Below are 461,373 nucleotides of genomic sequence, written 5' to 3'. Positions count from 1 at the left end.
TGGATCACAAGGCGCTGCATCACTGGGCATGGCAATATAAACTCCGCCCGATGACGGCGATGGCCTTGCGCGCGGCAGGGTGGCCGGACGTCGACGCCTCCCAGCGCGCGGCTTATGAGGAAGCCGAGCGGCTTTGCATCGTCCGCGCTATCGAACAACTCAGGCTGCTTCGCGAAATCTCCCGACGTGCCGCGCAGCAAGGCCTCGACCTGATCGTGCTCAAGGGGGTTTGCCTCTCGGTCCAGCTATATGGCGACCCGTTGATCCGCGAGGCGCATGACCTTGACTTGCTGGTCGATCCGCAATCGGCGGACAGGCTCGATCGGCTGCTGCGCGATCTGGGATGCGAGGCGCCCGCTATCCCCGCGCACCTCACCGAACGCCAGCGCAGCGTGCGTGCGCGCTTCACGCATGAGGAGAAATTCGTCCATCCAGCGAGCGGGATCACCATCGAGCGGCATCACAAATTGTCCGCGAATACCGCAATCGTCGAGGCCGATTTCGCGTCTCTGTGGCAGCGCCGCGGCACGGTGGCGATGGGCGATTTCACCGTCTCGACGCTCGGTGGCGCTGATCTGCCTTATTATCTCGGCGTGCATGCCGCACGGCATGGCTGGGAGCGCTGGAAATGGGCCGCCGACCTGGCAATGCTGCTGGGCCGGGCCGACGCCGCGCAGATCGAAGCGCTCCGCGCCACGGCGCGCCGCATGGGCACGACCAGCTTGGTGCATAGCTGGATCCTGCTGATCGAGGCTATTGCGGCCGGCATGCCGGCCGCGCTGGTGGAGGAAGCCGGCAAGGATCGCCATGGCGTGCGGCTGGCTGACATGGCACTGGCGATCAGCACTGCGCGGCAGAGCCGGGAGACCATCCAGGCAGCGGGCAATGCGCTGCGCCCGACGCTCTACCGCCTGCTGCTCAAGCGCCGGCCGCGCTATGTCGCGATCGAACTCGGCCGGCTCTTCTACCGGGAGAAGGATTGGCGGGACTGGAACATGCCGGACGTCATGATCCCGTTTCTGTTCGTGCGACGGCCGGTGGCCTATCTCTTCCGCAAGATCGGCAATGCGGCGCGGGCGTCGAACGGACGAGGCGAAGCATGACCAGTCATGAATGGCGCGCTTTCTTCCAGCCGCATGTGCTCGCGCGGTCGTGCGACGCCGTCCATGCGTATCGCCGTCCGCGCGCCGCGCATTGCGGTAACCATGATAACGGGTTTGGTCACAGTGGCTGTGCCCGACCTTCATCATTTCCCGCATTTGCAAACCTGTCCTGTTGTTCTACCGCGACGCTCCCTTGCCAGCAGTGAATCGAACCTTGACCGACATCTGCGGCGTTGCGCGCGCGCGGCCCCTGGCGATCGCCGCCGGCGCGCTGTTTGCCCTGTTCGTTCAGTGGTGGATGCAGCGCCATCTGGGGCCCGGCACGACGATCCTGGGCAAGGCCGGAATGGTGCCGTTCGCGTTGGTGGCGATGATCGCGGCAATCGTCGCCCTTCGCCCTGGTGCCGGCCTGTCGCGCTTCGCCCACGGCGCGGTTCTGCTCCTCCTGTTCGTGGGCGTATTGCTCGCCGGATTGCAGGTCGCGTTCGAGCATCGCTGGCTGGACGCGCCCGGCTGGTGCGGCGTCGCGACGGACAATGCCGAGATCAGCGCCGCCTTGGGTAAGCATCGCGCGCGGTGCGACGTTGCGGGCTTCACTCTGTTCGGCGTGTCGATCGCTGGCTGGTCAGCCTTGATGGCGCTCGGCCTGCTCGCACTGAGCATCGGCTGGCCCTGGCAGGGACGGGCGGCAACCACGCCACCGGCGTTTCCGCGCGGCACGCGCCTGCTGGCCTGCGCGGCCTTGCTGGTGGCGATCCTGCCGGTCGCGCTGATCGCGCGGTCCCGTCCTGTCACCACGGTGTCGCTCCCCCCGATCACCGCGAACGACCGCACCCTGGGATCTGACAAGGCGCCGATCCTGCTGGTCGAATATATCTCGCTCACTTGTCCGCATTGCGCCCAATGGTCGGCCAGGGTGTTCCCCGCGTTCCGCGACAAATGGGTGGCGACCGGCCAGGTACGCTATGTCGTGCGCGATTATCCGCTCGACGCACAGGCGCTCACCGCGGGGATGCTGGCGCGCTGCGCGCCCGCGTCGCGGTATATCGATGTAATCAGGGCGATGCTCGCGGCGCAGACCAGTTGGGTCGGCGCCAAGGATCCCGTGCCGCGCCTGGCCGCGCTCGCCGGGCTCGATCCACAGCAAGCGCGGCATTGCCTGGCCGACACCGCGCTGCGCACCATGATGCTGACCTCGCGCCTGAATGCCGAGCAGGCCGGCGTGGCGGGCATCCCCGCGCTGGTCATCGACGGGCGCCGCGTTCCCGCCAGCCCCGAATTCGACATCCTGGATGCGCAACTGCGCCAGGAAAAAGCGCAACGGTGACGACATGACCGGACAGCATCATCATTATATGATCCATGGGCTGGCGGTGCGATCGTCGTTCCGCTTCGACGGCGTGGTCGAGCGCGATTCCGGCCCCGTTCCCGACCCGGTGATCGTCGAGCTTGGCGAGGTGCCGGAGCGGATCGCCGCGCCCGATATCGACGAGCCGATGCGCCAGTTCGCCGCCAATGCCTATCTGCGCGAGATTCCCGGCATCGCCCGGCTGTGGATTACCGATGGCCGCCGAATCGTGGTGCGGCCCGATCCCGACCATGATCGCGGCGCACTGGTCAACATCATCACCAATCTCGGCCTGTCGATGATCGGGTTTCAGCGCGGCTATCTGCCACTGCACGCAGCGACCATCGCGGTGGGTGGCAATGCCGTCGGGTTCGCGGGTGCCTCCGGCGCGGGCAAATCGACCCTGGCGGCGGCGCTGGCGCTGCGCGACTATGCCTGGCACGGCGACGATCTCTGCCTCGCCCGTATCGAGGGCCCAACGGGCATGCGCGTCGGCCGCGGCCCCGATTATCTCCGTTTGCGCGACGATGCAGCCGCACATCTGGGGTCCGCCTATCACCTCCGCGCCGGCACGCGGCAAGCCGATGGCAAGAGCAGCTTCCGCCCCGTGCCCGCCGATGCGGGAACCGACCTCCCGCTGCGCCGGCTCTATCTGCCGCGCCGGCTCGCGTCCGGTGCGGAGCCGCGGATCCAGCGGATTGCGCCAGTCGACGCGCTCGCCCCGCTGGTTGATGCCGTGCGCCTGACCGCGTCGATGCTCACCGCCGGGCTCGCCGATCGCAGCTTCCGGATAATGGTGGAGCTGGCCAACCGTGTTGAGCTCTACTGGTTCGACCGGCCCTGGACGCTGGACAAGTTTGACGCCGCGCTCGACTTGCTCGAAGGGCATCTGGCAACCCTTATTCCCGCGCCGATCGAGACTCCATGACGCACACCATTTCACCCGGCGACCGTGTATCCCGCCGTCACGGCATGCTTACCGCCACGCTGGGCAGCGGGATCGCGATCCTCGATGTGCCGGGTGACCGCTACCTGTCGTTAAACGAGTCGGCGGCGGTCGCGTGGGAGTTGCTCGATGAACCCCGCACCGTCGACGAGATGGTGACGGCGTTGCGCGCCGAATTCGAGGTGGACGAGGCGATTTGCCGCGAGCAGGTGACCAGCCTTTTTCAGAATTGGCTGAAGGACGACCTGATCGACATCGAGAATGACTAGCCGGGCAGGCCGCGGATCGGACGGAGCGGCACCCTACCACGCATGACGGCGATCGCGGGAATGGCCGATTGGCGCGGCGCCCCGACGGGCGAGATTGTCGCGCGCGCCACCGCGATGCTCGCGCGGCATGGGCGCGATGGCGAGGAACTGTGGGATGGCGGATCGGTCTCGTTCGGCCGCCGCGCGACCTTGCTGTTCGCTGAGGACGATTCCGATCGCCAGCCGCGTATCAGTGCCGATGGCCGCTATGTGCTGGTGGCCGATGTCCGTCTCGACAATCGCGCCGAGCTGCAGCGCGCGCTCGCGCTCGATGCCGGTGCCTCGGGCTGCTCTGACAGCTGGTTCCTGCTGGCCGCATGGGAGCGCTGGCAGGCCCGCTGCCTCGACCATCTGACCGGCGCCTTCGCCTTTGCGGTATGGGATCGCACCGAGCGCCGGTTGTTTCTCGCCCGCGACCATCTCGGTACTCGCCCGCTCTTTTTCTGGCATGGCCAGGGCCGTTGCCTGTTCGCGACAATGGCCTCCGCCCTCTATGCGCTGCCCGACATTCCCCGCGCGCTCGACCATCACCATCTGATCGCGATCACCGCCTCGCTGCCGCGCCAGCCGACCAGCAGCGCTTTCCAGGGTGTTCACCGCGTGCCCGCCGGCGGATCGGTGACGGTCACGGCGGATGCGTGGCGCGCAGAGCGTTATTGGCAGCCGGAGAACCTGCCGGCGCGAACCTTCCCGCGCGACGAGGACTATGTCGAGGCGTTCCGCGAGGTCTTCGACCAGGCCGTGACGGCGTGCATGCGCGGTATCCACCCGGTCGGCAGTCACTTGAGCGCGGGCTGGGACAGTTCGACCGTCACGGCCACCGCGGCGCGTCTGCTGGCGGCGCGGGGCGAGCGCCTGACCGCCTTCACGGCCGTGCCGCCGCCGGGCTGGACCGGGCCCTCGGTCGACCGCGAGCTGGGCGATGAAGGCCCGCTCGCCACGCTGGTCGCCAGCCGCTTCCCAAATGTCGAGCATGTGCTCGTGAACTGGCCCGAGCGCTGGGATCTGAACGCGCTCGACCGGTATGCGCGCGATTATGAACAACCGCGCGGCGATGTGAACAATGCCGGCTGGTGGGAGGAACTGCACGACCAGGCCCGGCAGCGTGGCATCCGCGTGATGCTGGCGGGGGGCATGGGCAACCAGACCATCAGCTATGACGGGATGATGCTGTTGCCGGCGCTCCTCCGCCGCTTCGACTGGGTCGGCTTTGCGCGGCACGTGCCGGGCCTGCGTGCGGGCGGCATGACGCGACTGGCGCTGCTGCGCCTGATCCTAGACCCCTATGTGAATTTGGAAATGCGCCAATATGTGCTGCGTAGATTCGGGCGCAGCGACATGGCATTGGCGCGTCTCTGGCCGATCAAGCCGTCCGCGGTTGCCGAGTACAAGCTGGAACAAGTGCTCAGGAGCCCGGCGGTGCGGACCTTCGCCACTCAATCCGCAAGCCGGCGTGACCTGTGCCTGCGCATGGCGCGCTACGATGCGTCCTGGGTCACGGGCGGCATGCTGGCCGCGCACGACATCGATTTGCGCGATCCTACCGCCGACCGTCGGCTGATGGAATTCTGCTTTGCGATCCCCGAGGAGCAATTTCTCAACCGCGGCCGCAAGCGCTGGCTGCTGCGTCGCGCCATGCAGGGCATCCTGCCGCCCGAACTGCTGGCCGAGCGTCGACGTGGGCGCCAGGCGGCGAACTGGTGCCACGCAGCCAATGCCGCACGGAGCGATATCGCCGACGAGCTCGACAGGCTGGTCGATCATCCCGATGCGGCGCCATTTATCGATCTTGACCGGCTCCGCGCCGGCGCAAGCCGGGAAGAATGGCCAGTGGACACGATCGTGACCGATCGGCTGCTGGCGGAACGTCAGGGGCTCACGCTGCAGACGCTGGCCATGGGCCGCTTCATGCGGCGTTTCGATGGCGCGAATGATTAGGGCGCGCGAATGATCGGTGCCTGTTTCAGCAAAGCTGAAACGGTGGCGGTGCCGGCCCGCTCCCGGCCACCCGGCGGCAGCACTCTATGGGTGGCGGGGTGGAGGAGTGGGCTGGTACCGGTCCAGCGGAGCTGGAAACAACTCTAGGTCCGAGTCAACGAACCAGAAAATTCAGCAATCGCTGAAAGAGAACCCGTCGTTGCGAACGCAGATGTTCGCGGTATTCGCGGTCTCCCGAATATCGAGCGTATGATATGCCGGCTCGATCCAGGCCTTGCGCACGAGGTTGATATCGAATTTGTCAGAGACGGTCCCGGTCGGAATCTTGGTATCGGACATATCGCATCCATCTATTGTTTAAGAAAAGCCGTGGGTCGTTTGAATATAAAAGTCAGTCACGGCCAAGTGTGCTATTAACTTTGCGGGGTTGATATACTATATGCGGTTGGCGCTATAGGATATAGGTAGGCCCGCTGGAAGCCCTTTTTTCATATATTGCCCTTGATGATTGTACGAATCATACTTGTATGCAAGTTATAACGCGCGGGGCGATTCGCATCATGTGGCCAGTCGGCTTAAAAAAGGGTGCTGTCGGCGAGGACTGAACTCACGACCTCAGCCTTATCAACGACAGGCTTTTGACAATGACGGCTTTCCCATGCAGCGCATCAGGTGGCTGCATGGCTGAAATCGCCCAACTATGGTCTTGGCAGCAATTGCCGTCCGGTATCACCATAGCCCGGATTTGCTCCGGCGCCCACCGCTCCGCAGGCGGAGCAGTGGACACCCGAACAAGCCTGTCCCGAACTCGTCGAGAGTTCCGGTATCACGGAAGAGGGGGTCAGATCGCGTCCAGCGCCTGCTTGAAGTCAGCGATCAGATCGTCGGCATCCTCCACGCCGATCGAGATACGCACCAGATTGTCGGTGATGCCCAGCGCCTGCTTGCGCGCATCGGGCACCGAAAGATGAGTCATCGCCGCCGGGTGGCTGGCCAGCGTCTCGGTGCCGCCCAGGCTGACCGCGAGCTTGGCGATCTTCAGCGCATCGAGGAAGGCGAACGCTTCCTTCTCGCCGCCCTTCACGATCAGCGAGAAGGTCGATCCCGCGCCGGTGCAGTGGCGGCGATAGATATCGGCCTGGCGCTCCATGCCCGGCGTGTCCTCGAGGAAGCCGAGATAGCCGACCCGCTCCACCTTGGGATGGCTGCGCAGGAACTCGCACACCTTCACCGCATTCTCGCCAGCGCGGCTCATGCGCAGTTCGAGCGTCTCGAGGCTGCGCATCAGCATCCACGCGGTATGCGGGTCGCAGATCGTGCCGATCGTGTTGCGCATCAGCCGGATGGTGTTGATGTGCTCCTTCGATCCCAGCACGCCGCCCGCGACGAGATCGCTGTGGCCGCCGGCATATTTGGTCAGCGAATAGACGACGATGTCGGCGCCATGCTCGAGCGGCTTGAGCCAGAGCGGGCCGAGGAACGTGTTGTCGATCGCGATCGGCGGCTTTTCCGCTGCGTTCTTGAAGATCGCGTCGCGGCTGGCGGCGACCGCCTGGATGTCGACCAGCGCGTTGGTCGGGTTGGCCGGGCTTTCGAGATAGATCAGCGCGACCCGGCCGCTCGCCGCCTTGCCCAGCACCGCGTCGATCTCCTCGCGGGTCGCGCCCGCCGGGAAGTCGAGCCAGTGAACGCCGAACCGGCCGAGGATACGCGCGATCAGCGTCTCGGTCGCGGCATAGAGCGGGCCCGAATGGACGATCGTGTCGCCCGGCTTGACCATCGACAGGAACAGGGTGGCGATCGCCGACATGCCCGAGGAAAAGGCGAGGGCATCCTCGGCATCTTCCCAGATGCCGAGACGGTCCTCGAGGATCTCCTGGTTCGGCCCGTTGAAGCGGGAATAGACCAGGCCCTCGGCGCCGCCCGGGCGCTTGCCGGTCACGCCCTCGAAATGGCGCTTGCCCGCCGCGGCATTGGGGAAGACGAAGGTCGACGTCAGGAAGATCGGCGGCTTCAGCGACCCTTCCGACAGCATCGGATCATAGCCATGGCCCATCATCAGCGTCGATGGCTTCAGCTTGCGGTCGCCGATCTTCTCGATCGGCGGCTTGGGCTTGGTGCGCGGCGCGACGCCGGTCAGATCGGCTTCGTCTTCGTTCTTGATCGCCATGGATACGTCCTGGGAGAGAGGGGGTGCGCCGTCCTAGCGCGAGATAGTCACACTTGAAACCTTGTTGCGCGACGGCAAGAGCCGTTCGCGGATAACGAACCATCATTCGGGCAACCCGTAAAAGCAGCTCTGCCTCCTGAGCTCGAGAGGGAGGGTTGCAATGTAGGATTTTATTTGTTCTCCTTTTGTTCGTTGGAGGGGAGCCTCCAACTTCCTGCGAGGAGATAACGAATGATTTCGGTGCTTAGCTACGGGGCGGTAGGCAATGGCATTGCGGACGACACGGTCGCGATCAGAAATGCGATTGCTGCGAGCACCCCGACCGGGGGTATGATCTCCTTTCCGGCGGGGACCTATAAAATTACGGGAACGCTGACGATCTCGTCGGCCAACGTGACGTTGGTCGGGGAAGGCACTGGGGCGACCCGGATCCTCTCCACGAACACCACCGACGACATGATCAAATTCTTTGCCGCAACCCCTTTCACGAGTGGCGGCGTGAGGGACATGGCGCTCGATTTCAGTGGTACGGTGACGGCCGGCGCAGCGATCCGTATCGATGGGCAAAGCGCAATTCTGCTCGAGAATCTGTGGATATACAGCCCTTTCCAAGGAGTCGTCCTCCAGGGTGACAATCGCGCCTGCCGGTTGCGTAATATCGATATCAGTGATCACCGCAGCACCGCCTTTGCCATCAACGGTGGAGGCAATCAGTATCTCGATACCTGCACCACCTATAAGAATGATGCGGGGGGCGGCACGATCGCATTCCTCATCACTCAGACCGACGCAACATGGCTGGGTAAATGTGTTTCGCAGCGGGCGTCCTATGGTCTTCGTGTAACTCCCGCCGCGAGCCAATATGTTACCGATCTGTGGATCGACTCTTGTGACTTCGACAGCTCGGTATCTGATGGTGTAGTCTTTGACAGTGGGACGAGCGGCCGCATCACTACCGTCAATTGGAACGGTAGCCGCATCGGCTTCGGAAATATGCGGGGCCTGATCATCGACGGTAGCCAGACGCAGAATTTGCAATTCTCGAACCTGCGCTCCGAGAAGAATCTCGGTCATGGGATGGTGATCGGGAACGTGCGTGACGTCCAGTTTGTCAATGCTTCCTTCCTGGGCAATGCAGCGCTTGGAGCGGCCGAGACCTACGGCGCGAACATCATAGGCGGAACCGGCGTCGTGTTCACCGGCGGCAGAAGCGGCGGCTATGGCGGCGATGTCAACAATCAGAAATACGGGATTGTTTTCGGGGGTACATTCACCGGAGACGCGCTCGTTTGCGGCACTGATCTGCGTGGAAACCGCACGGCCGGTGCCTTTAATGGCAGTGGTTCCGGTGTTCTGTTTCGCAACTGTCTCGGCTTCTAGGCCGTCGCGAAAGAAAGTGCCCCCGTTCGAGGTCACCCGAGGGCGAGCGGGCACCCGGGAATATCGCCCGGTCTGAGGAAATGGCCGCTCTCTGCGGCAGAACTGCAAGAGCGGCCATCGTCAGCACGGCGATTTTCGTCGATTCAACGCGTCCGGTGATCACTCCATCATGGCGCCGGAGGGAGCGTTCCCGCGCCCTCCGGTTCCTTCTCATCGTGGCAAGAAATAGCGGACGATTTTTAGCTGTCGTCAGGAGAAATCGTGGCTGTCACAGGGCAGATTTGGCCGATTCTTCCGCTGTTGTCCGTAACAGCGTAACGGCCGGCAGTTGCTGGCGTCGAATGGGAAATCCGCCCCCAGAATCAAACATAGCAGCGGAAGAAAAAACGACTGTTGGAAAACAGCGGCTATGTTGAACAAATGTCGCCGTTAGCCGGCGATTCCGATGATCGAGATCTGCCGCCCGTATCCCGGCTCGCCGCGATGGGTGGCGCGGCGGAAGCTGAAGAAGCGGTCCTCGTCGGCATAGGTGTCGAGGCCGAGCATCTCGATCCGCGCGAGCCCCGCTTTGGCGAGGCGGTGGGCGACATAGGCCTCAAGGTCGAACTGGTGATGGCCGGGCTTGCCAGGCGCGAAGAAGCGTTCGTTGGCGGGGTCGTCGGCGTCGAAGCGCCGGGCGAAGCCGTCGTCGACCTCATAGCTCGACCGGGCGATGCAGGGGCCGATCGCGGCGGCGATTCGATCGCGCCGGGCGCCCAGCTTCTCCATCGCAGCGATCGCCGAATCGGTCACGCCGCCGATCGCTCCCTTCCATCCGGCATGCGCCGCGCCGACCACCCCGGCCTCGCGGTCGGCGAAGAGCACGGGCGCGCAGTCGGCGGTGAGGATGCCAAGGGCGAGGCCGGGCCGGTCGGTGACCAGCGCGTCGCCGGGCGGTCGGTCATCGAACGCGGTGAGCGCCCTGACGACATCGGCCGAATGAGTCTGGTAGAGCGTGAGAAGCCGCGCGCCTGGCAGCACCGCCTCGGTCGCGAGCCGCCGGTTCTCCGTCACGGCATCGGGATCGTCGTCGGAGCCGATTCCGACATTGAGCCCGGCATGGATGCCGGTCGACACCCCGCCGCGCCGGCCGAGAAAGCCGTGCGGCACGCCATCAAGTGCCCTGGCCCGGATAAGCTCGATCCCGCTCACAGCGTGCGCCGCCAGATACGGTCGTCATGGACCTGCGGACCGGTAACGAAATCGCAGCGCCCGACCTCGCCAAAGCCATGCCGCGCATAGAATCGCTTGGCGCGCTGGTTGTGGTCGAACACCGCGAGGTAGAGTTCGGGCGCTCCACGCGACCGGGCCGTATCGATCAGCCATTCGGTCAGCGCATCGGCCACGCCCCGGCCCTTGCACGCCTCGACGACATAGAGCTGCCGCAGCTCCATCGCGTCCGGATGCGCGGCGTCGAAGGGGAGGGTCATCGCCGAGAGCTTGATATAACCGGCCGGCGCTCCGTCGAGCCAGGCGGCGCGCCAGTCGATCGCGGGGTCGCCCAGATCGCGCTGCATCTGGCCGGCGGGGCCGTAAGCCTGCTCCAGATAGATGGCGAGCGGTGCCGGGTCGATCACCCCGGTGAAGCTGTCGATAAATGCCTGCCGCGCCATCGCCGACAGGGCGGGGGCGTCGGCTGGCCCCGGCGCGCGATAGGTGACGATCACAGCACCAGCCGCATGATTCGGTCGTCGTCGATCGTCTCGCCCACCCGGAAGGCGTAGCGGCCGATCTCCTCGAACCCGTAGCGCTCGTAGAAGCGCCGGGCACGATGGTTGTCGACATAGACGCTGAGGATCACCTCCTTCGCGCCATGCTCCCGCGAATGCTCGAGCGCCCAGTCCATCATCACCGGCGCGACGCCCTGGCCTTGCCAGGGCCCGAGCACATAGAATTGGTAGAGCTCGATTGCGTCGGGCCGCCATTCGCCGGGGAAGGTGACGGGGCCCATCTTCACGAAGCCGATGACCTCGCCGTCGTCGAGGGCAAGCCGGACGGTGAAATCGGGGTCCGACAGTTGTGAGGGCAGGCCGTTCGCGCCGAATGCCTCGTCGAGGAACGCGGCGAGATCCGACTGGCGATAAAGGTTGCCGAACGTCTCGGTGAAGGACCGGCGGGCCATGGCGGCCAGCGCCGGGCCGTCGATCGTGCGGGCATCGCGATAGCTGATCATGAAAAGGCCGCCGGTGCCGGCCAGCCGGGCGCGGTGAGCGCCAGCGCCTTGAACAGCGTCCCCATCGCGACCGTCAGCCGCTCGCGATCGGCGGCGATCGATTCGGCGCGGTCGGGTGCCGTCCGGGCGAGCGCGGCGGCGCGCGCGTCGATGCCGAGCGCGCTCAGCAGCGTGCCCTGGCCAATGGGGCCGAAGGCATGCACGCCCTCCGCCTGGGCGGCGCTGGCAAGCGTCGCAAAATCTACATGGGCGGTCAGATCCTGCTCTCCCGGCAAGTCGAAGGGATTGGCGAAACGGTGGCCGCGCACCGCCTGGAGCGTGTCGCCGATCGCCGGCCCCTCATAGCCATAGTCGATCGCGAGTACAGCGCCGCCCTGTCGCGCGACGGCACCGGCCAGGGCGCGCATCACCGCGACGCTGGCCGGGGATGTCTCGATGACCGATCCCGGCGCAGCGTCGCGCAGCGTTTCGGGGATGATCTCGTCAGGCACCTGCCTGCCCGCGATCGGCAGGAACAGCAGGTCCTGGCAGGCGACGAAACGCTCGTGCCAGACGTCGAGCGCGCGGACGAGCTGGCGGATCGGCAGCGCGTCGAAGAACTCATTGGCGATCACGATGAGCGGCCGGTCGGCGGGCAGGGTGGAGACATCGTCATGCCAGGCGGCTCCCGGCACGCGCTCCGCCTGGGCGGCGCGGAGCGTCGGGCTGGTCTCGACGAAATGGACGGGCGGGGTCAGCCCCGTCATGGCCATCGCGCGAAGGGCATCGCCGGCGAGCGTGCCGCGCCCGGGGCCGAGCTCGACCCAGGCGATGTCGGGACGTCCGGCGCGATCCCACAGGTCGGCGCACCACAGGCCGATCAGCTCGCCGAACATCTGGCTGATCTCGGGCGCGGTGGTGAAATCCCCCGCTGCCCCGAGCGGATCGCGCGTCGCGTAATAATGCGCGTTGGCGGCCGCCATGAACTGGGCGATCGAGATCGGCCCCGCCAGCGTTACCGCGCGGGCGAGACGATCGGCGAGGCTGGGTTCAGATCCCCCCCCGCTTGCGGGAGGGGTTAGGGGAGGGCTTGGAGGACTCATAATGCGTGGCGGGCATGCCCTCCCCCGCCCCCACCCGCAAGCGGGAGGGGAGGAAGATCAGGCGACGCTCTCGCTCCCGGCGATCGGTTCGACGCGCTGGCGGCGCTTCTTCGATGTCGCGATCAGATAGAGGCCGCCGGCGATCATCGGCAGGGTCAGTAGCTGGCCCATATGGATGGTCGTCGCGAAGAAGGTGCCGGCGAACTGCGAATCGGGCTCGCGGAAGAACTCCACCGTGAAGCGCGCGAGGCCGTAGAACAGCAGGAACAGGCCGACGAGCTTGCCCGGATCGTAGCGCGCCTTGGTGCGCCAGAAGGCGAACCACAGGATCGCGAACAGAACGATTCCCTCGAGCCCGGCCTCGTAGAGCTGGCTCGGGTGCCGCGCAGGATCCATGCCGCCGATCACGGTGCGCGGGAAGACGATCGCCCAGGCGACGTCGCTCGGCTTGCCCCACAGCTCGCCGTTCACGAAATTGGCGAGCCGGCCGAAGAACAGGCCGAAGGGAACGCAGCAGGCGAGATAATCGTGGATTCGCAGCCAGTCGAGCTTGTGGCGCCGGGCGAACAGGATGATGCCGAGCGAGGTGCCGATCATCCCGCCATGGAAGGACATGCCGCCGTCCCACAGCTTGAGGATCTGAAGCGGGTTGAGGAACATGCCGGGCGCGTAGAAGAGCGCATAGCCGAGCCGCCCGCCCAGGATGATGCCGAGCGTCGCGTAGAAGACGAGATCGTCGGCATGTCGGCGCGCCATCGGGCTGCCGGGCTGCGCGATCAGCCTGAGCAGGTACCACCAGCCGAGCAGGATGCCCGAGATATAGGCGAGCGAATACCATTTGATGTCGAAGAAGCCGAGCGACAGCGCCACGGGCTTGAGCCCGAGGCTGTCGAAATGGAGGTGGTTCTGCGCGCTGGCGAGCGTGGTCAGGATCAAGGCTTTTCCCCAAGGGTTCGCGTCTCCATAAAGGCGGGGAACGACAAGACCAAGTGGAGAGAGCGATGCGCACTGAGCTTGACCGGCGAATGGACGAAGGGCTGGCCGCTCTGACGGGGGAGGGCGCCCCGCTGGCGCTCGGGTCGATCGCCCTGAACGGGGTCGATTTGCCGCTGATCGCGACCGTCCCGCCGGCCCTGCCCTATTATTTCGCGCATTATTCGGCCGAGCATAAGGACAAGATATTCCTGGTCGCGGGCGAGGAGCGGCTGACCTTCGCCGAGGTGTATGCCGAGGCGGAGAAGGTCGCGCGAACGCTGGTCGGCGACGGGTTGCAGAAGGGCGACCGGGTCGGGATCGCGATGCGCAACTCGCCGTCATGGATCACGCTCTATATGGGCATCACCATGGCGGGCGGGATCGCGACCCTGCTCAACGGCTGGTGGCAGTCGGCCGAGCTGTCCGAGGCGATCGCCGATGTCGATTGCACGCTGGTGTTCGCCGATCCGCCGCGCGCGAAGCGGCTCGCGGCGATCGAGGGCGCCACGGTGCCGGTCGTCGAGATCGACGACGGCCAGCCGCTCGCTCAGGCGATGTCGACCGTCACGCATAGCTGGCCCAAGGTCGCGCTGCCCCCGCTGACGGGTGACGATCCTGCGACGATCCTGTTCACCTCCGGATCGACGGGCCAGTCGAAGGGCGCGCTCAGCGATCACCGCGCCGTGCTGCAGGGGGTGTTCAACTATCTGGCCCAGGCGCTGGTGATGCTCGGCATCGCGATGAAGGACGGCAATCCGCCAGAGGGCCAGCCGGCGACGCTGCTCAACGTGCCGCTGTTCCATGTGACGGCGGAGGTGCCGGTATTCCTCCAGAGCTTCGCCATGGGCCGCAAGCTGGTGCTGATGCCGAAATGGGACGCCGAGGAGGCGATGCGGCTGATCGAGGCGGAGGGGATCACCTATTTCGTCGGCGTGCCGCTGATGAGCTTCGAGATCCTGACTCACCCCAACCGGTCGAACTACAATCTCTCCACCGTCACCGATTTCGCCGCCGGGGGCGCGCCGCGCCCGGTCGAGCATGTCAGGCGGATCAAGGAGGAAATGGGCGGCGCGCCGCTGCTCGGCTACGGCCTGACCGAGACCAACGGCATCGGTTGCGGCAACTGGCGCGACAATTATCTCGCCAAGCCCAATTCGACCGGCCGCGCCTCTGCGCCGCTGGTCGACCTCGCCATCCTCGATGCGATGGGGCGGCCGGTAGCCGCCGGTGCGCGGGGCGAAGTGGGGATCCGGTCGGTCGCGAACTTCAAGGAATATTGGAACCGGCCCGAGGCGACCGCCGCTGCCTTCACCGCCGACCGCTATTTCCTGACCGGCGATATCGGCTATCTCGACGAGGACGGCTATCTGTTCATCGTCGACCGCAAGAAGGACATCATCATCCGCGGCGGCGAGAATATCTCGTGCCAGGAAGTCGAGGCGGCGATCTACCAGAATCCCGCCGTCGCCGAGGCGGCGGTGTTCGGCCTGCCGGACGAGCGTTTCGGCGAGGTGCCGGGTGCGGTGGTGAAGTATCGCGACGGCGAGGAACTGACGCCGGAGCAGCTCTGCGCCTATCTCTATGCGCATATCGCCGCGTTCAAGGTGCCGCAGCGGATCTGGACGTCGGAGGAGCCGTTGCCCCGGCTCGGGACCGAGAAGATCGACAAGGTCGGGCTGCGCGCGAAATACCAGGCGATCGCCGCGGCCGAGGCGGTGGCTGCCGGCTGATCAGCCAGCGCTGTTGACACGAACGGGAAGTATTTGGCGTCACCCTTCCACCGCCTTCTCCACCACGATAGAGCAGCATGATGGCGGTCAGTGACGCACTTCCGAACATCAACCGGCGGTCGCTGCTGATCGGCGGTGGCGTGGGGGTCGGCCTGTTCGTCGCCTGGGGCGTCTGGCCGCGCAGCTATGCACCCAACCTGACGGCGGCGAAGGGCGAGACGGTCTTCGGCGCGTGGCTCAAGATCGGCCTGGACGGGCATGTCACGGTGGCGGTGGCGCAGGCCGAGCATGGCCAGGGCGTCTATACCACCCTGCCGCAGATCCTCGCCGACGAACTCGGCGCCGACTGGCGCACCGTCGCGGTTCAGCCGGCGCCGCTCAACCCGCTCTACGCCAATCCGATGGCGGCTGACGTGCTGTTCGAAGGCGTGTTCGATGCCTTGCCGGCGCCGCTTCGTTCGGGCCATGCGTCGCGCACCGCGCTGGTGCTGACCGGCGGATCGACCTCGGTGCGCGCGTTCGAGGACGATCTGCGCGACGCGGGCGCGGCCGCGCGGGTGCTGTTGTGCAAGGCGGCGGCGAAGCGCTGGAAGGTCGACTGGCAGGCCTGCGGCACGACCGGCGGTTTCGTCATCCATGGTACAGACCGGATACGCTTCGGGGAGATCGCGGCCGAGGCGGCAGGCGGAACGCTGCCCAATCCGTTGCCGTTGCGCAGCGGCGAGGCAAATCGCCTGCTCGGCCAGTCGCTGCCCCGGCTCGACGTGCCGTCCAAGGTCGATGGTTCGGCCAATTTCGCGGGGGATGTCCGCCTGCCCGACATGGTCTTCGCCGCGATCCGCCAGGGGCCGGTCGGCGACACGAAGCTGATCAGCGTCGATCGCGCCGCCGCCGGGCGAATCCGCGGCGTGCTGTCGGTCGCGACCAACGACAATTGGGTTGCCGCGATCGGCAGCAACTGGTGGGCGGCCAACCAGGCGCTCGCGGCGATGCGGCCACGCTTTCAGACGCGCGGCGCGATCATCAGCTCGAGCAGCATCGACGACGCGCTGACCGCCGCGCTCGACGGGCCGGGCGAGCGCATGGCGGCCGAGGGCGATCTCTCGGCAGCGTTCAAGGGGGCCCGGCTGGTCACCGCCGAATATAGCGCCGGTCTCGCGGTTCACGCGGCGGTCGAGACGATGACGGCGACCGCGCACTATGCCGACGGCAGGCTTCAGCTCTGGCTGCCGACCCAGGCGCCGGGCCTCGCCCGTGCGGCGGCGGCGGCGGTGCTCGGCCTGTCGGAGGACAATGTCGTGGTCTATCCGATGCTGATCGGCGGATCGTTCGGCGCCAATCTCGAACATCTCGCCGCTGAGCAGGCAGCGATCCTCGCGGAGAAGCTGAAGCGCCCGGTCCAGCTCGTCTGGTCGCGCAGCGAGGACATGATGCACGACCGCTACCGCCCGCCCGCCGCGGCGCGGATGTCGGCGCGGCTCGGGCCCAACGGGCAGATCCTCGGCTGGCTCGCCAAGATCGCCGCGCCGACCACGGGGCGCGAGCTTGCCGGGCGGCTGATGGGGGGCGACAAGGCGGCGCGCGCGGCGCTTGCCCTCCCGGCGGTGGGCGATGCCTATGCGGTCGCTGGCGCCAAGCCGATCTACCGTATCCCGGCCTATGCGATCGACCATCATCCGGCCGAGATCGGCGTGCCGACCGGTCATTGGCGGTCGGGCGCACACAGCTACACTTCCTTCTTCACTGAATGCTTTCTCGACGAACTGGCGCATGTCGCCGGCACTGAACCCCTGTCGTTCCGCATCGGCATGCTGGGCGGCGATGCAAGGCTGGCACGCTGCCTGTCGACCGCCGCGTCACTGGGCGGCTGGGAAGGCGGTATCCCGGGCAGCGGCCAGGGCATTGCCTGCCACAGCTTTCGCGGCAGCCATATCGCGGTGCTGGCCGAGGCGCATATCGACGAGGGTCAGGTGCCGGTGGTCGACCGGATCGTCGCCGCGGTCGATTGCGGGCGGCAGATCAATCCGGACGTGGTGCGCCAGCAGATCGAGGGCGGGCTGATCTTCGGCATGGCGGCGGCGCTGGGCGGCGCGACGACCTTCACCGAGAATGTCGCCGATGCGCGCACTTTCGGCGACATCGCCCTGCCGCGCCTGGCCGATACGCCCGACATCACGGTCGAGATGATCCGCAGCGAGGCCGATCCCGGCGGCGTCGGCGAACTGGGCGTGCCCCCGATCGCGCCGGCCATTGCCAATGCGCTCCAGGCCTCTACGGGCTTCCGCATGCGTTCCCTTCCGCTGACCCCCGGCGAGGCATGACTTCGCCCGCCGGCCATCCGGCCATCCCGCCACGCAGGATCGGCGTGCTGCTGGTCAACCTCGGTACGCCCGACGCGGCCGATGCCGGGGCGGTCAAACGCTATCTCGCCGAATTCCTGTCCGACCGGCGCGTGGTGGAGATACCACCGATCCTGTGGCAACCGATATTGCGCGGTATCATCCTGAACACGCGGCCGAAAAAATCGGCGCATGCCTATGCGCAGGTCTGGCGCGAGGACGGTTCACCGCTGGCGGCGATCACCCGGGCCCAGGCCACGGCGCTGCGGGGCGCGTTCGGGCCGGGCGTGATGGTCGACTGGGCGATGCGATACGGCAATCCGGCGATCGCCGGCCGGCTCGCGGCGCTGAAGGAGGCCGGGTGCGATCGAATCCTGATCGCGCCGCTCTATCCGCAATATTGCGCGGCGACGACGGCGACCGCCAACGACAGGGCCTTTGCGGCGCTGGCGGACATGCGCTGGCAGCCAGCGATCCGGACCCTGCCGCCGTATCATGACGATCCGGCCTATATCGCCGCGCTGAAGGACTCGGTCGAGGCATCGCTCGCCGCGCTGGATTTCGCGCCGGAGGCGATCGTCGCGAGCTTCCACGGTATGCCGCAGCGTACATTGGAACTGGGCGATCCCTATCATTGCCAGTGCCGCAAGACGGCCAGGCTGCTCGGCGAGGCGCTGGGCCGGGAACTGATCGTCGCCTTCCAGTCGCGCTTCGGCCGGGCGAAATGGCTTGAGCCGGCGACCGACAGGACGCTGGAGGCATTGCCGGGCAAGGGCGTGAAGAAGGTGGCGATCGTCTCGCCCGGCTTCTCCGCCGATTGCCTGGAGACACTCGAGGAGCTCGATATTCGCGGGCGCGAAAGCTTCGTGGCGGCCGGCGGGACCGACTTCGCCTATCTACCCTGCCTCAACGACAGCGACGTCGGGGTGAAAATGTTGCGCATTCTGCTGCAACGGGAGCTTGAAGGCTGGAACCTGCCCGCCTAGCCTTGCCCAACGGCTAACGGGAGAGAAGTATATGGCACGCGTAGCGATCGTCACTGGCGGCACCCGCGGAATCGGTGAGGCGATCAGTCTTGCGCTCAAGGATCTGGGAATGACCGTCGCCGCCAATTATGCCGGCAATGACGAGCGTGCCCGGGAGTTCACCGAGCGTACCGGTATCGCCGCGTACAAATGGGACGTGGGCGACTATGATGCCTGCCAGGAAGGCTGCGCCAGGGTCGCTGCCGAACTCGGCCCGGTCGATGTGGTGGTCAATAATGCCGGCATCACGCGTGACGGCACGATCCTGAAGATGACCTACCAGATGTGGAAGGAGGTCATGGACACCAATCTCGGCGGTTGCTTCAACATGGCCAAGGCGGTGTTCCCCGGCATGCGGGAGCGCAAATGGGGGCGGATCGTCAATATCGGGTCGATCAACGGACAGGCGGGCCAATATGGCCAGGTCAATTATGCCGCCGCCAAATCGGGCATCCACGGCTTCACCAAGGCGCTGGCGCAGGAAGGCGCGCGGGCCGGGGTGACGGTCAACGCGATCGCGCCCGGCTATATCGACACCGACATGGTCGCTGCGGTGCCGGCCGACGTGCTGGAGAAGATCGTGGCGAAGATCCCGGTCGGTCGCCTCGGCCAGGCGCATGAGATCGCACGGGGCGTCGCGTTCCTGTGTTCGGAAGAGGGCGGGTTCGTGACCGGATCGACGCTGTCGATCAATGGCGGGCAGCATATGTACTGACGATTGCAGGCGGCACCACGTGCCGCCGATGCGCGAAGCGCAGCAATCGGTACGGCCGGCGGGTGGGCCTGCCCACCCGACCGACGGCGGCTTTGCCGCCGACGCGCCGTTGGAATGTCCTGTCCCCGACCGGGGAGAGCCCCAGAAAGGATGAGGGCCGGCGCCTCGCGGCACCGGCCCTCGCCCTCGTTACACCACGCGAGGGATTTCGTTAGCGGCGGCAATAACGCGGATCGTCCGACCGGGCGATCGCGCGACCAGCCAGTGCGCCGGCACCGGCGCCGAGCACGGTGCCCAGCAGGCGATCGCCGCGGCCGGCAACCGTGTTGCCGAGCAGGCCGCCAGCGATCGCGCCGATCACGGTGCCGCCGTCATTGTTGCAACGGTTGCGACGGTTGCGGTCATAGCCGCGATAGCCCCGGCGATCGTCATAGCCGCGATCATCATAACCACGGTCGTCGCGATAACCGCGGTCGTACCCGCGATCATAACCGTCGCCGCGATACTCGCGCTCGTAGCGCTGCGCGGCGGCCGGCGTCGCGGGGATCAGCACGGTGGCGGTCATGGCGATCGCCGCACCGGCGAGAGAAAGCTTCTTGAGCATGGCGTGTCTCCTCTGGATGCCGTGTCGTTGGGCCTCTTATGTCGGCCCCGGCTTGAGCCCGTCCTGAATGGAGTCGTTAGGCAATGTTCATGAAGCGGATGCCGGTTGCGCGAGCGGTGCAGGTCGATCAGGGCGATGGGGATGCGCATCCTCCAGTCAGTCCTGCTACTACTCTTCCTGATACCGCCATGGATGGGGGAGAAGAGGCTGCCGCTACTCGGGCCAGTCCCCCGGTTCGAGGCGAGGCGGGTCGGGCTGGACGACGCCAATCCCGGCCTGAAACGGGTCGGGCAACTGACCTGGCTCGGTGGCGTGGAACTCACCAGCCCTGATCCGGCCTTTGGTGGATTCTCTGCGATGGCCGTCACGGGCGACCGTTTCACCCTGTTGAGCGACGGGGGCAGCATCGTGCGCTTCCGGATGGATTCGCGCGGGCGGCTGAGCGACCGCAGCTTCGCCGAGCTTCCCGCCGGGCCGGGCACTGGCTGGTCGAAGCAGGACCGCGACAGCGAATCGATGACGGTGGATCCGAAGACCGGCCAGGTCTGGGTCGGCTTCGAGCGGGCGAACGAAATCTGGCGATTTTCGCGGGACCTTCGACGAAGCGAGGCGCATGCCGCGCCGCGGGCCATGGCCGGCTGGCCAGCGAATACCGGGGCGGAAGCGATGGCGCGCCTGCCCGATGGCGGATTCATCGTGATCGGGGAGCGGCAACCCTGGCCGGGGCACAAGGGCAGGGCGGCGATTCGTTTTTCGGGCGATCCCACCTTGCGACCCGATACCGGGTTCCGCTTCAGCTATGTGCCGCCGAATCGCTATGATCCGAGCGACATGGCCGTGCTGCCCGATGGCAGGCTGCTGATCCTCAACCGGCGATTCGCGCTGCCGTTCACCTTTTCGACAAAGCTGACGGTGATCGATCAAGCGGCGATTCGGCCGGGCGCGGTGGTCCGCGGGCGGGAGATCGCGACGCTGGCGAGCCCGCTGATCCACGACAATTTCGAAGGATTGGTGGTGACGCGCGAGGGCAAGGCGACGATCGTCTGGATCGTGTCGGACGACAATCAGCTGTTCCTGCAGCGCAGCCTGCTGCTCAAGTTCAGGCTTGAACCCGAATCGCGCTGAGCGAAGGCGCAAACGCGACAGGCCCGCTTCCCCGGAGGGAAGCAGGCCGGCGTTTTTCGATTGTAATCGAAAAGGTTAGGCGGCCACCGCGACGGTGCCGAGCTTCTTGCGGACGTCGCGCTTCAGGCGGCGTGCGCGGAGCGACAGCTTGTCGTCCGAGGTCTTCACCAGCCAGTTGTCCAGGCCGCCGACATGCTCGACCGAACGCAGGCCGTGCGTGGAGACGCGCAGCTTGACGCTGGTGCCCAGGGCTTCCGACATCAGCGTGACGTTCTGCAGATTCGGCAGAAAGGTACGCTTGGTCTTGTTGTTGGCGTGGGAGACGTTGTTTCCCACCAGCCGGCCCTTGCCGGTCAGCTCGCAAATGCGCGACATGTGTCGTATCCTGAGTTTCGGCCAGACCGTGCTGGCTGGTCCCGTAAAGGCGGCGCGGATAGCCGTAACGGGACAGGGCGTCAACCGATTCAGCCTTTCCCCATGCAACCTAGTGCGGTGGCGCGGCGTTATTACGCTAACGATTCGATTACCTCGATTGGAGAATGCCCATGCGCGCACTGCTAGCCCTGGTCGGAATCGCCGCCGTCGTGGTTGCCATCCTGCTCTCGCTCGGCCTGTTGACGCTCAAGACAACTCCCGGCTCATTGCCGACCGTCAGCGTCAATGGCGGCGCCGCGCCGTCGGTCGACGCGAATCTCGCGACGGTGAGCGTCGGCACCACCAACAAGACGATCGAAGTGCCTACCGTCACCACCACGGAGAAGACCATCACCGTGCCGACGGTGAAAATGAACAAGCCCGGCGACGTCGCGGCCAACAGCGCCCAATAACTTCATGGCGCAGCCCTGCGCCGCCGCCCGGGCTGGTCCGGGCGGCGATGCTGGGGCAAGAGGGGGGATGTTCCCCATTCCAGTCCCGATGCGTGCGGCGCTCGATGCCGCCGCCAAGGCAGCCGCCGAGGGCGAAGTGCCCGTCGGCGCGGCCGTGGTGCTCGACGGCAGGATCCTGGCGGTCGCGGCGAACGCGCCGCGCGCCCTGCACGATCCGACCGCCCATGCCGAGATGCTGGCGATTCGCGCCGCCGCCGAGGCGATCGGCGGCGAGCGGCTGTCCGACTGCGACCTGTGGGTGACGCTCGAGCCCTGCGCGATGTGCGCAGGTGCTATCGCCCATGCCCGGATCGCGCGGCTCTATTACGGCGCCAGCGACCCGAAGGGCGGCGCGGTCGAGCATGGTCCGCGGCTCTTCGCCCAGCCGACCGTGCATCACCGCCCCGAAATATATCCCGGGATCGGGGAGGGCGAATCAGCCGCGCTGCTCAGGGATTTCTTCGCGGCGCGGCGTTGAGCCGGCCTCTCCCCGGCGGGAGAGGCTTTCCGGTCAGCGCAGGTCGCTTTCGGGGATCGGCACGATCTTGATCTCGACCCGGCGATTCGCGGCGCGGCCCTGCTCGGTCTCGTTCGAGGCGATCGGCTGCATTTCGCCAAAGCCGCGAATGCCGATTCGCGCTGATCGCACGCCGCGTGTCGTGAGATAGTCGGCCACCGATTCAGCCCGGCGTTCGGACAGGTCCTGATTATAGGATTCGCTGCCGGTCGAATCGGTATGGCCGTAGATGTCGACATAGGTGCGGTCATACTGGCCGAGCACCTGGCCGACCTGGTCGAGCGTCCGCCGGAACTGGGGCGCCACCATCGCGCTGTTATGGGCGAAGTTGATTCCCGACGGGATGTTGAGGATCAGGTCGTCGCCCTGGCGGATGACCTGCACGTCGGTTCCCGCGGTGCGCGTGCGCAGGTCATGCTCCTGCTTGTCCATATACGCGCCGATGCCAGCACCGGCGATTCCGCCGATGCCGGCACCGAGGATCTTCGCGGTCCGGTCGTTGCGGCCGCCGACGATGTCGCCGATCAGATAGCCGCCCAGCGCGCCGCCGATGCCGCCGATCGCTGTCTTGGAAAGGCGGCGCTCGCCGGTGACCGGATCAGTGGTGCAGGCGCTCGTCGTCACCAGCGCTGCGAGAGCGGCAACGGCGAGGACCCGATTCGAAGCCTTCATATTCTTTTCTCCCCTTGGACGCGCAATGGCGACCTCCGACCGGGGTCAAACACACTTTGCCCTCGGCTTGTTCCGCCATCGATTCGAACTTCGCGTCTTCGGGCGGTTGTGCCGGCGCGAGAAACCGGCCAAAGACTGGATGCGCGCCATGGCACCGCTTCCCCCCTTCCCCTGGATCGACGTCGCGATCATCCTCGCGCTGATCGTGCTGAACGGTGTTTTCGCGATGGCGGAGCTCGCGATCGTCTCGTCGCGCAAGCCGCGGCTCGAGGCAATGGCCCGGGCGAAGAAGCGCGGCGCCCGTACCGCGCTGGCGCTGGCGTCAGACCCGGGCAAGTTCCTGTCGACCACCCAGATCGGCATCACGCTGATCGGCATCCTGGCCGGTGCCTATTCGGGCGCGAGCCTGGGCGGCCCCGTCGCCGCGCGGCTTGGCTTTCTCGGCCTGTCCGGGGACGCCGCGCAGACGATCGGCTTCGGCATCGTCATCGCGATCACCACCTATGCCTCGCTGGTCGTGGGCGAACTGGTGCCCAAGCAGATCGCCCTGCGTGCGCCGGAGCCGATCGCCGCGCTCATGGCTGGCCCGCTCAGCACCCTCGCCTGGGCGACGGCGCCGGTCGTCTGGCTGCTCGATTCGTCGAGCGGCGCGCTGTTCCGCCTGATGGGGCTGACCCGTGAGACCGAGGATCATGTGACGGCGGAGGAACTCCACCTGATCGTCGCCGAGGCATCCAAGTCCGGCGTGATCGAGGAGCATGAGCGCTCGATCATCTCGGGCGTGGTCCGGCTGGCCGACCGGCCGGTGCGGGAGGTGATGACGCCGCGTACCGATGTCGAATGGATCGACGCGACGCTTGACGACGCCGGGATCCGCGCCGCCCTGATGGCCGCGTCGCACAGCCGCATGCCGGTCGCCGACGGATCGGTCGATGCGGTGATCGGCGTCGTCCAGGCGCGCGATATCGCGGTGGCCCTGTTCAAGGGCGAGCCGCTCGATCTGCGCGTGCTGATGCGCCAGGCGCCGGTCGTGCTCGACCAGATCGATGCGATGGACGCGCTCGACGCGCTGCGCCAGGCCGAGGTGCCGATGGCGCTGATCCATGACGAATATGGGCATTTCGAAGGGATCGTGACGCCCGCCGACCTGCTGGCGGCGATCGCCGGCGAATTCGCGTCGGATACCGATCCGGACGATGCGCCGTCGGTGGTCGAGCGCGACGACGGATCGCTGCTGGTCGCCGGCCAGATGGCGGCCGACGCGCTGGCCGAACGGCTCGGTATCGATCTGCCCGAAGACCGCGACTATGCGACCGTCGCAGGCCTTGCGCTGGCCGTGTTCCGCCATCTGCCCGGCGAAGGCGAGAGCTTCATCGAGCAGGGCTGGAAGTTCGAGGTGGTCGATCTCGACGGGCGGAGGATCGACAAGCTGCTGGTGAGCGAGGCGCGGAAAAAGCGCTAGGAAGAACCCCCAGGACGGGAACGGAAGAGGCGTTCGTCGCGACCTGCGCAACCCGGGCCTCAGCCGAGCTTGCCGAATTCAGCCTCATAGGCGGCACGATCGCCGGCGGCGAGCAGGCGGGCCTGCTCGATCCACCGGTCCCGGGCGAGCCGCCCGCGGAAATTGCCCAGCCGCGCATCGAGATCGGCGGCCTGATCGGGGCTCAGCGCCGCGATCTGGTCGATCCGGGTGATGCCGAGTTCCGCCAGCGCGGCGACCAGCTTGGGGCCAAGGCCCTTGAGCTGAGTCAGGTCGGTCCGTGCGGCAGCGGCTGGCTCCGGCGCGGAGGGAGCATCAGGCACGTCGGCGGCGATCGAGGCCGGGCTTGCGTCGAGCGGTGCCGCCGCCACGATCGGTTCGTCGGCGAGCGGCGGAGGGCTCGGCGCGACAGGGGGGGCGACAGGAGGCGCGATGATCGATTCGGGGATCGATTGGGGCGCCGATCCGGGCAGGGCCGGTTCAGCCGCGGCGCTATTCGAGGAGACGATGCGCTCCGTCGTGTCGCGCCGGCGCCTGAGCTTGATGCCCCAGAGGATGCCGACAACCACGACGATGGCGACGAGCGCGATCAGGATCAGGGGGGCGGTCGTTTCCATGGTCAGCTCCGAAAGGTGTCGTCCCCTTCTATCGCAGGAGGGGCCCGCAACGCCACCGGATCATCGATCGCACCGTCAGTCGCCGGCACCGCTCACCATGAGGCTGGCGGATAGCGGGTCGGCGCTGCGTTGCGACCGGCCGTCGCAGGACATCGGAGAATCAGCGGGTCCGGGCGATCTCGCGCCAGCCGATGTCCCGCCGGCAAAAGCCGGTGGGGAAGTCGACTGCGTCGACCGCGCGATAGGCGTCGGCCTGGGCCGCGGCGATATCTGAACCGATCGCGGTGACCGCCAGCACGCGGCCGCCCGAGGCAACCAGCCGGCCGTGATCGAGGCGCGTGCCAGCCTGGAAGACGCGGGCGCCGAGCGCCTCTGCAGCGTCGATCCCCGCAATGGCGCCGCCCGTCTCCGGCGTCCCGGGATAGCCCTTCGCAGCCATCACCACGGTCAGCGCGGTATCGGGCGAGAAGCGGAGCGGCGCGCGCCCGGCCAGCCGTCCCTCGGCGATGTCGAGCATCAGGTCGAGCAGATCGTCCTCCAGCCGGGTCATCAGCACCTGGCATTCGGGATCGCCGAACCGGGCATTATATTCGATCAGCTTGGGGCCATCGGCGGTGAGCATCAGTCCGGCGAAGAGCACGCCCGAAAAGGGCATGCCGGCCGCCTTCATCGCCGCGACCGTGGGCAGCACGATCTCGTCGATCGCCTGTCGCTCCAGTTCGGGCGTCAGCACCGGGGCCGGGCTATAGGCACCCATGCCGCCGGTATTGGGGCCGGTATCGCCCTCGCCGACGCGCTTGTGGTCCTGCGCTGAGCCGAAGGGGAGGATCGCCTCGCCGTCAGTCAGCACGAACAGGCTTGCTTCCTCGCCGTCGAGGAATTCCTCGATCACCGCCTCGGCGCCCGCGACGGCGAACAGATCGGTGACGGCAGCTTCCGCTTCCTCCCGCGTCGTCGCGACCGTCACGCCCTTGCCGGCGGCGAGGCCGTCGGCCTTCACCACCACGGGCAGGCCGAAATCGGCGAGCGCGGCGAGGCCGCCGTCGCGCGAGGTGACGCGCGCATAGCCAGCGGTCGGGATGCTGGCGCGCCGGCACAGATCCTTGGTGAAACCCTTCGACCCTTCGAGCTGTGCCGCGGCCTTGTTCGGCCCGAAGACCGGAATGCCCATCGCGCGGATATTGTCGCCGAGGCCGTCGACCAGCGGTGCTTCGGGTCCGATCACCACCAGTCCGATCGAATGGCGATGGCAGAAATCGATCACCGCGCGGTGGTCCGCCGGGTCGAGCTCGGCCAGTTCGGCATGCTGCGCGATCCCCGGATTCCCGGGCGCCGCATAGAGCTTGCCGAGGCGCCGCGATTGCGCCAGTCGCCACGCGAGCGCATGTTCACGGCCACCCGAGCCGATCAGCAGGACATTCATGACCGACCCCTTTTACGACGGTATTCAAGACGACAAGACCGGGCGGCTCGTAGCCGAGCAGATGCCGGGCGACAACGCCGCGCCGCTCGGCGTGGGCGAACTGGCACTCAAGCTGAAGCGTGTCGTCGAGGGCGAGTTCGGCCATGTCCGGCTGCGCGGCGAGATTTCGGGCTACAAGCGCGTCGCCTCGGGCCATGCCTATCTCAGCCTGAAGGATGACAGCGCGGTGATCGACGGGGTGATCTGGAAGGGGCAGGTCGCGTTGATCCCTTTCCAGCCGCAGGACGGGATCGAGGTGATCGCGACCGGCAAGGTCACCACCTATCCCGGCCGGTCGAAATACCAGATCGTGATCGAGCGGATGGAACTGGCGGGCGAAGGCGCGCTGATGGCGCTGCTCGAGAAGCTCAAGGCCGGGCTCGCCGCCGAGGGGCTGTTCGACAATGCCCGCAAGAAGGTGCTGCCCTATCTGCCGGGGGTGATCGGGGTGGTCACCTCGCCGACCGGCGCGGTGATCCGCGACATCCTCCACCGGCTCGAGGACCGCTGCCCGACGCGTGTCCTGGTCTGGCCGGTGAAGGTGCAGGGCGACGGTGCCGCGGCCGAGGTCGCCGCGGCGCTGCGCGGGTTCGACTCGATCCAGCCCGGCGGGCCGGTGCCGCGGCCCGACCTGGTCATCGTCGCGCGGGGCGGCGGCTCGATCGAGGATCTGTGGGCATTCAACGAGGAGGTCGTGGTGCGCGCCATCGCTGCCTGCTCGATCCCGATCATCTCGGCGGTCGGGCATGAGACCGATACGACGCTTGCCGATTTCGCCGCCGACCTCCGCGCGCCGACCCCGACCGCCGCGGCGGAGATGGCGGTGCCGGTGCTCGCCGACCTCCGCTTGACCCTGGCCGCGATGGGGCAGCGGACCGAACGGTGCGTGCGGCGCTATCACGAGCGCGGCCGCGAGCGGCTCGACGCGCTGGTCCGGGTGATTCCGAAGCGCGATGCGCTGCTCGGGCCGCAGCGCCAGCGCGCCGACGATCTCGGCGCGCGGCTGGACCGCGGGCTGGAACGGCGCGTGACCCTGGCGCGGGGCGTGCTCGACCGCTCGGCCGGGGCGCTCCGGCTGTCAGTACTTGAGCGGCGGCTGGACGATGCGCGGATCCGGCTCGACCGGACCTGGCGGCTGGCTGAGTCGCTCAACCCGGACCGGCTGCTCGAACGGGGTTATGTCCGGGTGTCGGCGCGTCCTTCGGGCGCGGTGGTCACGACCAGCGCGGCGGCGCGCACCGCCGGCGCCGTCACGCTCCACTTCAGGGACGGGCCTGTCGACGCGCGGGTTGAGCGCGCGGGCGGCAAGGCATATGACAAGCCGGGTCCGGAACAGCCGAGCCTCTTGTGAGCAGAAATACGATGTTGATGTCGAACAGCGATCGCCCCGCACGCCTCCATTTCATGGCGAACGGATTCCGTGTGCTCGCGACGGGCGACCATGTCGTCTGCGCGCTGTCGGGCGAACGGATCGCGCTGGAGGATCTCCGCTACTGGAGCGTCGCGCGGCAGGAACCCTATGCATCCCCGCAGCTCGCGATGCAGGCCATGGCGCCGCAATGAAGCGATTTCGGCGCTGGATGGCGGGGGGCACCGCGCTGATCATCGCCGGAAGTTGCACTACCCCGTCGGTATCGCGGCCGACGATCCGGCCAGTCCAGGCCAGTCCTCGCGTGGCGCCGACCGTCCCGTCGCAGCGTGTCCCCGTGCGGGCGAGTTTCAGCTATTCGGGCAGCATGATCCAGGGCGGTCTGGTGATCGGCATCGCGCCCGTCGGCACGAGCATGCTCTCCTTCGACGGCACCGCGATCCCCGTCGCGCCAGACGGCCGTTTCGTGATTGCGTTCGATCGCGATGCGAAATCGACCGCGACGCTGGTCGCGACGCTTGGCGACGGGCGCGAGGTGCGCGACACGCTGACGGTCGCGCCGCGCGCCTGGGATATCTCGACGCTCGACACGGTGCCCAAATATCCGGTGCCCCAGCCTGAATTCGAGAAGCTGCGCCCGGCCGAGCTCGCCCAGATCAACGCCGCGCGCCGGATCGTGACTGACGCGGACGGCTGGCGCGGGCCGTTCATGTGGCCGGTGCTCGGGCGGATCTCCACCCTGTTCGGGTCGCAGCGAATCTACCGGAACGGCGAGGCCGGCAGCTATCATTCGGGGCTCGACATCGCCCGCCCGACCGGGACCGTCGTGCTGGCGCCGGCTGACGGCGTGGTCATCCTTGCCGCCGATCACCCCTTCACGCTTGAGGGGAACCTGCTGATGATCGATCACGGCATGGGGCTGAACACCGCGTTCCTCCACCTGTCCAAGATCACCGTTCGCCTTGGCGAACGGTTGAAGCGGGGGCAGCCGGTCGGGTTGGTCGGGATGACCGGCCGGGCCTCCGGGCCGCATCTCCACTGGGGGATGAAGTGGCGCGAATCCCGCATCGACCCGCTGCTCGTCGCGGGGCCGATGCCGGTCGCGCAATAGCGCTCCAGACCTTCGCAGTCGCAGCACAGTATCACAGGATACTGGCCATTTGCTGCCGAAACGCGTCGATTATGTGTCTTTTCGGATACAGATCTGGCGAAAGCAGCGCAGCGAATATGAATGGCACCTTTACAGTCGCCAACCCCGTGTCCCATCACGACGGCATGTCTCTTGGGGCCGTATTGCGTGCGGTCGATGGGGGCTTGGCAACCGCCCTACCGGATCGCGAAACGCGAACGGAGGGGCCAAGCGAGGGAAAAATTACGTGATTCACAATACTTTACTCGCGCAGAAACTGCGCCTTCTCGCCACGGTCGCGCCGATGTCGCTCGCGCTCGTGGCGTCGCCCGCCTTCGCGCAGGCGACCGCGCCGAACACCGACACGACCACGACGACCGCCGAGGAAGAGCCCGAAGCCATCGTCGTGACCGGCTCGCGCATCCGCCAGCCCAACGCCGATTCGCCGGTTCCGATCACGACCATCACCGGGGAGCAGATCTTCCAGACTGGCCGTATCTCCGTCGGCGACGTGCTGAACCAGATGCCGCAGCTCCGCTCCTCCCTGGGTTCGCAGAATTCGACGTCTGGCCTGGGTGTGCGCGGCCTCAACTTCCTCGACCTGCGCGGCCTTGGCCGCTCGCGCACGCTGGTGCTGATCAACGGCCGCCGTCAGGTGACTGCCGACATCATCAACAACGGCAACGCGGTTGACATCAACACCCTGCCGACCGACCTGATCGAACGGGTCGACATCGTGACCGGCGGCAACTCGTCGATCTACGGCTCCGATGCGATCGCCGGCGTGGTGAACTTCATCGTCAAGGACAATTACGACGGCTTGCAGTTGCACGCCCAGGGCGGCGTCAGCAAATACGGCGATGCCGGCAACCAGTATATCTCGCTGGTCGCAGGCAAGAATTTCGCCGAGGGTCGCGGCAACATCGCGATCAACGCCGAATTCGCGCACCAGCAGGATTATTACGCCTCGGGTCGTCCGAACCTCCGCCAGAACGACGCGTTCGTGATCGTCGATACGGATGTCGGCGCGCCGTCGGACGACGTCATCGACCGGGCCTTCTATCGCGACATCCGCAGCTCGACGATCTCGCTCGGTGGTCAGCTTGGTTTCCGTTATGGCAACGCCGGTGCACCATGCGGCACGGACGCTGTCGGGAACTCGTTCACCTGCGCCTATCTTTTCCAGCCCAATGGCAGCCTCGTCAATCAGACCGGCCTGCGTGTTGGCCTTGGCCCGAACGGCAGCTTCGTGAACGGCAACGGCATGACCGGTCGTGAAGGCAAGCTCGTGGTGCTCTCGCCGGATCTGAAGCGCTATGTCTTCAATGCCGTCGGGCATTTCGAGATATCTCCTGCGTTCGTGCCCTTCTTCGAAGCGAAATATGTCCGCACGGAAGCGTTCGGTTCGCAGAGCGGCCCGTTCTTCTCGCAGGGGCAGACGCTGCAGGACGGCATCGCGGTCGCCGGCTTCACCGATCGTTCCTACACGAACGCCGGGGGCAGCGTGAATCGCGAGGGCACACGCCTCGACAACCCGTATCTGGGGTCTGCGGCGCAAGCGACTATCAGGCAGCAGTTGATTGCGGCAATCAATTCGGGGGTCAATCCCAACACCGGTGCAGCTTTCAAGACGTCGCTGAATACGACTGCGGGCGCCGCAGCCGATCAGGCAGCCGCGCTCGCGCAGGTTCAGGCGGGCACCTACCGCTTTTCGCTTCGTCGCAACTGGGTCGATCTGGGCACGCGCGACGAGCGGATCAAGCGTGAGACCTTCCGCGCGGTCGTTGGTGTCCGGGGTGACTTCAATACCGACTGGAACTACGAAATCTCGGCCAACTATGGCGAGCACAAAGAAGACAACGTCATCACCGGAAACATCAATCGTCAGCGGTTCCTGCTGGCGATGGACACCACCCGGAATAGCGCGGGGCAGATCGTTTGCCGCTCGCAGGTCGATGCCGCCTATGCCGGGAGGGATCGTGCCGGAAACCCGGCGCAGTTGGCCAAGGACGTCGCCGCCTGCGTTCCGCTGAATCCGTTCGGCGAGGGAAGCGTCAGCGATGCCGCCAAGGCCTATCTGCTCATGCCGACCACGGCGAGCGGCAAGGCGACCCAGCTCGTCGTCAGCGGCTTCGTGTCGGGTAACCTGGGGCAATTGTTCCAGCTGCCTGGCGGCCCGGTCGGTTTCTCGGTCGGTGGCGAATATCGCCGGGAGACGATGCGCTACGATCTGGATCCGATGACCCAGGCGGGCTACGCTTTCTACAACGCGATCCCGTCCTTCAGGGCTCCTTCCTTCGAGGTGAAGGAAGCTTTCGGCGAGGTCTCGATCCCGCTGGTCAAGGACGTCTTCCTGCTGAAGGAACTGACGGTCAATGGTTCGGCTCGCGTGGCTGACTATAAGGGAAGCGTGGGAACCGTGTTCGCCTATAGCGGCGACGTGACGTGGCGGCCGGTCAGCGACCTTCTGCTGCGTGGCTCCTATTCCAAGTCGGTGCGCTCGCCGTACCTCGGGGATCTCTACACGCTTCCGGGGCAGAACTTCACGCCTGCGCCCAATGATCCCTGCTCGGCGCGCAACATCGGCACGGGCTCCTCTACCCGCGCCGCCAACTGCGCGGCTGCCGGCATTCCGACCAGCTATGACTTTGTCTTCAACCAGTCATTGGAGATCGTCAGCGGCGGCAACCCGAATCTGAAGGCGGAAAAGTCCACGTCCTGGACCTTGGGTGGCGTCTATCAGCCGAGCTTTGCTCGCGGTCTGACCGTATCGGTTGATTATTACGACATCACCGTCAATGACGTGATCACCTCGACAACGGTGCAGAATGCGCTGAACGCCTGCTATGATGCACCGTCGCTGGCCAATCAGTTCTGCGCCCTGTTCAAGCGTGACGATGCGACCGGCAGCATTTCGGGTACGCCGTTCCGGATCCTCAACGGCACCTTCAGGGACAGCCCCCAGAACTACGCCAAGCTGAAGGCTCGGGGTATCGATACGCAGATCGGTTTCAACCGCGACTTCGGTTTCGTGAAGGCAAGCGTGAAGGGCGTATGGACCCATGTCATCCAGCGTGACGAGTTCACCGATCCGTCGCGCCCCACCTTCAAGAATGTGCTGACCGATGAATTGAGCTATCCTTCGGACTCTTTCAACATCAGCACCGACCTGAAGTTCGGCAAGTTCACCATCGGGCACACGCTGCGCTGGCTGGACGGAATGTATCTCAACACGTGGGAAGACTATAACGCGGTCAACGGCCAGCCGCCGCAGAACCCGGATTACGCGCCGATCAAGAAGTATCCTGCGATCACCTACAATGACATCCGCGCGAGCTATGACGTGACCGAGAAGTTCAACTTCTACGGCGGCGTCACCAATATCGGCGACGTCAACCCGCCGTACGGCCTCACCGGTGTCGGTGCCGGTTCGGGCGTCTACGACAACCGTGGTCGCTTCTTCTACATGGGCGCAACCGCCAAGTTCTGATCGATCCCAGAACATTGAAGGGCCGGAGGAGTCATCCTCCGGCCCTTTTTTTTTGGTGGTCAATTCCGGTAGGAAGGAACGATGTCGGAACCCCCCGTGGCCCTCGCCAACAAACTGGTCGCATCGGGCGCGATCGCTGACGGGATCGCGTTGCTGACCCGGGCCGCCGATGCGGGCGACGTCGATGCCCTGATGCAACTCGCCGTATGGCATCTGGTGGGAGAGCCGGTCTCGCGGGACCTCGTCACGGCCCGTGCGTTGCTGCGCAGGGCCGTTGCGATCGGTCATGTCGATGCGGCGCTGATGGAGGTGGCGTTGACCGCCAATGGCAGCGGGGGCTTGCCGGACTGGGCTGCCGCCTTGAAACTTCTGCGTGCCGCCGCCCTGGCCGATCCGATGGCCGGGGGGCAGTTGAAGCTGCTCGACGCTATGAAGATCGGCGCGGACGGCCATCCCCTGGTCTTGCCCGAACGTGAAATGCTCGGTGTCGATTCCGGCATCATGCGTTTTCCGAGGCTGTTCACACCGGAGGAATGTGCCCATGTCGCGACTGTCGCGGCCGATCTGCTTGAACCAGCCCGTGTGATCGATTCACGCACCGGCCGCTGGATCGCTCACCCCGTCAGGATGGCGGAGGATGCAGCGGTCGGCCCGACGCGTGAGGATCTGGTGGTGCAGGCGCTGAACAGGCGCATCGCCGCGGCGAGCGGCACCGAGACCGGCCAGGGTGAATCCCTGGCGGTCCTGCGCTATCGCCCCGGGCAGCAATTCAGGCTGCATTCGGATATCCTGCCCAATACCCGGAACCAGCGCGTCGCGACGGTCCTCGTCTATCTCAATGACGGATTTGAAGGCGGGCGGACGACGTTTCCGGCGTACCGGCTGGACATCACGCCCCGGGCCGGTGATGCGATCGTGTTCAGGAACGTCGACTCGAACGGGGCGCCCGATCCCTCGAAGCGCCACAGCGGCGAACCGGTAATCCGCGGCACCAAATGGCTGGCAACCCGCTGGATACGGGCCCGCGCTTTCTCACCCTGGGATGGCCCGGAAGCCTGACGCCAGTCAGATTGGCGCGATACGTCGATCCGGGAGCGGAGCCTTTACCGGCGGGCGGGGTGTTCCTCCGCTGCCCGTCTTCACATGACGCGCTTCACCCGAACGCCCGGGGCTCCTCCGACGCGCATCATGAAGCTGCCCAGGCTCGCACGCCGCACGACAACGTCCAGCCCAGGCTTCGGTTCGCGGATGAACGGTTTGGTATCGATCTGTCGCCACATCGATCCGTCAGCCAGTCCGACGATCCATCCGTCGGTTCCGTCCCGTGCGGAAGTGATTCTGGATTCGATCTGCCCAACATCTTCATTGTCGTTGCCGGCAAATAGCTTGAAGCTCGGTAATGTCAGGCCGAACAAGGAGCGTTTCGCGCCACGTATCTGTTCCTTGTCGATGATTACGACGTTCTTCGCAGCTTCCGCGTCGGCGAGAGCTGCCACTTCGCGATCATAACATGCGAGACGGGCGCCGGTATCGGTTATCGCACGACAATCGATCAGATGCTGAAATACCGGTGCGCGCGCAGGCGCCGGCTCGTCCCGCGCGATGGCCGGATACGCCGCCAATAAAGCGGTCAGGAAAGCGGTTGCGAACTTGATGCTTTTCATAATGGTTACAATTTCATCATTGTTGCAATGGCGCAACAGTAAAAGGCAATTTTCACAACTGCCGCACAAGCCGTTTACAGCGCAAGTCCCCACAGGCACTGACTAATACATCGTCGGGAGTGGGCTCCGGGCCTCTCCACGACATCAATCCGCGCGGTCACCGCGCGGCAAGAAAGGAAACGGGGAAGTGAGCAAACTAGCAAAGATATCGATGCTCAAGGCTGGCACAGCGCCAATCGTTCTTGGGCTCGCGCTGCTGTCGGCCCAGGCCAACGCTCAGACCGCCGATGCGGCGCAAGCGAGCACGCTGCCTGCCGATCAGCCCGCCGCGGCTCCAGGCGGCGACATCGTCGTCACCGGATCTCGCATCCCGCAGATCAATCTTGAATCGGTTAGCCCGATCACTGTCGTGACAGCGCAGGACATCAAGCTTCAGGGGACGACGCGAGTCGAGGACCTGATGAACTCGCTCCCGTCGGTGTTCGCCAGCCAGAATTCGACCCGGGCCAATGGCGCCGACGGTACCGCGACGGTCGATCTTCGCGGTCTCGGCACCACGCGTACGCTCTCTCTCGTCAACGGTCGTCGTCTGCTGCCGGGCGATCCGAGCCCGACCAGCGGTTCGGCCGCCGACATCAACATCATTCCTGCCTCGGTCCTGAAGCGCGTCGAAGTGCTGACCGGCGGTGCATCGTCGACCTATGGCGCTGACGCCGTCGCCGGCGTCGTCAACTTCATCATCGACACCGACTTCACCGGCATCAAGCTGGATGGCCAGTACAGCCTTTTCCAGCACGACAATCGCGACAAGTTCCTGACGCCGCTGCTTGATGCGCGCGCGGGCGCGGGGCTCCCGGGCTACGGCTATCCCAAGGGCAGCGTCGCCGACGGCGGCGCCGTTGACGCGACGCTGACGATCGGCTCGGGCTTCGATGACAATCGCGGCCATGCCGTCGCCTATTTCGGCTATCGCAAGGTCAACGCGATTTTGCAGGCCAATCGCGACTACAGCGCCTGCGTGCTTCAGAACACACGTGCAGGCGTTCCGCAGTGCGGCGGCTCCGCGACCTCGGACAACGGCAACGTCTTCCTGTTCAACAACGCAGTCACCGTCGGCACCTCGACTGCCTTTACCTTCCGGCCGGGCGGCGGCTTCGTCAACGGCACGTCGCTCTACAACTTCGCGCCGACCAACTATTATCAGCGCCCTGACGAGCGTTACACTGCCGGCCTGTTCGCGAACTACGAGATCAACGATTCGATCAAGCCGTATCTCGAGTTCATGTTCATGGACGATCGCACCGTGGCACAGATCGCGCCGTCGGGCGATTTCGGCAACACGCTGACCATGAACTGCGACAACCCGCTGATGTCCGCGACGCAGCGCGCCGTGGTTTGCTCCCCGGAGAACCTCATCAACGGCTATCTCGGCAACTTCCCGACCGCCCAGGGAGCGCCGTATAATCCCAATCCGAACGCGCCCCCGATCAACTTCGTCGACTCGCAGGGCCGGGTCTACAATCAGGGCTTCTTCCAGCTGCTGCGCCGCAACGTCGAGGGCGGTCCGCGCCAGTCCGATCTGCAGCACACCAACTTCCGCGCGGTGATCGGTACCAAGGGCTCCCTGGGCAGCGCCTGGTCCTATGACACCTATTATCAATATGGCCGCTCGAACTATTCGCAGGTCTATTCGAACGAGTTCTCCGTCGCGCGGCTCAACCGGGCGCTGAACGTCGTCACCGACAACCGCGCGGGCAGCTCGACCTTCGGCCAGCCGGTCTGCCGCTCGGTCATCGATGGCAGCGATCCCAACTGCGTGCCCTACAACGTCTTCGGCGGCGCCGGCGCGGCGAGCCCGGCATCGGTTGCCTATCTCTCGGCAACCGGCTTCCAGAAGGGGCAGACCTCGGAGCAGATCGCCAGCGCTTCGCTTACCGGCGCACTGGGCCAGTATGGCGTCAAGAGCCCCTGGGCCGATGACGGCGTGGCGATCAACCTCGGTGTCGAATGGCGCAAGGAATCGCTCGAGCTGCAGACCGACAATGCCTTCCAGACGGGCGACCTGACGGGCCAGGGTGGCAAGACGCTGCCGCTGTCGGGCAATTTCAGGGTGCTGGAGTTCTTCGGTGAGACCCAGGTTCCGATCGTCCATGACGGTTTCATCAAGGATCTGTCGCTGAACGCCGGCTACCGCCGTTCGTCCTACAAGACGAGCGCAAACAAGAGCTATGATACCGACACCTGGAAGGTCGGGCTCGAATTCGCGCCGATCCGCGATATCCGCTTCCGCGGCACCTATAACCGCGCGGCGCGCGCGCCCAACATCCAGGAACTGTTCGCGACGCCGACCGTCGGTCTCGTCGGCAGCAGCGATCCCTGCGCCAAGTCGATCACGGCCACCGACTATGGCTGTATCGCACAGGGCTTCACCGTCGGCACCGGCACGGCCAGCAACCCGGCAGGCCAGTATAACGGCCTGATCGGCGGCAATCCCAACCTGAGGCCGGAAATCGCGACCACCAAGACGATCGGTGTCGTGATCCAGCCGAGCTTCCTGAAGCGCTTCTCGCTGACGGTCGATTACTTCGACATCAAGATCAAGGACACCATCAGCGCGACCAGCCAGGATGCGGTTCTCAAGGATTGCGTCGCCAATGCGACGGCGACCTTCACGCCGATTTCGTGCGGACTCGTCCATCGCGACGCGGCGCGGTCGCTGTGGTTGACGCCCAATGGTTACGTCAACGACATCCCGAGCAATATCGGGAGCACCCAGACCAAGGGTATCGAGGTCAGCTCTGCCTTCGCGCAGAGTCTCGGCAGCATCGGTAACCTCAACCTGAGCATGACGGGCACCTATCTCGACAGCTATCGGACCGACAATGGCATCACGCAGCCCTATGACTGCGCCGGCTATTATGGTCCGACCTGCAGCGCGGGCGGCACGACGAACAGCGGCGCCCCGCTTCCGAAATGGCGTCACAAGGCGCGTGCAACCTTGCAGACTCCGATGGGAATCGGTTTCTCGCTGCAGTGGCGCTACATCGGTCCGGTCCAGGCCGAGACGCTCCAGAAGAACAACCAGTCGCTCAACGGCGCGTACAACTATGATCCGGGGCTTCACATCAAGGCGTACAATTATTTCGACCTGGCGGCGTCGTTCAGCGTTGGTGACAATTACAACTTCCGCCTGGGCATGAACAACGTCTTCGACAAGCAGCCGCCCTACGTCACGTCGGGCAATGGCGGTCGCGATGGTTCGAACCTGTGCCCGTCGGGACCCTGCAGCGGCAACACCTATCCCGGCACCTATGATGCGCTGGGCCGCTACCTCTATGCAGCGGTATCTCTGACCTTCTGATCCTTCGATTTAAGGATCGTTCATTCTGGGGCGGCGATCTTCGGGTCGGCCGCCCCTTTTTTTATCCCGGCGTTGCTTCGGGATTGCATTGGCGGGGCGGGGCGGTCCAGACTGATATGGTGGCAAGCGTTCCCATGCTAGATTCCGACACGGCCGAGACCCTCCGGCAGGCAATCGACGCCGCCCGGACGGGCGATGTCCCGCGCGCGCGGTCGCTTGCCGAGGCGGCCTTGTTGCGTGGGGGCGATCTGGTTGCCCTCAATGCCTTTCTCGGCATGTTGCGGAGCCGCGCGGGCGACGCGGCGGGGGCGATCACGTATCTGCGGGCGGCTCATCGCCATCGGCCGGGCGACGCCACCATCGCGTGCAATCTCATCGCGGCATTGATCGAAACGGGTGACCAGGCAGGTGCCCTCGACATTGCCGGCCGCGATCTTGCTTTCGCTGATCCGTCGCTGCGGGTCGCTCGCTACCGGGGTTTCCTCGCCCAGTCGCTCGAGCAATTCGAGGGGTCGGTCGAGGCCTATGATCATGTCGTGGCACGCGCGCCGAACGATTTCGAGAGCTGGAACAATCTCGGCAATGCCCGGTCGGGGCTTGAGGACTATCCCGGCGCCGTCGCGGCGTTGAAACGCGCCGTCGAGCTTGATCCGCGTGCGGCACCGACCCGGCTCAACCTTGCCCTTGCACTCCGCTCGGCCGGAGAGGCGGCGGAGGCGGAAGCTGTCCTGCGCAGGGCTGCCGGGGATTTCCCGCAGGATGATCGCGCGCTGAACGAACTCTACCTCCAGCTGCGACTGGATGGACGATATGACGATGCGCTCCCGGTCATCGAAGAGGCGGTCTCGCGCAATCCGGAGAATGGCGACCTGCAGCTCAAGCTCGGCGTCGAATGCGGGCTGGCGCGCCGGACCGAGGATGCATTGCGTGCCTTCAGCAAGGCCATCGCGCTCGATCCGACGCTGGTGGACGCCTATCTGGGGCTCGCGATCCAGTATGAGCACACCAACCGCGAGGAGGGGTTTGCGCCGCTGATCGCGCTGGCGACGGAGAATGGGATTGGCGAGGGGCCGCTGGCGTTCCTGCGCGCGCTTGAGCATCGCCGGGCGCAACGGTTCGAGGAAGCGCTTGCCTGTCTCGCGCTGGTTCCGCCGGATATCGAGCCCGAGCGTACGGTGCATCTTCGCGCGATGCTTCTCGATCGCCTCGGCCGGATCGACGAGGCCTTCGATGCCTTCCGGCAATTCACCCAGCTGCTCCAGGAGGGGCCGACCGATCCCGTACGCCGCGGGGCCGCGCTGCGCGACGAATTGCGCGGGGAGCTTGAATTGCTCGCGCCGGGCTGGCCCGCTACCTGGTCGACGGCGCGGCCGGTTGCCGATGGCCCCGATCCGGTGTTCCTGGTGGGGTTCCCCCGATCGGGGACCACGCTGCTCGATACGATCCTGATGGGCCACCCCGGAACGGTGGTGACTGAGGAACAGCCGCCCTTGAATCTGGTCGACAAGGCGATCGGCGGTCTTGCTGCGATCCCCACGCTCGACGAGGCGGCGATCGTGCGCGCGCGGGCGCATTATTATGAGGAGATGGCGAAGGTCGGCACGGTCCCGAATGGTCGGCTGCTCATCGATAAATCGCCGCTGTTCCTCTACAAGGTACCGTTGATCCAGCGCCTGTTCCCCAAGGCGCGTTTCATCCTGGCCCTGCGCCATCCCTGCGATGTGCTGCTCAGCTGCTTCATGAGCAGTTTCCAGCTCAACAACGCGATGGCCAATTTCCTGCGCCTGGAGGATGCGGCCGATTTCTACGATCTGGTATTCAGGCATTGGGAACGGTCGCGGGAACTGTTCCCGGTACAGATGCATACGATCGTCTACGAACGGCTGGTCGACAATGTCGAAGCGGAAGTTCGTCCTCTGTTCGATTTCCTGGGGCTCGACTGGCATGAGGATGCGCTGGACCACCGCCGCACGGCGCTGTCCCGGGGCCTGATCACCACCGCGAGCTACTCGCAGGTCATCGAGCCGATCTACAAGCGCGCATCGGGTCGCTGGGAGCGGTACCGGCGACATCTGGAGCCGATCCTGCCGACGCTCGAACCCTGGGTCGCGAAATTCGGCTATTCGCTTTGACGGCGGATGTGGGATCACTGCTCGCCGAAGCGGATCGCGCTTCGGCGTCGCAGGATTTTACGCGAGCACAGGCGCTGCTCCGGGATGCGGCGGGGATTGAACCGCAGGATCTTTCCATCCTCCTGAAACTCGCAGGGGTGAGCCGGGCTGCGGGCCAGCCGCGCGTGGCGCTCGACGCCGTGCACCGCGCGCTCGCCGTCTCCCCGCTGGACTTCACCGCGCTGCTGATGCGGGCAACGCTGCTGGACCGCCTGGGTGACGAGACGGCGGGAGAGGCGTGGGGTCACGCGCTTGCCCAGAGACCGCAGGCCGCGCCGCCGCCGCAGATCGCGGTGGTGCTCGAACAGGGCGAGCGCCGATATGCCGAATGGCTCGATCGGCGGGAAGCCAGGCTGAAGGCTGGCATGGCGCTGGTGGAGCAGCGCGCCGATGAAGAAGAGCGTGCGCGTATTGCGCGCTTCCGGAACAATGCATTGCGCCGGACGCGCCCTTATCACAGCGAGCCCACCCATTTTCACTTTCCGGGCCTGGTGGAGCGGGAATTCCATCCGCGGCGCCATTTCGACTGGCTCGATGCGCTTGAGGCGGCGACCGACATAATTCAGGAGGAATTCGAGACGGTGATGGGGGCCGAGCGGGCCGAGCTCGTTCCCTATATCCAATATGCCGACCATCTCCCGCTTCGCCAGTGGCAGCCGCTCAACCATAATGCCGACTGGACGGCGATTCATCTGTGGCAGAACGGACGGCAAATCGAGGCCAACGCCCGCTATTGCCCCCGCACGCTCGATCTCCTCTCCCGGCTGCCGCAGCCGGCGATCCCCGGGGCTTCTCCCAACGCGATGTTTTCCCTGCTTGCGCCCGACACCGTCATTCCCCCGCATGTCGGCGTCAGCAACGGCCGGCTCGTATGCCATCTCCCGCTGGTGGTTCCGGAGGGCTGCTGGTTCCGGGTCGGCGCTGAAACGCGTTTCTGGCGCCGGGGAGAAGCCTTTGTGTTCGACGATACGATCGAGCATGAGGCAGCGAATCCGAGCGACCAGCTCCGCGTCGTCCTTATCTTCGATATCTGGCATCCGGATCTGACCGCGATCGAGCGCGAGGCGGTCGCGGCGCTCATCGCAGCAGACGGTACCGCGGCAAGCGGCCTGTGACCTTTTCGTCCCGGCTCGCTGCGGCTCGGCTGGGACAGGCGGACGCGGGCAGCCTCGCCGAACTGGCGGAACTCGCGCTCGATGAGGGTGAGGAAGAACAGGCGCTTCCCCTGCTGACTCGCGCGGCGGCGCAAGGGGCCAATGCGCAATTGTGGCAATGGACCGGATTGCTCCAGCGGGCGCTGGACGAGCATGTGGCCGCATCACGATCCTTCGCGCAGGCCGCACGCCTCGCGCCGGCCGTTGCGAGCATCGCCCATGGCCGAGCCCATGTGGCCCTTGAAGCTGGTCTGGATTCAGTCGCACTGTTCGAGCAGGCGCGTCGGCTCGCGCCGGCGAACGGGGAGATTCTGCTCGGGCTGGCCGCCGCGCGCCTGGCGGCGGGTCGTGGGGAACAGGCGGCGGCCGAGCTCCAGGCGATTCTGGATCGAGAGCCGAGATGGATTCACGGTCACCTGCAATTGGGCCAGATTCAATCGATGCTCGGGCGACCCGAAAGGGCGACTCATTCTCTCGATCAGGCACTCAAACGCCTCCCGGGCGAAGGAGCGTTGTGGCAGGGCCTGTTCGATCTTCTTGTACGCAGCGAGAATTATACCGGCCTGCGAGAGGCGCTGCAGCGAGCCGGGAAAGCAGGGCATGGGCAGGACGCCCGCGCCGAATATGAGGCGATCGCGGCCGTGGAACTAGGGGAAGACGATACCGCCACCGTCCTGTTCGACAGCGTTCCCGCCTCCGCCCGGCCGCGCCTTGCGCTCTGGCGGGTCCGCCATCTGCTGAGAAGCGGCAGGGCAGCGGATGCTGTCACGCTCATCGATCGCGAACTGGCGACGGATCGTGCCGTGGCCATGTGGCCCTATGCCGCCGCCGCCTGGCGGCTGACGGACGATCCCCGCAGCGCATGGCTGGAGGATTCGCCGGACCTCGTCGCGGTGGTGGATCTCGGCCCGGCGTTGCCGGCGCTGGAGAGGCTGGCCGATCGTCTGCGCTCGCTCCACGTGGCGAAAGGACAATATCTGGATCAGTCGGTCCGTGGCGGGACTCAAACCGACGGTCCGCTTCTCAGTCGCATCGACCCGGAGATCCGGGCCATGCGCGCGGCGATCGAGCAAGCCGTCGCGCGCTATGTCGCCCAGCTCCCGCGGCCGGATGCCGGGCATCCGCTCCTTGGTGCACGGCGCGACCGTCGAATCCGTTTCACCGGCAGCTGGTCGGTTCGGCTTCACGACGGCGGATTCCATGCCAACCACGTTCATCCCCAAGGCTGGATCAGCTCGGCACTGTATATCGCGCTTCCCTCGCGCGGGCCGGATGAGCATGTGCACGCCGGCTGGCTGGCATTGGGCGAACCTCAGGCAGCGTTGAAGCTTGATCTGGCGCCGAGTCTGCTGATCGAGCCGAAGGCGGGCAGGCTGGTGCTGTTCCCCTCATGGATGTGGCACGGGACGCGGCCCTTTGCCGAGGGGGAGAGGCTGACGGTCGCGTTCGATGTCGCGCCGCCGCGCTGAAACCTTTCGATTGTCGCGCAGAAATATATGGCCATTCCGGACGGTCTGAGGCAGATTTCAGGCCTGATCAACGTCCCGAGAGAATCGCTTATGAATCCCGTCTTCCGAGTTGCCTTGCTGGCGGCGGTCGCCAGCCTCATGCCGGCACCGCTGGCTGCAGAACAGAAGAACGATGCAGGCGCGGCGTCGAAGAAGCGCGATCCGAACCAGATGGTCTGCGAGAACCAGGAGGTTCTGGGCAGCCGGTTGGCGGTCAAGAAGATCTGCATGACGCGAAGCCAATGGGCGGAGCAGCGCCGCGTCGATCGGGAGACAGTCCAACAGTCGCAGGTCAGCGGCTGCGGGAGGAAGGTTGGTTGCTGATCCGACCATCGGCTTCCGGGGGGCGAAGCACGATAAAGGATACCTGATAGGCGTGCAGGGGCATGATTCGACTGGAACGGATCATGCCCCTGATTTTCTTCTGATGGTCGCGATGGGCCAAGACCGCCCCTAGCCGACCTGCAACTCCAGCTTCCCGTCGCCTTCATCGACTCTCACGGTCGATCCGTCTTTCACGTCGCCCCGCAGGATCAGGTCGGCAAGCGGATCCTGCAGGTAGCGCTGCACCGCGCGCTTCAGCGGCCGTGCGCCATAGACCGGGTCATAGCCGACCCGGCCGAGCCACGCGCGGGCGCCGCTGGTAAGGTCGAGCGTCACCTTGCGGTCGGCCAGCAGCTTCTGGACGCGCGCCACCTGGATATCGACGATCGGCGCCATCTCGCTCTGGCCGAGCCGGTGGAACAGGATGACCTCGTCAAGCCGGTTGAGAAATTCGGGGCGGAAATGACCGCGCACAATCTCCATCACCTGGGGCTCGACCGAGGATACGTCCTCGCCATCGGGCAGGCTCGACAGATACTGGCTGCCCAGGTTCGAGGTCAGGATGATCAGCGTGTTGGAGAAATCGACCGTGCGGCCCTGGCCGTCGGTCAGCCGGCCGTCGTCAAGCACCTGGAGCAGCACGTTGAACACATCACCATGCGCCTTCTCGACCTCGTCGAACAGCACGACCTGATAGGGCCGGCGCCGCACCGCCTCGGTCAGCACGCCGCCTTCCTCATAGCCGACATAGCCGGGAGGGGCGCCGATCAGCCGGGCGACCGCATGCTTCTCCATGAACTCGCTCATGTCGATGCGGACCATCGCCGACGGATCGTCGAACAGGAATTCGGCGAGCGCCTTGGTCAGCTCGGTCTTGCCGACGCCCGTCGGCCCGAGGAACAGGAAGGAGCCGAGCGGGCGGTTGGGTTCCTGCAGGCCGGCACGCGCGCGGCGCACCGCGGTCGAGACGGCGCGGACCGCCTGGCTCTGCCCGATCACCCTCTTGCCCAGCGCTTCTTCCATGCCCAGCAGCTTGGCGCGCTCGCCTTCAAGCATCCGGTCGACTGGAATGCCGGTCCAGCGGCTGACCACGGCGGCGATGTCGTCGGCGGTCACTTCCTCGCGCAGCATCGCGCCCTTGGTGGTCGCCTGCGCGTCGTCGAGCTGCCGCGTAAGCTGCGGGATCGTGCCGTAGGATAGCTCGCCCGCCCTGGCGAGATCGCCAGCGCGTTGCGCCTGGTCGAGTTCGAGCCGCGCTGCGTCGAGCTGTTCCTTCAGCTTCGCCTCGGCGTTGATCTTGTCCTTCTCGCCCTGCCAGCGGGTGGTCAGCTCGGCCGATTGCTGTTCGAGATTGGCGAGCTCGCCCTCAAGGGTCGTCAGCCGGTCGCGGGAGGCTGCGTCGCTCTCCTTCTTCAGCGCCTCGCGCTCGATCTTGAGCTGGATGATCCGCCGGTCGAGCGTCTCGATCTCCTCCGGCTTGGACTCCACCTCCATGCGGATCCGGCTGGCTGCCTCGTCCATCAGGTCGATCGCCTTGTCGGGCAGGAAACGGTCGGTGATGTAGCGGTTCGACAGGGTCGACGCGGCGACGATCGCCGCATCGGTGATGCGCACGCCGTGATGCAGCTCGTACTTCTCCTTCAGCCCGCGCAGGATCGAGATGGTATCCTCGACCGTCGGCTCGCCGACGAAGACAGGCTGGAAGCGCCGCTGGAGCGCCGCGTCCTTCTCGACATATTTGCGATATTCGTCGAGCGTGGTCGCGCCGACGCAGTGGAGTTCGCCGCGCGCCAGCGCCGGCTTGATCATGTTGGAGGCGTCCATCGCGCCGTCGGTCTTTCCGGCGCCGATCAGCGTGTGCATCTCGTCGATGAACAGGATGATGTCGCCCTCGCCGGCGCGCACTTCGTCGAGCACGCCCTTGAGCCGCTCCTCGAATTCGCCGCGATATTTGGCACCGGCGATCATGCTGCCGATGTCGAGCGACATCAGCTTCCGGTCCTTCAGCGTATCGGGCACGTCGCCATTGGCGATGCGCAGCGCGAGCCCTTCGGCGATGGCGGTCTTGCCGACGCCGGGCTCGCCGATCAGCACCGGGTTGTTCTTGGTGCGACGGGCGAGGATCTGGATGGTGCGGCGGATCTCCTCGTCGCGGCCGATCACCGGATCGAGCTTGCCGTCGCGCGCCGCCTGGGTCAGGTCGCGGGCGAATTTCTTGAGCGCATCGAACCGGCTCTCGGCCCCGGCACTGTCGGCGGTGCGGCCAGCGCGGATCTGGTTGATCGCCGCGTTGAGCGCATCGGCCTTCACCCCCGCGGCAGCCAGCGCCTTGCCGGCGGCGGTGGTCGTGGAAAGCGCCAGCGCGAGCAGCAGCCGTTCGACCGTGACGAAGCTGTCGCCGCCCTTGGCCGCGACCTGCTCGGCCTGGTCGAGCACGCGTACCGCGTCATTGTCCAGCCCCGGCGTCTGCTGGGCGCCGCCGCCCGAGACGGCGGGAATCCTTGCCAGCGCCGCGTCGGTTTCGGCCACGGCGCGTTTCGCGTCGCCGCCCGCGGCCGTGATCAGTCCCGCGGCCATGCCCTGCTCGTCCTCGAGCAGCGCCTTCAGGATATGGTCGGGCGAGATGCGCTGATGGCTCATCCTGATCGCCACCGTCTGCGCCGATTGCAGGAAGCCCTTCGCGCGATCGGTGAATTTTTCCAGGTTCATTGTCGTCCCTCCAGGTCTCGCCCGAATATGGTGTTGTATATATGCAACACAAGCCTCTCCAGCAGGACTTTTTCGCCCTCGTTTCAGAGGGGCCGGAAGGTGTCACATTCCTGTCTTGCCAGTCACGCACGAACGACATGTTCCTCCCATAATTGTGCAACGCACAACGCCTAGGCGCGACGAGGGCGCCAGGGAGTGGGGCGCCCCGGACTTAACGCCCAAAAGGGGAAATCGACATGCGTCATCTTCACGCCTGGCTGCTGGCTGGCACTGCCTTGTGCTCGCCATTCGCTGCGAACGCTGCCGTCACCACCGACAAGCCAGCCGCCGCAGGCGATGCGGCTGCCGCCGATACCACGCCCGATTCAGCCGCGCCGGACGAAGCGCCCGCTGCAGATGCCCCCTCCGCCGATATCATCGTGATCGGCCGTGGCGAGACGCGCCAGGTCCAGCGCATCAGCCAGGTCGATATCGAGCGGCTGGCCGCGGGCACCAGCCCGCTCAAGGCGATCGAGAAGCTGCCCAGCGTGAATTTCCAGTCGGCCGACGCCTTTGGCGCCTATGAATGGTCGGAGCGCGTTTCGATCCGCAGCTTCAACCAGAACCAGATCGGCTTCACGCTCGACGGCATCCCGCTCGGCGACGGCAGCTATGGCAACACCAACGGCCTGCACGTCAGCCGCGCGATCTCGTCGGAGAATATCGGCCAGACGATCGTGTCGCAGGGCGCAGGATCGATCGGTACCCAGGCGACCAACAATCTCGGCGGTACCATCGAGTTCTTCTCGAGCGATCCCAAACCCACTTTCGGCATGACGCTGAACGGCACCTATGGCAGCCAGAACACGGTGCGCGCCTTCGGCCGCCTGGACACCGGCGTGCTCGGTGAAAACGGGCCGAGCGCCTATGTCTCCTACGGCTATCTCGATACCGAGAAGTGGAAGGGCTTCGGCTCGCAGCGCCAGCACCAGGTCAATGCGAAGTTCGTCGCACCGATCGCCGATGTCCGCCTCGTCGGCACGTTCGATTTCTCGGATCGCCGCGAGAACGACTATCAGGATCTGTCGCTCGACATGATCCGCCGTCTCGGGCTGAACAACGACAATATCTCGAACAATTATCCGCTCGCGGTCGCGATCGCCGATGTGCTTGCCTATAACGGCGCGCACCCGACGGCACCGCTGCCTTATCCGGCGCCCTACGCCACCGCCGACGACGTCTATTACAATGCGGCGGGTCTGCGGGTCGACTATCTCGCCTCGCTCGGCATCGAGACGGCGAAGGACGCGCCGATCCATGGTGAACTCAAGGCCTATTATCATTCGAACCATGGCCAGGGCATCTGGTTCACGCCGTACACCGCGACGCCGGGCGGCGCGCCGCTCTCGGTGCGCACGACCGAGTACGACATCCGCCGCAAGGGCGTGTTCGGCTCGATCGGCGGCAAGCTCGGCTTCAACGACATCACCGTCGGCGGCTGGTACGAGAAGAATGATTTCCGCCAGGCCCGGCGCTTCTACGGCCTCACCAGCCGCATGGCCCCGACGCGGGACTCGCTCGAATTCCAGTCCAATCCCTTCTTCACCCAGTGGGATTTCAAATACGGCACCGAGACCATCCAATATTACGTCCAGGACAAGATCGCGCTGGGCAATCTGACGATCGATTTCGGCTGGAAGGGCTTCGACGTCCGCAATTCCGCCACCCCGATCGTCTCGGGCGGCCTCGCGGCGGGCAAGATCAAGGTCACCGACTGGTTCCAGCCGCATGGTGGCTTCAACTACAAGCTCAGCGAGAGCGCCGAGCTGTTCGGCGATTTCACCCAGGTGAAGCGCGCCTTCGTCTCGTCGGCGACGACCGGCCCGTTCGCGACCACCCAGCCCGGTTTCAACGCGCTGCTCACCACCAGCAAGCTGAAGCCCGAGGAATCGAACACCTATGAACTGGGCGGCCGCTTCAAGAACCGCTGGTTCAACGGCCTGATCGCGGCTTATTATGTCGACTTCCGCAATCGCCTGCTCGGCGTGACGACCGGCGCGGGGATCGTCGGCAACCCGGTGATCCTGCAGAATGTCGGCGCGGTCCGCTCCTATGGCTTCGAGGCGGCGGGCGAGGCGAAGCTCGGCCATGGCTTCGGCGTGTTCGCATCGTACAGCTACAATGACTCGACCTATCGCGACAATGTCAGCGCCACCGTCCTGACCAAGGGCAAGACGACCGTCGACAGCCCGAAGCATCTGGCCAAGGGCGAGATCACCTATGACAAGGGCATGTTCTTCGGCCGCATCGGCGCGAACTACATGAGCAAGCGTTACTTCACCTACACCAACGACCAGTCGGTGCCTGAACAGGTGATCTTCGATGCGACCCTTGGCGCCCGCGTCACCCTGCCGGGCGAGCGCAAGGTCGAACTACAGCTCAACGCGACCAACCTGTTCGACAGGAAATATATCTCGACCATCGGGTCGAACGGCTTCGGCAACAGCGGTGACAACCAGACGCTGCTCGCGGGCGCGCCGCAGCAGTTCTTCGTCACGGTGAAGACCGGCTTCTGATCGTCGCGCCGCCGCCGCTTCCACGCTCCGCGCGGAGGCGGCGGCAATCGCGCTCGCTCCGGCCGCCGCGTACCGCTACACCACCCGCATGACATAAAGAGCGGGTGAGGGTGGATGCGGCGGATTTTCGTAAGAGGCGCGACCGGACTGGTCGCCTTGTTGATCCTGGCCGCGATCGGCCTCGCCATCTGGGAGCCGCTCACCGCGAGCGCGCCCGTGGCCCCGCCCGCCCACTCTTATGACGTGAAGATCGCGCGCGACACTTTCGGCGTGCCGCATATCTTCGGCAAGACCGATCCCGATGTCGCCTACGGCATCGCCTATGCGCATGCCGAGGATGATTTCTCGACCCTGCAGGAAGTGCTCGCGATGACGCGCGGGCGGCTCGGTGCGATGACCGGCGGCGATGGGGCGAAGACCGACTATGTGCTTCACCTGCTCGGCGCGCGCGAGACGGTCGATCGCGATTACCTGAAGCAACCGGCCGATGTGCGGGCATTGCTCGATGGCTATGCCTCCGGGTTGAACCGCTATGCCGAGAAGCATCCGGGCGAGGTGCGGCTGGCGAAGCTCTTCCCGGTCAATGGCCGGGATGTCGCGGTGGGTTTCGTGCTTCGGTCGCCCTTCTTCTTCGGGCTGGATTCAGTGCTTGGCGCACTGGCCGGTGACACGCCGTTGCCCAGGGAGAACGCCGGACCGGTGCCCGACGCGCCTGACATCACGCCGATCGGCCCGAACGGGAATGAGAACGGCTCAAACGCCTTCGTCGTCGCGCCGAAGCGCTCGGCCGACGGATTCACCCGGCTCGTCTCCAACTCGCACCAGCCCTGGCGCGGCGGCGTCGCCTGGTATGAACTGGTGGTGCATTCGCAGGCCGGCTGGAACTTCGCCGGGGCGACTTTTCCCGGCGCGCCCTATCCGCTGCTCGGGCACAACCGGACGCTCGGCTGGACCAACACGGTCAACCGGCCCGACCTGATCGATATCTACAAGCTCACGCTCAATCCGGCGGGCGATGCGTATCGCTTCGACGGTGCATGGCGCCCGCTCGAAAAGACGCGGGTCTGGCTGCATGTGAAGCTGTGGGGCCCATTCGTGCTGCCGGTGCCGAAGACGGTGCTGCGCGCGGTGCAGGGGCCGGTGGTCGAGAACGCCAGGGGCGCGTTCGCGCTTCGTTACGGCGGGGCCGACCAGTTGAGGATGGTCGAGGAATATTACCGGCTCAACCGGGCGCGCGATTTCGCCGAATGGCAGAAAGCGCTGGCCATCCAGGGGGTGCCGGCGACCAACTTCCTCTATGGCGATGCGGCGGGCAACATCGCCTATTTCTACAATGCGAGCTTCCCCAACCGGAAGCCGGGCTATGATTATGCCAAGGTGCTGCCGGGCGACACGTCGCGCGACCTCGCGGCTGGGACGGTGCCCTGGGCGCAGGTGCCGCGCAACGTGAACCCCGCCTCGGGCTTCCTGATCAACGCCAATAACACTCCCTTCCAGGCGGCGGGGACGGGTTCGGAAATGAAGCCGGCGGACTATTCCCCGCTGCTCGGGATCGAGACCGACACCACCAACCGGGCGACCCGCGCGCTGGAACTGATGGGGGCGACCCCCTCGATCAGCGACGCTGATCTCCACCGGATCAAGTTCGACACCGGCGTCAGCCGGGTGAGCTGGGCGGCGAAATGGTTCGCCGATCTGGCAGCCGTCGACCCCAAGGACGACCGGACGCTGATCGAGGCACAGGCGCTGCTGGCGAAATGGGACTGGAATTACGACGGCAAGGGGCCGGCCGATGCGATCGCTGCGCTGCTGCTGCGCGCCGGCAACAAATGGCATTATCAGCGGCGGCCCGAAGCCGATCCGCGCGAGGAACTCGGCAAGGCGGCCGCTTATCTGAAGAAATATTTCGGACGGCTCGATCCGCCACTCGGTACCGTCCTGCGTGTCCGCCAGGGCAAGGTCGACCTGCCGATGGACGGCGGCCCCGACGTGCTCCGTGCCGCCGCCCTGTGGGACGAGGCGCCTGACGGCCGGCTTGTGGTGAAGCATGGCGACAGCTTCATCATGTTCGTCGCGTGGGACAAGGCGGGCAGGGTCAGCTCGCAATCGATCCAGCCCTTCGGCGCCGCGACGACGCGGCCCGAATCGCCGCATTATGCCGATCAGGCCCCCTTGTTCGTCCGGCATGAGCTAAAGCCGGTGTGGTTCGATCCGGCGCAGCTCAAGGACCATGTCGAGCGGGTCTATCGTCCCTGAGCGGCCCCGATTGCGCGGCGCATCGGCCGCGTTATACCTGCGTAATATACGTGCTTATTCGAGGACATATCTTCCATGAACATCAAGCTGTTCGCGCTCGCGGGCGTGGCGCTGGGCGCGCTCGCGACGCCGGTCGTCGCGGCGCCGTCCCCGGCCGCTACCGCTAAGGCCGCTCCGATCAAGCCGGCCCCAGTTTCAGTCCTCGTGAAGAGCGTCGATATTCCCTATCAGGAATTCACCCTCGCCAACGGCCTGCGCGTGATCGTCCATACCGACCGGAAGGCGCCGATCGTCGCGCTGTCGGTCTGGTACAATGTCGGGTCGAAGTTCGAGCCCGCCGGCAAGACCGGCTTCGCCCATCTGTTCGAGCATCTGATGTTCAACGGCAGCGAGAACGCGCCGGGCGATTATTTCGCGCCGATGAAGGAAGTCGGCGCGACCGACCTGAACGGCACGACCTGGTTCGACCGCACCAATTATTACGAGACGGTGCCGACGCCAGCACTTGCGCGCGCGCTGTTCCTCGAAAGCGACCGGATGGGCTATCTCACCGGCGCGGTGACTCAGGGTGTGCTCGACGAGCAGCGCGGCGTCGTCCAGAACGAGAAGCGCCAGGGCGACAACCAGCCCTTCGGCCTGGTCGAATACAGCCAGCTTGCCGCGCTGTTCCCGAACGGCCACCCCTATCGCCACTCGACGATCGGCTCGATGGCCGATCTCGACGCCGCCAGCCTCGTCACGGTGAAGGACTGGTTCCACGATCATTATGCGCCGAACAATGCGATCCTGTCGCTTGCCGGCGATGTCGACCTTGCCACGGCGAAGCTGCTGGTCGAGAAATATTTCGGCGCGATCCCGCGCGGCCCGGTCAGCGTGGTGCCTGAGGTCAACGTCCCGACCCTCGCCGCCGCCAAGGCCGAGGTGATGAAAGACAGGGTTTCGACCACGCGCATCTACCGCATGTGGACGGTGCCGGGCGTCAACGACAAGGATTCGACCCTTCTCGACGTGACTGCGGGCGTGCTCGGCGGGCTTTCCAGCTCGCGGCTGGACAATGCACTGGTGCGCAAGGAAAAGATCGCGGTACGCGTCTCCGCGAGCAACCAGACCTTCGCGCAGGTCGGCCTGTTCGAGGTCTATGCCGATGTGAAGCCGGGCGTCGATCCGGCGATCGTCGCGAAGCGCCTGGACGAGATCGTGGCTGATCTGATCGCCAAGGGCCCGACCGCCGACGAGGTGCAGCGCGTGGCGACGGGCACCGTGACCCGCACGATCCAGGGCCTTGAATCGGTCGGCGGCGGCGGCGGCAAGGCGGCGACCCTGGCCGAGGGCGCGCTCTATTCGAACGATCCCGCTGCGTACAAGAAACAGCTTGCGATCATGGCGGGCGCGACGCCGGCGATCGTCAAGGCGGCGACGGCGAAGTGGCTGAGCCGGCCGGTCTATGCGCTGACCGTCGTGCCCGGTCCCCGCGAGGCCTATACCGAGGCGGCGGCGGTCGAGCCGAAGCCGTCGACCGACGTGCCGGTCAAGGGCACGCGCGGCGCGATGCCGGCCGTCGCCGCCATCTCCGACATCGATTTTCCGCCGGCGGTGCACACCAGCCTGAAGAACGGCATCGAGCTGATCTATGCGCAGCGCGGCGCTGTGCCGATCACCCAGGCGGTGATCAGCTTCGACGCTGGCGTTGCCGCCGATCCGGCGGCCAGGCTCGGCACGCAGCAGCTGACGCTCAACATGATGGACGAGGGCACCACCTCGCTCGATTCGATCGGGATCGCCGAGGCCAAGGAAAGGCTCGGCGCCGCCATCGGTGCGGGTGCGAGCGCCGATCGCACCAGCCTGACTCTGTCGGTACCCAGCCCCAATCTGGTGCCGGCGATCGACCTGTTCGCCGATATCGTACGCAACCCGGCCTTTGCGCCGGCCGAGGTCGATCGAGTCAAGAACCAGCAGCTTGCGCAGATCTCGGCCGAGCTGACCAGCCCGGGCGGCCTCGCCTCGCGCGTCATGCCGCGGCTCGTCCATGGTCCGGCCTCGCCCTATGCCAAGTCGTTCGGCAGTGGCGATCCCAAGGCGGTCGCGACACTGACCCGCGACGATCTGATCGCCTTCCAGCACGCGTGGCTCCGGCCCGACAAGGCGCGCATCTTCGTCGTCAGCGATCGGCCGCTGGCCGAGGTGAAGGCGGCGCTCGACGCCGAATTCGGCGACTGGAGCCCGACCGGTCCGGCCGGCGTGAAGGATTTCTCGGCGCCGTCGACGCCGTCCACGCCGAAGATCGTGCTGGTCGACCGGCCGGATTCGCCCCAGTCGCTGATCTATGCGGCGACCCCCACGACGCTGAAGGGCACTGACGATTTCGTGCCCCTGCTCGCCGCCAACGACACGCTCGGCGGCGGCTTCCTGTCGCGCATCAACATGGATCTGCGTGAGGACAAGCATTGGTCCTATGGCGCGAGCGGCAGTTTCCAGCGCGCCGAGTTCGCCGCCCCCTATGTCATCCAGGCACCGGTGCAGGTCGACAAGACCGGCGCCTCGATCGCCGCGCTGCGCGCCGATGTGGGGGATTTCCTGACGACCAAGGGCATCACCCCGCTCGAGTTCGACCGAACGATCGCCGGCATGATTCGCTCGCTGCCTGGCAATTTCGAAACGGCGGGTGCCGTGCTGGGCGGCATGCAGTCCAACAGCCTCTACAAGCGGCCCGACGATTATTATGCAAAACTTCCTCAGGCTTATCGCGGGCTGAAGATCGGCCAGCTTGACGCTGCGGCACGCGCGGTAATCGATCCGTCGAAGCTGATCTGGGTCGTCGTCGGCGACGCGAAGACCGTTCGACCCCAGCTTGACAGCCTCGGGTTGCCGGTTGAGGTGGTGCCGGCGGCGTCCGTCGCGGACGTGCGCTAGGGATTCAGGATCAGGAGAGAAGACATGGCTGAAGTCGACGGCACCTGGGATACGGTCGTGAAGTCGCCGCTCGGTGACCAGAAGGCAACCTTCGTCGTGAAGAGCGACGGCGGCAGCTTCACCGGCACCAACACCGGCGCGATGGGATCGGTCGAGGTGACCGGCACCGTGGACGGCAATGCGCTCCACTGGACGATGAACATCACCGTTCCGATGCCGATGACGCTTGACTGCAATGCGACGGTCGAGGGCGACACGCTGACCGGCACGGTCGGCGCCGGCGCATTCGGCAGCTTCCCGATGTCGGGCACGCGCGCCGGCTGATCGCGTCCGGCTCGTGTAACGAAGCGGCCCGCCTTCCACCCGGAAGGCGGGCCGTTTTCATTCCCGCGCCAGCCGGGTCACATGGCCCATCTTGCGGCCCGGCCGCACTGTCTTGCCATAGAGGTGCAGGCGCGCGCCCGGTTCCTCCAGGATCTCCGCCCAGCGATTGGCGTCCTCGCCGATCAGATTCTCCATCTCGACGCGCGGTGCCATCAGGCCCGTGTCGCCGAGCGGCAGGCCGCAGATCGCGCGGATATGGTTCTCGAACTGGGAGGTGACGGCGCCCTCGATCGTCCAGTGCCCGGAATTGTGCACGCGGGGCGCCATCTCGTTGAACACCGGCCCCTGGTCGGTCGCGAAGAATTCGAGCGTGAGCACGCCGACATAGCCGAGCGTGTCGGCGACACGGCCGGCGAGCGCCGCCGCCTCTGCCCAGTGCCGTGCGATCTCGGCGGGCGCGGGGAGCGAGGAGCGGGCGAGGATGCCGTCGACATGCTCGTTCCAGGGCGGCGGATAGCTGACCATCTCCCCATCGGCGCCTCGGGCGAGGATGATCGAGAATTCATGGCTGAAGGTGACGAAGCCTTCGAGGATCGCCGGACGCTCCCCGATCTCGGCCCAGGCCGCCTCCGCCTCGTCGGCGGTGCGGATACGGACCTGGCCCTTGCCGTCATAGCCGAGCCGAAGCGTCTTCAGGATCGCGGGGGCGCCGATCGCCGCCAGCGCCTGCTTCAGCTCGCCAAGGGTCGTGACCTTGCGCCACGGGGCGGTGCGGCCGCCGAGACCGTCGACGAAGCTCTTCTCGGTGGCGCGATCCTGCGCGACCTCGAGCGCGGCGGGTGCAGGGTGCACGGGCAGCCGGGTCGCGAGATAGCGGATCGGCTCGATCGCGATATTCTCGAACTCGTAGGTGACGACATCAGCCGATGCGGCAAGCTCGTCCAGGACGATGCGGCTGTGATAATCGGCGCGGGTGAAGCTCGAGGCGGTCTGCGCGGCGACGCTTTCGGCGTCGGGGGCGAGAACCTGGGTACGATAGCCGAGCTGCGCCGCCGCCACCGCGAGCATTCGTCCGAGCTGGCCGCCGCCGAGGATGCCGATGGTCGAGCCGGGGGGCAGCGGTGTCCTGGGGCCGGTCATTCGGGGTCGGTCACCACGGCATCGGTCTGCGCGGCGCGCCATTTCTTGAGGCGCTCGGCCAGCAGCGCATCGTGCGTGGCGAGGATCGCGGCGGCGAGCAGCCCCGCATTCTTCGCGCCCGGCTTGCCGATCGCAAGCGTGCCGACGGGGATGCCGCCGGGCATCTGGACGATCGAGTAGAGGCTATCCAGGCCCTTCAGCGCCTTGGATTCGACCGGCACGCCGAGCACCGGCAGATGAGTCATCGCGGCGGCCATGCCCGGCAGATGCGCCGCGCCCCCGGCGCCGGCGACGATCACCTTGAGGCCGCGCACCTCGGCATGGGTCGCATAGTCGTAGAGACGCTGCGGGGTGCGATGCGCGGACACCACCTTGCTCTCATGCGGCACGCCGAGCTCGGCAAGGATGTCGGCGGTATGGCGCATCGTGTCCCAGTCGGACGCGCTGCCCATGATGATGCCGACAAGGGGATGGTCCGTCATGAGAGGTGCCCCGGTAGAAGGAGCGGCTTCCTAACCATGGTGAGGAAAGAGGGCAACTTACTTAAAGCCCCTCCCCTGAAGGAGGAGCTTTGGAAGACCTCAGCGCTCGCTCAGATAATAGCGGTCGGTTGCGTTCAGTGCTTCGTCCAGTTCGTAGACGATCGGCTGGCCGGTCGGAATCTCCAGGCTGGTGATCGCATCGTCCGGGATGTTCGACAGATGCTTGACCAATGCGCGGAGCGAGTTGCCGTGCGCCGAGATCAGCACGCGCTGCCCGGCCTTGAGCGCTGGGGCGATGCGGCCCTCCCAATAAGGCAGCACTCGCGCGATCGTGTCCTTCAGGCTTTCGGTCGAGGGGATCGCGATACCGGCATAGCGGCGGTCGGTGGACAGGTCGAAGGCGCTGCCCGGCTCGAGCGGCGGGGGCGGGATGTCGAAGCTGCGGCGCCAGACATGGACCTGTTCGTCGCCATGCTTGGCCGCGGTCTCGGCCTTGTCGAGCCCTGTCAGCCCGCCATAGTGTCGCTCGTTCAGATGCCAGTCCTTCTCGACCGACAGCCACAGCCGGCCCATCTCCTCAAGCGCGAGGTCGAGCGTCTTGATCGCCCGGGTCTGCAGGCTGGTGAAGGTCTGGTCGAAATCCAGGCCCTTCTCCTTCATCAGCCGGCCGGCGGCGCGCGCTTCCTCCGCGCCCTTTTCGGTCACGTCGACGTCCCACCAGCCGGTGAAGCGGTTTTCGAGGTTCCAGGCGGACTGGCCGTGGCGGATCAGGACGAGGGTCGGCATGGTTTCTCCGAAGCGATCGATGACGCGCCCGTCTCTAGCGATTGGCGGCGGAGAGGCAACTTGCGGCGCACGCATCGCGCATGGCATTCGGGCCGCAAGGAGAAACGCCATGGCGATCGTTCGGCAGACACTTGTGTACAATGGTCCGGGCGGGCCCTTCGAGGGCGTGATCGCCTATGAGGACGAGGTGAGAACGCTCAGGCCCGGCGTGCTCGTGGTGCCGAACGTGCGCGGGCAGAAGGAAGCCGACACGCTCAAGGCGGAGGCGCTGGCGAGGCTCGGCTATGTCGGCTTCGCCTGCGACGTGTTCGGCCAGGGCAAGCGCACGACGCCCGAATCCCCGGACATCGGCGTCTATATGAACGAGATGAATGCGGATCGCGCGCAACTGCGCGATCGGCTGCAGGCGTCGCTCGACGCGCTGAAGGGCTTCGACCGGGTCGATCCGGCGAATACCGCGGCGGTCGGTTTCTGCTTTGGCGGCAAGTGCGTGCTCGACATGGCGCGCGCCGGGCTGGATTTCCTGGGCGGGGTTAGCTTCCACGGCGTGTACGACCGGCCGGACTACGCCAGCACCACGCCGATCGGGCCGAAGCTGCTTGTCTGCCATGGCTGGGAGGACCCGCTGGCGCCGCCCGACGCGATGGTCGCGCTGGGCCGGGAACTGGCCGAGGGCAAGGCCGACTGGCAGATCCACGCTTATGGCAATGCGGGCCATGCCTTTACCGACCTGGCGGCGAAGGCGTCGACCCGGCCGGGCGTCGCCTATGAAGAACGCGCCGACCGGCGGAGCTGGGAAGCGATGAAGGATTTCCTGGCTGAACTGTTCTGAAGCGGTCCGGCCGGTCCAGCTACGCCGTTCGTCCCGAGCAGCCCTTTCGGCTTGTCTCAGCCCCTGCCCAGGACGAACGGTGATTGTCTTCGGTCAGATCGTGTCGATCACCTCGGCCAGCACTTCCAGGCAGGAGTGGCCGAGCTGCTTGCTGCGCTCAGGCGACCAGCCGAATTCCGGGTCGGCGTTCGCATCATGGTCCTTGAACGGCATCTCGAGGGTCATCGCCACCGCGCCGAAGCGTTCGGCGACCTGGTTGGTCGACATGCTGAGGTTGGCCTTGCCCGGGCTCGACTTCTCATAGCCCTTCTCGATCTGGAAATCGGGCGTGTGGGCGGCGAGGCGGCGGGCGAAGTCGTAATATTTCTCGCCAAGCTCGTCGGTCCAGCTCGGAATACCTTCGAAGCCGGCGAGGAAATTGGCGGGGATCGCCTCGTCGCCATGAACGTCCATCGCGAAGGCGACGCCGGTCTCGTCCATCGCATTGCGCACGCACAGTACTTCGGGGCTCTGCTCCGCCGTCGGCGTATGCCATTCGCGGTTGAGGTTCACGCCGGCTGCGTTGGTGCGCAGATGGCCGCGAAAGGTCCCGTCCGGGTTCATGTTCGGCACGACATGGAAGGTTGCCTTGGCGAGCAGGGCGGCGGTGACGGGATCCTCGCTGTCGGTCAGGCGCTCGAGCGCGCCCTCCATCCACCATTCGGCCATGGATTCGCCGGGATGCTGGCGGGCGTAGAGCCATACCTGCTTCGGGCCGTCGCCGATGCTGAAACAGTCGATCGCGCGGCCGTCGAGCGACAGGCCGAGCTGGCGATGGGTGACGCCCGGCTGAAGCGCGGTCGCGGCGACCAGCGCGTCGTGGCGCTCCATCGTATAGGGCGCGAAATAGGCGAACCAGACCAGCTCGCTGTCACCCTCCCAGTCGAACTCAAGCACGCCGTCGGCATAGCGCGTCTCGATCATCCGCCAGTCGATCCGGTCCGTCGACACGCGCGTTTTGTAGCCCGGCCAGCCGAAGGGATAGGCCGAGGAACCCGCATTTAGGATGCGATAGGTGATCTTGCGTCCCGTCGCCCCGGCGACGCGGAAATAGAACCATTGGAAGAAATCGGACTGGTGATCGTGGACGATCTCCAGGTCGATGCGGTCTCCGGCGACGGCGACCAGGCGGATATTGCCGCCGTCGAAGGCGGCGTTGATCTGAATGCTCATTTGATCGTGATAGAACGGCCGGATTCGCCGGGGAAGCCCAGGAACAATGCATGGGCCAATTTGGTTGCGGCGACGCTGGTCTGCGCGCCGGGCCCCTTGTCGTCGTCGCGGGTCTGCGCACGGCCTTCCCACACCACCGTGCCGTCGCTGCGCCGTCGGATCTGCACCGACATCTGGCTCGCCGTCACGTAACGCGACCGCGCCTTGCCGATGGGAAAGGAGACGCCGCCACCGACGCCGACCCCGCCGCCATAGCCGCCGCCACCGCCGGCACCGATCCCGACGGTGAACGGGGAACGGCGCGGCGCCCCTTCCAGCGTCGTGCGGTTGACGCCGACGACGGCCAGATATTGCGCGGTCACATGAGGCTCGGGCGCGCTGTAGCCCTGTTGCAGCAGCTCGGCCTGCACCGCGCTCGCATAGACGCTGAATTCGAGGCTCGCCGGCGCGTCGCCGGTCATCGGCTCCACCGTCACGGTGCCGCGCTCAAGCGGCGCGCCGAGATGGAATCGAGTCACCTGCACCGGCGCGCTGCCCGTGGCGGCGCAGCCCGAAAGGCCCGTGGCCGCCAGTGCGATGAACAATCCACGTGCCTTCATCATAAATGCCATCCTTCGAATCCGTCGCCACGCCCCCGCTACGCCCGATAGACCTTTCCTTCTTCCGTGTCGCCCGGGTTGACTTGGGCACCTCTCGTCCATATGCGGGCGCCTCTTTCCAAAACCCGAGAATCAAAGAAGCGAATCGATCATGAAGATCCGCAATTCCCTGAAGTCGCTCAAGGGGCGTCACCGCGACAACCGCGTGATCCGCCGCCGTGGCCGTACTTACGTCATCAACAAGACGAACCGCCGCTTCAAGGCCCGCCAGGGCTGAAGGTGACGGGTCCTGCCGCTGTCGTCTTCGACGTCGGCAACGTCCTGTACGATTGGGACCCCCGGTTCCTTTACGAGCGCCTGATCGGTGACGATCGGGCGCTCGATGCGTTCCTGCGCGATGTCGCGACCAAGGAATGGCATTTCCAGCATGACGAGGGCCGTCCCTTCGCCGAGACCTCGGCTGAGCTGAGCGCCGCCTATCCCCATTATGCCGACATGATCGCGCTGTGGGGGCCGCGCTTCAGCGAGACGATCCCGGGCATGCTGCCGGGCATGGCGGATCTGGTCGCCGAGATCGATTCGGCCGGCGTGCCGCTTTTTGCGATCACCAATTTTTCCGGCGAATTCTGGAAGCCGTTCCGCGCGCGCGAAGCGGCGGTCTTCGACCGGTTCCGCGACATTGTCGTCTCCGGCGACGAGCGGCTGGTGAAGCCCGATCCGGCGATCTATCGCCTTGCGCTCGACCGTTTCGGGCTCGAACCGGGCGAGGCGGTCTTCGTCGACGACCGCGCCGACAATATCGAGGGCGCGAACGGTGTCGGCATGCACGGCCTGCAGTTCATCGACGCGCCAACGTTGCGCGCGCAGTTGGCCGGGCTGGGGCTGCTGCCGGCCTGAGCCGTCCAACAGCGACTCGGATTCTCCGCTGTTACGGCCGGCCCCATTTTTCTTCCGCTGTTATGTTGGACTTTCGGCCTGATTTACGCGGGTGATTCCAGCGGGTTGGCCTGCGTTTCCATGTTATCGCGTAACAGCGGAAAAAAGGCGAGGAAACGGGTCGAAAACAGCGCTGGTTTTCCGCGTGGGCGGCGCCCGGAATCGCGCCGACATCGTCCAACATTGTCCAGTCATGTCAAAGAGCGGTCCGGTTTGTGGACCGCGCCACGCTCTCATGATCCGCGCCGGCGTTGAATCGGGGCGCTTGTCAGTAACGGCATATTTGTGTACACCGTGTACATATTTGGAGGCGGTCATGGAAATGTCGGTTCGCGAGGCTCGAGCCCAGTTCGCCGCCGCGCTCGCCGCGGTCGAGCGCGGGGAACGGGTAACCATCACCAAGAACGGCAAGCCCGTCGCCGAACTGGTGGCGCCGCCAGTGAAGAAGGGGTTCGATTGGGAGCGTGCTGAGCAAGTCCGCAAGGAGCTGGGCATCGAGCAAGTGACTCTCGATGATGAATGGATGGAGTCGTTCAATGATCCCGCCTTCAGTCGGGAGGTATTGGGCATCGGCGACGATTGGGATCCGACGCGCACGTGAAGCTGCTGCTCGATACGCATTTTCTGCTGTGGATGATGCAAGATCGCGGACGGTTGAGTCTTGCGGAGCTTGAGTTGCTGGGGCGGAGCGATGTCGCCTTGTTGGTCTCGCCGGTCGTGATCTGGGAGATCAGGTTGAAATGGAACATCCTCGATCGGAACGGCCATCCGAGAGGGATGGCAAGTCCTGAAGCCGCAGTGGGTTATGTGATGCAGAACGGCATCGAAATGGTACCGCTGACCGGCGAAGACTGTGCTGGGCCGCTCGACCCTCCGATTCCGCACAAGGATCCGTTCGACGAGATGCTGCTGGTCCATGCCGGGCAACTCGGCGCAAGGCTCCTGACCCGCGACCGCCTGCTGGTCGGGCACCCGCTGGCGATCACGCCCTAGCTCCCATAGCCCTTCAGCTCGTCGCCGGTCACCCGCACCACGTGCAGCACGTTGGTCGAACCGGGGGTGCGGAAGGGCACGCCGGCGATGATGATCACGCGATCGCCAGCCTTGGCGATATTGTGGCGCAGGGCCATGCGCTTTGCCTTGGCGACCATGTCCTCGAACGATTCGACGTCGCGCGTGTGCACTGCGTGCGTGCCCCACAGCAGGCCGAGCCGACGGGCGGTCTCGATCTTGGGGGTCAGCACCAGCAGCGGCACCGAAGGCCGCTCGCGCGCGACGCGGCGCGCGGTCGAGCCCGACGACGTGAAGCAGATGATCGCCGCCGCCGTGACGGTCGCGGCGATGTTCTTCGCCGATTCGGCCAGCGCGTCGGCGGTGGTCGGGTCGGGTCGGGTGACGGTGAAATGAATCCGGTCGCCGTGCATCGGGTCGCGCTCGACCGCCTCGCCGATCGAATTCATCATCGCGACCGATTCGATCGGCCAGGCACCTGCCGCGCTTTCGGCCGACAGCATGATCGCGTCGGCACCGTCATAGACCGCGGTCGCCACGTCAGAGACTTCGGCGCGGGTCGGGGTCGGCGCGGTGATCATCGATTCGAGCATCTGGGTCGCGACGACCACCGGGCGGCCCAGCCGGCGCGCGGTCTCGACGATGCGCTTTTGCAAAGGCGGCACCGATTCGGGCGGCAGCTCGACGCCGAGATCGCCGCGCGCGACCATCACGCCGTCGCACTGCTCGACAATCTCCTCGAGCCGTTCGATCGCCGACGGCTTCTCGATCTTGGCCATCAGCGCTGCCTTGCCCTGGATCAGCTTGCGCGCCTCGGCGAGATCCTCGGGCCGCTGGACGAAGCTCAGCGCGATCCAGTCGACGCCCTGGTCGATCGCGAAGGCGAGGTCGCTGCGATCCTTCTCGGTCAGCGCCGCCATCGGCAGGACCACGTCGGGGACGTTCAGCCCCTTGTTGTTGGACAGCGTGCCGCCGACCACCACGGTGGTGACGATCTTCTTCGCCTCATGGCTCTCGACGCGCAGCACCAGCTTGCCGTCGTCCAGCAGCAGCCGCGCGCCGACCTCGATCGCCTCGAAAATCTCGCGGTGGGGCAGCTCGACGCGAGTCGCGTCGCCGGGCGTCTTGTCGCGGTCGAGGACGAAGGTCGATCCGGTGACCAGCTCGGTCCGGCCGCCTTCGAACTTGCCGACGCGCAGCTTGGGGCCCTGGAGATCGGCGAGGATCGTCGTCGGCCGGCCATATTTCTTCTCGAGGCTGCGGATCGCCTCGATCACCGCGACCTTCGACGCCTGGTCGCCATGGCTCATATTGACGCGGAAGGCGTCGGCGCCCGCCTCGAACAGCTTGCCGATCATCTCGGCGCTGTTGCTAGCGGGGCCCAATGTCGCGAGCACGCGCACCTTGCGCGATCGGGGACTGATGGCCTTCGTCATGACAGCGTTTTCCTCGGCTTGTACCGGGAAGGCTCTAACTCCTATCTCCGCCCGATCAACCTTGGAGCGTGCGAAATGGCGGATTTGAATGCGATCGACGATGCGGTGGCGGCAGCGGCGTTCCGGCGGCTCGTCCTTCACCTGCGCCACAGGACCGATGCGCAGAATGTCGACCTGATGGGGCTGGCGGGATTCTGCCGCAACTGCCTGTCGGACTGGGTGCAGGAGGCGTCGGACGGCGCGCTCGACCGGGAGGGGGCGCGGGAGGCGATCTATGGCATGCCCTATGCGTGGTGGAAGGCGGCGCATCAGGGCGAGGCGACACCCGAACAGCTTGCCCGGATGGCCGAGAGCGTCGCGAAGAATGGCTGAGCCCGGGAATGCGTGAGCTTGGGGGGTGACGGGTGGCCGATCGGCGGCTATGCGGCTCCTCCAAACCGTTCGTCCTGCGTAGCCGTTGAGCTTGTCGACATGGCGTATCGAGGACAGGCCCCGCAGGGAACGACGTTTCGTTGCGACGTTTCGTTACGGGGCTTCGATACGGGTCCCCGACCTGATTCGACCCCGCTCGGCACGAACGGCCGACAGTCAATCGCTCGGCGCAGATGGCCGACATTCAATCAAGGAGTTCCCATGTCCGACGTGATCGCCGCCGACCAGCTTCGCCTCTTCATCGAGCGGATCGAGCGGCTCGAGGAAGAGAAGAAGGGCATCGCTGACGATATCAAGGACGTCTATGCCGAGACCAAATCGAACGGCTTCGACGTGAAGACGATCCGGACGATCGTGAAGCTGCGCAAGATGGAGAAGCACCACCGCGACGAGGCGGAGATGCTGCTCGAAACCTACAAGACGGCGCTCGGACTGGACTGAGGGATGGGTTCGGCCGGCCCAGCTTGTCGAACCGCCCCATTATCTTCTAACGCGGTCCAACGACATCAGGGCACATCGAGAGACCCATGGCAGGCCATTCCAAATACAAGAACATCATGTACCGCAAGGGCGCGCAGGACAAGAAACGGTCCGCCGCCTTCTCCAAGCTCAGCCGCGAAATCACCGTCGCGGCGAAGATGGGCACGCCCGATCCGGACATGAATCCGCGCCTGCGTGCGGCGGTCAACGCCGCCAAGGCGCAGTCGATGCCCAAGGACAATATCCAGCGCGCGATCGACAAGGCCGAGCGGGGCGACGGGGAGAATTACGAAGAGGTCCGCTATGAGGGCTTCGGCCCCGGCGGCGTCTCGCTGATCATCGAGGCGCTGACAGACAACCGCAACCGCACCGCGACCAATGTGCGCACCGCCGTTTCCAAGAATGGCGGCAATCTCGGCGCGAGCGGATCGGTGAGCCACGGATTCGACCGGATGGGCCTCATCTCCTATCCGGCCAGCGCGGGCGACGCCGACAAGGTGTTCGAGGCGGCGCTCGAGGCCGGGGCCGAGGATGTCGACTCGGGCGATGACGGCCATGAGATCTGGACCTCGAACGAGGCGCTGCACGAGGTGGTCAAGGCGCTGACCCCGGTGCTCGGCGAGCCGGAGGGCGCCAAGCTCGCCTGGAAGCCGCAGACGATGGTCGAGGTCGGCGAGGACGATGCCGGGCTGCTGTTCAAGCTGATCGATGTCCTCGACGACGATGACGACGTGCAGCAGGTGTGGGGCAATTACGACGTGCCCGACGCCGTGCTGGAGAAACTAGGGTGACTTTCCTTCCTCCCCTCCCGCTTGCGGGAGGGGACCGAGGGGTGGGCTCGCGCTTTCCTCAACCGGATCGCTTGCGGTGGCCGGGCGCCCACCCCCCAACCCCCTCCCGCAAGCGGGAGGGGGAACGGAAGTGATTATTCTCGGCCTTGACCCCGGGCTCGGCACGACCGGCTGGGGCCTGATCCGTGCCGAGGGCAACCGGCTGTCGCACCTCGCCAATGGCCGGTTGAAGACCGACAGTGCCGCGACCCTGCCGCGCCGGCTCGCGCATCTCGATGCGATGCTGGGGGCGCTGATCGTCGATCACGCGCCTGATGCCGCCGCCGTCGAGGAAGTGTTCGTCAACGCCAACCCGCAATCGACCCTGAAGCTCGGCCAGGCGCGGGGCGTGGTGCTGTGCGCCGTCGCACGGACCGGGATCGAGGTCGGCGAATATGCGGCGCGGCTGGTCAAGAAGGCGGTGGTCGGCACCGGCGCCGCCGAAAAGGCGCAGGTCCATGCGATGGTCGCGCGGCTGCTGCCCGGGGTGAAGGTCGACGGCGCGGACGCGGCCGACGCGTTGGCGGTGGCGATCTGCCACGCGCATCATGTGGCGAGCGCGCGAAGGGTGCCGCTCGCCTGACCGTCACCCCGGGCCTCTCGACACGCTCGAGACAGGCTTGTTCCGTGGTCCATCGTGCCGCATACGAACGACGCACGGCACTTGCTGCCCGGTGGATGCCGGAACAAGCCCGGCATGACGGATAGAGCTACATCACCCAATGATCGCCCATCTCAAAGGCCGCCTCGACTCCCTCGGCATCGACAATGCCGTGATCGATGTCGGTGGCGTCGGGTATCTTGTCGGCGCATCGTCGAAGACGCTGGCGGCGATCGGCCCGGTGGGCGAGGCCGCGATGCTCCACACTGAAATGCTGGTGGGCGAGGATTTCATTCGCCTGGTCGGTTTCGCCACCTCTGGCGAGCGTGACTGGTTCCGGCTGCTCACCGGGGTTCAGGGCGTCGGCGCGCGTGTCGCCCTGGCGATCCTTTCGGCGCTCGACCCGTCCGACCTGAGCCGCGCGATCGCGGCGCAGGACAAGGCGATGGTCGCGCGCGCCAATGGCGTGGGCCCCAAGCTGGCGGAACGGATCGTGCGCGAGCTGAAGGACAAGATCGGCGCGGTCGCGATCGGTGGCGCGACGCCGGTCGCGGTGACCGGCGCGGGCGCTGATGCGGTCTCGGCATTGCTCAACCTGGGGTTTCGTCCGGCCGAGGCGAGCGCGGCGGTGGCTGCGGCGGAGGAGGAACTGGGTGCCGGCGCCAGCCTCGATGCGTTGGTGCGCCTCGCGCTCAGAAAGGCGTCGCGCGCTTGATCGCCAGGCTGTGGCACGGGGCCGTTCCGGCTGACAGGGCGGAAGCCTATCTCGCGCGGATGCGCGAAGTGGCGCTTCCGGACTATCGATCGACACCTGGAAATCTCGGCGCCTGGTGCCTTCACCGTGTCGAGGGTGACGTCGTGCATTTCCAGATGCTGAGCTTCTGGCCCGATCTGGACGCGATCAAGGGATTCGCCGGCGATGACCATGAGGTCGCCAAATATTATGATTTCGACCGGGATTTCCTGATCGAGCTTGAGCCGCACGTCACCCATTACGAGGTCCATGACGAATAGTGCCCGAACCCCTCTCCGTTCGACCGGGGGAGAGGACGATGCTTCGGTTCAGACGATCGGCGTCAGCAACGGCTTGCCGGCGAAATGCGCGTCGAGATTGGCCACCACCAATGCCGCCATCTCGGTGCGGCTTTCGACCGTGGCACTGCCCTGGTGCGGTACCAGCACGACCTGATCCATGCCCCTGAGCGCTTCCGGAACATGGGGTTCGTCCGCGAAGACGTCGAGGCCGGCGCCGGCGATGACGCCGTCGGCCAACGCGGCGATCAGCGCCGGTTCGTCGACCAGGCTGCCGCGCGCGACGTTGATCAGCACGCCGTCCTTGCCGAGCTTCGCCAGCACCGACGCGTCGACGATGTTGCGGGTCGCATCGCCGCCGGGGGCGATCAGGATCAGCGTATCGCAGGCCTCGGCCAGCGCGCCGATATCGGGGACGAAGCGATAGCCGGAATCGGGCCGCTCGTGCCGGGCGGTATAGAGGACCTCGCGCGCGAACACCGCCGCGCGCCGCGCGATGGCCAGGCCGATCGTGCCGAAGCCGAAGATGCCGATCCGCCGCCCGCTCGACCTGCGGCCCAGTGGCACGGTCCATCCCCCGTCGCGGATCACCCGGTCGCTGAAGGCAATGCGACGGTCGACCGCCAGCATCAGCCCGATCGCGAGATCGGCGACATCGTCAGTCAGGATGTCGAGCGTCGTCGTGACGCGAACGCCGCGTGCGCGCATCGCGTCCAGGTCGATCCGTTCATGGCCGACGCCGTTGACCGAGATGATCTCAAGCGCGGGCAGCCTGTCGAGCAGGGCTTGGTCGACCTTCACCGAGCCCCCGCCGACGATCGCGCGGGTCGTGGGGGGCGGGTCGTCGCGATGAATGCTGAAACGCCTGGCCAGTTCGTCCATCAGCGGGCCGGCCATCGCGGCCGGAAGATACAGGTCGGGAAGGTCGCTCATCGTCTTCCTATAGGATGCGCGCGCGACGCCGCCCAGAGCTTGCGGGCGTGCCGGGAAGGCGCCCGGGCAGATGACGGAGAACCTACTTGTCGGGCGATCCGGGCGGGCCTAGGCTCGCCGCGGGTTCCGGCGAGCGGCCTGTCGCTCGGTTTTCCCGTGTCCGCGGGGTTTATCCATTGACGCCCGGAGGTTGCGTCGCGCTGAAATCGTTCGAACCCGAGTCCATGATGTTGGGGAGAGACGAATGAAACGGCTTCTCTTGGTCACGACCAGCCTCTTGCTGATCCTGCCCGATCTCGCATTGGCGCAACAGGCGGCGCCGCCCGGACGCGACCGGCCCGGGCAGGACCGCCCGAACCAGAACGCGCCGGGCGTCAGGCCCTCACGCCCTGGCGGACCGCAGGTCCAGCCGCCCCGTCCAGGTGGTCCTCAGGTCCAGCCGCCCCGGCCGGGCGGGCCGCAGATCCAGCCTCCGCGCCCGGGCAGGCCGGAAGTCCAGCCGCCCAGGCCCGGCAGGCCCGAGGTACGGCCTCCGCGTCCCGGCGGTCCGCAGATCCAGCCGCCCCGTCCGGGTGGCGACCATGGGAGGCCGCCACGGCCGCAACCGCCGCGTCCGGGCTTTGGCGGACCGGGCCAGCACCGGCCGGGCGCCGGCAGGCCGCCGAATTTCCGTCCCGTCCATGGGCCGTCATTCCGCTATCCGCGCGGTTATGGCTATCGCCGCTGGTCGATCGGGGCGCTGCTGCCGGCGATCTTCCTGTCGACTGCCTATTATTACAATTCCTGGGACAGGCTCGGCGTCGGTGCCCCGCCGCCGGGATATCGCTGGGTGCGCTACGGGCCCGATCTGCTGCTGGTCCAGCAGCGTAGCGGGCGCGTTGTGGACGTGATCTACGGCGCCTTCTACTGACTTGTCCGATGGCCGGGCCGCGTGTTCCTCCGGGAATGCCGGCCCGGCCTGACGATCCGGTCCTGCGGGCGCCACCCCCGGGCGACAAGTCGCGCCTTGCCCGGTTCGGCATCGGCGGGCTATCGCCGGTATCGTGACCGACAGCGACCGCCTCCTGACGCCCGCGCGCAAGCCCGAGGATATCGATGCGGCGCTGCGCCCGAAGACGCTCGACGATTTTGTCGGGCAGAAGGCCGCGCGGGAGAATCTGCGCGTCTTCATCGCGGCCGCCAGATCGCGCGGCGACGCGCTCGACCATGTCCTGTTCTTCGGCCCGCCCGGTCTCGGCAAGACCACGCTGGCGCAGATCATCGCGCGCGAAATGGGCGTGGGCTTCCGCGCCACGTCCGGCCCGGTCATCGCCAAATCGGGCGATCTCGCCGCGCTGCTGACCAATCTGGAGGATGGCGACGTCCTCTTCATCGACGAGATCCACCGGCTCGCACCCGCCGTCGAGGAAGTGCTCTATCCAGCGATGGAGGACCGCGCGCTCGACCTGATGATCGGCGAGGGTCCCTCGGCGCGCTCGGTGCGGATCGATCTGCCGCGCTTCACGCTGGTCGGCGCGACGACGCGGCAGGGGCTGCTGACCACGCCGCTGCGCGACCGGTTCGGCATTCCCGTCAGGCTCCATTTCTACACCGTGGACGAGCTGGAGAAAGTGGTGACCCGGGCGGCCACGCTGCTCGACCTGCATGTTTCGCCGGACGGCGCGCACGAGATCGCGCGGCGCTCGCGCGGCACGCCGCGTATCGCGGGACGCCTGCTCCGGCGGGTGCGTGATTTCGCCAATGTCGCCGGCCGCGCGACGGTCGATGCAGTCGCGGCGGACGGGGCGCTCAACCGGCTCGAGGTCGATAAGCTCGGGCTCGACGCGATGGACCGGCGCTATCTGATGATGATCGCCGACGTCTATCGCGGTGGCCCGGTCGGCGTCGAAACCCTTGCGGCGGGCCTCAGCGAGCCGCGCGACACGGTCGAGGAAGTGATCGAGCCCTATCTCATCCAGCTCGGGCTGATCGCGCGCACCGCGCGGGGCCGGATGCTCAATGCCGGCGGCTGGAAGCATCTCGGGCTCAACCCGCCGGCTGACAGCCAGGACGGATTGTTCGACTAGCTGGATCAACATTCACCTCATTGGCGCGATGGCTAACTGGACCTTCTCCGCGTCCTCGGCGCCTCCGCGCGAATCACATTGCGCCACCGACGGGCCGGTCATGAATGCCGATCCGCCCGGGATGGGCTTCTTTCCGGATCGGTGTTTCTTGTTGCGCAGCATTGTGGCCCAGCCCCTCACAATCTGATAGCGCCGAAGCATGCCCAGCGCCGCCGCTTCCGCTCGTGAGATCCTTGTCCGCCTCCACGATGTGATGGCGTCGCGCACCGCGGCGCAGGCGAAGCTCAATTCGGTGGTGCAGATCGTCGGCGAGGCGATGTCGAGCGAGGTCTGCTCGATCTACCTGCTGCGCGACGGGGTGCTCGAACTCTACGCCACGCGCGGGCTGGCGCAGGAGGCGGTGCACGTCACCAAGCTCGCACTCGGCGAGGGGCTGGTCGGCACGATCGCGCAGGAGGTGGAGACGCTCAACCTCGACGAGGCGGCGGCTCATCCGGATTTCGCCTACAAGCCCGAAACCGGGGAGGAAAAATTCCACAGCTTCGCCGGCGTTCCGATCATCCGACGCGAACGTGCGGTGGGCGTCTTGTGCGTTCAGCATGCCGATCCCCATAAATATGACGATGTCGAGATCGAGGCCCTGCAGACCGTGGCCATGGTATTGAGCGAGCTGATCGCCAATGCCGACCTGGCCGATGCGGGCGGGGCGGCCGCGGCGCGGCCGCAATCGACCGCGGCGATTCGCGTGCCGGGGCTGAAGCTGGTCGATGGCATGGCGTCGGGCTATGCCGTCTATCACCAGCCGCGCATCACCATCGAGCATACCGTGGCCGAGGATGTCGAGGCGGAGCGCCACCGGGTCTATGCCGCGTTCGACAAGATGCGCGAGCAGATCGAGCGAATCTCGGCCCAGGCCGAATTCGGCGTCGGCGGCGAGCATGAGGAGGTCCTCGAGACCTACAAGATGTTCGCCTATGACGAGGGCTGGAGCCGCCGGATCAACGAGGCGATCGATTCCGGCCTGACCGCCGAGGCGGCGATCGAGCGCGTGCAGCAGCGCACCCGCATGCGCATGCGCCAGATCGACGATCCGCTGCTCGCCGACCGGATGCACGACCTGGAGGACCTGTCCAACCGGCTGCTCCGGATCGTCTCGGGCCAGATGGGCACCGCGGCGCAGATGGGCCTCAGGCAGGACACCATCCTGATCGCGCGCAACCTCGGGCCGGCCGAACTGCTCGAATATGATCGCCGGCGGCTGAAGGGCGTGGTCCTGGAAGAGGGCTCGCTCACCGCGCACGTCACGATCGTCGCCCGGGCGATGGGCGTGCCGGTGCTCGGCCGGGTGAAGAGCGTGCGCCGGCTGATCGGCGAGGGCGACCTGCTGCTGCTCGACGTGACCGAGGGCAATGTCTTCGCGCGCCCCTCCGCCGCGATGGAGGAGGCGTTCGAGACCAAGCTCCAGCTTCGTCAGAAGCGCCGCGCCGCCTTTGCCGCGCTGAAGACCGAGGCGCCCGTCACCAGGGACGATCACCGGGTGATGGTGATGGTCAATGCCGGCCTGCGCGACGATGTGGCGGCGCTCGACCTGACCGGCGCCGACGGGATCGGGCTGTTCCGAACCGAATTCCAGTTCCTCGTCTCGGCGACCCTGCCGGCGCGCGAGCGGCAGCAGCGGCTGTACCGGGACGTGCTCGATGCGGCGGGCGACCGCCCGGTCATCTTCCGCACCGTCGATATCGGCGGTGACAAGGCGCTGCCCTATCTCAACAAGGAAGATGCCGACGAGGAGAATCCGGCGATGGGGTGGCGCGCGCTGCGGCTTGCGCTCGATCGCGGGGGGCTGATGAAGGTGCAGGCGCGCGCGTTGCTCGAAGCGGCGTCGGGGCGGACGCTCAACGTGATGTTCCCGATGGTCTCCGAACCCTGGGAGTTCGACGAGGCACGCGCCCTGTTCGAGGCGCAGCGCGACTGGATGGGCGCGCGCGGGCGCAAGCTGCCGGCCGAGATTCGCTATGGCGCGATGCTCGAGGTGCCGGCGCTGGCCGAGCAGCTCGACCTGCTGCTGCCCAATGTGGATTTCCTGTCGGTCGGCACCAACGACCTGACTCAGTTCCTGTTCGCCGCCGACCGGGCGAATCCCCGGCTGGCCGAGCGGTACGACTGGCTGAGCCCGGCGATCCTGCGCTTCCTGCGCCGCCTGGTCGGGCCGACGCGCGCGGCGAACGTGCAGCTCGCGGTGTGCGGCGAGATGGGCGGGCGTCCGCTCGAGGCGATGGCGCTGATCGGGCTCGGCATCGACCGGCTGTCGATCACCCCGGCGGCGGTCGGGCCGATCAAGGCGATGGTGCGCTCGCTCGATCGGGCCGCCCTGGTCGCCCATATGGACATGCTGCTCAGCAGGCCGCCGCGCGACATGCGCGGGGCGCTGACTGCCTGGGCCGCGAAAAGCGGCGTCGAACTGGCATGATAGCGTGACGGGTGGCGCGACGAGACGTTGACAGGCGCCGAGCGCTTTGTGAGACACGCGGCGGCGCAGGATCATATATAGGGCGCAACCTGCCTCGCCGGAGAAGAGCATGACTGACACCGATCCCGGCGAAGAAGCGACTCTGTTCCCCAAGACCGCGGGCGAACGCCTGCGCGAGGCGCGAGAGGCACAGGGCCTGTCGCTCGCCGAGATCGCGGCACGCACCCGTATCCCGATCCGCCAGCTCGAAGCGGTGGAAACGAGCAATTTCGCGGCGCTGCCGTCGATCACCTATTCGGTCGGTTTCGCCAAGGCCTATGCCCGGGCGGTCGGTGCCGATGAGGTCGCGATCGCGCGCGACGTGCGTGGCCAGAACGACCAGACGGTCCGGCGCACCGAATATGAAGCCTATGAGGTGACCGAATCGTCGCGCGTGCCGACCGGCGGCATCGCGCTGGTCACCGGCGTGCTCGCGGTGCTGCTGCTGATCGGGGTTGGCCTGTGGTACGGCACCAACTGGTTCCGTGGCGAGGAGGCACCGGCGCCGGCACCGACCGAGGCGGTGGACCAGAGTCAGGCCGCGCCCGTCGCGGCGCCGACCCCGGCCACGGCCGGGCAGGTGACGCTGGCCGCCACCGACGAAGTGTGGATGCGGATCTACGACGCGAGCGGCAAGACGCTCTACGAGAACACGCTGAAAGCGGGCGACCGCTATGACGTGCCGGCCGACGCCAACAATCCGATGATCAATATCGGCCGGCCCGACAAGCTCCAGGTGCTGCTCAACGGGTCGCAGGTGGCGCCGCTCGGCGACGGCAAGGTCGCGATCAAGGACGTGCCGATCGGCGCCGCGGCGCTCCAGGCCCGCGCCAACGGCACGCCGCTGCCGACGCCGTCGGCGACGCCGGGCGCTGCCGCGGCGACGACGTCGCCCGCGACCCGGACGGCGCCGCGGACGCCGCGCGCCCGGAGCACGCCCGAAGCGACGCCGGCTGCCGCGCCGACCGACGCACCGCCTCCGCCGCCGGCCTTCGCGCCGGCGCCTGCCCCGACCACTGTTCCTTAAGGCTGGCGACAGGATGATGGTGTCAGCTATACCCGGCAATCCAACGCACCGGGGGGTGTCTATGCGCAAGTTTCTGATGATGGCGAAAACGATGGTGACGGGCGCGATGCTGGTGGCGGGCTTCGGCCTGACGCCGGGAATCGTGCACGCCCAGGCGGCGATCGAGGGCCGGGTCGGCCGGCTCGAGAGCGAGATGCGCGCGGTGCAGCGCAAGGTCTTTCCGGGCGGGCGGGACCAGTATGTCCAGCCCGAGATCAACCCGGCGGCGCCAAGCCAGGTCATTCCCGGCAGCCCGGCTGACAGCCCGGTCGCCGATCTCGACGCGCGGGTGAACGCGCTCGAGGCGCAGATGACCACGATGACCGGCCAGATCGAGACGAACCAGCACAGGATCCAGCAGGTCGAGGACGCGTTCAACACCTATAAGCGCACGATCGACGCGCGGCTGCGGGTGCTCGAGGACAATGCTTCCTCGACCTCGGGCGCGAGCGCGCCGTTCGGCACTGCCCCGACCACCCTGCCGGCCGCCGGCGGTACCACCACGCCATCGACGCCCAAGCCTGCGCCCGGTGCCAAGCCGCCCGTCACGCCCCCGGCCACCAAGCCGGGGACGGCGCCCGCCACGGCACCCAAGGACCCGGCCCGTGCAGAGAAGATCGCGGCGATCGAGAAGCCGGTGACCGACGATCCGGCCGAGGACGCCTATCTCTACGGCTATCGCCTGTGGCAGGGGCAATTCTACCCCGAGGCGGAGACTCAGCTTAAGAAGGTCGTCACCACCTATCCCAAGCACAAGCGCGCCAGCTATGCGCAGAACCTGCTCGGCCGCTCCTATCTCGACGAGGGCAAGCCCTCGCTCGCCTCGATCGCCTTCTACGACAATTACAAGAAGATGCCCGATGGCGAGCGCGCGCCGGACAGCCTTTATTATCTGGCGCAGGCGCTGATGAAGCTCGGCAAGCCGGCCGATGCCTGCAAGGTCTATGGCGAGCTGAGCGACGTCTATGACGCGAAGATCGGCGCGACGATGAAGGCCGACATCGCCCGCGGCCGTACCGAGGCGAAGTGCAAGTGACCCGCGCCGGCGTGTCGCCCCGGCGCCGGCCGGGATCACGCTAGGCCCGGTGCGCGTGAGCGCGCCGGACACTGCTTCGGTCGAACGATTCCGGCAGGATTTCGAGGCGGTGCTGGGGCGTGCCCCGGCATCGAACGAGCGGATCGCGCTGGCGGTTTCCGGCGGGCCCGACAGCATGGCGTTGCTGGCGCTGGCTGCCGCCGCCTTCCCCGGACAGGCCATCGCCGCGACGGTCGACCACGGTTTGCGGGCTGAGTCGGCGGACGAGGCGGCGATGGTGGCTGGCTATTGCGCTGGCGCGGCTATCCCCCACGAAACCCTGCGCATCCCCGCTCCTCCCGAGGCTGGCGACAATATCCAGTCCTGGGCACGGCAGGAGCGCTATGCCCTGCTGCGGCGCTGGGCAGTCGATTCGGGGGCGCTGGCGCTGGCCACCGCGCACCATGCCGACGACCAGGCCGAAACCTTCCTGATGCGCGCGGCACGGGGGGCGGGTCTTTCCGGACTGGCGGCGGTGCGGGCGCGGCAGGAGATGGAGGTGCCGACCCATGGGCCGCGCGCGCGCGTGCTGCTGCTCAGGCCGCTGCTCGGCTGGCGTCACAACGATCTGGTCGCGCTGGCGGCGGCGGCCGGGCTGCCGTTCGTCGACGATCCCAGCAATGACGATGATCGTTTCGACCGGACCCGGTTCCGCCGGCTGCTGGCCGGGGCGCCCTGGATCGATCCAGTCCAGATCGGGCGTTCGGCCACATGGCTGGCGGACGTCGATGCCGATCTGGTCGCGATCAGCCAGTGGCTCTGGCAGGAGCGGGCGCTGCCTTCGGACGAGTTCGAGGCGACGCTCGACGTATCGGGCCTGCCCCGCGCCGTCCGCCGTTATCTCGCCCGGATGGCGATCGAGCATGTTCTGGAGATGAAGGGCGGGAAGAGGGGCAACTGGTCCCGCGCGACCAACATCGAATCGCTGCTCGACGCGCTCGATTCCGGGAAAGCCGGCACGCAGGCGGGCGTGATGGCCTCGCCAAAAGGCGATCTGTGGCATTTTCGTGAAGCCCCGCCGCGCCGATCACACTGATCAACGAAAGCATTGCGTTGTTCCATTGCCATTAACCTCGCACCGCTTATCTTGTACCCTGAAAGGTACCGGACACCCATGAACGACAATGAGAAGCAGCAGAGCCCGGATAACGGGGGCGGCAATCCCTGGATGAAGAGCCTGTTGATCTGGGTCGGCATCCTCGTCGCGCTGGCGCTGTTCGTGACGCTGATCGACGGCCGCACCCAGCCGGCCGCCAGCAGCACGATCCCCTATTCGGCGTTCCTCGACAAGGTCGAGGCCGGCACGGTGCAGGACGTTAACGTCGCGGGCGAGGTGATTACCGGCACGCTGAAGGACACGACCAAGTTCCGCACCTATGCGCCGTCCGATCCGCGCCTGACCGATCGCCTGCGCGAAAAGAACGTGACGATCACGGCCAAGCCCGAGGAAGGCCCGCCGATCTGGCAGTATCTGCTGGTCCAGTCGCTGCCCTTCCTGCTGTTCCTCGGCATCGCCTTCTTCGTCCTGCGCCAGATGCAGAAGAATTCCGGTTCGGGCGCGATGGGCTTCGGCAAGAGCCGCGCGAAGATGCTGACCCAGCGCGAGGGCAAGGTGACCTTCGACGACGTCGCCGGCATCGACGAGGCGCGCGAGGAGCTTCAGGAGATCGTCGAGTTCCTGACGGACCCGACCAAGTTCGCCCGTCTCGGCGGCAAGATCCCGCAAGGGCGCGCTGCTGGTCGGCTCGCCCGGCACCGGCAAGACCTTGCTCGCCCGCGCCATCGCGGGTGAGGCGGGCGTGCCCTTCTTCACCATCTCGGGCTCCGACTTCGTCGAGATGTTCGTGGGCGTCGGCGCCAGCCGCGTGCGCGACATGTTCGAACAGGCGAAGAAGAGCGCGCCGTGCATCGTCTTCATCGACGAGATCGACGCGGTCGGCCGCCATCGCGGCGCCGGCCTGGGCAATGGCAATGACGAGCGCGAGCAGACGCTGAACCAGCTTCTGGTCGAGATGGACGGCTTCGAGGCGAACGAAGGCATCATCATCATCGCCGCGACCAACCGTCCCGACGTGCTCGACCCCGCGCTGCTGCGGCCGGGCCGCTTCGACCGCCAGGTCGTGGTGCCGCGCCCCGATATCGAGGGCCGGGTGAAGATCCTCCAGGTCCATATGAAGAAGGTGCCGCTGGCGCCGGACGTCGACGCGCGGACCATCGCGCGCGGCACGCCGGGCTTCTCGGGCGCCGATCTCGCCAACCTCGTCAACGAGGCGGCGCTGACTGCGGCACGCAAGGGCAAGCGCCTCGTCGCCATGGCCGAGTTCGAGGAGGCCAAGGACAAGGTCATGATGGGCGCCGAGCGGCGCTCAATGGTGATGACCGAGGACGAGAAGCGCATGACCGCCTATCACGAGGCTGGCCACGCCATCGTCGCGCTGCACGAGCCCGCGTCGGACCCGATCCACAAGGCGACGATCATCCCGCGCGGCCGCGCGCTGGGCATGGTCATGCGGCTGCCGGAGCGGGACAGCTACAGCTATCACCGCGACAAGATGTACGCGAACCTCGCCGTCTCGATGGGCGGGCGCGTCGCCGAGGAAGTGATCTTCGGCTATGACAAGGTTTCGTCGGGTGCGTCGAGCGACATCCAATATGCAACCGGCCTGGCCCGCGACATGGTCACGCGCTGGGGCATGTCGGACAAGCTCGGCCCGCTCGAATATGCCGAGCCCGAGGGCGAGAGCTTCCTTGGCTATTCCTCGAGCCGTCCGGTGCGCATGTCGAACCAGACCGCGCAGCTGATCGACGACGAGATCAAGACGATCGTCGAAGGCGGCCTCAACCGTGCCAAGGAACTGCTGTCGACTCATCTCGACCAGCTTCATCTGCTGGCCGGCGCGCTGCTCGAATATGAGACGCTGTCGGGCGACGAGATCAAGAAGCTGATCGCGGGCGAGGAAATCGGCCGGATCGACAGCGGTCCCAAGGGTCCGCCGGTCCCGGCCGGCGGCACCTCCATCCCGCGCACGCGGCGCCCCAAGGGCCCGTTCGGCACCCCGGCGCCGCAGGGCGCGTAAGATAGGGCGCCGGAAGGCGCCCGAGGCAAGAATTCCATCGTTTCGGGCCGGCGGCTGCATCCTGCGGTCGCCGGCTTTTTCTTGGGCGAGGCTGGCGTGCCGGGCTCGCCCGATGGCCCTGTCCCGATTTCAACCGCATAACCGCACGGCTCGTGGCGGTGAGCGGCGGATTGCCCGGGCGGCCTGTTTCAGTTCATTTTCGGTTCACCCGGCCGGACGAAATCTCGGGCAGCCAGGGTATGGGTGGAGGGGACGGGAATGCGTCGATCGATAATTTTGGGCGCGCTGGCGCTGGTGGTTCTGCCTGGCGCTGCGCAGGCGATGACGGTGGACGAATTCCTCGCCAAGGCGGCGGCGCTCAAGGCCAGGGGCATGGGCGCGATGATGTCGCCCGATATCGGCCTGCTGCGCGGCGAGGTGAAGGCGGCGGGCGATTCCTACCGGGCGGAAATCGATTCGGCGGCGGCCACCGGCGCTAAACCGCGTGGCTGCCCGCCGCCCAAGGGCCAGGCCAAGATCGATTCGAACACGCTGATCTCGTCCTTCCAGACGATTCCGGCGGCGAAGCGCGGGATGAGCGTGAAGACTGCCTTCTACAGCTTCATGGACAAGCGCTATCCCTGCCCGTGACGTAGACTGCCTCTGAGGGCAATGGTCACTTCATGAGGCCGAGGACGAGCAGCATGATCGTGAAGGCAAGCAACGCGAAAACCACGAAGACCAGTAGCGCCAGCGTCCGCCACAGCGCGGATCGCTTGCGCAGCGAATAGGCGCCGCGCAACTGCGCGAACATGTGCACCGGCGGCGCGAGCATCGCGGTCATCGAGATCAGACTGGTCGGCACGCCGATCGTCCAGGCGAGGGTGAGCGCCACGACCAGCAGCGTCATGAAGGACAAGGAGTAAGTGACGAAGATCGCGTGGTCGTAGAGCTTGAAACCGCGCCGCCAGAGGAACAGCAACGCGACGAACGGCACCGAGATGGGGATCAGCGCCCAGGAATATTTATAGGCGCTCGACTGGAGCTTGTAGAGCGCCAGGCCCGGATTGGCCTTGGCCTTCTCGATCCCATGTTCGATTGCTGGTCCGAGGCCGAGATTCGATTTGACGGACAGGGCCGGGATGTCCTCCTTGCCGAGGGCGATGTCCCGCCGAACCTGGGTGAGGGAATCCACCGTCGCCTGGGCCGCGATCAGCCTGCCGTCGGGAATATCGGTTTGCTTCTGTCTGGCCTGCGCCTTTTCCAGTTTGACCTTCGCCTTTGCCAGCCGGGCGTCGACCTGAGCGATCTGCTCCTGCCGATTGGCCGGCGTCAGGTTGATGGGGGTTTCGAAGTCGCCATCGAAGGTGTGGATCGACGCGAACATCAGGAAGACGGAAAACAGGAACAGGGCAAGCGGCGACACGAAGCGCGCGCGCTCGCCGGCGATATAGCGCCGGGTCAGCGTGCCGGGATGAAGCACGAGCATCGGCAGCGTGCGCCACACCTTGCCCTCGAAATGGAAGACGCCGTGAAGCAGGTCGTGTCCGATCGCTGCGAGCGAGCGATGGACATGCGCGGCCTGGCCGCAGGCATGGCAATGATCGCCGATCAGCGCGGTGCCGCAATTCAGGCACAGGCCCCCGGCGCCATGCCCGGCTCCAGCATGGCTGTCGCCAGCCCTGGGCTCGATCGCGCGCCCGATCAGCGCTCCCGTGGCGATGTCGCCGGCTGCTTCTATTCCCCCGTTCATGGCGGGCGAATATCATCTTGTCGTAGCAAAAGGCGATAGCCCTTTGGCGTGGGTCGCCGGTCGTGGTAGCGAGCCCGACATGGCCGATGCCGAAACCGATTCCACGGCGCTGATCGCCGATATGGGCCGCCGCGCGCGCGCCGCCGCGCGTGTGCTGGGCGGCCTGTCCAGCGCCGCGAAATGCCGCGCCCTCGAAGCAGCGGCTGACGCGATTCGCGAAGCTGCCCCGGCGATTGCCGCCGCCAACGCCGAGGATATGGCGCGGGCGGAGGCTGCGGGACTGTCGGCGGCGATGCTCGACCGGCTTCGGCTCGATGCAGGGCGGATCGAATCGATGGCGGCGGGCGTCGCGGCGGTCGCCGGCCTGCGCGATCCGGTGGGCCAGCTGATCGACGAGAGCCGCCGGCCGAACGGCATGGTGCTGCGCCGGGTGCGCGTGCCGATCGGGGTGATCGGCATCATCTACGAAAGCCGCCCGAATGTGACGGCCGATGCCGCGGCCCTGTGCATCAAGTCGGGCAATGCAGTGATCCTGCGCGGCGGATCGGAGGCGATCGGCAGCAACCGCGCGATCCATGCGGCCATGGTCGCCGGGCTCGAGCGTGAAGGCGTGCCGGGCGATTCGGCGCAACTGGTGCCGACCACCGATCGCGCGGCGGTCGGTGCGATGCTCGGCGCCGAGGGGGCGATCGACCTGGTCGTGCCGCGCGGCGGCAAGAGCCTGGTCGCGCGTGTCCAGGCAGAGGCGCGCGTGCCGGTGCTCGCGCATCTCGACGGGATCAACCATGTCTATGTCGATGCCTCGGCCGATCCGGCGATGGCGCAGGCGATCACCGTCAACGCCAAGATGCGCCGTACCGGCGTGTGCGGCGCGATGGAGACGCTGCTGGTCGATCGCGGCTATCCCCACATAGCCGATCTGGTGAAGGCGCTCGGCGACACCGGCTGCGAGGTGCGCGGCGACGCCGCGATCCGCGCGCTCGTGCCCTCCGCGCGGCCCGCCGACGAGGCCGACTGGGATACCGAATATCTTGAGGCGATCGCCTCGGTCGCGATGGTCGACGGGGTCGATGGCGCGATGGCGCATATCGCGGCGCACGGATCGCATCATACCGACGCGATCGTGGCTGAGGACGAGGGCGTGGCGGAGCGTTTCCTTGCCGGCGTCGACAGCGCGATCGTGTTGTGGAACGCCTCGACCCAGTTCGCCGATGGCGGCGAGTTCGGCCTTGGCGCCGAGATCGGCATCGCCACCGGCCGCCTGCATGCCCGTGGCCCGGTCGCGCTCGAAGGGCTGACGACGTATAAATGGATCGTGCGCGGGACCGGGCAGACTCGGCCTTAAGGCCGCTCGTCCCTTCTTCCTTCCCGGGCCGGGGCCGGGGAAGAGATCGGGCTTATTCCAACAAGCCCATTGTCGCGCTTCGGGCCGATACGCATATCCTCCGCGCCGACGGGAGTGGCATCGACGAAGGAATCCCAGCATGCGTTACAATCCGCTCGGCCGCACCGGCCTGTTCGTCTCGGAACTGTGCCTGGGTACCATGACCTTCGGCGGCGAAGGCTTCTTCGCCTATATGGGCCAGGTGAGGCAGGACGGGGCCGACGCATTGCTCGAGGCTTCGGTCGATGCGGGCGTCAACTTCATCGACACCGCCAATGTCTATTCGCAGGGCCTGTCGGAGGAGATCACCGGCCAGGCGATCCGAAATCTCGGCCTCCGCCGCGAGGACGTGATTCTCGCCACCAAGGTGTTGGGCCCGATGGGGGAGGGCATCAACAGCCGCGGCGCGTCGCGCGGGCATATCATGGACCAGGTCAAGGCGAGCCTGGCCCGGCTCGGCACCGACCATATCGATCTCTACCAGATCCACGGGTTCGATTCGGCAACCCCGATCGAGGAGACGGTGCGGGCGCTCGACGATCTCGTGCGGCAGGGGCATGTCCGCTATGTCGGCGTATCGAACTGGGCTGCGTGGCAGATCGCCAGGGCGCTGGGCATTTCCGAGCGGCTGAACGCAGCGAAATTCCAGAGCGTGCAATCCTATTACACCATCGCCGGCCGCGACCTGGAACGGGAGCTGGTGCCGATGATGACGTCCGAAGGGCTTGGCCTGATGGTGTGGAGCCCGCTTGCCGGCGGCTATCTGTCGGGCAAATATCGCAGCGGCGATGCCGAAGGGCGACGCGCCACCCGCGCCTTCCCGCCGGTCGATCAGGCACGCGGCGATGCGGTGCTCGACGCGCTCGAGCTGATCGCGACGGCGCATGGCGTATCGGTCGCTCAGGTCGCGATCGCCTGGCTGCTGCACCAGCCGCACGTCACCAGCGTGATCGTCGGCGCCAAGCGGCAGGACCAGCTCGACGACAATCTCGCCGCGACAAGGATAGTGCTGAGCGCCGATGAGCTGGCGACGCTCGATACGGTGTCGAAACTGCCGGCGGAATATCCCGGCTGGATGCTCGACGTGCAGAGCAGCTATCGCGACGGTGCGCTGAAGCAGCCGCCGCGGGCAGAATCACGTAAAGGTTGATTCTCTGTAGTCGAGTGTATACATTCGATACATGAGCAAGACCGCCGTCATCACCGCGCGCCTCGATGAAGAAACGCTTCAATCCCTGGACGCCCTGGCCGAGAGCCAGGAACGGACTCGTGCCTGGCTCGTCGCCAAGGCGGTTAAGCGGTATGTCAAGGAAGAGACCGAGTTTCGCGCCTTCCTGAAGGAGGGAGAGGACGCGATCGATCGCGGCGACTATTTCACCCAGGAGCAAATGGAGGAATGGGTCCAGGCGCGCGGCAGGACTGCTGACGCCGCATGAGGCAACTCCGGTGGTCGCGCGACGCGCGGTCCGACATGGCGGCGATCGACGACTATTATCGTCCGCGCAACGTGGAATTCGCGCAGCGCGTGCTCGCTCAGGCAGTTGCCGCGGGCCGAATGCTTCAACAACACCCGCATGCTGGTCCGATGATCGATGACGACGGCATGCGGAAATGGCGCGTGGCACGAACGCCCTATATTCTGCTGTATCGCGATACAGGGACGATCCTGCGTATCGTGCGCGTCATGCACGCCGCACAGGATTGGCAGAGCGACTTGCCATGACCCGCATCGGCATCCTCGGCGGCTCGTTCAACCCGGCGCATAGCGGCCACCGGGGGATCAGCCTCGCCGCGATCCGCGCGCTTGGGCTTGACGAAGTGTGGTGGCTGGTCTCGCCGGGCAACCCGCTCAAGGAGAAATCGGGCGACATGGCGCCGTTCGCGATCCGCTTCGCCTCGGCGCGGCGCATGGCCCGCCATGCCCCGATCCGGCCCAGCGCGATCGAGCTCGACCTGCACACCCGCTACACCGTCGACACGGTCCGCGCGCTCACCCGGCGCTACCCGAAAACGCGCTTCATCTGGCTGATGGGATCGGACAATCTCGCCCAGTTCGACCAGTGGCGCGACTGGCGCGGCATAGCGCGCGAGGTTCCGATTGCGGTTGTCGCCCGTCCGGGCTATGATGGCGTCGCCCACGCGGCCCCCGCGATGGGTTGGTTGCGGCGCTTCATCCGGCCCGTGGACCAGGCAAAGAGCTGGACGAAGTGGAGATTGCCGGCACTCGTGCTGTTGCGCTTCCGCCCCGACCCGACTTCCGCGACCCGGCTTCGTATGGCCGATCCCGCCTGGCAGCGCCGTTATGCGCGGCCGGTGCCACCCACACCCTCAACATAGGAATCGTCTTGGCCTCATCTTCCCCTGCGTATCGTGCGTCCGAACCCGATGAGGTGGAGGCGCTGCACAAGCTCGTCCTGGCGTCGCTCGACGACGATCAGGCCGTCGACACCATCTCCATCCCGCTGGCGGGCAAGAGCAGCATCGCCGATCACATGGTGATCGCGAGCGGCCGCTCGACGCGCCAGGTCGCCTCGATGGCATCGAAGCTCGCCGAGAAGATCAAGGGCGAGCTGGGCCGGAGCACGCGGATCGAGGGCCTGCCCACCGCCGACTGGGTGCTGATCGATGCGGGCGACGTGATCGTCCACCTGTTCCGCCCGGAAGTGCGCAGCTTCTACAATCTCGAGCGGATGTGGGCGTTCGGCGACGCGCCGCCCCCGGGCCCGGATTCGTCTCCGGCAGCGCCGACGCCCGACGCGTAAGCCGCGTTGCTGCTCCATATCGTCGCGCGCGGCCGGATCGGGCGCGGGCCCGAGGCCGAGCTGGTCGATCGCTATGTGAAGCGCCTCGCCTGGCCGGTGAAGCTGACCGAGCTGCCCGATACCGGCGGCAGGATGCCGGCGGTCGAGCCCGGCACCCGTATCGTCATGCTTGACGAGACGGGCGAGGTGCTGCCCTCGCGCAGCTTCGCCGACAGGCTGGAGAAATGGCGTGACGGCGGCGTTCGCGAGGCGCGTTTCCTGATCGGCGCGGCCGACGGATTCGACGATGCCCAGCGGGCCGGCGCCGATCTCCTGTTGTCCTTTGGCCGCGCGACCTGGCCGCATCTGCTCGCCCGCGCGATGCTTGCCGAGCAATTGTGGCGGGCGACGAGCATCCTTGCCAACCACCCCTATCACCGCGAAGGGTGAGCGCATGCGCGCCGCCTGGACAGCATCGATCGCTGCCGCCGCCCTGGCCGGCATCGGCGGCGTGTCCTTGTCGGCCCAGACAGGGCCAGCGCCAGCGACAACCACGGCATCGCCTGCCGACGAGCAGCGCCAGCGCCTGATCGAGGCCAAGGCGCAGTCAGCCGCCGCCGCCGCGCGATCGGCCCGGCTCGAACAGGCAGCGGCGCGCGAGCGGAACGAGGCAGTCCAGGCGCGCGCGCAGGAGGCTGCGGTCGCCGCGCGGATCCAGCAGGCCGAGGCCGATATCGCGGCGGGCCAGGCCCGGATCGCGATCATCAACCGCCTGCTCGCTGCCCAGCGGGCGCGCCTCGCCGCCCGGCAGGGGCCGGTCACGCGGCTGATGGCGGCGCTCCAGTCGCTCGCGCGGCGGCCAGCGCTGATCAGCATCGTCCAGCCCGGGTCGGTCGGTGATATCGTCCATGTCCGCGCCGTTCTCGCCAGCACCTTGCCGGTGGTTCGGGCGCGTACCGCCGATGTCCGCGCCGATCTCGCCCGTACCCGCCAGCTCCAGGCGAGCGCGGCGCTGGCGACCCGGACCCTGGCCGACAGCCGAATGCGGCTCGAGGAGCAGCGCCTCGCCCTGACCCGGCTCGAAGCGGAGCACCGGCTTCGCTCGCGCGCGCTCGGGCGCGACGCGCTGTTCGAATCGGATCGTGCCATCGCGCTTGGCGAGCGCGCCCGCGACATCGTCGACCTGATGGACCGGCTCGGCAGCCAGGCGACGACGCGCGAGGAGCTCCAGTCGCTGCCTGGCCCGCTGCCTCGTCCGCCGCGCCCGGGCGAAGTCCCGTCGCCGGTCGAAACATTGTCCTGGTCGGCCGGCGTGCCGCCCTACAGGCTTCCCGTTGTCGGGCGGGTGGTGACCGGGCTGGGCGAGCTTTCCGATGCCGGCGTGCGCTCGCGCGGGCTGACGATCGCCAGCGTGGCGCAAGCGGCGGTGATCGCACCGGCGGCGGGGCGGATCGCTTATGCGGGTCCGTTCCGCGGCTATGGCACGATCGTCATCATCGATCATGGTGGTGGCTGGACCTCGCTGATCGCCGGGCTCGGCGCCGTCTCGGCGAAGGTCGGGCAGGTCGTGGCGCAGGGCTCTCCCGTCGGGCGCGCCGGGACGGGCGATGAACCCCGCATCACCGTCGAGCTGCGCCGCCGCGACCGGCCGGTCGACATGACGCCGCTGCTGGGATGATGTTTTTCAGCTCCCCTGAAGCGTGGAGGGCGGAAGGAGTCACCCCCTGTTCAGCCGCGCTGCGCTTTCATCCGCGGCATTTGATCGCTACGATGCCCGCAAACCGGTTTCCTGGGTAAAAGCTTATGTCACGTGCACTTCTTCAGGCGACCGCGATCGCCGCGGTCCTCGCGATCATTCCCGTCGGCACCAGCGCGATGGCGGCGGTCGACAGCAGCACCTATCGCGAGATCGACCAGTTCATGGACGTCTTCAACCGGGTGAAGGTCGACTATGTCGACAAGGTCGACGACAAGACGCTGATCAAGGGCGCCATCACCGGCATGCTGGCGGCGCTGGATCCGCACAGCGCGTATGAGACCGGGCTCGACTACGACAATCTGCGTATCCAGACGCTGGGCAGCTATGGCGGCCTCGGCCTGACGGTCACCATGGAGGACGGCGCGGTCAAGGTGATCTCGCCGCAGGAGGACACGCCGGGCTGGCGCGCCGGGGTCAAGCCGGGCGACTACATCACGCATATCAACGGCAAGCTGATCTATGGCGAGACGCTCGACGAGGCGATCACCGAGATGCGCGGTCCCCCCGGCAGCAAGATCGCGCTGACCCTGATCCGCCCCGGCCGCGACAAGCCGATCGAGGTGTCGATGGTTCGCGAGAAGATCGTGCAGAAGCCGGTGAAGTGGGAAGTGAAGAACGGCATCGGCATCATCAACATCAACGCCTTTTCGGAGAATACCGGCGAGGCGACCAGGGCAGCCATCCTCGGCGTCGAGAAGTCGCTCGGCCATGCGCCGCTCGGCTATATCGTCGACCTTCGCAACAATGGCGGCGGCTTGCGCGACGAGGCGGTGAAGGTCGCCGACAATTTCCTGAACTATGGCGAGATCGTCTCGGAACGCGGCCGCGAGAAGAGCGATATCCAGCGTTTCTACGCGCATAACGGCGATCTCGCGCGCGGCCTGCCGGTGATCGTGCTGACCAATGCCGGCACTGCCTCGGCATCGGAGATCGTCGCCGGCGCGCTGCAGGACCATCATCGCGCGCTGGTCATGGGCGAGCGCTCGTTCGGCAAGGGATCGGTGCAGACCGTGCTCGATCTCGGCAACAATACCGCGCTGCGCCTGACCACATCGCGCTACTATACGCCCTCGGGCCGGTCGGTGCAGGAGGGCGGGATCGAGCCCGACATCAAGGTGCCGCAGATCACCGACCCCGACTACAAGGCGCGACCGGTGTTTCGCGAGGCTGACCTGCGCCGCCACCTGATCAACGAGGTGAAGGCCGACAATTCAGTGCTTGAGGAAGATACCAAGACTGATCCGCGCTTCGCCGCGACGCCCGAGCAGCTCAAGGCGAAGGGGATCGAGGATTTCCAGCTCGACTATGCGCTGAAGACGCTCGGTCGGCTCGCCTCCACGCCGCAGCCCCAGGTGGCGAGCGTGACGCCGGTTACGAAGCACTGATCGCGCGATGACCAGGGACCGCTTCGTCGCCGCACGCTGGATCGCGCTGCTCCTGCCCGCCGCCCTGATGGCGGGTGCGCTTGGATCGCAATTTATCGGCGGGCTGTTCCCGTGCGAGATGTGCCATTGGCAGCGCTGGCCGCACTATACCGCGATCGTGCTGGCCGCCGCGGCGTTCGTCGTGCCCGGTGCCCTGGCCAAGCGCGCGCTGGTCGCGGCGGCGGCGATCGCGATCCTCGTCAGCGGCGGGATCGGCGTGTTCCATGCCGGGGTCGAATATCACTGGTGGCAGGGCATCACCGCCTGCAGCACGACGATGCAGGGCAGCGGCGGCTCGGTCGCCGACATGCTGAAGCGGATCATGGATGCGCCGGTCGTGCGGTGCGACGTGGCGCAATGGTCGCTGTTCGGCATCTCGCTCGCCGGCTTCAACGCGATCCTGTCGCTGACCGGCGGGTTTGCCGTCCTCTGGCTGCTTCGCCGCCGCACCGTCTCGGCCTTCGCCAGATGAGCGGCTGGCGGCCCGGTGACGCCAAACGCGCGACCCGCTCGATGATCCGGGTGGATCAAGCGGGCGAATATGGCGCGACGCGCATCTATGCTGGCCAGCTCGCGGTGATGGGGGATCGTACGCCCGCCGCGCGGAAGATCGCCGGCATGGCCGGGCAGGAGGAGCGCCATCGCGCCTTCTTCGACGCGATGATGGCACGGCGCGGCGTGCGGCCGACCTTGCTCCAGCCCTTCTGGGACGTTGCCGGCTTCGCGCTCGGCGCGGTGACGGCGGCGATCGGGCCGGAGGCGGCGATGGCCTGCACCGCCGCGGTCGAGACCGAGATCGACAAGCATTATTCGGAACAGCTTGCCCTGCTCGGCGAGAGCGACCCGGAACTATCCGAGGCGATCGCGGATTTTCAGGCTGAAGAGGTCGAGCATCGCGAGACCGCGCTCGCCTCCGGGGCTGAGCGTGCTTTGGGGTATCCGCTGCTGAGCGGCCTGATCCGCCTCGGCTGCAAGGCGGCGATCGCCACCGCCAAACGCATTTGAACGAATCGGATTGAACGGGAGAGTGTGATGATTGTCAGGATCCTGGTGTCCGCCCTGGCGCTGGCTGTGGCCGGCCCGGCGTTCGCCCAGGTCGTCGGGCCGGTCCTGCCCGGCGCGCGCGTGGTGGTGCCGAAGGGCCCGTCCGAGGTGTCGCGCAGCGCGCCGGTCAACGGCGTCATCACCCTGTTCGGCAACGAACGCTGCCCGACCAATGCCGAAGGCAGCGAAGTGGTGGTGTGCGTGCGCGGCAAGCCGAGCGAGCAGTTCCGCATCCCCAAGGACGTGCGGGAGCTTCAGATCACGCCGGAAAACCAGAGCTGGGCGGTGAGGGCGCAGGGGCTGGTCGATGATCCGACCGTTGGCGGCGGTGTCGGCAGCTGCTCGACCGTCGGCGCGGGCGGGCAGAGCGGCTGCTTCCTCCAGCGGGCGCAGCAGGCCAAGCGCGAGAATCAGGCGAAGAAGGCAGCCCAGAAGCAGCTCGAAGATTCGCTGCCCTGATGCTTTGACCTGCCGGGCCAGCTTCGGTTAGGGCTTGCTCCTCTCAGTGGGCAGGGCAGGCAATGGCGACGGTGACGGGCGGGACGGCGAGGGTTAGGCCGCTCACGGTCGACGGATACGAGAAATTCCTGGCGATCGCCGCGATCGTGCTGCTGGCGACGGTGCTGGTGGCGCTGGTGCGGGGCTATCCGCACTGGGGCGGGGTGCCCGTCCTGGTCTGGGCGCATCTCGCCACGATCCTGCCGGCGCTCGCCCTGACGCCGGTGATGCTGCTGCGACCGCGTGGCGACCAGCCGCACCGCCTGCTCGGCAGGATCTGGGTGGCGGCGATGCTGCTGAGCGCGATCCTGTCCTTCGGCGTGCGCGAAAGCCGCCACGGTTCGCTCGGCCCCGTGCACGTCATTTCGGCCTATGTGGTCATCGTCGCGCCGCTGATCTGGTGGACGGCGCGCCGTCATCAGGTCGGCCGGCACCGCAGGCTGGTGCGCGGCATGGTGACGGGCGCCCTGCTCATCGCCGGGTTCTTCACCTTCCCCTTCGGACGCATGCTCGGCGCCTGGCTGTTCGGCTGATATCATGACCCTGACGCCTCAGACCGCCCCGGCCCGCGCGCCGCATAAGCTCGCGCTCGGCCTGTTCGTGCTGATCTGGTTCTCGATCAGCTGGTTCGGCTCGTCGGAATATAATCCCAACAACTCGACGCGCCTGTTCACCGCGGTTTCCCTTGTTGAGCAGGGCGACGCGACGATCGACGAGTTCCGCACGCTGACGATCGACAAGGCCGAATTCGGCAAGCACACCTATCTCGACAAGGCGCCGGGCATGACGATCATGGCCATGCCGGCGGTGTGGATCGCCGACACGCTGACCGGCACCAGCGTCGCCCCCTATGCCAAGACGATCGAGAGCGACGGGCTGTGGAGCTATATGCGGCTGCGGCAGCGGATCGCGGTGGCGATGACGGTCGCTGTCCTCACCGCCTTCGCCGCGGTGCTGCTGTTCGATCTCGCGACCGGCATCACCGGCAGCCCGCGCGCGGGTTTCGTCACCGCGCTCGCCTATGCGATGGCAACGCCGGTATGGGGCTGGTCGACCACGCTGTTCGGCCATGCGCCCGTCGGCGCGCTGCTGCTGATCGCGACCTGGGCGATCTGGCGCGGCACATCGGGCGAGCGCGAGGTCGGGCGATGGCGCTACCCGCTGCTGGCCGGGGCAGCGCTCGGCTGGGCGCTGGTCGTCGAATTTCCCGTGGTCATCCCCGCCTTGCCGATCGTCGTCTGGGTGGTCTGGCGGACACGCGACCTGGCCTGGCCGGTCCGCGCGCGGCTGTTCGGGCTCGCCGCGGCGGCCGGGCTGGTGATGCTGGTGCCGCTGCTGATCTACAACAGCATCGCCTTCGGCACCCCATTCAGGGTCGGCTATCAGGGCGTGGTCGGCTTCAACGGCATGCAGCAGGGGTTCTTCGGGCTTACCTATCCCAAGATCGAGGTGCTGGCACAGATCATCTTCGGCACTGAACGCGGGTTGATCTGGGTCGCGCCGGTGCTGGTGCTGGCACCGTTCGGCCTGGCGCGACTGATCCGGTCGCCGCAGACGCGCGACCTGGGCTGGCTCTGCACCGCGATCGCCATCGCCGTGCTCCTCTACAATGCCGCCTATGTCTATTGGGATGGCGGGCACGCGACCGGCCCGCGCCATTCGGTGCCGATGATCGGCTTCCTCTGCCTGGGGCTGGCGCCGCTGTGGCAGGGCTGGCGCGCGACCGGGCGGGGCTGGATCGCCGGGCTGATCGGGTCGGGCATGGTCATCAACCTCGCCATCGCCTCGGCCGAGATCGCGGCGCCGCACGGCTACCGCTTTCCGCTGGTCGATCCGGTCATGCGGAAATTCCTGCGCGGCGATATCCACACGATCGCCGGCGACTATTGGGGCTGGTCGCAGGGGCTCGGCCTGGTCCCGTGGCTCGCGGTCGCCGGGCCGCTGCTGTGGTGGCTGGTCCGCGAGGTGGCCTTGTCGGGCGCCGAGCACAGGGATATCAAGACCGTTCTCGCGTGACTGGCGAAGCGTGGAGCACCACGGGGAAGCGCGGGACATCGGCGCCGCTCGCCTGGGCATATCCTCGACCTGAAGGAGCGTCCTTATGCCCGAGCTGTCGCCGATCCGCATTGCCTTCCTGCTCTTTCCCGACGTCACCCAGCTCGACCTGACCGGACCCGCGCAGGTCCTGTCGCGGCTGGGGAACGCCACCATCGATCTCGTCGCGCGGAATCTCGCGCCGGTGCCGACCGACGCCGGCTTCGCGCTGCTGCCCACCGCGAGCTTCGCCGATGCGCCGCCGCCCGATATCCTCTGCATCCCCGGCGGCTTCGGCGTGAACGACGCGATGGAGGATGCGGCGACGCTTGCCTGGGTCGGGCAGGCGGCGGCGGGCGCGACCTGGGTGACGAGCGTCTGCACCGGGGCGCTGCTGCTCGGCGCGGCCGGGCTGCTCAGGGGGTATCGCGCGACGACTCACTGGGCGTCGCACCATCATCTCGCCGCGTTCGGCGCGATTCCGGTCAGGGAGCGCGTGGTGTTCGACCGCAACCGGGTCACTGGCGGCGGCGTGACGGCGGGGATCGATTTCGGCCTCGCGCTCACGGCCGTCATCCGCGGCGAGGCGCATGCCCGGCTGGTCCAGCTCGGTCTCGAATATGATCCCCACCCGCCGTTCGATTCGGGATCGCCCGAACATGCCGACGACGCGACGATCGCGCGATACCAGGCACTCGCCGCAAAATCGGCACCGGGCCGGGATGCGCGGACTCGGGCGGCGGCTGAGCGGATGATGTCCGGGGGCGACGGCGTGGCACCGCCGCCGCGAGGATAGCGCCCTTGTTCTTCCCCGGCGGAGGCCGGGGTCCAGTTAGGGAAGATTGGTGAGAGAGCGCTGTGCTTCATTACCAGGGACATTCCAACTGGACCCCGGCCTTCGCCGGGGAAGAATCAAGTCTATAAGACGCAGCCGCCGCCTCACCGCGGATTCAGCAGGAACACCACATAACCCCGGAAATGCGGGTTTGCCTCAAGGCCGGCGGGCGCCCGCCATTCCCCGCCCTGAAGCAGCCCGATTCGGAACGGAATCTTCATCCGGTCGAGCCGGGCGAGATAGCCGGCATAGCCCGGGGTGACGCGTCGGCCCTGATAGATCTGCAGCACCGCTTCGGCCCGGCGCTCGGCCTGAGCGGCGGGCTTGGGGCAGCCGTATTCGCCGAACGCGTTGATCTGTGCCCGGTTCACCTCGACCCGGCCAGCGGTGGGATCGCCGCGCCGGTCGAGAGGGATGCGACGGGAGAGCGTTCAGGGCGCCGCCATGTTCGCCCGTTCGCTGGCGAGGCGTGTATTCAGCGCGGTCTCATATTTGGCCGCATAGGCGCGGCAGGCGCCGGGATCGACGAACGGGTTGGGCGTCTCGTGCTCGCGGAATTTCGCCAGTTTGACGTCGCCGCCGGATGCATCCGGATGGGACGTGACGAGGATATCGCAGGGGAGCGCGGCAACCACCCCGAAGGTCTTGCGGAACGCGGCGACACCCGCCGCGTGTTCCGGGTCCGAAAAGCGCCACTCTTTCGTCGACACGGGGTTGAGGCTCGCGCCGAACACGATGTTCCGGCAGACGCGGCCGGCGCAGGAGCGCCAGGTCCAGCTCATGCTCCCCGCCGTATGGCCCGGCGTGGCCCGCGCGGTGATGACCGTGTCGCCGAGCCGAAGTTTCTCGCCGTCATCGAGCGTGCGCACCCCGGCGACCGGCGGAAAGCCTTCGAGCAGGCCGAATTGCGGGTCGTCCGCCAGGCTGTGGCCGAGACCGAGCATCTGCGCGCCGGCCCGGCTGGCGATGACGCGCGCGCCGCTATCGCGCGCGAGCGCGGCGATGCCGCCGGCATGGTCGTAATGCGGCTCGGTGCTGAGGATGAACTTCACGTCCTTCACGCTGAAGCCGAGCTGGCGGATATGCGCCTCGATATCCTCGACCGCCTGCGGCACCGCGCCGTCGATCAGGATCAGCCCGGCGCTGGTGCGGATCAGCCCGACATTCAGCCCGCCGAACCCGACCAGATAGAAATTGCCGTGCACCTGCACCGGTGCCTGCGGCGCCAGCCAGCGCGCGGCATAATCGGGTGCGATCGGCCGGGTCAGCGGATCGTCCACCGGTGCCGCCGCCATCGCTGCCACCGAGGCCATCGCCGCGCCGATCACGCTGCCGAACATCATCCACTTCATCGCCGCTCTCCCGATTGCTCGCGCGACGATGTCGCGGCGGCGCCCGCACGACAAAACATCTTATCTCGACGGAGACCCCAATTGGATTTGGGGCTCATGCCTGTTTGCGGGCCATGGGCGATTGCCGGCGACTGAAAGTGACGAGTAAACTGGTTGGCGGCTCGCCGTGCCTTGAGGCTGAGCGGGCCGAAAGCGGCAATCTTACGTAAGGCGCATGTGGCGCCTAACGTTTGTGATCGGTGGTTGGCCGTTCTTCAGGAGTTGCAACGTGATTGTGGGTGATCAGAGTTCTTTCGCGATCGAAAGCTCCATCACGGAAGCCTTTCCCAGTCTCAGTCAGCGAGCGCTTGGCTATTTCGTGGTCCACGTCCGAGGGAAAATATTTGGTGTGAGAGAACCGGATGCGTCCATGCTGGGTTGCTCGTTTAGTGAAGTAAAAGACCGGCTTGGAAGGCGCGGAACACACGGAATTTCGTACCTGTCTGACGTTAGCGCTCCCGTGATTGTCGAGGCTTTTCTCGATGCTATCTACCGGGATGTTGCCCGAAGTGACTATTTTTCCTATCCAAAATCAGAATTTTCCAGTGAGCTTTATGGCTCCAAGATACCATGGGCCCCCGATGGGGACGAGGCATTCGATGATGGCAGTCACATTCTGCAGTTTGATGTCGGAGAAAAGGTTCGTCTGATTGCATTCCAGAATATGGATTGTTCCGTCGACACTGCTAAATCCATTGAGGAAGAGTGGATTGATGGCGACATATTCTACGGCGTTCTTGCCCAATGGAGCGCGCTATTTCTCGCAGATTGGTCGGGCCAAGTATGCGATGCGAATCCCGAAGCTGGAATTATCTGACTCTGCCACATTCGTTATCGCGTCCAAAATGGTCGTCGCCGGTCAACCGATGCGGATGTTGAGCATTTGATGGCTAACATCGATTCATTTGCCGACTGATGACCGCGTCATCGCGGGAGGGGTATTAGGGTGGATCGACATTCAGGCCGGTCCGTCGGCGGCGCAATATGATTCGTGCAGAGGCGCTGAGGGCACTGAGAAAATCCGGTCAGCGCCTATTCCGTATTCGCAGATAAGTGTCTTGCTCGACGACTTCCGCGTCGGTGTAGATATGGTCTGACAGGCCCTCTACCGGTACATAGTCTCCATAATCGAGTCGCTTGTTGTGAAGCTGCATGGCTTGGTGCCAGGTGGACGCACGAAGGCTAAAAACGAGCCTTGCGTTGGGCATCAGGGTCGGACGGAGCCTATCGTTCCGCTCTTTGACAGGGCCGAACTCCCCTCCGTTTTCGTTTTCCCAATACTCGTGCAGCAAGTCCGGCATGGCACTGATCTACAGTTCTCGCCCTATGTCCGCCACTGGATCCGGACGCGGATAGTCCGGGCTTGGCAATGACAGGTGCTGAGGCAAGGGCAGCCTGGTCCTTCGGCTGCGCCTTCAGCCAGCCCACCCGGTGCGAGATATAGAAAACGAGCCAGCGCGCCAGATGGACGTTGCCGTACGCCTGCACCGGTGCCTGCGGCGCCAGCCAGTGCGCGGCATAGTCGGGCGCCGGCTGCCGGTCGACGTCGCCGCAGCGACTAGCTGCCCGTACCGGTCAAGCGATCCCAATTGCCATGTGCGAGGCCTGTTCGTGCGGCATCGTCGAGCTGAACCTCCTCAAGAAAGCGTCGCGGCGCGCCGCCTTCCCGGTATTGGTAGGGAAAGTCGGTTGAGAACAGCAGGCGCTCGGGCCCGACGATATCGAGGCAGCGACGGAGATATGCTTCGCTCCACATGCCGCTGCCGGTCACATATAGATTGTCGCGAGCGTAATCCGCCAGAGGGCGTCGAAGCTCGAGCGCACGTTCGAAGGCGGCCGATATGCGCTCCAGGTAGAACAGCACCACCTCGCCCCAATGGCCGAGGATGATTTGCAGGTCGGGCAGTTCGTCGAACACACCCGCCGCGGCCAAACGGATCCATTGCAACCCCGCCTCGTAATGCCAGCCAAGGCCAAAGGCCGCGAGCGCGAGATCGGCCTTCTCGCTCACCCCGGAGTAATTGGCCTCGCGCACCGCGGCTAACGGGATCTGCGGATGGATGAAGAGCGGCACGCCCAATTCTGCCGCCTTCGCCAGCATGGGGCGCATGTCAGGGTGATCGAGATGGCGCTCGCGCGTCCGGCCGCAAAGCAGTGCGCCCTTCAGGCCCAGCTCTCGAACGGCGCGTTCCAGCTCACGCGGGGCTGCGTCGGCATCGGGGGTAGGCAGGGCGGCGAAACCCTGGAAGCGGTCGGGATGGCGTGCGCACGTCTCCGCGATCAGGTCGTTCACGCGGTGCGCCATCTCCACGGCAGGTCCGGCTGCGAGATTGTGGAGACCGGGCGTGGTGAGCGAAAGCACCTGCACGTCCACGCCCTGCTCATCCATCAGCGCCAGGCGGCCTTCGCCCAGATCGGCAAGACGGGTCCCGTTCTCTCCGCCATCCGCAATGGCAGATACCGGATCATGCGGGGGCGGCGCTGCGCTCCACGCGTCGCGTACGACATGAGGGAGGATATGCTCTTCGATCGCGATCAGGCGCATCTGCTATCTCACATGGGGCGGTAACCGGTAGGGCCAACCAGCCGTCGGCCAAAAAGGTCCGCTTTCAGGGGCATCACGTAACACGATGTTGGGTCGGCAACTGGGCGACAATGGCTAGTCCGGTGCTGGTAGCCGGTTGAATCCCGCCGAACGGCTCGAGGCGGGTGGGATGCTGGCTAAGGCGAGACCTCCCAGATGACGATGTCCGCTGCGTAGCCGAGAAACGACCATCCGGTCGTTACGGCGAGAACCCACCAATAGAGACTTAGGCTGCCATACTTTGCAACGACGGCCTTCCACCGGAACACGAGCGAACCCAGGCTGTAAAGCAGCCCAACCATGGCTCCAATCTGCGTGAACATAGGATCGCCCCGTTTGCTCCTACCTACTTGTTCCTCAACATTGTGCCATCGGAAAGGTGCGCAATCGGGAACTGGCAACCATATCGGGAGCGACCAGTCTTGCGGCGAAAACGGTCGTCGCCAGTCAACCACGCACGCGTTAGACGTCACCACCCCAGTTTTGATGGCCAATGTCGATTCATTTTGCCGACGGGTGGCCGCATCATCGCGGGGAAGGGCTATTGGCGGCAGCCGCGCCGCGTGCCCTGGCAGCTCAAGGCAAGATATCGAAATGATCTCGCGCTACGATTCTCATAATTCGGCGAATAATATGTGTGTAGCGCCGAAGAAGCGTGTCCTCGTCATCGCAGCGACACATCCTTCGACTCAAGTACCAAGCGCCGCACACGCCGAAAAACTGGCAACCCAAATGCAAGCGGATTCGAAAAATCGGGGTAGGCGTTGGGTGGCAAAAATCTGCGGAGACTTGCCGGGTGGCGGACCATCGGAGCCTTCGGTACTGGAAAACCCTTCTCCAATACTTTTCCGCTCAACCCGGGCTCTATTCCTTCGGCTTCGCCTTCAGCCCGCGTACCCGGTGCCAGATATAAAAGCTGGCCAGCGCGACCAGCACCACGCCGATCAGCGCGTCGGCGCTGTGGAAGGCGGCCTTCATGCGCGGGTCGCTGTTCCATTTGTCGCCCAGCACCATGCCGACCCAGGCAAGGCCGAAGCACCAGGGCCAGGAGCCGATGAAGGTATAGATGTGGAACGGCACCAGCTTCATCCGCGCGACGCCGGCGGGAAAGGCGATGAAGGAGCGGATGACGGGCAGCAGGCGGCCGATCAGCACCGCCTGATTGCCCCAGCGATCGAAGAAGCGGTCGGCCATGTCGAGCTCGCCCGGGCCGATCAGCACATATTTGCCCCAGCGCTCGGCCAGCGGGCGCCCGCCGCGCTTGCCGACCTCATAGGCGAAGATCGATCCGATATTGCACCCGATCGCCCCGGCGGTCGCCGCCAGGTACAGGTCGAACCGCCCGACCGAAACGAGATAGCCGGCGAACGGCATGATGATCTCCGACGGCAACGGAATGCAGGCCGATTCGATCGCCATCAGCAGGACGATGCCGAGATATCCCCCCTTGGAGATGACGGCGATGGTGAAGGTCGCGAGTATCGCGATGATTTTCTCGATCATGGGTTCCCCCTTTCTGCGAAGAGGGCGCGCGTCGCCAGTGGAAAATCCGTGGGGGTGTGTCGACGGCGTGCAAGTCGGGGTGACGATCCACCCTGCCTTCGTCCCGAGTGGCCATCGAGCTTGTCGAGAGGGCATATCGAGGGACAGGCGTTTCGCGTACAAGGTGCCTCGATACGCGCCCTCGATATGGCTTCGCCTGGTCGATCGCTGCTCGGCACGAACGGTGGTGATGAAGGGCGGTATCCATGACGACGACCGATGACGACAAGCGCGCCGCCGCCCTCGCCGCGGTGGAGGAAGTGCGGCCGGGCATGCTGGTCGGGCTCGGCACCGGGTCGACCGCGGCATTCGCGATCGGGCGGCTGGGGGAGCTGGTACGCGGCGGGCTCGATATCCGTGCGGTCGCCACGTCGCTGCGCACCGAATCGATGGCGCGGATGGCGGGCATCACCCTGCTTGATTTCGCCGGTGTCGAGTCGGTCGATCTCACCATCGACGGCGCTGACGAGATCGACGGCCGGCTGTTCGCGATCAAGGGCGCGGGCGGCGCGATGCTCCGCGAGAAGATCGTCGCCGCCGCGTCGCGCCGGATGATCGTGATCGCCGACGCGTCGAAGCGGGTCGAGCGGATCGGTCGCGCGAAGCTGCCGGTCGAGGTGCTGCCCTTCGCGCGTGCGTTCGTCGCGACTCGGCTGGCGGGACTCGGCGCGAAGACGGCGGTGCGGGTCGAGCGGTCCGATCAGGGCAATATCATCATCGACTGTCTTTTCCCTGAAATACCCGATCCTTCCGCGCTGGCCGCCGCACTTTCGGGGCTTCCCGGCGTGCTTGGACACGGCCTTTTCCTTGACGAGGTGGATTGCGCCTATATCGGCGGGGGCGGCCGCGTGATCCGGCTCGAAAAATAAGGCAACCACCAGCGACGGCCAGCGTTCGACTGTCCGATAGAAAGCGAGTTTTTCCCATGTCCGATGCCGCCACGGCCAGCGTACCCGTCAAGGGCCTTCACGAGGACGGCTCGCCCGAGCGCCTGGCGATCGACACGATCCGCACGCTCTCCATGGATGCAGTGCAGAAGGCGAATTCGGGCCATCCCGGCACGCCGATGGCGCTCGCGCCGGTCGGCCACACGCTCTGGTCGCAATTCCTGCGCACCGATCCGGACAAGCCCGACTGGCCCAATCGCGACCGTTTCGTGCTGTCGGTCGGCCATGCCTCGATGCTGCTCTATTCGCTGCTTCACCTGGCGGGCGTGAAGGAAATCGACCGCGACGGAAAGCCGACCGGCAATCTCGCGGTCAGCCTGAACGACATCGAGAATTTCCGCCAGCTCGGCTCCAAGACGCCCGGCCATCCCGAATATCGCCACACCACCGGCGTCGAGACGACGACCGGCCCGCTCGGTGCCGGTTGCGGCAATTCGGTCGGCATGGCGATCGCCGAGCGCTGGCTCGCCGCGCGCTACAACAAGCCCGGCTTCGACCTGTTCGACCATGATGTCTATACGCTGTGCGGCGACGGCGACATGATGGAGGGCGTCTCGGCCGAGGCGGCGTCGCTTGCCGGGCACCTCAAGCTCTCCAACCTGTGCTGGATCTACGACAGCAACCATATCAGCATCGAGGGCGACACGAATCTCGCGTTCGACGAGGATGTCGGCATGCGCTTCCAAGCCTATGGCTGGAACGTCATCCATGTCGACGATGCCAATGATTGCGGCGCGCTGGCCGATGCCTTCGCCACGTTCAAGGCGACCAGCGACCGGCCGACCTTCATCGTCGTCCATTCGATCATCGGCTGGGGCAGCCCCCGCGCCGGCAGCGAGAAGGCGCATGGCGAACCGCTCGGCGCCGAAAATATCAAGGCGACCAAGCTTGCCTATGGCTGGCCCGAGGACGCCCAGTTCCTGGTGCCGGACGGCGTGGCCGAAACGTTCGAAAAGTCGATCGCCGATCGCGGCCGGCCGCTGCGCGAGGCATGGGAGGCAATGTTCGCCGAGTATCGCAAGGACAATAGCGACCTCGCGGCTGAACTCGACCTGCTGCTCAAGGGCGACCTGCCCGAGGGCTGGGACGCCGATGTTCCCGTCTTCGAGGCGGACGAGAAGGGCATCGCCTCGCGCGATGCGGGCGGCAAGGTACTCAATGCCATCGCCAACCGCGTGCCGTTCCTGATCGGCGGCTCGGCCGATCTCGCGCCCTCGACCAAGACCGACGTGAAGGGCAAGGCATCGTTCGAGGCCGACAATTATGCCGGCTCCAACTTTCATTTCGGCGTGCGCGAGCACGGCATGGGCGCGGTGGTCAACGGCATGGCGCTGTCGCACCTGCGGTCCTACGGCTCGACGTTCATGGTCTTTGCCGACTATATGCGCCCGCCGATCCGCCTCGCCGCGATCATGGAACTGCCGGCGATCTTCGTCTTCACGCATGATTCGATCGGCGTGGGCGAAGACGGCCCGACTCACCAGCCGATCGAGCATCTCGCGACGCTCCGCGCAATCCCCGGGCTCGACACGATCCGTCCCGGCGATGCGAACGAGACCGCCTGGGCATGGCGCGCCGCGCTTGAGGACAAGAATCGTCCCACGAGCCTGGTCCTGTCGCGCCAGGCGCTGCCGACGCTGGACCGCAGCAAATATGCATCGGCCGAAGGGCTGATGAAGGGCGCCTATGTCCTCGCCGGCGACGAGAATCCGGAACTGATCCTGATCGCCACCGGCAGCGAGGTCTCGCTCGCGGTCGCGGCGCATGAGGCGCTGACGGCGCAGGGCGTGCGCTCGCGCGTCGTCTCAATGCCGAGCTGGTATCGTTATGAGCTGCAGGACGCCGCGTACAAGGAAAGCGTGCTGCCGCGCGGTGTCACGGCACGCGTCGCGATCGAGATGGGCGGCGAGATCGGCTGGGATCGCTATGTCGGGCTTGAGGGCCGGACGGTGACCATGTCGACCTTCGGTGCCTCGGCCCCGATCGCGAAGCTGCAGGATAAATTCGGGTTCACCGTCGACAATGTCGTCAAGGTCGCCCGCGAACTGCTCGGAAAGGATTGATCATGGGTCGTCTCAACGATCTCGCCGCTTTGGGCCAGGCTGTCTGGCTCGATTTCGTCGACCGCAAGTTCCTCGCCGAAGGGGGCCTTCAGAAGCTGGTCGACGGGGATGCCCTGACCGGCGTAACCTCCAATCCGTCGATCTTCGAAAAGGCGATGGGCCACGGCACCGCCTATGACGCGGCGCTGGCCGAGTTCGACCGCACCCATCCCGGCGCGCCGGCGATGGAGCGCTACGAACATCTCGCCATCCAGGACATCCAGGCCGCGGCCGATACGCTGCGCCCGGTCTATGACCGGCTCGGCGGCAAGGATGGCTATGTCAGCCTTGAGGTCTCGCCCTATCTCGCCAACGACACCGACGGCACCATCGCCGAGGCGAAGAAGCTGTGGGCGGCGGTCGACCGGCCCGACCTGATGATCAAGATCCCCGGCACGCCAGCCGGCGTTCCCGCCATCGCGGCGACCATCGCGGCCGGGATCAACGTCAACGTGACGCTGCTCTTCTCGATCGAGGCCTATAAGGCAGTCGCCCTGGCCTATGTCGAGGGGCTCGAGCAGCGCGCGGCGAAGGGCGAGGCGGTGGACAAGATCGCCAGCGTCGCCAGCTTCTTCGTCAGCCGGATCGATACGAAGATCGACGACGCGATCGATGCACGGGTCAAGGACGGCGATGCCGAGGCAGAAGCGCTGAAGGCAGTGCGCGGCAAGGTGGCCATCGCCAATGCGAAAATGGCCTATGCCTGGTATCAGGACTTCATCGCCTCGGACCGCTGGCAGGCGCTCGCCGCGAAGGGCGCGATGCCGCAGCGGCTGCTCTGGGCATCGACCGGCACCAAGAACCCCGATTATCCCGACACGCTCTATCTCGACACGCTGATCGGGCCCGACACGGTCAACACCGTGCCGCCCAAGACGCTCGACGCGTTCCGCGACCATGGCACCGCCGCTGAGACGCTGACCCGCGATGTCGACGGCGCGCGCCATACGCTCGCCGAGGCGGAACGGCTTGGCCTCGACCTGGCCGGCGTGACGGATATTCTTGTCGAGGAAGGGGTCCATAGCTTCGCTCAGGCGTTCGACACCCTGCTTGGCGCGATCGCCGCGAAGCACCCCGAAACGGCGAACTGAACGACGACGATTCTCACCCCCATCCGGAGACTGCCATGCGTATCGGACTGATTGGCCTTGGCCGGATGGGCGGCAACATCGCCCGGCGCCTGATGCGCGCCGGGCATGAAACGGTCGCCTATGACCGCGATCCCAAGGCGATCGCGGAACTGGTCGCTGATGGGGCGGTCGGGGCTGACTCGCTCGAGGACATGCACGCCAAACTCGCCAGCCCGGCGATCTTCTGGGTGATGCTCCCCGCCGGAGCGCCGACCGAAGATACCATCTCGACGATTGCCGGCTTCGCGAAGCCGGGCGACATCGTCATCGATGGCGGCAACAGTTTCTACAAGGACGATATCCGCCGGGCGAAGACACTGGCGGAAAAGCAGATCCGCTATGTCGATGTCGGCACCTCGGGCGGCGTCTGGGGGCTTGAGCGCGGCTATTGCATGATGATCGGCGGGGAGAAGGACGCGGTCGACCTGCTCGATCCGATCCTCGCCGCGCTCGCGCCCGGGCTTGGCACCATCCCGCGCACGCCCAATCGCGGCGACAAGAGCGAGGACCCGCGCGCGGAGCAGGGCTATATCCATGCCGGCCCTCCCGGCTCGGGCCATTTCGTGAAGATGGTGCATAACGGCATCGAATATGGCCTGATGCAGGCCTATGCCGAGGGCTTCGACATCCTCGCCGGCAAGTCGTCGGACAAGCTGCCCGAGGAGGAGCGTTTCGACCTGAACCTGACCGACATCGCAGAGGTATGGCGGCGCGGCAGCGTGATCTCGTCCTGGCTGCTCGACCTGTCCGCCTCGGCGCTGGCCGACGACCAGCAGCTTGCCAAATATTCGGGCAAGGTCGCCGATTCGGGCGAGGGCCATTGGACGATCGAGGCGGCGATGGAGGAGGCGGTGCCGGTCAACGTGCTCTCCGCCGCCCTGTTCGCGCGCTATCGCAGCCGGGTCGACCATACGTTCGGCGATAAATTGCTCTCGGCGATGCGCTTCGGTTTCGGCGGCCATGTCGAGATGCCCCAGTAAATGGGCAATGGCACGAAGGAGGCGATCGGGCTCCTCGTCTCCGATCTCGACGGCACGCTGGTCGACAAAAAGAAGCAGCTCACGCCGGGCACCATCGCGGCAGTCGGCCGGCTGCGCGAGGCCGGGATCGGCTTCACCATCATCAGCGCCCGGCCGCGATCGGGCATGATGCCGATCGCCGATGCGCTGGCGATCGACGATGTGATGGGCGCATTCAACGGCGGGACGATCTTCCGCCGCGACGGGACACTGGTCGAGCAGCACCGGATCGATCCAGCGGTGGTGCGCGGCGTGTTCGAACTGGTCGGCGACGCGGCGGTCGATACCTGGGTGTTCGCCGACGACCTCTGGTACGCCAGCACCGACCAGGGGCATCATGTCGATTCCGAACGCGTCTCGTCCAACCAGGCGCCTGTGATCGTGTCCGACTTCACGGCACTGTACGACCGCGCCGACAAGCTCACCTTCGTCAGCGACGATCCGGCGTTGCTCGGTGCGCTGGCCGGGCACGCCGCCGCCGCGTTCGGCGCACGGGCGACGGTGGTGCAGTCGCAGACCTATTATCTCGACGTGACCGCGCTTGCCGCCAACAAGGGTGACGGCGTCGCGTTGCTGGCCGAGGCGATGGGCACGCCGCTGGCACTGACCGCCGTGATCGGCGATCAGGGAAACGACGTGGCGATGTTCGTGCGGGCTGGCCTGTCGATCGCGATGGGGCAGGGGCCGGCCGAGGTACGGGCAAAGGCCGATTTCACCACCGGCGCGAACGACGCTGATGGTGTCGCGCAGGCAATCGACGGGATCATCCTGCCCCGCGTCTGATTCAATCGACCGGATCGTCCGCGTAATGGCGAGCGATGATGGCACAGGCGAAGAGCTGGAGCTGATGGAACAGCATCAGCGGCAGGATCACCAGGCCGACCTGCGCCGGCGGGAACAGCACGCCCGCCATCGGCACGCCGGAGACGAGGCTTTTCTTCGATCCGCAGAACAGCAGCACGATCGCGTCCTCGCGGCTGAGGCCCATCAGCCTGCCCAGGCCCCAGGTCGCGAGCAGCACCAGCGCCAGCAGCACCGTGCAGGCCGCGAGGATCAGCGCCAGTTCGTCCGCCGACAGCCGGTGCCAGATGCCGTCGACCACCGCCGCGCCGAACGCGGTATAGACGACCAGCAGGATCGATCCGCGATCGACCAGCGTCAGCAGCTTCTTCTGACGCGCGACGAAGCCGCCGATCCATGGCCGCAGCAGATGGCCGGCGACGAACGGCAGCAGGAGCTGGACGACGATCGACTCGACCGAGGCGAGCGACACGCCCGCGCTGCCGCCCGACCTGATCAGGATCGCGGCCAGCGCCGGGGTCAGTACGATGCCGATCAGGTTGGAGAAGGATGCGCTGCATACCGCCGCCGCGACATTGCCCCGCGCGATCGCGGTGAAGGCGATCGAGGACTGAACGGTCGAGGGCAACAGGGTCAGGAACAGCATGCCCATCGCGACGGGCGGCGCGAGGAAGGGCAGCGCCGCGACGCCGAGCCCCAGCACCGGGAACAGGATATAGGTGACGGCGAACACGGCGAGATGGAGGCGCCAGTTGCTCATGCCGGCGACGATCGCCTCGCGCGACAGCTTCGCCCCGTGGAGGAAGAACAGCAGGACGATCGCGATGTCGGCGGCGATGTCGAACAACGGCACTGCCGGTCCACGGGGCGGCAGCAGCGAGGCAAGCACCACCGTGCCGATCAGGATCAGGATGAACGGCTCGAAGAGGACGAGGAAGCGCTTGAGCATGCCGCCACTTCGCGCGATCGGTTGCGCGCCGCAATGGCTTAAGCCGCCTGAAACCAATCTTGGCGCCCATTCTGCCCGCCTGGCAGTAGCGTGGCGGCGCGGAGCCGTTCATGATGCGGCGATGAAGTGCTTCAGAATACGGGCTTCCCATGCAGCATGAAGTGAGGAGCCTGCGCGGCATGGTCACCGCGCCGCATCATCTGGCGGCGCAGGCCGGGCTTGGCGTGCTGCAGGATGGCGGGAATGCGGTGGAGGCGACTGTCGCGGTCGCTGCGTGCCTTGCGGTGGTCTATCCGCACATGACCGGGATCGGCGGCGACGGCTTCTGGCTGATCGCCGAGCCTGACGGGCGAACTCATGCGATCGACGCGTGCGGCGCGGCGGCGGCGACCGCCAGTCTCACGCTCTACCGAGGGCACAAGGTAATCCCCTGGCGCGGACCGCTCGCGGCCAACACCGTGGCGGGCACGATCTCAGGCTGGGCGGCGGCGCTTCAGTCGAGCGGCGGCACGTTGCCGCTGGCGCGGTTGCTGCGCGACGCCATCTACCATGCCGAATCCGGCGTCGCGGTGACGCGGGGCTGGGCGGAGCTCGCAACGCTGAGGCGGCGCGAGCTGTTCGACCAGCCCGGCGCCTGGGCCGAGACCTTCGAGCCCGCCGGGCGGCCGCTGGTCGAGGGCGAGGTGCTGCGCCAGCCCCGGTTGGCAGCGACGCTGGCGCTGCTTGCGCGCGATGGATTGCAGAGCTTCTATGAAGGCGCGCTCGCCCGCTCGATCGCCGCCGATCTCGCCCGGCTCGGCAGCCCGCTCAGCACGATCGACTTCGCGGCCCACCGCGCGACCCGGCCGGTGCCGCTCAGCGTCGGCATCGAGGGCACGCGCCTGTTCAACACCGCGCCGCCGACCCAGGGCCTCGCCTCGCTGCTGATCCTCGCCTTGTTCGACCGGGTCCATGCCCCCGAGGCCGAAGGGTTCGATTATGTCCATGGCCTGGTCGAGGCGACCAAGCAGGCGTTCCTGTTCCGCGACCGGCATGTCGGCGATCCCGACGATATGACTTTCGACCCGCAAACCCTGCTCGACGATCCGCGCGAGCTTGACGAGATGGCGATGCGGATCGACCTCGATCGGGCGCTGCCCTGGCCGCAGCCTGCTTCGGCGGGCGACACCTGCTGGTTCGGCGCGGCCGATGCCGAGGGGCGCGTGGTGAGTTCGATCCAGAGTAGCTATTTCGAATTCGGCTCGGGCCTTGTCCTGCCCCAGACCGGTATCACCTGGCAGAACCGGGGCAGCAGCTTCCGCCTCGCCGAGGATGGCTGGAACGCGCTCCGGCCGGGACGCAAGCCTTTCCACACGCTCAACCCGGCGCTGGCCCGCTTCGATGATGGGCGCGTGATGGCCTATGGCACGATGGGCGGCGAGGGGCAGCCCCAGACCCAGGCAGCGATCTTCACTCGTTATGCCCGGTACGGCATCGGCCTGCAGGAGGCGATCAGCCGCCCGCGCTGGCTGCTCGGGCGGACCTGGGGCGAAAACAGCACCACGCTGAAGATCGAGGATCGTTTCGCGCTCGATCTCTATGAGGATCTCCGCGCGGCCGGGCATCAGGTCGAGCTGATGCCGGCCTTCACCGCGACCATGGGCCATGCCGGTGCGATCGTTCGCCATGCCAATGGCGTGCTCGAGGGCGCGACCGATCCGCGCAGCGACGGCCAGGTGGCGGCGTGGTGAGCGGCGGCATGGGACCGCACGCCTTCCGCGCCGAATTGCTGAGCGTCCCCGAGGACCCGGCACAGGGCGGCACGGTCCGCCACCATGCCGACGGGCTGATGGTGGTCGAGCAGGGTGTGGTCGTCGCGTTCGGCGACCATGCCGATCTCGCCCCGTGTTTCCCGGGCGTGCCGGTCGAGCGCCTCCCGGGACTGGTGGTCCCCGGCTTTGTCGACACGCATATCCATTATCCGCAGACCGACCGGATCGCGGCCTATGGCGGGCAGTTGCTCGAATGGCTCGAACGGCACATCTTTCCGGCCGAGGCAGCCTTTGCGGATCGCGGCCATGCCGACGCGGTGGCTGGTTTCTTCCTCGACGAGCTGCTGAGGAACGGCACCACCAGTGCACTGGTCTTCGCCACCGTCCATGCCCAATCGGTCGATGCCCTGTTCGAGGCAGCGCTGGCGCGGAACATGCGGATCGTGTCGGGCAAGGTGCTGATGGATCTCGGGCCGGAGACGCTGCACGATTCGGTCGAAAGCGGCCGGGCCGAAAGCGAGGCGCTGATCGCACGGTGGCGCGGGCGCGGACGGCTCGGTTACGCGGTGACGCCGCGCTTCGCGCTCACCTCGTCGGATGAACAGCTTGCCGGCGCGGGCGATCTCGTCGCCGCGCATCCGGACGTGCTGATGCACACCCATCTCGCGGAGAATGCCGGAGAGATCGCCGCGGTTGCGGATCGCTTCCCGACGGCGCTCGACTATCTCGACGTCTATGACCGTTTCGGTCTGGTGGGCCCGCGATCGGTCTTCGCGCACTGCGTGCACATGGAGGATCGAGCCCTAGCGCGGATGGGCTCGGCAGGGTCGAGCATCGCCTTCTGCCCGACCAGCAACCTGTTCCTCGGCTCGGGCCTGTTCGATCTGGCTCAGGCCGATGCGCACGGCGTGACGGTCGGCATCGGCACTGATGTCGGCGCCGGCACTAGCTTCTCGCTGCTCGCGACGCTGGGCGAGGCGTACAAGATCGGCCAGATGCGCGGAACCGGCCTCGACCCTTTTCGCGCGCTCCATCTCGCGACGGCAGGCGGCGCCCGGGCGCTGGGGCTCGGCGGCCGGATCGGCGGCTTGTTGCCGGGGCAGGAGGCCGATTTCGTCCTGCTCGATCCAGCCGCCACGCCGCTGCTGGCGCGGCGCACCGCCGGGGCGAGCCTGATGGAGAAACTGTTCGCGCTGCAGATATTGGGCGACGACCGGGCGATCGCCCGCACCTATGTCGCCGGGCGCTGCGCCTGGAGGCGGCCCGCCTGATTATTGGCCCCTGACTATTTTCTCGGGTCGAGCAGTCCCTCGAACAGCCGCACGACCTTGCCGGTCCGGTTCTTCTCGAAATCGCGCGGATGGACGAACTGGTCGGCGAACCACGGATAGAGCGCCGGGTCGAAAGCGGTCTTCAGCCAGTCGACCGTTGCGCGCACCGCGGGCGAGTGCCGCGCCTCGGCATGGAAATAATACCACAGGTCGAACCTGAGCGGCAGCGGCACGTCGAGCGGGATGAGGTGCTTCGACACCGCCCGGGCATAGGTTGGCAGCGCCGCGATGCCCGCGCCGTTCACCACTGCCCAATAGACCGACAGCGCCGAGTTCGACCTGATCGGCATGAAGCCGTCCGGCCAGTCCGAGCCGACGAGGAATTTGACCAGGCTCGAATTATAGCCGGGCCCGCTCTGCTCGATGAACTTGTGCTCGCGGAACTGGTCGAGCGACGTCATCGCCCCGTGCTTCCGGATATAGGCTTCGGAGGCGAACAGCATGTAGTGGACCGTCGCCAGCTTGGCGCGAACCACGTCGCGGTGGTGCGGCTCGCTGAAGGCGACGCCGACATCGACCGTGTCGCTGCGGTCGCGCGCCGAATCATAGTCGAGCTGAAGCGATACCGTGAGGTTCGACAGCGACGGCGACAGGTCGTTGAGACGCGGCGTCAGCCACAGGCTGCCCAGTCCTTCGGTGCAGCCGATGGTCAGCTCGCCAGGATTGATCAGGACATTCGCCTCGCCGTCGCCGTCGGCCTCGGCCGAGAGGGCGGCGCCAGCCATCTCGCGCGCGGCGCGCGCCATCATCAGCCCGATATCGGTGGGGACGACCCCGCTTCTCGACCGTCCGAGCAGCTTTGTGCCGATTCGATCTTCGAGCCGTTCGATTCGGCGACGCAGCGTATTGAGGGACAGGCGTGAACTGTCAGCGGCGGCGCGAAAACTATGATGTTCGGTGACGAGAAGCAGCGCGCGAAGATCGTCCCAATCCAGATCCCGAACGAGCGTGCGCACATGGGTGGCGTTCCACCGGGGAACACCATGGTCTGGATTTTGGATCGCGGCCGGATGCTTGCTCGCCATTACACTCCTGTCGGGCCTTAACCTAACAGTCGGAGCGAGAAAATGCGAGCGGAGCTACAAACATCACATCGCGACAGTTTTGGCCGCCTGCGCTTCTCCGAAAAGGTCGAGCATACGCTGGCGCGCGCCAGCAGCCCGCCCGTCTCGCGGATTGCGACAGACGCGGAGATCGTCTCGGTTCTGGACGAGGCATCGCGCCTCTTTCCGGTCGCGAGCCTGTCGGCCGTGCAGCGCATGCGCGAACGGAATGCCGGCGTCGTCCGGATGATCGAAGGCCTCGGGACCCGGAACGAATCGGCCATGCTGGCCTATCTGCCGCTGTCGGCCGAAGGCGCGAGGCTGCTGATCGAGGGCCGCTTCGACGGCAAGAATCCGAAGGCGGAATGGATCGTCGCTGAGGATGAGATCCCGACGGCGATCTATATCTGGATGGCGTGGACGCCCGGAACGCTCGCGCGTTCGCTGCCGGCGATGGCGCAGATATTCTCGTCGCTGACGCCGGACGGTTGCCCGCTCTTCTCGCGCGCATCGACCGAGCATTCGATGCGGATCCACACCACGATGGGCTTCCAGCAGGCGGCGCAGATCTATCCCGGCGCGCCCGATTGGCTGCTGGTCGTCCTGCCCGAAGGCGAGATGGTGCCCGTGCGCAAGGAAATGACGGTCCGCCCGCCCGCCCCCAAGATCGAGGTGCGCCCGGTGCGCTCGTTCGAGGACATGGCGATGATCTTCGCCGTTCGCTCCTCGACCTATATCAGCGAGCAGTTCTGCCTCTATTCGGAGGAGTTCGACGGCAATGATTTCTGCGCGACTCACCTGATCGGCTTCATCGATGGCGACCCGGCCGGCTGTATCCGGATGCGCTATTTCGGGGATTTCGTGAAGGTCGAGCGGCTTGCGGTACGGCGCGAATATCGCCGCAGCCGGCTGGCGTTCAAGCTGGTGCGCGAAGCGCTGGCGCTGGCCCGGGTGAAGGGCTTCAAGCGCTTCTACGGCCATGCCCGGCTCGATCTGGTGCCGTTCTGGGCGATGTTCGGCTTCCGCGAAATGGCTGAGCGTCCCTTGTTCAAATTCGCCGATGTCGAATATCGCGAGATGGAGCTCGACGGCGAAGCGAGCGAGAACCCGATCGGCATCGGTGACGATCCGATGGTGACGATCCGGCCGGAGGGTGCCTGGAACGTGCCTGGCCCGCTCGAACTGTCCAACCTGCGGCCAAGCCGGGCTGCCTTTTTCAGCGACATGAAGACGGTCAGCCGGGCGGCCCACTAGGTCGGATCGACGTCCCCGTTATCGGCACGATTACAGCGAAGAGGAGGGTTCGCGCAGAGGGCGCAGAGAATGCGGGGTTCATCGCAAACCAGTCGAGCCGCTGGCCGAACCTTCTCGGCGTCTTCCGCGTCTCTGCGCGAAATCATCCTGTGTTGCCGACGGGCCGGTCCTGAATGTGGATCGGCCTGGCGGGCATAGCCAGCCTGGGCGAGCGCCGCGCGGTCGTTCACCGTTCGGAGACGGCGTTCACCGAAGCGATCTTGGCGGCCGGGCGGAACTCGGCTTGGAGGCGCCCTCATCCTTTTGGGGGCTCCATGAATCCGATCATCCGCGTTACCGTTGCGACACTGCCCTGGCTTCTCGTCGGGCTTGCATCACCAGCCTTTCCCCAGCCCCGAATCCCGGCAACCGCGCAATCCGCGATCGATCTCGATGCCGCCTTCCGGGCGATCGCGCCGGAAGGGCCGGGATGCGCGGCGGGCGTTTCGGTCGCTGGCGTTTCAAGCCCGATCAAGGCCTATGGCCAGGCCGATCTGGAGCATCGCGACCCGATCACCGCTGAGAGCATTTTCGAAACAGGTTCGCTGGCCAAGCAGTTCACCGCTGCCGCGGTGCTGCTCCTGGCGCAGGACGGCAAGCTGACGCTGGACGACGATATCAGGCGCTATCTGCCCGAAATGCCTGATTACGGCACGCCGATCACGATCAGGCACCTGCTCAATCACACCAGCGGCCTGCGTGAGCAATGGAGCCTGCTCGCTTTGACGGGCAATCCTCCCGGAACCCAGGTGCACAACCAGGCGACGATCCTCGATCTCGCCTCGCGCCAGAAGGGCCTGAACTTCAGGCCGGGCGCCGAATTCCTCTATACCAACACCAACTATACCCTCGCCGCGATCATCGTCGAGCGAGTCAGCGGCAAGAGCCTGCAGCAGTTCACCGACCAGCGCCTGTTTCGGCCGCTGGGCATGGGCAGGACTCGGTGGCGGGAGGATTTCCGCACGGTCGTTCCCGGGCGCGCGATTGCCTATGCACCGGTCGGCGAGGGTTTCATCGCCAACATGCCTTTCACCAACGTCTATGGAAATGGCGGTCTGCTTACCACGATCGGCGATCTGCTGCGCTGGAATGCGTTCCTGGACAAACCCTCGGCCTTGCCTAGCGGACAGGGCCTTGTCGCAGCCCTGCAAACCCCGGGGAACCTGAGTGACGGCACGACACTCGACTATGCCCTTGGCCTCGAAACCAACCATGCGCACGGGCAGCGGCTGGTGTCGCACAGCGGTTCGACGGGAGGATACAAGGCGTGGCTGGGCCGCTATCCCGACCAGCGGATCTCAGTCGCGATCCTGTGCAACAATGGCGGCATCGATCCGGTCGCCATCGGGGAAAAGCTCGCTGAGCAGGCCCTGCGCGCGACGGGGAATTCAAGGGACGTTGCCGTCGCGACGGCATCGCAGCCGGTCTCCGCTGTGCCGGTGGCATCTTCTTCTCCCGATCTGACACCGTATCGGGGCCTGTTCCGCAACCCGGTCACGGGCGAAGTGGTCCAGACCGAGGTGGCGAAGGGTCGGCTGATGCTGAGGCAGGGGGCAACCGATGCGCTCGTGGCGCTTGGCGGCGGGCGTTTCAGGCGCAGCGATGGCACTGTCCTGTCGTTCGTCCGGTCCGGTACCGGGCTGGTCGAACTGATCGCCGGCACAGGTTCGGGGACTCAACGCTTTGTCGCGGTGCCGCCCGCGCGAAGCGGCGGCGCAGCGTTCGCCGAGTTCGTCGGAGACTATTACAGCGCTGAACTCGACACCCGGATCGCCGTGATCAGGCAGGGCGACACGCTGGTGATGCGCCAGCGCTTCGGGATCGAATGGCCATTGTCGCCGAGCTTCGCCGACGCTTTCACCACTCGCCTGCGAGGCACCACGACCCTGGTTTTCGGCAGGGCGGCCGACGGACGGGTCAATGGTTTCGGCGCCTGGGCGAACGGCGCGCGCAACATATCGTTCGTGAAACAGTGATTCGCCGGCTCTGGCGGCGACGGGCGAGAGGTGTGGTCTCGGTATGCCCCTATCCCGGTGGGCGACTCCGCTGTTGATGGCTTGCCGCAAATCGGAAGGGGGAATCCGGATTCGCTGAATCGTTTCCGCATTTTATCTCAAACCCTCCGAAACCGACGGTCAGCCCGCTGGTTCCGACGGTGGGGCAGTTCACCGATGCGGGGGTGATGATCCAGGGTGAATAGATGGCCTGGACCTTCTCGCTGACGTTCGGGCCGACGATGGCTGCCTCATGCGGATCGGCTGGTTCGAACCGCCAGAGTATTTCGCGGGAGATGTCCGGGTTGGGCACCATGACGGTCATCAGGTCGCGGCCGACCGTTGCCGTCTCGCCCGCCCGCTGTCGGATGGTGTCCATCGCGGCCAGCCGAAGGGCCTCGATGTCCCGACGGCCGGTCGCTTCCGCATGGTCCGCGACGGCCTTGGCGGTCCGCGCGGCCGGCCAGCCGTCGCCAACCTGCGCAAAAAGGACCTTTTGCTGGCGGGTACGGGGCGGGCGCATCCAGCCGTTGATCGTGGGGGCGCCGCCTTTCCAGTCGATGTCGATGCAAAACGGAATGCTGCGCCGTCGCCTGATCCGATACCCCGCGACCTGTAGCGTCAGTCCGTATTTTCCCAGGTTCCGGGGAAGACCGGCCAGCGCGTTCCTCAGTCTCCAGATGACGGTGCGCAGCTTCACCCGGCCAAGGCCGCGCCCGCCAAAGGCGAATGTGCCGAGCGGCGGCGCATCGGCCGGCTGCGGGGCCAGGGTGTTCGCGATCCATTGGTCCGTCGGCTGCTTTCCGACGAACGCAATGCCGGTAAAGCCGATCGTGCCGACGGCGTCGGCCGCCAGAAAGATGATCGTCTTGTTCTCAAGCGGGCTGTGGACGACTGGCGAAACCCCCGAACCAGCCAGGGTTACCCTGCGATCACTTGCATGAACCGAGGCGCGGGGCGTGCTGATCGATAGAATCAATGTCATTGTCCGGAATCGCGCCCTTCGCAGTCGGTACGATAGCGGATCGGTCGACTCGAATGCGTGGCCCTAGACTCCATACAGTGCCCAGACGCTCGCCAGATCCTGCACCACATGCCCCAGCGACTTGTACGCCGTAATCTCCTCCGCCGATCGTCGCCCCTCGACCCGCCCGGCCAGCACCTCGCCGATCTCAGCGACGATATGCTCGTCGCCGATCAGCCCGGCCGCCTTCGCCTTCAGGAACTCCGCCCCCTGCGCCAGCACGCCTTCGCGGCTGTCGACGATGAAGCGGGATCGCACGACCAGGTCATGGTCGACCTCGACTGGTCCGGCATAGCTCGAGCCGACCAAATTGAGGTGAGTGCCCGGCCGCACCCAGGCGCCATGCAGGATCGGCTCGACCGCGCCGGAGACGGTGCAGACGATATCGGCTTCGGCCACCGCCGCGCGCACCTCGTCAACCTCCGAAATGTCGATCCCTGTCTCCGCGGCCATCGACTGCGCGACATCCGCCGCCCGGCCCGCAGACCGGCCCCATACCAGCACGCGCTCGATCGGGCGCACCGTGGCGATCGCGCGGATATGAGTCGCCGCCTGTTCGCCCGTGCCCAGGATGGCGAGCGTCCGCGCGTCGGCACGGGCCAGCACGTCGGTCGCCACCGCGCTCGCCGCCGCGGTGCGGATCGCGGTGACCTCGCCCGCATGTGCGATGCACACCGGCTCGCCCGAGTCCGGATCGAAGATCACGATCACGCCCTGGTGCGACTGGCGGCCCTTCGCCGCATTGCCCGCGAACACGCTGATCAGCTTGGCGCCGAACGGCCCGTCCCCGGCCAGCGCGCCGGGCATGATCCCGAACAGCCGCCCTTCGGCCAGCGGGATGATCGATCGCAGCAATTGCCGTGTCTCGCCCGTCGAAAAGGCGAGCATCGCCTCCCGCACGATCGGGATGCAAATGGGATAGGTGAGGCGTTCGCGCACTTCCGCGCGGTCGATCAGGCGCATGCTTGGTGCTCCGGTGTCTTCGATGATGTTCGCATCCTGTCCGGCGGCGGTGCCGCGGGCAACCGGAGGCTGCGCCGTATCCGGGGCGATCGATGGAGCGGGGCGGCGCATGCCACCCCGAATACGCGGCCTTTATCGTCTATCGTCGGGAAGACATTGCCCTAGAGGAAGAAAACTCCCTCGATCACCGTCAGGCATGTCCCGCCCAGGATCACCCGGTCGCCTTCCAGCCGGCAGGTCAGTCGGCCGCCGCGCGGGCTCGCCTGGAAGGCAGTGAAGCTCTCCCGGCCAAGCCGCTTTGCCCAATAGGGTGCCGACACCGCATGGGCGGAACCGGTCACCGGGTCCTCGTCGATCCCGGCGCCCGGCGCGAACGCACGGCTGACGATATCGGTCGAGTCGCCCGGCGCGGTAACGATGGTCAATATGTTGCCCTTGGCGGCGAGCGCGCGGAAATCGGGGGCCAGGGCGCGGACCAGCGCCTCGTTCTCCAGCACGATCAAGGCGTAATGTCCGGGGTGCCACAAGGTCTCGACCACGCCCTTTGCGCCCAGAGCCGCGACGATCTCGGGCAGCTTCCGGGGAGAAGGCGCCCAGGCCGGCAGCGAGAGCTCATAGCCGTCGCCCGCGCGCCTCACCTCAAGCACGCCCGCCTTGCGCGTGCGGAAGCGCACCGCGTCGATCGAGGGATCGCCCGACAGTACGAAATGCCCGCTTGCCAGCGTCGCGTGGCCGCACAGCGCCGCCTCGGTCACGGGCGTGAACCAGCGCAGCTCGAATTCGGCTTCCCCGCTCGCGTCTGGCAGGAGGAAGGCAGTCTCGGCCAGGTTGTTCTCGGCGGCGATCGCCTGCAGCACCGCATCGTTGGGCCATGCGGCCAGCGGCATCACCGCGGCGGGATTGCCCGTGAAGGGGGCGCTGGCGAACGCGTCGATCTGCGCGAACGGAATCCTCAAAGGCGCTTGCCGAACCAGTGCGGGGTCACATCCGCCTCGATCAGCGGGTTGTCGGTGTCGATATGCCCTTCCGGGTCGAGATGGATCAGCACCTCGACCTTGGGGAATTGCTTGCGGATCTTCGCCTCGACCGCGTCCATCACGACATGTGCATCGGCCACCGTCATCTCCGGCGCGACATACATGTGGAACTGCGCGAAATCATGGCTGCCTGACCGGCGCGTGCGGAAATCATGGATGCCGCGAAGCTCCGGATGCTGCGCCGCCGCCTCGATGAAGCGCTTGCGCTCCTCCTCCGGCCATTCCTTGTCCATCAACTGGTCGATCGCATTGCTCGATGCGCGAAACGCGCCGAAGGCGAGCCAGGCGGCGATGACGATACCGAACAGCGGGTCGGCATTGCTCCAGCCGACATATTGGTCGAGCACCAAAGCGAGGATCACCGATCCGTTCAGCAGCACGTCGGACTGGTAATGCATATTGTCCGCCATGATCGCGACCGATCCGGTGCGGCGGATGACGCTGCGCTGATAGACCAGCAGCACCAGCGTCGCGAGGATCGCGACGATCGACACGCCGATGCCGAAATCAGCGTCCCGCGTCGGGTTGCTCTCGCCGAACGCCAGGATCGCGCGCCACGCAATGGCGGCTGCCGACGCGGTGATCAGCATGACCTGGAATAGCGCGGCCAGCGCCTCCGCCTTGCCATGGCCGAAACGATGGTCGTGGTCGGCCGGTGTCGCGGCAAGGCGGACGCCGTAGAGCGTGACCAGCGAGGCGAGCAGGTCTAGCCCGGTATCGGCCAGCGAGCCGAGCATCGCGACCGATCCGGTATGCCACGCGGCATATCCCTTCAGGGCAAGCAGGAACAGTGCCATCGCCACGCTGGCGATGGCGGCGCGCACGGCATAGGGAATGGCGCGGCGCTGGTCCTCGGTCACGGGTATAGCAGCCCTTCGCTCCAGCCGTCTCCGGCGTGGACGAACAGGCGGCGCTCGTGAAGCCGGTGCGCGCGGTCCTGCCAGAACTCGATCCGGTCAGGGGTCAGCCGGTATCCGCCCCAATGCGGCGGCCGTGGCACCTCGCCGCCCGCGAAGCGCGCTTCCACCTCGGCGAACCGCGCCTCGAACGTCTCGCGCGCATCGAGTGGCCGCGACTGGTCGGACGCCCAGGCGCCAAGCTGCGAATCACGGCTCCGGCTCGCGAAATAGGCATCGGATTCGGCGTCGCTGGCGAGTGTGAGGCTGCCCTCGATTCGGATCTGCCGCCGAAGCGACTTCCAGTGGAACAGCAGGGCCGCGTGCGGATTGGCCGTCATCTCGCCGGCCTTTCGGCTCTCACGGTTGGTGTAGAAGACGAAGCCGTCGGGCCCATGCCCCTTGAGCAGCACCATCCGCACTGAAGGGCGCCCGTCGCCGTCCGCCGTGGCCAGCGCCATTGCGTTCGAATCGTTCGGCTCGGTGTCGCGCGCCTCGGCGAACCATGCATCGAACAGCTTGAAAGGGTCGTCCACCATGGCCTGCGCTTTACGGCCGGCACGATCCACTGTCGAGGAAGGGAACGACGTCGCATCTCCGATTCAGGGCGCCGGGCGCTATGCGCAGCGGAACGAGTCCGCTGCTCATCGATTGAATCGGTTTCGCAACGAAGGAACCGGCACATGGCCGCACGCGCCTATTGGCAGGGACAGATCAGGCTGGCGCTCGTCTCGATCCCGGTCGAGATCTACACCGCGACCAAATCCGGCGCGCAGATCAGCTTCAAGCAGATCCACGAACCGACCGGCAAGCCGATCCATTACGAAAAGGTGGTGACCGGCGTCGGCCCGGTCGACACCGACGAGATCATGAAGGGCTTCGAATATGAGAAGGGCGAGTTCGTCCTGCTCGAACAGGATGAGATCGATGCGGTGAAGCTCGAATCGAAGAAGACGCTCGAGCTCACCCAGTTCGTCGACGCGAGCGAGATCGACGTGCTCTATTACGAAAAACCCTATTTCGTCGTGCCTGCGGACGACCTCGCCCAGGAGGCGTTCATCGTCCTGCGCGAGGCGCTTCGCCGGACGAAGAAGGTCGGGCTCGGCCAGCTTGCCATGCGCGGCCGCGAATATGTGGTGAGCCTCAAGCCGTGCGGGCGCGGCATGGTGCTGGAGACGTTGCGCTACGCCGACGAGGTCAACAAGGCGCAGGGCTATTTCCGCGATATCCCGGATGCGAAACCCGACGAGGACCTGATGGAACTTGCGCAGGCGCTGATCGAGAAGAAGACCGGGGCCTTCCATCCACAGGACTTCCACGATCGCTATGTCGATGCGCTGAAAGACCTGGTCGAGCGCAAGCGCAAGGCGAAAGGGCGCAAGATCGTCGAGGACGCGAGCGATGAGCCGGCCGGCCGGTCGGGATCGAACGTCGTCGACCTGATGGCGGCGCTCAAGAAGTCGATGGAGAAGCCGGGCGCCGCGCCCGCGAAGGAGGCGGCCAGGGCAAAGAAGCCGGCTGCCGGAAAGGCTCCTGGAGCCCCGGCGAAGAAACCGGCGGCGAAAAAGCGTGCCTGATCGCGATCCCCTCGCGCGCTACAACGCGAAGCGCGATTTCGCGAAGACCGCTGAACCGGCGGGCACGCTCGCGCCCGGCCATGGCAACAGCTTCATGGTGCAGAAGCACGATGCGTCGCGCCTGCACTGGGATTTCCGGCTGGAAATCGACGGTGTCCTGAAAAGCTGGGCGGTCACCCGCGGCCCGAGCCTCGACCCGAACGAGAAGCGCCTGGCGGTCCGTACCGAGGATCACCCGCTCTCCTACGCAACGTTCGAAGGCACGATCCCCAAAGGCCAATATGGCGGCGGCACGGTGATGCTGTGGGATCGCGGCACCTGGTCCCCGATCAAGGGCAAGAGCGCGAAGGACCTGGAGAAAGGCCATCTCCACTTCGTGCTGGATGGCGACAGGATGAAGGGCGAATGGCTGCTGATCCGCCTGAAGCCGCGCGGCAAGGAGAAGGGCGAGAACTGGCTGCTGCGTAAGATCGACGACGGGGAGGCCGGCGGCACGGACACGCTGGTGGAAACCGCGCTGACCAGCGTCGCGAGCGGCCGGACGATGATCGAGATTGCAGAGGGAAAAACCCTCCCCGGAACGGGGAAGGGGACCAGCGCAGCTGGTAGAGGGGGGGCTGCCACGCGCGCCGCGTCTGCGACAGTCCCCCTCCACCGCCCTCGGCGGTCCCCCTCCCTATCCCGGGGAGGATTGGCTGAACTCCGCGATTTCCAGCTCGCTACCCTGGTCGACAGCGTCCCAACCGGCAGCCGCTGGCTGCACGAGGTGAAATATGACGGGTATCGTGTGATGGTCGCTGTCGCCGGCGCTGAAGTAAAAATCTACAGCCGTTCTGGTCTCGACTGGACGGACAAATTCCAGGGCATCGCCGAGGCGGCGGCCACCCTGACTCCGGGCAGCGCGCTGATCGATGGCGAGGTCGTCGCCTTCCGCGACGGCAAGCCCAGCTTCTCGGCCCTGCAGGACGCGATCGCCAATGGCGGCGACATGACCCTGTTCGCCTTCGACCTGCTCGAACTCGACGGAGAGGACATCGCCGCCCTGCCCAATATCCAGCGCAAGGAACGGTTGCGGCCGCTGGTCGAGGACACCGATGCACGGGTGCAGTTCGCCGAGCATATCCTCGGTTCGGGCGAGCCATTGTTCGAGACAATGTGCCGCGAAGGCTATGAGGGCGTGGTCTCGAAGCTTGCCGACGCGCCCTATCGCGGGCAGCGCTCCAGGAACTGGCTCAAGGTCAAATGCACCAGGCGGCAGGAATTCGTGATCGTCGGCTGGACGCCGTCGGACAAGGCGCGGGGTTTCCGCTCGCTGCTGCTTGGACTGAACGGGCCTGACGGTTTCACCTATGCCGGCAAGGTCGGCACCGGTTTCGATACGGGCATGATGATGGATCTCAGCGCGAAGCTTGCCCGGATCGAGCGCAAGACACCCACGGTGGAGGCCCCGCGCGCGGCGGTGCGCGGCGCGCATTGGGTAACGCCGAAGCTGGTCGCCGAGATTGCCTATACCGAAACCACGCCCGACGGCGTGCTGCGCCACCCGAGCTTCCTCGGTCTGCGCGAGGACAAGGAGGCGAGGGACGTGGTTGCCGAGAAGCCGGTTCCCATCGATGCCACGCCCGTGCCCGAGGTGCATGTGAAGGTCAGCAGCCGCGACCGGCTGATCTTCCCCGATTCGGACGTCACCAAGGGCGATCTCGCCGACTATTATGCGCTCATGGCGCCGGTCGTGCTGCCCTGGGCGGCCAACCGTCCGATCAGCCTGGTCCGCTGTCCGCAGGGCCGGGCGAAGCGCTGCTTCTTCCAGAAGCATGATGCCGGGACCTTCGGCGAGCATGTCCATCAGGTGCCGATCCGCGAGAAGGACGGGTCGACCGAGAATTATCTCTATGTCGATGACGTGGACGGCCTGGTGGCGTGCGTTCAGATGGGCACGATCGAATTCCATGGCTGGGGATCGTCGGTGGCGACGCTCGAGCAGCCCGACCGGATGGTGTTCGATCTCGATCCCGACGAGGATCTCGGCTTCGACATCGTCAGGAAGGCGGCTGAGGATATCGGCATCCATCTCGCCGAGATCGGGCTCACCAGCTTCCCGATGCTGTCGGGGGGCAAGGGCGTGCATGTCGTGGTGCCGCTGACGCCCCGGGCCGAATGGCCGGCGGTGAAGGACTTCGCCGAACGCTTCGCCCGCGCGCTCGCCGCGGCCGAGCCCGACCGCTATATCGCGACCATGGCCAAGGCGAAGCGCAAGGGGCTGATCTTCATCGACTATCTGCGCAACCAGCGCGGCTCCACTGCTGTCCTGCCCTATGTCGCGCGGGCGCGATCCGGCGCGCCGGTCGCGGCGCCGGTGAGCTGGACGGAGCTTCGCGACATCGACAATGCCCATCGCTGGGGCGTGCGCAACGGGGCCGAACTGCTCGAACGCGCCAGTTCGCGGGCGCTGGCCGGATGGGGATTCGCCGACCAGATCCTGCCCGACCTGTGATCTTTGTTGCACGCGCGAAGGGATTGTGGTCGGGTCGGTGGGTTCGTAGGGGAACGCCCTCATCACCATGGCCACGCTCGCAGCCCCTTCTCTGCTCGATCCCAGCATCCATGCCGCGCGCTGGATCGCGGACTATTGCGCGCGGGAGAAACAGGGCGACGTGCTGTGCGCCGGTCATGCCGATCCGGCCTGGACCGCGATGTTCGAGGAACTGGCCGCCGTCGCAGGCGACGACCTTGCCCATGCCCGCGACCGGGTGCAGCGCCACGCGGCCGATATCGGCACCGGTTTCCGCATCATCGGCGAAAGCGAGGAGCGCGCCTGGCCGCTGTCCCCCGTCCCGCTGCTGATCGAGGCCGACGAATGGGCCGGGATCGAGGCTGGCGTCGCCCAGCGTGCGGAGCTGCTCGAAACGATCCTCGCCGATCTCTATAGCGATGCGAAACTGGTCGAGCGTGGCCTGATCCCCGCCACCCTGGTCGCGGGCAGCCCTTTCTTCCTCCGGCCGCTGGCGGGGCTGGTGCCGCCCGGCGGGCACCACCTCCATTTCATCGCGGTCGACCTGGGGCGCGGACCGACCGGCGAATGGCGGGTGCTTGCCGATCATCTGCGCGCGCCGGCCGGGGCGGGCTATGCGCTGGAGAACCGGCTGGCGATCTCGCGTACCCTGGGTGGGCTGCAGGGGCGGCTTAACGTCAAGCGCCACGCGCCGTTCTTCGCCGCCTATCGCGACGGGCTCGCCGCCGCCTGCCGCCGTGCCGATCCGCGCATCGGGCTGCTGACCCCCGGCCGCTACAATCCCAGCTATCCCGAACAGGCGCATCTCGCGCGCTATCTCGGGTTGCTGCTGGTCGAGGGCGCCGATCTCGCCGCGCTCGAGGACAAGCTCTATGTCCGTACGATCGGCGGGCTGAAGCGGGTCGACGCGATCTGGAACCGGCTCGATCCGCGCCTGCTCGATCCGCTCGCCTTCGATTCGCATTCCGGAATCGGCGTGCCCGGTCTGATCGACGCGATGGCGGCGGGCAATGTCGTCATCTCCAACGTGCCGGGCGCTGGCGTGCTCGAATCGCCCGCCTTCGCTGCCTTCCTGCCGATGCTCGCGACCCGGCTGGCCGGCAACGACCTGCTGTTGCCCAATATCGCCACCTGGTGGTGCGGGCAGGACCAGGAGCGTGCTCGGGTGATCGAGGATCTCGACAAGCTGCTGATCGGTCCCGCCTTCGGCGTCCAGCCGCTTGGCCTCGACGGCGCGGCCCCGCGCCCCGGCGCTGAAATCACCGGTGCGGCGCGCGCGGCCCTGCTCGACGACATGACCCGCCGGCCGCAGGACTATGTCGGGCAGGAGATTGTGCGGCTGTCGACCATGCCGGTCGTCACTGATGACGGTCTCGCCGCGCGGCCTTTTACGCTGCGGGTCTTCGCGGCGCGCGGCGCGGACGGCAGCTGGGCGATCATGCCGGGCGGCTTCGCGCGGATTGGCGAACACAAGGATCCCCGCGCCTCGGTGATGGGGGAGGGCAACTGGTCAGCCGATGTCGCGATCCACGGGCCCGAACCGGTCGCCCCGGTCTCGCTGCTGCCGCCAAGCGATTCGATCCATGTCCGTCGCAACCCGGGCACCCTGCCGAGCCGCGTCGCCGATAATTTCTTCTGGCTCGGCCGCTATCTCGAACGCGGCGAGGCGCTGCTCGGCATCATCCGCGTGATGCTGGGCAATTCGATCGATGCCGATGCGGGCGCGGCGCTCGGGTCGGAAACGGTCGGGCGGCTGGTCGGCATGGCGGTGAATATCGGCGCCGCGCCGCATCCGGCGAGCCTGCGCCGCGTCGATCTTGCCTCCTTCGCCCGTACAGCGATGGAATCGGGCGAGGGCGGCTGGCATAGCGTCCGCGCGATCAACCGGCTTGCGCGCGGCATCGGGCGCGGCTCGCGCGACCGGCTCGCGGCCGACATGGTCAAGCTGCTCGACGCGCCTTTTCCCACCAAGGGCGGCATGCTCGACAAGGCCGGGTCGCTCCAGCGCCGCTATGCCGCGCTGTCCGGCCTCTCGGCCGAACATATGGGGCGGACGGCTGCATGGCGTTTCCACGATCTCGGCCGCCGGCTCGAACGCGCGCTGACCGTGACGCGTGCGGTGCGGGTGTTCGGCATGGCCAACGGGACGGTCGACGACCTGTCGACTCTGCTCGATCTCGCCGACAGCCAGATCAGCTACCGCCAGCGTTATCTGACCGGCATCGCGCGGGTGCCGGTGGTCGATCTGGTCGCGCTCGATCCGGGCAATCCGCGCTCGCTCGCCTTCCAGGTCGACCGGATCTGCGAGCATATGCGCGCGCTGCCCGTGCTCGGCGATGACGGCATGGACGAGCCGCAACAGGCGGTGGCGACCCTGCTTGTGTCGATCGTCTCGACGGCGACCGCGGCGACGCTCGACGAAAGCGTGCTGGGCGATCTTGAGCGGCGGCTCTTCTCGCTGTCGGACGCGGTTGCGCGGCGCTACTTCCTCCAGGGCGCCGAGCCGCTGCGCGCCGGCGGACTGACGCTGGCGTGATCTACGATATCCGCCACATAACGCGCTTCGACTATGGCGCCTCGGTCAAGTTCGCGCGCTGCAACCTGCGGCTGAAGCCGATCCACTGGTCGGGCCAGGCATTGCGCGACTATCGCCTGACGATCAGCCCATCGGGCCGCACCGCGCCGGCGCGCGCCGAGGCCGGGCTCGCCAATGTCATGCGGCTGGTGGTCGAGGAACCGGTCCGCCATCTGGTGATCGAAAGCATGTCGCGGATCCTGGTCGACCGGCCGGTGCCGATACCGTCGGACAGCGACCCGACTCTGGCGGAGGTGGCGGTCGCCGCGCGGGCGAGTCGCGATGCCTCGCCCGCCGGGCCAGCCAATTATCTCTTTCCCTCGCCGCTGATCCCGCTCGACCGCGATATCGCCGAATGGTGCGCGCAGGATCTCCAGCCTGACCGTCCGTCGCTTGAGGCTGCCATCGCGCTTGCCCGGCACATCCAGAACGATTTTGCCTTCGATCCGGAGGCGACGCTGGTCGATACCGTGCCGCACGAGGCGTTCAGGAAGCGTGGCGGCGTCTGCCAGGATTTCGCGCAGATCATGATCACCGGGCTGCGCGCCGCCGGGCTGCCTGCTGCCTATGCCTCGGGCTATATCCGCACGATCCCGCCGCCCGGCCAGCCGCGCCTGGTCGGCGCCGATGCGACTCATGCCTGGGTGCTGCTGTGGTGCGGGCCCGGTCTCGGCTGGGTCGGGGTCGATCCGACCAACGGCATCTGGATGGCGGGCGACCATATCATCATGGCGATCGGCCGGGACTATGGTGAGATCGCGCCGATCGACGGCGTGGTGCTGGGATCTGGCGCGCAGAAGATGGCCGTGTCGGTCGATGTCGCGCCGGTGCTTGAGGCCGTTGCCTGACGAGGAGGGGTTTGCGCTTCCGACCGCGATCCCCCAAATAGGCGCCAGAATAGAAACAGAGGGCAAAAGTGGCCGATCCATATGCTACGCTGGGCGTGCAGCGCACCGCCAGCGAGGCCGACATCAAGAAGGCGTATCGGAAGCTCGCAAAGGAGCTGCATCCCGATCGCAACAAGGACAACAAGCAGGCGACCGAACGGTTCAGCCAGGTCACCAATGCGTATGACCTGCTGACGGACAAGGACAAGCGCGCCCGGTTCGATCGCGGCGAGATCGACGGCGACGGCAACCCCGCATCGCCCTTCGGCTTTGGCGGGGGCGGCCAGGGCGGCTTCCGTCCCGGCCCGGGCGGCGGCGGGTCGTCGTTCGAGGCGGATGGGCCCGATATCAGCGACATCTTCGAGGGCATGTTCGGCGGGCGGGGCGGCGGCGGCTTCGCCAGCGGTTTCGGCGGCTTCGGGCGCAAGCCCCAGCCCAAGGGCGCCAATGTCGCTTACAAGCTCAACGTTTCCTTCACTGATGCAGCGACGCTCAGCCCGCAGCGCATCACCCTGGCCGACGGCAAGACGATCGACCTCAAGCTGCCTGCCGGCCTGGAAAGCGGTGCGCAGATGCGCCTCGCCGGCAAGGGCCAGCCCGGGCCGGGCGGCGCCGGCGACGGGATGGTTACGATCACCGTCCAGCCGCATCGCTTCTTCGCGCGCGAGGGTGACGACGTCAGGCTCGACCTGCCGGTCACGCTGTCCGAGGCAGTACTTGGCGCATCGGTGCGCGTGCCGACGGTAGAGGGCGCGGTGATGCTGACCATCCCGGCCGGCTCGACCTCGGGCAAGGTGCTCCGCCTGCGCGGGCGCGGCTTCCACAAGAAGGGTGGCGCGCGGGGCGACCAGCTCGTCACCCTGATGATCGATGTGCCGGCCGACGACGCCGCGCTGACCGAGTTCGTCCAGGGATGGAAGGACCGGGACAAGGGCAACCCCCGCGGCCATATGGGCGTTTAATCGCCCGATGCAGGAAGTTTCGCCCCAATCGCCCGAGGAGCGCCGCAAAAGGCCGGGTGAGGGGCAGACGAAGCTGAACCGGCGCATGGCGTTCGTGCGGCCTGGGAGCTACGCGCGCGAGGTGCTGAAGCGCGTCGTGGTCGGTGTCTATACCGACGGTTTCGTCCATGCCGGCAACCTTGCCTATCTCTCGCTGCTGACGCTGTTTCCCTTCTTCATCGTCGCGGCGGCGGTCGCGCGGCTGTTCGGGCAGACCGGCGAGGGGCTCCATGCGGTCGAGGCGTTCCTGCGCACCGTGCCGCCGGGCGTCGCGCAGGTGCTTCAGACGCCGATCACCGACGTGCTGACCGCGCGCTCGGGCTCGCTCCTCTGGTTCGGTGCGATCGTCGGCCTGTGGACCACGGCAAGCTTCATCGAGACGATTCGCGACATCCTGCGCCGCGCTTATGGGGTGAAGTCGATCCGACCCTTCTGGCAATATCGCCTCTGGTCGATCGGGCTGATCCTGACCGCGATGATCCTGATCCTCGTTGCCTTCAGCTTCCAGATCATGCTGCTCGCGGTCGAGCAGTTCATCGTGCGCGTGCTGCCCTTCGCGGCGGACGCGGCGACGGTCGTGTCGTTCAGCCGGCTCGCGCCGGGCCTTGCGCTGTTCGCGGCGCTCTACATGGTGTTCTATTCGCTCACCCCGCGCCAGTATCGTGAGAGCAAATGCCCCAAATGGCCCGGCGCGCTGTTCACTGCGGCCTGGTGGCTGCTGGTGACGGCGTTGCTTCCCGTCATCCTGGGCAGGCTAGGGAGCTACGACCTGACCTATGGCAGTCTGGCCGGCGTGATGATCGCGCTGATCTTCTTCTTCTTCGTCGGGCTCGGGCTGGTCGTTGGCGCCGAATTGAACGCAGCACTGGCGGAATCCGATGATGAGGGAGTAGAGGACCTCAGCGGCAGCAACAAAGAGGAGGCGGCAGCAGCGTGACGGGATTGATGCAGGGCAAGCGCGGATTGATCATGGGTCTGGCCAATGATCGGTCGCTCGCCTGGGGAATCGCCAAGAAGCTCAGCGAAGCAGGCGCTGAGCTCGCCTTTTCGTATCAGGGTGAAGCGCTCGAGAAGCGCGTCAGGCCGCTCGCCGAGCAGCTCGGCTCGACGCGTCTGATCGATTGCGACGTCTCCGACATGACAGCGCTCGACAATGCCTTTGCCGATCTGGCGAAGGACTGGCCGACGATCGACTTCGTCGTCCATGCGATCGGCTTTTCCGACAAGAACGAGCTGCGCGGCCGCTTCATGGACACCAGCCTCGACAATTTCCTGACGACCATGAACATCTCGGTCTACAGCTTCGTCGCGGTGGCGCAGCGCGCGGCGGCGATGATGACGAACGGCGGCTCGCTGCTGACGCTCAGCTATTATGGCGCGGAAAAGGTCATCCCGCATTATAACGTCATGGGCGTGGCCAAGGCAGCGCTCGAGACCAGCGTGCAGTATCTCGCGGTCGATCTCGGGCGCGACAATATCCGGGTCAACGCGATCTCGGCCGGCCCGATCAAGACGCTCGCCGCCTCGGGCATCGGCGATTTCCGCCTGATCCTGAAGTGGAACGAGCTGAACTCGCCGCTGAAGCGCAACGTGACGATCGAGGATGTCGGCGGCGCCGGCCTCTATCTGCTCAGCGACCTGGCGAGCGGCGTGACGGGCGAGGTGCACCATGTCGATGCCGGCTATCACGCGATCGGCATGAAGGCGGAAGACGCGCCGGATATCGCTTTGGTTTAGTTCCCTCTCCCTGAAGGGGAGAGGGAGGGACCCATGCGAAGCATGGGAGGGTGAGGGGATGAAGCGGCCACCGGGCGAAGAAGCGCTGGAGCGCCAACGGCAATTGCGGCGCGAGCCGACTGAGCCGGAAAAGCGGCTTTGGCAGCATCTTCGTGGCAGGCAGGTCGCTGGTCTGAAATTTCGGCGACAGGTCTGGCTCGGCACCTTCATCGTGGATTTCTTTTGCGCGGAAGCCCGATTGATCGTCGAAGTCGACGGCGAAACCCATGTCGATCCCGACGCACGGGCCTATGGCGCGCGGCGGACGGGGCTAATAGAGGCCGAAGGCTATCGGGTACGGCGGTTCTGGAACAATGACGTGATGCAGAATATCGAAGGTGTCGTGGCGACGATCGGGGAAGCGGCGCGGACGCCAGCCCCTCACCCTCCCACCGCTTCGCGGCGGGTCCCTCCCTCTCCCCTTCAGGGAGAGGGTAAGTGAGCTTCAACAGTTTCGGTCATGTCTTCCGGTTCACCACCTGGGGGGAATCGCACGGCCCCGCCATCGGCGCGGTGGTCGACGGGTGTCCGCCGGGGCTGGCCCTGGCCGAGGAGGATATCCAGCCCTTCCTCGACAAGCGCCGCCCCGGCACCTCGCGCTTCACCACGCAGCGGCAGGAGCCGGACCAGGTCCGCATCCTCTCCGGCGTGTTCGAGGGCAGGACGACCGGCACGCCGATCAGCCTGATGATCGAGAATGTCGACCAGCGCTCCAAGGACTATTCGGAGGTCGCGCTGGCCTATCGCCCGGGCCATGCCGATTATGCCTATGACGCCAAATACGGCTTTCGCGACTATCGCGGGGGCGGGCGTTCCTCGGCGCGCGAGACGGCGTCACGGGTCGCGGCGGGCGCGGTGGCGCGGCTGGTGATCCCCGAGGTGCGGATACGCGCCTGGGTCGAGGCGATCGGCGGCGACCGGATCGATCCGGCCAATTTCGATCCCGACCAGATCGACGCCAATCCCTTTTTCTGCCCCGATGCCGACGCGGCAATGCGCTGGGAGGCATTGGTCGACGGCGCGCGCAAGGCTGGCTCCTCGCTGGGCGCGGTGATCGCGTGCGAGGCGACCGGCGTGCCGGCCGGCTGGGGCGCGCCGCTCTATGCCAAGCTCGACGCCGAGCTCGCCTCGGCCTGCATGAGCATCAACGCGGTGAAGGGGGTCGAGATCGGCGACGGCTTCGACGCAGCGGCGCTGCGCGGCGAGGACAATGCCGATGCGATGCGCCCCGGCGCGGACGGTCCCGAATTCCTCGCCAACCATGCCGGCGGCATCGCGGGCGGGATCGCGACCGGTCAACCGGTTCGAGTCCGTGTCGCGTTCAAGCCGACCAGCTCGATCCTGACGCCGGTGGAGACGATCACCCGCACCGGCGAGGCGACCGAGATCATGACCAGGGGGCGCCACGATCCCTGCGTCGGAATCCGCGGCGTGCCGGTGGTCGAGGCGATGGTCGCGCTGGTCCTGGCCGACCAGAAGCTGCTTCACCGGGCCCAGACCGGGCGCTGATCGGGAGTCGATTTCTCGACTCGACTACACCGTCATGCCGGACTCGTTCCGGCATTCACTGTTCCGCAAATTCACCGGCGCCTGGTCGGCGGCACGGTGGACCCCGGAACAAGTCCGGGGTGACGGGCAAACCCGCTGACCGATAGTCCGCGCCTTCGACTCAATCAGCGAAGGGGTCGCGGACCAGGATGGTGTCCTCGCGCTCGGGGCTGGTCGACACCAGCGCCACCGGGCAGCGGATCAGCTCCTCGATGCGGCGGATATATTTGATCGCCTGCGCGGGCAGGTCGGCCCAGCTCCGTGCGCCGGCGGTCGATTCCTGCCAGCCCGGCATCGTCTCATAGACCGGCTCGACCGCAGCCTGATCGGCGGCATGCGAGGGGAAATAGTCGAGCGTCTCGCCGCGCAGCCTGTAGCCGGTGCAGATCTTCACCTCGTCGAAGCCGTCGAGTACGTCGATCTTGGTCAGCGCGATGCCGGTGATTCCGCCGACCGCGGCGGATTGCCGCACCAGCACCGAATCGAACCAGCCGCAGCGGCGCTTGCGCCCGGTCACGGTGCCGAACTCATGCCCGCGCTCGCCCAGCCGCTCGCCGGTTTCGTTCTCGAGCTCGGTCGGGAAAGGGCCTGAGCCGACGCGCGTCGTATAGGCCTTGGCGATGCCGAGCACGAAGCCGACCGCGCTCGGGCCAAGCCCCGATCCGCCCGCCGCCGTGCCGGCGATGGTGTTGGACGAGGTGACGAAGGGATAGGTGCCGTGGTCGACATCGAGCAGCACGCCCTGCGCGCCCTCGAACAGGATGCGCCGGCCGCGGGCGCGCGCTTCGTTCAGGTCGCGCCAGGCTGGCCTGGCGAAGGACAGCACGAAATCGGCGATCGCGCGCAGTTCCTCGACCAGCGCGGCGCGGTCGATCGGCGGCTCGCCGAAGCCGGCGCGCAGCGCATCGTGATGCGCGGTCAGCCGGTCGAGCTGCGAATCGAGCGCATCGAGATGGGCGAGGTCGCACACCCGGATCGCGCGGCGGCCGACCTTGTCCTCATAGGCCGGGCCGATGCCACGGCGCGTGGTGCCGATCTTGCCCGCGCCGCTTGCATCCTCGCGCAGCGAATCGAGGTCGCGGTGGAACGGCAGGATCAGCGCGCAATTGTCGGCGATCATCAGCGTATCCGGGCTGATCGACACGCCCTGCGCCGTGAGCTTCTCCACCTCGGCCTTGAGCGCCCAGGGATCGAGCACGACGCCGTTGCCGATCACCGACGGCGTGCCGCGCACGATGCCCGAGGGCAGCAGCGACAGCTTATAGACCTTCTCGCCGACGACGAGCGTATGGCCGGCATTGTGCCCGCCCTGGAACCGCACGACCATGTCGGCGCGCTCGGCGAGCCAGTCGACGATCTTGCCCTTGCCCTCATCGCCCCATTGGGCGCCGATAACCGCAACGTTTGCCAAAACTCTTCCTTATCTTCCGTTCGTCCTGAGTAGGGGCTGAGCGAAGTCGAAGACCCGTATCGAAGGACAGTTGGAGCATGCGACGCTTGTCCTTCGATACGCCATGTCGACAAGCTCAATGGCACTCAGGACGAACGGGTGGGTGTTAGAGCGGCCGGGTCGTCCCCTCCACCAAAATATGCGTGCAGAGCTGCGCTTCGGGCGTATCGCCCGCCTCGAGCGCTGCGACGGTGACCCAGCCCTGCGCGCGCATCGCGGCAGCGAGGGCCGGGTCGGTATCCATCGGCACGAACAGGCGCCGGCGATCCACATCGGCCAGGCCGGCCGCGACGATCGCGTCGACATAGAGCGAGAAGCCGGTCGCGGCTTCCTCGCTGCCATCCTCATGGACGATGGTGTAGCTGCCGCCCCGCCCGATTTCGCCGCGCACGCCGTCGGCGAAGATTGAGAAGCCGAGCCAGGTCTGATATTCGAAGCCGTGGCGCTCGGTCGGGTCGAGCGTCAGCGCGGTGCGGCCCTTGAGGCCCGAGGCGATCTGCCACAGCCCGTCGAGTCGCGAGCGCAGCGCCCCGCCGACATCGAAGGCGCAGAGCCGGTCATGCGCCGCGTCGAACGGGCCGGCTGACTCGATCAGCGGGAGATAGGCGGGGGCGATTTCCGCCACGCCGCCGGCATCCTTGGCGTCGAGCCGGTCGCGGAGCGGCTCGATCAAGGCAGGATCGAGGGGCAGCGGGCCCGCGGCAAGGATCGAGACCAGGTCCGGCAAGGTGAAATCGATCGAAACGCCACGCACCCCGGCAGCCTCCAGCGCCTCGACCGCGACACCGACGATCTCCTGCGCCGCGGCGACGGTGTCGAGTCCGATCAGCTCGCAGCCGATCTGGCGCAACTCGCGTTCGGGGCTGAGCTGCGAGGCGCGGAGCTTCAGCACCGGGCCGGCATAGGACAGGCGCACCGGGCGCGGATGATGCCCCATGCGTGTCGCGGCGATACGGCCGATCTGCGCGGTCATGTCGGGCCGGATCGCGAGCGTCGCCTGCGATACGGGATCGACGAAGCGCACGGCGTCCTGCGCGCGCGCGGCTTTCAGCCGGCCGGCCAGCCCAGCCTCGAACTCGGCAAGCGCCGGGTCGGTGCGCTCATAGCCATGCGCATAGGCCGCCCCGAGCACTGCTGCCTCAAGGCGTGCGGCGGCGTCGCCGAACGGCGGCAGCCGGTCGCGGAAACCTTCGGGGAGGAGACTACTCACTTCTCCCTCTCCCCGCTTGCGGGGAGAGGGCCGGGGAGAGGGGCAGTATGAAGCGCAGCGAGAATGGCTGAAAGCACAGCCTCCTCGTTTCCCATCACTTCTGCATTCGCGAATCGGATCACTCGATAGCCTTGTTGTTCCAGCCACGCAGTCCGCCGCGTGTCGTGCTCCCCGTCGTCTCCATGCGTGTCCCCGTCAACCTCTACGATCAGCTTGTGCGATCGCGCGACGAAGTCGGCGATATAGGGGCCTATGATCACCTGCCGGGTAAACTTGATGTCGTTCAAGCGCTTGGCGCGGAGATGGTACCAGAGGCGCGCTTCAGGATGCGTCTGCTCGCTGCGCATTTGTTTTGCGCAGTTACGCATCGCCTCACTTGTTCGCGGCACTGCCCCTCTCCCAAACCCTCTCCCCGGAGGGGAGAGGGCTTAAGTAACTCAGAACGACAGCCCCATCACGGTCTTCACGCCGGCCAGCGCGCGGACCTTGGCGATGAGCTCCTGCGTCACCGCCTCGTCGACCGAGAGCAGCAGCACCGCCTCGCCGCCAGCCGAACGGCGGCCGAGATGGAAGGTGCCGATGTTCACGCCTTCCTCGCCGAGCAGCGAGCCGAGCCGGCCGATGAAGCCGGGCGCGTCCTCGTTGACCACGTACAGCATGTGCCCGACCAGATCGGCCTCGACCTTGATGCCGAACAGTTCGACCAGGCGCGGGGCGGCGTCGCCGAACAGCGTGCCCGCGACCGAGCGGTCGCCGGCATCGGTCTTTACCGTCACGCGCAGCAGCGTGTGATAATCGCCTTCGCGGTCATGGCGCACCTCGCGCACGTCGATGCCGCGCTCCTTGGCGAGATACGGGGCGTTGACCATGTTCACCGTGTCGGTGTGCACCCGCATCAGCCCGGCGAGCACCGCGCTGGTGATCGGCTTCTGGTTGAGCGATGCGGCCGCGCCCTCGACCTCGATCGCGATGCCGGAAAGCGCGCCGTGCGCGAGCTGGCCGATCAGGCTGCCAAGCTTCTCGGCCAGCGCCATGTACGGCTTCAGCTTCGGTGCTTCCTCGGCCGACAGGCTCGGCACGTTGAGCGCGTTGGTCACGCCGCCCGAGACGAGATAATCGGCCATCTGCTCGGCGACCTGGATCGCGACATTGACCTGCGCTTCCGACGTGGAGGCGCCGAGATGCGGGGTGGAGACGAAGTTGGGCGTGCCGAACAGCGGCGAATCCTTCGCCGGCTCCTCGACGAACACGTCGAGCGCCGCGCCCGCGATATGACCCGAATCGAGCCCGGCCTTCAGCGCCGCCTCGTCGATCAGCCCGCCGCGCGCGCAGTTGATGATGCGCACGCCCTTCTTCGTCTTTGCCAGATTCTCGGCGGACAGGATGTTGCGGGTCTGGTCGGTCAGCGGCGTGTGCAGCGTGATGAAGTCGGCACGGGCCAGCAGGTCCTCAAGCGTGACCTTCTCGACGCCCATTTCGATCGCGCGCTCGGGCGTGAGGAACGGATCGAACGCGACGACCTTCATCTTGAGGCCGCGCGCGCGGTCAGCGACGATCGAGCCGATATTGCCGGCGCCGATCAGGCCAAGCGTCTTGCTGGTCAGCTCGACGCCCATGAAGCGATTCTTCTCCCACTTGCCGGCCTGGGTCGAGGCATCGGCTTCGGGCAGCTGGCGGGCGAGCGCGAACATCAGCGCGATGGCATGCTCGGCGGTGGTGATCGAGTTGCCGAACGGTGTGTTCATGACGACCACGCCCTGCGCCGAGGCGGCGGGGATATCGACATTGTCGACGCCGATGCCGGCGCGGCCGACGACCTTCAGGTTGGTGGCGTGCGCCAGGATGTCCCTGGTCACCTTGGTCGAGCTGCGAATGGCGAGGCCGTCATACTGGCCGATGATCGCCTTCAACTCGTCGGGGGTCTTGCCGGTGATCTCGTCGACCTCGACGCCGCGCTCGCGGAAGATCTGGGCTGCCTTGGGATCCATTTTGTCGGAAATGAGGACTTTGGGCATGGTGATGCCTTTCATGATCGTGGGATGTTGTGCTCCCGCGAAGGCGGGAGCCCCGGCTGGGTTCCCGCCTTCGCGGGAACCCAAGGATGTCAGGCGGCGACGGTGACCGAGGCGTAGGCCCAGTCGAGCCAGGGGCCGAGCGCCTCGATATCGGCGGTGTCGACGGTCGCGCCGCACCAGATGCGCAGGCCCGCCGGGGCATCGCGGTAGCCCGCAATGTCATAGGCGGCATGCTCGGCTTCGAGCAGGCCGGCGAGCTTCTTGATCAGCGCTTCGTCGGCGCCCTCGACCGTCAGGCACACGCTGGTCTTCGACCGCGAGGCCTCGTCGAGCGCGAGATGGCCGAGCCAGGGGCGATCGGCGACGATCCGGTCGAGTGCCGCCGCATTGGCGTCGCTGCGCGCGATCAGGCCCTTCAGTCCGCCAAGATCCTTCGCCCATTCGAGCGCGAAGATCGCGTCCTCGACGGCGAGCATCGACGGGGTGTTGATCGTCTCGCCCTTGAAGACGCCCTCGGTCAGCTTGCCCTTCGAGACAAGGCGGAACACCTTGGGCAACGGCCATGCCGGCGTGTAGCTTTCAAGCCGCTCGACCGCGCGCGGGCCGAGGATCAGCACGCCGTGGCCGCCTTCGCCGCCAAGCACCTTCTGCCAGGAGAAGGTCGCGACATCGATCTTGTCCCAGGGCAGGTCGTAGGCGAACACCGCGCTGGTCGAATCGGCGAAGCTCAGGCCCTCGCGGTCGTCCGGAATCCAGTCGCCGTTCGGCACGCGCACGCCCGAGGTGGTGCCGTTCCAGGTGAACAGCACGTCGTTCGACCAGTCGACCTGGTTCAGATCGGGAAGCTTGCCGTAATCGGCGCGCAGTATCGTCGGATCGAGGCCGAGCTGCTTGACCGCATCGGTGACCCAACCCTCACCGAAGCTCTCCCAGGCAAGCGCCGTCACCGGCTTCGCGCCAAGCATGGTCCACATCGCCATCTCGAACGCGCCGGTGTCGGAGCCGGGGACGATGCCGATGCGATGGGTGTCTGGCAACTGAAGCATCTCGCGCATCAGGTCGATCGCGTATTGCAGGCGCGTCTTGCCGAGCTTCGAGCGGTGCGACCGGCCGAGCACTTGAGTCTGGAGCTTTTCGGGGGTCCAGCCCGGCGGCTTGGCGCAGGGACCGGAAGAAAAATAAGGACGCGTCGGCTTCGTCGCCGGAGGCGCAGGTAACTCAGTCATATAGTCTCTCCTTACAGAGAGCACGCGCGGCGTTGGGACCGCGTGGCCCGTCGACGGCCCTAGCGATCTGCGCTGCCGCGTCAATGTGCTTTCTGCTGCGACGCGGCGGAAAAGGGCGATGCGCTTTGCCGCGACACATATCGGCATCGTCCTGTCGTATCCTGGCCCAGGCCACATTGCCTTCGGCGGCGGGAGCGATAAGCCTCCTGGCGGCGATGCTGGGGTTGTTGATATGGTGCTTGAGATATTCCGCCGACTCCCCCGGGATCGAGAGACGGCCTCCAAAGCCGGGGTCCCCCGCCGGCCGCAGCACATCGCGGCGACAATGGCACTGGCCCTGCTGCTCGCGGCGTGCGGGCGCGGTGACGATCGTCCGCCGCCCCGGCCGGTCGGGGCGAAGCCGGTGACGCTCAACCTGCCCACCTCACGCGACACCCAGGCCTGTTTCGCCGATCTGTCGCGCGAGCAGGTGCGCTACAGCCCGCTGCCTGACCGCGACTATGGCGGCGGGTGCCAGGTGACCGGGTCGGTCCAGCTCATCGACATCGGCGTGCCGGTGACCAACCTAAAGGGCATGCGCTGCGGGCTGGCCAGGACGTTCGTCGCCTGGACGCGCCATGCGGTCGCGCCGGCCGCGCGCCAGATTCTCGGCAGCGATCTCGTCCGGGTCGAAAGCTTCGGTACCTATGCCTGCCGCAACGTGATCGGCTCGGCGACGGCGGGCAACCGGCTGTCGGGGCATGCCATCGCCAATGCGGTCGATATCTCCGGCTTCGTGCTGGCGGACGGCAGGCGGATCACCGTGCTCGACGGCTGGCGATCGGGCGATGCCGATGTGCGCGAATTTCTGCAGACGATCCATGCTTCGGCCTGCAAGCGCTTCGGCACGGTGCTGAGTCCCGACTATAATGCGGGGCACGCCAACCACCTGCATCTGGAGGACGATCACGCGCGTTTCTGCCGCTGAGCGCCTTCGAGCCGGGCGGAACCGCTGGCGGCTCAAAAAGGCGGCAGCCGGGGCCGCCTTCATATTGACGGGTTTTTCCGCTAGAGGCTGGTCCAATGACAGAGACACACGTACCGTCGCGGGTCTTCCCGCGCGCTCGCCAGGACGCCGAGACCGCCAATGCCGGGATCAGCACCCCCCAGACCGAAAACCCGGCCTATCGCCTCGCCTTCCAGGACATGGATTTCCTGCTGCGCGAGGATCTTCGCCCGGTCCGCTTCCAGCTCGAACTGCTGAAGCCGCAATTGCTGCTCGACGAGGCGAATATCGCCTCTACCTTCGTGATGTATGGCTCGGCGCGCATTCCCGAGCCGGCCAAGGCGCAGGCGCTGCTTGAGCTCGCCCAGGGCGAGGAGGCGATCCGCATCGCCAAAAGCCTGGTCGCCAAGTCGAAATATTACGATGTGGCCTATGAACTGGCCCAGCTTGCCAGCGCCTTCCCGCGCGACGAGGCCGGCAAGCGGCACTTCGTCGTGTGCTCGGGCGGCGGCCCCTCGATCATGGAGGCGGCGAATCGCGGCGCGGCCGAGGCGGGGTACGAGACGATCGGCCTCAACATCGTCCTGCCGCACGAGCAGGCGCCGAACCCCTATGTCACGCCCTCGCTGAGCTTCCAGTTCCATTATTTCGCGCTGCGGAAGATGCACTTCCTGCTTCATGCGCGCGCGCTGGCTGCCTTTCCGGGCGGCTTCGGCACCTTCGACGAGCTGTTCGAGCTGCTGACGCTGATCCAGACCGGCAAGATCAAGCCGATCCCGGTGCTGCTGTTCGGCCGCGACTTCTGGAACCGGGTGGTCAATTTCGAGGCGCTGGTCGAGGAAGGCGTCGTCTCCGCACGCGACCTCAACATCTTCACCTTCGTCGAGACGGCTGAAGAAGCCTGGCAGGTCGTGCAGGATTTCTATCGCGACGATCCGGACCGGCTCGCCGAATGACATGAAAAAAGGGCCGCGCCGGAAGGCGCGGCCCTTTTTATGTCCGGGCCCGGCGTTCGCCGGGGCTTGCGATTACTTCTTCTTTTCTGCCTTTGCCGCGGCGGCTGGATCGAGCGACGGCGCACCGGCTGCCGGTGCCGCGCCTTCCGACGCATTCGCTGCTGGCGCGGCCGCTTTGGCGGCACCCTCGGCTGCTGCCGGGGCCGCGCCCGCGGCGGGTGCTGCCGGAAGCGGCAGGTTCGAGCCCTGCTGGTTCAGATAGGCGATCACGTTCGCGCGGTCCTGCGGATTGCCAAGGCCGGCAAAGGTCATCTTGGTGCCGCTGGCAAAGGCGCGGGGGCTGGTCAGCCAGTGGCTCATCGCCTCGAAATCCCACTTGCCGCCCTTCGCCTTGAGCGCGTCGGAGAAGGCGAAGCCGCCCTTGCCCTCGGCGATACCCTCGCCCAGCGTGGCGTAGAGATTCGGGCCGATGCCGTTCGGGCCACCCTGGTTGATGGTGTGGCAGGCAGCGCATTTCTTGAACACGTCGGCGCCCTTGGCGGGATCGGCCGTCGCCATCAGCGTCGCGATCGGCACGTCGGCCGCGCCGCCGCCAGCACCCTCTTCAGCGACACCCTCGATCGGATATCCCATCTTCTCGGAATGATGGGGCTGGAACACCATTCCGCCCACGATCGAAAGCCCCAGCGCCACGCCGCATGCGCCGAGCACCCAGCCCGCGATCGTGTTCGTCCGATTGTCCATTGCCCAGTTGCCCCTGTCGGAAAGTCGGCTCCCTTTAGATTCGGTGGAGCGCCACCGCAAGCCACGCTTGTGCGGGAACAAACGCCCCGGTAAGCGCGCCGCTCCATGGAAAATTTCGCAGCCCCAGCACGACCGATCGTCGCACGCATGATCGAGGAAGCCGCCGCTCACCCGGAACGCGCCGTCGCCTTCCAGGGCGCGCCCGGCGCCAATTCGCATATCGCGGCGCTCCAGGCTTTCCCGGATTGCCTGCCCTTGCCCTGTTTCGACTTCGCCGACGCGATCGACGCGGTACGGGAAGGGCGTGCCGATTGCGCGATCATCCCGATCGAGAATTCACTGCACGGCCGTGTCGCCGACATGCATTTCCTGCTGCCCGAATCGGGGCTGGTGATCACCGGCGAGCATTTCCTGCCGATCCATTATGCGCTGATGGGATCGGGCCCGATCGAGGGCGTGCGCGAGGCGACGAGCCATCCCCAGGCACTCGGCCAGTGCCGCCACTGGCTGCGCGAGCGCAATATCCTGCCGGTCGCCTATCCCGACACGGCCGGCGCCGCCGCGCTGGTCGCCGAGATCGGCGATCCGAAGGTCGCCGCCCTGGCCCCTCCCATGGCGGCGCCGATCTACGGACTGGATATCCTGTGCGACGGCATCGCCGATGCCGACCACAATACCACGCGCTTCCTGGTGCTGGCGCGCGCCGCTCTTGCACCGGTCGGCGACGGTCCGTTCATGACGACGCTGATCTTCGAGGTGAAGAACGTGCCCGCGGCGCTGTACAAGGCGATGGGCGGCTTCGCGACCAACGGCGTCAACATGACGAAGCTGGAAAGCTATCAGCGCGGCGGCACCTTCGCCGCGACCGAATTCTACGCCGATGTCGAGGGCAAGCCGGGCGACCCCCGTCTCGACAACGCGATCGCCGAACTTGGCTTCCATTCGAAATGGGTGCGGGTGCTGGGAACCTATCGCCAGGCCCGCGCGCGCGGATAGGTTTCGTCCGAGCCGTTACGGGCGGATGGCGATGTGTCGGAGACGGGAAGTGGTCGTTTCCTGTCGGCCGGCTTTTCCCCAACCATCATCGTCGAGGCGCTCGGGAATCCAGCGAACGCCGGGCCCGCTGGATCAGGCGTAGGCCGTGCCCGCCAGCGCGGCTGCGGTACCGGCGATTCCCCGGTCGATCAGCCGGAGGAAGCTGCGCCGTGCTTCGCCCTCGTCCCGGGTGCGATCGAATATCTTCTGCGCTTCCGTAAAGGCCACGCTCCAGGTTGATGCGATAAGTCCCGCGGCGAGGTGGGCATGCGGGTCGTCCGTTGGCGAGCCAACGGCTTCGGCAAGAACCGCCGCCAGCGCGTTGGTGAAGTCGTCCCGCATTTGTCGCGCCCGCGCTTTCAGCGCTTCGCTGGCCAGCACGGTTTCGACGAACCTGTACGCTCCCTCAAACAGCGGGATGAGCGAATCTTCCTGCTCGATGAGGTGGTGCGCGAGAAACCCCAAGGCATCGATCGGCGTGACGCCGGTGTCACGCATGCGCACGGCTGCGAAAGCGACATCCTGTATCTCCTGTTCCCGGTCGAAGAACATATCCTCCTTGCGCGGGAAGTGATTGAAGACGGTCATCCGTCCGACGTCGGCTGCCTCGGCGATCTCATCGACCGTCACCCGGTCGAAGCCTCGCTCGAGAAACAGGCGGGTCGCCGTGTCCGATATGCTCTGGCGGGTGGCCATCCGCTTTCGGGTCCGTCGGTCGGGCGTCGTGTCCATCAGGCCTTGTTGTATCCTATACTCAGTATATATAAATACTGCATCTATCTATAGCGCAACAGCGCACCAAGGGCCTTATGACCGAGCAGCAATATCCCGTCGAGCGACCCGTCCACCCGGCTGGCGCCGCCGTGCTGGTCAGCGGCGCAAGCTTTGCCGGCCTCGCCACTGCCTATTGGATGAACAGGCTCGGGTACCGAGTGACTGTCGTGGAGGTCGCAAGCGGCCTTCGCAAAGGCGGAACGCCCGTCGACATCGAAGGGGAGACGATCGACGTGCTCACCCGGATGGGAATGATCGATGCGGTCCGCGCCAAGGCGCTTCCCCCGCGCGGGCTCGAGTTCAAGGATGCCGGCGACGCCACGGTTGGGACATTTGACGGCTATCCCGACGCGGCCGCCGCCGCGGACGAGCGATACGAGATCCACCGTGACGATCTGTTGGCGATTCTGTTTGCTTCAGTCGAGGGCGCGGTCGAAATCCTGTTCGAGCAATCGATCGCTCAGCTTGAGGAGATGCCGGACGGCGTGGCGGTGACGTTCCGTGATGGGGCGCGAGCCAATTATGCGCTGGTGTTCGGGTGCGATGGCATGCGGTCGAACACCAGGCGACTGGCCTTTGGCCCCGGCGAGGATTTCTCCTATTTCATGGGAGGCTATTTCTACATCAAGGTCGTGCCGACCACGGATTTGCTGCCCGCCAACCTGACGCAGATCTTCAGCGTGCCCGGCCGAACGGCGATGTTGAACGGTTATGAGGACCAGACCGACATTGCCTTCGCCTTCCGTGCCGATGGGGAGGTCGACTATGACCATCGCGATCGGGCGCAGCAGCGTCGGATGATTCATGACCATTTCGACGGCCTCGGCTGGAAGGTCCCGGCCATGCTCGAGCATGTGGACGCCGATGACGACTTCTATTTCGACAAGGTGAACCAGATCAGGATGCCGGTATGGTCGAACGGTCGGGTCGCGCTGGTGGGGGATGCGGGATATTGCGTATCGCCGGTCGCCGGCATGGGCGGCTCGATGGCGATCATCGGCGCCGGGCGGGTAGCGGATGCCCTGCAGCGCCATGGCACCAATCACGCCACGGCCTTCCGGGAGTATCACGACAAGCTGCGCCCGTTCGTCGAGGCAGTCCAGGAGAAAGCTGCCAGCGACGGCATGGCGTTGCTGTTCCCATCCAGCGATGCCGAGCTTGCGGAGCGCGATCACCAGCTGCGCGAGGGCACGCTGGCCTTGTAGGCCGCTCGACGCCCAGGAGGGCCTGTCCCGATCAACGGTCTTTTCTGCGGGATGGTTCTTTCTCCGACGCGCGGGCTGGCGCCGATTCAGCGAAGCTGAAAAATGACTCTCAGGAGTTCGCCCATTCCGTCAGGAGGGTGAAGGCGATGGCATAGGGTGGGGGCGGGAGGAATCGGCCCGGCTCGCCGCGCAGCACGGCGCGCACCTCCTCGCGCGATACCCAGATCGCGTCCTCAAGCTCGTGCTTGTCGATCGTCAGCGCATCGTCCTTCGCCATGCCGATGCAGGCGATCATCAGCGAGGACGGGAAGGGCCAGGGCTGGCTTGCGATATAGCGGACATCGGTGACTTCGACGCCAGCCTCTTCCTTGATCTCGCGCGCGACCGCTTCCTCGATCGATTCGCCAAGTTCAAGAAACCCGGCCAGTGCCGAATAGCGTCCCGGCGGCCAGGCAGGCTGGCGGCCCAGCAGCGCGCGGCCGTCATGTTCGGCGATCATGATCACCACCGGTTCGACGCGCGGGAAATGCTCGGCATGGCACTGGGGGCACTTCCTGCCCCAGCCCGCGCGATGGATTTCGGTCCCCGCACTGCAATTGGCGCAGAAGCGATGCCGCGTATGCCAGTCGAGCAGGCTGCGTGCGCCGGCATAGGTGGCCGCCTCGCCCGGCGCGAAGCGGTCGAGCAGGCCGAACATCCGCATCGGCCGGCCGGTCGGCGGCTGCATGCCGGGTGTCAGCGCGGCGAAGCAGGGCTTGCCGTTGTCGAGCCCGAGCAGCAGCAGGTCCGATCCTTCCGGCGCGTCGGCCAGGGTGGTCCAGACGAGCCTGCCTTCGCCATCCAGCTCGGGTTCGAAATTCTCCAACACGAGCAGCCGCGCGCGCCAGTCGCTCATCGCCGCGGCGAGCGCTTCCGGATCCTGGCGAAGCGGATCGGCCCGGTCGAGCATGCCGCCGGTAAAACCTGGTGCGATCATAAGGGGGAACTCACTTGTAGCGGGCGATATCGCTCATCAACGCGGTCACGGTTTCTTCGCGAATCGGCCATTTGTCGCCCGGGAAATAATTGACCATGATCGCCCCGCGGCGGTGCCGCGCGGGGTCGACCCAGGCGGCCGTCCCGGCGGCGCCGCCCCAGCCATAGGTGCCCTTGGACGGTCCGCCCGGCTTGTCTTCGAGATAGACCGATCCACCCGCGCCGAAGCCGGTTTTCGGTCCAGGGCCGGCACCGACCTGCGTCTGGGTATAGGTGACGCCGGGTGGCAGCAGGTTGGACATCATCAGCGCGGCCGTCTCCGGCTTCATCACGCGAACGCCGTCGAGCGTTCCGCCATCCTGCAACGCGTGGAGGAACCGGTCATAGTCGCGCGCCGACATCACCAGGCCGGCGCCGCCATAGGGAAAGCTCGGGGGCGACAGCCAGGCCGATGTCGCGGCGGGATCGATCGGCGCGCGGGCCTTCTCGTCGATCTTCGACACGTCGACCGGCTGGCCAGCGGCGAGCTGGACTGTCGCCTCGCGCTGGAAGGCATAGTTGGTGGCGAACCGCCCGATCTCGCCGCGCGGCACCGTCCAGTAGCTCGACCTCATCTTGAGCGGGTCGAAGATCCGCTTCTGCACGAAGGCGTCGAAGGGCATGCCGCTCGCCACCTCGATCACCCGACCCATCACGTCGAGCCCGATCGAATAGCTCCATTTCGTCCCCGGGTCGGCGATCAGCGGCGCTTCGGCGACGCGATTGGCGAATGCCTCGAGCGTCGGCGGCCTGGTCATGCGCGCCAGAAGCTCAAGCTGAGCGTTGATCGCGCCGGGGGTGAGCCCGAGCCGGTTATATTCGGCGAGCAGCGGCCCCTTGGTGACGATGCTGTAGCCGAGCCCGGCGGTATGGGTCAGCAGGTTGCGGACCGTGATCGGCCGTGCCGCCGCCCGTGTTTCAAGCGAATCCGGGCTGATCTGGACTCGCATGTTCTTGAAGGCGGGGATGAAATCGCTGATCGGCTGGTCGAGCTTGATCTTGCCTTCCTCGACCAGGATCATCGCTGCCATGCCGGTGACCGGCTTGGTCATCGAATAGACGCGCCACAGGCTGTCCGGTCCTGCGGCGGCAGCGGTCGGATCGTCGGCGATGCGCCCGGCACTGACGAATATTGTGGGCAGGTCGCCACTGCCGAACGCGCCGACGATGCCGGGCATCTTGTTGGTCGCGACATAGGAATCGAACAATGCCTGGGTGGCGGGCAGGGCTGGCTGGCTGGCCGGAGCGGCGAGTTGCGCCTGCGGTGCCGTGGCGTAGGCAAGCGCGCCGCCGGCCAGCAATGCGATGAGTGCGCTTCCCGATGCCAATGCCCGAAATCTCATTCCGCTCTCCTGATCGCAGCCGCCGCCTTGGCGAAGACCGTCGGCAGCCCCGCCGACTCGATATCGGTTGCCGGCCACCACTCGCCGGCATTCGAATGCGCCTCGGCCCGCCCGACCGCAAGCGCGAGTTCAAGCCGGAAATGCGTGAAGACATGGACGACCGTCTCGTCGAGCATCGTCCAGTCGGCGGCCAGCGGCTGATCGTCGAGACCTGGCGGTGCCGCGACCCATGGCCCGGTCGGCAGCGCGCGCATCCCGCCGAGCAATCCCTTGGGCGGCCGCCGCACCAGCAGCACCTGGCCCTCCCGCTCGGCCCAGAAGATCGTGCCGTAGCGCTGCGGCTTGGTCGCCTTGGCCTTCTTGTCCGGAAAGCGCTCCGGATCGCCCGTCGCGAAGGCCCGGCATGTGGCGGCGAGCGGGCAGAGCAGGCAGCTCGGATTGCGCGGCGTGCAGATCGCCGAGCCGAGATCCATCATCGCCTGGGCGAAATCGCCAGCGCGGGCGTCGGGAGTGATCGAGTCGGTCGCCGCACGGATGGCGGGCATCGCGGCCGGAAGCGGTTCCGGAATCGCGAACAGCCGGGCGACGACTCGCGCGACATTGGCGTCGACCACCACCGCGCGTTCCCCGAAGGCGATCGCGGCGATCGCCGCGGCGGTATAGGCGCCGACACCGGGCAGGCAACGCAGGCCTTGCTCGGTCCCGGGAAAACGCCCGCCCCCCGCGACGACCGCGCGCGCGCAGGCGATCAGGTTCCGCGCCCGGGCATAATAGCCGAGCCCGGCCCAGGCGGCCATCAGATCGGCGTCGCTTGCCCGTGCGAGCGACTCGACATCGGGCCAGCGCGCGACGAATTCCTCGAAGCGCGGCCGTACCGTCGCGACCGTCGTCTGCTGAAGCATGATCTCCGACAGCCATACCCGATACGGTTCGGCCGGCGGTGCGCCGGGCGGGCTGCGCCACGGCAGATCGCGGGCATGGCGGTCATACCAGTCGAGCAGCGAGCCGGCGATGTCGGAAGGGAGCTTGGCGGGCACGGCATCGCTATGGCATGGACGTGACAATGAGCAAGCGTGGCGTGCCCGCTCCCAGGCCGGAGCCCAAGGCGGAAAAACCGCGCGGCGGCCGCGCGCGCGCCGTTTCGGAGCTCCTGCCCGATATCGGCCGCGCCGCTTTTCGCAAATTCGGTTTCGTGCAGAGTGCGATCGTCAGCCGCTGGCCCGAGATCGTCGGCACTCGCTATGCCGGGGTATCTGCGCCCGAATCGATCAAGTTTCCGCAGGGCGAGCGCACCGGCGGCACGCTCAACCTGGTGGTGCGCGGCGCCCATGCGACGATGATGCAGCATATCGCGCCTGAGATCGTCGAGCGGGTCAACCGCTTCTTCGGCTATGGCGCCATAGCCCGGGTGAACATCCGCCAGGGGGACGTCGCGCCGCCGCGCCCGCGCGCAGCGCCGCCTTCGCTCCGACCGGTGCCGGTCGAGCTCGGCGCAAGCCTGCGCACCATCGCCGACCCTGAATTGAAGGCGGTGCTTGAGGCGCTGGCGGCGGGCGTCGCGGCGACGCGCGGCCCGCCGGTGATCGGGCAGGCGGAAGAATGAACGGAAGGATCGATGGGGGAATGATGCGCTATCTGTTGCCTGCCCTGCTTGCGCTCGTCGGGTTCGGCTCGATCGCCACGGCCCAGGGCCACGACTGGAGCACGACCGTGAGCAAGGCGCCGAACGGCAGCTATGTCATCGGCAATCCCAGGGCGAAGGTGAAGCTGGTCGAATATATCAGCTACACCTGCCCGCATTGCGGCCACTTCCTGTCGGAATCGCGGGACGTGCTGCGCGGGCAGATGGTGCGTTCCGGCTCGACCAGCGTCGAACTGCGCAATGCTATCCGCGACAAGCTCGATCTCACGGCCGCCCTGCTCGCGCGGTGCACCGGCCCGAAGGGGTTTTTCGCCACCACCGATGCGATCTTCGCGGTCCAGGAGGACTGGGTGACGCGCGGTGGCCGCTTCGAATCGGTCAATGGCGCGCGAATCGCTGCCTATCCCCAGCCGGCGCAGCTTCGCGCGATGGCCGACGGATCGGGCCTGAGCGACATCATGCGCGGCCGGGGAATGAACGATGCGGCGATCGAGGCCTGCCTTAACGATCCAGCCGAACTGGCGGTGGTGGTGAAGAATGCCGATGGCGCCTGGGCGAAGATCAAGGGTACGCCGGCATTCGAGCTCAATGGCAAGACGATCGAGACCACTGAATGGGCGGTGCTGGAAAAGAGCCTCCGCGCGGCCGGTGCCAAGTGATTCAAGTAATTTCAACACGGAGAGACCAATGAGATTCCGCATCGCTTATGCCGCTCTGCCGGCCCTGATCCTCGCTGGCTGCGGCTCGGGCGGTACCGGTGGCAACAGCACCGTGCCTGCGGCCGCTCCGGCCGCGACCGTCGCGGCGCCCGCGGGCAAGAGCTGGGTCGACACCGTCTCCAAGACGCCCGAGGGCGGCTATCGCATGGGCAATCCCAATGCGGCGGTGAAGCTGATCGAATATGGCTCGCGCACCTGCCCGCATTGCGCCGCCTTCGATGCTGAGGGTTTCCCCGCGCTGAAGAGCGGCCCGATCGCGTCGGGCAAGCTGTCCTATGAATTCCGCGATTACCCGATCCATGCCGAGGCCGATATCGGCCCGATGTTGCTTGGCCACTGCGTCGAGCCGGCGCAATTCTTCCCGATGCTCGAGCAGATGATGCTCTCGCAGCAGCAGCTGATCGGCAAGACGGAGAAGATTCCCGAGGCGGACCAGGCCCGGCTGCAGAACGCCCCGCCGGCCCAGATCGTGACCTATCTCGCGCAATTCTACGGCTATATCGATTTCGTGAAGCAGCGCGGCGTGCCCGACGCCAAGGCGCGTCAGTGTCTCGCCGACCCGAAGATGCTCGAGGAGATCGCGAAGAACACGGACGCGGCGAACCAGCAATTCAAGATCCAGGGCACGCCGACCTTCATCGTCAATGGCGATGTAGTGCCGAATGTGGCTGACTGGAAATCGCTCCAGCCCGCGCTGAAGACAGCGGGCGCGCTGTAACGGCGGGGCGGGGCAGGGGGTAACCGCCGGGTGCAGATCAAACGGCTCAGGCTCACGGGCTTCAAGAGCTTCGTCGACCCGGCGGATCTGCGCATCGAACCGGGGCTGACCGGTATCGTCGGCCCCAATGGCTGTGGCAAGTCCAACCTTCTGGAGGCGCTGCGCTGGACGATGGGCGAAACCTCGGCCCGGTCGCTGCGCGGCGCCGGCATGGATGACGTCATCTTCGCCGGCACCTCGACTCGCCCTGCGCGCGATTTCGCCGAGGTCTCTATCCTGACCGAGATCACCGGGGAGGAGACCGAGGTCGTCCGCCGGATCGAGCGCGGGGCCGGCTCGGCCTACCGGATCGACGGACGCGACGTGCGCGCCAAGGATGTCGCCCTGCTGTTCGCCGATGCGGCGACCGGCGCGCACAGTCCGGCCCTGGTCAGCCAGGGCCGGATCAGCGCGGTGATCGCCGCCAAGCCGGCCGAGCGCCGGGCGATGCTTGAGGAAGCGGCGGGGATCGCCGGCCTTCATGTCCGCCGCAAGGATGCCGAGCAGAAGCTCCGCGCGACCGAGGCGAACCTGACCCGGCTCGACGAGGTGATCGCCGACCAGGACGCGCGCGCTGCCGCGCTGAAGCGCCAGGCGCGCCAGGCCGAGCGCTATCGCCTGTTGTCAGACCAGATCCGGGTGGCGGAGGCGCGCATGATCTTCGCCCGCTGGCGCGAGGCGTCGACCGCGGCCGACACTGCGAAGGCCGAGGCGGCGGCGGCCGAGACCCGCGTCGCCGAGGCTGCCGAGGCGCAGCGTGCGGCGGCCGCCTATCAGGCCGAAGCGACCGAGAAGCTGGCGGCTGCCCGCGCCGGGGCGCAGGCAGCGCGGGACCGGGCCAGCGAGGCCGGGCATCGGCTTGCGACGCTCCGCACCGAGCTTGCCGCGACCGAACGGCGCTTGTCCGATCTTGCCGACAGTCGCGCGCGCCTGACCGAGGACCGGGTACGGGAAGGCTCGCTCGCCAGCGACGCGGCGGAGGCGATCGCGCGGCTTGCCGATGAAGCGAAGGAGCTTGAGGCGCGCATCGCCGGCGCGGCGGCGCGGTCGCCGCAGCTCGACGCAGCGCTTGCCGAGGCTGAGCGCGCAGCCCGCGATGCGGAGGTCGCTTTGGCCCAGGCGCTGGCTGCCCAGGCAAGCGAGGCGGCTGACGCGCGGGTGGCCGAGGCGGCGCTGGCCGCCGCGCGCACGCGCGCCGACCGAAGCGAGCGCGATCTGGGGCGGGTGACGGCCGAGGCGAAAGCCCTTGGTGATCCGGCGCCGCTTGTCGCGGAGAAGAACAAGGCGGCCGAGGCGCGCGCGCAGGCGCTCCGCCATGCCGAATCGGCGCGCACCGCGCTCGCCCGGGCCGACGCGAGCGAGCGTGAGGCGATCGGATCGCGCGACCGGGCGCAGTCGGCGCGGGCCGGCGCCCATGCGGAGCTGAGCGCGCTTGACAGCGAGGCGGCGGCTCTGGCCAAGGCCACGCGGCGTGACGGCAAGGATCGCCTGCTCGACCAGCTTCGCGCCGATCCGGGGTATGAACGCGCGCTGGCGGCCGCCTTGGGAGACGATCTCGAAGCAGGGCTCGATGCCACTGCCGAGCGTTACTGGGCCGGCGCCGCGCCCGCGCCGGGCGATCCTTCCGGTCCTTCGGGCACGGTCGCGCTGGCGGCGCATGTCACGGCGCCGGTGGCGCTTGCGCGTCGGCTGGCGCAGATCTTCGTTGCCGACAGCGATGCTGGTCAGCCCCTCGCCGTCGGCCAGCGTCTGGTCACCACCGCTGGCCTGCTTCGCCGCTGGGACGGCTATGTCGCGAAATCGGGCGGCGCGGAGGCGGCTGCACGGCTCGAACGGATGAACCGGTTGCGCGCGATCGAGGCGGCGCGGCCGGCGGCGGTCCGCGCGGTCGATGCGTGCGATGCCGAGCTTACGCGGATCGACGAAGCGATCGCCGAGGCGCGCCGCGCCGCGGTCGATGCCCGCCGCCTGCTCGAAGGCGCCGAGGCCAATGCCCGCGATGCGGCGCGCGCCGAGGATCGCGCCGCTGCCCAGATCGAGCGGATCGAGGCGCAGCGTGCCGATCTCGATACCCGTCGACAGCGCATCGTCGCGGAGCATGAAGAAGCGCAGGGTGAGGTCGCGCGCGCCGTCGAGGTCAAGGCAGCGCTCCCTGACGGCAGCGCCACGCGCGAACGGGTTGCGGTGCTATCGTCCGAGGCTGAGGCCAGGCGTATCACGGTCGCCACCGCCCGCGCCGAGCGGACGGCGCTCGATCGCGCGATCGGGCAGGATCGGGAGCGGCTTGCCGCTGGTACGGCCGAGAGCAAGGGCTGGAAGAACCGCGCGGGCGAGGCGGCGCGGCGAATCGCCGAGATGGACAAGCGCGAGGCCGATCTGGCGCAGGAAGCGGCTGACCTTGCCGGGAAGCCGGCCGTGCTCGCCGCCGAGATCGCGGCGCTAGAGGCCGCCCATGGCACCGCCCGCGCCGAGGCGGAGACAGCGATGGTGGCCGAGCGCGAGGCCGAGGTCGCGCTGCGCCTCACGGAGGAAGCTGCCCGGGCGGCGAGCGAGACCCTCGCCGAAGCGCGCGAGGCCAGGGCGGGTGCCGCGGCACGGGCGGAGAATCAGGAGGCCCGGCGGCTTGAGATGAACCGTTTGTCGGGCGAGCGCTTCCAGTGCCCCTCGGTGCTGTTGCCCGAGCGGGTCGGTTTCGAGGCCGACAAGGTCGGCCCGCCGCAGGAGGAATCCACGACGCACGACAAGTTGCTGGTCGATCGGGAGCGTATCGGGCCGGTCAATCTCGTCGCCGAGACCGAGCTGGCCGAACTCGAAGCGGCGAGCGTCGGTAACGCTACTGAGCGGGAGGAACTGGGTCTCGCGGTCAACCGGCTGCGCGGGTCGATCGGCACGCTGAACCGCGAGGGGCGCCAGCGCCTGCTCGCCGCGTTCGAGGCGGTCGACGGGCATTTCCGCCGGCTGTTCACGACCCTGTTCAACGGCGGCCAGGCGCATCTCGAACTGATCGATTCGGACGATCCGCTTGAGGCGGGGCTTGAGATCATGGCGCAGCCGCCGGGCAAGAAGCTCCAGTCGCTCACCCTGTTGTCGGGCGGAGAGCAGGCGCTGACCGCCGTCGCGCTGATCTTCGGCCTGTTCCTCACCAATCCGGCGCCGATCTGCGTGCTCGACGAAGTCGACGCGCCGCTCGACGACGCCAATATCGAGCGTTTCTGCGACCTGCTCGACGCGATGACGCGGGAAACCGCGACCCGCTATCTCATCGTCACCCACAATGCGGTGACGATGAGCCGTATGCACCGGCTGTTCGGCGTGACGATGATCGAGCAGGGCGTGAGCCGCCTGGTCTCGGTCGATCTCGGCGGTGCGGAAAACCTGCTGGCGGCGGCGTGACACAAAATCCTCCCCCTCCCCGAAGATAAGCGATTCACACATCGCAAGGCTTTCTTTCTCCCTCTCCCCTTGTGGGAGAGGGAAGGGGCCCATCGCTCTCACGACGGGAAGGGTAAGGAGGACACTCGTTGACCAGTGTCCCGAACCTCACTCCCCCTCATCCGACCTCGCTGCGCTCGGCCACCAGTTTTGCCGATCGTCGGGCAAAACTCCCACAGGGGGAGAAGGATTTAAGACACTCACGCGAGATGTGTGCATCCCCTGGCAGCCGCGCGAGGGAGGAATTGTGAGGCCATTGGGTTTGCGTGTATCTCAAACCCATGGCCGAGATCATCAACCTCCGCATCGCCCGCAAGGCCCGCGCCCGCGCGGCAAAGGACGCAGCAGCCTCGGCCAATCGCCTTCAGTTCGGCCGCTCTGGCCAGGACAAGCGGGCGGCCCGGGACGAGCAGGCACGGCTCGACCGCACGCTCGACGGCGCCCGGCGCGACCCCGATCCCTCGCTTGACTAACCCCAAGCGCGCGCCTAGTGCGCCACCCGCCCTAATATCGGGGTGCAGGAAGGCTGACATGTTCGCCACGGCAATCATATTCGGGCTTGATCCCGCCGCCGTCCGGACCTCGCCGAAGCGCTAGTCGCGCCCGGCCGGGTCGTCGGACCCGGCATGTTCAATCCCAAAAACCATAGAGTCCGCAACCCGACGCCATAGCTGCGTCCGCGCGCGGCAAGACGGATGAGACAATGGGCACGACGGTGACGTCGCGGCGCCTGGCAACGATGCTGCGCGCGACTTTGACGAAGGATGGGCGCGCCGGCCAGGCGCTGCTCGAATGGGTGGAAGAGAACAGGGCGGTCTTCTGGCCGGGGCCGAAGAGCCGTGCGAAGGCGGGGGCACCCAGGGGAGAGGCGCGCAAGATCAGCTGGGCGAAGCTATCGACGATGCTCGCCGACATGGCGGAGGACCCGCTGCCGGCCGAGCTGGCCGGGGCGGCGGAGAACATCGCCACGGTGCTGAGCCTGGGCGACCAGGACCGGGCGGTGCTTGAGGCGGGGCTGGCCTTGTCCTTCCATCCCCGCATCGCGCGGCTGCGCTGGGCGCTTGAGATGGCGCATGAGGATATGGCCCGGGTCGCCGGCATGCTGGCGGGCGCCGATGCGGTCCATGCCGGCACGGTGGCGCGCACCAGCATGGCGGTGCAGCTCGGCCTGTTCGAGGTCGACATGGCGCATGGCGGCGGCGTGTCGTTCGATGCGAGCTGGTGGTTCGAAAGCCTGCTCGCGCGTGGCGGGCACGATCCCGAACGGCTGATCGAGGCACTGGCCGGCAAAAGGCAGCAGGCGGCGCTCGCGCTCGCCGATTTCCCGGCGATGCGGGGTGACGTCGATTTCGTCGCGCGGCTGCTCGCCGGGGCTGTCGAGTCGCGCGCCTGCGGCATCAACGTGCTGCTCCATGGGCCGCCTGGCGTCGGCAAGACCGAGCTTGCCCGTGCGCTCGCCGCTCATGTCGGCGCTGCATTGTACGCGGTCGGCGAGGCCGACTGCGACGGCACCGAGCCGCGCCGGCACGAGCGCGTGGCTGCGCTGCTCCGCGCGCAGCGGGCGCTCCAGCGCGACGATCGCGCGCTGCTGCTGTTCGATGAGCTTGAGGATCTGATCGGCGACGCGAACAAGGTCGATGGCGGCAAGCGCTTCGCCAATCGTGCCGGGTCGAAGATCTTCGTCAACCGCATGCTGGAGACGAACGGCGTGCCGGTCATCTGGACGAGCAATGCGATCGACAATGTCGATTCGGCCTATCTTCGCCGGATGAGCTTCGTGCTGAAGCTCGATCATCCGCGCGGGCGCGAGCGCGACCGGGTGCTGGCGCGCATGGCGTCGATGGAGGACAGCGCGATCGGCGACGACCTGTCCGCGCTCGCGCGGCAGGCGCCGGAAACGCCCAGCGTCGCGCGCGTCGCCCTGCGTGCCGCGCGGATCGCCGGTGCCGCTTCCGGAGACGACGAGCGCGTGGCGCGGGCGCTGGTCGGGTCGCTTCGGGGGCAGGCGGTAACGCTGGCAGAGACGCCCGGGCGAGTCGACCTGTCGCTGTTCGAATGCGACACGCCCATTGCAGGGCTGGTCGAGCGGCTGACCCGCCCGGGCGCGCCGCTCGCCTTCTCGGTGCTGCTGGCGGGCCCGCCGGGTACCGGCAAGACCCAGCTCGCGGGCGAGGTGGCTGAACGGCTCGGCCGGCCGCTCGCGACTCGGCGCGCGTCCGACCTGCTGTCGAAATGGATTGGCGAGACCGAGGCGAACATCGCGGCGGCGTTTCGTAATGCCGCGGCGGAGGGCAGCGTGCTGTTCTTCGACGAGGCTGATTCGCTGCTGTTCGACCGGCAGACCGCGCGGACGAGCTGGGAGGTGAGTCAGGTGAACGAACTGCTGACCTGGCTCGACCGTCACCCGTTGCCGGTGTTCGCCGCGACCAACGACCAGCGGCGGCTCGATCCGGCGGCGCTCCGGCGCTTCACCTTCAAGCTGGCGCTGAATCCGTTGTCGGCCGAGTCGGCGGCGCGTGCGTTCGAACGCTTCTTCGGCTGCCCGGCGCCCGCCGGCCTCGCCCGGCTCGGCGCGCTGACGCCCGGCGACTTCGCGGTCGTCGCGCGGCAGGCAAAGGTGGCCGGGCCGTTCTCCACCGGGGGTCTGCTCGCCCGGCTCGAGGCTGAACTGGCGGCGAAGCCGGGCGGCATGGCGACGATCGGCTTCTGATGGAGCCGGTCGGGTCGTCTGGAGTCGTTTTCAGCGTTGCTGAATCGGTGCCAGCGGCCAGAGCGCGTCGACCGGGCGTTCCAGCACGCGCGCGGCGACGGGATGGAATGTCGCGGGCGTCAGCCGGCCCCCGGCCGCCGCGTCCGCGAGCCATTGCTCGATCGATCCGCCGGTCTGGACCCAGCGGTCCTGCCGGAGCAGCCCGTAGAGACCGGCCGCAAGGACGTGCATGCCGTCGTCCGATTTGCGCCAGCGGTCGGCCGGGTTGCGCGCGACACCAAGTGCCTCGCTGATCAACTGGTCGAGCGCCTGGGCAAGGTCTTCGTTCAGCATGCCTTCCAGCGTGGTGTAGCCCCAGCGTGGATCATGCTCGCGCACGATCTTTGGGATCAACGGGTCGCGGGTGAAGATAGCAAGCGCTGCGGTGGCTGCCGGACCGTCCATCTTCACGGGTGGGTGGAGCATTTCGTGCGCGGCGATGCGCACCGTGGTGGCGGTATCGTACTCGGCCGACTGGAGGAACATCTGTCCCTGCACCTTGATGCCGTGCGGCTTGCAGAAATGCAGCAGGACGATCTGGATCTCGGGATCGAAGGTCCGTCCGGTGAGCTTTTCCTGAAGCGAGATCACGTCGAAACTCTTCAGGGCACGGGTCATGTCGGCGATCCGCGTGTCCAGATCGGCGCCGATGCGGTCGGCGCGGAATGCCGCGAAGCCCGCGTCGCGCACCGCGCTGAAGATCGAGTCGAGCCGCGGCGCGGCGGCATCGAACCACGCCCAGTTCCCGGCGTCCCAATAGGGGCTTGCCTTGTAGCTCGGCAGGATCAGATCAGCGCGCGATCGCAACGCGGTCAGCAGCGTCCCGATCGTCGCGTCATTGCCGTTGGCGGAGAACAGCACTGAAAGGGTCGGGCCGAGCAACCCGAAACCTTCCTTGCCCGCTGCCGCCCACAATTGGGGAATGTCGTTTCGTACCGCGTCGGGCAGCTTCGGCGCGAAGGCGGCGACATCCTGTCCGTAGAGATCGGTGTAGAGTTTCGTGCCCGACAGCGGCCCCAGAAAGGCGATGGCATCGAGGCCTTCGGACGAGCGGACCTTCCACCGCGTTCGGTTGGCCCTGGCCTGGCCGAACGCGGGCGGGGCGATGGTGGAGACGAGAAGCGCGGTCAGCGCGCTGGCGATGAAGGATCGGCGATGCATGCCCCGTGACTAGCGGCGCGGGCGCGTCGCCTCTTGTACGGACTTGATCCTCAGCCGGTTCGGCGTGCTTCCGGTAAGCGAGACGATGGCATGGGTCAGGTGCGACTGGTCGGCGAAGCCGGTCTCGGCGGCGAGCGCCGCCATCGATCCGTGCCAGCCGGGCAGCAACCTTGCGGCGCGCAGCGTGCGTTGTTCGAGGCGATAGCGTTTCGGGCTCGTCCCATAGGCGCGGCGGAATCCCCGGCTGAGCGTTTCGGGCGCGATGCCCATGCTGTCCGCCCAATCGGCGAGATGGCGGTCGGGCCCGGTCGCAAGCGCCGCCGCGAGCAGGTCCGGCCAGTCGGACAGGCGCGCTGAGGAAGGCCTGAACATGGCGTATAGCAATTCGGCGGCGGTGCGCGGGTCTCGCTCGGCAAGCCGGGTCACCGCATCGGGATCGTCGACCAGGCCCAGCGTATCCCCGGCCCCGGCTGCCGGCAGCGGCAGGTTGAGCACGGTGGCGCCGGCGCTGGAGAACGCGTCCTGGTGCGATTCATGCGCCCCGTGGATCACCGCATGGCCGGCCTCGACCCGCATCCGTCCCCGGTCCCCTGCCTCGACATAACCCCCGGCGAGCACCAGCGCGACATAGCCCCCGGCATGGCGATGCCGTGCCATGCGCTCCAGCGCGCCATGATGGGAAACACCGGTCATCGAATCGCACGAATCCTTCGCTCTTCCAGTGACACCCTAGCAGCGGGTGCGAGCACGAGAAATCCGTGATCCGGTGGGCGTAGTCCATGGCGTGCGAGCGGCACGATTGAACTTTGTCGCTGTTGCATCATTATTTCCCGCGATGAAGGATCAGAATGGCATCAGGACCGCCCTGCGCATGGCGACGGCGGAGTACCACCAGCGAGTCGACGCTATCTTCTCGACGATGAACCTGGCCGAGGAGCGGGACTATGGTCGCTTCCTGCGTGCCCAGGCTGCCGCCCACATCCCGGTCGAGCGGGCGCTAGACGGCGGGGGTGCGGCATTGGTCCTGGCCGACTGGCCGGAGCGGCGGCGCGCGCATCTTTTGCGCGACGATCTCGCGACAATGGGGCTGGCTGAACCCGCTGCTGAAGAAAGGCCCGAATTCGTCGGCGAAGCCGCGATCCTCGGCGCCGTGTATGTGCTCGAAGGCTCCCGGCTCGGCGGCGCATTGCTGAAAAGGTCGGTGCCACCGTCCTTGCCTGCGACCTTTCTCGGCGCGGGTGATTCGCGTGCGTGGCGACGGCTGCTTGACCTGCTCGCCGCGCGCCTTCGCAGCGACAGGGAAATCCAGATCGCGATCAAGGCAGCGTGCGAGGTGTTCATGCTATTCGAGCGCAGCGGGCGACGCTGTCTGAGGGTGAACTGATCTTGGCGGACGGTATCGGGCGTGTCGATCTCACCAATTGTGATCGTGAGCCAATCCATATCCTGGGCTCGATCCAGCCGATCGGCTTCCTGCTCGCGCTGACCGCTGACTGGATCGTCGCGCGGGCGTCAGCGAACACGGCCGATTTCATCGGTCGCACGCCCCAGGAGGTGATCGGCCAGCCGCTGCGTGATCTCTTCCCGGCCAGGACCGTCCACGAATTGCGCAACCGTACCGCGATGCTGCGCGGCCCGGATGCGGTCGAACGGCTGTTCGATTGTCCTGTGGTGGAGGGCGCGCCGACCTTCGACATCGCCGTGCATTTCTCCGGCAGCCAGATCGTGATCGAGGCCGAACCGGCATCGGGCGAGCATGGCGACGCCACCGGCATGGTCCGCTCGATGATCAGCCGGCTCGACCAGGCACCGGATTCGATGAGCTTCTTCCGCGAAGGCGCGCGCCAGGTCCGCGCGCTGATCGGCTTCGACCGGGTCATGGTCTATCGTTTCGCCCCCGACGATTCGGGCGAGGTGGTGGCCGAGGCATGCAAGCCCGGCATCGGGAATTTTCTTGGCCTGCGCTATCCGGCGAGCGATATCCCGGTCCAGGCGCGCGCGCTGTACAAACGCAACCTGTTGCGCATCATCACTGACGTCGACGCCGTGCCTGTACCCATCGTGCCGGCGCTCGACGAAGCCGGGAAGCCGCTCGACCTGTCGCTGTCGGTGCTGCGCTCGGTCTCGCCGATCCATATCGAATATCTCCGGAACATGGGTGTCGGCGCGTCGATGTCGATCTCGATCATCGTCGACGGCCGTCTCTGGGGGCTGTTCGCCTGCCATCATTATTCCGCCCACTGCCCCAGCTTCGAGCGCCGCTCGGTCAGCGAGCTGTTTGCCCAGATGTTCTCGATGCGCCTCGAAAGCCGTGAGCGGCAAGAGACGGTCGAGTTCGAGCGGCGCGCGCGCGACATCTCGGATCAGCTGCTCGGCGCGGTTGCCTCGGACGAGACGCTGCTCAAGGATCCGGACTGGCTCGGCGACATCCTGACCAACGCGATTCCGGCGGACGGCGTCGGCGTCTGGATATCCGGCAATTACGCCTTTTCCGGCACCACCCCGCCGGCCGATGCGTTCCGCAAGATCATTCGCGCCCTGAACGGCACCGCCGCCGGCAAGGTTTTCGCGACCGATCGTATCGCCTCGATCATGCCGGGCGCCGAGGCATTCGCATCGGCCGCGGCGGGCATGCTCGCAATCCCGATCTCGCGCGCGCCGCGCGACTATGTCGTCCTGTTCCGGTCCGAGCTGATCCGGTCGGTGCGCTGGGCCGGCGATCCGCATAAGCCGGTCGACTATGGCCCGAACGGCCCGCGGCTCACCCCGCGTGAAAGCTTCGCCGAATGGAAGGAACTGGTCGAGGGTCGCTCGCAACCCTTCACCGGGTCGGAACTTCGTGTCGCCGAGACTCTGCGCGCGACCCTGATCGAGGTCGTGCTGCGGCTTGCCGACGAGGCATCGGCCGAGCGTCAGCAGGCCGGTGCGCGGCAGGAATTGCTGATCGCGGAGCTCAACCACCGCGTGCGTAACATATTGGGCGTCATTCGCGGACTGATCCGTCAGTCCCAGCCGACTGAAGACGCGGTGAAGGATTTCGTCCGCGTGGTCGACGGACGAATCCACGCGCTCGCCCGTGCGCACAACCAGATCACCGACGATCATTGGGGCCCGGCCCCGATGCAGGCGCTGATCGATGCCGAGGCGGCCGCCTTTGTCGACGAACGCGAACGGGTCATCTCGCAGGGCGATCCGGTCCTGCTCAACCCCCAGGCCTATTCGACCATGGCGCTGGTGGTGCACGAACTCGTCACCAACTCGACCAAATATGGCAGCCTGTCGGTGCGGGGCGGCGAGGTGCGGATCACCTGGCATCGCAACGAGACGGGCGATCTCGTGCTCCTGTGGAGCGAGTCCGGCGGACCACCGGTCCAGGCGCCGGCCCGCAAGGGCTTCGGCACGACGATCATCGACCGGTCGGTACCTTACGACCTCGGCGGCGCGGCCGGCATCGAATACAAGCCAGGCGGTGTCGAGGCCCGTTTTCGTATTCCGGCGCGCCACGTGTCGGAACCCAAGGCCTTTGCCGGCCCTGCGATCCGTTTCCCGCGTCCGGCCATCGGCCATCCGCAGCAGCCGCCGCATCGGGTGCTGGAGGGGCAGGATCTGTTGCTGGTCGAGGACAGCCTGATCATCGCGCTCGACGCCGAGGATATCGCCGGCCGGCTCGGCGCGGGCAGCGTATCGACCGCCGCGACGGTGGAGGCAGCGCTCGACAGCATCGATGCCGCCCGCCCGACGGTCGCCATGCTCGACATCAACCTGGGGGACCGTACCAGCTTCGCCATCGCCGACCGGCTGATGGACCTTGGCGTGCCTTTCCTGTTCGCGACCGGCTATGGCGAGCAGGCCCTGCTTCCCGAGGACCATCGTGGCCGCACCGTGGTGCAGAAGCCCTATACCCTGGAAAATGTCGCCCGCGCGATGGATGAGCTGCTTGGCATGCACCGCGGCGTGGACGATCGGGCGGGCTAAATGGCACCCCATTGAGAATCAGTTGTTTACGACCCGGTTTTGTAAACATATGAAGAACATATGGCGCAGCTCGACGTACAGCAGAAACTCGAGATTCTGGCGGATGCAGCAAAATATGATGCGTCCTGCGCCTCGTCGGGCAGCGTCAAGCGCAAGTCGCGCGACGGCAAGGGGCTGGGCTCGACCGACGGCGGCATGGGCATCTGCCATGCCTATGCGCCAGACGGCCGCTGCATCAGCCTGCTCAAGATATTGCTGACGAACAGCTGCATTTTCGACTGCCATTATTGCATCAATCGCAAGAGCTCGAACGTCCGCCGCGCCCGGTTCACCGCGCAGGAGGTGGTGAAGCTGACGCTCGCCTTCTACCGCCGCAATTATATCGAGGGGCTGTTCCTCTCCTCCGGTATCATCCGCTCCTCGAACTATACGATGGAGCAGATCGTCGAGGTCGCGCGCTCCTTGCGCGAGGATCATCATTTCCGCGGCTATATCCACCTGAAGAGCATCCCCGATGCCGATCCGGAACTCATCCATCAGGCCGGCCTCCATGCGGATCGCCTCTCGATCAATGTCGAGCTGCCTACCTCGGCGGGCCTGAAGCGCCTCGCGCCTGAAAAGTCGGAAGGCCGGATCGAAGGCGCGATGAAGAGCATGAAAGCCGCGATCCTCGATACCGGAGACGCGACGAAGCGGTACAAATCGGCTCCCAGATTCGCCCCCGCCGGCCAGTCGACCCAGATGATCGTCGGTGCCGATTCAGCGACAGACGGCGATATCGTGCGCAAGGCCTCGGCGCTTTACGGGCGCTTCGGCCTGCGTCGTGTCTATTACTCGGCCTTCAGCCCGATTCCGGACGCAAGCGCGGTACTGCCCCTGCAACGACCCCCGCTGATGCGCGAGCACAGGCTCTATCAGTCCGACTGGCTGATGCGTTTCTATGATTATGCGCCGGTCGAAGTCGTCGCCGCCGCGGATGACGCCACCGGCATGCTCCCGCTCGACATCGATCCGAAGCTAGCCTGGGCGCTCAAGTTCCGTGATCGCTTTCCCGTGGACGTCAACCGGTCACCACGCGAGATGCTCCTCCGTGTGCCGGGGCTTGGCCTGAAGGCGGTCGACGCGATCCTTGCCGCGCGGCGCTGGCGGCGGTTGCACCTCGCCGATGTGGGGCGGCTGACGAACTCGATCGCGAAGGTCCGGCCGTTCCTGATCGCCGAGAACTGGCGCCCCGTCGCGCTCAGCGACCGTGCCGATCTCCGCCCGCTGGTCGCGCCGAAGCGCGAGCAGCTCGAACTGTTTTTTTAGCGGATGCTCTCGATGCGCGACGTGATCGCTGCTTCCAGTGTCTTGCCGGTACCGGCGGCCTCCGGCGTGTCGAACAGGCCGAGCAGGTGCAGCAGCCGGTCTTCGGCGGCCGTGCCGCCGCCGCGCCGGTTGCTGGGATGCGTCCCCTGCATAGCGCCTGAATCGACGAAGCGGCTGCCCCAATTGTCGGCCAGGGCGAGGACCTGCTCGATCATCGGCGAAGGGTCGCTCGCGACGACGGAGGGAAAGGGTAATTTGGTCGCCGGGCTCACCCGCGCTTTGGCTGCGATCGCCGCCTGGCCGAAGCCGATGCTCAGCGGCGACAGGAACACGGCACCGCGAATATGTTCGAGATAGCTGCGCGGCGAGAGCTGCGCCCACCATGCAACCGCCAGGCAGGCCACACCCTGGGCAAGCAGAACGACTGGCTCGCGCGACTTGGTCATAGCCGTGTCGAGCTGTTGGGCCCAGCGGCCGCTATGGAATTTCGTGAGGTCCAGCTCGACCCGTTGCAGGGGGAGCGCTATGGCAGGATCGCCCCGTGCCACGATCAGGACAGGAAGCGGACGGTCGGCAGACGAATCGAGGTCCATGACAGCTCTCCCGTGAACGGGCGTAGCCGTGGCCGCTTTTTGAGCGTGCCGACTCGACTGCGCCCCCGGCCACAAAGCTATTCCTACTCATCGACTAGGCAATGGGCTTTGCGCCAGAATGAAATCGGGTCGAGCCGAGCCGCGTGGAGTCCGGCGGCGTGCCGCGCGGAGAGCGAGTCGCAAGGGAAACAAGTGCCGTTCTGGCTGGTTCGGCAGGCGAATCGCAGCGACAAGCCTGTAGCGGCCTGGACCCGAATCCCGGCCGATCTCGATATCGTGTCCACCGAAGAAGCTGGAGCGCGCCGAAGCGACCCGGCAGGCGGCGAGGGCGCGTGAGCGCGCGGGTCGTCCGCCTGGCTGCACAGGACGATCTCGACGGCTGGCGCAATGCCGCGCGCGCGCTGATCGTCGGGGGCACGGCCCCGGGGGACGTAGTGTGGCAGGTCGGCGATGGGGCGACTGACCTGTTCGCGCGGGAGGACGCATCGCCCTCGTCGCCCCCGCCGCTCCTGCCATCGTCGGATTTCGCCGTACCTCGTGCCTTTCTCGACCTGGTCCGCAAGGCGATCCTGCACGGCGATCCCGAACGCTTCGCGCTGCTCTACAGGATGCTGGCCCGTCTGGGTTCCGAGCCGAAGCTGATGGACGATGCGGCCGATCCGCTGGTTCGCCGGATCGAGAAGCTGGCGACGGAGGTTCGTCGTGACATCCACAAGATGCGGGCGTTCCTGCGCTTTCGCGAGGTCGATGACGGGGCGGGGCCGCGCTTCGTCGCCTGGTTCGAGCCAGACCATCATATCGTGCGTGCCAATGCCGGTTTCTTTCTCGACCGCTTCGCCAGCATGCGCTGGTCGATCCTGACGCCGGCACTTTCGCTGCACTGGGACGGCGTTACGCTCAGCGAAGGACCCGGCGCGGCGAAGGGCGATGCTCCTTCGGGCGATCCCATCGAGGATGTGTGGAAGACCTATTATGCCTCGATCTTCAATCCGGCGCGGATGAAGGTGGGGGCGATGTTGAAGGAGATGCCGCGGAAATATTGGAAAAACATGCCCGAAACCGCGTTGGTGCCCGGATTGATCGCGAGCGCGCAGGCACGGGAGAGCGGCATGATCGCCAAGGCCAAAGTGCATGACGGCGGCGATATCGAGGCCGCGTGGGAGGCCCTGCGTGATGAGGCGGCTGGCTGCACGCGGTGCCATCTCTACAAGCAGGCGACCCGGACGGTGTTCGGCGAAGGGCCGGTCGATGCGGCATTGATGTTCGTCGGCGAACAGCCGGGCGACCGGGAGGACCTTGCGGGCAAGCCGTTCGTCGGCCCGGCAGGCCAGCTGTTCGACCGGGCGATCGCGGCCGCGGGGATCGACCGTTCAGGTGTCTACGTCACCAACGCGGTGAAGCATTTCAAGTTCGAACAGCGCGGCAAGCGCCGCATCCACCAGAAGCCCGATGTTGGGGAGATAACCGCCTGTCGCTGGTGGATCGAGCAGGAGCTGCTGCTGATGAAGCCGAAGGTGACGGTGGCGCTTGGCGCCACGGCGGCGCGTGCGCTGTTCGGCAAGGTCATGGCCATCGGCAAGGAACGTGGCCGGCCGCATATCCTGCCGGGCGGTGGCGAGGCGTGGATCACGGTGCATCCGAGCTTCCTGCTGCGCCTGCCGGACCGGGACGCGGCCGAGCTGGAGTTCGAGGGATTCGTGGAGGACCTGAAGGCAGTGCGCGAACGGGTCGGCTAACCGTCAAGCCCCTCCCCTGAAGGGGAGGGGCTTGAGAAAGAAGGAAAGAAGGCCAGACCCGTCGCCATTTGGTCCAGGTCGAGGCGAAAAGGGTGATGGGCGAGCACCGGAGCGCAGCGCATCGCCCTTTGCAGCCCGGCATGGGCCGAATGGCGATGGGTCTGGTGGGGAGCTTCTGTTGCTCGGTGCCCCCCGGACCGCCGGTGTCCGCTTCTGTTGCCCGGTGCGGCCCGGACCGCGCTTTCGTCCTTAGTAAACTAGACCGTTAGGTCCGGTTTACGCGGCAATCGCGAGTGCTTCGTTGTCGTTAGCACTTGTGGTTTTGAGCCTTTTGCAGGTTACTCAGCCCGGGCAAAAACAGCGCTTTTCAATACACGTCGATCCTGGTTCGACCCCGTCATGACCGGTCCCGAAGGGCCGGTTGTGGTGGAGTCGCCGGGTACTGCCCCCGGGTCCGCTGCATCTATTGCACGCCGCAATTTATCACCATAGCCGACGGCGAACCGGCGGCAGGGCCAATATAGGCGCTGTAAACATAATGAAAAGCCCGCCTTTCACTCGCCACAATATGAGTCCATATCGGGCATGCTATGTTGACTCAGCGTTCCCGTTACGCGCTTCGCGCGATGATATTTCTGGCTGAGGCGCCTGCGGGCGGCCCCCCCATCCCGATGAACCGGATCGCTGCCGAGGCGAATGTCCCGCGCAAGTTCCTGGAACTCATCCTGGCTGACCTGCGCGAGGCGGGCTTTCTTCACAGTCATCGCGGCAAGATGGGCGGCTATTGCCTGTCGCGCCCGACTCACCTGATCTCGCTCGGCGAGATCATCCGGGTGATCGAGGGGCCGCTGGCGCTGGTGCCCTGCGTCAGCCGAACCGCCTATCGTCCCTGCCGTGATTGCAAGGACGAGGCAACCTGCGCCATCCGCCATGCGATGATGCGGGTGCGCGACGAGACGGCGCGAATCCTCGACGGCACCAGCCTGGCCGATGCCCGCGCGGAAGATCTGGCGGCGGCGTAGTCTCTCCTTCTCCCGCCGGGAGAAGGATTCAGTATCCGGGCGACCTACATCGAATCGTCACCCCGGACGTGTTCCGGGGGCCACGGTGCCACCTACCAGCAAGTTTCGACTCTTGCGGCCCGGTGGATGCCGGACTTGTTCCGGCATCGGCCTTGATCGACCGACAGACTCACCGCTTCCGCAGTTCGTCCCGGATTTCGCGCAGCAGCGAGACATCGGCCGGTTCGGCGGCGGGCTCTGCTGCCGGCCGGGCGATCAGCTTGTTGGCGGCGCGCACGATCAGGAAGATGATGAAGGCGAGGATGAGGAAATTGACCGCCTGGGTGATGAACGCGCCATAGCCGAACACCGAAACGCCGGCCTTTTTCAGCGCGGCATAGTCAGTCGATCCGGCCAGCGCCGGCGGCACCTTGCCCAGCACGACGAAATAGCTGGAAAAGTCCAGTCCGCCGAAGATCCGGCCGATCACCGGCATCAGAAGGTCGTCGGTCATCGAGGTGACGATCTTGCCGAAGGCAGCGCCGATGATCACCGCGACCGCGAGATCCAGCACATTGCCCCGGGCGATGAATGTCTTGAACTCCTTGAACATGCAAAGCCTCCATCCGATTTTACTTCCGCGTTCCTACGCTAGTCGCGTATCACGGGCGCGCAAGGGTTGGAGGGATCGTTCATGAAATACCGTGCCGTCTTCGCGCTGATGTCCGCCGTCGCGCTCTCCGCCTGCGGACTCAACAGCGTCCCCACCGCCGAGGAGAATGCCAAGGCGCGCTGGGCCGATGTGCAGAACAATTATCAGCGCCGCGCGGATCTCATCCCCAACCTCGTCGCCACGGTGAAGGCCGCCGGCGCGCAGGAAAAGGACATCCTGGTCCAGGTGACCCAGGCGCGCGCCTCGGCATCGCAGGTGAAGGTTTCCGGCGACGATCTGACCGATCCGACCAAGGTGGCCGCCTATGAGCGGGCGCAGGCCGGCGTGACCCTGAACCTCCAGCGCCTGCAGGAGGCCTATCCCGAGCTCAAGAGCCAGGGCAACTACACTACGCTGATGAGCCAGCTCGAAGGCACCGAGAACCGGATCACGATCGCCCGCAAGGACTATAACGACGCGGTGCAGGCCTATAATACCCGCATCCGCACCTTCCCGGACGCGATCGGCGCCAAGATATTCTACGGCGCGAAGCCGATGACCCCGTTCGCGGCGACGACGCCCGGCGCGGAAGCGGCGCCGGCGGTCAATTTCGGCAACACCAACTGATCAGACCCTTCGCCTTGTTGCTGGTCCTGGCCGGGTGCGGAACCGCCGCCCCGGTCAAGCCGGCCGCGCCGGCGGGATATGATTTCCCCGCCCTGACGGATCGCGTCGTCGATGCGGCGAAGCTGCTGCCGCCACCCGTGCGATCGTCGATGTCGACCAGGTTGGCGGCGCTCGAGAAGGACGCCGGCCATCAATTCGTGGTCGTCACCGTGCCGAGCCTCACCGGGCACACGATCGAGGATTATGGCGTTACCCTGCTGCGGACCTGGGGGATTGGTCGCAAGGACATCAACGACGGCGTGTTGCTGATCGTGGCGCCCCGGGAACGCAAGGTGCGCATCGAAGTCGGCTACGGACTGGAAGCCGCGCTTCGCGACGAAGAAGCGAAGGCCGTTATCGATACAGCGATCCTGCCCGCATTTCGCAAGGGCGATTATCCCGGCGGTATCGCCGCCGGCGTCGATGGCGTGATCCGGGAAATCGCGCCTGCAAAAAGGCTTGCCGCATGAATTTCCTCCGCATGATCCTCCTGGCGACGCTGATGCTCGCCGGTGTCCCTGCCGCCGGCCAGACCCTGCCCAAGCTCACCGGCCGGGTGGTCGACGCGGCGAACCTGCTATCGCCGGAGCAGCAGGCGCAACTGACCCAATTGTCGGACGACATCGAAAAGGCATCGTCGCGGCAGCTCGTCGTCGCCACGATCCCCGATCTCCAGGACTATCCGATCGAGGAATATGGCAACAAGCTCATCCGCGACTGGGCGATCGGACAGAAGGGCGCCAATAACGGCATCATCCTCATCGTCGCCCCGAAAGAGCGCAAGGTGAGGATCGAGGTCGGCTACGGGCTCGAACCGATCATGACCGATGCGCTGTCGAGCGTGATCATCAACGACACGATCCTGCCGCGGTTCAAGGCGGGCGACATGGCCGGCGGCATCGTCGCGGGCGCCGATGCGATCGGCCAGCAGATGAAGCTGCCACTCGAAGCCGCCGAGGCGCGCGCGCTGCAGCAGACCAGCAAGCCCGTCGCGCGCCCGCAATCGAGGAACAATGGCGGCGGCATCCCCTTTGTCGTGGTGTTCTGGATCGTCGTGGTCGCCTTCGTCGTCCTGTCCCGGTTCCGCCGCGGCACCAGCGGCCAGCGCTATCGCGGCGGTATCGCGCCGGTGGTCCTGTGGGGGCCCGGGCTAGGCGGCGGGTCCGGCGGCGGCTGGAGCAGCGGCTGGGGTGGAGATAGTGGCGGCGGCGGCGGTTCCGACTGGGGCGGCGGAGGCGGCTTTTCCGGCGGCGGCGGGTCCGGTGGTGGCGGCGGCGCGTCGGGGAGCTGGTGATGGCGCGTACCGCTCATCTCAATGCCGAGGGTCGCGCGCTGGTCGCCGCTGCGGTCACGCGCGCCGAGCAGGGCACTGACGGCGAGATCGTGACGATTGTCAGCCAGCGTTCGGACCAGTATCATGATGCGGCGCTTCACTACGCCTTTGCCGCGGCGCTCGCGGTGATCGCGCTGGCGGCGATGAGTCCGGCCACGTTCGAAGCGAAGTTCGGCTGGTTCTCGAACGGCTGGGGTGAAGCGTCTTCCCGCACGATCCTTTTCTCCGTGCTGATCGCCGAGACGATCATCTTCCTGATCGTGCGCTACACGCTCGCCTGGGCGCCGCTGCGCATGGCGCTCACCCCGCGCGGCACGCGGTCGCGGCGGGTGCGGCGGCGCGCGATCCAGTATTTCAAGGTCGGGGCGGAGCGCCGGACCGAGGCGCGGGTCGGCATCCTGCTTTATCTCTCGCTCGACGAGCGAATCGCCGAGATCGTCGCCGACGAGGCGATCCACAAGGCAGTGCCGGCCGAGCGCTGGGGCGAGGCGATGACCGCGCTGGTCGACGAGGTCCGCGCCGGCCGCCCGGCCGAGGGGATGGCCGCTGCAGTGACTCGGATCGGCGCGATCCTGTCGGAGAATTTCCCCAAGACCGAAACCGACCGCAATGAACTTCCGGACAGGCTGATCCAACTATGAATTCACCCGCCGACACGGTCTGGGAAGGCAAGTACATCCTCGTGAAGAAACAGGGCACCTGGGAATATGTTTCCCGGGCGCGCAACATCCAGGCGGCGGTGATTCTGGCGATCGACGAGGGCGAGGTGATCCTGGTCGAGCAATATCGCGTGCCGCTGGGCAAGCGCTGCCTCGAATTGCCCGCCGGCCTGGTTGGCGACGAGGAGGAGGGCGAGGCCCCCGAAACCTCGGCCGCGCGCGAGCTTGAGGAGGAGACCGGCTATCGTCCGGCGGCGGTCGAGACGATCGGCTATTTCCAGTCGTCGCCCGGCATGGTCTCGGAAGGCTTCACGCTGGTCCGCGCGACGGGCCTGACCAGGGTGAGCGACGGCGGCGGGCATGGTGACGAGGACATCACCGTCCACCGCGTGCCGCTGGACGGAATCGCCGATTTCGTCGCGGCCAAACGGGCCGAGGGCGTGGCGATCGACGTCCGGATGCTGCTGTTGCTCAGCCAGTCGATCCTGGGCTGACGCTGGTCGGGTTCGAGCCGGGAAAGCCCCGGCTCACTCGCCTCCGGTTCACCGGGCCCCGACTCACTCGGTCTTGTGCGCTGCCTCGAAGCTCAGCCGGTCCCAATAGCCCCGCTGCAGCGCGATCTGGCCATCGATCACGTGGAAGAAGCCGCATCCGCGCAGCCCCTTGGGGTCGCGCCATTCGAGGATCGCCCATTCGCCATCCTCGAACAGATTCTCGGGGATGCACTCCATCCGCGCGGCGGCGAATTCATGTTCGAACATCGCGCGGATTGCCTCGCGACCGTGCACCGGTTCGAGCGCGACCTGGTGGTTGGTCGCGTCAGGCCGGTACAGCGCGGCGAGCGCATCGACATCGGCATTGTTGAACGCGGCGATCCAGCGCCGCACCACCAGCTTAGCGCTCATCTGAAATTATCGGCATAGGCCTGAAGCTTGAGCTTGCGCTCCGGCGCCGCGATGACGGTGAAGGCCAGGCCCTCGCGCTCGGCATAGGCGATCGCCGCTTCCTGCGTCGGGAAGCCAAGCCGCACCTGCTCGCGCGTGTCGCCCGAGCCAGCCCAGCCGGTCAGCGGGTCGGGGCGCTTCGCCTCGGCGGGCTCGAATTCGAGCAGCCATGCGTCGGTGCGCGCGCGGCCTGATTGCATCGCGTTCTTGGGGCGCTGGAAGATGCGGGCGGTGGCCATGGCGTGTACGTCCTCGAAACTCTTCCGGGCCCTCTATCGCGGTTGGGCGCGGCGCGCATCCGCATTTTTTGTTCGGGTGGTTGGTGAGGCGGCGGCGGGGTCGTCTGGCCAGGGGTGGCGGGGATAGCGCCCGCGCATTTCCCTGGCGACCGCTGCCCAGCTCCCGGCCCAGAATCCCGGCAGGTCGCGCGTGGTCTGGATCGGCCGTCCGGCGGGCGAGGTCAGGCTCAGCACCAGCGGCACCCTCCCGCCCGCGACGGCCGGATGGGTGGCGAGCCCGAACAATTGCTGGGGGCGGAGCTCGACGCGCGGGCCCCCTTCGGCGGCATAGTCGATCTGGTGGCTTGTCCCGGCGGGGGAGTGGAAATGCGTCGGCGCCAGTGCGTCGAGCGTTCTGAGGGTGTCCCAGCCGATCACGGCGCGCAGCGATTCGGCCAGCGCGCCGGTGTCGAGCGCGTCGAGCCGCCGTTTGCCGGCGAGCAGCGGGGTGAGCCATTCGTCGACGCGGGCAAGCAGATGGGCTTCGTCGATCTCGTCCACCGAACCGCCAGCCTCGTGCACGAAGGCGATTCGGTCGAGCAGCGCGCGGGCCGCCTCACTCCAGGGCAGCAGGGAGAAGCCGCCAGCCTGAACGCCTGCCAGCAGGGCGGCGGCGATTTCTTCCGGATTCGCGTTGGAGTCGGGCCCGCTCGACAGCCGGATCGCGCCGAGTCGCCGCTCGCGCAGCGCCTGTACCCCGCCAGTCGCCGGATCGAATGTGACGCTGCGTCGCGTCTCGATCCGGTCGCCGAAGAGGGATTCGACAGTGGCGAGGTCGATCGGCGCGGCGGAGAGGATGCGTGCGCCGGACGCCATGCCCTGAGTCTCGGCCACGGCGAGCCACTCGTTGCGCGCGAGCGAGGAGGTGGGATCGAGCTTGAACCCGCGACCGCCGGCGGAGGCCCAGCTTTCACCGCTTGAGTCGCGCCGCTTGGCGATCCGGTCGGGGAAAGCGAGCGCGATGGCGATGGCCACCCCTTCCTGCCCTCTCCCCTCTGGGGAGTGGGCGGACGAGCGAAGCGAAGTCGGGGGAGGGGCAGTGGGGCGCCGTTCGCCGGGCACACTGCCCCTCTCCCCTGAGGGGAGAGGGCGAAGAAGGCTTGCCCATCTCTTTGCCAGCTTTCGCCCGCCCTCGGCCCTCGGCCCACGCTCAGTCCGCCAGCGCCGCAAGCGGCTCTCCAGATCCGTGTCGTTCCCGCCGAGCCCCCGCTCGCCAAGCAGCACCGCCACCTCGGCCGCCGTCCCGGCCAGCCCGATCTCGCCCGCGCGCACCAGCATGTGCCCGAGCCGAGGCGGCAGCGGCAGGCGTGCGATCGCCTTGCCGTGCGGCGTCGGCCGCCCATCGCCATCGATCGCCTCCAGTGCGGCCAGCCGGCTGCGGGCCTCATCGATCGCAGCGGCCGGCGGTGGATCGAGCCAGGCGAGTGTGCGCGGATCGGCCACGCCCCACAGGGCGCAGTCGAGCGTCAGCGCTGACAGGTCCGCTTCCAATATCTCGGGCGGATCGAAGCGCGGCAGGCCGGCGGTCGCCGCTTCTTCCCACAGGCGATAGGCGACGCCGGGCATCTGCCGCGCCGCGCGACCGGCGCGCTGGGTGACGGATGCCTGGCTCGCCCGCTCGGTGACGAGCCGGGTCATCCCCGCCGCGCGGTCGTAGCGTGGTCGCCGGGCCAGCCCCGAATCGACCACCACCGAAATCCCGTCGAGCGTCAGGCTGGTCTCGGCGATCGAGGTGGCGAGCACGATCTTGCGCCGGCCCTGCGGGTCGGGCGCGATCGCCGCGCGCTGGGCACCGGGATCGAGGGTGCCGTGCAGCCGATGCAGGACGATGTCGCCGCCAAGGCCATCGATCCGCTCGGCGGTCCGCTCGATCTCGGCCACGCCGGGCAGGAAGGCAAGCACGCCCCCCCTCTCCTCGCGCAACGCAAGCCTGATCGCCCCCGCGACCGAATCCTCGATCCGCGCCTCCGCCGCGCGGCCGATATGGCGCAGCGTGAGCGGATGGCTTCGGCCCTCGCTCTCGATCACCGGCGCACCGGCCATCAGGGTCGAAAAACGCGCGCCGTCCAGTGTCGCCGACATCGCCACGATGCGCAGGTCCGGGCGCAGTGCCCCTTGCGCATCGAGCGCCAGTGCCAGCCCGAAATCGCTGTCGAGGCTGCGCTCATGCACCTCGTCGAACAGCACGGCGGAAACGCCGGCCAGTTCGGGATCGGCCTGGATTCGATTGACGAAGATACCCTCGGTCACGACCGTGACTCGAGTCTCGGCCGATCGCTTCGAATCCATTCGCGTGGCGTAGCCGAAGGTCCTGCCCACCGCTTCTCCCGCCAGCGCCGCCATCCGCTCGCCAGCCGCCCGCGCGGCAAGGCGCCGTGGCGACAGCAGCAGGATCTCGCCGTCGCACCAGGCCTCGCCGAGCAGGGCAGGCGCCACCGCCGTCGTCTTGCCCGCGCCCGGCGGTGCGACCAGCACGGCGTTCGACCCCGCCCGCAACGCGGCGAGCAGATCCGGCAGCACGGCATGGATCGGGAGGGGAGTCAGCGGAATTCCTGCGTCACGACGATCTTGCCGATGATCGCCGCGTTGAAGGCGGGCAGGTCCTCGGCGGGGATCCAATATTCCAGATGCGCGCGACCGCCGGCTTCCTGAACGGCATGGCCGTCGAGATAGTCCTTCCGCACCTCGAAGCGGGTGACATAGCCCGAGCCGCTCGCTTTCACGTTCCAGTCGCGTGCGATCTTCACGGCATAATCCTCGGTCAGCACCGGGTAGAAAATCGGCTGTTCGGGCAGGCGCGGCGGAAAGGCGCGAAAGCCCGACTGCTCGATAAGCGCAAGCTCTGTCGGCCCGACAGGGCGCCACAGGGTGATGGTCTCGATCTCGGCTGTCATTTGGCGATTCTAGGCGGATCCATAGGGTAATGGCCACAAGGCGAGGGTGTTCGCCCATGTCCTAGCATATCCCGGGCAAGCGATGGTACGCCTGCGCCAGCTAACGGAGAATCGCGTGGCCGGACATACTCATCATCACGGCCATTCGCATGGTCATGGGCATTCTCACGGTCACGGTCACGGCCATTCCCATGCGCCGGCGTCAGGCCATGACCGCGCCTTCGCGATCGGGATCGCGCTCAACCTGGGTTTTGTCGCGGCGGAGGCGGGGTTCGGCTTCGTCGCGCATTCGGTCGCGCTGCTGGCGGATGCCGGGCACAATCTGTCCGACGTGCTTGGGCTGGCGGTCGCCTGGGGCGCCGTCGCGCTTGGCCGGCGGGCGGCGTCGAAGCGCTTCACCTATGGCCTGAAGGGGACGACGATCCTCGCGGCGCTCACCAATGCGCTGCTGCTGCTCGTCGCGCTCGGCGCGATCGTGCTGGCGGCGGCGCAGCGCATGGCGGTGCCCGCCCCGGTGGAGGGCGAAACCGTCTCGATCGTCGCCGCGATCGGCATCGTCGTGAACGTCGCCACCGCCCTCCTGTTCCTGCGCGGGCGGGACAAGGACATCAACATCCGCGGCGCCTTTCTCCACATGGTCGCCGACGCGGCGGTGTCGGCCGGCGTGGTGGTCGCCGGGCTCGCGATCCTGTGGACTGGCGAATATTGGATCGACCCGATCGTCAGCATCGCCATCGCCGCGCTGATCTTCTGGCAGACCTGGGGCCTGCTGCGCGAATCGGTCGAGATGTCGCTGGGCGCGGTGCCGCGCCAGATCGATTACGACAAGGTGCGCATGGCGTTGCGTACATTGCCCGGCGTCGCGCGTGTCCACCATGTCCATATCTGGCCGATGAGCACGACCGAGACGGTGCTGACCGCGCATCTGGTGATGCCCGAGGGGCATCCCGGCGACGATTTCCTGGGCGAGGCGCAGACGATGCTCAAGCAGCGTTTCGATATCGGCCACGCCACGCTTCAGGTGGAGATCATCGGCAGCGAAGGCGATCAGCTACCCTGCGCCCCGGCGATGGAAACGCACCAGCACTAAGGCGGATCGACATCAGACCGGTCCGTCGGCGGCGCAATATATGGTTCGCGCAGAGGCGCTGAGGGCGCTGAGAAGGTCCGGCCAGCGGCTCGGGCGGGTTGCAACGACGAACATTTTCACAAGCAGGCAGCTTACCGACACGATGCTCAAATGCGGAAATCAACTCCGCGTTCTCTGCGCCCCCTGCGCGAACCCGCCTCTGCAACTGTGCCAACGAGGTGAACGTCGATCCGACCTGGCTGGTGCTCCACCTCCCCGGTTCGCTCGACGGGAGCGGGAGGCACCCAGGCGGGCCGCTCGCGGGTGGGTTCGAAGAAATGTACGCGAAGGCGCGAAGGCGCAAAGATGTCTTGTCCGACGCCGATCGTGTGACAGTAATCTCCGGAAACCAAGCTTCGCGTCTTCGTCTTCGCGTGAATCCATGTGCGGCTGTCACGGCGCCGGGGATTTCGAGGACGGGCACACCCGTCCGCCGACTTCAGTAAGCCCGCGCCACCGCGAACTCGACTGCCTCGACCATCGAATCCTTGGCCTGGCTCGGCGCGAAGCCGCCGATCGCGTCGATCGCGCGCTGGCCGTAGTGCCGCGCCCGGGCGAGCGTGTCGTCCACCGCGCGGGTGGAGTGGATCAGCGACACGGCGTGGGCGAAATCCTCGTCGCTCGAACGATGGCCCTCAATCGCTGCCTTCCAGAATGTCCGGTCTTCGGTGCTACCGCGCGCATGGGCGAGGATGACGGGAAGAGTCGCCTTGCCCTCGCGGAAATCGTCGCCGGCGTCCTTGCCCATCGTGCCCGCGTCGGACACATAGTCGATCGCGTCATCGACCAGCTGGAAGGCGATGCCGAGATTGCGGCCATAGGCGTCGAGCGCCATTTCCTCGGCCTCGGGGCGCTCGGCGACGACCGCGGCGATTCGGCAGGCGGCGGCGAACAGGGCGGCGGTCTTCGCGCCGATGATGTCGAGATAGCGTTCCTCGCCGATATCGATCCGGCGCGCGGCGGTGAGCTGGTTGACCTCGCCCTCGGCGATGATCGCGCTCGCGCCCGACAGGATCTTGAGCACTTTCAGGCTGCCGTCCTCGACCATCAGCTCGAAGGAACGGCTGAACAGGAAGTCGCCGACCAGCACGCTCGCCGGGTTGCCCCAGATGAGATTGGCGGTGCGCTTGCCCCGGCGCAGGTCCGACCCGTCGACCACATCGTCATGGAGCAGGGTGGCGGTGTGGATGAACTCGACCGCGGCGGCCAGCCGATGGTGCCGCGTGCCGGTATAGCCGAGCAGCCGAGCGCTCGCGAGCGTCAGCATCGGGCGCATCCGCTTGCCGCCACCGGCGATGAGATGGCCGGCGAGTTCCGGGATCAGCGGGATCTCCGACTGCATCCGCGACAGGATCACCGCGTTGACGAGATTGAGGTCCCCGGCGACCAGTTGCACCATTGGTTCGAGCGACGGCTGGCGCTGGGTATCGAGGCGATGGATCGTTGCGCTCATGTCCCGTGCGATGTGGCCGCACGCTTCGCTAAAGGCAAGCCTTAGCGCGCCTGAAACGCTGCCTTTCGGGGTTGCGCGTCGCGCGCCGCATCCGCAAAAGGCCCGGCGAACTGGTGGGGACGGCAAAGTGACCGACGAAACGCTCAGCGGCTATCGCCAGAGCATCGACAATATCGACGCGGCGCTCGTTTTCCTGCTGGCCGAGCGCTTCAAGGTGACCCAGGCGGTCGGCCGCTACAAGGCGAGCGCCGGACTGCCTCCGGCCGATCCCGGCCGCGAGGACGCGCAGATCGTGCGGTTGCGCGGGCTGGCCAAGCAGGCCGATCTCGATCCGGATTTTTCCGAGAAATTCCTGCGCTTCATCATCGACGAGGTGATCCGCCACCACGAACGGGTCCGCGACGGGGAATAGCCGACGGTTTCCGGCGCGCCGCGCCACCCCCGGGGACGCTATGGCCAGCGGTCGGTGAGACCGTTATCGTCCGGGCAGGGGAAGGGAATTCCAATGCTCGATCGTGGCGCCAGCACCCTGTCCGATCGCCAGGCACTATGGGCATTCGTGCTTGGTTGCGTGGCCGTCACCGCGGGGGTGCTGCTCCATTTGCCGATGTTCCTGATGGCGCGGCACATGGGCTATCGCATGGCCGGCATGCCGATGGACCCCGGCATGATTTTTGGCATGGTCCTGATCGTCGCCGGGGTGTTCGTCGCTGCCTATGGCCTGTTGCCACGCAATCTCGCGGCGCAGCGGGCGGCGGCGGAGGACATCACCATCGCCGCGCCCGAGGACGCGGCGCTCGGCTGGGCGCACTGGCGGCTGATGCTCGTGCTGGTCGTCGCGCTGATCATCGACGTGATGAAGCCGGCGTCGCTGGGTTTTACCGTGCCCGGCATGATCGGCGAATATGGCGTGCCCCGCGCGACCGTCTCGCTGGTGCCGTTCTTCGCGCTGATGGGCACCGTCGTCGGATCGGTGGTGTGGGGCGCCATCGCCGACCTCTACGGGCGCAAGGCCTCGATCCTGCTCTCCGCGGTGATGTTCGTCGGCACCTCGATCTGCGGGGCGATGCCGTCGCTCGCCTGGAACATCGCGATGTGCTTCATGATGGGGGCGGCCGCCGGCGGCATGCTGCCCGTCACCTATGCCCTGCTCGCCGAGATGATGCCCAACCGGCATCGCGGCTGGAGCCTGGTGCTGGTCGGCGGGCTCGGCGCGGTCGGCGGCTATTTCGCGGCGAGCGGCCTTTCGGCGTTGCTTCAGCCAATCTTCGGCTGGCGAATCCTGTGGCTGGCCAACCTGCCGACCGGATTGAGCCTGATCCTGCTCGGCGCGCTGATTCCCGAATCGGCCAAGTTCCTGCTCGCGCGGGGCCGCACCGTCGAGGCGGAGGCGGTGATGCGGCGCTTCGGTGCGACCGCACGGCGCGGGCCGCCGCCCGTCGCGACCGGCGCAAGCCATGGCCCGCTGACCGGCCGGCACCTTGCCGGCAAGCTCGTCGCGCTCACCGTCGCCGCGCTCACCTGGGGCCTGATCAATTTCGGCCTGTTGCTGTGGCTGCCGGCCGACCTCGTCGCCAGGGGCTATTCGGTCGCGGTGTCGAGCCGGCTGCTCGCCGAAAGCTCGCTCATCGCCTTTCCGACCGTGTTCCTCGCCGCGCTGATGTACAGCCGCTGGAGTACCAAATGGTCGCTCGTCGCGATGATCGCGGTGACGCTGGCCGGATTGGCCGGCGTGCTCCAGCTCGACCTGGCAGGAACGGGCAGCCCGGTGCTGCCGGTCGCGCTGCTGATCGTCGGGTCGAACGGCATCCTCGCGATCCTGCTGCCTTATACGGCGGAGAGCTTCCCGCTGCGTGTCCGCGGGCGGGCGACCGGCTGGGTCGCCGCCTGCACCAAGGCAGGCGGATTGCTGGCGCAGGGGCTGAGCATCGCCGCGCTGATCCCGACCATGGGGCTGGCGGCGGCGGTCATCATGGCGCCGGCGGTGCTTGCGTTGGGCCTGGTCGCCTGGTTCGGCCGCGAGACGCGCGGCGGGGATCTGCGCGATCTCGATTCGGCACCCGGGACGGTCGCGGCCGGATAGCCGGTCGAAGATTGAACCGAATCGGCATCGTCCTTTCTCGACGGATTCACCCCGGTCGCGCACACGTGGCCCGGATAGCGGGGCGCTATGAAAAGGGGTGAGGTCATGACAGGTTTCCGGACGACCGGGCGCGTTCGCGCCTGCCTATTCGCCACGATCAGCCTCACGGCCTTCGTCGCGGCACCGCTCGCGGCGCAGACGGCGGAGCGCGCGCTGGGCAATCCGCGCGTGCTGGCGCCCGAGACGCCGGGCCTGCCCGCCGCGGAGAAGCTGGTGATGGCGGCGGTGCCGACGCCCGGCGCGGCGCCGCACGAAAGCATCCTCGATCTCGACGTGGTCTATACCGACGGCCAGATCTTCAATCCGGCGACCGGGGTCTACGACAAGGTCAATCTGCGCAGCTACAACGGCACCGATGTCGATCCGACCACGCCCTATGTGTCGCCGACGATCGAGGTGAAGCCGGGCGACACGATCCGGGTCAATCTCAACAACAAGCTGCCGGGCGATCCGAGCTGCGCGCCGATGACCGGCCATGCGGCGATGGACCATAATCCGGACAAGCCGCATTGCTTCAACGGCACCAATCTCCACACCCATGGCCTGTGGGTGAACCCGTCGGGCAATGGCGACAATGTGCTGCTGTCGATCAACCCCGGCGTCAGCTTCCAGTACGAATACAACATCCCGGGCGATCATCCGTCAGGCACCTTCTGGTACCACACCCATCGCCACGGCTCGACCGCGCTCCAGGTGTCGAGCGGCATGGCCGGCGCGCTGATCGTGCGCGGCAACCGCCTGCCGAGCAGGGCGGCGCATGGCGACATCGATACGCTGGTGAAGGGCATGACGGAGCGCGTGCTGGTGATGCAGCAGATCCAATATGCCTGCCGCGAGCCGGGCAAGGACGGCAAGCCGGGCCCGATCAAGGTCAACAAGGACGGCACGTACCGGTGCGACCCCGGCGATGTCGGCAAGATCGACGATTACGACCTGTTCGCGCCGGGCCAATGGGGCAAGTCGGGTCGCTACACCACGCTCAACGGCGTGGTCCTGCCGACCTTCCATACGAAGCAGGGCGATGTCGAGCGCTGGCGGATGATCCATGCCGGGGTGCGCGACACGATCAGCATGACGCTGGTGAAGATGAAGCCCAACGCCCAGATCGGCGCGAAGCTGACCGAGGCGGCGGAGGAGAAATTCATCAGGCAGAGCTGCACCGGCGAGGCGATCCCCTACACCCTGATCGCGGCGGACGGGCTCACCATGGGCGCTGCGCAGGCGACCAGGGTCGCGACCTTCCAGCCGGGCTATCGCTTCGACGCGCTGGTCGTCTTCCCCGAGGCAGGCCGCTATTGCCTGATCGACACATCCTCACCGGGGGCAGGATCAGTCAATGGCGATACGCCCGGCCCGCGGCTGATGGGAACGGTGACGGTCGACCCCGGCACGTCGGTGCCCGATATCACGACCTATCTGACCAACGCGCTGGTCGCGCGCGCGGACCAGGCGATGCCGCCCGTGGTGAAGCCGGCGATTGTCGCCGATCTCAAGAACGGGCTGAAATTCACCCAGTTCACGCCGCATCCCGATATCGCGCCGAGCGAGGTGACGGGCACGCAGGAACTGACCTTCTTCATCGATACGAAGGACCCAAACGACACCAAGTTCGAGGTCGGCAACACGCTGAAGACCGCCGATACGCGGCCATATGATCCGAACCGGATCGATCGCCAGCTCATCCTGGGCGGGGTCGACGAATGGACCATGCAGTCGCACTATGTCGGCCATCCGTTCCACATCCACGTCAATCCGTTCCAGATCGTCTCGATCACCGATCCTAGCGGCAAGGATGTCAGCGCGCCTGGCTCGATCGATGATGCGGACGGTAAGGTCGATCCGCAATATGCCGGGCTTGAGGGCGTGTGGAAGGACACGCTGTGGATCAAGAGCCTCGCGCCGAAGGTGCCGGGCGGCTATTACACGGTGAAGGTGCGGACCCGCTACCAGCGCTATATCGGCGAGTTCGTGCTCCACTGCCACATCCTCGACCATGAGGATAACGGCATGATGCAGAATGTCGCGGTGGTGCTGGCGCAGGGCGACACCAGCCTCAGGGCGGCCGAGGGTGCCAAGCCGATGGCCATGGACGACATGAAGCACCCCTGAGCTTCGGGCCGTCATGCCGGGCTTGTTCCGGCATCTTTGTCGGGGTTCCACGAGGGGAAACCGTCGGAATCCGTGTGCTTCCTGTTGGAGACTTTTGTCATGCCTGTCCGGGGGTGTTTTCCGGCACGCATGATATAAAGACATAAAGAATTCTTTATATGAGTCTTGACGAAACACGCGTGATGGCTATCCTCGGTCATGTCAAGGTTCTTCGTCCGGGATTTTCCGGTCGGAGCTAAGACGGGAAGCCGGTGTGATTCCGGCGCTGCCCCCGCAACTGTGAGCGGTGAGCGGCGATCCATTTCGTGTCACTGGTCCAGGCAAGGGACCGGGAAGGCCGGATCGCCGCATCGACCCGCGAGCCAGGAGACCTGCCTCGTCAGATAACGTCCTCCGGCGGGGTGCCCGGTCAGGCCGCGTGCAACACCGCGCCCGGGCTTGCCAGAGGGGCGCCGGCCCGTTGCCGTGCGTCCGGCCATCACCTTGCCCAACGCAAGGCAAGACGATGACCATTTCCGTGGCTACCCTCGGTTTCCCCCGCATCGGCCCGCGCCGCGAGCTGAAGTTCGCCCTTGAAAGCTTCTGGTCCGGCAAGTCGGCCGCCGATACGCTGTCGCTCGCGGCTCAGGGCCTGCGCGCCGCCGCCTGGGCGCGGCAAAAGGCGCTTGGCGCCGATATCATCCCAAGCGGCGACTTCTCGCTCTACGATCATGTGCTCGACACCTCGGCGATGCTCGGCGCGGTGCCGGCGCGCTATGGCTGGGACGGCGGCAAGGTCGGCCTCGACACCTATTTCGCGATGGCGCGCGGCGCTCAGGGGGCCCGTGGCGCTCAGGACGCGAAGGGCCATGAGGGCTGCGCGCACGGGCTGGACAGCACCGCGCAGGAAATGACCAAATGGTTCGACACCAACTATCATTACATGGTGCCTGAACTGGCCGCGGGGCAGGAATTCGCCCTGTCGTCGGGCAAGGCGGTCGACGAATTCCTCGAGGCGAAGGCGCTTGGCTACCACACGCGGCCGGTGCTGCTCGGCCCGGTGACCTGGCTGACGCTGGCCAAGGGCAAGGATGTCGTCCCGCTGTCGCTGCTCGATTCGGTTCTGCCGGTTTACGAGGAAGTGCTGGCGCAGCTCGCTCGGGCGGGCGCCGACTGGGTGCAGATCGACGAGCCCTGCCTGGTGCTCGACCTCGACGACGACCAGCGCGAGGCGCTGAAGCTGGCGTACCGGCGGCTGTCGGTGAACGGGCCCAAGGTGATGCTGACGACCTATTTCGGCGCGCTCGGCGACAATCTCGACCTGGCGACCGACCTGCCGGTGCATGGCCTGCACATCGACCTGGTCCGTGCGCCGGAGCAGCTTGACGCGGTGTGGCGGCGCGCCCGGCCCGACCTGCTGCTGTCGCTCGGCGTGATCGACGGTCGCAATGTCTGGCGCGCCGATCTCGATGCGCTGATCGATCGCATCGCGCCGGTCGCGGCGGAACGCGACCTGATCCTCGCGCCGTCCTGCTCGCTGCTGCATGTTCCGGTCGATCTCGCCATCGAGACGGCGCTCGATCCGGAGGTCGGGCAATGGCTTGCCTTCGCGGTGCAGAAGATCGGCGAACTGGCGGTGCTGGCCCGGGCGCTGGATCAGGGCGCCGGCTCGGTCGCCGAACCGCTGGCGGCGGCGCGCGCGGCGGTGGCAGCGCGCAGGACCTCGCCGCTGATTCACAATCCCGCGGTCGCGGCGCGGCTGGCGGCGGTCGATGCCGGCATGACTCACCGTGCCTCGCCCTTCGCCGATCGCCGCGCGGCGCAACAGGCGCGGCTCGGCCTGCCGAGCTTTCCGACCACGACGATCGGCTCCTTCCCGCAGACGCCCGAGGTGCGCAAGGCACGCGCGGCCCACATCAAGGGCGAGATCGACGACCTGGCCTATGAGCAGTTCCTGCGCGTCGAGACCGCCGCGACGGTCGAGTGGCAGGAGAAGATCGGCCTCGACGTGCTGGTTCATGGCGAGTTCGAGCGCAACGACATGGTGCAATATTTCGGCGAGCAGCTCTCCGGCTTCGCCTTCACCCGCAGTGCCTGGGTGCAGAGCTATGGCTCGCGCTGCGTTCGGCCGCCGATCCTCTATGGCGATGTCGCACGGCCGAAACCGATGACGGTCGACTGGTGGCGCTATGCCCAGTCGCTGACGGGCAGGCCGATGAAGGGCATGCTGACCGGCCCGGTCACGATCCTGAACTGGTCGTTCGTGCGCGACGACCAGCCCCGGAGCGCGAGCTGCCGCGAGATCGCGCTGGCGATCCGCGACGAGGTGGTCGACCTCGAGGCGGCCGGTGCCGCGGTGATCCAGATCGACGAGGCGGCCCTTCGCGAGGGCCTGCCGCTGCGCCGCGCCGACTGGCAGGCCTATCTCGACTGGGCGGTCGACTGTTTCCGGCTGACCGCGTCGGGCGTGCGCGACGACACCCAGATTCACACCCATATGTGCTATTCGGAATTCAACGACATCCTGCCCTCGATCGGCGCGATGGACGCCGACGTCATCTCGATCGAGACCGCCCGGTCGCAGATGGAATTGCTCGATGCCTTTGCCGATTATGCCTATCCCAACGAGATCGGGCCGGGCGTGTACGACATCCACGCGCCGCGCATTCCGGCCGAGGCGGAGATGACCGATCTGTTGACGCTCGCGGGCAGGCGCCTGCCGGCGGAACAGCTCTGGGTGAACCCCGATTGCGGGCTTAAGACGCGCAAATGGGAAGAGGTGCGGCCGGCGCTGATCGCGATGGTCGCCGCGGCGCAGCGCATGCGCGTGCGGGGCGCCTATGACGCAGCCTGAGGCGATGCCTGACGAGCAGCCCGCCGTCCGCGTGACGGCGGTGCCAGCCGACGCCAATGTCTATGGCGACATCTTCGGCGGCTGGCTGATGAGCCAGATGGACCTCGCCGCTTCCTCGGTCGCCTCGCGTCACGCGGGCGGCCGGGCGGTGACGATCGCGGTGGAGGGCATGGCCTTCCACCGCCCGGTCTTTGTCGGCGACGAGGTGTCGGTGTTCGCCCGGCTGATCAAGGTCGGGCGCACCTCGATGCGGGTCCAGGTCGAGGCCTGGGCACGCGACCGGCATTCGGAGGAAGCGAACAAGGTGACCGAGGCTGAGTTCGCGTTCGTCGCGGTCGGGCAGGACCGGCGGCCGAGGCCGGTGCGGGCGTTGGAGTCGGTCTGATCTTCTCTTCCCCGGCGAAGGCCGGGGCCCAGTCGGGAAGGCGGTGGTAACGAAGCGCGGGGCTCACCATTTTCGTTCCCCAACTGGGCCCCGGCCTTCAGAAGCGTCGGCCGAGATCGTCGTGCTCATTGCCTGACAGCGTCTCAGTCGGGCAGTCCTGGGTCATAGATATCAAACTCAAGCGACAGCCTGCGAGCGCCTAAGTCCAGCATCGATTTTGCGGACAGGCTCAGGCCTTCATTGCTCTCTTTCATGAAAAGGCCGCAGAAAACGTCCGCCTTGAACCGCGTGGTCAAATCTTCCCATACGGCCAAGTCATCGCTCAATCCTCCGAGAATTTGGGCAATGTGACTATCGAAGTCTCCTAGTTGACGATCGTTGGTTTTTAGACGCCATGACCCGGTGCGGGCAACTTTTTCTGCCCCCGATTCCGTAACCCAAGTTACTCCCTTCTTCATTCCGACAGAAGGAGGACGACCAAGGCGTGCAGTGATCTCGTCGGGATCGAGGTCATCACCGAAAAACCTGAGGCACATTGTCGTTTCGTATATGGCAGCCATGCCTATGCTATACCGGTCAGCGTGTCGGTGATCTACCTCAAGTCTGTCCGACCTTCGCCGGAGAAGCGGAGGCCAACGAAAAAGGGGCCCGGTTTCCCGGGCCCCTCTTCTTTGTCCCTGAGGACGCGGATCGCTTAGTCGCGGTCGCCGGTCAGGAAGGCAGGCGCGAACTCGGGCGCGGGGCCGTCATCCTTGTTGCCCGAACGCTCGCCGCGGGGCGCGCGGTCGCCGCCGCCATCGCGACGGGGGCCACGGCCGCCGTCACCGTCACGGCGCGGACCGCGGTCGCCACGACCGCCGCCATCGCCACGCGGGCCACGGCCGCCATCACCATCACGGCGCGGGCCGCGCGGACCACGATCGCCACGGTCGCCGCCTTCGCGGGGCTCGCGGGCGGGACGGGTGTCCTCCAGCTCGGCGCCGGTCTCCTGGTCGACGACGCGCATCGACAGGCGGACCTTGCCGCGCGGATCGATCTCGAGGACCTTGACCTTGACTTCCTGGCCTTCGCTCAGGACGTCGGCCACCTTCTCGACACGCTCGTTCTTGATCTCGGAGACGTGGACGAGGCCGTCCTTGCCGCCCATGAAGTTCACGAACGCACCGAAATCGACCAGGTTGACGACCTTGCCGTCATAGATCTTGCCGACTTCGGCTTCCTCGACCAGGCCCTTGATCCACTTGATCGCCGCCTCGATCTGCGCCGCGTCGGAGGAGCTGACCTTGATCACGCCCTCGTCGTCGATGTCGACCTTGGCGCCGGTGGTGGCGACGATCTCGCGGATCACCTTGCCGCCGGTGCCGATGACTTCACGGATCTTCGACTTGTCGATCGTGATCGTCTCGATGCGCGGTGCGTGCGCCGAGAGCTCCTCACGGGTGTGGTCGAGCGCCTTGGCCATCTCGCCCAGGATGTGCGCGCGGCCTTCCTTGGCCTGGTTCAGCGCGACGCGCATGATCTCTTCGGTGATGCCGGCGATCTTGATGTCCATCTGCATCGTCGTGATGCCCTCGGACGTGCCAGCCACCTTGAAATCCATGTCGCCGAGGTGATCCTCGTCGCCCAGGATGTCGGACAGGACGGCGAAGTCCTTGCCCTCGAGGATCAGGCCCATCGCGATGCCCGAGACCGGGCGCTTCAGCGGCACGCCGGCGTCCATCATCGACAGCGAACCGCCGCACACCGTCGCCATCGACGACGAGCCGTTCGACTCGGTGATGTCGGAGAGGACGCGGATCGTGTAGGGGAACTCTTCCTTCGACGGCAGCACCGGGTGCAGCGCGCGCCAGGCGAGCTTGCCGTGGCCGACTTCGCGACGGCCCGGCGCACCGAAGCGGCCGACTTCGCCGACCGAATAGGGCGGGAAGTTATAGTGAAGCATGAAATGCTCGTAGGACAGGCCGGTCAGGCCGTCGATCATCTGCTCCGCGTCGCGCGTGCCGAGCGTGGTGGTGCAGATCGACTGGGTCTCGCCGCGCGTGAACAGCGCCGAGCCATGCGTGCGCGGCAGGAAGTGGACCATCGCCTCGATCGGACGGATCTGGGTGGTGGTGCGGCCGTCGATGCGCTTGCCGTCCTTCAGGATGGCGCCACGGACGATCTCGGCTTCCAGCTTCTTCATCAGCTTGCCGGCGGCCATCTGGTCCTGCGGGGTCGCTTCGGCGAACGCCGCCTTGCCCTTGGCGCGCGCCGCGTTCAGCAGGTCCGAACGCTTGGACTTGTCGGTCACCTTGTAGGCGGCGGCGATGTCCTTGCCGATCAGCTTCTTCAGCTTGTCCTTGGCGGCCGACAGGTCGGCCTGCTCGGCCATTTCCCAGGGCTCCTTGGCGGCCTGCTCGGCGAGATCGATGATCGCGCCGACTGCCTCGCGGCATGCCTTGTGGGCGAACTGCACCGCGCCGAGCATCACGTCTTCCGACAGCTCCCTGGCTTCGGATTCGACCATCATCACCGCGCCATGCGTGGCGGCGACGACCAGGTCGAGATCGCCTTCCTTGCTCTGCTCGAGGGTCGGGTTCAGGATATACTCGCCATCGACATAACCGACGCGGGCTGCGCCGATCGGGCCCATGAACGGCACGCCGGAGATGGTGAGGGCGGCGGAGGCGGCGACCATCGCGAGGATGTCCGGCTCGTTCTCGCCGTCATAGCTCAGCACCTGGGCGATGACGTTGATCTCGTTGTAGAAGCCTTCCGGGAACAGCGGGCGGATCGGGCGGTCGATCAGGCGGCTGGTCAGCGTCTCCTTTTCGGTGGCGCCGCGCTCACGCTTGAAGAAGCCGCCGGGGATGCGGCCCGAAGCCGAGAATTTTTCCTGATAGTGGACGGTGAGCGGGAAGAAATCCTGCCCTTCCTTGACGGAGCGTGCAGCGGTGACCGCGCACAACACGACGGTTTCGCCAAGCGTCGCAATGACGGCGCCATTGGCCTGGCGGGCAACGCGGCCCGTTTCCAGCGTGAGGGTCTTGCCGCCCCACTGGATGCTTACGGTTTTCGTATCGAACATTTTATTTCCTTCAACTCCGGCCGCCAGATGCTGGCCGGGGCCTATGTGCGGGCTAGGCCGGCCCGCGCGGTTTGGAGCGAGTTGTCGCTCCTGAGACGATCCGCCGAATTGCTTCTCGTCCTTATATCCCCGTGATCGGGGTCCAGTCTCGATCGAGCTGGTGGCCCCGCTTGCGCGAGGTTATTTTGCTGGTTCCGGCTTGCGCCGGAATATGAAAACGGCGCCCGAGGGCGCCGGTTTCTTACTTGCGAAGACCGAGCTTCGCGATGAGATCGGTATAACGCTGGCCGTCCTTGTGACGGAGATAGTCGAGCAGCGACCGGCGCTTGTTGACCATCATCAGCAGCCCGCGGCGCGAATGATTGTCCTTCTTGTGGCCCTTGAAGTGCTCGGTCAGGTTGCGGATGCGCTCGGTGAGGATCGCGACCTGGACTTCGGGGGAACCCGTATCGCCTTCGGCGCGGGCATGGTCCTTGACGAGCGCTTCCTTGCGCTCCTGAGTGATCGACATCGGCTTCCTTTCGAATCAGAGGTTGAAACCGCGAACGACACGGACCTCGCGGTCCTGAACTTCCACCAGGGCGACCGGAACATCGTCCGATATCGCGAAGTGGAGGCCATCGTCTGCGGCGATCCCGATCAACACCCGCCCCTGTCGGAGCAGCCCTGCCTGATCGGGAGTGAGGGATAGAGCCGGGATGTCGTCCAGCCCCGCCCTCAGGGGCAGGAGTTTCTCTTCAAGGGCGCGCCCATGGCCGAGTTCGTCCAGTTTGTCCAGCGATATCGAGTCAGCCAGGGTGAACGGGCCGGCCTTCACCCGGCGCAGCATGGTGACATGGCCGACGGTCCCAAGCGCCAGCGCAATGTCGCGCGCGAGGCTGCGGATATAGGTGCCCTTCGAGACATGGGCGGTGAGAGTGACCTCTTCAAGATCCTCCCCGGCACGGGGAGGGGGACCATTCGCCTCTTCCGGCGAATGGTGGAGGGGGGCTTCCACAAGCGGCCCGTCCGCGGAAGCCCCCCTCCACCATCCTTCGGACGGTCCCCCTCCCCGTACCGGGGAGGAACTGAGGGCATGGACCGTCACCGAACGGCTCGCCAGCACCACCTCTTCGCCAGCGCGCGCCAGATCATAAGCACGCTGTCCGTCGACCTTCAGCGCCGAATAGGCAGGCGGCACCTGCTCGATCGGGCCGGTGAAGCGCGGCAACACCGCTTCGATATCGGCAAGGGTCGGCCGCACATCCGACCGCGCGATCTCTGCGCCTTCCAGGTCGAGCGTATCAGTCTGCACCCCGAAGCTGATGGTGAAATCATACACCTTATCGCTGTCGAGCATGCGCCCCGCGAGCTTGGTCGCCTCGCCGATCGCGATCGGGAGCACGCCGGTGGCGAGCGGGTCGAGCGTGCCGCCATGCCCGACCTTGAGCTTGCCGTACCCGCCCGCGCGCAGCGCGCGCTTGACCGCCGAGACGCCCTGGGTGGAGCCGAGACCGAGCGGCTTGTCGAGGATGATCCAGCCGTGCATCGTTCAGGTCGCGAGGCCGGCGGACCCGAGCAGCAGGTCGATCAGCGCGTTGGCGGGTGGCCCGATCACACGCGCGACCACATTCGCGTTCGGCGCGATCATCGGCAGGACCACCAGCAGGAAGAGGAGCAGCAGGAAGCCATAGCGGCCGATCCGCGCATAGCGCGCGGCGAGCGGACGGGGCAGCAGCCCCTCGACGACATGGCCGCCATCGAAAGGGGGGATCGGCAGCAGGTTGAAGATCGCCAGGAAGATGTTGATCATCACGAAGTTGATCAGGTTGTCGAACAGGAAGGCACTTGCGCCCGTCGGCGTGCCGCCCGTCCAGAAAGCGACGAAGACGGCGAGGGTGATCGTGCCGATCAGGGCGAGGGCAAGGTTCATTGCCGGGCCGGCAAGCGCGACGATCATCATGTGCACCCGCGGATTGCGCAGCCGGCTGGCGACGACCGGCACCGGCTTGGCCCAGCCGAACACCGGCAGATGGGCAATGGCGAGCGACAGCGGCAACAGGATGGTGCCGACCGGATCGACATGGGTGGCCGGGTTGACCGACAGCCGCCCGAGGTGTTTCGCGGTGGGATCGCCAAACGCATAGGCGACCCAGCCATGCGCGATCTCGTGCAGCACGATCGCGATGGTCAGCGGAATGATCCAGACCGCGGCCGAATAAAGAATGGAGACGATGTTCATCGTCCGCATCTAGCGATGCGGCCACGGCTTCGCCAGCGCGGGCTCAGCGTTTGGCCGGAATGCGCCGGTACCGTTTTGAAATTCGCTCTCTCGCGAATTTTCAAACGGACTCTCAGCGCTTCGGCTTCTTCGCTTTTTTCGGCGGCGGTCCGCTCGTCACCAGCTGGTCGATCTGGCATTCCTGCCCGTCGACCAGCAGCGACCCGAAGCGGTCGAGCGACTCCGTCCCGCGCGTCTTCACGCCGATGCGGTTGGCGAAGGTCAGGCCGATACAGGGACCCAGGATGGTCGCATGATACCATTTGCGGCTGTTGTCCTGGAGATAGACGGCCCGGTCGCCATCGGCCTGGAAGTCGTAGATTCCCCCGAGCCGAACGAACGGGATCGTGGCTGGCTGGCCGGGCGTAGCCATGCCGGTGGCAGGGGGCGTCTGGGCCGTCGCGGCGACGGCGCAAAACGCGGCCAGGGGCAGAACGAGCAGGATAGGGTTGCGCATCGCGGCGTTCCTCGACTCGGCCGCCCGAAACGGCCGGGCGGACAATCACCCCGATACTATAGCCCGGCTGTACGCTCCATGAAGTGCCGCCGGCACATCGCGACATAGCGGTCGTTGCCGCCGATCTCGGTCTGGGCGCCCTCGCGGATCGGATTGCCATTGGCATCCACCCGCATGTTCATCGTCGCCTTCCGCCCGCAGGCGCAGACCGATTTGATCTCGATCAGCGAATCAGCGATCGCCAGCAGCCGTGCCGATCCCTCGAACAACTGGCCCTGGAAATCGGTGCGCAGGCCATAAGCGAGCACCGGCACGTTGTGGAAATCGGCAAGCGAAGCAAGCTGGTCGACCTGTGCCGCGGTCAGGAACTGCGCTTCGTCGACTAGCACGCACGCCGGCGGCTCCTCGCCGTCGCGTACCACGATCGCGGCGAGGTCGGTATCGCGCTCGAACGCGACCGCATCGGCGCCAAGCCCGATCCGCGAGGTGACGGTCCCGGCGGCGAATCGGTCGTCGATCGCCGCGGTGAACAACAGGGTCCGCATGCCGCGCTCGCGATAGTTGAAATCGGCCTGGAGCAGGGTGGTCGATTTGCCTGCATTCATCGAGGCATAGTAGAAATAGAGCTTGGCCATCAGGCGAGTGTCTCGATTGATATGGGGGAGGACGCGCCCGTCTTCGTCGCGATGCCGTGATCGAAGGTGGCGAAGCGTGTGGCGCCGGCGGCAGAGGCGATATGCATCATGTCGGCAAAATCAGCGCCCGCTTCCAGCCGGTCGATCGCCCAGACGGCGTGGTCCGGAACGCTGATCGCATGCGGCAGGTCGATTACCATGCGCAGGCCCCGCACCAGCATCGCGCGGGTCCAGCCATAGCGCGAACGAAGCACCCATGCCGTTTCAACCAGCACCGTCGCGGTGACGATGAAATCTTCGTCGACGATCGACTCCGCGACGCGCGCTTGCCCGGCATCGTCGCCGGTCATCAGCCTCAGCAGAATATTGGTATCGACGGCGCGAATCAGGAATCGCCCTGATTCATATCGACGCTCCTGGCCGCGAACAGGGCATCGACCGCCGTGTTCATTTCCTCGATCGTCACAGGCGGGCCTTCATGCTGATAAAGCGCCCGGATCTCCGCCACGATCTGCCCGGTGGTCCTGCCGCTCTTTCGCGCCAGGGGACGTAACAGGATGCCGCCATCCGTCCTGACCACGTCGAAGGCCTGGCCCGGTTTGTAACCGAGAGCATCGCGGACATCTTTCGGGATGACGACCTGGCCCTTCGCCGAGAGAGATGTCCTTGCGGCCATCGCGGTAAGATGCGTCTTACCGCGACTTGTGTCAATCGATGTGGAACGGCTGCATGCCTCTTGGTAAACGGACAATCGCAACGAAAGGCGGCCTATGCGCGGCGGTATCTGGGTTCTCAACATCTTCGCTGCCATCTGGTTCATGGTGGGCGCGGTCGGTTCCGGGTTGCCATTGCCGGTGCTGGCTGTCGCGGCGGTCATTTCGGGGGCGCTGATCGGCTGGGGCCTTCGCACGACCGGCACCGAACCATCGCGCAACCCGAATGTCGGCCGGCTGGTCGGTATCTGGAGTGCGGTCGAAGGCGTGGCGATCTTCGTCGCGGCCAATGTCTGCATGAATATCGGGGCACAGGATGCGGTCGCGCCGGTGATCGCGATCGTCGTCGGGCTGCATTTCCTGCCGCTCGCGCGCGGTATCCCGTTGCCGCTCTACTATGCGACCGGCGCTGCGCTGGTCGCGCTCGGCCTCGCCGCGTTGCTGTTGCCGGGGCCAGAGCGTGTGGGTGTCACCGGTCTTGGCGCCGCGGCGATCCTGTGGGCCAGCTGTGTCCTGTTGATCCGGCAGGCACGGGCGTGGCGCGCGGGCTGATCAGCCCTCGTCGTCCTGCTCCAGATCCCGCGCGACATGCGGGTCGCGCAGCAGCTTGTCGATATGGCTGCCCTCGTCGAAGCTTTCGTCGGCGATGAACTTCAGCTTGGCCGCGTAGCGGGTGTTCACCCGCGCGGCGACCTCGCGCTGGAGATAGGCGGTGTTGGTGCGCAGCGCCTTCAGCACTGCTTCCTCGTCCTTGCCGAGCAGCGGCTTGATGAAGACGGTGGCGTGGCGCAGGTCGGGCGACATGCGCACCTCGGTGACGGTGACGACATGCTTCGCCAGCGTCTCGTCATGCACGTCGCCGCGCGCGAGGATCTCGGCCAGCGTGTGGCGCACCTGCTCGCCGACGCGGAGGATGCGGACTGAGCGGGTCTCGGGGGTTTCTGCGGGTCTCATCGGTTCACCATACATTCGGGGGGGAGCGTCAGCCCGACCATGTTGAAGTCGCGATAGGTGATCTTTACCGGCTCGCCACCCCAGAGCGGTTTCCATTCAGGCTCGCGCTTCGTCGGCACGGCGGAAAGATGGCTGATCGTCAGCGCGCGCGGGCCGGTCCAGCGCAATATGACGCAATCGCGCATATGGCTTCGATACACTACGGAGCGGGTGAAGAGCCAGCCCGACTGAAGAAAGACATAGGTGTCCTTCCTGTCGAGCACCGGCGCATCATATTCGGCGGTCGCGATATACTGGCCGTCGCGCGATGCCGCCCGCTGCCATTCGATCGTCGGCTCGCCGCAGCCGGCCAGCACCAGGCCAAGGCCCAGTGCCGCGCCGGTCCGCAACCGAATCATCCTACAGCGTCCGTTCGCGCAGCTCGACTTCATAGGTTTCGAGGAAGTCGCCCGGCTTGATGTCGGTGTGGCTGGCGAAGGTCACGCCGCACTCGAGCCCGGCGCGAACCTCGGCCACATCGTCCTTGAAGCGCCGCAGCGACGCGATTTCGCCATTGTAGATGATGACGTCGTCGCGCGTGATGCGGGCCTTCAATGCCTTGCGGATATAGCCGTCGACCACCAGCAGGCCGGCGGCACGGCCATGCTTGCCGGCCGAGAAGACCTCGCGGATTTCGGCACGGCCGACGACCGTCTCGAATGCCTCGGGGCCAAGCTCGCCCGCCATGCCGGCGCGGATCTCGTCGATCAGGTCGTAGATCACGTCATAATATTTGAGCGCGACCTTCTGCCGTTCGGCGATCTCGCGTGCCTTGGCGTTGGCGCGGACGTTGAAGCCGATGATCGGCGCGCCCGACGCGCCCGCCAGGGTGACGTCGCTCTCGGTGATGCCGCCGACGCCCGAATGCAGCACGCGGGCCTTGATGTCGTCGGTCGAGATCTTGTTGATCGAATTGACGATCGCCTCGACCGAGCCCTGCGTATCGGCCTTGACGACGAGCGGATATTCGATCGCCTGCTTGTCCTTGAGCGCGGAGAACATGCTCTCGAGGCTGGCCGGGGCCGATGTGGTGCGCTTGCTGGTGATCACGCTCTGGCGATATTCGGCGACCTCACGGGCGCGCGCTTCGTTCTCGACCACCGACAGCGGATCGCCGGCGCGCGGTACGCCCGACAGGCCAAGCACTTCGACAGGCATCGACGGGCCGGCTTCCTTGATCTGCTGGCCCTTGTCGTTGGTCATCGCGCGGACCTTGCCGCTCTCGGCGCCGACGACGAACACGTCGCCGACCTTCAGGGTGCCGCGATTGACCAGGATGGTGGCCACGGGGCCGCGCCCCTTGTCGAGCTTCGCCTCGATCACGGTGCCTTCGGCGGCGCGATCCGGATTGGCGCGGAGCTCGAGCAGTTCGGCCTGGAGCTGGATCTTCTCGATCAGCTCGTCGAGCCCGGTCTTCTTGAGCGCCGAGACCTCGACGTCCTGCACGTCACCCGACATTTCCTCGACGACGACTTCATACTGAAGCAGCGCCTCGCGGACCTTTTGCGGATTGGCCTCGGGCTTGTCGACCTTGTTGATCGCCACGATCATCGGCACGCCGGCCGCCTTGGTGTGGCTGATCGCTTCGATCGTCTGGGGCTTCAGGCCGTCATCGGCCGCCACGACCAGCACCACGATATCCGTGACGTTGGCGCCGCGCGCGCGCATTTCGGTGAAGGCCTCATGGCCCGGCGTGTCGAGGAAGGTGATCTTCGACTTGTCCTTCAGCGTGACCTGATAGGCGCCGATATGCTGGGTGATGCCGCCGGCCTCGCCCTTGACCACGTCGGTACCGCGAAGGGCGTCGAGCAGCGAGGTCTTGCCGTGGTCGACATGGCCCATGATCGTCACGACCGGCGGGCGCGGCTGAAGCGTCTCATCGGCATCGGCATCGGTCTCGATCGCGAGATCGATGTCCGAATCGCTGACGCGCGTGATGTTGTGGCCGAACTCGGTCACCAGCAGCTCGGCGGTGTCCTGGTCGATCGTCGCGTTGATCGTGACGGGCATGCCCATCTTGAACAGCGCCTTGACCAGGTCGGCGCCCTTTTCCGCCATGCGGTTGGCGAGTTCCTGGACGGTGATCGCCTCGGGCACCACGACGTCGCGGATCTGCTTGGCCTGCGCCTCGCGCGGGCCGCCCATCCGGCGATGTTCCTTCTCGCGGGCGCGCTTCAGCGCCGCGAGGCTGCGGGCACGGGCGCCGTCACCCTCGCCTAGGGCGCGGTTGACGGTGAGCTTGCCGGCGGTGCGGCGGTCGTCGCCCTTGCGGTCGCGCTGTTGCGGACGGTTGGGGCTGTCGTTGACGGGCACGCCCGGGCCGGGGCGCTTGGGCGCTGCCGAGCCCGACGGCGCCGGAGCCGGCGTGGCGGCGGCTGCCGGAGCGGGCGGCGGCGGGGGCGGCGGGCGCGGACGCTCGGGGCGTGCGACCGGGGTGAAGAGGCGCGGCGCCGGCATGCGCGGATCAAGCGTCACGCTGATCGGCGCTGGGGGCGGCGGAGCAACCGGCGTCGGGGCGGGTGCCGCGACGGGCGCGGGCGCTGCCGTGGCGACGGGCGCCGGTGCGGGACTGACGGGTGCCGGGGCAGATGCCGGGGCCGCTGCGGGAGCGGGCTCGGGCTCCGGTGCCGGCACGGGATCGGGGGCGGCGGCTGAATCCGGGGCGTCGCCGGCACGGCGATTTTCCTCGGCCCGGCGGCGTTCTTCCTCGACTGCCTCAAGGCGCTCGCGCTCTTCGCGGCGGCGCGTTTCCTCGAGCGCGTTCATGCGCGATTCGTCGGCCTCGCGCAGCAGCTTGGCCTGAAGCTCCTGGCGCGACAGCAGGGAATTGGCGGGCGAGACGGGCGCTGGGCGTGGCGGCTCCGGCGCGCGCACCGGGGCTGCGACGGCGACCGGCTCGGGGGCCTGCACCTCTTCGACCGCGGGGGCCTCGGCCTCACCGGGGCGGCCCAGGATGCGCTTGCGCTTCACTTCCACGACCACCGTGTTCGAGCGGCCATGGCTGAAGCTCTGCTTCACCTTGCCGGTCTCGACCGTGCGCTTCACCGACAGCGGTGCGCGCATGCCCAGTTTCGGCTTTTCGTTGTCGATATCGCTCACTCAAATTCCTCGTAGGTCAATCTTCGGCCGTATCGGGCGTGCCACTGCCCGTCGGTTCGGTTTCAAACGGCGTTGCGCCCTGCGATATCGTTTCGCAAGGCGCTGTACTCGGGTCAGGGCCGATAAAATGCAGCCAGCGATGGAGCGCTTCGCCCACCCGCTTCGCCGCATCGGGATCAGTCAGGCCTATGTGTACCACATTTTGGCGGCCTAGTGCCACGGCCAATATGGTGCGCGATACCGGCAGCGCCAAGCCCCTCAGGCCGCTGCCTTCCTCGTCGTTGCCGACTCGCCAGGCCTGGTCGAGCTTGCGGTTGCCGTCCTCGCCCGCATCGGCGGCGTGAAGCAGCAGGCGCAGCTTGCCGGAACGGGCGGCGGTCTCGATCCGGTCGGAACCGATCAGCAGCCCGCCTGAACGGGATTCGAGGCCGAGCCGGTCGAGCGCGGCACGTTCCAGCGCCGCTTCGACCAGCGCGGGCAGGTCGTCCGGGATCAGGACCGGGCCGGTCTTGAACGCGCGGGCGAGCGCACCCTTGAGCTTGCCCTTGGCGATCGCGGTTTCCAGCTCGGCGCGCGTCATGCCGATCCAGGCCCCTCGGCCGGGCGCCTTGGCGCGGACATCGGGCAGGACATGGCCATCGGGCGACAGCGCGAGCCGCACCAGGGCGGCGCGCGGCGCGCGATCGCCCACCAGGATGCAGCGGCGGATCGGGTCGGCGGCGGTCATCGCGCGAGCCCTTTCGCCACAATCGTCACGCCGGAATCGTTCCGAGGTGATGGAGCGAGTCGGGCATGCGCGCGCCTTCCTGACCCGAAACCGGGTCCAGGCCGACGAAGCGATGTCTGAAGCCCTAGCGCCTCATTGTGAGGGAACCGCATGCGCGTCCTCCCTCTTCGGCGCATCGCGGTCGGCGATCAGCTGCCCGCCCGCGCCGTAATTCTCCGTGGCGACTTCCTCGATCACGATTTGCACCGCAGCCGGGTTCTTGCCGAGGCGCTCGACCAGCGAACGGGTCACGTCGGCGACGATCCCCGCTTTCTGGTCGTGCGTCGCGGTGCCCGCGATCCGGATGCTGACAAATGGCATCTGAGCTTACGCTTCCTCGTCCGTGGTCTCGGCGTCGGCGGCAGGTGCCTCCTCGTCCTCGAACCAGTGGGCGCGCGCTGCCATGATGATCTCGTTGCCCTGCTCCTCGCTCAGGCCGTACTCGCCGAGCACGCCGCCCTTGTCCTCGGGGCGCTTGGGGGCGTCCTCGTTGCGGCGGCGCGGTTCCTGGCGCTTCTTCTGCACCAGCTCGTCGGTCGCGAGATCGGCGAGATCGTCAAGCGTCTTGATGCCCGCCTTGCCGAGCGTCACCAGCATCGCCTCGGTGATGTAGGGCATCGCGGCGAGATCGTCCGACACGCCCAGATCGCGGCGCAGCGTGCGGTTGGCTTCCTCGCGGCGCTCGAGCGCCTCGGTCGCGCGGCTCTGCAGCTCGGCGGCGAGATCCTCGTCAAAGCCTTCGATCGAGGCGATTTCGTCGGCCTCGACATAGGCGACCTCTTCCAGCGCGCCGAAGCCTTCGGCGACCAGCAGCTGGGCCAGCGTCTCGTCGACGTCGAGCTCGGTCTGGAACATCTCGGTGCGCTCCAGGAATTCCTTCTGGCGCTTCTCGGAGGCATCGGCCTCGGTCAGGATGTCGATCGCCTTGCCGGTGAGCTGGCTGGCGAGGCGGACATTCTGGCCGCGGCGGCCGATGGCGAGGCTGAGCTGATCGTCGGGAACGACCACCTCGATGCGGTCCTCTTCCTCGTCGATCACCACGCGCGACACGGATGCCGGCTGAAGCGCGTTGACGACGAAGGTCGCGGTGTCGGGCGACCAGGGGATGATGTCGATCTTCTCGCCCTGCATTTCCTGCACGACTGCCTGGACCCGGCTGCCCTTCATGCCGACGCAGGCGCCGACCGGGTCGATCGAGCTGTCATGCGAGATGACGCCGATCTTGGCGCGGCTGCCCGGGTCGCGGGCGGCTGCCTTGATCTCGATGATGCCGTCGTAGATCTCGGGCACTTCCTGCGCGAACAGCTTCTTCATGAAGTCCGGGTGCGCGCGGCTGAGGAAGATCTGCGGCCCGCGATTTTCGCGGCGGACGTTCAGGATCAGCGCGCGGATGCGGTCGTTGACGCGCACGATCTCGCGCGGGATCTGTGCGTCACGGCGGATGACGCCCTCGGCGCGGCCCAGGTCGACCACGACATGGCCGAACTCGACGCGCTTCACCACGCCGGTGATGATCTCACCCATGCGATCCTTGAATTCTTCATACTGGCGCTCGCGCTCGGCATCGCGGACCTTCTGGAAGATCACCTGCTTGGCGGCCTGGGCGGCGATGCGGCCGAACTCGATCGGGGGCAGCGGATCGACGATATAATCGCCGACGACCGCGCCCGCCTGAAGCTTCTGCGCTTCCTTCAGGTTCACCTGCTTGAAATAATCATCGACCGCCTCGACCACCTCGACGACGCGCCACAGGCGCAGGTCGCCGGAGTTCGGATCGAGCTTGGCGCGAATGTCGTTCTCGGCGCCATAGCGGGCACGGGCGGCGCGCTGGATCGCGTCCTCCATCGCCTCGATCACGATGCCCTTGTCGATCATCTTCTCGGCGGCGACGGCATTCGCGATCGCGATCAGCTCTGCCTTGTTGGCGGAAACGGCGGTGGCCATCAGTCTTGCCCTTCGTTCATGATATCGTCCGGGTTGCGTTCGGCGCCTTCCGGCGCCTCTTCTTCGAATTCTTCTTCCTCGACGCCTTCGGTCGAAAGCGGCCGGGTGGAGGCGATCAGCGCGTCGGTCAGGAGCAGCTTCGCGTTCGCGACCTGGTCGAAGCCGATCGTCATCGGCTCGTGCTTGTTGACGTCGATGGTGATGCGCCCGTCCTCGACACCCTTCAAGATGCCGGTGAGCTGTTTGCGGCCATCGACCGGCGCGGCGAGATGGATGCGCGCCTCATGCCCTGCCCAGTCCTGGAAATCCTTGAGCCGGGTCAGCGGACGATCGATGCCCGGCGAGCTGACTTCGAGGCGATAGGCTTCCTCGATCGGGTCCTTCTCGTCGAACAGGTCGGAGATGCGGCGCGACAACTCGGCGCAATCGTCGATAGTGAGCTGGCGCGTGTCCGGCCGCTCGGCCATCACCTGCAAGGTCAGGTCGTCACGATTGCCGAACATCTTCACGCGCACGAGGTCGAAGCCCAGGGCGTTCGCCTCGGGCTCGATCAGGTGGGTAAGCTTCGCGATGTCCGTCATCAGTTTTGAAACATGCCTTCTCGTCGCCGGGACCGTGTGGCCCCGACCTCTTCACCCATAACGATGTAGAGAATATGGGGGTGATATACGGTGGGATGGCCCGCGCGGCAAGGCCCCTTGGTCCGGCGCGGGCAAATGGCAGATGGCCTGCCTTGATCCTGCGAGTCGATCCTATAGGCTCAGCCCAACTCTGTGCCGCCGGGGATTCAGGCGAATCGCCCCGTGCGACGGATTCACATGAACGAGAGGCTGCCGGCATGACCCGATTCTCTTCCTACGCCCTGTTGCCGCTGTGCGCGGTCGTCGCCGCCGCCTGCTCCGCCGCGACCGCCCCGGCGCAGGACGCGGCCAGGACCGTGGCGAAACCCTTCATCGAGACGGTGATGGCTGATTTCGATTCGCCCTGGGCGATGACCTTCCTGCCCGACGGCCGGCTGCTGGTCACGGAGAAGGCCGGCAAGATTCAGATCGCCTCCGCCGACATGAAAACGATCGGGACGTTGGCGACGATCCCCGGCGTCGACAGCGCCGGGCAGGGCGGGCTGATGGACGTGGTGCTGTCGCCGGGCTTCGCGAAGGATCGCCTCGTCTATTTCAGTTTCTCGGAACAGCGCGAGGGCGGCAAGGCAGTGGCGCTGGCGCGCGGGCGGTTCGACGAGACGGGCGCGGCACCCGCGCTGGCCGATATCTCGGTGATCTTCCGCGCCAGCCCCGCGGTCGAGGGTAACGGCCATTATTCGGGCCGGATCGCTTTCTCGCCCGATGGCCGGCATCTGTTCTTCACCAATGGCGAGCGCCAGAAATTCGACCCGGCGCAAGACCTGACGATGACGCTCGGCAAGGTGCTTCGCCTTACGCCGGACGGGAAGCCGGCACCGGGCAATCCCTTTGCCGGACAGACCGGCGCACGGCCGGAAATCTGGTCCTATGGCCATCGCAACCTGCTCGGCATCGCGTTCGACGCGCAGGGCAATCTGTGGGAACAAGAGATGGGCCCGAAGGGCGGCGACGAGATCAACCTGATCCTGCCCGGCCGGAACTATGGCTATCCCAAGGTTTCTAACGGCAGCCATTATGACGACCGGGACATTCCCGATCATGCGCCCGGCGACGGGTTCGAGGCGCCCAAGGTCTGGTGGAACCCGTCGATCTCGCCGGGCGGGCTGATGATCTATTCGGGCGACATGTTCCCGGCGTGGAAGGGCGACGCGTTCGTCGGCGGGCTTTCCAGCGAGTCGCTGCTGCGCATCGACCTGGACGGGACCAGCGCGAAGAAGGGCGATCAATGGCCGATGGACGCGCGCATCCGCGAGGCGGAGCAGGGGCCCGACGGCGCGATCTGGCTGATCGAGGACGGTCAGCGTGGCGCGAACGGGCGGCTGATCAAGCTTACGCCGGCCAAGGCCTGACGCTACACTGCGCGGGTTCCCGTCGAAACCTCCCCATGAAAGACCCGTTCGGCATGACCAGATTCCTCCTCCGCGCGCTGCCCCTGTTTGCCCTGGCCGGCGCTGCTTCCGCCGGCGTCGCGCAGGATGCCGCCCACACGGTCGCGTTCAAGGTGCCGGGCGGCCTGCCCTTTGCGGTGAGCGACCAGGGCAGCTTCGACACGCCCTTCGCGCTCGCCTTCCTGCCCGACGCCCGAATCCTCGTCACGGAGAAGCCGGGCAAGCTTAAGCTGCGCGCGACCAATGGTGCTGTGAAGGACGTGGCCGGTGTGCCCAAAGTGGCGCCGGGCGGGCAGGGTGGCCTGCTCGACGTAGCGCTCGCGCCCGATTTCGCGAAAAGCCACAGCATCTATCTGTCCTATTCGGAGCCGCGCCCGAACGGCCGGAGCCTCGCGCTCGCCCGCGCGACGCTGAAGGACGGCGCCGCGCCGAGCCTTGAGGGCCTTCGGGTGATCTTCCGTGCCGGGTCGGACGGGACGGGCGAGCAGTTCGGCGGCAACATCGCCTTCTCGCCCGATCGCACCTTGCTCTACCTCTCGTCCGGCGAGCGCCAGCGCTTCACTCCGGCCCAGGACCCGGACCAGGCGCTCGGCAAGGTCCTGCGCCTGACGCTCGACGGCAAGCCTGCGCCGGGCAATCCTCAATATGCGGCGGGCGGGGTGCGGGCCGAGACCTGGTCGCTCGGCCACCGCAATCCCTATGGCCTTGCCTTCGACAAGGGCGGTCGGCTCTGGGAAATCGAGATGGGGCCGAAGGGCGGCGACGAGGTGAACCTCATCCTGCCCGGCAGGAACTATGGCTGGCCCAAAGTGTCGAACGGCGACAATTACGATGGCACGCCGATTCCCCGCCATGCCCCGGGCGACGGGTTCGAAGCGCCCAAGGTCTGGTGGAATCCCTCGATCTCGCCGGGCGGGCTGATCATCTATTCGGGCAGGCTGTTCCCGGCCTGGCAGGGCTCGGCCTTCATCGCCGCGCTGTCCGGCCAGGCGCTGATCAGGGTCACGCTGAACGGCGACAACGCGGCCAAGGCCGACCAGTGGAACATGGGCATGCGCATCCGCGACGTGGCCCAGGCGCCGGACGGTGCGATCTGGCTGCTGCAGGATGGCCCGGGCGGGCATCTGATGCGGCTGACGCCTCGCTGAGCCGTCGCAGGCGGGGCTGAGTTTTAAAATCCCCGTTCGTGTCGAATAGGGGGCGAGCCTGTCGAGAACCCGTATCGAGACACATGTGTCCCTCGATATGCCCTCTCGACAAGTTCGATGGCTACTCGGGACGAACGGTTGGGGAGAAGACCTGTTTCACCCTATCCGCGCAGCCTCTTCAGATGCGCGTCGGCCTCCGCGACGCCGGGATTGCCCGGCGCGCCGGGCATCCCGGCGAGTTCCCCGTATCGCGCCCGTGCCTGGATCCAGAAGATCCAGGCCGTGTCGCTGTCGTTGATCGCTTCGGCCTGCAGCGCCGCGCTGCGCAGCCCATCGGCGATATCGAGCGGCGCGGCATCGGGTATTTCGCGATAGAGGCCCAGCATCTCGGTGATCGCCGTGCCGGCTTCGTCGGCGCGGCCCGCGTCGACCAGCATGTCGGCGACGTGGCGGACGGCATGGGCAAGCGCCGCGATATCCCCCAGATCGCGCAGCAGCGCCACCGCGCGGCGCTGGCGGGTCAGCGCCTCGTAAAGGTCGCCGGTATCGCGCAGGCGTTGCGCGTCGCGGGCATAGGTCTCCGCCTGTGCCCGCGCGTCGCTCATCGCCGGGCGATCAGATAGTTCAGGCGTGCCGCCGCGATCGGCTTGTCGCGGTCGTCCTGCCAGGCGGTTGCCTCGACATTGGCGACGCGGGTACCGAGCCGGGTGACTATCCCTTGCGCCCGGGTCGGCTTGTCGCGTCCGCCACGCATGAAATCGACCGTGACGTTGATCGGCTTGATCCGGCCGCCGCCCTCCTCGGCGAGCGCCTGGCGGACCGCGACGATCGCCGCCATTTCCATCAGCCCGCTGATCGCGCCGCCGTGAAGGAAACCCGGCCGGCCGAGCACGCCCTTCTCGAACGGCATGATCAGCACGCTCTCGTCATCGGGATCGACGCTCAGCCCGAGCAGGTCGGCATAAGGCGGCAGCGTCACAGATAGCCCTCCGGCGCCATGAAGGTGCCCGCGACATGGGCGAGCGGATCGGCCGGGTCGCCGTCATGCGCCTGGCCGCGCACGAACGCGATCGAGCGGGTGATGCGATAGCATTCGCCGTGTCCGATCACCGTCTTTCCCGGCGTCGCCGGCCGGAGATAGTCGACGCGCAGGTCGAGCGTCGCGTGCGGCCTGAAGGCGTTGAGCTTCAGCCACACCGCCATGCTCGTCGCCATGTCCATCATCGACAGGATCGGGCCGGAGGCGATCACGCCGGTTTCGGATTCGCCGATCTGGTCCTTGCTGTAGGGAAGGGCCAGCTCGACCCAGTCGAGGCCGTGCGCGTGATAGCCAAGGCCAAGCAGGCCGCCATGGCCGCCGGCGCCGTTGCGCAGGAAGCGTTCGGGATCGAAACGAAAGGCGTCAGTCGTCGTCATCCCGCGCTCCCTATCGCAGCGCAGCGTGATCCGCAAAGTCGCCGGATGATCATCCGATTGGGCATCCGACTGGGGCATCCGATTGGGCGATTGCAGGGCCGCCCGGTGCCGTATAGCTTCGGTTGCAAATAACAACGAATAGGAGAGGCGGGTGCACCCAAGCATCCATGGCGCTGAGACGCCGGACAAGCCGGCGCTGATCGTCGCCGAGACAGGCGAGACGGTGAGCTTTGCCGAGCTCGACCGGCGCTCCAATCGTGCGGCGCAACTCTTCCGCTCGGCGGGGCTGGCCATCGGGGACACGATTGCCCTGTTCCTGGAGAATGTGCCCGAATTCTACGATGTCGCCTGGGGTGCGCAGCGCAGCGGCCTTTTCTACGTCTGCATCTCGACCAAGCTGACCGCGCCCGAGGTTGCCTATATCGTGCGCGACAGCGGGGCGAAGCTGGTCGTCGCGTCGGCCGGGCTGGAGGTCGCCGCGGCGCTCGCAGGAGACCTGGCTGATATCGCGCGCTACACGATCGGCGGCACTGTGCCGGGCTGGTCAGCCTGGGAAGAGGCGGTGGCGGGCATGCCTGATACCCCGATCGGCGACGAGCGCGCTGGGATCGACATGCTCTATTCCTCCGGCACGACCGGCCGGCCCAAGGGCGTGCGTGTCGCGCTGCCCGAGGACCCGGATATCGCCGCGCCGAACGTGCTGATGATGCTCGCGCGCGGGCTCTACGGGCTCGGGCCGGATACCATCTATCTCAGCCCCGCGCCGCTCTATCACGCAGCACCGCTTCGCTGGTCGATGACGGTGCTCCGGCTCGGCGGCACGGTCGTGATGATGCAGCATTTCTCGCCGCTGGCCGCGCTGGCGGCGATCGAGACCTATGGCGCGACGGCGAGCCAGTGGGTGCCGACTCATTTCGTGCGCATGCTCAAGCTGGACGAGGCAGAGCGAAGCCGTTTCGACCTGTCGACGCTGAAGGTCGCGATCCACGCCGCCGCGCCCTGCCCGATCCCGGTCAAGCAAGCAATGATCGCCTGGTGGGGCCCGGTGTTGTACGAATATTATGCGGGATCGGAAGGCAATGGGCTGACCACGATCACTTCGGAGCAATGGCTGGTGCACAAGGGGTCGGTCGGCACGGCGGCGTACGGCGTGCTGCACATCTGCGACGAAGCGGGCGAGGAGCTCGGGCCCGACGAGGAGGGGCTGGTCTATTTCGAGGGCGGCGGCCAGTTCGAATATCACAACGATCCTGCCAAGACGGCCGAGGCGCGCAATGCAAAAGGCTGGACGACGCTTGGCGATATCGGGCGGATCGATGCCGAGGGCTATCTCTACCTGACCGATCGCAAGAGCTTCATGATCATTTCGGGCGGGGTGAACATCTATCCGCAGGAGATCGAGAACCGGCTGATCACGCATCCGCGCGTGGCCGATGTCGCGGTGATCGGCGGGCCCTGCCCTGAAATGGGCGAGCGGGTCGTCGCGGTGGTGCAGCCGGTCGACATGGCGGAAGCCGGCCCCGCGCTGGCGGAGGAACTGACCGCCTGGTGTCGCGCGGCGCTGTCGGGTGTGAAGACGCCCCGCCAGATCGACTTCACCGAGGAACTGCCCCGGCATGCGACGGGCAAGCTCTACAAGCGTTTGCTGCGCGACCGCTATTGGGGCGTGGGTGGAGGGCGGATCGTGTGATCGGTGCCGAGGATCCGATACCAAAACGCCGTTCGTCCTGAGTAGCCATTGAGCCTGTCTAAATGGCATATCGAAGGACAGGCCCTACGCGGTTGTCCTTCGATAAGCTCAGTCCCTACTCAGGACGAACGGCATTCATCTCGAAGGAATGACTCACATGAACGACCGCGTCTCCATCACCGTTACCGATCATGTCGCCGATGTCCGCCTGACGCGCGCCGACAAGATGAACGCGATCGATCCGGCGATGTTCAAGGGCATCGCGGCGGCGATCGACCAGCTGGGCGGCATGGCCAATGTCCGCGCCGTGGTGCTCTCTGGCGAGGGGCGCGGCTTCTGCGCCGGGCTCGATATGCAGAGCATGGCGGGCGGCGGATCGGGCATCGACCTGGGCAGCCGGCGCCCCGACGGCGCCAATCTGGTTCAGCAGGTTTCCTGGGGCTGGCGCATGCTGCCGATGCCGGTGATCGCGGCGGTGCACGGCGTGGCGCTGGGTGGCGGGTTCCAGATCATGTCGGGCGCCGATATCCGCATTGCCGCGCCGGGCACGCGCCTGTCGATCCGCGAGGGGCATTGGGGCCTCGTGCCCGACATGGGGGGCATCGCGCTGTGGCGGACGCTGGTGCGCGACGACCTGCTGCGCGAGCTGACCTATACCGCGCGGGAATTCACTGCCGAGGAAGCGCTGGGATATGGCTTCGTCACGCGCCTTGCCGACGATCCGCATGAAGCGGCCATGGCGCTGGCGCGGGAGATCGCCGGGCGCAGCCCGCACGCGGTGCGCGGGTCGAAGCGGTTGTTCAACCTCGCTGCCGATGCCGATCCCAAAGCGATCCTCGAGGCCGAGACGGTCGAGCAGCTGCGGGTGATCCGCCAGCCCAACCAGGTCGAGGCAGTGATGGCCAATATGGAGAAGCGCACGCCCCGGTTCAAAGACTAGGGATACAAAGACCGGGGCGGGCCGACCTCATCGGTGCGATTGCAGCAAGAGAGATAGTTCGCGCAGAGGCGCGGAGCACGCAGAGAAGATCCGGCCAGCGGCACGGGCGGTTTGCGGCGACAAACACGTCCATAAATCGACGACTTGCCGGCACACGATGATCAAGTCGGAAAACGAACTCCGCCTGCTCTGCACCCTCTGCGCGAACCCTCCTTTGCGGCTGTGCCAATGAGGTGAATGCCGATCCGGCCTAGAGATTGGGCAAAGGCGGGGATCGTTCGATCCGATATTGCTCGAGCCCGGCGCGCAGCTCGTCGGGCAAGCGGATCGCGCCGGACGCGCCGCTCATCACGATCGCCGCATCGCAGGTCGCGATCGCGAAACCCTGCTGGAACGCGGTGGAGAGGATCTGCCAGCTTCGGGTGCCGATCTCGCCGATGCCGGTGGCGATCTCGACATCGGCCGGGAAGCTGCCCTCGGCCAGATAGTTGATCTCGATCCGCGCGACGAGCCAGCGATGCCCTTTCCACCCGCTCAGCCCCATCGCCTGGTTGAAGCGCACCCGCCCGCTCTCGAACAGGGCCGCCATGGCGACATTGTTGATATGGCCGAGCGGATCGAGATCCTGGAAGCGGGTCTGGATCAGCTCGCTGTGCGGATAGGCCGTCGGGCTCAGCCGGGATGGATCGGGTCGGGCCATTGCGCTCCTAGTCCCCCTCCCGCTCGCGGAAGGAGGAGAGAGGGAGAGAGAGCGAAGATCAGCGCGGCGCCATCCGGATCGCGCCGTCGAGGCGGACATCCTCGCCGTTGAAATAGCTGTTCTCGATCATCGCCAGCGCGAGTTGCGCATATTCGGGCGCGTTGCCGAGGCGCTTGGGGAAGGGCACTGACGCTGCGAGATTGTCCTTCACCTGTTGCGGGGCGCCCTGCATCAGCGGCGTGTTGAAGATGCCCGGCAGGATGGTGTTGACGCGAATGCCTTCGCCCATCAGGTCGCGCGCGATCGGCAGGGTCATGCCGACCACGCCGCCCTTCGACGCCGAATAGGCGGCCTGGCCGATCTGGCCGTCCTCGGCCGCGACGCTCGCGGTCATCACGATCGCGCCGCGCTCGCCATCCTCGCCCGGCGCAAGCGTCAGCATGCCGGCCGCCGATTTCGCCACGCAGCGAAAGGTGCCGACCAGGTTGATCTGGATGAGCCAGTTGAACGCATCGAGCGAGAAATGCTTGATCGATCCGTCCTCCTTCGACCGGCTCGCCGTCTTCATCGCATTGCCCGTGCCGGCGCAGCAGACCAGGATGCTCTCCTGCCCGTTCGCCGCGCGCGCCTTGGCGAAGCCGGCATCGACGCTCTCGTCGGAGGTGACGTTCACTTCGCAGAACACGCCGCCGATCTCGGCCGCGACCTTCTCGCCCTTGTCCGCCTGAAGGTCGAAGATCGCGACCTTCACGCCTTTTGCGGCAAGTGCCCTGGCGGTCGCCTCGCCGAGGCCGGAGGAACCACCGGTAACGACGGCGGCGATGTTGGTGTCGAGTTTCATCGTCTTCCTTTCAAAACTGCCGTTCGTCCCGAGTAGCCGCTGAGCGTGTCGAAGCAGCGTATCGAAGGACAGGTGCTTCGATACGAGCCTTCGACACGCTCAGTCCCTGCTCGGCACGAACGGATGGAATGTTGTCCTCAAACCCGCTCGACGATGGTGACGTTGGCGATGCCGCCGCCCTCGCACATCGTCTGCAATCCGTAGCGGGCGCCCCGCGTGTGCAGCGCATGCACCAGCGTCGCCATCAGCTTGGTGCCCGACGCGCCGAGCGGATGGCCGAGCGCGATCGCGCCGCCATTGACGTTGAGCTTCGACGGGTCGCCGCCGACATGCTTCAGCCAGGCGAGCGGCACCGGCGCGAAGGCCTCGTTGACCTCGTACAGGTCGATATCCTCGATCTTCATGCCGGCGCGCTTCAGCGCCCTGTCGGTCGCGAACAGCGGTTCCTCGAGCATGATGACCGGGTCGCCGCCGGTGACGGTGAGGTTGTGGATGCGCGCGAGCGGGGTCAGGCCATGCTCCTTCAGCGCGCGCTCGCTTACGACCAGCACGGCGCTGGCGCCGTCGCAGATCTGGCTGGCATTGGCGGCCGAGATCACGCCGCCTTCCTGAAGCAGCTTGACTGAATGGATGCCCTCGAAGGTCGCGTCGAAGCGGATGCCCTCGTCGATCAGATGGCATGCCTCGCCCTCGGGTGTTTCGATCTCGAGGCCGACGATTTCGCCCTTGAAGTCGCCCCGCTCGGTCGCGGCCGCGGCGCGGCGATGGCTCTCCAGCGCATAGCGGTCGAGCGCGTCGCGGTCGAAACCGTATTTCTCGGCGATCATCTGCGCGCCGAGGAACTGGCTGAACTGAACGCCCGGATAACGCGCTTCCTGGCGCGGCGACTTCGCCTTGCCGAGACCGGCCTGGGCGAACAGCATGCCGGTCGACCCCATCGGCACGCGGGTCATGCTCTCGACGCCGCTTGCGATCACCACGTCCTGCGTGCCGGAGAGCACCGCCTGCGCCGCGAACTGGATCGCCTGTTGCGAGCTGCCGCATTGCCGGTCGATCGAGACGGCGGGGACGCTTTCGGGCAGCTTCGACGCGAGCACCGCGCCGCGCCCGACCTGGAAACCCTGCTCGCCACCCTGGCTGACGCAGCCCATGATGACGTCCTCGATCGCTGCCGGATCGATGCCGGACCGGTCGACGATCGCGTCGAGCACGGCGCCGCCCATATCGGCCGGGTGCCATCCGGCCAGCCGCCCGCCGCGCTTGCCACCGGCGGTACGCACCGCCTCAACGATATAGGCCTCGGCCATGCTTCGCTCTCCATCAGGTTCGTATTTGCAACCCACTCTTGCCCAATCGCGGCGGGTCGGCAAGGGTGTGTCGGCATACCCGATCGTCGAAAGATGGAGCTACAGGATGAATGTGACGGATGCCGTAGCGGCACGCCGGTCTGTACGCGGATTTCAGGAAAGACCGGTCGATCCGGCGATGCTGAAGACGATCGTGACACGGGCCGCGCGGGCGGCGACCGGTGGCAATCTCCAGCCCTGGCATATCGATCTCGTGACGGGCGAGTCGCTGGTCGCGCTGAAGGCCACGATGATGGCGAAGCTGATGGCGGGCGAGACCGAGGAGCCCTGCTATGCGATCTATCCGCCGGAGCTGACCGCGCCCTATCGCGACCGGCGCTTCGCGATCGGCGAAGCGATGTACGCGCAGATCGGCATCCCGCGTGAGGACAAGGCGGCGCGGCGATTATGGTTCGCGCGCAATTTCCAGTTCTTCGACGCGCCGGCGGCCCTGTTCTGCACGGTCGACCGGCAGATGGGCCCGCCGCAATGGGCCGATCTCGGCATGTATTTGCAGAATGTGATGCTGCTGGCGGTCGAGGCTGGCCTCGCGACCTGTGCGCAGGAATGCTGGGCGCTTTATCCGGAGACGATCACCGGGTTTCTGGAGACGCCGGCGGAGCGGATGCTCTTCTGCGGCATGGCGATCGGCTATGAGGATGAAACGGAACCGGCGAACCGGTTACGGAGCGCGCGGGCGCCCGAAGAGGAATGGCTGACGGTGCGGACCTGATCCTCCCCGTACCGGGGAGGGTCAGCGATTGCACCACGAGGTCCCGTATCGCCCAACTCTGCAATTGACGCTGCAGTGCAGCATCGCCACCTGTCGCCGATGCTCGACCCAGCCGCGCCCGCCCTCCTCGCCGAACCCGCCGCGCCCCGACAGCGCGTCGGCCTGACTCACTTTGCGCTGGCGGTCGGCGGCTTCGCGATCGGCACGACGGAATTCGCGACGATGAGCCTGGTGCCCGATTTCGCGCGGGATCTCGGGATCGACGTGCCGATGGCGGGGCATGTCATCAGCGCCTATGCGCTGGGCGTGGTGGTGGGGGCGCCGGTCATCGCGGTGCTCGCCGCCCGCCTGTCGCGCCGCACGCTGCTGATCCTGCTGATGGCACTTTATGCCCTGGCCAATGGCCTGACCGCCCTGTCGCCGACCTATGGCTGGATGATGGCGTTCCGCTTCATCAGCGGCCTTCCGCACGGCGCCTATTTCGGGATCGCCACGCTGGTCGCCGCATCGCTGGTGCCGCCGGGCAAGCGGACCCAGGCGATGGCGCGGGTGCTGCTTGGGCTGACGGTGGCGACGATCGCCGGGGTGCCGCTGGCCAACTGGCTCGGGCAGACGGTCGGCTGGCGCTGGAGCTTCGCGATCGTCGCTGTGCTGGCGGTGCTGACCGCGACGCTGGTCGCGGTCTTCGCGCCGCGCGACCGGCCCGATTCGGCGCGCAGTCCCTTGGATGAACTCGATGCCCTCAAGCGTCCGCAGGTCTGGCTGACCTTGGGGATCGGCGCGATCGGGTTCGGCGGCCTGTTCGCCGTCTATACCTATCTCGCCTCGACCCTGACCGAGGTGACCGGCGTCTCGCCGCACTTGATCCCCGTCGTGCTGATGGTGTTCGGCGTCGGCATGACGGCGGGCAACCTGATCGTCCCGCGCTTCGCCGATCGCGCGTTGATGCCGACCGCGGCGGGCCTGCTGCTGTGGAGCCTCGCCGCGCTGGTGCTCTATCCGTTCGCCGCCGGGAATTTCTGGACGATGCTGGTCGTTGTCGCGGCGATCGGCGTGGGCGGTTCGCTCGGGTCGATCTTGCAGAGCAGGCTGATGGACGTGTCAGGCGACGCGCAGGCGCTTGCCGCCGCTCTGAACCATGCCGCGTTCAATATCGCCAACGCGCTGGGCCCATGGCTCGGCGGAATCGCCATTGCCGCGGGGCTTGGCTGGACGTCGACTGGGTGGGTCGGGTGTGGCCTGGCGCTTGGCGGCCTGGCGTTCCTGGCGGTGTCGGTCGCCCTGGAGCGCCGAACCGCATAATCCTCCCCGGCTCGGGGAGGATTATGCGGCGCATCGTTTCGGTGAGAGGGGTGGTGGCGACGTCCATGATGATGTCACACCATCGGGACGCCGCCGACAGATTCAGCCAGCGGCAGGCGACCGGCGGCCGCCGCCCGAATGCTGGCGGCCCGAACCGCCGGGGCGACCGCCACCGCCGCCGGGGCGGCCATAACCGCCCGGGCGACCCTGGCCACCGGGGCGACCATTGCCGGACGGACGGCCATTGCCTTCGGGACGCGCGCCCTGCGGACGGGCCTGCCCCTCGGGACGGGCGCCGGTCGGACGCGCTGCGTGAGTCGCGCGTGGCGGGGCGCGGTGGCGGCCCGAATCGTCGCGGCGGCGATCGTCGTCCGAACCGGCGGGGCGGTTCGCCTTGATCTTCGCCGCCTCGGCGGTGAAGCCTTCGGGAAGCGGCATCGGGGTCGGCTTAACGCGCGTCAGCTTCTCGATGTCGCGCAGATAGGACCGCTCGTCATCCGCCACGAAGCTGATCGCCACGCCCGACGCGCCGGCGCGCGCGGTGCGGCCGATGCGGTGGACATATTGCTCGGGCACGTTGGGCAGCTCGAAGTTGAACACATGGCTCACGCCCGACACGTCGATGCCGCGCGCGGCGATGTCGGTTGCGATCAGCACCTTGACCTTGCCCGACTTGAACTCGCCCAGCGCGCGCTCGCGCTGCGGCTGGCTCTTGTTGCCGTGGATCGCGTTGGCGGCGATGCCGGCATGGCCGAGCAGCTTCACGACGCGGTCGGCGCCGTGCTTGGTGCGGGTGAAGACCAGGCAACGCTCGATCTCCGGATTGCGGAGATGGATGGTGAGCAGCGCCTGCTTTTCCGACTGGTTGACGAGCGTGGCATATTGCTCGACGCGCTCGGCCGTGGTCGATACCGGCGCGACCTTCACGGTCGCCGGGTCCTTCAGGAACTGGTCGGCCAGCTCGCGGATCGCGTTGGGCATGGTCGCCGAGAAGAACAGGGTCTGGCGATCGCGCGGCACCATCTTCACGATCTTGCGGAGCGCGTGGATGAAGCCGAGGTCGAGCATCTGGTCGGCCTCGTCGAGGACGAGGATCTCGAGCGTCGCGAGGCTCACGAAACGCTGCTCGATCAGGTCGAGCAGGCGGCCCGGCGTGGCGACGAGGATGTCGATGCCGCGCGCCATGTCCTGGCGGTTCTTGTTGATGCTGGTGCCGCCGAACACGGTCGCGACCGACATCTTGGAGAACTTGCCGTACTCGCGCGCGCTGTCGGCGATCTGGCTGGCCAGTTCGCGGGTCGGGGCGAGGACGAGCATGCGGCAATGAGTCGGCAGCACGTTCTTGGGCGCGTTGACGAGGCGCTGGATGGAGGGAAGGACGAACGCGGCGGTCTTGCCGGTGCCGGTCTGCGCGATGCCGAGGAGGTCGCGGCCGTCGAGCAGGGTCGGGATCGACTGCTTCTGGATCGGGGTGGGGGTGGTGTAGCCCTTGGCTTCGAGCGCGCGGACGAGCGGCTCGGCCAGGCCGAGATGTGCGAAAGACATGGTAATATAGTCCAATATTAGCCGGGCTCGCGAGTCCGGCGGACGCACGAGTGGCGGGGGAGAATGACACCCCGCGTGAAAAGGGAAGCCCGTTAAAAACGACCGAGGCGGAGCCTGGACCCTAGAGTCCGATCACGCTGCATGACGCCTCGATGGGCGACATATGCATGCTGCGGCGCAAAAAGTCAATGACGCCGGCGAAACGGATTGATCCGGATCATCCTGGAGTCAGGTGACGCGACTGCGGATCCCGCCTAAGCATTGGAGGTGGACACAGGGGACTCCGCTCAGCCGACCGCGTTCGAGCTCGATATCGCCGCGATCAGGCGGATCGACGCCGTGCCCACGATCCTCGACGTGGTCTGCCGCACCACCGGCATGGGCTTCGCCGCGATCGCGCGGGTTACCGAGGAGCGCTGGATCGCCTGCAGCGTACGCGACGACATCGCCTTCGGGCTGGTCTCCGGCGGCGAGCTGAAGGTCGAGACGACGATCTGCAACGAGATCCGCGACAGCCGCGAGCCGGTGATCATCGATCACGTCGCCGAGCATCCCGATTTCCGCAATCACCATACCCCGGCGACATACGGTTTCCAGAGCTATATCTCGATGCCGATCCTGCTGCCCGACGGGCGCTTCTTCGGCACGCTCTGCGCGATCGATCCGCGACCCGCTCAGGTCGACAATCCGGAGACGATCGACATGTTCCGCATGTTCGCCGACATGATCGCCTTCCATCTCGACGCCCAGGCCCAGATCGACCGTAGCGCCGCGATCCTCCTCGACGAGCGCAAGACGGCCGAACTGCGCGAGCAGTTCATCGCTGTACTGGGTCATGACCTGCGCAATCCGCTTGCCTCGATCGATGCGGGCACCCGGCTGCTCGCGCGCGACCCGTCGCCGGAACGAGCAGCGATGGTGCTGGGGCTGATGCGGAGCAGCGTCTCGCGCATGGCCGGGCTGATCGACAATGTCCTCGATTTCGCGCGTGGCCGGCTGGGTGGCGGGCTTACGCTTCAGCGAGCGCCGGTGCAGCTTGCGCCCATCCTGCAACAGGTTGTCGACGAATTGCGCTCCAGCCATCCGGGCCAGCAGATCGAAACGGTGATCGACCTGGATCAGGTAGTGGAGTGCGATCGGGGAAGGATCGCACAGCTTCTGTCCAACCTGCTCGGCAACGCGCTGACCCATGGCGCGGCCGACCAGCCGGTGGTCGTGCACGCCGCCGCGCGCGACGATGTTTTCGAACTGTCGGTGAGCAATGCCGGTGAGGAAATCCGGCCTGCGGCAATCGAGCGGCTATTCCAGCCCTTCGCGCGCGGCGCGGTGCGCCCGGATCAGGCTGGCCTCGGCCTCGGCCTGTATATCGCGTCCGAAATCGCCAGGGCACATGGCGGGTCGCTCAGTGTCGCCTCGTCGCCGATGCAGACGCGCTTCACCTTCCTCATGCCGCTGGCCTGACCTAAAAAAATTGCCGTTGCTCGCACCCGTTTTTCCCGATGGTACGTTGATATTGCCTGGGGAGATCGCCGGTGTGCCACGTGCTGATCATCGAGGATGAGGTCCTGATCGCGCTCGATCTTCAGGACATACTGACACTGGCCGGGGCCAAGACCTTCTCTTTTGCCGAAACCGAGCGCGAGGCGCTTGATGCGGCGCGCGAGCATCGGCCCGATGTGATCATGTCCGACGTGATGCTGCGCGAAGGCACCGGCCCGCACGCTGTCGAGGTGATCCAGGGCGAGATGGGACCTCTACCGGTGATCTTCATCACCGCCACGCCGGAAGCCTGCCTCAGTTGCGATCCGCCCGCGATCGTGCTGGGCAAGCCGGTGATCGACGCCAGGCTGCGCGAGGCGTTCCGGCTGGTGGCGCCGCACTGAAACAAGCGCCATCGATTACCATCGTCATGCCTGACTTGTTCCGGCATCCACCGGTCCGCAGTAGCGAAGCCCGCTGTTTTCGTGGCACGGCGGCCCCCGGAACGAGTCCGGGGTGACGAATAGTCTCAGAGACTCCGCCCGATCAGTTCCTTCATGATCTCGTTGGTCCCGCCATAGATGCGGCTGACCCGCGCGCCGCGCCATGCCCGCGCAATGGGATATTCGTTCATGTATCCCGCGCCGCCATGAAGCTGGAGGCACTTGTCCATCACTTCCCATTGCAGTTCGGTATGCCACAGCTTGGCGGCGGCGCCCTCGGTCGGGGTCAGTTCCCCGGCCAGGTGCCGCTTGATCGCCCAGTCGAGATGCGCCCAGCCGACCTGAAGCTTGGTCTTCAGGTCGGCGAGCACGAAGCGGGTATTCTGGAAATCGAACACCACGCCGGCGAAGGCCTTGCGCTCCTTGGTGAAGGCGACCGTCTCGTCGAACGCCTTCTGCGCCGATGCCTGAACGCCGACCGCGATCGACAGCCGCTCCTGCGGCAGCTGGCTCATCAGATAGATGAAGCCCTTGCCCTCCTCGCCAAGGCAATTGGTCATCGGCACGCGCACGTCCTCGAAGAACAGCTCGGACGTGTCCGCCGCGTCCTGCCCGATCTTGTCGAGGTTGCGACCGCGCTTGAAGCCTTCCCGGTCGCTCTCGACCAGGATGATCGACATGCCCTTGTACGCCGGCTTCGCGTCGGGATCGGTCTTGGCGACGACCAGGATCAGGTCGGCATTCTGGCCGTTGGTGATGTAGGTCTTTGATCCGTTGACGATATAATGGTTGCCGTCCTTCTTCGCACTGGTGCGGATCGATTGCAGGTCGGATCCGGTGCCGGGCTCGGTCATCGCGATCGCGGTGATCGTCTCGCCCGAGACGAGGCGCGGCAGCCACTGCTTCTTCTGCTCTTCGGAGCCGTACTGGACGATATAGTCGCAGACGATGTCGGACTGGAGCGAGAAGCCGAGCGGGGTGCCGGCATACGAGATTTCCTCGTCGATGATCGCGTTATAGCCGAAATCGAGGCCAAGCCCGCCATATTCCTCGGGCACCGTGGGGCAGAGCATCCCGATCGCGCCGGCCTTGGTCCAGATCGACTTGTCGACGATGCCGGCCTCTTCCCATTCGGCGACATGGGGGACTGCTTCCTTCTGCAGGAAGCTGCGCACGCTCTGGCGGAATGCCTCGTGATCCTCGGTATAGGCGAATCGACCGGGCACGGTATCGAGGGACATTTCAGTTCTCTCCTGCAACCTTTTGCAGCGGTGTGCGGTTCGTTTACGCGAACGTCAAGCGTGCCGACGCTCGACAGCCGAAGCGATCGGACTATGCTCTGCGCAAACACAGGAGAATGCATGAAACTGGCCAGCCTCAAGCATGGACGCGACGGCAAGCTCGTCGTCGTCTCGAACGATCTGGCCTGGTATGCCGATGCGGGGCACATCGCCCCCACGCTGCAGGCGGCGCTTGACGACTGGGACCGGCTGCTGCCCGATCTCGCCAATCTCGCGACCGATCTCGACCATGAGATGATCCCGATGCGCCGCTTTCACGAACATGGCGCGGCGGCGCCCCTGCCGCGCGCCTATCAATGGGCCGATGGCTCGGCCTATGTGAACCATGTCGCGCTGGTGCGGCAGGCGCGGGGCGCCGAGATGCCCGAGAGCTTCTGGCACGATCCGCTGATGTATCAGGGCGGCTCGGACGGTTTCCTCGGCCCGCGCGATCCGATCCCGCTCGCCGACGCGGCATGGGGCTGCGACCTCGAGGCAGAGGTGGTGGTGGTGACCGGCGACGTGCCGCTCGGCGCGAGCCGGGAAGAGGCGCTGGCGGCGGTCCGCCTCGTCGGCCTCACCAACGATGTGTCCCTGCGCAACCTGATCCCGGGCGAGCTGGCCAAGGGTTTCGGATTCTTCCAGTCGAAGCCGGCCAGCGCCTTCTCGCCGGTGTTCGTCACGCCCGACTCGCTGGGCGACTGGTGGCGGGACGGCAAGCTCCACCGCAAGCTGATGGTCGACCTCAACGGCAAGCCCTTCGGCCGCGCCGAGGCGGGCGAGGACATGACCTTCGATTTCGGCACGCTGATCGCGCATGCCGCGAAGACTCGGGCGCTCGGCGCCGGGACGATCATCGGTTCCGGCACCGTCTCCAACCGCGATGCCGATGGCGGCCCGGGCAAGCCGATCGCCGAGGGCGGCGTCGGCTATTCGTGCATCGCCGAAGTCCGCACGGTCGAGACGATCAAGGACGGCACGGCGGTTACGCCGTTCCTGAAAAAGGGCGACACGGTCCGCATCTGGGCGGAGGACGACAAGCGCCACCCGATCTTCGGTGTGATCGAACAAACGGTGGAATGATCTTCACCCTCTCCCCGGAAGGGGAGAGGGCGGCTTAGGTTGTGAACCCATAAACGACCGCTATCGGGACAAGGGCTAAACTTCCGATATTGGGTGGCTAGCTGCCTGACCGCTTTTGTCCGTAATCGGGCGTTAGCAATTCCTATCGCCGTAACGCCTGAGGCAACCGGGCCCGGTGCTGCCGTGATACCCACTCGACGAGGGCAACGACTAAGCCGAACCCGACGATCACAACTGTCCACCAGATTGTGGGCCACATCATCGTGCGTCCGCCGCTGCCATCGCCAAAACTAATTCCCGCGAACACCAACATGCCGAAAATATAGAAGGCGAGGTTAATGGCAAACGCAAGCCGCAAATCTGCGAGCTTCTTCTCTTTCATTGCTTCCACACATGCCTCAGCTTTCATTGTGGCATCATCGGATAACGCGGCGACATCCACGGAAAATGCGGCCGCGAGCGCCATCAAGGTCTCGTTGGACGCCGTTCCGCCATTCTCGATTCGCTGAACGGTCCTCACGCCGATGCCCGCAACGGCGGCAAGATGTTCTTGAGACCAATGACGCTCTTCGCGCCAGCGTCTGATCTTTTCGGCGTTTGGTGTAAAATCCATCACATGCTCCTGGATATGTGTAGTTGGTTTATCACTCAAACTAGTATGTGTATGACGGCTCACAACGCCGTGGGGGCGCCACGACGCCGCCAGCATGCCGCCATGTCTGCTTTCAGGCATCTAGGCCGGGCTATCGAACGACAACAATTGGGGCGCTTGCCGACAGGCCGCTTTATGAGTCTACGACCTAGTCATCTGGAACTGAAGTAAGTTACATTGTATGCTGATCCTGCCTGAACGACGGGAGCAAGCGAGATGGGGCGAGGTCGGCCTGTTGAGGTCCTGATTTTGACGGCGGATGAGCGCGACTATCTGGAGCGGCAGGTACGACGCCATCGGGTGACGCGCTCGCTATCGGAGCGTTGCCGTATCGTTTTGCGCTGCGCCGATGGCCTGCAAAGCAAGCGAGTGGCAGCGGAACTGGGCGTTAGCGAGCATATGGTCGGCAAGTGGCGTCGGCGGTTTGTGCACGAGCGCATCGATGGGTTACTCGATGAGCCACGATCCGGCCGCCCTCGCTCGATCGACGACGATGCTGTCGCGGCGGTGATCGAACGGACGTTGCGAACGCTACCCGCTGATGCGACGCACTGGTCGATCCGTTCCATGGCGGCGTCCGCTGGTCACTCCCATACGACGATCCGCCGGATGTGGAACGCCTTTGGGCTGCAACCCCACCGGGCGGAGACGTTCAAGCTGTCGACCGATCCGCTGTTCGTCGACAAGGTCAGGGACATTGTCGGCCTTTATCTTTCGCCGCCGACCCATGCCCTGATCCTGTGCGTCGACGAGAAGTCGCAGATCCAGGCGCTCGACCGTGAGCAACCCGTGTTGCCGATGATGCCCGGCATGCCCGAGCGACGCACGAACACCTATGTTCGGCATGGTACGACGTCGTTGTTTGCCGCCCTCGACATCGCCACCGGCGCAGTGATCGGCAAATGCTACAAGCGGCATCGGGCAACCGAGTTTCTCGATTTTCTCAAACAGATCGACGGCAATGTTCCAGACGGCCTCGACGTTCATATTGTCATGGACAATTATGCCACCCACAAGACGCCGACGATCAAGGCCTGGTTAGCGCGCAGGCCGCACTATCACGTCCATTTCACCCCAACATCGGCGTCGTGGATCAATCAGGTCGAGCGCTGGTTCGCCGAGCTCACCCGCAAGCAAATCCAGCGCGGTGTTCACACCTCAACTGCCCAGTTGGAAGCCGATATCCGCAGCTTCATCGAGCGGCATAATGCCAACCCAAAACCCTTCCGATGGACAAAATCCGCTGACGATATCCTCACCGCGATCAAATGATTCTGCCAAAAGACCGAGCAAAATTTATGTCCCGAACTTTAGATTCAGATGACTAGTGGAAATCGTGCGACTTGATCGGGATCACTTCCTCCATCCCGTCCCCGAACAATGGCAGTCTCGGCCGGTCGCGCGGGTCGATCGTGCCGCCATGAGTCGCCCCGTCGCCGGGGATGGTCATGTTGGGCAGGTCAAGGTCGCCGATCCCGCGCAGTAAATGGGTGTGGTCGACGATCCGGTCGGTGACGACATGGATCACGCCGCTCTCGCTCTGCACCCGTCCCTGCACGCTGATCATCGATGCCGACATCAGGATGCGGCGCTGCGCCTCGAACCGGTCCTTCCACAGGATCGCGTTGGCGATGCCGGTCTCGTCCTCAAGGGTCACGAACACCACACCCTCGGCGCTGCCTGGCCGTTGCCGCACCAGGATGATCCCGGCCACCTCGACTCGTGTCCCGTCCTTCAACGTCTTGAGATCGCAGCATCGCTGGATGCGCAGCCGGTCAAGCGCGCCGCGCAGGAAACTGACCGGATGATCGCGCAAGGTCAGTTGAGTCGCGCGATAATCCTCGACCACTTCGCGGCCGGCGGTGAGCGGGGTCAGCGCGACGGCTGGCTCGCGCGCCTCGGGAATGATGGCGCCCGCCCGCATGTCGGCGGCGGTCAGCAAGGGGAGGGGCGCCTGACCAAGTCCCCTGATCGCCCAGAGCGCCTCGCGCCGATTGAGGCCGAGGCATTGAAAGGCATCGGCCCGGGCGAGCTTTTCCAGCGCTGCCGGCTTCACCCCGGAACGGCGCCACGCATCCTCGACCGAGGTGAAGGGGCCTGACGCACGGCCCTTGAGGATCAGATCGGCATCCTCCGCGCTCAGCCCCAGCACGATCCGCATGCCGAGCCGGAGCGGCAGCAAGGCCTCCCAGTCTGTGTCGGTGCCCCAGAAGCGCTCATCGCGCGGCCGCTGATTCGGCTGGCCCGGGACGACGATCGTGTCCCAGTCGCTTCGGTTGATGCACACCGGCAACGCCTCGACCCCATGCTCGCGCGCATCGCGGATGATCTGCGCCGGAGCATAGAAACCCATCGGCTGCGCGTTGAGCAATGCGGTGCAGAATATCTCGGGATGATGGCACTTCATCCAACTCGACGCATAGGCGATCTTGGCGAAGCTGGCGGCATGACTCTCGGGAAAGCCGTAGCTGCCGAAACCCTCGATTTGTTTTACCATGCGCGTGGCGAAATCATGAGTGTATCCTTTGTTTGTCATCCCATCGACCAGCTCCTGACCGAACTTGCCAACCCCGCCAGTAGATTTGAACGTAGCCATCGCCTTGCGTAGCTCATCGGCTCTGGATTTGCTGAATCCGGCACCCACGATTGCAACTTTCATGGCCTGTTCTTGAAACAGTGGTACGCCCATGGTTTTCGCTAGAATGTCGCGTAGTTCATCTGACGGAAAATCTATCTTCTCCTTGCCTTCCCGTCGGCGAAGATAGGGATGCACCATATCACCCTGAATCGGGCCAGGACGAACGATCGCGACCTGGATAACGATGTCATAAAATTCCCTAGGCTTAAGCCTGGGTAGCATAGACATCTGTGCTCTGCTCTCGATCTGAAAGACGCCGAGCGTATCTGCCTTCCGGATCATCGCAAAGGTGGCGGCATCGTCCTCCTGCATTACTTCTGAGGCCAGATTGATGCGCAACGCCTTGTTCTGCTCGAGCAGGTCAAAGGCTCGGCGCATGCAACCGAGCATGCCGAGGCCGAGGATATCGACCTTCATCAGTCCGAGTTCTTCGATATCCAGCTTTTCCCATTCGACTACGCGACGATCGACCATCGCGGCGGGTTCGACCGGTAACAGTTCGTCGAGCCGGTCATGGGCCAGGACGAAGCCACCGGGGTGTTGCGATAGATGCCGCGGTGTGCCGATGAGCTGTTTTGTTAGATCCAGCGTCAGCGCAAGCCGCTGTTCGGTGGGATCGAGATTGAGTGCCTCGACATGCTGTGGGGGCAGGCCATCGCTCGACCAGCCCCAGACCTGCCCCGAGAGAGCTGCGGTCATGTCCTCGGACAGGCCGAGTGCCTTGCCCACCTCGCGCAGCGCGCCGCGCGTGCGGAACCGGCTGACCACGGCGGTCATGGCCGCATGGTCTCGGCCGTAAGTTTGGTAGATCCATTGGATCACGTCCTCGCGGCGCTCATGTTCGAAATCGACATCGATGTCAGGGGGCTCATGACGATCTGTCGAAATGAAGCGTTCAAACAAGAGCTTGTGGAAAACGGGATCGATCGAGGTGATGCCGAGCATGAAGCAGATCACCGAATTCGCTGCCGAACCGCGACCCTGACACAGGATTCCCTGGCTGCGGGCGTAGCGCACGATCGAGTTCACGGTGAGGAAATAAGGCGCGTATCCCATCTGCTCGACCAGCGCGAGCTCGTGTTCCAACATATCATGATAGTCGGGCGGGACCGGTTCGGGCGCGAACCGCTCCACGAGCGCGGTGCGCGTCATCTTCGCTAGCGCGTCCTGCGGCGTCCTGCCGCTGATCACCACCTCGTCGGGATAGCGATATTGCTCCTTCAGCTCGCGCAGCGAAAAGGTGCAGCGCTCGACGATCGCCTCGGACGCGGCGAGCGCCGCCGGATAGCGCCTGAACCGCCGCGCCATCTCCTCCGGCGATTTCAGGTGGCGGTCGGCGCTCCGCTCCCGCCTGAAGCCGAGATCGTCGATCGTGCAGGTGTTGCGGATCGCGGTGACGACATCCTGCAGCATGCGCCGCTCGGGCGTGTCGTAGAGCACGTCCCCGGTGGCGAGCGGGGTCAGGCCGAACGCCCGCGCCTTCTGCTCGAGCAGGTGCAGCCGCATCGCATCGCCGGGGCGGCGATGCTGGGTCAGGCAGAGATGCCCGCGCCCGCCGAATACGTCCGCCATCCAGCGCAGTGCAAGATCGTCCTGCTCGAACGTTTCGGTCAGGCCGGGCACGATCGCGCCGACCAGCCCCCGGGCATGGTCGGCGACATCCTCCCAGTGCAGGAAGCACTGCCCCTTCTCGCCCTTCTGCGCATCGGCGCGGCCCTTGCCGAGCGTCAGCAGGCGGGTGAGGCGGCTCCACGCCGCCCGGTCCTCGGGCCAGACGAGCAGGGAGGTGCCGTCCACCAGGTCGAGCCGGCACCCCGCGACCATGCGGATCGGCACGCCCAGTCGCGTGATCTGCTCGGCGGCGACCAGTGCGCGCACCACCCCGCCCACCGAATTGCGATCGGTGATGCCCAGCGCCGGCATGCCGCCCAGCGCGGCGGCTTCGAACAACTGCTCGGGCGAGGAGGCGCCGCGCAGGAAGCTGTAATGCGTCGTCACCTGAAGTTCGGAATAGGTCACTGGCGGGCGTCGCCCGTTTCACCATCACCCCGGACCTGTTCCGGGGGCCATCGTTCCGCAATCGCAACGTTGATGGTGTTCGCGGAACGATGGATGCCGGAATGAATCGGGCATGACGAAGGAGAGCGATCGACCCATCCAATGTTTCCCGGGAAGGAGTGATTCGGGTTCGACGCGTCGCGCATCACTCACCCGAACGCCCCGTGCATGAACCAGGCGAGGTCGCCGGTCTCCGTCCGCTCGCCGTCGCCGCGGCGGAACAGCCAGAAACGCTGGCCGGCCTCGTCTTCGACCCGGAAATAGTCGCGCACCGAATGCCGTTCGGTCGCGCGCTTCCACCATTCGCCGTTCACCCGTTCCGGGCCGTCGGCGCGCACCACCTTGTGGGTCGTGCCGCGCCAGGTGAAGCGGCGAGGCGGCTGATCGGGCATTTCGGCGATGACGTGATCAAGCAGCTCGGGCCGGCGCAGCATGCGCACCGGCCGCGGCCAGCGAGGATGCCAGGGATGGAGATCGGGTGTCCGGTCCAGCCGACGCACATCGGCTGGCTTGAGCGGCGCCGCGGGTCGTCCGGGCGGGGCGAGCGCCGGTGCCGGTTCGACCGATCGTTCGGGCACGTCGCTCTCCACCGGCCTGCTGCGCCACAACCGCGCCTCGCCGATCCGGTTGGCCAGCGTGTCGACCAGCGGCGCGATATCGGCCGGGGTCTCCTCAAGCCGTTCCTCGACGGGCAGCGGGCCGAGCGGATCGGCGCGGCGGACATGCAGCGCCAGCGCGTCGATGCCATAGCCGGGGGCGATCTCCTCGATGCGCCGGACGATCAGGCGAAGCAGGTGCGCCGGGTCGCGGTTCGGGCGGGCGAGGCCGATGCGCAGCCGCTGCGGCACGCCGTCGATCCGGTCGGCGACCAGCTCGATCGCGCGGGCGCCCCGGCCTGCCTGAGTCAGCGCGGTGACGAGGCGCGGCATGAGCTGCGCCAGCCAATGCTCGATCGCCTCCGCGGTCGCGATCGGCTCGGCGAAGCGCTGGATCACGGCGATATGCCCGGGCGGGACGACGGGATCGAGCGGCTCGCCGATCCGCCCGCCCGCCTGATCGAGGCGCAGCACCAGTGCCTTGCCGAACCGGCGCGCGAGCGGGGCGCGGGGCATCGCGGCAAGCTGGCCGATCGTCTCCACGCCGAGACGCTTGAGCAGTTCGATCGCGGCTGGCTCGGCCCGCAACGCGGCGATGGGCAGGGGGGCGATGGTGTCGTGCTGCGCGCCGGGCGGGCAGATCGTCACGCCCCCCTGCGGCTGGCGGCCGTGGCGCGCGAGCGCCCAGGCAGCGCCCGTCGTGTCCGCTACCGCGATGCGTGCCCTTACGCCTATCCGCGCGAGCAGCCGGACGATCCGCCGCGCCATCCTTTCTTCGCCGCCGAACAGGTGCGCGGTGCCGGTCAGTTCGATGAACAGCCCGTCCTCCCCCGACAGTGCGACGATCGGCGACCAGCGCCGCGCGGCGGTGATGGCGAGGCGTTCGAGATCGGCCCGGTCGCCCTCCGGATCGGCCGGCCGGATATCGAGATCAGGCACCTGAGCGCGCGCCTGGGTCACCGCCATGCCGGCCCGGATGCCGAGCAGATGCGCACCATGGCTGGTCGCCGCGACGAGGATTCGACTGCCCTCGCGGATCGAGGTGACCAATAAATCCTCCCCGGAACGGGGAGGGGGACCATTCGCCTCTTCGGCGAATGGTGGAGGGTGCTCACCGCAAACGTTACGTCTGTGGAAGCCCCCCTCCACCAGCTTCGCTGGTCCCCCTCCCCGTTCCGGGGAGGATTCAGTTGCTTCCCCTCGTGCCCAGCGCGCGCCGGGGCGCCAGCCGCGGTTTCGCGGGGCTGCCTTGATGTCGACGATCGGCTGCGCGCGCGACGGCGCTTCAGGCGGCGCGGCGGTGCGTTCCGCCCGCCGCAGCCGATCGATCGGCCAGTCGGGCAGGTAGAGCGAGGCGACCCGTTTCATCGCATGCCTCCATCGTCCAGTTATGGGGTTCGCCGCCGCGCTGACGGACCAGCTCGATCCGCCAGCGCGGGCAGCCGACGCCTTCGACCGGAAGCGGGGTCGAGGGCGCGGCGGCGATTCTCCAGCGAGTCACCGCGGCTGACGGTACGGCCAGCGGGTTGCCGCCCTCGCGGGCATGGCGCTTGAGCAGCAGCGCGATCGTCTTGCCGCCCTCCGCCGCGAGCTGAAGCCGGCGGGTATTGGCCATGGAGGCGCTCTTCGCCTCGCCGATCACCGCGCCAAGCCCGCGGTGGCGCAGTCCTTCCTCCATCAGCGCGAGCAGTTCGGCATCGTCGGCGGCCTCGGCGTAAAGGATGCGTTCGGGCGCCAGCCCCGCCTGGTACAGGCCGGGCGCGAACAGGTCCCGCCGGCGTACCACCCACAGGACCGGTCCCCAGGCGCGGGCGGCGATGCCGGCCATGAACAGGGTGGCCGCGGCATCGTCGCCCATGCCGGGGCTGGCCGCCGCGACCTCGTGCAGCGAGCCGAGCGTGAGCCCGCCGCTCGCCATCTGCGAATCGATCGGGCCGATCCCGAAGGGCAGTATGGCGCGCCGACGCAGCCCATCCCCCTCGATCGCGCGAAGGGTTTCGCGTAAGGCGGAAAGGGCGGCGGCAGACGACAAGGACACGACTCGCTGAATGAGTTCGTTCCTATTTTGTTCCTATTGACGCAGGAGTCAATCGCAGAGTCGATCCGACCATGGCTGATCCAGCCCCTCGGTCGATATCGTTTTCCAATCGGAAAACGCTACGAGATAAGGAAGAAAAAATGCTGTCATGATCGGCACAGCCGCAGGGGCCTATCGCCAAGCGCTTTGAAATTTTATAACAAGGCTCGAACAAGCGATTCCCTGTGTTCGCCCGATGCGGACACGACGATCTCGCACTGATTGGAGAGAGCATGGCAAGCGACAGTCCGCGCGCCAATTTACAACCATTGTCGCTTTATGTGCCGGAACCCAAGTTCCGCCCGGGCGACACGGTCGATTTCACCGAGGTCGCGATTCCCGCGGCCGGTGAAGCCCGTCGCCCCGACACCGCCGACCGGCCCGAGACCTTCATCGATCTCGCTTATGAGCTGGTCCGCGTGCTCGACGACGAGGGCAATGCCGTCGGCCCGTGGAACCCGCGGCTCTCGCCCGATACGCTCCGCGCGATGCTGCGCAGCATGGTGCTGGTCCGGGCGTTCGACGAGCGCATGTTCCGCGCCCAGCGCCAGGGCAAGACCAGCTTCTATATGAAGTGCCTCGGCGAGGAGGCTGTCGCGGTCGCCGCGGCGTTCGCGCTCGATTACGAGGATATGTGCTTCCCCTCCTATCGCCAGCAGGGGCTGCTCGTCGCGCGGGGCTGGAGCCTCGTCGACATGATGAACCAGATCTATTCGAACAAGGGCGACCGGCTTCAGGGCAAGCAGCTCCCGATCATGTATTCGGTCAGGGATGCCGGCTTCTTCTCGATCTCCGGCAACCTCACCACGCAATATCCCCAGGCCGTGGGTTGGGCGATGGCGTCGGCGGCGAAGGGCGACACCCGAATCGCCGCCACCTGGTGCGGCGAGGGCTCGACGGCGGAGGGCGATTTCCATTCGGCCTGCACCTTCGCCAGCGTCTATCGCGCGCCGGTGATCTTCAACGTCGTCAACAACCAATGGGCGATCTCGAGCTTCTCCGGGTTCGCCGGTGCCGAATCGACCACTTTCGCGGCGCGCGCGATCGGCTATGGCATCGCCGGCCTGCGCGTCGACGGTAACGATGCGCTCGCCGTCTATGCCGCGACCGCCTGGGCGGCGGAGCGCGCCCGCACGAACCAGGGCCCGACCCTGATCGAGCATTTCACCTATCGCGCCGAAGGCCATTCGACCTCGGACGATCCCGGCCAGTATCGCTCGGCCGGGGAGCCGACGGCCTGGCCGCTCGGCGATCCGATCAAGCGGCTGAAGGACCATCTCATCGCGATCGGCGAATGGGACGAGGATCGCCACGCCGCGCAGGATCTCGAACTCGCCGAGGAAGTGAAGCGCGCGCAGAAGGAGGCCGAGCAGAACGGCATCCTCGGCCACGGCCTTCACCAGCCGCTGGACACGCTGTTCGATGGCGTGTTCGAGGAGATGCCCTGGCATCTCAGGGAACAACAGGCACAGATGCTCGCGGAAGAAACCGCCTCGGGCCGGCCATGGGCACGCAAATCATGAGCGACCTCACATCATATCCCCATTCGTCTGGGTCCTTTGCAGGGCTCGCGACGTCTACCCCTTCTTCCGTCACCCCGGACTTGTTCCGGGGGCCACGGTCCCGCAAAATCAAGGGTCGATGAGTATGCGGAGCAGTGGATGCCGGAACGAGTCCGGCATGACGGCGTGGGGCCTTTTCGAGGAAACAGGCGCATGAGCGACATCACCGACCCAGCCGACATCATCGCCCCCGGGGCGCCCGGCGCGGTAGTCGCCCCTGAAGGCGGTCCAGACGGCACTGCCAGGATGAACATGATCCAGGCGATCAACAGCGCCATGGACGTGATGATGGCGCGGGACCCCGACGTGATCGTGATGGGCGAGGATGTCGGCTATTTCGGCGGCGTGTTCCGCGCGACCGCCGGGCTGCAGGCGAAATACGGCAAGACCCGCGTGTTCGACACGCCGATCACCGAATGCGGCATCATCGGCGTCGCGGTCGGCATGGGCGCCTATGGCCTGCGCCCCGTGCCGGAGATCCAGTTCGCCGATTATATCTATCCCGCGCTCGACCAGCTCGTGTCGGAGGCGGCGCGGCTGCGCTATCGTTCGGCGGGTGAGTTCATCTCGCCGATCACGGTGCGCTCGCCGTTCGGCGGCGGCATCTTCGGCGGCCAGACGCACAGCCAGTCGCCCGAAGGCATCTTCACTCATGTCTCGGGCATCAAGACGGTGATCCCGTCGACGCCCTATGACGCGAAGGGCCTGCTGATCGCCGCGATCGAGGACAATGATCCGACGCTCTTCTTCGAGCCGAAGCGTATCTATAATGGCCCGTTCGATGGCCATTGGGATCGCCCGACGAAGAACTGGTCGCAACATCCCGCGGGCGAGGTGCCGACCGGCTATTACAAGATCCCGCTGGGCAAGGCGAACGTGGCCCGCGCCGGCGAGGCGCTGACCATCCTTGCCTATGGCACGATGGTGCATGTCTGCCTTGCGGTGGTCGAGGAGGCTGGCGTGGATGCCGAGGTCATCGACCTGCGCACCCTGGTGCCGCTCGATATCGAGACGATCGAGGCTTCGGTGAAGAAGACCGGGCGCTGCATGATCGTGCACGAGGCGACCCGGACCAGCGGTTTCGGTGCCGAGCTGTCGGCGCTGGTGCAGGAGCGTTGCTTCTATCATCTCGAGGCGCCGATCGAGCGCGTGACCGGCTTCGACACGCCTTATCCGCATAGCCTGGAATGGGCCTATTTCCCCGGCCCGATCCGCATCGGCGAAGCGCTGAAAAAGGTGATGAAGGACTGATTTCGATGGCTCCGTCCATCCCCGTTCGTGTCGAGCGAAGTCGAGACACCAACGCGGCCCCCTGTTTCTCGACTTCGCTCGAAACGAACGGATTACGCTAATGGCACGCTTCACCTTCAAGCTTCCTGACATTGGGGAAGGCATCTCCGAGGCGGAGATCGTCGCGTGGCACGTGGCGGTCGGGGATCGCGTGGAGGAGGACCAGGGCCTTGCCGACATGATGACGGACAAGGCGACGGTCGAGATGGAATCGCCGGTCGCGGGCGTAGTGGTCGAGCTGGCCGGCGAGGTCGGCGACCAGGTGTCGATCGGGGCTGCCTTGGTGGTGATCGAGACCGATGCCGCCGAGACGGTGGCCGATGCCGCGCCGGTCGAGACCAAAGCCCAGGAAGCCGAAGAGCAGATCGAGGCGGAGACGCCGGGGGCCGAGGAGGTGGCTGAAAAGACCTCCCCCCATCGCGGAGAGGGTTTGGAAGAGGCGCAGTCACAAGCGCCATCGCCCGAAACTGCCCCTCTCCCCGATCCTCACCCCAACCCTCTCCCCCAAGGGGAGAGGGAGAAGAGCGCCCATGTCCTCGCCTCGCCTGCGGTCCGCGCCCGGGCGGCCGACCTCGGCATCGACCTTGGCAGCGTGAAGGCCGAGGGCGACCGTATCCGCCACGCCGATCTCGATGCGTATCTGCGTTATGGGTCAGGCCAGGGCTATCACGCGCCGCACGTGTCGCGCGCCCGCGCCGACGAGCCAATCAAGGTCATCGGCATGCGTCGCCGCATCGCCGAGAACATGGCCGCCTCGAAGCGGACGATCCCGCACTTCACCTATGTCGACGAGATCGACGTCACCGCGCTCGAGGAGATGCGTGCCGATCTCAACGCGCACCGCGGCAACCGGCCCAAGCTGACCATGCTGCCGCTGATGATCGTCGCGATCTGCAAGTCGATCCCCGACTTCCCGATGATCAACGCGCGCTATGACGACGAGGCGGGCGTGGTGACGCGCCACGGTTCGATCCATCTCGGCATGGCGACGCAGACCCCGGCTGGCCTGATGGTCCCGGTGATCCGCGACGCGCAGGACCTGAACGTCTGGCAGCTCGCCAGCGAGATCGCCCGCCTCGCCGAGGCAGCCCGCACCGGCAAGGCGAAGTCGGAGGAGCTCAGCGGCTCGACGCTCACCATCACCTCGCTCGGGCCGCTCGGCGGCATCGCCACCACGCCCGTCATCAACCGGCCCGAGGTCGCGATTATCGGCCCGAACAAGATCGTCGAGCGCCCCGTCTTCCGTGGCGACGACATCGTCCGCGCCAGGCTGATGAACCTCTCGATCAGCTGCGACCACCGTGTCGTCGATGGATGGGACGCCGCAAGCTACGTCCAGGCCCTCAAGAAATATCTCGAAACCCCCGTCCTCCTCTTCACTGACGGGTGATGTCGAACCGCCTCGTCCCCGGATCGATCGAGGCGCAGCAGCGCGCGCTCGTCATGGGCGTGGTGCTTGCCTTGCCGGTGGCGATCGGGCTGTGGTTCTTCATCGATCGATCGCTGCCGCCGGTTCCCGGCATGGCGACCCAGACGGCGCGCTTCTTCTTCGCGCTTCACTGCGTCGGTATCGCGACCCTGCTCGCGCTGTTGCCGGGGATCGAGGCGGTCGCGCACGAACGGCTCGTCACCCCTGCGATCGACCCGCTGGCCGGGGCCGAATCGCGGCGGATGCGGGTCAACCAGCGCTACGTCCAGAATACCATCGAGCAGCTCTGGCTGTTCGTGCCGGGGCTGCTGATGCTCGCCGTCCAGGCGCGCGATGGCGCGTCGATGCGCGCGGTGGTCGCCTGCACCATCGTCTGGGTGCTCGCGCGCTGGGCCTTCTGGATCGGCTACATGCTTGGCGCGCGCTTCAGATCGGCCGGGCTGGTCGGCATGGTGCAGAGCATGATGGTCCTGCTCTATTGCGTCGGGCGCTTCGGCTATCTGTGGCTCGGCTGGGCCGGCGCGGTGGCCTTGATCGCGCCTTTCGTCGCGGCCGAACTGTTCATCATCGGCATGCTGCGCTGGGAAAGCTGGCGGGCTCAGGACGAAGCCTGATTCTCCCGCGCGGTTGCGTCAGCGCCGCCCGGCCGCGCCCCGGCGTGCCGCGGATCGCCGTTCCCGTTCGTGAAAGGCGGCACGCTGCAGCAGCAGGTCGAGATCCTCGCGGCTGACGTCGAAGGTCTCGCCCAGATCGGCCAGCGCCTGGTCGATCGCCTCGGGGTGGAAACCGGCATCCTTGTCCTGCGCCATGGCCGGCCGGTGCGGATAGCTGTGGCCCGAGAAGCGGTGGAACAGCAGCCCGATCAGCACCAGCGCAAAGGAGTTGGTCGCAACGGGCATGAGCGCGAACAGATAGCCCGATCCCGCGATCACCGGTCCGCCGATCACCGCGGTCAGGGCCACCGCGCCGCCCGGCGGGTGAAGGCAGCGCAGCAGCGACATCGCCAGGATCGCGCCGGAGACCGCCAGTCCGGCCGCCAGCATCGGCGGCAGCATCATATGCGCCGCGGTCACACCGGCGATCGCCGACACCATATTGCCGCCGACCACTGACCAGGGCTGTGCGAGCGGGCTGGCGGGAACGGCGAACACCAGCACCGCCGACGCGCCGATCGGTGCCAGCAGGAACGGCAGTTCAGCCATGCTCAGGTGAAGGCCGGTGCAGGCAAAGGCGGTGAGCGCGATGCCGATCAGCGCCCCGATACAGGCGATCAACCGATCACGCAGGCTCGCGCCCGCCAGCAATGGATTGAAGAGACGCGGTAACGTGTTGCCCAGTTTCATTGACCGCCCTGCCAGCAGGGCCGAACGCCATGCCGCGCCCAACTGCCAGCCGGGCGCGGAAAGTTCAACGCAACCGAATCTATGGGCGCCGCAACAACGATACCGTGCCGTGCCCGCCATCGGCGCAGACGCTGACCACGGCCAAGCTTCCGCTCGGCAGCGCCCACAGTTCCTTCACTGCCTGGCTGAGATCGCGCGCGCCGGTCGCGGCGAAGGGATGGCCGATCGCCACCGATCCGCCATTGGGATTGACCCGGTCCCAGGGGAAGGGCCCGAAATCGAATGCCACCCCCGCGCGGTCCCGAGTCCAGCCCGGTTTCTCCAGCGCGGCGACATTGGCCAGCACCTGCGCTGAAAAGGCCTCGTGGATCTCCCACAGGGCGATATCCTCATAGCGCAGTCCATGCCGTTCCAGCAGCCGGGGAATGGCGAAGCTCGGCGCCATCAGCAGCCCGTCCACCGCGTGGTCGACCGCAGCGATCTCGTGATCGACCAGCTCGGCGTGGGGCGTGTCCGCGGGCAATTTCTTCAACCCGGCTTCGGTCGCGACCCAGCAGGCGGCTGCGCCGTCAGTGATGGGGGAGCTGTTGCCGGCGGTCAGCGTGCCCTTGCCGCTGGTCTTGTCGAACGCGACGGGGAGGGTCGCGAGCTTCTCGGCCGAGGTGTCGGCACGCGGATTGGTGTCGCGCTGAATCTCCGGCAGCGGGATGACCAGGTCGTCGAAGAAGCCGTTCTCCCATCCGGCGACGGCGCGCTGGTGGCTCTTCAGCGACCAGTCGTCCTGCGCCTCGCGGGAAATCTCCCAGATCTTCGCCGTTTCCTCCATATGGTCGCCCATCGTCCGCCCGGTGATCCGGTTGGCGAAGCCCTTGATCGGCAGCACCAGGTCGTTCGGGGTCAGCGCCTGCAGGGCGGCGAGCGCCTCGGCCGGGTTGGTGCGGAACAGCTTCACGATCCGCTTCGACGCATCGAGCTTAAGCCCGATCGGCGGGTTGCTCATCACCTCGGAGCCGCCGACCAGGGCGAGGTCCTTGTCGCCGCCAAGCATGCCGGCCGCGGCCCAAGCCGCGATCATCGAGGTCGAGCAGGCAAGCACCGCCGAGAAGGACGGCACGGTCGGGTCGAGGCCCGCGTCGAGCCAGATCTCGCGCCCGATATTGCTCCACCCAAGGCTCGGGATCACCGTGCCCCAGACGAACAGGTCGGGTCGCGCCTTCGCCGCCATCGCCTGCGCCACCGGTACCGCGAGGGTGATGGCGTCATGGTCGGCGAGCGCCCCGCCGCCGCGCCCGAACGGGGTCCGGAGGCCGGATGCGATATAGATGGGCTGGGCGAAGCGCTGCATGACCGGTCTCCTTCGTTTCGGCCCTGAACCTGATGTCTCCCGACCGCGACCGCAAGGCCGGCCTCCCAAGAAGAATTGTTCAACCAGTTAGTTGACAATTCTGCCAAATCGCCAGATATTGAACCTTATGGTTGAACGACTCGACATTACCTTCGCCGCGCTGGCCGATCCCACCCGCCGCGCCATGCTGGCCAGCCTGTCGGCGGGGGAGCGCAGCATCGGCGAGCTCGCCGCGCCGCATGCGATGAGCTTCGCCGGCGCCTCAAAGCATGTGCGTGCGCTCGAGCGGGCCGGGCTGGTCGAGCGCCGCAAGGCGGGGCGCCAGCAATTGTGCCGGCTGAAGGCCGAGCCCTTGCGCGAGGCCCAGGCCTGGCTGCGTCAGTGGGAGAAATTCTGGAACGAGCGGCTCGATATCCTCGAAGACCTGCTCAGGGCCGAAAAGGAGAGGGCCGAATGAGCGCTCCCGTCATCCTAACCGTCGTCCGCGATTTCGATGCCTCGCCCGAGGCGGTGTTCGACGCCTGGCTGGATCCGGCCAGGGCGGCGGCCTTCCTGTTCAGGACGCCCGACGGCGCGATGCTGAAGGTCGAGATCGACGCGCGGGTCGGCGGCCGGGCGCTGATCGTCGAGCGCCGCGCCTCGGGCGACGCGCACCATCATCTGCGTTTCGAGGCGATCGACCGTCCGCGCCGCCTCGTCTTCCTCTTCGCGGCCGATCCGGCGGTGGAAGGACAGTGGACCCGTGTGTCGATCGATATCGTCGCCAGGGGCGACGGCTCGACGCTGACGCTCACGCACGAAATGGCGCCCGAATGGGCGGCTTATGAAGACCAGACCCGCGCGGGCTGGACGATGATCCTCGGCAGCCTTGCCGATCTTTTGGAGAAACGATGATGATTGCCATCGAAACCACCGCCCCGGGCACCATCCGCCTCGAACGCATCCTCGACGCGCCGATCGACACCGTCTGGCATTGTCTGGTCGATGCCGATCTGCGCGCCCAATGGTTCGCGGGGGGCAATCTCGAACCGCGTGTCGGGGGCGCGCTTGAACTCGTCTTCGATCACGACAATCTCTCGACCGACGATGTGCCCTATCCCGAGAAATATTGCGAACACAGGTGCACCGTATCGCACGAGCAGGTAACGGCGTTCGACGCGCCGCATCTGGTCGCCTGGAGCTGGGAAGGCGGCAAGCAGGGCGAGGCCCGGTTCGAGCTCACCTCGCTGGGCGACAAGACCCGGCTCGTGCTGACGCACAGCGGCATCGCCGGTCCGGCCGGCATGCTTGATTTCGGCGGCGGCTGGCACTCGCATCTCGCGGTGCTCCAGTCGAAATTCGCCGGCGAACCGGTCCGCGATTTCTGGGCGCTCCATGCGCGATCCGAAGCCACGGTCAGGGAAGCGCTCGGCCAGGACGCCTGACTCATGCGCGCCCTCTCCTCTTCGGGGGAGAGGGCGCCCTGCCTCAAACGATCTCGAACAGGCCCGCAGCGCCCATGCCGCCGGCGGTGCACATCGACACCACGACATAGCGCACGCCGCGCCTGCGTCCCTCGATCAGCGCGTGGCCGACCAGCCGGGATCCGGTCATCCCGAACGGATGGCCCACCGCGATCGCGCCGCCATTGACGTTGTACTTCTCGGGATCGATGCCGAGATGATCGCGGCAATAGAGGCATTGGCTGGCGAACGCCTCGTTCAGTTCCCACAGCCCGATATCGGCCACTGACAGCCCGGCGCGCCGGAGCAGCTTGGGGATCGCGAAGACCGGCCCGATGCCCATCTCGTCAGGCCCGCACCCGGCCGCCTGGAAGCCGCGATAGAGGCCGAGGATCTCCTTGCCTTCCGCCTCGGCGGTCGCCCGGTCCATCAGGATCTGGGCCGACGCGCCGTCGGACAGCTGGCTGGCATTGCCCGCGGTGACGTTCGATCCCGGCCCGGTGAATTCGCCGCCCTGCCACACCGTCTTCAGGCCGCGCAGCGCCTCGATCGTGGTGCCCGCGCGGATGCCCTCGTCCTGCGACACGGTCACCGTTTCGGTTCCGGTGCGGTTGCCTTCCTTGTCGAACACCGCCTTCTCGACCGTGATCGGCGCGATCTCCTTCGTGAACGCCCCGCTCTCCAGCCCGGCCGCCGCGCGCTGCTGGCTCGCCGCGCCATACGCATCCTGCGCCTCGCGGCTGATGCCATAGCGCTCGGCGACGATCTCGGCCGTCTCGATCATGGGAATGTACGCAGCCGGTTCGTTGGCGATCACTGATTTGTTGACGAAGCGCGGCGCGTCCTTGGTCACCGTCAGGCTGATCGATTCCATGCCCCCGGCCAGCGCCACGTCCATCTCGTCGCACAGGATCGATCGCGCCGCGAGCGCTACCGCGGTCAACCCCGATCCGCATTTCCGGTCGAGCGAAAAGGCCGGCACGGTCTGCGGCAAATTGCTCGCGAAGATCGCCATCCGGCCGGCATTTCCCCCTTGAGTTCCCCATTGGTTGCCCACGCCCCAGAACACCTCGTCGATCCGCGCGGGGTCTATCCCGGCCCGTTCCGCCGCCGCGTTCATCACATGGCCGGCCAGTACCGGCGCCTCGGTGATGTTGAACGCGCCCCGATAGGCTTTCCCGATCGGGGTGCGGGCTGTGGCGACGATGGCTGCTTCACGCATGACAGGGCCTTTCGAGGATCGGGTATGGTATGACCTTTAGGCGGAGGGGTGGGGTTTTGAAAGGGGTGTTGGTCAGCATCGCCCTCTTCCTGTTCAGGGGCGAGGGCGATGCAGGTCTGCACCATTTCTCCATATGCACCGGATGATGAGTCGACGGCGCGGGCCTAGACCGTACCCGTCACCCCGGACTTGTTCCGGGGGCCACTGTCCCGCGCGCGCAACGCCGGTTGTGCCGGGGGAAGGGTGGATGCCGGAACAAGCCCGGCATGACGGAGATGATTGAACCGTTGACCGCCAGCCCCGCAGGACCACAATGAAACCCATGAGCCACCGCATCCTCGTCGTCGACGACGATCCGCACATCCGCGAACTGCTCGTCTTCGCGCTCGGCAAGGCCGGCATGCGGCCGAGCGAGGCAGCCGACGGCGAGGACGCGCTCGACGCGATCGGGCGGGAGATGCCCGACCTGATGGTGCTCGACATCAACATGCCGCGCCTCAACGGGCTCGACCTGTGCCGCCGGCTGCGCGCGGCGGGCGGGGCCGGGGCGGGGCTGCCGATCCTGTTCCTCTCCTCGCGCGACGACGAGATCGACCGGATCGTCGGCATCGAGATCGGCGGCGACGATTATGTCGTGAAACCCTTCTCCCCGCGCGAGGTGGTCGCCCGGGTCGGCGCGATCCTCAAGCGCGGCGTGCCACCGCCCGAGCCGGAAAATGTCGTCCGCAACCGCCTGACGCTCGATACCGACGGGTGGGAGGCGCGCTGGGACGGCACGCCGGTGCCGCTGACCGCCACCGAATTCCAGCTCCTGCTGCTGCTCGCGGCCACCCCGGCCAAAGTCTATACCCGCGACGCGATCATCGACCGGCTGCACGGTCCCGGTTTCGCCATCACTGACCGCACGATCGACAGCCATGTCCGCAACCTCCGCGCGAAGTTCGATTCGGCCAACCTGATCGAGACGCGCGCCGGCATCGGCTACCGGATCGGTGCCTGCGATTGATCGGGGGGTCGATCCGGGCGTTCAAGACCTTCGCCAAGGCACATTGGCCGACGCTGAGGCTGCGCTCGATCCTGCTCGGCACCCTGTTGTTCGTGGCGGCGCTGCCCGGCGTCGCGGCGCTGTTCCTGCGCGTCTATGAAAACACCATCGTCCAGCAGACCGAGGCCGAGCTGATCGCGCAGAGCGTGGTGCTCGCCTCAGCCTATAAATCGGCCTGGCGGAACGGTGTGCCCGACACCAACCGGCGCTTCCTCGCGCCCGAGATCCCGACGATCGACCTGCGCACGATGCCGGTCCTGCCGCCCCGCCCGGCCGAGACCCGGCGCGGGCTGCCCGATCGCCACGCCGCCATGGTCGCGCGCACGCTGATGCCGATGGCGAGCGACGCGGCGGCCATCACGCTCACCGCGACGCGCCTGCTCGACGCGCGCGGCGTAGTCGTGCTCGGGCGAGACGATGTGATGCTCAGCTACGCCAATCTGCCCGAGGTCCAGTCGGCGCTTGCCGGCCATCCGCGCACCGTGTTGCGCGCGCGCGGGCAATATGAAGTCCAGAGCTGGCTCGCCCTGTTCAGCCGTGCCTATGCGATCCGGGTCCATCATGCCCGCCCGGTGATCGATCAGGGGCGGGTGATCGGCGTCGTCATGCTCTCGCGCACCCCGCGCGGCCTGTTCGTCGGGCTCTACCAGGATCGCGGCAAGATCCTGCTCGGCGTCGGCCTGATCCTCGGGACCTTGCTGGTGCTGGTCGCGCTGCTCTCGCGCGGCATCGCCCGGCCGATCGACGCCCTTGCCCGGGCGAGCGAGGATGTCGCGCGCGGCCGTGTCGCGATCCCCGAAACCCCTGTCACAGCCGCGATCGAGATCGCCCAGCTTTACGACAATTTCCGCGCCATGGCCGACCGGATCGAGCGTCGCTCGCGCTACCTCAAGGATTTCGCGGCGGCGGTCAGCCACGAATTCAAGACGCCGATCGCGGGTATCCGCGGCGCGCTCGAGCTGCTCGACGAGCACGGCGCGGAGATGAGCGAGGAGGAACGCCGCCGCTTCATCGCCAATGCCGCCGCCGATGCGGAGCGTCTGTCGCGCCTCGTACAGCGTCTGCTCGATCTCGCCCGCGCCGACATGGCGAGCATCGATGCCGGCGCGCGGGCCGATATCGTCGCCTCGGCACGACGGGTAGCGGATTCCTTCCGCTCGGATCGCTTCGCGGTCGATGTCGCGGCGGGCGATGTTCCGATGGCGCGGATCACGCCCGAGGTGGTCGAGACCCTGCTCGAAACGCTGGTCGAGAATAGTCGTCAGGCCGGGGCCGGGCGGGTGAGCATCCGCATCGAGCCGGATGAGGGCGGCGTGATCCTGTGGGTCACCGATGACGGCCCCGGCATCTCGGTGGCCGATCTGGAGCGTATCTTCGAACCTTTCTTCACCGGCCGGCGCGAGGCCGGCGGCGCTGGCCTCGGCCTCGCCATCGCGCGGTCGCTGCTGGCGGCAACCGGCGGGACGATCGTCGCGAAGGACGTGCCGGCCGGGGCCTGCTTCCGCCTGCGGCTGCCGGTGGCTTAAACTCCCTCTCCCTTGTGGGAGAGGGAAGGGGCCCATTGCGAAGCAATGGGAAGGGTGAGGGGGACACTCGTTGGTGTCCCGAACCTCACTCGCCCTCATCCGGCGCTACGCGCCACCTTCTCCCACAAGGGGAGAAGGGGTAGGGCGCTCTCGCCCATGACCCATCCCCACCCCTACGACACCATCATCCTCGGCTCCGGCGCTGCCGGCATGATGTGCGCGTTCACCGCCGGCCAGCGGGGGCGTCGGGTGCTGCTGCTCGACCATGCCGACGCGCCCGGCAAGAAGATCCTCATCTCGGGCGGCGGGCGGTGCAACTTCACCAACATCAACACCGCGCCCGACCGCTATCTCTCCGCCAACCCGCATTTCGCCAAGTCGGCGCTCGGCCGCTATTCGGCGCAGGACTTTATCGACCTGGTCGATCGCCACGGCATCGCCTGGCATGAAAAGACCCTTGGCCAGCTCTTCTGCGACGGTTCGGCGAAGCAGATCGTCGCGATGCTGCTCGACGAATGCGATGCTGGAGGCGTCACCCTCGGCCTCGGCCATGCGATCCGCGAGCTCGACCATGCCGATGGCCAGTACCGGGTCACCTTCGGCGACCGCGTCGCGACCGCGCCGTCGCTGGTGATCGCGACCGGCGGCCCCTCGATTCCCAAAATGGGCGCGACCGGCTTCGCTTATGATCTCGCCCGCCGCTTCGGCCTCAAGGTGGTCGAGCCTCGCCCCGCTCTGGTGCCCTTCACGCTCGGCGGGGAGGAGACGCTGTTCCGCTCGCTGTCGGGCGTCGCGGCGGAGGTCGTCGCCCGCTGCGGCAAGACGGCGTTCCGGGAGGCGGCTTTGTTCACCCACAAGGGCCTGTCGGGCCCGGCCATCCTCCAGATATCGTCCTACTGGCGCCACGGCGACTCGATCGGGATCGATTTCCTGCCCGATCTCAACGCCGGCTGGCTGGCCGAGGCGAAGCGGGCGAGCCCGCGCATGGCCTTTCGGAAACTGCTCGCGAGCCACCTCCCGGGCCGCCTCGCCGAAACCCTCGCTGACCGGCTTGCCATCGAGGGCGACCTTGTCGGTCAGACCGACAAGCGCCTGGAGGAGGCTGCCCGCCGCCTGGCTGACTGGCGCTTCACCCCGAACGGCACCGAAGGACTCGCCAAGGCCGAGGTCGTCGCCGGCGGAATCGCCACCGACGGCCTGTCCTCGCAGACGATGGAGGCCCGCAAGGTCCCCGGCCTCCATGCGATCGGCGAGGCGGTGGATGTCACCGGCTGGCTCGGCGGCTATAATTTCCAATGGGCCTGGGCCAGCGGCTGGGCGGCGGGGCAGGTGGTGTGAGGATGGCGCGGCCCGCCGATGCTGGCTGGCGCAAACAACTTCAGCGCAAGGCAGACAAGGCATGTCGAACGAGGACGACGGCACCAGGATCATTCCCCGCGGGACGCCGGAATCAGCGGCCATGGTGGCCAGTGTCAGGCGGGCGATGGCGATCACCCCGCTGCTCAACCGGCTGACGTTCGAGGATGCCGAGGAAATCCGGGCGGTGTTCAGCGACCTGATCGGCACCAGGGTCGACGGCAGTTTCTCGCTGATCCCGCCCTTCTATACGACCGGCGGGGAGAATATCCGCGTCGGGCGCAATGTCTTTATCAACCAGAATTGCACCCTGTACGATCTTGGCGGGATCGACATCGGCGATGACGTGATGATCGGGCCGAACGTCAGCATCATCACCTCGGGCCACCCCGTCGAGCCTTCCCGGCGGCGTGACGCCGTGATCGCAAAGCCGGTCGTGATCGAGCGGAACGTCTGGATCGCGGCCGGCGTGACGATCATCGGCGGGGTGACGGTGGGGGAGAATTCGGTCGTGGCCGCTGGCTCGGTCGTCACCCGTGACGTTCCTCGCAACAGCCTTGCCGGAGGCAATCCGGCGCGGGTGATCCGGTCGATCGGCGATTGAGGGAGGGGAGCAGCGGTTGACACGACGCCATCATGCATCATACAAAGTTACATGAAATAGGGCTGCTTGTCCGGCGCGTTCAGCGTTGGCGCAGGGCGGCCGCTTTTGTTCGTGGAGAACCTACATGAAGCACGATGCCATCATCGTCGGCGGCGGTTTCGCCGGGCTGGCGGCCGCGACCTACCTTGCCCGCGCGCGGCGCAGCGTCTGCATCATCGACACGGGCCAGCCGCGCAATCGCTTTGCCACCGCCTCGCACGGCTTTCTCGGCTTCGACGGCAGCCGGCCGCAGGCGATCCTCGCCAGGGCGCGCGATCAGCTCTCCGCCTATCCCGGGGTGAGCATGATCGACGCCGAGGCGGTCGCAGCCCGATCCGGTGAAGATGGCTTCTCCGTCTCCCTGTCGAACGGCGAGGAAATCTCGGCGCGCAAGGCGGTTCTCGCCTTCGGGCTGCGCGACATGCTGGAACCGATCCCCGGCCTCAGCGAACGCTGGGGCAAGACGGTGCTGCATTGCCCCTATTGCCACGGCTTCGAGTTCGCCGACCGCCGGCTCGGCGTACTCTATCGCACGCCCATGTCGGCGCACCAGGCCCGCCTGATCGCTGAATGGGGGCCGACGACCCTGTATCTCAACGGTGCCGGGCTCGATCCGGAAAGCGCGGCGACGCTGGCCGAACAGGGCATCAAGGTGGAGCCGGGCAAGGTGAGGCGACTGGTCGGCGAGCATGAGGCCCTTTCCGCCATCGAGTTGGAGGACGGGCGGACCAGCCCGGTCGAGGCGCTCTATGTGGCGCCCCAGTCCTGCCTCTCTAGCCCGATCGCCGAACAGCTCGGTGTGGTGATCGACGAAGGGCTGATGGGACCCGTCATCAGGACCGACGCTGACAAGATGACGAATGTGCCCGGCCTCTATGCCGCCGGGGATATCGCGCGCGCGCCGCACAGCGTGAGCTGGGCGGTCGCGGACGGGGTCACGGCGGGCACCTCAGCTCATCGCGCGCTCGTGTTCGGCTGAGCGATGCAGCCGAATCAGCCTTTCACCGATCCCGCGATGGTGGCCGGCTATGCGGAGGGCACGCCGCAAAAGGTGCCCGGCTTCGCCGGCCTTCACCGCATGGCGATGCTCCTGCTGGCTGAGCATGCGCCGGATCCGGCGACCATTCTTGTCCTCGGCGCGGGCGGGGGGCTCGAGCTGAAGGCCTTCGCCGAGGCGCAACCGCGGTGGCGCTTCACGGGCGTTGATCCCTCGGCCGAGATGCTGGGTCTGGCGCGGTCGATCCTCGGGCCGCTTCAGCAGCGTGTCGAGTTGAAGCAAGGCTATGTCGATACGGCGCCGCCGGGGCCGTTCGACGGCGCGACCTGCCTGCTCACCCTGCACTTCCTTTCAAGGGAGGAACGGCTGCGCACGTTGCGCGAGTTGCACCGGCGGCTGAAGCCGGGTGCGCCGCTCGTCGTCGCCCATCATAGCTGTCCTGACGATGGCGATCTTCACCGCTGGCTGTCGCGGTCGGTGGCCTTCGCCGGCGGGGCGGGCGCGGATATCGCACGGGCCTCGGCCGCCGCCATGGCGGAGCGCCTGCCCGTCCTCCGGGCCGGCGAGGACGAAGCGCTTCTCCGCGAGGCCGGTTTTTCCGGCGTCGCCCTGTTCTATGCCGGCTTTTCGTTTCGCGGCTGGGTCGCCTTTGCCTGATGTCGGCCGCGCGCCTCGTGGAACGCGAACAGGACCAGGCCGACCGCGAGCGGTAGCAGGTAGTAGATGAACCGATAGACCAGCAGCGCGGCGAACAGCGTCGCGCGGTTGATGTCGTGCAGCGCCACCAGCATCACTGCCTCGAACACGCCGACGCCGCCCGGCGCGTGGGTGATCAGCCCCGAAACGAACGCCGTGATATAGCCGACGAGCACGGCGGGGAAGGTCGCCAGGTCGAGGCCCGGGACAAGGACGAACAGCGCCGCGGTCGCCAGCGTGATGTCGATCATCGCGAGCGCGAACTGGCCGAGCGCGAGGCCGACCGTGGGCAGCACCAGCGACCAGCCGAACAGGCGCATCGGCCGCCCGGCGCGGAAATGGAGCAGGACCAGATAGCCCACCAGGCCGGCCAGGATCAGCGACCCGCCCCAGGCCTGGTATCGGTACGGCACCTGCCATCCTTCCTGGGCGAACACGCCCGGAATGGCGATCAGGGCGATGCCGAGCATCAGGAAGACGCCGAACCAGAAGGTGATGCCGGCGAGCGCGATGACCTGCGCGACCTCGCCGAGGCTCAGCCCCTTGCGGCGATAGATGCGGTACCGCGCAAGCCCGCCGGTGAGCACGGCGAACCCGAAATTATGGCTGAAGATATAGCTGGTGAAGGATGCCAGCGCCGCCGTCCGGTACGGGACTTTCCGGCCGATCGAGCGCAGGGCGAGCACGTCATAGCCGGTCAGCACCAGATAGCTGAGCGCGGTGAGCGCCACCGACGCGGCCAGGTTGACGATACCGATCCGCCCGAACGCAGCGCGGATCTCCTCCCAGCTCGTCTCGCTCAGGATGTTGAACAGCGCCGCGACCGCGATCCCGACCACCGCGATCATCAACACCCCCGCCGCCAGGTTGCGGGTGGCTGAATGGGCGAGGATCTGGCGAAAGGCGGAAGGGGGCGCTGGGGAGGTGGTCACGCGACTGGCTTGTCCGCCCGATCCTGACTCGGCGATGAACGCCCGCCCCATATCGTCGCTGGTTTCAGCACGGCTCGGCCCGGATGCGGCCGTGTCTATGCCGCGAGCTGCCAGCGGCTGCGCCCGGCGCGCTTCGCCGCGTACAGTGCCTCGTCGGCCCGGCAGACCAGCTCGCGCAGCGAAACGTCGCCGTCTTCGGTGCAGGATACGCCGACGCTCGCGCCGATATGGGCGAAGGCCCCGTCGACTTCATAGACGGTGCCGAGCTGCTTCACGATCCGTGCTGCCGTGCGTTCGGCCAGCGCACGGTCGGCATGATGCATGATGATGCCGAATTCGTCCCCGCCGACCCGGGCGACGACATCGCCGTCGCGGATCTGGCGCGGCAGGCGACGGCCGACCTCGGCCAGCACCATGTCGCCGGCCCTGTGGCCCAGCCGGTCGTTGATATGCTTGAAATGGTCGAGGTCGATCAGCAACAGGCTCGCCTGATGTCCCAGCGGGCTGGCCAGCGCTTCCTCGAAGCCGCGCCGGTTGTACAGGCCGGTCAGATGGTCGGTGACGACCTGGTGCTGCAACCGGCTATTGGCCTCCTGCAGCGCCTGGCGCGCCGCCAGGCGTTCGGTCAGGTCGACCACCTCCGAAAGGAAGCTGATCGGCGTGCCGTCCTCCTCGCGCACCACCGTCGCGGTCAGCAGGACATGGACGATACCGCCGTCCTTGTGGAGATAGCGTTTCTCCATCTGGTAGCTGTCGCGCTCGCCGCGCATCACCTCCTCGAACAAATGCAAATCGGCCCGGATATCGTGCGGATGCGTGAAATCGGCGAAATGCATGCCGGCCAGCGCGTCGGGCGCATGGCCGAGCAACGCGGCCAGCGACGCATTCACCTCGACGCAGATGCCTGTCACGTCGACGATCGCCTTGCCCGTCGCCGCCGCGTGGAATGCGGCCCTGAACATCTGTCGGCTGGTCCGAAGCTCCCGCTCCAGCGCGCCGATACCACCATCCGTCATCATGCCCGATCCTGCAGCCTGATCGCGAAGTCCATCAGCGCGTCGAAGGACGATAGGGGGCCTGGGTTAACGAGTGATGGGCAAATGGCGGCATGCGTTATTTCTGGCAGGCGACGATGGCAGCGATCGCGGCCAGCGTGTCCCCCGGGTCGCGCACCCGGACCGTGTCGAGCCCAAGCTCCTTGGCCGGATAGTCGTTGCCGCCGGGGAAGATCGCGTCGCCGATGAACAGCATCGAATCGAGCGCGATGCCGCTCGTGTCGCGCAGCTTCTTCAGGCCATAGGCCTTGTCGACGCCTTCCCGCGTGACGTCGATCGAGGTCGCGCCGCCCATGTTGATCGACAGGCCGGGCAGGCGCTTGCGCAGGTCGGCCTGGATCACCTTGCGCTTGGCGAAGTCCGGGTCCCAATGCTCCTTCGCGTCGAGCGGCGCCTGCTGGCCCAGCGCGGAAAAGGTGATCTGGCTGCCGCGATCCTCGATCCGCTCGCCCCAGGTCTTTTCCGGGACGAAGCCGGTCGCCTTCAGTGCCGCGTCGAACGCGTCGAAGATGGCATGTTTCTGCGCATCGTCGAACAGTTCGGCGTAGACGGCGTGCCATGCCCCGTCATGGCGATAGAGCTTGGTGCCGGTCGTCGGCATCAGCCACAACCGGCTCAGGTCGGCGCGGGCGGGCAGCCGGCTCGCCACCTGCTTCTCGAACTGGGGCCAGTCCCCGCCGGAGATCACCGCGACCTGCGCGACGCCGAGCAGGTCGGCCAGCGCCTCGCCCATCGGCTCCTGCAAAGGCTGCTTGCTCTCGGCGAGCGTTCCGTCGAGGTCGAAGGCGACCAGCTGCTTCATGCGCCGCTCCTGAAAAATGTGCCGCGCAAGGCGACGGGACGGCATGCAAGCGCCCGATCCGGCAGGAAGTTCCCGTGCCGATGGAACAGTTGCCGAATCGCATCGTTGGTCCCAAAACAAAAGGGGCCATCATGTCATCGCAGACTCCGTTCACCTGGTCGGGAAGGACTCAAGCCGGCCTTGGGCTGTTCGCTGCCTCCCTGCTCTATCTCGCCATCGCCGCGCCCAATCCGGTCTCGATCGCCTTCGCGATCGGTGCGGGGGCGTGCCTCGCTCTGTTCGGCGTCACCGGCGCGCGGCTGGTGCTGGTCGCGCTCACCCTGCTGATGCTCGCCGTCGCCGCCGCAGGATTATTCGCCGCGCTGGTGGTCGGCAGCTACCTGCTGCTGCCGGTGGCGCTGGCGCAGATCGTCGCGGTGGCGCTGGTCGAGGGGCGTGACCAGGACTGGGTGAACGACGCCGCGGCCGAGGGTTCGCCGGCCCGATCCGGGCTGCCGGCCGGCCTTGCGCGCCAGCGTATCTGATCGCGTCACCGACGGGCGTGCTTTAATCCGGATTATCTGCTAGGGCCCCGCTTTGCGCGCGAACACGCGGCCCCCCAAATCCGGAATAACATGCCCTTCTCACATCTGCCCACGCTTCTCGCCGAAGCGCTCTCCGCCCGTGGCTATGCCGCGCCCACTCCAGTCCAGGCCGCGGTGATCGAGCCCCAGGCCGAGGGCCGCGACATGATCGTCTCGGCGCAGACCGGCTCAGGCAAGACAGTCGCTTTCGGCCTCGCCATCGCGCCGCAGCTTCTCGGTGAGGAAGGCGCGCTGCCCCCGGCCCGCGCCCCGCTTGCCCTGGCCATCGCGCCGACGCGCGAACTTGCGCTTCAGGTCAGCCGCGAACTCGGCTGGCTTTATGAAAAGGCCGGCGCGCGCATCGCCACCTGTGTCGGCGGCATGGATGCGTCGAGCGAACGCCGCGCCCTGTCGCGCGGCGCGCATATCGTCGTCGGCACGCCGGGCCGCCTGCGCGACCATATCGAGCGCGGCGCGCTCGATCTCGGCGCGCTCAAGGCAGTCATCCTCGACGAAGCCGACGAGATGCTCGACATGGGTTTCCGCGAGGATCTCGAACAGATTCTCGACGCGACCCCCGATCAGCGCCGCACGCTCCTCTTCTCGGCGACCATGCCGAAGCAGATCGTCGCGCTCGCCAAGCGCTACCAGCGCGACGCGCTGCGCATCTCGACGGTGGGCGAGGATCGCGGGCATGGCGACATCAGCTACCAGGCGGTCACCGTCGCCCCGGCCGATATCGAAAATGCCGTGGTCAACCTGCTCCGCCTGCACGAGGCCGAATCGGCGATGCTGTTCTGCGCGACGCGCGACAATGTCCGCCATCTCCATGCCAGCCTGGTCGAGCGCGGCTTCGCCGCCGTCGCCCTGTCGGGCGAGCACACTCAGAATGAGCGCAACGCGGCGATGCAGGCGCTGCGCGACAAGCGTGCCCGCGTCTGCGTCGCGACTGATGTCGCCGCGCGCGGCATCGATCTGCCGTCGCTCAGCCTGGTCATCCATGTCGAGCTGCCGCGCGATGCCGAGACGCTTCAGCACCGTTCGGGCCGCACCGGCCGCGCGGGCAAGAAGGGCACCGCCGTCCTGATCGTCCCCTATCAGCGCAGGCGCCGGGTGGAGATGATGCTGCGCGGCGCGCGCATCGCGGTCGAATGGGTCAATGCGCCCACCGCGGACGACATCCGCAAGGCGGATCGCACCCGCCTGATGGAAATGCTGCTCGAGACGATCGAGGTCGATGACGACGATCGCGCGCTCGCCGCGCAGCTCATGGAGCAGAAGTCGCCCGAGGATATCGCGGCGGCGCTGGTCAAGACCTATCGCGCGCGCCTGCCCGCCCCGGAGGAGATGCTGACCCAGGGGGCTGCCCAGCCGGCCGGCAAGGAGCATCACCGCGAAGGCTTTGACGACATCGTGTGGTTCCGCATGGATATCGGCCGCCGCCAGAACGCCGATCCGCGCTGGATCCTGCCGCTGATCTGCCGCCGCGGGCACATCACCAAGAACGAGGTCGGCGCGATCCGCATCGGCCCGAACGAGACCGCCTTCCAGATCCCGCGGGCCATCGCCGGCAAGTTCATGGCCTCGGTCAAGCGGACGGTGGGCGAGGAGGCCGAGGGCGGTGTCCAGTTCGAAGTGCTCGAAGGCGGTCCGCAACAGGCCGCCCGCGAACCGCGCCGCCACAATGGCCCGGCTCCCGTGCGCCACCAGCCCCGCCCGACCCTGCGCAAGCGCCCGCGCGGCTAGGCACGCCCCACCGTCATGCCGGACTTGTTCCGGCTTCCGCTCTTCCGCGCACGCGTCGCTGGTTGTCCGTGCGAATCCCCTGACCTCACTCTTCCCCGGCGAAGGCCGGGGCCCAGTTGGGGGGCGACCGTGGATGGCAGGACGCGTCGTTACATCGCCTTCCCGACTGGGCCCCGGCCTTTGCCGGGGAAGAAGTGAGAGGGCGGGGGCACCGGGACGACCTTGAGCGTGAATGGGCTAACTTTGCTGTTCCAGTCGGCCCTGAATCCCTCTAGTGCCCGCCGCCATGAGCAAATCAGCCACCGACGTGATGCAGGACATCGTCTTTTCCGCCATCATCGATTCGATCGGTGCGCTGAAGGCAGCGTCGAAGGGCGTGCCCAACACGCTGCTGCGCGATCTCAATTCGGTGCACGCCAACACCACGCTGGCCGATCTGCCGCCTGAACTGCAGGCGGCGATCGCCACCAACGTGCGCGCTGCGTTCACGCGGCTGCTCAAGGAAGGCTATACGGTCGCGCCGGCCGGCTCGACCGTGCCGCGGACTGCGCCGCCGCCGCCGCGGCCAGCCTCGCGCGATGCCCAGCGCCATCGCCGCCCCAATGCGCCGCCGCCCAAGCCGGGCGGCAACGATCCGGCCAAGCCGCGCGGCCCGCGCCCGAACCGCCCGCCCAAGCCGCGTTCCTGATCCTCCCCGTTTTCGGGGCGGATCGCTCGCCTTCCAATCCGCCCTGCACCCGGCTAGGGCCGATCGCATGACCGCACCGAAACCCAAAGACTGGATCATGGCGATCGCCCCCTATGTGCCGGGGCGTTCCACTACTGATGCCGGCGCGCCGATCGCGAAGCTTTCCTCCAACGAGAACCCGCTCGGCACCAGCGATCAGGCGCGCGCCGCCTTCTCGGCACATGTCGGCGATCTCTATCGCTATCCCGATGCCAGCGCGGCCGACCTGCGCGACGCGATCGCGGCCCATCACGATCTCGATCCCGCCCGGATCATCTACGGCACCGGCTCGGACGAGGTACTCCACCTCGCGGCCGGGGCCTATGCCGGGCCCGGCGACGAGGTGATCTTCGTCCAGTACGGCTTCGCGGTGTACGAGATTGCGACCCGCCGTGTCGGCGCCACCGTCGTGGTCGCCCCCGACAAGGATTATGCGACCGATGTCGACGCGATCCTCGCCTGCGTCACGCCGCGCACGCGAATCGTGTTCGTCGCCAACCCCAACAACCCGACCGGCACCTATGCCCCGCGCGGCGAGATCCTGCGCCTGCACGCGAACCTGCCGTCGGACGTGATGCTGGTGATCGACCAGGCCTATGCCGAATATCTGACGCCGGAAGAGGATGATGGCGGGCTCGATCTCGCGCGCAATGCGCCCAATGTGATCGTCACGCGCACCTTCTCCAAGATCCACGGCCTTGCCGCGGAGCGGATCGGCTGGGGCTATGGCTCGGCCGAGGCTGTCGCCGCGATGCACCGAATCCGCGCGCCCTTCTGCATCACCACGGCTGGCCAGCAGGCGGCGATCGCGGCGCTCGGCGCGACCGACTTCATCGAGCACAGCCGCACGCACAATATCGAATGGCGCGCCTGGCTGTCGGGGGAGATCGCCAGCCTCGGCAATGCGGGCCTGCGCGTCGTGCCGAGCCATGCGAACTTCCTGCTCGTCCTGTTCGAAGGCAAGCTGACCGCCGAGGTCGCGTACCGCAACCTGATGGAGCGTGGCATCATCGTGCGCTGGCTCCCGGGGCAGGGGTTGGGGCAAGGCCTGCGCATGACGATCGGCACCGAGACGGAAACGCGGGTGCTGGCCGAGGCGCTGCGCGAGATCGTTGCTCAGGAGAGCTGAACCGCCGACCTCCGTCCGCGTTTTTGTGGTTGCAGGACGCGCACTTTACCGGTTGGGCGAGGTCGCCTAGCCATTGGATATGGCCTGGAAGAACACCGCAGAGGACGAAGCGACCTACTTCGCGCTGGGAAGGGCGATTGCCCTGGTGGTCGTACCAGGCATGATCCTGGTCTTCGGCTTGATCTATCTCGTCTCGCCGCGGCGACCGCCACCCTCGCTGTCCTGGCCAAACGGGACCTATCTCAATCCGTGCTGCGCGCCGCTGACGCTGAAGGATGGGACCATTTCGACCGGGCTCGACACCGCGCGATATACCGTCGCCGAGGGAAAAAGCGGTTATTATATCGATATCGATCGGGGGATCGGTGTGAATCAGGGTGCCGTGACCTTCGGGGGCGCCTTCGAAAATGTCTTCTTCAACAGGGACAGTGAGGCTGTGCCGGCGCTGGGCGAGGCGTACGCGCTTCATTTGAACGGTGTGAACGACAGCAAGGGCTATATATTCACCAGGCGCACCGCCGCCGCGAGGCACCCGTAGAGTGACCGCGCCGATCAAGGCGCTGGCATTCGATGTGTTCGGCACGGTGGTCGACTGGCGCACGAGCATCGCGCGCGAGGCGGTGGCTTTCTTCGGCGCGCTCGACCGCCCGGATATCGATCCCGCCGGTTTCGCTGATCAATGGCGCGGCCTCTATCAGCCGGCGATGGAGGAATGCCGCTCGGGCCGCCGGCCGTTCGTCCCGCTTGACGTGCTCAACCGCGAGACGCTGGACACGCTGCTCGATCGCCACGGGGTCACCGGTGCGGATGAGGACGATATCGCCCGGTTCGCTCATGCCTGGCGCCGGCTCGATCCCTGGCCCGACACGGTCGAAGGGCTGACCCGGCTCAAGGAGCGCTACCCGATCGTCACCCTTTCCAACGGCAATATCGCGCTGATGCTTGAGATGGCGCGGCGCGGCGGCCTGCCCTGGGACGCGATCCTCGGCGCTGAGGTGACGGGCGCCTACAAGCCCGAGCCACGGGCTTATCTCGGCGTTGCCGAAACATTGGGTATCGATCCTTCCGCCTTGTGCCTCGTCGCCGCGCATCACAGCGATCTCGCCGCTGCCCGCGCCTGCGGCCTCGCCACCGCTTTTGTCGACCGCCCGCTCGAATATGGCGGACGGCCGGCGCCCGACCGCCATTTCCGGCAGGAGTGGGATCATCAGGCCGGCAGCCTCGTTGAACTCGCTACCCGGCTCGGGTGCTGATCGCGCTGGACTTGTCGGCGCCGTCGTGATCCTGCGTCCGCTGTCATAAAAGTGACATGCGAGAGAAAAGACCATCGACCAGATTGCCGCCCTTCCATACCGAATCGAGCCCGATGGCAGCGCGCGCGTGATGCTGATCACCTCGCGCGATACCGGGCGCTGGGTGATTCCCAAGGGCAATCCGATCAAGGGACTTGCCCCGCACGAGGCTGCGGCTGAGGAGGCGTTCGAGGAGGCCGGCGTGCGCGGCATCGCCTGTCCCTCGCCGATCGGCAGCTTCTCCTATCTGAAACGCCGCCGCGCCGGGCGCAGCCGTCAACTGGTCGTCACCGTGTTCCCGATCGCGGTGGTCGAGCAGGTCGCCGACTGGCCGGAACGGCATCAGCGTGACACGCGCTGGTTCGATCTGCCCTCCGCCGCGGCGGCAGTCGACGAACCCGAGCTCAAGGCGTTGATTGCGTCTTTCCGCGAACCGGTGATTCCGGCTAGTCTGGCACAGCGGGTTCTTCCCGCGTTTCGGACCCAGGCAAGAAAGAGGATTCCCATGGTCGCTTGGTTCCAGGCGCTGATGCCGACCCAGGGTCGGTTCTTCGACCAGTTCGAGGCGCATGCCGCGACTCTCGTCGCCGGCGCTGACGCGCTCGCCAAGCTGCTCCACAATGAAGGGCCGATCGCCGACAATATCGCGACGATCGTCAATCGGGAGCATGACGCTGACGATATCACCCGCGAGGTGTTGCAGGATGTGCGCCGCGTGTTCGTCACGCCGTTCGACCGAAGCGCGATCACCAGCCTGATCGGGGTGATGGACGACGCGATCGACCAGATGAACGGCACCGCCAAGTCGATCGAGCTGTACGAGGTCACGACGTTCGAACCGCAGATGCGCGACATGGCGGGCATCGTGGTGGAGGCGGCGCGCGTCACGGCGGAGGCGATCCCGCTGCTCCGCTCGCTCAACACCAATTCCGCCCGCCTGCACGAACTGACCTCGCGCCTGATCCAGATCGAGGGCCATGCCGACGACATCCACGATGCCGGGCTGAAGGCGCTGTTCAAGGCGCATGGTGCCACCGCGCCGATGGACTTCATCGTCGGGCGGGAAATCTACAGCCATCTGGAAAAGATCGTCGACCGGTTCGAGGATGTCGCGAACGAGATCCAGGGTCTCGTGATCGATCACGCCTGAGCCGCCGGTGACGATTTCCCTTCCCCTGCTGATCGGCCTGATCGGCGTCGCTTTGCTGTTCGATTTCCTGAACGGCCTTCACGACGCCGCCAACTCCATCGCCACCGTCGTCTCGACCCGCGTGCTGAAACCGCATCACGCGGTGCTCTGGGCCGCCTTCTTCAACTTCATCGCCTTCGCGGTGTTCGGCCAGCACGTCGCGCAGACGGTCGGCACCGGCATCATTTCCACCCAGATCGTCGATCCCCAGGTCATCTTCGCCGCGCTGATCGGCGCGATCGTGTGGAACGTCATCACCTGGATGCTCGGCATCCCGTCGAGCAGCAGCCACGCGCTGATCGGCGGCCTGCTCGGCGCGGGCATCGCCAAGGCCGGACTCAGCGTCGTGGTCTGGGCCGGCGTGCTCAAGACGGTGGTCGGTATCTTCGCCTCGCCTGCGGTCGGGCTGGGGCTCGCGCTGGTGCTGGTGCTGGTCGTCGCCTGGACCAGCCTGAAGCTCACGCCGATGGGCGTCGACAAGCGTTTCCGCAAATTGCAACTCCTCTCCGCCGCGGCCTATTCGCTCGGGCATGGCGGCAATGATGCGCAGAAGACGATGGGCATCATCACCGTCCTGCTCTTCTCGCAGGGCGTCTATCACGGCGACTTCCACGTGCCCTTCTGGGTGGTGCTTGCCTGCCAGGCGGCGATGGCGCTCGGCACCATGTCGGGCGGGTGGAAGATCGTTCACACCATGGGCTCGAAGATCACCCGGCTGACCCCGGCCCAGGGTTTCTGCGCGGAGACCGGCGGCGCGATCACCCTGTTCATGGCGACCTTCGGCGGCGTGCCCGTTTCCTCGACTCACACCATCACCGGCGCGATCGTCGGGGTGGGTGCCGCGCGGCGCTTCTCCGCCGTCCGCTGGAACGTGGCGAGCAACATCGTCATTGCCTGGTTCGTGACATTGCCCGCCGCCGCGCTGGTCGCGGCGCTGACCTGGTGGATCACCGGGCTGTTCCTCCAGGGTTGATCCCCTTCGGAACCGGCCCGTCACTGCTATAGGATGATGGTTCGCGCGGAGGCCGCCGAGAAGCTCCGGCCATCGGCACGGGCGGTTTGCGATGGAAAACGCGTCCACGACAGGCGGCTCGCCAGCGGGCGACGATCGAGGTCGGAAATGACCTCGGCCTTCTCCGCCCTCAGAAGTCGACGCTCGCCGAAAGCCACAGCCGCCGCCCTTCCTGGAGGTTGGCATATTCGGCGGCATAGACGGTGCTCGCGCCGCTGCGATATGGCAGGTAGCGGACGAAATCGGTGTCGAGCAGGTTGTACAGGCTCGCGCTCAGCCTGAATCGTTCGCTCACCTGGAACGATCCGCCAAGGTGGAACTGCGCATAGCCCTTATAGTCGCCGAGCGCGTCCTGGGCGATGCCGGCGCCGCGATAGCGGCCCGACCGGATATCGGCGCGCAGCCACGTGCTCACCCGTTCGCTCGGCTTCCAGCGCAGATTGCCGTTGACCATGTGGCGGGGGGTGTTGACCAGTGGCTGGCCGCGTTCGCTGCCGCTCTTCTGCTCGCTCTCCGTATAGGTGTAGTTGAGCCCCAGCGAGAGCGCATCGGTGAACTCGAAGCGCATCGCGACCTCGACGCCGCGCGTCACCGCCTCGTCGATGTTGATCGACTGGCCGAACAGCTCGACATTGGGGAAGGCGCCGACGTCAAGGCAGCCGGGCCGGCCGGGGTTGCCGACGAAACGGCAATTGGGGATGCCGGGGCCGGCGGCGATCTTGTCCTTGAACGCGTTGTTGAAGACCGTGACGTTGCCGCTGAAGAAGCCGCCATTGTCGAAATAGACCCCGGCCTCATAGGTGGTGCTCGTCTCCGGCTTCAGGCCCGGGCTGCCGAGCAGGGGGATCGTGCCCTGGCCACCGAAACCGGTGATGCCTTCAGCGATCTGGTCGAGCCGGGGTGTCTTGAAGCCGCGGCTGACGCCGCCCTTCAGGGTCAGCGACGGCGTCGCGTTCCACACCAGATAGCCGCGCGGCGACAGCTTGCCGCCAAAGGTCGAATGATCGTCGTAACGCGCGCCGAGGGTGAGGCGCAGCGTTTCCATGATCCTCAGTTCGTTTTCGGCGAACAGCGCCCATTGCTGGAACTTGTAGGGCGCCGGGGCGACGGCATCGATCATCTTGGCGTCCCAATATTGCCCGCCGAGCGTGAAGGTGAAGCGGCCTGCCTTTCCCACGAAACGGGTGTCGGCGATGCTGTTGGTCGCCTTCAGCGTGCGCGGGCTGCCCGCGGCCACGCCGGGCGTATTCGGCGGCACGGTGCGACCGATCGTCTCGGTGACGTTGCGGGTCAGCGTGGTTTCGAGGCTGCCGAAACCGCCCATCCGCCAGCTGTGCGCCAGCACATAATTGTCGCGGTTGAACTTCTGGAAGGGGCCATAGCCCCCGGCGACGCTGTAGGTGCCAAGCTGGCCCTTGCTGTTGTCATAGGTCTGCTCCGCCCGGTCGAACTCGAACCACAGGTCATGGTCGGCATCGGGCGTCAGCGAGAGGCGGCCGCCATAGGTGTAGATGTCGGCCCTGACCGGGCTCGGGCCGCGGGTGCTGACCACCACCGGCTGGCCGTTGGCGCTTTCATATTCGAGGGCCGCTGCCTCGCGGTGATAGATGCTGCCGCGCACCGTCAGGCCGATCAGGTTGCGGACCAGCGGCCCCTGCGCATAGCCGTTGACCGACTGGACGTTGCCGAAGCCGCTTCGCTCCTGGATGGTGCTCTCGGCGCCGACCGTGCCCGCCCAGCGGCTGCCCACCTTGCGCGTGATCAGGTTCACCACGCCGCCCATCGCGTCCGATCCGTACAGGGTGGACATCGGGCCGCGCACCACCTCGATTCGCTCGATCGCTGAGAAGGGCGGCAGGAAGCCCGACGATGTCTCGCCAAAGCCGTTGGGCGTCACGCTGCCCGGGGCGTTCTGGCGGCGGCCATCGACCAGCACCAGAGTATAGTCGCTCGGCATGCCGCGGATCGAGATGGTCAACCCGCCGGTCTTGCCAGCGGTCGCGCCGACATCGACGCCCTCGACGTCGCCCAGCGCCTCGGCCAGGCTGCCGAAGCGCTTTTCCTGGAGCTGCTCGCGGCTGAGCACGCTGATGCTGGCCGGGGCATTGGTGATCTTCTGTTCGAACCCGGCGGCGGTGACGACGATGTCGGCGCCGTCCTGGGCGGCGTCAGCCTGGCTTTCGCCGGCGGGCGCGGCCTGTGGCGGTTGCGCCGATGCCGGCTGGGCGGCGGCGAGCGCGGCCAGCGCCGCGCCCGAGCAAAGCCGGGTCGCGAGCCGGCGCGTGGAATCGATCATGGAACCCTCGAATAATATTGCGAATGATTAGCAATTGGCGGGGCGCTTGATCCGCGTGCGGGTTCGGGTCAACGCCGCGAGGGGGAGGAGCAACGCTTTATTACAATGGTCCGGCCTATCGCGGGGCCGGGACTCGCCATTCGGCATGGCGGCACCAGAGAGAGGAGGAAACAGATGGATCGCGACGGCTGCCCCAGCGACAAAGGGGTGGAGGCGCCCGGGTCGTTCACGGTGTCGCGGGACCGGCCGGCAGCATGAGCGGCGCCCTGCCCGACATCCGTTTCCCGCGGGTCGGCCGCTGCATCTATTGCGGTGCCACCAGCGCCCGCCCGGGCGGCAGGGGACGACTCACCGAAGAGCATATCATTCCCTTCGCGCTCGACGGCCACATGATCCTGCCCGAGGCGAGCTGCGATTCCTGCCAGAAGATCACCTCGGGGTTCGAGACCGCCGTGCTGCGGGGCGGCTATCGGCCGATCAGGGAATGGCTCGGGATGAGCAGCCGGGCGAAAGGGCGGCCGAAGACGCTGCCGATGTTCGTCGATACCGGCAAGGGAACGAAGCGGGTCGATGTGCCGGTGGACATCTATCCGGTCAGCCTGCTCGTGCCGGTGCAGCCGGTACCCACGCTTCTGCTCGATCGCTTCGGGCCGTCGCCCGCCGGTGTCCCGCCGATCTGGGCGCGCATGATCGCCGGCGATTCCGCCGCGCTCGAAGCGATGGGCCTGCCGGGGGCGGCGTCGCAGTCGCTCGATGCGTTCGCCTGCTTCCGCATGGTCGCCAAGATCGCCCATTGCATGGCGATCGCGACCTTCGGCTTCGGCTCGTTCGAGCCGTTGCTGCTGGACTGCATCCTCAAGGGATGGGACGACGCGCAGGAGGCGTTCATCGGGTCGTTTCCCGGCATCGAACCGCCCGCAACGGCGATGCACCGGGTCGACCTGAGGCCGCCGGGGTGGTGTGACGGGGATGGCGATCTGCTGATCGCCAAGGTGCGCCTGTTCGCCCGCTACGGCGCACCCACCTTCCTTGTGGTCGTCGGCCGGCGCCCGCCATCCCGCTGACGCCGATATCCCGGCCGCGCCCTTTGTATTCGTCGCGGCAAAGGCTTATATCGTGGTATCAGGGCCGTGTGGCCACATCGAGGGCCACGGAGTAACTCGAACGCGAGACGGGCGGCGGCCCGCTCTGCCTCGCCTGGAGAGGCACGTCATGGTCGCCATTGCCCCCGTCACACCTGCCGCATCGATTGAGCCGCCCGTCGTCCGGGAGATCGGCCGCGCCGACCTCTATTGGGCGTTGCGCGAAGGCTGGTCCGATTTCCGGGAGAAACGCGGCGATCTCGTGCTGGCCGCCCTGCTGTATCCAGTGGTGATGCTGGTCGTCGCCGGAGTGACACTCGGCGGTGCGCTGTTCCCGCTCATGCTGCCATTGCTCGCCGGCCTGTCGCTGCTCGGCCCGCTCGTCGCGGTCGGCTTCTACGAACTGGCGCGACGGCGGGAAGAAGGGCGGGATGCGCGCTGGGTGCATTTCCTCGATCCCTTCCGGCGCTCCTCGGCGACCCAGATCGCCGCGCTCGGCACTTTTCTCGGCCTGTTGTTCTTCGCCTGGATCGGCGTCGCCTGGACGATCTACCACGCCACGCTCGGCACGCTTCAGCCTGCCGATCCAGCGACCTTTCTCGGCCTGCTCTTCACCACGCGCGAGGGGTGGGAACTGATCCTGTTCGGCAATCTGGCCGGTTTCGCCTTCGCCGCGATCACGCTGGTGACGACGGTGGTGTCCTTCCCGCTGCTCGTCGACCGGCCGGTCGATTTCGTCCTCGCGGTGCAGACCTCGCTTCGCGCGGTGCGGCGCAACCCGGTGGAGATCGCGATCTGGGGCCTTATCGTCGCTGTCCTGCTGGCCATTGCCTCGATCCCGCTGTTCATGGGCCTCGCGGTGGTGCTACCGGTGCTCGGCTATGCGAGCTGGCATCTCTACACCCGGCTGGTCGACCGCGCCGTCTAGAGGTTTATCCAGCCGATCTGGCATGTCGGCCAGGAACATCATGCCGGACTTGTTCCGGCATCCGCTGTTCCGCAAGAGCCGCAACCGGTTGGTACAGGGGCACGGTGGACCCCGGCACAAGTCCGGGGTGACGATTCGAGCGGGATGGATCGGAATCCGGGAGCATCGTGCATGAAGTCTGGACCAGCCGCTCCCGCTCGTGCCCGGTAGATCGGGACGCCACGACCAGCCTGATGCTGTGTCAGGCGCGCGGATGACGGGTCGAGTCAGCTTGCGCCTCTAAAAATGCTGCACCTGCACACAAACGATTGACTCGCCCGTTTCCCGAAGATACCGGACGGTCGGTTTCAATGACCTGATCGGTTCAACGCGTGCTTCCACCCATCGGCTATGAACGGCGCAAGGAGCCTGAAAAGGTCCGTGCCGCGCTGATCGCGGCGGCGGCGCAGCTCATTGCCGAGCGCGGGTTGCCCCGGCTGACGGTCGATGCCGTCGCCAGGGCCGCCGGCGTCACCAAGGGCGGGCTGTTCCATCATTTCCCGACCAAGCAGGATCTGGTGCGCGGTGTGCTCGGGGCCATGATCGAGTTCGCCGACGCGACGATCGATGCCCAGATGGCGACCGATCCGGAGCCGCATGGCCGCTTCACCCGGGCCTATCTCGACGGTGTCTTCGCCGACCACCGGCTTGACGGCACCACCTCGTCCCGGACCCTGTGCCTGGCGATGCTCGCCGACCCGGACCTGCAGGACGGCTGGTCCGGCTGGGTCGAGGGCCGAGTCGCGATCCATGCCGAGACTGACGACAATCCGGCGTGTGCTCTCGTCCGCCTCGCGGCGGACGGTGCCTGGCTTAACTCGCTTCAGCATCCCGATCATCCACCGCCTCTGCCCGTGGAAGTGCACGACATGCTGATGGATCTGACCCGCCCGGGTCGCTGACCGCACCCGTCTACCGACTTGTTTTTTTACCGGCCGCTGACCCCGGAGTTCCCCCCGTGACCTACACCATCGCCCGCCGTTTCGCCTTTGGTCCTATCCTTCTCGCGCTCTCCGCCTGTGGTGGAGGCAGCCCTCAACAGGGCGGCGGCGGGGGCGGCATGGGGGCGATGCCGCCCCCGCTGGTCGTCGCGATGACGGTGCGCACCCAGGAGGTGCCGAACATCGTCGAGCTGCCCGGCCGGATCCAGGCGGTGCGCACCGCTGAAGTCCGCGCGCGCGCCGACGGCATCGTCGAACGCCGCCTGTATCAGGAAGGCACCGACGTCACCGCCGGCCAGCCGCTGTTCCGGATCGATCCGCGCGATCTCTCGCAGCAGGTCGAGCAGGGCCGCGCCGCGCTCGCCCGCGCCGAGGCGGCGCGCGCCAATGCCGCGTCGGTGGTCCGCCGCTATACGCCGCTGGTCAACGAACGCGCCGTCAGCGCGCAGGAATTCGATCAGGCCCAGGCGACCCTGCGCCAGGAAACCGCCAATGTCGCCGATGCCCGCGCCGCGCTCGCCCGGTCGCGCCTCCAGCTCAGCTACACGATCGTCCGCGCCCCGATTTCCGGCCGCGCCGGCCGCGCTCAGGTGACCGAGGGCGCGCTGGTCAGCGCCAGCCAGGCGACCTTGCTCGCCACGATCGAGCAGCCCTCGCCGATCTACGCCGTGTTCACTCAGTCGAACGCGGCGATCCTCGATATGCGCCAGGCCGGCAACGCGGGCGCCGTCAAGGCCCTCTCCCAGGTCGAGGTGCGCCTGCTCCTCGCCAATGGCCGCGAATATGGCCCGGTCGGGAAGCTCGATTTCGCAGACCAGGTGGTCGATCCGCAGACCGGCAGCCAGGTGATCCGCGCGGTCTTCCCGAACGCCGAGCGGTTGTTGTTGCCCGGCCAGTTCATCCGCGGCCGAATCGCGATGGGCACCAGCCCCAACGGCATCCTGCTACCCGCCCGCGCCGTGCAGATCGGTGAGCGCGGCGCCAGCGTCTCGGTCGTCGCCAGGGACGGATCGGTCACCACCCGCGCGGTCCAGCTCGGCGGCCAGACCGGCAGCAACTGGCTGATCAAGTCGGGGCTCAAGGCAGGCGAGCGAATCATCACCGACGGCTGGCAGAAGGTCCAGCCGGGGCAGAAGGTGCAGGTCCAGGGCGATCCCGCGCCCGCCGGCCAGCAGCCTCAGCCGAAGCAGGGGAACTGATCGTCATGGACAGCTTTTTCGTCCATCGCCCGGTCTTTGCCTGGGTCATCGCCGCCTTCATCGCGCTGTTCGGCACGATGGCGCTGCTCAACCTGCCGATCGAGCAATATCCCTCGGTCGCGCCGCCCTCGCTGACGCTCAGCTATACCTATAACGGCGCCGACGCCGACACGATGGACAAGAACGTCACGGCCGTGATCGAGCGAGAGCTCAATTCGGTCGAGAAATATCTCTACATGTCGTCGACCAGCCGCGCGAACGGCACCGGCGAGATCATCGTGACCTTTAAGTCGGGCACCAACCTGGATGTCGCGCGCACCCAGGTGCAGGACCGGCTGAATCGCGCCGAGCCGCGCCTGCCCGAGGACGTGCGCCGCCTCGGCATCCAGATCACCGACAATTCGGCCGGCTTCCTCGAGGTCATCGGCATCCAGTCCAAGTCGGGCAAGACCCCCGATCTGGAGCTTGGCGACTTCGCCTCGACCAAGATCGTGAACGAGCTGCGCCGCGTGCCGGGCGTCGGCAACGTCCAGCTCTTCTCGTCCGAAAAGGCGATGCGCATCTGGCTCGATCCGGAAAAGCTCGCCGGCTTCAACCTGTCGCCCTCCGACGCGCTCGGCGCCGTGCAGGAGCAGAACAGCCAGACCGCGGGCGGCGGCATCGGCGATCAGCCGGTCGCGCGCGGCACCGAATTCAACGCCAAGATCATCACCCAGAACCGTTTCCAGACGCCGGAACAGTTCCGCGACATCATCATCCGCGCGAACCCTGACGGGTCGACCGTGCGGCTCGGCGACGTCGCCCGGGTCGAGATCGGCGCCGACAACTACCAGTTCAAGTCGACGCTCAACGGCAAGGAAGTCGCCGGCATCGCGGTCCAGCTCGCCACCGGCGCCAACGCCATCGCCACGCGCGACGCGGTGTCGGCGCGCATGGCCGAGCTCGAGCGCAACTTCCCGCCCGACATCAAATGGTCGCTGTCCTACGACACCACGCCGTTCATCTCGAGCTCGATCACCAACGTAATCCGCACGCTGGCGGAGGCGATGCTGCTCGTCTTCCTCGTGATGTTCCTGTTCCTGCAGAGCTGGCGCGCGACCATCATCCCGGCGGTCGTCGTGCCGATCGCGCTGGCGGGCGGCTGCCTCGGCCTCTGGGCATTCGGCTTCTCGATCAACACGCTGTCGCTGTTCGCGATGGTGGTGGCGATCGGCATCCTGGTCGACGACGCGATCGTCGTGGTCGAGAATGTCGAGCGGATCATGGCAGAGGAGGGGCTGTCGCCACCCCGCGCCACGATCAAGGCGATGGGCCAGATCCGCGGCGCGATCATCGGCATCACCCTGGTGCTGATCGCGGTGTTCATCCCGATGGCGTTCTTCCCCGGTTCGACCGGCGGCATCTACCGCCAGTTCTCGGTCACGCTTGCCGTGTCGATCTTCTGCTCGGCGCTGCTCGCGCTGACGCTGACGCCTGCGCTCTGCGCGACCCTGCTGAAGCCGCACAAGGAAGCGCCCGGCGAACGGCGGGAGCCGCACGAGGGCTGGAGGGGCTATCCGCAGCGTTTCTTCAACTGGTTCAACGACCGTTTCGGCCGGGCGACCGACGCCTATGTCGGCGGCGTGGGCAAGATGCTGTCCCGCCCGCTGCGCTGGCTTGCCGTGTTCGCCGCGCTCTTCGCGGTGACGCTGCTGCTGTTCGCGCGCCTTCCCGGCGGGTTCCTGCCCGACGAGGACCAGGGCTATTTCATCGTCAACTATGACGCGCCGGTCGGCGCCACGTCGGACCGCACCACCGCGGCGGTCAAGGCGACCGAGGCCTATCTCTACAAGCAGCCGCAGTTCGAACAGATGTTCTCGGTCATCGGCTTCAACTTCTTCGGCCAGGGCCAGTCGGCGGCGCTCTCCTTCGTCAGCCTCAAGCCCTATGAGGACCGCAAGGGCGCCGCGAATTCGGTTCAGTCGGTGATCGGCGGCACCTTCGGGGCGACCGCGGGCATCAGCGGCGCGACGATCTTCGCGCTCAACCCGCCGGCGATCCAGGCGCTTGGCAACGCCACCGGCTTCTCGATGAAGATCGAGGACCGCATCGGCAACGATCCGCAAGGGTTGCAGGCTGCGATGGGCGAGATCCTCGCTCAGGCGGCGAAGAGCCCGAAGCTTGCCGGCGTCCGGCCGGAAGGGCAGGCGCCCTCGCCGCAGCTCTATGTCGATATCGACCGGGTCCAGGCGCGCGCGCTCGGCCTGTCGATCGCGGACGTCAACGCGACGCTCGCGATCAGCTTCGGCTCAGCTTACGCCAACGACTTCTCGAACCAGGGCACCGTCCAGCGCGTCTATCTCCAGTCCGACGCGTCGAGCCGGATGACCGCCGAGGACGTGCTTGCCCTCAGGGTGCGTAACCAGGCCGGGACGATGGTGCCCTTCTCCGCCTTCACCAAGGTGTCGTGGACGGCGGGCGCGACTCAGCTCCAGCGCTATAACGGCTATCCGTCGGTCACCATTTCGGGCCAGGCGGCGCCGGGCCAGAGCTCGGGTGCCGCGCTGGCCGAGATGGAACGCATCGCCGACAGCGTGCTGAAATCGGGCTTCGGCCATGAATGGACCGGCACCGCCTATGAGGAGAAGCAGGCCGGTGGCCAGATCGGGCTTCTGCTCGGCCTGTCGCTGGTCGTCGTCTTCCTGTTGCTGGCGGCGCTCTACAACAGCTGGGCGATCCCCTTCTCGGTGCTGATGGTGGTGCCGTTCGGGGTGCTTGGCGCGGTGGTCTTCACCATGGTGCGCGGGCTGTCGGCCGACGTCTATTTCAACATCGGCCTCATCACGATCATCGGGCTGGCGGCGAAGAACGCCATCCTGGTCGTCGAATTCGCGATCGACGACGAGGTCGGCGACCGTGGTCCGCTCGAAGCGACACTGGAGGCGGTGCGCCAGCGCCTTCGCCCGATCCTGATGACCAGCCTCGCCTTCATCCTCGGCATGGTGCCGCTGGTCATCGCGGCCGGGGCAGGGGCGGCCAGCCGCCACGCGGTCGGCACGGGCGTGATGGGCGGGATGATCGCGGCCACCGCGTTCGGCATCTTCTTCACCCCCGTCTTCTATTATGCCGCGCGCAAATGGCTGTCGCACAAGCGCCGGCCGATCGACGACGACACGTCCGATGGCGCGGCCGATCATGGAGCACCCGCTCATGCGTAAGTTCCCCGTCCTGACTGTTCTGGCCGGTGCCACCACGCTCGCCTCGTGCAACTTCGCGCCGGCCTGGCGCCAGCCGGTCGCGCCGGTCTCGGCCACCTTCCCGGAGGCGCCGGCCGTGGCTGGCGCGCGGGCGGCGACGGATATCGGCTGGCGCGACTATTTCGGCGATCCGCGCCTCCAGGTGCTGATCACGGCCGCGCTCGCCAACAACCGCGATCTCGCCCAGTCGGTCGCCCGCGTCGCCCAGGCGCGCGCTCAATACCGCATCCAAGATGCCGACCGCCTGCCCCAGCTCGGCCTGCAGGCGGGCGCCTCGCGCACGCGCACGCCGCTCAATTCGCTTGCCTTCCCCACCTCGGGCAGCGGCGGCGCCAATACGCCTGACGCCTTCACGCTCAACCAGTTCTCGGTCGGCGCGTCGGTGTCCAGCTTCGAGCTCGATTTCTGGGGGCGCGTCCGCAACCTGTCCGACGCGCAGCGCCACGAATATCTCGCGACCGTGGAGGCCGAGCGCGCTTTCCGCCTGTCGCTCGTTGGCCAGGTCGCCGCGACCTATCTCCAGATCCGTGCCGGCGAGGAGCAGATCGCGCTGGCCGAGCGCTCGGTCGCCGGCCGCCGCGAAGGGCTGGTCATCGCGCGCAAGCGCATGGATGCCGGCGTCACCTCGACGGTCGATTACGACCAGTCGGCGCTGCTGGTCACCCAGGCCGAGACCGAGCTCGCCGAACTGCGCCGCACCACGCAGCAATCGGAGAATCTGCTGACCGTGCTGGTCGGCGGCCCGATCGCCGATCCGCTGCCGCCAGCGCGGCCCTTGTCGGACCCGGGCCAGTACACCACGCTTGAGCCCGGCCTGCCCTCGGCGCTGCTCGTCAACCGGCCTGACATCCTTCAGGCCGAACAGCGGCTGCGCGCGGCGAACGCGAATATCGGCGCGGCGCGCGCTGCGTTCCTGCCGCAGATCTCGCTCACCGGCTTGCTCGGCTTCGTCTCGCCGGCGCTGAGCAGCCTGGTGTCGAGCGGGTCGTTCCAGTACCAGACGGCGGCGAACGCGACCCTGCCGATCCTCACCTGGGGCAAGACCTCGGCGGGCGTTGCGCTCAGCAAGGCGCAGGCCGACGAACTGGTCGCCGCCTATCAGCGCGCCGCCCAGGGAGCCTTCCGCGAAGTCGCCGACGCGCTGGTCGCGCGGCGTCAATATGCGGAGCAGATCGAGGCGCAGGTCCGCACCGTCGACGCCCAGCGCCGCCTCGCCCGGGTCGCGCGCATGCGCTACGACAATGGCCTGTCGATCTATCTCGAAGTGCTCGATGCGGAACGCAATCTGTTCTCGGCCGAACAGCAGCTTCTCGCGCTGCGCAGCGCCCAGTTGCAGAGCGAGGTGTCGCTCTATGTGGCGCTGGGCGGGGGATTGCGGGAGACCGTGGCGGGCGGCTGAGGTCCCCGCCGGCCTGACGCGATTTCCCGCATGTTGGACAATGTCGAGCCGCGTCGACCCATCACCGAAATTCCGCGTTCAACTCTTTGGCGCTTGATCGGCCAGGGGATGCGGTGGATGCTGGCACACCGGCGAAGTCTATCGATAGTCGCCGTTGGCTGAAATGCAGCGGAGGGTGGGATCATGCAGACATCTGCCGAATTGCGCGCAAGATACGCAACCATTCGGCAGCTTCACGATCGCGGTATCTGGCGTCATGGTCCTGTACGGCAAACCAATCTCAGATTGACCTCCACGAGCGAGGCCCCCGACATCTCGGTGGAGGCGCTAGAAAGTCTCCTCGGCTACGCCCGCGATCGGCTCGATGTCGATCTCGATCTGCAGGGCGGGGGCACCGGATGTTTCGATCTGGTTCTCGGATCGAACGGCGATCATGGAAAGGCGATCGAGCACGCGATCCTGAACGACCCTCATTTCCAGGTTCTTCTCGGGGAGGTGAACGTCAACCTCGCGCGCGTCCGCCTTGGCGGCGGCTATCAGGCCTATGCGAGCCATATTCGATTCAATGCGGGCATCGCCACCAACAGGGCGCGCAACCCGAACCCCGCCGCCGATGATCTTCGCACCTGCTTCAACGCGCAACTGGCCGATAACGTGTCATTTGCCGTCGCCGAATTCCATATCCTCGATCTTGCGCGGAGCCCCGGGACCGTCCCCGTCGCCAATCGGATCTGGAAGGCCATCACGCTTACCCTGGGGGACATTCGCAATCGGCGTGAAGACTATGAAGTCGCGCGGATCGAATACATGGCGGCATCCGGGTTCGAAACGCTGCTGAAGCATGCCGACGCGCAGTCGCTGATCCTATCCCTGCATGGGTACGCAAATGATTTTTCCGCCGCGATGATGTCGTTCGCCAAATTCGTGGACAAGACCCGCATCTATCAAATGGGCCATTTCCCCATCTTGTTCAGCTGGCCATCGCCCGGCGAACCGATGCTGTATTTATCCGATACCGATGTGGCCGCCAACAGCCAGGACCCGTTCGCCTCGGTGGTGAATCTGATCGGGCGCGCGGCGGGGGATCGACCGATCAGGGCGATCGCGCACAGCCACGGCAACAAGATATTGGTGGAGGTCGCGCGCGACCGGGCAAATCAGGGCGCAAAGCCTTTGTTCAAACGCATGATATTCGTCGAGCCGGACGTGAACGCCCACTATATGGCGGGCAAGCTGGAGCTGCTGACGGCGGCTACGTCGGGGATGACATTCTATCACTCGGAGAATGACCGCGCGCTCGCGATCGCCGAGATGGTGTTCAAGGGGAAACGGGCGGGCCAGACCGGTGTGCAGGTTCCCGGGAATATCGCCAATATAGCGGACATTGAGGTCGTCGATGCGTCCAGGGTCGCGGTGGGGTGGACGAGGCACGCCCCGCATGTCGACGCGATCCAGGTGATTTACGATATTCGCGACGTCATCGAGGGCAAGCCTCCGCTCAAGCGAGGGCTGATCCCGTGCCCGGGCGTCGGATGCTGGAGCATTTCCTGATCGTCGTGAAGGCACGGCCCCGTGGGCAAGAACGGGTAGCAGCTCACCGGCGGTTCCATGCCATGGTCGCCGCAGCCCGGTGAATGCAGCCGAGTTGGATCGCCGATATCAGATAGGCGCCCGCCACCGCCGCGGCGACCGCGCCAACTCGGTTGCCCGGGCACAGCAATTACGCCATGTCACCGTTATTCCCTGCCCGATCAGCGGTGAACTGGTTCACGCCTGGACGACATGATCTTTCCTGATGAATTGGAAAGGCACGAGCAACACAGCCGCGCTAGCGGCATGCCCATGCCCAACATCCTGCGCGCCGCGCCGATTGCCGCCGTTCTGCTTTGCATCTCCACCAACGCGCATGCCCAAACCCGCGAGGACGAGCACGTCTGGATCAACCTGACATCCATTGGTCCGCTTTCCGGCGATCTCGTCTATTTTGCGGAGGTGCAGCCAAGAATCGGCGACGGATCATCGCGCCTTGACCAGATGATCTTGCGCGGTGCGATAGGTGTGAAGCTGAACCGCGCCGTCACCTTCTACCAGGGCTATGCTCATGTCGTGCTGCCCGTGGAGGGCAGGCGTGACGTCAATGAGGAGCGTAGTTTCCAGCAACTGAACTGGACGATCGGCCAGAAGATGGGCGGGGAGCTATCCTCCCGGACCCGGTTCGAGCAGCGTTGGCGCTCGGACGGTCGTGACATGGGCTGGCGACTGCGCGAGATGCTCCGCTACGAGACTCCGTTGAAGCCGGGCACTCAGGGGCCGAGCGCGCTCCTCTATTCCGAACTCTTCGTGGCGTTGAACACTACCGACTGGGGCGCTCGAGCTGGCTTCGATCAGATACGCAATTTCGTCGGCCTCGAAATCCCGGTCGGTGGTGCCTCGACGATCGAGGCCGGGTATCTCAACCAGTTGGTCGATCAGTCAGGCAAGCGCAGCCGGATGAACCATGTCGCCTCGTTAAGCTTGTTCTTCCGGCACTGAGGCCGCAACCATTTGCCCGGATTCCCGGGATTCCGGTGACAGTGCATTTAATTGCTCCGGCGGTACGGCTGTGGTAATATCCGGCCCATGGCACGTCTGGCACGCGCGATATTTCCGGGACATCCCCACCATGTGACGCAGCGCGGCAACGGTCGTGCCCAGACATTTTTCAGCGACGGGGATTATGCGCTCTATCGCGATCTGCTCGGCGAGCATTGTGCAGCGTCTGGTGTCGACATCTGGTCCTGGGTGCTGATGCCGAACCATGTTCATCTGATCCTCACGCCCGGTGATCCGGACGGGCTGCGGCGGGCGCTGTCAGCGGTGCATCGGCGCTATGCGGGCCATATCCACGCCCGATTGAAGCGCACTGGCCATTTCTGGCAGGGGCGCTTCGGCTGCGTGGCGATGGACGAGGCGCATCTCGGTGCCGCGCTGCGGTACGTCGCATTGAACCCGGTGCGCGCCAGACTGGCGGCGCGGGCGGTGGACTGGCCATGGTCGAGCGTTCACGCCCATCTCGGCCGCATCGACGATGGTATCACGGCGCGTGAGCCCGTATTCTCACGCTATCCGGACTTTGCCGGGTTGCTCGCGGCCGGAGAGGATGAGGAAGGGGTGAGGCGACTGCGCAAGGCGGAACAGGTCGGCCGGCCGGTTGGTGATACCGCATTTCTCGATCGGCTTGAGCGCCAGGCGGGCCGAGCGCTCAGGCCCGGCAAACCCGGCCCCAAGCCAAAATAAATGCACTGTCACCGGAATGGCTAGGAATTTATTTGGCCGCACCCTGACTTCATTGAGGGGCGCCCTGCGCCGGGTTTCGTGAGAGAAGGGGCCGCCGTCACTCATGACGAAGTCGGACATTTTATATTTTCTGATTCGCTCATTGCCGGTGTCTGTCTTGTACGCGTCCAAAGCGTCGCTGTTCGGCTGGCCGGGATCGCTCGAGATGAGGCTGATCAGTGCAAGATTGGCTTCGTTCTCCCCAAGCCCGATGGCAGTTTTCCAATGGCACCAGGCTGATGCAGAATCACCCGAGATTCCAATGTGCAGAGCCCCGTGCCTTGGTGTTGTGGAGGCGCGAGCGTGACTCTGCGTCGAGGTGTTTGATGTCCCTTTATCTACCATTTCGGCAAGTATGTCGGTAATCAGATCAAGGCGCACTCGGTCAGGCGGACGGCATCGATCGCAGAGGACATTGGATGGTCAGGGCTGGTCGGTTTCACGGGCTGATTTCGAAGTCGCCCGATAAGCGCGGTACATCGTGAAGGCGATGCCAATGATCACTGATGTGAGTAATATGCCAGGCCACACATTGTCCGGCGGCTGATCGTCATGAGTCAAAGGGCCCATCAAGGCCACGAACGGTGCGCCGATTGCGAAGGAGGTAAGGCACGCGGTTGGAGATTCCGTTGATCCTGGCGGAGTGGGGCCGAAGCATCGATGCCCAAACCACATCAGCGCATATATTGACGGCGAAAACGGTAGAGAGATCAGTGTCGCGACCAATCCGCTTGGTATGGAGGCGACCAGAAATCGCCCGAACCTTTCAACTGACATGGACGCTTCCCTCAATCGAGCAAGAAAATGTGGATAAAAGGCACGTGGTCGGAAAGAGTCTCCTTCGATGCCTGCCCTTGTGCTATGCGCTCGCGCCCTGGAAGGTAGCCCTTCCTACATCACTTGACGGGGTTGCCATATACTCCTGATCGGCCAGCATTATAGCCATTTCTGATCCACCGAGCGGTCTGGGGATCAAGCCCATGTGGCTCTCTTTCTCGATAATTACTTGAAAAAAGTCTTGCGAAATTTCCTGAAATTTGGAGAGTCTGCTCAAGAGTGTACAGACCCGTCTGCTGCATGAATAGGCCTACATTGAAGTTTGAAACATTCCTGAACTGCCGCAATTGTATAAATCCCGTGATGTGATTGCCTTTCCGTTGATAGTCGTATCGGCCTCCCTGCCCGAGATTCTGTGCTATGGCGCTGTTTATGTAGATAAAGGCCGATTCAGCGGTCGCCGGGTTGTTTAGAAGGGTGCGATACGTATTTCCCGCCTTCCTTCCTGATATCGCTACATCCTTCAGATCGGTAACGGGCGACATCAATAGTTTTGAATCGGAGTGATCATCTGTAACACGATGTCCGTTTGGAAGCCTTACAGGATGCCCGTCGAATTTTGGTGGAGGCTTGGTCGGGGCGGGATCATGCAACAGTGGTGACAGGGTGGTTTCAAGGAGTGATCGTCCGTCAGTTCCCAGAAACGGCCGACCATTTTGGTCAAATGTGATACGATCGCTTTTGCTCGCGGAAGCGTTCCGGAGTCCGCGCGCTCCAAGAGTCTGATGGGACATGCCCAGTTCCGGTCTGAACCTCTGCACTGTACGCCATTGCGTGACCGCCCCTGCTGCAGGCTGATTCTCACTCCCGCCCCTCTGCAATCGCACAAACTTATCATACTCTTCCGGCGCCATCTTACCGCGCAGCAGCCGCAGATCCTCCGTGGCGAACGCGGCCGGGTTTTCCGAGGCCATGATGTTCATCATCAGCGCTGCTTCGCCACCCGGGGCGATCGGCGTCGGGTCGAGATTGGTCTGCGCCAGACTCCTCAACACCTGATCGGTCTCCTCGTCGAGGTTGCTGCGCACTGCAGCGGGGAGTTCGGTGATCGAGGTGAAGCCTGAACCAAGCCGGTCAGCAGTGGCCAGCGCTGCCTCCTTCGCGGCATCCGCAGCCTGCTTGCGTCGCCGTTCCTCGCGCAGGCCCCGCTCGGCAAGGTCCGCGCGCGCATAACGCTTGCGCGCCTCGGTCCAGTCTTCCGCCTCGATCTTTCGTGCAGCGTCCTCGCGCTGTCCCGGCGTCAGCGGCGACGCCGCTTCGTCAGGGGCCTGCTTCGGCAGCAGCCCGTCCACATCTCCTGTCGCCAGCGCGCGGGCGAGCGGCTCGAACAATTCCGCCTCGGTTGCCTGCCGGTCGGCCTGGGTCATCCCGTCGCGCATCAGCCGGTAGCGGTTGGCGGCCGCGATTGGATCGCGGTCGGTCAGGCCCTGCACTACGCGCCGCCGGATGCCCGAGGCATAGGCCATGGTGCTGCGACCGATGGCGGCAGGATCGTCGCCCTGCGCCATCCCCCGTGCCACCACCGAGTCCACCCCGGTCTGGAGATGCTTGTCGAACAGCGCGGGATTGTCGGGATTGTCGGCCGCATCGTCCGCCGCATTGCGTTCGAGCAGCACGCTCTGCTGGTCCTGCCCCCGGCGCAGCGCCTGCTCGGCCCCGGCAACCGCACCCGAAATATCATAGTCGAAGCGTTCCGCGATCACCTGGTCGAACTGGCCGCGCTGTCGGTCGTTCTTCAGCCCGCTCCTGATCCAGTCGCGCAGTCCGCCATACTCCTGCGTCATGCTCTCCAGCATGTCCTGGGGATCGGCCTCGGCCTTGCCGAGCGCGTCAGCCCGGATGCCGCGCGCGCCCTCGGCATAGGCGTTCCACGCCTTCTTGACCTCGAACTCGTCGTTGCGGGCTTGCCGTTCCTGCAGATCGCCCGCGATCCGCGCGCCCGTTCCACCGAGCTGCTGCATCCCGACGCCCAGCGCCTGCAGCGCGGTGCCGGAATAGTCGCCGGGCTGGAGTTTCGCGTTCGTCACATCGGCAATGCCGACGCGGTTCTGTTCTCTCGGGACCGTCGGCATCTCAGCGTACCGGTCGCGGGTTGAGGAATAGGGCGGCCACAGGCACCTCCTTGATTGGAAGATGGGCTTAAGCGGCCAGGGGAAAGCTTTGAATCAAACCAACCGAGGCGATCGACGGATGGGAAAATTTGATCGGTCAAAGGTGACAATTAATAAACTGGCAACGTAATTCTATGTGGCGCTGGGCGGGCGGGAGGCGTTGCCCGATCCTCAAGGCGCGCGGAACTCCAGTTCCCGCCAAAATGTCAATCGAGGTTTGATCGGGATCGGCTCTGTCCACGGCTGTCAGGCTGTGGGATGGTAGAATCGTCTTCGGGCTAAAATACGTGAGGCGATTGCAATGGGGTGTCGAGTGCCTCCGGAGGCCTGGAAGCTCGCAGGGACAACTATTCCATCTCGCCCGGGACGATAAATATGCCAGACATTTTTTTTGACAAATTGGCCATGCTGTTAAGTGCGGATTGGTTTTTTCCTTGGTGGGCGTCGATAGGTTTGCGAGTTTCAGATAGTGATAAAGAGGTAACTCAAAAAAATGCCGTGACGAAGTGAGAAAAATAGTTGAAGGAACTGGAAATTATTGGCTTTCTTCATTTGAAATTGGTCGTATAGAAAAAACAAAAAATATAATATCTGAAACTATCGCTGAATACGTCTCTTTTAATTCAGCTTTGAGCGCCAAATTTGTTGATACGAAGCAGAATTTTGAAAACAATAGCCAAGAAATTTCGTCTGATTTATTGGAATTAGTAACTGATTTATTGGCATCCGGCGATATTTCTTCAGAAGGTAATTTTTCTAATTATTTACTGGAGTGTGTGTTGTCGTGCTGGAGAATTAGTGGATCGGAGGGTATAAATTACGTGAAGCTTTGCGAAGAAGGTAAGGGGGAGTGGGATGTTATCATATCAAGCCTAACGCCAGATTTGCCTTGCATGATCGCAGATTTCGCGGCGAATGAACTGGCGTCATATGATCGCGTCACAAGTTTCTGGAGCTTAGTCTCCCTTAAACTTGACGATGAATCTATTAAATCTATCATAATGTGGTACGAAAGTGCAGTAAAAGATTTGACTGGAGAAAATAAATCTGTTCCGAGCTGGATGATTTAAAGCAGAATTGCTTGTATTATTAGAGTGGCGGTGACGCCGATAACGACGACATTTGTCCGCAATGGCTTCGGTGAGTTGATCCGCGAGGCCAGTCCCGATCGCGGGACATTCCTCTACTATTGCGATGCAGCCGGAGCCCGCATCGCGGAGATCGGCGGCAGGAGCCAGTGCATCGATATGGTTCGTGACGTCCTAGGCCGTGTCCTTGCCAGGACTCCACTCGGCCTTCCTGCGGCCCATGCCATACGGCCTTCGCCGGGAAGGCTCCATCATCCATTCCCAGGTGATCATTACAATCTTTACCGAGCTAGGAGACTGTTTGGAAAATCGGGAGCGGCCCTGGCCAAGTTGGTGGCGCACTGATTCAAGCTCTGGATGTGGACGCAGCAGAGCCGAGGGCGGATGGCCCAGATTGCCAAGAAGACGAAACGATATCCGAACGATTTGACGGATGAGGAATGGGATCGCATGTCGCCGCTGATGCCCATGCCGAGCCGTCGCGGACGACCACGGGAGGTGGATTTCCGCGAGGTGATCAACGCGGTGCGTTATCTGGTTCGTTCGGGTTGCGGCTGGCGAATTCCGATGGCGCCGCCTGGTTCGCGACTACGAAAAACGCATCGACGTCTCTCAGACCATGATCCTCGTCGCGATGGGCGGAAATCTTCTGCGGAGAAACGCTCACACCTGATTTTCCAAACAGACTCTTAGAGAGCCGAACGCGCGTTGGAGAATAGGGCGGCCACAGGCACCTCCTTGATTGGAAGATGGGCTTAAGCGGAGGAAAGGTTTGAATCGATCGCCCACCCGGAGCGTCCGTCAAAGCAGTCTTACCCGCGAGCCTCCTCCAACATCCATTGTGCGAAAGCCTTCACCTCTTTCCTGCCGAAGCTGTACGCCGGCGCGACGAAATAGTAACTCCAGCCGCTGGCACGGGGCGGTGCCAGGAATTGGAGTTCCGCACGCTCCAGTTCCGCCGCGACAATGGTCGTATCGAGAATCCCGACACCGGCTCCCGCCAGAACTGCGTCAATGACGAGCTCGCGCGTCGGCAACGTGCGCACGGTCGGGGCCGTCGCCAGGTCTTGCCATGGCGTCCACTCATCCTCTCGCCCTGCGAGCACGACGCGACGATGGGGCGCGCTGGCGTTCGCTCCTGCCCGCAATACCGGGCCTTCCAGATGCGGCATCAACGGTGTTGCAACGAGCCCGGGCCAATTGCCGGGCCCCAGTCGGATCGCGCAGTCGATTCCTTCTCTCGCCAGATTGATCAGCCGCGATGTCGTCAGGATCCGCAAATCGACACCCGGCGCGATCATGTCGAAGCGATGCAGGCGAGGGATCAGCCAGCGGGCTGCGAACGATGCCTGAACGCTGACCGTTACCGTCGGGCGTGCGGCGCGGGTGCGCCCGATCGCCAGGTCGATCTCGCCGAATGCCCGGCCCAGATCGCTCGCCAATGTGCGGCCGATATCCGTCGCCACCACGCCCCGCCCATCGCGTCTGAGCAGCGGATGATCGAACGCCGCTTCCAGCCCGCGCATCTGGTGGCTGACGGCGGATACCGTCAGCCCAAGTTCTTCCGCTGCCGCCGTGAGGCTGCCGAGACGAACAATCGCCTCGAAGGTGCGGAGGGCAGGGAGCGGAATTCCGAGTGAGGCGCGAGGAGGCACTGTTGAATAGAACTCAATAGTGAGGCCGGGTTCGTAAATTGTGGCAATCGCCCTTTTGGGTCAAGGGGGTATAAATTCAGGATGTTGAACACCCGCTCCCGGTCGCGCTGGCGACTGAAGCTGGTGGCGAGAAAGCATGAAATGTTGAGGAAAAGGCGACGATTGCACAGGCGGGGAAGATTGCTTGTGTTCTGTCTTGCCGGCGCGTCCCGTTTCTTCGGCGCGCTTCCGGCTGAAGCGCAGCGGGCTTCGGACAATGCCGTTCTTGCGGCTGATGATGCCTTTGGGATCAGCGTCGGGCGTGAGTCCATCGGGCTCTACACGCCGGACAATGTGCGCGGTTTCTCGGCGATCGATGCGAGCAACGCCCGTCTCGATGGTCTCTATTTCGATCCGGTTCGTTTGCCTTCCGCGCGATTGCAGGAATCGGCCAACATTCGCGTCGGCATTGCCGCGCAGGGCTTTTCCTTTCCTGCCCCGACGGGAGTTGTCGACTATACGCTGCGCCATCCCGGAGAGGCCCTCAAGGCGTCGGCGTTCACCAGCGCGGATAGCTATGGCTTTTTCGTCGGCGAAGTCGATGCGGAGTTTCCGATTGTGAAAGACAGGCTCAGCCTTGGCGTCGGCCTGGGAGCCTATCGCGAAAGCTACTATAATGGGACGAGCGACTTTACCCGGAGTGGAGGGCTGATCGCGCGGTGGCGGCCGACGTCAACGATCGAGGTGCTGCCGTTCTGGAGCCAGTCCGAGGTTTCCGGTTCGCAGGCGCCACCCTTCTATATCACCTCAGGGAATTTCCTGCCGCCGCATATCGAGAGAAGGTGGTTCACCGGCCCTTCCTGGGCCAAAGGTAGCGGCGCGCGGTTCAACTATGGCGGCATTATACGTTGGGCGGCCTCCAGCGGCTGGCGAATCGAGGCGGGCCTGTTCCGATCGGGCGCGACTGATCCGCTGGTTTTCACCAACCTCTTTCTGAACCTGGAGCGTGATGGTCGCGCCGATCAACTTATCTATGTCGATCCGGACTCCCGCTATGTCTCGACCAGCGGCGAAATGCGCGCATCGCGAACGCTGACGGAAGGGCCACGACTGCACAGGTTTATCCTCACTTTCCGAGGTCGCGACCGCCAACGTTTCTACGATGGCAGCGACGTGATCGATCTTGGCGAGGTGCGCCTTGGTGAACGGCAGACCGCGCCGCGCCCGCCGTTCGCCTTCACGCCCCGCGATCAGGACCGCATTCGGCAGGGGACGATTGGCGTGGGTTACGAGGGCCGCTGGAAGGGCGTCGGAGAGCTTAGCCTAAGTATGCAGAAGACCGTTTACACGAAAGATTTGAGACTGGCGGGGGAGCCATCAGGCCGGACGCGGGCAGCGCCAATCCTCTATAGCGCCGCCGCCGCCGCGCATGTCACCTCCGCAGTCTCGATCTATGCAAGCTATACGACGGGGCTTGAGGACAGCGGGTCCGCGCCAGGCAATGCTGTCAATCGCAACGAGCCGCTGCCCGCGATTGGCACGCGACAGGCGGATGCGGGCGTTCGCTGGGCGATCACTGGCAAGCTGAAGTTGATCGTCGGCGCCTTTGAGCTTCGTAAGCCGTATTTCCAGCTTGATGCCGCCAACCGTTATTCGCTGCTTGGTGACATCGACAACAAGGGTGTCGAAATCAGTATTTCGGGTGCCATCACCCAGCGCCTCGATATCGTTGGCGGCGCGGTGATGAGCGATCCTAAAGTCTCCGGTGAGGCCGTACGGTTGGGCCTTGTCGGGCGTGAGCCAGTGGATAAGCCTGCCGATCGTTTCGAGCTAGATACGAACTGGCGTCCGCGGCTCCTGGATGGTTTGTCGCTTGAACTGGGTGTGACCTATATGGGGCGCCGCGTCGCCACAACGGATGGCACTGTTTACCTTCCAGCCCGGACATTGGTCGATCTGGGCACGCGATACGCGTTCAGGCTGGCCCGCAACCCGGCTCAACTCCGTCTGGCGATCACTAATATCGGGAATGTCTACGGGTTCGACCTTTATGGGGCCGGCAACTACGACACCATCCCCGGGCGCGTTGCGCAACTCAGCCTTGGCATGGATTTCTGACGCCAAACGGTCCTTTGGAATCCTGTAGCGCTTGGTAGCACGGGCTGCGCCGGTAGTGCTGACACGGTTTCGCTGGATGCTACTCTCGGCATCTCGGAGAGCCATCGCATGTTGGGGAACAGGGCGGCCTCGATGGCGGGTTGTTGACTCGCCTTTTGCGGTGCGCCCGAATGGCGGGTCGATCACCACCCCTAGCCGCCACCCAATTCCCCCGATACGCTGGCCCCAAAACCACAAACTGGCACGGGGGCATCATGATCCAGACGAACAGGCGCGAACTCCTCACGGGCGCAGGCGCACTTGGGTTGACCGCGGCACTCCCCGCATGGGCAGTCCAGACCGCCGCCACCCCCGCCGACTCCGCCGCCCAGACCCTGCTCTCGGCCATGGCCGAGGACCTTCTGTCCGACTCCCCCGAAGCGGCCCTCACGCTCGGCATCGACAAGGGCACGCGCGCCGCGCTGCACGGGCGTTTCATGGATCGCAGCGCCGCCGGGGATCAGGCCCGCGCCGCCCGCTGCACCGCCCGGCTCGGCCAGCTCCGCAAGCTCGACCGTGCCGGCCTTACCCCCGCCACCGCGCTCGATGTTGATACCGCCGAGACCGCCTATGCCCTGGCGGAGGAAGGCTGGCGGGCCATGCCGGTCGGTGAGGTCGCGGTGCTCGATGCCAATGCCAGCTTCCGCAGCACGCCCTATATCGTCTCCCAGCTCGGCGGCGCCTATTCGGACCTGCCCGACCTGCTCGAAAACAAGCATGACGTCGCGGGTGCGGCCGATGCCGACGCCTATCTGTCGCGGCTCGAAAGCTATGCTGCGGCGGTCGACGGGGAAACCGGCCGAATCCACGCCGACGCCGCGAAGGGCGCGATCCCGCCGGTGCTGGTGATCGACATCACCGCCGGCCAGTTGAAGGGTATTCGCGGCCTCCCCGTCGCCGATTGGGGCATCGTCAAGAGCTTCGGGGAGAAATGCGCCAGGGCAGGGCTGCCCGCCTCCTTCGTGCAGCGCGCCGCGACACTCTGCACCGAGAAGGTCTCCCCCGCGCTCGATCGCCAGATCGCGGCCTTCGCCGCGATCCGCACCAGGGCGAGCGAGATCCCCGGCGTGTGGCAACGCCCGCACGGCGACGACTGGTATGGCTGGCTGGTCAAGGCGGGCACGACCACCAACGCCACGCCGGACGAGATCCACGCCCTCGGCCTCGCCCAGAACAAGGCGATCAACGCGGAGATCGACACGCTGCTCAAGGGCCAGGGCCTGACCAGGGGCAGCGTCGGCGAACGGCTGACCGCGCTGAGCAAGCGGCCCGACCTGCTGTTCAGCAACGACGATGCCGGGCGGGAAAAGCTGCTCGCCTATCTCAACGGCCGCATCGCCGATGTCCGCACCCGCCTGCCGCGCGCCTTCGGCAATCTGGTGAAGGGCAATCTCATCATCAAGCGCGTGCCGCCGGCCATCCAGGACGGCGCGCCCAACGGCTATGCCGGGCCTGGCTCGATGGATGGGTCCCAGCCGGGCATCTATTACATCAACCTCAAATCGACCGGCACCTGGCCGCGCTATTCGCTGCCGACACTCTGTTATCATGAGGGCATTCCGGGCCATGTCTGGCAGGGCGAGTACAGCTATCGCCTGCCGCTGATCCGCTCGCTGCTCGCCTTCAACGCCTATTCGGAAGGCTGGGCGCTTTACGCCGAACAGCTTGCCGGGGAACTCGGCGTCTATGACGATGATCCGCTCGGCCGGATCGGTTATCTCCAGTCGATGAACTTCCGCGCCTGCCGGCTGGTGGTCGATACCGGCATCCACGCCAAGCGCTGGACCTTCGAGCAGGCGCTCGCCTGGTTCCAGCAGGCGACCGGCATGCCGCTGGGGCAGCTCACCGCTGAGCTGCAACGCTATTGCGCGATGCCGGGCCAGGCCTGCGGCTACAAGATGGGCCATAACGAGATCAACCGACTGCGCGACAAGGCCAGGGCGGCGCTCGGGCCCCGCTACGATCTCAAGGCCTATGACGATGTCGTGGTGGAGACCGGCAACGTCCCGCTGACCCTGCTTGAGCGCGTAGTCGACGGCTATATCGCCAAAGCGAAGGGATAGGGCCTCCCCGCTGCTCGCGGGCAATCTCGGTCGTCATGCCGGACTTGTTCCGGCATCCACCGTCCCGCAAGCTCGCCGGCCTCGTGATTGCGGCGCGGTGGATCCCCGGGACGAGCTCGGGGTGACGATGTGATGTTTGGTGAGGCGTCTCGCTTCAACCCGACCCCAAAATCGTGCAGCGCTCACCAAGACCGGCCACCCATCCGCGCCGCTTCGCTCTTTCTCATGACCGCACAAGAACAGACGAAACCCCGCATGGTTCGCCATGAAAACAGCGCCGTTTTCGCGTCATATCGCGCGGATTTACCGCTGTTATGCATAACAGCGGTAAAAGCCCGTATCCGATTGAACGACAAGCGGAATTCCGTCCCGAAAATCCAACATAACAGCGGAAGAAAAAATCATCCGGGCTAACGGCGAAAAAGCGCCCCGGCCCGCCTCTTTATCCCGGCGTCAGCAGGTCGAGTTGCGCCGCATCTTCCTCCCCGCCATCGAAGGTCGACAGCGTCACCCCGATCAGCCTGATCCCGGCCCGCAGCGGATACAGCGTCCGCACCAGCGCGACCGCCGTTTCGTGCAGCGTCTCGCGATCGTTCACCGGGGCGTTCCGCGTCCGGCTGCGCGTCACCGTCCGGAAATCGGCATAGCGGCATTTCACCGTTACCGTTCGGCCCCGCCCGCCCGATTTCTCGCACCATGCCCATACATCGTCGGCCATGTCGCGCACGCCCGCCTCGACCTGCTCGGGCGTGATCAGGTCGTCGCCATAGGTCGTCTCCGATCCCGATGATTTGCGCGGCCGGTCCGGCGTGACCAGCCGGTCGTCCTCGCCGCGCGATATGGCGTGGTACCAGGCGCCCGCCTTGCCGAAATGCGCCTGGAGGAAGGCGAGGTCGTGCGCGCGCAGGTCGGCGCCGCTGTGGATGCCGAGCCGGTTCATCTTCTCCGCTGTCTTCGGGCCGATGCCGTGGAACCGCCCGACCTCGAGCTTCTCGACGAACGCGGCGCCGGCGCCTGGCGTGATGACGCATTGCCCGTTCGGCTTGTTCTGGTCCGAGGCGAGCTTGGCGAGGAACTTGTTGTAGGAGATGCCGGCCGAGGCGGTCAGCCCGGTCGTCTCGAAGATGCGCGCGCGGATCTCCGCCGCCGTCTCGGTCGCCGAGGGGATGCCGCGCAGATTTTCCGTCACGTCGAGATAGGCCTCGTCGAGCGACAGCGGCTCGACCAGCGGGGTATAGTCGAGGAAGATCGCCCTGATCTGCTGCGAGACGGCGCGGTACACCTCGAAGCGTGGCGGCACGAAGACGAGCTCGGGGCAGCGCCGCAGCGCGGTGACGGAGGGCATGGCGCTGCGCACCCCGAACCGCCGCGCCTCATAGCTTGCCGCGGCGACAACGCCGCGTCCGCTCGCGCTGCCCACCGCCAGCGGCCGGCCGCGCAGGGCCGGGTCGTCGCGCTGCTCGACCGACGCGTAGAAGGCGTCCATGTCGACATGGATGATCTTGCGGGTCACGGTCCCGCCTTCTGGCACCATGCGCGGCTTTCAGGAATATGCGTTCCGGCGGCTGCGCGTTCAGAGCGGTTGGCGCATGGACTCCCCATCGGCGACGATATCGCACAACAGCCCGTCGCCGAGCCAGCGGCCAAGCAGCGTTCCGGCCAGCGCGATGCCGCTTTCTTCGCCATGCTGCTCGACCAGCGCGGCGCAAAGCGAGGCGAACGGCATGCCGGCACGGGCAAGCGTCAGCGCGCCGAATTCCTCGGCATCGATCGCGCGGAACCGCGATATCTGCGCGTGCCGCCACACCAGGATCGCCCCGGCCTCAGGCAGCATCGCGACAGGCGGCGGCATCTCCCCGGCATCGAGCGCCGACCAGAGCGCCGGGGCGTTGGTGATCGAGGCCCGGTGGTCGAGCGTCGGGGTGAAGCGCAGTATCGCCGCGTCCCAGTCGACCGCCGCGACCTGGTCGGGGGCGATGGCGGGGGCGTCGGGCCCGACAAAGGCTTCGCCCAGCGCCAGCTCGATCCAGGCCAGCTCGGCGATTTCCGGATCGTCCGGATTCAGCGCGGCGAGCGTCGCGGGGAAGTCGCGCGGATAGGCATCGAGCGTCCAGCTGCTCGGCGGGAAGCTTTCGATATGCGTGACCACCGCCGCGTGAAACGCCTCGCCACCGATCCACGCCAGCGTATGCGGGAAGCTTTGCTCGAGACAGGCGACGAGCTGGGCGCGATAATTATTCTGGTACACGCGCAGGCCCGGGGCATGGCGGCGCCCGATGCGGTCCATCGAGTCCTGGCTGCCGCTTTTCAGCCAGGCGCCGAAATCGCGCTGCATCGCCAGCAGGGTCATGCCGCGATCCTCTCGCATGCGGCGCCGATCCGCCGCGCGATCGCCAGTTCGGCGAGCAGGTCGGCGAGCGGCGGGATATCGTCGTCGCGCTCGATCATCGTCGCCACCGGGCCGAGCCGCGGCAGGACATGGGCGTAAAGGTCCCACACGGACGCGGGCACCGGCCGGTCGTGCGAATCGATCAGCAATTCCTCTCCCTGGCTATGCCCGGCGAGATGGACCTGGCGGACCCGGTCGTGCGGCACGCCGTCGAGATAGGCGATCGGGTCGAAGCCATGGTTCGAGGCGCTGACGAACACATTGTTGACGTCGAGCAGCAGCCCGCATCCGGTGCGCGCGCATAGGGCGTCGAGGAACTGCCATTCGGTCCGGTCGGCGCCGTCGAAGGCGAGATAGCTCGATGGGTTCTCGATCAGCATCGCGCGCCCGAGCGACTCCTGCGCGCGGCCGATATTGGCGCAGACCAGGTCGAGCGCCTCGTCGGTATAGGGCAGGGGCAACAGGTCGTGTGAACTGAACCCGTCGATCCGGGTCCAGCTCAGATGGTCGGACACGAACAGCGGCTCGATCTCGTCGGCAAGCGCGCGCAGGCGGCGCAGATAGGCGCCGTCGACCCCGTCGGCCGATCCGACCGACATCGACACGCCGTGCAGCGCGACCGGGTAGCGCTCGCGCACCTCGCGCAGGATCGCGCGGGGGCGGCCGCCATCGACCATGAAATTCTCCGAGATCACCTCGACGAAGTCGACGGCGACCCGGTGAGTCAGGAACTCCGTGTAGTGCGGCTTGCGCAGGCCGAGGCCGTAACCGGAAAAAACTGGCTGGATCATGGCGATGCTCTCCCGGGCGGAAAGGAGGGTGGCCCGGACGCACCGCGCCCGGGCCAGGGGCGCGTCAGTTGGGCGCGGTCAGGCTGCCGCCCGCCTTGGTGCAGGCCTTGGCGCTCAGCTCCTTGAAGCCCTGGCCCTTGCAGTCGTTCTGGCCCTTGCAGTCGTTCTTCGCCGTCTTGCAGTCCGACGTGCCCTTGCAGGTGTTGATGCCGTAGCAATGGACCTTGGCGGCGCCGGCACCCGCGGCGAAGGCCGGGGCGGTCGGCGCGGCGGCGGCGATCGCGATGACGGCGGCGGAGGCGGCAAAGCTGACGCTGGTACGGAACATGGTCATGGTGGAAACTCCTGGAACGGATCTGCCTGATTGGCCCCTCCAGTTCGTCGCCCGCCGACCGCCGGTTACAGCGGCGCGCGAATTTACCAGCGCAGCAGGCGCGGGCCGAGCAGCGCACCCAGCAGGGTGGCGAGCAGGATGCCGAGCGAATACCAGGTGAGCACGAAGATCGCCGAGACCTCGGGGCAGTGGAGGCAATAGACCGTCGCCGCGAACGCGCCCGCCGCCAGCCCCGCCGCCGCGCCCGCGGCGCGCAGCCGGGTCGGCGCCAGCCGCCGGAACGACCAGAGCAGCCCGGCGAAGATCGGCATCGCCAGCGCGAACACCCGCCAGGGGCACAGCCTCCAGCTATGCCCGAGCCACATCGCCAGCCATTCGGTTTCGGGGGTGTGGATCAGCTCAAGCGCGGCGAGCCCGGCGAGCAGGGTGACGGGCACGGTCAGCAGCCACAGCCAGCGCAGGCTCCCGCTGTCGGGCCGCGCGAGCCGCACGGTCGCCACGATCGCGCAGAGCGAGAGCGACAGCGTGTAGCCCCATTTCACCCAGAACGGAAAGCCGTGCATCGCGGTGCCGAGATCGGGCCTGATGCCCATGCCGATCACGACATAGGCGATCGACACCAGTGCCCCGACCGCGGCGCCGATCGCGATCCGGCGGCCGACCGCATTGCGCCGCACCGGCGGGACGTCGCGGGAAAGCTGGTCGATGAGCTGGTCGGTGTTCATCGGCCGATCCCCTGGACGCGCGCCATCAGCGCCTTGAGTCCGCGATGCACCGATACCTTGACGTCGGATTCGCCGATCCCGCCGGCGGCGGCTGCTTCGGCGATGCTCTCGCCGTCGATCCGCGTGGCGCGGATCATCCGCGCCTGCTTGGGCGGCAGGGTTTCGAGGAGCTGGTCGATATCCATCCGCGCATCGCTCGATTCCTCGAAACCTTCGGCGACCAGCAACTCCTCCAGCCCCTCGACCGGCACGAACCGCCGGGTGCGCCGGAAATGATCGATCATCTTGTACCGCGCGATCGCGAACAGCCATCCGGTGAAGATCCGGGTCCGGTCATAGGTGCCGCGACGGCTATGCACGGCAATCAGCGTTTCCTGCACCAGGTCCTCGATATCGTCGCCGACACCCGACCAGCGGCGGCGGTAAAAGGCGCGGAGCAGCGGCGCCAGCGCGCGCAGCAGCGCGGCATGGTCGGCGGCATTGCCGTCCAGCCCGCTGATCATCAACGCTCGCAACTGGTCCTCGCTCGCCCGCATCAGCGCTCCTCGAGTCCTTGTTCGCCGCCCGCAGGGAAAAGGTTACGGCATTGCGGCCGGGCATGCGCGAAATAATTCGCGACCCCTGCGTAACCTTGGCCGGCCTCCGGGCGAATTGCCCATCGTGACCCGGTTTCGACCCTCTCCTCCGGTCACCGCACGGTCCGGATCGTCCCGTCCGGGTCGTGCGTGAGGTGTCCCATCATTCAAGGATCATCATCATGCGTCCAACCCATGCCGGTTTCGCCGCCGCCATCGCGCTTGCCACCGCCGCGGGCACCGCGATCACCGCCTCAGCCTCGGCCCAGGCCCCGGCGATGGAGAAATGCTACGGCGTCGCCCTCGCCGGCAAGAACGACTGCAAGGCCGGGGCCGGCACGAGCTGCGCCGGTACCTCGAAGGTCAATTACCAGGGCGATGCCTGGAAGCTGGTCAAGGCGGGCACCTGCACCGGCATCAAGACCCCGAAGGGCAATGGCTCGCTCACGCCCAGGGCCTGACGGTTCCGGCCGGGGCTCCTCCCGCCCCGGCCACCCTTTCTCGCGGAGACCCGCCATGACCTCGCTCGTCGCGCTCTACGATCGCGCCGCCGGCCGCCTGACGGCGCTGGTGCCGGATGCCTTTCTCCTCCTGATCGCACGGCTCGGCATCGCTGGCGTGTTCTTCCAGTCCGGCCGGACCAAGGTCGAAGGACTGATCAGCATCACCCCCGGCACGTATGAGCTGTTCCGCACCGACTATCGCCTGCCGCTCATCCCGCCCGATATCGCCGCGGTCGCGGCGACATGGTCGGAACATGTCTTCTCGATCCTGCTGGTGATGGGCCTGATGACGCGCTTCTCCGCCGCGTCGCTGCTGGGCATGACGCTGGTGATCGAGATCTTCGTCTATCCCGATGCATGGCCGACTCATCTGAGCTGGGCCGCGATCCTTCTCCCGCTGGTCGCCCGCGGCGGCGGTGCGTGGTCGCTTGACCGGCTGATCCACCGGGCCGCCGGCTCCTTGCCGCGCGGTGCGGCCGGTTAGGGCGCGAGTTTCGCCGGAGCGGGCAGCAGGGCCTTGTCGATGCGTGCCGAGACGCCGACGCTGCGCCCGGCGAGGTTGGCCACGGTGAAGCGGGCCGCGCTGCCCATCACCTGCGCGCCCTGCGACAGGGTCATGCCGTAATCCTGCTGGAGCCACTGGAGCAGCCCGGTGCTCGCTGCCTTCAGGGCCTCGTCGAGCGATCCCGCCTGGCCGAGCACCATGATCTGGGTCGGCGATTCGACGCGCGGCGATGCGAACGACCTGCCCTTGATCACCTCGACGCTGAACTCGACGTCCATCGACGTCTCGAGCGCATATTGCGACGTCTCCCCGTCGCCCTGCAGCGCATGCGCGTCGCCGAGATAGAGCAGCGCGCCTGGCTGCTGCACCGGCAGGTAGACGGTGTTGCCTGCGACGACTTCGTTGAAATCCATGTTGCCGCCGATGCGCCCGGTGTCGCCGGTCGACATCGGCGCCGAGCCGAAGCCCGGCGCGACCGCGAGGCCGCCGAGCATCGGTCGCATCGGCACCGACAGGTCCTTCAGCGCGCCCGTCGCCCCTTCAGGGCTCGCCCGTCCCGCCGCGCGGTCGAGCTTCCACCGCACTGGCTTGCCCAGGTCGCCCGCCTTGGCGATCAGGCTCGATCCGAGCGCCCGGCCGACGACGCTGTCCAGGCTGTCGGCATAGTCCCGGTTCGGCGTCAGGCGCCTCAGATGGATCGCCAGCGTATCGCCGGCCACCGCGCCTGCGACATAGAAGGGCCCGGTCTGCGGATTGCCGAACAGCGCGCGGGTGACGCCCGCCGCGTCGACCCCGCCTGAATCGACCGTGCTGGTGCGCACCGTGTCGCCCGGCCAGATCGTCAGGACCGGCGCGCGGTCGGCGCTGAACAGGTTGGAATAGTCGGTCGGGCTGAAGTCATGGGTGCGTGGCGGGCCATCGGGCCGCTCCGGCAGGCGGCGGGCGGTGAAGCGGTGGCGCACCCGCGCGCCGGGCGTGTTGGAATCGGCGAGATCAGCCTCGCCCGCCATCGCCGCGCTGTTCCGCGTGCCGGCATAGCGATAGTCGGTGCCCTTCGCGTCGGTCGCGACGAAGCGAAGCGCCTTGCCAGATGCTTCGCCCTTCAGGGGATCGCCATCCAGGTCGCCCGACAGCCGGTCGCCGTCGCTGACCAGCGTCATCGTCGAATAGGCCGGCGTGCCCCACATATCGGTGATGAGAAGCCAATGCTCGCTCGCCCGATCCGCGTCGCGGGCAAAACCCGTCGAGGAGAGGGTCAGAGCGACAGGCGCCAGAGTAGCGAGGGCAAGCAGCTTCTTCACAGGGATCTCCGGCGCCATTGATTACATTTGTAGTCGATAGCGAGGTTACGCGCCGATGCAAGCCTTCAACCGGTCAGCTTAGCCCTGCCCGCGCCTCGAGCGCCGGGCGGTCGCGGATCGTCATGGCGCGCACGCCGGGCAGGGCGACGATACCGGCGTCCTTCAACGCCGTCATCTGCCGGCTGACCGTCTCGATGCTCAGGCCAAGCACATCGGCGATCTGCCCGCGCGACAGCGGCAGGTCGAAGGTCACCGGCCCAGCGGCGCTCGCGCTGCAGCCCGACCCTGCGGCGCGATCGGCCATGCCCAGCAGCAACGCCGCGACCTTCTCCCCGGCCGAGCCGCGCGCCAGCATCAGCATCCGGCCGCGCGCTTCCTCAAGCGCGGCGAAGGTGCGCTGGAGCAGCAGCCGCTCCATTCGCGCATGATCCTCAAGCACCTTCTCGAACGGCGCGCGCGGGAAGATGCAGAGCTCCGCGTCGGTCAGCGCGGTGACGGTGACGTCAGCCTCGCCGGCATAGGGGCGCCCGACGAAATCGGCGGGGTAGAGCAGGCCGACAATCTGTTCGCGCCCGTCCGGGCTCGACACGCTCAGCTTGAGCACGCCCGTCAGGAGATTGGCGCAGACCACGCTTTCCGTCCCGGCCCAGATCACCGTCTCGCCCCGCGCGACCTTCTGCCGGCGCCCGAGCGTGTTGAGCGCACCCAGTTCCCGGTCGGTCAGGCTGCCGCACAGCGCCCGGTCCCTGACGGCGCAATCGGCGCAAATGTCACTCGCGATCATCGCCCGCCTATAGGATCGTGCGCCCGCCTTGTCCGCGAACATGAATTTGACGCGCGTCAAAGCGCCGGCGCCGGGACGCGCGCACGCTTCGCTCCTCACCTGGATGGAGCAGTTCGATGGACGGCAGTTATTTCCTGTATCTCGTGGTCGGCGGCATGAGCCTGTTCCTGCTTGTCCTCGGCGCGCTCGGCATCGAGGATGCGATCCGCTGCGGTCATCCGGAGGCCTGAGGCACGCGAATGCGGTGAATTGGATCGACATTGGGGCCACCTGCGCTTGGGTGGCTCCGCAGAGTATGACATTTCTCCGGCATGCCGATGTTCGAACCGACTTCGCGGCCGATGACCGATTATGGCGGATTCCATCAGAGTAGCGGCATCTATTGGCGCTTCGCTCCGCCGGACGTGGGGTCGCTATGGGCCGGCCTTGCCGAGGTGAAGGGACGCGGCATGGCGGTGCGCATCAGGGGCGCCGGCTATTCGATGAACGGCTCGTCGATCCCGCGCTCGGGCGAAGTGCTGATCGAGACGAAGGGCCTCGATTCGTACGTCTTTGCCCATCCCGGCACGATCACCGCCGGCGCGGGCGCGACGATGTGGGACGTGCAGCGCCTGCTTCAGCCGTTCGGCTATGAACTGCTCGTCCTCGATGACGGCAATATGGCGGCGGCCACGATCGGCGGCTATATCTCGGCGGGCGGCTTCGGGGTGCAGAGCCCCCGCCACGGCGGCTTCTGGGAATGTGTCGAGAGCATCGATATCGTCACCCTGGAGGGTGCGGTGCGGACCGTCGGGCGCACTGATCCGCTTTTCCCCTGGCTGTTCGGGTCGATGGGCCAGCTCTGCATCATCGTTTCGGCGACCCTCGCGGTCAGGCCGCGCGCCGGCGCCGGCCAACCCTTCCCGGCGGGCAAGCGGGGCCGCGTGCCGTCGAGCCGCCGCACCTGGGAGAAGGCGATCTGTTTCTCGGCCTTCGTGCCTCGCCCCGTCTGGAACCAGGCTCGGAAGGAGCTGGCGGCGATCGGCGACCGGCATCGCCATGCGTGGCTGGCACGGCCGGCCTATGCCTGTTCGCTGCCCTTCCGCCACTTTACCCCGCCGCTGATCCACCCGGGCCAGCAGGATCTGGTCGCGGTCGGCATCTGGGGCGAGGAGCCTGAAGGCGGCTGGGACCATATCGCGATCCGCGCGCTCGATGCGGAATTCAGCCTGTGGCTGCGGGCCCATCCGAATTTCCGCCGCTATGCCCAGACTGAGCTCCTCTATCCCGGCTTCGATATCGCTGCCCATTTCGGGGTCGAGTGCTTCGACCGCTTCCGCGACTGGAAGACCATGCTCGATCCGACCGGCCGGCTCGCGCCGGGCCTGCTCGACCTGCCCGCCCGGCGCGAAAGCGCCTGAGCGACGGAAGGCCGCATTCCGATCGTTGCCCGGACGAACGGCGCTTGGCGGCGGGCGCGGCGCAGGGCATGGTCGGTCGTGGCGCCGACTGGTGGTGCTGCGGGGAACTGGCTTGGATCTCGACGCGCTGCTTCATCACTATTTCGGCACGACCGCGATCGAGACGCTCGACGATCCGGCGATCGAGCTGGGGATCGAACGGCTCGGCACCGCCTTCTGGACCGAGCGCGAGCCCGGCCGCCGCTTTGCGTTGTGGGCGCTGCTTCATTCGCTCGGCGAGGCGCCCGATCCGGCAACCGCCTTCAAGGACCAGCGCGAGCGCGACGCGGCCATTGACTGGATCCGCGCGGCCGAACGGGCTGAACGATCCTGAACATAGTCCCGTCCGAGACGATGTCGCAGGCCCAGGCGCGACGGATAGCGCTCGCCGCGCAGGGCTTCGGTGCCGAACATCCGGCGCGCGCCGATCAGGGCCATTTGCGCCGGACGATCGAGCGGCTGGCGCTGCACCAGATCGACAGCGTCAACGTGCTTGCCCGCGCGCATTACCTGCCCGCCTTTTCCCGGCTCGGGAATTACGACCGAACGCTGCTCGACACAGCCGCCTGGGGGCGCAAGTCGGAACGGCGACTGTTCGAATATTGGGCGCACGAGGCATCGCTCCTGCCGCTGGCGCTTCATCCCCTGCTGCGCTGGCGCATGGCCCGGGCTGACGCGGGCGGCGCCGGCTGGAAAAGCATGCGCGCCTTTGCCGGCGAACGCCGGCCGGAGGCCGAGGCCATCCTCGCCCGCATCCGCGCTGAAGGCCCGCTTGCCGCGTCCGATTTCGAGGAGGGGAAAAGCAGCACCGGCTGGTGGGCCTGGGGCCCGACCAAGCATGCGCTCGAATTCCTGTTCTGGGCCGGCCATATCACCACGGCGACCCGCCGCCGCAGCTTCGAGCGCGTCTATGACCTGACCGAGCGTGTCATCCCGCCGCGCATCCTCGCGCTGCCGACCCCGCCTGAAGCCGAGGCTCACCGCGCGCTGATCGAGCTTGCCGCCCGCGCGCACGGCATCGCCACCACGACAGATCTGCGCGATTACTTCCGCCAGAAGCCGGTCGAGGCGAGCACCGCGATCGCAACGCTGGCGGAGGAGGGGGTGCTGATCCCCGTCGCGGTGAAGGGCTGGTCCCAGCAGGCATGGCTCCACCGCGACGCGAAGCGCCCGCGGCGGGTCCGGACGGCGGCCCTGCTCGCTCCGTTCGATCCCCTGGTATGGGAACGCGACCGTGCCGAGCGGCTGTTCGATTTCCGCTACCGGATCGAGATCTACACACCCGCCGAGAAGCGCATCCATGGCTATTACGTCCTGCCCTTCCTGCTCGACGACCGGATCGTCGCGCGCGTCGATCTCAAGGCCGATCGCCAGTCGTCACGCCTGATCGCGCACCGCATCACGCTTGAGCCCGCCGCGCCGGCCGGGACGATGGAGCGCCTGACCGCCGAACTGCGCCGCATGGCCGACTGGCTGGCGCTGGACGATGTGACGATCGGGCCGGTCGTCTGACGTCGTCCGGGGGATTGCTGCAACCGATCTACTTCAAGCACGCGCAAGACAAATAGCAGCTTCCGATCTTCAGACACTTCCTGAGGCGGCCAGCGCGTCGACCTCGCGGGCGGGGGCTATCTGGAACTGCGTCGCGTACTATGGAGTCGGTGAGCACGCCGCCGCGAGAACCGGGCGAGGCGTCACTTTCCAAAGCGCGGCGGTGCGTATGCTATATGCCTCGTTTGCCGAAGAACGGGTCAATACCAGGATGAAGTCACGGTCTGACCTTATCTGACCATGTGCAATCCGGCTTGCCGGCAGAGTTCGTCTCGTCTCATGCCCTCGCACAAGCCGCTTGACCGAAACCTGCGCGTCGAAACGGCCGTGACCGAGCACGTCATCGCCGCCGGACATGTCGGTATAGGCGAGGGTCCTCACGCGTCCGATCGCCACGACATCGTTGCATCCCCAATCGAGAACAACGCCTTCTTCCGCGGCAGCAGCAACGTTACCATTCGACAGCAAGAGTGCCGCTAGCGCGGTGACGTGCTTCAGGTACATGCGGTAAGGCTAGCTGGCTCCGGGCCGATCGTCGAGCAGGACACGGGGGGCTTGTCCCTGAACCGCAATCCGACAACGATTGCACGTGACGATGAACGATCCGGCGCCCATGCCGTTGTCACTCAGCCCGGATATCGGCCGCCTCGTCAAGGATCGCTGCATGAAGCCTGAAGGCAACAAACCCGGGCTGATCAAGCAACTCGGCCCCGGCCTCATCACCGGAGCGGCCGATGACGATCCGAGCGGCATCGCCACCTATTCGCAGGCCGGCGCTCAGTTCGGCTTCGGGCTGCTCTGGACGCTGGTGCTCACCTATCCGCTGATGACCGCGGTGCAGCTGGTCAGCGCACGGATCGGCCGCGTCACCGATGCGGGGCTGGCGAGCAACATGGTGAAGATCATGCCGCGCTGGATCGTCACCGGCCTCGTCCTGATGCTGTTCGTCGCCAACACGATCAATATCGGCGCCGATCTCGCGGCGATGGGGGCGGCGGCGCAGCTCGTGCTTGGGGTGGGCGATCACGTCTTCACCGCGATCTTCGCGATCGTGTCGCTGCTGCTCCAGGTCTTCGTGCCCTATCACCGCTATGCCGGCATCCTGAAATGGATGACCCTGGTGCTGCTCGCCTATGTCGCCTTGGTCTTCATGGTGAAGGTCGACTGGGCGGCGGTCGGCTGGGGCATGGTCTGGCCGACCGTGGCCGGCACCACCGCGATCACCACCGTGGTCGCGATCTTCGGCACCACGATCAGCCCCTATCTCTTCTTCTGGCAGAGCTCGCAGGAAGTGGAGGAGGTCGATCGCGACGACGCCAAGCACGCCCTGAACGACGCGCCCGGCGAGGCGCGAGGCGAATTCAGCCGGATCAATTTCGACACCTTCAGCGGCATGGCGGTGTCGAACCTCGTCGCGCTGGCGATCATGATCGGCACGGCGGCGACGCTGCATGCGGCGGGCAAGACCGACATCGCCACCGCCGCCGACGCGGCCAGCGCGCTCAAGCCGGTCGCGGGCCAGTTCGCCTTCCTGCTGTTCAGCCTCGGCATCATCGGCACGGGCCTGCTCGCCATTCCGGTCCTTGCCGGCTCGACCGCCTATGCCATCGGCGAGGCGCGGGGCTGGAAGATCGGCCTGGAAAGCAAGCTGTTGGAAGCCCGGGGCTTCTACGCGGTCATCGCCGTGTCGACGCTGCTCGGCATCGGCATCGACTGGTCACCGATCGACCCGATCAAGGCGTTGTTCTGGAGCGCGGTCATCAACGGCGTGGTCGCGGTGCCGATCATGGCGGTGATGATGATCGTTGTCTCGCGCCGGTCGACCATGGGCGACTATACCGCGTCGCTGCGGCTGCGCTTCTTCGGCTGGGCGGCGACGGCGGTGATGGGCGCCGCCGCGGTGGCGATGGTGGTGATGTAGGGGGTGGTGATGTAGGGCGCTGGCGGCCGAGTCACCATCGTTCGCATCGAGACAGGTTGGGGCGCGTGGCGCTTGTCCCTCGATACGCCGCCCCGGCAGGCTGGACGGCTATTCGGGACGAACGGAAGAAGGGGTGAACAGATCCCGGTGCTGGCGCGGCTGTGACCTGAGATACTGGTCAGGCGCCTTCACCCGTCCGCCGAGATGCGCCGCGGCGTGCCAGGGCCAGCGCGGATCGTAGAGGATACCACGGGCAAGCGCGACGAAATCGGCATCGCCGGTACCGATGATCGCCTCGGCCTGTTCGTAATCGGTGATCAGCCCGACCGCGACCACCGGCAGGCCGGTTGCCTGCTTCACGGCGCGGGCAAGGGGCACCTGGTAGCTGGGCCCGACCGGGATATCCTGCCGCGGGTCGAGCCCGCCGCTCGATACGTGGACGGCGCTGCAGTCATGCGCCTCGAGCGCGCGGGCGAACGCGACGGTCTGCTCCACGTCCCAGCCGCCCTCGACCCAGTCGCTGCCGGATAGTCGCATCGTCACTGGCCGGTCGGCGGGGAAGGCGGCGCGGACGGCGTCGAACACCTCCAGCGGAAAACGCATCCTGTTCTCGAGGCTGCCGCCATAATCGTCGTCGCGGCGGTTCGACAGCGGCGACAGGAACTGGTGGAGCAGATAGCCATGCGCGCCGTGGAGCTGTACCGCGTCAAGGCCGAGCCGCGCCGCGCGCCGGGCTGCGGCGGCGAACGCGTCCCGCACCCGATCGAGCCCGGCGCGGTCGAGTGCCAGCGGGGCATTGTCCTTGTGATGAAAGGCGACCGGGGAGGGCGCCACCGTCTGCCAGCCGAGCGGGTCCCCCGGCGCGATCTGCGCGCCGCCCTTCCACGGGACTTCAGTCGACGCCTTGCGGCCTGCATGGGCGAGCTGGATCGCGACCGGCATGTCGGACCAGCGGCGAATGCTGTCGAGCGTGCGGGCGATCGCCGCCTCGGTCGCGTCGTCGTAGAGGCCGACATCGGCATGGGAAATGCGGCCTTCGGGGAGCACCGCGGTGGCCTCGATCGTCAGCAGCGCCGCGCCCGACAGCGCCAGATTGCCGAGATGAATCTGATGCCAGTCGGTCATGCAGCCGTCGACCGCCGAATATTGGCACATCGGCGCGATCACGATCCGGTTCGTGAGCGTCAGCGCGCCGATCGACCGGGGTTCGAACAGCCTGGGTCCCGCCATCTTCCGTCTCCGAATTGCAATTCGGCGCGAATGTCGCCGCGCCGTGCAGATCGGGATGCTCCAACCAACAATCAACCGCACCCATATCCAGGGATGGATGCATGTGCCTTTTCCGGCAGGCGATTTCCTTGCCGGCCAAAGCCGGGGCCAGCCATTAGCCGACGAAAGCGCGCTCGATCACATAATGGCCGGGCTTGTTGTTCGACCCTTCCTCGAACCCGCATGCCTCGAGCATCGCCGCGGTGTCGCGGATCATCGCGGTGCTGCCGCACAGCATCACCCGGTCATGCTCCGGATCGAACGCCTTCGCCCCGGTCAGCGGCGCCCCGAACAAATGGCCATTCTCCACCAGCGTGTCGATCCGTCCGCTCGTCCTGAACGGCTCACGCGTCACCGTCGGCACATAATGGAACTGAAGCAGCGCCTGGTCGCCCACCAGCGGATCGCCGGCGAACTGGGCGGTGAGTTCGTCATGATAGGCGAGGTCGCTCACGCGCCGCACCGAATGGACGATCACCACCTGCCCGAACCTGTCATAGACATCCGGGTCGCGCGCCACGCTCAGGAAGGGCGCCAGCCCCGTGCCGGTCGACAGCAGGAACAGCCGTTTCCCGCCGAGCAGCGCGTCGAGCACGAGGGTGCCGGTCGGCTTGCGGCCGAGATAGAGCTGGTCGTCGGGACGGATCGTCTGGAGCCGCGAGGTCAGCGGTCCGTCCGGCACCTTGATCGACAGGAATTCGATCTCGTCGGACCAGGCCGGGCTGGCGATCGAATACGCACGCATCAGCGGCCTGCCGCCGGCGTCCTCGTCGCCGGGCAGCCCGATCATCACGAACTCGCCTGACCGGAAGCGGAAGCTTGCCGGCCGCTCGACCGCGAAGCTGAACAGATGCTCGTTCCAGTGCCGCACCCAGCGGACCGGCACGGTCTGGAAGGCGGCATGATCGGGGATGGTCCTTGGCGGGCGCACGGGCATGTTCATGGGCGCTGCACCGTCGTGTCGGTCATCGCGGTCGCGACGAAATCGGCCGCCTGCGCCAGCCTGGCCACCGCGTCCTCGGTCACCAGCCCGGCCGCCACACGCTTGAGCCGACCGATCGGCCCTTCCTGCGCCGTCGCGAACAGCGCCAGCAGCCGCGCCTCGTCGTCAGTCGTCCTGGCCGATCCCGCGCTGCCGAAGCGCACCTGGCCCAGGCTTTCCTGGTCGAGCGTCGCCATCAGCATGTTGAAATCGGGCAGCGCTTCGGCGATGCCGCGCCGCGCGAAACCGGCATGGAGCGCGTGGCAGCAGCACCGTCCGGCGCGCGCCGCGCCGACCCATGTGCGCATTGCCGTGAGCAGGAAACGCTCGGGCTCGTCGAGCCGGCCGACCGCGCGGTCGAGATAACGGTACATCATGCTTCCTTATTGCGAGTGCGTCGCATTATTGTGGATGGTGCGACGCGTCAATGCTCGACTGAGCGCAATTCGTCACGGATGTGGTTGGGTCGGGTTGAGGACAGTCGGGCCGCGCCCTATCGTCAGGTCCCGGGGGACAGCGCCGTGACGATGGAGGAGCCTGATATCGTCGATCGGCCCGCCGTGGCGCGGCGCCGCCTGTTCGGCCTGCAATATCTGCGTGCGGTCGCCGCAACCGGGGTGGTCCTGTTTCACGCGACCGAGGCGGCGGGCGCGCCCTGGCGAATCGGATCCCGGGGCATCGATCTCTTCTTCGTGCTCAGCGGTTTCCTGATGATCGCGATCACCGACGGTGGCGCGCGGCCCTGGCCTTTCTTCAAGGACAGGCTGTTGCGGATAGCCCCGCTCTACTGGATCGTGACCACCGCGCTCATCATGGTCGCCGTGGTCGGTCTCGCGCCGTACATGACGCTCGATCCGGTCCGGATCCTGACCTCCTTCGCCTTCATTCCCTATGGCGACCTCACCGCCGGGCGGATCATCCTGCCGATCCTCCCGGTCGGCTGGACGCTGAACGCCGAGATGCTGTTCTACACGCTCTTCGCGCTGATCCTGGTGCTGCCGCGCTACCGGATGCTGGTGCTGACCTGTATCATCTGCGGCCTGGTCACGCTTGGCTTCCTCTGTGGCCCGACCGGGGCGGGGGCTGCCTGGACCCAGCCGATATTGCTTGAATTCGTCGCGGGCGGCTGGGTCGGCATGGCCTGGGTCAGGCCGGAACGTCGGCGGCGGATATTCCTCTTCCTGCTGCCCGCGCTGTGCGTGTGGACTGCCCTGCCGGTCGGACGGGTCGGTGCGATGGTGACGCTGATCCTGGCAGCCGTCCTGTTCTTCGAGGCGCGTGGTGCCGGCATTCCGAAATGGCGCCCGCTCCTGCTGCTCGGCGACGCGAGCTATTCCATCTATCTGTGGCAGATCTTCCCGCTGCAATTCGTCTTCGTCCTGGGCCAGCGCCTGAACGTGCCGCCCGCCATCCTCGCCATCATCGCCAGCCTTGCCGCGATCGGCGGTGGAATCCTGGCCTATCTGCTGCTCGAACGTCCGCTGCTCGCCCTGTTCCACCGCCAACGTACCCGGCACGGCATCACCATCCCGGCAGGGCCGTGATCTGCGTCCGGCAAAGGCTGGCCGGCGGCCGCGCGATTTGATACTGTCGGGTAACGTTTTGCGGGGGCAGACGACATGGCGACGATAGCGGGCGGCTTCGGGCGGGATGCGGTCGTCAGGGACCGTGGTTTCTTCCTCATCATGGCGCTGGTGATCGCGGCGACGACCGTCGCCGGATTCACGCTTCAGTTCGTCGCCGGCCGGTCGAGCCTCGCCTCGCCCTGGTGGGTGCATGTCCACGGCATCACCTTCATGGGCTGGCTCGTCATCTATGTGGCGCAGAACCTGCTCGTCTATCGCAACGACATCGCGCTACACCGCCGGCTCGGTCGGTTCGCGGCAGGCTATGTCGGCTGGATGGTGCTGGTCGGGCTCAGCGTGAACACGCTGGCGGCGGTCAATCACCGTATCCCGCCCTTCTTCGAAACCAATGTCTTCCTGGTGATGGACTGGCTGACCGTGCTGGTCTTTGCCGGCCTGACCTGGGCCGGGGTGCGGATGCGACACCGGACCGACTGGCACCGCCGGCTGATGCTGTGCGCGGCGCTCATGATCATGACGCCGGGCGCCGGCCGGCTGCTGCCGCTGCCGTTGCTCGGCACCTGGATCATCTGGTCGATCTGGCTGATCATGCTGGTCTATGTCGGCGTGGCGGTGACCTATGATCTCGTCACGCGCGGCAAGGTGCATCCGGCTTATTTCTGGGGTTTCGGCGCCATCACCCTGGCGACCGCGCTGATGCGTCCGCTGGCCTTCACCCCGCCGATGCTCGCGATCACCGCTGCGCTGACCGGCTGATCGGGGGCCGCCAGGTATCTTGACGCGGTCTCCCGTCCGGGCGAGTCTCCCGCGCGAAGGAGAGACATGAATGTTCAGCCATATGATGGTCGGCAGCAACGACATCGCCCGATCGAAGACCTTCTACGACGCGCTCTTCGGCACGCTCGGCGGCAAGCCCGCTTTCCAGGATGACAAAGGCCGCCTGATCTACATGCACAATGGCGGGATCTTCATGGTGTCGGCCCCAATCGACGGCAAGAATGCCTGCCACGCCAATGGCGGCACCATCGGCTTCACGATGGCCAGCCCGGAAGAGACCGATGCCTGGCACAAGGCGGGGGTCGAGCATGGCGGCAGCTCGATCGAGGACCCGCCCGGCCTGCGCGATGGCGGCTTCGGGCCGATGTATCTCGCCTATCTGCGCGATCCCGACGGGAACAAGCTGTGCGGCCTGCACCGGGTGAAGGCCTGACGGGATCCCCCGTAGCGCCCTTTCTGAAAGCCGACCGCGCATGCCGCTTCCGCACGTCACCCCGGCCACGCTGGCCATCACGGGTTCGACCGATCGCTTCCCTGTCCGGCGCATCTTCTGCGTCGGGCAGAACTACGCCGATCACGCGCGGGAAATGGGCTCCGATCCCGACCGGCAGAAACCCTTCTTCTTCACCAAGCCGGCCGACGCCGTCGTCGATAGCGGCGGCGTGCTGCCGTTCCCGGTCCGCACCGCCGATCTCCATCATGAGGTCGAGCTGGTCGTGGCATTGTCCGGGGGCGGTGCCGACATCGCGGTCGCTGACGCCGCCGGGCTGATCTTCGGCTATGCGGTCGGGCTCGACCTCACCCGCCGCGATCTCCAGGCGGCGGCGAAAAAGGCCGGCCGCCCCTGGGACATGGCCAAGGGATTCGACCGCTCCGCGCCGATCGGCCCGCTGACTCCCGGCGCGGCGCCGACCAGCGGGACGATCTCCCTCACCATCAACGGCGCGCTGCGCCAGTCGGGCACGCTCGACCAGATGATCTGGAGCACGCCCGAGATCATCGCCGAGCTGTCGACTTATGTCGACCTCAGGCCCGGCGACCTGATCTTCACCGGCACCCCCGCCGGCGTCGGCCCGATCCTGCGCGGCGACCGGCTGGAGGCGATGGTCGAAGGCGCGGCGCCCTTGCTGGTCGCGTTCGCCGGATAGGCCGCGCACGCGGTTCAAGGGGCGTCTGGACCGGAAGGCCGTCAGCTGGCACAAACCATTAATGACCTTCTCCGTTCACATCGCAGGCGTCGCGACCAGCGGTCGAATTAAGCACCCGGCCTGATCCGTCAGGCCGGGTCCGCCCACATGTGAACACTATGGTGCCTGAGGCACCACGCCCAAAGGTCTATGATGATGTCTACGCAGGAAACGACGCTGCATCTCCTGTGCGGCAAGATCGCCGCCGGAAAATCGACGCTCACCGCCAGACTCGCCGCTCTCCCTCACACCATCGTCGTGGCCGAGGATCAATGGCTTGCCAGGCTTTATCCCGGCGAACAGACCAGCCTTGCCGACTATGTGCGCAATTCGACGCGCCTCCGCCATGCGATGGCGCCGCATCTGGTGGCGCTGCTGCGAACCGGTGTCTCCGTCGTGCTGGATTTCCCCGCGAATACCCTCGCCAGCCGGGCATGGATGCGCACCCTGTTCGAGGAGGCGGGGGTCGCGCACCAACTCCATCATCTCGACGTCGCCGATGACATTTGCAAAGCGCGCCTCCGCCAGCGCAATGCCGGCGGCGAGCATGAGTTCCTGGTGACTGACGAAGAGTTCGACCTGTTCACCCGGCATTTCGTGGCGCCGACCCCGGATGAAGGCTTCAACATCGTCCTTCATGGTCAATAGAGGTGCGGTTCCCCCTCTGATAAAGTCGCGGGGGCGGGCGTCGGCCTTCAGGCCGTCGTCGTGACTCCCCGATAGACCGGATCCTCGAGCGCCCGCCCGGCACCCATCGCGACGCAGATCAGCGCGTTCTCGGCGACGATCACCGGCAGGCCGGTCGCCTTGGCCAGCGCCTCGTCGATGCCGGAGAGAAGCGATCCGCCGCCGGTCATGACGATGCCCTGGTCATAGAGATCGGCGGCCAGTTCAGGCTCGGTCCGCTCGAGCGCGCCGAGCACCGTCTCGACCACCTGGCCGACCAGGTCGGCGAGCGATCCGGCGATCTCGGCCTGGGTGACCTCGACCTCCTTGGGCACGCCGGCGACCAGATCGCGTCCCTTGACCCGCATGACCAGGCCGTCCTGCGCTGTCTCGGCGCTGGCCATCCCGATCTCGATCTTCACGCGTTCGGCGGTCGATTCACCGATCATCAGGTTGTGCTTGCGGCGGATGTACGAGGCGATCGCATCGTCCATCCGGTCCCCGCCGACCCGCGCCGAGGTGCTGTAGGCGAGGCCGCGCAGCGACAGCACCGCCACCTCGGTCGTGCCGCCGCCGATATCGACCACCATCGCGCCGATCGGCTCGGTGACGGGAAGGCCTGCGCCGATCGCCGCAGCCATCGGCTCCTCGATCAGATGGACGGTCCGCGCGCCCGCATTCTCCGCCGCCTGGCGGATCGCGCGCCGCTCGACCGGGGTCGCGCCGGAGGGGATACAGATGGCGACCTCGGGGTTGCGCGGCAGCCGGCTCTTCCCGCCATGCGCCTTGTCGATGAACGCCTTGATCATCTGTTCGGCGACGTCGATGTCGGCGATCACCCCGTCGCGCATCGGCCGGACGGTGCGAAGCGTGTCGGGCGTCTTGCCCATCATCAGCTTGGCTTCGGCACCGACCGCGCGGACGCGCTGGACACCGTCCAGCGTCTCGATGGCGACGACGGAGGGTTCGTTGAGCACGATGCCCCGGTCGCGCAGATAGACGACGGTGTTGGCGGTCCCGAGATCGATCGCCATGTCATTGGACGCTCGGCTGAACAGGCGAGGAAAACGCATTGAGATGTAATCATTTCCGAATTAGCGGCGCGCGCCGGCTCGCCTGAACTATGGCGCATAAGTTGGGAGCGGCGGCGTGGGCGTGTCGGCACAGCGCGTCAAGGTCCGGGGTGGACCGAGTGCGTCCGACCGGGCTTTGCGGGCGACGAGGGGGTTGGCACAGCGTCGCTTCGCGGCCCCGTCAGCCTTGTCGCTATTTATAGCGACAAGGCTCGCCGCGCGCTCCGCTTTGGTTGTAACACTTCCGGAATAAGCGTTATTCCCCGTGCTTCGCGGATGATGGGGAATGCATGATGGCTTCGAGCGCAACCACGACGACGTCGCCGCTTTCGCCCAAGGCGACGACCAATCCGGACGGCAGCTTCTTTCTCGCCTCGACTGACTGGATCACGCTCCAGACTTATCTTCAGGCGGCGGTGACGCTGCCGATCACCGGGGCGGAGGCGATCGCCAAGCTCGGCATCAACAGCGCGGATGCGGATTATTTCGCGCCACTGTGGAGCGCCTATTCGGGCGTGCACGATCATTGCCACGATTTCTCGATCAATACCTTCCCGGAAACCGTGTCCCTCGCCTCCGACATCGTCGACTACGGGCGCAACAAGGTGCCGGTGTTCTACGGCGCGATCTCGAAGATCGCCGACAAGGTCAGTGACGGGGTGCTGACCGAGGAGAAGGCGCAGGTCCAGATCACACAGGTGCTGACCAACCTGGTCAAGGATGCCCAGACGCGCGGCGATCGCGCGGCAGCGGTCGAGGCGGCGATCGCCAGCTTCATTGCCCAGACCCAGGCCGACAAGGCGCTGCTCGATCCGTTGCAGACGCGTTACCGCAACGAGCTTGAGGGCGATAACGGTCGCATTGCTGAGCTGGAGGCGGATCTCGCGACCGAGCAGGCGGTGATAGACGCCGAAAATGCGGAATATGCGAAGGACGTGAAGCTCGCCGCGACCACCCCGACCTATGGGTGGATCGTGCCGGCGGGCACCATCGCCGCAGCGGTGGTCGCCGGCATCTATGGCGCGCGCGCGACGGCCGCGCTCAGGGCGATGCGCGACGCGCAGGAGCAGTTCGACAAGGATTCCGACGAACTCGCCAGCAAGCGGCTGATGGCGCAGGACCTGACCACGGCGGGCACCAGCCTTGACGGGGTGCTGACCGCGCTTAATTCGGCGCTGCCGATCGTGCAGAAGGCGCGGGGCGCCTGGCATGCGCTGTCGGACGATATCGGCAGCGTCCTGAAGACGCTGGCCAACGATATCGGGGGGCAGGAATCCTTCATCGCCTCGCTCGGCGTGGATACGGCGATCAGCGAATGGTCGGAACTGGCCAAGAAGGCCGACACCTACCGCGCCAACGCCTTCATCACCGTGCTGAGCGAAGCGGAGGTCACCGCGCGGATTGCCGCCGATCCGAACGCCTTTGCCGTATCGCACGGCTGATCCGGCACCTCCACCACTCGACAGGGAACCGCCCATGCCCGAGGCACATGTCACACCGGCCCCGCTCGCCTCGCCGCTCGCGCCCGCCGCGGCGCTCGGCGGCGGCAGCGATTTCTTCATGTCACAGGGCGACTGGGCACTCGTCCAGGCCTATCTCGACACCGGCATCAGGCTGCCTGTCGACGCGACCCAGGCGGCGAAGGTGATCGGTTTCACTGTCGACGAGGCAGGGGACTATGACGATCTGTGGACTGCCTTCTCCACGATCCACGACCATTGCAGCGATTTCCTCAACACCAGCTACCCCGCCATCGTCGGCGTCGCTTCCACGATCGCGACCTTCGGGACAAGCAAGGTGCCGGTCTTCTACGGCGCGATCGACAAGATCATCGCGCAGGTGAAGGCGGGCACGATGACGCTGGACAAGGCGGTCGTGCAGATGCGCACGATCCTGCTCAACCTCCAGGCTGATGCGCAGACGAAGGACACCGACGTCGCCGCTCAGGCGGCCGTGGTCGACAGCTTCATCGCCCGGATGAAGACCGATGCGGCGATGCTCGCGCCGATCAAGGCGAAATATCAGGCCCAGCTAGACGGCGAGGATGGGGTGATCGCCACCCTGCGCGTGATGGTCTCGGTGCTTCGACAGCAAGTCGAAGACGAGTTCAGGGAGGTCGCCAGGGATGAGGAAATCGCGATGGGCTCCGTCGTCCTTTTCGCTGTTCCGGTGCTCGGTACGATCACGGCAGCCTGTCTCACGGCGGTCTATTTCGAGCGCGCGCGCCAGGAACGTCTCATCGCGGAAAAGGACGTGCAGAAGCTGAGCGGCCTGCAGACGCGCCTCAAGGTCGCTGTCGCGCTTGATGGTCACCTCCAGCTCTCGATGCATGCCCTGGGCAAGGTGGATGACGCGCTCACCGCCGCCACCCCGGCGCTGGCCAAGGCACAGGCCGCGTGGGCCGCGCTCGACACCGGGATCGCGGGTATCCTTGCCACGCTGGCGACGGATATCAGGGATATCGCCACGCTCGGGACGAAGCTCGATATCGATACCGTCATCGCTGCCTGGAAGACGATGGCTGCCGATGCGGACGATTTCCGCGCCAACGCGTTCATCACGATCGCGCCGGCGCCCGACCCCGGTGCGGCGGCAGGCGGCACGCCGACACCCACTCCTTCCGCCACGACCGCTGGCTGAGGGGGGCGCGATGGGCACTCTCCTCTTGTTCGGCCGGGCACCGGGCGCTGCGCCGGGGTCGCCGGACGGCACGGGCAATGTGGACAAGGGCTGGATCGAGGCGCCACGCGTCGACCTGCACAAGGAGTCGGTCGACGGGTCTGTCGTGCAGGACACGGGGCAGGGAGGGCTGTCGGCCGATCGATGGGTGGCGCTACCGGCGTTTCTCGATCAGGCGCGCCACGCGCGAGGCGCTGTCGACGCGCTTGGCCTGCCCGGTGGGGGGGCACCTGCCTTCCCGGCGCTCTGGGCGAGTTGGGGGCGCTTCACGTCGGCGCTCGACCAGTGGCAGGCAACGCGCGATGCGCTCGTCGCCCTGGCGAACGACATCGTCAGCTATGCGACGGTGGTGGTTCCGCAAAGCTATGGCCGGATCGAGGGCATGCTGAATGACGGCGCGTCGGTCGACGCCATCGCCGCCCTGCTCGGCGAGGCGATCGCCCAGGCCGGACAGCGTGCCGACCGGGCGCGCGCACTGGCGGCGGCCATCGCGCCGCCGGTCGCGGCGATCAATGACCTGGCGGGCGCCTTTCATGCGGTCCAGCGCAACCCGCCAACACGCATCACGTTGCGCAGCGCCCCGTCGCTCTGCCTCGCCTATGATGGCAATGGCGATGCGGTCGTCAGCAACACCGGCGGCGGCGACAATCCGGCGCAGCACTGGACGATCGAGCCGGTCCGGATGTTCATTCCCGGCTGGGTGTTCCGCACCGCCACCGGCGACCGCACGTTGACGGTGCCGGCCGGCGACACTGGCGAGCGCGAAGGATCGCGCCCGCGACTGATTCAAACCGGCCAGGCGGGTCCGAACGGCCTGGACGGCGGGGCGGCTGTCTTCATCCATTACAGCAGCGGTTATCTCCAGCCGGGCAAATGGTCCGGGCATACGCTTGATTGTGCCGGGAATTCTGGCTGGAATTCAGGCACGCCGGTCCTGTGCTGGGAACAGAATGACGGCGATAACCAGAAATGGTCGTTCACCGCGCGCAGCCTTGGCGATCTCGACTTCTACGATGCGATCGCGCCGGTGGTTACCGTCAGCGGCTCCGGGCTCAGCGCGCTTCAGCATCTGGAAGGCGACTGGCGGGCCGTCGCTGACGATCTCGGTGACGGCCTGGCCCAGTTGCGCGGGGTCGATTCCACCGCTGGATTCATCGGCGGGCTCCAGATCGAGAGCGTCACCGGCGAATGGGCCGATCTGGCGCGCGAGGCACAGGCGGCGATCGCGCTGCTTTGATGAGCGATGCCCTGCGGCGGCGCGCGTTTCGTCGGCGCCGCACGGGACGGGTGGCGCGAGCAACGAGTAAACCATCACCATAACAGGGAAGAGCGCGACCCCACCCTATTGACCGCCATGCCTCTCACAGGCAGCCTATCGAACTGCCGTGGAGCGTTGCGTTCGACAACGAAGCGGAAGGGGGAGCCGATGGATGAAATCGTGAAGACCAGGGATCTGATCGGCGAGCTTCTCGTCCGCTGGGGCGACAGTGCCGTTGCGCTCGATACCGCGCTCCGCCTGCTTCACGCGCAGGATCGGACCGGTGACGCGCTCATCCTGATTTCGCAGGCGCTTCAGGATGCTTTCCAGTACGGGCCGATATGTCCCTGGTGACTGGCTTCAGGCGCGCTGGCTGAAATGATGACCGAGTGCGTCGCCTGGATTTGGTGTGCGCGGCGGGGCGATTCGAGCTGGAGCAGGTGCCGCCAGGTCAGTCAGCGGTCACGATCGGATAGTCGAGCCTGACCGTATCGAGCAGCCGCTCGATCTCAGCGATCTCCCGCGTTCCGCCGCTCGGTCGTACCGACCAGTTGAACGGGCCATGAGTCGCCAGATCGTGCAGGTGAACCGGCCCGATCGCCATGCGCCAGGAACGGGCGCTGCCGCCTGCCTTGCGGGTCAATCGGGCGACGAGCAGATCCTGAAGCTGGCTGGCGGTCATCCTCCGCCTTTTGCCGGCCCGGCGCGATTGCGCAAGCTGTGGATGCGCCGACTATAGCCATGCGACTTCAATGCTTCTCCTTGTGTCCGCGACACAGGATAGAATAAAATTGACCAACCGTTCGGTCAGCTATTGCGAATCTCTGTTCCTAATAATATGACTGACCGGTCGGACTGTTAATAGACAGGCACTCAACACGATCGGGGGAGAGAGAAGGTGACGAAAGGCAAGCTTTGCGCGACGACAGCATTGTGGTTCGGTCTATGGGTACCGGCAACCGAAGCCCAGTCAGTTGAACCACAGGCGACACCCGTCGCGGTTGCACCTCAAACATCCATCTCCCCCGTCGCAGAATCCGACGAAAGATCGGCCGATAGTGGCGACCGCCTCGCCGACATTGTCGTAACGGCCAACCGGCGCGAGGAAGCGCTTCAGAATGTACCCGCCGCGATTACCGCGATTTCCGGCGAGACGCTGATACGCGACAATATTTCCGACCTGTCCGGAATCGCCAACCGAACGCCCGGATTGAGTTTCGCTGCGTTCGCGGCAGGCCAGCCGGAGATCGCCATACGAGGGGTCGGCACCAAGGAAGACGGCCCCGCCGCCAGCGATTCGACCGTCGTTTCAGTTGACGGTGTCTATATCGCGGCACGGTCGGCGCAGGTGTTCGACCTGTTCGACCTTGAGCGGGTCGAGGTGCTGCGCGGGCCGCAGGGCACTCTTTATGGCAAGAACTCGATCGGCGGTTCGGTGAACTTCGTTACGCTGCAACCGAATTCGACGCCGCAGTTCAAGGCACGGATCAAGATCGGCAATTACGGCAGGATGGATGCCGCCGGCTTGGTGAGCGGCCCGATCGCCGACAATCTTTTCGGGAAGATCGCGGTCAGTTACCGCTCCAACGACGGTTATCTGCGCAACGTGCTGGTCGGCAGCCCCTTTTACGGCCAGCGCTGGGGTGAAACGGAATCGGTGAGCTATCGCGGGACGCTTCGCTGGGAGCCGACCGACCGGTTCAGCGCCAGCGTCACGATCGACGGCGCGCATGACGATAATGGCGCGACCAACCGGGAGCCGGTGGGCAGCCAGGGTCCGTTGCACAATTGCGGCTGCGCCTCGGATCCGGTCGCGGTGAACGTGGCCCTCGGGGGTGCCGGAAGCCCCTATACGACACTTGCCGATGTCGAAGGCTATACCAGGCGCAACATCTTCGGCGTGAACGTCCAGCTTGCCTATCAGTTCGATTTCGCGACGCTCAGCTCGATCAGCAGCTATCGCCGCACGAGCTATGATTATCTCGAGGATTCATCGGGGTTGCCCGCGGCACGCGTCTTCACCGATCTTACCGGCGCATCCGGAAATCCGAACAACGTCCTGCTCTCTCCCGCGACCAACGGCTTTACCTTCAAGATCACTGACGCGGTCAATGAACGGCCGCGCCAATACACTCAGGAGCTGCGGCTGACGTCGCCCTCGGGAGAGAGCTTCGACTGGATCGCCGGCATTTTCGTGACAAAGGAAAAGAACTTCAGGATCGAAGGATTCAACTTCCCGTCACTGGGCAGGGCGGATCGCCTTCCGAGCATATCGAATTCGTACCAGTCCAATGACGGCTTCGCTTATGCCGGCTATGCCCAGGCATCCTACCGGCCGATCGATCGGCTGAAGATCACGGCCGGCGGACGATATTCGTACGAGCGCAAGGAGATAACGTCCGAGGCGCGGATCGTTTCGGGCCTTCCCCTCCTTCTGCAGGCCTATCCGCTGGTCTCGGCCCGGGCGAGCTGGTCGAACTTCAGCTGGAAGGTCATCGCGGACTATGAGATCGCGCCGCGCCTGCTCACCTATGCGAGCGTGGCCACCGGCTTCAAGAGCGGCGGCTTCACCGGAACGGCATCGACCGCCGCGGTCGCGACAAGGCCGTTCGGGCCGGAGAACGCGACCAACTATGAACTGGGCGTCAAGAGCGAGCTGTTCGACCGCCGCCTGCGATTGAACGTCGCTGCATTCTATACCGACTATCGCAACCTCCAGGTGACGCGCTTCTTCCAGCCGGCCGGCACCACTTTCGGCCAGTTCATCACCGAGAATGCGGGCAAGGCGAGTATCAAGGGCATCGAGGTGGAGGCGGCGGCGAGCCCGGTCAGCGGCGTGGAGATCGGCGGTACCTTCGCCTATCTCGACGCGCGCTACACCGAGTTCACGGGCACGCCGTCGACGATCGTGACCGGTGCGTTCACGAACAATCGCCTGCGGCAAGCGCCCGAATATACGGCGAGCGCCTATGCGGGATATAGCTATCGCCTGGCGGGTGGCGAGAAGATCGCCGTCCGGGCGAACTACAAATATCAGAGCCTGAGCTATTACGACGCCGACAACAACCCGATCACCGTGATCCCCGGTTATGATCTTGTCGACGCGTCGCTTGGGGTCACGAGCGCCGACGGTCATTTCGAAGTGAGCGTCTGGGCCAAGAACCTGACGAATACCGAATATCGGACTCATGTCTTTTCACAGCGGGACAGCCGGGTGGCGTTCGCCCTGTTCGGCGACCCGCGGACCTACGGTCTCACGCTGGGATTCAACTTCTGAGCTGAGCGGGCCGGGGCGTGGCAGGCTGCGATGTCCCCGCTCCACGATCGGATGTTTCAGGACCCGGCGCACGGGGAGGATAATCGATATGGTCGATATGGATGCCCCGTCGCCGCGCGAGGTCGCCGAGGCGATGCGCCGGGCGGAGGGGCCTACCGAGCTGTTCGGGATCGCGCTGGATTCAGTGGGGGCGGGCCACGCGACCGTTTCCGTGACGCTCGACGACCGCATGTTGAACGGTTTCGGCAGTGCCCATGGTGGTATCCTGTTCCTCCTCGCCGACCAGGCCTTCGCCTATGCGTGCAATTCAGAGAATATCGCGACGGTCGCCCAAGCTGGATCGATCACCTTCCTGTCGCCGAGCAGGAGCGGCGAGCGGGTGGTTGCCGAAGCCCGGCGGTCGGGCGAAGCAGGCCGGACCGGCGTCTATGATGTCCGGGTCACCGCGGACGACGGCCGAGTCCTCGCGATCTTCCAGGGCGTTTCCCGCGCGCTCGGGCGACCGGTGATCGGGACTGGCGAGGTTCGCTGAGCCTTTTCGGCGCAGAAGAGGGGGCGCACAGAGGCCGTGGAGTTCATTTCCTGAATCGTCGAGGACGTGTTTGTCATCGCAAGCCGCCCGTGCGGCTGACCGGACCTCTCAGCGTCCTCTGCGCCTCCACGCGAACCATCGTGCGTCGCTGACAGGCCGGTTCCGAATGTCGATCCGGCCTAAATCGCATAGCCCTTGCGCTGCGGCCGGCTCAGCATCGCATTGGCCGCGTCGTCGCCGATGAAGCGTTCCGCCACCGGATCCCATTTCAGCCGCCGGCCGGTCCGCATCGCGGTCCAGTGGAGCAGGCAGGTCGAGCACGCGCGATGGCCGAGCTCCGCCGGTGAGATGTTGGGCGCGCCGGTCTTGATGGAATCGAGCCAGTTGCGGTGCTGTTCCGGGCTCTTCGGCAGATGGATTTCGTTGGGCCCGATCACGCTGTCGAGGATCTTCGGGTTGCTCGCCAGCAGCCCGCTCGTTCCGGCCGCGGCGATCGCGGGGTCGCTCGCGGTGACGCCGCCGGTGCGGGTGACGAAGATCGATCCTTCTGTGCCGATGAACTTCACGCCATTGGGCAGCGCGCCGGAAATCTTCATCTCCACCCCGTTGGCGTAGCGCCCATAGGTCTCGAACGGGCCATGTACGTTCCACAGCCCGCTTTTGGGGAATTCGGCGGTGCCCCAGATCTCGATCGGGCCGCTATGTTCGGTGTCCATGCCCCAATGCGCGATGTCGACATGGTGAGCGCCCCAGCCGGTGATCATGCCGGCGCCGAACTGTTCGCAGCGCAGCCAGCCCGGCCGGCCGAACTTGCCGTCCTGCGGGTGCACGCGGATCTCGGTATAATAGATCTCGGGCGTGGTGCCGAGCCAGGCATCGTAATTGAGGTTCGCCGGGATCGGCATCGCCGCCGCCTCGGGGCCGGAAGGGTCGCCGGGCAGGCCGATCTCGACATGGGTCAGCGTGCCGATCCGCCCGTTGCGCACCAGTTCGCAGGCGCGGTGGAATTGCGGCCAGGGGTCCTGCGATCGCTGCTGCGATCCGATCTGCAGCACGCGATCGGTCTTCGCCACCGCGTTCGCCATCTGCCGCCCCTCGGCGATCGTCAGCGATGCCGGCTTCTGGCAATAGACATGCTTGCCGGCCTGTACCGCGTGGATCGAATTCGGCGCGTGCTGGTGGTCGGGGGTCGAGATGATGACCGCATCGATATCCTTGTTGGCCAGCAGCTCCCGGTAATCGGCATAGCCGCGCGTGCCCGAATAGGGCTTGCCCGCCTTTTCGCCATAGGTCGTGTCGACCAGCTCGATGCCCTGCTGCACGCGCCGCGTATCGAGGTCGCACACAGCGACGATATGCGCATCGTCGACCTTGAAGATCTCGACCATGTCATGGATGCGCGAGATACGGCCGACGCCGATCGCGCCGATATTGATCCGCTTGCTCGGTGCGTTCCGGCCGAACACGCTGGCCGGCACGATCGACGGAAAGCCGATCGCAGCCACCGCCCCGGTCTTGATCAGATCGCGTCGCGAAAATCCCGCTTTGGTCATGATACTGTCCCTCCGTCAGGCCGTGATCGGCCGGGTGGCGTTCTTCTGGGCGATGAGCACGAGCTCTGCGGCGAGCAGCGCCTGGTCCTGATCCTGCGCGATCGAACTCCGCTCGACCACGTCGGTCACGAATTGCGGGCCGAACGGCAGATACACGTCCTTGCAATCGAGATAGCGGGCGCTCTTGCCGTCGACCACGAACAGGTGGTTGCCGCCGGGCTTGCCGGTCGGGTCGGCATATTTGCGCAGTTCGATATAGCCCTCCGTCCCCAGCACGAAGAGACGGCCGTCGCCCCAGGTGCCGAGCCCCCTGGGCGTGAACCAGTCGACCCGCAGATAGCCGGTGCCGCCATTCCCGCTCATCGTCATGTCGCCGAAATCCTCGAACAGCGGATGGTCGGGATGGTTGATGTTGCCGGTCTGCGACGCGACGACTTTCGCGCGGCTGCTCTTGGTGAAGAACAGGAACTGTTCGGCCTGGTGGCTGCCGATATCGGTCAGGATGCCGCCATACCGCGCCTTGTCCCAGAACCAGTCAGGCCGGCTGGCCGGGTTCACCTGATGCGGGGCGATGTTGATCGTCTGGACGACGCGGCCGATCGTGCCCTGCTCGATCAGCTCACCGGCCTTGATCGCGGCTGGCACCTCCAGCCGCTCCGAATACATGATCGCGAACTTGCGCCCCGTCGCCTTGATCGCTGCGCGGACATCGGCGAGCTGCTTCAGGCTGGTGATCGCCGGCTTGTCGCCGAGGAAATCCTTGCCCGCCCGCATCGCACGGATGCCGAGCGGCGCGCGCAGATCGGGGATCGGCGCGCCGGCGATCAGCTGGATCGACCTGTCCTCCAGGATCTCGGCTTCGCTCCGCGCGAGCTTCGCGGTCGGGAAACGCTTCTGGAAATCCGCGAGTTGCTTCGCGTCGCTGGCATGGACCCAGACCAGCTCGCCTCCACCACGGATCACCGCCGCTGTCATCGCATAGATATGGTTGTGGTCGAGCCCGATCACCGCGAACCTGATGTGATGCTTCGGCCGCGGGTCGGTCGGCGCACCCGTGTTGACCACCTCGGGAATGGCGTTGCCGCTCAGTGCCTGCGCCAGCACGTCGCCCGGCAGCGCGGCGGCGAGCCCCGCAAAGCCTGCGCCGGTCAGCATCGAACGGCGGTCGATCGGATTCATCGAGTCTCTCCTTGGCACTGGCGCTCAATTCCTGGGCGTCGCCGGGGTGGTCCAGTTGATCACATGATAGGTCGTGTTGGTGGTGCCCACGTTGCGTAGTCCGTGAAGCGAATTGGACGCGTTGAAGATCACCGATCCCGGCCCGAGCCGTTTCCATACGCCGTCGGACAGGGTCTCGACCGTGCCCTCGCGGATAATCACCAGTTCCTCGTTCGGGTGTTTGTGCGGCGCGTGGGAGGTCTGGCCGGGCTTCAGGGTGGTGACGTGAATCTCCAGATCGTCGAGCGTCGCGGTTGGCCCGTTGCCCAGGCTGCGCACCTCGCCGACATCGGTCGGGGTGACCTTCATCGCGGTCCAGTCCCACACGGACGGGCCGATGATCTTCCTGCCCTGGGCAAGTACCCCGGCGGAACAGGTGAGCGCGACCGCGCCCAGCGCGACGACCATATCCCTGCGGGTGACGCGCATCGCGATGTTCCTCTCCTGTCCGGTGCGCCGCTTTCCGGGCGTCATCGGGGCAGCGCCGATGGTAGCGCTAACCGGACTTATTGCTGATCCTATAGGATTGTCAAAGCGCCAATTCGGCGTCGGCGGCGATTCCGGTTGTTTCCGTCGCCGGCTCCCCGACGCGCAGCATGGCGAGGGCGGAGAGGGCCATCAGCGCGCCCGCGATGGCGATGGTCCAGATCGGCTCTTCGGGGAACACATTGTGGATCAGGCTGCCCATCACCGTCGCGATGAAGAGCTGGGGCAGGACGATGAAGACGTTGAAGATGCCCATATAGACGCCGAGCTTGCCGTGCGGCAGCACGCCGGCCAGCATGGCATAGGGGATGGTCAGGATCGACGCCCAGGCCACCCCGATGGCGATCATCGGCAGGATCAGCAGCACCGGATCGCGGATGGCCAGCATCGCCGCAAAGCCCGCCGCGCCGATTAGCAAGCAGACCATATGCGTCCTGCCCATGCCGATCCGTCGCACCATCCCCGGCAGCAGAAAGGCGGCCAGCGCTGCGACCCCGTTATAGACGGAGAAAAGGATGCCGACCCAGTCGGCGCCGTCATTATAGGCCTGGGACGCGGTATCGGTCGCCGCGAAGACATAGCGGGTGACGACCGGCGTGGTGTAGACCCACAGGACGAAGAGCGCCGACCAGGAGAAGAACTGGACAAGCGCGAGGCGGCGCATCTCCACCGGCATCCGGACGATATCCCGGGCGATTCGGGTCAGCGCGTTGCCGCCCTGGCCGGCATCGCGCGCCGGGGCATCCTCGCCGGCAAAGGCGCGCATCCTCTCGGGCGGGTATTCGCGGGTGGTGAGCACGGTCCACAGCACGGCGCAGAAGATCGCGGCCCCGCCGAGGTAGAAGGAATAACGCACCGCGTCGGGGATGACGCCGGCGGGCGCCACGTTGCTCGCCCCGAGCGCGGTGATCGCGAACGGCGCGATCGACCCAAGCACTGCGCCTGCGCCGATAAAGGCGGTCTGGAAGGCATAGCCGAGGGTGCGTTGCGTCGGGCCGACCATGTCGCCGACAAAGGCGCGGAACGGCTCCATCGATATGTTGATCGATCCGTCGAGCATCCACAGCAGCAATGCCGCCACCAGCAGCACCGGCGCGTGCGGCATGGCGATCAGCGCCAGCGCGGCAAGTGCTGCGCCCGCCAGGAAATAGGGACGCCGCCGCCCGAACCGGCCCCAGGTGCGGTCGCTGAAATGGCCGATCAGCGGCTGAACGATCAGCCCGGTTATCGGCCCGGCGATCCACAGCAGGGCCAGCGTGTCGACATCGCTGCCGAGCGACTGGAAGATGCGGCTGATGTTCGCGTTCTGCAGGCCGAACGCGACCTGGATCCCGAAGAATCCGAACGAGATGTTCCACAGTCCGGCCAGGGACTGGCGCGGCCGCCCGGTCACTCGCTCCAAACCCCCTGTTTTATGTTTTTTGTCTTCTGCCGGGCAGGATGTCAGTGACGTGGCGCCCCGGCAATCCCCGTTCGCGTGCGGCCATTGCTTTCCGGCCGGCGCGGCGCGCAAAAGGACCGGTAGCCGCAAGGGAGAGGCCGTTGAGCAGTTCGGAACGCGGGCGCGAGTGGTGGCGCGGGGCGGCGATCTACCAGATCTATCCGCGAAGCTTCGCCGATTCGAACGGCGACGGGGTGGGCGATCTCGCCGGCATCACCGGGCATCTCGATCATGTCGCGTCGCTTGGCGTCGATGCGGTGTGGCTGTCGCCCTTCTTCCCGTCGCCGATGAAGGATTTCGGCTATGACGTGTCGGACTATCGCGGTGTCGATCCGCTGTTCGGCACGCTGGCGGATTTCGACGCGCTGGTCGCCCGCGCCCATGCGCTCGGGCTGAAGGTGATCGTCGACCAGGTCTATGCCCATACCTCGGACGAGCATGGCTGGTTCGCCGAGAGTCGTCGCGACCGGGCCAACGCCCGGCACGACTGGTATGTCTGGGCGGATGCGAAGGCGGACGGCACGCCGCCCAACAACTGGCAATCGGTGTTCGGCGGGCCGGGCTGGACCTGGGACGCACGGCGCGGCCAATATTACATGCACAATTTCCTGAGCAGCCAGCCGCAGCTCAACGTGCACGAGGCGGCGGTGCAGGACGCACTGCTCGACGTCGCGCGCTTCTGGCTCGATCGCGGGGTCGACGGGTTCAGGCTCGACGCGATCAGCTGCGCGATGGTCGATCCGGCGCTGCGCGACAATCCGGCAAGGCCGCCGACGAACAGCCGCCGTACCCGCCCGTTCGATTTCCAGTTCCACATCCACAGCCAGTCGCATCCCGATATTCCGCTCTTCCTCGAACGGGTGCGTGCGCTGACCGACGCCTATCCGGATCGATTCACCGTGGCCGAGGTCGGCGGCCCGAATGTCGAGCCGGAGATGCAGGCCTTCACGCAAGGCGACCACCGGCTGAACACGGCGTACGGCTTCAACTTCCTGTACGCGAAGGCGCTGACCCCGGCGCTGGTGCGCGAGGTGCTTGAACGCTGGCCCGATACGCCAGGCATTGGCTGGCCGAGCTGGGCGTTCGAGAATCACGATGCGCCGCGCGCCGTGTCGCGCTGGGCGCCGGCGGGGCATGAGCAGGCGTTCGCGCGCATGAAGATGCTGCTGCTCATGGCGCTGCGCGGTAACATCTTCCTCTATCAGGGCGAGGAGCTTGGCCTGACCCAGGTCGATATCCCGTTCGACCGGCTGCGCGATCCGGAGGCGATCGCCAACTGGCCGCTGACTCTGGACCGGGACGGCGCGCGGACGCCGATGCCCTGGGTGGCCGGAGAGGCGGGGCTTGGGTTTGCGACGGTTGAGCCATGGTTGCCCTTCGGGCCGGACCATGCGGCGCTGGCGGTCGACCGGCAGGAGCGGGACGGGGCATCGATGCTCGCGCTGACCCGGCGGCTGCTGGTGATGCGCAAGGCGAACCCCGCGCTGGTGATAGGGGCGATCCGGTTTATCGAAGCGTCGGAGACGGTGCTGGCGTTCGAGCGGGTTTCTGGCGCGCAACGGCTGTTATGTGTGTTCAACTTTGCGGTTGAGGCGCGGGAATGGGTGCCCGAAGAGGCTGACTCGTGGCGCGTGATCGAACAGGTGGGCGAGGTCGAGCAATGGCGGCTCGGCCCGTTCGCCGGGGTGATTGCGGAAAGGATCACCTGACTCCTGCCTGCCCTTCCCCGGCGAAGGCCGGGGCCCAGTCGGGAAGGCTTCAGCGATTGATCGAGAGCTTCACCCAACTGGGCCCCGGCCTTCGCCGGGGAAGGGCTGGGTCAGGTGAACGCGAACGCTTCCACCTCGCGCCGCACCCCAAGTTCAAACGCCTCGGCCACCAGCCGCAACGGGGCCGGATCCACATCGCTCTCCCCGCGCGCCACCAGGTCGGCGAAGCGCGCATAGAGACGCTGATATTCCACATTCCTGCCCACCGGGACTGCCTTGCCCGCAATCGTCAGCTCGGCACCGCCCATCGCCAGCTTCAGCATGCCGTCCGGCGTATCGATCTCGATATCCCAGCGCTGCACGCCCTGATGGAGGAAGTCGAGTTCGACCGAGACCGGCACCGCGCCGCCGCGCAGCGCGAGCGTCGCCGCGATCGGCTGCGTCCGGCCCTTCGGCACCGCCAGTTCGGCTGATTCCACGATCAGCGGCGCGGACAGGATGTCGGTCAGGATCGACAGCGCGTTGATGCCGGGATCGAACACGCCAAACCCGCCCGCCTCCAGGATCCATTCCTGCCCGGGATGCCAGACGCGGATATCTTCCTTCCAGATCACCCGCACCGCCTCGATCGCGCGGTCGGCCAGCCAGCCGCGCGCCGCATCGACCCCGGCCGCCTCCTGCGAATGCCAGGCGGTGAACAGGGTGACGCCCGCATCCCGCGCCAGCGTTTCGAGCTCGGCGACCTCGGCGAGCGTCAGGCCCGGCGGTTTCTCCAGCAGCACGTGGAGCCCCGCCGCGATCGCCTCCCGCGCCACTGCGACGCGCGCGGCGGGCGGGGTGCAGATCGCCACCGCCGCCGGCGCATCGGCGGCGAGCAGTGCGGCAAGATCAGGATGGACCGGCACCGCGCCCGACACGGCATGCGGGTCAACCGCGCCGGTCAGGCGGAACCGGCCATCGGCGGTGATCGCCGGGACATGCTGATCCCGGGCGATCTTGCCATAGCCGATGATCCCGATCGGCAGCATCAGCCGCGCGTCACTTCAGCGCCACCACGGTCACTGACTTGGCCGGCAGGGTCAGCACCACCTTGCCGCCAGTCACCGGCACCGCAGCGATGTCGCGGGGCGCGACCGCCAGCGGCTCGCCGATGCGGTTATGCGCATCGATCCGGTCAGCGGTCAGTACCTTGCCCGACAGGGTCGAGGCCGTCCCGCCATCGAGGTTGAGAGTCACGGTCAGCGTATTCACCGGATCGAGATTCGCCAGCGACACATGCACCGCGCCGTCGGCGCCGCGCACGGCCGATGTGTTGAGCGACGCCATGGTCCATTGATCCTTGTTGTACCATGGGCTGGTCTGGTCGACCGGCAATTGAGTCGCGTCCTGCCATGGCACGTACATGCCGAACACCTGATAGGTCGGCGTGACCACCATCTTGTCGCCATCGGTCAGGATCATCGCCTGAAGCACGTTGATCATCTGGGCGATGTTGGCCATCTTCACGCGCTCGGCATGGCGGGTGAAGATGTTGAGGTTGATCGCGGCGACCAGCGCATCGCGCAGGCTGTTCTGCTGCTGAAGGAAACCGGGATTGCTGCCCGGTGTCGGATCGTACCAGGTGCCCCATTCGTCGACCGCCAGCCACACGCGGCGTTCCGGATCATACTTGTCCATGACCGCGCTGTGCTTCGTCACATACTCGTCCATGAGCAGCGTCTTGGACAGGGTGCGCGCCCAGCTCGCCTCGTCGAAGCCGGTTGCGGCCCCCTTCCGTTTCCAGTCATCGGGCACGGTGTAGTAATGCACGCCCAGGCCGTCGATGCGGTCGCCGGCGTCGCGCATCATCACGTCGGTCCACTCATAGTTCGAATCGCTGGCGCCGCTCGCGATCTTCAGGATCTTCGTGTTTGCTGGCGCCTTTACGAAGGTGGCGTAGCGCCGCGTCTCGTTCGCTGCATAGTCGGGCCGCATGTTGCCGCCGCAGCCCCATAGCTCGTTGCCGAGGCCGAAATAGGGAAGCTTCCACGGTTCCTTGCGGCCGTTCGCGCGGCGCTCATTGGCGAGTGTCGAGGCGGTCGGCGAGGTCATATATTCGACCCAGTCGGCCATTTCCTGCGGCGAGCCGCTGCCGACATTGCCGGAGACATAGGCCTCGGCGCCGACCAGCTCGGTGAAGTTCATGAACTCGTGCGTGCCGACCGAATTGGGCTCGGTAACGCCGCCCCAATGAGTGTTGACCTTCACCGGCCGTTTCGCGCCCACGCCCTCGCGCCAGTGATATTCGTCGGCGAAGCAGCCGCCCGGCCAGCGGATCAGCGGCACCTTGATCGCGCGCAACGCGGCGATCACGTCGTTGCGGAAGCCGTCGCTGTTGGGAATTCGGGAATTCTTGCCCACCCACAGCCCGCCATAGATGCCGGTGCCGAGATGCTCGGCGAACTGGCCGAAGATCTCGCGCTGCACCTTGGGCCCGGGCTTGTCGGCATGAACGGTCACGCTCGCCTCGCGCGCCTGCGCCCAGGCCGCACCCGACGCGAAGACAAGCGCCGCCGCCAGCGCGATCCGCGCGCCCGTTCTCAACCGTTTCGATGCCGCCATTGTCCGTATCCTCCCATGATGCCGTTCGACGACGACTGGCTTTAGTTTATTGTCTGAGTATATGATTACGCAAGCGGATAAAGTTTGACGATAGTGGGAGGGGATATGCGGACGTCGCTGGTGCAGTTCATCGATGCCGGAGGCACGCGCGGCGTTGCCATGCTGCGCGGCGAACAACCGCCGCAACGGCTGGTCGGGGTGGAAAGCGTGCGCGCGCTCGCCGAGGCCGCGCTGGTGGCGGGCAATGGTCTGGTCGATCAGGCGGCCCTGGCCGGCTATGCTGGGGTGGTCGATCTGGAGACGGTCACCTTGCTGTCGCCGATCGACCATGGGGATCCGGCGCATCTGCTGCTGACGGGCACTGGCCTCACTCATCTCGGGTCGGCCGAGGGACGCGACAAGATGCACCGCTCGATGACCGAGGCGGCGCAGCAGACCGATTCGATGCGCATGTTCCTGATGGGCGTGGAGGGCGGCAAGCCCGGCGCGGGCGAGACCGGCGCACAGCCCGAATGGTTCTACAAGGGAAATGGCGAACAGCTTGCCGCGCCGGGCGCGCCGTTGCGTTCACCCGCCTTCGCGCTCGATGCGGGGGAGGAGCCGGAGATTGCCGGCATCTATCTGATCGACGGCGAGGGCAATCCGGTCAGGCTCGGCTTCGCGATCGGCAATGAATTTTCCGATCATGTGACGGAGCGCGGCAATTATCTCTGGCTCGCCCATTCGAAGCTGCGCGCCGCGGCATTGGGGCCGGAACTGCTGCTTGGCGATCTGCCCGAGGATATCCGTGGCACCAGCCGGATCGTGCGGAACGGCGAGACCCTGTGGGAACGTCCGTTCGTGACGGGAGAGGCGAACATGTCGCACAGCATCGCCAATCTCGAACATCATCATTTCAAATACGACCTGTTCCGCCATCCCGGCGATGTGCATGTCCATTTCTTCGGCACGGCGACCCTGTCCTTCTCCGAAGGCATCCGTACCGAGCCGGGGGACGTGTTCGAGATCGAGGCGCCGCCCTTCCGCCTGCCGGCGCGCAATCCGATCGTGATCGAACCGGCACGTGATGTTCGGATAAGGATACTCTAGGGGTATCGGAATGCGGCCCTTTCCGCGAAGATGGCGGGCCGAACGGAGGGAAGGCGGATGGGGAACACGTGACGCCGGGACAGCAACCAAAGGGCCGCCGGATCCACGGCACGATCGCGCATGATCTGGGCGTCGAGATCGTCACGGGGGTGTACAAGCCGGGCGATGTCCTGCCCGGCGAGATCGAGTTCGCCGAACAACTCCACGTGTCGCGCAGCGTCTATCGCGAGGCGGTGCGCATGCTGATGGCCAAGGGCCTGGTCGAAAGCCGGCCCAAGGCGGGCACCAGCGTCAGCCCGCGCAGCCGCTGGAACCTGCTCGATCCCGACGTGCTTGCCTGGATGTTCGAGGGCGAGCCGAGCGAGGTGTTCATCCGCAGCCTGTTCGAGCTGCGCATGATCGTCGAGCCGGCTGCCGCCGCGCTCGCGGCTGAGCGCCGGACGGGACGTGAACTGGCGCAGATGGGGCATGCGCTTGAGGAGATGGGGCGCTACGGCCTCGCCACGCCCGAGGGGCGGGTGGCCGACCAGCATTTCCATCACCTGATCCTGGAGGCGACGCGCAACGAGCCGCTGACCACCTTGTCCAGCACCATCGCCGCGGCGGTCGGCTGGACCACCATCTTCAAGCAGCGCAACCGCAAGCTGCCGCGCGACCCGTTGCCCGAGCATCAGCTACTGTACGACGCGATCGCTGATGCGAACCCGGAAGCAGCGCGCGTTGCGATGGCCGACCTGATCCGCCGCGCGCTTGAGGATACCGAACTGGCCATGGAGCCGGGCGGGGGCTGAGACTTCCCCCTCTCGCCTTGCTCTCCTCTGACCTTCCCCGGCAAAGGCCGGGGTCCAGTCGGGAAGGCCCTTGTGACGACGCACGGCATTTGTTTCTCGACGTTCCCCAACTGGACCCCGGCCTTCGCCGAGGAAGGTGAGGGGAGGCAGATAGAGATAATAACTCCTACAAATTTCTTGACCAGGACGGCCCCGCAACCATAGCCTCACCCCGTTTCGGGAAAAGGCGCGACCGGAAAGGTCGCCGCGCGGGGAGATGATGTCAGTGGCAGCGCTAGCTCAAACCATCGCTCGGCTGTTCGCGCTGATGCTCATGGCAATGCTCGACGCGTCCGGTGCCAATGCCGAGACCGTGCCGCGCGAGCGGGTCTCGATCAATGCCGGCTGGCGTTTCCATATGGGCGACCCCGCCGGCGCGACCGGCCTGTCCTATGACGTGCGGCCGGAGATCGGGAAGAGCGAGGACGGCAAGGCGGCCGATGCCAGGCCGGACGAGGCCAGGGCAGTCACCGCCGCCGGCCAGGCGGTGCTCAAGCCCTGGATCCTGCCGAGCGCCAACGCCTTCATCCGCGACCCGGCGAAGCGGCACGTGCGGCCGGCGGGCAACCCCGGCGGCGATGTTTCCTTCGTCCAGGCCGGTTTCGACGACAGCGCGTGGCGGAAGGTGACGTTGCCGCATGACTGGGCGATCGAGCGGCCCTTCCTGACCACCGGTCCTTATGGCGGCATGGGCCGGCTGGATAGCTGGGGGATCGGCTGGTACCGCAAGGCGCTCGACATTCCGGCGCGCGACAAGGGCAGGTCGGTGTTCCTCGATGTGGACGGTGCGATGTCCTATTCGGCGGTGTGGCTGAACGGGAAGCTCGTCGGCGGCTGGCCCTATGGCTATAATGGCTGGCGGCTCGACCTGACCCCCTATCTGGCGTTCGGCGGCAGGAACGAGCTTGTCATCCGCCTCGACAATCCACCTGAATCGGCGCGCTGGTATCCCGGTGGCGGGCTCTATCGGAATGTCTGGCTGACCAAGACCAGCCCGGTTCATATCGGCCAATGGGGCACGCGAGTGACCACGCCCGAGGTTTCGAAGGGATCGGCGACCATCGCGCTCGACGTGTCGGTCGACAATGAATCCCGCACAGAGGCGAACGCCAGCGTCAGCACCGACATTTATGCGCTGGATGCTGCTGGCCGGAAGACCGGCGCCATCGTCGCGCGCATCGCGCCGGCCGGCGCGCGTGTCGCGGCGGGTGGCAATGCGACGATCGCCGGGTCGACCATGCTCGCCAACCCCCGTCTCTGGGGTCCGCCGCCGACTCAGCAGCCCAACCGCTATGTCGCGGTCACCATTGTCTCGCTCAACGGCAGGACGGTCGACCGTTATGAGACGCCATTCGGCATCCGCGCCGTCACCTTCGACGCGAACAAGGGCGTGTTCGTCAATGGCGAGCGGATCGACCTGAAAGGCGTCAACAACCATCATGATCTCGGCGCGCTCGGCGCGGCGTTCAATGTCCGCGCGGCGGAGCGTCAGCTCGAAATGCTACAGGAGATGGGCAGCAACGCGATCCGCATGAGCCATAATCCGCCCGCGCCTGAGCTGCTTGAGCTGACCGATCGCATGGGCCTGCTGGTGATCGACGAAGTGTTCGACGTGTGGGAGCGCAAGAAGACCCCGCTCGATTTCCACCTGATCTTCCCCGACTGGCACGAGGCTGACCTGCGGTCGATGCTGCGCCGCGACCGCAACAATCCGTCGGTCATCCTGTGGAGCGTCGGCAACGAAGTCGGCGAGCAATATACCGGGGAAGAGGGGGCGGCAATCGCCAGGGGGCTGGTGCGGATGGTGCGCGAGGAGGATCCGACCCGCCCGACCACCACCGCGATGAACTATGCCAAGCCCGACATGGCGATGCCCGGCACGGTCGACGTGATCGGCCTCAACTATCAGGGCACCGGCGTGCGCGCCTATCCCGGCCAGTTCGCCGCCTTTCACGAAAAATATCCCGACAAGGTGATCATGAGCACCGAGAGCGCGTCGGCGCTCAGCAGTCGCGGCGAGTATCTCTTCCCCGTGATGGGCGCGATCAGCGGCCCGGTCCGGCCAGGCTCGGGCGGCGACCCCGAGACAAAGCAGGTCAGCGCCTATGAACTCCATGCCGCCGATTTCGGCTCTTCGCCCGACCGGGTCTTCGCGTCGAACGACCAGAACCCGTTCGTCGCGGGCGAATTCGTCTGGACCGGGTTCGACTATCTCGGCGAGCCGACGCCTTACTATGCGGCGCGCAGTTCCTATTCGGGCATCATCGATCTGGCGGGATTCAGGAAGGACCGCTTCTGGCTCTACCAGGCGCGCTGGCGCTCTGACCTGCAATTCGCGCATGTCCTGCCGCACTGGACCTGGCCCGGCCGTGAAGGGCAGGTCACTCCGGTCCATGTCTTCACCTCGGCCGACGAGGCGGAACTGTTCGTCAACGGCATCTCGCAGGGCAGGAAGACGCGGGCGCCTTATGAATATCGCTTCCGCTGGGATTACGTCACCTACGCGCCCGGCGAGGTGAAGGTCGTGACCTGGAAGGGCGGCAAGCCATGGGCGACCGAGATGGTGAAGACCGCCGGCACCCCCGCCGCGCTGGAGGCGACGCCCGACCGGGCGCGGATCAACGCCGATGGCCGCGACCTGTCCTTCGTCACGGTGCGCGTCACCGACAAGGACGGGCTCACCGTGCCGCGTGCCGACAATGCGGTCAGCGTCACGATCGACGGCCCGGGCGAGATCGTCGCCACCGACAATGGTGATCCGACCAGCTTCGAATCCTTCCAGTCGCCGACGCGCAAGGCGTTCAACGGCCTTGCCCTGGTGGTAGTGCGTGCGCTGCCGGGCAAGCCGGGCGCGATCACGCTGCACGCCCGGTCCGGGGCGCTCACGGGCTCAACGATCGTCCTGGAGAGCGTCGCCGCAAGATAGCGGCGCTCCGGGCGTCGAGCTTTGGGAGGCGTTGGCGGCTGTCACGCAGACCTTGCGTCAGGCCTGGTTACCCAAAGCGGTTCGTTTCGAGCGAAACAGCAACCCACCCACCGCCGTCATCCCGGACTTGTTCCGGGGGTATTGTGGTGGCCGGAAGTTGACGTGATGTTGACCCCATCCGCGGTGACTATTCGATATTGGGATGGCCGGAATTGGTGGTGGGTTCAACGGGTGGCCGCAACACTTCATTCTTATGATGAGATGGAGTGACAGCGGTGAAGCAGCGTCGGCGGATATATTACTCGGCCTCGCAACGGGCGGAGATTTGGGACGGCTGGCAAGCTCGCATATGGCGACCGACGCGATAAGGCCCACGAAGATGTGCAAGCCAAAGTGACTTATCTCGGGGATGCGGCCGATGGCGGCGCCGAGAAGCCACAGACCTCCCATGATCACCCATCGCTTATGGAACTCGGGTTTGTAACCTAGCCGAACTGCAGCGTCAGTGTATTCCAAACATAATTGATCAAAAATGGATCGACTGTGGATCTCGCAGGTATCGCTTTCCTGTACTAACTTCCCCGGTATGATACCCGCCAACCGGGGGGGATGTCGTGGTTAGTCAGATTCAATTACTTCGTAATGTCGGCCAGTTCGATTCCATCGCGCCGGGCGCACAGTTACCCTTCGCCCGGATGACCGCGATCTACGCGGAAAATGGCCGAGGCAAGACCACCCTTGCGGCTATCCTGCGCTCGCTCGGTACGGGCGACGCTCGTTTAGTGGCTGACAGGCATCGCGTGGGCGCAGTTCACCCGCCTCACATCATCGTCCACTGTCCCGACGGAAATCAGCACACGCTGCAAAATAACGCATGGTCGGCTCCGCTGCCCACCTTGGCGATTTTTGATGATACTTTCGTATCCGAGAACGTCTGCTCCGGCATCGAGATCGAGCCGGGCCACCGTCAGAACCTTCATGAGCTTATCCTTGGCGCACAAGGCGTAGCGCTCAATGCGACATTGCAGCGGCATGTCGCTGACATCGAGGAGCATAATCGGCAACTCCGATCGAAAGATCAGGCGATACCGGCGATCGCGCGCCACGGGCTGACGATTGAAGATTTCTGCGCCCTCCAAGCGGTCAACGATGTCGATGCTCGCATCCAAGAGGCCGAACGCGCCTTGGCTGCCGCGCAGGAGGCCGTTGCTGTACAGGACGAGCAAGATTTCACTGCGGTTGAGTTGCCGACATTCGATGTTGCCGGGATCAATGTGTTATTGGGCCGTGACATGCCGCGACTGGACGCAGCGGCGGCGGTGCAGGTTCAAGCGCATTTGGCGCGCATCGGTCCAACGGGTGAGCGTTGGGTCGGCGATGGGATTGCCGTTCTCGCGCGCGACGATCAGCCTTGGGCCGACAAGGATTGCCCATTCTGCGCTCAGTCGCTTCATGGGTCAGATATTATCGAGCACTATCGCGCCTATTTTGGGGCGGAATATGGGGCGCTGAAGACCGAGCTTGCCACGACTGGCAGAACGATCACCACCACCCATAGTGGAGATACCCCAGCAGCATTCGAGCGCGCCGTGGGTGTGGCGATGCAACGGCGTACCTTCTGGCTTCGTTTTCTCGAAATTCCCGAAATCGTTCTCGATACCGCCGCTATTGCGCGCAGTTGGAAAACTGCCCGTGAACAGGTGCAAGCGGCGCTTGCCGCCAAGCAAGCCGCTCCGCTGGACCCCATCGCGTTGAGTGCCGAGGCAGTTGCGGCAATTGATGCTTATCATGCCATGCGTGCGCAAGTGACGGCGATTTCCGGCACGCTCGTTGCGCTGAGCGGCCAGATCGCCGTGGTGAAGGAGCAAGCTCAAGCCGCCAACGCGCCCGCGCTCACCAATGACCTCAATCGGTTGAAGGCCGCAAAGACACGACACAGCGCAGCCGTTGCCCCATTGTGTACGGACTATCTGGCCGAGAAGGACGCCAAGACCGTCACCGAGACGGCACGTACTGCGGCGCGCACGGCGCTGGACAACTACCGCCAGAATGTCTTTCCGACCTATGAGGCTGCGATCAATATTTATCTCGGTCGCTTCAACGCCGGGTTCCGGTTGGGTGGGGTCAGCTCGGTCAACAATCGCGGCGGCTCGTCAGCTACCTACAGCGTGCTCATCAATAATGTTCCCGTACCGCTGACCGCCGACGCTGGGCCGTCGTTCCGTACCAGCTTGAGTGCGGGTGATCGCAATGCCCTCGCTCTCGCATTCTTCTTTGCATCCCTTGAGCAAGACCCAGACCTTGCCGCCAAGATCGTCGTCATCGATGATCCGATGACCAGCCTGGACGAGCATCGTTCTCTTGTCACCGTACAGGAAATCCGAGGCCTACTGGACCGCGTTCGCCAAGTGATCGTGCTTTCCCATTCCAAACCATTCTTGCTCGGATTGTGGAAAGAAGCGCCGGTGAATGATCGCGCGGGAATACGGATCGCGCGCGCCCAGGTTGGATCGACATTGGAGTTTTGGAACGTCAAGCAAGATGGCATCACCGAACATGATCGGCGCTATGCACGAGTGGCGGTCTATGTTCTTGCCGGTGATGCGGCCCTCGAACGCACTGTTGCGGCCGATCTGCGGCCCATGCTGGAAGCATTTGTCCGAGTTGCCCATGCAGGCGTTTTTCCGCCGGGCTCACTGCTTGGCCCGTTTATCAATCGTTGCCAGCAACATTTGGGCACCGCTGAGCAAATTCTAAACCAAACTGACACGATGGAGCTTCGGGCATTGCTCGACTATGCCAACCGCTACCATCACGACACCAACCCGACCTGGCAGACCGAGAACATTAATGATGCCGAACTGGCAAATTTTGCCAACCGCACTTTAGGCTTTATTCGCCGCGCATAAGTTGGCGCTGCCTACGGCCGGCTCTACACGAACGGAAGAATGGTCCGACTTGAACTCGGGGCCGGCTGGGATCAGTGGTTGTCCCTTGGCAACCCGCGCGTCTGGGCGATCCGCTGATACCGCTCCGATCCTTCAAGGATCGCGCCGCTGTCGAGCTGGCCGACGACCGCGCGCTGGATTTCCTGCCACGGCGTTTGCGAGGCGGGATAGGCATAGCCGCCCGCGTCCATCAGCACGCGGCGGCGCTCGGCCAGTTCCGCGTCGCCGATCAGCAGGTTCGCCGTGCCCGCGCGCAGATCGATCCGCACCCGGTCGCCAGTGCGGATCAGCGCGAGGCCGCCATTCGCCGCCGCCTCGGGCGAGGCGTTGAGGATCGAGGGCGATCCCGAGGTGCCCGACTGCCGCCCGTCGCCGATGCACGGCATGCGCATGCACGCCTTCGCGGATCAGATAGGCGGGCGGGCGCATGTTCACGACCTCGGCCGCGCCGGGATAGCCGATCGGCCCGGCGCCGCGCATGAATAGCAGGGTCTCGGGCGTGATGCCGGTTGCCGGATCGTCGATCCGCGCGTGATAATCCTCGGGCCCGTCGAACACGACCGCCGGCCCCTCGAAGGCATCCGGATCGGCCGGGTCGGAGAGATAGCGATCGCGGAATTCCCGCGAGATCACGCTGGTCTTCATGATCGCGGCGTCGAACAGATTGCCCTTCAGCACGACGAAGCCGGCATCCTCCATCAGCGGCGTGGCGAAGGGGCGGATCACATCCGCATCCTCGATCGTCGCGTCGCGGCAATTGTCGCCGATGGTGCGGCCGTTGGCGGTGATCGAATCCTCGCGAATCAGCCCGGCGCGCATCAGCTCGGCCATCACCGCGGGCACGCCGCCGGCATGGTAGAAATCCTCGCCGAGATAGTCGCCCGCCGGCTGGAGGTTGACCATCAGCGGCACGTGATGGCCGTGCGTCTGCCAGTCGTCGAGCGGCAGGTCGACACCGATATGGCGCGCGATCGCGGCGAGATGGATCGGCGCATTGGTCGATCCACCGATCGCCGAATTGACCACGATCGCATTGGTGAAGGCGTCGCGCGTAAGGATGTCGCTTGGCTTCAGGTCTTCGGCGACCATCTCCACGATGCGCTTGCCGGTGCGGTACGCGATTTCCTGGCGGTCACGGTATGGCGCGGGGATCGCGGCCGATCCGGGAAGCTGCATGCCAAGCACCTCGGCAAGCGAGTTCATCGTCGTCGCCGTGCCCATGGTGTTGCAATAGCCGGTCGAGGGCGCCGACGAGGCGACGAGCTTGACGAAGCCGGCATGGTCGATCTGGCCCGCCGCGAGCAGTTCGCGCGCCTTCCACACGATCGTGCCCGATCCGGTGCGTTCGCCCTTGTGCCAGCCATTGAGCATCGGCCCGACCGACAGGGCGATGGCGGGGATGTTCACCGTCGCCGCCGCCATCAGGCAGGCGGGTGTCGTCTTGTCGCAGCCGATCGTCAGCACCACGCCGTCGAGCGGATAGCCGTACAGCACCTCGACCAGCGCCAGATAGGCGAGGTTGCGGTCGAGTCCGGCGGTCGGGCGCTTGCCGGTTTCCTGGATCGGATGGACCGGGAATTCGATCGCGATGCCGCCCGCCTCGCGAATGCCCTCGCGCAGCCGCTCGGCCAGCACGAGGTGATGGCGGTTGCAGGGCGACAGGTCGGAGCCGGTCTGGGCGATGCCGATGATCGGCTTGCCCGATTGAAGCTCCTCCTGGGAGAGGCCGAAATTCATGTAACGCTCGATATAGAGCGCGGTCATGTCGATATTGGCGGGGTTGTCGAACCAGGCGCGCGACCGCAGCCCCGGGGGTGGTGGCACGGTCATCAGCGTGGCGCCACCGATACTCGATAGATCATCAGGTGGCGATACGGCTTGCCGGGGTCGACCCGGGCCGAGCCGAAGGCTGGCTGGTTGGGCGTGTCGGGGAATTTCTGCGGTTCCATCGCGACGCCATCGCCCATGCGATAGACATGGCCGTGCTTGCCGATCAGCCCCCCGTTGAGGAAATTGCCGGTGTAGAGCTGCAAGCCGGGCTCGGTGCTGAGCACGTCGAGCACGCGGCCGGACACGGGGTCCTCGAGGCGGGCCGCGAGCTTGGGCTGGGCGGTGAGCCCGGCATCGATCGCGAAATTATGGTCGTAGCCGCGTCCCGCGACGATCTGCGCATCGCGTCCGTCGCGGACGCCGTCACCGAGGATTCGTCCGTTCCGGAAATCGAACACGCTGCCCTCGACCGGACGCAACTCGCCGGTCGGGATCAGGGTCGCGTCGACCGGGGTATAAGCACCCGCCGGCATGGTCAGCCTGTGGCCCATCGCGCCCGTCGGCGACCCTTCGCCGGCGAGATCGAAGATCGCATGATTGGTCATGTTGACGATGGTCGGCGCGTCGGTCGCCGCCTTGTACTCGATCGACAGCGCGCCCTTTTCGTCGAGCCCATAGGTGACGGTGACGTCGAGCTTGCCGGGATAGCCCTGGTCGCCGTCCGGGCTGACATAGCCGAAGGTCACGCGCGCGACAGGGCCGTTCTCGACCGAGACGACGCGCCACACGACCTTGTCGAAGCCCTTCGTGCCGCCATGAAGCGAATTGGGGGCGTTGTTGATCGGCAACTGCCAGGTCTTGCCGTCGATCGCGAAGCGGCCCTTCGCGATGCGGTTGGCATAGCGGCCGACCGTCACGCCGAAGAAATTGGGCTTGTCGACATAACCGGCCAGATCGTCATAGCCCAACACCACATCGGCCAGCTTGCCGTTGCGGTCGGGCGCGATGAGCGATTGAAGGGTCGCGCCATAGCTCAGGATGCGCGCCTTCACGCCATTGGCGTTGGCCAGCGTGATCGCCTCGACCTTCGCGCCGGCGACGTCGCCCACCGTCTCCCGCGCCGCCGATGCCGCATGAGCGCTCGCCCCCGCCGCGACGGCACTCATCGCCGCCAGCATGATCAAACTCTTGTGCATGAATATCGCCCTCCACCGCGGCCGCTCTGACCGGCGGCGTTGACCGCGATTTTGCTTACATATACTCAGACAAAAAACAAGCGATGCAGCAGAGGATGTGAGAATGGCGGGACCGGCAATCGATACATCGACACCGCTTGCGGCCGGCACGGCGTCGGGTTCCGCCGGGTCGGGCTACCGTGCCACGCTGAGCCTGCTCGCCACCCTGTTCTTCATGTGGGGGTTCATCACCGTCATCAACGGCACGCTGCTGCCGCACCTGCGCAGCGTGTTCGATCTCAATTATACCCAGACAACCTTGATCGAGTCGGTGTGGTTCATCGCCTATTTCTTCGCGTCGATCCCTTCGGCGATGCTGATCGAGCGGATCGGCTACAAACGCTCGATCGTCGCCGGCCTGATCATCATGGCGTTCGGCGCGGTGATGATGGTGCCGGCGTCGATGATCCCCTCCTATTGGGTCGTGCTGGCGGCCTTGTTCGTCATCGCCGCCGGCATCACGCTGCTTCAGGTCGCGGCCAACCCCTATGTCGCGGTGATCGGTTCGCCGGAGACATCATCCTCGCGGCTGAATCTGGTCCAGGCCTTCAACTCGATGGGGACGACCTTCGCGCCGCTGTTCGGCGGCTATCTCATCCTTGGCCGCAGCACGTCGGGCAACGCCGCGGCGGGCGCGGTGCTGACCCCGGCCGAGCGTCTTGCCGACGCGCACTCGGTGCAGCTTCCCTATCTGATCGTGGCGGCCGTACTGGTCGTGCTCGCGGTGGTCATCGCGCGCTTCCGCCTGCCCGACATGAACGCCTCGACCCGCGGCCGTGCGCAACAGGAGCGGCGAGGCCATAGCCTGTGGCGGCACCGCAACCTGGTGTTCGGCGTGCCGGCGATCTTCATCTACCTGATCGCGGAGATCGGGGTGGGCAATTTGTTCATCAACTTCGTCTCGGCGCCGGAGATCGGCAACCTGACTCATGCGCAGGCCTCCAATTATCTTTTCCTGCTGTGGGGCGGGATGATGGTCGGCCGTTTCCTCGGCAGCTTCCTGATGCAGCGCGTCGCGGCGGAGCATGTGCTGGCGGCGTTCAGCATCGGGGCGCTGGTCGTGATGCTGGTCGCGACCTTCACCACCGGTCCCGTCGCGATGTGGGCGCTGATCTCGGTCGGCCTGTTCCACTCGATCATGTTCCCGACGATCTTCACCCTAGGCATCCGGGGCCTTGGCCCGCTGACCGAGGAAGGATCGGGCCTGCTGATCATGGCGATCGCCGGCGGCGCGCTGGTGATCGTCCAGGGCTGGCTGGCGGATGCCTATGGGCTGCAGATGTCGTTCCTGCTGACCGCTGCCTGCGAGCTCTATGTGCTGTTCTATGCGGTGTACGGCTCTCGACCGACGGCGGCCGAGACCGCATAGATACCGGTGGTTCAGCGCCGGCGGTCAGTGGCCCGCCGGACGCAGGCTGCTCCCGGCTTTCCAGGCGGGGGCAGCTTCCTGGTCGGCCACGCGCTCGACCAGCGTCTTGAAGAAGCGGTTGAAATCCGCCGCTGCCTTCCAGTCGATGTGCTGGTGCGGATCATCCAGCGGCGTGTGGTAGCCGGTCCTGTACCATTGGCGATAGATGCGCTCGCTTTCCGTTCCTGGCCGGTACCCGAAGACGAAGGCGGTCGCTGGAATGCCCGCCTGGAGGAACGGCCATTGATCGGAACGGCGCAGCAGATTGCGCGCCGGCTCCGGATCGTGCTGGACGGCGATGTTCATGCCGTTGGCGACGGCCCGCACGTCTTCACCCAGGCTCGTATCGTCAAGGGCATGGACGGTGAGCAGGTCGAGCGGAAAGATCGGGCGCAACTGGTCGAGGTTGATGTTGGCCGCGATCGAGGCCTTTGGCAGCGTCGGGTGGGCGACGAACCAGGTCGACCCGAGCAGGCCCTTCTCTTCCCCCGTAAAGGCAGCGAAGATCACCGGGCGGCGATATCCCTTGCCCTGGCGCTGCTCCGCCACCCGGATCAGCAGCGCGACATAGGCTGCGTCATCCAGCGTGCCGTTGTAGAGGCCGTCGCCATTCACCGGCGTGCCGAACCCATAGCCGTCGAGATGCGCTGAAAGGACGATCGCCTGGGCGCTACTGGCAGGGTCGCTTCCGGGCAGCAGGCCGATCACGTTGGAGGAGGTGATCTGCCGCCGCCTCACCGTGAACGTCGCATGGAAGGATTCGGGGATGTCGAAGCCGGGAAGGGGCTCGCCGGCGCTCCCTTTCGCAATGAGATCGCCAGCATCGGGTCCATGGTCGCCGATCGCCTTTTTCAGGGCATCGGCCTTCAGTCGCAGGCGCAGGAAGCCATCGGTATCGGGCGCGGCATTCGCGAGCGTCACTGAACGTGCGTAGGCGAAGGGCCAGCGCGGCGGTTCGATGGCGAAGCCCGGATCGGCGATCGTCGCAAGGCCGATGCCTCCCGCTGCCTTGACCGCCGCGATCCGCTCGGCGGCGCCCGGCAGGCCGGGCCGGTTCACGCCATGACATATCACGATCTTGCCGCGGACGTCGCCAAGCGCCGCCGCGCCGCAATAACCGCGATAGGCGAGCGGCGCATCGACCGTCACCGGCATGGCGTTGGACGGGTCGACGGTGATGTCCTGGAGAAAGGCGAGCGGACGATCGCCGACGCCGATCTCGGCGCGCTTGATCGCGATTTCGTTTAGCGCAACCGGCTGGAACCAGCTTCCCTTGTCGCCGAGCGGCTTCAATCCGGCTGCCTTGAACTTGTCGGCGACCAGCTGCGCCGCGTGATCATAGCCTGCGGAGCCGGTGTCGCGGCCCTCCATCCCGTCGTTCGACAGCGCCTCGGTGATCGTCCACCAGGCGCGGGTTTCGGCATCGGGTCCCGGTTCCGGCGCGGCGGCGGTCTGCCCCGCGATCAGCAATGCGGCGGGAAGTGCCATGATCGCGGCTGTCGAGAATTTCATGCTGCCCCCGTGGTTGTTTCAGGCAAGTCGTATCGGACGATCGGCGCGATGGCGAGAGATCGTCACCGGGCTCGACGTGCGATCCGCGTCGGCGTCAGTGCGCCGATGCACCCGCCGCGCCGATCCCGGTTTCCGACCGCACCCGCTGCTCCAGATACGCGTCCCGGTCCACCGTGGCGCGTGGCGACGTGTCGAGTTTCGACACCAGCCAGATGGTGAAGAAGGCAAGCGGCACGGAGAAGATGGCGGGTGACGAATAGGGGAAGATCGCCTTGTCGTGATGCAGGATCGCCACCCAGATCGCCGGCGACAGGATCGTCAGCACCAGCGCGGTCAGCAACCCGATCGATCCGCCGATCACCACGCCCCGCGTCGTGCAGCCTTTCCACAGCAGCGACAACAGCAGCACCGGGAAATTGCCCGACGCCGCCAGGGCAAAGGCGAGGCTGACCATGAAGGCGACATTCTGCTTTTCGAACAATATGCCGAGCAGGATCGCCACCACCGCGAGCACCAGCACGGTGCGCCGCGACACGCGCAGCTCGGCGGCTGAATCGGCCTGGCCCTTGCGGAACACCGTTGCGTAAAGATCATGACTCACCGCCGACGCGCCCGACAGGGTCAGCCCGGCCACCACCGCCAGGATCGTCGCGAACGCCACCGCCGAGACGAAGCCGAGGAAGATGTTCCCCCCGATCGCCTGTGCAAGATGGATCGCCGCCATGTTGCCGCCGCCGCGCAGCGCGCCGGTCGAGTCGAGATAACCCGGATCGGTCGACACCAGCACGATCGCGCCGAAGCCGATGATGAAGGTCAGCAGATAGAAATAGCCGATCCATCCCGTCGCCCACAGCACCGAGCTGCGCGCCGCCCTGGCGTCGGGCACGGTGAAGAAGCGCATCAGGATATGCGGCAGGCCGGCGGTGCCGAACATCAGCGCCATGCCGAACGAGATGGCCGAGACCGGGTCCTTGATGAAATTGCCCGGCCCCATGATCGATCGCCCGCGCTCCGCCGCTTCGGCGGGCGTGACCTGGCCGGTCATCGCGGCGAGATCGGTCTTCACCTGGACCGCGCGGGCGAACAGCGCCTCGGGCGAGAAGCCGAACCGTGCCATCACCATGAACGCCATGAAGCTGGCGCAGCCGAGCAGCAGCACTGCCTTGATGATCTGTACCCAGGTGGTCGCGGTCATCCCGCCGAACAGAACATAGAGCATCATCAGCACGCCGACGATGATCACGGCATAGGCATAGTCCAGCCCGAACAGCAATTTGATGAGCTGCCCCGCGCCGACCATCTGCGCGATCAGGTAGAACAGCACGACGACCAGGGTGGAGATTGCCGCGAAGGTGCGCACCGGCGTCTGCGCGAAGCGGAACGAGGCGACATCGGCAAAAGTGTAGCGGCCGAGATTGCGCAGCCGTTCCGCCATCAGGAACAGGATGATCGGCCAGCCGACCAGGAAGCCGATCGAATAGATCAGCCCGTCATAGCCATCGGCGAAAATCTGCGCCGAAATGCCGAGGAACGAGGCGGCCGACATATAGTCGCCCGCGATGGCGAGGCCGTTCTGGAACCCGGTGATGCCACCGCCCGCCGTGTAGAAATCGGATGCGGTCCGCGTCCGCCGCGCTGCCCAGCGGGTGATACCGAGCGTCAGGATCGCGAAGGCCGCGAACAGGACGATCGCGGTCCAGTTTGTCGCCTGCCGCACCGTCTGCCCGGCGACGCCGTCGGCGAGGGCGGGAGTGGCGATCAGCAGGGCGGCGGAGAGAAGCGCGACGGCGCGGGCGAGCTTCATTCGCCTTCACTCTCGACCAGGCTCTGCACCAGCGCGTCATAGTCGCGATTGGCGCGGCGCACATAAAGGCCGGTCAGCCCGATCGCGAGCAGGATCACGCCGAGCCCGATCGGAATGCCGATCGACGTCACGCCCGATCCGATCGGCGCGGCGAGCGCGCTCTTGTCGAAGGCGATCAGCAGGATGAAGCCGAAATAGGCGACCAGCATGATGCAGGTCAGCGTCCAGGTGAAACGCCCGCGCCGGCGCGTCAGCGCGAGATATCGCGGGTCGGCCGCCACGCGCGCCAGACGTTCTGAATCAGCCATCGCACTCTCCCCCTGCCGCTCGTTGGCGGTAGCGTTACCAAGCCCAATCACCGACGCGATGCAAGACCGCAATTGGACTGGTGGTCAGGTCCTTGCCCCAAGCGCGGTGCGCCAGGGGCGGGCGAGCCCGTGATAGAGCCGTTCCTTGCACACCAGGGCCGACACCGCATGCGCGATCAGCGCGGCGAGGAACAGCGGCAGGATCAGGCCGCGGCTCGCCGTTGCCTCGACGATGATGATCACTGCGGTCAGCGGCGCGCGGACCACGCCGGTGAAATAGGCGACCATGCCGAGCAGGACGACGGCGCCGCCCGGATCGCCGGGAAACATCGGCCGGAGCAGCGCGCCGAGCCCCGCCCCGGTGGCGAGCGACGGCGCGAAGATGCCGCCGGGCAGCCCGGATGCGGCGGTCGCCAGGGTCGTGGCGAACTTCGCGGGACCGAACCAATAGGGCGCGTTGGTGCCGTCGATGATCGCGCGCGCCGGGGCATAGCCGGTGCCCCAGGTCAGGCCGGTCGCGACGCCGACGACGGCCACGATCGTGCCGCACAGCAGCGCCCAGGCCACCGGCCGGCCCTTCAGGAACGGAATCCAGCGGTCGCGCGCCGGGCCGATGCCCAGCATCGCCCGGGCGAACAGCCCACCGGACAGGCCACCCAGCACGCCGGCGACGGGAGCGACCTGCAGGGCGCCGCCGACCTTCATCGTCTCGCCGACCGCGCCGAAATAGACATAGTCGCCCGCCAGCCCAAGGCTGACGATGCCCGCGATCAGGATCGTGGTCATCACCAGCAGCGCGACGCGCTGTTCATAGGCGTCGGCCAGTTCCTCGATCGCGAAGGTGACGCCAGCCAGCGGCGTGTTGAACGCGGCCGCCACGCCAGCCGCGCCGCCCGCGATGATCATCGACGCCCTGATCGGCGCGCGGAACAGCCGGCTGTGCCAGTTGAGGATCGCCGCCGAGATCTGCACCGTCGGCCCTTCGCGGCCGACAGAGGCGCCGCACAGCAGCGCCGCGACGGTGAAGACACCCTTGAGCAACGCCGCCTTCAGCGAGATCAGCAGGCGCCCGGCGCGCGCGGGATCCTGTGCCGCCGCGATCACCTGCGGAATGCCCGATCCAGCGGCTTCCGGGGCAATCCGCCGGGTCAGCCAGACGATCAGCACGAAACCGGCAGGCGTCAGGATCAGCGGCAGCCACCAATGGTCGCGGGCCATGCCGCCGAACAGGCTGCTGGCTGCGTCGGCAAGCCTGGCGAACAGCAACGCGGCGAGGCCGATCGAGACCGCGCCGGTGCCCATCGCGATCCGCCGCCGCCATACCGCTGACGCCGGGCCGTGACGCCGCAGCAGCACGCGCCAGCGCCTGTTCAGGGGAAGCCTCATGGCGATGTCCTATCCCTCCCGGCCGTTTCGCGCCATCGTGTCATTGCAGCACGGGATTTGCACGTGGTCGCAAAAGGCTCCTAATGCCGCCACTTCGGCCTGAGGGCGCAGTGGGAGATGTAGCGATGGCGATCGCCCAATCGTATCCGGCGGCTGAACACCGCTGGCAACGCACCGTGCTCTATCGCTGGTGGCGCCGCGCCGTCGTCGGATCGGTTGATCACGCCGAAGTAAAGACGCGCATCGAAGAGGAGAGTGGCTGGTCGCCGCGCTACGCCTTCATGATCACCATGTCGGCCGGGATCGCGGTGCTTGGCCTGCTGCTCTCGTCGCCCGCAGTGGTGATCGGCGCGATGCTGATCTCGCCGCTGATGAGCCCGATCCTCGGCCTGGGGTTCGCGCTGGCCCTGTTCGACCTGGCGGAGGCGCGGCGTGCGTTGATCGCGCTGGCGATCGGCACCGCCCTGGCGGTTGCCTTCACCGCGCTGCTCGTCCTGCTCTCGCCGCTCAAGGCGCCGACGGCGGAAATCCTGGCGCGGACCAGGCCGAACCTGTTCGACCTGCTGGTCGCGCTGTTCGCGGCGCTGGCCGGTTCCTTCGCGGTCATCCGGGGCAAGGGCGAGACGATCGTCGGCGTCGCCATCGCGACCGCGCTGATGCCCCCGCTCGCCGTGGTCGGCTATGGTCTGGCGACCTGGAACATGCCGGTGCTGGGCGGTGCCTTCGCGCTGTTCGTCACCAATTTCATCACCATCGCCCTGTCAGCGACGGTGATGGCCCGTTTCTACGGTTTCGGCCATCGCCTCTCCAGCCAGCAGAGCTGGGCGCAGACCATCGTCCTGCTGCTGGTATTCGTCGCCATGGCGATACCGCTCGGCTTCTCGCTCAGCCGGATCGCGGGCGAGGCGGTGACGGCGACGCAGGTACGTGCCTTCCTCTCCGACCGGTTCGGCGAGAAAGCGCGGGTGACCCAGCTCGATATCGATTTCGACAGCGATCCGTTGCTGGTGCGCTCGGTCGTCATCGCGCCGCGCGCGGCTGCCATCGCCAACGCGCCGTTGCAAACGGCATTGTCGGACCGGCTCGGGCGGCCGGTCAGCCTGCAGGTCGATCAGGTGCTGCTCGATCCCGGCGCCGGCACGATCGAGGCGCAGCGTGCTGAAATCCAGCGCGTCCTGACGGCAAGTGACGCGGAAAATGCGGAGGCGCGGAGGATCGCGACCCTGGTGGCGATCGGTGCGGGCGTCGCATTCGACGAGGTGACGATCGATCGCGACCATCACCGTGCGACGGCACGGGCGAACGCGTTGCCCGGCGCCACGTCGGCAACCTATCGCGCGCTGGAGGAGCGGCTGGCCGAGTCCGCCAAGGGCTGGCAGATTGTCCTTGTCCCGCCGTTCGGTGGTTTCCCGCAGATCCGTTTCAGTGGCGATTCCGATAGCCTGGACGATGCAGCGCGTGAGGCGGTCCTGTTGTCGGCCTGGGAAGCGACACGCTGGAATATCGCCGCGCTCGCGGTGCCGGGGCTGCCCGAAGATGCCGATCCTGCCAGGCCGAGCCTGATTCAGCGCCGCGCCCTGGCCATCGCGGCGCTGTTGCGGACACAGAATGTCCGGGCCGTGCCGGCCCGTGCGGCGGGAACCGCCTTCGCGCTCGCGCCCGGCGACGTGGCGGGGCGATGATAGCGCGCGGCACGCGTCGATCTGTCGACGACGTCGCGGCGAATGCGCCGATTGAGCTATGCGCCGCATTCGCTATGGTAGCGGTATCTTGACCCGCTTCCACTGAAGAGGCGGGGACAGGAACCGATCGCCCGAAGGCGACGGCAACATTGCCCAGGAGAAGATGGTGAGAGGCTACCGGCTCTATTTGTCGCTCGCAGCGACGGCGTTGCTGCTTCAACCGATCGCTGCCGGGGCGCAGGCTCGCCGGGTCTGGACGCGAAGCTGGCAAGCGGTGCCGATGGAGATGCCGGCGCCTGTGGCGCGGCCGGGCCAGCCAGTTTCACCGCCACAGCCGGCGCCACCTCTTTCCGCCGACGCCACCTATCGCATGACAGCACGCCTCTCCGCCGGCGGCACGATCCTGCGGTTGCGGCTCTCCAACGAAATGGGGACGGCGCCCCTGCCGGTCGGCGCGGTTCATGTTGCGCTGGCCGGCCCGGACGGGGGGATCGTTGCCGGCACCGATCGCGCCGTGACCTTTGGCGGTAGTGCCTCGCCCGTCATTCCGGCCGGTGCGCCGCTGATCAGCGATCCGGTCGCGTTGAAGGTCGCGCCGCTGGCCCGGATCGTGGTCAGCATTCATGTCCCGGGCGACACTGCCCATCTTTCGGTCCATCAACTCGGCGTGGCGACGACGCGGATCGTCCCGGGCAACCAGGCATCGGCCCCCGTGCTGGCACCAGGCGGGGCGACCAGCACGATGCGCTATCTCCTCACCGCGATCGATGTGGCGGGTGGTCCGGCCACCGGCACGATCGTGACGATCGGCGATTCGATCACTGATGGCGCCGCTTCCAGCAAGGACACCGACCGCCGCTGGCCTGACGTGCTGGCGGAGCGGCTGGACAAGGCGGGCAAGAACGGCCTCGCGGTGGCCAATGCGGGCATTTCGGGCAATCGGCTGCTCAAGACCGGGGCCGGGCCGGCTGCGCTGGCGCGGTTCGACCGCGACATATTGTCGGTGCCCGGCGTTCGCTATGTCGTGATCCTCGAAGGCATCAACGATATCGGCAGCGCGAAGGGCGCCGCCAGCGCGCCGCCGACCGTGGCCGATATCACGGGCGCCTATCGCCAGATGATCGATCGCGCGCATGATCGCGGCATCAAGGTGATCGGTGCGACCGTGCTGCCTTACAAGGGCGCCGGTTATTATGCGGCGGAAGGAGACGCCGTGCGCGTCGCGGTCAACACATGGATACGCGCGCCAGGCAATTTCGACGGGGTGATCGATTTCGACCGGGCCGTCGCCGACAAGGCCGATCCGCTACGCATGGCCAAGGCCTATGACAGCGGCGACGCGCTCCACCCCGGCGATGCGGGCTATCGCGCGATGGGCGAGGCGATCGACCTGAACCTGTTCCGCTGATCCCGCCTTTCTGGAGACTTCCGCATGACACGACCTGAAAAGAGGCGGGCGGCCCTCGTTGCGCTGGCCGCCTGTCTCTCCGCTGTAGGAACGGCGCAGGCGCAGGAGATCGCCTTCACCTGGGACGACCTTCCTTCCCACAGCGCGCTGCCCGAGGGCATGACCCGTGTCGAGATCGGGGACAGGATCATCGCTGCATGGAAGGCGGCGAAGCTCCCCCCGGTCTATGGCTTCGTCAATGGCGCGCGCACCGTGGAGGAGCCTGAATCGACCATGATGCTCGACCGTTGGCGCGCCGCCGGTTTGCCGCTCGGCAACCATGCCTGGTCGCATATGAACCTCGCGACGCACAGCGCGGCCGAGTTCGAGCAGGACGTGATCAAGGGCGAGGGCGTCGTCGCCGACCGGATGAAGGGACGGGACTGGCACTGGTTCCGCTATCCCAATCTGTCGGAGGGCGAGACGCCGGAGAAGAAGGTGACCGTGCGCAGGCTGCTCGCCGATCGCGGCTATCGCATCGCCGGCGTCACGATGAGCTTCGGCGATTATATGTGGAACGCGCCCTATGCCCGCTGCGTCGCGAGGAAGGATGATAAGGCGATTGCCTGGCTGAAAAAGAGCTATCTCGCCGCCGCCGACGACAGCATCACTTATGGACGCACTGTCTTCAAATCGCTGCTTGGACGCGACATCCCCTATGTGCTGCTGATGCATGTCGGCGCGCTTGACGCGGTGATGTTGCCGCGGCTCATCGACCTCTACAAACACCGCGGCTTCACGTTCGTGACGCTTGAGCGGGCGCAGCGCGATCCGTGGTACAAGGGCTATATGGACCCCCGTGAACCGGACGCCCCCGGGCGGCCGGAGTCCCGGCTCCAGGCGAAAGGCTTGCCGGTGCCGGAGCGCCACGACTACGGCCCGGAGCTGGAAGCGATCTGCAAATAACAGGTCCTCCGCCACGGGCGCGCTCGCGGCCGATGGCGGGCGGCCCGGCGCCTTCGAATTATGCGGGCCCGCCGCCGGATCGTGCCATGCTAAGCAGCGAGACGCCATATTTTGGGGGAATGCTGATGGGGCCGATCTGGTTTTTGGCGATGCTGGTGATCGCGGTCTATTGCATCTGCCAGGCGGTACGCGATTTTCGCCGGGGCGAGCGTGCGATGGGCTTGTTCGGCGCGGTTTGCGCCGGCTTCATCCTGTTCATGCCGATCAAGACTCATGCAGTAAAGATTGACCTGCCGATCGCGACGGGCAGCCGCTGAGGCGGGACGGGCCCGTGCGCGCCTTGTCACATGAAGGCGCGGGCCATCTCGGGTAGGGCCCGGCGTACCCGGTTGCGCCCCGCATGCTTGGCGGCATAGAGCGCCGCATCGGCCGCGGCGAACAATGCATCGGCGTCGAATCCATAGGGATCGCGCGCTTCCGCGATGCCCGCCGAGGCGCTCAGGTGTAGCAGCTGGCCGCCCCACGGGATCGGCATCGACAGGTGAGTCAGCCTGTGTTCGACCTGTTGGTGCAAGGGCGTATGGGGATTTCCTGGCCTGGTCAGCACGGCGAACTCGTCGCCGCCGATCCGCGCCACCATCAGCGCATCGCTGAATCCGGCGCACAACCGGTCAGCCACCGATTCCAGGCAGGCGTCGCCGCCCGCATGGCCGTACCGGTCGTTGATCTGCTTGAACCCGTCGATGTCGAACAGGATCAGCGCGCCAAGCGGCGTCATCGGCGCCGCGCAATCGAGGAAGCGGCTCTGGAAGAGCTGGCGATTGGCGAGGCCGGTCAGCGGGTCCTGCTCGGCGATCCGCCGCATCGTCTCGAGCCGGGCCTTGTCCTCGGTGATATCCTGTTTCAGGCCGTAGAGCCGGACAGGCCGGTGCCCGTTACAGGCCACGTTGGCGGTTAGCCGCATCCAGCGTTCCGCGCCGTCGGCGCGGACGATCCGCGCGTCGAGCGTGAAGGGCTGGCGGCGCGCGATCGCATTGGCGCGCAGGCGCTCCATATTCGCCCGCGATTCCTCGCTGTACATGGAGACGGTATCGCGCCGGTCGATCCTGGCGCCGCGCGGCAGCCCGAACAGGTCATAGGTACCGGATGTCCAGTGCAGCGTGTCGTCCGCCAGGTCGCAACACCAGGCGCCGACCCCCGCCAGCGCCATGGCGCAATCGAGCAGATCCCCCGATCCTGCCCCTTGCTCGATGCCGGCATGCTGCGCCTGGCGGATCCATTCGAGGCTCACTGCGCGGTTCCCCGCCGCACACCGCCTCTACTGCACGAGCCCTTCATAGCATCAAGCTAAACGGAAGTCCTTAATGGAGAGTAAGGATTCGAAGAAATCGGCACGCTCGATGTCGTTTATTCGGAAGGGGCGCCGGGCTACGGAATTCGCGCGATAGCCGGCGCGGAACGCACGCCTGCGCGGGGCGTCCGGCGCTTCTCTGCTGCAGCGCGGCATATAAATTAAAACTGTAGCAAAACCGTCCCCGGGACGTCTTGGACAGCCCGTACGCGCCGCGCATCGAGCGGCCCTGAAGAGCGGGCCGCCAAATTGGGGAAACACGATGCGCAAATCGGTTACGTGCCTGCTCACCGGAGCGGCTTCCGCGGCGGTCCTGGCCGCCATGCCGGCCTGGGCCAGCGAAGATGCGACGCCCGCCAGCACCGTGGCCGCCGCGACGCCGGCCGCCGACGCGGAAACGCCGGCTGAACCCGGCACGGCCAATGACGACATCGTCGTCACCGGGCGCACCACGCGATCGGTCACCCAGGTCACGGGCGTCGAGATCCAGAAGATCCTGCCCGGCGTCAGCCCGTTGAAGGCGATCCAGACCCTGCCCGGCGTCACGTTCCTGACCGCCGATCCCTGGGGCAACAACGAACAGAATATCTCGCTGTTCGTTCATGGCTTCAGCGCATCGCAGCTCGGCTATACGCTCGACGGCGTTCCGCTCGGCGACCAGACCTATGGCAATTATAACGGCCTGTCGCCGCAGCGCGCGATCATCTCCGAGAATGTCGGACGCGTGACGCTCGCTTCGGGCTCGGGCGATCTCGGCACTGCATCGACCAGCAATCTGGGCGGCACGATCGACACCTTCTCGAGCGATCCCAAGGCGCAGATGGGCGCGACGATCGACCAGACGATCGGCAGCTATTCAACCTTCCGCACTTTCGTCCGCGTCGACAGCGGCACGTTCGGCAACGGCAATTCGCTGTATCTCTCCGGCGTGCGCCAGGACGCGCGGGCCTGGGACTTCAACGGCAAGCAGGGCGGATACCAGGCGAACGGCAAGTTCGTGCACGAGGACTCGACCGGCAAGCTGACCATCTACGGCGCCTATTCGGACAAGACCGAGCCGAACGAGGACGCGACGGTGATCAACATCTCAAAGGGCGAAACCCCCGATAAGGTCCCCTATACACGCCCATTCTTCTATCCCGATTTCGCGGGTATGCAGACCTATCTGAGCTCCGGCGCATACAAGGCCGCGGTCGATAATTACCGCAATTATTACAGCGACGCGCAGCGCACCGACTATCTCGGCTACATCAAATATGACTGGAACGTCAGCGACAAGATCGTCTGGTCGAACCAGGCCTATTATCATCACAATGACGGCGTCGGCGTGGTCGCCGGGCCGATCGACGTGGCTGGCCTGCCGGGCCTGTTCGCGAAATATTTCCCAACGCTGACCGCGGCGCAGCTCAGCACCCAGTTCGGCGGTTCGGGCCTTGCCACGCGCACGACCGAATATCGCATCGATCGCGAGGGCCTGCTCTCGACCTTGCAGCTGAACCTCGGCAATCATCAGATCGAACTCGGCGGCTGGTACGAGCATCAGAGCTCGTCCGCCTATCGCCGCTGGTATGCGCTCGACGTCAAGAACCCGAGCTCGCCCTATACGCGGCCGCTCGATCTCGCCGCGCCGCAAATCACCCAATATGGCAGCGAAGTGCGCGTCGACGAGATCCAGACGCATCTTCAGGACAGCTGGAAGATCCTGCCCAATCTGACGGTCATCGCCGGCTTCAAGAGCACGTTCCAGCGCGCGAAACAGGCGGTGCCGGTGCAGCCGATCCCCGGATCCTTCACCGGGTCGACCGCGTTGCCCGTGGGCAAGCTCAACACCGACAAGGCGTTCCTGCCGCAGGTCGGCGCCCTGTGGGAAGTGAGCGGCAGCGAGCAGATCTTCGTCAACGCGCAGCAGAACATCCGCCAGTTCCAGACGAGCGCGGCCAGCGGCCTTTCTCCCTTCGCGCTGGGCAGCCAGCAGGTGTTCGACGATTTCAAGGCGACGGTGAAGCCGGAGACGAGCTGGACTTATGAAATCGGCGCGCGCACCCGGCGGTCGTTCCAGTTCGGGCCGATCACCGGCTTCGAAGGGCAGATCAGCTATTATCACGTCGATTTCAGCAACCGCCTGCTCGCGATCAGCCCGACCACGGTGATCACCTCGATCGCCAGCGGTGCTGCGATCCTGCAGAATGTCGGCGGCGTGAAGACCGACGGCATCGACATCGCGGGCACGCTGCGCTTCGGCGAGCATTTCTCGATCTACAACGCGCTGTCGTTCAACCATTCGCGCTTCCAGGACAATTACCGGGTCGGCATCGCGCAGACGCTGGTGCCGACGGCGGGCAAGAACGTGCCGGGCTCGCCCGACATGCTCAACAAGACGGTGGTCTCCGCCAATTACGGCATCTTCGACGTGCAACTGGTCGGCGACTATCTCGGCAAGCGCTATGCGACCTTCACCAACGACCTGTCGGTCCCAGGCTATTTCACCCTGGCCGGCCGCATCGGCGCCTCGATCCCGCTGTCGAACGGCGCGTTCGTGAAGCGAATCGGGGTGAGCCTGAACGTGACCAACATCACCGACAAGAAGGGCGCGTCGACGCTGAGCATCGCTCAGCCGACCAACACCTACAATGCCTTCCCGCTGGCGCCGCGCCAGGTGTTCGGGACGGTGAGCGTCGGGTTCTGATGGAAGCCGGGCCGCGCCGTCAGCCGACGGTGCGGCCCTTGGCCTTGCCAGGTGTCGGCCGGCTCGGCCGGGTAGCGACTAGAACAGGCTCCACAACGGGTTGCGCGGGTCCGACAACAGCTTGACGGTCAGCGCGAACGACATGACGACGAGGAGCGGGCGAACACCCCGGCCGCCAAATCGAATGGCAAGCCGGGCGCCGACCTGGTTGCCGGCGACATTCGCCGCCGCCATCCCGAACCCGAGCAGCCACAGCACCTTGCCGCCCACGATCATGGCGGAGAGGCCGGCGACATTGGTCGCCAGGTTGATGAACTTCGTATTCGCGATCGCGCGCACGAGACCAAGGCCCCCGAGGGCGACCAGCGCGGTGGTCAGGAACGAGCCGGTGCCGGGGCCGAAGAAACCGTCATAGAATCCGATGCCGGTGGTGACGACGGTAAGCCCAAGCCGCCCCATGCGGGCATGGCGATCGACCTCGCTCATTGGCGGGGCCAGGAGGAAGTAGAGGCCCATCGCGACCAGCAGGACCGGCACGAACGCCGACAGGAGCGAAGGGTCGATATATTGCACGGCCGTCGCCCCGGCGACGGAGCCGATGAACGCCCCGGCGGCGGGGATCAGGAAAAGCCGCAGATCGACCTTGCCCGCCCGCAGGAATGTCAGGAATGCGGACGATGTGCCGATGGTGCTCTGGAGCTTGTTGGTCGCCAGCGCGGCAACCGGCGGTACGCCGGCCGCCATCAGCGCTGGAATCGTCAGCAGCCCGCCGCCGCCGGCCAGCGCATCGATGGCACCGGCGACAAAGGCGATGGCGACAAGAAAGAGGATTGCATCGACGGTCAACTGCACACCGGCCCGCTAGCGCGGTTCGACCGCCCGGCAAAGCCTTCCCGCTACTTTAATCCGGCGGTTTGCGAACAGGGGGGCGCCGAACGTGGCGAGCCTATGCCGCCGATCCCTCCGGTGCATCGCTCAACTGCCTGAGGAGTGCCTCGGCAAGCGGTTCGGCGCTGGCCGGATTCTGGCCGGTGATGAGCCTGCCATGCTGGATCACCATCGGTTCGAACGGCGCGGCGCGGCGGTAGAGCGCGCCCTGGTCGACCAGCGCCGTTTCAGCGAGCAGCGGGACGAGCGTGTCGTATCCGAGCACTGCCTCCTCGGCGTTACTGAAGCAGGTCAGCGCCTTGCCGTTGACGAGCGGCGAACCATCGGCGGCGATGGCCGTCATCAGGCCGACGACGCCGTGGCAGATCGCGGCCACCGGCTTGTCCTGCGCGATCAGGCTGGTGGCGAGTGCTCCGAGCGGATGGCAGGCGGGGAAGTCCCACAGGGTTCCCGTGCCACCGACAAGGAAAATGGCATCGAGCCGAGCCGCGTCAACATCGGCGAGGTCGAGCGGCGCGGCGAGCCTTGCGACCAGATCGTCCTGGCCAAGGAACCAGTGTCCGCCCGGCAGCAGCCACGGCTCCTCAAGGCTGGCAGGGTCGAGCGGTGCGGGTCGGCCGCCGGGCGTGCCGAACAGGATGTCGAATCCGGCCCGGTCGAGCAGCTGATAGGGGGTCGCCAGCTCCTCCAGCCAGACGCCGGTCGCGGCCCCGGTATCGCCAAGCTGGCTGTGTGCGGTGAGCACGAAAAGGATCGTCTTGGTCATTGCCACCTGCCTTTGGAAAATCGAGCCCAATCGGGTGGCGGCCGCCGCGTTCGCGCACAATCCACCAATTAGGTGGATAGGAGCGCGCGCCTGTTGTGGCATTATCCGGCGATGCTCATCCGGACGAAACTGGCGCCGCCGAACAGATCGATCGATCTCTTGTGGCGCGAGGCGCTGGTCGGGCAGATCACCTGCGCGACCCGGCATCTGACCGTGGTGTCGGCGCCGGCCGGGTACGGCAAGACCACCCTGTTGAGCCAGTGCCATGCCCGGTGGCGGCGCGAGGAGGTCGCGGTGGCATGGTACAGCGTCGATGATTCCAAATTCGAGGCCGACCAGTTCTTCGCCTATCTCATGGCGGCGCTTCACCGCGCGGGCCTTCCGCTGCCCTATTCGCAGGAAGCGATCGATGCCGGGCTGCCCGGCATCGCGGCGGAGGCGGCCGCGCGGGCGATCGTCCTCGCGCTTGAGGCAAGCGAGGAGCCGGTCAGGCTGATCATCGACGATTATCACCGGATCGCGTCCCCGCCGACCAACCGCTTCCTCGACTATGTGATCGAGCGGATGCCCAATCACGCGGCGATCATCATGGCGCAGCGCGGCCTGCCCGACATCGCCCTGGCGAGCCTGAGGGTGCGCGGCCAGTTGCTGCTGCTTGAACAGAGCGACATCCGCTTTTCCGACAGCGAGGCGCTTTCCTTCCTCAGCGAGCAATCGGGCAAGGTCGACTGGGGCGAGCTGATCGAACGGACCCAGGGCTGGCCGGCGGCACTCCAGCTGCTGCGCCTGTGGCTGGCGGGCCGCAGCCAGGTCGATACGCTCGAACACCTGACCCGGCGCTCGACCGACCTGGCCGACTATCTCGCCGAGCAGGTCTTTTCCGGCCTGTCGGCAGACACGCAGCAATTCCTGCTCGAAACCTCGATCGCCCAGCGGATCTGCGAGGGGTTGGGGGACGCGATCTCGGGCCGCGACGACAGCGCGCTGATGCTCGACCAGATGCGCCGCCAGAACCTGCTTCTCGCGCCGCTGGACGACGAGGGCGTGTGGTACGGATTCCATCCGCTGCTGCGCGAATTCCTCTACGACACGCTCGCGCGGAGCGGCCAGGCGCGGCTCGACGAGCTGCACCGTCGCGCGGCGTCCTGGTTTGCCGCGCAGAACCTGATGCCGGAGGCGCTTGCCCATGCGGCGCGCATCTCCGATCGGGAGGCGTCGCTCGGCATCATCGAGGCGGCGGGCGGCTGGCGCATGGCGATCCGCGGCGGGCTGGCGCTGCTGCGCCATCTCGACGACATCGACCAGACGACGCCCGGCGATTTCCCGCGGGTGACGCTCGGCCAGGCCTATTATGCCGCGCAGCATGGCCGGCTGGTCGAGGCGCGGGCGCTGCTGGACACGCTGATCGAGGCGCGGCCGTTGCGCGCGGTGGAGGCCACCGATCCGGGCCTTGCCTGCGAGATGATCTGCAACGATCTCGTCACGCGCATCTACGAAGACCGGCCCTTCCCGGCCGACTATGCGCCCTTCCTCGAACGCCAGCTTGCCAATGAGGCGCATGACCCCGCTTTGCGGGTGCTGCTCCATCATCTCTGCTGCCTTGCCAGCTTCGATCGGGGCGACGATCTCTGGTGCCGGGTGCATGGCGAGAAGGTGCTGAAGCTTGCCCGCCTCCACCAGCTTCCGCTGCTCGAGGTCTATGCCTATCAGTATCTGGGCCTCTCCCATATGCGCACCGGCCGGCGGCGCGAGGCGGAGCTGTTCTTCCGCCGATGCTTCGAGCACGCGAAGCGCCAGTTCGGCGAAGGCAGCGCCCAGGTCGCGGTGGCGATCGCGCTGCTTGCCTATACCCTTTATCTCTCGGGCAATCTGTCGACGGCGACCGAACTGCTCGAATCCGCGCTTCCCGTCATCGAGGCGACGGAGGGCTGGCACGAGGTATTCGTGGCGGCCTATGCAACCCAGGCCTGGTTCGCGGTGCGCACCGGCGATCTGGTGCAGGCCGAACAGATCCTCCAGCGCGGCGGCGAGACGGCCGACCGGCGCAATCTGCCGCGCCTGCGCTACCAGCTCCAGCTCATTCGCGCGCGCATGCTGCTCAGCATGGGCCGCGCCGACCAGGCGGGGCAGCTTCTCGAGGAACTGGGCGCACCGCCGGACGCCTTTCGCCAGCGCGACCAGCGGCTGTCCTGCGACCACCGCGTCGCGCTGCTTGCCTGTATCCTCCAGCGCGGCGGGCGCGACGCGTCGATGATGGCCGGGCTCGAGGCCGATATCGCGGAAGCCGGTTCGGTCGGGCTCGACATCGAGATGCACATCCTCCGCGCGGCGGCGCTGGCCGGGGAGGGGCGGCGGGTCGACAGCGCGCACGCCTTCCGTCTCGCGCTGGAGGCGGCGGAGAATGAGGGGCTGATCGGCCTCGTCTCCCAGTTCGGGGCATTGCTGCCGATCGTCATCGATGCCTGCGAAGAGGCTCTCCACCTTTTCGAACCGGCACAGCGCACGGTGGTGGCGCGCCTGAGGCAGAACAGTCCGGCCGCGCGCAAGGGCGCCATGGCCATCCCCCCGGCGGCCAGCGATATCATCGTCACGCCGCGCGAGGTGGATGTGCTGCGCGCGCTTGCCGACGGCATGTCGAGCAAGGAGATGGCGCGCAGCCTTGGCGTCGCCGAAAGCACGATCAAGACTCACCGGATCAACATCTACCGCAAGCTCAACGTGGCGACCCGGTCGCGCGCGATCTCCGCGGCAAGGAGCCTCAGGCTGATCTGACGGGTCCACCTTTTCTCCCGATATACGCAGCGACGATCCCGGCGATAGCCTTGGTCACAGCGCACAGGTCAAAGACCGGCGCGACGATCATGGGTGATCAAAAAGGGGAGTATTGATGAAGGTCGGGACGCGTTTGCTGGCAGGTCTGCTCGGTTCGGCCTGCCTGTTCGGCACCGCCGCCGAGGCGCAGGAAACCGACGGCAACGATATCGTCGTCACGGCGCGGCAGCGGTCGGAAAGCCTGCAGCAGGTGCCGGATTCAGTCACTGCCTTCTCGGCCAGGGCGATCGAGGAAGCCGGCATCCGCAGCATCGACGACGTCACCAGCCTGGTGCCGAACATCTCGATGGTCGATGCGCAGGACGCCGGCACCGTGGCCATCAACATCCGCGGCATCGGCCAGGTCCGCAACGGCGAGGCGCCGGTCGCGCTGGTCATCGACGGCGTCCAGATGACCTCGACCGACATGATCAAGCAGGCGCTGTTCGACTTGGAGCAGATCGAGGTGCTGAAGGGACCGCAGGGCGCGCTCTATGGGCGGAACGCGATCGGCGGCGCGATCAACATCACCACCAAGCGCCCGACCAACGACCTGCAGGGCCGGGTCTCGCTCGATTATGCCAATGGCAATGATCGCCGGGTTTCGGGAACGGTGAGCGGCGCGCTGGTGCCAGATCTGCTGCTGTTCCGCGTCGCGGGCGATTATCGCAAGTTCGACGGCGTCTTCAACAACGTGACGCTGAACCGCAAGGTCGATTTCGTCGAGGACATCAACCTGCGCGGCCGGCTGCTGCTCACCCCGACCGATCGGCTCACGGTCGATCTGCGCGGCGCCCATGGCGACCTCAAGGGCGGCGCATCCTGGTATATCCCGCTGCCAGACGGCCAGCCGAACAACACCAGCATCCCGATCCAGAACGATTTCCTGGGCAGGAGCCCGCGCAAGGTGACCGACGCCTCGCTCAAGGTCGACTACGCCTTCGGCCCGTTCACCCTGAGCTCGATCAGCGCGTTCAACAACACCAGGATCGACCTGAGCGAGGATCTCGACTGGACCCCCAAATCGATCCTCGGCGCGACCCAGCTCCGCCGCTACGAAAGTTTCAGCCAGGAATTCCGCCTGGCGTCGCCGTCGACGCAGAAGCTGCGCTGGACGGCGGGCGCCTATCTGCTCGACGCCAGGCGCCGGGTCGACACGGTCGTGCTCGTCTCGCCCGATCCGACCGCGTCGCGCCTGCCGGCCTCGGCCTATATCCCGTTCCCGGCCGCCCGCGCGACTGAGGATATCCTGACCAAGGCAGTCTATGGCCAGGTCAACTACAGCGTTACCGACGCCCTCGAACTGACCGGCGCGCTGCGCTACGATCATGACACGCGCGAGCAGACCAACCGGCTTATGCCGGGGCCGAAGCGCGAGGCGACATTCGACGAATGGCAGCCCAAGCTGTCGGTCAAATATTCCTTCTCGCCCGACAACATGGTGTACGCGACGGCGGCACGCGGCTTCCGCAGCGGCGGCTTCAACCCGCCCAACGCGGTCTTCCCGGCGATCTACCGGCCCGAAGTGGCCGACACGCTTGAGTTCGGGACCAAGAACAGCCTGCTCGACCGGCGCCTGACGCTCAACGCCGCTGCCTTCTACATGAAGTATCGCAACCAGCAGGTCTTCATCCTGAACGTCGCCGACCAGGGTATCGTCAACGTCGCCAAGACCGATATCTACGGCTTCGAGCTTGAGGCGCAGGCGCGACCTTCCCGCAACGTCCAGCTCGGCGCGTCGCTCGGCTTCATCGATACGAAGATAAAGGATTTCAACGGCACGGCCCAGTTCCGTGGCAACAGGGTGCCGCTCACCTATCGCTGGTCCTATACGCTGTTCAGCCAATATCGGGTGCCGGTCGGCGCCGACGGCATCGTCGCGCGAATCGATTATTCCGGGAAGTCAGGCAATTACTGGCACATCGACAATGTCGACAAGCAGGATGCCGTCCATCTGGTGAATGCCCGGCTGGCCTGGGAGACGAAGCGCTACTCGATCGCGCTCTACGCCACCAACCTGCTCAAGGAACGCTATACCGAGGAATTCTTCGCCAAGGAGTTCTCGGCCGGCGCTTCCGACATCCGCTATCCCGGCGCGTCCCGGCGCTACGGTGTTTCCGCCACCCTCAATTTCTGACGGGACGTCCCATGCCGACCAAGACGAACGATCTCGAAGATTTCTTCAATGGCGACCTTGCGGCCACGCAGCTGGTCGATCGCCGCCGCCATGGGCGGGGCATGACCTATGAAGGCGATAACGACCTTTTCACGCAGACCTGGTTTCCGCTGTGCCGGTCGAGCGACGTGGCGCCGGGCGCGGTGCTCGGGCGCAACTTCCTCGACGGCCGGGTGGCGGTCTATCGGACCGAGGATGGCGTCGCCAATGTCGTCAGCGCCTATTGCCCGCATAATGGCGCCGACCTGTCGATCGGCAAGGTGGCGGGCGACCAGCTCGTCTGCGCCTTCCATCACTGGGAGTTCAGCCTGAGCGGCCGGTGCAGCCGGACCGGCAGCAACGACCGCGTCGTGGAAGGGATGAAGCTGTTCCGCTATCCGGTGCAGGAACGGTTCGGCCTGATCTGGGCATTCAACGGGACCGAGCCGCTGTTCGACCTGCCGACCCTTGGTTTTCCCGACGAGGAACTGAGCTTCCACAGCGAGATCCCGATCATCGACCTGCTGGCCGATCCCTGGGTGTTCATGTGCAACACGTCGGACTTCAACCATATCAACATCGTCCATGGCATCACGCTGGACAAGGCCGACCCGAGCGGGGACATCGTCTGGCACCCGCACGGCTATGACTATCAGCTCAGCGGCACCTTCCGCGAGACGGGCGCGAAGATCGCCTATGAGGTCGGCATTCGCGGGACGAACATCTTCTACCAGATGGGCAGCGTGAACGGCGAATGGTTCGCCTTCCTCTACCCCTGCGGCATCCACCGGCCCGGCACGCTGCGCAGCTATGTCGTCATCGCAACCCGCAAGTCGAACGGCACGCCCGAGGATGATCGCCGGGTGCAGGAGACGCTCGATTTCGCGCAGAAGCTGGAGATGGACGTCCTCGATCAGGATGTCGACATCCTCAACACGATCCGCTTCACCCGCGGCATGTTCACGCGCAGCGACAAGGCGCTTGGTCGCTTCGTCGATTATCTCAAATCCTACCCCCGCGCGCATCCCGGCGCCGACTTCATCCGATAGGGGGCGGCCGATGGAAACGGTTGAAATCGCACGGCGCATACAGGCGCCGGCCGACGCGGTCTGGGCATTCGTCGGGGATTTTTCCGGCGACGTCCTGACGCGTGGTTATGTCGACCGCGTCGAAACGGTCGGCACCGGCATCGGTGCGCGGCGCACCTATCATCTCGATCCGGCGATCGGCGGCGGCTCGGTGGTGGAGCGGCTGATCGAGCTCGACGAGACGGAGCGGGCGATCGCCTATGACATGGTCGACTATGGTCCGCTACCCTGGGCCGATTATGGCGGCAGGATCACGGTCACCCCGGCCGGGGCCGATGCGTGCATCTTCGTCCTGCGCACCCATTTCTTCCCGCTCGACCCCGACCGGGCGGAGGAACTCTGCGTCCTGTCGCGCGGCAATATCGAGATGTACGTCGCCAATCTGGAGGCAGCGCTGAACATCTGAGGCCGAATGTCCGGGCCGTCATTTGAGTGCGTGAGCGGTCAACGGATATCCGGATGATTCTCGGTCTGTCAGGTCGCGTTTACTCCCGTTCTCGTACTTCCCGTTCTTGCAATGTCGCATCATCGGTGCTGCTCTACCCTATACGCGGGAGGGTGATGATGCTGCTTCGAACGGTTCGACTGGTGCGGGTAAGCGGGACGAGGATTCGGATGATGATCGCGTTTACCGCGCTCTGGTCTGTTTCGCCCGCATCGGCCGATGCCACCAAAATCTCTTATTCATACGATGCCATAGGCCGACTGGTGTCAGTGTGCGAAGCGGCCCCGAACGCTGGTGAACTGACGACCTATCAATATGACGCGGCAAGCAACCGGAAGCGTTATTCCCACCAGCGTGTCGACCAAAGCCTTGCAGTGGAAACCAGCATCCTGTCTCCCAACGGGAAGGTCATGTTCCGCATGCAATCCGATGGCAACCTGGTTGTCTATGGCGATCTCGGATCAGGCTGGGTGCCGCTGGGGTGGGCGACGAACACGGTTGGCACCGGGGCGAACGTCGCCGCTTTTCAAAGTGACGGCAATCTCGTTCTCTACGGCCCCAGCGGGGCTATCTGGAGTTCCGGGACCTGGAGCAGTCATTGCGCGACGCTGTCGGTGCAGAACGATGGCAACGTCGTGATAAAGAACATGCAGGGCAATATCGTTTGGGCCACCAATACCGGAGGGCATTAGGGTCGCCGCGTCGTAGCCCGCGATAGCTGATCGTGTCCTGGGCTCTTCCGGCGCAACGACAAATCCGGGAGATGGAACCGAATCCGGCATAATCCCGGTGCCCCAAATCCCCTTTCCCGAGGAAATCGGGGCACTTATCGAAATGCCACCATTTTCGTTGCTATTTCAATCAATTGACGCGCTTTCTCTCGCGATGAAAACCTCGTCTCTGCAAGAACGAAGCACTTTCTTCGTAAGGGGGACAGCATGCATCTTACCCACGCCAGCGGCGAATTGTCGGCGCGCGATGTGACCATGGTCGAAACCGACAAGCGCGTCGTGCGCTGGATCGCGCAGGCCGCGGTGAATGTCGAACTGTTCACCATCCCGCTCTACATGACGACGCTCTATTCGATCGAGGGCTTCCACCCGATCACCGGCAAGGGCAATGATTTCTACAAGGGACGGATCTGGCCCGGCGCCAAGGCAGCGGCCTTCACCGATACGCCCAAGGACAAGCCCGGCTGGGGCAACAAGCGGGCCTTCAACGTCATCTTCTCGATCTTCATCCAGGAGATGCTTCATCTTCAGATGGCGGCCAACATCGCCACCGCGATCGGCCACACCCCCAGCTTCACTGATCCGGCGCTGCAGGACAGGAACAATGGCTGGACCTGCTATGGCCCGGATCTGACCGCGATCCCGACGATCGTCGACCTGCGCGACACCTCGACCTATGCCGGGGTGAAGGTCGATGTCGGCCCGCTCGACGAGGATCGCATCGAGCTGTTCCTCGCGATCGAGCAGCCCCAGGACGATGCCGAGCGCGACATCATCCACAACAAGGGCAGATATTTCCCCAAGGTCCCGTTCGATCGCGGCGATCCCGACTTTGATCCGGCGGCGGCCGATATCTGGTTCGGCTCGATCGGCTATATGTACCAATGCTACCGCGACTATCTGCAGATCCGCTACGATGACGGATCGTGCCTGTGGGACCATGTGTTCGACCAGGACGGGCAGCAGAACGACCTGTTCAACAACTTCAGCTTCCCCGGCCATCCGATGCGCGAATATATGGGCGTGGAAACCACGGTCGCGCTCACCGACAGCGGCATCGCCTTCCGCCAGGCGCTCAACATGATGAACGCCATCACCGACCAGGGCGAGGGCGCGACGCTCAAGGCGCGGCTGAAGATCGCCAACGAGGCGGGGCTGCTCAAATCGGTCGAGGTCCGCTACCGCTCCGACAAGGATGCGCTGGAATCGGACTATCCGAGCTTTTCGGATACCGGCGAGCCGGTCCCCTCGGGCGATGCGGCGGCGCGTTTCGACAATGACGGGGAGGATCATTTCGCCCGCTTCAAGGAAGTCCGCGGGCTGATGCGCGACGGCGGCATCGTGACATGGGACAAGGCAGGCAAGGCCGGCAACTGGACGGCGGCCGACCTCACCACCCATGATTTCGATCCCGACAACAACCCCTATGACCTGCCGGCACCTGAGCAGATCGCGACAGCGCTCAACAATCTCTATGCCCCGGATGTCCGCGAGCAGAGCCACCAGATTCTGAGCCAGGCGGTGGTCGGCGCGATCAAGGGCGTGACGACGGTGCTCGACCAATATTGGAACCCGAAGGGGGCCTCGGTCTCCTTTCCCTATCCTTCGATGGCCGGGTCGGGCGACCGCATGGCGACGGCCTGGGCAGCGACGGGGCGAACGCCCGATCTCAGCCAGGGCGTGGCCGCGCCCAACATGCGGATCGTCAACCACACCTGCCAGGGACTGGATCTGAACGCGCCGGGCGGCATCGGCACCAACGCCTGCGCGCTGACCCAGGTCTATCATACCTGTCGCGGGTCGAACCTGTGCAAGGGCATGGGGGGCTGCGGCTTCGTCCAGCCGGCGGGCGGCGGTGGTGGCGGTTGCAGCTCGAGCCTGCGCGCTGCCGCGCCGCCGGAGCCGACTCCCGGCAAGCCCCAGGGCGGAGGTTGTTCGGCGGTGGCGGTGCGCGCCAGGGGCGGGCTGTGCGGCACCCCGACGCCGACGCCGACCGCGACTCATTACACCGCGCCCAGCGACAACCAGTGCGGCGGCTTCGGCGGCTGCGCGGTGCCGATCTCGGCCTGCCAGATCTATCCGGTCAGCGGCACGATGGACCTGTACCTGCTCGCCGCGGCCAAGCCGACCAAGTTCGGCACCCTGCCGTTCAACAAGGGCGACAAGGTGGAGGATATCGCGTTCAAGGCCTTCACCGCCGTCGCCGAGAAGATGGGGCGGGACAAGCCGGTCTATCAGGCGCCGAACGACATCCGCCTCGCTTTCCCGCCCTCGACCTGAGGATCGATGGTGCAGGGACGCCCGCGCCGCTCGCCGCCGTCACCCCGGATTTGTTCCGGGGGCCACGGTTCCGCGCGCGCGCCGATGGCTGGAGATGCGGAGCCTCTCTCCGATCTTCCCCGGCGGAGGCCGGGGTCCGGCTCCGGGACGCCGATGGTGAGCGCACCGCGTGCCCATTGCCGCCTTCCCGACTGGTCCCCGGCCTCCGCCGGGGACGGGAAGGGGGTGCGGGATGTGGCTTCCCACCTCTCGGTCAGCGATTCGTGAGATGAACCGCGCCCCCATTCCTGTCCAGCCGCGCCTCGGCCTGCCGGATCCCGGCGACGGGGTCGGGCTGCGTGAGGAGCATTATCCGCACCTCATGCGCACCCCGCCCGAGGACTGGGGTGTCGGCTGGTTCGAGATCATCTCGGAGAACTATCTCGATAACGAGGGCTATGGCATGCGCGTGCTTGAGCATGTCGCGATGCATCGCCCGGTGGTGATGCACGGCGTGTCGCTGTCGATCGGCAGCACCGCGCCGCTGGACCGGACCTATCTGGCGAAGCTCAGGGCGCTCGCCGCGCGCGTTTCGCCGCTATGGATCTCGGACCATCTCTGCTGGACTGGCGTGGGCGGGCTCAACAGCCACGACCTGCTGCCGATGCCGCTGACCGAACAGAGCCTTGCCCACACTGCCGGCCGGGTGCGCGCGGTGCAGGATGTGCTCGGCCGCCCGATCGTGCTGGAGAATCCCAGCACCTATCTGGCCTTCCACGCCAGCCGGATGCCCGAATGGGAATTCATCGGCCGCCTTGCCGAGGATACCGGCTGCGGCCTGCTGCTCGACGTCAACAATGTGCATGTCAGCGCGGTCAACCAGGCGTTCGATCCGATCGCCTATATCGATGCGGTGCCGGCGGATCATGTCGTGCAAATTCACCTCGCCGGGCCGAGCGACCATGGCACGCACCTGATCGACACGCATGACCACCCAGTGCCCGATGCGGTCTGGCCGCTTTATGCCCGTGCCTGGGAACGCTGCGGCCCGGTCGCGACCCTGCTTGAATGGGATGCGAACATTCCGCCTTTCGAGGAGCTGCTCGCCGAACTGGCCAATGCAAGGATGGTGCGGGAGGGGCTTGGCATGGCCCGGGTCGCCGCCTGATGGCGGGCACCGCCGATCTCCAGGCCTGGCTGCAGGCGGCGATGCTCGACGGCGAGGCGGCCGACGCGCGCGATCATGTCCTGGGCGACAACCGCCTGACCGCCGAGATGCGGATCGGCATCTACGCCCAGGGCTATCGCCTGCGCCTGCTCGAATGCCTCGGCACTGAATATCCGGTCCTGTCCGCGCTCGCTGGCCCGACGGCCTTCGGCCTGTTCGCGCAGGGCTATATCGCTGCCCATCCGTCGTGCTCCTACACGCTGTACGATTTCGGTGCGGACTTCGCCGACTATCTCGACGCTGCCCGGCCGGCCGGTGATGGCACCCCGCAAACGGTCGAGGCGATCCCCGGCGCCCTGGCGAGGATCGAACGGGCCCAGGCTGAAGTCCATCGCGCGCGGGGCGTCGAGGGCAGGACGCCGGCCGCGACGGCAACCGGCTTCGATCCGGTGATTGCCTCGATCCTCGGCCTTGGTCTCGGCCATTCATGGTGGCGCCCGGACAGCGTCCGGCTGCTTGAATTGCCCTTCGACTTCACCGAAACGCTTGTCGCCGTCGATCGCGGCGAGCCGCCGTGTCTGCCCCTCGCTGCCCCGTCGCTGATGGCGGTATCGCGGATCGACTATCGGGTCGCCTGCCACCGGCTGGAGGGCTGGCAACATGACTGGCTCGCGCATCTGCCCGACGAGGCGGTCGCTGCACGTTCGGCCTCGGACGATCCGCGCTTGGCCGCCTGGCTCCCCGCCGCGATCGCGCAGGGCCTGGTCGCGCCGGGCGCCTGATCCGATCGACAGCGCTGTCAGATATCGCGTCCCGCCGGAAAGAGCTGCGGCTATACCGTGCGGCGGCCAGTCACGAAGTGAAGGATGACCATCACTACCGCAATGACCAGCAGCAGGTGGATCAGGCCGCCGGCGACATGAAAGGCAAAGAAACCGAGCAGCCAGAGGACCACCAGGATTGCGGCGATAGTTCCTAACATCGGATTGTCCTTTTCATTGAACCCACGAAACGAACACGCAACCTTACGGTTCCGGTCAGTGGGTCACGCGCACAGGCCGTCGAAACTCGCGTGATTTCCTAGGTGGCATCGCGGCGGCGATCTGCTAGAAAGTTCTACTTTTGTTCCAGTGGAGCCTTTGTGGCCAATCGCGCCGGCAGCGCCGATCTTCCCCTGCATGGCGGCCATGTGCCGCCATGGCTGGGCTTGCGCATGGCGAGCCTCGGCGCGGTCATGTCGCAGGCGATCATCCATCATTACGGGCGGGACGAGCTGTTGCGCCGGCTGGCTCACCCCTTCTGGTTCCAGAGCTTCGGGGCGGTGATGGGAATGGACTGGCATTCCTCCGGCATCACCACCAGCGTGATCGGCGCACTGAAGCGCGGCCTCGCGCCGCTGTCCGGGGAGCTCGGCCTCCATGTCTGCGGCGGCCGGGGCAAGCAATCGCGCCGCACGCCGGACGAGCTGGTCGCGATCGGCGATCGGGTCGGGCTCGACGGGGCCGCCCTCGCACTGACCAGCCGGCTCGTCGCCAAGGTCGACAGCGCGGCGGTGCAGGATGGATTCGACCTCTATCTCCACGGCTTCATCGTCGCTGACGACGGGCAATGGGTGGTGGTGCAGCAGGGGATGAACGGCGCGGCGCGGCAGGCGCGGCGCTATCACTGGTCGTCGGAAGGGCTGGGCAGCTTCGTCGACGCGCCGCATGCGGCAATCGAGGGCAGGGGCGGGGGTGAGATTGTCAACCTCACCGATCGCCGGGCCGCCGCCTCGCGCGATGCGCAGCTCGATCTGCTCCGCGATCTCGGGCCTGACCGGATCGCCCGCGAAGCCGCCGCGCTTGAGTCGCCGAAGCCCGCGGCACAGGACGACCAGCCGATGCTGCCGCACCTGGTGCTGCCGGGCCATCACGACGTTCGCCCGGCCGACGTGATGATCCGTCGCCTCCACGGCACGCTCGCCGCCGCGGCGGAGAATGGCCCGGCCGATTTCCCGGAACTGCTGCTCGTCCCCGGCGTCGGCGCCCGCACGGTGCGCTCGCTGGCGATGGTGGCCGAGGTGATCCATGGCGCGCCCTGCCGCTTCGCCGATCCGGCGCGCTTCTCGCTCGCGCATGGCGGCAAGGATCGCCACCCCTATCCGGTGCCGATCAAGGTCTTCGACCGGACCATCGCGGTGATGAAGGACGCGGTCGGCAAGGCGAAGCTCGGCAATGACGAGAAGCTCGCCGCGATCCGGCGTCTCGATGCGCAGTCCCGCGCGATGGAGCGCCGCGCGACCGGCCCGACCCTGCCCGACTTCGTGGCGGAGGAATTCCGCAATTCGCACGATTATGGCGGCCGCAGCGTCTTCGGCTGGGAACCGCCGGTTGCTGGCGAACGAGCAGCCGGAAGCGTTTAGCAGCGACGTCGCCCTACACGCTTCCCGTCACCCCGGACTTGTTCCGGGGTCTAGCGCGGCGCAAACCAAACTGCCGGTGAGGATGCGGGCCGGTGGACGCCGGAACAAGCCCCGGCATGACGGAAGGGAACAGCCGCTCCCCGTTTTCCCCAAGACAATGACGGTCGATTCAACCACTCGCCGGCTTGATACAATGTGCCGCCCGGACGCGTGAAAACCCGCTCCCGCTGTTTCTCACGATGGCCGATTGCTCACGCGTTGACCGTCCCTGTTTCCTGATTTTAGCCCGCTGTTACGCGGGAAGTTTCCGCTGTTAGTTCCATAACAGGGAAAAGACAGGCTAATCTGTTGAAATGCCTGTCTTAAAATTGCCAGGGAAATCCAACTTTTCCCCTGTTAATTCGTCGGAAAAAAACTGCGCCCTCTTATCCGCGCTAACAGGGGCGCTTATCCGCCGGGCGTCACTTCACCCCGATCAGCCATGGCTGAACCCCGCCGGTCGGCTTTGGCGTCCCGTCGATCCGCTCGGCCCTGATCAGCGGCACCGGCGTCAGGATCATCTGCCCCTTCATCGGGCCTGATCCGCCGCCGATCGGCCGGGCGAGGATCTTGCGCACCACATCCATGCCCTCGACGACATGGCCGAACGCGGCATAGCCCGTATAGCCGGGCTTCGCGTCCATGCTGGGATGCGCGCCGAGCATGATCGCGAAATTGCCCGTCGCCCCGTTCTCGTCGCGGCCATGCGCCATGGAGATCACCGTATCGAGATGGCGGATGCCGGTCCGGCTGGTCGGCTCAAGCGGGACTGGTGACGGCAGCATGCGCCGCGCGTCGGTGCCGATCCCGCCCTGGACGAAGCCATAGGCGGGATCGGCCTTGCTGCGTGCCGAGCGGTAGAAGCTGGTATTGTCCAGCCGCTTGTCGTCGACATAGGCGAGGAAGTTGGCGGTGGTCCTGGGCGCGCGCTTCGCGTCGAGCGCGATCACGATCGGGCCGAGCGAGGTGACGATCCGTACGCGCACGATCCCCGGCGCGGGCTTGCTGGCCGGGCCCGGGGCGGCGGCCGACGATGCAGCGAGCGTCGCCAGGGCGAGAGCGAAAAGGATAGGGCGCATCGTCAGCTCGTACCGGAGGATTGCGGGTCCGCTAAGGCGTGCCAGCCGCGTGTGCAAGACGCTCAGGCTGCCTTGGCAAGCGCATATTGCCGGCAATGTTCGAGATAGCCCACTTCATGGCTGCCCGACAGGTCGACGACGCTCTCCCATAGCCATGAGGGAGCATCGAGCGCATCGTCCCGCCGGGCCGCAAGCGTCTTCTGCCACGCGGCACGTGTCGCCGGATCCATCTGCCGCGCATGGGCCTTGCCGACGACATAAGCGAGATAGCGGGCGGCGCGCGCCGCCTCGCCGCGGGTGAACTGCTCGACCTCGAGCTTCAGGTCCTGCGGGGCAAGCTCGCGCAGGAAGACGGGGCGATCAAGCAACGTCGCCGCGATCATGCGGTCGCCCAGATAGGGGGACAGCGCCCTGGCGCCGGTGACGACGCGCTCAGCCTGGTCTTTCGGCATTGCCGCGTGCCTGGCCGCGGGGGCGGCAGGGGCGGTGGCTTCCTTCACGTCGATCAGGCCATATTCCTCGCGTCCTTTCGCGCCGCGGATGGCAACGACGACCGCGTAGCGCATCAGGCCAAGCGAGCTGCACCCTTTCACCCACCAGGCGGCGTCGACCAGCCTGACCTCGCGGTGCTTGTCCTCCCGGCCGAGCGAGAGGATCAGCCTTTGGGTGCCGGCATCCTCGATCAGCCCGGTCAGCGCCGCGCGCTCCTCCGGCGAGACCGCCCAGAATTTCTTGCCGAGCGGGATCTGCGGCTCGGGATCGTCGATCCGTTCGCGGGCGAGATGGTGCCAGCGCCGGCCCAACGCGCGGTGGTTGATCACCCGCACCGCGTCGGGCTCGGGGCCGGGCCCGGCCTCATCGCCCCTGGCGTCCGGATCGCTCAGCGCGTCGCCATAGCCTTCGACCATCTGCTCGATCATGCGTGCGGTGACGACGCCGGGCAGGTCCGATCCGCGCGCTGCCGTGGCAAGCGACAGGGCAAGGCGGATCAGGTCGTGCGCCGGGTTGCCGATCACTGTCTGGTCGAGGTCGCGAATCTGGATCTCGATCCCGCCGCGCCCGTCCGCCAGCGGTCCCAGATTGCCGAGATGGCAATCGCCGCAAATCCAGATCGCCGGGCCGGACGGCAATCGCCTCGCCGAAGGGGAGGCGGCAAGCCAGTCGTAGAATTTCGCGGTGTTGCCACGCACGAAGGCATGGGCTGACCGCGCCATCTTCATTGCGCGGGCGGATTCGAGCACGGCTGACCGGTCGCTTGGCGAAAGCTGCTTCATGCGCCTCCTTGGGGAAGTCGTTGAGCAGGCCAAACGCACGGTCGGCGGAAACGAGCCTTTGGTCGAAAGGTCGTGCCGGACGGGCGGCCTGCGCTGTCGCAGGCCGCCCGCGAGGCGTTTACCGCGCGGCGATCACCGGCCGCTGCCACCCGCCGCCGAGCGAGCGGAACAGGTTGACCTGGGCGCTGGCGATCCGAGCGTTCGATGCGGCGAGGTCAGCATCGGTATCGGCGAAGGTCCGCTCGGCATCCAGCACTTCGAGGAAGTCGATCTGCCCTTCGCGCTGGCGGGCGCGGGTGATGCGGGCGGCCGCCTCCGCCCCGTCGCGCGCTGCCTGCAAGGCCGCGCGGCGCTTGAGCTCGCCCTGATAGGCAGCGAGCGCGGTTTCGGTTTCCTCGAGCGCCTGGAGCACCGTCCCGTCGAACGTCGCCAGCGCGCCGCGGGTGTCGGCCTCGCTCGCGGCGATGCGCGCGCGCGCCGCTTCCTGGTTGGGGAAGGACCAGCTGATCAGCGGTCCCACCAGGAAGCGCAATGCGCCGCCGGTGAACAGATCGCCGATGCTCATGCTGCTCGATCCGACCGATCCGCCGAGCGAGATGCGCGGGTATAGCTCGGCGGTGGCGACGCCGATCCGGGCAGTCGCGGCGGCGAGCCGTTGCTCGGCCGCGCGCACATCGGGCCGCCTTGCGAGCAGGGCCTGGCCGTCGCCGACCGGGATCGGCTGGTCGAGACGCGGCGTGTCGGTCCGCGCGGCGGCGATCTCGGGCAGCTCCTGCGGCGTGCGGCCGGTCAGCGTCGCCAAGCGGAACAGGGCCGCCTGGCGCTGCGCCTCGATCGCCGGGACGAGCGCCGCGCGCTGGTCGCGCAGGGTGGTGATCCGGACCAGGTCGAGCTTGGCCGCGCGGCCGGCATCGACTCGCTTGCCGGTCAGCGTCGCCGACTTGTCGAGCAGCTCGACGATCCGTTTCGCCACGCCAAGCCGCTCGGCGGAAGAGGCTGCGTCGACATAGGCGCCCGTCGTCGCGGCAACCACCGCGACGCGTACCGCATCCGCGTCGGCATCGGCCGCGCGGACATCGCCGCGGGCCGCTTCGATATTGCGCCGGACGCGCCCGGCGAGATCGACCTCATAGGAGACGCTGAGGCCGATATCGTAGGATTCGCCCTCGGATGCCGTGCCGGGCAGGCGCTGGCTGTCGGGGGTGCGGCCATAACCGCCGGTTGCGCCGATCGACGTCTGGGGCAGGCGATCGGACCGCACGCCGCGCAACGAGGCGCGTGCCCGGTCGAGCCGCGCGACGGCGACGCGGATATCGGTATTAGCGGCCAGCGCATCGGCGACGAGCTGGTCGAGCGTCGGGTCGCGGTAGAGCTGCCACCAGTGATCGTCCGCCTGCGCGGTCGACACGGTGGGGCTCGCGCTGCCGACGAACTGGCCCGCCGCCTTGGGCGGGGCCACCGGCGCGACGAAGTTCGGGCCGGCGGCGCAGGCGGACAGGGCCAGGGCGGAGAGGGAGGCGAGCAGTAGCTGTTTCATGACGGCCGCTCCTTATTCGGCGGGCTGAAGGGTCGCCGGCAGGTCGTGCTCGCGGCGGCGGGAGAACCGCGCCGCGAGCGCCCGGCAGACGACGTAGAAGGTCGGCGTGAAGAGCAGGCCGAAGGCGGTGACGCCGATCATCCCGAAGAACACCGCGGTGCCCAGCGCCTGGCGAAGCTCGGCGCCTGCCCCGCTCGCCAGCACCAGCGGCACCGTGCCGAGGATGAAGGCGAAGCTGGTCATCAGGATCGGACGGAGGCGAGTCTGCGCCGCGCGCACCGCCGCCTCGACCGGCGAGAGACCATCCTGTTCCTCGGCCTGCTTGGCGAACTCGACCACGAGGATCGCGTTCTTCGCGGCAAGTGCGATCAGCACGACCAGCCCGATCTGGGTCAGGACATTGTTATCCATGCCCCGCAGGTTCACGCCGGTCATCGCCGCCAGCAGACACATCGGCACGATCAGCACGATGGCCAGTGGCAGGGTGACGCTTTCATACTGCGCCGCCAGCACCAGGAAGACGAACACCACCGCCATTAGGAAGACGAGGCCGGCCGTGCTGCCCGCTGCCTTTTGCTGGTACGCGATCCCCGTCCACTCGTGCGAATAGCCGGCTGGCAGGCTTGCATCGGCAAGCTTCTCCATCGTCACCAGCGACTGGCCCGAGGAGAAACCCGGTGCCGTATCGCCATCCACCTCGACCGCGGGGAAGAGGTTGTAGCGGACGACGCGGTATGGACCGGTCTTGTCCTGGAAGGTCGCGACCGACCCGATCGGCACCATCTGGCCCGAGTTGGACCGGGTCTTCAAATTGGCGATATCGGCGGTGGTGTTGCGGAACGGCGCATCGGCCTGGGCCGTGACGCGATAGGTGCGCCCCAGCAGGTTGAAGTCGTTCACGAACGCCGAGCCGAGATACACCTGCAGCGCCTCGAACACCCGCTCCGGCGGCACGCCGAGCATGTTCGCCTTGGGCCGGTCGACATCGGCGAAGATGCGCGGCGTCGCGGTGTCGAAGAAGGTGTAGATCTGCGCGAGCCCGCTGGTCTGGTTGGCCTTGCCGATCAGGTCATAGGATGCCTTGCCGAGATCGGCATAGCCGCGTCCTTCGGTATCCTGCACCATCATGCGATAGCCGCCGGCCGAGCCGATGCCCTGGATCAGTGGCGGCGGCACGATCATCAGCCGTGCCTCGTCGACATCGGCGGTCGCCTTGCGTGCCTCGTCCATGATCCCCTGGAAGGTGACGCCAAGCGCCTTGCGCTCCTCGAAGCTCTTCAGCGGAAAATAGGCGGCGGCGGAATTCGGGGCGAGCGTCTGCGACGGGCCGTCGAAACCCGCCAGCATCACTGAACCCTTGATGCCCTTCAGCGGCAGGATCTTCGCGGCGACCTTGCGCATCACCGCGTCGGTCCGCTCGATCGAGGAGCCGGGCGGAAGCTGGATCACGGTCAGGAAATATCCCTGGTCCTGCGCCGGCACGAAGCCGGTCGGCGTGATCCAGAATACCCCGCCGGTCAGCGCGATCAGGCCGGCATAGGCGAACATCATCTTCTTCGGCGCGTTGACCAGACGGCGGGTGAGCGCGGCATAGCCGAGGCTCATCCGTTCGAACCCCCGGTTGAACGCGTCGCCCGCGCGGTTGACGATCTGCTGGAAACGATTGCCCGTGCCCGTCTCCTTATGGCGGAGCAGCAGCGCGGCGAGCGCCGGCGACAGCGTCAGCGACAGGACGAGCGAGATGATCGTCGCGGTCGAGATGGTCACCGCGAACTGGCGGTAGAAAGCGCCCGACAGGCCGGTGAGGAACACCGTCGGCACGAACACCGCGCAGAGCACGAGGACGATCGCGACCAGCGCGCCCGACACCTCGTCCATCGAGGTGCGCGCGGCCTCAAGCGGGGTCAGCCCGCGTTCGAGGTTGCGCTCCACATTCTCCACCACGACGATGGCATCGTCGACGACCACGCCGATCGCCAGCACCAGCCCGAACAGCGACAGGTTGTTGAGCGAATAGCCGAAGGCGGCGAGCACCGCGAAGGTGCCGATCAGCGAGACCGGGATCGCGACCACCGGGATGATCGCCGCGCGCCATTTCTGGAGGAACACCAGGATGACGAGCACGACCAGGATGATCGCCTCGAACAGCGTATCCTTCACCGCGTCGATCGACTGGGCGATGAACTCGGTCGGGTTGTAGATGACCTTGTACTCGAGGCCCTTGGGGAAGCGCGCCGACATCGACTTCATCTCGGCGGAGACGCCTTCGGCCGCGGCGAGCGCGTTGGAACCGGGGCGCTGGAACACCGCGACGATCACGGTGGGCTTGCCGCTGAGATAGGTGTTGCTGCCATAATCCTGCGCGCCGAGCTCGACACGGGCGACGTCGGACACCTTGACCTGGCGGCCATTGGCATCGGTGCGGATCACCACATCGGCGAACTGCTTGGGATCGGTCAGGCGGCCCTGGGTCTCGACGTTGAGCTGGAAGGCGTTGCCGCTGGCATAGGGCGGCTGGCCGAGCGTGCCGGCGGCGACCTGGACGTTCTGCGCGCGAAGTGCCGCGACGATCTCGCCTGCGGTCAGGTCGAGCGCGGCGGCGCGGCCGGGATCGATCCAGACACGCATCGAATAGTCGCGTGATCCGAAGAGCTGCACGTCGCCGACGCCGTCGATACGGCTCAGGCGGTCGCGCACCTGGGTAAGCGCATAGTTGGAGATATAGCCGCGATCGAGCGAGTTGTCGGGCGAGACCAGGTTCACGACCATCAGGAAGTCGGGCGAGGTCTTGCGCGTCACCACGCCGAGCCGCTGCACATCCTCGGGCAGGCGCGGCACCGCGATGGCGACACGGTTCTGTACCAGCACCTGCGCGGCATCGAGATCGGTGCCCTGCTTGAAGGTGACGGTGATGACGACCTTGCCGTCACCGGTCGATTGCGACGACTGGTACAGCATGTTATCGACGCCGTTGATTTCCTGCTCGATCGGCGCGGCGACGGTTTCGGCGACCGTCTCGGCCGAGGCGCCCGGGTAATTGGCGGTCACGGTCACGGTCGGCGGCACGATGTCGGGATATTGCGACACCGGCAGGGACATATAGGCGATCGCACCGACAAGGGTGATGACGACAGCGATCACCGCGGCGAAGATCGGCCGCGTGATGAAGAAGCGCGAGAAGCGCATGGATTTCGTCCTCGAGAAAGAGGGTTGCGTGACCCGTCACACGGGCGGGAGAGTTTTGAAGAACGAACGCTTTCCCGATCCGTCATGCCGGACTTGTTCCGGCATCCACTGTCCCGCGAGAGCAATCAGCGCTGATGTCCCGGACCAGTGGACCCCGGAACAAGTCCGGGGTGACGGTGCGAATATTGGGCGCTTCCGTTCTGCAAAAATCTCCTGGCGTGAGAAGAGCGAGAGTTCAGTTCGCGATGGTGGCCTCGCCCGCGATCGGCAGCGATACCGCCGGTCCGGCCGGCGCAGCCGCACCAGCGCCGATGTGGCCGGGCTTGGGCGCGACCTTGGCGCCGGGCATCGCCATCTGGTTGCCGGCGATGATCACGCGGTCCTTCACCGTCAGGCCCGACCGCACGACACGCAGGCCATCGACGACGGGCCCAAGTTCCACCGGCTTGGCGGAAACCTGGTTCTGGGCGTCGACCGTCAGCACGATCTTGCGGGCCTGGTCGGTCTGGATCGCGGTGTCGGGCACCAGCACGGCGGGAGCCTTGCCGCCGCTGGCGAGCCGCATGTTGCCGAACATTCCAGGCGTCAGGAAATAATTGGCGTTGGACAGGACGGCGCGGCCACGGATCGTGCCAGACCGCTGATCGAGACCGTTGTCGGTGAAATCGAGGCGCCCCTTCCAGCGATGCTCGGTCTCGTCCTGAAGCTGGATCTCGACCGCCGCCGGCGCCGCGCCCGGCTGGCGGGCGCGCTGAGTCTTCAGGTAGAGTGCTTCCGATCCGTCGAAGGTGAAGTAGATCGGGTCGAGCGCGTTGATCGTGGTCAGCACCGTGCCGTTGGTGCCTTCGCCGCCCGCCACCTGGTTGCCGGCATCGACCTTGCGGTCGGAGATGCGACCGGCGATCGGTGCGCGGACCTGGGTGAACTCGACGTCGAGCGCGCGGACGCGCACCCGGGCATCGGCTGCGGCGAGCGCTGCCTGCGCCGCCTGCAATTTGGCGCGGAGCGAATCCACCTCGCCGGCCGAAACCGCCTCGTCGGCGATGAGGCGGGTCGCGCGGCCGAGATCGGCCTGGGCGAGCGCCAGCGCGCTGCGGGCGCTCGCCGCATTGGCGCGGGCCTCGGCCAGTGCCGCGGCGAACGGGCGCGGATCGATGGTGAAGAGCAGCTGGCCCTTCTGGACGATCTCACCGTCGCGGAAGTGGATGCCGGTCACCTCGCCCGCCACGCGCGGACGGATCTCGACCGTGCGGCTCGGGGCGAAACGGCCGACATAGTCGTCCCATTCGCTGACCTCGCGCACCAGCGGTGCCGCGACCGTTACCGACGCCGGGGGAGGAGCGGCGGCAACGGCCGGGGACTGTTCGGCCAGCTTGGTGCCGGCCGCGGCGACGAGCGCCAGAGGGATAAGCACGATCGCCGCGCGCCGCGTTCGCGACATGCGGTTGAAACCGTCGACGAGCGGTCGCGCGGTCGTGCTTTCGATGGGGGTGATCATGTTCATGCGGCGATCCTTGGATTGGCGTAGATCTGGACAAGGCCGACACGGTCGCCGGTGACGCTCGCCACCAGGGTTTCGGCCTGGGAAAGGGTGAAGCCGGCGTCGAGGAATCGGTCGATCTCGGCCTGGGCGACGGCATAGCCGCGGCGCCACGCATGGACCGCGAGCCGGCGCAGCGCCTCAAGCCTGCTATCGGCAAGCCGCGATTTGGCGCCGAAGCCGAACAGGCTTCCCAGCGCGCGCGACACCCGGCCGGGCTCCTCGAGGCTGGACAGGCTGTCGCGGCGCGACACCGCGATGACGCTCCATTCGAGCGCCGAGAAGCCGGTTTCCCCGCTCTCCGTCGCGGCGGCTGACGCCATGGCGCGGTTGCGGACGGGGGCGGCGAACATGTTGTCGATATCGAGATAGGCCATGGCTATTCCCCTTGAAGTTGATTGGCCACAGGGCGCCGATCGCGAAGACGGATGTCTTCGCGCGCAGATACGCACCGGGCGTGACTGGTCGGCACGGAGCAGCTTGAAGCTGCCCGCCTGGCCGTCCGGAAATGGTGGAGCGCGATCGACCTCAGGCCGGTCGCGGCTGGTTCAGCAGTTCGTCTTGATCATGGGCGTTTCCCTCCGCCGCTGGCGAGACCGGCGAAGGGCTCGCATTCAATACCAATCGGTATATAACGCTATGCTGCGGCGCGTCAAGCGGCTTCTGTACCGCGAGGTATATTTAATTTCAATCAGCGAGTGGGCCAAATCGACAGGCTGGTTTCGACCAGCTGGCCGAGCTCCTGGCAGGTCGCGCCGGATCCGGCCTGGACCGAGAGTCCCTGCAACAATGCGAAGAGATAGCGTACCAGCGCGACCGGCTCGATCGTATCGGGCAGATCGCCCTCGGCCTTGGCCCGTTCGAAGCGCGCGATCAGCGCCGCCTCGGACGAGGCGCGGCGCTTGACCACTTCGGCCTTGATCGATTCGGCCTCGACGCCGCAGGCGCTCACGCTGATCACGCCCAGGCAACCGCACGGATCGCCGGTATTCATCTGCAGCTCGAGCGCGCCGCGCAACAGCCGCTCAGCCACGCCCCGGGCGGTCGACGCGTCGAGCGCGCTGCGCATATAAGCGAGCTTCTCGCGTTCGTAGAGATCGAGCGCCTTGTGGAACAGCGCTTCCTTGTTGCCGAACGCCGCATAGAGACTCGGCTTGGTGATGCCCATCTCAGTGGTCAGTTCGGCCATTGACGCACCTTCATAGCCGCGCGTCCAGAATACCCGGAGAGCGGATGCCAGCGCTTCCTCAACGCAGAACTCCCGGGGCCGTCCCTTGATGGGTGCCGGGGCAAGAATCTGTTCCATACCGATCGGTATATAGCGTGCTTTCCGTAAACGTCCAGTGGGCACCCCAGGATCCGGCCAGGATCCGGCCCGCATCCGGCACCGACCGATTTGACAGCCAGTCCTATCCTGCCTAGCAGGTGCAAACGCGAATCACTCGCATTAGCATCAAGCTTAGGGGTTACCGATGATCGAGCAGTTCATCACGCCGCGCGCGGCCATCAGGTCCGGGGCCGCCGTGCTGGCGATCGCCTGGGCGTTGAGCGCCGGTGCGGCCTTTGCCGCGGACGAAGCTCACCCCGCCGACGAGGACAGGGATCTCGTCACCGTCACCGCGACGCGTATCCCGCAACCGGTCGCCAATGTGCCGGCCACCGTCACCGTGATCGACGCGGAGACGATCGCCGACCAGATGGCCTCCGACATCAAGGATCTGGTCCGCTTCGAGCCGGGCGTCAGCGTCCGCCGTGCCCCGAGTCGCTTCGGCGCGGCGCAGGGCGTCACCGGGCGCGACGGCAATGCCGGCTTCAATATCCGCGGGCTCGAGGGCAATCGCGTGCTGATCCAGGTCGATGGCGTGCGCGTACCTGACGGCTTCGAATTCGGGGCGCAGTCAGCCGGGCGCGGCGATTATGTCGATCTAGGCGTGATCAAGTCGGTCGAGATCCTGCGCGGCCCGGCCTCGGCGCTCTATGGCAGCGACGGCCTCGCCGGTGCGGTCAGCTTCGTGACCAGCGACCCGCAGGATTTCCTGAGCGGCGGCAAGTCGATCGGCGGCATCGCGCGCGCCGCTTATGATTCGGCCGACAACCAGTTCTCCGAAACCGGCATCGTCGCAGGCGCCTCGGGCGCCTGGTCAGGCATGGTCGCCTATACCCGACGCGACGGGCATGAGCTGGACAACAAGGGCACGAACGAATCGCTCAACGCGAACCGTACCGCGCCGAACCCGCAGGATGCTTTCTCCAACGCGGTGCTGGCCAAGATCGTCTGGTCGCCCGATGACCATAACCGCGTCCGTCTGACCTATGACCATCTCGACGCCCATGTCCGCACCAATGTGCTAAGTGGCATCGCGGTCACCCCGAGCGCGGCGACGAGTGTGATCGGCCTGACGGCACGCGACCGTACCCGGCGCGACCGGGTTGCGCTCGACTGGCGCTACACTGGTACGGGTGCGATCACGTCGGCGCAGCTCACCGGCTGGTATCAGGACGGGGAGAACCGCCAGTTCACCGCCGAGGACCGCAACACTGCGGCGGACCGCACCCGTCTCAACACCTTCGCGAACCGGGTCTTCGGCGCGAGTGCCGAACTGCGGAGCGATTTCGCGACCGGCGCGCTGACCCACAAGCTGGTCTATGGCGGCGATGCAAGCTTCACCCGGCAGCAGGGCCTGCGTGATGGCACGGTGCCGACCCCGCCGGACGTCTTCCCGACCCGCGCTTTCCCGATCACTGACTATACGCTGGTCGGCGGTTATCTCTCCGACGAGATCGGCATCGCTGACGGCGTGCTGACATTGTTCCCGGCGCTGCGCTTCGATCATTACGCGCTGACGCCGAAGCGTGATGGGCTCATCCCGGCCGCCGCCGCACACCCCGGGAAGCAGAGCGGATCGCGCGTCTCGCCCAAGCTCGGTGCGCTGGTGAAAATCGGCGATATCCGCCTGTTCGCCAATTATGCGCAGGGCTTCAAGGCGCCGTCGCCGACTCAGGTGAATCAGTTCTTCGACAATCCGACCTCGCCACAATTCGCCTATCGCTCGATCCCCAATCCCGATCTCCGTCCCGAAACCAGCGAGAGTTTCGAAGGCGGCGCGCGGATCGTGACGCCGGTTGTGAGCGCTGGCGTGACTGGCTTCACCGGCAGCTACCGCAACTTCATCAGCCAGGAATCGATCGGCAATCACGCCGGCACGCCGGCCGATCCGATCATCTTCCAGTTCATCAACCTTGCCCGAGTCCGCATCAGCGGCGTGGAAGGCAAGATCGACGTGACCCCCGTGAAGGGTGTGACCGGCCGGTTCGCGGTGAGCTATTCGACGGGAACGGTGACTGGCGCCGGCGGCGTGAAGTCGCCTTTGTCGACGATCGATCCGGTCAAGCTGGTCGGCGGCATCGGTTATGACGCGCCCGACAGGCGTTTCGGCGGCCAGCTTGTCGTGACGCATTCGGCCCAGAAGCCGAAATCGGCGGCCGCGTCCAACGCCTATCGCCCGGGCGGCTTCACCATTCTGGATGCCACCGCTTATGTCAGAATCGCCGACATGCTCACCCTGCGGGCTGGCATCTTCAACATCTTCGACCAGAAATATACCTGGTGGAGCGATGTCCGCGGGTTAACGCAGACACCTGCCAATATCGCTACGAGCGACGCCTATACCCAGCCCGGCCGCAATGCGAGCGTATCGCTGACGGCCCGCTTCTAACCAGCTTTCCTCTCCCCGCTTCCCTCTCCCACCGTCTCCGGGAGGGGGCTGGGGAGAGGGGCAGTCGCACCCACCGGTCTTGCCCCTCCGGGACTGTCCCTCTCCCCGATTTTTTCGATATCCGAAAGGAGCCGACGCTCATGAAGACCGCATTCCGCCTAGCGCTTGCCGCCGCCCTCATCACCCTGCCGCTCGCTGCTCCGGCGCTTGCCGACGGGCCAGTCGCGACGCGCAGCGCCGCCGACGAAAAGGCCGCCTTCGATGCCGATCGCGCATCGATCCTGGCCATGGCCGGCAACTACAAGGTCACCTTCGACATGCGCGAGACCACACCGTGGCGCGCCGACTACACGCCGATCCCGGCCAAGATTTCCGGCGGGCATGAAAGCGTCCGGGTGATCGAGGACAGCGGCCGCCATATCGTCCTGCAGCACCTGCTGGTCGTGACCAGCGAGGGCAAGACCATGGTGATCAAGCATTGGCGGCAGGACTGGAGCTTCGAGCCCGCCTCGGTCCTGGTCTATGCCGGCCAGGGCCGGTGGAACGAGGAGGCGGTGCCTGAGCGGATGCGCAAGGGCCGCTGGTCGCAGACCGTGTGGCAGACCGACGATTCCCCGCGCTATGGCGGCTGGGGCGAATGGACCGAGGAAGGCGGTGTGCGGCGCTGGCGCAGCAACTGGACCTGGCGCCCGCTCGCCCGCCGCGACGCGATCCGCCACCCGCGCTACGACCGCTATCTCGGGATCAACCGCCATTCGCCGTCGCCGGCCGGCTGGATCCACTGGCAGGACAATATCAAGATGGGCCCGGTCGACGGCAAGGTCGTGCCCTTCGTCCAGGAATCGGTGCTCAACACCTATGCGAAGGACGATGCGTACGACGTGAAGGCGGGCGACGACTATTGGGCCGCGACGAAGGACTATTGGGCCGCCATCCGGACTGCCTGGGACTCGGCGATCGCCAGGGACAAGGGCGTGTCCGTCGCCGAGGTGGCGGAGACCGGCTCAGCTTCGGGCGAACGGCTGATGGGCTTTGCCGAAGACGTGCAGGCGAAGAAGCTGACGACCGCGGCGGCAATCGAGAAGGGCAAGGCGGTGATCGCCGAGGTGACGAAGCGCTGAGGCTGGCGGGAGCGCCTGCTTTTTTGGTTGGTGCTCCCACGCCTGTCGCCTTGTATCTCGCAAGGCGGTGTTCGATCGGATAGGGGCCTCGCGAGCTAAGCGGGGACCCCATGGCGACGACGACCCTCCACTGGACTGATTTCGGTCTGTCGCCGGTGGCGTTCCACCTCGGCCCGTTGCCGGTCCATTGGTACGGCATCAGCTATCTCGTCATGCTGCTGCTGGGCTGGTGGTATCTGCGCCTGCTCACGCGGCAGCCCGGCGCGCCGATGCGACAGGATCAGGTCGACGACCTCGTCTCCTATGTCGTCGTGGGTGTCGTGGCGGGAGGCCGGCTTGGCTACACCCTGTTCTATCAGCCCGGCATCTGGACTCATCCGGTCGATGTGCTGAAGCTGTGGGAAGGCGGCATGTCCTTCCACGGCGGCCTGATCGGCCTCGTCCTCGCGCTGTCGCTGTTCGCCCGGCGCCATGAGGTGAACCTGCTGCGCCTGTGCGACTATATTGGCTGCGCGACACCCTTTGGCCTCGTGCTCGTCCGGCTCGCGAATTTCGTGAACGGGGAGTTGTGGGGGCGCCCGACCAGTTTGTCCTGGGGCATGGTGTTTCCTGGTGCCGGGGATGATCTCCCGCGCCATCCGAGCCAACTCTACGAGGCCGGGCTCGAGGGCCTACTGATGATGGCGGTTCTCGGCTTCCTGTTCTGGCGGACTGACGCCCGCTATCGGCCGGGCAGGCTGCTTGGCGTTGGCCTCCTGATCTATGGGAGCGCGCGCTTTTTGCTCGAACTGGTGCGCCAGCCGGACCGGGGGCTTGAACACCTGTCCTGGGGCCTGACCATGGGGCAGACGCTGAGCGTGCCGATCATCATGGTGGGCCTTTATTCTACCCTGGTTTCGTTCCGTCGACGGCCGTTGATGATCGCTGACGTCGCGACGTAGCTATGAGGACGTGGACATCGCGATCGCAACAACGGCAGCAACCAGCGAGGCGACGGATACGCCTAATGCCATAATTGAAATCGTATTGGCCCGTCGTGCGATTAGCGAGCCCCGGCGTGCCAATTCTGCGTCGAACAGCACTTTCGAAGTGGTCGCGTTGTCGGACGCCAAAACGACGAGATAGGTGTCGCTGACGTTACGGAGCATTTCCGTCTTCTCAAAAGGATTGAGTCCACCAGCGCGTTTTGCTGCATCGCGAAATGCGATGTCTCCAGCCGTTGGCTTGTACGTCACCTTGATTTCCTTATCCCAGCGCGCGCTATTGTTCGATCGTATCACCCAACTGGAAAGGTGGCTATGAAGTCGGTCCGATCCCTTCGCTCACGCTCTGTCGGCAATTGCTCGCTATGATCCATGACGGTGGTCCGAGCGATGCAGCGGCGCGCGCCCTTACCGTGATCGATGGCATTCGCCACGAGCATTCCGACAATGATCGGCTGACCGATTCTCGCGCGCCCGCCGCGCTGGTCCACAGGCTGCCCGATGGCTTCGGCCGCAGCACTGCCCACGAGATCCTGCACGAGGTGAACCCGGTGCGCGACTGCGCGATCGAGGAGGTCGATGCGTTTCTTGGTTGAGCATCGCTGTTGTTGGGTGCGGCTGGGTCAATTCCTCAGTCGTTGCCGGCGCGACGCGGCAGTTTCGCTACAAGCTCATTGGCGCCGTGCAGATAGGCTGACAGCCAGAGTGTCGAGCCATCGTGGAACATTAGTCGATACTCACCGCGCATCTCGCTCTTGGTGACCGAGCGAACCTCGGAAATCCGGCGCACCGCATCGTGGCCAAAGATCGTGCGGAGGCGGAGCTGGTCGCCCTTCCACATGATGGTGCGTCCATAGTTGGTCCACATGCCAAAAAGGGCGGCCAGCCCAAATGCGATGACCAGAATCAGGGCGTAGGTCATCTGCGTGTCGGCATCCGGACGCGAAGAGCCAACGAAAAAGCGAAGATAGCCGCAGAACGCCGCCATCGCCGCCATGCCCGTAACGGTGGCGTTGATCAGCCACCCCGGCCGAAGCGTTTTCCATCCCTCGGCATTGGCCCGTGCCCGTTTCTGCCCGCGCTCGGCGATCAGGCAGAGGGCGGCTGCGAGGACCGCCCCGATCAAACCACTAATCACCGGACCCATATCCCTTTCCGCCGCCGCATTCGATGCCCGGCTAGAATGTGAGTCTGTGCTCTGGTGGCCTGATGCGCAAGTTGGTCAGGACAACCGCGTCACTCAAACGATTCCACCAGGTCCTTGGTTTCCTTCAGGCCCAGATGAGTAACATCCCGGGCGAGCTTGATCGCGTCGATCTTGCGCCCCGCCGCCATCAACGCGCGGACCTGTTCCTCCACCTCGGGCGGCAGGGGCAGGGAGGGTGCCGCCATCGAAACTTTGCGTGGGGCTGGCGCGGCTCGATAGGCGGGGGGCTGTCCGCCACCCATCAGCGGATCTCGACCGCGCGAGGATCGCAGGGCCCAGACGACTAACAGCAGGAAGACGACACCGATCGCGATCAGCACTGGAATGGGAACGAACATCGCTGCTCCTGTGATGACCTTTGTGGCCGGTGACCCTAGCGCGTCACCACATCCCCGGAAACCGTCACCCGCTCAAGCACCCGTTCGGCGGGCCAGTAATCGCCGACCGCATAATGCTGGGTCGAGCGATTGTCCCAGATGCCGATCGCGTTCGGCGTCCAGCGGAAGCGGACCTGATATTCGGGCACCTTGATCCGCTCGTAGAGCAGGCGGAGCAGTTCCTTGCTTTCCTCCTCCGGGATGCCGAGAATCCGGGTCGTGAAGGTGTAGTTGACGTAGAGGATCTTCTCGCCCGTCTCGGGATGGGTGCGCACCACCGGATGCGCCACCGCCGGGAAATCGCGGGCTAGCTGCGCCCGCTTCTCCTCGCTGACCCGTCCGCCGAAGCTTGCGACGATATCGTGCTCGGCATCGAGATGGGCGATGCGCTCCTTCACTGCCTGGGGCAGGCCGGCATAAGCGGCGGCCGTGTCAGACCAGATCGTGTCGCCGCCCAGGGGCGGTAGCAGCCGGGCGCGCAGCACCGAGGCGATCGAGGGGCGTTCGCGAAAGGTCACGTCGGTGTGCCATTTGTTGTACGCCTTGAACGGTGCGAAACTCTCCGCCGTCAGCTGCACGCCCTCGACACCCTTGATCAGCAGCACCTCGGGATAGCCCTCGACATGCGGGATGACCGGATGGCCCTCGAGCTCGCCGAACAGCCGGCCGAGGCGGAGATGGCTCGCGTAGTCAATGTCCTGGTCGCGAAAGAAGATCACCTTGTGCGTCAGCCAGGCCTCGCGGACGATCTCCGCGACGCTGTCGTCGAGCGGATGGTTCAGGCCGATGCCCGATATCTCAGCGCCGATCGTCGGGGTCGACGGCGTGATGACGATCCCGCGCGACGCCGCGCGGTCCTGCAGGTCGGTCCCGATGTTCAAAGCGGTCGCCATCGCGGTCTCCTCTACATGCTCAATGTCTGCCCTCGCGCAAGGTTGCGCAATGGCCATGCCTACCCTTCCGGAAACAGCGGTGGTGCCTGGGCGGCGGCGAAGGACAGGGCCGGCGGCTGCATCACCAGGGCGCCCGGCGCGACATCCTCCGTCACCCAGACATTGCCGCCGATCGTCGCGCCACGCCCGATCCTGACCCGGCCGAGGATCGTCGCGCCGGCATAGACCACCACATCGTCCTCGACGATCGGGTGGCGGGCAAAGCGTTCGCGCACGCTATGGCCGTCCTCCGGCGGCAGGCGCCGCGCGCCAAGCGTGACATGCTGGTACAGCCGCACGCGCGCGCCGATGATCGCCGTCTCGCCGATCACCACGCCAGTGCCGTGGTCGATGAAGAAGCTCGGCCCGATCGTCGCGCCGGGATGGATGTCGATGCCGGTCCGGCTATTGGCGATCTCGGAAATCACCCGCGCGACCAGCGGCGCTCCGAGCTCGAAGAGCTGGTGCGCCAGCCGGTGGTACATCACCGCCGCCGCGCAGGGGTAGCAGATCAGGATTTCGTCGACGCTGCGTGCTGCCGGATCGCCCTGGAAGGCAGCGGCCACGTCGCTGTCGATCAGCCGGCGTATCTCGGGCAACGCCGCGGCGAACAGGCGGACGATGGTGCTGCCGTGATCGCAGTCGAACCGGTCGCCGGTCTCGGCTTCCCAATAACGCAGCTCGCGCCCGATCTCCGCCTCTAGCAGACCAAAGGCCTGTTCGAGGCGGAGCCGGACGAAGACATCCTCGGTCGTGCCCTCGAAATGGCCGAGCCGCTGCGGGAACAGTGCCGCCTCGAGATGTTCAAGCATGAACTCGAGCGCGACGCGCGAGGGGAAACGCGTGGTACCGGCATTGGCGTGGCGCTGGTGCGCGGCGCGCCAGTCCCGCCTGGCCGATGCCAGGCCGAGCACGACGGCGTCCAGCGGATCATTCGCCATCAGCATCACGGGAAGGTCGCCGGCGTCGACGGCATGATCACCCCGACCTGCCTGCCATAATCGTCCCATGCTGAAGCGAGCGCGGCGATGCGTTTCGGGTCCTGCTTCGCCAGGTCGCGCGTCTCGCCCGGATCCTTCGCGACATCGAACAATTTCCAGCCGTCGCCGAGATTGATCGCCTTCCAGTCGCCCTGGCGGATCGCACGCCTGCCGAACAACTCGCTGCCGACATGTTCGTCGGTCGCGTGGACCCGTTCCGCCCTGCCGGTCAGATAGGGTTGCCAGCTCGCCCCGCGCACCGGCTGCACCGTGCGCCCGGCATAGGTCGCGCCGCGCCAGTCGCCGCCCGCCGCCTCGACCAGGGTCGGGACGACATCCATGACGGTGCCGTAGGTGTTGCTTACCCCGCGGCGCACCCCGCCGGGCCAGTCGATGAACGCGGCGACGCGGGTGCCGCCTTCGGTGGTGTAACCCTTGTAGAGCCAGGAGGGGGCGGTCGCCGCCTGTGCCCAGCCGGGGCCATAGCCGATATAGGAGGTCGGCCTGCCGTAATTGGCGAGACTGTTGTCGGCCGCCTTCACCCGGTCGCTGAGGCCGGGAATCTCCGCGGTGGCGACGTCGAGTCCCTCGGCGCCATTATCAGCGGTGAACAGGATGATCGTGTTGTCATATTGTCCGGTCGCCTTGAGATGGGCGATCACCCGCCCGACATTCTGGTCCATCCGGTCGACCATCGCGGCATAGACCTCCATCGCCCGCGACTGTTCGCGCTTCTGCTCAGGCGTGAGGCTCGCCCAGTCCCTGCCTTTCTTGAGCTGGAGCGGGTGCGCCGCGACATTGGCCGGGATCAGCCCGAGCTGCTTCATCCGCGCGAGCCGCTGCTCACGCAGCACCTCGAACCCGGCATCATATTTGCCGCGATAGCGCGCGATATCCTCCTCCGGCGCCTGGAGTGGCCAGTGCGGGGCGGTGAAGGTGAGATAGGCGAAGAAGGGTTTGGTCTTGTCAGCCTTGCCGAGGAACTCGATCAGCTTCGAGGCATAGGTGTCGGACGAATAGAAATCGGCTGGCAGGGCGGTCAACTGCTGGCCATTCTCCCAATAGGTCGTGCCCTTGTCGCCGGGCGCTTTGGACAGGTCGAGGCCGTAATGGTTGCCGCCGCCCTGGGCGAGGTCGAAGCTCTGCTCGAAGCCGCGCCGCGCGGGGCTGTCCTCGGGCCGGGTGCCGAGATGCCATTTGCCCGACATCAGCGTTGCATAGTTCAGGTCGCGCAGCCGCTCGGCCAGGCTGACGACGTCTGCGGGCAGATAGCCTTCATAGCCGCGCTGCCCCCGCTGGTTGGGCGCGAGCAGTTCGGCCATGTTGCCGAGACCGGCCAGATGATTGTCGGTGCCGCTCATCAGCATCGACCGGGTCGGGGAGCAGGTGGGCGCGCTGTGCCAGCCGGTCAGCTTCAGCCCGCGCGCGGCGAGCGCGTCGAGGTTCGGCGTGCGGATCTCGCCACCGAACGCGCCGACATCCGAATAGCCGAGATCGTCGGCGACGATGATCAGGATGTTGGGCCTGGCCGGCTCCGGCGCTGCCGCTTCCAGCGGCGCTGGGGCGGTGCCGCCGTTGAGGAGGAGAAGCGGTGCCATTGCGACGATCGCGGCGGAGAGGATGGTGTAGCGTTTCATTGGCTCGGCTTTCTCCCTCTCCCCGCTTGCGGGGAGAGGGCAGGAGAGAGGGGCGGTCCGGGGAGGGAGGACCAGTGTGTCTCACTGCCCCTCTCCCCGACCCTCTCCCGCGAGGGGAGAGGGAGACTTGAGCTCACTCCGCCGCCAGCAGTTCCGGCTCGGGCTTCAGCACGCGGCTGTGGTTGCCGTCGACGCCCACGGGCACCGAACCGGCGATCGTCGCGCGGCGCAGCAGCCGGGCCTGTTTCGCGAAATCGGCGATCGCCCGGTGCTGGGTCGCGCGATTGTCCCAGATCGCCACGTCGCCCGGCGTCCAGCGCCAGCGCACCGTGTTCTCCGGCTTCGTGATATGATCCTGCAGCAGGCCGAAGATCCGGGCGAAATCGTCGCGGTTCAGCCCGACGAACGACTTCACGAAATTGCCCAGGAGCAGGACGCGTTCCTGAGTCTCGGGGTGAATATGCACGACCGGATGCTCGGTCTCGTAGACGGTCGAGGCGAAGACCTCGCGGTGACGCCTGATCTGGTCGTTCGAGGCCTCGGGCCGGCTCGCCGCATAATCATAGGCATTGGTGTGCACCGCGCGCAGCCGCTCGACCAGCGCCTTGAGCGGGGCGGGAAGGCTGGCATAGGCCGCCGCTCCGTTGGCCCATAGAGTGTCGCCGCCGGCGGGGGGGATGGTCAGCGCGCGCAGGATCGAGGCCGAGGGGAAGGCGGGCAGGAAGGTGATGTCGGTGTGCCAGGCGGAGGCGGCCTCGCCTTCCTTCGAATTAAGTTCGAGCAGGAAGCGCGATCCTTCGGCCACCGGCACGGTCGGGTGGGCGAGCGGTTCACCGAGGCGAGCGGCAAAGGCTTCGTGCGTCTCGTCGTCCAGATGAGTCTGGTCACGGAAGAAGATCACCTTGTGCCGCACCAGCGCGGCGCGGATCGCGGCGACGATATCGTCATCCAGGTGTCCGCCGAGGCGCACACCGCGGATCTCGGCGCCGATCCGGCCACCCACCGGCACGATGTCGAGCGGGCCGTCGGCATCGGCGACATTGTCGAAATGATGGATCAGGGCAGTCATGGCATGTCTCCTTCAGGCAGTCGTGGCGGTGGGGGAGGAATGTTCGGCGTCGAGCGCGCGGCGGACCTCGCGGTAGGCGGCCTCGTCGAGCGGGAAACGCCAGATCAGGGCGGCGGCGATGATGTGCGCGAGCGCGGGGCCGAGCGCGAAAGTGTATTTCAGTGCTTCGAGCGATCCCGTCGCGCTCGCCGCCTTCGGGTCGAAACCGAACCAGGCGACCAGCGGCAGGGCAAGGCCGATGCCGAGGGCGGGGCCGAGCTTCGCCGAGAGGCTGAACACCGAATAGAACAGGCCGGTCCGCTCGTGTCCGGTCTTCAGCCGGTGCGCGTCGGCGACGTCGCCGACCATCGCGCGCAGCATCAGGTTGCCGGAACCCTGAGTTAGCCCTTGCGCCACGGTGAGCGCGATCATCAGGCCGAGCATGTCGGGGAAGACGAAGACCAGCCCGATATTGATCGCCGCCTGGGCGAGCTCTCCGGCGATGGCGGTCTGGCGCTTGCCCAGCCTGTAGCCGATACGCAGCCAGATCGGACCTGCCAGCACGCCGAAGATGAATTGCAACAGGTATAGGCCGCTCGCCCAGGCGGGCAGGCCCATATAGTTGACCGCGAAGAACACGATCAGCCCGGCGCGGATGCTCTGCCCGGCGGTCACCGCGACGTCGGAGGCAAGCACGCGGAGCAGCAGGCCGTCGGAGAGGATGACCTTCGCCGTCGTCCAGAAGCCGGCCCGAACCGGCGGCGTATCGGGCAGGGGCGGCTCGCGAAAGGCGAGCAGGCTGGCGAACAGCGCCGGGATCAGCGTGACGATGATGAAGCCGCCGACCACCTGTAGTTTCAGCCCGCCATCGCCCGGCCTGACCTGGTCGAGCAGCGTCGGCAGCACCAGCACGAGCAGCAGCCCGATCGAGCGCAGGGTGAGCTGATAGGTCACCACCCGGGTGCGGCCGTGATAGTCGCGGTCGATCTCCCCCGCCCAGGCGGAGAAGGGAATCTCGATCATCGTCCAGCCGAGATAGAAGACGAACAGGACAAGCCCGAGATAGAGCGGCCCGACCAGAGCCGGCGGCGGGAAGAACAGCAGCGCGGAGCCAAGCCCGAACAGCACGCCGCCCGCCGCGATCCAGGGGCGCCGTCGCCCGAAGCGGCTGCGCGTGCGGTCGCTCAGCACGCCGACGATCGGGTCCGACACGACGTCCCAGAGGCGGCCGAGCAGGAAGATGAAGCCGATCGTCGCGAGCGATATGCCGAAATGCGTCGCGTAGAGCTGCGGCACGAAGATCGCGAGCGGCAGCCCGGCCCCAGCGATCGGCACCGCCATCGAGGCGAAGCCGATCAGCCTGAGCGCGGCAGGGCGATCCGATGCGGGCGCTGCCCTGGCGGGGGCCGGGAAATCGCTGAAGGCGAGCGTCGCCATTGCCCTCAGATCCTCACGCGGAAGGTGGCGCCGACGGTGCGGGGGTCGCCCAGATTGGCGGTGATCACACCGCTGGCGACGATCGACAGGGTCTGGAAATAGTCCTTGTCGAAGATGTTCTTCGCCCAGACCGACAGGTCGTAACGCCCGTCATCGAGGCGCACGCCGATGCGCGCGTTGCCGATCCCGTAGGAGGGCACGAGCGAGAAGCGGCTGTCGCTGACCGCGGTGTAGAAGGACGATCGCCAGCCATAGTCGGCATGGCCGTACAGTTCGGTGCCGCCGCCCAGCGGCTGGCGGAAATCGCCGCCACCGGTGAAGGTCCATTTCGGCACGCCCGCCAGCGGCTTGCCGGACAGGTCGGTCGAGGGGGAGATGTTGCTCGTCTCGACCGGCGTCGGGCCCTTTGGGTAACTCACATAATAGGCGTCGGTATAGGCGCCCGACAGGTTGAGGCTGATCTTGCTGGTGACAGCCCAGACCGCGTCAGCCTCAACGCCGCGCGACCGCGCGAGCGGGATGTTGGTGATGTAGTTGCGGAAATTGGTGGTGCTGGGGATCTGTTCGGTGATCGCCGTCTGATAGTTGGCGACATCGGTCCAGAAGGCGGCGGCGTTCAGCGTCAGCGCGCGGTTGAAGAGCTGGCTCTTCACGCCGACCTCGTAATTGTCGACCTTCTCCGGCGCGACCACCGCGCTGACGCCGGCCGGTAGGTTGGAGAGGTTGAGCCCGCCCGACTTGTTGCCGCGCGAATAGCTCGCATAGAGCAGCACGTCGTCGGTCGCCTTCCAGCTCAGCGTCGCCAGGCCGGACAGGCTGTCGTCGCTGGTCTCGGCGGTATAGGCGGTGATCGGGTTGAGCTGGTTGCGCAGCGCCTGCGCCGCTGTCCGCTGCGCCTGGGTCAGCCCGGCCAGCGAAAGTCCCGCGACCTGCTGCTGCGCAAATCCGCCGACCTTCTTCTCATGGGTGTAGCGCAGGCCGGTGGTCAGACTGAGCGCGTCGCTGATATGCCAGACGGTCTGGCCGAACAGCGCATAGCTGCGCGTCACCGGTGTCGATTGCGACTGCGCCTCGAAGCCGTTGACCGCTGCGTCGGTCGCGATCGGGTCGGCCGCATATTGCGCGGGGAACAGCCATTTGGGTGCGGCCGAACCATAAGCCGACGTGCCATAGCCGCGGATGATCTGGTAGAAATAATAGGCGCCGACGACATAGTCGATCCTGTTGGTGCCGTTCGAGGCGAGGCGCAGTTCCTGGCTGAACTGGCGCTGGTTGTTCTGTTGCTGGCTCTTCAGATTGACCGGCAGCGCGGTGTAATCGCCGTCGTTCGCCGGGAACCAGTTCCACTGGCGGCTCGCCGTGACCGAGGTGAGCGTGACTGGCCCGACATCCCAGTCGAGCTGGCCCGACACGCCCCAGGTATCCATGTTCGCCTGGAAATTCGCCTCCGCGTCGGTGACGCGGGCGAAGGGCGTGAAGGGCAGCGGCGTGTAGCCCGCGCGATTGACCCGATCGATGAAGTTGTTCGCGATCGGCGCGCCGTTGTCGTATTTCGTGATGACCCCGGCGATCAGCGGGATGCAGCAATTCTGCTTCTGCTTGCCGTAGTCGGCGATGATCCGCGCGGTCAGGTTGGGCGTCGGGGTGATCAGCAATTGCCCGCGCGCGGTGAAATTGTCGAAATCATGGACCTTCCTGCCCGTGGTGATGTTGCTGATGAAGCCATCGCGATGCGTGTCGCTGACGCTGATCCGCGCGGCGACCAGATTGTCGATCAGGCCGCCGCTGATCGATCCGCGAAGCTGGTGGAATCCGTAATTGCCACCGGTTGCCTCGCCGAAGCCCTGCAGGTCGAAGGTCGGTGCCTTGCTGGTGATGTTGATCGCGCCGGCAGTGGTGTTCTTGCCGAACAAGGTGCCCTGCGGTCCGCGCAGCACCTCGATCCGGTCGAGATCGACCAACTCGAACTGGCTCTGGCCGAGGCGGCCGTAATAGACCTGGTCGATATAGATGCCGACGCCGTTCTCCAGCCCGTCATTGGTGAGCGCGACGTTGGAGCCGAGGCCGCGGATGTTCACATTGGTGTTGCGCGGGTTGAAGCTGAAGACCTGCAGACTCGGCACGCTCTGCTGGATCGTGCCGAGCGTATAGTCGCCCCGGGCGCGAAGGCTCTCCTCGCTGACCACGCTGAGCGCGATCGGCACGTCCTGGGCGCGTTCCGACCGGCGCCGTGCGGTGACGACGACGTCGCCGGCCGCCTCGTCAGTGGCGGCGACTTCAGGCGCTGTCGCGTCGTTGCTGGCAAGGTGCTGGCCGTCCAACGCCGTTTGTGCGGTCGCGGGCTGGGCGAGCAGCGCCAATGGCGCGGCGCCTGCGAGCACAACGAAACGGAAATGCCGGCCTGAATCCATGTTTGTCATACCCTTTTCATGTTCGATCCGCGAACGGCACAGCTCTCCGTTCCCGGAATCAATCGATGCCGAGGCTAAAGACGCAACAATACGCCGCACGGACCGCGCGTTATAAGCTATTGATCAAGAGCTGATCATTCTTGACCTGTTGTTGTTCAAGCAGTTCCGGATGGCAGGTGAAAGCAATCGCTGCGCATATTCGCGGGCTCCTTGCCGGGTTACGGGTCGCGATCGATCAGGCAATATGATCATGCTGATCGAACGACTCTATTCCTATCGATTCGATGGGATATGAGAAGCAAAGTTCGACTTGTCGGTACGAAAGCGCGACTAACGACGCGGGCGACGCGCGGCCTGCCGCGTCGCGAAACCGGATGACGGTTTTTTCACGAAGCATCCACTACACCGTCAGACCCCTGAGCCTAGGTGCGAGCGATGGAAATGCCGCGTCTTGTCGATCGCCCGATCCGCCGCCGTCCGGCCCGCCGCGCCCTGCGCTGGCTGGGTGGTGGGGCGTTGCTGATCGTCGCCGCGCTGCTGGCGCTGGCGGGCATCGCCGGTTTCTTCGACCGCGATCCAATCCACCAGTTCGGCCATTTCGGCCAGGAGCGGGTGCCGGTCGTCGGCCTGTTCTTCTCGGGTGATATGGGGCTTCGGTTCGGCATGGGGCCGCACGTCACCAGCGCGCTCGCCGCGCAGGGCATCCCGGTGATGGGGGTGAATTCCCCGACGATCTTCGGCCGGCGCCGCAACCGCGGCGAGGTCGATGACTTGGTCGCCGGCACCGTGCGGGCCGCGCTGGAGCGGGCGCATGCCGACCGGGTCGTGCTGGTCGGACAGTCGTTCGGGTCGGATATCATCGGTACCGGCATCGCCCGGCTGCCGGCCGATCTCCGTGCGAAGGTCGCCGCGATCGTGCTGGTGGTGCCGGGACGGAGCGTGTTCTTCCGTGCCGATCCGACCAGCCTCGCCTATCGCGGCACGCCCGACGCGCAGGCGATCGACGCGGCACGGACCCTGTCCTGGGCGCCGCTGACCTGCATCTATGGCGCGCGCGAGACCGACAGCCTGTGCCCGCTGCTTGGCGGGGTCGCGCGGCGCATCGAACTACCCGGGGGGCATTTCCTCAACAATGATCCGGCCCGGCTGATCCCGACGATCCTCGGCGCGCTGCGCCCGGTCCTGCCCAAGAGTATCCCGTCATGACCTTGCGACTCCTCATCCTGATGCTCGCCCTTGTCGCCACGCCTGTCTTTGCCGGGACGACAGCCACTCGCGACATGCCGATCGGGCTGTGGCAGAACCCGAAGGGCACGCTCCGCGTGCGCACCATGGCTTGCGGAGATGCGCTGTGCGGCGCGATCGCCGCCGCCACGCCCGTTGCCGAGGCCGATGCGCGCGATGCCGGGATCGACAAGCTGGTCGGCATCGAACTGCTGAAGGACTATCGCAAGATCGGACTCGATCGCTGGGCCGGCACCGTTTATGTGCCGGACATGGGGCACAGCTTCTCTTCGCGAATACAAAGGCTCGCGCCTGATACGCTGAAGATCTCCGGTTGTCTTATCGGAGGGTTCCTGTGCAAGTCGCAGATCTGGAAACGCGTCTGATCCACGCCAAGGCGCGATCGGGCACGGCGCAGTGGATGCTCCGGCATCGCCGCTGGCTGGTCGCCGCCGCGGTGCTGGCGGTCGCGCTGCTCGGGTTTGCCGCGCTCCGCGGGCTGCTCGCCGAGGTCAGGCTCAAGGAAGTACGGGCCGCGCTGCACGCGATCCCGGACGGCTCGATCGGTCTTGCCCTTGCGCTGACGGTCGGCAGCTATCTCTGCCTGACGTTCTACGATGTGCTGGCGCTCCGTGCGATCGGGCGACCGCTGCCCTGGCGAACGGCGGCGCTGGCCTCCTTCACCAGCTATACCGTCAGCCATAATCTCGGCCTCTCGCTGCTGACGGGCGGATCGGCGCGCTACCGGGTCTATGCGACCGCCGGGCTTGAGCTCGGCGATGTCGCGCGGGTGACCCTGCTCGCCTCGGCGACCTTCTGGGGCGGGGTCGCCGTGGTCGGGGCGGCCGCGCTCTTCTTCGCCGCGACGCCGATCGAACTTGGCATCGTCACGATCGCGCCGCTTGCCGGTCACCTCGCCGGCGCCGCGCTGCTTGGGGGCATCGTCCTGCTGTTCGCCGTGCGCGCATCCGGGCGCAAACGGATTGGCTGGGGCGATTTCGTCCTGCCGGTCCCGTCGCTCCCGATCCTGTCGGCGCAGATCGGGGTGGCGGCGCTCGACCTGTTGCTTGCCGCGACGACGTTGTACGTGCTGTTGCCCGCCGCCTCGGCACCGCCGCTCGACCTGTTCCTTGTCGCCTATGCGGTCGGGCTCGTGGCGATACTGGTGACTCATGTGCCGGGCGGTATCGGCGTGTTCGAGGCAGTGATGCTGGCGACGGTGCCCGGCGACCGGCCGGGTCTGTTCGCCGCGCTGCTGCTGTACCGCGTCATCTATTACCTGTTGCCGCTTGCCACCGCGGCCGGGTTGCTGGGCGTGCTCGAAGGGCGGCGCCTGCGCCACCCGATCGCGGTCGGCGTGTCGATGGTCGAGCAGGCAAGCCGGGCGCTGGCCCCGCCTCTGCTCGCGGCACTCGTCTTCACCGGCGGCCTGGTGCTGCTTGTGTCGGGGGCGCTGCCCGCCGCGCGCGACCGCATCTTCTGGCTGGCTGACGTCCTGCCGCTGCCCTTTATCGAGGCATCGCATTTCTCGGCGAGCCTGGCGGGCACCGTGCTGATCATGGTGTCGCCAGCGATCAACGCGCGGCTGCGCAGCGGCTTCATCGCCGCGCGGCTGCTGCTGGTCGGGGGGGCTGTCTTCTCGATCCTGAAGGGCGTGGATTATGAGGAAGCGGCGATCCTGACGGTGATCGCGGGCATCCTGCAATATTGCCGCCCCGCTTTTTACCGCCGCGCCGGTGTGTTCGACGCGCCGTTCCAGCGCCTGTGGCTCGCCGCGGCGATGGTAGCGCTCGCGCTCAGCCTGTGGGCAGGCTTCTTCGCGTACAAGCGCGTGCCCTATTCGACCGACCTGTGGTGGGAATTCGCCTGGCGGGGCAATGCCCCCCGCTTCCTGCGGGCGAGCGTCGGCGCGGTCGTCGTCCTCGTCGCGGTGGCGGCGTGGCGGCTGCTCGCTGCGCCGGTGCGCGCGCATGGCGAAAGCGTGCTGGCGCGCGAGATCGCCGATCGCGCCTTCGCCGTTTCTTCCCGCGCCGACGCGGCGCTCGCCTATACCGGCGACAAGCATTTCATCGTTTCGGCTTCGGCCGATGCCTTCCTGATGTACCGCGTGCAGGGCCGCACCTGGGTCGTAATGGGGGACCCGGTCGGCCCGGTGGCCGCCTGGTCCGAGCTGGTCTGGAGAATCCGTGCGGAATGCGATGCGGCGCATGGCCGGCTCTGCTTCTATCAGGCAAGCACCGACATGCTGCCATTGCTGGTCGAACTCGGCCTGCAGACGATGAAATATGGGGAGGAGGCGCATGTCCCGCTCGACCCCTTCTCGCTCGACGGCCCCACCGGCAAGTCGCTGCGTCATTCGGTGCGTCGGGCCGAGGCGGCCGGGCTGCGGTTCGAGATACTGCCTGTCGCGAACGTCGCCGCCTATGGCCCGGCGTTGAAGGAGGTGTCCGATGCGTGGCTGCGCGGCAAGGCCGGGGCAGAGAAGCGTTTCAGCATCGGGCGCTTCGATCCCGATTACCTGGTCCGGTTCGATTGCGCGGTGTTGTGGCAGGAGGATCGCATCATTGCCTTCGCCAATATCTGGGCGACGCGGAACCGCCACGAATTGTCGGTCGACCTGATGCGGCATTTCCCCGACACGCCCTATGGCACGATGGATCTGCTGCTCGTGCGGCTGATGCAATGGGGCGAGGTGGAGGGCTATCGCCGCTTCAACCTGGGCATGGCGCCCTTGTCGGGGCTGGGCGGCGGGCGGCTCGCGCCGGGTTGGTCGCGGATTGGCCATGCCATCTACGGCCATGGCGAAGCGCTGTACGGGTTCGCGGGGCTCCGGTCGTTCAAGGCGAAGTTCCACCCCGACTGGCAACCGCGCTACGTCGCGACGCCGCCCGGGCTGCCTGCTGCCCGCGCGATGATCGACCTGATCGCGCTGATCGGGGGCTGAACGTCAGTCCCTTGCGGCCGTTGTCCCGTCCGTAGAGGGCTACACGTCCCGGCGGTTCAGTCCATGACCTCGGTCGCCCCGATCCACAGCGAGCTCGATCCGCGCGCGTCATGCTCGACCCGCAGGCGCAGGCCCCAGCCGCGAATCGTTTCGATCGGCTTGTTCGCGCCCATCGCAGCGAATTTGCGGCGGATACGGAACACCAGCACTTCGCAGGTATCCGGCTGAGCATTGTTCTCAACGAGCAGGTTGCGCAGATCGGACCAGGTGGCACGGCCACGCTTGATCAGCTTCACCACGATCGCCGCCTCAAGTGGAGACAACGGCACTGGCCGGCCATTCCAGCAAACCTCGACCGGATCGAAGGTCGCGGTCAGCGAGCCTCGCTTGATCAGCGGACGACGCCCTTCCTCGTCCGGAATCGACGTGACCGGCGCGTGGGATCCAACATCGGAACGAGGGGCGGTACCGTGCATGCAATATATGATAGTCGGGCGACATGGCGTCTCATCCGGGATGCCGCGAACGGCGTTCAGCCCCGGACGAACGGCATAAATGGCGCGAACGGCACGTTGAGCCCGATCAACGTCACGAAGGTGCTGTTTACCGGTCAAGCGGTCGCTGGCTACGATGGCTGGTGCATGTGACGATGGAATCCCTTCCGCAGGAGAATGAGAGCGTCCGGGCGATCCGGCGCACGATGATCTGGTTCATCCTGCTGTTCTGGACGACGCAATTTTCGATCCTGACGCTGATGCGCCGGCTGAACATGGGCGACGAGGAGAAGCTGTCCTACCTCCTGCCGCGCCTCTACGTGACGATTATCGCGATTGGCCTGTCCTTCGTCATCGCCAACCAGCTTCGGCGCTTCGCCAGCCGATCGATGAAGGTCAAGCTGATCGCTGCCCTGGTCGCGGCGCTTGTCGGCTGCGCCCTCCATGGCGCGGCGAACCTCGTGATCTTCGACTGGCTGGTCCCCGAATCGAACATGGATTCCTTCTCGACAGGCCTTTATGTCGTCGCACTGCTGCAATGGTTCTGGTCCTACGCCGCGCTGTGCGCCTTGCTGGTCGCCGTCACCAGCAGCCTCGAGCTGAGTGACCGGGAGCGGCGGATCGCCCGTCTGCAGCGCATCGCCCATGCTGCCCAGCTCCGCGCGTTGCGGTACCAGCTCAACCCGCATTTCATGTTCAATACGCTCAATTCGATCGCGGCATTGATCTCCCGGCGCGAGGCGGAGAGTGCCGAGGCGATGGTGGAAAACCTTGCCGATTTCCTGCGCGCCGGCCTGTCGCTCGATCCACATGAGGACATCCCGCTGGAAAAGGAGATCGAGCTCCAGTCGCTTTACCTGTCGATCGAGGAGTTGCGGTTTCCCGATCGGCTGAAGGTCGAGATCGATGTTCCCGAAGATGTCCGGTCTGCGCTGGTGCCGAGCCTCGTCACTCAGCCGCTGGTGGAGAATGCCGTGCGCCATGCGGTCGCGACCAGCCTTGAGCCGATCATGCTGCGCATCGCCGCGCGGCGCGAGGGCGAATGGTTGCGCATCACCGTGTGCAATAGCGCGCCGGTGGGCGGGACGTCGTGCGTCAGGGGCACTGGCGTCGGCCTGACCAATGTCGCGGATCGGCTGCGCGCGCGCTTCGCGCGGAATTGTCACTTCCTCGCCGAGCGGCAGAGCGACGGGGGCTTCATGGTGACCATCGAAATCCCCTGGTCGACGGCGGGGTGAGGCGATGATCCGGCTTCTCCTTTGCGACGACGAATTGCTGGCGATCCAGCGGCTGCAGGACCTGCTTGGCCGGATCGAAGGGGTGGAAATCGTCGGCACGGCGGCCAACGGTACCGCGGCACTGGCCGAGATTGCTGCCTGTGCCCCCGATGCGGTGCTGCTCGACGTCGAGATGCCGGCGCTCGACGGATTCGATGTGGTGGAGGAACTGGCCCGCGTCGGCGAAGCTGCGCCGCTGATCGTGTTCGTCACTGCCTATCCGCATTTCGCCGCGACGGCGTTCGAAGCAGGGGCGATCGATTTCCTCACCAAGCCGATCCGGCTTGGCCGATTGCAGACTGCGATCGACCGCATCCGTCGCTCGATCGAGGACCGCAGCGCCCGGGCCCGGCTCAACGAGCTGGCGGGCCAGCTCGACGCGCTGCGCCGGGAGCGGGCGGGCGACGTTGCCGAATCCCGCCATATCTGGGTGCAGCGCCGGGGTGAGACGGTGCGTGTCGATCTCGACCGGGTCGACTGGGTCGCCGCGGAGGGCGAATATGTCCGGCTGCATCTCGGCGACGCCAATTATCTTCACCGCGAATCGCTGACCGCGTTGCTCGAGCAGCTCGATACCCAGCGCTTCGCCAGGATCCACCGCTCCTATATCGTCAATCGGGAGCGTATTTCGTCAGTGCGGCGACTGGCGACAGGCAGCTATCAGCTCAGCACCGATGCCGGAAACAAGCTGCCGGTGGGACGCAGCTATCGCCGGACTGTCCGCGACATGATCGCCAACGACCGGATTCCCCCGGACTAGCGAGTGGCCGTGTCGTTGCGCGGCAATGCGCTCAGCATGGCGTCGAGCCATTCGATACGGGCGCGGATCGAGCGCATGGCATTGTCGTGGACGAAGGCCTTGAACGGTACCGAGACGCCTTCCTCATAGCGCTCGAGCGCCTCGACCTGGGCAATGAGCAATTGCCTGGTTTCGAAGATCCACTCGATCCGTTCGCGTTCGGTCAGCAGGTCGAAAGACTGGACCTTGGTGCGCAGCGGATCCTCGAGCAGCATATGCGCCGGCCGTATCTCCTTCACCCAGGCGCGCACCGCTTCCTCGCCGAGGGCGGTGCAGCTCAGCTGCTCGGTGCCGCGCGCATCGCCTTCGACGGCCTGCTTGTCGAGCAGGCCGCGTTCCGCGAGCCGCCGGATGAGCGGATAGATCTTGCCCTTGCTTGTGTTGAAGTTGCTGACGGGCGAACCGTCATAGATTTTGGAGACGAGATAGGCGGTGACCGGCTGGATCCGCAGCACCAGCGCCAGGAAGGTGCCCTCGTGATCGGTAAGGCTCAGGTCGCGATCAACCAACGGCGTTCCCATCCCGCGATGCTTAGCAGGAGCACCGCGCCATCAGCAAGCTGGCCCGCGACGGATCAGTAGAGCCCGGGCGGCAGGTCGGCCGCATCGGGTTCCCGCGCCGGTCCGGGGGCATCCTTCGGACGCGTGTCGTCGCGTCGGGATGTATCCGTCGCTGGCGCAGTTTCCGCGTCCGGCGGGTTTCCAGGGCATTCGGCCTTCATGCGCCGCGGCTATCGCGGACGCACGGCCGCTCCGCCCGGAATGCGCTGAGTGTCCGGCCTCCTGTCGCGACTGTCGCGCCGAACCGCCGAACGGCACGCTTTTTCGGCCCGGCGGGTCAATGCGGCGATCCTCGGTGCGTTGATGGCGTCGCTGTGGTCGATCGACCTGATCCAAGGATCTGGTCGGTCCGCTCGGGCAGGCGAGGCCCTCCCGCCCGCCGTCTGCAACAATCTACGAAAGTCTTCGTTGACTCCTACGAAGCTCTTCGTATAGAAACTCGGGCATGACGAAGCAGGACCTTCCCAAGCCAACCGAGGCCGAGCTGGAGCTGCTTGCGGCGCTATGGGGAAAGGGCGAGGCAACGGTGCGCGAGCTGTTCGATGGGCTCAGCCAGAATCGCCCGCGCGGCTATACCTCGGTGCTCAAAACGCTGCAGATCATGACCGAGAAGGGGCTGGTCGAGCGAACCGAGCAGGGCAAGGCGCATCTCTATCGCGCCGCCGCGAGCCAGAGCGACACTCAGAGCCAGTTGCTCCGCGACCTGACCACCAGGCTGTTTGCCGGATCGGCCGCGCAACTCGCGATGCACGCTCTGTCGATGGAAACAGTCGATGCGGACGAGCTTAGCGAGATCCGCAAGCTGATCGACTCGAAGAGGCCGAAGCCATGACGTTGCACGCCGACGCGCTGGCGTGGACCCTGATCCATTTCTGCTGGCAGGCGGCGGCGATCGCCTTTGTCTATGGCACAATCGACCGGGTGTTCCCGGGCCTGAGCAGCCGGGCGCGCTATGGTCTCGCGCTTGGCGCGATGCTGGCGATCGTCGCAACCGCGATTGCCACCCTGATCCATCAGGAGGCGCTGGCGCGGATCGCCGCGGTCTCCGTCACGATCCCGAACACCGGCCAGGGCGTACCCCTGGCGGACGTTGCGATCGGGGCAGGGGCTGCGTTCCGGCCCGCTTTTGCTTCTTCGGCGAATGGCGACTTGCTGTTCTGGCTCGATATGGCGTGGCTTGCCGGCGTGTTGTTGCTGTCGGTCAGAGGGATCGGCGGGTGGATCGTGTTGCAGCGCCTCGTCCACGCGGCCGATCTCGCGGTGCCAGCACCGTTGACGGAGATGATCGACCGCCTGTGCGCCTGCATGACGCTTCGTCCGGTCGTGTTGCGCCTGTCCCTTCAGGCGTCGGGGCCCTTCGTCATGGGTCTGTTCCGCTCGGTCGTGGTCCTGCCGGTTTCGGCGCTCGCTGCCCTGTCGCCCGATCAGCTAGAAGCGGTGCTTGCGCATGAGCTCGCCCATGTCCGCCGGGCCGACTATTTCTGGAACCTGTTGCAGACCCTGGTCGAGGCCCTGTTCTTCTTCCATCCGGCGGTCTGGTGGATCAGCCGGCGGCTGCGCGAGGAACGGGAGCATTGCTGCGACGATCTTGCGCTGGCTGCGTGTGGCGATCCGCTGGCCTTCGCCACCGCGCTGTGTGCGCTCGAAGTCTCGCGCAACCCCGCTCTCGCCCTCGCGATCAACGGGCATCGTCCCACCTCGGCGCTGCGACTTCGCGTCGCGCATATCCTGGGCGAGAGGCTGCCGGCGCCGCGCCGCGCCGCGCCGCTGATGCTGGCAGGCGTCGCAGTGCTCGGCCTGTGCACTGTCTCGGCGCTACCACGGGCGCGTGCATCGATCGTTCAGCCCGCGCGGCCCAAGCATGTACCGAAGCGTGTCCCAATGATACGAGTCGCCGGAGCCGCTACCGTCACTGCCGGCACCATCGTGGCGGAGGCGCCGGCTCCGAGAGGGGTGCCAGATCCGCTGCCAATCGCCGCCGCGGTGGGTGCGGTCAGCGTCGATCCGGCTCCGCCAGAGCCTGCGCCGGTCGCCGAATCCTATGAAGCAGCGATGCTCCGTGCCGGCTATGGCGGAGACTTGCGCGCTCTGCCGTCGCTTCAGCAGGACGGTATCACGCCCGATTACCTCCGCTCGATCACGGCCCTGGGGCTTGGCCTGCCCAATGCCAAGCAGCTCCGGATTCTTTGGTCGCACGGTGCACGCGCCGCCGATTTCGAGACTTTCCGGGCGGTGGGGGCGGCGCCGCCGAACCTCTATGATTTTGTGGGCTACAGCCTCTTCGGCGTGACACCCGCTTTGGTCACCGGCATGCGAGAAGCCGGATTCGACGGCATATCGTCGAAGAAGCTGGTCCAGCTCGCAAAGCTGGGTGTGACGCCGGCCTATGCCCTTGCGGCGCGACGGGCGCAGCCTGACATCGATCTCTGGCACTTGATCGGCCGACGCATGGACGAGATCGACAAGAGACGCGGCGCCGGCGACGGAGCGGGCTAGCCCCCGATCCTCCATAGCAGTTGAAATCACCAACCGTGCGACGGCGGACGCCCCCGGCTTGTCCGCGACCCTTGAGGAGCAGCGATGAGACGCGAAATCCCCTTTCCCGAAAGTGCTCGTCGATGACGTCGGGCAGGAGCGCGATGGCCGAATGGGCGCTGAACATGGCCGATATCCATGCGCCGAGCGGCGCCGAGATCGATGCCGCGCGCGCCGCAGCCGGCCAGTTGTCGCGGCTCGACCGCGGCGACGATATTGTCAGCTTGCGCGCCGGATCCGGCCGGGAAGCGATCATGTTGCCGGCGACCATCTTCCGCGCGTTGCTGCGGATGGTGGCCGAAACGGGTAAGGGCAATGCTGTCGCCGTGGTGCCGTTCGAGGCCGAACTGACCACGCAACAGGCGGCCGACCTGCTCAACATGTCGCGCCCGCACCTCGTCAAGCTGCTGACCCGAGGTGAGCTGCCTTACCGCATGGTGGGCACGCATCGGAAGCTGCCGGTGCGCGCCGTACTGGATTATCGCACCGCCCGGGCTGCCGGACAGGAGCCGGCATGATGCGGATCGGAGCCTTTCTCCGGGGCGCAATCGCGCTGCTGGCGCTTGCAGCCTCGCCGGCGGAAGCCAAACCGGACCCGGCCGCCCAGGTCGACGCGATCATGCGGCGTGCAATGGCGGACAGGAAGATACCGGGAGCCCAGGTCGTTGTGGTCAGGAATGGCCGGATCGTGCTGCTGCGGCATTATGGCGTCGCGAACCTCCAGACGCCCGTGCCGGTAACCGATGCGACGGTCTTTCCGATCAACTCGATCACCAAGGCGTTTACCGGCGTTGCCGCGATGCGCGCGGTCGAGGCGGGGCGGCTCGACCTGTCCAAGCGCGTCGGCGACTATCTGGATGGCCTGCCCGAGGCATGGCGTGGCGTGACCGTTCGGCAATTGCTCAGCCACACCTCCGGCCTGCCCAATTTCGCAGGGGATGCGGGAAACCGACAGGGTGATGAAGAGGCAGCCTGGACCTGGGTATTGGCGCAGCCGGTCCGCTTTCCACCCGGCGAGCGGTTCGATTACAACCAGACCAATTATGCGCTGATCCAGAACATCCTCAACAAGCTCGATGGCCGTCCGCTCGACGAGCCTGTCGTGCTTGCCCAGATCGCGCTGGTCGGCATGCCTTCGACGGCACTGCATGACGACCGCGATATCGTACCCGGCAAGGTCGCCGTCTATGGCCTGAATCATGGCGCTTTGCGCGGCCGGTTCGAGGTGTTCTCGCCCAAGCATCGTGCCGCCTCGGGCATGGAGAGCAACGCCACCGACATGGCACACTGGATGAACGCAATCCTCGATGGCCGCCTGCTTGGCCCCGCCGCGCGGCAGGCGATGTGGACCCGCGTACCCTTGGCCAACGGATCGCCCGGCCAATGGGGCATGGGCTGGCTGGTGATGGAGCGGGCACAGCACCGCAGCGTCGGCATGACTGGCGGGTCGCGGGCGGCGATGTTCCTCTATCCCGGTGATGATGTCGGCGTGGCCATCCTGACCAACCTTGCTGGCGCCGCGCCTGAGGATATGGTCGACGAGATCGCCGCGCTCTACATTCCCGGCATGCGGATCGAGGGCGTGGCCGCGCTTCGGGCGGCGCTTGATCGGCAGGGGTACGACAAGGCACCCGCCGTCCTGGCCAGGCTGCGCCGCGACCCGGCTTTCAAGGTTGACGAACAGGAACTCAACGACTGGGGATATCGTTTGCTCAGCTTCGGCAAGCCCGGAGACGCGCTGGCGGTGCTGAAGATCGGTGCCGAGCTGTTCCCGTTGAGCGGCAATGCCTGTGACAGCCTCGCGGAGGCTTATGCGGTGAATGGTGACACCGCCCTGGCGATCGCCGGCTACAGGCGATCGCTTGAACTCGACCCCAACAACAGCAATGCCGTGCAGCGCCTGAAGGCATTACTGAAATAATATCCTTCCCTGAACACTGACATTGAAGTCGCCCGGCCTTTCACGGAAAGTGACCGTCCGCACGTCTCGTAGGACGGCACGAAGAGGAGGGGGACGCGTTTGCGGCCAACAAGGCCATGCCCGAATCCCGCGCGGAGGGGCCGCCGGTGACGGAGAATCCCGACGCGGCGATGCAGCCGCGCCAACTGCTCCGTGCCTTGTTCGATACGGCGGTTGATGCCGTGTCCGCCGAACGCTGCATTCCCGCCGGGATCGTCGGCGAACCTGTTGCCGGCTGCACCCTGATCGTCGCGATCGGCAAGGCAGCGGCGGCGATGGCATCGGTCGCGGCGGGCATGGTGCGCGGGCCGGTGTCGGGCCTGGTGATCACGCGCCATGGTCATTCCGGGTCTCCACATTTTCTGCCCCCGGGTTTCGAGGTGATCGAGGCTGGCCATCCAGTGCCCGATACGGCGAGCCTTGCCGCCGCCGCGCGCGGGCTTGAGCTGGTTCAGGGGCTGGGTGCGGAGGATCGGCTGCTCGCGCTGGTCTCGGGCGGCGGCTCCGCGTTGTTCGTCATGCCGGTGCCGGGTGTCTCGCTGGCGGACAAGCAGGCCGTCACGCGGGCACTGCTTCGCTCCGGCGCGGCGATCGCCGAGATCAACAGCGTCAGGAAGCATCTGTCGATGGTGAAGGGTGGGCGGCTCGCGGTCGCCGCCGCGCCGGCGCGCGTTACGACGCTGATCGTCTCCGACGTGCCCGGCGACGACCCTTCCTTTGTCGCCTCCGGGCCGACCGTGGCTGATCATACGAGACTGGAAACGGCGCGCGCGATCGTCGCGCGCTATGGCATCTCCTTGCCTGCCCGGGTTGCCGCGGCGCTTGGCGATCCGGCCAACGAGACGCCGCCGGCCGACTCCCCCGGGCTAGCGGAGGGCGAGGTGCTGATCGTCGCGCGTGCCCGGGACGCGCTCCAGGCTGCGCGGCGGCTCGCTGAGAAGCATGGCTATGAGGTCACCGACCTGGGCGATCATCTCGAAGGCGAGGCGCGGCTTCTCGGTGCGGAGCATGCCGGACTAGCGCGCCGGCTCGCGGCGGACGGGAAAGCGCGGGTGATCCTGTCGGGCGGCGAGACGGTGGTGCGGGTGACCAATCCGGAGGGACGTGGCGGACGCAACCTGGAATATCTGCTTGGCCTCGCCATCGCGCTCGATGGCGCTCCCGCTATCCACGCGATCGCCTGCGACACTGACGGCATCGATGGGACCGAGGACAATGCCGGGGCGATCGTCACGCCCAGCACGCTCGCACGCGCCAGCGCGCTCGGGCTCGATGCGCGGGCGATGCTCGATGCGAACCTCGCCCATCCCTTTTTCGCAGCGCTCGGCGACCTCGTCGTGACCGGGCCGACGCGCACCAATGTCAACGATCTGCGGGCGATCCTGATCGTGCCGGAGGGGACCGGCTGAACCGATACCGATAAAAGCGCGAGGGGGATGAAATCGATGACCTGGTCGCAGGACTATCATCCGCTGGGGAGCTGGCTGTCGGTCGTGCTCGCGGCGGCGCCTCTCGCGGTGCTGCTCGGCTGTATCGGGGTGTTTCATGTCCGCGCGCATATCGCTGCGCTGCTCGGCCTCGCGGCCGCCTTGCTGATCGCGACTCTTGCCTTCGGGATGCCGGCCGGCCTTGCCGCGCGGGCGGCTGGCTATGGCGCGGCATATGGTCTGTTGCCGATCGGCTGGATCGTCCTCAACATCATCTTCCTCTACCAGCTCACCAACGAGCAGGGGCAGTTCCAGGTGCTGCGCGATTCGATCGCGCGGGTGACGCAGGACAGTCGGCTCCAGCTCCTCCTGATCGCCTTCTGCCTTGGCGCCTTTTTCGAAGGGGCGGCGGGCTTCGGCACGCCGGTGGCGGTGACGGGGGCGATGCTGATCGGACTTGGCTTCACCCGGCTCCAGGCATCGGGCCTGTCGCTGATCGCCAACACCGCGCCAGTCGCGTTCGGGGCGCTCGGCACCCCGCTCGTTACGCTGGCGACCGTCACCGGCCTGCCGCTCGACGACCTGTCGGCGATGGTTGGGCGACAGATGCTGCCCTTTTGCCTGATGGTGCCCTTCTGGCTGCTGGTTGCTTATTGCGGCTGGCGGCGGACCCTGGCGATCTGGCCGGCGGTGCTGCTGGTCGGCCTGGTGTTCGGCGGCACGCAATTCCTGATTTCCAACCTGCACGGGCCGTGGCTGGCGGCGATCGGATCGGCGCTCGTCACCCTCGTCGTTCTGGCCGGCTTCCTGAGGGTATGGAAGCCGCGCGACATCATGCACGTCAATGAAGCGCCGCTTGCCAGGGGCGACGAACGCGTGCCGGCCACTGACGCTGCGCACGTTGCCGAGCATGAGGATGCGGCGGTGGTGGTGCCCGGCGGAGTGAGCGCGGCGGCGATGCGCAAGGCCTGGATGCCGTGGCTGATCCTGACGGTCATCGTGTTCCTGTGGGGCGTGCCGGCGGTGAAGGCGGCGCTCGACGGCATCTTCAGGCTCGCCATCCATGTGCCGGGGCTCGACATGGCGATCCTGCGCGTGCCGCCGGTGGTGGCGACCGCCGCGGCGGAACCGGCGATCTTCAATTTCAACCCGCTGTCCGCGACCGGATCGGCGATCCTTCTGGCGGGCGTGCTCAGCGGCTTCCTGCTCGGGCTCGGCCCGGCGGGGATCGCGAGGAGCTATGGCCGCGCGTTCGTGATGGTCATCCCGTCGCTGCTGACCATCGCGGCGATGCTGGCGCTCGGCAACGTCACGCGCTTCTCCGGGCTCGACGCGACCATGGGCCTCGCCTTTGCCGCGACGGGCGTGATGTACCCGTTCTTCGGAACGATGCTCGGCTGGCTCGGCGTGGCGGTGACCGGCTCCGACACGGCGTCAAACGTGCTGTTCGGCGGCTTGCAGAAGGTGACGTCGGAACAGCTTCACCTGTCGCCGACCCTGATGGCGGCGGCGAACAGCGCGGGCGGCGTGATGGGCAAGATGATCGACGCGCAGAGCATCGTCGTCGCTTCCACCGCGACCCAGTGGTTCGGGCAGGAAGGGCGTATCCTGCGCTACGTCTTCCTGCACAGCATCGTGCTTGCGTCGTTGGTTGGCATGGTGGTGATGCTGATGGCCTATGTGCCGCCCTTCACCCTGCTGGTGCGGTAGCGGAAGGGCTCGACAGTCGGGATCGGGACGCCAGTATCCTTTCAGCTCTCCGTCGCGCAGTGTCGACTCGCGACGACCGATCGCATAGAATGCCTCGCAAATATCGGAGAGGTGCGATGGCCATTTTCCCGAAGATCCAGAGTCCCTGTCCCTACAAGAACAATCTCGCTGCGGTGATGGACGGCGACATGTGCCGCATGTGCAAGCGCCAGGTGTTCGACCTGACCGACATGCGCGACGAGGAACGGGTGGCTTTCATGCGGGCCTGTGTCGGGGAGGTATGCGTGTCCTATCGGCTGCCGTTGCGCCCCGCACTGGCTGCGGCAGCGCTCGCCGCTGCGTTGGTCGCAATGCCGATGGCCGCGGCAGCGCAGGACGACATCGACATCGTGGTCGGCGGGGTTCGCGACCTGCACAATGTCAAATATGTGGAGGTGACCGCCGACAGGGCCGTGCCTGAGCTGCCGGCCATCTATGAGGACGTCCCCGCAGTGCGGCCGAGCGGCGCGGTAGCGTCGCCATCTTCCGGGGCGACCGATGCGAAGGAAACACCGCGGCGGCGAAACGGCGGCTAGACCAGACGGCCCATCATGAGGCGGGCCGCGGCCTGACTTCGTTCATCCCGTCCCAACGCAACAGACCAGCGAGCTGGTTTGCCGCAAGTACCGAGCGGGCATCGCCATCGCCGACCGTCAGCGCGAGATGCGTCGCGTCGAAATCGCCGAGCGACAGGTCGAAGCTTCGCCACACGCCATCGGCCCAGGCCAGGGTCCAGCTATGTGGCAGGAAAGCGTTGCTGGTGCCGTGGAAGCGTTGCCGGGCATAGACCAGGCCATTCGCGACACGTGTCGGAATGCCGGCGGCACGACCAAGAGCGGCGAGCACTACCGCATCCTCCGTGCAGTCACCCGCGCCTCGCTTCAACGCATCCAGCGCCGAATAATGGCCCGAGACCTCGACCCGTTTGAGATGCTCCCGCGCACGTTTCGCCAGCAATTTCATCTTGCCGGCATCGGACAGCGGGAGCCGGGCGATCGGTGCCGCAATCGCGCGGATCATCGCTGCGTCGCTCTGCAACCAGGGCGTCGGCTTGCGGGCATCGGCAAGTGCCTCGACGGTGTCGGGCAGACCGGGGCCGCATGTCTCGCAGATATCGACCGTCGTGCTGTCGTCCGTCCGCGTCGCCCGTTGCTCCCCCGTCTCCGGCAGGCTGAAGACGAGCCCGTCGACGAAGGAGAAGCGATACCGGATATGACCCTGCATTGCCGTCGGTGAGATGCGGAATGGCGACGCGATGCTTAGTTCAAGCGGAACGGTGTGGATCGGGCGTTTCTGCAGCGCCGTGTCCCGATCAGTCGCGCGCAGGGTGATGGCCCCGCCGAGCAGCGCCTGGCTGATCGAAACGACTCGCCGGTCCCGGTCGAGCACCAGCCTGGCGACGCCGCGCAGTGCATCGCCGTCATAGCGTCGGCGCACCACCGAGATCCTGCCGTCGCCGTCGGGTTTCCGGTCAAGCCGCTCGATCACGACGCGCTCGACCGCCAAGGCGCCGATATTGAGGTTCGGAAATTCGAGTGGCGGACCCAGTGGATCCCATCCGCGCAGCAGACCGTCGCCATCGTCGAAGCGGACCCCGGCGGGCAGCGCCACGCGTATGGTTCGCCGATCGGACGGCGATGCGCGCACGATCTCCGCTTCGCCCGCACTGACCCGCACCTCGCTCCGCACCCATGTCTCGCCGTCGCGCGATTCCTCGCTGACCGAGATCGTCTTTCCGGCTGAATCCCGGCGCGTCTCGCTCCGGCGGGACAGGTGGAGCGGGCCATGATGCTGCTCGATCAGGTCGATCCGCTGAACATCGACGACGCGGCGGCCGTCAGGCCCCGGCATCTCCTCGTGCGACATGTATCCGATAGGGACGCCATCCCGGGCAGAGATCAGATACCAGGCGGAATCACCGGGCGCGGGCGCAACGGCTGCCGTCGCGCCGACCGGCAAGACAAGGGTGAGGCCAGCCCAATATGCTGCTCTCTGCGAAATCCTCCGGGCCATCGCCCGAACATAGCCGGGCGCTGCGGCATGTCCACGGCAACGCATGTCGCGGCCGCGGCGATTCAGCGTTATGGAGGCCCGATGTGCAACGACTATCGCCTCGAGGTGGATGCGGCGACGCTGATCGATGGCTTCGCGGAGCTGGAGATCGATATCCGTTTTCCGGAAGGCCTGCCCAATATCGAGCCGCGGGCGGACATCAAGATCACGGATAGCGCGCCGATCGTCCGTTCGGTGGCGGGGGTGCGCGCGGCGGGTGAGCTGGTGCAGCGCCGCTGGAGCTGGCCGGGGCCGAACCGCAAGCCGGTCTATAATTTCCGCTCCGACGGTCGCGAATTCCCGAACGGGCGCTGCCTGGTCCTTGCCGACGGCTTCTATGAATTCACCACGCCCGAGGACCCGAAGAAGAAGCGCAAGGACAAATGGCTGTTCACGATGAAGGACCAGCCCTGGTTCTGCATCGCCGGCCTGTGGCGTACCAGCGACGTGGGCGAGGCCTTCACCCTGCTGACGATGGAGCTGGGGCCGGACATCGCACCGTATCACGACCGCCAGATCGCGATCCTCGACCGGTCGCGCTGGGCGGATTGGCTTGATCCCTCAGTGCCGGCGCGGCAGGTGCTGCACGCACTTCCGGCGGGGAGCCTGGCGGTGGCGCAGGTGGGGTAGCCTTCGAGCCGATCCATCCCGTTCGTCATGCCGGACTCGTTGCGTCATCCACTGTTCCGCACATTCTGTCCCCGTTTGGTTTGCGGAGCCGTGGACCCCGGAACAAGCCTGTCTCGAGCTTGTCGAGAGGTCCGGGGTGACGGAGGCTTCCAGTTCACATCGCCACCATCTCCCGCACCGCTTCTGCCGTCGTCTCGTCCACTGGAAAGAATGTCTCCAGCGTCAGCTCGGACAATGTCACGTCCTGTGCGGTGCCGAATATGGTCGTGGTGCTGAGGAAGCTCAGCACCCGGTCGCCCGCCAGCAATTTCAGCGGGACCGCGATCCCGCCAAGGTCTTCCGGCCTCGCGTCGGAGGCGGGCGGGGCAGGATAGTCCTCCAGCTCGGCCACCAGCCTATCCAGATCGGCATCGCCCGCCGCCTGCGCCTGACGTTTCAGGCGCGAGATGAGATGGTGCCGCCACTCCCCCAGATTGATGATGCGCGGTGCCAGCCCCTGCGGGTGAAGCGCCAGCCGCATGACGTTCGGCCTGTCGAGCAGCAGAGGATCCACCCCGGCCAGCAGCGGCGCGATGCCCCGGTTGGCCGCGATCAGGTTCCAGTGCCGGTCGACCGCAAGCGCTGGCCATGGCTCGTGGCCGGCAAGGATCAGGTCGATCGCGCGCCGCGCGCCGGCCATTTCGGGATCGTCGAGCGATCGCTCGCCGAACAGGGGGGCGAAGCCCGCGGCCGTCAGCATCAGGTTGCGCTCCCGCATCGGCATGTCGAGCTGCTCCGACAGGCGAAGCACCATCTCGCGGCTTGGCCTTGCGCGGCCGGTTTCGAGGAAGCTCAGATGACGCGCCGAAATCTCGGCGTCGAGCGCCAGGTCGAGCTGGCTCAGCCGCCGTATCCGGCGCCATTCGCGCAAATGATCCCCGACGTTCCGTGCGGCGACAATCATCTTCGTTCCTCCTCGGTGGCCGACCCTGCAGCGGCGGCCAATGCGGCACCATTACCTCACGGGTAATCGACGTGCCTACCTCCTTCGCCGAAAACGGCCGCACCAACCAGAAGGAGGCAATCATGACCGACACGACCAAAACCATCCGCACCATCCTGGGCGTCGATGCCCTGACCTGCCTCGCCGCCGGCGCCGTGATGAGCCTTGGGTCGGGCCTGCTCGCCGGCCCGACCGGGCTTCACCCGAGCCTGTTGCTGGTGGCGGGATGCAGCCTGTTCCCGGTTGCAGCGCTGTTCGCCTGGATGGCGAAGACGTCGCTGCTCAACGGCCCGCTGGTGCTGCTCGCCGTTGTCGGCAATATCGGCTGGGTCGCGGCAAGCATCGCCGTGGTCCTGATGACTGAGCCGACCCTGTTCGGCACGGTGTTTGTCCTCGCCCAGGCGGCGACGGTGGCAGTGCTTGCCTGGCTTGAGTTCGGCCACCGGCCGCAGTCGGGGCGGACACTGGCCGCATGAGGGCGTTCAGGGGCGGCTCTGACGGGCCGCCCTTTTTCGATGCCGATTTCCCCGCGGCGTGGCAATGAAGGCGATCGACGCCATCATATGGAGTTCAGCCGGGAAACATGGGCAAGGCACGTACCGTGATGGACGGCCCGGCGCATCCGGCGTCTCCGGCCGACAGCGCCATCGGCGACGTCGCGTGGGTCCGCGCCATCCTGATCGCCTCGGCCAGAGCGGGCGAGGCGATCAGCTATTCGCACCTGCTGGCCGAACTCGGCCACCGCTTCACCCGGCCGAAGATGCGGGCCGTGTGCAAGACGCTCGACGCGGTCGATGCCGCGGGGGCCGAAGCGGGCGAGCCCGAACTGGCCGTGCTGGTCGTGCGCGAATCCGATGGCTTGCCCGGCCAGGGATGGTGGGTCGGCGGCGTCGCGATGCGGCGCGGCTATGAAGGCCCCTGGATCGGAGCTGAGGCTTTGCGCTTCGTGCGGGGGCTGCAGGAGGAAGCGTTTGACTGGTGGCGGGTTGAGCCGATCGGGAAATGAGCCTTGCGATATCTCGCCGCCGCTCGACTCAACCACCTTTGGGAGGCGGACGGTCAGCGGAGGCGAACAGCGCCCGCGCTGCCGTCTTTTCGGGTGAATCATAGGCGCTGTATAGCACCGTATAGACAACCCGGCGGGCGAGGTCGGCGTTGCCTTGGCGAAGCAGTTCCTCGGCAAGGTACAAACGCGGTGCCGGTGCGGCCGGTACGCTTCGAATGACCCTCGCCATGCCGAGCATTGCCTGGTCCGGAACCCGCTCGCCAGCCCTGGTAAAGCTCTGGAACCAGGCGATCAGTGGCTGCTGAGCCTGGCCGTCGAGCTCGACGGCGCGCTCGATCGTCTTACGCGCGACCGCCAGCATGGCCGCGCGATTAGCAGGGGAGGCGGTGACGGCCTGACCCGTCAGGGCCACGCCTTTCCAAGCGAGGGCGCGGGCATTGTCCGGCGATCGCGCAAGCACGCGGTCGGCATCGGCAAGACACTCTGCGTCATGGCCGCTGCGGCATTCGGCCTCAGCCGCGAACAACAGGGCTTCGCTATCATAAGGGAGGCGCGCCACCGTATCGCGGACCTGCGTGAGCCAGTCGGCGCGTCGCTGTGCTTCGGTCGGGGACGTAACGGCTGCACCGGCGCCCGCATCCGCCGGGAGTGGAGGAAGGCGTGTGCCAAGCTCAACCCTTGCCTCGACCAGCGCCGCGCTGCCCTGCGACAATGTGGTGATCAGCGGATCTCCGCCGAGTCCCTGGGGAGGATCGGCGCGGGCGAAGGATTTCTGGGCCTCGGCATATGTCCCGATCTCGCGTTGCAGCCTTCCCATGTCGCCGAATGCCTTGGCGGCCTCGGCCATCGGCTCTCCTCGACGGATGGCCATCATATAGTCGTGAAATTGCCGGCTGCGTTCCGGTTTCAGATTGGAAAACAGGAAAAAATGGGCAAGCAACCAGGCATGATAGGGTGACCAGCTTGCTTTTTTAGACGCCGTCGCGTCGAGATATCGCCCCGCCAGAATATCGCCAACGTTCAGATTGCCGTAGGATCGCAGGACCTCCTTATATTGCAGGGGCGGAACGGCATAGTCGACCGCCCCGTTTCCGCGTACCCGGATGGTGGAGAACAGCGCGCCGACCCCGTCCAGATACCAACGCGGATAGGCGGCTGGATCGGCGGTCAGGATGAAATGTTGCGCGAAGGCCGAATAGAGCAGCTCTTCCCAGGTCCTTACCGCAGGAGGGTGGTAGCCGGCGTCGCCGGCGCACTGCAATGCTCCCTCGCCGAGCGCATCGTCGCAGTCCAGATCGTAGGCGCGGTTCGTGTTCAGATCGATGATCTGGTCGTTGCGGGCGATGGCCAGTACCTCGCCATCCTCACGCGGATCATAATAGGTCCGGTCGGGAAAAGCCGCCAGATAGGGCCCCTCTTCCGACCGCAGATTCTTCAGGTCCATCATGCGAAAGTCAGCGGTGGAGTCGATCAACGTCACCTGCAGCTTCGTGGTATCGTCGATCTGGTCGCCGCGACGATAGAGGCGTGACATCAGATGATAGAGTCGCTCGAGATTGTTCGAGATGCGGGCCAGATCGCCCGCATTATCCTTGCTGAAGACAATGACGTGGTCGGATTCAGCTCTTTTCCAGCTGCCCCGCTTCTTGTCGATGACGCCATTGACGATGATATCCGGTCCGCTGGTTTTTTCATGGGACGTGGGCAGCTTGGTCGCGAGGGGCTGTTCCGATGCGCCTGTATCCTTGTCCGTCCCGCTTTGAGCAGCGGCAGGATGTGCGAGGCACAGGCACGATAGACACGATAGAATAGCACACCAGCGAGCGACGGACATTGCACTATCCTCGAATTTGCGGCCTGGCGGTGCTTAGCAGATCGAAGCAGTCGGGAGCTATATCATCTTTGTCATCTTTGCTTAGTCAGCGTCCTTTCGCATGTCCGCTACCGTCACCAGTGGCGACAGCAAGCGGATCATGATCCGCCCGCCATCGCCACGTTCCATCACTCGGCGCCCGACACCACCGGCAGCCACACCGCGCTCGGCGTCTCGCCGCCGCGCTCGATCGTGACGGTCGCTTTCTTGTAGTCGGTCTTCTTCGCGAAGAAGATGTTCGGCACATAAGTCTGCGGGTTGCGGTCGTAGAGCGGGAACAGGCTCGACTGGATCTGCACCATGATCTTGTGGCCCGGCTTGAACACATGGTTCACCGCGGGCAGGCGGAAGCGGTAGCGCTGGACCTTGTCGGCCGGGATCGCGCTCGGCCTGGCGAAGCTGTCGCGGTACCGGCCACGAAAGATGTCGAGGCTCACGGCGAGCTGGTACCCGCCCATCGTCTTGTCGCTCGCGACTTCGTCCGGATAGACGTCGATCACCTTGACCACGAAATCGCCGTCGGTGCCGGTGGTCTTCGCATAGATGTCGGCCATCGGCACGCCGGATACCGTCACCGCCCTGGTCAGCACCGGTGTCTCGTAGGTCAGCACGTCGGGGCGGCCGTCCGCATGACGCTGGTCGCTGACCAGCCAGCTCTGCCAGCGCCCGTCACCGAAATTCACCGGACGCGGCAGATGCGGCACCGGCTTTGCGGGGTCGGAGACATAGCTGTCGTCCCCTGCCTCAGGCTTGTCGAAGCCGAGGCCCCAGTCCCCCGACAGGTAGATCGGCTTCATCGGTGCCGCGCAGCCGGTGTCGCAAGCGAGGGGCCATTTGTCGAACCTGTTCCACTTGTTCTCGCCGGTGTTGTAGAAGGTCACCGCCGGCGGGGTGAAGGCTGGCGCGCCGTCCTTCAGATAGGCGTTGAAGAAGGGCAGCAGCACGTCGCGCCGCGCCTGCAATGCGGTGTCGCCCTCGAACTTGAGCGCGCCGAGCGACGAGCCGTTATAGTTGAACCCGCTGTGCCGCCATGGGCCCATCAATAGGAAATTGTTGCTGCCATGGCCGACCTTGTTGAGCTCCTCCCAGGCGTGGATCGCGCCGTACATGTCCTCCTGGTCCCAGATGCCCTGTTCCCACAGGGTCGGCACCCTGGACGGCGCGGCTGCGAGCAGCTTGTCGAGCGCCTGTCCCGACCAGAATTCGTCATAGGCGGGATGCTTCGACATGCGGTTCCAGTAGGGCAGCTGGTCGAAGCCCGACTGTTTTGCCCACTCGCCGGCCGAGCCGACCTTGCGGAACGTGTCGTAATCGTCCCAGGCCGGCGACCCTGCCGACTTGCCGGCGCCCTTGTAGCCGGTCTGACCGGCGAGCCAGCCGATATTGGTCAGGCGGAACGCGCCGTAATGGAACCAGTCGTCGCCCATCCAGCCGTCGATCATCGGGCTCTCCGGCGCCGCGACCTTCAGCGCGGGGTGCGGATTGAGCAAGGCCATGACGACGGTGAAGCCTTCATAGCTCGACCCGAGCATGCCAACCTTGCCGTTGCTTTCGGGCAGGTTCGCCTTGTTCACCAGCCAGTCGATGGTGTCGTAGGCGTCGGTGACATGGTCGACCTTGGTCTTGTTCAGCGGGCCGATCACCGGGCGGGTGACGATGTAGTCGCCCTCGGAGTCGTATTTGCCGCGGATGTCCTGGAACACGCGGATATAGCCGTCCTTGACGAACAGTTCGTCGCCCTCGGGCAGGGTCGAGAGCATGTTCGGGCTGTCGACCCGCATCGCGCGGCCGGAGGCGTTATAGGGGGTGCGGGTCAGCAGGATCGGTGCGTTCCTCGCGCCCTTGGCGACGATGATGACGGTGTGGAGCCTCACCCCGTCGCGCATCGGGATCATCACCTCGCGCTTTTCATAGTCGTAGCTGGCGGTGGGCGGCGTGAACTTGGCGGGGATGTCGCCACCGGGTGCCGCGGTCGGCGTCGACTGGGCGATGGCCATGGAGGAGAGAAGCGTCGTGGCGAGAAGCGCGAACCCGATCCGCATGAGCAATTTCCCTGTTATATTATGTCCTGCACACGGCATGGCCATTGGTGCTTTACCGTGTCAAGCCGGTGGCACGGGATAGCGCCAGGGGGCGATCATCCTGCATGGGGTGGCCGGGGAACCAGCACCGAATGCACGCTGAAAGACTGTGCGAGTAAGCTCGCGTGGTGGATAGTGCTGTCTGCCTCAGGCACATCCTGTTCGACAAAAGGGGATCGGCAACCGGCGGAGGCTATCCTATGAGCAAGGTCGCGGGACCGGGCAGGGGAGGACGTCGATGTCTGGGGGGAAGCAGCTTCATCATGGCCGGTTGCGGCACTATGCCTGCCCGTCCGACGCCGCAGAGCGCGGATGAGGCGCTACGCCGCCGCCCTTGCGCGCCGGATGCGGGCGTTGTCGCGTCGTCGGGCCCCGGCCGCGGTTCAATCCTCGGCGACGATCGACCTGTGTTCGCCCGGGATCGCGGCTGACCCGTTTCCTCACTATGAAACCCTGAGGCGGGAAGGATCGGTGCTGTTCCTGCCGCTGAACGATTACTGGATCGTCCTTGGTCATGACGCGGTCCGTTCAGCGTTCGCCCGACCCGAGCATTTCTCCAACGCGCCTTACCGGGACGTGGACGCTATCCTGCTCGCCGCCGATCCGCCCGTCCAGACGGTGATCCGGCGCACGGTCGCGCGCCTATTCTCTCCCGCCGTGACGGCCCGGCTGGAAGCGACCGCGTCGCGACTGTCGGAGGCGCTTGTTCGGCGGGAGCTGGATGCCGTCGCGACCTATGCGATCCCGGTCAGCCGCGGGGTCACGGCGGACCTGCTCGGCCTCGACGCGGCGGGCATGGACGATATCGTCCATGCCGAGGAACTATCGCGGAGAATGGCGGACCCGCTGGGCGATTTCGTCCGTAGCCTCGATGCGCTGGCGCATCGCTCGGCGATGTTCGCGGCGCTGACCGATGCGGGGATTCCCGAAGAGTCGGCGCGAAGCCTCGTCCGGCTGATGTGGCTCGCTGGCACCACCACGACTCAACGGGTGATCTCGCGAACGATCCTTCGCATCGTCGAATGCGACAGCGACCAGCGCGCGCTGCGCGCCGACCCTGGTCTGGTCAGGCCGTTCGTCGAAGAGGTGCTTCGGCTGCACCCGCCAGAACATATGGTGCCGCGCCTGGCGACGGCCGATGTCGAGCTGGACGGCGTGACCATTCCGGCCGGAGCCGATGTCAGGCTGTGCCTGAGCGCGGCCAATCGCGATCCGGCCCAGTTCGAGCAGCCCGACCGGATTCGGCTCGACCGGGGCAGCGCGCGCCATTTCGCGTTCGGCTCCGGCGCTCATGCCTGTATCGGCGCGCAAGTCGGCCGCGCGACGGCCAACATCGCGGTGGCGACCTTGTTGCACCGTTCGTCCGCCCTCCACGCGCTCCGGCCGCTGCACGAAATCCGCTATTTCGCGACCGAGGCAGCTCTTTCCCCGGAAAGCCTGGAAATCGGGGTGCTGCCGATATGATCGCCGCTGCCGCAACCTCCGCGGGAACGGCACGGGGGCTTGCCTCGGCGAGGGGGCGGCTATGACTCTCTCCTGCGTTGCGGCATAGGCGGCCGATGGAGGACATCGTCTATAGCGCCAGCCCGGAACTGCGCCGGCCGCGCCATTTTGCGGCGAAGGCGATGCTCGACCTGCGCGCCTCGGGCGCGATCGCCTGGCGGCTCTTCCGCAGCAACCTGCGCGTACGGCACCGCAGGACCTTTCTGGGCTATCTCTGGCTGCTGATGCCTGTGATGGGTACCGTGCTGATCTGCAGCTATATCCATTCGCGGCGGATCGTCAGCATCGCGCCGACCAGTCTGCCCTATCCCCTGTTCGTTCTCTCGGGCATGATCCTGTGGCAATCCTTCGTCGACGCGATCAACGCGCCGTTGCAGCAACTCACTGCCGCGCGACAGCTGATCACGCGAAGCCGGGTCCCGCACGAGGCGATCATCCTCGCAGGAGCGATGGAGGTGCTGCTCAATGCCGCGGTCCGTCTCGTGGTGCTTGTGGTGGTGATCGCCATCTGGGTGCCGTTCGTGCCGTCGATGGTGCTGATCCCCGCAGGGGTCGTCGCGCTGGTGGTGTTCGGCCTGGCGATCGGGCTGGCGGTGGCGCCACTGGGGCTGCTGTATGACGATATCGGCCGCGTGATCGCGATGGCGATGACCTTCTGGTTCTTCCTGACCCCGGTGATCTATCCCTTGCCATCCTTTGGGCCACTCCGTTTCAATCCGGTCGCGCCGCTGCTCGTCACAACCCGAAGCTGGTTGCTGGGCTGGTGGGGCGTTTCCAATGGCTTTCTGGTGATCGTCGGCATCGCCCTTGTCGGTCTGGTCGCCGCCTGGCTGTGGTACCGGCTTGCCCGACCGCATGTCGTCAGCCGGTTGGGTTGAGCGATGGAGGTCGCAGCGCCCCCCTTTGCCGGTCTCGACATGTCAGACGCACCTGATCGCGCCGCGCGTTCGGGGAAGGGCGATACGACGCTGTCGGTTTCCAACCTGTCCAAGAAATATTGCGGCGATCTGAAAAAGGCGCTGTTCTACGGTCTGGGCGATATCGCGGGTGAGATGTCGGGGCGACAATGGTGGGCAGGTCGCCTGCGCCCCGGGGAATTCTGGGCGCTCGACGATGTTTCGTTCGACGTGCGGCGCGGTGAGGCCGTCGCCGTGATCGGGCGCAACGGTGCCGGCAAGAGCACGTTGCTGCGGGTGATCTACGGTCTTCTGAAACCCGATATGGGGCAGGTGCGCATCGCCGGCCGGTCCGAGGCGATCATCGAGCTCGGCACCGGTTTCAACCCGCTGCTCACCGGCCGCGAGAATATCGAGGTCGGCGCGTCGCTTCATGGCCTTGATCCGGATGCGACCGGGCGCCTGCTAGAGGCAGTGATCGATTTCGCTGAACTGGCGGAGTTCATCGATGCCCCGCTGCTGTCCTATAGTTCGGGCATGAAGGCACGTCTCGCCTATTCGCTCGCCGCGCATCTCGGGCCGGACCTGTTGCTGGTGGACGAGGCTCTGGCGGTGGGGGATCTCGCTTTCCAGCACAAATGCATTCGCCACATGCGGCAGTTCGTCCAGGGGGGCGGATCGCTGCTCCTGGTCTCCCACAATGTGCAACAGATTCAGACGGCGTGCGACCGCGCTGTCCTGCTCGAACGGGGCCGCGTGATACTCGAGGGCGGTGTGGCCGATGCGGTCAGCAGGATGCTCGAGCAGCGGCCGGCGGTCGAGGCGAGCCAGTCGGGCGACTTCGCCGCCAATGGCCCGGTGCGCATGGGCGGGCTCAGCATGGCGTCGGGTAGCGGCGGGGATATCCGCACCGGCGGGCGGGCCGAGGTGACGCTCCGTTACGAGGCCGACCTGGCGACCGAGGTGATATGGGCGCTGAGCATCTGGACCGAGGATCGATGGACCTGTGTTTGCGGTGCGGTCGATACGGCACCGCGGCGTCTCGACGCGGGTCGCGGCATTCTCCGCTGCATCTTGCCCGATGTGCCGCTGCTCGCCGGCCGCTACATTGTCCGCGCGACGCTGCTCGATGCCACCACACACTACCCGATCGCCCTGGAGAGTTCGCGGAGCCGGGAATGCCATATCCAGGTGCATACCGATCCGGATCCTGTCCTGAATCTGCAGATCTGGGCGAATCAGCTGGTGCGGCTTGATGCGCAATGGGATGAACCGCTCCGGGTGTCGCCGGACGGAACGGACGGGAAATGACCGAAGGGTCGGTCGAGGAGAATTCCGGCATGCGGCGTAATATGGATGAAACGTTGCTTGCCAGGCTCGTCTGCCCGTCGACGCGGACTCCGTTGCGGCATGATGCGATCGCCGGCGAGCTGGTTTCGGATCAGGCCGGTCTCGCCTACCCGATCCGCGACGGCATTCCCGTCCTGTTGATCGAGGCGGCACGGCGGATCGACACCGACTGATCGCGATGGCCCGCGGGCGGCTGGAGCCGTCGACAGCGCAATGGCGACTGGCTAAGCGTCGCCGGATGAACGACGTTCCGGCTTGTCTGGGTCCGAACGGGAATCCGGGAATGGCAATCGTGACACCCAAGGGCAGATTCGACCGCGCCGATGTGCGGGCAGCGCTTGCCGGAGGTCTCGCCTTTCTGGAACACGTCCAGCTCGACAGCGGGGAGTTCCGCGTGGTGACGTCGCTGCGCAGGGACATGGCGGGCGATTGCGAGCCAGATCCCTCGATCTTCCCGACCGCCCTGATCGCGCATTGCCTGTCCTTCGTCCCCGCCGCCAACCTGATGCGCGACCGTGGCCTGGCGTTCCTGCTCGCCCAGCGCGATCGCCATGGCCTATGGCGGCACTGGACCCGGGATCACCCGTTCTTTCGCCAGTTGCCGCCCGATATGGACGATACGTGTTGCGTGTCGGCCGCCCTTGCGGCCGCTGGCTCGACGGACGGTGCGGACCCGGCGCTGCTCCTCGCGAACCGAGACGCGCAGGGCATGTTCCTGACCTGGATCATGCCCCGGGCTCGCTGGACCGGCCGGGCGCATATGCGGGTGACGCTGCCGCAGCTTCGCCATCTCGTGACGCTCTGGTTCTTCTTCAAGAAGACCTCCGCGGCGCCAGCCGATGTCGATGCGGGCGTGAATGCCAATTGCCTTCATTATCTCGGCAGCTTCCCGGGCGATGCGCGCGTGGTCGAGCGGCTGGTCGGGATATTGCGCCGGGGCGGTGAGCCAGATGCCGACAAATGGTATGAGAACCCCTTCGTACTCTGGTATTTCTTCGCCCGTGCGCTTGGGGACCGTTCGGAAGAGGCGCGGGGCTTGCTCCTCGCCAGGCTGGACGCCGCGCCTCCGACGAGTGCGCTGGAGATCGCCTTGTCGATCGCCGCCCGGCTCTATTGCGGTGCGATGCCGCCGGACGAGCTGATCGATGCGTTGCTTGCTCGCCAGTCTTCCGATGGAAGCTGGCCGCGCGCGCCGGTCTATTTCGGAGGGCGCGAACGTCGCCGTGACGGCAGCCTTGCGCCCGCGCACCCCGATACGCCGCACTGGGGATCGGAGGAACTGACCACCGGCTTCTGCATCGAGGCGCTTGCACGGGTATCGCGCACGGAGGCAGCGTGACCCGTCATCTGATTCATATCGGCTATCCGAAGACCGGCTCGACCTTCTTGCAGCGCTGGTTCGCCGCCCATCCGCAGATCGCCTATGCGCATGGCGGCATCGCCGGATTCCGCAGCATTCATTCCCTTGTTGCGGAGGCGGCTGGCAAGGATCCCGGCTATCTGTGGCGCGTCACCAGCCACGAGGCATTCACCTTCCCGTTTCTCGATGCCGGGCGGCGCGATATCGATTTGTCGCATCCGGGCGAAGGAACGCTGGAAGAACGACAGGCGCGCGCTTGTGCCCTGCTGGCGGGCAATTTCCCGGACGCGCATGTCCTGATCGTCACGCGCGGATTCCGGTCGATGATCCTGTCCTCCTATTCGCAATATGTCCGGGTCGGCGGCACTGACGATCTGGAAACGCAGATGTGGTTGGGCGGCAAAAATCCCTGGTGCTATGATGAACTGATCGCGATGTACCGCGCCCGTTTCGGCGATCGGGTGATCGTGCTGCCCTATGAATTGCTGGCGCGCGATCCGGCCGGGTTCCGCGCTGAGATGGAACGGCGGCTCGGCGTGGCGCCGTTCGATTTCAAGGACGCCGTGGTCAATCGTTCTCTCTCTCCGGTCGAGCTGCGATGGTATCCTCGCATCGCCCGGCTGGTCAGGCGTCTGCCGTTTCGTCGGCGGATGTCGCGCCTGTACCTTGGTCTTGTTTTCGACAACCGGTTGAGCCGGCCGATCGCGCTGCTCAATCGGCTATCACCGGCAAAACCGGTCGACAGGACGGTTGTCACTGATGAATTGCTCGAGGCGGTGCGCGGTACCGCCGATGGATTGGCGGTAGATCCGATCTACCGGCCCTTTGCCCGCGACTATCTGTTCGAGCACCGGCTGAATCCGCAATAGACCGCGCCCGGTTGTGGCGCGGACCAGCTATTCGGCAGCCCCGACGAGTTCCTCGCCATAGTCCCTGGCCGGTGCCTGCACGGCGCCCTTGTCGACAAGGCGCAGGACGATGTCGGCGAAGGTGCTGGCAGGATCGCGCGGCACCTGGGTGCGGATGCTGGCGGCGGCGGCGGCGGCGATCGCAGGCCATGTCGCCCGTGCGGCCCAGGCGCGCTCCATTGCCTCGTCGATGGCAGCTTCAGTCGGTGCGGCCGCGATGAAGCCGGTCTCGCCGTCGCTGCAGACCTCTGCGCTGCCGGCCACGTCGGTCGTGATCGTCACCCGCCCGGCCAGCATCGTCTCGACCACCACCAGCGGCAGCCCTTCGGCGCGCGTCGGCAGGATCAGGGCGTGATGCTGTGCCCAGATCCCTCCCTGGACGTTCCGGACGAAACCGGGGAAGACGACATTGTCGAGCCCAAGGAAGGCCGCCATTTCCTTCAAGCCCTCGGCGCGATCGCCGGCGCCGAAGAAGGAGACGCTGACGTCGCGGGCGCGCCACTTGGGCAGCGCCATCACCCGCAGCAACATGTCCTGGCCCTTCTCCATCGGGAAGAAGCGGCCGACACAGGCGAGCCTCAGCCCGTCGCCCGTATCGGGCCAGGGAAGCGGCGCATCCCAGGCGGTGAGGAACGGATTGCGCACGACCTCCCCCCTGGGGATCGCCATGCCCATCTGCTCTTCGGTGAGCCGATGATTGTGGTGCGAGACGAAATAGGCTCCCTGCGCGTCGGCATACATCGCCTTGCACCGCTCGCGCATCCAGTCGGACGGCCAGTAGAGTTCGGTCGCCTTCTGGCAGATCAGCGCATAGGGAATGCCGAGCCGTCGCAGCACGCCGGCATAGAGGAAACCGTCCCAATTGCCGCCTTGAGAGAGGATGACCATGTCGGGGCGCGAGAAGCGCAGCGCGATATCGAGGCGGGCGAGTTGCCAGCTCAGCCCGGCGGCGCGGCTGATCAACGAGAAAATACCGTAAAATGCCTTGGGCAGCAGCGGGAACTTGGCAAGATCGTGCAGTGTGCACTTCGCCTCGTTCAGCCGCTTGATCGCCGGTTCGCCCTTGGGAAGGTTGGGCTTGGCGACCGATATGCGGTGGCCGCGGCGGGCCAGTTCGGCGGCGGCGGCCCCCCAAAGTTCCTCGCTGCCCCCCCAATGTGTCTCGTTGCAGCTGACAAAAGCAATATGGCGCGGATCGGCGATTTTCAAAAACGGAGCCCCCTCTGTGCCGTCGCTACCACGTTGCCCCTTTATGCCGTCAATCAAAAATCGCAGGATTTTGTAAAACAAGCAGTTATGTCGTGGCGAAATATCGGCGATGAACGGGTCGGCCAGGGGGAATGAATCAGGTGCGGATCGGGCAAATCATCCGGGCGACGGAGTGGTGGGAGTATAAGCTGCTCCCGATCCTCGGCGTTTTCTATGCGACGCTCGCCTGTCGCCACGCATCGATTGCTGCTGCCTGGCCTGTCGTAATCGAATTGCTGATCGGGATCGCGGCCGGTGCCGTTTATGTGAGTGTGATCAACGATCTTACCGACCGTGACGAGGATCGGCGAGCTGGCAAGCCGAACCGGCTTGAGGGGCGGTCAGGCGTGACGACCGCGCTGCTCGTTGCCGTGCCGCTTTTGATCGGGCTGGCCATGGCATGGCGCTGGCGTGACGATCCGTTGCTGCTGGCGGCCTATGGCGCGGCGTGGCTGGCATTCAGTGCCTATTCGCTGCCGCCCTTGCGGTTGAAGACGCGGGGCCTGCTGGGGGTGATGGCCGATGCGAGTGGCGCGCATCTGTTTCCCGCGCTGGTCGCGGCGCTGCTCGCCTTTCGCGCTGGCGGTGTGGCGCCCGATCTCGCCTGGCTCGTGCTGGTCGGGGTGTGGGCCGGTGCCTTCGGGGTACGCGGCATCCTGTGGCATCAGCTGAGCGACGAGGAGGCTGACCGGATCGGCAATGTGCGCACCTTCGTGCAGCGGCATGGCGGGCGCTGGGCCAGGGCGATCGGCGCCAGGGCGATGTTCCCGCTGGAATGCGCGGCCCTGTTCGCCTTGCTCTGGCTGCTCGATGATCGCATCCCGTTCGTCGCGCTGGTGCTCTACGCCTTTCTGGTGATCTTCAAGCTCGAACGGTTCGAGATGCACGCTGCGATCGTCCAGCCGCGCCCGCGCCATCTGATCCTGCTCAACGAATATTATGAGGTGTTCCTGCCGGTCTCGCTGCTGGTCGCCTCCGCACTGGCGCATCCAGCGGACTGGATCATGCTCGCGCTGCATTGCCTGTTCTTTCCCGGCCGGTTGAGCCAGGTAATTTCCGACGCATGGAAGCTGCCGCGCCGTATTCATCAATAGGGGGCTGGTTTGAATCGGACCCCGGCCGGTCTCTCATGACGCGGGGGTTCAGCGGATCTTTGCGACCGGTCCGGCTGCCGCGATCGGAAAAGGGGTGCCGAAGGTCGCCATGAACTCGGCTGCCGGAATCGCCTTGCCATAATGATAGCCCTGGCCCGCGTCGCACTGCCAGGCGCGGAGCAATGCCTCCTGCCCGGCCGTCTCGATGCCTTCGGCAATCACGTCCAGGCCAAGGCTGTGGCCGATCGCGACCACGCCCTTCACGATCGCCTCGCTGTGCGGGTCCAGGCCGATATCCTCGACAAAGCTGCGATCGAGCTTGAGGCGTGAAAGGGGGAAGTCCTTCAACGTGCTGAGCGATGCGAAGCCGGTGCCGAAATCGTCGAAGGCGATGCTGACGCCGCGCGCGTGCAGCTCGCGGAGTGGTTCCAGCTCCTCGATGTCGTGGCGAAGCGCGATGGTTTCGGTGATCTCGACCTCAAGGTCCGCCGGGGAAAGCCGATGCCGGGCGAGCGTGCTCTCGATCACATCGACCAGGGTGCCGGCGCGGAGCTGGGCAGCGAACAGGTTGACGCCGATCCGGATCGGCGCAAGCCCGGCGTGTCGCCAGGCGGCCAGTGTCCGGCACGCCTCGTCGAGCACCCAGCACCCGGCTTCGAACGCGAGGGCGTGCGTTTCGAGCACCGGCAGAAAGGCCTTGGGATAGAGCAGGCCGCGGGTCGGATGGCGCCAGCGCAGGAGCGCCTCCGCGCCGATCAGGCGGCCGTCGGCCAGGCTGACCTGAGGCTGGAAATGCAGTTCGAGCTGCCGGTCGGTGAAGGCGTAGCGCAGTTCGTCCTGAAAGGCGCGATTGGTGGCGAGCTGGCTTTCCATGCCGGTGTCGAACAGGCGGTAGCGCCGTCCTCCCGCGTTCTTCGCGCGGAAGAGCGCAAGATCGGCGCGAACCACCAGTTCGTCGGCGTTGCCCGCATGGAACGGGGCGAGCGCGACCCCGATGCTGCCGGACAAGTGGAACTGGTGCCCACAGACCGAGAAGGGCCGGCCGATCAGGTCGAGCAGCGCGTCGGCGCGAGCCGCGATCTCGAGCGGGTCGCGCTCATTGGGCATCAGGATCGCGAACTCGTCACCACCCAGCCGCGCCAGCACGTCGTCGGGGCCGAGCGATGCGGCAAGCCGCAGCGCGAGTGCCTGCAGCAACGTATCGCCCGCCGCATGGCCGAGCCCGTCATTGACGTCCTTGAACCCGTCCAGATCGAAGACCATCACCGTCGCCGTCGCGGTGCTTTCGAGCTGGGCCTCGATCCGCGCGCGGAAGCTGTTGCGATTGAGCAAGCCCGTCAGTTCGTCGTGGTTCGCAAGATGATGGAGCCGCTCCTCGCGCGCGCGCCGGTCCGATATGTCCTGCAATTGCGCGCCGAAGCCGAGACCGAGTGACCCGTTCCACACCGACAGCGACAGTTCCGCGGGGAATTCCGATCCGTCGCGGCGGACGGCGAGCACTTCGAGCGGCCGGCCGGTCATTCGCGCCTGCGCGCCGCCCGCGATCCGCATCAGCCCTTCGCGATGCGCCGCGCGAAAGCGCTCGGGCACGATCAGTTCGACGAAACGGCCTTCGACTTCGCGCGCCGCATAGCCGAACATCGCCTGCGCGCCGTGATTCCAGAAGGTGATGCGCCCTTCTTCGTCAGTCGTGATGAGCGCCTGGTGGGCGACATCGGCAAAAGCGATGAGGGTATTCGCCGTTCGGCTGGTGTGGCGGCGTTCGAACAGGTCGACGACGATGCCGGCCATCCGCGACAGCAGGGATTGTTGCCTTTCCGAGAAATCATGCCTCGGCTTCACGTCCAGCAGGCCGAAGCTGCCCAGCGCGACGCCGTCCCGCGTGATCAGCGGTGCGCCCGCGTAGAAACGGATTCCGGCCCCGGCGACCAGATCGGTGGTGGCGAAGCGCTGATCGGCCAGCGCATCGGCGACGACCATCGGATCGGTGCCGCGTACGACTTCGGCACAGAAGGAGCCTTCGCGCTGGAGTGAATCGATTTCGACGCCGAACCTGGCTCTCAGCCAGACCTGGTCGCGACCGACCAGGGTGATCGCGCAGATCGGCACGCCGAACATCTCAGCGCCCAGGCGAACGATGCGATCGAGATCTGGCTCGCCGGGGGTGCCGTCCAGGCCGTAACGCCGCAGGCATTCGAGACGCTGCCGTTCAGCGCCTGCGGTCTCGCCATGGGGATCGATGATATTCGGCAATGGCACGACCTCTTACCTGTGCAGCATTGCCGGGCGTATGTTACGCAAGTCTAAATGTTCGGCTCCGGTATAACCACTTGCGGTTGCGATCGGCGAAACCGGGGCCATTGAGTAGCCGGCCTCACAGACCGGCATTGGCCTCGACCGTCTTCGCCATCGATGCCCAGTCGAGTTCCGGCCGCTCGCGCGCCATCGTGGCGATCAGCCGGTCGCGGCCAAGCGACAGCATCGGCATCGGTACGCCGGCGGCGACGGCAGCCTCGGCGACCAGGCTCATGTCCTTGAAGCCGAGGGGCAGGGTGAAGCCGGCGGGCTCGTACTTCTCCTCGACCAGCACCTTGCCGTACACTTCGTAGATCAGCCCGCCGAAGACCGAGCCGGTCAGCGTGTCGAGCAACATGCCCTTGTCGACGCCATAGCGCCCTGCGAGCGTCATTGCCTCAGCTAGGGATTCGATCACCGTCATGATCAGGAAATTCCCGCTGAGCTTGACGATATTGGCCTTGTGGGGCGTCTCGCCCAGATTGAAGCTGCGCTGACCGACTGCGTCGAACAACGGCTGGCAGATCGCGACTGCCTCGGCCGGGCCGGCCGCGACCACGAACAGCTTCTTCGCGGCCGCCGCCAGCGGCCTGCCGAAGACCGGTGCCGAGACGAAGGTCTGGCCAGCCTCCCGATGGGCGCTGGCCAGCCGGTCGGCGATGGTGACGCTGATCGTGCTCATCGAGACATGGATGGTCGGCGTGCCCGAGGCGAGGATGCCGTCCTTGCCGAAGGCCACTGCCTCAAGCGCCCTGTCGTCGGCCAGCATGCTCATCACCACCGGTTGCCGGGCGGTTTCGGCGGGCGTTGCGGCCAGGCTCGCGCCCGCTGCGACCAGCGGGGCGGCCTTGTCCGCGCTGCGGTTCCACAGGGTGACCCGATGTCCCGCCTCGATCAGATTGCGGGCGATCTGGCTGCCCATCTGGCCCAAGCCGATGAAACCGACGTCCATGAACTGGCTCCCTGTGCGTTTAATCAGAAATCGTCGCGTTAGGTCGGGGTAGGGTAGTGCACAATGTCGGAGTTCGCGCCTGCCTGCCGCCCGGGTGGCCGCCTGTGGCCCGGATCGTGGCGTCGCGGGCCGGAACAAGAACCGAAACGGCGATGGTCGTCACTCCTGACGGGCGCTGCGATTCGTCCCAAGAAATAGGACGTTTGCCTCCTTCGATGCGAAAGGATTGTTCCGCGCACGGCAATGCAATTTGCGTGTCGTATCGGGCACGCAATGGATAAGGAGGGCTGGCCCTCGGCGGGGAGGCACGATCCGGGCACGCGAATGCTTTCCAAGCGCTTACCATAAAGTAGATTGCTCCGAATGGGACCGAATCGACTCGACGGCCTGACCGCCCGCCAGCTGCAATGTCTTCGCGGCAAATGGGATCGGAAGATGGACAAGGAGATCGCGCACGAGCTCGGCATCTCCCAGCGTGCGGTCGAGGGCCATCTGCGCGGCGCGCGCGAGAAGCTCGGTACGGCCTCCACCCGTGCCGCCGTGCTGATGGTCGCCGTGCGGGAGGGGTGGGAGGGTTCGGTTGAACCGAACCGTGGACCGTCCGATCTTCCGAACCCCGGCGATTCCGGCGCAATCCTGTTTCCGGACGAGGAGGGGCCGGTTCCCGCTTCCGCTTCGGTCCGCGACAGCTGGTCCCGGTCGGGCCAGCGATTGTCGCCGATCGGAGCGGAAGCGCGCTGGCCCATCCCAACACGGGAAGGGCAACGCAATGACCTGAGCACGCTTCAGCGACTGGCCTGGCCGTTCGCGATCGCGACACTGGTGATGGCCATTCTTTTTCTGGGTTTCGGTGTGGTCAACGGCGCCGGCGAATTCATCGGCACGGTTCTGAACCGCACATTCTGACAGCACATTCTTGAAAGCGCCCGCGCCCTGCGCCGGCGCAGGGGGTAATCATGCTCAATGATCGTCTTTCCGCGGCGCGCAAAGTCGCGCAGACCCTGATCCCGGCAGAGCGCAATCTCGACGCCTCGTTGCGCAGCAACGCCGAATTGACGCTGGCGATGCTGGCGGCGCGCGAGGAAGCGCGGCTGCCGCTATCGATTGCCAGCGATGCCCTGCGGCATAATGCGGACGCGAACGTCGCGCTCGCCAAGGCCTGGTCGAGCATCGCGCTGGTCCATGGTGCATTGCGGGCGGCACAGCACGATGTCGGGCTCGACGGCGTCAAGGCGTGGTTCGGCGATCAGTCGCTCTGCGAGGATACGGCGCTCGGCACCGCCACGGTTGTCTCGATCAGCACGGCCGCATGATCGCGGGTTGACGAGAGGGCTGGTTGAATGCTCCGCTCCGGACATGCTGCGCATCATTCTGTACGAGATGATTCTGATCATCTGCTGCGCCTACGCGCTGGCGCGGGGCGGCGCGCCGGAGCGGAGCGCGGCGGCCATGATGCTGGCCGCCTCGCTCGCCAGCTTCGTCACCCAGTCTCAGCCCTTCTCCGGCTCCTTTCAGAAAATGCAGATGTGGGTCTTCGTGATCGACATGCTGTTGCTGGTGGGCCTGTTCGTGCTCGCGGTCGCCTCGACGCGTTTCTGGCCGCTCTGGCTCGCCGGCTTTCAGCTTCTGGCGGTCACCGCGCATTTCATCCGCGCGGTGGACCAGAGCGCGTTGTCCAGGGGCTATCAGTTCCTGATCTCGTTCGAAGCGTATCCGATGTTGCTGCTGGTGGCGCTTGGCGCGTGGCGGCACCGGCGGCGCCTTCAGCTCTACGGTGCCGACAGATCCTGGAGGGATTCCTCGAGCCTGTAGCGGGGGCCGGCGCGGCCGGCCTGTCCGCCAGGCTGGTGGAGGAGTTCGGCTCGTTGCCCGGCGTGCTGGCGGCGAGCGGGCAGGCGCGGCTGCGCGTGCTGGAGGGCAGGCCCGATCTCGACGCACTGCTCGGCGGACTCGACGCGGCGCTGGCGCATATCGCGACGCTGCGCTTCGCGCGCGGGCCGGTGGTCGACAGTTGGCCGGCGCTGCTCGACTATCTGCGGCTCACCCATGCCTTCAGCGCGGTGGAGATCGCGCGGGTGCTTCACCTCGACGGCCAGGGCCGCCTGATCCTCGACGAGGAGATATCGCGCGGGACGATCGACGAGGCGACGATCCATGTGCGCGAGGTGATCCGCCGCGCGGTGGAGCTTCACGCCGCGTCGATCGTGCTGGTGCACAACCACCCGAGCGGGGATCCCGCGCCGAGCCGGGCGGACGTCGACATCACCCGCCGCATCGCCCGAGCGGGCCAGCCGCTGGGGATCGCGGTGCACGACCACCTGATCATGTCGACCAGCGGCCATGCGAGCATGCGGGAGCTGGGATTGATCTAGGGGTCAATCTTCAGGCGGTGGTCGGAAAATGGTACCGGTGTGACCGCGGGGCTTCCCAACCGGGGGCTAGATGTTTGATCCCGTCATTTGATGGTGCATTATTCAGCCAGGAATGGAAGGATGCACTACGGGCCAGATTTTACACGGGAGCGCCCGCACGACAGAGGCGGTCCATCGAGCGATACAACATAGTGAAGAGAGTCGATCGCAGAGATGGTGGCGGATACACCGCTGACCAGTATGACAAGTTTGTTACGCCTGTGAACTCGCGCCCGCCTCAATCCACTTGTATAGGCGCCACATCGAACGCAGAACGATGGCGATATTCAAGGCAGGGTGGGGCGATGCAAACAATAAAGGCGGTAGATGTGACGTCGAAGGAGCCTCTCGCCAGGCGCTTGTTCGCGCCAGTTCGCGGCGAAGGTCGGCACTTTTTCTTGATCGATCTCGTGCGTGGGTTCGCAGCCTTGGCCGTCGTTATTTTCCACTATCAGAATTTCGCAATACCGGCTGGTTCGATCGAGCAGGTTCTAGTGGTGCGTGATGCTATGCCTTGGCGAACCCTCTTGTGGCCAATATACGATTTTGGTCTCTTTGCAGTACAGCTATTCTGGCTAATTTCTGGTTTCGTATTCACTGGGGTTTATGTTGGCCATGCTCATACAACCCGTTATTTTGTAGCGAGCAGAATCGCCCGCCTTTATCCACTTCACCTGATCACACTTCTCGTGGTTGCGGGTCTCCAGTTTGGTCGACTTGGTACCTTGGGTAATTTCGCAATCTATCAGGCGAACGATACCTATCATTTTGTACTGCATCTTTTCATGGCTTCTGACTGGGGGTTTCAGCGAGCGCCCTCATTTAATGCTCCAATCTGGTCGGTCTCACTAGAAATATTGATATACGCCATATTCTGGTTGATAGCGTCTCGGCTTTACCGGTTTGGCCTGATAGGCCCTTTTGCATTGGCAGGCGCTTTCGCGATGGGGAGTATTTTCAATTTTCCGGGTACGTTGTTCTGGCAATGTGGTTTCTATTTCTTCCTCGGATCTGCGGCGCATTGCGCATATATCGTAGCGGGTAAGAAATCTCGCTGGCTTGCCATTCCGGGGATAGCGGGCCTCGGCCTCGTTGCAGCCCTATTGGTTGTGCATCCGGCCATCGGTGTGCCCAAGCTAATGCCGGCGATCCTGCCAAGCCTGTTTTTGATTATTTGCAGTGTCGAATCGTCACATCTGGTCCTGCCGAAATGGGCGCGCGCCATCGGTGATATGACATACGGCGTTTATCTGTGGCATGTCCCGCTAATGTTGACTGCCATGCTCGTCTTGGATGGTATCATTGGGTCGCGCAGGATCGTTTTGCAGCCGGGCTTTTTGATCGCTTATGCCGCTGTCATCGCATTGATCGGCGCGCTGTCATTCTATCTGATCGAGAGGCCAGCCAAGAGGGCGTTGATGCGCTTGCTTGAGGGTGGGATGGCTAGAAAACGCCAAGGAATTTAGATCGCACCCTTTTTGTCGCCAAAACATCCCGCGCCTCACAACGAGCAACAATTCCCACCGCATCGGTATAGCGGCCGTTTGCCACCTCAAGCTGCCCAGTCTGTTCGATGAAGCCCGATTGCCATGGCCGCGCGTCGTCATGTCCGTCGGGCAGCTTGGCACTCTCGGGCAGGGCCGCCGGGGATACGCCGTTGAGCCAGCTACTCGGCAACAGGGCCGAGCAGGGCGATGCATTTGCCTGAATGACGGTATGAGCGCAGCCGGCAAGCAGCGCGATCGGCAGCATCGTTGCTATCGCCGCCAGGTGCTTGGTTGATCGCATCTCTTCCCTCCTTCACGGTCTCATGGATGGATCGCTCGGCCGCCTGGGCGTTGCCGAGCGTCTGGACTGCGTCGTGCCCACTTTCGATCGCGGCCCCGCGCTGGCCGGCCGCAAGGCGGGCTTCAGTTGCCGCCTTGCGTGCCGTGCCGCATGATCGGAGCGCGAGCAGGCCGGCAAGCAACGCGATCAGGATCGTCGCCAATGCGATCCTGAACAAGGCTGCGACAGGGACGGCCGGCACTATGCCACCCCCTTGATCTTCTCGGCGAACTTGAAGCCGTAGACCGTGCCGGCCCAGGCAAGCGACATGCCCGCCGCGGTGATATCGAACCGGTCGAACAGCAGAGGCTGCAGGATCATTGTCCAGGCGACTGTCGCGTTGGTGATCCAGTCGAGCGTCGGGCGGGCGAGCCGAACGAACGCCTGATACCAGGCCTGTTCGCGGATCCGGTGATCGGGCATGTTGATCGCGTTAGTCGGTGCAGCTTTCGCCATCTCTACGACAATCGGCTCGACGGGGTCGCCGATAGCTGTGCCGCTCACGCCGCCCTCGCCAGCCAGCCATACAGAAAGGCCTCGTTGGCGGTCCGGTCTTCAGTCAGCGAGAGATAGCGCTCACCTTGAAGGGCGTTGAGCAGCACGAGCAGTCGCCGTTCGCCTTCCGCTCCGCGTCTGGCAAGAAACGCCTTCAATGCGGCGAGCGTCGCCGTGCCAACCGCTCCATCGATGGTAAGGTCCGGATAATCCCGTGCGCCGTTATTGAGTCCGTTGAGCGAGCGTTGCAGGAAAGCCGTGGCGACCTCCGGGCCCATATTCACGCCGGTATCGACCAGTTCTGCAGCAACCGGCATTGATACCGTGGCAATCTGGTCGAAGCCTGGCGCGATCACATAACGACGCCGATAAATCTCGAAGGCGAAGGCCCGCGTCATGGCGCGCATCGGCCCCGTAAAGCCTTGGCTGCGCGCGATTGCTGCGGTGATGCCGTGGTTCGTCTCGCCGCCGGCGTCGTTGGGGTTATTGACATAGCCTCCCTCGTTCGCCAGCACTTGTTCGATCACTGCGTCAATCGTCTTCATCACGGCTTTCCCTTCAATAGCATCCAGAGGGCGAGCCCCGCGCCGGCCAGCCAGCCGACGAGAGGTGAGCGAACAACCCAGCCGCCGAAGCTCATTGCTCCGTCGCGGCGATGTCTGTCCGCTTCGAGCGCTAGCACGCGCTTTTCGAGTTCCTTGACCTTGACCGGAAGGTCGGCCGCGCTGATTACCCTTTCGCCGAGTGCATCAAGTTTGGTCGACATCATGTTCAAATTGTGGATAACTTCACGAAGTTGACCCTTCATCTCACCTAGCATCATCCCTGTAGTATCGAGTTGTTCTGTCATATTGTTAAATCCAAGAAAATATCAACAATTGGAAATTGGATAATAAGGCGAACGGGTTGCTGGTATAATGCAAGGCTTTATCTTCGTGGCTTTTGACATATATGACTGGCCTTGGTTTATGCGTGAGTATGTCAAAGTGTAATGCGAAGCGTATAGTAAAGTCCCCGTAAATCCGAAAGGCGCCGAGTGAGATGCTAAGCGTAAGGTCACGCGCTGTAGATATAGTTGCCAAAGATACTTTGCCATTGAGCATTACAACGTTAGTTGTTGAGCGGCTGCCACCTTGGCGTAACCTGAGGCGTTCGGATGGAGGCCATCGGAGGTGTCCGTCACTGGATCGATCCAGCCATCTGTGTTGACAAAAATGATGTTGGCGTCCCCAATCGCAGTCACGGCCGCCAATATTGCACTGTTGTAGGTGTTCCGCTGCGCGTAGTTCGCAATGGTGGTTCCTACAGAAAGGATGCCTCGTGCATATATCTTCGCTGAAGGTAGCCCCGCACGGATGAGGGAAAGCATGGTCTGGTAGTCGGACCGGAAGGTGGCGATCGGGACCCCCGTAATCATGTCATTGACGCCGCCAGCGCAGAAGACGCGGGTGGGAATAGAGGTTAGGCTAGTTATCTGGGAGGTCGTATCACGAAGGCCTGTAGAGACTTTGGCTCCTGACCCACCCCGCCTGATGGAAACCCTGCCTGTGGCCTGCGCGAGGATGTAAGGGTCCATGAGACGTGAGTCTGCTTGGGAGGCGAGGGCGTTTCCCTGTACGATGGAGTCCCCGAAATACGCGTCCACTTGTTTGGGGGTATGTAAGGAAGCGCTTAGACTGTCTACGAGGATAGCATTGACATAGATCGTGGCGCTAACCGAGATGAACTTGACCTCATACTCGTGGGTCCCGGACAGGCCTGTAGCAAGGGCGACGACCTCATAGTTGGAAGACATGGTAGGAGTGACCGAGGCTATCTCCACTCCGTCCTGCAGCAGAACGATTGCTCCTGTGCCGAAGCCGTTGAACATCCAGAGGCGCACTGAGGTTGTGGTGGCTGCAAACCTTAGTCCGCAGCCGCTAGGCTGCGACCAATAGCGTTGCTCGTTCCCAGTCGCGTACAGCGAGGCGCTGCCGGTTATGCCTTCGGCTGCGATATAATTTGAATACGGGGCCGTGCCCACCGGATAGAAATTGGGTACGTCCGAAGGGCGGGTTATTTGAGGGGCGATCCCCGCAATACGATAGCAAAGATCGTTGTCAAAGTACTGGCCCTTCAACTTGATCCGATGATTTCCCTCGGGAAGGCGGAAGAGTGGGACGAAAGACCAGCCTGCGGGGGCTACAATTGTGGTTGGGGTTCCTCCATCTATCTGAAGCGTGTAGTTTCCTCCGAAGAGTTGCGCGGAGAGGTCCGTGCCACGGATCATCGTATCAAGGTAACAGTTCCCAAGGCCCATTCCCAAACCGGGGACCCCCACCACGTTATGCCCACTTGAGGCGACCGGAGCAGCGTATCCGCCTAGCTTGGCTACTGCGCTGTCTCCGAATGCTACGTCCAAGGTTATCGGAAGTCTGACCGCCTCTAGATAGCTGCCAGCTTCGACTACGGTGTTTCCAATGTCGGACGTATTCTGTGACCAGGATATGCCGAAGCTGCCGGCATTCGGCCCGTTTGCGATAAGTGCATCTATCTCGATCCAGCCCGACCCGGCCGCTCCTGTTATCGAGATGTCCGCCGCACTGAAAGTGGTATCCACAGCGATATTACTTAGAGCGGCGTCCCCCGGAGCGATGCTATAGTGCTGCACGCGAATTCTCGTGGCTGCGGCGGGGCCGAGGTGGCGCCACTTGAAATCTGCCGCCGCAGTGGTGGTGAAATAGATCTTGCCGTTGATTCGGGTTAGTGTGTTTGCGGCCAATGGCACTGAAAGATCGGTGTCGATGTTCAGCGTCGCATCTGCCGTGATCGTCGTTGAGGTGCTCTTAGTATAGCGAATGGGAAGGGCGGCAACTGCAAGAGTTGTGGTCGCAAGATCAAGTGCTGTCTGTCTGGCGGCTGCCGATGCTATGTCTCGCGCGGCTTGGCTCTCCATTACGGCCTCTGCTACAGATGTTGCGTCGTTCGGCACCGCGATGAACTGCGTTCCGTCATGGCCGAGCACCTTGCCTGCAAGCTCCGAGGCCGGCGGTAAGGTGGGCGCGGGATCGCCCAACGGCACCTTAAGCGCGCGCGTGCCCAAATCGTGGTTGACCAGATCCCGGATCGCCCCGCGCCGGTTGATCATGTTCACGGTCGAAAGATTGTACGCGCCCTGGTCCGCGAATTCGCTGGTCTGGAGATAATCCGGTTCGGAGATAAGCTGGATTCGCGTCCCGCTGGCTGGCGGCGTGGTGAAGGTCACCGTGCCGGAGGTGGCGCCGAAGGTGACGCCATAGTGTGTCGAATAGGTCTTGCGGACGCCGTCGACATAAACGCCGACATCCGTCGCTGCGACGATCGAGAAATTGAATGGGAACTCGGCCTGTGTGCCGGTGCCATTCTGGGGTTCGCTTGAAATGTTCGGACTGATTGCGGCCACGCGGCACCTCCTGTGATGGAGATGGCTTAGGCGGTGGCGGGAAAGGTTTGAATCGACTGGCGCCGGACGGAGATAGATCCGGAATCCGATCTATCATCTCGTTTGTCTGTGCGCCTTGAATGGCGTGACATAATAGGTTGACGAATCGGGAGCGTAACGTTCGGGCGGTGGGTGTCCGTTCTTCGCTTCGGGAACGCTGCGCGCAGAGGAATGGCCGGATGCGACAAACGACTTTGTCCGTGGCACTGGAGGTCAAGCCGGAAAGCCAGGTCAAGCTTTCCGCCCTGATCGACCGGCTGCACGACAACGGCTCCGCCGCGAGCGCGGGTGGCCCCGGCGACTATGCCTGGTTCATGCGGGGCGTGCCGTCGGTGCATTTCCTGTCGATGAGCATGTTCCCCGGCGCTGACTATGATCCGCTGTTCGTGCTCGAGGCCAATTTCGACGGGGCGCCCGGCATCTTCTGGGGGCAGCTCGAGGCAGCGATCGGCATTGACCTGCGTAACATGCTGCGGTGCTGCAAGCGCCCGCTGGATCCATGCGGGCCGCTTTACGATGCGGTGACGGCGCCGGATTCGCGGGCGCCGGTCGCGCCCTATATGGAGGCGCGCTCGCTTGAGCCGAGTGTCTACCATCACGGCAATCGCGGCATGACCCGCGACCGAATCCTTGCCGAGAGCGACCTGTTTCGCGCGACCCGGACCGAGATCGCGACCGCCAACGGTACCGGGCCAAGCCCCTATCGTGGCGCGGTGACCCCGGCCGACATCCACCACCATCTCCGTAGTGCGTTGCTGCCCGCCTTTCCCTGGCTTGCCGAACGCGCGCCGGCTCGTATCCCGTTCTTCACGCGTTGCGGCGATTATCTCAAGGTGGCGGTCTTTGCCCTGCTCGTCGTCCTCGCACTGGCGCTGCCGGGCCTGATCCTCGCGCCGCTGATGCCGGACAAACGCTTCTTCCTGCTGCTCGCCTTCGGCCTGATCTACACGGGTATCCGCCTCTACATGATCCGCGAGCCGCTGCCGGGCACTGACACGGCGGGGACGTTCAACCTGATCACTGCCCTGTTCAAGCCGCAGACCCTGGTGCTGATCCTGGTTGGGGCGATCCTCTACGCGGTGCTCGCACCGCTTATCACCATCACCATCTCGATCATGACCGGCCTGCCGCTCGAGCTGGCGCGTCAGCATGCGCCGCGGATCACGCTGTTCGGCCTCCTCAGCGTACCCTTCTCGGTGCTGCTGATCCTCTGCTGGCTGCGCTATCTCGAACGGCGCGATTCCTCGCAGGACGAGCCGCCGATCGATGAGGAGATGGTGCGCCAGATGGCGCAGCGCGAGGACTGGATTCCGCAGAACCACATGGGCTCGGTCGTGCTGATCAAGCCGGGCGTGCTGCGCACCATCATCGTCCGCGCCGGTCATCACGGGCTCGGGCTGGTGCTGCGCGCGATGCCGAACAGCGGCGTGCGCGGCTATCTCGGCAGCATGCGCACCGTCCATTTCGCGCACTGGGCATTCGTCAACAATGGCAGCCGGCTGATGTTCTTCAGCAATTTCGATCAGAGCTGGGAAAGTTATCTCGATGATTTCATCGAGAAGGCGCATGTCGGCCTCACCCTCGCCTGGGGATGCGGCGTTGGCTTCCCGGCGACGCGTTTCCTCATCCAGGACGGCGCCAGCCATGGCCGCAAGTTCAAGGGCTGGGCGCGCCATTCAATGGCGGTCAGCCGCTTCTGGTACAGCGCCTATAGCGACCTGACCGTCGATCAGGTCGAACGCAACAACCGCATCGCCAACGGCCTGCGCAAACCGTCGCTCACGAACAAGGAGGCGTCCGCGTGGATCAACGACCTGTGAGCGAGACGCCGCGGAAAAAGCCGCCGAGCTGGCAGCTGAAGGCGCCGCACTGCACCCTGACTCAGGGGCTGGTTGTCAGCGGCTTCGCTTCATTGCCGACCGGGCGGGCCCTGTTCCTCGAATTCACCTGGAAGGGGAAGGGCGGCGGTGCCTGGCTCCGGACAGTCCAGGAACTCGCGCCGGTCACCGATGCTGACGGGCGCGACGCGCGGGCGACCGCGATCTCCTTCGCCTATGCCGGGCTCGAAAAGATGGGCCTGCCGAAACCCGCGCTCGACTCCTTTGCTGCACCGTTCAAGGAGGGGATGTTCCAGGAGGACCGGCTGCGTCGCCTGGGTGATCGCCGCAAGGGCGAATGGCTCGGCACGGTCATCGAAGGCGGGCCGAAATGGAGCTCGAACGCGCGGCAGCGCAGTGCCCTGACCAGCGTGGAAGCGGGACAATCGCGTTCCAGCACCTCCACCGGGCATCGCGAGGAACAGATCGTCACGCCGGTGACCGTCCATGCCCTGCTGCTGCTCTACGACAAGGACGAGGACAGCGCCGAGGCCTGGGCCGAACAGGTCGAGGCGGCGCTGAAGCCGCATGACGTGCAGGTCGTCCACCGCCTGCCGCTTGATCTGCGCCCGGATGAGAAGGGTGTCGCGCGCGAGCATTTCGGTTTCGCCGACGGCATCTCGCAGCCGATCCCGTTCGATGACGAGGACGCGATCGTCCTCAGTACGGGTGCCCCGGCCGTGCGCGATTTCTGGAACGGCGTGCCGCTTGGCGAGATCCTGTTCGGCCACACCAACGGCCACCACGAAAAGGCGCCCGGGCCGATCGTGCCCGACGATGACAAGGCACGGGCCGCCGGCCTGCCGCCGCATCCGCTGGCGGAGGGCTCGCTCGATCTCGGGCTCGACGGCAGCTACATGGTCGTGCGCGAGCTGAAGCAGGATGTCGTCGCCTTCTGGCAATCGATGCGCGCGAATGCCGCGCATATCCGCGAGCGCGATCCGGAAGGATCGGCGCACGTTACCACCACCTGGCTTGCCGAGCGGGTGGTCGGCCGCAACACCAAGGGCGATCTGCTCTGTCCGGCCGGCTATCTGCCGCCCGATGCCTATGAGCAGCCGGAGAATGATTTCGGCTTTTTCGACCGCGATCTGCACGGTGTCGGCTGCCCGGCTGGGTCACATGTCCGTCGCTCCAACCCGCGAGACGGTCTTGCGCCCACAACTGGCGACAAGCAGACCCTGCTCGACGCTGCGAACAACCACCGCATCCTGCGCCGCGGCCGGAAATATGGCTCGACGATCAGCGTGCCGCCAAAGGAGGACGGGGTCGATCGCGGGCTGCTGTTCATCTGCCTCAACACCGACATCGCCCGCCAGTTCGAGTTCGTGCAGCAGACTTGGTTGCTCAACCCGAACTTCGCGACCCTGTTCGACGAGACCGATCCGCTGATCGGGCCCAAGGGCAAGATGACGATCCGGGAACAGCCGCTGCGCCGGATCGTCGATGTCGAGACCTTTGTCCGCATGGCCGGCGGGGATTATTTCTTCCTGCCGAGCATCCCGGCACTGCGCTATCTGGCGTCGCTATGAGCGTGCTTTCCTCGACCGAGGTGCTACGGCCCGGCCCCACGGGCCTGAAGCGATTGCTGATGCAAGGCGTGATGGCGGCGATGCCGTTCGCTTTCCGGCTGCTGCGCCGGCTGAAGCCGATCCCCCGCTTCGGCAAGACCTATGTGGTCACTTTGTACGATGACGTGCGGGAGGTGTTCGCGACCGATCCGGCGTTCGGCGTCACCTACAAGGAAAAGCTCGACATCATCATGGGCGGGGAGCCCTTCTTCCTCGGCATGGGCGATACCCCGCAATATCGCGCCGATACCGCGGCGATGCGCAAGGTCGTCCGGCCGGCCGACCTGCCGCTGCTCGCGGCAAAGGTCGAGGCGCAGGCCGAGGCGATCGTCGCCGGCGCAGGCGGCCGGATCGAGGTGGTCGATATGCTGGTGCGGCGCGTCACCTTCGATTTCCTTGCCGACTATTTCGGCGTCCCGGCGCCCCCGGGGGGCGACCTGCGTGTCTGGGGCACGCGGTTGTTCGAATATCAGTTCGTCGCCAGCGATGCGCCGCTGCTCGCCGAGGTTGCCGAGATCGCGCCGGCCCTGCGCGACCATATCCAGCGGCAGATCGAGGCACGCCGTGCCGCGCCGGGCAAGGTGGACGATGTTCTCGCTCGTTGCCTCAAGCTGCAAAAGGCGGGTGAACCTGGTTTCAGCGATGCGCAGATCCGCACCGCACTGATGGGCTTCATCGTCGGCGGTCCGCCCCAGCCGCCGATGGTCGTGCCCCAGGCGATGGAGCAGCTGCTGCGCCGGCCCGATGCGCTGCGGGGTGCCCAGGCAGCGGCGCGCGCCGGGGATGTCGTGCTGCTCGCCGGCTATGTTCGCGAGGCGATGCGCTTCGATCCGCTCGCCCCCGGCTTGCCGCGCGTGGTGTTGAAGGACTGGACGGTTGCTCAGGGCACCAGGCATCAGCGCACCATTCCAGCTGGATCGACGGTGCTTGCCGCCTTTGCCTCCGCAATGCGCGACGGGCGTCGGGTGCCGGATCCGGAGCGTTTTGATCCGTGCCGGCTGCCGCACGAATATATTCATTTCGGCTATGACCTGCATCAATGCTTCGGTATCCACATCAACAACGCCACGCTTCACCTGATGCTGAAGCCGCTGTTGAAGCGCGAGAATCTGCGCCGCGCGCCGGGTGCTGCCGGCAAGCTGCGCAAGAACGGGGCCTTTGCTGAATCGCTGACGGTGGAGTTCGACTGAAGCAGCGTGATTATGCGGGCGGGGCTCGCTAACAACACCTATGGCTTCCCTCGAAACGATCGTCGTCGATATCGCGGCCGAGATGGCGGACGCGCCGGATCGCGGCACCGTGGCCGATTATATCCCCGGCCTCGCAGAGGTCACCGCCGGCAAGTTCGGCATCGCGGTGATCGAGGCGGACGGCACCTGCCATATGGCGGGCGATGCGGAAGAACCCTTCTCGATCCAGAGCATCTCGAAAGTGTTCAGCCTGACCCTGGCGCTGGGCGCGATCGGTGACAGGCTGTGGGACAGGGTCGGGCGCGAACCATCGGGCAGCGCGTTCAACTCGATCGTCCAGCTCGAGACTGAATCCGGCATCCCGCGCAATCCCTTCATCAACGCTGGCGCGATCGTCGTCGCCGACATGATCCTTGGCGCGTACGAACCGGTCGAGGCGATCGGTGAAATCCTGCGCTTCGTCCGATCGCTGGCGGACGACGACAGCATCTTCATCGACGAACGCATCGCGCGGGCCGAGCAGGCGACTGGTTTCCGCAACATTGCGCTGGCCAATTATATGCGCGCGTTCGGCAATGTCCGCAATCCGGTCGAACGGACGCTTGGCGTCTATTTCCATCAATGCGCGCTGGCGATGAGCTGCCGCCAGCTCGCGCTTGCGGGCAGGTATCTCATGGCTGGCGGAATCAACCCGGCGACCGGCCATTCGATCGTATCGACCCAGCGCGCACGGCGCATCAACGCGCTGATGATGACCTGCGGCCACTACGACGGGTCGGGCGAGTTCGCCTTCCGTGTCGGCCTGCCGGGCAAGTCCGGCGTCGGCGGCGGTATCCTGGCGATCGCGCCCGGGAAGGCGTCGATCGCCGTGTGGTCGCCCGGTCTCAACCCGCGTGGTACATCGCAACTGGGCGCACTGGCGCTGGAGCGGCTGGTGCAACGTACCGGCTGGTCAGTGTTCGAGCCTTCCGATCCCCGGGCGGGACTGAAAGTCAATGACAGCTAAGTCCTCGGCAGTGGAGAGGCGAACGGGTTTTGCGCTGGCGGGGCTGATTTCTTGCCAACCGGATTCTTCTTCCCCGCGACTTGCGAGGCACCGCCCAACGCCGTCGAGAGCCCGTCAAACACACCCTTCATCAGCGCACCGCTTGCCTTGGCGCGGTTCGCCGAGGCCTCGGATCTGTAGTTGAACGCGTTGATGTCGAAGCCGCGCGTCCGTTCGTTGCCGCCCTTGTAGATCTGGCCGATATCCTCGGCGCCGATCATCGCGGTATCCTTCTGGATATCGACCGGTGATCCGAAATTGAGATCGACGCCGTTCGCCGCCATCGCGGCGGTCTGCGCGCCCTTCATCTGGGCCAGGTCGCGATAGCGACGTTGCGCCTCCAGATTGGTATTCTCGATCGAATCGCGCGCCTGTTCATTCGCCAGCCGGGCATTCTGGTCGGCAATCTGCGCCTGATAGCGATATTGCTGGGCCTGCCCGATGCCGGCCGTCACGGCGCCGATGCTCGACATGGCGGTGGAGGCGATCAGCAAAGCGGTTGTGGGTTCGCACATCAGCGGCGCTCCTGGGAGAAGGGGACGAAGCGGGTTCCGGCGATCATGATCACCTCCTTTCCGATGGTGAAGCCGATCCGCCGCAGGAAGCGGACGGCGCGGTGATTGTCTTCCGCTACTAGGTTCTCCAGCACCGGGGTTGAATCGAACATCGCCGAAAGGATGCGCGGGCCCCAGCGCAGCATCGTGCGCGGGTGGCGGTAGATCGCGTCGCTGCCGAGCATCCAGGGCGCCCCCTCGCCGCACAGTGCGTTCGTCACCACCAGGCCGAACATCGCCTCGGGCCGCCCGTCGACCGTGGCGGTAAGGCATAATGAGGAGGACAGCAGGCCAGCCCGCAACGCCTGTCTTGGCGTATGGCCCATCGCCGCGCACTCGGTCACATCGGCCTCGCGCATCCGCGATGCGATCGGGCCGACATGGACTGGCGTGGCGCTGACCAGCGCGACCCGGTTATTCGGAGACGGAGGGGTCGAGATAGATCGCACTCACGGTCATCGGCAGCGGATCGTCCGATCTCACCACCATGCGCGCGCCGCCATTGATGTCGGCGCGCAGATAGGTTCCGTACAGGCCTGTCATCAGCTGGGGGGGCTGGCCGGGAAGCTCGTTGATGCGGGCGCGGAGCGGTTCGAGCGTCGCGTCGGTCGGCCCCGCCTTCACGCCGCGGCTGTTAACCAGCCGGACCACCGCCCTGGCCTGGGTCTGCGGCTTGGCGATCGTCCAGCCGCCCTGGCCCTGCCAGGCGAGCGGCAAAGTCTCGATCGTGGCGCTGTAGGGCAGACCGATGGTCACCTTGCTCGCCGGCTCGGGCAGGGTGACGCTGCCATTGCCGACAACCAGCCCCGTCACGACCCCGCCATCGGCAAGGGCCGAGACAGTCCTGCCTTCCAGATGCTGCAGGTTTCGCAGCACGGTTTGCGGCGTTTCGAAACGATAGCTGACCGCGCTGTCGAGGAAACAGCAATCCTCCACGGCATCCCATCTGGCCGTCGCCATGCGCTCGATCAGCAGCTTCCCGTTCCGTCGCACGGTCAGGTAGAGCCGGTCCTCGCCACCTTCGGAGATCACGCAGACGCTCTCGACGAGGCCATCGGTCTCGCAGATCGTCCAGCCCCAGACCTGCTGCTCCTGCTCCCAGGTGAAGCACAGCAGCTTGCCGTCGTCGCGAACCGCCCAGATCAGCGATCGGGGTTCCTGCGCATAGGCCCATGATGTGACGTTGAAGCCACGGAACAGATGTGGGGAGAAGATCGTCACATCGTTGGAATTGATGCTGTCGCTCGAGAATTCATAACCAAGCGTCCGCACGCCGTTGCCGACGCTGGTCTGGTAGAAGACGACGCTGTCGATCACCAGCGGAGACAGGCGCGCCGATCCGCGCCCATTCTGGCGTCGGCTTACAAAGTCGGTCGCGGTCAGATAGCCATTCTGTCCCCCTTCGATCCTGAAGATGGAATCCGAAGTGAGGGCGAGCAGGCTGGTCGTTGAGACGAGCTGGTTCACCGCGTTGACCCGCCCCGAGACGAGCGCGAAGCTCAGGCTGTCCGATGCCTTGAGCGGGCGCGAGATATCCATGTTCTCGAAGCTGCCCGACCGGGAGCCCCAGATCGCATTGGGATGACTTGTCGTGCGGCCCCAGAGCAGGCGCTGCTCGAAGAAGGTGATGGTGGAGGGGTAGTTCCGCAGGTCCTTCGCGGTGACCGCCGTGCTTGCTGCCGTTTGCGATGGCGTGACGGTATAGGTGCCTGCGGCCCCAGTCGCGCCGGTAAGCTGTCCGACCACCAGCGTGCCGGCCGTTATGCCGGTGCCGGAAAGCGTTTTGCCTTCGCTGATCTCGCCGCTCGTCACCGCGGTCACGGTCATCACGGATCCGGCGATGCTCGCCGTGACGACGGCGGGAAAGTCATCGAAAGGGTTTGTGGCGATCGGCGGCCCGTCGGAATAATCCGGGCCGATATTGTCATCCACGAAGCTCAGGCTCGTCGTGGTGCCGATATAGCCGAATTCCTGGGTGTTGTCGGCCTTGTAGACCCGGTACCGCGACGCACCGGCCACCGCCGCCCACCCTATGCTGTTATAGTTGCGCTTCAGCGTCAGGTCGTTGCTGGCGAACTGCGCGATGGAGGCACGGCTCTCCGTGCCGCTGGCATCGTCGATCGAGGTCACGACATATCGGGCGGGCTGGTAGAATATCTCGGTGGTGTTCGGGGTGGTCGCGGTGACGCTGACGCTCGCCGGGGCGACGAGCGTCGGGGTGAAGGCGATCGTCGAGAAGGTCCAGGCCGTATGGTTCTTGCGGACAAGCTTGGTCGGCGCATGGTTGAGGTGCGCCAGGTACATGGTGTCGGCCGACTGCTCGAAGTCGACTTCCGGCAGTTCCTCGCCGTTGAAAGGTGAGCCGACGCGATAGATGCGGGCGACGCTCATGCGAAATGCTCAGTCATAGTTCCGCTCCCAGACCTTGTTGTGGGACAGGATGCCGGCCGAGATGTAAGTATGGGCGTCAGCGATCGTGATCCGCGCAACCCAGGCGGACCCGGCTGCGGTGCCGATCGTGTCGGCGCGGACCCAGTCGTCGCCGATCCGGAAGCGATGTTCCGCGGTCGCGCGGATCGTTACCCCATCAAGAGCGCAGGCAAATACGGGCTGCCATGCGGCACTGACCGCTTCGACCGGATAGTTGCCCCATTCCATCGTCGCGGCATGCTGCGTCCGTACCTGCATGCCGACCTTGACGTGGCGGGCTTCGATCTCCCGTCCGTCCGCCATCATGATCGGTGTGTCGTCGGCAACGCAATAGTCGCCCCTTCCGCCGCCGCCCCCGCCCACATCGGGTGGCGGCGGTGGTGGCGCTGTTGGTGGAACGGGCGGCGGCGGCGGTGGCGGCGGGGGTATCCCCGGCCTGGCCGTGCCGCCGGTGTCGGCGGTGAACGGTGTGAACCCGGTCGAATCGACGTCGATCGTGAAGGTCCCACCGGCGGTGCTTCCTCCCGAAACGCTGAGGATGCGGGCGACCCGGCCGTTCAGCTCGGTCGTTCCCTCAATGCCCGAAAGATAGATCTGATCGCCGACCGCATAGTCGTGATAGGCCGCCTGGATCGTGGTGACGGCGCCGAGAGTGATGCTCATGATCGACAGCTTGTCTTCGAGCAACAGGCCGCCGAGCGCCGCGGGGCGCATATAACCCTGCCCCATTTCGAGGGCATAGGTCTGGTCGATCGAGAACTGGAACGGCATCAGCCGGACGCCCCGGTCCGCATAGACCTCGGCGACCAGCCGCGTGCCGGGGCGCTTGGTCACGCCGCCATATTTGAGGATGATGATATTGCGCGCGCGTCGCAGGCCGGTCGCATAAGCAGCGACATCGACGCGTGCGATCAGATCCTCGGCAAGCTCGCCCTTGGAGAAATTCGGTTGTCCGGTGCGAAGCGGCATCAGTTCGCTCCGCTCGCGCAACCGGCCCCGGCACCGCGCGCGGCCGCGACTTCATCGGGCGTGCGTGCATCGCGATTGGGCTGGCGGTTGATGTCGTCGGCGATGGCGCGTTGGGCAGCGACCTCGGCCTGCTGGAGCAGCTGTCCCTTGGTCTCCCGGCTGTCGCGCAGCGGCACGGCTAGCCGGGCCGCGACGGCATAGGCCAGCGCGTCGCAGAACAGGCCGGGCATGTCCGCCTCGCTCACGTCCCGCGTGGTATATTCAAGGATTGCCCCGCGCATCTGGCTGAACAGCACGCCATCCTCAATGATGAAGGGCTGGGCCAGCACCGGCGCGACGGGACGGTTCGTCGCGCCGCTTGGCCAGCCGCTTGCCGGCGGTACGAGCCGCTGCGCGGTGGCGAGATCAGCGGGCAGCGCATAGGCATGGGCCCATTCGCTCGCGCGCGGATTCACGTTCAGTTCGGCGAGCGAGGCGATCCGCGTGGCGAAGCTCCAGTCGAAGCGTTCGAGCAGTAGCTTGAGGCAATGCGCATAATAGCGCTTGCACTCAGCCGCCTCGGTGGTCGCCTCATCGATATCGACGATCGGGGGTGCGCGAAGCTCGCCAAGGGCGAGATTGCAGACAGTGATGCTGATGGCCATGCGGCGGGATTAGGCCAGCTGCGACAGGGTTTGAATCAAGGGCGCGCGGCGCGGCAGCGGCGGTTCGGACAATTGGCCTGTGCCACGAAAAAGGTGCTGTTCTGGTGCGTTGGCGCCCGACAGGCCAGTTGACGGGCGGTGCGGAAAGATGTGGTAGTCACTTATCGGAGAAAGAGGAGAGAATGCAGGACCGCGACCTTCTTGAGGGCGAGACGCGCGAAGTCGGCCGCCGCGTGCGTGAGCAGATTGCGCGTCGCCGAATCTCGCGCCAGGCGCTGGCCGATATGGCGAAGATCAGCCTGTCGACCCTGGAAAAGGCGCTGTCCGGCGGGCGTCCCTTCACGCTGGCGACGACGATCCGCCTGGAGGAAGCGCTGGGCGTGACGCTCCGTCCGGTAGCGCCGCCGCCGGCCGCCGCCTCCAACGACCTCGCGCCCGAAACCATGGGGGCCTATGCCCGTGCCGCGGTACGCTGGATCGAGGGCCGCTATCTGACGCTGCGGCCGAGCTTCGGCAGTCCGGGTGACATTTTCGCCTATGTCACCACGATCCGCTGGATCGACGAGGCGGGGCATCTCGGCTTTGCTGAATCGCAGCGCACTGACGCCCGGTTCGAACAGGCCGGGCACGTCTCGATGCCGAACCTGTCGGGCCATATCTATCTCGTCACCAATGTGGCGGGGCAGCACCGGCTCGTGATCCTCGGCCGCCCGACGATCGAGGGGGCATTGTACGGTGTGATGACCACGCTCCAGGTCGGCACAGGCTCGCAGCTCGTTCCGGTCGCCTGTCCTGTCGCCCTGGCGAAGCTTGATGCCCAGGCCGACCCCGTCATCGGCCGCGTCGTTCCGGGCATGGCGGAGCATCGCGACTATCGCGAGCGGCTGGACTACGCGACGCAGGGCGATTTCGTGCGGTTGTACCGATAGGCGTAGATGACCGGGAAAGTGGGCTCCCACGGGGCGAGCGATCCAACCAAACCCGGCGGGTCGCCCTGAACCGCACCCGGCTCGCCGGATCGGCCGGCTATGGCCTGGCGGTATCGAGAATGATGTCCTGCACCGCGATCTTGCCGCCGCGAACCACGAAGACGTCAACGCCCGACACCTGCTGCGGCGTGCCCCGGAACTGCATCCAGCGCAGCAGCGCGACGTCGCCGCCCAGCGGTTCGACCACCGTTTCCATCGCGCGGATGCCGCCGATGCTGTCCTTGCCGGTCAGCACCACGAACACTTTCCGGGCATTCGTCTTGCCCGAATAGACGCCCGGTGCATTGGCGGGCTGTTGCGTCGGCACCAGGCCGGGCGGGGTGATGACGACGGTGTCCTCGGCATAATCGGCCATCACGGCATCGACATTGGCGGTCTTCATCGCGGCGACGTGATCCTTCACGACCTGTTCCGGGGTCCGCTCCGCGGCGAAGGCAGGCACCGCCGCCAGCAACGTCAGCGTCGCCGCCAGCTTCACCAGATTGAACATCATTTCTCTCCCCGCATTTGTGGCTTTATCAGGTCGGGGTGTCTCATAGATATGATATAGGATTCAAGGGGCGCTAACGAACAATCGTCTGAATTCTGCTCTGCCCGACGGCGGGTGGTTCTATTCGCGTGGCGCCTTTCCCATATCCCGGCCTTCCTCTTCCGGAGATTCCGCCATGTTGAAGCGACGCCTGGGAACGCAAGGGCTTGAGGTTTCCCAACTGGGCCTTGGCTGCATGGGGATGAGCCAGTCCTATGGCAGCTTCGACGACGCGGAATCGATCGCGACGGTTCACCGTGCCATCGAACTGGGCGTCACGCTTTTCGACACGGCCGAGGTCTACGGCCCCTTCATCAACGAGGAACTGCTCGGCCGGGCACTTGCGGGCAAGCGTGACAGGGTGGTGATCGCGACCAAGTTCGGCTTCGACATCCAGCGCAGCAACCGTACCGGAGGGGTCGACAGCCGGCCCGAGCATATCCGCGCCGTGGCTGAGGCGTCGCTCAGGCGCCTGGCCACCGACCATATCGACCTGTTCTATCAGCACCGCGTCGATCCCGCCGTGCCGATCGAGGATGTCGCCGGTACGGTCGGCGAGCTGATCCGCGAAGGCAAGGTGCGTTATTTCGGCCTGTCCGAGGCAGGCGCCGCGAACATCCGGCGCGCGCATGCGGTACAACCGGTCAGCGCGCTGCAAAGCGAATATTCCTTGTGGGAGCGCGGGCTTGAAGCTGAGATCCTTCCTGTTTTGCGGGAACTCGGGATCGGGCTCGTGCCGTTCAGCCCGCTCGGCCGTGGATTTCTCACCGGCACGGCGCAGCGTGCGGAAGATTATCCCGAGGGTGATTTCCGGCGCGGCGATCCGCGCTTCCAGGGCGAGAACTTCACTGCGAACATGCGCGCTGCGGACGCAGTACGCACGCTGGCCGACGCGAAAAGCGTGAAACCTGGCCAGATCGCGCTCGCCTGGCTGCTCCACCGGGGCCAGGACGTTGTCCCGATCCCCGGTACCAAACGGCGCACCTATCTGGAGGAGAATGTTGCCGCGGCTGATATCGCGCTCGGCGACGATGATCTGGCTGGGCTGGACGAAGCGCTTCGTCCGGGGATTGCCGCTGGCGAACGCTATGGCAGCGCAGGGATGGCGATGCTCGATCGCTGATCCCGGCGCCGTTCAGGGCTTGTCGGTGAAGCGTTTGACTTTCACCGGCAGGTCCTTGCCCTTGGTCCGCCGCGACGGGATCTGGACCGGGTGCTTCTTCTTCCACGCTGCCCAGGTCATCGGCCCGTCGGGCGTGTCGATGATCTGATCGTCGATCGAGTCGGTCACGCTGGGCTCCCTGAAGATCCTATTTGGCGACGACGGCACAAGCCAGTAAAGCTTGATGCCGTTGCCGGGCCGTCAGCCCTTTACCGTCTTCACCTTGGTATAGGGCACGAACTCGCCCAGGCCGACAAAGCCAGTCTGGAAGCGCGATGTCCGGTCGACCAGGTTGATCGTGTCCAGGCTGCAGAGCTGCGAGCCAAAGGTTCTGCTCACCAGGATATCGTCGCTGTCCAGGGAGGTCTGCCCCATGCGCGGCCGGTTGACATAGAGCGTACTGCCGGACCGATAGACGATCGCGGTGCCATCATAGATCTGGGACGAGGTGATGTTGCTCAGGGTGATGCAGCTCACGGGCTTGCCCGGGACGCGGCCTTCAAGCGCCTTGGCAAGCTTCGCCTCAGCTTGGCTGTTGTCGCGCGGCGCGGCAGGGGCGGCGGCGCTCATGCCGATCAGGGCGGCGCCGAGGAGCAATGAGGACAGGATACGCATGGTCGACTCTCGCTGATTGACTATGGCGAGGGTCATATCACATCGTTGCTGAACTGAGGATGAGCTACCGGGTCGGCCCCCGTTCAGCTACCGGACCTCAGCTACCCGGCGCGCGGTGATGATCCGGATGGTCGGCGCGAGCATCTGCCCCTTCATCGCGCCTTCGCCCTCGGTGGGAGAAGTGGGGGCCGTGCCGATGCGGCGCACGACGTCCATCCCCTCAACGACATGCCCGAAGGCGGCAAAGCCGAGATTGTCCCCCGGCTGGTCGGGCTTCGCGTCGAGCGAGGAAAGATCGCCGATCGCGATGAAGAAATCCGCGGTCGCGCTGCCCGGCTTGTCGCGCGCCATCGAGATCGCGCCGTCTCTGTTGCTCAGGCCGGTCTGGGTGGTGGGCTCATGCGGGACGGGCGGGAAGAGTTTCCTGGGATCGTTGCGCAGGCCGCCCTGGATCAGCCCCAGCTCAGGCTGGAGCTTCATGGCGCGGTAGAAGGTCGTGCCGTCGAAACGCTTCGTATCGACATATCGAAGGAAGTTCGCCGTGGTCTTGGGCGCGCGGTCCTTTTCCAGCTCGAGCGTGATGGGGCCTTCGCTGGTGGTCAGCACCACGCGGACGGTGGCCGGCGGTGTCGCAGGGAGGATGGGGGCAGAGGGGCTTGCGGTTTGCGCGGTCGCAGTGCCGATGCCGAGCAAGAGGATGGCGAGCGTGGCGAATCGTTTGAGCATGCGATCAGCCTAGAGCGTCGCCATGCGCTCTGCCAACCCGGCGGATGGGGTCCCCGCGCGGACCTGCCGCGCGGGGACTGTCCGTTCAGAACTCGGCGCTTACGCCGAAAGTGAAGGTCCGCCCGCTGGTCGTATAGACCTCGGAACGGTTGGCATTGATATCGGCGAACTGCCGGATCGCCTGGTTGGTCAGGTTGATGCCCTCGGCCACGACGCGGATCTTCGGCGTGATGTTGTAATGCGCCTGGAAGTCGATGTTGTTGGTGCCCTTGATGCCGTCGCCGGTGTTGGCGACATTGCCCGTGTTGATCAGATACTGGCTGCGATAGGCGTCCGACACGCGCACGCCCCAGTCCTTGTCCTCGTAATAGAGGGTGACGTTCGCGGCCCATTTGGACAGGTTGAGCAGCGGCAGGGTCTCGATCCTGATCGTGGTGCCCGAGGTGTAGATCGCCTTCTGGTGCCCGTCGAACCAGGTGCCGTTGGCGACGACGCCGAGATGGTCGAATGGGGCCGGCAGGAAGGTGAAGTCGTGCTGGAACGCCACCTCGATGCCCTTGATGTCGGCGCCGGGGCCATTGACGGGCCGGCTCACATCGTACGGCGTGTTGCCGTCCTGGCCCTGGATCAGCAGCGACAGCGGCAGGCCCGTCTGGCTGTACGGGATCGTCGTGCTGCTCGACGTGATGAAGCTGTCCATGTGCTTGTAGAAGAAGCCTATCGAGGCGAAGCCGGTGCGATCCATGTAATATTCGATCGAGCCCTCCACCGAGGTTGCCTTGTAGGGCTTCAGGAAGGGGTTGCCGAAGGAGGCGCTCCCGCCGTTCGGCCGGGTGGTGAGCGTGCCGGCCGCCGCCAGGTCGCCCAGCGCCGGCCGGTTGACGTTGCGGCTCGCGCTCAGCCGGACCACCACGTCTTTAGCGACGTCGAGCGCGAAATTGGCGGCGGGCAGCCAGCCGCTGCTATTGGTGCCGATCACCACCGGCACGAGCGTATTCACGCCGTTCACCGGTGCAGTGAGATGGCCCGACGAGGTCAGGTCGGTCGAGAAATAGCGCAGGCCGGCATTGCCGCGCAGGCGCATGCCGCCGACATGAGTATCGAGATCGACCTGGGCGAAGCCGCTCCAGGTCTTCTCGTCGACCAGATAGTCGCTGCCGGCCTGCAGGTATTTCGCCGACAGGTCCCGCGGATCGCCGATATAGGCGTACACCCCGTCCACGTTGCCGACGATATAGGGCAGCAGCGAATCCCGCCCAATCACTTCTTTCAGGTTGTTCGGAATCGCCACATTGGCCGGGACGTTGTGGAACACCTTGTTGACATAGATATAGCCGCTGTTGCTGAAATGCTTGAACTCGCCGCCGACCTTGAAGGTCAGCGCATCGGTCGCGCTGTAGGCGGCGGCCAGCTTTCCGTTGGCATATTTGCTGGTGATCCCGTTTTCCTGCACGTCGAGGCGTTGCAACGTCCAGTTGTTGGGGTCGGTCAGGTCCCTTCCATAGGTGTTGACCGGGATGGTCGGCCGGGTGTCGAAGCTGAAGGCCATGTTCTTGGCCTCCATGAACACCTTGTCGAACACAGGCTGGCTGAAGTCGGATTCCTCATAGCCGGCCAGTGCCGTGATCGTCAGGCGATCGGTCACCTTCCAACTCGCATTGGCCACGCCCTGGTAGAAATCGGTGTGGTTCTTGACGATGTGGTGCTCGGAGCGCTGGTCGATGCCGGTATAGCTCGCCGCGCGCAGCGTGTTGCCGTCGATCACCGCTGACTGGATGATCTGGCCGCCATTGACGGTGGCGCCGGTCAGCGCGTTGCTGCCGGCGCTGGCGATGGCATAGTCGTCGCGGTAATCCCAAAGTCGGCCGTAGAGGAAGTCGACATCGATCTTGAACCGGTCGCCGGGATGATATTGCAGCGAGGATGTGACGCCCAGCCGCTTGCGGTCGGTGTACCAGGTCGAAGGCGATTCAGCCTGGGGGGCGACGATAGTGCCCGATTGAAGCAGTTGTGAGGTCGCTGCGTCGATATTGGGGCCGATATTGCCGGGCGCATATTTGACATAGCCCCAGCCCCAGTTGCGATAGCCGTATTCGTTGCTCTTGATCTGGCTGTACGCGACGGAGACGAGTGCGCCGAAATCGCCCCAGTGTCCGGACGCGAGGCCGACGACGCGCGGCGTGATGCCGCTGGTGTTGGTGTTGGTCTGGCCCTTCGCCGAGACGACGAATTTCGAGCCGTTGTAATCGAACGGCTTGGCGGTGGTCAGCCCCACGGTGCCGGCGATGCCGCCCTCGTCCTGTTCGGCTGCGTAGGATTTCTGCACCGACACGCGGTTGAACAGTTCCGACGCGAACAGGCTGTAGTCGAACGAGCGCGACCGGCTGACGCCGCCGCGATTGTCCATGCCCGATGCGGTGTTGCCCAGCACTTCCATGCCGTTGAGCTGGGTACGGGTGAATTCGGCGCCCAGGCCCCTGAGCGCGATCTGGCGGCCTTCGCCTGAATCGCGCGTGATGGTGATGCCGGGAACGCGCTGGAGCGATTCAGCGAGGTTCAGATCGGGAAAGGCGGCGATATCCTGCGCCAGGATATCGTCCTCCGATCCGATCGCACGGCGCTTGAGGTCCTGCGCCCGCGTGAGGCTCTGGCGATAGCCTGACACGATGATATCGGGTGCGACAGAGGTCTCCTGTTCCGGTGCTGCGCCCGCTGCCGAGATATCTGCAATCTCGCGCACGGCGTGCGCGGGGCGGCGGATCGCGGCCGGAGCCGCGGCGACCGGCTTCAGCACAGCCACGCCATCGCTGATCGACGCCGACAGGTTGGTGCCGCGCAGCATCAGGTCGAGTGCTTCACGCACGCTGTGCGCGCCGCGCACGCCGGCGGTGCGGCGCTTCGCGACGACGTCCGGCGCCACGATGACCTGCACGCCCGTCGCACGCGAGAAGCGCGAGATGGCGCTGCGCAGGTCGGATGCACCGATGTCGAACTGCATCTGCCGTGCCAGCGTGCCCTCGACCGGCTTTGCCTGCGCCATGGCCGGCGCGGCAAGCGCCGCCGCCAGCGCGATCAATGAAAGTCCCTTTGTGCGATCCATGATGTTCCTCCGCTCAGGCGTTTGTTCGCCTCGGACGGAGGACGGGGTTCGGGGCCCGGTCCGGACAAAAGAATTTTGTTGCAGTGCAATGACATCGGTATGACGAATGTGAGACTCACTGCTCGGCCGGCGCGAGCCGCAGCCTTTCTCCCTCGGTCACGACCTGAAAGCCGTAGACGGTGCCGATTGCCCGGAGCAATTGCTGTGGTTTATCAAGCTTGAAGCGACCGGATAGCGCGATGCTGCCTAGTGTCGGCGACGGCTCCAGAATCATCGGGCCGCCACGCCGGTTGAGTGCGTCGACCAGGTCGGCGAGACGCATATCGTCGGTGTCGACCCAATCCTGGCGCCAATCCTGTTGCGTCGCGTCAAAGCGCGTCGGCGCATGCGCCACCCCGCCTTCGAAGCGTGAGCGCCAGCCGGCGGGGACTTCGACGCTGTGCGAATCCGAACCGACGCCGCCGAACCGCACGCGCCCGCGATAGACCGCGAGCTTCACCTCGCCCCGGGCCATGTCGACGTCGAACGCGGTGCCCAGCACCTGTGTCGACGACGCGCCGGCGCGGACGATGAACGGCCGGTCCTTCTCATGCGCGACGTCGAAATAGGCCTCGCCCCGATTGAGGGCGACATGGCGCTGTTTCTCGTCGAGCGTGACGTCGAGACTGGTCGCGCCGTTGAGATGGAGAGTCGATCCGTCAGCGAGCGCCACGTCGCGCTGCTCGCCGCGTTGGGTTTCATAATGGGCGACGATCGGCGCTGGGCCGTTGACGAACCAGCCGTTCGACCAGCCCCCCACACCGAGGGCTGCCACCAGCACGACCGCGCCGAAGGTCGCGATGCCCCGACGCCGCGCGCCGCGCATCGCAAGGATGTCGCCGTCGGAAAGACGGCCGAACGAGGCGCTCTGTTCGAGCGCCTCTGTCAGTGCTGGATCGTCGAGCGTCGCCTGGACGTCGGCGGCGAGTGGCGGTGGTGCTGCCGGCGTCGTATCCTCGGCCATCGCCCAGCGGGCGGCATCGCGCAGGGCGGCGCGGCGGCTCATGCCCGGGCCCCGGCGGGCAGCCCGCGCCGTTCGAGCGCCGCGCGCAGATCGGCCAGCGCGCGGCTGCAATGCTTCTCGATCGCCGATACGCTGAGCTGCAGGTCGTTCGCGATCACGGCGGCGGGGATGCCGTCGAGCCGCCGGCGCAGGAACACTTCGCGGCGCAGCGGCGGCATCACCTTGATCGCGCGCACCAGTATTTCCACCCGCTGGCGGTAGTCGATAATCTCTTCGGCGCGGGGCTGGGGACAAGCGATGTCGTCCGCCAGTTCGGCGCTCTGCGGCTGAGCGTGGCGGCGGCGAAGATGATCGAACACCAGGTTGCGCGCGACCGCGAAGCAGAAGGCGCCGACATCGGCCACCGGCCGGGTACGGCGATAGCTGTAGAGCCGGACATAGGTTTCCTGGACGATGTCCTCGCCATCATTACGGTCGCGCAGCCGCCCTTCGACAAAGCGCTGCAACGCCTGGCGAAGATCGATCTCGTCCCGCGCGAGGCCCCGCGCCGTTATAGGCGACAACTCGTTCATCGACTGTGCCCGGCGCGGGCAGGCGGGGCGCGATGGCGCGGCATGCCGGTCATTGGTCGCTCCCGTCCCTGGAATCCACACGAGTCTCGCCCCTCTAGGCGTGCTCCATGACCCGGCGGTGACAGTCGTACGGATGAAATGCAGGTCGTCGCTCAACTGTAACGCGGGCTCCCTAAAGCCGCGTCCTTTGCTGGCGGGAGTGGATGATGCGCAGGGCGATGGTGATGGCGACGATGGCGGCACTCGCCATGACCGGCTCAGCTCCGGCGCGACAGCCCGAGCGGCCCTTGTTCAGCATCGGCGCTATCGCCGACGCGCAATATGCGGTGGAGCCCGACAGCGGCCAGCGCCTCTATCACACCACGCCGGCCAAGCTCGCCGGCGCTGTCGCCGATCTCAACCGGCAACGGCTCGCTTTCGTCGTCCATCTTGGCGACTTCATCGACCGCGACTGGGCAAGCTATGATCTGCTGCTGCCGGTTGCGCGCAAGCTCACGCACCCCTGGCAGTTCGTGCTGGGCAATCACGAATTCTCGATCGACGACGCCCACAAGCTGCTGGTCCCCGCCAAGCTCGGCATGAAGGCGCGCTATCACAGCTTCGTCGAGCATGGCTGGATGTTCATCGTCACCGACGGCAACGATCTCAGCAGCTACGCATGGCCAGAGGGCAGTGCCGAACTCAAGCAGAGCATGGACACCCACGCTGCGCTCTATGCCGACAAGCCGTTATGGGACGGTGGCATCGGCGACGTCCAACTCAGCTGGATTGACGCTCAGCTTGCCGAGGCCGACCGGCGCGGCCTGAAGGCAATGCTCTTCAACCATTTCCCGCTCTATCCCGAGAACCAGCACAACCTCTGGAATGCGCCCGCGGTGATGGCGCTGCTCGAACGCCATCCTTCAGCGAAGATCTGGCTCGACGGCCACAACCATGACGGCAATTACGGCGCCCGTGCCGGCATCCACTATGTCAATCTGAAGGCGATGCTCGACACGGAGGAGACTTCATACGCCCGGCTCGACTTCTTCGCCGACAAGGTGGTGGTGCACGGCACGGGACGACAACAGGATATGACCCTCCCGCTGCGGTGATGCTGGCCGATCCCGATTTCCGTGCTTAGACTGCCTTATGTCAGGTGCCGTGGAGAGGAACCGTCATGCAGATCATCGACCGTGCGCCCATGAAGGGTTCGCTGCGCCCGAGCAATCATCCCTATCTCAACGGCGCCTGGACGCCGCTGCATGAGGAAGTGACGGCGGTCGATCTGGAGGTGATCGAGGGCGCGATCCCGGACGATATCGACGGCGTCTATCTGCGCAATACCGAGAACCAGCTTCACCAGCCACTTGGCCGCTATCATCCCTTCGATGGGGACGGGATGATTCACCAGATCGATTTCCGCAACGGCACCGCCTCGTATCGCAACCGTTTCGTGCGCACCCGCTGCTTTCAGGCTGAGCAGGAAGAGGGCGGGTCGCTCTGGGGTGGGCTGGCCGATCGTGCGGGCACGTCGCTGCGCCCCGGCTTCGGCGCGCATGGATCGCTCAAGGACAGCAGCAGCACCGACATCATCGTCCATGCGGGCAAGGCGATCTCGACCTTCTATCAATGCGGCGAAGGCTATGTGCTCGATCCCGAGACGCTCGAGCAGCACGGCATGGCGCCCTGGGTTCCTCTCGACGGCATCTCGGCGCATCCCAAGGTGGACGACCGCACCGGGGAGCTGATGTTCTTCAATTACTCGAAGCACGCACCCTTCATGCATTACGGCGTGGTCGATCGCGACGGGCGGCTGGCCCATTATATTCCGGTACCGCTGCCGGGCCCGCGCCTGCCGCACGACATGACCTTTTCGGAAAACTGGTCGATCGTGAACGACCTGCCGGTGTTCTGGGATGCCGAGTTGCTCAAGCGCGATATCCACGCCGCGCGCCTGCACGAGGGTGTGCCGGCGCGCTTCGCGTTGATCCCGCGTCGTGGTGGTACCGACGAGATCCGCTGGTTCGCGGCGGCGCCGACCTATGTCCTCCATTTCCTCAACGCCTATGAGGAGGGCGACGAGGTGGTGATGGATGGCTATTTCCAGGAAAATCCGACGCCCGCGCCGCTGGAGAATGCCGACGGCTATGGGCACCTCATGGCCTATGTCGACGAGCACAGCTTCCGTCCGAAGCTCCACCGCTGGCGCTTCAACCTGGCCGACGGCACGACGCGCGAGGAGCGGCTTGACGACCGCATCCTCGAATTCGGCATGATCAACCAGCGTGTGGCGGGGCGGAAGCACCGCTATATCTACTCGACCACGTCGAAACCCGGCTGGTTCCTGTTCAATGGCTTCGTCAAGCACGACCTTGAGACGGGACAATCCTGGGAGGTGATGCTGGAAGCTGGTCGCTATGCCAGCGAAGCCCCGTTTGCACCGCGCAGTAACGCGATCGATGAGGATGATGGTTATCTGGTGAGCTTCGTCATCGATGAGAATCGCGGCACGTCCGAATGCGTGCTGATCGATTGCAAGAAATTCGCTGAAGGCCCGATCTGCCGCATCGCGCTGCCGCACAAGATCTGCAGCGGCACCCATGCGCATTGGGCGGAGCGGGCGGCTTTGAGAGTATCACTCTAAACTCCCTCTCCCCTTGTGGGAGAGGGAAGGGGCCCATCGCTCTTGCGATGGGAAGGGTGAGGGGGACACTCGATTGTCCCGAACCTCATCCCCTCATCCCTCCGTCGCTTCGCTCCTCCCTCCATCTCCCACAAGGGGAGAAGGACTTAAGCCTTCGGCCACCACGGCACGAACCCCGACGTCCGCCGAACATAATCCTGATAGCCGGCCCTTTTGCGTTTCAGCCGCCCCTCGATCGTCGGCACGCCTGACCATCGCATCAGGGTCCAGGTCAGCAACACCGGCCCGGGCAAGGCCCATATCCCCGACCAGCTTTCGGCGGCGATCAGGTAGAGCCCCCACCAGGTCAGCGCATCGCCGAAATAATTGGGATGTCGCGTATAGCGCCATAGCCCCGTCGCCAGCACCTTGCCGGCATTGGCCGGATCGTCGCGGAAGCGAACCAGTTGCCAGTCGCCGACGCTCTCGAACAGGATTCCGCCGATCGCGAAGCTTGCACCGGCCATGCCCAGCAGGCCGACCGGCGGCCCGGCGTCGATCTGCCCAAGCTGCACCGGCAGGCAGACGATGAACAGCAAGGGCGCCTGCGTCGCGAACACCAGCAGCAGCGAGGCACGGGCGAACCCCCAGCCCTTGGCCTCCTCGACCATCGCGAACATCTTGCCATAGCGCCGGTCCGGCCCATGGCGGCGCCAGCGCCAGAGGAGGTAAAGGCCCAGGCGAACGCCCCACACGGCGCACAGCCCGAGCAGCAATGCCTTGCGCGTCGGATCGCCGCCGGTGTGGAGGAAGCTCGCCGCCGCCAGGAACACCATGCCGAGTGCCCAGACGCTGTCGATCGGCGTCACGTCCCGCGTCTTCAGGCAGACCAGCCAGAGCAGGACGAACAGCGCGACCAGCAGGGCCGCGTTGGTGGCGAGCAGGACGATCGCGTTCATGCAGCAGCGCGCTCGACAATGAAGCTCACCGTCGTGGTGGTCGATCCACCGATATTGAGTGTCTGCACGCGCCTCGCTCCGTCGACCTGATAGTCGCCTGCCGCCCCCGTCACCTGCTTCGATGCATCGAGCAGCATCCGAACCCCCGTCGCCCCGACCGGATGGCCGAGGCCGATCAGCCCGCCCGAGGGGTTGACCGGCATCCGCCCGCCAATCTCGATCGACCCGTCCTCGATCGCCTGCCAGGATTCGCCGGGTCCGGTCAGGCCGAGATGGTCGATCGCCATATATTCGGTGGCGGTGAAGCAGTCATGCGTCTCGACCGCGTTGATCGCCGCGATGTCCGTCACTCCGGCCCGTGCCCGTGCGTCGAGGATCGCCCGGCGGACCTGAGGAAAGACATAGGGCTCGCCCTCGCTTGCCCGCACTTTCGCCGCATAGGAAATCGGCGCTGACCGGTGCCCCCAGCCAGTTATTCGCGCCAGGCTCTCAAGCGGCACGCCGCGCTTGCGGGCATAGTCGGCGGCGCGTTCCGGCGAGGCGAGGAACACCACCGCCGCACCGTCCGTCACCTGCCCGCAATCCATTTTCCGCGTGCGGCCCTCGACCACCGGATTGACCTCGTCGTCAGCCGTGAAATGCGCGGGCGTGAAGACATGGTTGCGCGTCTGGGCATTCGGATTGCGCCTGGCATTACCGAAATTGATTTCGGCGATGCGCATCAGATGTTCGTATTTCAGGCCATGCCGCCGGTCATATTCCTCGGCGAGGTCGGAAAAGGCGCGGGGCCAGACGAATTCGGCATCGGCGAACTCATGCCCGTTCCACGCCGCCGCGCCGAGATGCTGCGCGGCTGTCCGTCCGGGTACGTTGCGCATCTGCTCGATTCCGACGACGCAGGCGAGACCATATCGTCCCGCCTCGATCTCGGCCGTCGCCGCAAGCAGCGCGACGCTGCCCGAGGCGCAGGCGGCTTCGTGCCGCGCGGTCGGCAGTCCGTCCCATGCCGGATCGACCAGGCCGAAGAAGCCGCCCAGCAGGCCCTGCCCGGCGAAGAGCTCGGCGGTGAAATTGCCGACATGGCCGGTTTCGATCTCGTCGGCGTCGAGCGCTGCTACCTCAAGCCCGTGCCGGACCGATTCACCAAAGGCATCGGCGATATCGATGCCCTCGCGGTTCCAGTTGCGCGCAAAGTCGCTTTGCCAGCCGCCCAATATATAGGCCAAACATCTTCTCCCTGGCTCTCGCGGCCGAGTGTTGCGCGTTTGCAGGGGAATGGCAATTTGCGGGTGCTGGCGATTATCGCGTGCGGGCGCTCCCGAATTTGTCCGCGCGGCGCTGACCGACCATCAGGCCCCGTTCCAGCCTGGCGCACAATGCCGCGTAATAGTCCGACAGGAACCGGTAATCGTCGCCATCGTCGGGGATGTCAGCCTTGCGCCGGATCGTCGCCGCCACGGTCGCGATCGCGTCGTCGCGCCCGCCCCGGAGCACGTCTTCCAGCGTCTGGAGCTCGTAGATACCGTACAGGCTGAGCGCTGCCTCGCTGAAGCTACGGCGCTGCCGCGAGATTTCTCCGCCCAGATCATCACCAAGCGTACCGCTGGTCGTGCGCACGACCCAGGTCCCCGCGATCAGGTCCCCGACCCGGAGCCGATCGCGATTGAACAGCGGGAAGAACAGGAAGATCCCGCTCCAGCTGAGCGCGAACAGGACAAGGAACCCGTCCGCCTGGCCCTGCGCCGATTGTATCGCCAGGAAGGACAGCGGCAGAAATACCTCGATCTCACGCATGGCGTTGCGCGCCAGCACGGCGCCGCCAGTCAACCGCGCCCCGTCACGCGCCACCACGCGCAGGCCCATCAGCCGCTTGCCCGGCGTCGCGCCCCGGCCGCCCATTTCGAAGAGCGCGAACCAGCCGTTGCGCAGGATGAAGAAGCCGATCATCCACAAGATTTCTAGCGCACTCGACTTGCTGGAGGTGAAGAGCAGGAGGACGATGATGGTGGTCGACATGACCAGCACCGTCAGGATCGCGATGGCATCCAGCATGAACGCCGCGCCGCGTACGCCGGCGCCGCCCAGCTCGAGCTGCAGGTCGACGCCCTCCGGCGTCACGAAATTGCGGCGGAGCGATTTGGGGAGGCGTGGCCCCTTGCGGAAAGGCCAGCGCATCAGGTGCGCCTCGGCAGATAGAAATAGACGAGCCAGCCCGCGAGCATGGCAAGCCCGATCGCATAGCGGGTGATATCCCCCGTTACCGTCTGGCGGCCGATACCCTCCAGCAGGCCGGCGATCGCCAGCATGACCACCGCGCCACCCATGGCGACCGCGCCGGCGCGCCCGGCGTTGACGACGGAATCGCCGCGCGCGAGGCGGCCCGGAAAGGCGATGGCGGTGCCGACGCGGAAACCGGCCGCGCCGGAGAGGATGATCGCGAACATCTCGGTCGTGCCGTGGATCGTCAGCCAGCCGGCGAATTCGAAACCGAGTCCCTTCGACGCGAATACCGCCATCATCGCCCCGAGCATCAGGCCGTTATAGATGATCAGCATCGCTGTCGGCACCGCAAAGGCAAAACCAAGGGCGAAGGAGAAGATCGCGATCTGGGCATTGTGCGTGAACAGGAAGGTCGCGAAGGTCGCGAGCAGCTCCTCCTTGTTGTCGTAGAGCGTCGCCTTCAACGCTGCCGCCGAAGCGGTCGGATCGCGCCCGTTCGCCATGCCGTCGCCGACAATGCCGTAGAACCAGGTCGGGTCGCTGACGACCAGCAGATAGCCGACCACCGCGCCCGCCACGGTCAGCAACAGCGCGATGAGCGTTTCCCGCCACAGGGATTTCACGGCGTGGGGCCAGCCGTGAGCGAAGAAATGGGCAAGCTGGCGCAGCGCCGAGGTCGGGACGCCGTAGATCTGGAAATAGGCGCGGGCGCAGAGTTGCTCGAGATAGGCAACCAGCGACCGGTCGAGCGATGTCTCCCGCGCCACCGACAGGGTCGACAATGCCGAGCGATAGAGCAGGGGCAGGGCAAGCAGGTCGTCGTCGGACAGCGCCCGCACCGACCGCTTCTCGCACCGGGTCACAAGCTGGTCGAGCCGTTCCCAGTCCGCTGAATGCACCTTGCGGAAACGGCTGGCGTTGACCAGCACTGGCTGCGCATCGACAAAGGCCGATGACCGGCCCTGCTTGCGGGTGGTGCCTGGCGAGGTCACAACAGGTTCCTCCGCTTGAGATCGATATAGCCTTCGACGAGCCGCTCGCTGACCTTGTCGTGCTCGCTCTCGATCAGATGCACCCCGAGATGCCGCAACCGCGTCATGACGATCCGGCGGTCCTTGAGCAGCGCCGCCGCGGTCACCGCGCGGGTCACGTCGTCGGCGCTTTGCGGTGCGCGGTCGGCGATCGCCTCGGCTTCCTCGTCGCGCAGCACGACGATCAGCAGCAGATGGGTCTTCACGATCCGCGCGGCGGCGCGAACCAGGAACTCGGCGGTGGTCAGGTCGGTGAATTCGGTGAAGAGGACGATCATCGATCGCCGGTTGAGCTGCGTGGCGAGCGTGGTCAGGGCGAAGGTATAGTTGGTTTCCTCACCGCTATAGTCGATGCCGGCGGCGAGCCGCTGGAGCTCAGCGAAAGAGGCCGTTCCGGAGATCAGGCCGCTGGCGATGCGCGGGCGCGAATCGAAGGAATGGAGTGCGATCCGGTCGCCCAGCTTGAGCGCTACCCATGCCGTCAGCAACATCGCCGAAACGGCACGGTCGATGCGGGGCAGGCCCGCGACCGGCTCGGTCATCTGGCGCCCCGCATCGACTGCGAAGACGATCTGGTTGTTGCGCTCAGTCCGGTATTCCTTGGCGTGCAGCTTCACGTGCCGCGCCGATTGCTTCCAGTCGATCGCCCGCCTGTCCATGCCCGACCGGAATTCGACCAGCGCGTCGAAATCGGCACCGTCGCCGCGATCGATCTGCGCGATCAGGCCTTGCAGGGCGTGCCGCTGGAAGATCTGGGCGCCGCGTTCGCGCACCGGGCGGATATCGGGGATGATCGGGAAGGTCGCGTCAAGCGGCACCTCGCGCTGCTTCCAGGCTAGGCCGAAGGGGCCGCGCCAGCGCAGCCACAATCGGTCGATCCGGCCCAGCCCGCGCCGTACCGCCGTCAGGGGCAGCAGTGCCGCCCCGCGCCCGTTCTCCAGTGCTATCCGTAGCCGTCCATCGTCTTCGACGGCAAGCAGCGGGCCGGTGGCGACCGCGATCTCGGCGGATCGGGGCGGCCTCTCACCGTCAAGCACGACGCTGATTGTCGCATCCACTGTCGCGCCGACGCAGACACTGGGGATGGCTTCAAGCCTTGCGGCACCCTTGCGCGCGCCGGAAAAGGCATCGATCAGGGTAAGGATCAGCACCGCGACCGGCCACGCAAGCCCTGCATACCAGCGCGACGGCAGAAGGACGGCGATCAGCAGCGCGACGGGCGCACCCGCCGCCGCCGCCACGACCGCCGCGCGCGTCGGGTAGATCAACGGGGCGCCTCGATGGCCTCGATGATGCCGAGCAGGACATCCTCGATCGATCGCCCGTCGATCTCGGCCGCCGGCGACAGGATGAGGCGGTGGCGCAGCAGGGCCGGAGCCAGAGCCTTCACATCGTCCGGAAGCACGAAATCACGTCCGTCGATCGCCGCGCGCGCGCGCGCCGCGCCTGCCAGCATGGCGCCGGCGCGCGGGCTCGCGCCGCTTTCCAGGTCGGCCACGTCGCGCGTCGCGCGGATCAGGGCGGTGATATAGTCGATCACCTCGTCGACCAGCCTTATGCCCGCAACCGCCGTGACGGCCGCGTCGATCGTCGCCGCATCCGCGCGCTTTTCCACGCCCCAATCGGCTGGCGTCATTGCCGGGTGCGCGCCGTGCCGTGCCACGATGCGGCGTTCCTCCTCGGCTGAAGGATAATCGACCGCCTGCTTGAACAGGAAACGATCGAGCTGCGCTTCGGGCAGCGGATACACGCCTTGCTGTTCGATCGGGTTCTGCGTCGCGACGACCATGAAACGGTTGCCGAGCGCCAGGCTTTCCCCGTCGATCGTCACGGTGCGTTCCTGCATCGCTTCGAGCAGGGCGGCTTGCGTCTTGGGCGGTGCTCGATTGATTTCGTCGGCCAGCAGCAGATCAGTGAAGATCGGCCCGCGGGTAAGGGTGAAGGTCGATGTTTGGAAATTGAACAGGTTCGCGCCGATGATATCGCCCGGCATGAGATCTGGCGTGAACTGGATTCGTCCGAAATCGAGCCCGATCACTTCGGCGAAGCTGCGCGCAAGCAGGGTCTTGGCGGTACCGGGAGGACCCTCCAGCAGGATGTGGCCGCCGGAGAACAGGGCAACGAGCATCAGGTCGACGCTGGCTTCCTGCCCGACCACCGCCTTGCCGATCTCGACCCGTATCGCTTCCGCGAGCGCGCGCACCTCGTCAGTCGTCACCTGTTCTTCTCCCATAACCATTGATGCAGCGCCTGCGCTGCGGAAAGCACTGAATGCCGGTCGCGCGCGTCCCGCGCGGCCTGGGCCAGGTCGCTGAAGCGTGGCTGGCGTCCAAGCCCGTCGAGGTGGGCGTCGAGGGCGCCGTCGCGCAAATGCGCCGGGGCGCCGAAGATCGTGCTGGCCCGCTCCCGGGTCATGTCGGCATAACGATTGCCGAGCATGGCATAACGGCCGGCCTTTCGGACCAGCGCGGCGGCGTTGTCGATCAGCGCGACCTTGCCGAAGGCGATCGCACGCGCGCGCCGACGCGGCGATCCGAACCGCACCGCGCCCTGCCATGCCGCGAGGAAAACGGCGATGGCGATCGCAAGGGTCATCGCAAGGAAGGGCGGGTCGAAGGCCAGCTTGAGCGGGCTTGGCGAGCGGCCGAAGCCGTTCAGCGTGACGTCGAAATAGATCGATGTCGCCTCGTTTGAGTTCAGCCAGTCGAGCAGATCGAGCGCTGAAGCGGCCTGACGCGCGTCAGCCATCCCGATGTTCGACAGCAGGTCGGGATCGGCGAGGACATAGAGCGGGCGGTCAGTCAGCTTGGCGAGGACGATGCGGCCCTGCGGGTCGGTGACCAGCGGGGTGAGACTGGCACCCGAAATCGTTTGAAGCGGTCTTGGCGCCGTGAAGCGAATGGTCCGCGGGAGCTCGGGCGACGTGACAAGCGGCACGCCTCCGCTCCGGTGGCGGGCGACCTCGATCTCTTCCTTGGGCGCGAGGACACCCCCGGGATCGGAAGACGGCTTCAGACCCTTGTAATGGACCCAGCCGGTCCGTTCCGGGTCTCCTACGGTCTGCCATTTCGGCAGGACGACGAGTGTAACCTTTGCCGATCGCTGGCTGAGTATGGGGAAGAGATTGATTGTACCGGACTCGGGCGTCAGCACCACGAGATCTTCGGTGTCCAGGCGATGGATATCGCGTGCCACCTGGGGATGGCGCCCGGTCGCCTCGGCCAGTCGAACAAGCCCGTTGAAACCGGTCGCGGCGGTCGAAAGGGCATGGCCGCCACCGTTACGTCCCGATCGCAGGTCGGGTGCATAGGCGCCGAGCACCAGCGTGCCGATAAAGCCCAGGATACCGATCGCGAGAATCAATATGACCGTGCGCGCGCTGAACGTGCCGTCCGCGCCCGTTGATCCAATGGCGATGTCGCTCATGCGCGCCAGGTTCCGGGCAGGGCGAAATCCGAATAGGCGGACCGGGCCGTTTCCCAATCCTCCGGCGCGACCGGCCTGCCGCCGAACAGGCTCTTCTCCACCAGGCGCGCGATGCCGGCGAACAGATCGCGGGCCGATGGCGGGATGGCATCGGTCGCGGCAAGCTCGCGACTGGTGAGGGCTGGTCGGACGAGACGTGGCCGGCGACGTGCGATATCCTCGATCGACCGGAACAGCAAATGATGGACGGCCTCGGCATAACGGCCTTGCGCCGCCAGCGCATCGGCCTCGTTCAGCCAGGCGCGGGCCGGGGCGGCTTCGGGCGCCCAGGCTTCTTCGGGCATGTCGACCGAGGTGCTGGTCCTCCGTCGGCGATGCGGCAGGCGCCACTCCCCGTGGCGGATTCGCTGATACGCCATCCATAACAGGGCAGCAGCCGCCACCGCGATCACGGTCCACAGGAAGATGCGGGCATAGGGCGCGTCCGGCATGAAGCTGCTGATCCATTGAAAGAACCGCCCGACGGGACGCAGCACCTCCACCAGCCACTCGCCCAGGCGCCGCAGCCATGCCGGTGGCTCCGGCGGTGGCGGTGCGCGCGTGAGTGAAAACTGAACTGACGGGTCTGCCTTCAGCGCGTCATGGGCGGCGGCGAAGCGCTCGGCGGCGGTTGCCGCCTGCTGCGTGTTACCCCCGCTCACATCTTCCCCCGATCGCAATCAGCCCATACCCAGCCTAGACAATGTCCGCAGCGGTGCAATTGCGGATATTGCACCGGAATGATTGTTACTTCTGACTTTACAGCCTGAAACGCCATCGTCACTCTGATAGACGGCAGGGCGCCTGGCGTGCGACTGACGGTCAAGGGGAAAACCATGGCGACGAACATCAATGGCGCAAGCGATCGTTCAGTTTCGATCGGCCGGATATTCAGCCGGGCGTTCGGGACGATGGGCGGTAATCCGGTAACGGTCTTCGGCATCTCGCTGGTGTTCAGCGCGCTGCCCGGGGTCGTCATCAACCTGGTTAGCCAGCGCCTGGGCTTTGTGCCGCAGAATCTGGCGACGGGCGTGATCACGCCAGCCCTCTATTTTACCATCGCGGCCGTCGTCTTCGTGCTCAGCATCGCGTTCGTCATGCTGGCACAGGGCGCTCTGATGCGCGCCACCGCGGCCCATAGTGAAGGGCGTGAGGCCAGTTTCGGTGAGTCGGCGATGGTCGGGCTGCGAGTGATCGTGCCGCTGTTCGTGCTTGGCCTGCTGCTGGCCATCGGCGTCGCTTTCGGCTTCCTCCTGCTGATCGTGCCGGGCGTCATCCTCTATCTCATGTGGGCTGTTGCCGCGCCGGCATTGGTGGAGGAGAAGACGGGCATCCTTGGTTCTTTCGGCCGCAGCAGCTATCTGACCAAGGGCGCGCGCTGGAAAGTCCTCGGTCTCGGTCTCATCATGGTGGTAATCTGCTGGATCTTCTCGGCCGTGGTCGACGTCCTCCTGCTCAGCATATATGGTCTGAACGGACTCGCCGCCGCTGCGCAGGATGGGTTGCCGCTCGGTTTCCTCCTGGTGAGCGCAGTGCTCTCGACCGTCGTCACCGCCATCGTCGCGACCATCCAGACCTCGCTCTATATCGAACTGCGCGACTGGAAGGATGGACCCGCGACCGAGGCGCTGACCGAGATCTTCGCCTGAGTTGATCGCGGCGGGTCAGGCCATGGGCCATGGGCCATGGCCGTTGCGGGCGGCACGTACTGACCCTATCCCATGGCCATGGAACAGCCTGACGCAGCGCCGCGCGCGACTTTCATCGCCAGACTCGCCCTTGCCGGTCTGCTCGGATTGCTTGGGCTTTGGATTGCCTGGACTTTCCTGCCATCGCTTGCCTGGGCGGTGGTGATCGCGGTCGCGATCGATCCGGTGCACATGCGGCTGCGCGAGCGATGGCCAGGTCCGGCCGGCCGGACCTGGACGGCTGCGACGATCGCGCTGCTGGTCGCGCTGGTCGTACTGGTGCCAGTAGCCGCCGGCATCACCCAGGCCGCGCGGGAGGCGCATGACGTTTCGATCTGGATCACCCAGGCACAGGCGAATGGCCTGCCATTGCCCGGCTGGGTGGCCAAGGTGCCGGTCGGCCGCGAGATGCTCACGACCTGGTGGCAGGCGAACCTTGCCACCCCCGAAGGCGCGGTCAACCAGTTCCACCATCTCCGCGACGTCGCCGATACGCGCCTGATCGGCAGCAACGTGCTGCACCGGCTGGTCGTTTTCGTCTTCACCCTGCTGACCCTGTTCTTCCTCCTGCGCGACCGGGATTCGATCATCGCGCAGCTCCGTCGGGCCGGGGACCGCCTGTTCGGCCCGACCGGGGAACGCGTCGGCGTCCAGGCGCTACGCTCGATCCGCGGGACGATCGACGGTTTGGTCCTGGTCGGCATCGGGGAGGGGGCGGTGATGACCCTGGTCTATATCACCCTTGGCGTGCCGCACCCCTTGCTGCTCGGTGCGGTGACTGCGGTGGCCGCGATGATCCCGTTCGGCGCGGCGCTTGTCTTCGCGATCGCCGGTGCCTTGCTTGTCGGCCTCGGCTCGGTCGGCGGTGCGGTGGCGGTGATGGTGATCGGGCTGGTCGTGGTCGGCATCGCCGATCATTTCATCCGGCCAGTCCTGATCGGCGGCGCGACCCGGCTACCCTTTTTGTGGGTGCTGATCGGCATTCTCGGCGGCGTCGAGACCTTGGGACTGCTCGGCCTGTTCATCGGCCCCGCGACGATGGCAGTGCTGGTCATGCTGTGGCGCGAATTTCTCGAGCAACCGGAGCAGGGACAGGACGATGCGTCCCCGGCGGCGTGATATGACTGCCCGTGCAGGAGCCGACAATGTCGGATGAGCGCAAGCCTCGAAAAATGGAGATCCGGATCGCGGTCGATGCGGGGGACTCGCTCGAAGGCACCTGGGATCAGGAAAAGCAATTCCTGAAGATCAGGGCGATGCGGGACGGCGAGCCTGTCAGCGCTCGCGGCATAACCGAAACCACCTTCTACGAAGGAACGGGGCGACGCAAATTCATCCATGAAACGATGTTCGGGAAATCTTCCGACTTCACTGTCGATCCCGACGAGACGCTCCGGCTCTATCATCAGGTCTGGGCGGTGGACACCAACAGCAAGCCCGGCTTTGGCGGAATCATGAACGTGACCGGCGTCTCCGTGGTGGCGACCGATGGCAGCAACGTCATCGCGCCGGTGGCGGTGCTGTTCTTCGGCCGGACGGCGGGCAAGGCCGAGCTCTACGGATGGCGGCGCTTCATCGATGTCGCGCTATCCAATCCGCGATATGATGCGGATCATCGTTATGCGCTCATCGTCGACGCTGAATATTCGAGTCTTGCCGACTTCAACCGGCGCCGGCGGCCAATTCACGGCGATTTCTACCTGCCCGATAATTTCACGCTGATCTATGCAACCGCGGACAAACCGGACAGCATCCTCAATCGAGCGTTGCGGGCGAGCGACGCCATGGCGACGAAATATCGGGAGCATGTGCTCAAGCTACCCCGCAACGCTGCCTATTTTGCCGATATCGTGGACGAGGAAACACATCAGGTCGCGGTGGGCCTGATCCAGCCTGAATAGTCGGGGCCGCTTCTCAGTATACCCCGCCAACCGCCTGCACCGTCGCCACCGCGATCTGCAACCGGCTGGTGCGCACATCGAGCAGGGAGCGCTGCGCGTCGAGCGCCGCGGTCTGGGCCGTCACCACCTCCAGATAATCCGACGCGCCGTCGCGATAGCGGATCAGGGCGAGGTCGCGGGTGCGCTCGGCGGCGGTCGTCGCGTTCTGCTGATCGGTCTCCTGCACGACAAGATGGCGGGCACGGGCGAGATCGTTCTCCACTTCGCGAAAGGCGGTCAGCACGGTCGAACGATAGCTGGCGGCGGCTTCGTCATATTGCGCCCGGCTGATTTTCACCCGCGCGCGCCGCGCGCCGCCGTCGAAGATCGACAAAGCAGCCGACAGCGGCCCGAGTGCCCAGAAAGCATTCGGCGCGCTGAAGATGCTCGTGTTGCCTGCCTCGAATCCGCCGGCCCCGCCCAGGCTGAGCGAGGGGTAGAGCGCAGCTCGCGCGACGCCGATCCGGGCGTTGGCGGCCGCGATGCGCTCGGCCGCGGCGACGATGTCGGGACGGCGCTGGAGCAGGTCGGACGGTACGCCGACGGGGATCGCCGGCGGGGCGACCGGGGCCCCGGATACGGGCAGAGAGAAGCTGGAGGGGGATTCGCCCACCAGGATCGCGACCGCGTGTTCAAGCGCGGCACGATCCGCAGCGACGGAGGACAGTTCGGCCTTTGCGCTCGACAGGATGGAGGCGGCCCGGCTGACGTCGATGCCGGAGGCGATGCCGCCCGAATGTCGCGTGTCGGTCAGGTCATAGGCACGCTGGAAGGCCTCGACCGTCTGCCTGAGCAGGGTGATGCGCGCATCGAGCCCGCGCATCCGCACATAATTATCGGCCAGCGCCGCCTGGAGGCCGAGCCGCACGGCGGCGAGATCCTGTGCGCTGGCGCGGGCATCGGCCGCGCCGGCCTTGATCGAATTGCGCACCCGGCCGAACAGGTCGATCTCGTAGGAAAGCGAAGCGCCGATGCGCAGGTCGTTATCGGTCACCGCGGCGCCGGAGCCGAAGGGCCGCCCGGCGGAGACGCGCGAGCGTTCGGCAAGCGCGCCGGCGTCAACGCGGGGCAGCGCCTGCGCGCCTGCCTCGCGCAGCGCGGCGCGGGCCTGGTCGTAGCGCGCGACGGCCGCGGCCAGATCCGGATTGGCCGACTCGATCCGGGATTCAAGATCGTTGAGCGTCGGATCGGCGAACAACGTCCACCATTTGCCTGCCTCGGGCGGCGTCGCGGCGACAGGCCCCCATGGGCCAAGTTCCTTATAGGCCGGCGCTGCAGGGCTGGGCGGGAGCGTTTCGGGTGGCGCCAGCGAGCAAGCGGTGAGGGTGGTTGCAAGGAGCGCGGCTATAAATCCCCTTCTCTTCAGCGGAGGGTTTGGAAGAGACACGCTACCCATCTCAGCTTGCCGCACGGGTCGGCCCCGGCCTGGTCGTGCGCACGGCATCACCGGTCTGGAGCGAGTCGGGCGGGTTGTCGATCACGCGGTCATTGGCGCTGAGCCCGGCGCTGATCTCGACATTGTCCCCGTTGTCGCGGCCGATCGTGACCGTCTTGAGCAGGGCCTTCCCGTCAGGCCCGATCACGGCGACCTGCGTGCCGTTCGCGCCGATGATCATCGCGCTCGGCGGCAGACGGACGCCGGCGCCCGGGCTGCCCGCGCCGAGCGGCAGCTTGACCTGGGCATAAGCGCCTGGCTTCAGCGCTTTGTCGCCATTCGCCGCCTGGAACTCCATCAGCACCGTGCCCGATTGCGGATCGACCGCGCCGGCGCTGCGCACGAGCTGGATGTCGAAATCGCGCCCCGGATATTCGGGAACGTTAAGCGAGGCGTGAAGGCCGGGATGGAAAGCGCCCGAATAGGGCTGGGGCACGCGGACATAGATGCGCATCCGCCCGATATCGGCGACGGTGAAGAGCGGGGTCGAGGCGGCGGTGCCGGCGGTGACGAGCGCGCCGATCTGGGTTGAGCGGCTGGTGACCACGCCGGAGAAGGGGGCCACCAGATGAGTGAATCCCTGCAGCGCGCCGAGCCGGCGGACGTTCGCGTTCGCCGCGTTGGCGATCGCGGTCTTGGCGGCGAGATCGCCGATCTTCTCGTCGGTCTCCTGCTTCGACACCGCGTCCTTCGCGAGGAGATTGTTCCAGCGCGTGGCGGTCGACTGGGCGAGCGCGCGATTGGCCTGGGCGGTCTGGAGGTCGGCCCGGGCGGCGGCGACCTGCTGGTCGACCTCGGGCGCGTCGAGCACCGCGAGCACCTGCCCGGCGCGCACGGGATCGCCGATATCGACGAACCAGCGGCTGATATAGCCGGTGGTGCGGGCATAGATCGCCGCGCTGTTATAGGCCTGGACGCTCCCCGGCAGGGTCAGCGCCTCGGCCTTTTCGGCAGCCGTCGGGCGGATGATCGTGACGACCGGGGTCGATTGTGCATCGGTCCAGCGTGTCAGGCTGCTTTCGGCGCGCATCCGGCTGAAGATGCCGAACGCGACAACCAGCAAGGCGATCGCCACGGCGACGATCGCGAAGAGGCGCAAATTGTTCCTGGGCCGTGATTCAACGGTATCGATACGGGTTTCAAGCATGCGATTCCTCCAGCGCGGCGGCGCGCTTGCTTGCCTTTTCGGCATCCCGGCGATGGGCGATGCTGAAGATCACCGGCACGAACATCAATGTCGCGATCGTCGCCACGATCAACCCGCCGATCACGGCGCGGCCCAGTGGCGCGTTCTGCTCGCCACCTTCGCCAAGTCCGAGCGCCATCGGCAGCATGCCGATGACCATGGCGAGTGCCGTCATCAGCACCGGGCGGAACCGCGTCATCCCCGCCTCCAGTGCTGCCTTCGTCGCATCGGCGTGCTCGGCGAGCCGTTCGCGAGCGAAGCTGACGACCAGGATCGAATTGGCGGTGGCGACGCCCATGCACATGATCGCGCCGGTCAGCGCCGGCACCGACAGCGTGGTGCCGGTGATGAACAGCATCCAGATGATGCCGGCGATCGCGCCGGGCAGGGCGGTGATGATGACGAACGGATCGAGCCAGCTCTGGAAGTTCACCACGATCAGCAGGTAGATCAGCAGGATCGCGCCGATCAGGCCGAAGAACAGGCCGGAGAAGGCGGTGTTCATCGTCTGGTACTGGCCGCGCAGCGTGACGGTCACGCCCTTGGGTGCCTGCGCCTTCATCTGTTTCAGCACATGGTTGATGTCGCCGGCCACCGCGCCGAGATCGCGGCCATTAGGGGTCGCGAAGATGTCGATCGATGGCGCGATATTGTAATGGGAGACGACCGCGGCCGCGTTTCCGCGCACGAGGGTGGAGATGCCGCCAAGCACCTGCGATCCGGCATGGCCGGTGCCGGTGATCGGGATGTTCTGCAGGTCGCTGAGCGATCCGACCTGATATTCCGGCGTCTGCGCGACGACTGAATAGGACACGCCGTTCTCCGGGTTGAGGTAGAAGACCGGGGATGTCTGGCCCGATCCGGCGAGCGCGCCCGACAGGCCGTTGGTCACGTCGCGCTCGGTCAGGCCGAACTGGCTGATCCGGCTGCGGTCGACCGCGACGCGCATCTCGGGATAACGCGCCGATTGCTGGATGCGCGCGTCGGCCACGCCCGGAATGGTCTGGAGCTTGCGCAGGATATTGCGCGCATAGGCATAGTTGGCGGCTTGATCCCGCCCGCCCGCAATCTGAACGTCGATCGGCGCGGGCGCGCCGAAATTCAGGATCTGGCTGGTGATGTCGGCGGGCAGGAAGGAGAAGGTCGTGCCGGGGAAGGCGCCGGGCAGCGCCTCGCGCAGCTTGCGGACATAGTCGGCCGTCGGCGCATGGTCCTTCGAAAGCTGGATCAGGATGTCGCCGTCCTGCGGACCGATCGTGCCGGAATTATTGTAGATCACATTGATGCCGCTGAACGGCAGGCCGATATTGTCGACGATCGAGACCAGTTCCCGCGCCGGGATGATCTGGCGGATGCGGCGCTGGATGCGATCGAACTCAGCCGATGTCTGTTCGATGCGCGAGCCGACCGGGGTCCGGACGTGCATGGTGATCTGCCCGGCATCGACCGACGGGAAGAAATTCTGTCCGAGGAACGGCACCAGCAGGAACGACACCGCCACGACTGCCAGGAAGCCGATCACGAAGCGCCGGCCGGAGCCGAGCGCGCGTTCAAGCAAGGCGCCATATCCGGTGCGGATGCGTTCGAACCGCGCCTCGAACCCGCGCTGGAAACGGACGAGCGGGTTGCGCGAATCCGGCCTGCCCGCCTCGTGGAGATGGCCGGGCGCATGCGGTTTCAGCAGGAACATCGCCATGGTCGGGACAAGCGTGCGTGACAGGATGAACGACGCGATCATCGCGAATACCACGGCGAACGCGAGCGGCACGAACAGGAAACCGGCGACTCCCGGCAGGAAGAACATCGGCACGAACACGATGCAGATGCACAGCAGCGAGACGAAGGCGGGCGTCACGATCTGAGCGGCGCCGTCGAGGATGGAGGGGATGACGCCCTTGCCCTGTTCCATGTGCCAGTTGATGTTCTCGATCGTCACCGTCGCGTCGTCGACCAGAATGCCGACCGCGAGGCTTAGCCCGCCCAGGGTCATGATGTTCAGCGTCTGGCCCGTCGCGGCCAGCGCGATCAGCGCGGCGAGAATCGCGAGCGGAATGGAAATGGCGATGATGACGGTGGACCGCCACGACCCGAGGAACAGCAGGATCATCAGGCTGGTCAGCGCGGCCGCGATCGCGCCTTCCTTGATCACGCCGTTGATCGCCGCCTTTACGAACAGGGACTGGTCGCCGATCGGCACGATCTTCAAGGCATCCGGCAAACTCGCCTGCGCGCCCGGCAACGCGTCCTTGATTCCCTGCACGATCGCCAGGGTGGAGGTCGCGCCGTTCTTCAGGATCGTCATCAGAACGGATCGCGATCCGTCGACATGGACGACGTTGGTCTGCGGTGCGGTGCCGTCGCGGACATGGGCGACGTCGCGCATATAGATGGTGCCGCCATCGACCACCTTGATCGGCAGCGCGTTGAGCTCCTCGATCGATCCCGGCGCATTGTTGAGCCGCACCGTGTACTGATAGCCGCCGATCTTCACGAAGCCGGCCGGGTTGATCTGGTTCTGCGCGGCAATGGCGTTGGTCACGTCCTGCGCCGAGAGCCCCTTTGACTGGAGTGCCTGGGGATCCATGTCGATCTGGATCTGGCGCGAGCGCCCGCCCGAGGGATAGGGGATGGCGGCGCCGGGCACCGTCACCAGCGCAGGCCGGATATTGTTCTGCGCAAGATCGAACATGCGCCCTTCGGACAGCCCCTTGCCCGACAGCGCGAGCTGAAGGATCGGCACGGTGGAGGCGTTGTAGTTCAAGATCAGCGGGGGCGTGGTGCCGACTGGCATCTGCCGCACCGCCGTCTGCGATACCGATGTCACCTGAGCGGTGGCGGTGCGGATGTCGACGCCCGGCTGGAAATAGATTTTCACGATGCCGATGCCGGGCATCGACTGGCTCTCGATATGGTCGATATCGTTGACCGTGGTCGTCAGGATGCGCTCATATGGCGTGATGATGCGGCCCGACATGTCCTCTGGCGAGAGGCCGGCATAGTTCCAGGCCGTGGCAATCACCGGCACCCGGATCTCGGGGAAGATATCGACCGGGGTGCGCGCCGCCGCCAGCACGCCGACGATGGCGATCAGGATGGCCATGACGATGAAGGTCAGCGGACGTGCCAGCGCTACCTTGACGATACCGATCATTTGGGTCCGATCATGGCGGATCTCCGGGTCCCGGGGAGGGAATGCGACTGAGTCTTCTGGCGGCCGAATGAGCTTTTGCTGCACTTGCGTCCAATATGATTTGACCCCGGATCAAGACGTGCGACATATCGATCATGGAGCTTCGCCACCTGCGCTATTTCGTCGCCGTCGCCGACGAACTGCATTTCGGGCGCGCGGCACAGCGTCTGGGGGTGTCGCAGCCGCCGCTCAGCCAGCAGATCAGGGCGCTTGAGGATGAACTTGGCGTGCGCCTGTTCGAACGCAGCAGTCGCAAGGTGGTGCTGACGGAGGCGGGCCGGGTCTTCCTTGATCAGGCCCGCGCCACCCTGACTCAGGCGGAACATGCGGTGGACGTGGCGAAGCGCGCGGCGCGGGGCGATTTCGGCAGGCTCACGGTAGGTTTCAATCCTTCGGCGCCGTTCGTGCCCGCGGTTGCCCGTGCGATCTTCGATTTCCGGCAACGCTATCCGGAGATGCGGATCGAGCTGCTCGAACTTTCACCGGGCGCGCAGGTCGCCGAGCTCGCGTCCGGCGAGATCGACATCAGCTTCCTGCGCAGTCCGACGCCGCCGCTGGTGCCGCCGGGTATCGTCGCGACACGCGTGCTTGAGGAACGGCTCTATATCGCGATGCGATCGGACCATCGCTTTGCCCGCAAGACCAGCCTGTCGTTCAAGGACCTGCACGGCGAGCCGATGATCTTCTATTCGAGCGAGCAGAAGGGCAGCTTCGCCGGGCATTTCCTCGACATGCTGCACGAGGTCGGCGTCGAGCCGGTCATGGCGCAGGACGTTCGCGAGATATCGACGTTGTTCGGCCTGGTCGTCGCCGGACTGGGCACGGCGGTACTGGCGGAATCGCTGCGCGCGCTCCAGCCGGCCGGGCTGGTCTATCGCCCGCTGCGCGACAAGAAGGCGATCTCCTCGCTCTGGATACTCAGCGCGAAGAATGCCGCTGGCGTGGTCGCGCGGCAGTTCCTCGACATTCTCGAAGCATCGGGGCCGGAGGTCTCGCAACAGAAAAACCCGCCCCGGAATGGGCTGTAAAGCACGCGCTTAGTAGTTCGCGATCCGGAACGCGCAGCATCGGAATTGACTGCGTTGCCGCTTGAAGAGGTTCTCCTTGAAGCCCTCCGGATGGCTGACCAGGACGACACGTCTAACTTTCGCCTCCTTGCATCTTCGCGACTGTTCTCTTGCTGCTTTACAAGTGCAATACACCTGATAGGCTTTGCTCCGACCGGAGGGAATCCATGCTGAAGATCGAGAAGCTCACCCATGTCTATGGCAACGGCACGGTGGCGCTGGACGGCGTCGACCTGACCATCCCGCCTGGCATGTTCGGGTTGCTCGGCCCCAACGGCGCCGGCAAGTCGACCCTGATGCGCACGGTCGCGACCCTGCAGACGCCGACATCGGGCGGTATCGACTTCGACGGGCTGGATGTCATCGCCGAGCCGGAGAAATTGCGCCGGACGCTCGGCTATCTGCCGCAGGACTTCGGCGTTTATCCGCGCGTGTCGGCCTACGACATGCTCGATCACATGGCGGTGCTGAAGGGCATCTCCGGCCGCGGCGAGCGCAAGGCGACGGTCGAGGGATTGCTCAATCAGGTCAATCTCTGGGGCGTGCGCAAAAAGGCGCTGGCCGGCTTCTCCGGCGGCATGCGCCAGCGTTTCGGCATCGCCCAGGCGCTGATCGGCGGGCCGAAGCTGATCATCGTCGACGAGCCGACCGCCGGTCTCGACCCGGAGGAGCGCAACCGCTTCCTCAACCTGCTCGGCGAGATCGGCGACAGCGTCGTGGTGATCCTGTCGACTCATATCGTCGAGGACGTGGCCGATCTCTGCCCGCGCATGGCGGTGCTGGCGGGGGGACGAATCCTGCTTGAGGGCGCGCCGCTCGATCTGATCGCGGCGACTCAGGGGCGCATCTGGGAAAAGACCATCGACCGTGAGGAACTCGAGGGATATCGCGAGCGCCACCGCGTGATATCGACGCGCCTCTTCGCCGGGCGGACGGTCATCCATGTCCTTGCCGATGCCGCACCAGGTGCCGGTTTTCACCCGGTATCGGGGGGGCTTGAGGATGTCTATTTCTCCACGCTCGACACCTCGCGCCGCGCGGCCTGACGCCCATGTTCCGCGGCATCTTCGGCTTCGAGCTCCGCTACCAGCTGCGCAATCCGGTCTTCTGGGTCGCGGTGGTCACCTTCTTCCTGTGCGGCTTCGGCGCGACCACGATCGACCAGCTCCAGATCGGGTCGGGGGGCAACGTCCACAAGAACGCCCCCTATGCGATCGCGCAGATCGTGATGATCATGTCGATCTTCTACATGTTCGTCTCGACCGCATTCGTCGCCAATGTGGTCGTGCGCGACGACGAGACCGGCTTCGGCCCGATCGTGCGCGCCACGCGGATCACCCGAACCGCCTATCTGCTTGGCCGCTATTCCGGCGCCTATGTGGCCGCCGCGCTTGGCTTCCTTGCCGTTCTGGCCGGCATCTGGATCGGCACCTTCATGCCCTGGGTCGACCGCGAGGTGCTCGGCCCGAACATGTTCTCCTATTATGCGATGCCCTTCCTGCTGGTCGGGCTGCCGAATCTCCTGCTCACCTCGGCGCTGTTCTTCGCGCTTGCGACGGCAACCCGGTCGATGATGGCGACCTATCTCGGTGTCGTCGGGTTCCTTATCCTGTGGACGATCGCCAGTATCGTGCTCGATCGCAACCCGGCCTATGAACTGGCTGGGGCCTATGGCGAGCCGTTCGGCGTGGGCGCCTTTTCCTATGCGACCAAATACTGGACGGCGGCGGATCGCAACACGCTCGTCCCGCCGATCGACGGCATGTTCCTGTGGAACCGCGCCGTCGTCGTCGCGATCGGCCTCGGCGCGCTGGCGGTGGCGGTCGCCACCTTCAGTTTCGGTACCAGGCCGTCAAAGGCGAGCAGGCGCGCACTGAGGCTGCAGCAGCAGGTCGAGGCGCGCGCGCCGACCGGTCCGACCGGTCCCCTGCCGGTACCCAGCTTCGGTCGAGCGACCGCCTTCGCCCAGCTCCGCGTGCGCACCGCGCTCGAGCTCGGCCAGGTGTTCAAGAGCCCGGCCTTCTTCGTCCTGATGGCGCTCGGCCTGTTCAACGCGGCCGGCGCGATGGTCGATATCGGCGAGCTGTTCGGCACGCCGGTGCTGCCGGTGACGCGCGTGGTGATCGGCCTGCTTGAAGGGTCCTTCAGCATCATCCCGGTGATCATCGCGATCTATTATGCCGGCGAACTCGTCTGGCGCGAGCGCGACCGCAAGATCCATGAGATCATCGATGCGTCGGCGATTCCCGACTGGGCCTATGTGGTGCCAAAGGCGCTCGCTGTCCTGCTGGTGATGTTCTCGACCCTGCTGGTCAGCGTGCTTGCCGGCCTCGGGGCACAGCTGCTTCACGGCTATACCGACGTCGAGCTCGGCAAATATCTCCTCTGGTACGTGCTGCCCGACACGATCGGCTTCACGCTGATCGCGGTGCTTGCCGTCTTCATCCAGGCGCTCAGCCCGAACAAATATCTCGGCTGGGGCTTGATGGTGTTCTATTTCATCATCGTCCGGGTCACGCTGCGCAATCTCGGCTTCGGCGATGCGCTCTATAATTACGGGCAAATCCCGGGCGTGCCGCTGTCCGACATGAACGGGCAGGGGCGTTTCTGGATCGGGGCGTACTGGCTGCGGCTCTACTGGTCGGCGTTCGCGCTGATCCTGCTGGTGCTGGCCCATGCGCTCTGGCGGCGCGGCACCGAGACCCGGCTGCGGCCACGGCTGAAACGCCTCCCGCGCCGGCTGTCCGGCACGGCCGGGCTGGTTGGCGGGGTTGCGCTCGCGGTGTTCGTCGCGAGCGGGGTGTACATCTTCATCAACACCCATGTCTGGAACAGGTACAGCACGCCCGTCTCCGACGACGCTTTCACGGCAGAATATGAAAAGACGCTGCTGCCCTACCAGAAGCTGCCCCAGCTCTCCGTCGCGGCGGCGCGCGTCGCGGTCGACCTGCGTCCGCAGGAGCCCGGCCTCACTGCAAAGGGCATTCTGACCCTCGTCAACCGGACCTCCGGGCCGATCCGCGACGTGCACGTCCGTCTTGACGATCGGGTGACGAAGATCGGTTCGATTGTTATTCCAGGCGCGACGCTGGCGCGGGACTATCCGAAATTCCAGTACCGCATCTACCGGCTCGCGGCGCCGCTCGCGCCGGGCGGCGAGACCAGCCTGACCTTCAGTAGCGAGCGGACCCAGCGCGGCTTCCGGAACAGCGGCAACGATACGCGGGTCGTGCAGAACGGCACCTTCGTCAATAACTTCGAATTCGTGCCGACGATCGGCATGGACCGGAACGGCATGCTGCAGGACCGGACCAAGCGCCGCAAATACGGCCTTCCGCCCGAGCTTCGGCCGGCAAAGCTGGAGGATATGGCCGCGACGCGTTTCAGCCAGCTCCGCACCGACTGGATCAGGACTGACATCACCGTCACCACCGATGCCGGCCAGACGCCGATCGCGCCCGGCTACAAGGTCAGCGATAGGACCGCGAACGGCCGTCGCACCGCGCGCTTCGTCGTCGATGCCCCGATCCAGAATTTCTATTCGGTCCAGTCGGCGCGCTATGTCGAAAAGCATGTGATGCACCACGGCATCGACCTGTCGGTCTATTACGATGCCCGCCACGGCCGGAACGTCGATCGTATGCTCGCAGCCTTCGCGCACGGGCTCGATTATTATCAGCCGAATTTCGGCCCTTATCAGTTCCGGCAGGCGCGCATCATCGAGTTCCCGGATTATGCCCAGTTCGCCCAGGCGTTCGCCGGCACCATGCCTTATTCGGAAGGCATCGGCTTCATCGCGGATCTCTCCGATCCGGAGAAGATCGACTATGTCACCTATGTCACGGCGCATGAACTGGGCCATCAATGGTGGGCGCATCAGGCGATCGGTGCCGACATGCAGGGCGCGACGATGCTTACGGAGACGCTGGCGCAATATTCAGCGCTGATGGTGATGGAGAAGCTTTACGGCCGCGACCAGATCCGTCGTTTCCTGAAGTTCGAGCTCGACCGCTATCTGCGCGCGCGGGGCGGCGAGGTGATCGAGGAACTGCCGCTCTACCGCGTCGAGAACCAGCAATATATCCATTACCGCAAGGGATCGCTGGTCATGTACCGGCTGAAGGATGCGCTGGGCGAGGAACGCGTCAATGCGGCGCTGAAGCGGTATCTCGAACGCTTCCGCTTCAAGGGAGCGCCTTATCCGCGCTCGCTAGACCTGATCGCCGAGTTCCGGAAAGGCGCCAGCCCCGAGGAGCAGGCGCTGATCACCGACCTGTTCGAACGCATCTCGCTTTACGACATCAAGACCAAAGGTGCCGTGGTGAAGAAGCTGCCCGACGGCCGGTTCGAAACCACCCTGACGGTCGAGGCCCACAAGCTCTATGCTGACGGCAAGGGCAAGGAGACCGAGGCACCGATGGCCGAGCAGGCGGAATTCGGCCTGTTCACGGCAATGCCGGGGCGCGGTGCGTTCGCGAAGAAGGACGTGCTGCTTCTCCAGCGCCTGCCTTTGAGGACCGGGACGCAGACCGTGAAGCTGGTCACGGCAAGGAAGCCGGCCTTTGCGGGCACTGACCCCTACAATATCCGTATCGACCGCAACTCCGAAGACAATGTCATCGCGACGACGGGGTGAGCGTCGAGAGGCCGCCTGCCGAACCTGATTGCATCAGGGACAATCGCTACGGGACTTTACGCACTTGCGGTCAATCGTGCTGCGGTGCACAACGATCAGGCCTTTCAGGCATCCTCTCCTAAAACTTTTTCGGGTCGGTCCTTCGGGACCGGCCCGTTTTTTTGTTGTTACCGCCTGTCGGAGTGTCGAGGCATGCCCGATCGGGGCGGGGAGAGGTCGGCCTTCAGCGCCGCGAGCAGATCCCGCCACCACTCGCCATGGCGCTTGAGGAACTGAATGCCGACCATGCCGTGGCGCGCCGCATGTGGAGCCGGGATGCTGTCCCAGCCGAGATGCTCGACCGTGACACGCGTTTCCGCGCCGATCGCTTCGAAGCGCACATCGACCAGAGTCGACTGGTCGTCGACGAAACTCGCCTGGCGCCAGGTCAGTCCGAGCCGAACGCCCGGTTCCCAGTGCGTGACCTTGCCGATCTCGAACTCGGTGCCGTCGGCCTGGGTCTCGGTGAAGCGCCCGCCCACCATCGGTTCGATCGAGAGCATGCCGGGGCCGGCCTGCGTAAAGCGGAACATCGGGTTGGGCCGCCACCATGAATTGATATCGCGCGTGAAAGCCTCGAACACGCGCTCCGGCATTGCCGCGATGCGTAGCGCGACCATGACACGCGAACTCATGGCAATTTTTCGACATGCGCCTTGAGCGCGGCGAGCTGGTCTGCCCAGAGCTGTTCGGTCTGGTCCACCCAGGATTTGAGCCCCGCCATCGACCCTGCCTTCAGCGCATAGATACGAACCCGCGCATCATAATCAGGATGAACTTCCTCGATCAGCCCGCCCGCCTTGAGTGTGCGCAGGTGCCGGCTGAGCGCGGCGGGGCTCAGCCCGACGCTTTCGGCCAGTTCGCCGGCGCGATGCGGCCGGTCGCGCAGCAATTCCACCACGCGCCGCCGGTTGGGGTCGGCAAGCGCGGCGAGCGTGCGGTCGATCGCGGCCGCCGCGCTCAGGAGAACATCTCGATCTTGAGGCCGGTCGTCTTCTCCGATTCCTCGGGCGAAAAGGGCCGCAGATTCTGGCCGAAAGTCCAGACATGCCCTTCCGGATCGCGCGCGCGATAGGTGCGGTCGCCATAGAATTGATCGGCCGGCTCCTCTTCGATCACGGCCCCGGCGGCACGCGCCAGCGCGCAATGGGCGTCGATATCGCTGTCGATGTTGACGTGGACCGTCTGGCTGTTCTTGCCGCCGATGCTCGCCGGGCTGGCGGTATAATCGGCCCATTCGCTGCCGATCATGATATAGCCGTTGCCGAAGGTCATCTGGGCATGGACCATCTTGTTGTCAGGATCAGTGATGAGCATCGCGGGCTCGAAGCCGAAGGCCTTTTCGAGCCAGGCGAAGGCAGCCACCGGATCGCGATAGAAGATGGCGGAGGCGAGTGAGGCGCGGTCCATGGCGGGCATCCTTCACGAGTCGATCAATATTTAACGTTATACGAAAATATATTCCCCTGCGTCAATCCGGCAACGAGGCGTCCAGGTGGTGTGGAGAGGGTGAAGATGCGTATCATGCTTGCCATGCTGCTGGCGTCCATCGCGATGCCGGCGCCGGCTGAGGATCGCGCGACGCTGGTCGGCCTCTACGACGGCCACCAGATGGAGATGGGCGCCCAGCTCAACCTCAGCGCCGACGGGCGGTTCGACTATGGCCTTGTCTATGGCGCGCTCGACAAGGCGGGGCGGGGGGCGTGGGTGGTGAAGGATGGTCGCGTTCTGCTCACCAGCGACCCGGTCACGCCGCCGCGTTTCGTCTTCACCGGACAGAAACCCGCGCCTGCCGGTACGCTGCGCCTGTCGCTTGAGGCGCCAAAGGACGTGTCGCTCCAGTATTTCGACGCGGTTCTCACCTCGGCCGGGGGCGGAACCAAAGGCGGGCAATTGTCGGAAGATGGCCTGTCGCTGACGCTCGACGCCGCCGATCCGCCGGTCAGCGTCCGGATGTTCCTGCCCATGTTCGAGGTGGCGGGCGATCCGGTGGCGATCGACCCGGCCAAAGGCTATTGGCTGAGCTTCCGCTTCGAGGCGAACGATATCGGCAAGGCCGATTTCCGCGGCACGGCGCTGATGATCGACAAGGGCGATCTGGTGTTCGAACGGTTCGGCCGCACCATCCGCTTCAGGCGCGTCGGCGGCTGATGCGGTTCAGGGCGTAGCGGGATCGCGTCGCACCGGCGCGGGCGCGTCCTGCCAGCCGCCGCCCAGCGCCTTGAACAGGCTGATCTGCGCATCCGATACCGCTGCGTCGGATTGCGCCAGCGCCGTGCGGGCATCGGCGCGGTCGCGTTCCGCCTGGATCAGCAACAGGAAGCTGTCGGCGCCATAGTCGAAGCGCAGACGGGAAAGCCGTGCGGCCTCGGTACTTGCCTGTTCCGCGCGCACCAGCGCGGCGTTGCGATCCAGGGCGCCGGCATAGCGGGCGAGCGCCTGCTCGACTTCCCTCAGCGCGGTCAGCACCGTTCCGTCGAAGCGGGCGAGCGATGCATCGGCGCCTGCCCTGGCCTGGCGGACACGCGCGCGGGCGACCGTCATGTTGGGGAAGTTCCAGGAAATCAGCGGGCCGAGTGACCAGGAAATGCCGGCCGGCTTGAAGATGTCCCCGGGTTTCCGTCCGCCGAAGCCGACCGAACCGAGCAGCTGGATCGAGGGAAAGAGATCGGCGACGGCGACGCCGACCCGGGCGGTATCGCCGGCCAGGGTGCGTTCGGCGGCGCGGACGTCGGGTCGGCGGGCAAGCAGGGCTGCGCCGTCGCCGACCGGGACGGTCACCGTCACCCGTGGCGGGGCAGTGCATTTGTCCGCATCGGCGTCGATCGCCTCGGGCGCGAGACCGGTCATCGTCGCCAGTGCATAGAGCGAGGCGCGGCGTTCGGCCTCGAAGGTCGGGATCTGCGCCTGTGTGTTGGCGAGCAGTACGTCGGCCCGCTCGACGTCGCTACGTGTTCCGCGCCCGGCATCGAACAGGGTCCTGGTGAGGTCGAGCGTCTGTTGCTGCAGCTTCACCGTCTCCAGCGCGACCGTGCGCTGCGCCGCATTCGAACAGGCCTGGGCATAAGCGCGCGCCGTTTCCGCCGCGACCGAGACGCGCGCGGCGTCAAGCTGCGCGGCTGCTGCATCGGTGTCGCCGCGTGCCGCCTCGATCGCGCGGGTCACGCCGCCGAACAGGTCGATCTCATAGGAAGCGTCGAAGCCGAGGGAGTAGAAATCGGCCTCGAACGACTTGCCGGTGGGGCTGGTGACTGCCGGGGTGCGGCTGCGCGTCGCCTGGGCACTGAGGCTGGTGGTCGGCAAGCGCGCGCCGCGCTGCTCGGACAGGACGGCGCGGGCCCGGGCGAGGTTCGCCGCCGCCGTGCGGATGTCGGTATTGTGCGCCAGCGCGTCGGTGACGAGCCGGTCGAGCACCGGATCGGTATAGAGCTGCCACCAGTGATCCGGCAGCGGCGTCGCGGCGATGCTGCTGGTTCGTGTCGTCTCGGCAAAGCCGCCGGCCGCCGCCGATGGCGTGGCCGGGCGGACATAGTTCGGTCCGACGGTGCAGGCGGAAAGGGCGAGGGCGGTCGCCAGTATCCCTGTTGCTTTCCCCGGCGCGAGCCGGTGGCCGGTTGGGAGGGCTTTTGAAGAAGCGCGCGTCATGCGGGCTCTCCCGCAGGGTCGGCTGGTGGCGCGGCCGGCTTTGCGCGCCGCACCTTGCTCGAAACCCAGTCGCCCAGCTTGCGGCTGATGACATAGAAGCTCGGCGTGAACAGCAGGCCGAAGGTGGTGACGCCGATCATGCCGAAGAACACCGCGACGCCAAGCGCCTGGCGCATCTCCGCGCCGGGGCCGGAGCCGATCACCAGCGGCAGCACGCCGAGGATGAACGCGATCGAGGTCATCACGATCGGGCGCAGGCGCTGCTCGGCGGCATGCTCGGCGGCGGCGTGCATCTCCATGCCGTTCTCCTCGTTCTGCCGCGCGAATTCGACGATCAGGATCGCGTTCTTCGCGGCCAGGCCGATCAGCACGACAAGACCGATCTGGGTGAGGATATTGTTGTCCCCGCCCATCAGGTTCACGCCCAGGATCGCCGCGAGCAGGCACATCGGCACGATCAGGATGACGGCGAGCGGCAGCACCACGCTTTCGTAATTCGCCGCGAGCAGCAGGAACACGAACAGCACGGCCAGGCCGAACACCAGCCCGGCGGTGTTGCCCGCCGCCTGTTGCTGGAAGGCAAGCTCGGTCCATTCGAAGCGCATGCCCTTGGGCAGCGTCTCTTCAGCCAGCTTCGCCATCGTGGTCAGCGACTGGCCGGACGAGAAGCCGCGCACCGTGTCGCCCTGCAATTCGGCCGAGGGATAGAGATTGTAGCGCACCACCCGATAAGGCCCGCTGTCGTTCTTCAACGTCATCACCGCGTCGAGCGGGACCATCAGGCCCGCCGCCGAGCGCGTGCGCAGATGGCCGACATCGGATACCTGGTCGCGATATGGTGCATCAGCCTGCGCGGTCACGCGATAGGTGCGCCCGAGGAAGTTGAAGTCGTTGATATAGGTTGAGCCGAGATAGGTGCCGAGCGTCGAGAAGACATTCTCCACCGGCACGCCAAGCTGCTCCGCCCGCTCGCGATCGATATCGGCGAACAGGCGCGGGGTGCGCGTGTTGAAGGTGGTGAAGGCGCTGGTGATGCCCGGGGTCTGGTTCGCCTTCATCATCATCGCGAAGGCTGCGCCCTCAAGCGCCTTGAGGCCGAGATTGGTACGATCCTCGATCAGCATCTTCCATCCGCCGCCGGTGCCGATCCCGCGCACGGGCGGGGGCGGCACGACCAGGATGTTGCCGCCGTTGATCGCACCGAACTCGCGGCGCAGTTCGTTGGCGATGGCGTCGGCATGCTCGCGGTCGGCATGTGGCTTTAGCGGGATGAACATCGCGCCGGCGTTGGGCGCGGTGGAGAAGGTGGCGCCGTCGAGGCCGGCAAAGGCGACGGTCGCCTGAGTCCCCTTGTTGGCCAGCGCGATCTTCGCCGCCTGGCTCATGATGCCGGTGGTCCGCTGGAGCGAGGCGCCCGGCGGAAGCTGGATGACCGCGATGAGATATCCCTGGTCCTGTGCCGGGATGAAGCCGGTCGGCGTCGCGTTGAAGCGCCAGCCGGCCAGCCCGATCAAGCCGAGATAGACGATGCCGACCAGCACCAGCGCGCGGACGGCGCGCGCGGTGAACCTGCCGAAGCGTTCGCCCAGCCGCTGGAAGCCGTGGTTGAAGCCGCGCGCGAACCGGCCGGGCCAGCCGAGCACGCCGGGTCGTGGCTCCGCCTCGTGCTTGGCCTTCAGCACTATCGCGGCGAGCGCCGGCGACAGCGTCAGCGAGACGAAGGCGGAGATCACCGCGGCCGACACGATCGTCAGCGCGAACTGCTTGTAGAATGCGCCGGAAATGCCGGGGATGAAGCTGGTCGGGATGAACACGCCGCACAGCACCAGCGCGATCGCGATCAGCGCGCCCGACACTTCGTCCATCGTCTCGTGTGCCGCATCGCGGGGCGACAGCCCCTTTTCCTCCATCAGCCGCTCGATATTCTCGACCACGACGATCGCGTCGTCGACGACGATACCGACCGCCAGCACCATGCCG

At 66.1% G+C, this 461,373-nt stretch carries 411 protein-coding genes, 1 other RNA gene, 2 pseudogenes and 2 riboswitches (2 of these 416 only partly in view); of the genes and pseudogenes, 236 read left to right on the top strand and 178 right to left on the bottom strand.

The window, feature by feature from the left end; genetic code table 11:
* The 5 genes from P0Y59_17330 to P0Y59_17310 form a co-directional block, all read left to right on the top strand.
* Positions 1-1,103 carry the 3' portion of a nucleotidyltransferase family protein gene (locus P0Y59_17330; protein WEJ98692.1) on the top strand. 118 nt of this gene lie to the left of the window's left edge, so 1,103 of the gene's 1,221 nt are visible here — the last part of the coding sequence; its start codon lies off the left edge, out of view; it ends in the stop codon at positions 1,101-1,103.
* Positions 1,104-1,317: 214 nt separating this feature from the next.
* Positions 1,318-2,430, top strand: coding sequence for a thioredoxin domain-containing protein (locus P0Y59_17325; GenBank protein ID WEJ98691.1), 1,113 nt, complete (start codon positions 1,318-1,320; stop codon positions 2,428-2,430).
* Positions 2,431-2,434: 4 nt separating this feature from the next.
* A complete protein-coding gene (locus P0Y59_17320) occupies positions 2,435-3,379 on the top strand; it encodes a hypothetical protein (protein ID WEJ98690.1) in 945 nt (314 codons plus the stop codon).
* Complete coding sequence (locus P0Y59_17315; protein WEJ98689.1) at positions 3,376-3,666, top strand: PqqD family protein; 291 nt, start codon at positions 3,376-3,378, stop codon at positions 3,664-3,666. Before P0Y59_17320 ends, P0Y59_17315 begins: the two co-directional genes overlap by 4 nt.
* A gap of 42 nt (positions 3,667-3,708) precedes the next feature.
* The gene (locus P0Y59_17310; protein WEJ98688.1) at positions 3,709-5,643 is read left to right on the top strand and encodes an asparagine synthase-related protein; all 1,935 of its coding nucleotides are present in this window, start codon (positions 3,709-3,711) and stop codon (positions 5,641-5,643) included.
* A 171-nt stretch (positions 5,644-5,814) separates the two neighbouring features.
* Here P0Y59_17310 and P0Y59_17305 read toward each other — a convergent pair whose 3' ends face one another.
* The gene (locus P0Y59_17305; protein ID WEJ98687.1) at positions 5,815-5,982 is read right to left on the bottom strand and encodes a hypothetical protein; all 168 of its coding nucleotides are present in this window, start codon (positions 5,980-5,982) and stop codon (positions 5,815-5,817) included.
* A 502-nt stretch (positions 5,983-6,484) separates the two neighbouring features.
* A complete protein-coding gene (locus tag P0Y59_17300; protein ID WEJ98686.1) occupies positions 6,485-7,813 on the bottom strand; it encodes a cystathionine gamma-synthase family protein in 1,329 nt (442 codons plus the stop codon).
* A 231-nt stretch (positions 7,814-8,044) separates the two neighbouring features.
* Between P0Y59_17300 and P0Y59_17295 the strand changes: the two genes are divergently transcribed.
* Entirely contained in the window at positions 8,045-9,193 is a 1,149-nt protein-coding gene (locus P0Y59_17295) for a glycosyl hydrolase family 28-related protein (GenBank protein WEJ98685.1), read from the top strand.
* Positions 9,194-9,622: 429 nt separating this feature from the next.
* Here P0Y59_17295 and pgeF read toward each other — a convergent pair whose 3' ends face one another.
* From pgeF to lgt (P0Y59_17270), 5 genes are read right to left on the bottom strand one after another with little or no spacing between them, the layout of a single operon-like run.
* Positions 9,623-10,384, bottom strand: a complete 762-nt coding sequence (pgeF, locus tag P0Y59_17290; protein WEJ98684.1) for a peptidoglycan editing factor PgeF — start codon at positions 10,382-10,384, stop codon at positions 9,623-9,625.
* Complete coding sequence (locus tag P0Y59_17285; GenBank protein ID WEJ98683.1) at positions 10,381-10,899, bottom strand: GNAT family N-acetyltransferase; 519 nt, start codon at positions 10,897-10,899, stop codon at positions 10,381-10,383. The genes pgeF and P0Y59_17285 overlap by 4 nt, the downstream gene beginning before the upstream one ends.
* Complete coding sequence (locus tag P0Y59_17280) at positions 10,896-11,405, bottom strand: GNAT family N-acetyltransferase (GenBank protein WEJ98682.1); 510 nt, start codon at positions 11,403-11,405, stop codon at positions 10,896-10,898. The genes P0Y59_17285 and P0Y59_17280 overlap by 4 nt, the downstream gene beginning before the upstream one ends.
* Positions 11,402-12,487: an SAM-dependent methyltransferase gene (locus P0Y59_17275; protein ID WEJ98681.1), complete on the bottom strand. Its 1,086-nt coding sequence runs from the start codon at positions 12,485-12,487 to the stop codon at positions 11,402-11,404. Before P0Y59_17275 ends, P0Y59_17280 begins: the two co-directional genes overlap by 4 nt.
* Before the next feature lie 57 nt (positions 12,488-12,544).
* Entirely contained in the window at positions 12,545-13,423 is an 879-nt protein-coding gene (gene lgt / locus P0Y59_17270) for a prolipoprotein diacylglyceryl transferase (GenBank protein ID WEJ98680.1), read from the bottom strand.
* Between the two features lie 65 nt (positions 13,424-13,488).
* Between lgt (P0Y59_17270) and P0Y59_17265 the strand changes: the two genes are divergently transcribed.
* From P0Y59_17265 to phbB, 4 genes are all read left to right on the top strand, one after another.
* Entirely contained in the window at positions 13,489-15,192 is a 1,704-nt protein-coding gene (locus tag P0Y59_17265) for a class I adenylate-forming enzyme family protein (GenBank protein WEJ98679.1), read from the top strand.
* Between the two features lie 80 nt (positions 15,193-15,272).
* Positions 15,273-17,513, top strand: coding sequence for a molybdopterin-dependent oxidoreductase (locus P0Y59_17260; protein WEJ98678.1), 2,241 nt, complete (start codon positions 15,273-15,275; stop codon positions 17,511-17,513).
* Positions 17,510-18,517 carry a ferrochelatase gene (gene hemH, locus P0Y59_17255; GenBank protein ID WEJ98677.1) on the top strand — a complete coding sequence of 336 codons (1,008 nt, stop codon included), beginning with the start codon at positions 17,510-17,512 and terminating at the stop codon, positions 18,515-18,517. Before P0Y59_17260 ends, hemH begins: the two co-directional genes overlap by 4 nt.
* Before the next feature lie 31 nt (positions 18,518-18,548).
* The gene (gene phbB / locus P0Y59_17250) at positions 18,549-19,271 is read left to right on the top strand and encodes an acetoacetyl-CoA reductase (protein ID WEJ98676.1); all 723 of its coding nucleotides are present in this window, start codon (positions 18,549-18,551) and stop codon (positions 19,269-19,271) included.
* A gap of 211 nt (positions 19,272-19,482) precedes the next feature.
* Here the strand turns inward: phbB and P0Y59_17245 are convergent, their stop codons facing one another.
* Positions 19,483-19,875, bottom strand: coding sequence for a glycine zipper 2TM domain-containing protein (locus P0Y59_17245; GenBank protein WEJ98675.1), 393 nt, complete (start codon positions 19,873-19,875; stop codon positions 19,483-19,485).
* Between the two features lie 141 nt (positions 19,876-20,016).
* On the opposite strand from P0Y59_17245, the gene P0Y59_17240 reads away from it, so the two are divergent.
* Positions 20,017-21,000, top strand: a complete 984-nt coding sequence (locus P0Y59_17240; protein WEK02610.1) for an esterase-like activity of phytase family protein — start codon at positions 20,017-20,019, stop codon at positions 20,998-21,000.
* Positions 21,001-21,075: 75 nt separating this feature from the next.
* On the opposite strand, the gene P0Y59_17235 is transcribed toward P0Y59_17240, so the two are convergent.
* Positions 21,076-21,375 (bottom strand): bL28 family ribosomal protein, encoded by a 300-nt coding sequence (locus P0Y59_17235; protein WEJ98674.1) that lies wholly within the window; start codon positions 21,373-21,375, stop codon positions 21,076-21,078.
* Between the two features lie 170 nt (positions 21,376-21,545).
* On the opposite strand from P0Y59_17235, the gene P0Y59_17230 reads away from it, so the two are divergent.
* Complete coding sequence (locus tag P0Y59_17230; GenBank protein WEJ98673.1) at positions 21,546-21,827, top strand: hypothetical protein; 282 nt, start codon at positions 21,546-21,548, stop codon at positions 21,825-21,827.
* Between the two features lie 88 nt (positions 21,828-21,915).
* Positions 21,916-22,344, top strand: coding sequence for a nucleoside deaminase (locus P0Y59_17225; protein ID WEK02609.1), 429 nt, complete (start codon positions 21,916-21,918; stop codon positions 22,342-22,344).
* 33 nt (positions 22,345-22,377) lie between these two features.
* Here P0Y59_17225 and P0Y59_17220 read toward each other — a convergent pair whose 3' ends face one another.
* Entirely contained in the window at positions 22,378-23,055 is a 678-nt protein-coding gene (locus P0Y59_17220; GenBank protein ID WEJ98672.1) for an OmpA family protein, read from the bottom strand.
* Between the two features lie 148 nt (positions 23,056-23,203).
* On the opposite strand from P0Y59_17220, the gene P0Y59_17215 reads away from it, so the two are divergent.
* Positions 23,204-24,517, top strand: coding sequence for a hemolysin family protein (locus P0Y59_17215; protein WEJ98671.1), 1,314 nt, complete (start codon positions 23,204-23,206; stop codon positions 24,515-24,517).
* 59 nt (positions 24,518-24,576) lie between these two features.
* Here the strand turns inward: P0Y59_17215 and P0Y59_17210 are convergent, their stop codons facing one another.
* Positions 24,577-25,152 (bottom strand): hypothetical protein, encoded by a 576-nt coding sequence (locus P0Y59_17210; protein ID WEJ98670.1) that lies wholly within the window; start codon positions 25,150-25,152, stop codon positions 24,577-24,579.
* Between the two features lie 160 nt (positions 25,153-25,312).
* A complete protein-coding gene (gene purD / locus P0Y59_17205; protein WEJ98669.1) occupies positions 25,313-26,575 on the bottom strand; it encodes a phosphoribosylamine--glycine ligase in 1,263 nt (420 codons plus the stop codon).
* Here purD and xseA point away from each other — a divergent pair.
* The 5 genes from xseA to P0Y59_17180 all read left to right on the top strand — a co-directional run bounded on the left by xseA (position 26,574) and on the right by P0Y59_17180 (position 33,661).
* Complete coding sequence (gene xseA, locus P0Y59_17200; protein WEJ98668.1) at positions 26,574-27,965, top strand: exodeoxyribonuclease VII large subunit; 1,392 nt, start codon at positions 26,574-26,576, stop codon at positions 27,963-27,965. The genes purD and xseA overlap by 2 nt on opposite strands.
* An 11-nt stretch (positions 27,966-27,976) precedes the next feature.
* Entirely contained in the window at positions 27,977-28,177 is a 201-nt protein-coding gene (locus P0Y59_17195; protein ID WEJ98667.1) for a DUF2093 domain-containing protein, read from the top strand.
* On the top strand, positions 28,174-29,094 hold the full coding sequence (locus P0Y59_17190; GenBank protein WEJ98666.1) for a M23 family metallopeptidase: 921 nt from the start codon (positions 28,174-28,176) through the stop codon (positions 29,092-29,094). The genes P0Y59_17195 and P0Y59_17190 overlap by 4 nt, the downstream gene beginning before the upstream one ends.
* Positions 29,095-29,416: 322 nt before the next feature.
* Positions 29,417-32,602, top strand: coding sequence for a TonB-dependent receptor (locus tag P0Y59_17185; protein ID WEK02608.1), 3,186 nt, complete (start codon positions 29,417-29,419; stop codon positions 32,600-32,602).
* Between the two features lie 81 nt (positions 32,603-32,683).
* Positions 32,684-33,661, top strand: coding sequence for a 2OG-Fe(II) oxygenase (locus P0Y59_17180; GenBank protein WEJ98665.1), 978 nt, complete (start codon positions 32,684-32,686; stop codon positions 33,659-33,661).
* A gap of 80 nt (positions 33,662-33,741) precedes the next feature.
* On the opposite strand, the gene P0Y59_17175 is transcribed toward P0Y59_17180, so the two are convergent.
* On the bottom strand, positions 33,742-34,302 hold the full coding sequence (locus P0Y59_17175) for a hypothetical protein (protein WEJ98664.1): 561 nt from the start codon (positions 34,300-34,302) through the stop codon (positions 33,742-33,744).
* 151 nt (positions 34,303-34,453) lie between these two features.
* Between P0Y59_17175 and P0Y59_17170 the strand changes: the two genes are divergently transcribed.
* The 5 genes from P0Y59_17170 (at position 34,454) to P0Y59_17150 (ending at position 42,784) form a co-directional block, all read left to right on the top strand.
* Complete coding sequence (locus tag P0Y59_17170) at positions 34,454-37,627, top strand: TonB-dependent receptor (protein ID WEJ98663.1); 3,174 nt, start codon at positions 34,454-34,456, stop codon at positions 37,625-37,627.
* Between the two features lie 134 nt (positions 37,628-37,761).
* Complete coding sequence (locus tag P0Y59_17165) at positions 37,762-39,759, top strand: sulfotransferase (protein WEJ98662.1); 1,998 nt, start codon at positions 37,762-37,764, stop codon at positions 39,757-39,759.
* Positions 39,760-39,767: 8 nt separating this feature from the next.
* Positions 39,768-40,913 (top strand): aspartyl/asparaginyl beta-hydroxylase domain-containing protein, encoded by a 1,146-nt coding sequence (locus P0Y59_17160; GenBank protein ID WEJ98661.1) that lies wholly within the window; start codon positions 39,768-39,770, stop codon positions 40,911-40,913.
* Positions 40,910-42,421, top strand: a complete 1,512-nt coding sequence (locus P0Y59_17155) for a putative 2OG-Fe(II) oxygenase (GenBank protein WEJ98660.1) — start codon at positions 40,910-40,912, stop codon at positions 42,419-42,421. The genes P0Y59_17160 and P0Y59_17155 overlap by 4 nt, the downstream gene beginning before the upstream one ends.
* A 27-nt stretch (positions 42,422-42,448) precedes the next feature.
* A complete protein-coding gene (locus P0Y59_17150; protein ID WEJ98659.1) occupies positions 42,449-42,784 on the top strand; it encodes a hypothetical protein in 336 nt (111 codons plus the stop codon).
* Positions 42,785-42,913: 129 nt separating this feature from the next.
* On the opposite strand, the gene clpB is transcribed toward P0Y59_17150, so the two are convergent.
* On the bottom strand, positions 42,914-45,493 hold the full coding sequence (gene clpB / locus P0Y59_17145; protein ID WEJ98658.1) for an ATP-dependent chaperone ClpB: 2,580 nt from the start codon (positions 45,491-45,493) through the stop codon (positions 42,914-42,916).
* A gap of 236 nt (positions 45,494-45,729) precedes the next feature.
* Here clpB and P0Y59_17140 point away from each other — a divergent pair, with 236 nt between their 5' ends.
* The 4 genes from P0Y59_17140 to P0Y59_17125 all read left to right on the top strand — a co-directional run bounded on the left by P0Y59_17140 (position 45,730) and on the right by P0Y59_17125 (position 53,538).
* Positions 45,730-48,048: a TonB-dependent receptor gene (locus tag P0Y59_17140; protein ID WEJ98657.1), complete on the top strand. Its 2,319-nt coding sequence runs from the start codon at positions 45,730-45,732 to the stop codon at positions 48,046-48,048.
* A gap of 114 nt (positions 48,049-48,162) precedes the next feature.
* Positions 48,163-50,304 carry an acylase gene (locus tag P0Y59_17135; GenBank protein WEJ98656.1) on the top strand — a complete coding sequence of 714 codons (2,142 nt, stop codon included), beginning with the start codon at positions 48,163-48,165 and terminating at the stop codon, positions 50,302-50,304.
* Positions 50,305-50,379: 75 nt separating this feature from the next.
* A complete protein-coding gene (locus P0Y59_17130; GenBank protein WEJ98655.1) occupies positions 50,380-53,214 on the top strand; it encodes a pitrilysin family protein in 2,835 nt (944 codons plus the stop codon).
* Positions 53,215-53,238: 24 nt separating this feature from the next.
* The gene (locus tag P0Y59_17125) at positions 53,239-53,538 is read left to right on the top strand and encodes a hypothetical protein (protein ID WEJ98654.1); all 300 of its coding nucleotides are present in this window, start codon (positions 53,239-53,241) and stop codon (positions 53,536-53,538) included.
* A gap of 57 nt (positions 53,539-53,595) precedes the next feature.
* Here P0Y59_17125 and P0Y59_17120 read toward each other — a convergent pair whose 3' ends face one another.
* From P0Y59_17120 to gpmA, 3 genes are all read right to left on the bottom strand, one after another.
* The gene (locus P0Y59_17120; protein ID WEJ98653.1) at positions 53,596-54,678 is read right to left on the bottom strand and encodes a 5-(carboxyamino)imidazole ribonucleotide synthase; all 1,083 of its coding nucleotides are present in this window, start codon (positions 54,676-54,678) and stop codon (positions 53,596-53,598) included.
* Positions 54,675-55,160, bottom strand: coding sequence for a 5-(carboxyamino)imidazole ribonucleotide mutase (gene purE / locus P0Y59_17115; protein ID WEJ98652.1), 486 nt, complete (start codon positions 55,158-55,160; stop codon positions 54,675-54,677). The genes P0Y59_17120 and purE overlap by 4 nt, the downstream gene beginning before the upstream one ends.
* Positions 55,161-55,259: 99 nt before the next feature.
* Positions 55,260-55,946 (bottom strand): 2,3-diphosphoglycerate-dependent phosphoglycerate mutase, encoded by a 687-nt coding sequence (gpmA, locus tag P0Y59_17110; GenBank protein ID WEJ98651.1) that lies wholly within the window; start codon positions 55,944-55,946, stop codon positions 55,260-55,262.
* 109 nt (positions 55,947-56,055) lie between these two features.
* Between gpmA and P0Y59_17105 the strand changes: the two genes are divergently transcribed.
* Positions 56,056-56,778, top strand: coding sequence for a dienelactone hydrolase family protein (locus tag P0Y59_17105; protein WEJ98650.1), 723 nt, complete (start codon positions 56,056-56,058; stop codon positions 56,776-56,778).
* 93 nt (positions 56,779-56,871) lie between these two features.
* Here P0Y59_17105 and P0Y59_17100 read toward each other — a convergent pair whose 3' ends face one another.
* Positions 56,872-57,990, bottom strand: coding sequence for a M14-type cytosolic carboxypeptidase (locus P0Y59_17100; protein ID WEJ98649.1), 1,119 nt, complete (start codon positions 57,988-57,990; stop codon positions 56,872-56,874).
* A complete protein-coding gene (locus tag P0Y59_17095; GenBank protein ID WEK02607.1) occupies positions 57,987-58,589 on the bottom strand; it encodes a DUF4136 domain-containing protein in 603 nt (200 codons plus the stop codon). The genes P0Y59_17100 and P0Y59_17095 overlap by 4 nt, the downstream gene beginning before the upstream one ends.
* 151 nt (positions 58,590-58,740) lie before the next feature.
* Here P0Y59_17095 and ykgO point away from each other — a divergent pair, with 151 nt between their 5' ends.
* The 4 genes from ykgO to P0Y59_17075 all read left to right on the top strand — a co-directional run bounded on the left by ykgO (position 58,741) and on the right by P0Y59_17075 (position 60,518).
* Positions 58,741-58,866, top strand: coding sequence for a type B 50S ribosomal protein L36 (gene ykgO / locus P0Y59_17090; GenBank protein WEJ98648.1), 126 nt, complete (start codon positions 58,741-58,743; stop codon positions 58,864-58,866).
* A gap of 2 nt (positions 58,867-58,868) precedes the next feature.
* Positions 58,869-59,486: an HAD family phosphatase gene (locus P0Y59_17085; protein WEJ98647.1), complete on the top strand. Its 618-nt coding sequence runs from the start codon at positions 58,869-58,871 to the stop codon at positions 59,484-59,486.
* 355 nt (positions 59,487-59,841) lie between these two features.
* The gene (locus P0Y59_17080; protein WEJ98646.1) at positions 59,842-60,126 is read left to right on the top strand and encodes a type II toxin-antitoxin system prevent-host-death family antitoxin; all 285 of its coding nucleotides are present in this window, start codon (positions 59,842-59,844) and stop codon (positions 60,124-60,126) included.
* Entirely contained in the window at positions 60,123-60,518 is a 396-nt protein-coding gene (locus P0Y59_17075; GenBank protein WEJ98645.1) for a type II toxin-antitoxin system VapC family toxin, read from the top strand. Before P0Y59_17080 ends, P0Y59_17075 begins: the two co-directional genes overlap by 4 nt.
* Here the strand turns inward: P0Y59_17075 and pyk are convergent.
* Positions 60,515-61,972 carry a pyruvate kinase gene (gene pyk, locus P0Y59_17070; GenBank protein ID WEJ98644.1) on the bottom strand — a complete coding sequence of 486 codons (1,458 nt, stop codon included), beginning with the start codon at positions 61,970-61,972 and terminating at the stop codon, positions 60,515-60,517. The genes P0Y59_17075 and pyk overlap by 4 nt on opposite strands.
* A 75-nt stretch (positions 61,973-62,047) precedes the next feature.
* On the opposite strand from pyk, the gene P0Y59_17065 reads away from it, so the two are divergent.
* The 6 genes from P0Y59_17065 to P0Y59_17040 all read left to right on the top strand — a co-directional run bounded on the left by P0Y59_17065 (position 62,048) and on the right by P0Y59_17040 (position 65,329).
* Positions 62,048-62,344 (top strand): DUF1244 domain-containing protein, encoded by a 297-nt coding sequence (locus tag P0Y59_17065; GenBank protein ID WEJ98643.1) that lies wholly within the window; start codon positions 62,048-62,050, stop codon positions 62,342-62,344.
* Positions 62,345-62,605: 261 nt separating this feature from the next.
* Entirely contained in the window at positions 62,606-62,845 is a 240-nt protein-coding gene (locus P0Y59_17060) for a DUF2312 domain-containing protein (GenBank protein ID WEJ98642.1), read from the top strand.
* An 86-nt stretch (positions 62,846-62,931) separates the two neighbouring features.
* Entirely contained in the window at positions 62,932-63,675 is a 744-nt protein-coding gene (locus P0Y59_17055; GenBank protein ID WEJ98641.1) for a YebC/PmpR family DNA-binding transcriptional regulator, read from the top strand.
* Between the two features lie 130 nt (positions 63,676-63,805).
* Complete coding sequence (gene ruvC / locus P0Y59_17050; GenBank protein WEJ98640.1) at positions 63,806-64,297, top strand: crossover junction endodeoxyribonuclease RuvC; 492 nt, start codon at positions 63,806-63,808, stop codon at positions 64,295-64,297.
* A 139-nt stretch (positions 64,298-64,436) separates the two neighbouring features.
* Complete coding sequence (gene ruvA, locus P0Y59_17045; GenBank protein ID WEJ98639.1) at positions 64,437-65,030, top strand: Holliday junction branch migration protein RuvA; 594 nt, start codon at positions 64,437-64,439, stop codon at positions 65,028-65,030.
* On the top strand, positions 65,027-65,329 hold the full coding sequence (locus tag P0Y59_17040) for a hypothetical protein (protein ID WEJ98638.1): 303 nt from the start codon (positions 65,027-65,029) through the stop codon (positions 65,327-65,329). The genes ruvA and P0Y59_17040 overlap by 4 nt, the downstream gene beginning before the upstream one ends.
* Before the next feature lie 48 nt (positions 65,330-65,377).
* On the opposite strand, the gene P0Y59_17035 is transcribed toward P0Y59_17040, so the two are convergent.
* Positions 65,378-66,280, bottom strand: coding sequence for a 2-hydroxyacid dehydrogenase (locus P0Y59_17035; GenBank protein WEJ98637.1), 903 nt, complete (start codon positions 66,278-66,280; stop codon positions 65,378-65,380).
* 244 nt (positions 66,281-66,524) lie between these two features.
* On the opposite strand from P0Y59_17035, the gene P0Y59_17030 reads away from it, so the two are divergent.
* The 8 genes and pseudogenes from P0Y59_17030 (at position 66,525) to P0Y59_16995 (ending at position 76,703) form a co-directional block, all read left to right on the top strand.
* Positions 66,525-67,190: an RcnB family protein gene (locus P0Y59_17030; protein ID WEJ98636.1), complete on the top strand. Its 666-nt coding sequence runs from the start codon at positions 66,525-66,527 to the stop codon at positions 67,188-67,190.
* Positions 67,191-67,323: 133 nt separating this feature from the next.
* Positions 67,324-68,346 carry a Holliday junction branch migration DNA helicase RuvB gene (gene ruvB / locus P0Y59_17025; GenBank protein WEJ98635.1) on the top strand — a complete coding sequence of 341 codons (1,023 nt, stop codon included), beginning with the start codon at positions 67,324-67,326 and terminating at the stop codon, positions 68,344-68,346.
* Positions 68,347-68,545: 199 nt separating this feature from the next.
* Positions 68,546-70,816 carry a phosphoenolpyruvate--protein phosphotransferase gene (ptsP, locus tag P0Y59_17020; GenBank protein ID WEJ98634.1) on the top strand — a complete coding sequence of 757 codons (2,271 nt, stop codon included), beginning with the start codon at positions 68,546-68,548 and terminating at the stop codon, positions 70,814-70,816.
* A 109-nt stretch (positions 70,817-70,925) separates the two neighbouring features.
* On the top strand, positions 70,926-71,882 hold the full coding sequence (locus P0Y59_17015) for a DUF4115 domain-containing protein (GenBank protein WEJ98633.1): 957 nt from the start codon (positions 70,926-70,928) through the stop codon (positions 71,880-71,882).
* A gap of 61 nt (positions 71,883-71,943) precedes the next feature.
* Positions 71,944-72,957, top strand: coding sequence for a hypothetical protein (locus P0Y59_17010; protein WEJ98632.1), 1,014 nt, complete (start codon positions 71,944-71,946; stop codon positions 72,955-72,957).
* Between the two features lie 55 nt (positions 72,958-73,012).
* Positions 73,013-74,032 carry a tRNA lysidine(34) synthetase TilS gene (tilS, locus tag P0Y59_17005; protein WEJ98631.1) on the top strand — a complete coding sequence of 340 codons (1,020 nt, stop codon included), beginning with the start codon at positions 73,013-73,015 and terminating at the stop codon, positions 74,030-74,032.
* A gap of 78 nt (positions 74,033-74,110) precedes the next feature.
* Positions 74,111-76,073, top strand: a pseudogene (ftsH, locus tag P0Y59_17000) (ATP-dependent zinc metalloprotease FtsH).
* Positions 76,074-76,331: 258 nt separating this feature from the next.
* Positions 76,332-76,703 carry a hypothetical protein gene (locus tag P0Y59_16995; GenBank protein WEJ98630.1) on the top strand — a complete coding sequence of 124 codons (372 nt, stop codon included), beginning with the start codon at positions 76,332-76,334 and terminating at the stop codon, positions 76,701-76,703.
* Between the two features lie 25 nt (positions 76,704-76,728).
* Here the strand turns inward: P0Y59_16995 and P0Y59_16990 are convergent, their stop codons facing one another.
* Positions 76,729-77,805: a DUF3667 domain-containing protein gene (locus P0Y59_16990; GenBank protein ID WEJ98629.1), complete on the bottom strand. Its 1,077-nt coding sequence runs from the start codon at positions 77,803-77,805 to the stop codon at positions 76,729-76,731.
* Positions 77,806-77,884: 79 nt separating this feature from the next.
* Here P0Y59_16990 and P0Y59_16985 point away from each other — a divergent pair, with 79 nt between their 5' ends.
* The 15 genes from P0Y59_16985 to P0Y59_16915 all read left to right on the top strand — a co-directional run bounded on the left by P0Y59_16985 (position 77,885) and on the right by P0Y59_16915 (position 89,485).
* Complete coding sequence (locus P0Y59_16985) at positions 77,885-79,150, top strand: glutamate-5-semialdehyde dehydrogenase (GenBank protein WEJ98628.1); 1,266 nt, start codon at positions 77,885-77,887, stop codon at positions 79,148-79,150.
* 139 nt (positions 79,151-79,289) lie between these two features.
* On the top strand, positions 79,290-80,339 hold the full coding sequence (locus tag P0Y59_16980; GenBank protein WEJ98627.1) for an aldo/keto reductase: 1,050 nt from the start codon (positions 79,290-79,292) through the stop codon (positions 80,337-80,339).
* A gap of 31 nt (positions 80,340-80,370) precedes the next feature.
* Positions 80,371-80,625 (top strand): ribbon-helix-helix protein, CopG family, encoded by a 255-nt coding sequence (locus P0Y59_16975; protein ID WEJ98626.1) that lies wholly within the window; start codon positions 80,371-80,373, stop codon positions 80,623-80,625.
* The gene (locus tag P0Y59_16970; protein WEJ98625.1) at positions 80,622-80,912 is read left to right on the top strand and encodes a type II toxin-antitoxin system RelE/ParE family toxin; all 291 of its coding nucleotides are present in this window, start codon (positions 80,622-80,624) and stop codon (positions 80,910-80,912) included. Before P0Y59_16975 ends, P0Y59_16970 begins: the two co-directional genes overlap by 4 nt.
* A complete protein-coding gene (locus tag P0Y59_16965) occupies positions 80,909-81,526 on the top strand; it encodes a nicotinate-nucleotide adenylyltransferase (GenBank protein ID WEJ98624.1) in 618 nt (205 codons plus the stop codon). Before P0Y59_16970 ends, P0Y59_16965 begins: the two co-directional genes overlap by 4 nt.
* A gap of 8 nt (positions 81,527-81,534) precedes the next feature.
* Positions 81,535-81,951, top strand: a complete 417-nt coding sequence (gene rsfS / locus P0Y59_16960) for a ribosome silencing factor (GenBank protein ID WEJ98623.1) — start codon at positions 81,535-81,537, stop codon at positions 81,949-81,951.
* Positions 81,952-81,957: 6 nt separating this feature from the next.
* Positions 81,958-82,380 carry a 23S rRNA (pseudouridine(1915)-N(3))-methyltransferase RlmH gene (locus P0Y59_16955; GenBank protein WEJ98622.1) on the top strand — a complete coding sequence of 141 codons (423 nt, stop codon included), beginning with the start codon at positions 81,958-81,960 and terminating at the stop codon, positions 82,378-82,380.
* Complete coding sequence (locus P0Y59_16950; GenBank protein WEJ98621.1) at positions 82,349-83,608, top strand: peptidoglycan DD-metalloendopeptidase family protein; 1,260 nt, start codon at positions 82,349-82,351, stop codon at positions 83,606-83,608. The genes P0Y59_16955 and P0Y59_16950 overlap by 32 nt, the downstream gene beginning before the upstream one ends.
* Before the next feature lie 125 nt (positions 83,609-83,733).
* Positions 83,734-85,074, top strand: a complete 1,341-nt coding sequence (locus P0Y59_16945) for a S41 family peptidase (GenBank protein WEJ98620.1) — start codon at positions 83,734-83,736, stop codon at positions 85,072-85,074.
* Between the two features lie 7 nt (positions 85,075-85,081).
* The gene (locus P0Y59_16940; protein WEJ98619.1) at positions 85,082-85,585 is read left to right on the top strand and encodes a disulfide bond formation protein B; all 504 of its coding nucleotides are present in this window, start codon (positions 85,082-85,084) and stop codon (positions 85,583-85,585) included.
* Complete coding sequence (locus tag P0Y59_16935; GenBank protein WEJ98618.1) at positions 85,582-86,118, top strand: demethoxyubiquinone hydroxylase family protein; 537 nt, start codon at positions 85,582-85,584, stop codon at positions 86,116-86,118. Before P0Y59_16940 ends, P0Y59_16935 begins: the two co-directional genes overlap by 4 nt.
* 27 nt (positions 86,119-86,145) lie before the next feature.
* Positions 86,146-86,616: a hypothetical protein gene (locus P0Y59_16930; GenBank protein ID WEJ98617.1), complete on the top strand. Its 471-nt coding sequence runs from the start codon at positions 86,146-86,148 to the stop codon at positions 86,614-86,616.
* Positions 86,617-86,678: 62 nt separating this feature from the next.
* Complete coding sequence (locus P0Y59_16925) at positions 86,679-87,188, top strand: hypothetical protein (protein ID WEJ98616.1); 510 nt, start codon at positions 86,679-86,681, stop codon at positions 87,186-87,188.
* Between the two features lie 4 nt (positions 87,189-87,192).
* Positions 87,193-88,671, top strand: a complete 1,479-nt coding sequence (locus tag P0Y59_16920; GenBank protein ID WEJ98615.1) for a hypothetical protein — start codon at positions 87,193-87,195, stop codon at positions 88,669-88,671.
* Positions 88,658-88,736: riboswitch (ZMP/ZTP riboswitch) on the top strand. (Overlaps the previous gene by 14 nt.)
* Before the next feature lie 20 nt (positions 88,737-88,756).
* Positions 88,757-89,485, top strand: coding sequence for a DJ-1/PfpI family protein (locus P0Y59_16915; protein ID WEJ98614.1), 729 nt, complete (start codon positions 88,757-88,759; stop codon positions 89,483-89,485).
* 143 nt (positions 89,486-89,628) lie between these two features.
* Here the strand turns inward: P0Y59_16915 and P0Y59_16910 are convergent, their stop codons facing one another.
* Together P0Y59_16910 and bla are read right to left on the bottom strand one after the other, a co-directional pair.
* On the bottom strand, positions 89,629-89,895 hold the full coding sequence (locus P0Y59_16910) for a hypothetical protein (protein ID WEJ98613.1): 267 nt from the start codon (positions 89,893-89,895) through the stop codon (positions 89,629-89,631).
* A 60-nt stretch (positions 89,896-89,955) separates the two neighbouring features.
* Positions 89,956-90,876 (bottom strand): subclass B3 metallo-beta-lactamase, encoded by a 921-nt coding sequence (gene bla / locus P0Y59_16905; protein WEJ98612.1) that lies wholly within the window; start codon positions 90,874-90,876, stop codon positions 89,956-89,958.
* Positions 90,877-91,144: 268 nt separating this feature from the next.
* Here bla and P0Y59_16900 point away from each other — a divergent pair, with 268 nt between their 5' ends.
* Positions 91,145-91,732, top strand: coding sequence for an Imm42 family immunity protein (locus tag P0Y59_16900; GenBank protein ID WEJ98611.1), 588 nt, complete (start codon positions 91,145-91,147; stop codon positions 91,730-91,732).
* A 741-nt stretch (positions 91,733-92,473) separates the two neighbouring features.
* Here the strand turns inward: P0Y59_16900 and P0Y59_16895 are convergent.
* Together P0Y59_16895 and P0Y59_16890 are read right to left on the bottom strand one after the other, a co-directional pair.
* Complete coding sequence (locus P0Y59_16895) at positions 92,474-93,460, bottom strand: amidohydrolase family protein (protein ID WEJ98610.1); 987 nt, start codon at positions 93,458-93,460, stop codon at positions 92,474-92,476.
* Positions 93,461-94,363: 903 nt separating this feature from the next.
* Positions 94,364-95,002 carry a DedA family protein gene (locus P0Y59_16890; protein ID WEJ98609.1) on the bottom strand — a complete coding sequence of 213 codons (639 nt, stop codon included), beginning with the start codon at positions 95,000-95,002 and terminating at the stop codon, positions 94,364-94,366.
* A 245-nt stretch (positions 95,003-95,247) separates the two neighbouring features.
* Between P0Y59_16890 and rpiA the strand changes: the two genes are divergently transcribed.
* The 5 genes from rpiA to P0Y59_16865 are packed head-to-tail and all read left to right on the top strand — an operon-like array spanning position 95,248 to position 101,022.
* Positions 95,248-95,910, top strand: coding sequence for a ribose-5-phosphate isomerase RpiA (rpiA, locus tag P0Y59_16885; GenBank protein ID WEJ98608.1), 663 nt, complete (start codon positions 95,248-95,250; stop codon positions 95,908-95,910).
* A gap of 56 nt (positions 95,911-95,966) precedes the next feature.
* Positions 95,967-98,051, top strand: coding sequence for a transketolase (gene tkt / locus P0Y59_16880; GenBank protein WEJ98607.1), 2,085 nt, complete (start codon positions 95,967-95,969; stop codon positions 98,049-98,051).
* A 2-nt stretch (positions 98,052-98,053) separates the two neighbouring features.
* Positions 98,054-99,181: a transaldolase gene (gene tal, locus P0Y59_16875; GenBank protein WEJ98606.1), complete on the top strand. Its 1,128-nt coding sequence runs from the start codon at positions 98,054-98,056 to the stop codon at positions 99,179-99,181.
* Between the two features lie 35 nt (positions 99,182-99,216).
* Positions 99,217-100,200 carry a decarboxylating 6-phosphogluconate dehydrogenase gene (gene gnd, locus P0Y59_16870; protein WEJ98605.1) on the top strand — a complete coding sequence of 328 codons (984 nt, stop codon included), beginning with the start codon at positions 99,217-99,219 and terminating at the stop codon, positions 100,198-100,200.
* Complete coding sequence (locus P0Y59_16865; GenBank protein ID WEJ98604.1) at positions 100,201-101,022, top strand: Cof-type HAD-IIB family hydrolase; 822 nt, start codon at positions 100,201-100,203, stop codon at positions 101,020-101,022. It begins immediately after the preceding gene.
* 1 nt (position 101,023) lies between these two features.
* Here P0Y59_16865 and P0Y59_16860 read toward each other — a convergent pair whose 3' ends face one another.
* Positions 101,024-101,989: a bile acid:sodium symporter gene (locus P0Y59_16860; GenBank protein ID WEJ98603.1), complete on the bottom strand. Its 966-nt coding sequence runs from the start codon at positions 101,987-101,989 to the stop codon at positions 101,024-101,026.
* Positions 101,990-102,138: 149 nt separating this feature from the next.
* Between P0Y59_16860 and P0Y59_16855 the strand changes: the two genes are divergently transcribed.
* Together P0Y59_16855 and guaD are read left to right on the top strand one after the other, a co-directional pair.
* A complete protein-coding gene (locus P0Y59_16855; protein ID WEJ98602.1) occupies positions 102,139-103,719 on the top strand; it encodes a gamma-glutamyltransferase in 1,581 nt (526 codons plus the stop codon).
* Positions 103,720-103,727: 8 nt separating this feature from the next.
* Positions 103,728-105,011 (top strand): guanine deaminase, encoded by a 1,284-nt coding sequence (gene guaD / locus P0Y59_16850; GenBank protein WEJ98601.1) that lies wholly within the window; start codon positions 103,728-103,730, stop codon positions 105,009-105,011.
* Positions 105,012-105,025: 14 nt separating this feature from the next.
* Here guaD and P0Y59_16845 read toward each other — a convergent pair whose 3' ends face one another.
* Positions 105,026-106,027: a LysR family transcriptional regulator gene (locus tag P0Y59_16845; GenBank protein ID WEJ98600.1), complete on the bottom strand. Its 1,002-nt coding sequence runs from the start codon at positions 106,025-106,027 to the stop codon at positions 105,026-105,028.
* A 111-nt stretch (positions 106,028-106,138) separates the two neighbouring features.
* Here P0Y59_16845 and P0Y59_16840 point away from each other — a divergent pair, with 111 nt between their 5' ends.
* Both P0Y59_16840 and P0Y59_16835 read left to right on the top strand, forming a co-directional pair.
* Positions 106,139-107,368: a GNAT family N-acetyltransferase gene (locus P0Y59_16840; GenBank protein ID WEJ98599.1), complete on the top strand. Its 1,230-nt coding sequence runs from the start codon at positions 106,139-106,141 to the stop codon at positions 107,366-107,368.
* 314 nt (positions 107,369-107,682) lie between these two features.
* On the top strand, positions 107,683-109,383 hold the full coding sequence (locus tag P0Y59_16835) for a serine hydrolase (protein WEJ98598.1): 1,701 nt from the start codon (positions 107,683-107,685) through the stop codon (positions 109,381-109,383).
* 49 nt (positions 109,384-109,432) lie between these two features.
* On the opposite strand, the gene P0Y59_16830 is transcribed toward P0Y59_16835, so the two are convergent.
* The 5 genes from P0Y59_16830 to pdxH all read right to left on the bottom strand — a co-directional run bounded on the left by P0Y59_16830 (position 109,433) and on the right by pdxH (position 113,860).
* The gene (locus tag P0Y59_16830; GenBank protein WEJ98597.1) at positions 109,433-110,386 is read right to left on the bottom strand and encodes a hypothetical protein; all 954 of its coding nucleotides are present in this window, start codon (positions 110,384-110,386) and stop codon (positions 109,433-109,435) included.
* 63 nt (positions 110,387-110,449) lie between these two features.
* Positions 110,450-111,388 carry an ornithine cyclodeaminase family protein gene (locus P0Y59_16825; protein ID WEK02606.1) on the bottom strand — a complete coding sequence of 313 codons (939 nt, stop codon included), beginning with the start codon at positions 111,386-111,388 and terminating at the stop codon, positions 110,450-110,452.
* A 161-nt stretch (positions 111,389-111,549) separates the two neighbouring features.
* Positions 111,550-112,344: a PhzF family phenazine biosynthesis protein gene (locus P0Y59_16820; GenBank protein WEJ98596.1), complete on the bottom strand. Its 795-nt coding sequence runs from the start codon at positions 112,342-112,344 to the stop codon at positions 111,550-111,552.
* A complete protein-coding gene (locus tag P0Y59_16815) occupies positions 112,341-113,285 on the bottom strand; it encodes a cation diffusion facilitator family transporter (GenBank protein ID WEJ98595.1) in 945 nt (314 codons plus the stop codon). The genes P0Y59_16820 and P0Y59_16815 overlap by 4 nt, the downstream gene beginning before the upstream one ends.
* Complete coding sequence (gene pdxH, locus P0Y59_16810; protein WEJ98594.1) at positions 113,282-113,860, bottom strand: pyridoxamine 5'-phosphate oxidase; 579 nt, start codon at positions 113,858-113,860, stop codon at positions 113,282-113,284. Before pdxH ends, P0Y59_16815 begins: the two co-directional genes overlap by 4 nt.
* A gap of 144 nt (positions 113,861-114,004) precedes the next feature.
* Here pdxH and P0Y59_16805 point away from each other — a divergent pair, with 144 nt between their 5' ends.
* The 9 genes from P0Y59_16805 (at position 114,005) to aroC (ending at position 125,158) form a co-directional block, all read left to right on the top strand.
* Positions 114,005-114,898, top strand: a complete 894-nt coding sequence (locus P0Y59_16805; protein WEJ98593.1) for a Ku protein — start codon at positions 114,005-114,007, stop codon at positions 114,896-114,898.
* Positions 114,891-117,392: a DNA ligase D gene (ligD, locus tag P0Y59_16800; protein WEJ98592.1), complete on the top strand. Its 2,502-nt coding sequence runs from the start codon at positions 114,891-114,893 to the stop codon at positions 117,390-117,392. The genes P0Y59_16805 and ligD overlap by 8 nt, the downstream gene beginning before the upstream one ends.
* Positions 117,393-117,459: 67 nt before the next feature.
* A complete protein-coding gene (locus P0Y59_16795) occupies positions 117,460-119,946 on the top strand; it encodes a circularly permuted type 2 ATP-grasp protein (GenBank protein WEJ98591.1) in 2,487 nt (828 codons plus the stop codon).
* Entirely contained in the window at positions 119,943-120,833 is an 891-nt protein-coding gene (locus P0Y59_16790) for a transglutaminase family protein (protein ID WEJ98590.1), read from the top strand. The genes P0Y59_16795 and P0Y59_16790 overlap by 4 nt, the downstream gene beginning before the upstream one ends.
* Positions 120,834-120,901: 68 nt before the next feature.
* Entirely contained in the window at positions 120,902-121,834 is a 933-nt protein-coding gene (locus tag P0Y59_16785; GenBank protein WEJ98589.1) for a DnaJ C-terminal domain-containing protein, read from the top strand.
* Between the two features lie 7 nt (positions 121,835-121,841).
* Positions 121,842-122,810: a YihY/virulence factor BrkB family protein gene (locus tag P0Y59_16780; protein ID WEJ98588.1), complete on the top strand. Its 969-nt coding sequence runs from the start codon at positions 121,842-121,844 to the stop codon at positions 122,808-122,810.
* Positions 122,807-123,610 (top strand): enoyl-ACP reductase FabI, encoded by an 804-nt coding sequence (gene fabI / locus P0Y59_16775; protein WEJ98587.1) that lies wholly within the window; start codon positions 122,807-122,809, stop codon positions 123,608-123,610. Before P0Y59_16780 ends, fabI begins: the two co-directional genes overlap by 4 nt.
* Positions 123,611-123,668: 58 nt before the next feature.
* Positions 123,669-124,091 carry an endonuclease domain-containing protein gene (locus tag P0Y59_16770; GenBank protein WEJ98586.1) on the top strand — a complete coding sequence of 141 codons (423 nt, stop codon included), beginning with the start codon at positions 123,669-123,671 and terminating at the stop codon, positions 124,089-124,091.
* Positions 124,088-125,158, top strand: a complete 1,071-nt coding sequence (gene aroC, locus P0Y59_16765) for a chorismate synthase (protein ID WEJ98585.1) — start codon at positions 124,088-124,090, stop codon at positions 125,156-125,158. The genes P0Y59_16770 and aroC overlap by 4 nt, the downstream gene beginning before the upstream one ends.
* Before the next feature lie 160 nt (positions 125,159-125,318).
* Here the strand turns inward: aroC and P0Y59_16760 are convergent, their stop codons facing one another.
* From P0Y59_16760 to P0Y59_16740, 5 genes are all read right to left on the bottom strand, one after another.
* Positions 125,319-126,608: an adenylosuccinate synthase gene (locus P0Y59_16760; protein ID WEJ98584.1), complete on the bottom strand. Its 1,290-nt coding sequence runs from the start codon at positions 126,606-126,608 to the stop codon at positions 125,319-125,321.
* Positions 126,609-126,753: 145 nt separating this feature from the next.
* The gene (locus P0Y59_16755; GenBank protein WEJ98583.1) at positions 126,754-127,857 is read right to left on the bottom strand and encodes an ATP phosphoribosyltransferase regulatory subunit; all 1,104 of its coding nucleotides are present in this window, start codon (positions 127,855-127,857) and stop codon (positions 126,754-126,756) included.
* The gene (locus P0Y59_16750; GenBank protein ID WEJ98582.1) at positions 127,854-128,204 is read right to left on the bottom strand and encodes a DUF559 domain-containing protein; all 351 of its coding nucleotides are present in this window, start codon (positions 128,202-128,204) and stop codon (positions 127,854-127,856) included. The genes P0Y59_16755 and P0Y59_16750 overlap by 4 nt, the downstream gene beginning before the upstream one ends.
* Positions 128,205-128,294: 90 nt before the next feature.
* Positions 128,295-129,872, bottom strand: coding sequence for a phosphoglycerate dehydrogenase (gene serA, locus P0Y59_16745; protein WEJ98581.1), 1,578 nt, complete (start codon positions 129,870-129,872; stop codon positions 128,295-128,297).
* A gap of 89 nt (positions 129,873-129,961) precedes the next feature.
* On the bottom strand, positions 129,962-131,098 hold the full coding sequence (locus tag P0Y59_16740) for a phosphoserine transaminase (protein ID WEJ98580.1): 1,137 nt from the start codon (positions 131,096-131,098) through the stop codon (positions 129,962-129,964).
* Positions 131,099-131,423: 325 nt separating this feature from the next.
* Between P0Y59_16740 and P0Y59_16735 the strand changes: the two genes are divergently transcribed.
* Both P0Y59_16735 and P0Y59_16730 read left to right on the top strand, forming a co-directional pair.
* A complete protein-coding gene (locus P0Y59_16735) occupies positions 131,424-132,065 on the top strand; it encodes an extensin family protein (GenBank protein WEJ98579.1) in 642 nt (213 codons plus the stop codon).
* Between the two features lie 95 nt (positions 132,066-132,160).
* Positions 132,161-133,039: a TIGR00730 family Rossman fold protein gene (locus P0Y59_16730; GenBank protein WEJ98578.1), complete on the top strand. Its 879-nt coding sequence runs from the start codon at positions 132,161-132,163 to the stop codon at positions 133,037-133,039.
* 72 nt (positions 133,040-133,111) lie between these two features.
* On the opposite strand, the gene P0Y59_16725 is transcribed toward P0Y59_16730, so the two are convergent.
* Entirely contained in the window at positions 133,112-133,783 is a 672-nt protein-coding gene (locus P0Y59_16725) for a cytochrome c family protein (protein WEJ98577.1), read from the bottom strand.
* 105 nt (positions 133,784-133,888) lie between these two features.
* On the opposite strand from P0Y59_16725, the gene P0Y59_16720 reads away from it, so the two are divergent.
* On the top strand, positions 133,889-134,779 hold the full coding sequence (locus P0Y59_16720; protein WEJ98576.1) for a prephenate dehydratase: 891 nt from the start codon (positions 133,889-133,891) through the stop codon (positions 134,777-134,779).
* Positions 134,780-134,911: 132 nt separating this feature from the next.
* Here P0Y59_16720 and P0Y59_16715 read toward each other — a convergent pair whose 3' ends face one another.
* On the bottom strand, positions 134,912-135,550 hold the full coding sequence (locus P0Y59_16715; GenBank protein ID WEJ98575.1) for a helix-turn-helix domain containing protein: 639 nt from the start codon (positions 135,548-135,550) through the stop codon (positions 134,912-134,914).
* Between the two features lie 77 nt (positions 135,551-135,627).
* On the opposite strand from P0Y59_16715, the gene P0Y59_16710 reads away from it, so the two are divergent.
* Positions 135,628-136,797 carry an FAD-dependent monooxygenase gene (locus tag P0Y59_16710; protein ID WEJ98574.1) on the top strand — a complete coding sequence of 390 codons (1,170 nt, stop codon included), beginning with the start codon at positions 135,628-135,630 and terminating at the stop codon, positions 136,795-136,797.
* Positions 136,798-136,906: 109 nt separating this feature from the next.
* On the opposite strand, the gene nudC is transcribed toward P0Y59_16710, so the two are convergent.
* The 3 genes from nudC to P0Y59_16695 are packed head-to-tail and all read right to left on the bottom strand — an operon-like array spanning position 136,907 to position 140,191.
* Positions 136,907-137,773, bottom strand: a complete 867-nt coding sequence (gene nudC / locus P0Y59_16705) for an NAD(+) diphosphatase (GenBank protein WEJ98573.1) — start codon at positions 137,771-137,773, stop codon at positions 136,907-136,909.
* A gap of 10 nt (positions 137,774-137,783) precedes the next feature.
* Positions 137,784-139,154: a serine hydrolase gene (locus P0Y59_16700; protein WEJ98572.1), complete on the bottom strand. Its 1,371-nt coding sequence runs from the start codon at positions 139,152-139,154 to the stop codon at positions 137,784-137,786.
* Positions 139,151-140,191 (bottom strand): A/G-specific adenine glycosylase, encoded by a 1,041-nt coding sequence (locus P0Y59_16695; protein WEJ98571.1) that lies wholly within the window; start codon positions 140,189-140,191, stop codon positions 139,151-139,153. The genes P0Y59_16700 and P0Y59_16695 overlap by 4 nt, the downstream gene beginning before the upstream one ends.
* A gap of 26 nt (positions 140,192-140,217) precedes the next feature.
* Between P0Y59_16695 and P0Y59_16690 the strand changes: the two genes are divergently transcribed.
* The 6 genes from P0Y59_16690 to P0Y59_16665 all read left to right on the top strand — a co-directional run bounded on the left by P0Y59_16690 (position 140,218) and on the right by P0Y59_16665 (position 148,414).
* On the top strand, positions 140,218-140,757 hold the full coding sequence (locus tag P0Y59_16690; GenBank protein WEJ98570.1) for a DciA family protein: 540 nt from the start codon (positions 140,218-140,220) through the stop codon (positions 140,755-140,757).
* A gap of 20 nt (positions 140,758-140,777) precedes the next feature.
* Positions 140,778-141,455: a thioredoxin domain-containing protein gene (locus P0Y59_16685; protein ID WEJ98569.1), complete on the top strand. Its 678-nt coding sequence runs from the start codon at positions 140,778-140,780 to the stop codon at positions 141,453-141,455.
* Between the two features lie 28 nt (positions 141,456-141,483).
* Positions 141,484-142,233 (top strand): thioredoxin domain-containing protein, encoded by a 750-nt coding sequence (locus P0Y59_16680; GenBank protein WEJ98568.1) that lies wholly within the window; start codon positions 141,484-141,486, stop codon positions 142,231-142,233.
* A gap of 30 nt (positions 142,234-142,263) precedes the next feature.
* Positions 142,264-145,665 carry a chromosome segregation protein SMC gene (gene smc / locus P0Y59_16675; GenBank protein ID WEJ98567.1) on the top strand — a complete coding sequence of 1,134 codons (3,402 nt, stop codon included), beginning with the start codon at positions 142,264-142,266 and terminating at the stop codon, positions 145,663-145,665.
* Between the two features lie 320 nt (positions 145,666-145,985).
* Positions 145,986-146,177, top strand: a complete 192-nt coding sequence (locus P0Y59_16670; GenBank protein WEK02605.1) for a DUF4169 family protein — start codon at positions 145,986-145,988, stop codon at positions 146,175-146,177.
* Positions 146,178-146,407: 230 nt separating this feature from the next.
* Positions 146,408-148,414 carry an AAA family ATPase gene (locus tag P0Y59_16665; GenBank protein WEJ98566.1) on the top strand — a complete coding sequence of 669 codons (2,007 nt, stop codon included), beginning with the start codon at positions 146,408-146,410 and terminating at the stop codon, positions 148,412-148,414.
* 30 nt (positions 148,415-148,444) lie between these two features.
* Here P0Y59_16665 and P0Y59_16660 read toward each other — a convergent pair whose 3' ends face one another.
* Complete coding sequence (locus P0Y59_16660) at positions 148,445-149,614, bottom strand: hypothetical protein (protein WEJ98565.1); 1,170 nt, start codon at positions 149,612-149,614, stop codon at positions 148,445-148,447.
* A gap of 9 nt (positions 149,615-149,623) precedes the next feature.
* Entirely contained in the window at positions 149,624-150,307 is a 684-nt protein-coding gene (locus P0Y59_16655) for a helix-turn-helix transcriptional regulator (protein ID WEJ98564.1), read from the bottom strand.
* Between the two features lie 142 nt (positions 150,308-150,449).
* Between P0Y59_16655 and P0Y59_16650 the strand changes: the two genes are divergently transcribed.
* The 3 genes from P0Y59_16650 to P0Y59_16640 are packed head-to-tail and all read left to right on the top strand — an operon-like array spanning position 150,450 to position 154,897.
* The gene (locus tag P0Y59_16650; GenBank protein ID WEJ98563.1) at positions 150,450-150,998 is read left to right on the top strand and encodes a biliverdin-producing heme oxygenase; all 549 of its coding nucleotides are present in this window, start codon (positions 150,450-150,452) and stop codon (positions 150,996-150,998) included.
* 2 nt (positions 150,999-151,000) lie between these two features.
* On the top strand, positions 151,001-153,589 hold the full coding sequence (locus tag P0Y59_16645; GenBank protein WEJ98562.1) for an HWE histidine kinase domain-containing protein: 2,589 nt from the start codon (positions 151,001-151,003) through the stop codon (positions 153,587-153,589).
* A gap of 60 nt (positions 153,590-153,649) precedes the next feature.
* Complete coding sequence (locus tag P0Y59_16640) at positions 153,650-154,897, top strand: putative DNA modification/repair radical SAM protein (protein WEJ98561.1); 1,248 nt, start codon at positions 153,650-153,652, stop codon at positions 154,895-154,897.
* On the opposite strand, the gene P0Y59_16635 is transcribed toward P0Y59_16640, so the two are convergent.
* A complete protein-coding gene (locus P0Y59_16635) occupies positions 154,894-155,490 on the bottom strand; it encodes an alpha/beta hydrolase (protein WEJ98560.1) in 597 nt (198 codons plus the stop codon). The two genes, P0Y59_16640 and P0Y59_16635, sit on opposite strands and share 4 nt — an antisense overlap.
* A gap of 332 nt (positions 155,491-155,822) precedes the next feature.
* Between P0Y59_16635 and P0Y59_16630 the strand changes: the two genes are divergently transcribed.
* Positions 155,823-157,226, top strand: a complete 1,404-nt coding sequence (locus P0Y59_16630; protein ID WEJ98559.1) for a UdgX family uracil-DNA binding protein — start codon at positions 155,823-155,825, stop codon at positions 157,224-157,226.
* Between the two features lie 202 nt (positions 157,227-157,428).
* On the opposite strand, the gene ssrA is transcribed toward P0Y59_16630, so the two are convergent.
* Positions 157,429-157,775, bottom strand: a transfer-messenger RNA (tmRNA) gene (gene ssrA / locus P0Y59_16625).
* Between the two features lie 41 nt (positions 157,776-157,816).
* Between ssrA and P0Y59_16620 the strand changes: the two genes are divergently transcribed.
* Positions 157,817-158,248 carry an Rrf2 family transcriptional regulator gene (locus P0Y59_16620; GenBank protein WEJ98558.1) on the top strand — a complete coding sequence of 144 codons (432 nt, stop codon included), beginning with the start codon at positions 157,817-157,819 and terminating at the stop codon, positions 158,246-158,248.
* Positions 158,249-158,417: 169 nt separating this feature from the next.
* On the opposite strand, the gene mscL is transcribed toward P0Y59_16620, so the two are convergent.
* On the bottom strand, positions 158,418-158,840 hold the full coding sequence (gene mscL, locus P0Y59_16615; protein ID WEJ98557.1) for a large conductance mechanosensitive channel protein MscL: 423 nt from the start codon (positions 158,838-158,840) through the stop codon (positions 158,418-158,420).
* 81 nt (positions 158,841-158,921) lie between these two features.
* Here mscL and P0Y59_16610 point away from each other — a divergent pair, with 81 nt between their 5' ends.
* From P0Y59_16610 to P0Y59_16590, 5 genes are read left to right on the top strand one after another with little or no spacing between them, the layout of a single operon-like run.
* Complete coding sequence (locus P0Y59_16610; protein WEJ98556.1) at positions 158,922-159,506, top strand: LemA family protein; 585 nt, start codon at positions 158,922-158,924, stop codon at positions 159,504-159,506.
* 17 nt (positions 159,507-159,523) lie between these two features.
* Positions 159,524-160,015 (top strand): TPM domain-containing protein, encoded by a 492-nt coding sequence (locus P0Y59_16605; GenBank protein ID WEK02604.1) that lies wholly within the window; start codon positions 159,524-159,526, stop codon positions 160,013-160,015.
* Complete coding sequence (locus P0Y59_16600; protein WEJ98555.1) at positions 160,012-160,839, top strand: TPM domain-containing protein; 828 nt, start codon at positions 160,012-160,014, stop codon at positions 160,837-160,839. Before P0Y59_16605 ends, P0Y59_16600 begins: the two co-directional genes overlap by 4 nt.
* Positions 160,839-161,519, top strand: a complete 681-nt coding sequence (locus P0Y59_16595) for a TPM domain-containing protein (GenBank protein ID WEJ98554.1) — start codon at positions 160,839-160,841, stop codon at positions 161,517-161,519. The genes P0Y59_16600 and P0Y59_16595 overlap by 1 nt, the downstream gene beginning before the upstream one ends.
* Entirely contained in the window at positions 161,516-162,031 is a 516-nt protein-coding gene (locus tag P0Y59_16590; GenBank protein ID WEJ98553.1) for an NUDIX hydrolase, read from the top strand. The genes P0Y59_16595 and P0Y59_16590 overlap by 4 nt, the downstream gene beginning before the upstream one ends.
* A 63-nt stretch (positions 162,032-162,094) precedes the next feature.
* Here P0Y59_16590 and P0Y59_16585 read toward each other — a convergent pair whose 3' ends face one another.
* The 4 genes from P0Y59_16585 to P0Y59_16570 are packed head-to-tail and all read right to left on the bottom strand — an operon-like array spanning position 162,095 to position 165,653.
* Positions 162,095-162,442, bottom strand: a complete 348-nt coding sequence (locus P0Y59_16585) for a nuclear transport factor 2 family protein (protein ID WEJ98552.1) — start codon at positions 162,440-162,442, stop codon at positions 162,095-162,097.
* Complete coding sequence (locus tag P0Y59_16580; protein ID WEJ98551.1) at positions 162,439-162,720, bottom strand: ETC complex I subunit; 282 nt, start codon at positions 162,718-162,720, stop codon at positions 162,439-162,441. Before P0Y59_16580 ends, P0Y59_16585 begins: the two co-directional genes overlap by 4 nt.
* Positions 162,721-162,753: 33 nt before the next feature.
* Positions 162,754-165,303: an ATP-dependent helicase HrpB gene (gene hrpB, locus P0Y59_16575; protein ID WEK02603.1), complete on the bottom strand. Its 2,550-nt coding sequence runs from the start codon at positions 165,301-165,303 to the stop codon at positions 162,754-162,756.
* Positions 165,300-165,653 (bottom strand): hypothetical protein, encoded by a 354-nt coding sequence (locus P0Y59_16570; GenBank protein WEJ98550.1) that lies wholly within the window; start codon positions 165,651-165,653, stop codon positions 165,300-165,302. The genes hrpB and P0Y59_16570 overlap by 4 nt, the downstream gene beginning before the upstream one ends.
* Positions 165,654-165,768: 115 nt before the next feature.
* Here P0Y59_16570 and P0Y59_16565 point away from each other — a divergent pair, with 115 nt between their 5' ends.
* On the top strand, positions 165,769-166,743 hold the full coding sequence (locus P0Y59_16565; GenBank protein WEJ98549.1) for a cation diffusion facilitator family transporter: 975 nt from the start codon (positions 165,769-165,771) through the stop codon (positions 166,741-166,743).
* 478 nt (positions 166,744-167,221) lie between these two features.
* Here the strand turns inward: P0Y59_16565 and P0Y59_16560 are convergent, their stop codons facing one another.
* Positions 167,222-168,235 (bottom strand): polyprenyl synthetase family protein, encoded by a 1,014-nt coding sequence (locus P0Y59_16560; GenBank protein ID WEJ98548.1) that lies wholly within the window; start codon positions 168,233-168,235, stop codon positions 167,222-167,224.
* 127 nt (positions 168,236-168,362) lie between these two features.
* Here P0Y59_16560 and P0Y59_16555 point away from each other — a divergent pair, with 127 nt between their 5' ends.
* The 5 genes from P0Y59_16555 to P0Y59_16535 all read left to right on the top strand — a co-directional run bounded on the left by P0Y59_16555 (position 168,363) and on the right by P0Y59_16535 (position 175,705).
* Complete coding sequence (locus P0Y59_16555; protein ID WEJ98547.1) at positions 168,363-168,647, top strand: chorismate mutase; 285 nt, start codon at positions 168,363-168,365, stop codon at positions 168,645-168,647.
* 93 nt (positions 168,648-168,740) lie between these two features.
* Positions 168,741-170,318, top strand: a complete 1,578-nt coding sequence (locus P0Y59_16550; GenBank protein ID WEJ98546.1) for an MFS transporter — start codon at positions 168,741-168,743, stop codon at positions 170,316-170,318.
* Between the two features lie 105 nt (positions 170,319-170,423).
* Positions 170,424-172,487 (top strand): multicopper oxidase domain-containing protein, encoded by a 2,064-nt coding sequence (locus P0Y59_16545; protein ID WEJ98545.1) that lies wholly within the window; start codon positions 170,424-170,426, stop codon positions 172,485-172,487.
* Between the two features lie 187 nt (positions 172,488-172,674).
* Positions 172,675-172,881, top strand: a riboswitch (cobalamin riboswitch).
* A gap of 111 nt (positions 172,882-172,992) precedes the next feature.
* Positions 172,993-175,320 carry a 5-methyltetrahydropteroyltriglutamate--homocysteine S-methyltransferase gene (gene metE / locus P0Y59_16540; GenBank protein ID WEJ98544.1) on the top strand — a complete coding sequence of 776 codons (2,328 nt, stop codon included), beginning with the start codon at positions 172,993-172,995 and terminating at the stop codon, positions 175,318-175,320.
* Positions 175,307-175,705, top strand: coding sequence for an acyl-CoA thioesterase (locus P0Y59_16535; GenBank protein ID WEJ98543.1), 399 nt, complete (start codon positions 175,307-175,309; stop codon positions 175,703-175,705). The genes metE and P0Y59_16535 overlap by 14 nt, the downstream gene beginning before the upstream one ends.
* 143 nt (positions 175,706-175,848) lie before the next feature.
* On the opposite strand, the gene P0Y59_16530 is transcribed toward P0Y59_16535, so the two are convergent.
* From P0Y59_16530 to P0Y59_16490, 9 genes are all read right to left on the bottom strand, one after another.
* Positions 175,849-176,265, bottom strand: a complete 417-nt coding sequence (locus P0Y59_16530) for a DUF4279 domain-containing protein (protein WEJ98542.1) — start codon at positions 176,263-176,265, stop codon at positions 175,849-175,851.
* Positions 176,266-176,399: 134 nt separating this feature from the next.
* A complete protein-coding gene (gene pnp, locus P0Y59_16525) occupies positions 176,400-178,772 on the bottom strand; it encodes a polyribonucleotide nucleotidyltransferase (protein WEJ98541.1) in 2,373 nt (790 codons plus the stop codon).
* A gap of 241 nt (positions 178,773-179,013) precedes the next feature.
* Complete coding sequence (gene rpsO, locus P0Y59_16520; GenBank protein ID WEJ98540.1) at positions 179,014-179,283, bottom strand: 30S ribosomal protein S15; 270 nt, start codon at positions 179,281-179,283, stop codon at positions 179,014-179,016.
* A 15-nt stretch (positions 179,284-179,298) separates the two neighbouring features.
* Entirely contained in the window at positions 179,299-180,300 is a 1,002-nt protein-coding gene (gene truB / locus P0Y59_16515) for a tRNA pseudouridine(55) synthase TruB (protein WEJ98539.1), read from the bottom strand.
* A 3-nt stretch (positions 180,301-180,303) separates the two neighbouring features.
* Entirely contained in the window at positions 180,304-180,993 is a 690-nt protein-coding gene (locus P0Y59_16510) for a site-2 protease family protein (protein WEJ98538.1), read from the bottom strand.
* A 112-nt stretch (positions 180,994-181,105) separates the two neighbouring features.
* The gene (locus P0Y59_16505) at positions 181,106-181,489 is read right to left on the bottom strand and encodes a DUF6491 family protein (protein ID WEJ98537.1); all 384 of its coding nucleotides are present in this window, start codon (positions 181,487-181,489) and stop codon (positions 181,106-181,108) included.
* Between the two features lie 56 nt (positions 181,490-181,545).
* Positions 181,546-182,124, bottom strand: coding sequence for a thymidine kinase (locus tag P0Y59_16500; protein ID WEJ98536.1), 579 nt, complete (start codon positions 182,122-182,124; stop codon positions 181,546-181,548).
* A complete protein-coding gene (locus P0Y59_16495; GenBank protein WEK02602.1) occupies positions 182,124-182,489 on the bottom strand; it encodes a type II toxin-antitoxin system VapC family toxin in 366 nt (121 codons plus the stop codon). Before P0Y59_16495 ends, P0Y59_16500 begins: the two co-directional genes overlap by 1 nt.
* 20 nt (positions 182,490-182,509) lie before the next feature.
* Entirely contained in the window at positions 182,510-182,800 is a 291-nt protein-coding gene (locus P0Y59_16490) for an AbrB/MazE/SpoVT family DNA-binding domain-containing protein (protein ID WEJ98535.1), read from the bottom strand.
* A gap of 94 nt (positions 182,801-182,894) precedes the next feature.
* Here P0Y59_16490 and P0Y59_16485 point away from each other — a divergent pair, with 94 nt between their 5' ends.
* Positions 182,895-183,389 (top strand): hypothetical protein, encoded by a 495-nt coding sequence (locus tag P0Y59_16485; GenBank protein WEJ98534.1) that lies wholly within the window; start codon positions 182,895-182,897, stop codon positions 183,387-183,389.
* On the opposite strand, the gene rbfA is transcribed toward P0Y59_16485, so the two are convergent.
* The 7 genes from rbfA to rimP all read right to left on the bottom strand — a co-directional run bounded on the left by rbfA (position 183,390) and on the right by rimP (position 190,220).
* Positions 183,390-183,791, bottom strand: a complete 402-nt coding sequence (rbfA, locus tag P0Y59_16480; protein ID WEJ98533.1) for a 30S ribosome-binding factor RbfA — start codon at positions 183,789-183,791, stop codon at positions 183,390-183,392. It lies immediately after the preceding gene.
* Entirely contained in the window at positions 183,788-184,189 is a 402-nt protein-coding gene (locus P0Y59_16475) for a hypothetical protein (GenBank protein WEJ98532.1), read from the bottom strand. The genes rbfA and P0Y59_16475 overlap by 4 nt, the downstream gene beginning before the upstream one ends.
* A gap of 1 nt (position 184,190) precedes the next feature.
* Positions 184,191-186,929 carry a translation initiation factor IF-2 gene (gene infB, locus P0Y59_16470; protein WEJ98531.1) on the bottom strand — a complete coding sequence of 913 codons (2,739 nt, stop codon included), beginning with the start codon at positions 186,927-186,929 and terminating at the stop codon, positions 184,191-184,193.
* 16 nt (positions 186,930-186,945) lie between these two features.
* Positions 186,946-187,656 carry a DUF448 domain-containing protein gene (locus tag P0Y59_16465; protein WEJ98530.1) on the bottom strand — a complete coding sequence of 237 codons (711 nt, stop codon included), beginning with the start codon at positions 187,654-187,656 and terminating at the stop codon, positions 186,946-186,948.
* A gap of 132 nt (positions 187,657-187,788) precedes the next feature.
* Positions 187,789-188,016, bottom strand: coding sequence for a 4-oxalocrotonate tautomerase family protein (locus tag P0Y59_16460; GenBank protein WEJ98529.1), 228 nt, complete (start codon positions 188,014-188,016; stop codon positions 187,789-187,791).
* 6 nt (positions 188,017-188,022) lie between these two features.
* Positions 188,023-189,639: a transcription termination factor NusA gene (gene nusA / locus P0Y59_16455; GenBank protein WEJ98528.1), complete on the bottom strand. Its 1,617-nt coding sequence runs from the start codon at positions 189,637-189,639 to the stop codon at positions 188,023-188,025.
* Positions 189,639-190,220, bottom strand: a complete 582-nt coding sequence (gene rimP, locus P0Y59_16450) for a ribosome maturation protein RimP (GenBank protein WEJ98527.1) — start codon at positions 190,218-190,220, stop codon at positions 189,639-189,641. Before rimP ends, nusA begins: the two co-directional genes overlap by 1 nt.
* Before the next feature lie 257 nt (positions 190,221-190,477).
* On the opposite strand from rimP, the gene P0Y59_16445 reads away from it, so the two are divergent.
* Together P0Y59_16445 and P0Y59_16440 are read left to right on the top strand one after the other, a co-directional pair.
* Complete coding sequence (locus P0Y59_16445) at positions 190,478-191,629, top strand: PQQ-dependent sugar dehydrogenase (GenBank protein ID WEJ98526.1); 1,152 nt, start codon at positions 190,478-190,480, stop codon at positions 191,627-191,629.
* Between the two features lie 53 nt (positions 191,630-191,682).
* Positions 191,683-192,816, top strand: a complete 1,134-nt coding sequence (locus tag P0Y59_16440) for a PQQ-dependent sugar dehydrogenase (protein WEJ98525.1) — start codon at positions 191,683-191,685, stop codon at positions 192,814-192,816.
* A gap of 161 nt (positions 192,817-192,977) precedes the next feature.
* On the opposite strand, the gene P0Y59_16435 is transcribed toward P0Y59_16440, so the two are convergent.
* The 3 genes from P0Y59_16435 to P0Y59_16425 are packed head-to-tail and all read right to left on the bottom strand — an operon-like array spanning position 192,978 to position 194,232.
* On the bottom strand, positions 192,978-193,421 hold the full coding sequence (locus P0Y59_16435; GenBank protein WEJ98524.1) for a hypothetical protein: 444 nt from the start codon (positions 193,419-193,421) through the stop codon (positions 192,978-192,980).
* Positions 193,418-193,795 (bottom strand): PaaI family thioesterase, encoded by a 378-nt coding sequence (locus tag P0Y59_16430; GenBank protein ID WEJ98523.1) that lies wholly within the window; start codon positions 193,793-193,795, stop codon positions 193,418-193,420. Before P0Y59_16430 ends, P0Y59_16435 begins: the two co-directional genes overlap by 4 nt.
* On the bottom strand, positions 193,792-194,232 hold the full coding sequence (locus P0Y59_16425) for a PaaI family thioesterase (protein ID WEJ98522.1): 441 nt from the start codon (positions 194,230-194,232) through the stop codon (positions 193,792-193,794). The genes P0Y59_16430 and P0Y59_16425 overlap by 4 nt, the downstream gene beginning before the upstream one ends.
* Positions 194,233-194,383: 151 nt before the next feature.
* On the opposite strand from P0Y59_16425, the gene P0Y59_16420 reads away from it, so the two are divergent.
* Together P0Y59_16420 and P0Y59_16415 are read left to right on the top strand one after the other, a co-directional pair.
* A complete protein-coding gene (locus P0Y59_16420; protein ID WEJ98521.1) occupies positions 194,384-195,922 on the top strand; it encodes an acyl-CoA synthetase in 1,539 nt (512 codons plus the stop codon).
* A gap of 157 nt (positions 195,923-196,079) precedes the next feature.
* Positions 196,080-196,862, top strand: coding sequence for a crotonase/enoyl-CoA hydratase family protein (locus tag P0Y59_16415; protein WEJ98520.1), 783 nt, complete (start codon positions 196,080-196,082; stop codon positions 196,860-196,862).
* Between the two features lie 250 nt (positions 196,863-197,112).
* Here P0Y59_16415 and P0Y59_16410 read toward each other — a convergent pair whose 3' ends face one another.
* The 3 genes from P0Y59_16410 to P0Y59_16400 all read right to left on the bottom strand — a co-directional run bounded on the left by P0Y59_16410 (position 197,113) and on the right by P0Y59_16400 (position 199,710).
* Positions 197,113-197,562: an acyl-CoA thioesterase gene (locus P0Y59_16410; GenBank protein WEJ98519.1), complete on the bottom strand. Its 450-nt coding sequence runs from the start codon at positions 197,560-197,562 to the stop codon at positions 197,113-197,115.
* 58 nt (positions 197,563-197,620) lie between these two features.
* Positions 197,621-198,403, bottom strand: a complete 783-nt coding sequence (locus tag P0Y59_16405; protein ID WEJ98518.1) for an SDR family NAD(P)-dependent oxidoreductase — start codon at positions 198,401-198,403, stop codon at positions 197,621-197,623.
* Between the two features lie 137 nt (positions 198,404-198,540).
* Positions 198,541-199,710, bottom strand: coding sequence for an acetyl-CoA C-acetyltransferase (locus P0Y59_16400; protein ID WEJ98517.1), 1,170 nt, complete (start codon positions 199,708-199,710; stop codon positions 198,541-198,543).
* A gap of 106 nt (positions 199,711-199,816) precedes the next feature.
* On the opposite strand from P0Y59_16400, the gene P0Y59_16395 reads away from it, so the two are divergent.
* Positions 199,817-200,482: a nitroreductase gene (locus P0Y59_16395; protein WEJ98516.1), complete on the top strand. Its 666-nt coding sequence runs from the start codon at positions 199,817-199,819 to the stop codon at positions 200,480-200,482.
* Positions 200,483-200,581: 99 nt separating this feature from the next.
* Positions 200,582-201,784, top strand: coding sequence for an MFS transporter (locus tag P0Y59_16390; GenBank protein WEK02601.1), 1,203 nt, complete (start codon positions 200,582-200,584; stop codon positions 201,782-201,784).
* Between the two features lie 102 nt (positions 201,785-201,886).
* On the opposite strand, the gene P0Y59_16385 is transcribed toward P0Y59_16390, so the two are convergent.
* Complete coding sequence (locus P0Y59_16385; protein ID WEJ98515.1) at positions 201,887-203,329, bottom strand: DEAD/DEAH box helicase; 1,443 nt, start codon at positions 203,327-203,329, stop codon at positions 201,887-201,889.
* A 267-nt stretch (positions 203,330-203,596) separates the two neighbouring features.
* Between P0Y59_16385 and P0Y59_16380 the strand changes: the two genes are divergently transcribed.
* The gene (locus tag P0Y59_16380; GenBank protein ID WEJ98514.1) at positions 203,597-204,790 is read left to right on the top strand and encodes a GAF domain-containing sensor histidine kinase; all 1,194 of its coding nucleotides are present in this window, start codon (positions 203,597-203,599) and stop codon (positions 204,788-204,790) included.
* A 71-nt stretch (positions 204,791-204,861) separates the two neighbouring features.
* A complete protein-coding gene (locus tag P0Y59_16375) occupies positions 204,862-205,212 on the top strand; it encodes a response regulator (protein ID WEJ98513.1) in 351 nt (116 codons plus the stop codon).
* Between the two features lie 125 nt (positions 205,213-205,337).
* Here the strand turns inward: P0Y59_16375 and P0Y59_16370 are convergent, their stop codons facing one another.
* Positions 205,338-206,492 (bottom strand): acyl-CoA dehydrogenase family protein, encoded by a 1,155-nt coding sequence (locus P0Y59_16370; protein ID WEJ98512.1) that lies wholly within the window; start codon positions 206,490-206,492, stop codon positions 205,338-205,340.
* A 120-nt stretch (positions 206,493-206,612) separates the two neighbouring features.
* Here P0Y59_16370 and P0Y59_16365 point away from each other — a divergent pair, with 120 nt between their 5' ends.
* On the top strand, positions 206,613-207,614 hold the full coding sequence (locus tag P0Y59_16365) for a fumarylacetoacetate hydrolase family protein (GenBank protein WEJ98511.1): 1,002 nt from the start codon (positions 206,613-206,615) through the stop codon (positions 207,612-207,614).
* Positions 207,615-207,756: 142 nt separating this feature from the next.
* Here the strand turns inward: P0Y59_16365 and P0Y59_16360 are convergent, their stop codons facing one another.
* On the bottom strand, positions 207,757-208,347 hold the full coding sequence (locus P0Y59_16360) for a helix-turn-helix transcriptional regulator (GenBank protein ID WEJ98510.1): 591 nt from the start codon (positions 208,345-208,347) through the stop codon (positions 207,757-207,759).
* Positions 208,348-208,482: 135 nt separating this feature from the next.
* On the opposite strand from P0Y59_16360, the gene P0Y59_16355 reads away from it, so the two are divergent.
* Complete coding sequence (locus P0Y59_16355; protein WEJ98509.1) at positions 208,483-209,538, top strand: IS630 family transposase; 1,056 nt, start codon at positions 208,483-208,485, stop codon at positions 209,536-209,538.
* 52 nt (positions 209,539-209,590) lie between these two features.
* Here P0Y59_16355 and P0Y59_16350 read toward each other — a convergent pair whose 3' ends face one another.
* From P0Y59_16350 to P0Y59_16340, 3 genes are all read right to left on the bottom strand, one after another.
* Positions 209,591-212,923 (bottom strand): error-prone DNA polymerase, encoded by a 3,333-nt coding sequence (locus P0Y59_16350; protein WEJ98508.1) that lies wholly within the window; start codon positions 212,921-212,923, stop codon positions 209,591-209,593.
* 188 nt (positions 212,924-213,111) lie between these two features.
* Positions 213,112-214,926: a DNA polymerase Y family protein gene (locus tag P0Y59_16345; protein ID WEJ98507.1), complete on the bottom strand. Its 1,815-nt coding sequence runs from the start codon at positions 214,924-214,926 to the stop codon at positions 213,112-213,114.
* Complete coding sequence (locus P0Y59_16340; GenBank protein WEJ98506.1) at positions 214,844-215,590, bottom strand: protein ImuA; 747 nt, start codon at positions 215,588-215,590, stop codon at positions 214,844-214,846. Before P0Y59_16340 ends, P0Y59_16345 begins: the two co-directional genes overlap by 83 nt.
* A 278-nt stretch (positions 215,591-215,868) precedes the next feature.
* Between P0Y59_16340 and P0Y59_16335 the strand changes: the two genes are divergently transcribed.
* The 4 genes from P0Y59_16335 to P0Y59_16320 all read left to right on the top strand — a co-directional run bounded on the left by P0Y59_16335 (position 215,869) and on the right by P0Y59_16320 (position 220,530).
* Positions 215,869-217,158: a 3-methyl-2-oxobutanoate dehydrogenase (2-methylpropanoyl-transferring) subunit alpha gene (locus P0Y59_16335; protein ID WEJ98505.1), complete on the top strand. Its 1,290-nt coding sequence runs from the start codon at positions 215,869-215,871 to the stop codon at positions 217,156-217,158.
* A 285-nt stretch (positions 217,159-217,443) separates the two neighbouring features.
* Positions 217,444-218,448 carry an alpha-ketoacid dehydrogenase subunit beta gene (locus P0Y59_16330; protein WEK02600.1) on the top strand — a complete coding sequence of 335 codons (1,005 nt, stop codon included), beginning with the start codon at positions 217,444-217,446 and terminating at the stop codon, positions 218,446-218,448.
* 100 nt (positions 218,449-218,548) lie between these two features.
* Complete coding sequence (locus P0Y59_16325; GenBank protein WEJ98504.1) at positions 218,549-219,877, top strand: dihydrolipoamide acetyltransferase family protein; 1,329 nt, start codon at positions 218,549-218,551, stop codon at positions 219,875-219,877.
* Complete coding sequence (locus P0Y59_16320; protein ID WEJ98503.1) at positions 219,877-220,530, top strand: MAPEG family protein; 654 nt, start codon at positions 219,877-219,879, stop codon at positions 220,528-220,530. The genes P0Y59_16325 and P0Y59_16320 overlap by 1 nt, the downstream gene beginning before the upstream one ends.
* Before the next feature lie 18 nt (positions 220,531-220,548).
* Here P0Y59_16320 and P0Y59_16315 read toward each other — a convergent pair whose 3' ends face one another.
* Positions 220,549-221,259 carry an HPP family protein gene (locus tag P0Y59_16315; GenBank protein ID WEJ98502.1) on the bottom strand — a complete coding sequence of 237 codons (711 nt, stop codon included), beginning with the start codon at positions 221,257-221,259 and terminating at the stop codon, positions 220,549-220,551.
* A 79-nt stretch (positions 221,260-221,338) separates the two neighbouring features.
* The gene (locus tag P0Y59_16310) at positions 221,339-222,604 is read right to left on the bottom strand and encodes a thiolase family protein (GenBank protein WEJ98501.1); all 1,266 of its coding nucleotides are present in this window, start codon (positions 222,602-222,604) and stop codon (positions 221,339-221,341) included.
* Between the two features lie 127 nt (positions 222,605-222,731).
* Between P0Y59_16310 and P0Y59_16305 the strand changes: the two genes are divergently transcribed.
* The 3 genes from P0Y59_16305 to P0Y59_16295 are packed head-to-tail and all read left to right on the top strand — an operon-like array spanning position 222,732 to position 224,028.
* The gene (locus P0Y59_16305; protein ID WEJ98500.1) at positions 222,732-223,061 is read left to right on the top strand and encodes a metalloregulator ArsR/SmtB family transcription factor; all 330 of its coding nucleotides are present in this window, start codon (positions 222,732-222,734) and stop codon (positions 223,059-223,061) included.
* The gene (locus P0Y59_16300) at positions 223,058-223,498 is read left to right on the top strand and encodes an SRPBCC domain-containing protein (protein WEJ98499.1); all 441 of its coding nucleotides are present in this window, start codon (positions 223,058-223,060) and stop codon (positions 223,496-223,498) included. The genes P0Y59_16305 and P0Y59_16300 overlap by 4 nt, the downstream gene beginning before the upstream one ends.
* Entirely contained in the window at positions 223,498-224,028 is a 531-nt protein-coding gene (locus P0Y59_16295; GenBank protein ID WEJ98498.1) for an SRPBCC family protein, read from the top strand. Before P0Y59_16300 ends, P0Y59_16295 begins: the two co-directional genes overlap by 1 nt.
* A gap of 43 nt (positions 224,029-224,071) precedes the next feature.
* On the opposite strand, the gene P0Y59_16290 is transcribed toward P0Y59_16295, so the two are convergent.
* Positions 224,072-225,268, bottom strand: a complete 1,197-nt coding sequence (locus P0Y59_16290) for an acetyl-CoA C-acyltransferase (GenBank protein WEJ98497.1) — start codon at positions 225,266-225,268, stop codon at positions 224,072-224,074.
* 322 nt (positions 225,269-225,590) lie between these two features.
* Here P0Y59_16290 and P0Y59_16285 point away from each other — a divergent pair, with 322 nt between their 5' ends.
* The 6 genes from P0Y59_16285 to P0Y59_16260 all read left to right on the top strand — a co-directional run bounded on the left by P0Y59_16285 (position 225,591) and on the right by P0Y59_16260 (position 231,492).
* Positions 225,591-226,274, top strand: coding sequence for a response regulator transcription factor (locus tag P0Y59_16285; GenBank protein WEJ98496.1), 684 nt, complete (start codon positions 225,591-225,593; stop codon positions 226,272-226,274).
* Positions 226,271-227,839 carry a HAMP domain-containing sensor histidine kinase gene (locus tag P0Y59_16280; protein ID WEJ98495.1) on the top strand — a complete coding sequence of 523 codons (1,569 nt, stop codon included), beginning with the start codon at positions 226,271-226,273 and terminating at the stop codon, positions 227,837-227,839. The genes P0Y59_16285 and P0Y59_16280 overlap by 4 nt, the downstream gene beginning before the upstream one ends.
* Positions 227,840-227,995: 156 nt before the next feature.
* Positions 227,996-229,177, top strand: a complete 1,182-nt coding sequence (locus P0Y59_16275; protein ID WEJ98494.1) for an NAD(P)/FAD-dependent oxidoreductase — start codon at positions 227,996-227,998, stop codon at positions 229,175-229,177.
* Positions 229,178-229,238: 61 nt separating this feature from the next.
* The gene (locus P0Y59_16270) at positions 229,239-229,799 is read left to right on the top strand and encodes a sugar O-acetyltransferase (GenBank protein ID WEJ98493.1); all 561 of its coding nucleotides are present in this window, start codon (positions 229,239-229,241) and stop codon (positions 229,797-229,799) included.
* A gap of 124 nt (positions 229,800-229,923) precedes the next feature.
* Positions 229,924-230,817: an NAD(P)/FAD-dependent oxidoreductase gene (locus P0Y59_16265; protein ID WEJ98492.1), complete on the top strand. Its 894-nt coding sequence runs from the start codon at positions 229,924-229,926 to the stop codon at positions 230,815-230,817.
* Positions 230,818-230,820: 3 nt separating this feature from the next.
* Positions 230,821-231,492: a class I SAM-dependent methyltransferase gene (locus P0Y59_16260; protein WEJ98491.1), complete on the top strand. Its 672-nt coding sequence runs from the start codon at positions 230,821-230,823 to the stop codon at positions 231,490-231,492.
* Here P0Y59_16260 and P0Y59_16255 read toward each other — a convergent pair.
* The 3 genes from P0Y59_16255 to P0Y59_16245 form a co-directional block, all read right to left on the bottom strand.
* Positions 231,450-232,463 carry a lysylphosphatidylglycerol synthase domain-containing protein gene (locus P0Y59_16255; GenBank protein WEJ98490.1) on the bottom strand — a complete coding sequence of 338 codons (1,014 nt, stop codon included), beginning with the start codon at positions 232,461-232,463 and terminating at the stop codon, positions 231,450-231,452. The genes P0Y59_16260 and P0Y59_16255 overlap by 43 nt on opposite strands.
* 95 nt (positions 232,464-232,558) lie before the next feature.
* On the bottom strand, positions 232,559-233,479 hold the full coding sequence (locus P0Y59_16250; GenBank protein ID WEJ98489.1) for a diguanylate cyclase: 921 nt from the start codon (positions 233,477-233,479) through the stop codon (positions 232,559-232,561).
* A 97-nt stretch (positions 233,480-233,576) separates the two neighbouring features.
* The gene (locus P0Y59_16245; protein ID WEJ98488.1) at positions 233,577-234,320 is read right to left on the bottom strand and encodes an HAD-IIB family hydrolase; all 744 of its coding nucleotides are present in this window, start codon (positions 234,318-234,320) and stop codon (positions 233,577-233,579) included.
* Positions 234,321-234,451: 131 nt separating this feature from the next.
* Between P0Y59_16245 and P0Y59_16240 the strand changes: the two genes are divergently transcribed.
* The 8 genes from P0Y59_16240 to P0Y59_16205 all read left to right on the top strand — a co-directional run bounded on the left by P0Y59_16240 (position 234,452) and on the right by P0Y59_16205 (position 241,939).
* Complete coding sequence (locus P0Y59_16240; protein WEJ98487.1) at positions 234,452-234,844, top strand: hypothetical protein; 393 nt, start codon at positions 234,452-234,454, stop codon at positions 234,842-234,844.
* A 90-nt stretch (positions 234,845-234,934) separates the two neighbouring features.
* Positions 234,935-236,629 carry a DEAD/DEAH box helicase gene (locus P0Y59_16235; protein WEJ98486.1) on the top strand — a complete coding sequence of 565 codons (1,695 nt, stop codon included), beginning with the start codon at positions 234,935-234,937 and terminating at the stop codon, positions 236,627-236,629.
* Positions 236,630-236,915: 286 nt separating this feature from the next.
* Positions 236,916-237,317, top strand: a complete 402-nt coding sequence (locus P0Y59_16230) for a hypothetical protein (protein WEJ98485.1) — start codon at positions 236,916-236,918, stop codon at positions 237,315-237,317.
* A gap of 67 nt (positions 237,318-237,384) precedes the next feature.
* Complete coding sequence (hisC, locus tag P0Y59_16225; protein ID WEJ98484.1) at positions 237,385-238,485, top strand: histidinol-phosphate transaminase; 1,101 nt, start codon at positions 237,385-237,387, stop codon at positions 238,483-238,485.
* A 79-nt stretch (positions 238,486-238,564) separates the two neighbouring features.
* Complete coding sequence (locus P0Y59_16220; GenBank protein WEJ98483.1) at positions 238,565-239,023, top strand: hypothetical protein; 459 nt, start codon at positions 238,565-238,567, stop codon at positions 239,021-239,023.
* A gap of 1 nt (position 239,024) precedes the next feature.
* On the top strand, positions 239,025-239,738 hold the full coding sequence (locus P0Y59_16215) for a haloacid dehalogenase type II (protein ID WEJ98482.1): 714 nt from the start codon (positions 239,025-239,027) through the stop codon (positions 239,736-239,738).
* A 73-nt stretch (positions 239,739-239,811) separates the two neighbouring features.
* Positions 239,812-240,927 carry a DUF47 family protein gene (locus P0Y59_16210; protein WEK02599.1) on the top strand — a complete coding sequence of 372 codons (1,116 nt, stop codon included), beginning with the start codon at positions 239,812-239,814 and terminating at the stop codon, positions 240,925-240,927.
* A 7-nt stretch (positions 240,928-240,934) separates the two neighbouring features.
* A complete protein-coding gene (locus tag P0Y59_16205) occupies positions 240,935-241,939 on the top strand; it encodes an inorganic phosphate transporter (protein ID WEJ98481.1) in 1,005 nt (334 codons plus the stop codon).
* 169 nt (positions 241,940-242,108) lie between these two features.
* Here P0Y59_16205 and P0Y59_16200 read toward each other — a convergent pair whose 3' ends face one another.
* The gene (locus P0Y59_16200) at positions 242,109-244,274 is read right to left on the bottom strand and encodes a TonB-dependent receptor (GenBank protein ID WEJ98480.1); all 2,166 of its coding nucleotides are present in this window, start codon (positions 244,272-244,274) and stop codon (positions 242,109-242,111) included.
* A 254-nt stretch (positions 244,275-244,528) separates the two neighbouring features.
* Here P0Y59_16200 and P0Y59_16195 point away from each other — a divergent pair, with 254 nt between their 5' ends.
* The 9 genes from P0Y59_16195 to P0Y59_16155 all read left to right on the top strand — a co-directional run bounded on the left by P0Y59_16195 (position 244,529) and on the right by P0Y59_16155 (position 256,374).
* The gene (locus P0Y59_16195) at positions 244,529-245,338 is read left to right on the top strand and encodes a hypothetical protein (GenBank protein ID WEJ98479.1); all 810 of its coding nucleotides are present in this window, start codon (positions 244,529-244,531) and stop codon (positions 245,336-245,338) included.
* Positions 245,339-245,486: 148 nt separating this feature from the next.
* The gene (locus P0Y59_16190) at positions 245,487-246,284 is read left to right on the top strand and encodes a DUF2189 domain-containing protein (GenBank protein ID WEJ98478.1); all 798 of its coding nucleotides are present in this window, start codon (positions 245,487-245,489) and stop codon (positions 246,282-246,284) included.
* 371 nt (positions 246,285-246,655) lie between these two features.
* Positions 246,656-247,225: a TetR/AcrR family transcriptional regulator gene (locus P0Y59_16185; protein WEJ98477.1), complete on the top strand. Its 570-nt coding sequence runs from the start codon at positions 246,656-246,658 to the stop codon at positions 247,223-247,225.
* A gap of 56 nt (positions 247,226-247,281) precedes the next feature.
* The gene (locus tag P0Y59_16180) at positions 247,282-248,463 is read left to right on the top strand and encodes an efflux RND transporter periplasmic adaptor subunit (protein ID WEJ98476.1); all 1,182 of its coding nucleotides are present in this window, start codon (positions 247,282-247,284) and stop codon (positions 248,461-248,463) included.
* Between the two features lie 5 nt (positions 248,464-248,468).
* The gene (locus tag P0Y59_16175; protein ID WEJ98475.1) at positions 248,469-251,660 is read left to right on the top strand and encodes a multidrug efflux RND transporter permease subunit; all 3,192 of its coding nucleotides are present in this window, start codon (positions 248,469-248,471) and stop codon (positions 251,658-251,660) included.
* Positions 251,653-253,098 (top strand): efflux transporter outer membrane subunit, encoded by a 1,446-nt coding sequence (locus tag P0Y59_16170; GenBank protein WEJ98474.1) that lies wholly within the window; start codon positions 251,653-251,655, stop codon positions 253,096-253,098. The genes P0Y59_16175 and P0Y59_16170 overlap by 8 nt, the downstream gene beginning before the upstream one ends.
* A 285-nt stretch (positions 253,099-253,383) precedes the next feature.
* The gene (locus tag P0Y59_16165) at positions 253,384-254,649 is read left to right on the top strand and encodes an alpha/beta hydrolase (GenBank protein WEJ98473.1); all 1,266 of its coding nucleotides are present in this window, start codon (positions 253,384-253,386) and stop codon (positions 254,647-254,649) included.
* Between the two features lie 291 nt (positions 254,650-254,940).
* Positions 254,941-255,630, top strand: coding sequence for a DUF2490 domain-containing protein (locus P0Y59_16160; protein WEJ98472.1), 690 nt, complete (start codon positions 254,941-254,943; stop codon positions 255,628-255,630).
* Positions 255,631-255,717: 87 nt separating this feature from the next.
* On the top strand, positions 255,718-256,374 hold the full coding sequence (locus P0Y59_16155; protein ID WEJ98471.1) for a transposase: 657 nt from the start codon (positions 255,718-255,720) through the stop codon (positions 256,372-256,374).
* A 935-nt stretch (positions 256,375-257,309) separates the two neighbouring features.
* On the opposite strand, the gene P0Y59_16150 is transcribed toward P0Y59_16155, so the two are convergent.
* The gene (locus tag P0Y59_16150; GenBank protein ID WEJ98470.1) at positions 257,310-259,322 is read right to left on the bottom strand and encodes a hypothetical protein; all 2,013 of its coding nucleotides are present in this window, start codon (positions 259,320-259,322) and stop codon (positions 257,310-257,312) included.
* A 545-nt stretch (positions 259,323-259,867) separates the two neighbouring features.
* Between P0Y59_16150 and P0Y59_16145 the strand changes: the two genes are divergently transcribed.
* Positions 259,868-260,431, top strand: coding sequence for a hypothetical protein (locus tag P0Y59_16145; protein ID WEJ98469.1), 564 nt, complete (start codon positions 259,868-259,870; stop codon positions 260,429-260,431).
* Between the two features lie 375 nt (positions 260,432-260,806).
* Complete coding sequence (locus tag P0Y59_16140; protein ID WEJ98468.1) at positions 260,807-261,142, top strand: transposase; 336 nt, start codon at positions 260,807-260,809, stop codon at positions 261,140-261,142.
* A gap of 119 nt (positions 261,143-261,261) precedes the next feature.
* On the opposite strand, the gene P0Y59_16135 is transcribed toward P0Y59_16140, so the two are convergent.
* Positions 261,262-261,915: a LysR substrate-binding domain-containing protein gene (locus P0Y59_16135; GenBank protein WEJ98467.1), complete on the bottom strand. Its 654-nt coding sequence runs from the start codon at positions 261,913-261,915 to the stop codon at positions 261,262-261,264.
* A 30-nt stretch (positions 261,916-261,945) separates the two neighbouring features.
* Between P0Y59_16135 and P0Y59_16130 the strand changes: the two genes are divergently transcribed.
* The 3 genes from P0Y59_16130 (at position 261,946) to P0Y59_16120 (ending at position 266,303) form a co-directional block, all read left to right on the top strand.
* Entirely contained in the window at positions 261,946-262,089 is a 144-nt protein-coding gene (locus P0Y59_16130; protein WEJ98466.1) for a hypothetical protein, read from the top strand.
* A 195-nt stretch (positions 262,090-262,284) separates the two neighbouring features.
* Positions 262,285-264,201, top strand: a complete 1,917-nt coding sequence (locus P0Y59_16125) for a TonB-dependent receptor (GenBank protein WEJ98465.1) — start codon at positions 262,285-262,287, stop codon at positions 264,199-264,201.
* 254 nt (positions 264,202-264,455) lie between these two features.
* Complete coding sequence (locus P0Y59_16120) at positions 264,456-266,303, top strand: DUF885 family protein (GenBank protein WEJ98464.1); 1,848 nt, start codon at positions 264,456-264,458, stop codon at positions 266,301-266,303.
* A gap of 442 nt (positions 266,304-266,745) precedes the next feature.
* Here the strand turns inward: P0Y59_16120 and dinB are convergent, their stop codons facing one another.
* The 6 genes from dinB to P0Y59_16090 form a co-directional block, all read right to left on the bottom strand.
* Complete coding sequence (gene dinB / locus P0Y59_16115; GenBank protein ID WEJ98463.1) at positions 266,746-267,837, bottom strand: DNA polymerase IV; 1,092 nt, start codon at positions 267,835-267,837, stop codon at positions 266,746-266,748.
* Between the two features lie 39 nt (positions 267,838-267,876).
* Entirely contained in the window at positions 267,877-268,653 is a 777-nt protein-coding gene (locus P0Y59_16110) for a DNA-binding domain-containing protein (protein WEJ98462.1), read from the bottom strand.
* Entirely contained in the window at positions 268,650-269,483 is an 834-nt protein-coding gene (locus P0Y59_16105; GenBank protein WEJ98461.1) for a DUF692 domain-containing protein, read from the bottom strand. Before P0Y59_16105 ends, P0Y59_16110 begins: the two co-directional genes overlap by 4 nt.
* Positions 269,484-269,547: 64 nt before the next feature.
* Entirely contained in the window at positions 269,548-269,817 is a 270-nt protein-coding gene (locus tag P0Y59_16100) for a hypothetical protein (GenBank protein ID WEJ98460.1), read from the bottom strand.
* Positions 269,818-269,900: 83 nt separating this feature from the next.
* Positions 269,901-270,542 carry a DUF1109 domain-containing protein gene (locus tag P0Y59_16095; GenBank protein WEJ98459.1) on the bottom strand — a complete coding sequence of 214 codons (642 nt, stop codon included), beginning with the start codon at positions 270,540-270,542 and terminating at the stop codon, positions 269,901-269,903.
* Positions 270,539-271,078: a sigma-70 family RNA polymerase sigma factor gene (locus tag P0Y59_16090; protein WEJ98458.1), complete on the bottom strand. Its 540-nt coding sequence runs from the start codon at positions 271,076-271,078 to the stop codon at positions 270,539-270,541. Before P0Y59_16090 ends, P0Y59_16095 begins: the two co-directional genes overlap by 4 nt.
* A 221-nt stretch (positions 271,079-271,299) precedes the next feature.
* Between P0Y59_16090 and P0Y59_16085 the strand changes: the two genes are divergently transcribed.
* Both P0Y59_16085 and P0Y59_16080 read left to right on the top strand, forming a co-directional pair.
* On the top strand, positions 271,300-271,578 hold the full coding sequence (locus P0Y59_16085; GenBank protein ID WEJ98457.1) for a DUF2282 domain-containing protein: 279 nt from the start codon (positions 271,300-271,302) through the stop codon (positions 271,576-271,578).
* Positions 271,579-271,633: 55 nt separating this feature from the next.
* Positions 271,634-272,104 carry a DoxX family protein gene (locus P0Y59_16080; protein WEJ98456.1) on the top strand — a complete coding sequence of 157 codons (471 nt, stop codon included), beginning with the start codon at positions 271,634-271,636 and terminating at the stop codon, positions 272,102-272,104.
* Here the strand turns inward: P0Y59_16080 and P0Y59_16075 are convergent.
* Both P0Y59_16075 and P0Y59_16070 read right to left on the bottom strand, forming a co-directional pair.
* Positions 272,101-273,426 carry an acetamidase/formamidase family protein gene (locus tag P0Y59_16075; protein ID WEJ98455.1) on the bottom strand — a complete coding sequence of 442 codons (1,326 nt, stop codon included), beginning with the start codon at positions 273,424-273,426 and terminating at the stop codon, positions 272,101-272,103. The genes P0Y59_16080 and P0Y59_16075 overlap by 4 nt on opposite strands.
* Before the next feature lie 73 nt (positions 273,427-273,499).
* On the bottom strand, positions 273,500-274,210 hold the full coding sequence (locus P0Y59_16070) for a Crp/Fnr family transcriptional regulator (protein ID WEJ98454.1): 711 nt from the start codon (positions 274,208-274,210) through the stop codon (positions 273,500-273,502).
* Between the two features lie 311 nt (positions 274,211-274,521).
* Between P0Y59_16070 and P0Y59_16065 the strand changes: the two genes are divergently transcribed.
* The 3 genes from P0Y59_16065 to P0Y59_16055 are packed head-to-tail and all read left to right on the top strand — an operon-like array spanning position 274,522 to position 277,161.
* Complete coding sequence (locus P0Y59_16065; protein WEJ98453.1) at positions 274,522-275,610, top strand: FAD-binding oxidoreductase; 1,089 nt, start codon at positions 274,522-274,524, stop codon at positions 275,608-275,610.
* Between the two features lie 25 nt (positions 275,611-275,635).
* Positions 275,636-275,983, top strand: coding sequence for a hypothetical protein (locus tag P0Y59_16060; GenBank protein WEJ98452.1), 348 nt, complete (start codon positions 275,636-275,638; stop codon positions 275,981-275,983).
* A gap of 20 nt (positions 275,984-276,003) precedes the next feature.
* Positions 276,004-277,161, top strand: coding sequence for a crosslink repair DNA glycosylase YcaQ family protein (locus tag P0Y59_16055; GenBank protein ID WEJ98451.1), 1,158 nt, complete (start codon positions 276,004-276,006; stop codon positions 277,159-277,161).
* 138 nt (positions 277,162-277,299) lie between these two features.
* On the opposite strand, the gene P0Y59_16050 is transcribed toward P0Y59_16055, so the two are convergent.
* Positions 277,300-277,704, bottom strand: a complete 405-nt coding sequence (locus P0Y59_16050) for a hypothetical protein (protein WEJ98450.1) — start codon at positions 277,702-277,704, stop codon at positions 277,300-277,302.
* A gap of 109 nt (positions 277,705-277,813) precedes the next feature.
* Here P0Y59_16050 and P0Y59_16045 point away from each other — a divergent pair, with 109 nt between their 5' ends.
* Positions 277,814-279,121 (top strand): divalent metal cation transporter, encoded by a 1,308-nt coding sequence (locus tag P0Y59_16045; protein WEJ98449.1) that lies wholly within the window; start codon positions 277,814-277,816, stop codon positions 279,119-279,121.
* Between the two features lie 108 nt (positions 279,122-279,229).
* Here the strand turns inward: P0Y59_16045 and P0Y59_16040 are convergent, their stop codons facing one another.
* From P0Y59_16040 to P0Y59_16030, 3 genes are all read right to left on the bottom strand, one after another.
* Positions 279,230-280,351 (bottom strand): NADH:flavin oxidoreductase/NADH oxidase, encoded by a 1,122-nt coding sequence (locus P0Y59_16040; protein ID WEJ98448.1) that lies wholly within the window; start codon positions 280,349-280,351, stop codon positions 279,230-279,232.
* A 154-nt stretch (positions 280,352-280,505) separates the two neighbouring features.
* Positions 280,506-281,327 (bottom strand): ferredoxin--NADP reductase, encoded by an 822-nt coding sequence (locus tag P0Y59_16035; GenBank protein WEK02598.1) that lies wholly within the window; start codon positions 281,325-281,327, stop codon positions 280,506-280,508.
* Positions 281,328-281,329: 2 nt separating this feature from the next.
* Complete coding sequence (locus P0Y59_16030) at positions 281,330-281,749, bottom strand: hypothetical protein (GenBank protein ID WEJ98447.1); 420 nt, start codon at positions 281,747-281,749, stop codon at positions 281,330-281,332.
* 150 nt (positions 281,750-281,899) lie between these two features.
* Here P0Y59_16030 and P0Y59_16025 point away from each other — a divergent pair, with 150 nt between their 5' ends.
* From P0Y59_16025 to P0Y59_16005, 5 genes are all read left to right on the top strand, one after another.
* Positions 281,900-282,916, top strand: coding sequence for an acyltransferase (locus P0Y59_16025; protein ID WEJ98446.1), 1,017 nt, complete (start codon positions 281,900-281,902; stop codon positions 282,914-282,916).
* Positions 282,917-282,991: 75 nt separating this feature from the next.
* Entirely contained in the window at positions 282,992-283,714 is a 723-nt protein-coding gene (locus tag P0Y59_16020) for a hypothetical protein (protein WEJ98445.1), read from the top strand.
* A gap of 70 nt (positions 283,715-283,784) precedes the next feature.
* Entirely contained in the window at positions 283,785-284,168 is a 384-nt protein-coding gene (locus tag P0Y59_16015) for a VOC family protein (protein ID WEJ98444.1), read from the top strand.
* Positions 284,169-284,208: 40 nt separating this feature from the next.
* A complete protein-coding gene (locus P0Y59_16010; GenBank protein WEJ98443.1) occupies positions 284,209-284,883 on the top strand; it encodes a fumarylacetoacetate hydrolase family protein in 675 nt (224 codons plus the stop codon).
* A gap of 192 nt (positions 284,884-285,075) precedes the next feature.
* A complete protein-coding gene (locus P0Y59_16005; protein WEJ98442.1) occupies positions 285,076-285,570 on the top strand; it encodes an ATP-binding protein in 495 nt (164 codons plus the stop codon).
* Positions 285,571-285,617: 47 nt separating this feature from the next.
* Here P0Y59_16005 and P0Y59_16000 read toward each other — a convergent pair whose 3' ends face one another.
* Positions 285,618-286,661, bottom strand: coding sequence for a rod shape-determining protein (locus tag P0Y59_16000; GenBank protein WEJ98441.1), 1,044 nt, complete (start codon positions 286,659-286,661; stop codon positions 285,618-285,620).
* A gap of 293 nt (positions 286,662-286,954) precedes the next feature.
* On the opposite strand from P0Y59_16000, the gene P0Y59_15995 reads away from it, so the two are divergent.
* The 4 genes from P0Y59_15995 to P0Y59_15980 all read left to right on the top strand — a co-directional run bounded on the left by P0Y59_15995 (position 286,955) and on the right by P0Y59_15980 (position 290,952).
* Positions 286,955-288,103 carry an alpha-xenorhabdolysin family binary toxin subunit A gene (locus P0Y59_15995; GenBank protein ID WEJ98440.1) on the top strand — a complete coding sequence of 383 codons (1,149 nt, stop codon included), beginning with the start codon at positions 286,955-286,957 and terminating at the stop codon, positions 288,101-288,103.
* 34 nt (positions 288,104-288,137) lie between these two features.
* The gene (locus P0Y59_15990; protein ID WEJ98439.1) at positions 288,138-289,301 is read left to right on the top strand and encodes a hypothetical protein; all 1,164 of its coding nucleotides are present in this window, start codon (positions 288,138-288,140) and stop codon (positions 289,299-289,301) included.
* A 10-nt stretch (positions 289,302-289,311) separates the two neighbouring features.
* The gene (locus P0Y59_15985; protein ID WEJ98438.1) at positions 289,312-290,577 is read left to right on the top strand and encodes an RICIN domain-containing protein; all 1,266 of its coding nucleotides are present in this window, start codon (positions 289,312-289,314) and stop codon (positions 290,575-290,577) included.
* 189 nt (positions 290,578-290,766) lie between these two features.
* Positions 290,767-290,952, top strand: a complete 186-nt coding sequence (locus tag P0Y59_15980; GenBank protein ID WEJ98437.1) for a hypothetical protein — start codon at positions 290,767-290,769, stop codon at positions 290,950-290,952.
* Between the two features lie 97 nt (positions 290,953-291,049).
* Here the strand turns inward: P0Y59_15980 and P0Y59_15975 are convergent, their stop codons facing one another.
* A complete protein-coding gene (locus P0Y59_15975; GenBank protein ID WEJ98436.1) occupies positions 291,050-291,280 on the bottom strand; it encodes a hypothetical protein in 231 nt (76 codons plus the stop codon).
* Between the two features lie 216 nt (positions 291,281-291,496).
* On the opposite strand from P0Y59_15975, the gene P0Y59_15970 reads away from it, so the two are divergent.
* Both P0Y59_15970 and paaI read left to right on the top strand, forming a co-directional pair.
* Complete coding sequence (locus P0Y59_15970; GenBank protein ID WEJ98435.1) at positions 291,497-293,875, top strand: TonB-dependent receptor; 2,379 nt, start codon at positions 291,497-291,499, stop codon at positions 293,873-293,875.
* A gap of 88 nt (positions 293,876-293,963) precedes the next feature.
* The gene (gene paaI, locus P0Y59_15965; GenBank protein ID WEJ98434.1) at positions 293,964-294,407 is read left to right on the top strand and encodes a hydroxyphenylacetyl-CoA thioesterase PaaI; all 444 of its coding nucleotides are present in this window, start codon (positions 293,964-293,966) and stop codon (positions 294,405-294,407) included.
* A gap of 179 nt (positions 294,408-294,586) precedes the next feature.
* Here the strand turns inward: paaI and P0Y59_15960 are convergent, their stop codons facing one another.
* From P0Y59_15960 to P0Y59_15945, 4 genes are read right to left on the bottom strand one after another with little or no spacing between them, the layout of a single operon-like run.
* A complete protein-coding gene (locus tag P0Y59_15960) occupies positions 294,587-295,960 on the bottom strand; it encodes a Gfo/Idh/MocA family oxidoreductase (GenBank protein ID WEJ98433.1) in 1,374 nt (457 codons plus the stop codon).
* 15 nt (positions 295,961-295,975) lie between these two features.
* Positions 295,976-297,139: a Gfo/Idh/MocA family oxidoreductase gene (locus P0Y59_15955; GenBank protein ID WEJ98432.1), complete on the bottom strand. Its 1,164-nt coding sequence runs from the start codon at positions 297,137-297,139 to the stop codon at positions 295,976-295,978.
* Between the two features lie 24 nt (positions 297,140-297,163).
* A complete protein-coding gene (locus P0Y59_15950) occupies positions 297,164-297,652 on the bottom strand; it encodes a cupin domain-containing protein (protein WEJ98431.1) in 489 nt (162 codons plus the stop codon).
* 55 nt (positions 297,653-297,707) lie between these two features.
* Positions 297,708-299,057, bottom strand: a complete 1,350-nt coding sequence (locus tag P0Y59_15945) for an MFS transporter (protein WEJ98430.1) — start codon at positions 299,055-299,057, stop codon at positions 297,708-297,710.
* 149 nt (positions 299,058-299,206) lie between these two features.
* Here P0Y59_15945 and P0Y59_15940 point away from each other — a divergent pair, with 149 nt between their 5' ends.
* A complete protein-coding gene (locus P0Y59_15940) occupies positions 299,207-300,814 on the top strand; it encodes an alpha-glucosidase family protein (GenBank protein WEJ98429.1) in 1,608 nt (535 codons plus the stop codon).
* Positions 300,815-300,924: 110 nt separating this feature from the next.
* Here P0Y59_15940 and P0Y59_15935 read toward each other — a convergent pair whose 3' ends face one another.
* Together P0Y59_15935 and P0Y59_15930 are read right to left on the bottom strand one after the other, a co-directional pair.
* Entirely contained in the window at positions 300,925-301,842 is a 918-nt protein-coding gene (locus P0Y59_15935) for a Gfo/Idh/MocA family oxidoreductase (protein WEJ98428.1), read from the bottom strand.
* A 10-nt stretch (positions 301,843-301,852) separates the two neighbouring features.
* The gene (locus tag P0Y59_15930) at positions 301,853-303,415 is read right to left on the bottom strand and encodes an alpha-L-arabinofuranosidase C-terminal domain-containing protein (protein WEJ98427.1); all 1,563 of its coding nucleotides are present in this window, start codon (positions 303,413-303,415) and stop codon (positions 301,853-301,855) included.
* 105 nt (positions 303,416-303,520) lie between these two features.
* Here P0Y59_15930 and gguC point away from each other — a divergent pair, with 105 nt between their 5' ends.
* The 4 genes from gguC (at position 303,521) to P0Y59_15910 (ending at position 311,169) form a co-directional block, all read left to right on the top strand.
* A complete protein-coding gene (gguC, locus tag P0Y59_15925; protein WEJ98426.1) occupies positions 303,521-304,504 on the top strand; it encodes a GguC family protein in 984 nt (327 codons plus the stop codon).
* Positions 304,505-304,572: 68 nt separating this feature from the next.
* Positions 304,573-305,295 (top strand): FadR/GntR family transcriptional regulator, encoded by a 723-nt coding sequence (locus tag P0Y59_15920; protein WEJ98425.1) that lies wholly within the window; start codon positions 304,573-304,575, stop codon positions 305,293-305,295.
* 265 nt (positions 305,296-305,560) lie between these two features.
* Positions 305,561-308,260 carry a beta-galactosidase GalB gene (galB, locus tag P0Y59_15915; GenBank protein WEJ98424.1) on the top strand — a complete coding sequence of 900 codons (2,700 nt, stop codon included), beginning with the start codon at positions 305,561-305,563 and terminating at the stop codon, positions 308,258-308,260.
* Between the two features lie 614 nt (positions 308,261-308,874).
* Positions 308,875-311,169: an AAA family ATPase gene (locus P0Y59_15910; protein ID WEJ98423.1), complete on the top strand. Its 2,295-nt coding sequence runs from the start codon at positions 308,875-308,877 to the stop codon at positions 311,167-311,169.
* Positions 311,170-311,240: 71 nt separating this feature from the next.
* Here P0Y59_15910 and P0Y59_15905 read toward each other — a convergent pair.
* Together P0Y59_15905 and P0Y59_15900 are read right to left on the bottom strand one after the other, a co-directional pair.
* Positions 311,241-313,038: pseudogene (locus tag P0Y59_15905) on the bottom strand (dihydroxy-acid dehydratase family protein).
* Positions 313,038-314,174: a galactose mutarotase gene (locus P0Y59_15900; GenBank protein ID WEJ98422.1), complete on the bottom strand. Its 1,137-nt coding sequence runs from the start codon at positions 314,172-314,174 to the stop codon at positions 313,038-313,040. The pseudogene P0Y59_15905 and the gene P0Y59_15900 overlap by 1 nt, the downstream one beginning before the upstream one ends.
* A gap of 103 nt (positions 314,175-314,277) precedes the next feature.
* On the opposite strand from P0Y59_15900, the gene P0Y59_15895 reads away from it, so the two are divergent.
* Positions 314,278-315,582, top strand: a complete 1,305-nt coding sequence (locus tag P0Y59_15895; GenBank protein WEJ98421.1) for a sugar MFS transporter — start codon at positions 314,278-314,280, stop codon at positions 315,580-315,582.
* A gap of 24 nt (positions 315,583-315,606) precedes the next feature.
* On the opposite strand, the gene P0Y59_15890 is transcribed toward P0Y59_15895, so the two are convergent.
* The 4 genes from P0Y59_15890 to P0Y59_15875 all read right to left on the bottom strand — a co-directional run bounded on the left by P0Y59_15890 (position 315,607) and on the right by P0Y59_15875 (position 320,631).
* Positions 315,607-317,133 carry a M28 family peptidase gene (locus P0Y59_15890; GenBank protein WEJ98420.1) on the bottom strand — a complete coding sequence of 509 codons (1,527 nt, stop codon included), beginning with the start codon at positions 317,131-317,133 and terminating at the stop codon, positions 315,607-315,609.
* A gap of 94 nt (positions 317,134-317,227) precedes the next feature.
* Positions 317,228-318,937, bottom strand: a complete 1,710-nt coding sequence (locus P0Y59_15885; protein ID WEJ98419.1) for a cation acetate symporter — start codon at positions 318,935-318,937, stop codon at positions 317,228-317,230.
* A complete protein-coding gene (locus P0Y59_15880) occupies positions 318,934-319,245 on the bottom strand; it encodes a DUF485 domain-containing protein (protein ID WEJ98418.1) in 312 nt (103 codons plus the stop codon). Before P0Y59_15880 ends, P0Y59_15885 begins: the two co-directional genes overlap by 4 nt.
* Before the next feature lie 84 nt (positions 319,246-319,329).
* A complete protein-coding gene (locus P0Y59_15875) occupies positions 319,330-320,631 on the bottom strand; it encodes a chloride channel protein (GenBank protein WEJ98417.1) in 1,302 nt (433 codons plus the stop codon).
* Positions 320,632-320,756: 125 nt separating this feature from the next.
* Between P0Y59_15875 and P0Y59_15870 the strand changes: the two genes are divergently transcribed.
* From P0Y59_15870 to P0Y59_15855, 4 genes are all read left to right on the top strand, one after another.
* On the top strand, positions 320,757-322,313 hold the full coding sequence (locus P0Y59_15870) for a DUF389 domain-containing protein (protein ID WEJ98416.1): 1,557 nt from the start codon (positions 320,757-320,759) through the stop codon (positions 322,311-322,313).
* Positions 322,314-322,479: 166 nt separating this feature from the next.
* Positions 322,480-323,721: an SGNH/GDSL hydrolase family protein gene (locus tag P0Y59_15865; protein ID WEJ98415.1), complete on the top strand. Its 1,242-nt coding sequence runs from the start codon at positions 322,480-322,482 to the stop codon at positions 323,719-323,721.
* Positions 323,722-323,745: 24 nt separating this feature from the next.
* Positions 323,746-324,666 carry a polysaccharide deacetylase family protein gene (locus P0Y59_15860; protein ID WEJ98414.1) on the top strand — a complete coding sequence of 307 codons (921 nt, stop codon included), beginning with the start codon at positions 323,746-323,748 and terminating at the stop codon, positions 324,664-324,666.
* A gap of 125 nt (positions 324,667-324,791) precedes the next feature.
* Entirely contained in the window at positions 324,792-324,983 is a 192-nt protein-coding gene (locus P0Y59_15855) for a hypothetical protein (GenBank protein WEJ98413.1), read from the top strand.
* Positions 324,984-325,009: 26 nt separating this feature from the next.
* On the opposite strand, the gene P0Y59_15850 is transcribed toward P0Y59_15855, so the two are convergent.
* On the bottom strand, positions 325,010-325,957 hold the full coding sequence (locus tag P0Y59_15850) for a diguanylate cyclase (protein WEJ98412.1): 948 nt from the start codon (positions 325,955-325,957) through the stop codon (positions 325,010-325,012).
* Between the two features lie 322 nt (positions 325,958-326,279).
* Here P0Y59_15850 and P0Y59_15845 point away from each other — a divergent pair, with 322 nt between their 5' ends.
* Positions 326,280-328,703, top strand: coding sequence for a TonB-dependent receptor (locus tag P0Y59_15845; protein WEJ98411.1), 2,424 nt, complete (start codon positions 326,280-326,282; stop codon positions 328,701-328,703).
* A 78-nt stretch (positions 328,704-328,781) separates the two neighbouring features.
* Here P0Y59_15845 and P0Y59_15840 read toward each other — a convergent pair whose 3' ends face one another.
* Together P0Y59_15840 and P0Y59_15835 are read right to left on the bottom strand one after the other, a co-directional pair.
* Positions 328,782-329,555 (bottom strand): TSUP family transporter, encoded by a 774-nt coding sequence (locus P0Y59_15840; protein WEJ98410.1) that lies wholly within the window; start codon positions 329,553-329,555, stop codon positions 328,782-328,784.
* Between the two features lie 94 nt (positions 329,556-329,649).
* Positions 329,650-330,357: a type 1 glutamine amidotransferase domain-containing protein gene (locus P0Y59_15835; GenBank protein ID WEJ98409.1), complete on the bottom strand. Its 708-nt coding sequence runs from the start codon at positions 330,355-330,357 to the stop codon at positions 329,650-329,652.
* A gap of 72 nt (positions 330,358-330,429) precedes the next feature.
* Here P0Y59_15835 and P0Y59_15830 point away from each other — a divergent pair, with 72 nt between their 5' ends.
* From P0Y59_15830 to P0Y59_15795, 8 genes are all read left to right on the top strand, one after another.
* Positions 330,430-333,129: a LuxR C-terminal-related transcriptional regulator gene (locus P0Y59_15830; GenBank protein ID WEJ98408.1), complete on the top strand. Its 2,700-nt coding sequence runs from the start codon at positions 330,430-330,432 to the stop codon at positions 333,127-333,129.
* 115 nt (positions 333,130-333,244) lie between these two features.
* Positions 333,245-335,305: a TonB-dependent receptor gene (locus P0Y59_15825; GenBank protein ID WEJ98407.1), complete on the top strand. Its 2,061-nt coding sequence runs from the start codon at positions 333,245-333,247 to the stop codon at positions 335,303-335,305.
* Between the two features lie 11 nt (positions 335,306-335,316).
* Positions 335,317-336,372, top strand: coding sequence for a Rieske 2Fe-2S domain-containing protein (locus tag P0Y59_15820; GenBank protein WEJ98406.1), 1,056 nt, complete (start codon positions 335,317-335,319; stop codon positions 336,370-336,372).
* Positions 336,373-336,382: 10 nt separating this feature from the next.
* Positions 336,383-336,817, top strand: coding sequence for an SRPBCC family protein (locus P0Y59_15815; GenBank protein ID WEJ98405.1), 435 nt, complete (start codon positions 336,383-336,385; stop codon positions 336,815-336,817).
* Positions 336,818-337,029: 212 nt separating this feature from the next.
* Positions 337,030-337,548 carry a hypothetical protein gene (locus P0Y59_15810; GenBank protein WEJ98404.1) on the top strand — a complete coding sequence of 173 codons (519 nt, stop codon included), beginning with the start codon at positions 337,030-337,032 and terminating at the stop codon, positions 337,546-337,548.
* 246 nt (positions 337,549-337,794) lie between these two features.
* Complete coding sequence (locus P0Y59_15805; GenBank protein ID WEJ98403.1) at positions 337,795-339,867, top strand: ferritin-like domain-containing protein; 2,073 nt, start codon at positions 337,795-337,797, stop codon at positions 339,865-339,867.
* Between the two features lie 268 nt (positions 339,868-340,135).
* A complete protein-coding gene (locus P0Y59_15800; GenBank protein ID WEJ98402.1) occupies positions 340,136-341,014 on the top strand; it encodes a DUF692 domain-containing protein in 879 nt (292 codons plus the stop codon).
* Complete coding sequence (locus tag P0Y59_15795) at positions 341,014-341,796, top strand: DNA-binding domain-containing protein (GenBank protein WEJ98401.1); 783 nt, start codon at positions 341,014-341,016, stop codon at positions 341,794-341,796. The genes P0Y59_15800 and P0Y59_15795 overlap by 1 nt, the downstream gene beginning before the upstream one ends.
* A 50-nt stretch (positions 341,797-341,846) precedes the next feature.
* Here the strand turns inward: P0Y59_15795 and P0Y59_15790 are convergent, their stop codons facing one another.
* The gene (locus P0Y59_15790) at positions 341,847-341,996 is read right to left on the bottom strand and encodes a lmo0937 family membrane protein (protein WEJ98400.1); all 150 of its coding nucleotides are present in this window, start codon (positions 341,994-341,996) and stop codon (positions 341,847-341,849) included.
* Positions 341,997-342,155: 159 nt separating this feature from the next.
* Between P0Y59_15790 and P0Y59_15785 the strand changes: the two genes are divergently transcribed.
* Entirely contained in the window at positions 342,156-343,415 is a 1,260-nt protein-coding gene (locus P0Y59_15785; protein WEJ98399.1) for a DUF763 domain-containing protein, read from the top strand.
* Positions 343,416-343,876: 461 nt separating this feature from the next.
* Here the strand turns inward: P0Y59_15785 and P0Y59_15780 are convergent, their stop codons facing one another.
* The 7 genes from P0Y59_15780 to P0Y59_15750 all read right to left on the bottom strand — a co-directional run bounded on the left by P0Y59_15780 (position 343,877) and on the right by P0Y59_15750 (position 353,376).
* Positions 343,877-344,533: a peptidylprolyl isomerase gene (locus tag P0Y59_15780; GenBank protein WEJ98398.1), complete on the bottom strand. Its 657-nt coding sequence runs from the start codon at positions 344,531-344,533 to the stop codon at positions 343,877-343,879.
* A gap of 62 nt (positions 344,534-344,595) precedes the next feature.
* On the bottom strand, positions 344,596-345,807 hold the full coding sequence (locus tag P0Y59_15775) for a DUF2252 family protein (GenBank protein WEJ98397.1): 1,212 nt from the start codon (positions 345,805-345,807) through the stop codon (positions 344,596-344,598).
* 118 nt (positions 345,808-345,925) lie between these two features.
* On the bottom strand, positions 345,926-347,344 hold the full coding sequence (locus P0Y59_15770) for a TolC family protein (GenBank protein ID WEJ98396.1): 1,419 nt from the start codon (positions 347,342-347,344) through the stop codon (positions 345,926-345,928).
* A 12-nt stretch (positions 347,345-347,356) separates the two neighbouring features.
* Complete coding sequence (locus P0Y59_15765) at positions 347,357-350,530, bottom strand: multidrug efflux RND transporter permease subunit (protein WEJ98395.1); 3,174 nt, start codon at positions 350,528-350,530, stop codon at positions 347,357-347,359.
* A 235-nt stretch (positions 350,531-350,765) separates the two neighbouring features.
* A complete protein-coding gene (locus P0Y59_15760; GenBank protein ID WEK02597.1) occupies positions 350,766-351,971 on the bottom strand; it encodes an efflux RND transporter periplasmic adaptor subunit in 1,206 nt (401 codons plus the stop codon).
* 59 nt (positions 351,972-352,030) lie between these two features.
* Entirely contained in the window at positions 352,031-352,447 is a 417-nt protein-coding gene (locus P0Y59_15755) for a hypothetical protein (protein WEJ98394.1), read from the bottom strand.
* A gap of 314 nt (positions 352,448-352,761) precedes the next feature.
* On the bottom strand, positions 352,762-353,376 hold the full coding sequence (locus P0Y59_15750; protein ID WEJ98393.1) for a TetR/AcrR family transcriptional regulator: 615 nt from the start codon (positions 353,374-353,376) through the stop codon (positions 352,762-352,764).
* A 166-nt stretch (positions 353,377-353,542) separates the two neighbouring features.
* Between P0Y59_15750 and P0Y59_15745 the strand changes: the two genes are divergently transcribed.
* From P0Y59_15745 to lgt (P0Y59_15735), 3 genes are all read left to right on the top strand, one after another.
* Positions 353,543-355,786 (top strand): TonB-dependent hemoglobin/transferrin/lactoferrin family receptor, encoded by a 2,244-nt coding sequence (locus tag P0Y59_15745; protein WEJ98392.1) that lies wholly within the window; start codon positions 353,543-353,545, stop codon positions 355,784-355,786.
* Between the two features lie 140 nt (positions 355,787-355,926).
* Positions 355,927-356,907 carry a hypothetical protein gene (locus tag P0Y59_15740; GenBank protein ID WEJ98391.1) on the top strand — a complete coding sequence of 327 codons (981 nt, stop codon included), beginning with the start codon at positions 355,927-355,929 and terminating at the stop codon, positions 356,905-356,907.
* Positions 356,908-357,017: 110 nt separating this feature from the next.
* Positions 357,018-357,848 (top strand): prolipoprotein diacylglyceryl transferase, encoded by an 831-nt coding sequence (gene lgt, locus P0Y59_15735; GenBank protein ID WEJ98390.1) that lies wholly within the window; start codon positions 357,018-357,020, stop codon positions 357,846-357,848.
* Here the strand turns inward: lgt (P0Y59_15735) and P0Y59_15730 are convergent, their stop codons facing one another.
* Positions 357,849-358,142, bottom strand: coding sequence for a hypothetical protein (locus P0Y59_15730; protein WEJ98389.1), 294 nt, complete (start codon positions 358,140-358,142; stop codon positions 357,849-357,851).
* Between the two features lie 113 nt (positions 358,143-358,255).
* Here P0Y59_15730 and P0Y59_15725 point away from each other — a divergent pair, with 113 nt between their 5' ends.
* Positions 358,256-358,486, top strand: a complete 231-nt coding sequence (locus P0Y59_15725) for a hypothetical protein (GenBank protein WEJ98388.1) — start codon at positions 358,256-358,258, stop codon at positions 358,484-358,486.
* A 35-nt stretch (positions 358,487-358,521) separates the two neighbouring features.
* Here the strand turns inward: P0Y59_15725 and P0Y59_15720 are convergent, their stop codons facing one another.
* From P0Y59_15720 to P0Y59_15685, 8 genes are all read right to left on the bottom strand, one after another.
* A complete protein-coding gene (locus P0Y59_15720) occupies positions 358,522-359,028 on the bottom strand; it encodes a hypothetical protein (protein ID WEJ98387.1) in 507 nt (168 codons plus the stop codon).
* A gap of 98 nt (positions 359,029-359,126) precedes the next feature.
* Positions 359,127-359,435: a ribosomal protein L7/L12 gene (locus P0Y59_15715; GenBank protein ID WEJ98386.1), complete on the bottom strand. Its 309-nt coding sequence runs from the start codon at positions 359,433-359,435 to the stop codon at positions 359,127-359,129.
* A 35-nt stretch (positions 359,436-359,470) separates the two neighbouring features.
* On the bottom strand, positions 359,471-360,367 hold the full coding sequence (locus tag P0Y59_15710; protein WEJ98385.1) for a TauD/TfdA family dioxygenase: 897 nt from the start codon (positions 360,365-360,367) through the stop codon (positions 359,471-359,473).
* A 59-nt stretch (positions 360,368-360,426) separates the two neighbouring features.
* Positions 360,427-361,353 (bottom strand): serine O-acetyltransferase, encoded by a 927-nt coding sequence (locus P0Y59_15705; GenBank protein ID WEJ98384.1) that lies wholly within the window; start codon positions 361,351-361,353, stop codon positions 360,427-360,429.
* Positions 361,353-362,984, bottom strand: coding sequence for an arylsulfatase (locus tag P0Y59_15700; protein ID WEK02596.1), 1,632 nt, complete (start codon positions 362,982-362,984; stop codon positions 361,353-361,355). Before P0Y59_15700 ends, P0Y59_15705 begins: the two co-directional genes overlap by 1 nt.
* A gap of 172 nt (positions 362,985-363,156) precedes the next feature.
* On the bottom strand, positions 363,157-364,092 hold the full coding sequence (locus tag P0Y59_15695; protein ID WEJ98383.1) for a TauD/TfdA family dioxygenase: 936 nt from the start codon (positions 364,090-364,092) through the stop codon (positions 363,157-363,159).
* Positions 364,093-364,104: 12 nt separating this feature from the next.
* Positions 364,105-365,508: an MFS transporter gene (locus P0Y59_15690; protein WEJ98382.1), complete on the bottom strand. Its 1,404-nt coding sequence runs from the start codon at positions 365,506-365,508 to the stop codon at positions 364,105-364,107.
* 5 nt (positions 365,509-365,513) lie between these two features.
* A complete protein-coding gene (locus P0Y59_15685) occupies positions 365,514-367,928 on the bottom strand; it encodes a TonB-dependent receptor (GenBank protein ID WEJ98381.1) in 2,415 nt (804 codons plus the stop codon).
* Between the two features lie 426 nt (positions 367,929-368,354).
* Between P0Y59_15685 and P0Y59_15680 the strand changes: the two genes are divergently transcribed.
* Genes P0Y59_15680 through mprF form a run of 3 tightly spaced genes read left to right on the top strand, consistent with a single transcriptional unit; the run spans position 368,355 to position 372,087 of the window.
* A complete protein-coding gene (locus P0Y59_15680; protein WEJ98380.1) occupies positions 368,355-369,125 on the top strand; it encodes a type IV secretion system protein VirJ in 771 nt (256 codons plus the stop codon).
* Entirely contained in the window at positions 369,122-369,529 is a 408-nt protein-coding gene (locus P0Y59_15675; GenBank protein WEJ98379.1) for a DUF2147 domain-containing protein, read from the top strand. The genes P0Y59_15680 and P0Y59_15675 overlap by 4 nt, the downstream gene beginning before the upstream one ends.
* A gap of 35 nt (positions 369,530-369,564) precedes the next feature.
* Positions 369,565-372,087, top strand: a complete 2,523-nt coding sequence (gene mprF / locus P0Y59_15670; protein WEK02595.1) for a bifunctional lysylphosphatidylglycerol flippase/synthetase MprF — start codon at positions 369,565-369,567, stop codon at positions 372,085-372,087.
* Positions 372,088-372,143: 56 nt separating this feature from the next.
* On the opposite strand, the gene P0Y59_15665 is transcribed toward mprF, so the two are convergent.
* On the bottom strand, positions 372,144-372,563 hold the full coding sequence (locus P0Y59_15665; GenBank protein WEJ98378.1) for a hypothetical protein: 420 nt from the start codon (positions 372,561-372,563) through the stop codon (positions 372,144-372,146).
* 224 nt (positions 372,564-372,787) lie between these two features.
* Here P0Y59_15665 and P0Y59_15660 point away from each other — a divergent pair, with 224 nt between their 5' ends.
* On the top strand, positions 372,788-373,819 hold the full coding sequence (locus tag P0Y59_15660) for a histidine kinase (GenBank protein ID WEJ98377.1): 1,032 nt from the start codon (positions 372,788-372,790) through the stop codon (positions 373,817-373,819).
* Between the two features lie 4 nt (positions 373,820-373,823).
* Positions 373,824-374,618 (top strand): LytTR family DNA-binding domain-containing protein, encoded by a 795-nt coding sequence (locus P0Y59_15655; protein WEJ98376.1) that lies wholly within the window; start codon positions 373,824-373,826, stop codon positions 374,616-374,618.
* Here P0Y59_15655 and P0Y59_15650 read toward each other — a convergent pair.
* Positions 374,615-375,166 carry a hypothetical protein gene (locus P0Y59_15650; protein WEJ98375.1) on the bottom strand — a complete coding sequence of 184 codons (552 nt, stop codon included), beginning with the start codon at positions 375,164-375,166 and terminating at the stop codon, positions 374,615-374,617. The two genes, P0Y59_15655 and P0Y59_15650, sit on opposite strands and share 4 nt — an antisense overlap.
* Before the next feature lie 496 nt (positions 375,167-375,662).
* On the opposite strand from P0Y59_15650, the gene P0Y59_15645 reads away from it, so the two are divergent.
* From P0Y59_15645 to P0Y59_15615, 7 genes are all read left to right on the top strand, one after another.
* Positions 375,663-376,049 carry a BlaI/MecI/CopY family transcriptional regulator gene (locus tag P0Y59_15645; GenBank protein ID WEJ98374.1) on the top strand — a complete coding sequence of 129 codons (387 nt, stop codon included), beginning with the start codon at positions 375,663-375,665 and terminating at the stop codon, positions 376,047-376,049.
* Positions 376,046-377,713: a M56 family metallopeptidase gene (locus tag P0Y59_15640; GenBank protein WEJ98373.1), complete on the top strand. Its 1,668-nt coding sequence runs from the start codon at positions 376,046-376,048 to the stop codon at positions 377,711-377,713. The genes P0Y59_15645 and P0Y59_15640 overlap by 4 nt, the downstream gene beginning before the upstream one ends.
* 143 nt (positions 377,714-377,856) lie before the next feature.
* A complete protein-coding gene (locus P0Y59_15635) occupies positions 377,857-378,270 on the top strand; it encodes an excisionase family DNA-binding protein (protein WEJ98372.1) in 414 nt (137 codons plus the stop codon).
* Complete coding sequence (locus P0Y59_15630; GenBank protein WEJ98371.1) at positions 378,267-379,673, top strand: beta-lactamase family protein; 1,407 nt, start codon at positions 378,267-378,269, stop codon at positions 379,671-379,673. Before P0Y59_15635 ends, P0Y59_15630 begins: the two co-directional genes overlap by 4 nt.
* A gap of 116 nt (positions 379,674-379,789) precedes the next feature.
* The gene (locus P0Y59_15625) at positions 379,790-381,121 is read left to right on the top strand and encodes a glycerate kinase (GenBank protein WEJ98370.1); all 1,332 of its coding nucleotides are present in this window, start codon (positions 379,790-379,792) and stop codon (positions 381,119-381,121) included.
* 36 nt (positions 381,122-381,157) lie between these two features.
* A complete protein-coding gene (locus P0Y59_15620; GenBank protein ID WEJ98369.1) occupies positions 381,158-382,849 on the top strand; it encodes an L-lactate permease in 1,692 nt (563 codons plus the stop codon).
* Positions 382,850-382,965: 116 nt separating this feature from the next.
* The gene (locus P0Y59_15615) at positions 382,966-383,424 is read left to right on the top strand and encodes a hypothetical protein (GenBank protein ID WEJ98368.1); all 459 of its coding nucleotides are present in this window, start codon (positions 382,966-382,968) and stop codon (positions 383,422-383,424) included.
* 13 nt (positions 383,425-383,437) lie between these two features.
* Here P0Y59_15615 and P0Y59_15610 read toward each other — a convergent pair whose 3' ends face one another.
* Positions 383,438-384,754 carry a transglutaminase-like domain-containing protein gene (locus P0Y59_15610; protein ID WEJ98367.1) on the bottom strand — a complete coding sequence of 439 codons (1,317 nt, stop codon included), beginning with the start codon at positions 384,752-384,754 and terminating at the stop codon, positions 383,438-383,440.
* Positions 384,755-384,982: 228 nt separating this feature from the next.
* Between P0Y59_15610 and P0Y59_15605 the strand changes: the two genes are divergently transcribed.
* Positions 384,983-385,570 carry an SOS response-associated peptidase gene (locus tag P0Y59_15605; GenBank protein WEK02594.1) on the top strand — a complete coding sequence of 196 codons (588 nt, stop codon included), beginning with the start codon at positions 384,983-384,985 and terminating at the stop codon, positions 385,568-385,570.
* 154 nt (positions 385,571-385,724) lie between these two features.
* Here the strand turns inward: P0Y59_15605 and P0Y59_15600 are convergent, their stop codons facing one another.
* Positions 385,725-386,513, bottom strand: coding sequence for a helix-turn-helix transcriptional regulator (locus P0Y59_15600; protein WEJ98366.1), 789 nt, complete (start codon positions 386,511-386,513; stop codon positions 385,725-385,727).
* Between the two features lie 122 nt (positions 386,514-386,635).
* On the opposite strand from P0Y59_15600, the gene P0Y59_15595 reads away from it, so the two are divergent.
* Both P0Y59_15595 and P0Y59_15590 read left to right on the top strand, forming a co-directional pair.
* The gene (locus P0Y59_15595; GenBank protein ID WEJ98365.1) at positions 386,636-387,028 is read left to right on the top strand and encodes a hypothetical protein; all 393 of its coding nucleotides are present in this window, start codon (positions 386,636-386,638) and stop codon (positions 387,026-387,028) included.
* A 128-nt stretch (positions 387,029-387,156) separates the two neighbouring features.
* The gene (locus P0Y59_15590; protein WEK02593.1) at positions 387,157-387,558 is read left to right on the top strand and encodes a ribose-phosphate pyrophosphokinase; all 402 of its coding nucleotides are present in this window, start codon (positions 387,157-387,159) and stop codon (positions 387,556-387,558) included.
* Positions 387,559-387,586: 28 nt separating this feature from the next.
* On the opposite strand, the gene P0Y59_15585 is transcribed toward P0Y59_15590, so the two are convergent.
* Together P0Y59_15585 and P0Y59_15580 are read right to left on the bottom strand one after the other, a co-directional pair.
* Positions 387,587-389,392 carry a hypothetical protein gene (locus tag P0Y59_15585; GenBank protein WEJ98364.1) on the bottom strand — a complete coding sequence of 602 codons (1,806 nt, stop codon included), beginning with the start codon at positions 389,390-389,392 and terminating at the stop codon, positions 387,587-387,589.
* A 167-nt stretch (positions 389,393-389,559) separates the two neighbouring features.
* Positions 389,560-391,473: a CocE/NonD family hydrolase gene (locus P0Y59_15580; protein WEJ98363.1), complete on the bottom strand. Its 1,914-nt coding sequence runs from the start codon at positions 391,471-391,473 to the stop codon at positions 389,560-389,562.
* A 351-nt stretch (positions 391,474-391,824) separates the two neighbouring features.
* Between P0Y59_15580 and P0Y59_15575 the strand changes: the two genes are divergently transcribed.
* From P0Y59_15575 to P0Y59_15550, 6 genes are all read left to right on the top strand, one after another.
* The gene (locus tag P0Y59_15575) at positions 391,825-392,976 is read left to right on the top strand and encodes a cytochrome P450 (GenBank protein ID WEJ98362.1); all 1,152 of its coding nucleotides are present in this window, start codon (positions 391,825-391,827) and stop codon (positions 392,974-392,976) included.
* Between the two features lie 95 nt (positions 392,977-393,071).
* Positions 393,072-393,893: an ABC transporter permease gene (locus tag P0Y59_15570; GenBank protein ID WEJ98361.1), complete on the top strand. Its 822-nt coding sequence runs from the start codon at positions 393,072-393,074 to the stop codon at positions 393,891-393,893.
* Between the two features lie 39 nt (positions 393,894-393,932).
* A complete protein-coding gene (locus P0Y59_15565; GenBank protein ID WEJ98360.1) occupies positions 393,933-395,222 on the top strand; it encodes an ABC transporter ATP-binding protein in 1,290 nt (429 codons plus the stop codon).
* A 29-nt stretch (positions 395,223-395,251) separates the two neighbouring features.
* Complete coding sequence (locus P0Y59_15560; protein WEK02592.1) at positions 395,252-395,434, top strand: Trm112 family protein; 183 nt, start codon at positions 395,252-395,254, stop codon at positions 395,432-395,434.
* 110 nt (positions 395,435-395,544) lie between these two features.
* Positions 395,545-396,600 (top strand): hypothetical protein, encoded by a 1,056-nt coding sequence (locus tag P0Y59_15555; protein WEJ98359.1) that lies wholly within the window; start codon positions 395,545-395,547, stop codon positions 396,598-396,600.
* On the top strand, positions 396,597-397,490 hold the full coding sequence (locus tag P0Y59_15550) for a hypothetical protein (protein WEJ98358.1): 894 nt from the start codon (positions 396,597-396,599) through the stop codon (positions 397,488-397,490). The genes P0Y59_15555 and P0Y59_15550 overlap by 4 nt, the downstream gene beginning before the upstream one ends.
* A 27-nt stretch (positions 397,491-397,517) precedes the next feature.
* Here the strand turns inward: P0Y59_15550 and P0Y59_15545 are convergent, their stop codons facing one another.
* Positions 397,518-398,738, bottom strand: a complete 1,221-nt coding sequence (locus tag P0Y59_15545) for a glycosyltransferase family 4 protein (GenBank protein WEJ98357.1) — start codon at positions 398,736-398,738, stop codon at positions 397,518-397,520.
* Positions 398,739-398,878: 140 nt separating this feature from the next.
* On the opposite strand from P0Y59_15545, the gene P0Y59_15540 reads away from it, so the two are divergent.
* A complete protein-coding gene (locus tag P0Y59_15540; protein ID WEJ98356.1) occupies positions 398,879-399,871 on the top strand; it encodes a UbiA family prenyltransferase in 993 nt (330 codons plus the stop codon).
* Between the two features lie 48 nt (positions 399,872-399,919).
* Here P0Y59_15540 and P0Y59_15535 read toward each other — a convergent pair whose 3' ends face one another.
* Both P0Y59_15535 and P0Y59_15530 read right to left on the bottom strand, forming a co-directional pair.
* Positions 399,920-402,130 carry an EAL domain-containing protein gene (locus P0Y59_15535; protein ID WEJ98355.1) on the bottom strand — a complete coding sequence of 737 codons (2,211 nt, stop codon included), beginning with the start codon at positions 402,128-402,130 and terminating at the stop codon, positions 399,920-399,922.
* A 115-nt stretch (positions 402,131-402,245) separates the two neighbouring features.
* A complete protein-coding gene (locus P0Y59_15530) occupies positions 402,246-403,118 on the bottom strand; it encodes an NAD(P)-dependent oxidoreductase (protein WEJ98354.1) in 873 nt (290 codons plus the stop codon).
* 363 nt (positions 403,119-403,481) lie between these two features.
* On the opposite strand from P0Y59_15530, the gene P0Y59_15525 reads away from it, so the two are divergent.
* The 5 genes from P0Y59_15525 (at position 403,482) to P0Y59_15505 (ending at position 406,995) form a co-directional block, all read left to right on the top strand.
* Positions 403,482-404,024: a LuxR C-terminal-related transcriptional regulator gene (locus P0Y59_15525; GenBank protein WEJ98353.1), complete on the top strand. Its 543-nt coding sequence runs from the start codon at positions 403,482-403,484 to the stop codon at positions 404,022-404,024.
* A 50-nt stretch (positions 404,025-404,074) separates the two neighbouring features.
* A complete protein-coding gene (locus P0Y59_15520) occupies positions 404,075-404,431 on the top strand; it encodes a hypothetical protein (protein ID WEJ98352.1) in 357 nt (118 codons plus the stop codon).
* A 43-nt stretch (positions 404,432-404,474) separates the two neighbouring features.
* The gene (locus tag P0Y59_15515; GenBank protein WEJ98351.1) at positions 404,475-404,930 is read left to right on the top strand and encodes a hypothetical protein; all 456 of its coding nucleotides are present in this window, start codon (positions 404,475-404,477) and stop codon (positions 404,928-404,930) included.
* Positions 404,861-405,490 carry a JAB domain-containing protein gene (locus P0Y59_15510; GenBank protein WEJ98350.1) on the top strand — a complete coding sequence of 210 codons (630 nt, stop codon included), beginning with the start codon at positions 404,861-404,863 and terminating at the stop codon, positions 405,488-405,490. Before P0Y59_15515 ends, P0Y59_15510 begins: the two co-directional genes overlap by 70 nt.
* 368 nt (positions 405,491-405,858) lie before the next feature.
* Complete coding sequence (locus P0Y59_15505) at positions 405,859-406,995, top strand: acyltransferase (protein ID WEJ98349.1); 1,137 nt, start codon at positions 405,859-405,861, stop codon at positions 406,993-406,995.
* Between the two features lie 200 nt (positions 406,996-407,195).
* On the opposite strand, the gene P0Y59_15500 is transcribed toward P0Y59_15505, so the two are convergent.
* The 5 genes from P0Y59_15500 to P0Y59_15480 form a co-directional block, all read right to left on the bottom strand.
* The gene (locus P0Y59_15500; protein WEJ98348.1) at positions 407,196-407,558 is read right to left on the bottom strand and encodes a hypothetical protein; all 363 of its coding nucleotides are present in this window, start codon (positions 407,556-407,558) and stop codon (positions 407,196-407,198) included.
* Entirely contained in the window at positions 407,558-407,860 is a 303-nt protein-coding gene (locus P0Y59_15495; GenBank protein WEJ98347.1) for a hypothetical protein, read from the bottom strand. Before P0Y59_15495 ends, P0Y59_15500 begins: the two co-directional genes overlap by 1 nt.
* Positions 407,857-408,396 (bottom strand): glycosyl hydrolase 108 family protein, encoded by a 540-nt coding sequence (locus tag P0Y59_15490; GenBank protein ID WEJ98346.1) that lies wholly within the window; start codon positions 408,394-408,396, stop codon positions 407,857-407,859. The genes P0Y59_15495 and P0Y59_15490 overlap by 4 nt, the downstream gene beginning before the upstream one ends.
* Positions 408,396-408,701, bottom strand: coding sequence for a hypothetical protein (locus tag P0Y59_15485; GenBank protein WEJ98345.1), 306 nt, complete (start codon positions 408,699-408,701; stop codon positions 408,396-408,398). The genes P0Y59_15490 and P0Y59_15485 overlap by 1 nt, the downstream gene beginning before the upstream one ends.
* A gap of 252 nt (positions 408,702-408,953) precedes the next feature.
* Entirely contained in the window at positions 408,954-411,272 is a 2,319-nt protein-coding gene (locus tag P0Y59_15480) for a GDSL-type esterase/lipase family protein (protein WEJ98344.1), read from the bottom strand.
* A gap of 218 nt (positions 411,273-411,490) precedes the next feature.
* Between P0Y59_15480 and P0Y59_15475 the strand changes: the two genes are divergently transcribed.
* Genes P0Y59_15475 through P0Y59_15460 form a run of 4 tightly spaced genes read left to right on the top strand, consistent with a single transcriptional unit; the run spans position 411,491 to position 416,955 of the window.
* Positions 411,491-413,131 (top strand): hypothetical protein, encoded by a 1,641-nt coding sequence (locus P0Y59_15475; protein ID WEJ98343.1) that lies wholly within the window; start codon positions 411,491-411,493, stop codon positions 413,129-413,131.
* Positions 413,113-414,720: a hypothetical protein gene (locus tag P0Y59_15470; protein WEJ98342.1), complete on the top strand. Its 1,608-nt coding sequence runs from the start codon at positions 413,113-413,115 to the stop codon at positions 414,718-414,720. Before P0Y59_15475 ends, P0Y59_15470 begins: the two co-directional genes overlap by 19 nt.
* On the top strand, positions 414,717-415,949 hold the full coding sequence (locus tag P0Y59_15465) for a cytochrome P450 (GenBank protein WEJ98341.1): 1,233 nt from the start codon (positions 414,717-414,719) through the stop codon (positions 415,947-415,949). The genes P0Y59_15470 and P0Y59_15465 overlap by 4 nt, the downstream gene beginning before the upstream one ends.
* 40 nt (positions 415,950-415,989) lie before the next feature.
* A complete protein-coding gene (locus tag P0Y59_15460; protein ID WEJ98340.1) occupies positions 415,990-416,955 on the top strand; it encodes a glutaminase in 966 nt (321 codons plus the stop codon).
* Here P0Y59_15460 and P0Y59_15455 read toward each other — a convergent pair.
* From P0Y59_15455 to P0Y59_15435, 5 genes are read right to left on the bottom strand one after another with little or no spacing between them, the layout of a single operon-like run.
* Positions 416,952-417,509: a hypothetical protein gene (locus P0Y59_15455; GenBank protein WEJ98339.1), complete on the bottom strand. Its 558-nt coding sequence runs from the start codon at positions 417,507-417,509 to the stop codon at positions 416,952-416,954. The two genes, P0Y59_15460 and P0Y59_15455, sit on opposite strands and share 4 nt — an antisense overlap.
* Positions 417,509-417,907 carry a hypothetical protein gene (locus tag P0Y59_15450; GenBank protein ID WEJ98338.1) on the bottom strand — a complete coding sequence of 133 codons (399 nt, stop codon included), beginning with the start codon at positions 417,905-417,907 and terminating at the stop codon, positions 417,509-417,511. Before P0Y59_15450 ends, P0Y59_15455 begins: the two co-directional genes overlap by 1 nt.
* Before the next feature lie 55 nt (positions 417,908-417,962).
* Positions 417,963-419,939: a hypothetical protein gene (locus P0Y59_15445; GenBank protein WEJ98337.1), complete on the bottom strand. Its 1,977-nt coding sequence runs from the start codon at positions 419,937-419,939 to the stop codon at positions 417,963-417,965.
* Between the two features lie 9 nt (positions 419,940-419,948).
* Entirely contained in the window at positions 419,949-420,947 is a 999-nt protein-coding gene (locus P0Y59_15440; protein ID WEJ98336.1) for a hypothetical protein, read from the bottom strand.
* Entirely contained in the window at positions 420,947-421,591 is a 645-nt protein-coding gene (locus tag P0Y59_15435) for a hypothetical protein (protein ID WEJ98335.1), read from the bottom strand. The genes P0Y59_15440 and P0Y59_15435 overlap by 1 nt, the downstream gene beginning before the upstream one ends.
* Positions 421,592-421,773: 182 nt before the next feature.
* Between P0Y59_15435 and P0Y59_15430 the strand changes: the two genes are divergently transcribed.
* On the top strand, positions 421,774-422,520 hold the full coding sequence (locus P0Y59_15430; protein WEJ98334.1) for a helix-turn-helix transcriptional regulator: 747 nt from the start codon (positions 421,774-421,776) through the stop codon (positions 422,518-422,520).
* 97 nt (positions 422,521-422,617) lie between these two features.
* Here P0Y59_15430 and P0Y59_15425 read toward each other — a convergent pair whose 3' ends face one another.
* Positions 422,618-423,073 (bottom strand): hypothetical protein, encoded by a 456-nt coding sequence (locus tag P0Y59_15425; protein ID WEJ98333.1) that lies wholly within the window; start codon positions 423,071-423,073, stop codon positions 422,618-422,620.
* A 172-nt stretch (positions 423,074-423,245) separates the two neighbouring features.
* On the opposite strand from P0Y59_15425, the gene P0Y59_15420 reads away from it, so the two are divergent.
* Positions 423,246-424,232, top strand: a complete 987-nt coding sequence (locus tag P0Y59_15420) for an aldo/keto reductase (protein WEJ98332.1) — start codon at positions 423,246-423,248, stop codon at positions 424,230-424,232.
* Between the two features lie 12 nt (positions 424,233-424,244).
* Here the strand turns inward: P0Y59_15420 and P0Y59_15415 are convergent, their stop codons facing one another.
* From P0Y59_15415 to P0Y59_15390, 6 genes are all read right to left on the bottom strand, one after another.
* Positions 424,245-424,400, bottom strand: a complete 156-nt coding sequence (locus P0Y59_15415; GenBank protein WEJ98331.1) for a hypothetical protein — start codon at positions 424,398-424,400, stop codon at positions 424,245-424,247.
* A 72-nt stretch (positions 424,401-424,472) separates the two neighbouring features.
* Positions 424,473-424,886, bottom strand: a complete 414-nt coding sequence (locus P0Y59_15410) for a hypothetical protein (GenBank protein WEJ98330.1) — start codon at positions 424,884-424,886, stop codon at positions 424,473-424,475.
* 87 nt (positions 424,887-424,973) lie between these two features.
* Positions 424,974-425,612: a peptidylprolyl isomerase gene (locus P0Y59_15405; protein ID WEJ98329.1), complete on the bottom strand. Its 639-nt coding sequence runs from the start codon at positions 425,610-425,612 to the stop codon at positions 424,974-424,976.
* An 85-nt stretch (positions 425,613-425,697) separates the two neighbouring features.
* On the bottom strand, positions 425,698-428,712 hold the full coding sequence (locus tag P0Y59_15400; protein WEJ98328.1) for a TonB-dependent receptor: 3,015 nt from the start codon (positions 428,710-428,712) through the stop codon (positions 425,698-425,700).
* Between the two features lie 115 nt (positions 428,713-428,827).
* Positions 428,828-429,757, bottom strand: a complete 930-nt coding sequence (locus P0Y59_15395) for a FecR domain-containing protein (GenBank protein WEJ98327.1) — start codon at positions 429,755-429,757, stop codon at positions 428,828-428,830.
* A complete protein-coding gene (locus P0Y59_15390) occupies positions 429,754-430,287 on the bottom strand; it encodes an RNA polymerase sigma factor (GenBank protein ID WEJ98326.1) in 534 nt (177 codons plus the stop codon). The genes P0Y59_15395 and P0Y59_15390 overlap by 4 nt, the downstream gene beginning before the upstream one ends.
* 206 nt (positions 430,288-430,493) lie before the next feature.
* Between P0Y59_15390 and P0Y59_15385 the strand changes: the two genes are divergently transcribed.
* On the top strand, positions 430,494-431,381 hold the full coding sequence (locus P0Y59_15385; GenBank protein WEJ98325.1) for a metallophosphoesterase: 888 nt from the start codon (positions 430,494-430,496) through the stop codon (positions 431,379-431,381).
* 65 nt (positions 431,382-431,446) lie between these two features.
* The gene (locus P0Y59_15380) at positions 431,447-432,913 is read left to right on the top strand and encodes a carotenoid oxygenase family protein (protein WEJ98324.1); all 1,467 of its coding nucleotides are present in this window, start codon (positions 431,447-431,449) and stop codon (positions 432,911-432,913) included.
* A 146-nt stretch (positions 432,914-433,059) separates the two neighbouring features.
* Here P0Y59_15380 and P0Y59_15375 read toward each other — a convergent pair whose 3' ends face one another.
* From P0Y59_15375 to P0Y59_15340, 8 genes are all read right to left on the bottom strand, one after another.
* Entirely contained in the window at positions 433,060-433,851 is a 792-nt protein-coding gene (locus P0Y59_15375) for a DUF1295 domain-containing protein (GenBank protein ID WEJ98323.1), read from the bottom strand.
* Positions 433,848-435,077, bottom strand: coding sequence for an acetyl-CoA acetyltransferase (locus P0Y59_15370; GenBank protein WEJ98322.1), 1,230 nt, complete (start codon positions 435,075-435,077; stop codon positions 433,848-433,850). The genes P0Y59_15375 and P0Y59_15370 overlap by 4 nt, the downstream gene beginning before the upstream one ends.
* Before the next feature lie 73 nt (positions 435,078-435,150).
* Complete coding sequence (locus tag P0Y59_15365; protein ID WEJ98321.1) at positions 435,151-436,026, bottom strand: RDD family protein; 876 nt, start codon at positions 436,024-436,026, stop codon at positions 435,151-435,153.
* Positions 436,026-437,063 carry a stage II sporulation protein M gene (locus tag P0Y59_15360; protein WEJ98320.1) on the bottom strand — a complete coding sequence of 346 codons (1,038 nt, stop codon included), beginning with the start codon at positions 437,061-437,063 and terminating at the stop codon, positions 436,026-436,028. The genes P0Y59_15365 and P0Y59_15360 overlap by 1 nt, the downstream gene beginning before the upstream one ends.
* On the bottom strand, positions 437,060-438,370 hold the full coding sequence (locus tag P0Y59_15355) for a DUF58 domain-containing protein (protein ID WEJ98319.1): 1,311 nt from the start codon (positions 438,368-438,370) through the stop codon (positions 437,060-437,062). Before P0Y59_15355 ends, P0Y59_15360 begins: the two co-directional genes overlap by 4 nt.
* On the bottom strand, positions 438,367-439,320 hold the full coding sequence (locus P0Y59_15350; GenBank protein ID WEK02591.1) for a MoxR family ATPase: 954 nt from the start codon (positions 439,318-439,320) through the stop codon (positions 438,367-438,369). The genes P0Y59_15355 and P0Y59_15350 overlap by 4 nt, the downstream gene beginning before the upstream one ends.
* On the bottom strand, positions 439,317-440,528 hold the full coding sequence (locus tag P0Y59_15345; GenBank protein ID WEJ98318.1) for a hypothetical protein: 1,212 nt from the start codon (positions 440,526-440,528) through the stop codon (positions 439,317-439,319). Before P0Y59_15345 ends, P0Y59_15350 begins: the two co-directional genes overlap by 4 nt.
* Entirely contained in the window at positions 440,525-441,229 is a 705-nt protein-coding gene (locus P0Y59_15340; protein WEJ98317.1) for a DUF4129 domain-containing protein, read from the bottom strand. The genes P0Y59_15345 and P0Y59_15340 overlap by 4 nt, the downstream gene beginning before the upstream one ends.
* 174 nt (positions 441,230-441,403) lie before the next feature.
* Here P0Y59_15340 and P0Y59_15335 point away from each other — a divergent pair, with 174 nt between their 5' ends.
* The 3 genes from P0Y59_15335 (at position 441,404) to P0Y59_15325 (ending at position 444,156) form a co-directional block, all read left to right on the top strand.
* Positions 441,404-442,216, top strand: a complete 813-nt coding sequence (locus tag P0Y59_15335; GenBank protein ID WEJ98316.1) for a hypothetical protein — start codon at positions 441,404-441,406, stop codon at positions 442,214-442,216.
* A gap of 78 nt (positions 442,217-442,294) precedes the next feature.
* The gene (locus P0Y59_15330; GenBank protein ID WEJ98315.1) at positions 442,295-443,374 is read left to right on the top strand and encodes an AI-2E family transporter; all 1,080 of its coding nucleotides are present in this window, start codon (positions 442,295-442,297) and stop codon (positions 443,372-443,374) included.
* Between the two features lie 53 nt (positions 443,375-443,427).
* Complete coding sequence (locus P0Y59_15325; GenBank protein ID WEJ98314.1) at positions 443,428-444,156, top strand: hypothetical protein; 729 nt, start codon at positions 443,428-443,430, stop codon at positions 444,154-444,156.
* Between the two features lie 13 nt (positions 444,157-444,169).
* Here P0Y59_15325 and P0Y59_15320 read toward each other — a convergent pair whose 3' ends face one another.
* Genes P0Y59_15320 through P0Y59_15310 form a run of 3 tightly spaced genes read right to left on the bottom strand, consistent with a single transcriptional unit; the run spans position 444,170 to position 449,967 of the window.
* Positions 444,170-445,582 carry an efflux transporter outer membrane subunit gene (locus P0Y59_15320; GenBank protein ID WEJ98313.1) on the bottom strand — a complete coding sequence of 471 codons (1,413 nt, stop codon included), beginning with the start codon at positions 445,580-445,582 and terminating at the stop codon, positions 444,170-444,172.
* Positions 445,583-445,592: 10 nt separating this feature from the next.
* Positions 445,593-446,777 carry an efflux RND transporter periplasmic adaptor subunit gene (locus tag P0Y59_15315; GenBank protein WEJ98312.1) on the bottom strand — a complete coding sequence of 395 codons (1,185 nt, stop codon included), beginning with the start codon at positions 446,775-446,777 and terminating at the stop codon, positions 445,593-445,595.
* Positions 446,770-449,967 (bottom strand): efflux RND transporter permease subunit, encoded by a 3,198-nt coding sequence (locus P0Y59_15310; GenBank protein WEJ98311.1) that lies wholly within the window; start codon positions 449,965-449,967, stop codon positions 446,770-446,772. The genes P0Y59_15315 and P0Y59_15310 overlap by 8 nt, the downstream gene beginning before the upstream one ends.
* Before the next feature lie 134 nt (positions 449,968-450,101).
* Here P0Y59_15310 and P0Y59_15305 point away from each other — a divergent pair, with 134 nt between their 5' ends.
* The 3 genes from P0Y59_15305 to P0Y59_15295 all read left to right on the top strand — a co-directional run bounded on the left by P0Y59_15305 (position 450,102) and on the right by P0Y59_15295 (position 455,709).
* The gene (locus tag P0Y59_15305; protein ID WEJ98310.1) at positions 450,102-451,034 is read left to right on the top strand and encodes a LysR substrate-binding domain-containing protein; all 933 of its coding nucleotides are present in this window, start codon (positions 450,102-450,104) and stop codon (positions 451,032-451,034) included.
* A 206-nt stretch (positions 451,035-451,240) separates the two neighbouring features.
* Positions 451,241-452,119, top strand: a complete 879-nt coding sequence (locus tag P0Y59_15300) for an ABC transporter ATP-binding protein (protein WEJ98309.1) — start codon at positions 451,241-451,243, stop codon at positions 452,117-452,119.
* A 5-nt stretch (positions 452,120-452,124) separates the two neighbouring features.
* Positions 452,125-455,709, top strand: a complete 3,585-nt coding sequence (locus P0Y59_15295; protein WEJ98308.1) for a M1 family aminopeptidase — start codon at positions 452,125-452,127, stop codon at positions 455,707-455,709.
* 167 nt (positions 455,710-455,876) lie between these two features.
* On the opposite strand, the gene P0Y59_15290 is transcribed toward P0Y59_15295, so the two are convergent.
* From P0Y59_15290 to P0Y59_15280, 3 genes are read right to left on the bottom strand one after another with little or no spacing between them, the layout of a single operon-like run.
* The gene (locus P0Y59_15290; GenBank protein ID WEJ98307.1) at positions 455,877-456,383 is read right to left on the bottom strand and encodes an SRPBCC domain-containing protein; all 507 of its coding nucleotides are present in this window, start codon (positions 456,381-456,383) and stop codon (positions 455,877-455,879) included.
* The gene (locus tag P0Y59_15285) at positions 456,380-456,694 is read right to left on the bottom strand and encodes a metalloregulator ArsR/SmtB family transcription factor (protein WEK02590.1); all 315 of its coding nucleotides are present in this window, start codon (positions 456,692-456,694) and stop codon (positions 456,380-456,382) included. The genes P0Y59_15290 and P0Y59_15285 overlap by 4 nt, the downstream gene beginning before the upstream one ends.
* Positions 456,695-456,708: 14 nt before the next feature.
* Positions 456,709-457,158 (bottom strand): VOC family protein, encoded by a 450-nt coding sequence (locus tag P0Y59_15280; protein ID WEJ98306.1) that lies wholly within the window; start codon positions 457,156-457,158, stop codon positions 456,709-456,711.
* A gap of 105 nt (positions 457,159-457,263) precedes the next feature.
* On the opposite strand from P0Y59_15280, the gene P0Y59_15275 reads away from it, so the two are divergent.
* On the top strand, positions 457,264-457,899 hold the full coding sequence (locus P0Y59_15275; GenBank protein ID WEJ98305.1) for a hypothetical protein: 636 nt from the start codon (positions 457,264-457,266) through the stop codon (positions 457,897-457,899).
* Positions 457,900-457,905: 6 nt separating this feature from the next.
* Here the strand turns inward: P0Y59_15275 and P0Y59_15270 are convergent, their stop codons facing one another.
* Together P0Y59_15270 and P0Y59_15265 are read right to left on the bottom strand one after the other, a co-directional pair.
* Positions 457,906-459,393, bottom strand: a complete 1,488-nt coding sequence (locus tag P0Y59_15270) for a TolC family protein (protein ID WEJ98304.1) — start codon at positions 459,391-459,393, stop codon at positions 457,906-457,908.
* Positions 459,390-461,373, bottom strand: the 3' portion of a protein-coding gene (locus tag P0Y59_15265) for a multidrug efflux RND transporter permease subunit (GenBank protein ID WEJ98303.1). Its footprint extends 1,199 nt past the window's final position; 1,984 of the gene's 3,183 nt are visible here — the last part of the coding sequence; its start codon lies beyond the right edge, outside the window; the stop codon is at positions 459,390-459,392. Before P0Y59_15265 ends, P0Y59_15270 begins: the two co-directional genes overlap by 4 nt.

Origin of the sequence: Candidatus Sphingomonas phytovorans, assembly GCA_029202385.1 — a bacterium.
In the GTDB taxonomy this organism is placed as follows: domain Bacteria; phylum Pseudomonadota; class Alphaproteobacteria; order Sphingomonadales; family Sphingomonadaceae; genus Sphingomonas; species Sphingomonas phytovorans.
Note: the sequence above shows the minus strand (reverse complement) of the source record. Positions and strands in the feature narration are given on the sequence as shown.

What these genes read in the sequence shown, in the direction of transcription:
- P0Y59_17320 (WEJ98690.1), top strand. Translation starts at nt 2,435, where the DNA reads ATGACCGGACAGCATCATCATTATATGATCCATGGGCTGGCGGTGCGA.
- P0Y59_17315 (WEJ98689.1), top strand. Translation starts at nt 3,376, where the DNA reads ATGACGCACACCATTTCACCCGGCGACCGTGTATCCCGCCGTCACGGC.
- P0Y59_17310 (WEJ98688.1), top strand. Translation starts at nt 3,709, where the DNA reads ATGACGGCGATCGCGGGAATGGCCGATTGGCGCGGCGCCCCGACGGGC.
- P0Y59_17305 (WEJ98687.1), bottom strand. Translation starts at nt 5,982, where the DNA reads ATGTCCGATACCAAGATTCCGACCGGGACCGTCTCTGACAAATTCGAT.
- P0Y59_17300 (WEJ98686.1), bottom strand. Translation starts at nt 7,813, where the DNA reads ATGGCGATCAAGAACGAAGACGAAGCCGATCTGACCGGCGTCGCGCCG.
- P0Y59_17295 (WEJ98685.1), top strand. Translation starts at nt 8,045, where the DNA reads ATGATTTCGGTGCTTAGCTACGGGGCGGTAGGCAATGGCATTGCGGAC.
- P0Y59_17280 (WEJ98682.1), bottom strand. Translation starts at nt 11,405, where the DNA reads ATGATCAGCTATCGCGATGCCCGCACGATCGACGGCCCGGCGCTGGCC.
- P0Y59_17275 (WEJ98681.1), bottom strand. Translation starts at nt 12,487, where the DNA reads ATGAGTCCTCCAAGCCCTCCCCTAACCCCTCCCGCAAGCGGGGGGGGA.
- P0Y59_17265 (WEJ98679.1), top strand. Translation starts at nt 13,489, where the DNA reads ATGCGCACTGAGCTTGACCGGCGAATGGACGAAGGGCTGGCCGCTCTG.
- P0Y59_17260 (WEJ98678.1), top strand. Translation starts at nt 15,273, where the DNA reads ATGGCGGTCAGTGACGCACTTCCGAACATCAACCGGCGGTCGCTGCTG.
- hemH (WEJ98677.1), top strand. Translation starts at nt 17,510, where the DNA reads ATGACTTCGCCCGCCGGCCATCCGGCCATCCCGCCACGCAGGATCGGC.
- phbB (WEJ98676.1), top strand. Translation starts at nt 18,549, where the DNA reads ATGGCACGCGTAGCGATCGTCACTGGCGGCACCCGCGGAATCGGTGAG.
- P0Y59_17245 (WEJ98675.1), bottom strand. Translation starts at nt 19,875, where the DNA reads ATGCTCAAGAAGCTTTCTCTCGCCGGTGCGGCGATCGCCATGACCGCC.
- P0Y59_17240 (WEK02610.1), top strand. Translation starts at nt 20,017, where the DNA reads ATGCGCATCCTCCAGTCAGTCCTGCTACTACTCTTCCTGATACCGCCA.
- P0Y59_17235 (WEJ98674.1), bottom strand. Translation starts at nt 21,375, where the DNA reads ATGTCGCGCATTTGCGAGCTGACCGGCAAGGGCCGGCTGGTGGGAAAC.
- P0Y59_17230 (WEJ98673.1), top strand. Translation starts at nt 21,546, where the DNA reads ATGCGCGCACTGCTAGCCCTGGTCGGAATCGCCGCCGTCGTGGTTGCC.
- P0Y59_17225 (WEK02609.1), top strand. Translation starts at nt 21,916, where the DNA reads ATGCGTGCGGCGCTCGATGCCGCCGCCAAGGCAGCCGCCGAGGGCGAA.
- P0Y59_17220 (WEJ98672.1), bottom strand. Translation starts at nt 23,055, where the DNA reads ATGAAGGCTTCGAATCGGGTCCTCGCCGTTGCCGCTCTCGCAGCGCTG.
- P0Y59_17215 (WEJ98671.1), top strand. Translation starts at nt 23,204, where the DNA reads ATGGCACCGCTTCCCCCCTTCCCCTGGATCGACGTCGCGATCATCCTC.
- P0Y59_17210 (WEJ98670.1), bottom strand. Translation starts at nt 25,152, where the DNA reads ATGGAAACGACCGCCCCCCTGATCCTGATCGCGCTCGTCGCCATCGTC.
- xseA (WEJ98668.1), top strand. Translation starts at nt 26,574, where the DNA reads ATGACCGACCCCTTTTACGACGGTATTCAAGACGACAAGACCGGGCGG.
- purD (WEJ98669.1), bottom strand. Translation starts at nt 26,575, where the DNA reads ATGAATGTCCTGCTGATCGGCTCGGGTGGCCGTGAACATGCGCTCGCG.
- P0Y59_17195 (WEJ98667.1), top strand. Translation starts at nt 27,977, where the DNA reads ATGTTGATGTCGAACAGCGATCGCCCCGCACGCCTCCATTTCATGGCG.
- P0Y59_17190 (WEJ98666.1), top strand. Translation starts at nt 28,174, where the DNA reads ATGAAGCGATTTCGGCGCTGGATGGCGGGGGGCACCGCGCTGATCATC.
- P0Y59_17185 (WEK02608.1), top strand. Translation starts at nt 29,417, where the DNA reads ATGTCGCTCGCGCTCGTGGCGTCGCCCGCCTTCGCGCAGGCGACCGCG.
- P0Y59_17180 (WEJ98665.1), top strand. Translation starts at nt 32,684, where the DNA reads ATGTCGGAACCCCCCGTGGCCCTCGCCAACAAACTGGTCGCATCGGGC.
- P0Y59_17165 (WEJ98662.1), top strand. Translation starts at nt 37,762, where the DNA reads ATGCTAGATTCCGACACGGCCGAGACCCTCCGGCAGGCAATCGACGCC.
- P0Y59_17150 (WEJ98659.1), top strand. Translation starts at nt 42,449, where the DNA reads ATGGCCATTCCGGACGGTCTGAGGCAGATTTCAGGCCTGATCAACGTC.
- clpB (WEJ98658.1), bottom strand. Translation starts at nt 45,493, where the DNA reads ATGAACCTGGAAAAATTCACCGATCGCGCGAAGGGCTTCCTGCAATCG.
- P0Y59_17140 (WEJ98657.1), top strand. Translation starts at nt 45,730, where the DNA reads ATGCGTCATCTTCACGCCTGGCTGCTGGCTGGCACTGCCTTGTGCTCG.
- P0Y59_17135 (WEJ98656.1), top strand. Translation starts at nt 48,163, where the DNA reads ATGCGGCGGATTTTCGTAAGAGGCGCGACCGGACTGGTCGCCTTGTTG.
- P0Y59_17130 (WEJ98655.1), top strand. Translation starts at nt 50,380, where the DNA reads ATGAACATCAAGCTGTTCGCGCTCGCGGGCGTGGCGCTGGGCGCGCTC.
- P0Y59_17125 (WEJ98654.1), top strand. Translation starts at nt 53,239, where the DNA reads ATGGCTGAAGTCGACGGCACCTGGGATACGGTCGTGAAGTCGCCGCTC.
- P0Y59_17120 (WEJ98653.1), bottom strand. Translation starts at nt 54,678, where the DNA reads ATGACCGGCCCCAGGACACCGCTGCCCCCCGGCTCGACCATCGGCATC.
- purE (WEJ98652.1), bottom strand. Translation starts at nt 55,160, where the DNA reads ATGACGGACCATCCCCTTGTCGGCATCATCATGGGCAGCGCGTCCGAC.
- gpmA (WEJ98651.1), bottom strand. Translation starts at nt 55,946, where the DNA reads ATGCCGACCCTCGTCCTGATCCGCCACGGCCAGTCCGCCTGGAACCTC.
- P0Y59_17105 (WEJ98650.1), top strand. Translation starts at nt 56,056, where the DNA reads ATGGCGATCGTTCGGCAGACACTTGTGTACAATGGTCCGGGCGGGCCC.
- P0Y59_17100 (WEJ98649.1), bottom strand. Translation starts at nt 57,990, where the DNA reads ATGAGCATTCAGATCAACGCCGCCTTCGACGGCGGCAATATCCGCCTG.
- P0Y59_17095 (WEK02607.1), bottom strand. Translation starts at nt 58,589, where the DNA reads ATGAAGGCACGTGGATTGTTCATCGCACTGGCGGCCACGGGCCTTTCG.
- ykgO (WEJ98648.1), top strand. Translation starts at nt 58,741, where the DNA reads ATGAAGATCCGCAATTCCCTGAAGTCGCTCAAGGGGCGTCACCGCGAC.
- P0Y59_17080 (WEJ98646.1), top strand. Translation starts at nt 59,842, where the DNA reads ATGGAAATGTCGGTTCGCGAGGCTCGAGCCCAGTTCGCCGCCGCGCTC.
- pyk (WEJ98644.1), bottom strand. Translation starts at nt 61,972, where the DNA reads ATGACGAAGGCCATCAGTCCCCGATCGCGCAAGGTGCGCGTGCTCGCG.
- P0Y59_17065 (WEJ98643.1), top strand. Translation starts at nt 62,048, where the DNA reads ATGGCGGATTTGAATGCGATCGACGATGCGGTGGCGGCAGCGGCGTTC.
- P0Y59_17060 (WEJ98642.1), top strand. Translation starts at nt 62,606, where the DNA reads ATGTCCGACGTGATCGCCGCCGACCAGCTTCGCCTCTTCATCGAGCGG.
- P0Y59_17055 (WEJ98641.1), top strand. Translation starts at nt 62,932, where the DNA reads ATGGCAGGCCATTCCAAATACAAGAACATCATGTACCGCAAGGGCGCG.
- ruvA (WEJ98639.1), top strand. Translation starts at nt 64,437, where the DNA reads ATGATCGCCCATCTCAAAGGCCGCCTCGACTCCCTCGGCATCGACAAT.
- P0Y59_17035 (WEJ98637.1), bottom strand. Translation starts at nt 66,280, where the DNA reads ATGAGCGACCTTCCCGACCTGTATCTTCCGGCCGCGATGGCCGGCCCG.
- P0Y59_17030 (WEJ98636.1), top strand. Translation starts at nt 66,525, where the DNA reads ATGAAACGGCTTCTCTTGGTCACGACCAGCCTCTTGCTGATCCTGCCC.
- ptsP (WEJ98634.1), top strand. Translation starts at nt 68,546, where the DNA reads ATGCCCAGCGCCGCCGCTTCCGCTCGTGAGATCCTTGTCCGCCTCCAC.
- P0Y59_17015 (WEJ98633.1), top strand. Translation starts at nt 70,926, where the DNA reads ATGACTGACACCGATCCCGGCGAAGAAGCGACTCTGTTCCCCAAGACC.
- P0Y59_17010 (WEJ98632.1), top strand. Translation starts at nt 71,944, where the DNA reads ATGCGCAAGTTTCTGATGATGGCGAAAACGATGGTGACGGGCGCGATG.
- P0Y59_16995 (WEJ98630.1), top strand. Translation starts at nt 76,332, where the DNA reads ATGCGTCGATCGATAATTTTGGGCGCGCTGGCGCTGGTGGTTCTGCCT.
- P0Y59_16990 (WEJ98629.1), bottom strand. Translation starts at nt 77,805, where the DNA reads ATGAACGGGGGAATAGAAGCAGCCGGCGACATCGCCACGGGAGCGCTG.
- P0Y59_16985 (WEJ98628.1), top strand. Translation starts at nt 77,885, where the DNA reads ATGGCCGATGCCGAAACCGATTCCACGGCGCTGATCGCCGATATGGGC.
- P0Y59_16980 (WEJ98627.1), top strand. Translation starts at nt 79,290, where the DNA reads ATGCGTTACAATCCGCTCGGCCGCACCGGCCTGTTCGTCTCGGAACTG.
- P0Y59_16975 (WEJ98626.1), top strand. Translation starts at nt 80,371, where the DNA reads ATGAGCAAGACCGCCGTCATCACCGCGCGCCTCGATGAAGAAACGCTT.
- P0Y59_16970 (WEJ98625.1), top strand. Translation starts at nt 80,622, where the DNA reads ATGAGGCAACTCCGGTGGTCGCGCGACGCGCGGTCCGACATGGCGGCG.
- P0Y59_16965 (WEJ98624.1), top strand. Translation starts at nt 80,909, where the DNA reads ATGACCCGCATCGGCATCCTCGGCGGCTCGTTCAACCCGGCGCATAGC.
- P0Y59_16945 (WEJ98620.1), top strand. Translation starts at nt 83,734, where the DNA reads ATGTCACGTGCACTTCTTCAGGCGACCGCGATCGCCGCGGTCCTCGCG.
- P0Y59_16940 (WEJ98619.1), top strand. Translation starts at nt 85,082, where the DNA reads ATGACCAGGGACCGCTTCGTCGCCGCACGCTGGATCGCGCTGCTCCTG.
- P0Y59_16935 (WEJ98618.1), top strand. Translation starts at nt 85,582, where the DNA reads ATGAGCGGCTGGCGGCCCGGTGACGCCAAACGCGCGACCCGCTCGATG.
- P0Y59_16930 (WEJ98617.1), top strand. Translation starts at nt 86,146, where the DNA reads ATGATTGTCAGGATCCTGGTGTCCGCCCTGGCGCTGGCTGTGGCCGGC.
- P0Y59_16925 (WEJ98616.1), top strand. Translation starts at nt 86,679, where the DNA reads ATGGCGACGGTGACGGGCGGGACGGCGAGGGTTAGGCCGCTCACGGTC.
- P0Y59_16920 (WEJ98615.1), top strand. Translation starts at nt 87,193, where the DNA reads ATGACCCTGACGCCTCAGACCGCCCCGGCCCGCGCGCCGCATAAGCTC.
- P0Y59_16915 (WEJ98614.1), top strand. Translation starts at nt 88,757, where the DNA reads ATGCCCGAGCTGTCGCCGATCCGCATTGCCTTCCTGCTCTTTCCCGAC.
- bla (WEJ98612.1), bottom strand. Translation starts at nt 90,876, where the DNA reads ATGAAGTGGATGATGTTCGGCAGCGTGATCGGCGCGGCGATGGCCTCG.
- P0Y59_16895 (WEJ98610.1), bottom strand. Translation starts at nt 93,460, where the DNA reads ATGCGCCTGATCGCGATCGAAGAGCATATCCTCCCTCATGTCGTACGC.
- P0Y59_16890 (WEJ98609.1), bottom strand. Translation starts at nt 95,002, where the DNA reads ATGATCGAGAAAATCATCGCGATACTCGCGACCTTCACCATCGCCGTC.
- rpiA (WEJ98608.1), top strand. Translation starts at nt 95,248, where the DNA reads ATGACGACGACCGATGACGACAAGCGCGCCGCCGCCCTCGCCGCGGTG.
- tkt (WEJ98607.1), top strand. Translation starts at nt 95,967, where the DNA reads ATGTCCGATGCCGCCACGGCCAGCGTACCCGTCAAGGGCCTTCACGAG.
- tal (WEJ98606.1), top strand. Translation starts at nt 98,054, where the DNA reads ATGGGTCGTCTCAACGATCTCGCCGCTTTGGGCCAGGCTGTCTGGCTC.
- gnd (WEJ98605.1), top strand. Translation starts at nt 99,217, where the DNA reads ATGCGTATCGGACTGATTGGCCTTGGCCGGATGGGCGGCAACATCGCC.
- P0Y59_16865 (WEJ98604.1), top strand. Translation starts at nt 100,201, where the DNA reads ATGGGCAATGGCACGAAGGAGGCGATCGGGCTCCTCGTCTCCGATCTC.
- P0Y59_16860 (WEJ98603.1), bottom strand. Translation starts at nt 101,989, where the DNA reads ATGCTCAAGCGCTTCCTCGTCCTCTTCGAGCCGTTCATCCTGATCCTG.
- P0Y59_16855 (WEJ98602.1), top strand. Translation starts at nt 102,139, where the DNA reads ATGCAGCATGAAGTGAGGAGCCTGCGCGGCATGGTCACCGCGCCGCAT.
- guaD (WEJ98601.1), top strand. Translation starts at nt 103,728, where the DNA reads ATGGGACCGCACGCCTTCCGCGCCGAATTGCTGAGCGTCCCCGAGGAC.
- P0Y59_16840 (WEJ98599.1), top strand. Translation starts at nt 106,139, where the DNA reads ATGCGAGCGGAGCTACAAACATCACATCGCGACAGTTTTGGCCGCCTG.
- P0Y59_16835 (WEJ98598.1), top strand. Translation starts at nt 107,683, where the DNA reads ATGAATCCGATCATCCGCGTTACCGTTGCGACACTGCCCTGGCTTCTC.
- P0Y59_16830 (WEJ98597.1), bottom strand. Translation starts at nt 110,386, where the DNA reads ATGACATTGATTCTATCGATCAGCACGCCCCGCGCCTCGGTTCATGCA.
- P0Y59_16825 (WEK02606.1), bottom strand. Translation starts at nt 111,388, where the DNA reads ATGCGCCTGATCGACCGCGCGGAAGTGCGCGAACGCCTCACCTATCCC.
- pdxH (WEJ98594.1), bottom strand. Translation starts at nt 113,860, where the DNA reads ATGGTGGACGACCCTTTCAAGCTGTTCGATGCATGGTTCGCCGAGGCG.
- P0Y59_16805 (WEJ98593.1), top strand. Translation starts at nt 114,005, where the DNA reads ATGGCCGCACGCGCCTATTGGCAGGGACAGATCAGGCTGGCGCTCGTC.
- P0Y59_16795 (WEJ98591.1), top strand. Translation starts at nt 117,460, where the DNA reads ATGGCCACGCTCGCAGCCCCTTCTCTGCTCGATCCCAGCATCCATGCC.
- P0Y59_16780 (WEJ98588.1), top strand. Translation starts at nt 121,842, where the DNA reads ATGCAGGAAGTTTCGCCCCAATCGCCCGAGGAGCGCCGCAAAAGGCCG.
- P0Y59_16770 (WEJ98586.1), top strand. Translation starts at nt 123,669, where the DNA reads ATGAAGCGGCCACCGGGCGAAGAAGCGCTGGAGCGCCAACGGCAATTG.
- P0Y59_16750 (WEJ98582.1), bottom strand. Translation starts at nt 128,204, where the DNA reads ATGCGCAGCGAGCAGACGCATCCTGAAGCGCGCCTCTGGTACCATCTC.
- serA (WEJ98581.1), bottom strand. Translation starts at nt 129,872, where the DNA reads ATGCCCAAAGTCCTCATTTCCGACAAAATGGATCCCAAGGCAGCCCAG.
- P0Y59_16740 (WEJ98580.1), bottom strand. Translation starts at nt 131,098, where the DNA reads ATGACTGAGTTACCTGCGCCTCCGGCGACGAAGCCGACGCGTCCTTAT.
- P0Y59_16735 (WEJ98579.1), top strand. Translation starts at nt 131,424, where the DNA reads ATGGCACTGGCCCTGCTGCTCGCGGCGTGCGGGCGCGGTGACGATCGT.
- P0Y59_16730 (WEJ98578.1), top strand. Translation starts at nt 132,161, where the DNA reads ATGACAGAGACACACGTACCGTCGCGGGTCTTCCCGCGCGCTCGCCAG.
- P0Y59_16725 (WEJ98577.1), bottom strand. Translation starts at nt 133,783, where the DNA reads ATGGACAATCGGACGAACACGATCGCGGGCTGGGTGCTCGGCGCATGC.
- P0Y59_16720 (WEJ98576.1), top strand. Translation starts at nt 133,889, where the DNA reads ATGGAAAATTTCGCAGCCCCAGCACGACCGATCGTCGCACGCATGATC.
- P0Y59_16715 (WEJ98575.1), bottom strand. Translation starts at nt 135,550, where the DNA reads ATGGACACGACGCCCGACCGACGGACCCGAAAGCGGATGGCCACCCGC.
- P0Y59_16710 (WEJ98574.1), top strand. Translation starts at nt 135,628, where the DNA reads ATGACCGAGCAGCAATATCCCGTCGAGCGACCCGTCCACCCGGCTGGC.
- nudC (WEJ98573.1), bottom strand. Translation starts at nt 137,773, where the DNA reads ATGATCGCACCAGGTTTTACCGGCGGCATGCTCGACCGGGCCGATCCG.
- P0Y59_16700 (WEJ98572.1), bottom strand. Translation starts at nt 139,154, where the DNA reads ATGAGATTTCGGGCATTGGCATCGGGAAGCGCACTCATCGCATTGCTG.
- P0Y59_16690 (WEJ98570.1), top strand. Translation starts at nt 140,218, where the DNA reads ATGAGCAAGCGTGGCGTGCCCGCTCCCAGGCCGGAGCCCAAGGCGGAA.
- P0Y59_16685 (WEJ98569.1), top strand. Translation starts at nt 140,778, where the DNA reads ATGATGCGCTATCTGTTGCCTGCCCTGCTTGCGCTCGTCGGGTTCGGC.
- P0Y59_16680 (WEJ98568.1), top strand. Translation starts at nt 141,484, where the DNA reads ATGAGATTCCGCATCGCTTATGCCGCTCTGCCGGCCCTGATCCTCGCT.
- P0Y59_16670 (WEK02605.1), top strand. Translation starts at nt 145,986, where the DNA reads ATGGCCGAGATCATCAACCTCCGCATCGCCCGCAAGGCCCGCGCCCGC.
- P0Y59_16665 (WEJ98566.1), top strand. Translation starts at nt 146,408, where the DNA reads ATGGGCACGACGGTGACGTCGCGGCGCCTGGCAACGATGCTGCGCGCG.
- P0Y59_16660 (WEJ98565.1), bottom strand. Translation starts at nt 149,614, where the DNA reads ATGCATCGCCGATCCTTCATCGCCAGCGCGCTGACCGCGCTTCTCGTC.
- P0Y59_16655 (WEJ98564.1), bottom strand. Translation starts at nt 150,307, where the DNA reads ATGACCGGTGTTTCCCATCATGGCGCGCTGGAGCGCATGGCACGGCAT.
- P0Y59_16650 (WEJ98563.1), top strand. Translation starts at nt 150,450, where the DNA reads ATGAAGGATCAGAATGGCATCAGGACCGCCCTGCGCATGGCGACGGCG.
- P0Y59_16640 (WEJ98561.1), top strand. Translation starts at nt 153,650, where the DNA reads ATGGCGCAGCTCGACGTACAGCAGAAACTCGAGATTCTGGCGGATGCA.
- P0Y59_16635 (WEJ98560.1), bottom strand. Translation starts at nt 155,490, where the DNA reads ATGGACCTCGATTCGTCTGCCGACCGTCCGCTTCCTGTCCTGATCGTG.
- P0Y59_16620 (WEJ98558.1), top strand. Translation starts at nt 157,817, where the DNA reads ATGTTGACTCAGCGTTCCCGTTACGCGCTTCGCGCGATGATATTTCTG.
- mscL (WEJ98557.1), bottom strand. Translation starts at nt 158,840, where the DNA reads ATGTTCAAGGAGTTCAAGACATTCATCGCCCGGGGCAATGTGCTGGAT.
- P0Y59_16610 (WEJ98556.1), top strand. Translation starts at nt 158,922, where the DNA reads ATGAAATACCGTGCCGTCTTCGCGCTGATGTCCGCCGTCGCGCTCTCC.
- P0Y59_16600 (WEJ98555.1), top strand. Translation starts at nt 160,012, where the DNA reads ATGAATTTCCTCCGCATGATCCTCCTGGCGACGCTGATGCTCGCCGGT.
- P0Y59_16595 (WEJ98554.1), top strand. Translation starts at nt 160,839, where the DNA reads ATGGCGCGTACCGCTCATCTCAATGCCGAGGGTCGCGCGCTGGTCGCC.
- P0Y59_16590 (WEJ98553.1), top strand. Translation starts at nt 161,516, where the DNA reads ATGAATTCACCCGCCGACACGGTCTGGGAAGGCAAGTACATCCTCGTG.
- P0Y59_16585 (WEJ98552.1), bottom strand. Translation starts at nt 162,442, where the DNA reads ATGAGCGCTAAGCTGGTGGTGCGGCGCTGGATCGCCGCGTTCAACAAT.
- P0Y59_16580 (WEJ98551.1), bottom strand. Translation starts at nt 162,720, where the DNA reads ATGGCCACCGCCCGCATCTTCCAGCGCCCCAAGAACGCGATGCAATCA.
- P0Y59_16570 (WEJ98550.1), bottom strand. Translation starts at nt 165,653, where the DNA reads ATGACAGCCGAGATCGAGACCATCACCCTGTGGCGCCCTGTCGGGCCG.
- P0Y59_16560 (WEJ98548.1), bottom strand. Translation starts at nt 168,235, where the DNA reads ATGAGCGCAACGATCCATCGCCTCGATACCCAGCGCCAGCCGTCGCTC.
- P0Y59_16550 (WEJ98546.1), top strand. Translation starts at nt 168,741, where the DNA reads ATGCTCGATCGTGGCGCCAGCACCCTGTCCGATCGCCAGGCACTATGG.
- P0Y59_16545 (WEJ98545.1), top strand. Translation starts at nt 170,424, where the DNA reads ATGACAGGTTTCCGGACGACCGGGCGCGTTCGCGCCTGCCTATTCGCC.
- metE (WEJ98544.1), top strand. Translation starts at nt 172,993, where the DNA reads ATGACCATTTCCGTGGCTACCCTCGGTTTCCCCCGCATCGGCCCGCGC.
- P0Y59_16535 (WEJ98543.1), top strand. Translation starts at nt 175,307, where the DNA reads ATGACGCAGCCTGAGGCGATGCCTGACGAGCAGCCCGCCGTCCGCGTG.
- P0Y59_16530 (WEJ98542.1), bottom strand. Translation starts at nt 176,265, where the DNA reads ATGGCTGCCATATACGAAACGACAATGTGCCTCAGGTTTTTCGGTGAT.
- pnp (WEJ98541.1), bottom strand. Translation starts at nt 178,772, where the DNA reads ATGTTCGATACGAAAACCGTAAGCATCCAGTGGGGCGGCAAGACCCTC.
- rpsO (WEJ98540.1), bottom strand. Translation starts at nt 179,283, where the DNA reads ATGTCGATCACTCAGGAGCGCAAGGAAGCGCTCGTCAAGGACCATGCC.
- truB (WEJ98539.1), bottom strand. Translation starts at nt 180,300, where the DNA reads ATGCACGGCTGGATCATCCTCGACAAGCCGCTCGGTCTCGGCTCCACC.
- P0Y59_16510 (WEJ98538.1), bottom strand. Translation starts at nt 180,993, where the DNA reads ATGAACATCGTCTCCATTCTTTATTCGGCCGCGGTCTGGATCATTCCG.
- P0Y59_16505 (WEJ98537.1), bottom strand. Translation starts at nt 181,489, where the DNA reads ATGCGCAACCCTATCCTGCTCGTTCTGCCCCTGGCCGCGTTTTGCGCC.
- P0Y59_16500 (WEJ98536.1), bottom strand. Translation starts at nt 182,124, where the DNA reads ATGGCCAAGCTCTATTTCTACTATGCCTCGATGAATGCAGGCAAATCG.
- P0Y59_16490 (WEJ98535.1), bottom strand. Translation starts at nt 182,800, where the DNA reads ATGGCCGCAAGGACATCTCTCTCGGCGAAGGGCCAGGTCGTCATCCCG.
- P0Y59_16485 (WEJ98534.1), top strand. Translation starts at nt 182,895, where the DNA reads ATGCGCGGCGGTATCTGGGTTCTCAACATCTTCGCTGCCATCTGGTTC.
- rbfA (WEJ98533.1), bottom strand. Translation starts at nt 183,791, where the DNA reads ATGAGACCCGCAGAAACCCCCGAGACCCGCTCAGTCCGCATCCTCCGC.
- P0Y59_16475 (WEJ98532.1), bottom strand. Translation starts at nt 184,189, where the DNA reads ATGATTCGGTTGCGGACCGGCGCGGCACTGGGCCTTGGCCTGGTGCTG.
- P0Y59_16465 (WEJ98530.1), bottom strand. Translation starts at nt 187,656, where the DNA reads ATGACCGCCGCCGACCCGATCCGCCGCTGCATCCTGGTGGGCGATCGC.
- P0Y59_16460 (WEJ98529.1), bottom strand. Translation starts at nt 188,016, where the DNA reads ATGCCATTTGTCAGCATCCGGATCGCGGGCACCGCGACGCACGACCAG.
- nusA (WEJ98528.1), bottom strand. Translation starts at nt 189,639, where the DNA reads ATGGCCACCGCCGTTTCCGCCAACAAGGCAGAGCTGATCGCGATCGCG.
- rimP (WEJ98527.1), bottom strand. Translation starts at nt 190,220, where the DNA reads ATGACGGACATCGCGAAGCTTACCCACCTGATCGAGCCCGAGGCGAAC.
- P0Y59_16445 (WEJ98526.1), top strand. Translation starts at nt 190,478, where the DNA reads ATGACCCGATTCTCTTCCTACGCCCTGTTGCCGCTGTGCGCGGTCGTC.
- P0Y59_16440 (WEJ98525.1), top strand. Translation starts at nt 191,683, where the DNA reads ATGACCAGATTCCTCCTCCGCGCGCTGCCCCTGTTTGCCCTGGCCGGC.
- P0Y59_16435 (WEJ98524.1), bottom strand. Translation starts at nt 193,421, where the DNA reads ATGAGCGACGCGCGGGCACAGGCGGAGACCTATGCCCGCGACGCGCAA.
- P0Y59_16425 (WEJ98522.1), bottom strand. Translation starts at nt 194,232, where the DNA reads ATGACGACGACTGACGCCTTTCGTTTCGATCCCGAACGCTTCCTGCGC.
- P0Y59_16415 (WEJ98520.1), top strand. Translation starts at nt 196,080, where the DNA reads ATGAACGACCGCGTCTCCATCACCGTTACCGATCATGTCGCCGATGTC.
- P0Y59_16410 (WEJ98519.1), bottom strand. Translation starts at nt 197,562, where the DNA reads ATGGCCCGACCCGATCCATCCCGGCTGAGCCCGACGGCCTATCCGCAC.
- P0Y59_16405 (WEJ98518.1), bottom strand. Translation starts at nt 198,403, where the DNA reads ATGAAACTCGACACCAACATCGCCGCCGTCGTTACCGGTGGTTCCTCC.
- P0Y59_16400 (WEJ98517.1), bottom strand. Translation starts at nt 199,710, where the DNA reads ATGGCCGAGGCCTATATCGTTGAGGCGGTGCGTACCGCCGGTGGCAAG.
- P0Y59_16395 (WEJ98516.1), top strand. Translation starts at nt 199,817, where the DNA reads ATGAATGTGACGGATGCCGTAGCGGCACGCCGGTCTGTACGCGGATTT.
- P0Y59_16390 (WEK02601.1), top strand. Translation starts at nt 200,582, where the DNA reads ATGCTCGACCCAGCCGCGCCCGCCCTCCTCGCCGAACCCGCCGCGCCC.
- P0Y59_16385 (WEJ98515.1), bottom strand. Translation starts at nt 203,329, where the DNA reads ATGTCTTTCGCACATCTCGGCCTGGCCGAGCCGCTCGTCCGCGCGCTC.
- P0Y59_16370 (WEJ98512.1), bottom strand. Translation starts at nt 206,492, where the DNA reads ATGTCCCTCGATACCGTGCCCGGTCGATTCGCCTATACCGAGGATCAC.
- P0Y59_16365 (WEJ98511.1), top strand. Translation starts at nt 206,613, where the DNA reads ATGAAACTGGCCAGCCTCAAGCATGGACGCGACGGCAAGCTCGTCGTC.
- P0Y59_16360 (WEJ98510.1), bottom strand. Translation starts at nt 208,347, where the DNA reads ATGCCTGAAAGCAGACATGGCGGCATGCTGGCGGCGTCGTGGCGCCCC.
- P0Y59_16355 (WEJ98509.1), top strand. Translation starts at nt 208,483, where the DNA reads ATGGGGCGAGGTCGGCCTGTTGAGGTCCTGATTTTGACGGCGGATGAG.
- P0Y59_16345 (WEJ98507.1), bottom strand. Translation starts at nt 214,926, where the DNA reads ATGAAACGGGTCGCCTCGCTCTACCTGCCCGACTGGCCGATCGATCGG.
- P0Y59_16335 (WEJ98505.1), top strand. Translation starts at nt 215,869, where the DNA reads ATGGCAAGCGACAGTCCGCGCGCCAATTTACAACCATTGTCGCTTTAT.
- P0Y59_16330 (WEK02600.1), top strand. Translation starts at nt 217,444, where the DNA reads ATGAACATGATCCAGGCGATCAACAGCGCCATGGACGTGATGATGGCG.
- P0Y59_16325 (WEJ98504.1), top strand. Translation starts at nt 218,549, where the DNA reads ATGGCACGCTTCACCTTCAAGCTTCCTGACATTGGGGAAGGCATCTCC.
- P0Y59_16320 (WEJ98503.1), top strand. Translation starts at nt 219,877, where the DNA reads ATGTCGAACCGCCTCGTCCCCGGATCGATCGAGGCGCAGCAGCGCGCG.
- P0Y59_16315 (WEJ98502.1), bottom strand. Translation starts at nt 221,259, where the DNA reads ATGAAACTGGGCAACACGTTACCGCGTCTCTTCAATCCATTGCTGGCG.
- P0Y59_16310 (WEJ98501.1), bottom strand. Translation starts at nt 222,604, where the DNA reads ATGCAGCGCTTCGCCCAGCCCATCTATATCGCATCCGGCCTCCGGACC.
- P0Y59_16305 (WEJ98500.1), top strand. Translation starts at nt 222,732, where the DNA reads ATGGTTGAACGACTCGACATTACCTTCGCCGCGCTGGCCGATCCCACC.
- P0Y59_16300 (WEJ98499.1), top strand. Translation starts at nt 223,058, where the DNA reads ATGAGCGCTCCCGTCATCCTAACCGTCGTCCGCGATTTCGATGCCTCG.
- P0Y59_16295 (WEJ98498.1), top strand. Translation starts at nt 223,498, where the DNA reads ATGATTGCCATCGAAACCACCGCCCCGGGCACCATCCGCCTCGAACGC.
- P0Y59_16290 (WEJ98497.1), bottom strand. Translation starts at nt 225,268, where the DNA reads ATGCGTGAAGCAGCCATCGTCGCCACAGCCCGCACCCCGATCGGGAAA.
- P0Y59_16285 (WEJ98496.1), top strand. Translation starts at nt 225,591, where the DNA reads ATGAGCCACCGCATCCTCGTCGTCGACGACGATCCGCACATCCGCGAA.
- P0Y59_16275 (WEJ98494.1), top strand. Translation starts at nt 227,996, where the DNA reads ATGACCCATCCCCACCCCTACGACACCATCATCCTCGGCTCCGGCGCT.
- P0Y59_16270 (WEJ98493.1), top strand. Translation starts at nt 229,239, where the DNA reads ATGTCGAACGAGGACGACGGCACCAGGATCATTCCCCGCGGGACGCCG.
- P0Y59_16265 (WEJ98492.1), top strand. Translation starts at nt 229,924, where the DNA reads ATGAAGCACGATGCCATCATCGTCGGCGGCGGTTTCGCCGGGCTGGCG.
- P0Y59_16260 (WEJ98491.1), top strand. Translation starts at nt 230,821, where the DNA reads ATGCAGCCGAATCAGCCTTTCACCGATCCCGCGATGGTGGCCGGCTAT.
- P0Y59_16250 (WEJ98489.1), bottom strand. Translation starts at nt 233,479, where the DNA reads ATGACGGATGGTGGTATCGGCGCGCTGGAGCGGGAGCTTCGGACCAGC.
- P0Y59_16245 (WEJ98488.1), bottom strand. Translation starts at nt 234,320, where the DNA reads ATGAAGCAGCTGGTCGCCTTCGACCTCGACGGAACGCTCGCCGAGAGC.
- P0Y59_16240 (WEJ98487.1), top strand. Translation starts at nt 234,452, where the DNA reads ATGTCATCGCAGACTCCGTTCACCTGGTCGGGAAGGACTCAAGCCGGC.
- P0Y59_16235 (WEJ98486.1), top strand. Translation starts at nt 234,935, where the DNA reads ATGCCCTTCTCACATCTGCCCACGCTTCTCGCCGAAGCGCTCTCCGCC.
- P0Y59_16230 (WEJ98485.1), top strand. Translation starts at nt 236,916, where the DNA reads ATGAGCAAATCAGCCACCGACGTGATGCAGGACATCGTCTTTTCCGCC.
- hisC (WEJ98484.1), top strand. Translation starts at nt 237,385, where the DNA reads ATGACCGCACCGAAACCCAAAGACTGGATCATGGCGATCGCCCCCTAT.
- P0Y59_16220 (WEJ98483.1), top strand. Translation starts at nt 238,565, where the DNA reads ATGGCCTGGAAGAACACCGCAGAGGACGAAGCGACCTACTTCGCGCTG.
- P0Y59_16200 (WEJ98480.1), bottom strand. Translation starts at nt 244,274, where the DNA reads ATGATCGATTCCACGCGCCGGCTCGCGACCCGGCTTTGCTCGGGCGCG.
- P0Y59_16195 (WEJ98479.1), top strand. Translation starts at nt 244,529, where the DNA reads ATGAGCGGCGCCCTGCCCGACATCCGTTTCCCGCGGGTCGGCCGCTGC.
- P0Y59_16190 (WEJ98478.1), top strand. Translation starts at nt 245,487, where the DNA reads ATGGTCGCCATTGCCCCCGTCACACCTGCCGCATCGATTGAGCCGCCC.
- P0Y59_16175 (WEJ98475.1), top strand. Translation starts at nt 248,469, where the DNA reads ATGGACAGCTTTTTCGTCCATCGCCCGGTCTTTGCCTGGGTCATCGCC.
- P0Y59_16170 (WEJ98474.1), top strand. Translation starts at nt 251,653, where the DNA reads ATGCGTAAGTTCCCCGTCCTGACTGTTCTGGCCGGTGCCACCACGCTC.
- P0Y59_16160 (WEJ98472.1), top strand. Translation starts at nt 254,941, where the DNA reads ATGCCCAACATCCTGCGCGCCGCGCCGATTGCCGCCGTTCTGCTTTGC.
- P0Y59_16155 (WEJ98471.1), top strand. Translation starts at nt 255,718, where the DNA reads ATGGCACGTCTGGCACGCGCGATATTTCCGGGACATCCCCACCATGTG.
- P0Y59_16150 (WEJ98470.1), bottom strand. Translation starts at nt 259,322, where the DNA reads ATGCCGACGGTCCCGAGAGAACAGAACCGCGTCGGCATTGCCGATGTG.
- P0Y59_16140 (WEJ98468.1), top strand. Translation starts at nt 260,807, where the DNA reads ATGTGGACGCAGCAGAGCCGAGGGCGGATGGCCCAGATTGCCAAGAAG.
- P0Y59_16130 (WEJ98466.1), top strand. Translation starts at nt 261,946, where the DNA reads ATGATCGAACGCCGCTTCCAGCCCGCGCATCTGGTGGCTGACGGCGGA.
- P0Y59_16120 (WEJ98464.1), top strand. Translation starts at nt 264,456, where the DNA reads ATGATCCAGACGAACAGGCGCGAACTCCTCACGGGCGCAGGCGCACTT.
- dinB (WEJ98463.1), bottom strand. Translation starts at nt 267,837, where the DNA reads ATGGTGCCAGAAGGCGGGACCGTGACCCGCAAGATCATCCATGTCGAC.
- P0Y59_16110 (WEJ98462.1), bottom strand. Translation starts at nt 268,653, where the DNA reads ATGACCCTGCTGGCGATGCAGCGCGATTTCGGCGCCTGGCTGAAAAGC.
- P0Y59_16105 (WEJ98461.1), bottom strand. Translation starts at nt 269,483, where the DNA reads ATGATCCAGCCAGTTTTTTCCGGTTACGGCCTCGGCCTGCGCAAGCCG.
- P0Y59_16100 (WEJ98460.1), bottom strand. Translation starts at nt 269,817, where the DNA reads ATGACCATGTTCCGTACCAGCGTCAGCTTTGCCGCCTCCGCCGCCGTC.
- P0Y59_16095 (WEJ98459.1), bottom strand. Translation starts at nt 270,542, where the DNA reads ATGAACACCGACCAGCTCATCGACCAGCTTTCCCGCGACGTCCCGCCG.
- P0Y59_16090 (WEJ98458.1), bottom strand. Translation starts at nt 271,078, where the DNA reads ATGCGGGCGAGCGAGGACCAGTTGCGAGCGTTGATGATCAGCGGGCTG.
- P0Y59_16085 (WEJ98457.1), top strand. Translation starts at nt 271,300, where the DNA reads ATGCGTCCAACCCATGCCGGTTTCGCCGCCGCCATCGCGCTTGCCACC.
- P0Y59_16080 (WEJ98456.1), top strand. Translation starts at nt 271,634, where the DNA reads ATGACCTCGCTCGTCGCGCTCTACGATCGCGCCGCCGGCCGCCTGACG.
- P0Y59_16070 (WEJ98454.1), bottom strand. Translation starts at nt 274,210, where the DNA reads ATGATCGCGAGTGACATTTGCGCCGATTGCGCCGTCAGGGACCGGGCG.
- P0Y59_16065 (WEJ98453.1), top strand. Translation starts at nt 274,522, where the DNA reads ATGCCGATGTTCGAACCGACTTCGCGGCCGATGACCGATTATGGCGGA.
- P0Y59_16055 (WEJ98451.1), top strand. Translation starts at nt 276,004, where the DNA reads ATGTCGCAGGCCCAGGCGCGACGGATAGCGCTCGCCGCGCAGGGCTTC.
- P0Y59_16050 (WEJ98450.1), bottom strand. Translation starts at nt 277,704, where the DNA reads ATGTACCTGAAGCACGTCACCGCGCTAGCGGCACTCTTGCTGTCGAAT.
- P0Y59_16045 (WEJ98449.1), top strand. Translation starts at nt 277,814, where the DNA reads ATGCCGTTGTCACTCAGCCCGGATATCGGCCGCCTCGTCAAGGATCGC.
- P0Y59_16040 (WEJ98448.1), bottom strand. Translation starts at nt 280,351, where the DNA reads ATGGCGGGACCCAGGCTGTTCGAACCCCGGTCGATCGGCGCGCTGACG.
- P0Y59_16035 (WEK02598.1), bottom strand. Translation starts at nt 281,327, where the DNA reads ATGCCCGTGCGCCCGCCAAGGACCATCCCCGATCATGCCGCCTTCCAG.
- P0Y59_16030 (WEJ98447.1), bottom strand. Translation starts at nt 281,749, where the DNA reads ATGATGTACCGTTATCTCGACCGCGCGGTCGGCCGGCTCGACGAGCCC.
- P0Y59_16025 (WEJ98446.1), top strand. Translation starts at nt 281,900, where the DNA reads ATGGAGGAGCCTGATATCGTCGATCGGCCCGCCGTGGCGCGGCGCCGC.
- P0Y59_16020 (WEJ98445.1), top strand. Translation starts at nt 282,992, where the DNA reads ATGGCGACGATAGCGGGCGGCTTCGGGCGGGATGCGGTCGTCAGGGAC.
- P0Y59_16015 (WEJ98444.1), top strand. Translation starts at nt 283,785, where the DNA reads ATGTTCAGCCATATGATGGTCGGCAGCAACGACATCGCCCGATCGAAG.
- P0Y59_16010 (WEJ98443.1), top strand. Translation starts at nt 284,209, where the DNA reads ATGCCGCTTCCGCACGTCACCCCGGCCACGCTGGCCATCACGGGTTCG.
- P0Y59_16005 (WEJ98442.1), top strand. Translation starts at nt 285,076, where the DNA reads ATGATGTCTACGCAGGAAACGACGCTGCATCTCCTGTGCGGCAAGATC.
- P0Y59_16000 (WEJ98441.1), bottom strand. Translation starts at nt 286,661, where the DNA reads ATGCGTTTTCCTCGCCTGTTCAGCCGAGCGTCCAATGACATGGCGATC.
- P0Y59_15995 (WEJ98440.1), top strand. Translation starts at nt 286,955, where the DNA reads ATGGCTTCGAGCGCAACCACGACGACGTCGCCGCTTTCGCCCAAGGCG.
- P0Y59_15990 (WEJ98439.1), top strand. Translation starts at nt 288,138, where the DNA reads ATGCCCGAGGCACATGTCACACCGGCCCCGCTCGCCTCGCCGCTCGCG.
- P0Y59_15985 (WEJ98438.1), top strand. Translation starts at nt 289,312, where the DNA reads ATGGGCACTCTCCTCTTGTTCGGCCGGGCACCGGGCGCTGCGCCGGGG.
- P0Y59_15980 (WEJ98437.1), top strand. Translation starts at nt 290,767, where the DNA reads ATGGATGAAATCGTGAAGACCAGGGATCTGATCGGCGAGCTTCTCGTC.
- P0Y59_15975 (WEJ98436.1), bottom strand. Translation starts at nt 291,280, where the DNA reads ATGACCGCCAGCCAGCTTCAGGATCTGCTCGTCGCCCGATTGACCCGC.
- paaI (WEJ98434.1), top strand. Translation starts at nt 293,964, where the DNA reads ATGGTCGATATGGATGCCCCGTCGCCGCGCGAGGTCGCCGAGGCGATG.
- P0Y59_15960 (WEJ98433.1), bottom strand. Translation starts at nt 295,960, where the DNA reads ATGACCAAAGCGGGATTTTCGCGACGCGATCTGATCAAGACCGGGGCG.
- P0Y59_15955 (WEJ98432.1), bottom strand. Translation starts at nt 297,139, where the DNA reads ATGAATCCGATCGACCGCCGTTCGATGCTGACCGGCGCAGGCTTTGCG.
- P0Y59_15950 (WEJ98431.1), bottom strand. Translation starts at nt 297,652, where the DNA reads ATGACGCCCGGAAAGCGGCGCACCGGACAGGAGAGGAACATCGCGATG.
- P0Y59_15935 (WEJ98428.1), bottom strand. Translation starts at nt 301,842, where the DNA reads ATGCTGCCGATCGGGATCATCGGCTATGGCAAGATCGCCCGGGATCAG.
- P0Y59_15930 (WEJ98427.1), bottom strand. Translation starts at nt 303,415, where the DNA reads ATGGCGGCATCGAAACGGTTGAGAACGGGCGCGCGGATCGCGCTGGCG.
- gguC (WEJ98426.1), top strand. Translation starts at nt 303,521, where the DNA reads ATGCGGACGTCGCTGGTGCAGTTCATCGATGCCGGAGGCACGCGCGGC.
- P0Y59_15900 (WEJ98422.1), bottom strand. Translation starts at nt 314,174, where the DNA reads ATGCACAAGAGTTTGATCATGCTGGCGGCGATGAGTGCCGTCGCGGCG.
- P0Y59_15895 (WEJ98421.1), top strand. Translation starts at nt 314,278, where the DNA reads ATGGCGGGACCGGCAATCGATACATCGACACCGCTTGCGGCCGGCACG.
- P0Y59_15890 (WEJ98420.1), bottom strand. Translation starts at nt 317,133, where the DNA reads ATGAAATTCTCGACAGCCGCGATCATGGCACTTCCCGCCGCATTGCTG.
- P0Y59_15885 (WEJ98419.1), bottom strand. Translation starts at nt 318,937, where the DNA reads ATGAAGCTCGCCCGCGCCGTCGCGCTTCTCTCCGCCGCCCTGCTGATC.
- P0Y59_15880 (WEJ98418.1), bottom strand. Translation starts at nt 319,245, where the DNA reads ATGGCTGATTCAGAACGTCTGGCGCGCGTGGCGGCCGACCCGCGATAT.
- P0Y59_15875 (WEJ98417.1), bottom strand. Translation starts at nt 320,631, where the DNA reads ATGAGGCTTCCCCTGAACAGGCGCTGGCGCGTGCTGCTGCGGCGTCAC.
- P0Y59_15870 (WEJ98416.1), top strand. Translation starts at nt 320,757, where the DNA reads ATGGCGATCGCCCAATCGTATCCGGCGGCTGAACACCGCTGGCAACGC.
- P0Y59_15860 (WEJ98414.1), top strand. Translation starts at nt 323,746, where the DNA reads ATGACACGACCTGAAAAGAGGCGGGCGGCCCTCGTTGCGCTGGCCGCC.
- P0Y59_15855 (WEJ98413.1), top strand. Translation starts at nt 324,792, where the DNA reads ATGGGGCCGATCTGGTTTTTGGCGATGCTGGTGATCGCGGTCTATTGC.
- P0Y59_15845 (WEJ98411.1), top strand. Translation starts at nt 326,280, where the DNA reads ATGCGCAAATCGGTTACGTGCCTGCTCACCGGAGCGGCTTCCGCGGCG.
- P0Y59_15835 (WEJ98409.1), bottom strand. Translation starts at nt 330,357, where the DNA reads ATGACCAAGACGATCCTTTTCGTGCTCACCGCACACAGCCAGCTTGGC.
- P0Y59_15825 (WEJ98407.1), top strand. Translation starts at nt 333,245, where the DNA reads ATGAAGGTCGGGACGCGTTTGCTGGCAGGTCTGCTCGGTTCGGCCTGC.
- P0Y59_15820 (WEJ98406.1), top strand. Translation starts at nt 335,317, where the DNA reads ATGCCGACCAAGACGAACGATCTCGAAGATTTCTTCAATGGCGACCTT.
- P0Y59_15815 (WEJ98405.1), top strand. Translation starts at nt 336,383, where the DNA reads ATGGAAACGGTTGAAATCGCACGGCGCATACAGGCGCCGGCCGACGCG.
- P0Y59_15810 (WEJ98404.1), top strand. Translation starts at nt 337,030, where the DNA reads ATGATCGCGTTTACCGCGCTCTGGTCTGTTTCGCCCGCATCGGCCGAT.
- P0Y59_15805 (WEJ98403.1), top strand. Translation starts at nt 337,795, where the DNA reads ATGCATCTTACCCACGCCAGCGGCGAATTGTCGGCGCGCGATGTGACC.
- P0Y59_15800 (WEJ98402.1), top strand. Translation starts at nt 340,136, where the DNA reads ATGAACCGCGCCCCCATTCCTGTCCAGCCGCGCCTCGGCCTGCCGGAT.
- P0Y59_15795 (WEJ98401.1), top strand. Translation starts at nt 341,014, where the DNA reads ATGGCGGGCACCGCCGATCTCCAGGCCTGGCTGCAGGCGGCGATGCTC.
- P0Y59_15790 (WEJ98400.1), bottom strand. Translation starts at nt 341,996, where the DNA reads ATGTTAGGAACTATCGCCGCAATCCTGGTGGTCCTCTGGCTGCTCGGT.
- P0Y59_15780 (WEJ98398.1), bottom strand. Translation starts at nt 344,533, where the DNA reads ATGCGCCCTATCCTTTTCGCTCTCGCCCTGGCGACGCTCGCTGCATCG.
- P0Y59_15775 (WEJ98397.1), bottom strand. Translation starts at nt 345,807, where the DNA reads ATGAAGCAGCTTTCGCCAAGCGACCGGTCAGCCGTGCTCGAATCCGCC.
- P0Y59_15770 (WEJ98396.1), bottom strand. Translation starts at nt 347,344, where the DNA reads ATGAAACAGCTACTGCTCGCCTCCCTCTCCGCCCTGGCCCTGTCCGCC.
- P0Y59_15765 (WEJ98395.1), bottom strand. Translation starts at nt 350,530, where the DNA reads ATGCGCTTCTCGCGCTTCTTCATCACGCGGCCGATCTTCGCCGCGGTG.
- P0Y59_15760 (WEK02597.1), bottom strand. Translation starts at nt 351,971, where the DNA reads ATGTCGCGAACGCGGCGCGCGGCGATCGTGCTTATCCCTCTGGCGCTC.
- P0Y59_15755 (WEJ98394.1), bottom strand. Translation starts at nt 352,447, where the DNA reads ATGGCCTATCTCGATATCGACAACATGTTCGCCGCCCCCGTCCGCAAC.
- P0Y59_15750 (WEJ98393.1), bottom strand. Translation starts at nt 353,376, where the DNA reads ATGGAACAGATTCTTGCCCCGGCACCCATCAAGGGACGGCCCCGGGAG.
- P0Y59_15745 (WEJ98392.1), top strand. Translation starts at nt 353,543, where the DNA reads ATGATCGAGCAGTTCATCACGCCGCGCGCGGCCATCAGGTCCGGGGCC.
- P0Y59_15740 (WEJ98391.1), top strand. Translation starts at nt 355,927, where the DNA reads ATGAAGACCGCATTCCGCCTAGCGCTTGCCGCCGCCCTCATCACCCTG.
- lgt (WEJ98390.1), top strand. Translation starts at nt 357,018, where the DNA reads ATGGCGACGACGACCCTCCACTGGACTGATTTCGGTCTGTCGCCGGTG.
- P0Y59_15725 (WEJ98388.1), top strand. Translation starts at nt 358,256, where the DNA reads ATGATCCATGACGGTGGTCCGAGCGATGCAGCGGCGCGCGCCCTTACC.
- P0Y59_15715 (WEJ98386.1), bottom strand. Translation starts at nt 359,435, where the DNA reads ATGTTCGTTCCCATTCCAGTGCTGATCGCGATCGGTGTCGTCTTCCTG.
- P0Y59_15710 (WEJ98385.1), bottom strand. Translation starts at nt 360,367, where the DNA reads ATGGCGACCGCTTTGAACATCGGGACCGACCTGCAGGACCGCGCGGCG.
- P0Y59_15705 (WEJ98384.1), bottom strand. Translation starts at nt 361,353, where the DNA reads ATGCTGATGGCGAATGATCCGCTGGACGCCGTCGTGCTCGGCCTGGCA.
- P0Y59_15700 (WEK02596.1), bottom strand. Translation starts at nt 362,984, where the DNA reads ATGGCACCGCTTCTCCTCCTCAACGGCGGCACCGCCCCAGCGCCGCTG.
- P0Y59_15695 (WEJ98383.1), bottom strand. Translation starts at nt 364,092, where the DNA reads ATGACTGCCCTGATCCATCATTTCGACAATGTCGCCGATGCCGACGGC.
- P0Y59_15690 (WEJ98382.1), bottom strand. Translation starts at nt 365,508, where the DNA reads ATGGCGACGCTCGCCTTCAGCGATTTCCCGGCCCCCGCCAGGGCAGCG.
- P0Y59_15685 (WEJ98381.1), bottom strand. Translation starts at nt 367,928, where the DNA reads ATGACAAACATGGATTCAGGCCGGCATTTCCGTTTCGTTGTGCTCGCA.
- P0Y59_15680 (WEJ98380.1), top strand. Translation starts at nt 368,355, where the DNA reads ATGGAAATGCCGCGTCTTGTCGATCGCCCGATCCGCCGCCGTCCGGCC.
- P0Y59_15675 (WEJ98379.1), top strand. Translation starts at nt 369,122, where the DNA reads ATGACCTTGCGACTCCTCATCCTGATGCTCGCCCTTGTCGCCACGCCT.
- mprF (WEK02595.1), top strand. Translation starts at nt 369,565, where the DNA reads ATGCTCCGGCATCGCCGCTGGCTGGTCGCCGCCGCGGTGCTGGCGGTC.
- P0Y59_15665 (WEJ98378.1), bottom strand. Translation starts at nt 372,563, where the DNA reads ATGCACGGTACCGCCCCTCGTTCCGATGTTGGATCCCACGCGCCGGTC.
- P0Y59_15660 (WEJ98377.1), top strand. Translation starts at nt 372,788, where the DNA reads ATGATCTGGTTCATCCTGCTGTTCTGGACGACGCAATTTTCGATCCTG.
- P0Y59_15655 (WEJ98376.1), top strand. Translation starts at nt 373,824, where the DNA reads ATGATCCGGCTTCTCCTTTGCGACGACGAATTGCTGGCGATCCAGCGG.
- P0Y59_15645 (WEJ98374.1), top strand. Translation starts at nt 375,663, where the DNA reads ATGACGAAGCAGGACCTTCCCAAGCCAACCGAGGCCGAGCTGGAGCTG.
- P0Y59_15640 (WEJ98373.1), top strand. Translation starts at nt 376,046, where the DNA reads ATGACGTTGCACGCCGACGCGCTGGCGTGGACCCTGATCCATTTCTGC.
- P0Y59_15635 (WEJ98372.1), top strand. Translation starts at nt 377,857, where the DNA reads ATGGCCGAATGGGCGCTGAACATGGCCGATATCCATGCGCCGAGCGGC.
- P0Y59_15630 (WEJ98371.1), top strand. Translation starts at nt 378,267, where the DNA reads ATGATGCGGATCGGAGCCTTTCTCCGGGGCGCAATCGCGCTGCTGGCG.
- P0Y59_15625 (WEJ98370.1), top strand. Translation starts at nt 379,790, where the DNA reads ATGCCCGAATCCCGCGCGGAGGGGCCGCCGGTGACGGAGAATCCCGAC.
- P0Y59_15620 (WEJ98369.1), top strand. Translation starts at nt 381,158, where the DNA reads ATGACCTGGTCGCAGGACTATCATCCGCTGGGGAGCTGGCTGTCGGTC.
- P0Y59_15615 (WEJ98368.1), top strand. Translation starts at nt 382,966, where the DNA reads ATGGCCATTTTCCCGAAGATCCAGAGTCCCTGTCCCTACAAGAACAAT.
- P0Y59_15610 (WEJ98367.1), bottom strand. Translation starts at nt 384,754, where the DNA reads ATGTCGCACGAGGAGATGCCGGGGCCTGACGGCCGCCGCGTCGTCGAT.
- P0Y59_15605 (WEK02594.1), top strand. Translation starts at nt 384,983, where the DNA reads ATGTGCAACGACTATCGCCTCGAGGTGGATGCGGCGACGCTGATCGAT.
- P0Y59_15600 (WEJ98366.1), bottom strand. Translation starts at nt 386,513, where the DNA reads ATGATTGTCGCCGCACGGAACGTCGGGGATCATTTGCGCGAATGGCGC.
- P0Y59_15595 (WEJ98365.1), top strand. Translation starts at nt 386,636, where the DNA reads ATGACCGACACGACCAAAACCATCCGCACCATCCTGGGCGTCGATGCC.
- P0Y59_15590 (WEK02593.1), top strand. Translation starts at nt 387,157, where the DNA reads ATGGACGGCCCGGCGCATCCGGCGTCTCCGGCCGACAGCGCCATCGGC.
- P0Y59_15585 (WEJ98364.1), bottom strand. Translation starts at nt 389,392, where the DNA reads ATGTCCGTCGCTCGCTGGTGTGCTATTCTATCGTGTCTATCGTGCCTG.
- P0Y59_15580 (WEJ98363.1), bottom strand. Translation starts at nt 391,473, where the DNA reads ATGCGGATCGGGTTCGCGCTTCTCGCCACGACGCTTCTCTCCTCCATG.
- P0Y59_15575 (WEJ98362.1), top strand. Translation starts at nt 391,825, where the DNA reads ATGAGGCGCTACGCCGCCGCCCTTGCGCGCCGGATGCGGGCGTTGTCG.
- P0Y59_15570 (WEJ98361.1), top strand. Translation starts at nt 393,072, where the DNA reads ATGGAGGACATCGTCTATAGCGCCAGCCCGGAACTGCGCCGGCCGCGC.
- P0Y59_15565 (WEJ98360.1), top strand. Translation starts at nt 393,933, where the DNA reads ATGTCAGACGCACCTGATCGCGCCGCGCGTTCGGGGAAGGGCGATACG.
- P0Y59_15560 (WEK02592.1), top strand. Translation starts at nt 395,252, where the DNA reads ATGCGGCGTAATATGGATGAAACGTTGCTTGCCAGGCTCGTCTGCCCG.
- P0Y59_15555 (WEJ98359.1), top strand. Translation starts at nt 395,545, where the DNA reads ATGGCAATCGTGACACCCAAGGGCAGATTCGACCGCGCCGATGTGCGG.
- P0Y59_15530 (WEJ98354.1), bottom strand. Translation starts at nt 403,118, where the DNA reads ATGGACGTCGGTTTCATCGGCTTGGGCCAGATGGGCAGCCAGATCGCC.
- P0Y59_15525 (WEJ98353.1), top strand. Translation starts at nt 403,482, where the DNA reads ATGGGACCGAATCGACTCGACGGCCTGACCGCCCGCCAGCTGCAATGT.
- P0Y59_15520 (WEJ98352.1), top strand. Translation starts at nt 404,075, where the DNA reads ATGCTCAATGATCGTCTTTCCGCGGCGCGCAAAGTCGCGCAGACCCTG.
- P0Y59_15515 (WEJ98351.1), top strand. Translation starts at nt 404,475, where the DNA reads ATGCTGCGCATCATTCTGTACGAGATGATTCTGATCATCTGCTGCGCC.
- P0Y59_15490 (WEJ98346.1), bottom strand. Translation starts at nt 408,396, where the DNA reads ATGAAGACGATTGACGCAGTGATCGAACAAGTGCTGGCGAACGAGGGA.
- P0Y59_15485 (WEJ98345.1), bottom strand. Translation starts at nt 408,701, where the DNA reads ATGACAGAACAACTCGATACTACAGGGATGATGCTAGGTGAGATGAAG.
- P0Y59_15475 (WEJ98343.1), top strand. Translation starts at nt 411,491, where the DNA reads ATGCGACAAACGACTTTGTCCGTGGCACTGGAGGTCAAGCCGGAAAGC.
- P0Y59_15465 (WEJ98341.1), top strand. Translation starts at nt 414,717, where the DNA reads ATGAGCGTGCTTTCCTCGACCGAGGTGCTACGGCCCGGCCCCACGGGC.
- P0Y59_15460 (WEJ98340.1), top strand. Translation starts at nt 415,990, where the DNA reads ATGGCTTCCCTCGAAACGATCGTCGTCGATATCGCGGCCGAGATGGCG.
- P0Y59_15455 (WEJ98339.1), bottom strand. Translation starts at nt 417,509, where the DNA reads ATGTGCGAACCCACAACCGCTTTGCTGATCGCCTCCACCGCCATGTCG.
- P0Y59_15450 (WEJ98338.1), bottom strand. Translation starts at nt 417,907, where the DNA reads ATGCGCGAGGCCGATGTGACCGAGTGCGCGGCGATGGGCCATACGCCA.
- P0Y59_15445 (WEJ98337.1), bottom strand. Translation starts at nt 419,939, where the DNA reads ATGAGCGTCGCCCGCATCTATCGCGTCGGCTCACCTTTCAACGGCGAG.
- P0Y59_15440 (WEJ98336.1), bottom strand. Translation starts at nt 420,947, where the DNA reads ATGCCGCTTCGCACCGGACAACCGAATTTCTCCAAGGGCGAGCTTGCC.
- P0Y59_15435 (WEJ98335.1), bottom strand. Translation starts at nt 421,591, where the DNA reads ATGGCCATCAGCATCACTGTCTGCAATCTCGCCCTTGGCGAGCTTCGC.
- P0Y59_15430 (WEJ98334.1), top strand. Translation starts at nt 421,774, where the DNA reads ATGCAGGACCGCGACCTTCTTGAGGGCGAGACGCGCGAAGTCGGCCGC.
- P0Y59_15425 (WEJ98333.1), bottom strand. Translation starts at nt 423,073, where the DNA reads ATGATGTTCAATCTGGTGAAGCTGGCGGCGACGCTGACGTTGCTGGCG.
- P0Y59_15420 (WEJ98332.1), top strand. Translation starts at nt 423,246, where the DNA reads ATGTTGAAGCGACGCCTGGGAACGCAAGGGCTTGAGGTTTCCCAACTG.
- P0Y59_15410 (WEJ98330.1), bottom strand. Translation starts at nt 424,886, where the DNA reads ATGCGTATCCTGTCCTCATTGCTCCTCGGCGCCGCCCTGATCGGCATG.
- P0Y59_15405 (WEJ98329.1), bottom strand. Translation starts at nt 425,612, where the DNA reads ATGCTCAAACGATTCGCCACGCTCGCCATCCTCTTGCTCGGCATCGGC.
- P0Y59_15400 (WEJ98328.1), bottom strand. Translation starts at nt 428,712, where the DNA reads ATGGATCGCACAAAGGGACTTTCATTGATCGCGCTGGCGGCGGCGCTT.
- P0Y59_15395 (WEJ98327.1), bottom strand. Translation starts at nt 429,757, where the DNA reads ATGAGCCGCCGCGCCGCCCTGCGCGATGCCGCCCGCTGGGCGATGGCC.
- P0Y59_15390 (WEJ98326.1), bottom strand. Translation starts at nt 430,287, where the DNA reads ATGAACGAGTTGTCGCCTATAACGGCGCGGGGCCTCGCGCGGGACGAG.
- P0Y59_15385 (WEJ98325.1), top strand. Translation starts at nt 430,494, where the DNA reads ATGCGCAGGGCGATGGTGATGGCGACGATGGCGGCACTCGCCATGACC.
- P0Y59_15380 (WEJ98324.1), top strand. Translation starts at nt 431,447, where the DNA reads ATGCAGATCATCGACCGTGCGCCCATGAAGGGTTCGCTGCGCCCGAGC.
- P0Y59_15375 (WEJ98323.1), bottom strand. Translation starts at nt 433,851, where the DNA reads ATGAACGCGATCGTCCTGCTCGCCACCAACGCGGCCCTGCTGGTCGCG.
- P0Y59_15365 (WEJ98321.1), bottom strand. Translation starts at nt 436,026, where the DNA reads ATGCGCTGGCCTTTCCGCAAGGGGCCACGCCTCCCCAAATCGCTCCGC.
- P0Y59_15345 (WEJ98318.1), bottom strand. Translation starts at nt 440,528, where the DNA reads ATGAGCGACATCGCCATTGGATCAACGGGCGCGGACGGCACGTTCAGC.
- P0Y59_15335 (WEJ98316.1), top strand. Translation starts at nt 441,404, where the DNA reads ATGGCGACGAACATCAATGGCGCAAGCGATCGTTCAGTTTCGATCGGC.
- P0Y59_15330 (WEJ98315.1), top strand. Translation starts at nt 442,295, where the DNA reads ATGGAACAGCCTGACGCAGCGCCGCGCGCGACTTTCATCGCCAGACTC.
- P0Y59_15325 (WEJ98314.1), top strand. Translation starts at nt 443,428, where the DNA reads ATGGAGATCCGGATCGCGGTCGATGCGGGGGACTCGCTCGAAGGCACC.
- P0Y59_15315 (WEJ98312.1), bottom strand. Translation starts at nt 446,777, where the DNA reads ATGCTTGAAACCCGTATCGATACCGTTGAATCACGGCCCAGGAACAAT.
- P0Y59_15310 (WEJ98311.1), bottom strand. Translation starts at nt 449,967, where the DNA reads ATGATCGGTATCGTCAAGGTAGCGCTGGCACGTCCGCTGACCTTCATC.
- P0Y59_15305 (WEJ98310.1), top strand. Translation starts at nt 450,102, where the DNA reads ATGGAGCTTCGCCACCTGCGCTATTTCGTCGCCGTCGCCGACGAACTG.
- P0Y59_15300 (WEJ98309.1), top strand. Translation starts at nt 451,241, where the DNA reads ATGCTGAAGATCGAGAAGCTCACCCATGTCTATGGCAACGGCACGGTG.
- P0Y59_15295 (WEJ98308.1), top strand. Translation starts at nt 452,125, where the DNA reads ATGTTCCGCGGCATCTTCGGCTTCGAGCTCCGCTACCAGCTGCGCAAT.
- P0Y59_15290 (WEJ98307.1), bottom strand. Translation starts at nt 456,383, where the DNA reads ATGAGTTCGCGTGTCATGGTCGCGCTACGCATCGCGGCAATGCCGGAG.
- P0Y59_15280 (WEJ98306.1), bottom strand. Translation starts at nt 457,158, where the DNA reads ATGGACCGCGCCTCACTCGCCTCCGCCATCTTCTATCGCGATCCGGTG.
- P0Y59_15275 (WEJ98305.1), top strand. Translation starts at nt 457,264, where the DNA reads ATGCGTATCATGCTTGCCATGCTGCTGGCGTCCATCGCGATGCCGGCG.
- P0Y59_15270 (WEJ98304.1), bottom strand. Translation starts at nt 459,393, where the DNA reads ATGACGCGCGCTTCTTCAAAAGCCCTCCCAACCGGCCACCGGCTCGCG.